Annotated in this window: 464 protein-coding genes, 10 tRNA genes, 3 rRNA genes, 1 other RNA gene, 1 pseudogene, 6 riboswitches and 1 other annotated feature (2 of these 486 only partly in view); of the genes and pseudogenes, 355 read left to right on the forward strand and 124 right to left on the reverse strand. The window is 42.7% G+C overall.

Going from position 1 to position 461,373, the window contains the following annotated elements:
• The 15 genes from secY to KFV11_RS01310 form a co-directional block, all read left to right on the forward strand.
• Window positions 1–1,244: the 3' portion of a preprotein translocase subunit SecY gene (secY, locus tag KFV11_RS01240; protein ID WP_149459089.1), read on the forward strand. The gene continues 46 nt to the left of window position 1, outside the view; 1,244 of the gene's 1,290 nt are visible here — the last part of the coding sequence; the start codon falls outside the window, past its left edge; its stop codon occupies window positions 1,242–1,244.
• 13 nt (window positions 1,245–1,257) lie between these two features.
• Window positions 1,258–1,905 (forward strand): adenylate kinase, encoded by a 648-nt coding sequence (locus KFV11_RS01245; RefSeq protein WP_149459090.1) that lies wholly within the window; start codon window positions 1,258–1,260, stop codon window positions 1,903–1,905.
• 222 nt (window positions 1,906–2,127) lie between these two features.
• Window positions 2,128–2,346, forward strand: coding sequence for a translation initiation factor IF-1 (gene infA, locus KFV11_RS01250; protein ID WP_001118443.1), 219 nt, complete (start codon window positions 2,128–2,130; stop codon window positions 2,344–2,346).
• 33 nt (window positions 2,347–2,379) lie between these two features.
• Window positions 2,380–2,493, forward strand: a complete 114-nt coding sequence (rpmJ, locus tag KFV11_RS01255) for a 50S ribosomal protein L36 (protein ID WP_017473641.1) — start codon at window positions 2,380–2,382, stop codon at window positions 2,491–2,493.
• A gap of 19 nt (window positions 2,494–2,512) precedes the next feature.
• On the forward strand, window positions 2,513–2,878 hold the full coding sequence (rpsM, locus tag KFV11_RS01260; protein ID WP_133451650.1) for a 30S ribosomal protein S13: 366 nt from the start codon (window positions 2,513–2,515) through the stop codon (window positions 2,876–2,878).
• 22 nt (window positions 2,879–2,900) lie between these two features.
• The gene (gene rpsK, locus KFV11_RS01265) at window positions 2,901–3,290 is read left to right on the forward strand and encodes a 30S ribosomal protein S11 (RefSeq protein WP_133443079.1); all 390 of its coding nucleotides are present in this window, start codon (window positions 2,901–2,903) and stop codon (window positions 3,288–3,290) included.
• 76 nt (window positions 3,291–3,366) lie between these two features.
• A complete protein-coding gene (locus tag KFV11_RS01270) occupies window positions 3,367–4,311 on the forward strand; it encodes a DNA-directed RNA polymerase subunit alpha (RefSeq protein ID WP_149459091.1) in 945 nt (314 codons plus the stop codon).
• 17 nt (window positions 4,312–4,328) lie between these two features.
• Window positions 4,329–4,697, forward strand: a complete 369-nt coding sequence (rplQ, locus tag KFV11_RS01275; protein WP_149459092.1) for a 50S ribosomal protein L17 — start codon at window positions 4,329–4,331, stop codon at window positions 4,695–4,697.
• Window positions 4,698–5,041: 344 nt separating this feature from the next.
• On the forward strand, window positions 5,042–5,839 hold the full coding sequence (locus KFV11_RS01280) for an energy-coupling factor transporter ATPase (protein ID WP_254250109.1): 798 nt from the start codon (window positions 5,042–5,044) through the stop codon (window positions 5,837–5,839).
• Entirely contained in the window at window positions 5,836–6,687 is an 852-nt protein-coding gene (locus KFV11_RS01285) for an energy-coupling factor transporter ATPase (protein WP_254250110.1), read from the forward strand. The genes KFV11_RS01280 and KFV11_RS01285 overlap by 4 nt, the downstream gene beginning before the upstream one ends.
• Window positions 6,680–7,477, forward strand: coding sequence for an energy-coupling factor transporter transmembrane component T family protein (locus KFV11_RS01290; protein ID WP_254250111.1), 798 nt, complete (start codon window positions 6,680–6,682; stop codon window positions 7,475–7,477). The genes KFV11_RS01285 and KFV11_RS01290 overlap by 8 nt, the downstream gene beginning before the upstream one ends.
• 10 nt (window positions 7,478–7,487) lie before the next feature.
• Window positions 7,488–8,297, forward strand: coding sequence for a tRNA pseudouridine(38-40) synthase TruA (gene truA / locus KFV11_RS01295; RefSeq protein WP_254250112.1), 810 nt, complete (start codon window positions 7,488–7,490; stop codon window positions 8,295–8,297).
• Window positions 8,298–8,445: 148 nt separating this feature from the next.
• Complete coding sequence (rplM, locus tag KFV11_RS01300; RefSeq protein ID WP_149459097.1) at window positions 8,446–8,883, forward strand: 50S ribosomal protein L13; 438 nt, start codon at window positions 8,446–8,448, stop codon at window positions 8,881–8,883.
• A 19-nt stretch (window positions 8,884–8,902) separates the two neighbouring features.
• Window positions 8,903–9,295: a 30S ribosomal protein S9 gene (rpsI, locus tag KFV11_RS01305; RefSeq protein WP_246143134.1), complete on the forward strand. Its 393-nt coding sequence runs from the start codon at window positions 8,903–8,905 to the stop codon at window positions 9,293–9,295.
• Window positions 9,296–9,579: 284 nt separating this feature from the next.
• The gene (locus KFV11_RS01310; protein ID WP_254250113.1) at window positions 9,580–10,095 is read left to right on the forward strand and encodes a GrpB family protein; all 516 of its coding nucleotides are present in this window, start codon (window positions 9,580–9,582) and stop codon (window positions 10,093–10,095) included.
• Window positions 10,096–10,225: 130 nt separating this feature from the next.
• Here the strand turns inward: KFV11_RS01310 and KFV11_RS01315 are convergent, their stop codons facing one another.
• Window positions 10,226–10,999, reverse strand: coding sequence for a PHP domain-containing protein (locus KFV11_RS01315; protein ID WP_254250114.1), 774 nt, complete (start codon window positions 10,997–10,999; stop codon window positions 10,226–10,228).
• Between the two features lie 153 nt (window positions 11,000–11,152).
• On the opposite strand from KFV11_RS01315, the gene KFV11_RS01320 reads away from it, so the two are divergent.
• The 16 genes from KFV11_RS01320 (at window position 11,153) to rpsI (KFV11_RS01395) (ending at window position 22,729) form a co-directional block, all read left to right on the forward strand.
• Window positions 11,153–11,713, forward strand: coding sequence for a nucleotidyltransferase family protein (locus KFV11_RS01320; RefSeq protein ID WP_254250115.1), 561 nt, complete (start codon window positions 11,153–11,155; stop codon window positions 11,711–11,713).
• Between the two features lie 16 nt (window positions 11,714–11,729).
• On the forward strand, window positions 11,730–12,713 hold the full coding sequence (locus KFV11_RS01325) for a phosphotransferase (RefSeq protein ID WP_254250116.1): 984 nt from the start codon (window positions 11,730–11,732) through the stop codon (window positions 12,711–12,713).
• A 138-nt stretch (window positions 12,714–12,851) separates the two neighbouring features.
• Window positions 12,852–13,307, forward strand: a complete 456-nt coding sequence (locus KFV11_RS01330) for a GNAT family N-acetyltransferase (RefSeq protein ID WP_254250117.1) — start codon at window positions 12,852–12,854, stop codon at window positions 13,305–13,307.
• A gap of 27 nt (window positions 13,308–13,334) precedes the next feature.
• Window positions 13,335–13,508, forward strand: coding sequence for a VOC family protein (locus KFV11_RS01335; RefSeq protein ID WP_254250118.1), 174 nt, complete (start codon window positions 13,335–13,337; stop codon window positions 13,506–13,508).
• A 264-nt stretch (window positions 13,509–13,772) separates the two neighbouring features.
• Entirely contained in the window at window positions 13,773–15,116 is a 1,344-nt protein-coding gene (locus KFV11_RS01340; RefSeq protein ID WP_254250119.1) for an ApeA N-terminal domain 1-containing protein, read from the forward strand.
• 136 nt (window positions 15,117–15,252) lie between these two features.
• Window positions 15,253–15,327: a 30S ribosomal protein S9 gene (rpsI, locus tag KFV11_RS01345; RefSeq protein WP_367304778.1), complete on the forward strand. Its 75-nt coding sequence runs from the start codon at window positions 15,253–15,255 to the stop codon at window positions 15,325–15,327.
• A 330-nt stretch (window positions 15,328–15,657) separates the two neighbouring features.
• On the forward strand, window positions 15,658–16,650 hold the full coding sequence (locus KFV11_RS01350) for an ArsR/SmtB family transcription factor (RefSeq protein ID WP_254250120.1): 993 nt from the start codon (window positions 15,658–15,660) through the stop codon (window positions 16,648–16,650).
• Window positions 16,643–17,827 (forward strand): MFS transporter, encoded by a 1,185-nt coding sequence (locus KFV11_RS01355; protein WP_254250121.1) that lies wholly within the window; start codon window positions 16,643–16,645, stop codon window positions 17,825–17,827. Before KFV11_RS01350 ends, KFV11_RS01355 begins: the two co-directional genes overlap by 8 nt.
• Before the next feature lie 305 nt (window positions 17,828–18,132).
• Window positions 18,133–18,693: a nucleotidyltransferase family protein gene (locus tag KFV11_RS01360; protein ID WP_254250122.1), complete on the forward strand. Its 561-nt coding sequence runs from the start codon at window positions 18,133–18,135 to the stop codon at window positions 18,691–18,693.
• A gap of 63 nt (window positions 18,694–18,756) precedes the next feature.
• Complete coding sequence (locus tag KFV11_RS01365; protein ID WP_254250123.1) at window positions 18,757–19,212, forward strand: VOC family protein; 456 nt, start codon at window positions 18,757–18,759, stop codon at window positions 19,210–19,212.
• 87 nt (window positions 19,213–19,299) lie between these two features.
• Window positions 19,300–20,556 (forward strand): neutral/alkaline non-lysosomal ceramidase N-terminal domain-containing protein, encoded by a 1,257-nt coding sequence (locus tag KFV11_RS01370; RefSeq protein ID WP_254250124.1) that lies wholly within the window; start codon window positions 19,300–19,302, stop codon window positions 20,554–20,556.
• A 57-nt stretch (window positions 20,557–20,613) separates the two neighbouring features.
• Entirely contained in the window at window positions 20,614–21,072 is a 459-nt protein-coding gene (locus tag KFV11_RS01375; protein ID WP_254250125.1) for an alpha/beta fold hydrolase, read from the forward strand.
• Window positions 21,073–21,192: 120 nt separating this feature from the next.
• Window positions 21,193–21,459, forward strand: a complete 267-nt coding sequence (locus KFV11_RS01380) for an alpha/beta fold hydrolase family protein (protein WP_254250126.1) — start codon at window positions 21,193–21,195, stop codon at window positions 21,457–21,459.
• Between the two features lie 10 nt (window positions 21,460–21,469).
• A complete protein-coding gene (locus KFV11_RS01385; RefSeq protein ID WP_254250127.1) occupies window positions 21,470–21,937 on the forward strand; it encodes a GNAT family N-acetyltransferase in 468 nt (155 codons plus the stop codon).
• 32 nt (window positions 21,938–21,969) lie between these two features.
• Entirely contained in the window at window positions 21,970–22,497 is a 528-nt protein-coding gene (locus KFV11_RS01390) for a histidine phosphatase family protein (protein WP_254250128.1), read from the forward strand.
• A gap of 157 nt (window positions 22,498–22,654) precedes the next feature.
• The gene (gene rpsI, locus KFV11_RS01395; protein ID WP_367304778.1) at window positions 22,655–22,729 is read left to right on the forward strand and encodes a 30S ribosomal protein S9; all 75 of its coding nucleotides are present in this window, start codon (window positions 22,655–22,657) and stop codon (window positions 22,727–22,729) included.
• Between the two features lie 160 nt (window positions 22,730–22,889).
• On the opposite strand, the gene KFV11_RS01400 is transcribed toward rpsI (KFV11_RS01395), so the two are convergent.
• Genes KFV11_RS01400 through KFV11_RS01415 form a run of 4 tightly spaced genes read right to left on the reverse strand, consistent with a single transcriptional unit; the run spans window position 22,890 to window position 25,669 of the window.
• Window positions 22,890–23,624 (reverse strand): hypothetical protein, encoded by a 735-nt coding sequence (locus KFV11_RS01400; protein WP_254250129.1) that lies wholly within the window; start codon window positions 23,622–23,624, stop codon window positions 22,890–22,892.
• Window positions 23,625–23,653: 29 nt separating this feature from the next.
• Window positions 23,654–24,388: a site-specific integrase gene (locus tag KFV11_RS01405; protein ID WP_254250130.1), complete on the reverse strand. Its 735-nt coding sequence runs from the start codon at window positions 24,386–24,388 to the stop codon at window positions 23,654–23,656.
• Window positions 24,385–24,819 carry an N-terminal phage integrase SAM-like domain-containing protein gene (locus KFV11_RS01410; protein WP_254250131.1) on the reverse strand — a complete coding sequence of 145 codons (435 nt, stop codon included), beginning with the start codon at window positions 24,817–24,819 and terminating at the stop codon, window positions 24,385–24,387. Before KFV11_RS01410 ends, KFV11_RS01405 begins: the two co-directional genes overlap by 4 nt.
• Before the next feature lie 40 nt (window positions 24,820–24,859).
• Complete coding sequence (locus KFV11_RS01415; protein WP_254250132.1) at window positions 24,860–25,669, reverse strand: helix-turn-helix domain-containing protein; 810 nt, start codon at window positions 25,667–25,669, stop codon at window positions 24,860–24,862.
• 166 nt (window positions 25,670–25,835) lie between these two features.
• Between KFV11_RS01415 and KFV11_RS01420 the strand changes: the two genes are divergently transcribed.
• The 11 genes from KFV11_RS01420 to rpsI (KFV11_RS11735) all read left to right on the forward strand — a co-directional run bounded on the left by KFV11_RS01420 (window position 25,836) and on the right by rpsI (KFV11_RS11735) (window position 35,342).
• The gene (locus KFV11_RS01420; protein WP_254250133.1) at window positions 25,836–26,117 is read left to right on the forward strand and encodes a helix-turn-helix domain-containing protein; all 282 of its coding nucleotides are present in this window, start codon (window positions 25,836–25,838) and stop codon (window positions 26,115–26,117) included.
• Between the two features lie 157 nt (window positions 26,118–26,274).
• Complete coding sequence (locus KFV11_RS01425; RefSeq protein WP_254250134.1) at window positions 26,275–27,198, forward strand: conserved phage C-terminal domain-containing protein; 924 nt, start codon at window positions 26,275–26,277, stop codon at window positions 27,196–27,198.
• Between the two features lie 471 nt (window positions 27,199–27,669).
• Window positions 27,670–27,939 (forward strand): hypothetical protein, encoded by a 270-nt coding sequence (locus KFV11_RS01430; protein ID WP_254250135.1) that lies wholly within the window; start codon window positions 27,670–27,672, stop codon window positions 27,937–27,939.
• A 4-nt stretch (window positions 27,940–27,943) separates the two neighbouring features.
• Window positions 27,944–28,297 carry a hypothetical protein gene (locus tag KFV11_RS01435; RefSeq protein ID WP_254250136.1) on the forward strand — a complete coding sequence of 118 codons (354 nt, stop codon included), beginning with the start codon at window positions 27,944–27,946 and terminating at the stop codon, window positions 28,295–28,297.
• A 34-nt stretch (window positions 28,298–28,331) separates the two neighbouring features.
• Window positions 28,332–28,550: a DUF7695 domain-containing protein gene (locus KFV11_RS01440; RefSeq protein ID WP_254250137.1), complete on the forward strand. Its 219-nt coding sequence runs from the start codon at window positions 28,332–28,334 to the stop codon at window positions 28,548–28,550.
• 17 nt (window positions 28,551–28,567) lie between these two features.
• Entirely contained in the window at window positions 28,568–28,795 is a 228-nt protein-coding gene (locus KFV11_RS01445; protein ID WP_254250138.1) for a hypothetical protein, read from the forward strand.
• A 172-nt stretch (window positions 28,796–28,967) separates the two neighbouring features.
• Entirely contained in the window at window positions 28,968–30,452 is a 1,485-nt protein-coding gene (locus tag KFV11_RS01450) for an Eco57I restriction-modification methylase domain-containing protein (RefSeq protein WP_254250139.1), read from the forward strand.
• Window positions 30,449–31,393, forward strand: coding sequence for a BsuBI/PstI family type II restriction endonuclease (locus tag KFV11_RS01455; RefSeq protein ID WP_254250140.1), 945 nt, complete (start codon window positions 30,449–30,451; stop codon window positions 31,391–31,393). Before KFV11_RS01450 ends, KFV11_RS01455 begins: the two co-directional genes overlap by 4 nt.
• A 17-nt stretch (window positions 31,394–31,410) precedes the next feature.
• Window positions 31,411–33,255 (forward strand): ATP-dependent nuclease, encoded by a 1,845-nt coding sequence (locus KFV11_RS01460; protein ID WP_254250141.1) that lies wholly within the window; start codon window positions 31,411–31,413, stop codon window positions 33,253–33,255.
• Window positions 33,239–35,065, forward strand: coding sequence for an ATP-dependent helicase (locus KFV11_RS01465; protein ID WP_254250142.1), 1,827 nt, complete (start codon window positions 33,239–33,241; stop codon window positions 35,063–35,065). The genes KFV11_RS01460 and KFV11_RS01465 overlap by 17 nt, the downstream gene beginning before the upstream one ends.
• A 187-nt stretch (window positions 35,066–35,252) precedes the next feature.
• Window positions 35,253–35,342, forward strand: coding sequence for a 30S ribosomal protein S9 (gene rpsI, locus KFV11_RS11735; RefSeq protein ID WP_367305171.1), 90 nt, complete (start codon window positions 35,253–35,255; stop codon window positions 35,340–35,342).
• Between the two features lie 168 nt (window positions 35,343–35,510).
• Here rpsI (KFV11_RS11735) and KFV11_RS01470 read toward each other — a convergent pair whose 3' ends face one another.
• On the reverse strand, window positions 35,511–36,380 hold the full coding sequence (locus tag KFV11_RS01470) for a LysR family transcriptional regulator (protein ID WP_254250143.1): 870 nt from the start codon (window positions 36,378–36,380) through the stop codon (window positions 35,511–35,513).
• A 103-nt stretch (window positions 36,381–36,483) separates the two neighbouring features.
• Between KFV11_RS01470 and KFV11_RS01475 the strand changes: the two genes are divergently transcribed.
• A complete protein-coding gene (locus tag KFV11_RS01475) occupies window positions 36,484–37,038 on the forward strand; it encodes a flavodoxin family protein (protein ID WP_254250144.1) in 555 nt (184 codons plus the stop codon).
• A 211-nt stretch (window positions 37,039–37,249) separates the two neighbouring features.
• Here KFV11_RS01475 and KFV11_RS01480 read toward each other — a convergent pair whose 3' ends face one another.
• The gene (locus KFV11_RS01480; RefSeq protein WP_254250145.1) at window positions 37,250–37,954 is read right to left on the reverse strand and encodes a LysR family transcriptional regulator; all 705 of its coding nucleotides are present in this window, start codon (window positions 37,952–37,954) and stop codon (window positions 37,250–37,252) included.
• 96 nt (window positions 37,955–38,050) lie between these two features.
• Between KFV11_RS01480 and KFV11_RS01485 the strand changes: the two genes are divergently transcribed.
• A complete protein-coding gene (locus tag KFV11_RS01485; RefSeq protein ID WP_436970229.1) occupies window positions 38,051–38,563 on the forward strand; it encodes a DUF4865 family protein in 513 nt (170 codons plus the stop codon).
• 47 nt (window positions 38,564–38,610) lie between these two features.
• Here KFV11_RS01485 and KFV11_RS01490 read toward each other — a convergent pair whose 3' ends face one another.
• The gene (locus KFV11_RS01490; RefSeq protein WP_254250147.1) at window positions 38,611–39,561 is read right to left on the reverse strand and encodes a helix-turn-helix transcriptional regulator; all 951 of its coding nucleotides are present in this window, start codon (window positions 39,559–39,561) and stop codon (window positions 38,611–38,613) included.
• 124 nt (window positions 39,562–39,685) lie between these two features.
• On the opposite strand from KFV11_RS01490, the gene KFV11_RS01495 reads away from it, so the two are divergent.
• Together KFV11_RS01495 and KFV11_RS01500 are read left to right on the forward strand one after the other, a co-directional pair.
• The gene (locus KFV11_RS01495) at window positions 39,686–40,276 is read left to right on the forward strand and encodes a type 1 glutamine amidotransferase family protein (protein ID WP_254250148.1); all 591 of its coding nucleotides are present in this window, start codon (window positions 39,686–39,688) and stop codon (window positions 40,274–40,276) included.
• A 369-nt stretch (window positions 40,277–40,645) separates the two neighbouring features.
• Entirely contained in the window at window positions 40,646–41,605 is a 960-nt protein-coding gene (locus KFV11_RS01500) for an IS30 family transposase (protein WP_254250149.1), read from the forward strand.
• 70 nt (window positions 41,606–41,675) lie between these two features.
• On the opposite strand, the gene KFV11_RS01505 is transcribed toward KFV11_RS01500, so the two are convergent.
• On the reverse strand, window positions 41,676–42,125 hold the full coding sequence (locus KFV11_RS01505; protein ID WP_254250150.1) for a GNAT family N-acetyltransferase: 450 nt from the start codon (window positions 42,123–42,125) through the stop codon (window positions 41,676–41,678).
• A gap of 764 nt (window positions 42,126–42,889) precedes the next feature.
• On the opposite strand from KFV11_RS01505, the gene KFV11_RS01510 reads away from it, so the two are divergent.
• Together KFV11_RS01510 and KFV11_RS01515 are read left to right on the forward strand one after the other, a co-directional pair.
• Window positions 42,890–44,194, forward strand: a complete 1,305-nt coding sequence (locus KFV11_RS01510) for an ATP-binding protein (RefSeq protein WP_254250151.1) — start codon at window positions 42,890–42,892, stop codon at window positions 44,192–44,194.
• A 627-nt stretch (window positions 44,195–44,821) separates the two neighbouring features.
• A complete protein-coding gene (locus KFV11_RS01515) occupies window positions 44,822–45,997 on the forward strand; it encodes a DUF418 domain-containing protein (RefSeq protein ID WP_254250152.1) in 1,176 nt (391 codons plus the stop codon).
• A 210-nt stretch (window positions 45,998–46,207) separates the two neighbouring features.
• Here the strand turns inward: KFV11_RS01515 and KFV11_RS01520 are convergent, their stop codons facing one another.
• Window positions 46,208–46,834 (reverse strand): NAD(P)H-binding protein, encoded by a 627-nt coding sequence (locus tag KFV11_RS01520; protein WP_254250153.1) that lies wholly within the window; start codon window positions 46,832–46,834, stop codon window positions 46,208–46,210.
• A gap of 415 nt (window positions 46,835–47,249) precedes the next feature.
• Here KFV11_RS01520 and KFV11_RS01525 point away from each other — a divergent pair, with 415 nt between their 5' ends.
• Together KFV11_RS01525 and KFV11_RS01530 are read left to right on the forward strand one after the other, a co-directional pair.
• A complete protein-coding gene (locus tag KFV11_RS01525; RefSeq protein ID WP_254250154.1) occupies window positions 47,250–47,390 on the forward strand; it encodes a hypothetical protein in 141 nt (46 codons plus the stop codon).
• A gap of 18 nt (window positions 47,391–47,408) precedes the next feature.
• Window positions 47,409–48,620 carry an NADH:flavin oxidoreductase/NADH oxidase family protein gene (locus KFV11_RS01530; RefSeq protein ID WP_254250155.1) on the forward strand — a complete coding sequence of 404 codons (1,212 nt, stop codon included), beginning with the start codon at window positions 47,409–47,411 and terminating at the stop codon, window positions 48,618–48,620.
• Window positions 48,621–48,731: 111 nt separating this feature from the next.
• Here the strand turns inward: KFV11_RS01530 and KFV11_RS01535 are convergent, their stop codons facing one another.
• Together KFV11_RS01535 and KFV11_RS01540 are read right to left on the reverse strand one after the other, a co-directional pair.
• Complete coding sequence (locus tag KFV11_RS01535; protein ID WP_254250156.1) at window positions 48,732–49,400, reverse strand: ABC transporter ATP-binding protein; 669 nt, start codon at window positions 49,398–49,400, stop codon at window positions 48,732–48,734.
• A gap of 9 nt (window positions 49,401–49,409) precedes the next feature.
• Window positions 49,410–50,459 carry an ABC transporter permease gene (locus tag KFV11_RS01540; RefSeq protein ID WP_254250157.1) on the reverse strand — a complete coding sequence of 350 codons (1,050 nt, stop codon included), beginning with the start codon at window positions 50,457–50,459 and terminating at the stop codon, window positions 49,410–49,412.
• Window positions 50,460–50,911: 452 nt separating this feature from the next.
• On the opposite strand from KFV11_RS01540, the gene KFV11_RS01545 reads away from it, so the two are divergent.
• From KFV11_RS01545 to KFV11_RS01565, 5 genes are all read left to right on the forward strand, one after another.
• Window positions 50,912–52,630 carry an ABC transporter ATP-binding protein gene (locus tag KFV11_RS01545; RefSeq protein ID WP_254250158.1) on the forward strand — a complete coding sequence of 573 codons (1,719 nt, stop codon included), beginning with the start codon at window positions 50,912–50,914 and terminating at the stop codon, window positions 52,628–52,630.
• A gap of 81 nt (window positions 52,631–52,711) precedes the next feature.
• Window positions 52,712–52,930, forward strand: a complete 219-nt coding sequence (locus tag KFV11_RS01550) for a hypothetical protein (protein ID WP_149459640.1) — start codon at window positions 52,712–52,714, stop codon at window positions 52,928–52,930.
• 95 nt (window positions 52,931–53,025) lie between these two features.
• Window positions 53,026–53,538, forward strand: a complete 513-nt coding sequence (locus tag KFV11_RS01555) for a hypothetical protein (RefSeq protein WP_149459641.1) — start codon at window positions 53,026–53,028, stop codon at window positions 53,536–53,538.
• 362 nt (window positions 53,539–53,900) lie between these two features.
• The gene (locus KFV11_RS01560; RefSeq protein WP_254250159.1) at window positions 53,901–54,506 is read left to right on the forward strand and encodes a transglycosylase family protein; all 606 of its coding nucleotides are present in this window, start codon (window positions 53,901–53,903) and stop codon (window positions 54,504–54,506) included.
• A 257-nt stretch (window positions 54,507–54,763) separates the two neighbouring features.
• Entirely contained in the window at window positions 54,764–55,282 is a 519-nt protein-coding gene (locus KFV11_RS01565) for a YdhK family protein (protein WP_149459643.1), read from the forward strand.
• A gap of 41 nt (window positions 55,283–55,323) precedes the next feature.
• Here KFV11_RS01565 and hxlB read toward each other — a convergent pair whose 3' ends face one another.
• From hxlB to KFV11_RS01580, 3 genes are all read right to left on the reverse strand, one after another.
• Window positions 55,324–55,878: a 6-phospho-3-hexuloisomerase gene (gene hxlB / locus KFV11_RS01570; RefSeq protein ID WP_254250160.1), complete on the reverse strand. Its 555-nt coding sequence runs from the start codon at window positions 55,876–55,878 to the stop codon at window positions 55,324–55,326.
• Window positions 55,878–56,507 carry a 3-hexulose-6-phosphate synthase gene (hxlA, locus tag KFV11_RS01575; RefSeq protein ID WP_254250161.1) on the reverse strand — a complete coding sequence of 210 codons (630 nt, stop codon included), beginning with the start codon at window positions 56,505–56,507 and terminating at the stop codon, window positions 55,878–55,880. Before hxlA ends, hxlB begins: the two co-directional genes overlap by 1 nt.
• Window positions 56,508–56,670: 163 nt before the next feature.
• Window positions 56,671–57,141 (reverse strand): GNAT family N-acetyltransferase, encoded by a 471-nt coding sequence (locus tag KFV11_RS01580; protein WP_254250162.1) that lies wholly within the window; start codon window positions 57,139–57,141, stop codon window positions 56,671–56,673.
• Between the two features lie 150 nt (window positions 57,142–57,291).
• Between KFV11_RS01580 and KFV11_RS01585 the strand changes: the two are divergent.
• A pseudogene (locus KFV11_RS01585) lies at window positions 57,292–58,422 on the forward strand (SulP family inorganic anion transporter); the annotation flags it as partial.
• A 123-nt stretch (window positions 58,423–58,545) separates the two neighbouring features.
• Here the strand turns inward: KFV11_RS01585 and KFV11_RS01590 are convergent.
• Entirely contained in the window at window positions 58,546–58,980 is a 435-nt protein-coding gene (locus tag KFV11_RS01590) for a GNAT family N-acetyltransferase (protein ID WP_149459648.1), read from the reverse strand.
• A gap of 253 nt (window positions 58,981–59,233) precedes the next feature.
• Here KFV11_RS01590 and KFV11_RS01595 point away from each other — a divergent pair.
• From KFV11_RS01595 to KFV11_RS01640, 10 genes are all read left to right on the forward strand, one after another.
• Window positions 59,234–59,306, forward strand: a tRNA-Arg gene (locus KFV11_RS01595).
• Window positions 59,307–59,310: 4 nt separating this feature from the next.
• Window positions 59,311–59,381, forward strand: a tRNA-Thr gene (locus KFV11_RS01600).
• Window positions 59,382–59,658: 277 nt separating this feature from the next.
• The gene (locus tag KFV11_RS01605) at window positions 59,659–60,510 is read left to right on the forward strand and encodes a glycerophosphodiester phosphodiesterase (RefSeq protein ID WP_170234604.1); all 852 of its coding nucleotides are present in this window, start codon (window positions 59,659–59,661) and stop codon (window positions 60,508–60,510) included.
• A gap of 95 nt (window positions 60,511–60,605) precedes the next feature.
• Entirely contained in the window at window positions 60,606–61,085 is a 480-nt protein-coding gene (locus KFV11_RS01610; protein ID WP_254250163.1) for a peptide-methionine (S)-S-oxide reductase, read from the forward strand.
• A 159-nt stretch (window positions 61,086–61,244) separates the two neighbouring features.
• Window positions 61,245–63,125: a heavy metal translocating P-type ATPase gene (locus tag KFV11_RS01615; RefSeq protein WP_149459651.1), complete on the forward strand. Its 1,881-nt coding sequence runs from the start codon at window positions 61,245–61,247 to the stop codon at window positions 63,123–63,125.
• 121 nt (window positions 63,126–63,246) lie between these two features.
• Window positions 63,247–64,230 (forward strand): VOC family protein, encoded by a 984-nt coding sequence (locus KFV11_RS01620; protein ID WP_254250164.1) that lies wholly within the window; start codon window positions 63,247–63,249, stop codon window positions 64,228–64,230.
• Between the two features lie 51 nt (window positions 64,231–64,281).
• Window positions 64,282–65,142 (forward strand): prephenate dehydrogenase, encoded by an 861-nt coding sequence (locus KFV11_RS01625; RefSeq protein WP_254250165.1) that lies wholly within the window; start codon window positions 64,282–64,284, stop codon window positions 65,140–65,142.
• A 134-nt stretch (window positions 65,143–65,276) separates the two neighbouring features.
• The gene (gene ppdK, locus KFV11_RS01630; protein WP_254250166.1) at window positions 65,277–67,898 is read left to right on the forward strand and encodes a pyruvate, phosphate dikinase; all 2,622 of its coding nucleotides are present in this window, start codon (window positions 65,277–65,279) and stop codon (window positions 67,896–67,898) included.
• A gap of 11 nt (window positions 67,899–67,909) precedes the next feature.
• Window positions 67,910–68,719: a pyruvate, water dikinase regulatory protein gene (locus KFV11_RS01635; protein WP_246143152.1), complete on the forward strand. Its 810-nt coding sequence runs from the start codon at window positions 67,910–67,912 to the stop codon at window positions 68,717–68,719.
• A 125-nt stretch (window positions 68,720–68,844) separates the two neighbouring features.
• Window positions 68,845–70,152 carry an APC family permease gene (locus tag KFV11_RS01640; protein ID WP_254250167.1) on the forward strand — a complete coding sequence of 436 codons (1,308 nt, stop codon included), beginning with the start codon at window positions 68,845–68,847 and terminating at the stop codon, window positions 70,150–70,152.
• A 70-nt stretch (window positions 70,153–70,222) separates the two neighbouring features.
• Here KFV11_RS01640 and KFV11_RS01645 read toward each other — a convergent pair whose 3' ends face one another.
• Window positions 70,223–71,248 carry a threonine aldolase family protein gene (locus tag KFV11_RS01645; RefSeq protein ID WP_254250168.1) on the reverse strand — a complete coding sequence of 342 codons (1,026 nt, stop codon included), beginning with the start codon at window positions 71,246–71,248 and terminating at the stop codon, window positions 70,223–70,225.
• A gap of 238 nt (window positions 71,249–71,486) precedes the next feature.
• Here KFV11_RS01645 and KFV11_RS01650 point away from each other — a divergent pair, with 238 nt between their 5' ends.
• Window positions 71,487–73,046, forward strand: a complete 1,560-nt coding sequence (locus KFV11_RS01650) for an amidase family protein (protein WP_254250169.1) — start codon at window positions 71,487–71,489, stop codon at window positions 73,044–73,046.
• A gap of 45 nt (window positions 73,047–73,091) precedes the next feature.
• Here the strand turns inward: KFV11_RS01650 and KFV11_RS01655 are convergent, their stop codons facing one another.
• Window positions 73,092–74,534 carry a Mur ligase family protein gene (locus KFV11_RS01655; protein WP_254250170.1) on the reverse strand — a complete coding sequence of 481 codons (1,443 nt, stop codon included), beginning with the start codon at window positions 74,532–74,534 and terminating at the stop codon, window positions 73,092–73,094.
• 290 nt (window positions 74,535–74,824) lie between these two features.
• On the opposite strand from KFV11_RS01655, the gene KFV11_RS01660 reads away from it, so the two are divergent.
• From KFV11_RS01660 to KFV11_RS01670, 3 genes are all read left to right on the forward strand, one after another.
• The gene (locus KFV11_RS01660; RefSeq protein WP_254250171.1) at window positions 74,825–75,460 is read left to right on the forward strand and encodes an endonuclease III domain-containing protein; all 636 of its coding nucleotides are present in this window, start codon (window positions 74,825–74,827) and stop codon (window positions 75,458–75,460) included.
• Window positions 75,461–75,666: 206 nt separating this feature from the next.
• Window positions 75,667–76,962, forward strand: coding sequence for a branched-chain amino acid transport system II carrier protein (gene brnQ, locus KFV11_RS01665; RefSeq protein ID WP_254250172.1), 1,296 nt, complete (start codon window positions 75,667–75,669; stop codon window positions 76,960–76,962).
• A gap of 152 nt (window positions 76,963–77,114) precedes the next feature.
• A complete protein-coding gene (locus KFV11_RS01670; protein ID WP_149459662.1) occupies window positions 77,115–77,957 on the forward strand; it encodes a manganese catalase in 843 nt (280 codons plus the stop codon).
• Window positions 77,958–78,295: 338 nt separating this feature from the next.
• Here KFV11_RS01670 and KFV11_RS01675 read toward each other — a convergent pair whose 3' ends face one another.
• Window positions 78,296–79,234: a DMT family transporter gene (locus tag KFV11_RS01675; protein ID WP_254250173.1), complete on the reverse strand. Its 939-nt coding sequence runs from the start codon at window positions 79,232–79,234 to the stop codon at window positions 78,296–78,298.
• A 103-nt stretch (window positions 79,235–79,337) separates the two neighbouring features.
• The gene (locus KFV11_RS01680; protein WP_254250174.1) at window positions 79,338–79,709 is read right to left on the reverse strand and encodes a VOC family protein; all 372 of its coding nucleotides are present in this window, start codon (window positions 79,707–79,709) and stop codon (window positions 79,338–79,340) included.
• 251 nt (window positions 79,710–79,960) lie between these two features.
• Between KFV11_RS01680 and KFV11_RS01685 the strand changes: the two genes are divergently transcribed.
• The 4 genes from KFV11_RS01685 (at window position 79,961) to KFV11_RS01700 (ending at window position 83,203) form a co-directional block, all read left to right on the forward strand.
• On the forward strand, window positions 79,961–80,284 hold the full coding sequence (locus tag KFV11_RS01685; RefSeq protein WP_302054843.1) for an ArsR/SmtB family transcription factor: 324 nt from the start codon (window positions 79,961–79,963) through the stop codon (window positions 80,282–80,284).
• A complete protein-coding gene (locus tag KFV11_RS01690; protein WP_254250175.1) occupies window positions 80,281–81,570 on the forward strand; it encodes an arsenic transporter in 1,290 nt (429 codons plus the stop codon). Before KFV11_RS01685 ends, KFV11_RS01690 begins: the two co-directional genes overlap by 4 nt.
• A gap of 13 nt (window positions 81,571–81,583) precedes the next feature.
• A complete protein-coding gene (gene arsC, locus KFV11_RS01695) occupies window positions 81,584–81,985 on the forward strand; it encodes an arsenate reductase (thioredoxin) (RefSeq protein ID WP_149459667.1) in 402 nt (133 codons plus the stop codon).
• A gap of 90 nt (window positions 81,986–82,075) precedes the next feature.
• Window positions 82,076–83,203, forward strand: a complete 1,128-nt coding sequence (locus KFV11_RS01700; RefSeq protein WP_254250176.1) for an MFS transporter — start codon at window positions 82,076–82,078, stop codon at window positions 83,201–83,203.
• Between the two features lie 92 nt (window positions 83,204–83,295).
• Here the strand turns inward: KFV11_RS01700 and KFV11_RS01705 are convergent, their stop codons facing one another.
• From KFV11_RS01705 to KFV11_RS01715, 3 genes are all read right to left on the reverse strand, one after another.
• Window positions 83,296–83,496, reverse strand: coding sequence for a cold-shock protein (locus KFV11_RS01705; protein ID WP_133444102.1), 201 nt, complete (start codon window positions 83,494–83,496; stop codon window positions 83,296–83,298).
• A 231-nt stretch (window positions 83,497–83,727) separates the two neighbouring features.
• On the reverse strand, window positions 83,728–84,855 hold the full coding sequence (locus tag KFV11_RS01710) for an ABC transporter permease (RefSeq protein WP_254250177.1): 1,128 nt from the start codon (window positions 84,853–84,855) through the stop codon (window positions 83,728–83,730).
• Window positions 84,852–85,580, reverse strand: a complete 729-nt coding sequence (locus KFV11_RS01715) for an ABC transporter ATP-binding protein (RefSeq protein ID WP_149459670.1) — start codon at window positions 85,578–85,580, stop codon at window positions 84,852–84,854. The genes KFV11_RS01710 and KFV11_RS01715 overlap by 4 nt, the downstream gene beginning before the upstream one ends.
• Window positions 85,581–85,719: 139 nt before the next feature.
• On the opposite strand from KFV11_RS01715, the gene KFV11_RS01720 reads away from it, so the two are divergent.
• The 6 genes from KFV11_RS01720 to KFV11_RS01745 all read left to right on the forward strand — a co-directional run bounded on the left by KFV11_RS01720 (window position 85,720) and on the right by KFV11_RS01745 (window position 90,710).
• Window positions 85,720–86,208, forward strand: a complete 489-nt coding sequence (locus KFV11_RS01720) for a GyrI-like domain-containing protein (protein WP_211360012.1) — start codon at window positions 85,720–85,722, stop codon at window positions 86,206–86,208.
• Window positions 86,209–86,423: 215 nt separating this feature from the next.
• A complete protein-coding gene (locus KFV11_RS01725; RefSeq protein ID WP_254250178.1) occupies window positions 86,424–86,576 on the forward strand; it encodes a hypothetical protein in 153 nt (50 codons plus the stop codon).
• A gap of 98 nt (window positions 86,577–86,674) precedes the next feature.
• Window positions 86,675–86,917, forward strand: a complete 243-nt coding sequence (locus KFV11_RS01730; RefSeq protein WP_149459711.1) for a metal-sensitive transcriptional regulator — start codon at window positions 86,675–86,677, stop codon at window positions 86,915–86,917.
• A 15-nt stretch (window positions 86,918–86,932) separates the two neighbouring features.
• Window positions 86,933–87,151 (forward strand): copper chaperone CopZ, encoded by a 219-nt coding sequence (gene copZ, locus KFV11_RS01735; RefSeq protein WP_170234606.1) that lies wholly within the window; start codon window positions 86,933–86,935, stop codon window positions 87,149–87,151.
• A gap of 73 nt (window positions 87,152–87,224) precedes the next feature.
• A complete protein-coding gene (locus tag KFV11_RS01740; protein WP_254250179.1) occupies window positions 87,225–89,411 on the forward strand; it encodes a heavy metal translocating P-type ATPase in 2,187 nt (728 codons plus the stop codon).
• Between the two features lie 66 nt (window positions 89,412–89,477).
• The gene (locus KFV11_RS01745) at window positions 89,478–90,710 is read left to right on the forward strand and encodes an aminopeptidase (RefSeq protein ID WP_149459672.1); all 1,233 of its coding nucleotides are present in this window, start codon (window positions 89,478–89,480) and stop codon (window positions 90,708–90,710) included.
• A gap of 40 nt (window positions 90,711–90,750) precedes the next feature.
• Here KFV11_RS01745 and KFV11_RS01750 read toward each other — a convergent pair whose 3' ends face one another.
• The gene (locus KFV11_RS01750; protein ID WP_149459673.1) at window positions 90,751–91,182 is read right to left on the reverse strand and encodes an organic hydroperoxide resistance protein; all 432 of its coding nucleotides are present in this window, start codon (window positions 91,180–91,182) and stop codon (window positions 90,751–90,753) included.
• A 55-nt stretch (window positions 91,183–91,237) separates the two neighbouring features.
• Here KFV11_RS01750 and KFV11_RS01755 point away from each other — a divergent pair, with 55 nt between their 5' ends.
• From KFV11_RS01755 to KFV11_RS01765, 3 genes are read left to right on the forward strand one after another with little or no spacing between them, the layout of a single operon-like run.
• A complete protein-coding gene (locus tag KFV11_RS01755; protein ID WP_254250180.1) occupies window positions 91,238–91,654 on the forward strand; it encodes a thiol-disulfide oxidoreductase DCC family protein in 417 nt (138 codons plus the stop codon).
• Window positions 91,655–91,707: 53 nt separating this feature from the next.
• On the forward strand, window positions 91,708–92,121 hold the full coding sequence (locus KFV11_RS01760; protein ID WP_254250181.1) for a hypothetical protein: 414 nt from the start codon (window positions 91,708–91,710) through the stop codon (window positions 92,119–92,121).
• 49 nt (window positions 92,122–92,170) lie between these two features.
• Complete coding sequence (locus tag KFV11_RS01765) at window positions 92,171–93,103, forward strand: cation diffusion facilitator family transporter (protein WP_254250182.1); 933 nt, start codon at window positions 92,171–92,173, stop codon at window positions 93,101–93,103.
• A gap of 10 nt (window positions 93,104–93,113) precedes the next feature.
• Here the strand turns inward: KFV11_RS01765 and KFV11_RS01770 are convergent, their stop codons facing one another.
• The gene (locus KFV11_RS01770; protein ID WP_149459677.1) at window positions 93,114–93,629 is read right to left on the reverse strand and encodes a DUF402 domain-containing protein; all 516 of its coding nucleotides are present in this window, start codon (window positions 93,627–93,629) and stop codon (window positions 93,114–93,116) included.
• A gap of 295 nt (window positions 93,630–93,924) precedes the next feature.
• Here KFV11_RS01770 and KFV11_RS01775 point away from each other — a divergent pair, with 295 nt between their 5' ends.
• From KFV11_RS01775 to KFV11_RS01850, 16 genes are all read left to right on the forward strand, one after another.
• Window positions 93,925–94,113 (forward strand): hypothetical protein, encoded by a 189-nt coding sequence (locus KFV11_RS01775; RefSeq protein ID WP_254250183.1) that lies wholly within the window; start codon window positions 93,925–93,927, stop codon window positions 94,111–94,113.
• Window positions 94,110–94,520: a hypothetical protein gene (locus tag KFV11_RS01780; protein WP_254250184.1), complete on the forward strand. Its 411-nt coding sequence runs from the start codon at window positions 94,110–94,112 to the stop codon at window positions 94,518–94,520. The genes KFV11_RS01775 and KFV11_RS01780 overlap by 4 nt, the downstream gene beginning before the upstream one ends.
• A 66-nt stretch (window positions 94,521–94,586) precedes the next feature.
• Window positions 94,587–95,744: a chromate efflux transporter gene (gene chrA, locus KFV11_RS01785; protein WP_254250185.1), complete on the forward strand. Its 1,158-nt coding sequence runs from the start codon at window positions 94,587–94,589 to the stop codon at window positions 95,742–95,744.
• Window positions 95,745–95,776: 32 nt separating this feature from the next.
• Window positions 95,777–96,370, forward strand: a complete 594-nt coding sequence (locus KFV11_RS01790; protein WP_254250186.1) for an NUDIX hydrolase — start codon at window positions 95,777–95,779, stop codon at window positions 96,368–96,370.
• A 79-nt stretch (window positions 96,371–96,449) separates the two neighbouring features.
• Entirely contained in the window at window positions 96,450–97,307 is an 858-nt protein-coding gene (locus tag KFV11_RS01795; protein ID WP_254250187.1) for an ABC transporter permease subunit, read from the forward strand.
• Window positions 97,304–98,215 carry an ABC transporter permease gene (locus KFV11_RS01800; RefSeq protein WP_254250188.1) on the forward strand — a complete coding sequence of 304 codons (912 nt, stop codon included), beginning with the start codon at window positions 97,304–97,306 and terminating at the stop codon, window positions 98,213–98,215. Before KFV11_RS01795 ends, KFV11_RS01800 begins: the two co-directional genes overlap by 4 nt.
• Complete coding sequence (locus KFV11_RS01805; RefSeq protein WP_254250189.1) at window positions 98,181–98,747, forward strand: DNA-3-methyladenine glycosylase I; 567 nt, start codon at window positions 98,181–98,183, stop codon at window positions 98,745–98,747. Before KFV11_RS01800 ends, KFV11_RS01805 begins: the two co-directional genes overlap by 35 nt.
• 17 nt (window positions 98,748–98,764) lie before the next feature.
• A complete protein-coding gene (locus KFV11_RS01810; RefSeq protein WP_254250190.1) occupies window positions 98,765–99,790 on the forward strand; it encodes a S66 family peptidase in 1,026 nt (341 codons plus the stop codon).
• A gap of 18 nt (window positions 99,791–99,808) precedes the next feature.
• The gene (locus tag KFV11_RS01815) at window positions 99,809–100,558 is read left to right on the forward strand and encodes a class I SAM-dependent methyltransferase (RefSeq protein WP_149459685.1); all 750 of its coding nucleotides are present in this window, start codon (window positions 99,809–99,811) and stop codon (window positions 100,556–100,558) included.
• Between the two features lie 84 nt (window positions 100,559–100,642).
• Window positions 100,643–100,746, forward strand: a riboswitch (SAM riboswitch).
• A 79-nt stretch (window positions 100,747–100,825) separates the two neighbouring features.
• Window positions 100,826–102,028 carry an S-methyl-5-thioribose kinase gene (gene mtnK / locus KFV11_RS01820; RefSeq protein WP_149459686.1) on the forward strand — a complete coding sequence of 401 codons (1,203 nt, stop codon included), beginning with the start codon at window positions 100,826–100,828 and terminating at the stop codon, window positions 102,026–102,028.
• Entirely contained in the window at window positions 102,025–103,056 is a 1,032-nt protein-coding gene (gene mtnA / locus KFV11_RS01825; protein WP_254250191.1) for an S-methyl-5-thioribose-1-phosphate isomerase, read from the forward strand. The genes mtnK and mtnA overlap by 4 nt, the downstream gene beginning before the upstream one ends.
• Window positions 103,053–104,216: a 2,3-diketo-5-methylthiopentyl-1-phosphate enolase gene (locus KFV11_RS01830; protein WP_254250192.1), complete on the forward strand. Its 1,164-nt coding sequence runs from the start codon at window positions 103,053–103,055 to the stop codon at window positions 104,214–104,216. The genes mtnA and KFV11_RS01830 overlap by 4 nt, the downstream gene beginning before the upstream one ends.
• The gene (locus tag KFV11_RS01835; RefSeq protein WP_254250193.1) at window positions 104,204–104,857 is read left to right on the forward strand and encodes an MtnX-like HAD-IB family phosphatase; all 654 of its coding nucleotides are present in this window, start codon (window positions 104,204–104,206) and stop codon (window positions 104,855–104,857) included. Before KFV11_RS01830 ends, KFV11_RS01835 begins: the two co-directional genes overlap by 13 nt.
• Window positions 104,854–105,510 carry a methylthioribulose 1-phosphate dehydratase gene (mtnB, locus tag KFV11_RS01840; protein WP_254250194.1) on the forward strand — a complete coding sequence of 219 codons (657 nt, stop codon included), beginning with the start codon at window positions 104,854–104,856 and terminating at the stop codon, window positions 105,508–105,510. The genes KFV11_RS01835 and mtnB overlap by 4 nt, the downstream gene beginning before the upstream one ends.
• On the forward strand, window positions 105,479–106,003 hold the full coding sequence (locus KFV11_RS01845) for a cupin domain-containing protein (RefSeq protein ID WP_149459691.1): 525 nt from the start codon (window positions 105,479–105,481) through the stop codon (window positions 106,001–106,003). The genes mtnB and KFV11_RS01845 overlap by 32 nt, the downstream gene beginning before the upstream one ends.
• 65 nt (window positions 106,004–106,068) lie before the next feature.
• Window positions 106,069–106,464 (forward strand): NUDIX hydrolase, encoded by a 396-nt coding sequence (locus tag KFV11_RS01850; protein ID WP_254250195.1) that lies wholly within the window; start codon window positions 106,069–106,071, stop codon window positions 106,462–106,464.
• Between the two features lie 178 nt (window positions 106,465–106,642).
• On the opposite strand, the gene KFV11_RS01855 is transcribed toward KFV11_RS01850, so the two are convergent.
• A complete protein-coding gene (locus KFV11_RS01855) occupies window positions 106,643–107,779 on the reverse strand; it encodes an MFS transporter (RefSeq protein WP_254250196.1) in 1,137 nt (378 codons plus the stop codon).
• A gap of 167 nt (window positions 107,780–107,946) precedes the next feature.
• Between KFV11_RS01855 and KFV11_RS01860 the strand changes: the two genes are divergently transcribed.
• From KFV11_RS01860 to KFV11_RS01870, 3 genes are all read left to right on the forward strand, one after another.
• The gene (locus KFV11_RS01860; RefSeq protein WP_149459694.1) at window positions 107,947–108,585 is read left to right on the forward strand and encodes a tetratricopeptide repeat protein; all 639 of its coding nucleotides are present in this window, start codon (window positions 107,947–107,949) and stop codon (window positions 108,583–108,585) included.
• A gap of 29 nt (window positions 108,586–108,614) precedes the next feature.
• Complete coding sequence (locus KFV11_RS01865) at window positions 108,615–109,133, forward strand: N-acetyltransferase (RefSeq protein WP_254250197.1); 519 nt, start codon at window positions 108,615–108,617, stop codon at window positions 109,131–109,133.
• Between the two features lie 282 nt (window positions 109,134–109,415).
• Window positions 109,416–110,762 (forward strand): YjiH family protein, encoded by a 1,347-nt coding sequence (locus tag KFV11_RS01870; protein ID WP_149459696.1) that lies wholly within the window; start codon window positions 109,416–109,418, stop codon window positions 110,760–110,762.
• A gap of 327 nt (window positions 110,763–111,089) precedes the next feature.
• On the opposite strand, the gene KFV11_RS01875 is transcribed toward KFV11_RS01870, so the two are convergent.
• From KFV11_RS01875 to rarD, 4 genes are all read right to left on the reverse strand, one after another.
• Window positions 111,090–111,407 (reverse strand): heme oxygenase, encoded by a 318-nt coding sequence (locus tag KFV11_RS01875; RefSeq protein WP_149459697.1) that lies wholly within the window; start codon window positions 111,405–111,407, stop codon window positions 111,090–111,092.
• A 15-nt stretch (window positions 111,408–111,422) separates the two neighbouring features.
• A complete protein-coding gene (locus KFV11_RS01880) occupies window positions 111,423–112,139 on the reverse strand; it encodes an SDR family NAD(P)-dependent oxidoreductase (protein WP_254250198.1) in 717 nt (238 codons plus the stop codon).
• Window positions 112,140–112,245: 106 nt separating this feature from the next.
• Entirely contained in the window at window positions 112,246–112,506 is a 261-nt protein-coding gene (locus KFV11_RS01885) for a SunI/YnzG family protein (RefSeq protein ID WP_149459699.1), read from the reverse strand.
• Between the two features lie 141 nt (window positions 112,507–112,647).
• Complete coding sequence (rarD, locus tag KFV11_RS01890; protein ID WP_367305176.1) at window positions 112,648–113,547, reverse strand: EamA family transporter RarD; 900 nt, start codon at window positions 113,545–113,547, stop codon at window positions 112,648–112,650.
• A gap of 120 nt (window positions 113,548–113,667) precedes the next feature.
• Here rarD and KFV11_RS01895 point away from each other — a divergent pair, with 120 nt between their 5' ends.
• The 8 genes from KFV11_RS01895 (at window position 113,668) to KFV11_RS01930 (ending at window position 120,647) form a co-directional block, all read left to right on the forward strand.
• Entirely contained in the window at window positions 113,668–114,186 is a 519-nt protein-coding gene (locus tag KFV11_RS01895; protein ID WP_254250199.1) for a hypothetical protein, read from the forward strand.
• 73 nt (window positions 114,187–114,259) lie between these two features.
• Window positions 114,260–114,766: a metal-dependent hydrolase gene (locus KFV11_RS01900; protein WP_149459702.1), complete on the forward strand. Its 507-nt coding sequence runs from the start codon at window positions 114,260–114,262 to the stop codon at window positions 114,764–114,766.
• 61 nt (window positions 114,767–114,827) lie between these two features.
• On the forward strand, window positions 114,828–116,015 hold the full coding sequence (locus KFV11_RS01905) for a UTP--glucose-1-phosphate uridylyltransferase (RefSeq protein WP_254250200.1): 1,188 nt from the start codon (window positions 114,828–114,830) through the stop codon (window positions 116,013–116,015).
• Between the two features lie 8 nt (window positions 116,016–116,023).
• Window positions 116,024–116,254, forward strand: a complete 231-nt coding sequence (locus KFV11_RS01910; protein WP_149459704.1) for a hypothetical protein — start codon at window positions 116,024–116,026, stop codon at window positions 116,252–116,254.
• Window positions 116,255–116,414: 160 nt separating this feature from the next.
• Window positions 116,415–117,509 (forward strand): efflux RND transporter periplasmic adaptor subunit, encoded by a 1,095-nt coding sequence (locus KFV11_RS01915; RefSeq protein ID WP_254250201.1) that lies wholly within the window; start codon window positions 116,415–116,417, stop codon window positions 117,507–117,509.
• Between the two features lie 131 nt (window positions 117,510–117,640).
• The gene (gene ypfJ / locus KFV11_RS01920) at window positions 117,641–118,504 is read left to right on the forward strand and encodes a KPN_02809 family neutral zinc metallopeptidase (protein ID WP_254250202.1); all 864 of its coding nucleotides are present in this window, start codon (window positions 117,641–117,643) and stop codon (window positions 118,502–118,504) included.
• A gap of 61 nt (window positions 118,505–118,565) precedes the next feature.
• Window positions 118,566–120,116: an amidohydrolase gene (locus KFV11_RS01925; protein WP_254250203.1), complete on the forward strand. Its 1,551-nt coding sequence runs from the start codon at window positions 118,566–118,568 to the stop codon at window positions 120,114–120,116.
• A 57-nt stretch (window positions 120,117–120,173) separates the two neighbouring features.
• Complete coding sequence (locus tag KFV11_RS01930) at window positions 120,174–120,647, forward strand: SepA family multidrug efflux transporter (protein ID WP_246143154.1); 474 nt, start codon at window positions 120,174–120,176, stop codon at window positions 120,645–120,647.
• A 57-nt stretch (window positions 120,648–120,704) separates the two neighbouring features.
• Here KFV11_RS01930 and KFV11_RS01935 read toward each other — a convergent pair whose 3' ends face one another.
• Window positions 120,705–122,165 (reverse strand): alpha-amylase, encoded by a 1,461-nt coding sequence (locus KFV11_RS01935; RefSeq protein ID WP_254250204.1) that lies wholly within the window; start codon window positions 122,163–122,165, stop codon window positions 120,705–120,707.
• Between the two features lie 150 nt (window positions 122,166–122,315).
• On the opposite strand from KFV11_RS01935, the gene salA reads away from it, so the two are divergent.
• From salA to rocF, 12 genes are all read left to right on the forward strand, one after another.
• A complete protein-coding gene (salA, locus tag KFV11_RS01940) occupies window positions 122,316–123,368 on the forward strand; it encodes an iron-sulfur carrier protein/transcriptional regulator SalA (protein WP_254250205.1) in 1,053 nt (350 codons plus the stop codon).
• Window positions 123,369–123,381: 13 nt separating this feature from the next.
• Window positions 123,382–124,080 (forward strand): KinB-signaling pathway activation protein, encoded by a 699-nt coding sequence (locus tag KFV11_RS01945; RefSeq protein ID WP_149459710.1) that lies wholly within the window; start codon window positions 123,382–123,384, stop codon window positions 124,078–124,080.
• Window positions 124,081–124,526: 446 nt separating this feature from the next.
• Window positions 124,527–126,080: ribosomal RNA gene (locus KFV11_RS01950) — 16S ribosomal RNA — on the forward strand.
• 237 nt (window positions 126,081–126,317) lie between these two features.
• A 23S ribosomal RNA gene (locus tag KFV11_RS01955) occupies window positions 126,318–129,241 on the forward strand.
• A 197-nt stretch (window positions 129,242–129,438) separates the two neighbouring features.
• Window positions 129,439–129,553: ribosomal RNA gene (rrf, locus tag KFV11_RS01960) — 5S ribosomal RNA — on the forward strand.
• The 16S, 23S and 5S rRNA genes sit together here with 6 tRNA genes alongside, the layout of an rRNA operon.
• A gap of 11 nt (window positions 129,554–129,564) precedes the next feature.
• A tRNA-Asn gene (locus tag KFV11_RS01965) sits at window positions 129,565–129,639 on the forward strand.
• A gap of 9 nt (window positions 129,640–129,648) precedes the next feature.
• Window positions 129,649–129,720 (forward strand) — tRNA-Glu (locus KFV11_RS01970).
• Between the two features lie 3 nt (window positions 129,721–129,723).
• Window positions 129,724–129,799 (forward strand) — tRNA-Val (locus tag KFV11_RS01975).
• Window positions 129,800–129,828: 29 nt separating this feature from the next.
• A tRNA-Tyr gene (locus KFV11_RS01980) sits at window positions 129,829–129,912 on the forward strand.
• Between the two features lie 4 nt (window positions 129,913–129,916).
• Window positions 129,917–129,991: transfer RNA gene (locus KFV11_RS01985), tRNA-Gln, on the forward strand.
• A gap of 3 nt (window positions 129,992–129,994) precedes the next feature.
• Window positions 129,995–130,067 (forward strand) — tRNA-Lys (locus tag KFV11_RS01990).
• A gap of 192 nt (window positions 130,068–130,259) precedes the next feature.
• On the forward strand, window positions 130,260–131,165 hold the full coding sequence (rocF, locus tag KFV11_RS01995; RefSeq protein WP_149459835.1) for an arginase: 906 nt from the start codon (window positions 130,260–130,262) through the stop codon (window positions 131,163–131,165).
• Between the two features lie 78 nt (window positions 131,166–131,243).
• Here rocF and KFV11_RS02000 read toward each other — a convergent pair whose 3' ends face one another.
• Window positions 131,244–131,690: an ArsR/SmtB family transcription factor gene (locus tag KFV11_RS02000; protein WP_149459834.1), complete on the reverse strand. Its 447-nt coding sequence runs from the start codon at window positions 131,688–131,690 to the stop codon at window positions 131,244–131,246.
• Window positions 131,691–131,920: 230 nt separating this feature from the next.
• Between KFV11_RS02000 and KFV11_RS02005 the strand changes: the two genes are divergently transcribed.
• From KFV11_RS02005 to glmM, 4 genes are read left to right on the forward strand one after another with little or no spacing between them, the layout of a single operon-like run.
• Window positions 131,921–133,189 (forward strand): helix-turn-helix domain-containing protein, encoded by a 1,269-nt coding sequence (locus KFV11_RS02005; RefSeq protein ID WP_254250206.1) that lies wholly within the window; start codon window positions 131,921–131,923, stop codon window positions 133,187–133,189.
• 30 nt (window positions 133,190–133,219) lie between these two features.
• Window positions 133,220–134,032, forward strand: coding sequence for a diadenylate cyclase CdaA (gene cdaA / locus KFV11_RS02010; protein ID WP_149459832.1), 813 nt, complete (start codon window positions 133,220–133,222; stop codon window positions 134,030–134,032).
• Window positions 134,019–134,957 carry a CdaR family protein gene (locus KFV11_RS02015; protein ID WP_149459831.1) on the forward strand — a complete coding sequence of 313 codons (939 nt, stop codon included), beginning with the start codon at window positions 134,019–134,021 and terminating at the stop codon, window positions 134,955–134,957. Before cdaA ends, KFV11_RS02015 begins: the two co-directional genes overlap by 14 nt.
• Window positions 134,958–134,982: 25 nt before the next feature.
• Window positions 134,983–136,326, forward strand: a complete 1,344-nt coding sequence (glmM, locus tag KFV11_RS02020) for a phosphoglucosamine mutase (RefSeq protein WP_149459830.1) — start codon at window positions 134,983–134,985, stop codon at window positions 136,324–136,326.
• A gap of 487 nt (window positions 136,327–136,813) precedes the next feature.
• Here glmM and KFV11_RS02025 read toward each other — a convergent pair whose 3' ends face one another.
• The 4 genes from KFV11_RS02025 to KFV11_RS02040 form a co-directional block, all read right to left on the reverse strand.
• Complete coding sequence (locus tag KFV11_RS02025; RefSeq protein ID WP_254250207.1) at window positions 136,814–137,944, reverse strand: mannitol-1-phosphate 5-dehydrogenase; 1,131 nt, start codon at window positions 137,942–137,944, stop codon at window positions 136,814–136,816.
• Window positions 137,944–138,378 (reverse strand): PTS mannitol transporter subunit IIA, encoded by a 435-nt coding sequence (locus tag KFV11_RS02030; RefSeq protein WP_133418327.1) that lies wholly within the window; start codon window positions 138,376–138,378, stop codon window positions 137,944–137,946. Before KFV11_RS02030 ends, KFV11_RS02025 begins: the two co-directional genes overlap by 1 nt.
• A 16-nt stretch (window positions 138,379–138,394) precedes the next feature.
• A complete protein-coding gene (locus KFV11_RS02035) occupies window positions 138,395–140,404 on the reverse strand; it encodes a BglG family transcription antiterminator (protein WP_254250208.1) in 2,010 nt (669 codons plus the stop codon).
• A 62-nt stretch (window positions 140,405–140,466) separates the two neighbouring features.
• Window positions 140,467–141,972: a PTS mannitol transporter subunit IIBC gene (locus tag KFV11_RS02040; RefSeq protein ID WP_149459827.1), complete on the reverse strand. Its 1,506-nt coding sequence runs from the start codon at window positions 141,970–141,972 to the stop codon at window positions 140,467–140,469.
• Window positions 141,973–142,228: 256 nt separating this feature from the next.
• On the opposite strand from KFV11_RS02040, the gene KFV11_RS02045 reads away from it, so the two are divergent.
• Together KFV11_RS02045 and KFV11_RS02050 are read left to right on the forward strand one after the other, a co-directional pair.
• Window positions 142,229–142,528 carry a DUF3784 domain-containing protein gene (locus KFV11_RS02045; RefSeq protein WP_254250209.1) on the forward strand — a complete coding sequence of 100 codons (300 nt, stop codon included), beginning with the start codon at window positions 142,229–142,231 and terminating at the stop codon, window positions 142,526–142,528.
• A gap of 109 nt (window positions 142,529–142,637) precedes the next feature.
• Complete coding sequence (locus tag KFV11_RS02050) at window positions 142,638–143,129, forward strand: hypothetical protein (protein WP_254250210.1); 492 nt, start codon at window positions 142,638–142,640, stop codon at window positions 143,127–143,129.
• A gap of 76 nt (window positions 143,130–143,205) precedes the next feature.
• Here the strand turns inward: KFV11_RS02050 and KFV11_RS02055 are convergent, their stop codons facing one another.
• Window positions 143,206–145,266 carry a RecQ family ATP-dependent DNA helicase gene (locus tag KFV11_RS02055; protein ID WP_254250211.1) on the reverse strand — a complete coding sequence of 687 codons (2,061 nt, stop codon included), beginning with the start codon at window positions 145,264–145,266 and terminating at the stop codon, window positions 143,206–143,208.
• A 525-nt stretch (window positions 145,267–145,791) separates the two neighbouring features.
• Here KFV11_RS02055 and KFV11_RS02060 point away from each other — a divergent pair.
• From KFV11_RS02060 to KFV11_RS02090, 8 genes are all read left to right on the forward strand, one after another.
• Window positions 145,792–147,648: a KAP family P-loop NTPase fold protein gene (locus KFV11_RS02060; RefSeq protein ID WP_254250212.1), complete on the forward strand. Its 1,857-nt coding sequence runs from the start codon at window positions 145,792–145,794 to the stop codon at window positions 147,646–147,648.
• 266 nt (window positions 147,649–147,914) lie between these two features.
• Window positions 147,915–149,102, forward strand: a complete 1,188-nt coding sequence (gene fmdA, locus KFV11_RS02065) for a formamidase (RefSeq protein WP_254250213.1) — start codon at window positions 147,915–147,917, stop codon at window positions 149,100–149,102.
• Complete coding sequence (locus tag KFV11_RS11740; RefSeq protein WP_367305177.1) at window positions 149,102–149,371, forward strand: zinc ribbon domain-containing protein; 270 nt, start codon at window positions 149,102–149,104, stop codon at window positions 149,369–149,371. The genes fmdA and KFV11_RS11740 overlap by 1 nt, the downstream gene beginning before the upstream one ends.
• 143 nt (window positions 149,372–149,514) lie before the next feature.
• Window positions 149,515–150,558, forward strand: a complete 1,044-nt coding sequence (locus KFV11_RS02070; RefSeq protein WP_254250214.1) for a DUF6933 domain-containing protein — start codon at window positions 149,515–149,517, stop codon at window positions 150,556–150,558.
• 377 nt (window positions 150,559–150,935) lie between these two features.
• Complete coding sequence (gene glmS / locus KFV11_RS02075) at window positions 150,936–152,738, forward strand: glutamine--fructose-6-phosphate transaminase (isomerizing) (RefSeq protein WP_254250215.1); 1,803 nt, start codon at window positions 150,936–150,938, stop codon at window positions 152,736–152,738.
• Window positions 152,739–152,849: 111 nt separating this feature from the next.
• Window positions 152,850–152,948: riboswitch (TPP riboswitch) on the forward strand.
• A 60-nt stretch (window positions 152,949–153,008) separates the two neighbouring features.
• Window positions 153,009–153,593, forward strand: a complete 585-nt coding sequence (locus KFV11_RS02080; RefSeq protein WP_254250216.1) for an ECF transporter S component — start codon at window positions 153,009–153,011, stop codon at window positions 153,591–153,593.
• Window positions 153,580–154,980, forward strand: a complete 1,401-nt coding sequence (locus KFV11_RS02085; RefSeq protein WP_254250217.1) for an ABC transporter ATP-binding protein — start codon at window positions 153,580–153,582, stop codon at window positions 154,978–154,980. Before KFV11_RS02080 ends, KFV11_RS02085 begins: the two co-directional genes overlap by 14 nt.
• Complete coding sequence (locus tag KFV11_RS02090) at window positions 154,973–155,770, forward strand: energy-coupling factor transporter transmembrane component T family protein (RefSeq protein ID WP_254250218.1); 798 nt, start codon at window positions 154,973–154,975, stop codon at window positions 155,768–155,770. Before KFV11_RS02085 ends, KFV11_RS02090 begins: the two co-directional genes overlap by 8 nt.
• Before the next feature lie 68 nt (window positions 155,771–155,838).
• Here KFV11_RS02090 and KFV11_RS02095 read toward each other — a convergent pair whose 3' ends face one another.
• From KFV11_RS02095 to KFV11_RS02115, 5 genes are read right to left on the reverse strand one after another with little or no spacing between them, the layout of a single operon-like run.
• On the reverse strand, window positions 155,839–156,819 hold the full coding sequence (locus tag KFV11_RS02095) for a ThiF family adenylyltransferase (RefSeq protein ID WP_254250219.1): 981 nt from the start codon (window positions 156,817–156,819) through the stop codon (window positions 155,839–155,841).
• Entirely contained in the window at window positions 156,816–157,583 is a 768-nt protein-coding gene (locus KFV11_RS02100) for a thiazole synthase (protein WP_149459808.1), read from the reverse strand. The genes KFV11_RS02095 and KFV11_RS02100 overlap by 4 nt, the downstream gene beginning before the upstream one ends.
• 2 nt (window positions 157,584–157,585) lie before the next feature.
• Window positions 157,586–157,783, reverse strand: a complete 198-nt coding sequence (thiS, locus tag KFV11_RS02105; protein ID WP_254250220.1) for a sulfur carrier protein ThiS — start codon at window positions 157,781–157,783, stop codon at window positions 157,586–157,588.
• Window positions 157,761–158,855 carry an NAD(P)/FAD-dependent oxidoreductase gene (locus tag KFV11_RS02110; RefSeq protein ID WP_367305186.1) on the reverse strand — a complete coding sequence of 365 codons (1,095 nt, stop codon included), beginning with the start codon at window positions 158,853–158,855 and terminating at the stop codon, window positions 157,761–157,763. Before KFV11_RS02110 ends, thiS begins: the two co-directional genes overlap by 23 nt.
• Entirely contained in the window at window positions 158,837–159,436 is a 600-nt protein-coding gene (locus KFV11_RS02115; RefSeq protein ID WP_170234614.1) for a thiamine phosphate synthase, read from the reverse strand. Before KFV11_RS02115 ends, KFV11_RS02110 begins: the two co-directional genes overlap by 19 nt.
• Window positions 159,437–159,488: 52 nt before the next feature.
• Window positions 159,489–159,591, reverse strand: a riboswitch (TPP riboswitch).
• A gap of 166 nt (window positions 159,592–159,757) precedes the next feature.
• Between KFV11_RS02115 and KFV11_RS02120 the strand changes: the two genes are divergently transcribed.
• From KFV11_RS02120 to KFV11_RS02185, 14 genes are all read left to right on the forward strand, one after another.
• Window positions 159,758–160,630, forward strand: a complete 873-nt coding sequence (locus KFV11_RS02120; RefSeq protein WP_254250221.1) for an MBL fold metallo-hydrolase — start codon at window positions 159,758–159,760, stop codon at window positions 160,628–160,630.
• A gap of 286 nt (window positions 160,631–160,916) precedes the next feature.
• A tRNA-Val gene (locus KFV11_RS02125) sits at window positions 160,917–160,988 on the forward strand.
• 162 nt (window positions 160,989–161,150) lie between these two features.
• Window positions 161,151–161,498: a hypothetical protein gene (locus KFV11_RS02130; protein ID WP_254250222.1), complete on the forward strand. Its 348-nt coding sequence runs from the start codon at window positions 161,151–161,153 to the stop codon at window positions 161,496–161,498.
• A 250-nt stretch (window positions 161,499–161,748) separates the two neighbouring features.
• A riboswitch (SAM riboswitch) is annotated at window positions 161,749–161,847 on the forward strand.
• 56 nt (window positions 161,848–161,903) lie between these two features.
• Entirely contained in the window at window positions 161,904–163,247 is a 1,344-nt protein-coding gene (locus KFV11_RS02135) for an amino acid permease (RefSeq protein ID WP_254250223.1), read from the forward strand.
• The gene (mmuM, locus tag KFV11_RS02140; protein WP_254250224.1) at window positions 163,231–164,121 is read left to right on the forward strand and encodes a homocysteine S-methyltransferase; all 891 of its coding nucleotides are present in this window, start codon (window positions 163,231–163,233) and stop codon (window positions 164,119–164,121) included. Before KFV11_RS02135 ends, mmuM begins: the two co-directional genes overlap by 17 nt.
• Window positions 164,122–164,754: 633 nt before the next feature.
• The gene (locus KFV11_RS02145) at window positions 164,755–167,853 is read left to right on the forward strand and encodes a sigma factor-like helix-turn-helix DNA-binding protein (protein ID WP_254250225.1); all 3,099 of its coding nucleotides are present in this window, start codon (window positions 164,755–164,757) and stop codon (window positions 167,851–167,853) included.
• On the forward strand, window positions 167,853–169,073 hold the full coding sequence (locus KFV11_RS02150; RefSeq protein WP_254250226.1) for a hypothetical protein: 1,221 nt from the start codon (window positions 167,853–167,855) through the stop codon (window positions 169,071–169,073). Before KFV11_RS02145 ends, KFV11_RS02150 begins: the two co-directional genes overlap by 1 nt.
• Complete coding sequence (locus KFV11_RS02155; RefSeq protein ID WP_254250227.1) at window positions 169,054–170,910, forward strand: DEAD/DEAH box helicase; 1,857 nt, start codon at window positions 169,054–169,056, stop codon at window positions 170,908–170,910. Before KFV11_RS02150 ends, KFV11_RS02155 begins: the two co-directional genes overlap by 20 nt.
• 129 nt (window positions 170,911–171,039) lie before the next feature.
• Window positions 171,040–173,826 (forward strand): type I restriction endonuclease subunit R, encoded by a 2,787-nt coding sequence (locus KFV11_RS02160; RefSeq protein WP_254250228.1) that lies wholly within the window; start codon window positions 171,040–171,042, stop codon window positions 173,824–173,826.
• Between the two features lie 133 nt (window positions 173,827–173,959).
• A complete protein-coding gene (locus tag KFV11_RS02165) occupies window positions 173,960–175,711 on the forward strand; it encodes a hypothetical protein (RefSeq protein WP_254250229.1) in 1,752 nt (583 codons plus the stop codon).
• 31 nt (window positions 175,712–175,742) lie between these two features.
• Entirely contained in the window at window positions 175,743–177,290 is a 1,548-nt protein-coding gene (locus tag KFV11_RS02170) for a type I restriction-modification system subunit M (protein WP_254250581.1), read from the forward strand.
• A gap of 1 nt (window position 177,291) precedes the next feature.
• Entirely contained in the window at window positions 177,292–178,461 is a 1,170-nt protein-coding gene (locus tag KFV11_RS02175) for a restriction endonuclease subunit S (RefSeq protein ID WP_254250230.1), read from the forward strand.
• Window positions 178,462–178,475: 14 nt separating this feature from the next.
• A complete protein-coding gene (locus KFV11_RS02180; RefSeq protein WP_254250231.1) occupies window positions 178,476–179,786 on the forward strand; it encodes a DUF262 domain-containing protein in 1,311 nt (436 codons plus the stop codon).
• Window positions 179,783–180,625 (forward strand): hypothetical protein, encoded by an 843-nt coding sequence (locus tag KFV11_RS02185; protein ID WP_254250232.1) that lies wholly within the window; start codon window positions 179,783–179,785, stop codon window positions 180,623–180,625. The genes KFV11_RS02180 and KFV11_RS02185 overlap by 4 nt, the downstream gene beginning before the upstream one ends.
• 115 nt (window positions 180,626–180,740) lie before the next feature.
• Here the strand turns inward: KFV11_RS02185 and KFV11_RS02190 are convergent, their stop codons facing one another.
• Window positions 180,741–181,436 carry a 5-methylcytosine restriction system specificity protein McrC gene (locus KFV11_RS02190; protein WP_254250233.1) on the reverse strand — a complete coding sequence of 232 codons (696 nt, stop codon included), beginning with the start codon at window positions 181,434–181,436 and terminating at the stop codon, window positions 180,741–180,743.
• 70 nt (window positions 181,437–181,506) lie between these two features.
• On the opposite strand from KFV11_RS02190, the gene KFV11_RS02195 reads away from it, so the two are divergent.
• A complete protein-coding gene (locus KFV11_RS02195; RefSeq protein ID WP_254250234.1) occupies window positions 181,507–181,650 on the forward strand; it encodes a hypothetical protein in 144 nt (47 codons plus the stop codon).
• 9 nt (window positions 181,651–181,659) lie between these two features.
• Here KFV11_RS02195 and KFV11_RS02200 read toward each other — a convergent pair whose 3' ends face one another.
• Window positions 181,660–182,100 carry a hypothetical protein gene (locus KFV11_RS02200; protein WP_254250235.1) on the reverse strand — a complete coding sequence of 147 codons (441 nt, stop codon included), beginning with the start codon at window positions 182,098–182,100 and terminating at the stop codon, window positions 181,660–181,662.
• Window positions 182,101–182,213: 113 nt separating this feature from the next.
• Between KFV11_RS02200 and KFV11_RS02205 the strand changes: the two genes are divergently transcribed.
• Window positions 182,214–182,798: an SMI1/KNR4 family protein gene (locus KFV11_RS02205; protein WP_254250236.1), complete on the forward strand. Its 585-nt coding sequence runs from the start codon at window positions 182,214–182,216 to the stop codon at window positions 182,796–182,798.
• A 76-nt stretch (window positions 182,799–182,874) separates the two neighbouring features.
• Here KFV11_RS02205 and KFV11_RS02210 read toward each other — a convergent pair whose 3' ends face one another.
• Window positions 182,875–183,243, reverse strand: coding sequence for a hypothetical protein (locus KFV11_RS02210; RefSeq protein WP_254250237.1), 369 nt, complete (start codon window positions 183,241–183,243; stop codon window positions 182,875–182,877).
• 193 nt (window positions 183,244–183,436) lie between these two features.
• Window positions 183,437–183,859 carry a hypothetical protein gene (locus tag KFV11_RS02215; RefSeq protein ID WP_254250238.1) on the reverse strand — a complete coding sequence of 141 codons (423 nt, stop codon included), beginning with the start codon at window positions 183,857–183,859 and terminating at the stop codon, window positions 183,437–183,439.
• 154 nt (window positions 183,860–184,013) lie between these two features.
• Between KFV11_RS02215 and KFV11_RS02220 the strand changes: the two genes are divergently transcribed.
• Entirely contained in the window at window positions 184,014–184,694 is a 681-nt protein-coding gene (locus KFV11_RS02220) for a FusB/FusC family EF-G-binding protein (RefSeq protein ID WP_254250239.1), read from the forward strand.
• A gap of 360 nt (window positions 184,695–185,054) precedes the next feature.
• Window positions 185,055–185,609 carry a hypothetical protein gene (locus KFV11_RS02225; protein WP_254250240.1) on the forward strand — a complete coding sequence of 185 codons (555 nt, stop codon included), beginning with the start codon at window positions 185,055–185,057 and terminating at the stop codon, window positions 185,607–185,609.
• A 95-nt stretch (window positions 185,610–185,704) separates the two neighbouring features.
• Here the strand turns inward: KFV11_RS02225 and KFV11_RS02230 are convergent, their stop codons facing one another.
• A complete protein-coding gene (locus KFV11_RS02230; RefSeq protein ID WP_149457866.1) occupies window positions 185,705–186,118 on the reverse strand; it encodes a hypothetical protein in 414 nt (137 codons plus the stop codon).
• 157 nt (window positions 186,119–186,275) lie between these two features.
• Here KFV11_RS02230 and KFV11_RS02235 point away from each other — a divergent pair, with 157 nt between their 5' ends.
• Entirely contained in the window at window positions 186,276–186,836 is a 561-nt protein-coding gene (locus KFV11_RS02235) for a hypothetical protein (protein WP_254250241.1), read from the forward strand.
• Window positions 186,837–187,082: 246 nt separating this feature from the next.
• Window positions 187,083–187,907, forward strand: a complete 825-nt coding sequence (locus tag KFV11_RS02240; protein ID WP_254250242.1) for a S1 family peptidase — start codon at window positions 187,083–187,085, stop codon at window positions 187,905–187,907.
• Window positions 187,908–187,999: 92 nt separating this feature from the next.
• On the opposite strand, the gene KFV11_RS02245 is transcribed toward KFV11_RS02240, so the two are convergent.
• Window positions 188,000–188,533 (reverse strand): TM2 domain-containing protein, encoded by a 534-nt coding sequence (locus KFV11_RS02245; RefSeq protein WP_254250243.1) that lies wholly within the window; start codon window positions 188,531–188,533, stop codon window positions 188,000–188,002.
• Between the two features lie 197 nt (window positions 188,534–188,730).
• On the reverse strand, window positions 188,731–189,492 hold the full coding sequence (locus tag KFV11_RS02250; protein ID WP_254250244.1) for an arylamine N-acetyltransferase family protein: 762 nt from the start codon (window positions 189,490–189,492) through the stop codon (window positions 188,731–188,733).
• A 98-nt stretch (window positions 189,493–189,590) separates the two neighbouring features.
• Here KFV11_RS02250 and KFV11_RS02255 point away from each other — a divergent pair, with 98 nt between their 5' ends.
• The 3 genes from KFV11_RS02255 to merA all read left to right on the forward strand — a co-directional run bounded on the left by KFV11_RS02255 (window position 189,591) and on the right by merA (window position 193,196).
• The gene (locus KFV11_RS02255) at window positions 189,591–191,045 is read left to right on the forward strand and encodes a glycoside hydrolase family 1 protein (RefSeq protein WP_254250245.1); all 1,455 of its coding nucleotides are present in this window, start codon (window positions 189,591–189,593) and stop codon (window positions 191,043–191,045) included.
• A gap of 404 nt (window positions 191,046–191,449) precedes the next feature.
• Entirely contained in the window at window positions 191,450–191,881 is a 432-nt protein-coding gene (hypR, locus tag KFV11_RS02260) for a redox-sensitive transcriptional regulator HypR (protein ID WP_254250246.1), read from the forward strand.
• A complete protein-coding gene (gene merA, locus KFV11_RS02265; RefSeq protein ID WP_254250582.1) occupies window positions 191,868–193,196 on the forward strand; it encodes a hypothiocyanous acid reductase MerA in 1,329 nt (442 codons plus the stop codon). Before hypR ends, merA begins: the two co-directional genes overlap by 14 nt.
• Window positions 193,197–193,250: 54 nt before the next feature.
• On the opposite strand, the gene KFV11_RS02270 is transcribed toward merA, so the two are convergent.
• The 3 genes from KFV11_RS02270 to KFV11_RS02280 form a co-directional block, all read right to left on the reverse strand.
• Complete coding sequence (locus KFV11_RS02270) at window positions 193,251–194,897, reverse strand: peptide ABC transporter substrate-binding protein (protein ID WP_254250247.1); 1,647 nt, start codon at window positions 194,895–194,897, stop codon at window positions 193,251–193,253.
• 175 nt (window positions 194,898–195,072) lie between these two features.
• Window positions 195,073–195,927, reverse strand: coding sequence for a YcjF family protein (locus tag KFV11_RS02275; RefSeq protein WP_254250248.1), 855 nt, complete (start codon window positions 195,925–195,927; stop codon window positions 195,073–195,075).
• Window positions 195,927–196,076 carry a hypothetical protein gene (locus tag KFV11_RS02280; RefSeq protein WP_254250249.1) on the reverse strand — a complete coding sequence of 50 codons (150 nt, stop codon included), beginning with the start codon at window positions 196,074–196,076 and terminating at the stop codon, window positions 195,927–195,929. Before KFV11_RS02280 ends, KFV11_RS02275 begins: the two co-directional genes overlap by 1 nt.
• Window positions 196,077–196,243: 167 nt before the next feature.
• On the opposite strand from KFV11_RS02280, the gene KFV11_RS02285 reads away from it, so the two are divergent.
• Both KFV11_RS02285 and KFV11_RS02290 read left to right on the forward strand, forming a co-directional pair.
• The gene (locus tag KFV11_RS02285; protein ID WP_254250250.1) at window positions 196,244–196,600 is read left to right on the forward strand and encodes a hypothetical protein; all 357 of its coding nucleotides are present in this window, start codon (window positions 196,244–196,246) and stop codon (window positions 196,598–196,600) included.
• A gap of 2 nt (window positions 196,601–196,602) precedes the next feature.
• Entirely contained in the window at window positions 196,603–197,076 is a 474-nt protein-coding gene (locus tag KFV11_RS02290; RefSeq protein WP_254250251.1) for a DUF805 domain-containing protein, read from the forward strand.
• Between the two features lie 107 nt (window positions 197,077–197,183).
• On the opposite strand, the gene isaB is transcribed toward KFV11_RS02290, so the two are convergent.
• Window positions 197,184–197,756 (reverse strand): immunodominant staphylococcal antigen IsaB family protein, encoded by a 573-nt coding sequence (gene isaB / locus KFV11_RS02295; protein ID WP_254250252.1) that lies wholly within the window; start codon window positions 197,754–197,756, stop codon window positions 197,184–197,186.
• Window positions 197,757–198,024: 268 nt separating this feature from the next.
• On the opposite strand from isaB, the gene KFV11_RS02300 reads away from it, so the two are divergent.
• The gene (locus KFV11_RS02300) at window positions 198,025–198,549 is read left to right on the forward strand and encodes a DUF805 domain-containing protein (RefSeq protein WP_254250253.1); all 525 of its coding nucleotides are present in this window, start codon (window positions 198,025–198,027) and stop codon (window positions 198,547–198,549) included.
• A 75-nt stretch (window positions 198,550–198,624) separates the two neighbouring features.
• Window positions 198,625–199,140, forward strand: coding sequence for a DUF805 domain-containing protein (locus KFV11_RS02305; protein ID WP_254250254.1), 516 nt, complete (start codon window positions 198,625–198,627; stop codon window positions 199,138–199,140).
• A gap of 190 nt (window positions 199,141–199,330) precedes the next feature.
• Here the strand turns inward: KFV11_RS02305 and KFV11_RS02310 are convergent, their stop codons facing one another.
• Window positions 199,331–200,341 carry an NADP-dependent oxidoreductase gene (locus KFV11_RS02310; RefSeq protein ID WP_254250255.1) on the reverse strand — a complete coding sequence of 337 codons (1,011 nt, stop codon included), beginning with the start codon at window positions 200,339–200,341 and terminating at the stop codon, window positions 199,331–199,333.
• 548 nt (window positions 200,342–200,889) lie between these two features.
• Between KFV11_RS02310 and KFV11_RS02315 the strand changes: the two genes are divergently transcribed.
• The 6 genes from KFV11_RS02315 (at window position 200,890) to KFV11_RS02340 (ending at window position 211,594) form a co-directional block, all read left to right on the forward strand.
• Window positions 200,890–205,410, forward strand: a complete 4,521-nt coding sequence (locus tag KFV11_RS02315; RefSeq protein WP_254250256.1) for a SpaA isopeptide-forming pilin-related protein — start codon at window positions 200,890–200,892, stop codon at window positions 205,408–205,410.
• A 52-nt stretch (window positions 205,411–205,462) separates the two neighbouring features.
• Window positions 205,463–206,956, forward strand: a complete 1,494-nt coding sequence (locus tag KFV11_RS02320) for a SpaH/EbpB family LPXTG-anchored major pilin (protein ID WP_254250257.1) — start codon at window positions 205,463–205,465, stop codon at window positions 206,954–206,956.
• Between the two features lie 66 nt (window positions 206,957–207,022).
• Window positions 207,023–207,898 carry a class C sortase gene (locus KFV11_RS02325; protein ID WP_254250258.1) on the forward strand — a complete coding sequence of 292 codons (876 nt, stop codon included), beginning with the start codon at window positions 207,023–207,025 and terminating at the stop codon, window positions 207,896–207,898.
• Complete coding sequence (locus KFV11_RS02330) at window positions 207,898–208,722, forward strand: class C sortase (protein WP_254250259.1); 825 nt, start codon at window positions 207,898–207,900, stop codon at window positions 208,720–208,722. The genes KFV11_RS02325 and KFV11_RS02330 overlap by 1 nt, the downstream gene beginning before the upstream one ends.
• Window positions 208,723–208,905: 183 nt before the next feature.
• Window positions 208,906–210,420, forward strand: a complete 1,515-nt coding sequence (locus tag KFV11_RS02335) for a malate:quinone oxidoreductase (protein WP_254250260.1) — start codon at window positions 208,906–208,908, stop codon at window positions 210,418–210,420.
• A gap of 136 nt (window positions 210,421–210,556) precedes the next feature.
• Window positions 210,557–211,594: a family 20 glycosylhydrolase gene (locus tag KFV11_RS02340; RefSeq protein WP_254250261.1), complete on the forward strand. Its 1,038-nt coding sequence runs from the start codon at window positions 210,557–210,559 to the stop codon at window positions 211,592–211,594.
• Window positions 211,595–211,631: 37 nt separating this feature from the next.
• Here the strand turns inward: KFV11_RS02340 and KFV11_RS02345 are convergent, their stop codons facing one another.
• The gene (locus tag KFV11_RS02345) at window positions 211,632–212,114 is read right to left on the reverse strand and encodes a DUF805 domain-containing protein (RefSeq protein WP_254250262.1); all 483 of its coding nucleotides are present in this window, start codon (window positions 212,112–212,114) and stop codon (window positions 211,632–211,634) included.
• Window positions 212,115–212,342: 228 nt separating this feature from the next.
• Here KFV11_RS02345 and KFV11_RS02350 point away from each other — a divergent pair, with 228 nt between their 5' ends.
• Complete coding sequence (locus KFV11_RS02350) at window positions 212,343–213,779, forward strand: NAD(P)H-binding protein (protein ID WP_254250263.1); 1,437 nt, start codon at window positions 212,343–212,345, stop codon at window positions 213,777–213,779.
• Between the two features lie 46 nt (window positions 213,780–213,825).
• Here KFV11_RS02350 and KFV11_RS02355 read toward each other — a convergent pair whose 3' ends face one another.
• A complete protein-coding gene (locus tag KFV11_RS02355; RefSeq protein WP_149457896.1) occupies window positions 213,826–214,275 on the reverse strand; it encodes a DUF4385 domain-containing protein in 450 nt (149 codons plus the stop codon).
• Between the two features lie 187 nt (window positions 214,276–214,462).
• Between KFV11_RS02355 and KFV11_RS02360 the strand changes: the two genes are divergently transcribed.
• Window positions 214,463–214,918, forward strand: coding sequence for a C40 family peptidase (locus tag KFV11_RS02360; RefSeq protein WP_254250264.1), 456 nt, complete (start codon window positions 214,463–214,465; stop codon window positions 214,916–214,918).
• A gap of 330 nt (window positions 214,919–215,248) precedes the next feature.
• Complete coding sequence (locus KFV11_RS02365) at window positions 215,249–215,944, forward strand: C40 family peptidase (RefSeq protein ID WP_254250265.1); 696 nt, start codon at window positions 215,249–215,251, stop codon at window positions 215,942–215,944.
• Window positions 215,945–215,990: 46 nt separating this feature from the next.
• Here the strand turns inward: KFV11_RS02365 and KFV11_RS02370 are convergent, their stop codons facing one another.
• A complete protein-coding gene (locus KFV11_RS02370) occupies window positions 215,991–216,683 on the reverse strand; it encodes a type 1 glutamine amidotransferase domain-containing protein (RefSeq protein ID WP_254250266.1) in 693 nt (230 codons plus the stop codon).
• 118 nt (window positions 216,684–216,801) lie between these two features.
• On the opposite strand from KFV11_RS02370, the gene KFV11_RS02375 reads away from it, so the two are divergent.
• The 4 genes from KFV11_RS02375 to KFV11_RS02390 are packed head-to-tail and all read left to right on the forward strand — an operon-like array spanning window position 216,802 to window position 219,270.
• Window positions 216,802–217,251: a GNAT family N-acetyltransferase gene (locus KFV11_RS02375; RefSeq protein WP_254250267.1), complete on the forward strand. Its 450-nt coding sequence runs from the start codon at window positions 216,802–216,804 to the stop codon at window positions 217,249–217,251.
• A gap of 11 nt (window positions 217,252–217,262) precedes the next feature.
• Window positions 217,263–217,769, forward strand: coding sequence for a methylated-DNA--[protein]-cysteine S-methyltransferase (locus KFV11_RS02380; protein ID WP_254250268.1), 507 nt, complete (start codon window positions 217,263–217,265; stop codon window positions 217,767–217,769).
• Window positions 217,762–218,091, forward strand: coding sequence for a CHY zinc finger protein (locus tag KFV11_RS02385; protein WP_254250269.1), 330 nt, complete (start codon window positions 217,762–217,764; stop codon window positions 218,089–218,091). Before KFV11_RS02380 ends, KFV11_RS02385 begins: the two co-directional genes overlap by 8 nt.
• Window positions 218,092–218,127: 36 nt before the next feature.
• Window positions 218,128–219,270: a DUF418 domain-containing protein gene (locus KFV11_RS02390; protein ID WP_149457902.1), complete on the forward strand. Its 1,143-nt coding sequence runs from the start codon at window positions 218,128–218,130 to the stop codon at window positions 219,268–219,270.
• Window positions 219,271–219,300: 30 nt separating this feature from the next.
• Here the strand turns inward: KFV11_RS02390 and KFV11_RS02395 are convergent, their stop codons facing one another.
• A complete protein-coding gene (locus KFV11_RS02395; RefSeq protein WP_149457903.1) occupies window positions 219,301–220,215 on the reverse strand; it encodes a metallophosphoesterase in 915 nt (304 codons plus the stop codon).
• A 184-nt stretch (window positions 220,216–220,399) separates the two neighbouring features.
• Between KFV11_RS02395 and KFV11_RS02400 the strand changes: the two genes are divergently transcribed.
• Window positions 220,400–220,897, forward strand: a complete 498-nt coding sequence (locus KFV11_RS02400) for a hypothetical protein (protein WP_254250270.1) — start codon at window positions 220,400–220,402, stop codon at window positions 220,895–220,897.
• A gap of 29 nt (window positions 220,898–220,926) precedes the next feature.
• On the opposite strand, the gene KFV11_RS02405 is transcribed toward KFV11_RS02400, so the two are convergent.
• Window positions 220,927–221,301 (reverse strand): hypothetical protein, encoded by a 375-nt coding sequence (locus KFV11_RS02405; RefSeq protein WP_149457905.1) that lies wholly within the window; start codon window positions 221,299–221,301, stop codon window positions 220,927–220,929.
• A gap of 191 nt (window positions 221,302–221,492) precedes the next feature.
• On the opposite strand from KFV11_RS02405, the gene KFV11_RS02410 reads away from it, so the two are divergent.
• The 14 genes from KFV11_RS02410 (at window position 221,493) to KFV11_RS02475 (ending at window position 234,120) form a co-directional block, all read left to right on the forward strand.
• Entirely contained in the window at window positions 221,493–222,566 is a 1,074-nt protein-coding gene (locus KFV11_RS02410) for a YkvI family membrane protein (protein WP_149457906.1), read from the forward strand.
• 26 nt (window positions 222,567–222,592) lie between these two features.
• Window positions 222,593–223,573 carry an alpha/beta hydrolase gene (locus tag KFV11_RS02415; RefSeq protein ID WP_254250271.1) on the forward strand — a complete coding sequence of 327 codons (981 nt, stop codon included), beginning with the start codon at window positions 222,593–222,595 and terminating at the stop codon, window positions 223,571–223,573.
• Window positions 223,574–223,631: 58 nt separating this feature from the next.
• Window positions 223,632–224,537, forward strand: coding sequence for an NAD-dependent epimerase/dehydratase family protein (locus KFV11_RS02420; protein ID WP_170234486.1), 906 nt, complete (start codon window positions 223,632–223,634; stop codon window positions 224,535–224,537).
• 297 nt (window positions 224,538–224,834) lie between these two features.
• Window positions 224,835–225,452, forward strand: a complete 618-nt coding sequence (locus KFV11_RS02425) for a DUF47 domain-containing protein (protein WP_149457909.1) — start codon at window positions 224,835–224,837, stop codon at window positions 225,450–225,452.
• A gap of 12 nt (window positions 225,453–225,464) precedes the next feature.
• Window positions 225,465–226,463 carry an inorganic phosphate transporter gene (locus tag KFV11_RS02430; protein ID WP_254250272.1) on the forward strand — a complete coding sequence of 333 codons (999 nt, stop codon included), beginning with the start codon at window positions 225,465–225,467 and terminating at the stop codon, window positions 226,461–226,463.
• 148 nt (window positions 226,464–226,611) lie between these two features.
• Window positions 226,612–227,304 carry a GntR family transcriptional regulator gene (locus KFV11_RS02435; RefSeq protein WP_254250273.1) on the forward strand — a complete coding sequence of 231 codons (693 nt, stop codon included), beginning with the start codon at window positions 226,612–226,614 and terminating at the stop codon, window positions 227,302–227,304.
• Window position 227,305: 1 nt separating this feature from the next.
• On the forward strand, window positions 227,306–228,859 hold the full coding sequence (gene gntK, locus KFV11_RS02440) for a gluconokinase (protein WP_254250274.1): 1,554 nt from the start codon (window positions 227,306–227,308) through the stop codon (window positions 228,857–228,859).
• Window positions 228,860–228,877: 18 nt separating this feature from the next.
• Complete coding sequence (locus tag KFV11_RS02445) at window positions 228,878–230,245, forward strand: gluconate:H+ symporter (RefSeq protein ID WP_254250275.1); 1,368 nt, start codon at window positions 228,878–228,880, stop codon at window positions 230,243–230,245.
• Between the two features lie 83 nt (window positions 230,246–230,328).
• Window positions 230,329–230,961, forward strand: a complete 633-nt coding sequence (locus KFV11_RS02450) for a Bax inhibitor-1 family protein (protein WP_149457914.1) — start codon at window positions 230,329–230,331, stop codon at window positions 230,959–230,961.
• A gap of 81 nt (window positions 230,962–231,042) precedes the next feature.
• On the forward strand, window positions 231,043–231,762 hold the full coding sequence (locus KFV11_RS02455) for a YebC/PmpR family DNA-binding transcriptional regulator (protein ID WP_149457915.1): 720 nt from the start codon (window positions 231,043–231,045) through the stop codon (window positions 231,760–231,762).
• A 94-nt stretch (window positions 231,763–231,856) separates the two neighbouring features.
• Window positions 231,857–232,324: a cupin domain-containing protein gene (locus KFV11_RS02460; protein WP_149457916.1), complete on the forward strand. Its 468-nt coding sequence runs from the start codon at window positions 231,857–231,859 to the stop codon at window positions 232,322–232,324.
• A 77-nt stretch (window positions 232,325–232,401) separates the two neighbouring features.
• On the forward strand, window positions 232,402–232,815 hold the full coding sequence (locus tag KFV11_RS02465) for a VOC family protein (RefSeq protein ID WP_149457917.1): 414 nt from the start codon (window positions 232,402–232,404) through the stop codon (window positions 232,813–232,815).
• A gap of 1 nt (window position 232,816) precedes the next feature.
• Complete coding sequence (locus tag KFV11_RS02470; RefSeq protein WP_149458331.1) at window positions 232,817–233,194, forward strand: GNAT family N-acetyltransferase; 378 nt, start codon at window positions 232,817–232,819, stop codon at window positions 233,192–233,194.
• Between the two features lie 146 nt (window positions 233,195–233,340).
• The gene (locus KFV11_RS02475; protein ID WP_149457918.1) at window positions 233,341–234,120 is read left to right on the forward strand and encodes an SDR family NAD(P)-dependent oxidoreductase; all 780 of its coding nucleotides are present in this window, start codon (window positions 233,341–233,343) and stop codon (window positions 234,118–234,120) included.
• A 45-nt stretch (window positions 234,121–234,165) separates the two neighbouring features.
• Here KFV11_RS02475 and KFV11_RS02480 read toward each other — a convergent pair whose 3' ends face one another.
• Window positions 234,166–235,260, reverse strand: a complete 1,095-nt coding sequence (locus KFV11_RS02480) for a 5-methyltetrahydropteroyltriglutamate--homocysteine S-methyltransferase (protein ID WP_254250276.1) — start codon at window positions 235,258–235,260, stop codon at window positions 234,166–234,168.
• 45 nt (window positions 235,261–235,305) lie between these two features.
• Window positions 235,306–235,511, reverse strand: a binding site (T-box leader).
• 88 nt (window positions 235,512–235,599) lie between these two features.
• On the opposite strand from KFV11_RS02480, the gene KFV11_RS02485 reads away from it, so the two are divergent.
• The 5 genes from KFV11_RS02485 to KFV11_RS02505 all read left to right on the forward strand — a co-directional run bounded on the left by KFV11_RS02485 (window position 235,600) and on the right by KFV11_RS02505 (window position 241,260).
• Complete coding sequence (locus KFV11_RS02485) at window positions 235,600–237,165, forward strand: phospholipase D-like domain-containing protein (protein WP_254250277.1); 1,566 nt, start codon at window positions 235,600–235,602, stop codon at window positions 237,163–237,165.
• Between the two features lie 56 nt (window positions 237,166–237,221).
• Window positions 237,222–237,326, forward strand: a riboswitch (SAM riboswitch).
• A 68-nt stretch (window positions 237,327–237,394) separates the two neighbouring features.
• The gene (locus KFV11_RS02490) at window positions 237,395–238,411 is read left to right on the forward strand and encodes a methionine ABC transporter ATP-binding protein (RefSeq protein ID WP_436970230.1); all 1,017 of its coding nucleotides are present in this window, start codon (window positions 237,395–237,397) and stop codon (window positions 238,409–238,411) included.
• Entirely contained in the window at window positions 238,401–239,066 is a 666-nt protein-coding gene (locus KFV11_RS02495; RefSeq protein ID WP_254250279.1) for a methionine ABC transporter permease, read from the forward strand. The genes KFV11_RS02490 and KFV11_RS02495 overlap by 11 nt, the downstream gene beginning before the upstream one ends.
• Before the next feature lie 14 nt (window positions 239,067–239,080).
• Window positions 239,081–239,920, forward strand: a complete 840-nt coding sequence (locus KFV11_RS02500) for a MetQ/NlpA family ABC transporter substrate-binding protein (RefSeq protein ID WP_149457922.1) — start codon at window positions 239,081–239,083, stop codon at window positions 239,918–239,920.
• 110 nt (window positions 239,921–240,030) lie between these two features.
• On the forward strand, window positions 240,031–241,260 hold the full coding sequence (locus tag KFV11_RS02505) for an aminopeptidase (RefSeq protein WP_254250280.1): 1,230 nt from the start codon (window positions 240,031–240,033) through the stop codon (window positions 241,258–241,260).
• Window positions 241,261–241,440: 180 nt separating this feature from the next.
• On the opposite strand, the gene KFV11_RS02510 is transcribed toward KFV11_RS02505, so the two are convergent.
• The 4 genes from KFV11_RS02510 to KFV11_RS02525 form a co-directional block, all read right to left on the reverse strand.
• Window positions 241,441–242,346, reverse strand: a complete 906-nt coding sequence (locus KFV11_RS02510) for a nuclease-related domain-containing protein (protein ID WP_254250281.1) — start codon at window positions 242,344–242,346, stop codon at window positions 241,441–241,443.
• 64 nt (window positions 242,347–242,410) lie between these two features.
• Entirely contained in the window at window positions 242,411–243,223 is an 813-nt protein-coding gene (locus tag KFV11_RS02515) for an alpha/beta fold hydrolase (protein WP_254250282.1), read from the reverse strand.
• Window positions 243,224–243,393: 170 nt separating this feature from the next.
• Entirely contained in the window at window positions 243,394–244,770 is a 1,377-nt protein-coding gene (locus KFV11_RS02520) for an N-acetylglucosaminidase (RefSeq protein ID WP_254250283.1), read from the reverse strand.
• Between the two features lie 78 nt (window positions 244,771–244,848).
• Window positions 244,849–245,397 carry a TetR/AcrR family transcriptional regulator C-terminal domain-containing protein gene (locus tag KFV11_RS02525; protein WP_149457927.1) on the reverse strand — a complete coding sequence of 183 codons (549 nt, stop codon included), beginning with the start codon at window positions 245,395–245,397 and terminating at the stop codon, window positions 244,849–244,851.
• Window positions 245,398–245,545: 148 nt separating this feature from the next.
• On the opposite strand from KFV11_RS02525, the gene KFV11_RS02530 reads away from it, so the two are divergent.
• From KFV11_RS02530 to KFV11_RS02540, 3 genes are all read left to right on the forward strand, one after another.
• On the forward strand, window positions 245,546–246,196 hold the full coding sequence (locus tag KFV11_RS02530; RefSeq protein WP_254250284.1) for a biotin/lipoyl-containing protein: 651 nt from the start codon (window positions 245,546–245,548) through the stop codon (window positions 246,194–246,196).
• A 12-nt stretch (window positions 246,197–246,208) separates the two neighbouring features.
• Entirely contained in the window at window positions 246,209–248,062 is a 1,854-nt protein-coding gene (locus KFV11_RS02535) for a DHA2 family efflux MFS transporter permease subunit (RefSeq protein WP_149457929.1), read from the forward strand.
• Between the two features lie 85 nt (window positions 248,063–248,147).
• Window positions 248,148–248,687, forward strand: a complete 540-nt coding sequence (locus KFV11_RS02540; protein WP_149457930.1) for a ribonuclease FAU-1 family protein — start codon at window positions 248,148–248,150, stop codon at window positions 248,685–248,687.
• A gap of 43 nt (window positions 248,688–248,730) precedes the next feature.
• Here KFV11_RS02540 and KFV11_RS02545 read toward each other — a convergent pair whose 3' ends face one another.
• Complete coding sequence (locus tag KFV11_RS02545) at window positions 248,731–249,600, reverse strand: SDR family oxidoreductase (protein ID WP_149457931.1); 870 nt, start codon at window positions 249,598–249,600, stop codon at window positions 248,731–248,733.
• A 137-nt stretch (window positions 249,601–249,737) separates the two neighbouring features.
• Here KFV11_RS02545 and KFV11_RS02550 point away from each other — a divergent pair, with 137 nt between their 5' ends.
• On the forward strand, window positions 249,738–250,517 hold the full coding sequence (locus tag KFV11_RS02550; protein ID WP_254250285.1) for a TatD family hydrolase: 780 nt from the start codon (window positions 249,738–249,740) through the stop codon (window positions 250,515–250,517).
• A complete protein-coding gene (locus KFV11_RS02555; RefSeq protein WP_149457933.1) occupies window positions 250,504–251,361 on the forward strand; it encodes a LysR family transcriptional regulator in 858 nt (285 codons plus the stop codon). The genes KFV11_RS02550 and KFV11_RS02555 overlap by 14 nt, the downstream gene beginning before the upstream one ends.
• Before the next feature lie 4 nt (window positions 251,362–251,365).
• Here the strand turns inward: KFV11_RS02555 and KFV11_RS02560 are convergent, their stop codons facing one another.
• Window positions 251,366–252,028: an MOSC domain-containing protein gene (locus KFV11_RS02560; protein ID WP_254250286.1), complete on the reverse strand. Its 663-nt coding sequence runs from the start codon at window positions 252,026–252,028 to the stop codon at window positions 251,366–251,368.
• Window positions 252,029–252,108: 80 nt separating this feature from the next.
• On the opposite strand from KFV11_RS02560, the gene KFV11_RS02565 reads away from it, so the two are divergent.
• Complete coding sequence (locus tag KFV11_RS02565) at window positions 252,109–253,311, forward strand: sugar efflux transporter (protein ID WP_149457935.1); 1,203 nt, start codon at window positions 252,109–252,111, stop codon at window positions 253,309–253,311.
• A complete protein-coding gene (locus KFV11_RS02570; protein ID WP_149457936.1) occupies window positions 253,308–253,790 on the forward strand; it encodes a DUF456 domain-containing protein in 483 nt (160 codons plus the stop codon). The genes KFV11_RS02565 and KFV11_RS02570 overlap by 4 nt, the downstream gene beginning before the upstream one ends.
• 77 nt (window positions 253,791–253,867) lie before the next feature.
• On the opposite strand, the gene rsgA is transcribed toward KFV11_RS02570, so the two are convergent.
• Window positions 253,868–254,941, reverse strand: coding sequence for a ribosome small subunit-dependent GTPase A (gene rsgA / locus KFV11_RS02575; protein ID WP_254250287.1), 1,074 nt, complete (start codon window positions 254,939–254,941; stop codon window positions 253,868–253,870).
• Window positions 254,942–255,460: 519 nt separating this feature from the next.
• On the opposite strand from rsgA, the gene KFV11_RS02580 reads away from it, so the two are divergent.
• Together KFV11_RS02580 and corA are read left to right on the forward strand one after the other, a co-directional pair.
• Window positions 255,461–255,916 carry a GNAT family N-acetyltransferase gene (locus KFV11_RS02580; RefSeq protein ID WP_149457937.1) on the forward strand — a complete coding sequence of 152 codons (456 nt, stop codon included), beginning with the start codon at window positions 255,461–255,463 and terminating at the stop codon, window positions 255,914–255,916.
• The gene (gene corA / locus KFV11_RS02585) at window positions 255,909–256,856 is read left to right on the forward strand and encodes a magnesium/cobalt transporter CorA (protein WP_254250288.1); all 948 of its coding nucleotides are present in this window, start codon (window positions 255,909–255,911) and stop codon (window positions 256,854–256,856) included. Before KFV11_RS02580 ends, corA begins: the two co-directional genes overlap by 8 nt.
• Before the next feature lie 55 nt (window positions 256,857–256,911).
• Here the strand turns inward: corA and KFV11_RS02590 are convergent, their stop codons facing one another.
• The gene (locus KFV11_RS02590; RefSeq protein WP_254250289.1) at window positions 256,912–257,412 is read right to left on the reverse strand and encodes a cupin domain-containing protein; all 501 of its coding nucleotides are present in this window, start codon (window positions 257,410–257,412) and stop codon (window positions 256,912–256,914) included.
• Window positions 257,413–257,525: 113 nt separating this feature from the next.
• Here KFV11_RS02590 and KFV11_RS02595 point away from each other — a divergent pair, with 113 nt between their 5' ends.
• The 8 genes from KFV11_RS02595 (at window position 257,526) to KFV11_RS02630 (ending at window position 267,823) form a co-directional block, all read left to right on the forward strand.
• Complete coding sequence (locus KFV11_RS02595) at window positions 257,526–259,562, forward strand: cation:proton antiporter (protein WP_254250290.1); 2,037 nt, start codon at window positions 257,526–257,528, stop codon at window positions 259,560–259,562.
• A gap of 108 nt (window positions 259,563–259,670) precedes the next feature.
• Window positions 259,671–260,498 carry a DUF5068 domain-containing protein gene (locus KFV11_RS02600; protein WP_170234489.1) on the forward strand — a complete coding sequence of 276 codons (828 nt, stop codon included), beginning with the start codon at window positions 259,671–259,673 and terminating at the stop codon, window positions 260,496–260,498.
• A 59-nt stretch (window positions 260,499–260,557) separates the two neighbouring features.
• A complete protein-coding gene (locus KFV11_RS02605; RefSeq protein ID WP_149457942.1) occupies window positions 260,558–260,854 on the forward strand; it encodes a hypothetical protein in 297 nt (98 codons plus the stop codon).
• Between the two features lie 87 nt (window positions 260,855–260,941).
• On the forward strand, window positions 260,942–262,378 hold the full coding sequence (locus KFV11_RS02610) for a motility-associated ABC transporter substrate-binding family protein (protein WP_149457943.1): 1,437 nt from the start codon (window positions 260,942–260,944) through the stop codon (window positions 262,376–262,378).
• A gap of 12 nt (window positions 262,379–262,390) precedes the next feature.
• Window positions 262,391–264,088 (forward strand): immune inhibitor A domain-containing protein, encoded by a 1,698-nt coding sequence (locus KFV11_RS02615; RefSeq protein WP_254250291.1) that lies wholly within the window; start codon window positions 262,391–262,393, stop codon window positions 264,086–264,088.
• A gap of 189 nt (window positions 264,089–264,277) precedes the next feature.
• Window positions 264,278–266,662 (forward strand): immune inhibitor A domain-containing protein, encoded by a 2,385-nt coding sequence (locus tag KFV11_RS02620; RefSeq protein ID WP_149457945.1) that lies wholly within the window; start codon window positions 264,278–264,280, stop codon window positions 266,660–266,662.
• Window positions 266,663–266,834: 172 nt separating this feature from the next.
• Window positions 266,835–267,374 (forward strand): GNAT family N-acetyltransferase, encoded by a 540-nt coding sequence (locus tag KFV11_RS02625; RefSeq protein ID WP_254250292.1) that lies wholly within the window; start codon window positions 266,835–266,837, stop codon window positions 267,372–267,374.
• Window positions 267,371–267,823 carry a 2-thiouracil desulfurase family protein gene (locus tag KFV11_RS02630; protein WP_254250293.1) on the forward strand — a complete coding sequence of 151 codons (453 nt, stop codon included), beginning with the start codon at window positions 267,371–267,373 and terminating at the stop codon, window positions 267,821–267,823. Before KFV11_RS02625 ends, KFV11_RS02630 begins: the two co-directional genes overlap by 4 nt.
• Before the next feature lie 28 nt (window positions 267,824–267,851).
• Here the strand turns inward: KFV11_RS02630 and KFV11_RS02635 are convergent, their stop codons facing one another.
• Window positions 267,852–268,388, reverse strand: coding sequence for an LOG family protein (locus tag KFV11_RS02635; RefSeq protein WP_149457948.1), 537 nt, complete (start codon window positions 268,386–268,388; stop codon window positions 267,852–267,854).
• Between the two features lie 51 nt (window positions 268,389–268,439).
• Here KFV11_RS02635 and KFV11_RS02640 point away from each other — a divergent pair, with 51 nt between their 5' ends.
• Window positions 268,440–268,904, forward strand: a complete 465-nt coding sequence (locus KFV11_RS02640) for a GNAT family N-acetyltransferase (RefSeq protein WP_254250294.1) — start codon at window positions 268,440–268,442, stop codon at window positions 268,902–268,904.
• Here the strand turns inward: KFV11_RS02640 and KFV11_RS02645 are convergent.
• The 4 genes from KFV11_RS02645 to KFV11_RS02660 all read right to left on the reverse strand — a co-directional run bounded on the left by KFV11_RS02645 (window position 268,896) and on the right by KFV11_RS02660 (window position 271,558).
• Window positions 268,896–269,348 (reverse strand): YaiI/YqxD family protein, encoded by a 453-nt coding sequence (locus KFV11_RS02645; RefSeq protein WP_342779899.1) that lies wholly within the window; start codon window positions 269,346–269,348, stop codon window positions 268,896–268,898. The two genes, KFV11_RS02640 and KFV11_RS02645, sit on opposite strands and share 9 nt — an antisense overlap.
• The gene (locus tag KFV11_RS02650; RefSeq protein ID WP_254250295.1) at window positions 269,348–270,010 is read right to left on the reverse strand and encodes a hypothetical protein; all 663 of its coding nucleotides are present in this window, start codon (window positions 270,008–270,010) and stop codon (window positions 269,348–269,350) included. The genes KFV11_RS02645 and KFV11_RS02650 overlap by 1 nt, the downstream gene beginning before the upstream one ends.
• Before the next feature lie 120 nt (window positions 270,011–270,130).
• Window positions 270,131–270,553, reverse strand: a complete 423-nt coding sequence (locus KFV11_RS02655; protein ID WP_254250296.1) for a MarR family winged helix-turn-helix transcriptional regulator — start codon at window positions 270,551–270,553, stop codon at window positions 270,131–270,133.
• Between the two features lie 162 nt (window positions 270,554–270,715).
• Window positions 270,716–271,558, reverse strand: coding sequence for an undecaprenyl-diphosphate phosphatase (locus KFV11_RS02660; RefSeq protein ID WP_254250297.1), 843 nt, complete (start codon window positions 271,556–271,558; stop codon window positions 270,716–270,718).
• A gap of 136 nt (window positions 271,559–271,694) precedes the next feature.
• Between KFV11_RS02660 and KFV11_RS02665 the strand changes: the two genes are divergently transcribed.
• The 3 genes from KFV11_RS02665 (at window position 271,695) to KFV11_RS02675 (ending at window position 275,816) form a co-directional block, all read left to right on the forward strand.
• A complete protein-coding gene (locus KFV11_RS02665) occupies window positions 271,695–273,287 on the forward strand; it encodes an ABC transporter ATP-binding protein/permease (protein WP_254250298.1) in 1,593 nt (530 codons plus the stop codon).
• On the forward strand, window positions 273,284–274,903 hold the full coding sequence (locus KFV11_RS02670) for an amino acid ABC transporter ATP-binding/permease protein (RefSeq protein WP_254250299.1): 1,620 nt from the start codon (window positions 273,284–273,286) through the stop codon (window positions 274,901–274,903). The genes KFV11_RS02665 and KFV11_RS02670 overlap by 4 nt, the downstream gene beginning before the upstream one ends.
• Before the next feature lie 61 nt (window positions 274,904–274,964).
• The gene (locus tag KFV11_RS02675; protein WP_149457955.1) at window positions 274,965–275,816 is read left to right on the forward strand and encodes a DegV family protein; all 852 of its coding nucleotides are present in this window, start codon (window positions 274,965–274,967) and stop codon (window positions 275,814–275,816) included.
• A 20-nt stretch (window positions 275,817–275,836) separates the two neighbouring features.
• Here the strand turns inward: KFV11_RS02675 and KFV11_RS02680 are convergent, their stop codons facing one another.
• Window positions 275,837–276,277 (reverse strand): MarR family winged helix-turn-helix transcriptional regulator, encoded by a 441-nt coding sequence (locus tag KFV11_RS02680; protein ID WP_254250300.1) that lies wholly within the window; start codon window positions 276,275–276,277, stop codon window positions 275,837–275,839.
• A 197-nt stretch (window positions 276,278–276,474) separates the two neighbouring features.
• Between KFV11_RS02680 and KFV11_RS02685 the strand changes: the two genes are divergently transcribed.
• The 7 genes from KFV11_RS02685 to KFV11_RS02715 all read left to right on the forward strand — a co-directional run bounded on the left by KFV11_RS02685 (window position 276,475) and on the right by KFV11_RS02715 (window position 284,466).
• Window positions 276,475–277,374, forward strand: a complete 900-nt coding sequence (locus KFV11_RS02685; RefSeq protein WP_149457957.1) for a CobW family GTP-binding protein — start codon at window positions 276,475–276,477, stop codon at window positions 277,372–277,374.
• Window positions 277,375–277,417: 43 nt separating this feature from the next.
• Complete coding sequence (locus KFV11_RS02690) at window positions 277,418–278,290, forward strand: aldo/keto reductase (RefSeq protein ID WP_254250301.1); 873 nt, start codon at window positions 277,418–277,420, stop codon at window positions 278,288–278,290.
• 130 nt (window positions 278,291–278,420) lie between these two features.
• On the forward strand, window positions 278,421–279,167 hold the full coding sequence (locus KFV11_RS02695) for a DeoR/GlpR family DNA-binding transcription regulator (protein WP_254250302.1): 747 nt from the start codon (window positions 278,421–278,423) through the stop codon (window positions 279,165–279,167).
• Window positions 279,164–280,090: a 1-phosphofructokinase gene (gene pfkB / locus KFV11_RS02700; RefSeq protein WP_149457960.1), complete on the forward strand. Its 927-nt coding sequence runs from the start codon at window positions 279,164–279,166 to the stop codon at window positions 280,088–280,090. Before KFV11_RS02695 ends, pfkB begins: the two co-directional genes overlap by 4 nt.
• On the forward strand, window positions 280,087–282,015 hold the full coding sequence (locus KFV11_RS02705; protein WP_254250303.1) for a PTS fructose transporter subunit IIABC: 1,929 nt from the start codon (window positions 280,087–280,089) through the stop codon (window positions 282,013–282,015). Before pfkB ends, KFV11_RS02705 begins: the two co-directional genes overlap by 4 nt.
• Window positions 282,016–282,332: 317 nt before the next feature.
• Complete coding sequence (locus KFV11_RS02710; protein ID WP_149457962.1) at window positions 282,333–283,670, forward strand: hemolysin family protein; 1,338 nt, start codon at window positions 282,333–282,335, stop codon at window positions 283,668–283,670.
• A gap of 91 nt (window positions 283,671–283,761) precedes the next feature.
• Window positions 283,762–284,466 carry a pseudouridine synthase gene (locus tag KFV11_RS02715; protein WP_254250304.1) on the forward strand — a complete coding sequence of 235 codons (705 nt, stop codon included), beginning with the start codon at window positions 283,762–283,764 and terminating at the stop codon, window positions 284,464–284,466.
• A 56-nt stretch (window positions 284,467–284,522) separates the two neighbouring features.
• Here KFV11_RS02715 and KFV11_RS02720 read toward each other — a convergent pair whose 3' ends face one another.
• The 6 genes from KFV11_RS02720 to queC all read right to left on the reverse strand — a co-directional run bounded on the left by KFV11_RS02720 (window position 284,523) and on the right by queC (window position 288,215).
• Entirely contained in the window at window positions 284,523–285,317 is a 795-nt protein-coding gene (locus tag KFV11_RS02720) for an AIM24 family protein (protein WP_149457964.1), read from the reverse strand.
• Between the two features lie 107 nt (window positions 285,318–285,424).
• Complete coding sequence (locus KFV11_RS02725; RefSeq protein WP_149457965.1) at window positions 285,425–285,679, reverse strand: GlsB/YeaQ/YmgE family stress response membrane protein; 255 nt, start codon at window positions 285,677–285,679, stop codon at window positions 285,425–285,427.
• 114 nt (window positions 285,680–285,793) lie between these two features.
• On the reverse strand, window positions 285,794–286,375 hold the full coding sequence (locus tag KFV11_RS02730) for a hypothetical protein (RefSeq protein ID WP_149457966.1): 582 nt from the start codon (window positions 286,373–286,375) through the stop codon (window positions 285,794–285,796).
• A gap of 54 nt (window positions 286,376–286,429) precedes the next feature.
• Window positions 286,430–287,140, reverse strand: a complete 711-nt coding sequence (gene queE, locus KFV11_RS02735) for a 7-carboxy-7-deazaguanine synthase QueE (protein WP_149457967.1) — start codon at window positions 287,138–287,140, stop codon at window positions 286,430–286,432.
• A complete protein-coding gene (queD, locus tag KFV11_RS02740) occupies window positions 287,137–287,553 on the reverse strand; it encodes a 6-carboxytetrahydropterin synthase QueD (protein ID WP_149457968.1) in 417 nt (138 codons plus the stop codon). Before queD ends, queE begins: the two co-directional genes overlap by 4 nt.
• Window positions 287,550–288,215 carry a 7-cyano-7-deazaguanine synthase QueC gene (queC, locus tag KFV11_RS02745; RefSeq protein WP_254250305.1) on the reverse strand — a complete coding sequence of 222 codons (666 nt, stop codon included), beginning with the start codon at window positions 288,213–288,215 and terminating at the stop codon, window positions 287,550–287,552. The genes queD and queC overlap by 4 nt, the downstream gene beginning before the upstream one ends.
• Window positions 288,216–288,379: 164 nt before the next feature.
• Here queC and KFV11_RS02750 point away from each other — a divergent pair, with 164 nt between their 5' ends.
• The 4 genes from KFV11_RS02750 to ltaS all read left to right on the forward strand — a co-directional run bounded on the left by KFV11_RS02750 (window position 288,380) and on the right by ltaS (window position 294,089).
• On the forward strand, window positions 288,380–288,940 hold the full coding sequence (locus KFV11_RS02750) for an anthranilate synthase component II (protein ID WP_254250306.1): 561 nt from the start codon (window positions 288,380–288,382) through the stop codon (window positions 288,938–288,940).
• Complete coding sequence (locus tag KFV11_RS02755; protein ID WP_254250307.1) at window positions 288,937–290,646, forward strand: chorismate-binding protein; 1,710 nt, start codon at window positions 288,937–288,939, stop codon at window positions 290,644–290,646. Before KFV11_RS02750 ends, KFV11_RS02755 begins: the two co-directional genes overlap by 4 nt.
• Window positions 290,647–290,996: 350 nt before the next feature.
• Window positions 290,997–291,923, forward strand: coding sequence for a 5-oxoprolinase subunit C family protein (locus KFV11_RS02760; protein ID WP_149457972.1), 927 nt, complete (start codon window positions 290,997–290,999; stop codon window positions 291,921–291,923).
• Between the two features lie 231 nt (window positions 291,924–292,154).
• Window positions 292,155–294,089 (forward strand): polyglycerol-phosphate lipoteichoic acid synthase LtaS, encoded by a 1,935-nt coding sequence (gene ltaS, locus KFV11_RS02765; RefSeq protein WP_149457973.1) that lies wholly within the window; start codon window positions 292,155–292,157, stop codon window positions 294,087–294,089.
• A gap of 45 nt (window positions 294,090–294,134) precedes the next feature.
• Here the strand turns inward: ltaS and KFV11_RS02770 are convergent, their stop codons facing one another.
• Window positions 294,135–294,947, reverse strand: a complete 813-nt coding sequence (locus KFV11_RS02770; RefSeq protein WP_149457974.1) for a ZIP family metal transporter — start codon at window positions 294,945–294,947, stop codon at window positions 294,135–294,137.
• An 89-nt stretch (window positions 294,948–295,036) separates the two neighbouring features.
• Between KFV11_RS02770 and KFV11_RS02775 the strand changes: the two genes are divergently transcribed.
• Genes KFV11_RS02775 through KFV11_RS02800 form a run of 6 tightly spaced genes read left to right on the forward strand, consistent with a single transcriptional unit; the run spans window position 295,037 to window position 302,779 of the window.
• Window positions 295,037–296,893 (forward strand): ABC-F family ATP-binding cassette domain-containing protein, encoded by a 1,857-nt coding sequence (locus KFV11_RS02775; protein ID WP_254250308.1) that lies wholly within the window; start codon window positions 295,037–295,039, stop codon window positions 296,891–296,893.
• Window positions 296,894–296,900: 7 nt separating this feature from the next.
• Entirely contained in the window at window positions 296,901–298,667 is a 1,767-nt protein-coding gene (recQ, locus tag KFV11_RS02780; protein WP_254250309.1) for a DNA helicase RecQ, read from the forward strand.
• Between the two features lie 50 nt (window positions 298,668–298,717).
• Complete coding sequence (locus KFV11_RS02785) at window positions 298,718–299,647, forward strand: ABC transporter ATP-binding protein (RefSeq protein WP_149457977.1); 930 nt, start codon at window positions 298,718–298,720, stop codon at window positions 299,645–299,647.
• Window positions 299,644–301,158, forward strand: coding sequence for an ABC transporter permease/substrate-binding protein (locus KFV11_RS02790; protein ID WP_254250310.1), 1,515 nt, complete (start codon window positions 299,644–299,646; stop codon window positions 301,156–301,158). The genes KFV11_RS02785 and KFV11_RS02790 overlap by 4 nt, the downstream gene beginning before the upstream one ends.
• Window positions 301,159–301,168: 10 nt before the next feature.
• Window positions 301,169–302,221, forward strand: coding sequence for a histidinol-phosphate transaminase (gene hisC, locus KFV11_RS02795; RefSeq protein WP_149457979.1), 1,053 nt, complete (start codon window positions 301,169–301,171; stop codon window positions 302,219–302,221).
• Between the two features lie 21 nt (window positions 302,222–302,242).
• The gene (locus KFV11_RS02800) at window positions 302,243–302,779 is read left to right on the forward strand and encodes a 5' nucleotidase, NT5C type (RefSeq protein WP_149457980.1); all 537 of its coding nucleotides are present in this window, start codon (window positions 302,243–302,245) and stop codon (window positions 302,777–302,779) included.
• Window positions 302,780–302,830: 51 nt separating this feature from the next.
• Here KFV11_RS02800 and KFV11_RS02805 read toward each other — a convergent pair whose 3' ends face one another.
• From KFV11_RS02805 to KFV11_RS02825, 5 genes are all read right to left on the reverse strand, one after another.
• Window positions 302,831–303,742 (reverse strand): diacylglycerol/lipid kinase family protein, encoded by a 912-nt coding sequence (locus tag KFV11_RS02805; protein ID WP_149457981.1) that lies wholly within the window; start codon window positions 303,740–303,742, stop codon window positions 302,831–302,833.
• Window positions 303,743–303,816: 74 nt separating this feature from the next.
• Window positions 303,817–305,298 (reverse strand): peptide MFS transporter, encoded by a 1,482-nt coding sequence (locus tag KFV11_RS02810; protein WP_149458334.1) that lies wholly within the window; start codon window positions 305,296–305,298, stop codon window positions 303,817–303,819.
• Between the two features lie 100 nt (window positions 305,299–305,398).
• Window positions 305,399–306,910: a peptide MFS transporter gene (locus tag KFV11_RS02815; RefSeq protein ID WP_254250311.1), complete on the reverse strand. Its 1,512-nt coding sequence runs from the start codon at window positions 306,908–306,910 to the stop codon at window positions 305,399–305,401.
• Window positions 306,911–306,997: 87 nt separating this feature from the next.
• Complete coding sequence (queF, locus tag KFV11_RS02820) at window positions 306,998–307,495, reverse strand: preQ(1) synthase (RefSeq protein ID WP_254250312.1); 498 nt, start codon at window positions 307,493–307,495, stop codon at window positions 306,998–307,000.
• Window positions 307,492–308,352 carry a DMT family transporter gene (locus tag KFV11_RS02825; RefSeq protein ID WP_149457984.1) on the reverse strand — a complete coding sequence of 287 codons (861 nt, stop codon included), beginning with the start codon at window positions 308,350–308,352 and terminating at the stop codon, window positions 307,492–307,494. Before KFV11_RS02825 ends, queF begins: the two co-directional genes overlap by 4 nt.
• 355 nt (window positions 308,353–308,707) lie before the next feature.
• Between KFV11_RS02825 and nrdI the strand changes: the two genes are divergently transcribed.
• The 5 genes from nrdI (at window position 308,708) to KFV11_RS02850 (ending at window position 313,536) form a co-directional block, all read left to right on the forward strand.
• Window positions 308,708–309,094: a class Ib ribonucleoside-diphosphate reductase assembly flavoprotein NrdI gene (gene nrdI, locus KFV11_RS02830; RefSeq protein WP_254250313.1), complete on the forward strand. Its 387-nt coding sequence runs from the start codon at window positions 308,708–308,710 to the stop codon at window positions 309,092–309,094.
• A complete protein-coding gene (gene nrdE / locus KFV11_RS02835; RefSeq protein ID WP_149457986.1) occupies window positions 309,057–311,162 on the forward strand; it encodes a class 1b ribonucleoside-diphosphate reductase subunit alpha in 2,106 nt (701 codons plus the stop codon). Before nrdI ends, nrdE begins: the two co-directional genes overlap by 38 nt.
• 21 nt (window positions 311,163–311,183) lie before the next feature.
• Window positions 311,184–312,170, forward strand: coding sequence for a class 1b ribonucleoside-diphosphate reductase subunit beta (gene nrdF / locus KFV11_RS02840; protein ID WP_149457987.1), 987 nt, complete (start codon window positions 311,184–311,186; stop codon window positions 312,168–312,170).
• 141 nt (window positions 312,171–312,311) lie between these two features.
• On the forward strand, window positions 312,312–312,716 hold the full coding sequence (locus KFV11_RS02845) for a FixH family protein (RefSeq protein ID WP_254250314.1): 405 nt from the start codon (window positions 312,312–312,314) through the stop codon (window positions 312,714–312,716).
• Between the two features lie 67 nt (window positions 312,717–312,783).
• Entirely contained in the window at window positions 312,784–313,536 is a 753-nt protein-coding gene (locus KFV11_RS02850) for an SDR family NAD(P)-dependent oxidoreductase (RefSeq protein WP_254250315.1), read from the forward strand.
• 33 nt (window positions 313,537–313,569) lie between these two features.
• On the opposite strand, the gene murB is transcribed toward KFV11_RS02850, so the two are convergent.
• Both murB and KFV11_RS02860 read right to left on the reverse strand, forming a co-directional pair.
• A complete protein-coding gene (gene murB, locus KFV11_RS02855; RefSeq protein ID WP_149457990.1) occupies window positions 313,570–314,502 on the reverse strand; it encodes a UDP-N-acetylmuramate dehydrogenase in 933 nt (310 codons plus the stop codon).
• 29 nt (window positions 314,503–314,531) lie between these two features.
• Window positions 314,532–315,041, reverse strand: coding sequence for a GrpB family protein (locus KFV11_RS02860; protein ID WP_254250316.1), 510 nt, complete (start codon window positions 315,039–315,041; stop codon window positions 314,532–314,534).
• Between the two features lie 78 nt (window positions 315,042–315,119).
• On the opposite strand from KFV11_RS02860, the gene KFV11_RS02865 reads away from it, so the two are divergent.
• Window positions 315,120–316,010 carry an EMYY motif lipoprotein gene (locus KFV11_RS02865; RefSeq protein ID WP_149457992.1) on the forward strand — a complete coding sequence of 297 codons (891 nt, stop codon included), beginning with the start codon at window positions 315,120–315,122 and terminating at the stop codon, window positions 316,008–316,010.
• A gap of 14 nt (window positions 316,011–316,024) precedes the next feature.
• On the opposite strand, the gene KFV11_RS02870 is transcribed toward KFV11_RS02865, so the two are convergent.
• Window positions 316,025–316,225: a hypothetical protein gene (locus KFV11_RS02870; RefSeq protein WP_149457993.1), complete on the reverse strand. Its 201-nt coding sequence runs from the start codon at window positions 316,223–316,225 to the stop codon at window positions 316,025–316,027.
• Between the two features lie 111 nt (window positions 316,226–316,336).
• On the opposite strand from KFV11_RS02870, the gene ytxJ reads away from it, so the two are divergent.
• Entirely contained in the window at window positions 316,337–316,657 is a 321-nt protein-coding gene (ytxJ, locus tag KFV11_RS02875; RefSeq protein ID WP_254250317.1) for a bacillithiol system redox-active protein YtxJ, read from the forward strand.
• Between the two features lie 61 nt (window positions 316,658–316,718).
• Complete coding sequence (locus tag KFV11_RS02880) at window positions 316,719–317,789, forward strand: glycerate kinase (RefSeq protein WP_149457995.1); 1,071 nt, start codon at window positions 316,719–316,721, stop codon at window positions 317,787–317,789.
• Window positions 317,790–317,837: 48 nt separating this feature from the next.
• Here KFV11_RS02880 and pepT read toward each other — a convergent pair whose 3' ends face one another.
• Genes pepT through KFV11_RS02905 form a run of 5 tightly spaced genes read right to left on the reverse strand, consistent with a single transcriptional unit; the run spans window position 317,838 to window position 322,275 of the window.
• The gene (gene pepT, locus KFV11_RS02885; RefSeq protein WP_149457996.1) at window positions 317,838–319,061 is read right to left on the reverse strand and encodes a peptidase T; all 1,224 of its coding nucleotides are present in this window, start codon (window positions 319,059–319,061) and stop codon (window positions 317,838–317,840) included.
• 30 nt (window positions 319,062–319,091) lie between these two features.
• Window positions 319,092–319,562, reverse strand: coding sequence for a threonine/serine exporter family protein (locus KFV11_RS02890; protein WP_246143094.1), 471 nt, complete (start codon window positions 319,560–319,562; stop codon window positions 319,092–319,094).
• Window positions 319,544–320,293, reverse strand: coding sequence for a threonine/serine exporter family protein (locus tag KFV11_RS02895; protein WP_254250318.1), 750 nt, complete (start codon window positions 320,291–320,293; stop codon window positions 319,544–319,546). Before KFV11_RS02895 ends, KFV11_RS02890 begins: the two co-directional genes overlap by 19 nt.
• 48 nt (window positions 320,294–320,341) lie before the next feature.
• Window positions 320,342–321,400, reverse strand: a complete 1,059-nt coding sequence (gene gdpS / locus KFV11_RS02900) for a GGDEF domain-containing protein GdpS (protein WP_149457998.1) — start codon at window positions 321,398–321,400, stop codon at window positions 320,342–320,344.
• 20 nt (window positions 321,401–321,420) lie between these two features.
• Entirely contained in the window at window positions 321,421–322,275 is an 855-nt protein-coding gene (locus tag KFV11_RS02905; protein WP_425463243.1) for a YitT family protein, read from the reverse strand.
• 256 nt (window positions 322,276–322,531) lie between these two features.
• Between KFV11_RS02905 and KFV11_RS02910 the strand changes: the two genes are divergently transcribed.
• Window positions 322,532–323,584, forward strand: a complete 1,053-nt coding sequence (locus tag KFV11_RS02910; RefSeq protein ID WP_149458000.1) for a glycosyltransferase family 4 protein — start codon at window positions 322,532–322,534, stop codon at window positions 323,582–323,584.
• On the opposite strand, the gene KFV11_RS02915 is transcribed toward KFV11_RS02910, so the two are convergent.
• On the reverse strand, window positions 323,579–324,211 hold the full coding sequence (locus KFV11_RS02915; protein WP_149458001.1) for a YigZ family protein: 633 nt from the start codon (window positions 324,209–324,211) through the stop codon (window positions 323,579–323,581). The two genes, KFV11_RS02910 and KFV11_RS02915, sit on opposite strands and share 6 nt — an antisense overlap.
• A gap of 125 nt (window positions 324,212–324,336) precedes the next feature.
• On the opposite strand from KFV11_RS02915, the gene KFV11_RS02920 reads away from it, so the two are divergent.
• The 21 genes from KFV11_RS02920 to whiA all read left to right on the forward strand — a co-directional run bounded on the left by KFV11_RS02920 (window position 324,337) and on the right by whiA (window position 346,756).
• Window positions 324,337–325,191, forward strand: a complete 855-nt coding sequence (locus tag KFV11_RS02920; RefSeq protein ID WP_149458002.1) for a DegV family protein — start codon at window positions 324,337–324,339, stop codon at window positions 325,189–325,191.
• Between the two features lie 81 nt (window positions 325,192–325,272).
• Entirely contained in the window at window positions 325,273–326,502 is a 1,230-nt protein-coding gene (locus KFV11_RS02925; RefSeq protein WP_149458003.1) for a DEAD/DEAH box helicase family protein, read from the forward strand.
• On the forward strand, window positions 326,499–327,158 hold the full coding sequence (locus tag KFV11_RS02930; RefSeq protein ID WP_254250319.1) for a ComF family protein: 660 nt from the start codon (window positions 326,499–326,501) through the stop codon (window positions 327,156–327,158). Before KFV11_RS02925 ends, KFV11_RS02930 begins: the two co-directional genes overlap by 4 nt.
• 65 nt (window positions 327,159–327,223) lie before the next feature.
• Window positions 327,224–327,787 carry a ribosome hibernation-promoting factor, HPF/YfiA family gene (gene hpf / locus KFV11_RS02935; protein ID WP_149458005.1) on the forward strand — a complete coding sequence of 188 codons (564 nt, stop codon included), beginning with the start codon at window positions 327,224–327,226 and terminating at the stop codon, window positions 327,785–327,787.
• Window positions 327,788–327,959: 172 nt separating this feature from the next.
• A complete protein-coding gene (gene secA / locus KFV11_RS02940; protein WP_254250320.1) occupies window positions 327,960–330,482 on the forward strand; it encodes a preprotein translocase subunit SecA in 2,523 nt (840 codons plus the stop codon).
• Window positions 330,483–330,490: 8 nt separating this feature from the next.
• Window positions 330,491–331,595, forward strand: a protein-coding gene (gene prfB, locus KFV11_RS02945) for a peptide chain release factor 2 (protein ID WP_254250321.1) whose coding sequence is annotated in 2 segments (ribosomal slippage) — window positions 330,491–330,562 and window positions 330,564–331,595 — 1,104 coding nt in all. Because the reading frame shifts where the segments join, the coding sequence is not laid out codon by codon here.
• 25 nt (window positions 331,596–331,620) lie between these two features.
• On the forward strand, window positions 331,621–331,932 hold the full coding sequence (gene cccB, locus KFV11_RS02950) for a cytochrome c551 (RefSeq protein WP_149458008.1): 312 nt from the start codon (window positions 331,621–331,623) through the stop codon (window positions 331,930–331,932).
• A gap of 225 nt (window positions 331,933–332,157) precedes the next feature.
• Entirely contained in the window at window positions 332,158–332,616 is a 459-nt protein-coding gene (locus KFV11_RS02955; protein ID WP_149458009.1) for a CHAP domain-containing protein, read from the forward strand.
• 111 nt (window positions 332,617–332,727) lie between these two features.
• Entirely contained in the window at window positions 332,728–333,267 is a 540-nt protein-coding gene (locus KFV11_RS02960) for a TlpA family protein disulfide reductase (RefSeq protein WP_254250322.1), read from the forward strand.
• Entirely contained in the window at window positions 333,267–333,911 is a 645-nt protein-coding gene (locus KFV11_RS02965) for a YfbR-like 5'-deoxynucleotidase (protein WP_149458011.1), read from the forward strand. The genes KFV11_RS02960 and KFV11_RS02965 overlap by 1 nt, the downstream gene beginning before the upstream one ends.
• The gene (locus KFV11_RS02970; RefSeq protein ID WP_149458012.1) at window positions 333,908–334,129 is read left to right on the forward strand and encodes a CsbA family protein; all 222 of its coding nucleotides are present in this window, start codon (window positions 333,908–333,910) and stop codon (window positions 334,127–334,129) included. Before KFV11_RS02965 ends, KFV11_RS02970 begins: the two co-directional genes overlap by 4 nt.
• A gap of 88 nt (window positions 334,130–334,217) precedes the next feature.
• Complete coding sequence (gene uvrB, locus KFV11_RS02975; RefSeq protein WP_254250323.1) at window positions 334,218–336,194, forward strand: excinuclease ABC subunit UvrB; 1,977 nt, start codon at window positions 334,218–334,220, stop codon at window positions 336,192–336,194.
• Window positions 336,195–336,198: 4 nt separating this feature from the next.
• On the forward strand, window positions 336,199–339,027 hold the full coding sequence (gene uvrA, locus KFV11_RS02980; RefSeq protein ID WP_254250324.1) for an excinuclease ABC subunit UvrA: 2,829 nt from the start codon (window positions 336,199–336,201) through the stop codon (window positions 339,025–339,027).
• A 163-nt stretch (window positions 339,028–339,190) separates the two neighbouring features.
• Entirely contained in the window at window positions 339,191–340,120 is a 930-nt protein-coding gene (gene hprK, locus KFV11_RS02985; RefSeq protein ID WP_149458015.1) for an HPr(Ser) kinase/phosphatase, read from the forward strand.
• Window position 340,121: 1 nt separating this feature from the next.
• The gene (lgt, locus tag KFV11_RS02990) at window positions 340,122–340,958 is read left to right on the forward strand and encodes a prolipoprotein diacylglyceryl transferase (RefSeq protein WP_149458016.1); all 837 of its coding nucleotides are present in this window, start codon (window positions 340,122–340,124) and stop codon (window positions 340,956–340,958) included.
• Window positions 340,942–341,427, forward strand: coding sequence for an acyltransferase (locus tag KFV11_RS02995; RefSeq protein WP_254250325.1), 486 nt, complete (start codon window positions 340,942–340,944; stop codon window positions 341,425–341,427). Before lgt ends, KFV11_RS02995 begins: the two co-directional genes overlap by 17 nt.
• Window positions 341,424–342,842, forward strand: a complete 1,419-nt coding sequence (locus KFV11_RS03000) for a tetratricopeptide repeat protein (protein ID WP_254250326.1) — start codon at window positions 341,424–341,426, stop codon at window positions 342,840–342,842. Before KFV11_RS02995 ends, KFV11_RS03000 begins: the two co-directional genes overlap by 4 nt.
• A gap of 54 nt (window positions 342,843–342,896) precedes the next feature.
• A complete protein-coding gene (trxB, locus tag KFV11_RS03005) occupies window positions 342,897–343,838 on the forward strand; it encodes a thioredoxin-disulfide reductase (protein WP_149458019.1) in 942 nt (313 codons plus the stop codon).
• An 83-nt stretch (window positions 343,839–343,921) separates the two neighbouring features.
• Complete coding sequence (gene rapZ, locus KFV11_RS03010; protein ID WP_149458020.1) at window positions 343,922–344,824, forward strand: RNase adapter RapZ; 903 nt, start codon at window positions 343,922–343,924, stop codon at window positions 344,822–344,824.
• Window positions 344,811–345,803, forward strand: a complete 993-nt coding sequence (locus KFV11_RS03015; protein ID WP_149458021.1) for a gluconeogenesis factor YvcK family protein — start codon at window positions 344,811–344,813, stop codon at window positions 345,801–345,803. Before rapZ ends, KFV11_RS03015 begins: the two co-directional genes overlap by 14 nt.
• Window positions 345,804–345,805: 2 nt before the next feature.
• Window positions 345,806–346,756, forward strand: coding sequence for a DNA-binding protein WhiA (gene whiA / locus KFV11_RS03020; RefSeq protein WP_149458022.1), 951 nt, complete (start codon window positions 345,806–345,808; stop codon window positions 346,754–346,756).
• Between the two features lie 51 nt (window positions 346,757–346,807).
• On the opposite strand, the gene KFV11_RS03025 is transcribed toward whiA, so the two are convergent.
• The 3 genes from KFV11_RS03025 to clpP form a co-directional block, all read right to left on the reverse strand.
• Window positions 346,808–347,446 (reverse strand): hypothetical protein, encoded by a 639-nt coding sequence (locus KFV11_RS03025; protein ID WP_149458023.1) that lies wholly within the window; start codon window positions 347,444–347,446, stop codon window positions 346,808–346,810.
• A gap of 80 nt (window positions 347,447–347,526) precedes the next feature.
• Complete coding sequence (locus KFV11_RS03030; RefSeq protein ID WP_367305187.1) at window positions 347,527–348,891, reverse strand: alkaline phosphatase; 1,365 nt, start codon at window positions 348,889–348,891, stop codon at window positions 347,527–347,529.
• Window positions 348,892–349,040: 149 nt separating this feature from the next.
• Window positions 349,041–349,634 carry an ATP-dependent Clp endopeptidase proteolytic subunit ClpP gene (gene clpP, locus KFV11_RS03035; protein WP_149458024.1) on the reverse strand — a complete coding sequence of 198 codons (594 nt, stop codon included), beginning with the start codon at window positions 349,632–349,634 and terminating at the stop codon, window positions 349,041–349,043.
• 206 nt (window positions 349,635–349,840) lie between these two features.
• On the opposite strand from clpP, the gene KFV11_RS03040 reads away from it, so the two are divergent.
• From KFV11_RS03040 to KFV11_RS03110, 15 genes are all read left to right on the forward strand, one after another.
• Window positions 349,841–349,912: transfer RNA gene (locus KFV11_RS03040), tRNA-Arg, on the forward strand.
• 121 nt (window positions 349,913–350,033) lie between these two features.
• A complete protein-coding gene (locus KFV11_RS03045; protein WP_254250327.1) occupies window positions 350,034–350,282 on the forward strand; it encodes a glutaredoxin family protein in 249 nt (82 codons plus the stop codon).
• A gap of 130 nt (window positions 350,283–350,412) precedes the next feature.
• Complete coding sequence (locus KFV11_RS03050; RefSeq protein WP_149458049.1) at window positions 350,413–351,438, forward strand: sugar-binding transcriptional regulator; 1,026 nt, start codon at window positions 350,413–350,415, stop codon at window positions 351,436–351,438.
• Window positions 351,439–351,470: 32 nt separating this feature from the next.
• Complete coding sequence (gene gap / locus KFV11_RS03055) at window positions 351,471–352,484, forward strand: type I glyceraldehyde-3-phosphate dehydrogenase (RefSeq protein WP_149458050.1); 1,014 nt, start codon at window positions 351,471–351,473, stop codon at window positions 352,482–352,484.
• 87 nt (window positions 352,485–352,571) lie between these two features.
• Window positions 352,572–353,762, forward strand: coding sequence for a phosphoglycerate kinase (locus tag KFV11_RS03060; RefSeq protein ID WP_254250328.1), 1,191 nt, complete (start codon window positions 352,572–352,574; stop codon window positions 353,760–353,762).
• 16 nt (window positions 353,763–353,778) lie between these two features.
• The gene (tpiA, locus tag KFV11_RS03065) at window positions 353,779–354,528 is read left to right on the forward strand and encodes a triose-phosphate isomerase (RefSeq protein ID WP_254250329.1); all 750 of its coding nucleotides are present in this window, start codon (window positions 353,779–353,781) and stop codon (window positions 354,526–354,528) included.
• On the forward strand, window positions 354,528–356,063 hold the full coding sequence (gene gpmI / locus KFV11_RS03070) for a 2,3-bisphosphoglycerate-independent phosphoglycerate mutase (RefSeq protein WP_149458053.1): 1,536 nt from the start codon (window positions 354,528–354,530) through the stop codon (window positions 356,061–356,063). Before tpiA ends, gpmI begins: the two co-directional genes overlap by 1 nt.
• A gap of 66 nt (window positions 356,064–356,129) precedes the next feature.
• Window positions 356,130–357,434, forward strand: a complete 1,305-nt coding sequence (gene eno, locus KFV11_RS03075; protein WP_149458054.1) for a surface-displayed alpha-enolase — start codon at window positions 356,130–356,132, stop codon at window positions 357,432–357,434.
• 170 nt (window positions 357,435–357,604) lie between these two features.
• Window positions 357,605–357,838 (forward strand): preprotein translocase subunit SecG, encoded by a 234-nt coding sequence (secG, locus tag KFV11_RS03080; protein ID WP_149458055.1) that lies wholly within the window; start codon window positions 357,605–357,607, stop codon window positions 357,836–357,838.
• A 96-nt stretch (window positions 357,839–357,934) separates the two neighbouring features.
• Window positions 357,935–358,675 (forward strand): alpha/beta hydrolase, encoded by a 741-nt coding sequence (locus KFV11_RS03085; RefSeq protein WP_254250330.1) that lies wholly within the window; start codon window positions 357,935–357,937, stop codon window positions 358,673–358,675.
• Window positions 358,676–358,690: 15 nt separating this feature from the next.
• Window positions 358,691–361,018 (forward strand): ribonuclease R, encoded by a 2,328-nt coding sequence (gene rnr / locus KFV11_RS03090; RefSeq protein ID WP_149458057.1) that lies wholly within the window; start codon window positions 358,691–358,693, stop codon window positions 361,016–361,018.
• A gap of 12 nt (window positions 361,019–361,030) precedes the next feature.
• Window positions 361,031–361,492, forward strand: coding sequence for an SsrA-binding protein SmpB (gene smpB, locus KFV11_RS03095; protein ID WP_149458058.1), 462 nt, complete (start codon window positions 361,031–361,033; stop codon window positions 361,490–361,492).
• 89 nt (window positions 361,493–361,581) lie between these two features.
• Window positions 361,582–361,941: a transfer-messenger RNA gene (ssrA, locus tag KFV11_RS03100) on the forward strand.
• A gap of 101 nt (window positions 361,942–362,042) precedes the next feature.
• Window positions 362,043–362,762: a type I 3-dehydroquinate dehydratase gene (gene aroD / locus KFV11_RS03105; protein ID WP_254250331.1), complete on the forward strand. Its 720-nt coding sequence runs from the start codon at window positions 362,043–362,045 to the stop codon at window positions 362,760–362,762.
• A gap of 31 nt (window positions 362,763–362,793) precedes the next feature.
• A complete protein-coding gene (locus KFV11_RS03110) occupies window positions 362,794–363,333 on the forward strand; it encodes a nitroreductase family protein (RefSeq protein ID WP_254250332.1) in 540 nt (179 codons plus the stop codon).
• A 40-nt stretch (window positions 363,334–363,373) separates the two neighbouring features.
• Here the strand turns inward: KFV11_RS03110 and KFV11_RS03115 are convergent, their stop codons facing one another.
• Window positions 363,374–363,697 carry a thioredoxin family protein gene (locus KFV11_RS03115; protein WP_149458061.1) on the reverse strand — a complete coding sequence of 108 codons (324 nt, stop codon included), beginning with the start codon at window positions 363,695–363,697 and terminating at the stop codon, window positions 363,374–363,376.
• Between the two features lie 138 nt (window positions 363,698–363,835).
• Between KFV11_RS03115 and KFV11_RS03120 the strand changes: the two genes are divergently transcribed.
• The 24 genes from KFV11_RS03120 to dltD all read left to right on the forward strand — a co-directional run bounded on the left by KFV11_RS03120 (window position 363,836) and on the right by dltD (window position 384,864).
• The gene (locus tag KFV11_RS03120) at window positions 363,836–364,189 is read left to right on the forward strand and encodes a Spx/MgsR family RNA polymerase-binding regulatory protein (RefSeq protein ID WP_149458062.1); all 354 of its coding nucleotides are present in this window, start codon (window positions 363,836–363,838) and stop codon (window positions 364,187–364,189) included.
• Between the two features lie 25 nt (window positions 364,190–364,214).
• A complete protein-coding gene (gcvH, locus tag KFV11_RS03125; protein ID WP_436970212.1) occupies window positions 364,215–364,634 on the forward strand; it encodes a glycine cleavage system protein GcvH in 420 nt (139 codons plus the stop codon).
• Window positions 364,635–364,705: 71 nt separating this feature from the next.
• Window positions 364,706–365,089 carry a toprim domain-containing protein gene (locus tag KFV11_RS03130; protein ID WP_149458337.1) on the forward strand — a complete coding sequence of 128 codons (384 nt, stop codon included), beginning with the start codon at window positions 364,706–364,708 and terminating at the stop codon, window positions 365,087–365,089.
• The gene (locus KFV11_RS03135; protein ID WP_149458064.1) at window positions 365,049–365,351 is read left to right on the forward strand and encodes a thioredoxin family protein; all 303 of its coding nucleotides are present in this window, start codon (window positions 365,049–365,051) and stop codon (window positions 365,349–365,351) included. The genes KFV11_RS03130 and KFV11_RS03135 overlap by 41 nt, the downstream gene beginning before the upstream one ends.
• Window positions 365,352–365,391: 40 nt before the next feature.
• Window positions 365,392–365,493, forward strand: a riboswitch (SAM riboswitch).
• A gap of 68 nt (window positions 365,494–365,561) precedes the next feature.
• Window positions 365,562–366,587: a methionine ABC transporter ATP-binding protein gene (locus tag KFV11_RS03140; protein ID WP_149458065.1), complete on the forward strand. Its 1,026-nt coding sequence runs from the start codon at window positions 365,562–365,564 to the stop codon at window positions 366,585–366,587.
• On the forward strand, window positions 366,580–367,278 hold the full coding sequence (locus tag KFV11_RS03145; protein WP_281290553.1) for a methionine ABC transporter permease: 699 nt from the start codon (window positions 366,580–366,582) through the stop codon (window positions 367,276–367,278). The genes KFV11_RS03140 and KFV11_RS03145 overlap by 8 nt, the downstream gene beginning before the upstream one ends.
• Before the next feature lie 25 nt (window positions 367,279–367,303).
• Entirely contained in the window at window positions 367,304–368,134 is an 831-nt protein-coding gene (locus tag KFV11_RS03150; RefSeq protein WP_149458066.1) for a MetQ/NlpA family ABC transporter substrate-binding protein, read from the forward strand.
• 267 nt (window positions 368,135–368,401) lie between these two features.
• Entirely contained in the window at window positions 368,402–369,181 is a 780-nt protein-coding gene (sufC, locus tag KFV11_RS03155) for a Fe-S cluster assembly ATPase SufC (protein WP_149458067.1), read from the forward strand.
• Window positions 369,182–369,211: 30 nt separating this feature from the next.
• A complete protein-coding gene (sufD, locus tag KFV11_RS03160; RefSeq protein WP_149458068.1) occupies window positions 369,212–370,522 on the forward strand; it encodes a Fe-S cluster assembly protein SufD in 1,311 nt (436 codons plus the stop codon).
• Between the two features lie 22 nt (window positions 370,523–370,544).
• On the forward strand, window positions 370,545–371,780 hold the full coding sequence (locus KFV11_RS03165; protein WP_254250334.1) for a cysteine desulfurase: 1,236 nt from the start codon (window positions 370,545–370,547) through the stop codon (window positions 371,778–371,780).
• Entirely contained in the window at window positions 371,770–372,204 is a 435-nt protein-coding gene (gene sufU, locus KFV11_RS03170; RefSeq protein WP_149458070.1) for a Fe-S cluster assembly sulfur transfer protein SufU, read from the forward strand. The genes KFV11_RS03165 and sufU overlap by 11 nt, the downstream gene beginning before the upstream one ends.
• A 12-nt stretch (window positions 372,205–372,216) precedes the next feature.
• On the forward strand, window positions 372,217–373,614 hold the full coding sequence (gene sufB / locus KFV11_RS03175; RefSeq protein ID WP_149458071.1) for a Fe-S cluster assembly protein SufB: 1,398 nt from the start codon (window positions 372,217–372,219) through the stop codon (window positions 373,612–373,614).
• A 111-nt stretch (window positions 373,615–373,725) separates the two neighbouring features.
• Window positions 373,726–374,652: a magnesium transporter CorA family protein gene (locus tag KFV11_RS03180; protein WP_149458072.1), complete on the forward strand. Its 927-nt coding sequence runs from the start codon at window positions 373,726–373,728 to the stop codon at window positions 374,650–374,652.
• Window positions 374,653–374,853: 201 nt separating this feature from the next.
• Window positions 374,854–375,702, forward strand: a complete 849-nt coding sequence (locus KFV11_RS03185) for a DUF72 domain-containing protein (RefSeq protein WP_149458073.1) — start codon at window positions 374,854–374,856, stop codon at window positions 375,700–375,702.
• A gap of 11 nt (window positions 375,703–375,713) precedes the next feature.
• Window positions 375,714–376,535 carry a sulfite exporter TauE/SafE family protein gene (locus KFV11_RS03190; protein ID WP_149458074.1) on the forward strand — a complete coding sequence of 274 codons (822 nt, stop codon included), beginning with the start codon at window positions 375,714–375,716 and terminating at the stop codon, window positions 376,533–376,535.
• Between the two features lie 11 nt (window positions 376,536–376,546).
• Complete coding sequence (locus KFV11_RS03195; RefSeq protein WP_254250335.1) at window positions 376,547–377,863, forward strand: bifunctional metallophosphatase/5'-nucleotidase; 1,317 nt, start codon at window positions 376,547–376,549, stop codon at window positions 377,861–377,863.
• A 72-nt stretch (window positions 377,864–377,935) separates the two neighbouring features.
• Window positions 377,936–378,847, forward strand: coding sequence for a lipoyl synthase (lipA, locus tag KFV11_RS03200; RefSeq protein ID WP_149458076.1), 912 nt, complete (start codon window positions 377,936–377,938; stop codon window positions 378,845–378,847).
• An 8-nt stretch (window positions 378,848–378,855) separates the two neighbouring features.
• Window positions 378,856–379,254, forward strand: coding sequence for a YutD family protein (locus KFV11_RS03205; RefSeq protein WP_149458077.1), 399 nt, complete (start codon window positions 378,856–378,858; stop codon window positions 379,252–379,254).
• Between the two features lie 39 nt (window positions 379,255–379,293).
• Window positions 379,294–380,394 (forward strand): serine hydrolase domain-containing protein, encoded by a 1,101-nt coding sequence (locus tag KFV11_RS03210; protein WP_254250336.1) that lies wholly within the window; start codon window positions 379,294–379,296, stop codon window positions 380,392–380,394.
• A gap of 258 nt (window positions 380,395–380,652) precedes the next feature.
• A complete protein-coding gene (gene dltX, locus KFV11_RS03215; RefSeq protein WP_149458079.1) occupies window positions 380,653–380,781 on the forward strand; it encodes a teichoic acid D-Ala incorporation-associated protein DltX in 129 nt (42 codons plus the stop codon).
• A 15-nt stretch (window positions 380,782–380,796) separates the two neighbouring features.
• Window positions 380,797–382,224, forward strand: a complete 1,428-nt coding sequence (gene dltA, locus KFV11_RS03220; RefSeq protein ID WP_254250337.1) for a D-alanine--poly(phosphoribitol) ligase subunit DltA — start codon at window positions 380,797–380,799, stop codon at window positions 382,222–382,224.
• Window positions 382,221–383,435, forward strand: a complete 1,215-nt coding sequence (dltB, locus tag KFV11_RS03225; protein ID WP_149458081.1) for a D-alanyl-lipoteichoic acid biosynthesis protein DltB — start codon at window positions 382,221–382,223, stop codon at window positions 383,433–383,435. Before dltA ends, dltB begins: the two co-directional genes overlap by 4 nt.
• 11 nt (window positions 383,436–383,446) lie before the next feature.
• Complete coding sequence (gene dltC, locus KFV11_RS03230) at window positions 383,447–383,683, forward strand: D-alanine--poly(phosphoribitol) ligase subunit DltC (RefSeq protein ID WP_149458082.1); 237 nt, start codon at window positions 383,447–383,449, stop codon at window positions 383,681–383,683.
• Entirely contained in the window at window positions 383,680–384,864 is a 1,185-nt protein-coding gene (gene dltD / locus KFV11_RS03235) for a D-alanyl-lipoteichoic acid biosynthesis protein DltD (RefSeq protein WP_254250338.1), read from the forward strand. Before dltC ends, dltD begins: the two co-directional genes overlap by 4 nt.
• Window positions 384,865–384,876: 12 nt before the next feature.
• Here dltD and KFV11_RS03240 read toward each other — a convergent pair whose 3' ends face one another.
• Window positions 384,877–385,140 (reverse strand): DUF3055 domain-containing protein, encoded by a 264-nt coding sequence (locus KFV11_RS03240; protein ID WP_149458084.1) that lies wholly within the window; start codon window positions 385,138–385,140, stop codon window positions 384,877–384,879.
• A 63-nt stretch (window positions 385,141–385,203) separates the two neighbouring features.
• Window positions 385,204–385,482: a hypothetical protein gene (locus KFV11_RS03245; RefSeq protein ID WP_149458085.1), complete on the reverse strand. Its 279-nt coding sequence runs from the start codon at window positions 385,480–385,482 to the stop codon at window positions 385,204–385,206.
• A gap of 147 nt (window positions 385,483–385,629) precedes the next feature.
• On the opposite strand from KFV11_RS03245, the gene KFV11_RS03250 reads away from it, so the two are divergent.
• The 3 genes from KFV11_RS03250 to KFV11_RS03260 are packed head-to-tail and all read left to right on the forward strand — an operon-like array spanning window position 385,630 to window position 387,804.
• Entirely contained in the window at window positions 385,630–386,058 is a 429-nt protein-coding gene (locus KFV11_RS03250) for a DUF86 domain-containing protein (RefSeq protein ID WP_149458086.1), read from the forward strand.
• The gene (locus tag KFV11_RS03255; RefSeq protein ID WP_254250339.1) at window positions 386,055–386,846 is read left to right on the forward strand and encodes a TIGR01457 family HAD-type hydrolase; all 792 of its coding nucleotides are present in this window, start codon (window positions 386,055–386,057) and stop codon (window positions 386,844–386,846) included. Before KFV11_RS03250 ends, KFV11_RS03255 begins: the two co-directional genes overlap by 4 nt.
• Entirely contained in the window at window positions 386,839–387,804 is a 966-nt protein-coding gene (locus KFV11_RS03260; RefSeq protein WP_254250340.1) for a 2-hydroxyacid dehydrogenase, read from the forward strand. The genes KFV11_RS03255 and KFV11_RS03260 overlap by 8 nt, the downstream gene beginning before the upstream one ends.
• Window positions 387,805–387,861: 57 nt before the next feature.
• Here the strand turns inward: KFV11_RS03260 and KFV11_RS03265 are convergent, their stop codons facing one another.
• The 4 genes from KFV11_RS03265 to KFV11_RS03280 form a co-directional block, all read right to left on the reverse strand.
• A complete protein-coding gene (locus tag KFV11_RS03265) occupies window positions 387,862–388,512 on the reverse strand; it encodes a helical membrane plugin domain-containing protein (protein ID WP_149458089.1) in 651 nt (216 codons plus the stop codon).
• Complete coding sequence (fdhF, locus tag KFV11_RS03270; protein ID WP_149458090.1) at window positions 388,512–391,478, reverse strand: formate dehydrogenase subunit alpha; 2,967 nt, start codon at window positions 391,476–391,478, stop codon at window positions 388,512–388,514. Before fdhF ends, KFV11_RS03265 begins: the two co-directional genes overlap by 1 nt.
• Before the next feature lie 212 nt (window positions 391,479–391,690).
• Window positions 391,691–392,689: a biotin synthase BioB gene (bioB, locus tag KFV11_RS03275; RefSeq protein WP_254250341.1), complete on the reverse strand. Its 999-nt coding sequence runs from the start codon at window positions 392,687–392,689 to the stop codon at window positions 391,691–391,693.
• Between the two features lie 100 nt (window positions 392,690–392,789).
• Window positions 392,790–393,032: a NifU family protein gene (locus tag KFV11_RS03280; protein ID WP_149458092.1), complete on the reverse strand. Its 243-nt coding sequence runs from the start codon at window positions 393,030–393,032 to the stop codon at window positions 392,790–392,792.
• Between the two features lie 80 nt (window positions 393,033–393,112).
• On the opposite strand from KFV11_RS03280, the gene KFV11_RS03285 reads away from it, so the two are divergent.
• Window positions 393,113–393,430: a DUF1462 family protein gene (locus tag KFV11_RS03285; RefSeq protein ID WP_254250342.1), complete on the forward strand. Its 318-nt coding sequence runs from the start codon at window positions 393,113–393,115 to the stop codon at window positions 393,428–393,430.
• A 65-nt stretch (window positions 393,431–393,495) separates the two neighbouring features.
• Here KFV11_RS03285 and KFV11_RS03290 read toward each other — a convergent pair whose 3' ends face one another.
• The gene (locus KFV11_RS03290) at window positions 393,496–394,560 is read right to left on the reverse strand and encodes an NAD(P)/FAD-dependent oxidoreductase (RefSeq protein ID WP_149458094.1); all 1,065 of its coding nucleotides are present in this window, start codon (window positions 394,558–394,560) and stop codon (window positions 393,496–393,498) included.
• 130 nt (window positions 394,561–394,690) lie between these two features.
• Here KFV11_RS03290 and KFV11_RS03295 point away from each other — a divergent pair, with 130 nt between their 5' ends.
• The 8 genes from KFV11_RS03295 to KFV11_RS03330 all read left to right on the forward strand — a co-directional run bounded on the left by KFV11_RS03295 (window position 394,691) and on the right by KFV11_RS03330 (window position 400,429).
• Window positions 394,691–394,927: a YuzB family protein gene (locus KFV11_RS03295; protein WP_149458095.1), complete on the forward strand. Its 237-nt coding sequence runs from the start codon at window positions 394,691–394,693 to the stop codon at window positions 394,925–394,927.
• 10 nt (window positions 394,928–394,937) lie between these two features.
• A complete protein-coding gene (locus tag KFV11_RS03300) occupies window positions 394,938–395,297 on the forward strand; it encodes a HesB/IscA family protein (protein ID WP_149458096.1) in 360 nt (119 codons plus the stop codon).
• A 117-nt stretch (window positions 395,298–395,414) separates the two neighbouring features.
• Window positions 395,415–396,632, forward strand: a complete 1,218-nt coding sequence (locus KFV11_RS03305; protein WP_149458097.1) for an NAD(P)/FAD-dependent oxidoreductase — start codon at window positions 395,415–395,417, stop codon at window positions 396,630–396,632.
• 71 nt (window positions 396,633–396,703) lie between these two features.
• Window positions 396,704–397,186: an NUDIX domain-containing protein gene (locus KFV11_RS03310; protein ID WP_149458098.1), complete on the forward strand. Its 483-nt coding sequence runs from the start codon at window positions 396,704–396,706 to the stop codon at window positions 397,184–397,186.
• 9 nt (window positions 397,187–397,195) lie between these two features.
• Window positions 397,196–397,516: a YuiB family protein gene (locus KFV11_RS03315; protein WP_254250343.1), complete on the forward strand. Its 321-nt coding sequence runs from the start codon at window positions 397,196–397,198 to the stop codon at window positions 397,514–397,516.
• Between the two features lie 10 nt (window positions 397,517–397,526).
• A complete protein-coding gene (locus tag KFV11_RS03320; RefSeq protein WP_149458100.1) occupies window positions 397,527–398,630 on the forward strand; it encodes a hypothetical protein in 1,104 nt (367 codons plus the stop codon).
• Between the two features lie 68 nt (window positions 398,631–398,698).
• On the forward strand, window positions 398,699–400,012 hold the full coding sequence (locus tag KFV11_RS03325; RefSeq protein ID WP_254250344.1) for a Na+/H+ antiporter family protein: 1,314 nt from the start codon (window positions 398,699–398,701) through the stop codon (window positions 400,010–400,012).
• Between the two features lie 27 nt (window positions 400,013–400,039).
• Window positions 400,040–400,429 (forward strand): hotdog fold thioesterase, encoded by a 390-nt coding sequence (locus tag KFV11_RS03330; protein WP_170234509.1) that lies wholly within the window; start codon window positions 400,040–400,042, stop codon window positions 400,427–400,429.
• Between the two features lie 42 nt (window positions 400,430–400,471).
• Here the strand turns inward: KFV11_RS03330 and mnhG are convergent, their stop codons facing one another.
• The 8 genes from mnhG to kapB all read right to left on the reverse strand — a co-directional run bounded on the left by mnhG (window position 400,472) and on the right by kapB (window position 406,638).
• Window positions 400,472–400,813, reverse strand: a complete 342-nt coding sequence (mnhG, locus tag KFV11_RS03335; protein ID WP_254250345.1) for a monovalent cation/H(+) antiporter subunit G — start codon at window positions 400,811–400,813, stop codon at window positions 400,472–400,474.
• Window positions 400,791–401,078, reverse strand: coding sequence for a Na(+)/H(+) antiporter subunit F1 (locus KFV11_RS03340; protein WP_149458103.1), 288 nt, complete (start codon window positions 401,076–401,078; stop codon window positions 400,791–400,793). Before KFV11_RS03340 ends, mnhG begins: the two co-directional genes overlap by 23 nt.
• Entirely contained in the window at window positions 401,075–401,554 is a 480-nt protein-coding gene (locus KFV11_RS03345; RefSeq protein ID WP_149458104.1) for a Na+/H+ antiporter subunit E, read from the reverse strand. Before KFV11_RS03345 ends, KFV11_RS03340 begins: the two co-directional genes overlap by 4 nt.
• Entirely contained in the window at window positions 401,554–403,026 is a 1,473-nt protein-coding gene (locus KFV11_RS03350) for a Na+/H+ antiporter subunit D (RefSeq protein ID WP_254250346.1), read from the reverse strand. Before KFV11_RS03350 ends, KFV11_RS03345 begins: the two co-directional genes overlap by 1 nt.
• Complete coding sequence (locus tag KFV11_RS03355) at window positions 403,016–403,357, reverse strand: Na(+)/H(+) antiporter subunit C (protein ID WP_149458106.1); 342 nt, start codon at window positions 403,355–403,357, stop codon at window positions 403,016–403,018. Before KFV11_RS03355 ends, KFV11_RS03350 begins: the two co-directional genes overlap by 11 nt.
• Entirely contained in the window at window positions 403,357–403,785 is a 429-nt protein-coding gene (locus tag KFV11_RS03360; RefSeq protein ID WP_149458107.1) for a Na(+)/H(+) antiporter subunit B, read from the reverse strand. Before KFV11_RS03360 ends, KFV11_RS03355 begins: the two co-directional genes overlap by 1 nt.
• Complete coding sequence (locus tag KFV11_RS03365; RefSeq protein ID WP_254250347.1) at window positions 403,766–406,123, reverse strand: Na+/H+ antiporter subunit A; 2,358 nt, start codon at window positions 406,121–406,123, stop codon at window positions 403,766–403,768. Before KFV11_RS03365 ends, KFV11_RS03360 begins: the two co-directional genes overlap by 20 nt.
• A gap of 116 nt (window positions 406,124–406,239) precedes the next feature.
• A complete protein-coding gene (kapB, locus tag KFV11_RS03370) occupies window positions 406,240–406,638 on the reverse strand; it encodes a sporulation phosphorelay system protein KapB (protein WP_149458109.1) in 399 nt (132 codons plus the stop codon).
• Window positions 406,639–406,700: 62 nt separating this feature from the next.
• On the opposite strand from kapB, the gene KFV11_RS03375 reads away from it, so the two are divergent.
• From KFV11_RS03375 to KFV11_RS03465, 19 genes are all read left to right on the forward strand, one after another.
• Window positions 406,701–407,294, forward strand: a complete 594-nt coding sequence (locus KFV11_RS03375) for a peptidylprolyl isomerase (RefSeq protein WP_149458110.1) — start codon at window positions 406,701–406,703, stop codon at window positions 407,292–407,294.
• A gap of 96 nt (window positions 407,295–407,390) precedes the next feature.
• Entirely contained in the window at window positions 407,391–407,591 is a 201-nt protein-coding gene (locus tag KFV11_RS03380) for a hypothetical protein (protein WP_149458111.1), read from the forward strand.
• On the forward strand, window positions 407,581–407,835 hold the full coding sequence (locus KFV11_RS03385; RefSeq protein ID WP_254250348.1) for a DUF1871 family protein: 255 nt from the start codon (window positions 407,581–407,583) through the stop codon (window positions 407,833–407,835). The genes KFV11_RS03380 and KFV11_RS03385 overlap by 11 nt, the downstream gene beginning before the upstream one ends.
• A 65-nt stretch (window positions 407,836–407,900) precedes the next feature.
• Window positions 407,901–408,272, forward strand: coding sequence for a S1 domain-containing post-transcriptional regulator Ygs (gene ygs, locus KFV11_RS03390; RefSeq protein ID WP_149458340.1), 372 nt, complete (start codon window positions 407,901–407,903; stop codon window positions 408,270–408,272).
• A gap of 208 nt (window positions 408,273–408,480) precedes the next feature.
• Entirely contained in the window at window positions 408,481–410,031 is a 1,551-nt protein-coding gene (gene pruA / locus KFV11_RS03395; protein WP_149458113.1) for an L-glutamate gamma-semialdehyde dehydrogenase, read from the forward strand.
• 61 nt (window positions 410,032–410,092) lie between these two features.
• The gene (locus KFV11_RS03400) at window positions 410,093–411,286 is read left to right on the forward strand and encodes an ornithine--oxo-acid transaminase (RefSeq protein ID WP_149458114.1); all 1,194 of its coding nucleotides are present in this window, start codon (window positions 410,093–410,095) and stop codon (window positions 411,284–411,286) included.
• 104 nt (window positions 411,287–411,390) lie between these two features.
• Window positions 411,391–412,635, forward strand: coding sequence for a Glu/Leu/Phe/Val family dehydrogenase (locus KFV11_RS03405; RefSeq protein WP_149458115.1), 1,245 nt, complete (start codon window positions 411,391–411,393; stop codon window positions 412,633–412,635).
• A gap of 114 nt (window positions 412,636–412,749) precedes the next feature.
• Window positions 412,750–413,910 carry an iron-containing alcohol dehydrogenase gene (locus KFV11_RS03410; RefSeq protein WP_149458116.1) on the forward strand — a complete coding sequence of 387 codons (1,161 nt, stop codon included), beginning with the start codon at window positions 412,750–412,752 and terminating at the stop codon, window positions 413,908–413,910.
• A 146-nt stretch (window positions 413,911–414,056) separates the two neighbouring features.
• Window positions 414,057–414,926 carry a glycerophosphodiester phosphodiesterase gene (locus KFV11_RS03415; RefSeq protein WP_254250349.1) on the forward strand — a complete coding sequence of 290 codons (870 nt, stop codon included), beginning with the start codon at window positions 414,057–414,059 and terminating at the stop codon, window positions 414,924–414,926.
• Window positions 414,927–415,039: 113 nt separating this feature from the next.
• Window positions 415,040–416,386 (forward strand): glucose-6-phosphate isomerase, encoded by a 1,347-nt coding sequence (locus tag KFV11_RS03420; RefSeq protein ID WP_254250350.1) that lies wholly within the window; start codon window positions 415,040–415,042, stop codon window positions 416,384–416,386.
• A 97-nt stretch (window positions 416,387–416,483) separates the two neighbouring features.
• Window positions 416,484–417,086 (forward strand): TVP38/TMEM64 family protein, encoded by a 603-nt coding sequence (locus KFV11_RS03425; protein ID WP_149458119.1) that lies wholly within the window; start codon window positions 416,484–416,486, stop codon window positions 417,084–417,086.
• Complete coding sequence (lepB, locus tag KFV11_RS03430) at window positions 417,086–417,571, forward strand: signal peptidase I (RefSeq protein WP_149458120.1); 486 nt, start codon at window positions 417,086–417,088, stop codon at window positions 417,569–417,571. Before KFV11_RS03425 ends, lepB (KFV11_RS03430) begins: the two co-directional genes overlap by 1 nt.
• Window positions 417,572–417,584: 13 nt before the next feature.
• Window positions 417,585–418,154 (forward strand): signal peptidase I, encoded by a 570-nt coding sequence (gene lepB, locus KFV11_RS03435; protein WP_254250351.1) that lies wholly within the window; start codon window positions 417,585–417,587, stop codon window positions 418,152–418,154.
• Between the two features lie 60 nt (window positions 418,155–418,214).
• Entirely contained in the window at window positions 418,215–421,589 is a 3,375-nt protein-coding gene (gene addB, locus KFV11_RS03440) for a helicase-exonuclease AddAB subunit AddB (protein WP_254250352.1), read from the forward strand.
• Window positions 421,570–425,067 carry a helicase-exonuclease AddAB subunit AddA gene (gene addA, locus KFV11_RS03445; RefSeq protein ID WP_254250353.1) on the forward strand — a complete coding sequence of 1,166 codons (3,498 nt, stop codon included), beginning with the start codon at window positions 421,570–421,572 and terminating at the stop codon, window positions 425,065–425,067. Before addB ends, addA begins: the two co-directional genes overlap by 20 nt.
• Before the next feature lie 2 nt (window positions 425,068–425,069).
• Window positions 425,070–426,041: a hypothetical protein gene (locus tag KFV11_RS03450; protein ID WP_254250354.1), complete on the forward strand. Its 972-nt coding sequence runs from the start codon at window positions 425,070–425,072 to the stop codon at window positions 426,039–426,041.
• Between the two features lie 56 nt (window positions 426,042–426,097).
• Window positions 426,098–427,000 (forward strand): fumarylacetoacetate hydrolase family protein, encoded by a 903-nt coding sequence (locus tag KFV11_RS03455; protein WP_149458125.1) that lies wholly within the window; start codon window positions 426,098–426,100, stop codon window positions 426,998–427,000.
• A gap of 105 nt (window positions 427,001–427,105) precedes the next feature.
• Window positions 427,106–427,480, forward strand: a complete 375-nt coding sequence (locus tag KFV11_RS03460; RefSeq protein WP_149458341.1) for a YisL family protein — start codon at window positions 427,106–427,108, stop codon at window positions 427,478–427,480.
• A gap of 125 nt (window positions 427,481–427,605) precedes the next feature.
• Window positions 427,606–428,991 carry an alpha-amylase family glycosyl hydrolase gene (locus tag KFV11_RS03465; protein WP_149458126.1) on the forward strand — a complete coding sequence of 462 codons (1,386 nt, stop codon included), beginning with the start codon at window positions 427,606–427,608 and terminating at the stop codon, window positions 428,989–428,991.
• 73 nt (window positions 428,992–429,064) lie between these two features.
• Here the strand turns inward: KFV11_RS03465 and KFV11_RS03470 are convergent, their stop codons facing one another.
• Genes KFV11_RS03470 through KFV11_RS03480 form a run of 3 tightly spaced genes read right to left on the reverse strand, consistent with a single transcriptional unit; the run spans window position 429,065 to window position 432,042 of the window.
• Window positions 429,065–430,378 (reverse strand): CoA-disulfide reductase, encoded by a 1,314-nt coding sequence (locus tag KFV11_RS03470; protein ID WP_254250355.1) that lies wholly within the window; start codon window positions 430,376–430,378, stop codon window positions 429,065–429,067.
• Entirely contained in the window at window positions 430,375–431,217 is an 843-nt protein-coding gene (locus KFV11_RS03475; protein ID WP_254250356.1) for a DegV family protein, read from the reverse strand. Before KFV11_RS03475 ends, KFV11_RS03470 begins: the two co-directional genes overlap by 4 nt.
• Before the next feature lie 18 nt (window positions 431,218–431,235).
• Complete coding sequence (locus KFV11_RS03480) at window positions 431,236–432,042, reverse strand: Cof-type HAD-IIB family hydrolase (RefSeq protein WP_254250357.1); 807 nt, start codon at window positions 432,040–432,042, stop codon at window positions 431,236–431,238.
• Between the two features lie 102 nt (window positions 432,043–432,144).
• Between KFV11_RS03480 and KFV11_RS03485 the strand changes: the two genes are divergently transcribed.
• Complete coding sequence (locus KFV11_RS03485) at window positions 432,145–432,456, forward strand: metal-sulfur cluster assembly factor (RefSeq protein WP_149458130.1); 312 nt, start codon at window positions 432,145–432,147, stop codon at window positions 432,454–432,456.
• A gap of 155 nt (window positions 432,457–432,611) precedes the next feature.
• Window positions 432,612–435,200, forward strand: a complete 2,589-nt coding sequence (clpB, locus tag KFV11_RS03490) for an ATP-dependent chaperone ClpB (protein WP_254250358.1) — start codon at window positions 432,612–432,614, stop codon at window positions 435,198–435,200.
• Between the two features lie 35 nt (window positions 435,201–435,235).
• On the opposite strand, the gene KFV11_RS03495 is transcribed toward clpB, so the two are convergent.
• On the reverse strand, window positions 435,236–435,430 hold the full coding sequence (locus KFV11_RS03495) for a YjzD family protein (RefSeq protein WP_149458132.1): 195 nt from the start codon (window positions 435,428–435,430) through the stop codon (window positions 435,236–435,238).
• 84 nt (window positions 435,431–435,514) lie between these two features.
• Here KFV11_RS03495 and KFV11_RS03500 point away from each other — a divergent pair, with 84 nt between their 5' ends.
• The 3 genes from KFV11_RS03500 to fabF all read left to right on the forward strand — a co-directional run bounded on the left by KFV11_RS03500 (window position 435,515) and on the right by fabF (window position 438,787).
• Window positions 435,515–436,516: a BMP family ABC transporter substrate-binding protein gene (locus tag KFV11_RS03500; RefSeq protein WP_149458133.1), complete on the forward strand. Its 1,002-nt coding sequence runs from the start codon at window positions 435,515–435,517 to the stop codon at window positions 436,514–436,516.
• An 81-nt stretch (window positions 436,517–436,597) separates the two neighbouring features.
• A complete protein-coding gene (locus KFV11_RS03505) occupies window positions 436,598–437,539 on the forward strand; it encodes a beta-ketoacyl-ACP synthase III (protein WP_149458134.1) in 942 nt (313 codons plus the stop codon).
• Between the two features lie 9 nt (window positions 437,540–437,548).
• Window positions 437,549–438,787, forward strand: a complete 1,239-nt coding sequence (fabF, locus tag KFV11_RS03510) for a beta-ketoacyl-ACP synthase II (protein ID WP_149458135.1) — start codon at window positions 437,549–437,551, stop codon at window positions 438,785–438,787.
• A gap of 55 nt (window positions 438,788–438,842) precedes the next feature.
• On the opposite strand, the gene KFV11_RS03515 is transcribed toward fabF, so the two are convergent.
• Window positions 438,843–439,211: a DUF3899 domain-containing protein gene (locus tag KFV11_RS03515; protein ID WP_254250359.1), complete on the reverse strand. Its 369-nt coding sequence runs from the start codon at window positions 439,209–439,211 to the stop codon at window positions 438,843–438,845.
• 589 nt (window positions 439,212–439,800) lie between these two features.
• On the opposite strand from KFV11_RS03515, the gene opp3b reads away from it, so the two are divergent.
• The 5 genes from opp3b (at window position 439,801) to KFV11_RS03540 (ending at window position 446,109) form a co-directional block, all read left to right on the forward strand.
• Entirely contained in the window at window positions 439,801–440,733 is a 933-nt protein-coding gene (gene opp3b, locus KFV11_RS03520) for an oligopeptide ABC transporter permease (protein ID WP_254250360.1), read from the forward strand.
• The gene (gene opp3C, locus KFV11_RS03525) at window positions 440,733–441,794 is read left to right on the forward strand and encodes an oligopeptide ABC transporter permease (RefSeq protein ID WP_254250361.1); all 1,062 of its coding nucleotides are present in this window, start codon (window positions 440,733–440,735) and stop codon (window positions 441,792–441,794) included. Before opp3b ends, opp3C begins: the two co-directional genes overlap by 1 nt.
• Window positions 441,795–441,807: 13 nt before the next feature.
• A complete protein-coding gene (locus KFV11_RS03530; protein WP_254250362.1) occupies window positions 441,808–442,881 on the forward strand; it encodes an ABC transporter ATP-binding protein in 1,074 nt (357 codons plus the stop codon).
• 320 nt (window positions 442,882–443,201) lie between these two features.
• Entirely contained in the window at window positions 443,202–444,137 is a 936-nt protein-coding gene (locus tag KFV11_RS03535) for an ABC transporter ATP-binding protein (RefSeq protein WP_254250583.1), read from the forward strand.
• Between the two features lie 298 nt (window positions 444,138–444,435).
• Window positions 444,436–446,109 carry a peptide ABC transporter substrate-binding protein gene (locus tag KFV11_RS03540; protein ID WP_254250363.1) on the forward strand — a complete coding sequence of 558 codons (1,674 nt, stop codon included), beginning with the start codon at window positions 444,436–444,438 and terminating at the stop codon, window positions 446,107–446,109.
• 214 nt (window positions 446,110–446,323) lie between these two features.
• Here the strand turns inward: KFV11_RS03540 and KFV11_RS03545 are convergent, their stop codons facing one another.
• Both KFV11_RS03545 and trpS read right to left on the reverse strand, forming a co-directional pair.
• A complete protein-coding gene (locus KFV11_RS03545; protein ID WP_254250364.1) occupies window positions 446,324–446,800 on the reverse strand; it encodes a hypothetical protein in 477 nt (158 codons plus the stop codon).
• A gap of 266 nt (window positions 446,801–447,066) precedes the next feature.
• Window positions 447,067–448,059: a tryptophan--tRNA ligase gene (trpS, locus tag KFV11_RS03550; RefSeq protein WP_254250365.1), complete on the reverse strand. Its 993-nt coding sequence runs from the start codon at window positions 448,057–448,059 to the stop codon at window positions 447,067–447,069.
• Window positions 448,060–448,363: 304 nt separating this feature from the next.
• Between trpS and spxA the strand changes: the two genes are divergently transcribed.
• The 4 genes from spxA to pepF all read left to right on the forward strand — a co-directional run bounded on the left by spxA (window position 448,364) and on the right by pepF (window position 452,468).
• Window positions 448,364–448,759 carry a transcriptional regulator SpxA gene (gene spxA / locus KFV11_RS03555; protein ID WP_133443350.1) on the forward strand — a complete coding sequence of 132 codons (396 nt, stop codon included), beginning with the start codon at window positions 448,364–448,366 and terminating at the stop codon, window positions 448,757–448,759.
• 125 nt (window positions 448,760–448,884) lie between these two features.
• The gene (gene mecA, locus KFV11_RS03560; protein ID WP_254250366.1) at window positions 448,885–449,565 is read left to right on the forward strand and encodes an adaptor protein MecA; all 681 of its coding nucleotides are present in this window, start codon (window positions 448,885–448,887) and stop codon (window positions 449,563–449,565) included.
• A gap of 67 nt (window positions 449,566–449,632) precedes the next feature.
• A complete protein-coding gene (locus KFV11_RS03565; protein WP_254250367.1) occupies window positions 449,633–450,613 on the forward strand; it encodes a competence protein CoiA in 981 nt (326 codons plus the stop codon).
• Window positions 450,614–450,659: 46 nt separating this feature from the next.
• Window positions 450,660–452,468, forward strand: coding sequence for an oligoendopeptidase F (gene pepF / locus KFV11_RS03570; protein ID WP_254250368.1), 1,809 nt, complete (start codon window positions 450,660–450,662; stop codon window positions 452,466–452,468).
• 333 nt (window positions 452,469–452,801) lie between these two features.
• On the opposite strand, the gene KFV11_RS03575 is transcribed toward pepF, so the two are convergent.
• From KFV11_RS03575 to KFV11_RS03585, 3 genes are read right to left on the reverse strand one after another with little or no spacing between them, the layout of a single operon-like run.
• Complete coding sequence (locus KFV11_RS03575; protein WP_254250369.1) at window positions 452,802–453,587, reverse strand: DsbA family protein; 786 nt, start codon at window positions 453,585–453,587, stop codon at window positions 452,802–452,804.
• Between the two features lie 16 nt (window positions 453,588–453,603).
• Window positions 453,604–453,969, reverse strand: a complete 366-nt coding sequence (locus KFV11_RS03580; protein WP_149458146.1) for a globin domain-containing protein — start codon at window positions 453,967–453,969, stop codon at window positions 453,604–453,606.
• Between the two features lie 48 nt (window positions 453,970–454,017).
• Window positions 454,018–454,599 carry a CYTH domain-containing protein gene (locus KFV11_RS03585; RefSeq protein WP_170234500.1) on the reverse strand — a complete coding sequence of 194 codons (582 nt, stop codon included), beginning with the start codon at window positions 454,597–454,599 and terminating at the stop codon, window positions 454,018–454,020.
• Window positions 454,600–454,716: 117 nt separating this feature from the next.
• On the opposite strand from KFV11_RS03585, the gene KFV11_RS03590 reads away from it, so the two are divergent.
• From KFV11_RS03590 to fabI, 7 genes are all read left to right on the forward strand, one after another.
• Complete coding sequence (locus KFV11_RS03590) at window positions 454,717–455,061, forward strand: UPF0738 family protein (protein WP_149458148.1); 345 nt, start codon at window positions 454,717–454,719, stop codon at window positions 455,059–455,061.
• Between the two features lie 17 nt (window positions 455,062–455,078).
• Complete coding sequence (gene yjbM / locus KFV11_RS03595) at window positions 455,079–455,705, forward strand: GTP diphosphokinase (protein ID WP_254250370.1); 627 nt, start codon at window positions 455,079–455,081, stop codon at window positions 455,703–455,705.
• Between the two features lie 11 nt (window positions 455,706–455,716).
• Entirely contained in the window at window positions 455,717–456,517 is an 801-nt protein-coding gene (locus KFV11_RS03600; RefSeq protein WP_149458343.1) for an NAD kinase, read from the forward strand.
• Window positions 456,517–457,368, forward strand: coding sequence for an RluA family pseudouridine synthase (locus tag KFV11_RS03605; protein WP_254250371.1), 852 nt, complete (start codon window positions 456,517–456,519; stop codon window positions 457,366–457,368). Before KFV11_RS03600 ends, KFV11_RS03605 begins: the two co-directional genes overlap by 1 nt.
• A gap of 28 nt (window positions 457,369–457,396) precedes the next feature.
• Window positions 457,397–458,758, forward strand: a complete 1,362-nt coding sequence (mgtE, locus tag KFV11_RS03610) for a magnesium transporter (RefSeq protein WP_254250372.1) — start codon at window positions 457,397–457,399, stop codon at window positions 458,756–458,758.
• Between the two features lie 8 nt (window positions 458,759–458,766).
• On the forward strand, window positions 458,767–460,602 hold the full coding sequence (locus KFV11_RS03615) for a monovalent cation:proton antiporter family protein (protein ID WP_149458152.1): 1,836 nt from the start codon (window positions 458,767–458,769) through the stop codon (window positions 460,600–460,602).
• 100 nt (window positions 460,603–460,702) lie between these two features.
• On the forward strand, window positions 460,703–461,373 hold the 5' portion of the coding sequence (gene fabI / locus KFV11_RS03620; RefSeq protein WP_149458153.1) for an enoyl-ACP reductase FabI. 103 nt of this gene lie beyond the right edge of the window; 671 of the gene's 774 nt are visible here — the first part of the coding sequence; it begins with the start codon at window positions 460,703–460,705; its stop codon lies beyond the right edge, outside the window.

Genomic DNA, 461,373 nt, shown 5'->3' on the forward strand with positions numbered 1-461,373 from the left:
GCAAGATATTGTTTACACTCGCAATGCTGCTTGTCTTTAAAATCGGAACTTACATTCCTGTCCCGGGGGTTAACCCTTCGGCGTTTGAATCGCAAGGTCAAACAGGCGTGGCTGACTTATTCAACACTTTCGGCGGTGGGGCACTGAAGAACTTCTCCATTCTGGCGATGGGCATCATGCCTTATATCACCGCATCGATTGTTGTGCAGCTGCTCCAGATGGATGTAGTGCCTAAGTTCACCGAGTGGTCAAAACAAGGTGAAGTCGGACGAAAGAAATTAAATCAGTTTACACGTTATTTCACTATTGTTCTCGCCTTTATTCAAGGGTTGGGAATGAGTTACAGCTTTAACAATATGCTGGGCGGCCAGTTGATCTCTAATACATCAATCTGGAACTTCCTGTTGATTGCGCTCGTTCTGACAGCCGGCACTGCATTCTTAATGTGGTTAGGTGAACAGATCACGCAGCACGGGGTAGGTAATGGTATTTCAATCATTATCTTTGCGGGGATTTTATCTTCCATCCCGACAGCGCTTGAGCAGTTCTATCAGCAGAGTTTCGTTGGTGCGGCAGATACAACAATGGCTGTACTAAAAGCATTAGGTCTATTAATCGGTATGATCCTGATCACTGCGGGTGCGGTATTCGTCCTGCAGGCAGTTCGTAAAATACCTATTCAATATGCAAAACGTCAAACGGGTAACCGTCTGGCACCTCAAGCAACATTCCTTCCACTGAAAGTGAATGCTGCCGGGGTTATTCCAGTAATCTTCGCTATGGCATTTTTCATGCTGCCGAGAACATTATCATTGTTCTTTCCTAAAGCAGCATGGGCACAAAACCTCGCTAATTATGCGAATCCGGCTCATCCGGTCGGCATGATTTTCTACGTGGCTTTGATTATTGCCTTTGCTTATTTCTATGCGTTTGTCCAGGTCAATCCTGAACAGATGGCTGAGAACTTAAGAAAACAGGGAAGTTACGTACCAGGTATTCGTCCTGGTAAGCAAACACAGAGTTATATCACTAAAGTCCTGTACCGTCTGACATTTGTCGGTGCGCTGTTCCTCGCAGGGATTTCAATACTGCCGCTTCTTGCAACGAGCATGATGAACGTACCCCAGTCACTTCGTGTAGGTGGAACAAGTTTACTGATCGTTATCGGGGTTGCACTGGAAACAATCGCCGCTTTGAAAGCGCAGCTTGGACAACGTGAATATAGAGGATTTAGAAGACGCTAGGAGGAGGGCATTTATGAATATCATTTTAATGGGTTTACCTGGAGCAGGTAAAGGAACTCAAGCGAGTGAAATTATTAAGAAATACCCTATCCCGCACATCTCAACAGGCGACATGTTCAGAGCCGCTATCAAAAATGGCACACCGCTCGGCAACGAAGCAAAGTCCTATATGGATAAAGGCGAACTTGTTCCTGATGAAGTGACAATAGGTATTGTTAAAGAGAGATTAGCAGAAGAAGACGCAAAAAAAGGATTTTTACTGGATGGCTTTCCACGGACAGTCGAACAGGCTGAAGCGCTGAATGACATTATGGCAGAATCAGGTCGCAGGATCGAAGCTGTCGTTAACATCGAAGTTCAGGAAGAGGAACTGATGAATCGTCTGACAGGCCGACGCGTGTGCGAAGTATGTGGCACAGCTTACCATTTAGTATTTAATCCACCTAAAGTTGAAGGTATTTGTGACCTTGATGGTGGGAAATTATATCAACGTGAGGATGACAATCCTGAAACTGTTGCTAACCGTCTCAGCGTCAACATTAAGCAGACTCAACCACTACTTGATTTCTACAGCAATGAAGGTGTGCTTAAAAACATTGATGGCTCAAGAGACATCAAAGACGTAACAGCGGACGTTGAAAGTATATTGACTAACCTATAATTCATGTACCTCTCATTCGCCTCCGGGTGAATCACTTAGGTGGTAAGCATCACAGAGTATCCGATTATTATAACGATATAGGTGATTCAGCACCAAGTGACGTTATCTCACCTGAAGTTAGAACGAGTCTTTAGGAAAATCATCTAAATTCAGGTATAATTATCTGGTTAAGGATGAAGGCAACCAACTTTTCTTAAATACTATATAAGGGGGCAATTGATAATGGCTAAACAAGATGTTATTGAATTAGAAGGTACAGTACTCGATACTTTACCAAACGCAATGTTTAAAGTAGAATTAGAAAATGGTCATGAGATCTTAGCGCACGTGAGCGGTAAAATCCGCATGAATTATATTCGTATTCTGCCTGGCGACAAAGTAACAGTTGAAATGAGTCCATATGATTTAACACGTGGACGCATCACGTATCGTTATAAATAAGAAGAACTCCATCATAAATAGGAGGTAATAAACATGAAAGTAAGACCATCAGTTAAACCGATTTGTGAGAAATGTAAAGTTATCCGCAGAAACGGTAAAGTAATGGTAATTTGTGAGAACCCAAAACACAAACAAAAACAAGGATAAAAATGGAGGTGCACTATAAATGGCACGTATCGCAGGTGTAGATATCCCTCGTGAGAAACGCGTTGTAATCGCGTTGACTTACATTTATGGTATCGGTAAAACTTCCGCACAAAAAATTCTTTCAGAAGCAGGAATCTCTGAAGACACTCGTGTGCGCGATTTAACAGAAGATGAATTAAACAAAATCCGTGAAACGGTTGACGGTTACAAAGTAGAAGGTGACCTTCGTCGTGAAACAAACTTAAACATCAAACGTTTGATGGAGATTGCTTCTTACAGAGGTATTCGTCATCGTCGTGGTTTACCAGTTCGTGGTCAAAACACAAAAAACAATGCTCGTACTCGTAAAGGCCCAGTTAAAACGGTCGCTAACAAGAAGAAATAATAAGTAAAGGAGTGAGAATTTCATGGCACGTAAACAAGTATCACGTAAACGTAGAGTCAAAAAGAATATTGAAAACGGTGTAGCTCACATCCGTTCAACATTCAACAACACAATCGTCACTATTACTGATGAATTCGGTAATGCATTATCATGGTCATCTGCTGGTGCATTAGGTTTCAGAGGTTCACGTAAATCAACGCCGTTCGCAGCTCAAATGGCATCAGAAACAGCTTCTAAAGCAGCTATGGAACACGGTTTAAAATCAGTTGAAGTTACTGTTAAAGGACCGGGTGCAGGTCGTGAAGCAGCTATCCGTGCATTACAGTCAGCTGGTCTTGAAATCACTGCGATCAAAGACGTTACACCAGTACCACACAACGGTTGTCGTCCGCCAAAACGTCGTCGCGTATAATTTTTAGTACTCGGAGACAGTTACAATAGTAGACGAACTAAAAAATTATTCGACGTTGTTGAAGGAGGATAAATAAATGATCGAAATCGAAAAACCTAGAATTGAGACAGTAGAAATTAGTGAAGATTCTAAATTCGGTAAATTCGTAGTTGAACCGCTGGAACGCGGGTTTGGAACAACTTTAGGTAACTCCTTACGTCGTATCCTACTATCTTCTTTACCAGGTGCGGCTGTCAAAAACATTGAAATCGAAGGCGTACTACATGAATTCTCTACTGTAGAGAACGTTGTGGAAGATGTAACAACAATGATCATGAACATCAAAAAACTGGCGCTTAAAATCTACTCTGATGAAGATAAAACGCTTGAAATTGATGTGAAAGATGCTGGGGTTGTCACAGCTAAAGATATTATGCATGACAGTGATGTTGAAATCTTAAATCCTGATTTACAGATTGCAACAGTCTCTCAAGGCGGACATCTTAAAATGCGTTTGGTGGCTAATGCAGGGCGCGGCTACACTTTAGCAGAAGATAATAACACAAGTGATTTACCAATTGGTGTGATTCCAGTGGATTCTATCTATACACCGGTTGAGCGTGTGAACTATACCGTTGAAAATACGCGTGTAGGTCAAAGTACGAACTTTGATAAATTAACATTGGATGTCTGGACAGACGGTTCATTGACGCCGCAGGAAGCTGTATCGCTTGGTGCGAAAATCATGACTGAACATCTGAATATCTTTGTGGATTTAACAGATGAAGCACAGAACGCTGAAATCATGATTGAAAAAGAAGAAGATCACAAAGAAAAAGTACTTGAAATGTCGATTGAAGAATTAGACCTTTCAGTGCGTTCTTATAACTGCTTGAAACGTGCAGGCATTAACTCTGTACAGGAGCTGGCAGACAAATCTGAGGCGGACATGATGAAAGTTCGCAACTTAGGTCGCAAGTCTTTAGAAGAAGTTAAATTTAAATTAGAAGATTTAGGTCTTGGATTAAGAAAAGAAGACTGATAAAGGAGGTACGATTCATGGGCTACAGAAAATTAGGCCGTACTTCAGATCAACGTAAAGCAATGTTACGCGATTTAGCGACATCATTAATCGTTAACGAGCGCATTGAAACGACTGAAGCACGTGCGAAAGAATTACGTAAAATCGTTGAGAAATTAATCACTTTAGGTAAACGCGGTGACTTGCATGCACGTCGTCAGGCAGCTCAAGTATTACGTCGTGTTGAAATCACTAACGAAGATGACACTACTCAATTTGCAGTACAAAAATTATTCAATGAGGTTGCACCACGCTACGCTGAGCGTCAAGGTGGTTACACTCGTATCATGAAAGTTGGACCACGTCGCGGAGACGGTTCAGAAATGGTTATCATTGAATTAGTATAATTCCGGTTATGGGGATCGCTTATCTTACTTACACACACTATAAGCAAATGAGTGCAACGATAATGTTTGCCACACACAAATATTGTCTAGCTCAGAGTACTCTGCCACAATTGAACACAGCAATGCGTGAACTTGTGGCAGAGTGCGCGCTTTTTTCATTAAATCCGGATGCCCGGGTTTTTTGTTTATATACAGCTTTTTTATTGTCGTAACCATTCAGGCAGATACTTGAGTGAATGTTTACTAGAATGAAATAACCGGTTAACAATGAAGTGGATTTTGTTATACTATAACTATTGAATGAACAGCAATAATAAAGGATCAGCTGATGAGGGGGTGAGTGTATGACGTTGATTGAAGTGAGTGGGTTGAGTCATCGGTATGAGGAACGGGAAGGAAATGCGCTGACGGATATATCATTCTCGGTGGCACAAGGTGAATGGGTGTCCATCGTCGGCCATAATGGCTCGGGCAAATCGACGCTTGTGAAGCTGCTCGGTGCGATTATACCGGTGCAGCACGGATCAATTAACGTGAGCGGGATAGAGGTCATCGAAGCCAACTGGTACGATGTTCATAAGACGGTCGGTATGGTGTTCCAGAATCCTGACAATCAGTTCGTCGGTGCGACGGTCGAAGACGACGTGGCATTCGGTCTTGAAAATCATGGCATCAGTTATGACGAGATGCACCGGCGGGTCGATGACGTGCTCCGTACGGTGTCCATGAGCCATATGAAGACGCATGAGCCTCATCACTTGTCAGGCGGTCAGAAGCAGCGCGTGGCGATAGCAGGCATCATTGCGCTGAGACCTGACGTCATTATTCTTGATGAGGCAACGGCTATGCTCGATCCTGAAGGACGGCTGGAAATTCTTAATGTGATTCGCGAGCTGCAGCAGCGGCTGAAGCTGACCGTCATCGCGATTACGCATGACCTTGAAGAGACGATTTATGCCGACCGGATATTAGTGCTGGAACAAGGGCAGCTAGTGATGGCAGGAACACCGGAAGCGATATTTGAGCAGGGTGACCGTCTGACCGCAATCGGGCTTGATCTGCCGTTCTCGATGAAAGTGTATCACGCACTGACGGGAAAGACTGAATTTGTACTGGATGAGGAGCTGCTGGCACGCTTATGATTACATTTGAACAGACAGGCTATGCCTATTCAAAAGGGACGCCCTTTGAAATGCGCGCCCTCCATCAGATCAATACATCCTTTGAAGAAGGAAAGTACTATGCTGTTATCGGTCATACCGGTTCCGGCAAGTCGACATTAATCCAGCACTTGAACGGGCTGTTGAAGCCGACTGAAGGGCATGTCCAGTTCGATGAGCTTGTAGTCGATAACAAGACGAAAAATAAGCACCTCGCTGCTTTAAGACGTAAAGTCGGTGTCGTCTTCCAGTTTGCCGAGCAGCAGTTGTTTGAAGAGACAGTGCTGAAAGACATTATATTCGGTCCGAAGAACTTCGGTGTCAGTACGGAAGCAGCGACGAAGAAAGCGTATGAGCTCGCCGGCCTTTTGAAACTCGACCCGAAACTGATGACTGTATCCCCCTTTGAACTGTCAGGCGGCCAGATGCGCCGCGTGGCTATAGCAGGAGTGCTTGCCATGGAGCCGGACATACTGGTGCTCGATGAGCCGACAGCAGGCCTTGACCCCGCCGGTCAGAAAGAGATCATGCAGTTATTTGATGACATCCAGCAGCAGACAGGCATCACCGTCATACTCGTCACGCATCAGATGGAACAGGCAGCCCGAGCGGATGAGCTGCGTGTGCTGCATCAAGGCAGGCTCGTCATGACAGGAACACCGCGTGATGTCTTCAGCCGTGACTTGACGCCTTACGGACTGATGCCGCCGAAGATTGTCCAGCTGCAGCGCGCAGTGGAGGAGAAGCACCAGATCACATTCCCCGCGCTCGCACTGACCATCGACGACTTCGTCCGGATGTATGACGACTGGAGGTCAGCTCATGCTTGATCAGATGATACTCGGCCGCTATGTGCCGATGGATTCGTATGTCCACCGACTTGATCCGCGGATGAAAATAGTGTTTGTCTTCATGATGATGATCACGATATTCGCGGCGAACAATGTAGTGACATACGGCATACTGTTAGTCATGACACTGGTCATACTCTACTTGTCGAACTTGAAGCTGACGTTTCTCATCAACGGGCTGAAACCGATTCTGCTGCTGCTGATTTTTACATTGTTGATGCACGTCTTTCTGACAAAAGGCGGGACGCGTCTGTTCAGCTACGGCATCATCTCTATCGACAGCAATGGCATTGTCCAGGGATTGTTCATCACAATACGCTTTGTGCTGATCATCTTCCTGACGACGATAATGACATTGACGACAAGCCCGATAGCGCTCACTGATGCGATTGAGTCGCTGCTCGGCCCGTTCAAGAAGTGGAAGCTTCCTGTCCATGAGTTCGCGCTGATGATGTCTATCGCGCTGCGCTTCATCCCGACATTGATGGATGAATTGACAAAGGTCATGCGGGCGCAGATGTCCCGCGGCTCTGATATGACGTCAGGCTCTTTCATCAGCCGGCTGCAAGCCATCACACCGCTGCTCGTGCCGCTCTTCGTCTCAGCGTTCAAGCGCGCGGAGGACCTTGCTGTGGCGATGGAAGTGCGCGGCTACATAGGCGACATCGGCCGGACGAAATACCGGAAGCTCGACTGGCAGAAGCGTGACACATGGTCACTCGTGACAGTCATTCCGATGACATTAGCAATACTGTACTTTAGAACATAGAGGTGACATGATGCGTATACTATTACAAATCACATATAACGGTGCAGGCTTTCAAGGATTCCAGATCCAGAACGAAGGCCGCACCGTCCAGTATGAACTGGAGCGTATATTGAAGCGGATGCACAAAACATTCGTCCGGATCCACCCGTCATCCCGGACGGATAAAGGCGTCCATGCGTTATGCCAGTACGTCCACTTTGACACACCGCTCAAGCTGACGCCCGCTAAATGGCAGCATGCGTTCAACTCAGCACTGCCGGATGACATCTACGTCACAGCCGTCAGAGAGATACAAGAGAGCTATCACTCGCGCTACGACTGCATCGGTAAGGCATACCGCTACAAGGTGTATCAGGGCGCACACAGAGACGTCATGAAGAATGGCCGGGAGACGTATATACCAGACGAACTGGATCTTAAACGGATGCAGGAAGCGGCACAGCACTTCCTTGGGACACACGACTTCACGTCATTCTGCTCGGCGAAGACAGAGATCGAGAACAAAGAGCGCACCATCTACTCATTCAATGTAGAAAAGACAAGAGACGGCTATGACTTCCACGTCATCGGCTCAGGCTTCCTCTACAACATGGTCAGAATTATGGTGCAGCACTTAATGGACATCGGACAAGGCAGGAAAGATGGACAAGACATCCCGGGCGTCATCCAGGCGCGCAACCGGGAGAAGGCAGGGAAGACCGCGCCCGCTGAAGGATTATATCTTGAAAAGATCTATTTGACTGAAGAAGAACTGCGGGCTGACCTGCCGGACGGCACAGAGATTATCAGCAAGAGAAAGAGAGAAAGAATTACACAATAATCATTGACAACTCACCCCAGAGTGTTATAAGATAGACAACGGTATTGTTTAATATCAACCACTACAATAAGCCCCGGAAACTTATTGTGTTACAGATATATAGACAGGAAATCAGAGGGAATTTTTTTTATTTTAGGAGGAAATCGAAATGCGTCAAACATTCATGGCTAACGAATCAAACATCGAACGCAAATGGTACGTTGTTGATGCAGAAGGACAAACTTTAGGTCGTCTTTCTTCAGAAGTAGCATCTATCTTACGCGGTAAAAACAAACCAACATTCACACCACACGTTGACTGTGGCGATCACGTCATCATCATCAATGCTGAGAAAATCTACCTTTCAGGTAACAAACCAGCAGACAAAGTCTACTACCGTCACTCATTACACCCAGGTGGTCTGAAATCAATCACTGCTGGTGAATTACGTGAGAAAAACCCAGTACGTTTATTAGAAACATCTATTAAAGGGATGTTACCAAAAGGTTCTTTAGGCGACAAAATGGGCAAAAAATTGCACGTTTATGCTGGACCAGAACACAAAAATCAAGCACAACAACCTGTAAACTACGAGTTACGTGGTTAATTAAGAGGAGGACATTACATTGGCACAAGTTGAATACCAAGGCACAGGCCGTCGTAAACATTCAGTAGCACGTGTACGTTTAGTACCGGGCGAAGGTAACATCACTATCAACAAACGTGACGTACGTGATTACCTACCATTTGAATCATTAATCTTAGACTTAAACCAACCATTCGATCTGACTGAAACTAAAGGCAACTACGACGTTTTAGTAAACGTTCAAGGTGGCGGTTTCACAGGACAAGCACAAGCAATCCGTCACGGCATCGCGCGTGCGTTGCTTGAAGCAGACCCAGAATACCGTGGTGCGTTAAAACGCGCGGGCATGTTAACTCGTGACCCACGTATGAAAGAACGTAAAAAACCAGGTCTTAAAGGCGCTCGTCGTTCACCACAGTTCTCAAAACGTTAATCTATCAACGATTACAAACACTCTTTGGATTATTCCAAAGAGTGTTTTTTTGCATTTTTATTGATATATTCAATTACCTTTTAGTTACCCCTAGGGGAACTATTTACTTGAAAACTGTTTAAAAATCAATTACACGCAGCTGTATGAAACAATATGAAATGACCTGGTTTTTCTCTGGGATTCATACATTATTAAACCTAACAATAATATTTGCTAGTATCATATTCTCCTGATATAATTATGAAAGTTTGTGTACTTAATAAATGAAAAGGGGGATGTTATTTATGAAAGTTAGATTAACTAATTATGATGAAAATTGGATAAAATCGTATGTAGATGAGTGTAAAGTAATGAGAGAAATCTTTGGAGATGAAATTATTCAATTTGAGCATTTTGGAAGTACATCAGTACCAGGTATGAAAGCAAAACCTGTGATTGATATGATGGTATTAGTTAAAGACATTGATCAGATAAATCAGTTTAATTCTAAACTAGAGATGCTAGGTTATGACGTAGCAGGTGAATGGGGAATTACAGGTAGGAGATTACTCCGTAAAGGTGGAGATAACAGAACACACCATATTCATATATATCAATTTGATCATCCTGAAATATACCGTCACCTAGTAGTAAGAGATTATTTATTAGAACATCCAGAAGAAGTTAAGTCGTACAGTGGGTTTAAAGAGATATTGGCTAGTAAATATGATGAAACAAGAGAATACAGTAAAGCTAAAAAAGATTTTGTTTCTAAACTTGAACAAAGAGCGATAGAATATTTTAGTAATGAAATGATATAGATGAAAATATTTATAAAATTAAAATCTAAGAATATAGTAGATAACAATTCATTTATGAACTACCAAGCAAATATTAAAATCACTTCTCGAATAATAATAGAGAAGTGATTTGCTATATATAACGTTAAATTTATATATATTTTATTATTTTTTCACCTTGTTTGAACTCTACTATATGATTTACATTGTATGATTTTAATAATTGGATAGCATTTTCAAAGCAATAGAACATATCTTCATGTTTATGTGCATCAGATCCTAGCGTAAAATCTTTTCCACCCATAGCAATATAGTGATCTATAACAAATTCATATATAAATAAATTGTCGTATTTATACATGCTTTTTGTATTAAGTTCAAGTGCGATATTCTTAGAAATTATATTAGATAATATTTTAATAATCTGTACTTTATAATCATTCAATTTTTCTGAGGAGATATTATGAATTCTAAATCCATAGTCAATATGTGCTAGAATAGTTGCACAATCAACATCTTTAACAGCATCTATTAATAAATTTAGATACTCGTCAATAGGATCGTTTGATATTGTCGAAATATCAAGATCCATAAAATCGAATTTATTATTGTGATGGACACTTAAGATAATAGAGTCATAATTATATGATGATAAATGCTTTTTAATATCTGAAATTCTCTCCTTAACATATCCAACTTCAATACCAATTAATAGTTCGGTATTATAAATTACTTTAGCTTCTTTCTGATATCTTTTTAATTTTTCTAAATCGGGTATATCATCTTCCTTATTTGAAATAGGATTATTTAAATCAAAATGATCCGTAAAAATTATCTGATTAACATTGTTATTTAAATAATTTGTATATGGTTCTTTGCAGTCAAATGATGCGTCACAATGCATATGTTGATCTATTAATTTCATATTTTCCTCCAAGTTATAAAAGTAGATATTTCTAATGTTAACCTCATTATAATAAATATAGAACTTTAGATATATTATTATGGTAAACTAATAATAAAAGTTAACTGAAAATTCTTTATAATAGAAATGATATCATTTTAAGGTGTTGAGAACGTGATTATAAAGTCAAAGGAAGAATTGATAAATATTATTGAGACTGACAAAGACATGATAGAAATCTTAAAGACTGTTTCATTACTTAATCTATCAGATTGGTGGATTAGTGCTGGTTTTATAAGAAATAAAATATGGGATGTTCTTCATGACTATAATATAAAGACTGAATATAACGATGTAGATGTTATTTACTATGATGTATCAGACATTCAAGAAAGTATTGAGAAGAAGTACGAAAAAGCGTTGAATAGATTAAATTCAGAGATACCTTGGTCAGTTAAAAATCAAGCAAGAATGCATTTAAGAAATGGGACTGATCCTTATGATTCATCTGTAGATGCTGTAAATCAATACCCTGAATGTCCAACAGCTATTTGTATAAAGTTAGTTAATAATAAAGTGGTTATTCATTATAATTACAATTTTGAAGAATTATTTAATGGAATCGTCAGACCAACGCCATACTTTGATAATGAAGAGAGAAAAGCTATATGTTTAAAAAGAATCGAAGAAAAAGATTGGTACTCAAAGTGGCCGAAGTTAGAAATTTATAAATAACAATATGAGGTGACAAGTGGATAAGAATTTAGCTTTAAAAGTACTATCATTTATGAATGTTAGTGAAATAATTATTACACCACGTGAAATATCAGGTGGTCTTCTTCACAAAATGTACAAAGTAGAAACTGATCAAGGAATATATGCAGTAAAGCAATTGAATGAAGAAATCATCTCACGACCTAAAGCGCCTAATAATTATATTCTCTCCGAAAAATTTGCTTGTTTTTCAAAAGAAAGTGGTATTGATGCTATCTCTGCAAAATATAATAATGATTTGCCTTGGACAATTGTTGATAACAAATATTATATGGTATTTGACTGGGTTGAAGCTCATTCCCTTGGTCAAGAAGAAATTGAAGATAACAATTTAATAACTATTTCTAAATTACTATCAAAGTTACACCATTTAAATTATCAAAGTGATTTAGTTCAAAGAGAATATAACACAATGGACTATCAAGAATTTGATCAGATAATTAATAAAGTATCAGTTAATGGTGTTGCATGGGGTATAGAGAGAAATATTCTAAAAGAAAATATTAAAGTATGGATTGATTTATATAATCACTCAATGAGCTACCTAAGTGATATACAAATCATAAGTCATAGAGACCTTGATTCAAAAAATGTATTGTGGAAAAAAAGATTACCGCACATTATCGACTGGGAATCAACAGGATATATTAATCCAGCCATTGAGTTAATAGATGTTGCGACTAACTGGAGTAGAGATGGCAAGGGTAATATAAATAAGGAAAAATTTAATTTAGTGATAAATAGTTATAGAGAAAGTCATGCTATTAATGATGATTTAACGAAAGCTATGTATGGAAATTTAGGTGGTATGCTTGGATGGTTGCTTTATAACATGAAAAGAACATGTGATATTGATAATAATGATGATGAAAAAGAAATAGGTTATCTTCAGGTAGTTGGAACCTATAATCAAATACAAAAATATATTGAAGAAATTCCTTACTTGTTAGATAGAATTTAAAGATAAACGTCTTTTAATAAAGTATAAAGAAAATCCATCAATTTCATTAACAATATTTTTGTTAGAGATATAATTAAGAAAACATTTTGGAAGTAGTATTTGAAAATAATAATCTAAATAATTTAAGGGGACTGAGTAATGAAAATTAGAGAATTTAAAATTGATGATTTAGAACAAGTTAGTGGTTTATTAAACAATTATAGAATTTTTTATGGAAAAGAATCAGATATAGAGTCTTGTACCAAGTTTATTAAGGACCGATATGTTGGTAATGAATCAAAGATATTTGTAGCAGATAATGGAGAAGAATTAGTTGGATTTGTACAAATATATCCAATATTTTCAACTGTAAGTCTGCAAAGAGCATATATATTAAATGATTTATATGTAAGTTCAAACAGCAGGACAGGTGGGATTGGGAGACAGCTTATTGAAAAAACTTTTGAATATGCACGAAAAAATAATGCACGTTATGTAACGTTAGAGACAGGTATTGATAATACTAAGGCACAGTCGTTATATAAAAAGATGGATATGAAGAATGATGATTCTGTTTTACATTTTTCAAGAACGTTTGATATTAACGAAATTTAAAGTGTAAAAGCTGCTTGGAGGTAATGCATGAAATTTAATACTTTAATCCCTGAATTAGAAGTTTTAAATATAGAGGCTTCTAAAAACTTTTATATAGAAGTATTAGGTTTTAAATTAGAATATGAAAGGAAAGAAGATAAATTTGTTTTCTTGTCCAAAGATGGCAGCCAATTGATGCTTGAAGAAACTGTAAATGTCTGATTCATACCCCTTTGGTAGAGGTATGAATCAGACATTTACAGTTAACGATATTGAACTTCTTTATAAAAAATTACAAAGTGAAGATTACCCAATATACAAAACATTGACTACTAGGAAGTTTCGCGTTAACGATCAATATACTACACCAAAGGAATTGGCAGTTAAAGATTTAGATGGTTACCTTTTAAGATTTAGCGAGAACTAAATAAAATAGTGTAAATTAATTTGTTTAAAATTGAAATTAAAATAATGAGGAACTAAATAGTGAAAATAAAAAAAAATTTAATAAATGATTGTTTTGAAGTTTTCGGATATTGGTCATTAGATAAGAATATGACTGAAAAGCATAGTGGTATATTAATTAAAAATGATGAAGATATAACTTTAAAGCTTTTTACAGAGAGTTTAGAATGGAACCATGATAAAATCGATTTTATTTATGGATATGTAGAAAGTGGAGAGGTTATTAGCTTAAGAAAACTAATAGAGGTTAAAGGGGTTGGATTAAGAAATATATCAACATTTACTTTCTTGGTTCAAGAAATGTATATTGGAAGTTTTATTGATAATGAAACAAAATTTAAATCAATAACTTTTGGATTTGATTTTTTAAATAATTGGATTAATAAAGGAATTAAACTAACTTCAAGAATACAAGAAGAAGAATTTAATAACTATCCCAAAGATAAATATATTATTTCTGATAATATTGCATTATCAGATGGTTTAATTGGTAATGAGAAAGTAAGAAGAAATTCTTATATGGTAAATATAAACAAAAATTTAAAATTATCGTTTAATAATTCGATTGATCTGGAAGAAACTTTATATAGCTTCTTTAAAATTAACCTTTTCTTAAATATTCTGCTTAATAAATCTATAGTTTTTAATTATATAAAATTAAAAACAAACAATGATGAAACTATCTACAGGATTTTTAATCAAGAAAAAGATAAGAACTTTCATGACAATCTAAATGTTCCATTTTATGAAAAAGTAAAAGATACTTTAGAGTTGAGTTTGCAGTGCTGGTTTGAAAGCTTTCCATTATTCTATACTTTGACATCTGAATTAATAAAGCCAAATTTTTATAGATATGATGTGAAAGCTTTTCATGTAGAAAAAATCAGAAGTTTTGAGATATATCATAGAGAATTTCTTGAAAAGAAAACTGAACAAGAGTCTAACCTAGATCTTGAAGAAGACAAAAAGATACTAGAAGAAGTAATATGTAATAGAATAAAGAATGTTGAATACTTCATGAAACGTATTAACTATGAGGAAGGAATATATAGTTTTAGAAAAAGATTAGAGTTAACATTTAAAAACTTACCAGAATTATACAAGCAACAACTTAGTAATCATGTAAATAAAACTAAAGGAAGGAAAAAAAGTCTATCAGATAATATTAGCTCGTTTTCCAACAAGTTGGTAAAAGATAGAAATGATTTTATCCATAATAATGTTATTGATGAAAAAAATATTCTAAATCATGATAAATATTTATTTGAAGAAGCTAAATTACTTCAAAGATTTTTAAGGTATTTCGTATTAAAAGAATTAGGTTTTAAGGATGAGATCTTATTAAGAAATGATTATTATTATTAAAATAACCACCGGCCAGCAGTTTATTTAGTTACCCTTTAGTTACCCCTGAGTGATATTTGATGCAATTCTATGCAATCGAAAAAAATCAGAAACCCTTTAATATCAAGGCTTAAGACAGTCTATACAACTGTACGAAATCCTAAAGTTTTTTGAACGTAAGAAACCAGGTCTTAAAGGCGCTCGTCGTTCACCACAGTTCTCAAAACGTTAATATCGTTGTTATATCAACGTTTACAGCACTCTTTGGATTATTCCGAAGAGTGCTTTTTTGTATTTTTATAGAGGTATTTAGTTACCATATAGTTACCCTTAAAGGAACTAATTTCTTTCAATTCTGCTAAAATTCAATGATATGAAACTGTGTGAAACCATATGAAATTACCAGGTTTTTCTCTGGCATTCATACATAAGTAATCATTTTATTCACCCTGAATTAAATATTATGTAATTGTAAAAGATTACTTGAATTATTTCATTACTTTCTTTATAATCATTTCAAATAATTAGAAATTAATTCTAAATATTTCGAATGGAGGCCAATATGAGATTAATTATTGATGAAAATTACGAAGTACAAGAGAAGTTTGTATATGAAGAACGTCCATTACAACAAGGAGTGCTATTTCTCGGAGCTATAACTTATAAAGAATTGATAGATAAATTTGATTTTCAAGAAGTATATAAAAATACTATAAATAATTTATCGAAAAATGAGGGAGAAATATTTAATGAAATATCCGAAATGAATACTTGGAAAATGTTGCAATCATTAAGTAATCACTATTATTTAGATGGAGATATATGTATATCATTTGAAAATTATATATCTAAACTATCAGCAGAAAGATTCTTATTAAATATATTTCCTTTTAGTCCACGTATTTCTGAAAAAGAAATTTTAGAATCATTTAATGATATGGAAATTCGAGATAAAATAACTGAAATTTTTAAAAGGCATGTTTATTATAAATCAATAATTGAATTAATCTATTGCAAAACCGTTAATGAACTTAAAAAATTACTCATCAATCATTACAAGTTTTCATTGAAATTACATGATACTAGAAATAATGAATACAAGAAAAAGATAATAGATAGAAAGCAATTAATAGATCAAGAATTACTAGAGTTAATTGAGAAGTATGAAAAGACAAATAAAGAAATTGTACTTATTAGTCAGAATGCATATCAACCTTATATATTAATTGCTGAAGACAAAGATAGAATATATCTTTATATAATGCCTTTAGATAGTCGATTAAATATTCCGAATGAAAAAATGGTTGAGGGTTTGAAATCTATTTCAGATACTATTAAGTTACAGATTATTAAATACATTAAAAATGGTGAAAATACTTTAAATAGATTAAATCAAATTTTGCCTAATAGTAAATCAACAATACACCATCATATACATCAAATGAAAAGCACAAATTTAATAACACAAAGGGATAATAATTATTTTGTAAATGATGAAGAAATAGATAAATTATTCAAATCTGTACATTCTTTTTTAGGTACTAAGTATGATTAGAAGTCACATAAACTTTTTAAACCTATGGATAGGTCTATCTGTTTCTGAGTTGGCAGGATCATTACTTACTTTTGCACTTTCATTGATAATGTTTAAGAGTACTAGTTTAACAGGGAGTATTGGAACGATGTGGTTATTCTATTTTATTCCTTCGATCATTATACAATTAGTAATTGGTTCTTATCTGGATAGGTACTCAAAGAAACTAATACTGATATTTATACAATTAATCAAAGCGACAGTATTAGCTGTGTTCATAGTGCTATTTTATTATCTCAATGAGCTTTATCTTATATATATTTTTCAAATCATTTTAGGATGTCTAACTCCAATATTTACACCAGTAAGTCAAGCTATACTACCTAATGTGTCTAATCAAAAAGATTTAGTTCAGTACAACAGCATACTTGATGCTACTTCTAAATTGATGGTTGCTTGTGGTCCAATAATTTCAGGAGTAATTATCAGTATTTCATCTTCAAATATATCAATTATTATTTCTATTTGTTTATTTTTTATAAGTGGAATTAGTTTATGTTTTATTAAAGAAATTAAAAATGAAATGATTAAGAAAGAAAAATGGATGAATCAATTAAAAGAAGGCTTTGCTTATTATTTTGATAGAAAAGAAATTGTAAAGTTTGGTAACTTAATATTTGCAGTTCAATTTAGTGTGGGTGTCATAACAGTTATTAATTTGCCTTATATATTAGACGTGTTGAATGGCGACATGAAAGACTATGGAATTTTTATGGCAAGTTTTCCTTTTGGGTATGTAATTGGAGCATCTATAGTGAAAGTTTTTAGCAAATTTAAAGATATAAATGTGATGATATATTCATTGTTGATAGCTAGCACAACATTTATGTTTTTAGGTTTTAATCGCTATATTTTGTTAGCATATGTAATTGAATTTATTAGCGGTATCGCTTTGGCAATATTTAATTCTTATAATACAACTATGGTTCAAAAGAATATTGATCAAAAATATTCTGCAAGGATATTTACACTTCGTTTAGCAATAATTAGAACTGCAATACCGATAGGGGTAGGCTTTGCAACTTTGTTTAGCGAATTATTATCAATAAGAGGTCTTTATATAATTAACACCATAGTTATTGGATTATTTATAATGGTTTTTATTATGACCTATGACAACAAAAAACGTATTAAATAATTTGTATTTAGAGATTTAAATATGGTAATTTATTACTAAACCTTCTAATAAAAACAACAATCAAACACTAATATAATAAATATATTGATGAAAACTTTTATATTCATGCTAAAGTGCTTCTCGAATAAATTCGTGAAGTGCTTTTTATATGCTTTTTACCAAATTAGTATCTCTTCTATAACTATCGTTTGCAAATGCCTCATATAAATTTAGAACTTTCTATATATTATTATGGTACACTAATACTAAAAATTAACTGAAAATTCTTTATAATAGAAATGATATCATTTTAAGGTGTTGAGAACATGATAATTAAGTCCAAAGAAGAATTGATAAATATTATTGAGACTGACAAAGACATGATGGAAATCTTAAAGACTGTTTCATTACTTGATTTACCAGATTGGTGGATTAGTGCTGGTTTTATAAGAAATAAAATATGGGATGTTCTTCATGACTATGATATAAAGACAAAATATAACGATGTAGATGTTATTTACTATGATGTATCAAATATTCAAGAAAGTACTGATAAGATGTATGAAAAAGAGTTGAATAGATTAAATTCAGAGATACCTTGGTCGGTTAAAAATCAAGCAAGAATGCATTTAAGAAATGGCACTGATCCTTATGATTCATCTGTAGATGCCGTAAATCAATATCCAGAATGTCCGACAGCTATTTGTATAAAATTAGTAGATAATAAAGTTGTTATTCATTATCATTACGATTTTGATGAATTATTTAATGGTATCGTCAGACCAACGCCATACTTTGATAATAAAGAAAAAATAGGCATATATTTAAAAAGAATCAAAGAGAAAGATTGGATTTCAAAATGGACGAAGTTAGATATTATTAGCTGAAAAGGTAATTGAATAAAGCGCTATTTTATTAAATTGAAGTTATGTGAATGGAGGAACTATTTTATGATTAAAGGTTTATTTGAAGCTCATCTACCTGTTAGTAATTTATCGAACTCTATAAAATTTTATGAAAGTTTAGGATTAATATTAGAAAATCATATTCCAAATAAGGTAGCGTTTATGTGGATTGAGAAAGATGTGAGCTGGTTAGGACTATGGGAATGTGAAAGTGTCAATTTAGATTATCATCCATCTATTCGACATGTTGCATTTAATGTTGATTTAGAAGATTTAAAAAGAGCAAAACAATGGTTGAATGAAAAAGGAATTGAAACGAGAGGTGCTTTTGGATTTAGTGGAGAAGAACCCTTTGTACTACCTCATTTAAATAGTGCTTATGCTAAAATTCATTTTTATGATTTAGACGGCAATAGCTTAGAGTTTCAATCACAAATTTCAAACCCTGAACAATGTCTTGATGCTATGTACTTATCAGAATGGGAAGAGCGATTTTATTAGTTATATTTAGTAATAATAAGAATCAGCAATTATTCAGTAATGAATCTGGGAAATATATAAAGAATAAAAGTAAAGGAGGCGTTTAATATGACTATTGGATCAGTTCAAAAAATAAATATCAATCCACCATTAGGAATTGAATTTATAGGATACCATAGAGATAAACCGATTTCTGAAATATTACATGATATTTATGCTATTTCTTATTACATTAAAAGTAGTCAAAAAGAGATGCTATTTATAAGCATAGATAATGTGGGTTTATTAAAAGAATTTAGCGATGAAATAAGAAATAGAATTTCTGAAGCGACTAACATAGAAATTGGAAACATTATACTAAATTTTAGCCATACTCACTCTGGTCCAGCTACTGCTGATGGTAAAGAAATTACCATTAAGTATAATAAAGAACTTGTAAATAAATTAGTGGATATTTCTATAAAATGTATTGAAACTGCTCAACCTATCGAAATTTCATGGAATCTAGATGAAATAGAAGTTTCAGATAACAGAAGAGAAATCGTAAATGGAATAGCAACAATGGGAATAAGGAAAGATGTTAGGGTAGATAATAGAATTGCATATTTAAGTATTAGAAGCAAATCTGACAAAAAAAATTTAGGATTACTGATATTTATGTCTTCTCATCCCAACATATTAAAAAGTGATAGCTTTGTACTTTCGAACGATTACATTAGTGTGGTAAGAGAAAAACTTTCAAATGAATCAGCCAATATAGCAATTGTACAATTAGGAACAGGAAACTTGAATCCGAAATGGCGTGGTAGTGTAAACGACTTGAATACTATTGCTGATAAAGTTGAAAGATCATTTAGAACCCAAGAATTTATATATGAGGATATAGAATCATTTGAAATTTATTATAAAAAGTATGATATAAATTTAATGAAAATTTCAGATATGGATAAATTAAATGAAAGAGCTAAGTATGCAAGTGAAGTTTGGGAACTGAATACTGAAAAATGGAAAGATGCTATGATTAGTAGAATGAATGAAACCTTGTCTTTAGAATTTGAAATTAGTGGTTTTAAATTAAACAATGGAATATTTATGGGTATCCCGTTTGAACCATTTTATGAAATGTCACTAGAAATCAAGAATTTATTAGGAAATGATTTGATACTTTTTGGTGGTTATACTAATGGATATTATGGCTATTTACCATATGAAACAGAATATCAATTTAGCGGGTACGAAGTAGATATCAATCCAGTAGTATATGGGCCACTGACGGGCCTGTGGATGCCTGTAACTATTGAAGAATCGAAAAATGTTGCTGATAATGTGATAAAAATTATTAAGAATAATGGAGTAAATTATTAAATATTAAAGTATAAATTCTTCAAATTCCTAAATTTCAAATTAGTTAGGTGTGATAATATGACTGTTTTTCATTATGGAAATCAGAGTGTAGAATATGAAAAAATAGGACAAGGACAGCCATTAATTCTGTTATTAGGTATGAATGACATAATAGAAAGTTGGTTGGGAGTAATTGGTTATTTAAAGAAGTACTTTGAAGTATACATTATTTATAGACCTGGAATAGGAAAAGGCAATGTTGATATGGAAAAGGTTTCAATTCAAAATACTGCGGTAATAATAGAAGCCTTCATTCAAAATAATAGATTGAAAAATGTAATTTTAATGGGACATTCATATGGGGGACTATGTATTCAAGCTATAATGTGCTCAAATGAAATTAATATTGCAAGGGCAATATTAATAGATTCAAGTTCGGTTAATTTTAAACAATTAGATACCCTTGATACTCCGATATTAAATGACTTTCAATCTGATGATAAATGGTTAAAGTATTGTAGTAACTTAATGAATTAACCTTCTGAAAAAATAATAAAAAAATTAAATGTTCATAATGTATACAACAACCCAAGAATATATTCGAATTTTTATAAGACAATGTATACTGAAACTAAAAATTGGGATCATGACGCTAAAATGCTTAACGATAATTACAAAAAAGTAGATATACCTTTACTTATAATCGGAAGAGATTTAGAATATGCTTCTCAGAAATTAATAGAAGAAAATATACCTGTAAAGGAAGCGTATCTATTCGAAAGAAAATGGCGAGAGCTAATAATTGAACAAAAGAATCTGAGTAGTAAATCAGAAGTTCATTTCATAGAATCAAGTACTCATAATATACATATAGATCAACCAAAAGTTTTAGCAGAAATAATAAAATTATTTTGTTTTAAATAAAGGTGAAAATATGAAGAATATAAAAATTCAAAAGTTATCACAATTTCATGCTGAAGAAATTGCGAATGAATGGAAGTATGAAGGGATTTATAAATTTTATGATGCAACTGAAGATGAAGAAGATTATCAAGAATTAATTTCACAAGAACTTCGAGATGAACAATATTTTGAAGTATTGTCAGAGGACCAATTAATCGGATTCTTTGTAGTAAATGATTCTATACCAAAAATTTTAGATTATGGTCTAGGTATGAAGCCTGAATTAACAGGCCATGGTAACGGAAAAATATTTATTCAAAAGACGATCCAATATATCCTTGAAAATTATGATGTCGAAACAATTACTTTATCTGTTGCTTTATTCAACAAGAGAGCAATCAAGTGCTACGAGAAATGTGGTTTTATTAAAGAAAAAGAATTCACTATGGAAACAAACGGATCTCAATATCGCTTTGTTAAAATGTATAGAAAGTGTTGAAAGCTATAATAAAGATTCATCGGAGGAGAAAAATGATTTATTTATTAAGACATTGTAAAGCAACAGGTCAAGAATATAATGCGAAATTAACAAGTGAAGGAAAGGAATCTTCAATAAAACTTATTCCTATCCTGTCAAAATTAAATATACATGAAATTCATTGTAGTCCAATGACAAGAGCAATAGATACAGTAAGTCCATTTGCCGAGAAAAACAATATTCATATAAATACTATTGAAGTTCTTCAAGAAAGAATACTTAGTTTAGATGCGATTCCAGATTGGAAGAGTCATCTTGAAAAAACATTTTTAGATTTTGACTATAAACTAGAAAATGCTGAATCAAGTAACGAAGCATTAAAAAGAATTTTTACCTTTGTAAAAAGTTTGGATAATGACAAAAATCATTTAATTGTTTCACATGGTAATCTTTTAACTTTATTGATAAATAAATATGATAAAAATTTTGGATTCATAGAATCATTAGAGATGGAAAATCCAGACTTTTTTAAACTAGATTTGATTAACGAGAAAGTAGAACGTTTAAATATAAGCAAATAAATAGTTTTTTATCATAAACTTTACTTACCACCGGCCAGCAGTTTATTTAGTTACCCTTTAGTTACCCCTAAGTGATATTTGACGCAATTCTATGCAATTGAAAAAATCAGAAATCCTTTAATATCAAGGCTTAAGACAGTCTATACAACTGTACGAAATCCTAAAGTTTTTTGAACGTAAAAAACCAGGTCTTAAAGGCGCTCGTCGTTCACCACAGTTCTCAAAACGTTAATGCTGGAATTGTTGCAAACTTGTTTGCTTACAAGTCCAGTACGCAAACTGGCGTAGACAGTTTATGTTCCATTGAATATACGTTTACAGCACTTCTCGAAAATGTTCGGGAAGTGCTTTTTTATATGGTTTTGACATGTATGTTACCCTTAAGTACCCTCTCAATTTTCCGGGTTCCATTTAGGTGTAAGTCTAAATACGCTAAATGAACTACCCTTACTTCTATCAAGATATGATTCCATATGATTGTTGATTAAATAATCTCTAATTGGCTCATAGAGTGAAAATATTACTGCTAGTCCAATAGTTTGTGAAATAATATTTCGTCGCATAATTAAATCAACATGTACTTTTTTCAAATAGTGTTGATAATGAGCTCCTTGTCCTTTATCTACTAATACCTCAATACAATGTTTTATGTCTTTTTCTTTAAGCTCACCATTTGCATCAGATATCTTTAATAGAGGTTGAGCTATAAATTCTTTATAAGTATAAACGTTTCTTTCTACTATACATTTACTAGAAGCATAAAAATATGGACTTTGATTTTTCATATCGTCATAATCTCTATAAATTAATGCAATTTTAGGAAACATTTTTGCTTCTTCAAATCTTAAAGTATTATTATCAAGTGTAATGTGGAAATCATTTAAAAGACTTAGTAATGAAAACTTTTCTCGCTGTTTTTTTCCTCGTTCATGACTTTCATTTTGCTCTAAAAATAATAATCTGAGTTGCACCATTATAACTGGTTCAAATTCGTGTAATCCTTCGCTTTCTATTAATTCTAAACTTCTTTTTATAACTGATAAAGAATCGTATATCTTAAGTATAGGATCATTTGCAAATGAATATTCATTCTCATTGAAAGAGTCAGGAACAGGTAGATAGTTCATAAATATTCTCCTCTAATAATTGATTCATATTAAAAATCAATATGTTTCTGAAACTTCTCCGCTAGTTTTTCTCTAGATGCCTGTGTGATATGCGTATAGATGTCCATAGTGGTCTTTATATCGCTATGTCCCAGACGTGACTGAACTTCCTTTAATGTTGCTCCAGCCTCGAATAGGAGTGATGCATGCGTGTGTCTGAAGCCATGTACGTGTATCTTGTGCAAATCCTTATGACGATTAAAGAAAGCCTCTAGTTTATCATTAGGAGTAGATACACGCATATACTTCATTTCATTTAGACGTGTATGGTAAGTGGCAAAGATAGGCTGGTGCTGATCTTTAGCTACTTTAAATCCGAACTTTTCATATTGTTCAATTTGCTCTTGTTTCCATTTTAAGAGGTATTTTAACGTAATAGAGTCTATATCAAGCCATCTATATGATTCTTTTGTCTTAGGAGGTTGTAGGACGTGTTTAGAACGTACTTTAGCGAGTGTTTTCTGCACATATAAATCTTTGGTCTTAAAATTGATATCTGACCAATGTAAGTCTAATACTTCTCCTTTACGCATGCCTGTGAAAGCAAGTAATCTAAATAAACAAATTGTCTGTAATTTATTTTCTTCTTCCAGGTAATTCATAAACAGCTTTAACTCTTCTTTAGTCATGAAATTACGCTCTTTCTCGATGAAGATCTTATCTTGTTTACGACTTGGCAGGGTGATGTATTCCATAGGATTATTGTCTATAAGTTCCATTTTCATCGCGTAATTAAAAACGAGACGAGTCTGAATGACATAGTCATTAAAAGCCTCAAGTTCCTTTGCCCATTCATTAACGACTGTCTGACAATACAGCGAGTAATTTCTTTAATAGGTATACGCCCGAACTTCGGTAAAATACGCTTTCTGAACTTACTTTCTTTACTAGCTAAAGTTGTTCCTCTTATTTCACTCTTATGATTTTCTAACCAGAGCAAATAAACATCCTCGTAGGTATATCTATGGATGGTCTGTGTTTTGTTTTCTAAACCTTGCAATTGAATTTTCTTTAATTCAATTTTTGCTTCATGTAAACTTGAAAAACTTCTATTTGTTCTTTTCTTCTTTCCTGTTATCTTGTCTATACCTAAATAGACACTAAATTGATAACGTACTTCTCCGGATTTTAATACTACTTTTTTAATACTTGGCATTTGTATCCCTTCCTTAGTTGCTGGTCGGCAGTGAAGGAAGTTAATTTATGGTTATAGCAACTTTTCTTTCAAAACTTTCAGGATCAATCGTAATTTCTGTTATAGAGTTTAGATTATTTAATGACTCAACATAAGCTGTATATCTAACGCTCGGTACTTTGTCGTAACTATGTAGTTCGGTATTAAGATTTAAAGGTACTAAATTTACTGGAAAATCACGATCAGTAAAAACAATTGTATTTCTAGGTAAAGTATCTTTGTTAGCTTTTAAAATAAACTTTGCAAATAATGCAGTCCATCTTACTAGTACATCATCTTTAATAGTTAATTTACTATATGGAAGTGTTTTACATAATTCTTGAATTAAAAGATAAGATAATATACGTAATAATTCCGTTTGATACAAAGAGGTTAATTGATTGTCAAATAATCTTTCAAGATTTTCAGAAAGCTTATCATATTCTAATCTTTTAATGTCTACAACTAATAGTTGATTGTTCGAATACGTAATAATTTGTGAATCAAAAGTAATTTCTATGCTTTCAACTTTTTGTAAATTTTTAAAATTTAATGTGGCTGTCGAATCAACAGTACTCTTAGCATAGGCGTCTGTTATAAAAGAAGTACTTCTAACGGACAAAGTATATTCATCTTGAACAATCTGCAATATGTCACTCAATGAAACATTTAAAGCTGTAGCAATTTTCTCTAAAGTAGCAAACTGAACACCATCACGTTTTTGATTTTGGAATATACTTAGAGAATTCATGCTAATACCTGTAAGCTCATGCAATTCACTAAGAGTCATACCTTTTTTTCTTAAAATGTCTTTTAAATTAACTTTAATCAAATTTTCACCTCCTCAGTTGATAATATACTACACCAACTAGAAGATAAATATTAATCTACTAAATAATTAATTTTCTTAACATGATATTATATTATCATCTATTATTTATTTAAACAATAGATTAAATTTTAATTTATTGTTTAATAATTTGAAAGGAGGTGAAATCATGGATAAACAACTATATATACCATTAAAGCTTGAGGAAAGTACTATTAAAGGATTTGAAGAGATGTTTAGCCAAATAGCACAAAAAACATTGGAAGATATTTATAGAGGAAATAATATCCAGCCATATCTCAATAAAAAACAAGCCTCCGAATATATTGGTATTAGTTTTAATACCTTAAAAAAATTTATAGATGACGGTTTACCTATAATTGATGTAGCTGGAGTTCAAATGATTCGCAAAATTGATATTGATCAATTTCTAGAAACTAAAAGAATATAAATGCTGGTCGGCATTGAGAGAGTTTGATGAACTAACTGAACATTGAAAATAGAAAAGTGGTGTTAACATTAGTAATTATGAAGAAATTAAATATCTTATTAGTCAGTTATCAGGCGAAGAGAATATATTTTCAGTCAATAGATTTTTCATAAAGTTTATGGGAGATCTCGAGGGAGGGGCATACTTATCGCAGTTAGTGTATTGGTCAGATAAGGGACAAAGAGAAGATGGCTATTTCTATAAATCATATAAAGATTGGAAAGATGAAATGGGACTCTCACAATATAAGGTTAATAAACTAGCGCGTATTCTACAACAACGGGATTTGTTAAAAACTAAGACAATTAAAGCTGAAGGTAGTCCTACCGTACATTATAAGTTAGATAAAACAAATTTAACGAAAGCTATTATTGAATTTATAAAGGAGTTACAAGAAAAGAAACGACAAGAGGAATTAGAAAAACAAAGAAAAGCCTTGTCAGAAGTCGATTATCAAAAATTTGATAATGGAAAATTAAATATTAAACAATCCATTGTTGAAGATTTAATTTTGGAAAATGAATTATTAAATAATGAAATATCAAAAATTTCATATTCTTCAATAACAGAGAATACTTCAAAGAGTTCAACAAAGAATACACAAGAAGGAAGTGAGTCGCTAATTGAATTAAAGCGTATAACTAAGAAGGTAATTAACTATTTGAATAATAAAGCTGAAACAACATTTTCACCAATTGATACATTTAACATTAGATTAGTTGAGCAACTTCTCAAAAATGGTTATACAGAAAATGATTTAATAAAAGTGATTGATAAAAAGTATCAAGAGTGGTCAGGCAATGAAAAAACTGAATCCTGGATACGCCCATCTACTTTGTTTAAACTTGAAAAGTTCAATGACTATTTAAATCAGAAAGTGCCACATAAAAAAGAAGAATCAAATTTTCCAGTGCCAGCTTTTATAAAGGAAATTGAACAACAAGAGAAACAAAAAAGAGAAGTAGAAGAACAGTCACAAAAAAATGCTCCCGAACTTGATCCGCTAAAATCAGAAGTTCGAAAGCAAATCGAAGAGTTATGAAAATCTTCAATTACATCCTAACATATTAAAATTAAAAAATATATTGTTCCTTACTGCATTAAGATACTTGAATAAGAAATTCACAGTCATTCTTCATTATCTGTTGAATGATTAGTGAATTTCTTATCCGGTATTATGATTAGTAGCTGAATAGTAAAATAGAATCTATAAATAACTATTTTTAAGAACATGAGCATAAGGGGAAACGATATCACATTGCCCTATCGGGCAGTTTCGGCAGAGCCGAAAATGTGATTAAGTCGGCAGTGCCGACTATGTTCCCTATACATCAAAAGTATTATCTAGGTGATATCAAAATTTTCTCAAAAGTAATACGTTTGATGTATAAAAAAATCGTATGTAATATGTTTGATGACTCTCTTGTAATACATATTGTGACTACTCAATATGTATTACCTTTTTGCAAAAGATTTAAGTAAATACATTTGATTAAACAATAAAGGAGTAGAAATGAAAGATTTCTTAGTGAGAAATATTGAAGATCATCACTATATACAAATTCAGTCTTTAGCAAGAGAGAAAAATATTTCAATGAATGAATTAATAAAAATAATTTTAACAAGAGCACTTGTGGAAGGAGAAACTGATAGCTTAAAAAGGCAAATGATTAATCATATGAACGAACAAAACACTACTACAAACCAATTAATAGATGTAATTGCAAAGTTGATTGAAAATATAGATTCACTGAATAAAGTTATAAATCATTATATGAGGTGATATTATGGGTAAAAGAAGAACTTTTTATTTGCATAGTACGACTAACGATTTATTAGATGAGATTAAAATACAAAAGGGCTTTAATACAGCTAACGAACTCTTTAATTACCTTTTAGAGACTGAACAATATTTTAGACAAAACAGAGGGTCTCTTTCAGAAACAAAACTGAATCAATTGGCTTATGATATTGATCTCATTTTAGAAATGGTAGCTTGGCAAGGTGATAAACTAGATGCAATCCCTATTGCTTCTTATGAAGAAGGATTTAGTATGACTTATACCAAGACAAAGGAAATTGTCGATCAGAAAATTGAGCGAAGAGCGTTGGCAAAAAGAGAAAGAAATATGTTTGAATAATCGACAAATATATTAAACGGAGGAAGAATGTAATATGAAAAAAATAAGAAGAAGTATCGCCAGGTGTAAGATATGTGATGATATCATTGAGTCAAAGTATACTCATGATTATGTGACGTGTAAATGTGGTGCAATCTATCTGGACGGCGGAAAAGAGTATCAGCGTTATGGTTGGTGGCCAGAAAAAGTAGAAGGAAAAAATAAGAGAGAAGATATTATCGATTTCAGTTTATCCGAGTATGAAGAAGAATAATCACAGGAGTTGATTTGATGTCGGAATTTGAAAATCTCAAAGGAAAATTAATTAATGATTTCACAGATGAAGAACGAAAGAATATGACTTCAGAAGAAAGAAGATATTTAAGAGAGACAACAAAAGAAGTATTGAGAAAAAGAGGTTACTATACGAATGTCAGAACGATGTCGGTTGATAAACCGTTAAATCCAAATGTACCTGAAGATTATCATTTTGGTCAATCAATAGGTATATTTGAATAATAGCAACAAAAATATTAAGCAGTCTAGTTAGTCCTCTTATCATGAATACGATAAGGGGACTTTTTATATTAAGAATAAACAAATACATTTATATATCGATATCATAAATATATTTGAAATGTAGATGGTATAATATAGAATAATAAACTTTAGAGTGAATTAGGTGATTTTTTTGAATAGTACCTTAGAAAAGATAGAGCAAAGTCGTCTTGAAATTATCAATAAATTAAATAATAAAAAGAAATTCAGTCAATACTTCACTCCTGTTAATATAGCTGAATTTATGTCTAGCTTATTTGATTTCGAAGAAAATAATACTGTGAAATTATTAGATCCTGGTGCAGGGATAGGTATACTTAGCACCGTTTTTACCGAAATAGCTTTTAATAAAGCAAACAAAGTCGAAGTTACAGCTATTGAAATAGATGATTCATTAAATGACGAATTTGGAGAAAATATTGCATTAGTTAATGAAAATAGAGATTTAGTGTTTAAAGTTTTTAATACAGATTTCCTGATATGGGCTGATTCAGTGATGAATGAACAAATGTCGTTTTTTGGTCAAGATAAAGAACGATTCTCTCATATTATTATGAATCCTCCTTACAAGAAAATAAGTAGTGCATCAGCTTACAGAAAGTTGCTGAAGGCAAATAATGCTGACACAGTTAATCTATATACGGCATTTGTAGGCATGGCTATTAAGTTATTGGAGGAAGAAGGGCAGCTAGTCGCTATTATCCCTAGAAGCTTCTGTAATGGCCCCTATTACAAAAGTTTTAGAGACTTAATGTTGACTCAAACAAGTATTGAACATATTCATCTATTTGAATCACGTAATAATGCTTTTAAGGAAGATGGAGTGCTTCAAGAAAACATGATTATAAAATTAAGAAAAACTAATAAACTTCAATCAGTAAAAGTATCTTTTTCTTCAGATGCTAGTTTTTCAGATTATATAGAAAATGAATTCAAAGCTAGTGAAATTGTTCTACCAAATGATAAAGAAAAGTTTATTCATATCCCTCTCTCTACGGAAGAGAAGATTTATGATGTTTATCCAGTAATTAAAAATACGTTGAGTGAAATAGGATTGAATATATCTACAGGACCCGTAGTGGGCTTCAGAAACAAAGAATTTTTAAGAGATATTCCGGAAGAAGAGAGTGTTCCATTATTTTATCCGATGCATATTGAAAATGATGATATTACCTGGATTAAAGAAAATACAAAAAAAGCAAATGCAATTATGTGGAATGAAAAAACTGATAGGCAGCTCTACCCAAGTGGATATTATATTATTATGCGTCGATTTTCACCAAAAGAATCTGTTAAGAGGATAATTTCAGCAGTTATTGATCCTAAAAGGTTTAAATACGAGGCTCTAGGATTTGAAAATGGAGTAAATGTCATACATGCTAACAAACAAGGTCTAGATGAAAATTTAGCAAGAGGTATTAATGCTTATATTTCTTCAACAATATTCGATCATTATTTCCGATCTTTCAATGGACATACACAAGTAAATGCAACCGATTTAAGACAGATGTTGTTTCCTGATAAGAATTTATTGATTGAAATAGGTAGAAGTATAAATGAAAAAAAACCAAACGATCAAGCAGAACTAGACGCTTTAATTGAGAGGTATATATCATGAGTATGAGAGAACAGAAACTATCTGAAGCCAAAGATATATTAAAAAGTTTAGGTTTACCTATAAAGCAACAGAATGACCGTACAGCATTATGCTTATTAGCTTTAATAGATTTGAAACCAGAACAAGAGTGGAACATGGCAAAGAGCAGAATGATAGGGATTACGCCTATTATGGAATTTAGCAAAGAATACTATGGACGAGAATACAAGCCTAATTCACGGGAAACTTTTAGACGGCAGTCAATGCATCAGTTTGTTTCAGCAGGCATTGCACATTATAATCCTGATGAACCGAATAGAGCAGTAAACAGTCCGAAAGCAGTTTATCAAATAGAAGAAGAAACGTTGAATTTGATTAAACATTACAATACTAATCAATGGATTATATTGCTTGAAAAATACTTAGCAAATAGAGAAACCTTAATTGAACAATATGCACAAGAAAGAGAACAGAATAAAGTGTCATTACTAATTGACGATAATCAACAGTATAAATTTAGTTCAGGGGAACATAGTCAGCTAATTAAAGATGTAATTGAAGAATTTGGACCACGTTTTGTACCAGGTGGAAAATTGATATACGCGGGGGACACAGGGGCAAAGACTGATTTTTTCAATAAAGAGTTACTTTCTGAACTTGGAGTAAGAGTCGATTTACATGGAAAAATGCCAGACGTCATTATTTATTATCCGAAAAAAGAGTGGCTTATATTGGTAGAAGCAGTAACTAGCCACGGTCCGGTTGATGGAAAGCGTCATAAAGAGCTGCAGATTTTATTTAATGGATCAAAAGTAGGCATTGTGTATGTTACGGCATTTCCTGATAGAAAGCTAATGGCTAAATATTTTGACGAAATAGCATGGGAAACAGAAGTATGGGTGGCCAATGCACCTTCACATTTAATACATTTTAATGGGGTTAGATTTTTGGGACCATATTAGGGGGAAGAATAAATATTATGAGTATTTATTTAAAAGAATTAAGAATTAGAAATTTCAAATGTTTTGAGACACTAGATATAGAGTTAAAGGCTAATTTACTTTTATTAGGAGCAAATAATGTCGGAAAAACAACTTTACTAGAAGCTCTAGAATTATCTTTATTAACTTATAAGAATGTTAGTAAAGAAATGATATTCTTAAATAAAAATGAAATATTAGATAATAATAAAATAGCGATAATTGATATTTTAATAGAACCAGAAGAAAAAGAATTTTCAGATGAATGGTATGATCACTTTGGGGCTTTCGTAATTGAAGGAGAAGAGAAAGATGGTGTGGGGATTAGGACTATATTAAAATATAACGATTTAAAAGGTGAGTATGAATTAGAAAAAAAAGCCATGAATCAATGGCCAAAATCTGACGAAGTTGAGCAATTTATAGATTATAATAAACATCCTATAAGAAAAGAATTGCTAGATGCTATACCAGTTTTTTATTTAGACGCAAAAAGAGATATTTTAACAGATATGAATAACCAGTATTCATATTGGGGGAAACTTACTGGTAATATTGAATTAGCAAAAGAACATGTGGATGATATTGAAAAGAGTTTAAAAGAAATTGGACAGAATATTATAGATAACAGTGATATATTAGGATATGTAACTCAAAAGCTAAATAATGTTTCTAAAATCATGGGTACAAATAATCGTAGTGTTGAAATAAATCCTATTACTCAAAAAATTCGTGATATTAATAAAGGTATGCAAATACGTATTAGTGACGAGTTTTCAGAGTCTTTTTCTATAGATAATTTAGGGATGGGTACTAGGAGTTGGACTACTTTTTTAACATTAGCAGCATACATTGATTTAAAAGAAAAAGAGATGAAGAGCAAACAGAAACCTTTTTTTCCTGTTTTATTATTAGAAGAACCAGAATCACATCTTCATCCACAAGCACAACGTAAAATCTATCAACAAATGAAAGATTTAAAAGGTCAAAAATTTATAAGTACTCATTCGCCGATTGTAGCGGCTCAAGTACAATTAGAAGAAATCTTACATGTTCACAAAAATGGATCATCATCAAGAGTTAGTTCTATAAATTTAGATAACTTGAGTCAAAATGAAATTAGAAAAATTAAAGAAGAAGTTGTCAAATCAAGAGGAGACTTATTGTATGCAAATAAAGTGATTTTATGTGAAGGAGAAACTGAAGAACAAGTATTACCGGTATTTTACAAACATTATTTTGGACATGAGTGTTTTGAAGCAGGTATAAATGTTATAGGGGTAAATGGATCTGGGAAATATAAACCATTCCTACAGATTTCTAGAGACTTAGGGATTGAAGTATTTATATTAAGTGATGGCGAAGAAGAAACTATACAAGAAATCAGCAAATTTTATAAGCAAATTTTTGGTGAAATAGGAGAATCTTTAAAAGATAAAAACGTTGTTTTTTTACCTAATGGAGCAGATTTTGAAAATTATTTAGTAAATGAAGGATACAAAGATGAGCTATTAGACGTAATTGATAATATTGAAGGAAAAGAAAATTTTATTGAAACTTATATTAAGAGGAAACACAAAACTAAAGGAGGTAGAGTTGAAACAGAGGAAGTATGTCAGAAATGTAAACAACATATTTATAAAAATAAAATTAGAGATTATTCTGGAGAGCATGGTATAAATTCAGCTATAGTCGATATTTTACATAAAAAGAAGACAGAGTACTCGGCGATAATTGCACATAAAATTATCGAAAGACAGGACACTACAAGTATTCCTCTAGCAATTAGGGACCTTTTTGATCGTATGAATATAAAGGAGGAAACAAATGAATTTAACTCCTAAACAACAAGAGATAGTAAATTTTATTGATGGGCCATTATTAGTTACAGCAGGACCAGGAAGTGGAAAGACTAGAGTTTTAACTCAAAGAATTATAAATATAGTTCAAAGTAAGAATGCTAGAGTATTAGCCTTAACTTTTAGTAACAAAGCAGCTAAAGAAATACAGGAAAGAATTGAAGAAGATTTATATGAAAAAGTTGAAATAGGAACAATTCATAGTTTTTGTTTAGAAATAGTTTTAAATAAGGGAAATCAAATAGGTTTACCAGATAATATGACTATTATCGAAGACTATAATGATAAACTAGAATTACTTGATCAAGCAATAAAAAGTTTAAGTTTAGAACTAAATATTAAATTTGTAAGTGATAAAATAAAAAAGTATAAACAAAACTTAATTCTTCCTGAGATGATAAGTAAAACAGAGGAAGAACAAGATATCATCTTAATTTATGAAACATATAATAACATATTATTTGCTAATAGGGTGTTAGATTTTGATGATATTCTTTTTTATGCTTATAGAATACTTATTGAAAAACCAAGGATCGCCAAAAATTATATGCGATATTATAAGTACTTAATGGTAGATGAAGCACAAGATCTAAATTTAACTCAATATAGAGTTATAAAGGCTTTAACTCAGAATTTTTCAAATATAATGATGGTAGGAGATTCTTCTCAATCAATATACGGTTTTAATGGTTCAGACAGTAAAATAATGACTGAAAATTTTGTGAAAGATTTTCATCCGAGGGAAATTCAATTAAGAGAGAATTTTAGATCTTCAGCAAATATTATAAAAGCAGCAAAAATAATCCAACCTAACACAGTCTCTAAATCTGTCTATCCTTTAAAGGGACTACTACAAATAAATAATTTTGTCAATGAAGAGTCAGAAGCAGAATGGATTGTAAGTAAAATAGAGTATTTGTTGAAATTTGGTAGTGATAATGTTGATGGTCCTATATCATATGCTGATATTGCTATTTTAGGAAGAAACAAATATTTATTTAAAAATTTGGAAAAACTAATGAGTGAGAAAGAAATACCTTTTTTTGATGCAGGTAGTTCAACTAGGTTAAATGCTGAGAGTGAAGAAATAGCTATATTTGAAAATGGTCTTAAAGTCATTGCAAATAAATATGATGAACTTAGTTACTCTAAGGTTGTTAATATGGTAGGAAGAAAAAAGAATGAAGAAATGTTAAATGACTTATTGTTTAATGATGAAGCTGGAGATGATATTAATCGAGCTGTTTTCAAAAAGATAATTGAATGCTGGCAAATAGTCTCTAATGATATTGATAATTTCGGAAAAGCAATCAATGATATGAAAAAATCTATACAATCAGAAAAATCTTTAAGTGATAACTTACGTTTTTTGATAGAAAATGACTTAAATTTATGGTTAACACGTTGGCAAATGTATTGTAAAGAAAGCATTGTTGGTGATAGAAATCTATCAAGGTTTTTAAATAATGTTTCATTAGGAAAACACTTTAATAATCATAGTGAAGGAGTATCTCTACTAACAGTACATGGCTCTAAAGGATTGGAATATAGTATTGTTTTTGTTCTCGGATTAAATCAAGGTACTTTTCCTGACTATAGAGCTAAAACTTTATCACAATTGCAGGAAGAGAGAAACAATATGTTTGTTGCAATCACTCGAGCTAAAAGAGAATGCTACTTATCATACGTAAATTATAAAATGATGCCATGGGGAGATTTAAAAAAGCAACAAATTTCTGAATACTTAAATGATCTTACTAGTCGAGGCAATATTAGTATAAATTATATAGATTAATGTGGGCATTTGTTTTTAAGAGTTTATTATAAAACACAGGTAAAATTTGATATTATATATTTTAACTGCCGACCAGCCGTTTTAGTTTGAAAATGTTACCCTTTAAGTACCCTTTATTGAAATTGAATGATTTTTAATGATATTCGTTTATTGATAAATTCTTTGATATCAAGGCTTACGACACTTCGTGACTGTGGCTGAAACCCCGAAGATTTCTGAACGTAAAAAACCAGGTCTTAAAGGCGCTCGTCGTTCACCACAGTTCTCAAAACGTTAATATCGTTGTTATATCAACGTTTACAGCACTTCTCGAATTTATTCGAGAGGTGCTTTTTTATATATTTTTTGCATGGATGTCACCCTTAGATAATAATTAATTTTTAATTACCAGTTCTAAGTAAATATTGTATATTTGTATTTAGGGAAAAATCACATTAATATAATATCAATTTATTGTTGCAACTGATTTGAATATTCTTATTAACTCTTGTATTTTTGGATCTTCGTTATTTCTTGAAAATAGTAAGTGTGTATGCAAATCTGGCCAACTGTAATCAAGTTGCACCTCATATAAATTTTTGTTTAAATCATTTTCAACTAAAAACTTAGGTAGTAGAGCAATACTAGGATGTTCATATAAATAATTTTTCAAGGCTTCTATACTAATCATTTCTATTTTATTTATTCTATTTATCTCGTTCACCCTCAAGAAATTTTCCAACTCTTCTCGATAGCTACATCCTTTTTCTGTCATAAGTATACGGTATTCATTTAAATCTTTAATATGGCTGATTGATATTCTTTTATTTGAAACTAGTACTAATGGATCTTTAGTGAGTAGTATCCTATTAAGTGATGGGTTATATAGATTATTATCCGAAAGTACAGCAATATCTATTTCTCCGGAAGTCAGCTGATCCTTAAGAGAAAAACTAGAATGGGCAGTCTTAAAAATTACATTTATATCAGGATTGTTTTGAATCCAATCAAAAATTCTTTGTTGATATCTATATAATAACTGACTTTCCTGAAGAGCGATGATTATTTCTTTATTCACTGAAGATGAATGAAGCTCATTTTTATATTCTTTTTCAATATTAGCAATACGTTCAGCATATTTAATAAATCTTTTACCTTCTTCAGTTAAAATGATTCCATGTTTCTTTCTGTAAAATAATGATAGGTTTAACTCATCTTCAAGTTTGTCAATATGAACAGAGACAGTTGATTGAGCACAATTTAATATTTCTGCTGCTTTAGAAAAATTATTTGTTTGGGCAACAGTTAAAAAAGTAGTAATATGTTTTGAATCCATAGATCCTCCAAGATATTTGAAATTTAAATATATGATATTTGATTTATCTTATTTTCGCATATCTTAACTTGAAATAAAATAGATATAAAAGGAGGAATAATAAATGCTTACAATTTTATCTGGTAGTAGTAGAAAAAACGGTAATACTGAATATATATTAGATCAGTTAACTAAAGCAACTGGGTATAAAAGATATTTTTTAAATAGCTTATGTATAGAAAGAGTAATTGATAGTAGGCATGATAATTCTGAGGTAATACACAATGATGATTATAAAATGGTTTTAGATAGTGTAATAGATTCTGATATCGTTATTATGGCAACGCCGTTATATTGGTATTCCATGAGTGCTAGTCTGAAATTGTTTATTGATAGATGGACAGAGACACTAAGGGATTCTGATTATCCGGATTTTAAAGAGATTATGAGAAAAAAAGAATTTATAATAATTATTATTGGTGGAGATAATCCTGAGAAGAAAACAATTCCATTACAAGACCAGTTTAAATTGATTTTTGAATTTATGGAAATCGACAACTATAAATTTATTATTGGAAAAGGAAATAAACCGTTAGAAATTATTAATGATATTCAATTTATGCATAGTATAAAGAAGTTGAATGAGAGGGTACTGAATGATTATGAAGAAACTGAATAACGACGAAGCAATGGCACTTTGTATTTATATTGTGGTCATAATATCCTCTATATCACTAATGATTAGTGATGTAATACACACATTTCTATTAGAAGGTTTAGCCTTTGTAGCAATGCTATTATTATTTATATTAAGTTTATTCTATATAATAAAGAATTATTTTAATCAATATTAAAATTTTTAAAGAGATAAATTTAAAGTACTGATGGTATTAAGAATAGATATAATATGGAATTTCAACGATAGTATCGCTAGCTAACTCAAGTGGGTAAATTTCACTGAAATAAATTGGTAAAAGCGCAATACCTTTATTATCACGAACTAATTGTATGATACTCTCTAAAGAATTAATCTCTTGGATAATTTGATCATCAATTTGTTCTAAGGTGAATTGTCTAAAGGGACATTTCAAATCTGAGTTTATTAGATAAGGTAAATCATAATTTTGACTATGGCCTCTTAAAAATGCTGCATTTATATAGTTCTTTGAAATTTTCGTACCTTTAAGTTGCAATTTATTAAAGGTAATAATTGTACTATCAAGTTGTTTAATTAAAACAATTTCTGAAGTCGATTTAATATTAAAGTTGTACTCATTCAATGAAAATATTTTTTCATATAAAACCAAGTAATTAAATAATATTTCTGAAATAATGATTTCACTTTTTAAATTAAGAGATTTTATTTTCTTTGTTTCGTTAATTACTAGGCTAGCATATTGATAAAAATGTTTCCCATATTCTGTTGGTTGCAATCCTTGTGGCGAACGTATAAATAATGTGTTATTGAATTCATTTTCTAATGATTTAAGTCTCGTACTTACATTTGATTGGGCATAATCAGATAATTGTGCTGTTTTGTTAATGGAAAGTGTTTCGTACATATGCATGAATAGTTCCAAGTCATTAGTATTCATGTTAACTCCTTATCATAAATTGTGATAACCTTACCATAATTAAATCATATGCGTATAAATTTTCACAAGTTATATTGTAAATGGGAGGTGATTCATATCATTGCAATGCAATATAAAATAAAGTTGCCTGACGATTATGATATGGAATTAATAATAAAACGTGTACGAGAAAATGGAGCTAAAACTGATGGATTTAAAAATCTATTATGTAAATTATATTTGATCCAGTCTATTGTTAAAGGAAATAAAGAAAACATTTATTGTCCGTTATATATTTGGGAAAATGAAGAAGGAATGAACAAGTTTATATTTGATGGTTATTACGATAATATAATTGAAACCTTTGGGAGACAGAACATCGAGATTGGAGTGGTTTATTCAACTAATTTTGAAATAGACAAATTAAATCGTTATCAATATTTAAATGAAGTTTATAGGACTATTGATAGTAGCCATTCAATAAAACATGCTATTGACAATAATATCAAAAATATTGAATATAGTTTTATAGTATATAACCCTGATAAATGGAAATATGCAATTTTTAAATTTGAAGAGACTTTTAAAGAAGACTGTTACGAGATTCTTCATATATCAACTTGTAAATAAAATTAAAAGATTTACCCCACCTATTTCAAATATTAGTCTGGGGTAAATTATATATATATTACTTTAATACTTTCTAAATGATTTATTAATTCTTTGATAACATATTGAGGAGATATAATTTTAATATTATTACCATAAATAGTTAAATGAGAAACTAGAAAAGGGATATCTCTATTTGGAATTTTAAATTCTAATTCACCCCAAAATGAATCAACCCAATTAATTTTATCAAAGTCTAAAATGGCTGAATTATGTATTCGTATGGATTTTTTATTTATTTTCATTTTAACTGTAATTAGATTAATCGAATAAAATTTATTATGATTATTGACAAATTCTTTCACACTCGGTAAGGAAAGTTCAGGACTAATTGAATTATGATTTATTTCAAGCATTTTAACACGATCAGCTCTATATACTTTTATAAGGTTTGATAATTCTTCAAAAGCACAGAAATACCAAAATCCATTTGATGAATATATACCAATCGGAAAAATAGTTTTAGAATTAATTCCATTAACAGATTCATAATCAATTTTCAATGAATTTTGATTTAATGAAGCTTGAAATATATCTTTTAAAAAAGGTGCTTTCTCATTTCTTTTTGGTATTTCTACATACAAATGTTTTTCTATGACTTCTAACTTAGTTTTTAAAGATTTAGTTGACTGATTCAGCAGTTTTTTTATTACTCCTTCTATTTCGAACGTGAAAGGAGTATCTTCGTATTGAAGTAGTTGTTTATATATTATTATAAGTGAAATTATTTCTTCTTCTGTGAAAGAAATAGGAGGAAGTAATTTTTGGTTCATCATTTGATAACCACCATTTTTGCCTAATACGGAATAAAAAGGAACCCCCAATAAACTTAACTCATCAATATCTCTCTGAATAGTTCTGCTAGAAACATTAAATTTCTCAGCTAATTCTCTATTTGTAAAATTTTTTCTCTCGGTTATATATAACCATATTTCTAAAAGTCTATTTGCTTTATTCATTGATTACTCCTTTAATAAGACATAGTTTGGCTTATTTAGAGTATAAACTAATTTTAGATACCTAGGAAATTAATAAATGTTTGAATACTAGGTATCAAAATTAATATATAAAGGAGAAATTGTAATGAAAAATCTATTTATTTTATTATTAGATGAATATGCCGATTGGGAGATGGCATATGTTGCATCAACTATTAATCAAAATGAAGACTGGACCGTCACAACTATTTCAACTAATGAAGAAGTATTATCCATTGGAGGCATTAGAACAAAGATTGATTTGTTAATTACTGGTGATTTAAAAACTCCAGATTTACTAGTATTAATTGGAGGAAATTCATGGGATGCTATTAATCCTTATTTAAGGAGTTATATTGAGAAATGTTTTAATGAAAATATTCATATTGCAGCTATTTGTGGAGCGGTTGACTACCTAGCAAAACAAGGTTATTTAAACAAATATAAGCACACTGGCAACTCAATCGAAATGTGGAATCAATACGAAAAATATTCAGCTAGTGATTTTTTTTTATATGAACAAGCTGTTACTGATAAAAATTTAGTAACTGCTAACGGAACAGCACCTATTGATTTCATTGATCATATTTTGAAAATGATTCAATTCGATGGTACTGAATCGATTAATAAGATAATTTATATGCAAAGATATGGAATGTATAGATATATAGATGAATATGGTGATTTACCATTTTAACAGTTCATAGAAAAAGGATATATTTTCTAGATAACTACACTCTTCTATTCAATTAGAGAGTGTTCTATTTTTTATAAAGCTTATTAAACTTAAGAAGACTGATTTTAATGCTACATATAATGAACCATAAATCTCAAAATAATGAGTCCGCATAATGCTTTATCAAATTATACACTCATATGAAGAGTAAGCATCTTAAATAAGAGATTTATTGTAATTGAAGAAATGTTTAAAAGCACTTTGCCTAAAAATTAGGAAAGTGCTTTTATAGTTCGCCAATTGTAAAATTAAGCTAGACAACTAAAAAAGCCTTCTGTGCTAAACTCAATATGTATTTCCGAACAAAGAAAACATAAGGAGTTAGCACAAATGGCCTATACACATCTTACCACGGATGAACTTGCGTTCATAGAATCATATTACCACCAGAAAATTTCGGGCAGTGAGATCTGCCGGAGAATTAAGCGTTCAAGACAGACCGTCTATAATGTGATTAATGCATTCAAAGCAGGTATATCTGCACTGGAATTCTATCAGAACTATAAGAAAAGAAAATCCCGTTGTGGAAGACGTAAGATTGTCCTTCCTAAGCATCAGATCAGTTATATTCGAGAAAGAATAGCCGACGGCTGGACACCTGACACTATCATAGGCAGGAATGAAGAATCTATCAGCTGTTCTGTTAAAACTCTGTACAGAATGTTCAGGGAAGATATTCTTCCTGTTCAATCACTTCCGATGAAAGGGAAAAGAAAACCTAACGGTCATCATGAGAAAAGAGGTCGTCAGACTTTCAAACGCCACATTTCAGAAAGAACAGTTGAATTTCCTGACTTTGATAGAGAGTTCGGTCATCTTGAAGGAGATACGATTGTCGGTCGTCGTCATGGCAGCGCAGTCATCACCCTTGTTGAACGTGTTTCCAAGATGATCATCACCCTACGACCGGAAGGTCGCAAGGCATCCGACATTGAAAAAGCATTAAACAGTATGTTTTCGGCTTTACCTTATCGTCTCTTTAAATCCATTACATTCGACTGCGGTAAAGAGTTTTCCAGCTGGAAGTCAATCAGTAACCAACACGATATATCTATCTTTTTTGCTGATCCAGGCACACCTTCGCAGCGTGGTCTTAATGAACATTCAAATGGTATGCTTAGAAGAAACGGTCTGGACAAAGATATGGATTTCAACACAGTTACAGACGATTATATTATTCAAGTTGCACATTCCCTAAATAATCGACCTAGAAAATCTCTTGGTTACAGGACACCATTGGAAGTATTTATGAGTTTCATCGAAGATGAGAAGTTGTCTAGCTTATTTTGACAAACGAAATATGTTTATTGATGACATTCCTTAAGTAATCTCACATGGTTATTAGGACGATAAGGGTGTTCTATAGATCCATATAAAGTCTAATCATATCAATAGCTTGAATATCATTTTCAAAAATTTCATCATGATAGTTTTTTAAGAAATAGTCTTTATCAATGTAATTAATTCTGAAGCCCATCTTCTGATATAATGCTAACTGATTAATACTCGAGTTAGCAGTACCTATTTCAATATGTTTAAATCCTTTATTCTTCGCCTCATTGATAGCGAATTCAAGTAATTTTTTAGCATAACCTTTCCTTTGATGCTTAGGATCAATCGCAATATTAACTATTTCTAAAGTGCCAGGTCGTGTAGGTAATAGAACAATTACTCCAATAGTTTTTTCATCTTTTACTAAAATATAATTGTTCGATCTAGCAATATACTCTTTAACTATTTCCTCTGCAGGATCAGCTAAAAGCAATAAATCTATAGGTAATTCCTCTAATCTATCTACTTTAATTATCATTTTTTCCTCCGATTTAGAAATCAATATGTTTTTGGAACTGCTCATGTAACTTTTGCCTTGATGATTAGAGATATAAGCTTTAAAAAGTGACTCCGAATATATTTTTAGCAACAGTGTTAGAATCCTCAATAATAACGTTTTAAATTCTCCAAATTGATGAATAATCTATTTCAATTGATGTAGATTGGAAGCGATTAAAGCTGAAAACGCCAGATTTTATTAACATACAATTTCAGCCTAAGCTTACCATTTTCTAATAATCGTACTATCTTCAGTTTAAACTCAGAATCGAACACTCTACTGGGTCTTGCCATAAAAAAGCGTCTATTTTTTGATTTAATAATAACCTCCCTCATAGGAGTTGTCCAATCAAGTGTAGACGATTCATACTGGGGTATATCGGACTAGGCATCAGTCATTCTATTGCTTTATCATATATTATAGAAATATTGAGTGGGGTAGCTTTATCTATATTTAATAGTTACAATACTTCGATTGTTCAGCAGACAATTCCTAAAGCAATGGCTGGTAGAATTTTTAGTATTCGATTAGCGATTATTAGATTTCTTATGCCTTTAGGTATCTTGACGGCTACATTATTAGTAGGTTTTATAGGTCTCAGAAACTTATTTTTAATCAATAGCTTGGTTATGGTTATAGGGATGATTTTTGTTAGGAAGAAATTATAAAATTTATAAAAGCATCTAACTAGATGAAGAATTGATATAATATATGGAAAGTAAACTGAAAGAATGGTGACATACTTGGAAAGCTATAATACAGAGTACAAAGAAGATATGCCCAAACCACAAAGTATGAAAGCTGAGATTGTATCTTTCTTAAATAGTAATAGTGGCGGAACTATTTTGTTAGGTGTTGATGATAACGGAAAACCTATAACGTTTGATAGTGAAGAAAAAAGACTTCAAGTATATAAGAGCTGGGAAGAAACACTGATGAATTGGGTCGCCACTGCATTTCGTCCAGAAATCACTGGTTTGGTCATGATTGAGCCCAATGAGATACCTTTTAAGATCACTGTCAGTGCAGGTGTTAATAAGCCCTATTACTATACAGACGGAGAAGGTCTTAATTCAAAAGGAGTTTATATTCGAGAAGGAAGTTCTAAGCGTAGAGCAAGTGATGCAGAGTTGCGTAGAATGCTAAATAGACACATAGCTAATTCATTTGACGGTGAAAGTTCAACATTTTCAAAGCTAAACTTTAAATCTGCTCAATCTGTATTTGAAGAACTAAGCTTAGAGTTTGATGAAATTGCTTTAAACTTTAGAAAAAACAATAATGAACATTATAATAATGCAGGACTTATAGTTAGTGATCAAAACCCATTCATATCAAAACTTGCAGTATATAGCGGGACAGACACATTATCTTTTAAAGATAAGCAGAAGTTTGAAGGTTCAATAGTAAGGCAGATTGATGATGTGTTAAACTATCTTAGATTGATTAACAACAATGAAATTACCTTTGGTGGCAATGGAAGAAGGATTGAATCTTTTTCATATCCACAAGATGCAATTCGTGAAGCTTTGATGAATGCTTTTATTCATAGAGATTATACAATGACTTCCGATATTAAAATAGAGATATATAACAATCGAATTGAAATATCTTCTCCAGGATCATTGCCGGATGGTTTAACAATAGAAGATATTAAAAGAGGAGCTAATGCTAAACGAAATCCTATTCTTATCAACGCACTAGATAAAATGGATTACATTGAAAATTATGGATCAGGTATTAGGAGGATTTATTCGTTATATAAAGGTTTTACGAAACAACCCGAACTCATTGCAACACACAATCTATTTACTGTAATTCTATATAATAAAAATTATAAACTTAATCAAATACCTTCTAATGCAAAGTTGACAGAAATAGTTGAATATTTGTCTGATGGAAAACTGGCTAGTAGATTGGAAATTCAAGAAGCTATGGGACTACAAAAAAGTTATACAGCTGAGTTGATTGCTGAATTGAAAAAAGCTGATATCATCACTTCAGAAGGAAGAGGGCCAGGTACAAAATATTATCTTAAAAATGAATAGATAAGACCGGACGATAACCGGACGATAGATGGAAATACCTTGATATAACTGGATTTGAATAACCGGACGATAACCGGACGATAAAAAATATATTTTTATATTTCATTTGTCAAAATAAGCTAGACAATCTCTCATCTTCAATGAAATGCATAGAAAACCAGGTCTTAGAGGCGCTCGTCGTTCACCACAGTTCTCAAAACGTTAATGCTGGAATTGTTGCAAACTTGCTTGCTTACAAGTTCAGTACGCAAACTGGCGTAAACAGTTTGTATTCCATTGAATATACGTTTACAGCACTTCTCGAAATTATTCGAGAGGTGCTTTTTTGTATGAGTTTGTCATGATGTAACCCGTTAAACACCCTTATGAAATTCAGATATTAAATCTTCATTTAAGTCGATATTACATACAAATACGATTATAAAAACTAAGATATTCAGTCTTACTAGTAACTATATATTACTAGATTTCTTATTAAGCAATATAGACTTTACCTTAAAGTTTCCTTAAATTAGTAACTTCTCTGTTCTATATTTCTCTTCACTTGTGTACATTGAATATAAGGAAATCTGAGTTTCTTAAATTTGTACGAAAATTTTTAATGAGGTATCAAAGAAAAGAGGATTTATGAAAAGACTGACTGTTGTTGATAGTTTAAGAGGGTTTAGTTTGATGGGAATATTATTTGCTAATTTACTCTTATTCCAGTTCGGCCATTATGGTGCAAATTATCCGGAATTCTATGGGATTGATGCAGTAAATAAGCTTTTTATTTATTGGGTCAAGATCTTCATAGAAGGCAGTTTTATGCCGATATTTGCTGTATTATTTGGTTTCGGTTTAATGAAGATGAGCGAGAGTCTGGAGAAGAAAGGACGTTCTGTGAAGCGGGCAATCATGAGAAGAGGATTAATTCTCTTCACTATGGGGATGCTTCATTCTGCTTATCTTTTCAGTGGAGATATTCTTTATCTATACGGCACTGTTACGTTTATAGTGGTATGGGTGTTGAAGTTTAAGATTCGATCATTGATTATTATAGCTGCTCTAGTCATACCTTTAATTGTCGGCATTTTATTGGTTAATCCAGATTTTATGGTTGCGGCTGAACAAAGCTTTGCAACTGGAGGATTAACTGCAGAACAAAGTGAATATCTCGCAGCAGAGAGAGGTATATTTTCAACTGGTACGCTACAAGAACGAAATGATTTCTTTATGGAAGAAGATCCATTCATGGCTTTTACCGATGAAGAATTCTTGCTATTAATACCAATTGCTATTCTTTTTAATATACCGCTCTTTTTAATCGGTATGATCTTGGCGAAGAATCGCTTTTTTGAAACCGGTCTGACGTCTGTAAAGAAAAATTTTATTTATCTGACACCGATTTTTATTCTGTTTAAAGCATGCATGGTGATCTGGCCGGATAATGATATCTTAGGAACCTTAGGCATCTTCGGTATGTATCTCCTGAGCTTCTCTTATATTTCATTATTTTATGCGCTCTATCAGAGATGGCAGGCACTCAAGCTATTTGAAGCAATCGGCAGACTATCACTCAGTAATTATATTGCCCAGTCTGTGTTTCATTCTTTTATCTACTATGGCTACGGCATGCAGCGTTTTGGTGATGACAATTTCTTATTATCACTGCTGATTGCTACTTTATTCTTTATCTTACAAGTGGCTCTAAGTAATCTATACTTCAAGTATTTCAAACAAGGACCACTTGAATATATAGCACGTGTTGTCACGTACTGGTCGTTTTCGCCGAATAAGAAAACCGATAATAAATTAGTTTAAATTTGAAAAATTTATAGATATAATTCACGAAAAATAGGGACTATAGATATGGCTAAAAAGAAATGAAGACAATGGCATCTGGTTCGTCCGTTTTAAGATGTCAGACGGAACAAGGCATATTTTTCAATAAATAATCTTATATAATGAGATATTCTCCTCACAACAAAAACACGCCCATCGACCTTCTGATCAACAGGCGTGTTTCTTCTTCTATGCATCTTTAAATAATGACGTGATATCTTTATCACCATTACTGATCGTGACGACTTTACCGATTGTGTTATCTTGTTCAGCAAGTTCTGCCAGGGTAAGTCCGACATCTGGGATGGCGACTGATTGTTCTGTTGCATGGTCCCCTTTACCGTTACCTTCTTCTTCCTCTAGGGCAACGGCCTGCAAGATAGTCCAGTCCAGCTTCGTGCTGTCCATTAAGTATTTGTCTGCTAAGTATTTAGCTTGGTAATATTCTTTTAAGTCACTATAGGGTTTTTCTTCCCATGCATCTGGGTTGAGTGATTCATACGCACTCAGCATGATGTAGCGTTTAATATTATTCTTCTCTGCTGCCAGCATCGTTTTCACTGCACCGAATGCATCGATCTGCAGTAAGTCCTTGCCTCGTGACCCTGCAGTGAAGTAAACAAGGTCTACTTGACCTATTGCTTCTGCTACTTCTGAAGCGGACTGAGTTAAGTCAAGCTTAACTGTTTTAAAGCCATCAGCATCAATTTTCTCCGGTGAACGGCTTCCTACTATGACGTTATGATGCTTGTCACTAAGTTCTTTCGCCAGTTCTAATCCTACTCGGCCGCTGCCACCTACGATAAATATATCCATGATATCAACATCCTTTCTGAGTTACTATTATTGTAGTATGCATAGAAATAGGTTACAAAGATTTGGATTATTGCTCTTTAAATGAGGCAACAATAGCTGAGGAGCATGATATTGTTAGTAATGGTGTTAAAATCCTCAATAATAACGGTTTTAAATTCCTCAAATTGATGAATAATCTATTTCAATTGATGTAGATTGGAAGTGATTTAAAGCTCAAAGCATCAGATTTTATTAACGTACAATTTCAGCCTATGCTTACCATTTTCTAATAACCGTACTATCTTCAGTTTAAACTCAGAAGTGAACGCTCTGCTGGGTCTTGCCATAAAAAGGAAGCTATGTTTGATTTAACAATAACTTCCCCATAGGTATTGTGCAATCAAGTGAAAACGATTCAAGTCCGCAGTTTGATTGAGTGGTTAAAATTCTAACTGAAAAACAAGTGAAACCACAAATTGAGCCGAAGCACTTTACTCTTGAAGAGAATGAAGCAGCATTGAAGGATGCTTTTGATGACGATTCAACGGGTAAAGTGATCATGAGAGTTAATCAGTAAATCATAGGAGAGATCATCATGTCAGTAGAAAAATTATTTGAGCCACTTGTTTTAAGTAACGGTGTAACCCTTAAAAATAGATTATATAAAGGTGCGATGAGTGAGGGGATGGCTGATAACGCACATCGGCCGACTGCAGCACTTGTCAATGCCTATAAACATTGGGCGGATGGCGGCATTGGCATGTCGCTGACAGGGAATGTCATGATTGATAGACGTTACCTTGGTGAGCCGGGAAATGTCGTTATTGAAGACGATAGAGATTTAGCTATGTTAACGCGCTGGGCGGAAGCGGGTAAACGTAATGGTAGTCATATTTGGATGCAGATTAACCATCCAGGTAAACAAAGTCCGAAGTCTGTATCAAAACAGCCAATCGCACCGAGTGCTATTGCTATTGGAGGAGATGCAGGCAGTGCATTCAATCCGCCGCGTGAGATGACCATCAATGAAATCAAAGAAACGATTGAACGTTTTGTCACAGCAGCAGTAGTTGCGAAGCAGGCCGGGTTTACGGGTGTTCAAATTCATGGTGCGCATGGTTATTTAGTGAGTCAGTTCTTATCATCAAGAGATAATCGCCGTTTTGATGAGTATGGCGGGACATTAGAGCGACGGATGCAGTTTTTAATTGATATTTACACAGGGATGAGAGACGCATTGGGAGAGGATTTCCCAATCAGCTTAAAGATTAACTCAACAGACTTTAATGACAAAGGATTCTCATTGGATGATTCTATTGCAGTGATCAAGAAGATGGCTGAACTTGGCATCGATCATATTGAAATTTCAGGCGGAGATTACGAGAAACCTGAAATGATGGGTGACGGTGAAGTCTATTTCTTAGATTATGCGAGACAAATCAGTGAAATGGTAGATGTACCTATCTCGGTGATCGGTGGATTCAGAAAACAAGAAAGCATGATTGATGCGATTATGAATACGAATGTGGCGATGATCGGGATTGCACGGCCACTTGTGTTAAACCCGGAACTGCCGAATCAATTACAGAATGGAACATACGCGGATATGACGATTCCAAGACTGACGACCAAAATAAAAACAGTTGATAAAATGTTAGGCGGATTTATTGGCATTGCCTATTACGAGCAGCAAATCAGAAGGCTCGGCAATGACCAAACACCCGTCGTCCACACGAATGCCTGGAGTCCATTATTTGATTTAGCTAGAGTTCATGGCACTCGAGCATTTACGAAGAGAAGAAGATAATAAAAATCCGAAATGCTGCTGCATTTCGGATTTTTTAATATGTTTAATGAGTCAATCCATATTCATACGACACGCCTAAATGGTCTCTTAATATTTTGCTTTCATCTTCTGTTAGTCTTGAAGCGTCAAATTCCCATCTTCCATGACATAGACTTTATCGAAATAATCCAATAGGCGGTTATCATGAGTGACGATAATTGCTGCTTTGTTTGTCTCTTTGACGATGCGCTGAATCATTTCAATCACTTCATATGCACGCGCACTGTCCAGGCTTGCTGTTGGTTCGTCAGCGAGAATGAGTGATGGATTCGTATAGATAGCCTTCAATATCGCTACACGCTGGCGTTGTCCGCCTGATAGTTCAGCCGGGAACTGATTCATCACAGCTGTTAAACCTAGCGTCTCAACTTGGGCCTTGAAGTCAGCCGGTTGAATATGATTCTTATTCACTTGAGCAAGCAGCTTGAACTGATCCTTCACTTTCAGAAAAGGCACTAAGTTGGATGACTGTAAAATGAATCCAATGTGTTTCAGACGTATTTTAGCGCGCTGTCTCTCTGACAGCTTGCTCACGTCCTGATTATTGATGATGACTTTGCCGTTCGTCGGCTGCTGCAGCAGGCCTGCAATTGTCAAGAAGGTACTTTTACCGGAACCTGACGGGCCGATCACAGCTGCCATTTCTCCTGCGTTAATATTAAAATCTACAGGTTTTAATGCTTCTATGTACGTCTGATCTTTCCCGAATGATTTATTGACTTCAGTTAATGTTAATACCATGTCATCACCTTATCCTATCGTTTTTAGTGGATCTACTTTCTGGATGGAGCGGATAGAGAATAATCCACCGATGACTGCCGTCACTATGATCACAGCTGCGTAAACAGCGATGGTCGGCCAGATAAACTTAATGGGTACGACGTCCGGGATGATAGCCGCTGTAATGGCGGTGAGTCCCAGCGCAATGAGTACTGCGATGACAGACAATATCAGCGTCTGGATGACGAGAGATTTAGCGAGGAAGCCGTTGCTGATTCCCTGCGCTTTAAGCAATCCGAAGACAGGTGCTTTCTGAATCGTCAATATATATAAGAATATACCGATGATGAATGTCGCAATCGTAAACAGGAAATAACTCATGACATCAAGCGTTAACTTCTGTTCGGTATAACCCGGGAGCTTCGTGATGAACGTCTCCTTATCAATTGCTTCAAAGTCACTGTCAATCGTCTTATCCTTATAGGCCTTATCTTTTATAAGGAACGCATTTGCTTTATCTTTAAGGCGGTTCATGGATAAGCGGTCTGCTGTCGTTTGATTGCTATAGAGGATGTTAGCCGCATTATATTTGGCGTTATTAGTGAATCCTACTATCGTTAAATCATCATCACTGCCCGCGATGTCTACTGTATCCCCGATACTGAAGCCTTTTTGCTTCAAAGCGTCATTGGCGACCACTTCATCATCAGCAGCAAACGATGTTCCCTCCGTGATGTTAGGATTGATGAATGTCTCTTTATCGATACCGAACAGCAATGTGTTCTGCTTATTATCACCTTTAGCAATAATCACAGCAAGCTGTTTAATAGGAGCTGCTTTATCGAACTGGTCATCTAGAGCATCTTCATCCATGATTGATTGAGCCAGGTTTCGATTTGACTCCTTCGTCACTATAATAGCATCCGGATCCCACTGATCAATCGCTTCCCGGTTCATCCCCATTAATCCGTTGGATAACCCTGAAATTAAAAACAGTAAATATGAGATCAATACAAGTACACCGATAATCAGCGAAAACTTGAGCTTGTTATGCATTATTTCTTTCCAGGCTAAAAACATTGATTTTCCCCATTTCTAAGTCTGCCGTATGTTCATTCTACTATATAACAAAAAATACACCTTAAATAGAGTATATGCCTTAATTAAGTGTAATGGAACGAGAAAAGCTAGGATGAGTTGGACAAAAAAATATGAGCTGCAAGCGGCATGCTCATATTAATGACTGTAATATCGCTGCCAGACTGAGCAGATATTTCAATGTTTAAAGCGATGGAAACAGCGTTTATAACACTGGGCGATTTTAAGGTATGTGCTATCATTGTGAAAAATGTGTACAGTGGAATAGAAGAAAATCTCAGTGTGATGATTGTTAGCAGAAACTTGATTATTGTATGGCTATTATTTATATAGAACTCATCTATTCCAAATTTTATAAATAATTTCAGCTCATACTAGAGAGAAATAAGATATATTAATAATGAGCTGAATTATTATAGCGATGGAGGTAACACATGAAAAGGTTTTTTGATTACTACAAGCCTTATAAAGGGTTATTTGTGCTGGACTTTGGTTCAGCTGTTTTTGTCGGTGTGCTTGAGCTGATTTTTCCGTTGATGACGAGTCTGTTCATTGACCAGCTGCTCCCATCCAAGGAATGGAACAAGATTGTACTCGGTGCGGTCGGTTTATTTGCGGTCTTTGCTTTTGTCACGGTGCTGAAATTTATCGTGACGTACTGGGGTCATAAGCTCGGGACTAATATTGAACGTGATATTCGAAATGAGCTGTACCGGCACCTGCAGCGCTTGAATTTCAATTTCTTCGACAACAACAAGACGGGGAAACTGATCGGCCGGCTGACGAATGATTTGATGGACATCGGAGAACTGGCGCATCACGGTCCGGAGGAAGTATTTGTCGCTGTGATGACCGTGATTGGGGCGCTGGTCATCATGCTGACGATTGATGTCAAGCTTGCGCTCATTACGTTTTGTATCGTACCGATTATTTTTGTCTTGACGATTTACTTCAACCAGAAGATGACGACGCAGTTCAGACGGCTGTTCAGCAACGTCTCAACATTTAACGACGTCATCGGTGAAAGCATCGGCGGCATCCGCCTGGTACAGGCGTTTACGAATGAACGGTTTGAAGCGGACCGCTTCCACACAGCGAATGAAGACTTCCGCGCGACGAAGCTGAAAGCTTATAACTTTATGTCATGGAATTCGTCAATCGGTTATATGTCACAGAAATTCACGCTCATTATCGTGCTTATTCTCGGCTGTTATTTCGTACTGCATGACATGATGAGTTACGGTGAGTTTGTTGCGTTTATTATGATTACAGATATTTTGTTCAAGCCGCTGCAGTCGATTAACTTAATCATTGAGCTGTTCCCGAAAGGCATCGCGGGCTTCAGCAACTTCAAAGAGCTGATGAACACACCAGTTGCTATTAAAGATGCAGCGCACGCGGTTGCGTTTGAAGGAGTTCCTGAAACAATTCGTTATGAGGACGTGACTTTTAAGTACGATGATGAAGTGATTCTGGATCACTTATCATTCTCGGTTCGGCGCGGTGAGAAGATTGCGCTGGTCGGGCCGAGCGGCGGCGGGAAGACGACTATATGCTCACTGCTGCCGAGGTTCTATGACCCATATAGCGGTGCTGTGACGATTAACGGTCGTGACACCCGGGACTACACGCTTGAATCACTCAGGAGGCAGATCGGTGTTGTTCAGCAGGATGTGTTCTTGTTCAGCGGGACATTGCGGGACAATATAGCCTATGGTAACTTAACAGCAACAGATGAAGAGATTATGAGAGCGGTCGAGCAGGCACAGTTAAAGTCGTTTATTGATACATTACCGCAAGGCATCCATACGATTGTCGGTGAACGCGGAACGAAGCTGTCAGGTGGTCAGAAGCAGCGTGTATCGATCGCGCGGATGTTTCTGAAGAACCCGCCGATTATTATTCTTGATGAAGCGACAAGCGCACTTGACGTGGAAACAGAGAATAGAATACAGGCAGCCTTCAAACAGCTGTCTGAAGGTCGTACGACATTGACGATTGCGCACCGGTTATCGACCATTCGTGATGTCGACCGTATTTTCTTTATAGAAGACGGTAGAATTGTCGAAGAAGGCAGTCATGAAGCGCTGCTCGAGAAAAAAGGGAAGTATTATGCACTGCAGCAGGCGCAATATGAACAAGTGCTCGGATAAATATAGAATTATTTGTATTATAATGACAAACATATATAATGGGTTATAATCCATCATTCTAAAAGAGACGGGGGAATCAAGATGGCAAACAACTGGCCGCCGAAACATGCAGGGGAACATAATCCACAAGGACGTACCGGCAATAAAGACTGGGATGAACCGGGGTTAAAGGGTCGTGAAGATGAAAGTTTTGCTAAAGGTGTTATGAATAGCGCTAATATAACAGAAACAGGGATGGGATTCATCAATAAAATTTCATCGCTGTTAATTTATCGGGACGAAGGCAGAAAAAATAAGTGATGGTTTTTTTATAATCTCAAGTGCGCCGCTGATCGGCGATGCCCTGTGAATAGGTTATAATCATCCATCATTACCGTTAACTACAGGAGGTCACGATGACTCAATTATCTATCCAGCAGGCGATTTTTCTTATCAGTACACTGCGTCAACAGCTGAACCGTGAGCTGCAGAAGTTCCATTCTGAGTATAGAACACCGATTGCAGTGAACAGCAAGACGATTGTCACAGCAGAGAAGTCACAGAAGGTCATTGATTCACTAGCGAAGATCGACCAGCTGAAACATGATATCGTTGCGCTTAAGACGGCAATCCATCTGAAGAACTCAGCGACTGACATTGCTGACGGGACGACTGCTTCTGACATGCTCGAGCAGCTGAAGCTAGAGCGCAAGATCATAGAAGATTTGCAGAACTATACAGAGTTCGGTTACGGTCAGGAGCGCATTAAGACGGTGGCGGGCGTCGGCGTCGTTGAGGAAGGGATTATAGAAGAAGACAGAGTGAACCGTTATATTGAAGAGCTGGAAGCGGCGGCGAACGTGAAGTCGATGACAGTAGACCAGTTCAACAGTACGACGATGATTGATGTCGCACTTAAAACACAGTAATCGCGCTTTGGTAGAAAGAACTTTTCTCACTAGAATCCTGTGATGCGGACGCTAACGTCTTACAACTTACACTTTGTTACGCCTTATGACTGCGAATCTAGAAGACGAAAGAGCCATGTTATTCTTTCGACGGGCGAGAGCCAAAAACTTCAGGTGCCAAGTTTTGCCTTTAGCGGTACCCTATTAATTAGCTCATTGATTATATTTCAATAGATGACAGCTGTATGTCACTTTGTTATGTTAGTTATCCCGCTGTAATAAATTGTTATTGCCATGTAACCTGCTATGACATTTCGTGTGTTAAGGTAGGCAATGTAGTTTCATTCTGATGAGCATCACTACATTTTTGGAGGTAATTAACAATGAATAAAACAATTTTAACGACATTAACATTAGGCTTAGGAGTGACGTTTGCAGGCCATTCAGCGCATGCAGCAGAACAGCCTGTCAATAAAGCGGAACTTGCCGATCTTGCAATGAACCATCAGGCGCAGTTAAATAAAGCACCGGTTGAAGCGGGCACGTATAACTACGATTTTGATTATAATGGCTATCACTTTAACTTTGAATCTAACGGGTCATCATGGAGCTGGAAATATCATACAGCACCCGCACAAGCTGAAGTAGCGATGGCACAGCCTGTAGCAGCGCCAATGCCGGTAAAACAGCAGGCACCAGTGAAGCAGCAGGCACCTGTCAGCGAAGAAGCTGCTCAGTCAACGGCAACGGTACAAGTCAATGACCATTTACAATTAATCGCACAGCGTGAATCGGGCGGCAATATTCGTGCCATCAATCCGACATCCGGTGCTGCAGGTAAGTATCAGTTCCTGCAGACGACTTGGGACATTGTCGCACCGGCAGAGTGGAAAGGCAAGTCGCCTGCTTCTGCTCCGGAATCCGTTCAAGATGCAGCAGCGGTGAAACTATACAACGAATACGGCGCTTCTCAGTGGGTGACCGCATAATAAGCACCAATCCTCTTTCTGTTTAAGGAAAGAGGATTTTTTTGCGGCTTATTTTCCAAAAAGTGATTGAACAGCCATGTAATGCTGAGTTCATCTTGGACTTGACTGTACTATATTCAGTGACGCGGTTGAATACAGCTCCTTCTTCGCCGGCATAATCGAAAGACCTCAAAACGTTATGACTTGATATACCTGGATAGGGTATGTTAGCTTAAAGACAGCAGGACATTATGAATTCATTAAAGAGGAGGCGCATGATGAAGAAGCGTTTATTACTGACAGGAAGTATGATAGCAGTGCTCACATTGACAGGATGTAAAGCTGAGCCGCAGCAGACAGAACATCATCATTCATCCATGGATAAAGTCGTTCCTAAAGGGATGAAAAAAGCAGCGCATCCGAAATATGAAGTAGGAGACAAAGTAACGGTGCTGGCAGATCACATGGAAGGGATGAAAGGTGCGGCAGCAACAATATCGGGCGCATTTGACACAACAGTTTACAGCGTGTCATATAATCCGACAAATGGCGGTGACAAAGTGGATAACCATCAATGGGTCGTTCATGAAGAGCTGAAAGATGTGGGCGGACAGGCGCTGGCAAAGGGTGATAAGGCGGTCATCACAGCGTCTCATATGAAAGGGATGAAAGGTGCAGAGGCAACCATTGATTCTGCGAAGAAAACAACAGTCTATATGATTGACTATGTAGATCAGAAGACAGGCGAGAAGATGGTCAACCATAAATGGCTTGTTGAAGATGAACTTAAGCAATAAAGACGAAAAAAGACAGACATCAAAAGTGTCTGTCTTTTTTGCTATTCTAGGTTGGCATGATTTTTGTACATTTTTTCAGTGTCGAGCTCTTGTTTCTCCATTAATCTGAGAACAACAGCATCAAAGAAGAGCAGCATCGACTGTTCGAACAGTGAACCCATCGGCTGAATTGTCTTGTCGCTGGCTGACTGGTCTTTCGTAGCACCGGACAGTTCGACTGTGACGTCAGCAAGTTTAGCGATAGTGGACTCAGTTGCTGTCGTCACTACTGCAATCTTGCCGCCGAGTTGCTTCGCTTTGTCTGCGATCGCTGACAATGTCTTTGTTTCTCCTGAACCTGAGCAGATGATCAGCAAATCATCCGCTGCTAACGGTGCAGCAGCTGTTTCACCGACGACGTAGCATTCGATGCCCATATGCATCAGTCTCATGACAAAGGCTCTGCCCATCAGACCGGACCGTCCTGCGCCCGCAATGAATACTTTATCGGACTGCAGGATCTGATTGACGAGCTGTTCAGCTTCGCGCTCATTAATCGCAGCAGCGGCGGTTGTTAACTCCTGGATGATTTTGTTGAAGTAATTAGTTGTTTCCATTACTTGCTGATCAGTTCCTGCATTTGACGCGCTGTTTCTTTTTTGTCGTCCTGGCTTGTAATACCGCCGCCGACAATAATCAAGTCAGGCTGCTGCTTAATCACTTCAGGAAGTGTCTCCAGCTTAATACCGCCTGCAACAGCTGTTTTAGCGTTTGTCACAACACTTTTAATCGTTGCAAGGTCTTCGAATGAATCTTTACCGACTGCCTGCAGGTCATAACCTGTATGAACACAAATGTAATCCACGCCAAGGGCATCGAGTTCTTTTGCACGTGTTGCGATATCGCTGACAGCAATCATATCGACAAGGATTTCTTTTCCTTGTGCTTTTGCTTCTTTAACAGCACCTTTAATAGATTCATCTTCTGCTGCGCCGAGAATCGTAATGATATCTGCGCCGGCAGCTGCTGCCTGGCTCACTTCATAGCCTGCTGCATCCATGATTTTCAAGTCAGCAAGTACTGTCATATTCGGGAAAGCAGCTTTTACTTCTTTGACCGCTCTTAAGCCTTCGTTAATGACCACTGGTGTGCCGATTTCCACGACATCCACATATGCTTCTACTTCTTTTATCACTTCAATGGCACCTTGAATATCTACAAGATCTAATGCTAACTGTAACTTCATCTTTGTCCACTCCTCATCATTTGTTAAACAAGTGAAGCACTGTCCTTCACTTGGTCAAGTATAATGTATGCAGGTTGCTTGTACAAGCACATGGGCTTGAAGGGGAACGAAAATGGATAGTTGATAAAATTGAAATATATTAGCTGAAGTGAAGGCGTTCAGATCATTTATGCAAGTCTTTTAAATACCAGGCATCCATCGCCGAATGTTCTGATCCCGGCAGAGGCTGATCAAGCAGTTGGAAGCCGTATTTGTCATAGAGAATGCATGCAGTCTTCAGCTGGTGCATCGTCTCGAGATAGCATTTGTTATAGTGCGCTGCTGCAAAACTCAAGGCTGTATCCATAAGCTGTCTGGAGATGCCGCGGCCCTGAGCTCCAGGCTTCAAGTACAGTTTCTGCAGTTCGCAGATATCCCCGCTGAAAGGACCGATGCCGATGCCGCCGAGTAGTTCGCCGTCTTCTTCTGCGACCCAGTAGGCAGCGCCGTCAGCTGTATAATGCTCATAAAGTTTTCCGAGCTGCGGGTCATAATAAGCGGAACCTGGTATAGCGAGATCGTGAGCTTCTAATGAGCGCTGGATGATACTGTGGATCAGTGGATTGTCTTTCTGCTGAATATGACGAATGTTCATGGCGTACTCCTTTCGGTGATGAATATGAATAGCATTATATAATGAAAATTATCATTCGTCATTCAGTAATGAAGTGTCGGCTATGAAAAGACACAGTTTATCGAGAATAATTCATGTTATACTCATTTTAGTATTTTTATGGAGGTCATCATGATAAAACATATTAGAACACAGTGGCTGAATAACGCATGGGCCAATGTGCTCGCTGGAATTGTCGTCGCGCTGGCGCTCGTGCCTGAAGTCATCGCGTTTTCCGTCATTGCCGGCGTTGACCCGATGGTCGGCCTGTATGCGTCATTTGTCATCGCAGTGACCATCGCATTCACTGGCGGTCGCCCGGCGATGATTTCAGCGGCGGCCGGTGCGATCGCCCTGCTGGTCTACCCGCTGGTCAAAAACTACGGCGTCAACTATTTACTGGCGGCAACGTTGCTGATGGGTGTGATTCAGATCATACTCGGCCTGCTTAAAGTCGGCCATTTAATGAAATACATACCAAACACAGTGATGATCGGCTTTGTTGATGCACTGGCGATTCTTATTTTCCATTCCCAGCTGCAGCATATATTCGGCCGTTCATGGCAGACGTACGTGTTCACCGGCGTGACGATTGTCATCGTCCATTTCCTGCCGAAAGTGTTCACGAAAATACCGGCACCACTCATAGCAGTCGTGTTACTGACGACTATTTCCATTGTCACAAGCGCACCTGTCAGAACAGTCGGTGACCTCGGGGAGATCACACGCGCATTGCCGCATTTTCTCATCCCACATGTCCCGTTCACTGTTGAGACACTCATGATTATTCTGCCGTATTCTATCTCTATGGCAGTCGTCGGACTTGTTGAAAGCCTGCTGACCGCCCGTATTGTCGATGAGACACTGCAGTCTGACAGCGACAAAAATAAAGAAGCACGCGGACAGGGGATAGCGAACATATTATCCGGATTATTCGGTGGTATCGGCGGCTGCGCGATGATCGGTCAGTCCGTCATGAACTTAAAGTCAGGCGGTACTTCAAGGTTATCATCACTCACCGCCGGTCTCTTCCTTATGTTCATGATCATTGTGCTCGGTGATTTCCTTGTACAAATACCGATGGCAATATTAGCGGGTATTATGGTCGTTGTCGCGTTCAGTACATTTGAGTTCAAGACATTCAAACTCATGCGCACAGCACCGACAGCAGACACAGCTGTCATTGTCGTGACAGTCGTCCTCGTGCTGTTCACGCATAACCTGGCAGTCGGTGTGATTGTCGGCAGTGTGTTGAATGTGATATTGAAGCGGAAAATATAGACGTGTCACTAGAGTGGAGAATTAGGCCTATGTGATTTCGATGTCTGTCGCAATATTTATTTGAAACATGTGTAGTTGCAAACGAATGAAATCAAAAATTTTTTATTAAAGTATCTTAACAAATCCTGATGACTTTAAAATATAGTCGTTACTGATATAAAACTGATGAGCAATATTCCGTTCTTCACGATTTCCGCTATTTAAAGTGATAACTGTACAATGTTTTGTTTGAGAAAATTTTTCAGCTTCAATTAATAAACGGCTGCCAATACCTTTATTTCTATATTCAGAATCAATAATAAAAGCAAGTATTCTCATATAATTTCCATCTCTTTCAAAGAACATCATTCTGCACATTCCACAAAAGCCGATAATTCTTTGATTATGCTCTACAACTAATGCAAAATAATCTTTATGATTCATCAGTTTATCTAAACGTACTGAAAGCTCTTTATTAGTTGTTGGATATCCAAGTTCAGTAAATAATCGATCAAGTTTTCGTGAATCTGTAGTATTGAATTCTCTAATTGTTATTTCCATAGTATTCTTCCTTAATAAATTTAGTGTTTTTGTTAATTATCACAGTAGCATAAAATTTTTTATAGCGTTAATAACTTTTGTTAAAGTTAATGTACTAATAATTAGCTTTTGTAATATGAAAGCATTTAATTTATTTTGAGAATTTCTGTTTAAAGTAGAAAAACTAAATAATGAAAAGCCATACTAGACAGTTTTGAAATTTTAACTGACAGTCATCACTGCTCTATGTTAAAATAATAATTCAGAACTCTATATCCTCGTAGCTCAGCTGGTAGAGCAACTCCCTCCTAAGGAGTAGGTCGTGCGTTCGAATCGCATCGAGGGTTTCAGGCCTCTATAGTTAAGTGGTATAACCCATCAATGGTAATGATGAATCCTCAGTTCGATTCTGGGTGGAGGCATCGGTAATATAAATAAGACGCACTTTCCATCACCGGAAAGTGCGTCTTATTATTTATAACAGAATAGTCGCAAGTATCGGCACGATGACGACGACGATAATACCGAAAGTTCATGATTTATTAACAAATCAACCGTTCTGTAAATTCCGTAGCTTCAGCATTAAGAGTTCAAAGTGTTTGTTAATATCGTAATAGAGCCCGTTATGACAACTTTTCATTGCTATAATATAGGTGCTTCACAGAACCAATTAACAAAAAATAAATGATGAGGATGGACATGAAAAAATCAATCGCTCTTTTATTTTCTGTACTAATTGTTTCACCGTTTCTGACATCAGAAGCTGAAGTCACAAAACCATTAACGATAGCCCATCGCGGCGCCAGCTATGATGCTCCTGAACATACATTTGCGTCTTACGACCTTGCCATCAAGCAGCAGGCGGACGTGATTGAAATTGACCTGCAGCTGACTAAAGACGGCGAAGTGGTCGCGTTTCACGATGAAACGCTCGAGCGGACGACGGACGGCGCTGGACTGGTGCGTCATAAGACGCTCGCTGAACTGAAGACGCTTGATGCCGGCAGCTGGTTCAATAAGAAATATCCTGAACGGGCTAAAGCTGCGTATTCACATGAGAAGATCAGAACGCTCGATGAAATACTGGCACGCTACGCCGGCAGAGCGAAGCTGAATATTGAGATGAAAGTGCCGGAGAAGAACAAAGGCATGGAGCAGCAGGTCGCTCTGTCGCTACAGCGGCACGGCATGCTGACGGCTGAGAACTTCAGCAATAGAACAGTCGTCGTGGAATCGTTCACGCCGGCTTCATTAAAGAAGCTGAAAACACTTGCACCCGGGCTGCCACTCAATCAGTCGATATGGAAAGGCGATGTCCGTAAGTTAGCACAGCCTGAACTGACAACAATTAAAACATATGCAGATTCTGTCTCGATCAATTATCAGGATGCCACTGCAGAAAATGTCAGACAATTGAAGCAGGCAGGCTTAATCGTCCGCTCCTATACAATCGATAATGAAAGAGATATGGAACGCCTATCGACATACGGCATCAGCGGCGTTTATACGAATCGGCCGAATGTCCATGTCATGATTACAAGTGATGGTTAACTGAACACAGAACCGAACGCCTCTATAACAGGCGTTATTTTTTTTATCAAAAATGTATAATGTAAATAAAGTGTAATGAATTGAGGGGGAGTAAGATGGAAACAATTTATATGGCAGGCGGCTGTCTCTGGGGCGTGCAGGCCTTTATTAAGACGATTCCGGGTGTAGTGAAGACAGAAGCGGGCAGAGCGAACGGCAGCAGCCGAACACTTGACGGAGACTATGACGGTTATGCGGAGTGCGTCAAAACCGTGTTTGATCCGGAAGTACTCTCACTTTATGAATTATTGGGCGAGTTCTTTCAGATCATTGATCCGTACAGTGTGGATAAGCAAGGCATCGATGTCGGCAGGAAGTATAGAACGGGCATCTACAGCGAAGACGATGATCATTTGGAGGCAGCGGCATCCTACATTACAGAGCGTCCAGATGCAAGCCGTATTAAAGTCGAAGTACTGCCGCTCATGAATTATATCCCGAGTGCGGAGGAACATCAGGATCATCTTGATAAGTTTCCGGACCATTACTGTCATATCCCGGTGGACTTAATGAACAAGCACCGTACCGGCAATTGACACTGACTCATCAACTCAATGATTATGATAATTATTCTCAATTATAATATATTATTCTCAATTAGATAATTTAATTGACTATTATTACTTATACAGATTATAATTATTATAAATAAGGGATGGTTATCTATACTCGATGAATGATAAGGAGTGATAGACATGTTTAACTATTTAATGAGATCAAGGCAGGGCCAGTTTCTGTTGATTGGTATTCTGTTCACTATACTAGGTTATATTTTATCCGGCATTAACATGCAGTTAAGCCGATTTCCGTTTTATATCGCTATATTCTTCTTAGGATTTTACGCGGCAAAGGAAGCAGTTGTTGAAACGATTCAGGCAAAATCACCGAACGTCGATCTGTTGATGATTCTTGCCGCGCTCGGCGCTGTCGTGATCAACTATGAGTCTGAAGGGGCGGTTCTGCTGTTAATATTCGCGGGAGCAGAAGCGCTGGAAGACTACGCGTCAAACAAATCAACGAATGCTATATCAGAACTGATGGCGCAAGTGCCGGATACCGCACACGTATTAAAAGCGAACGGTGAAATCATTAAAGTGCTGACTGATGAACTGCAAGTCGGAGATATAGTCGTTGTATCGAAAGGCGAGCAGATTCCGATTGACGGTATGATAGACCGCGCGGCGATGGTCAATGAATCAGCGCTGACAGGTGAAGCAGTTCCTGTCGAGAAAGAAAGCGGCGCAGAAGTATTTGCCGGAACAATCAATGAAGGCAACGTCTTCTATCTGCGGGTGAACAAATTAAGCAGTGAGACTGTGTTCTCAAATATTATCCGGATGGTTGAAGAAGCACAGAACAGACCATCGAAAGTATCGAAGTTCATCGACCGGATCGAAGCAAAGTATGTCATCGGTGTGCTGATTGCCGTACCAATCTTTATCTTTATTCTGTATTATTTCAATCATCTCGGCTTCCAGGAAGCGTTCTACCGAGGAATGGTGCTGCTGACAGTCGCAAGCCCATGTGCCTTAGTAGCATCCGCAACACCTGCTACGCTCAGTGCCATCAGTAACGGTGCGAAAAATGGTGTGCTGTTCAAAGGCGGTGCTGCCATGGAAGCACTCAGCAGAATGGACGTATTATACAGCGACAAAACAGGGACGCTGACGCTCGGCGAATTCCAAGTGACCGATTATGAGGTACCGGAAGATGTCTTAAAAGAAGTTGTCTATATGGAACAGCAATCCAGTCATCCGATTGCACAGGCTATCGTCACGGGGTTCAAAGAACTGAATCTCGATACGGTTGATCAGACACAGCCTGTTGAAGAGAAAACAGCTTCCGGCTTAGTTAAAGGTGCTATTAAAGTCGGTAAACCGTCAGCATTTGCCGGTTACCGGGATAACCATCACTATCAGGCAAAAGCAGCTGAAGGGAAGACGACTGTTCTCGTCAGCAAAGGTGATGACATCGTCGGTTATTTCTCACTTGCTGACCAGGTGCGTCAAGAATCGGTGTCAGCAGTATCGGGATTCCAGCAGCAGAATATCGATGTCATTCTACTTACCGGTGATAATGAACAGGTGGCTAAAAAGGTCGCTGATGAAGTCGGTATTACGCACTATATTCCGTCGTGTCTGCCGGAAGACAAAATTAACTATGTCACTGCCAGCCAGAAGAACAACAAGCTGGTTGGTATGATCGGTGATGGTATCAATGATGCGCCGGCATTAGCCAGTGCAGATATCGGTATCGCGATGGGCAGCGGTTCATCGGTCGCGATGGAATCAGCTGATGTCGTCATCGTGAAAAGTGATTTATTGAAATTACTCTATAGTTTTAACTTAAGCAGAAGATTGAACAGTAAAATTATGATGAACGTTGTATTTTCACTGTCAGTCATCGTCATTCTCGTCATACTGAATATTTTCGGCTTGCTCAGCCTGCCGACAGCCGTGCTGTTCCACGAAGGCTCGACGATACTTGTCATCCTGAACGGTCTGCTGCTGTTAAGACAGCGGAAAGAAGCAGTAGAGCGGCAATCTAGAGTAGCAGTAGATCACACTGTTAACTAAATGAAACCTTATTACAGCTTTTGCTGTGATAAGGTTTTTTGTTGCCGCCAGTTCATAAGAGCAGAATGAGTACTAAGTTTATGGTATAATTTTTATACTAATTAAACAGAAGGAGTATATAATGAGACAAATTTTAGGTCATCACCATGCATCAGGCATCACAAAGGATGCATCAGACAATTATCATTTTTATGCGGAGATTCTTGGGATGCGGCTTGTGAAGAAGACGGTCAATCAAGATAGCCCGGACATGTATCACTTGTTTTTCGGCGACCGTATTGGTAACGAAGGAACAGATATCACGTTCTTTGAAATACCGATGGCAGGGCGCACGTGGCGGGGGTCAGACAGCATCACGCGTATTTCACTGCGCGTACCGACTGACGCGGCCATCCATTATTTTAAGCAGCGCTTCGACGACTTTAATGTACCGTACAAAGAACCCGTGCGCATCAACTCACGGCTGACACTTGAATTCGAAGATTTTGATCAGCAGCGGCTCGCACTAGTCAGTGACGAGAACGAAGCGTATGTCCCGCACTATGAACCATGGGACAACAGTCCTGTGCCGACTGAATATCAGATTGCAGGGCTCGGTCCATTCCAGCTGGATGTCAGCGATATTGACAGCTTTGAAGAAATGCTGAAAAATGTATTCAGCTACCGCATAGCACCGTCATTTGTTCATCCGGGAACAGGTGACACGATACGTGTGTACAGCGTTAATAAAGGGGGCAGCAGCGATGAGCTTCACGTGAAACATAACATCAGTGAAAGAGAACGTCCGGGACGAGGAAGCATGCATCATATTGCACTGCAGGTTAAAGATGAAGCGGAGCTGGAAGAATGGCTGGGCTGGCTGCGTGAAAATGGGCTTATGACGTCACCGGTCATTGACCGTTTCTTCTTTAAGTCACTTTATATTACGACACCTGAACGGATTGTCATTGAGCTGGCAACGAACGGACCAGGATTTTTGGAGAATGAGCAGGAAGCAACTTTAGGTGAACAGTTATCACTGCCGCCGTTTTTAGAAGCAGATAGAGTGGAGATTGAAAGTAGATTAGCACCTATCCGGACGACAGGCGGGTCAGCTGATGAATGAACTGAATTTATTGTTACGCTTTAAACCATTAAAAGGTATAGAGGTGACTCAATGAATATTGCAATAGTAGGACTCGGTGTCATTGGTGGTACATTCGCGAAAGCCATTCGTAGTCATAATGAAGACCACCGTATTATGGCGATTGATACAAACTTAGAAACATTAAAACTGGCACAGGACGAGGGATTCATCGATCACGGGGAAACCGTGAATAAGACGGTGCTGCAGCAGGCGGACCTTGTTATATTTGCGCTCTATCCAGAAGTGATGAAAGAATATGTCCGCACGCATCAAAATGATTTCAAGGCAGGGGCGATTATCACTGACACAACAGGTGTCAAGCGTACTGTCATTGCTTCGATGGCTGACGTCATCCCTGAACAGGTCGATTTCATCTTCGGACACCCCATGGCCGGCCGAGAAAAGCGTGGATTTGAATATGCTGATGCAAGTGTCTTTGAAGGTGCTAATTATGTGATTACACCGACAGACCGTAATAAGCAGGAAAATATTGACTGGTTCAAAGACTTTCTGTCTCACTTAGGATTCAAACGGGTGACGATGACAGACGCCAATACACATGATGAGATGATTGCTCATACAAGTCAGCTGACCCATGCGATTGCGGTCGCCTTGATCAACAGTGATGACCGGTCGCATGAAACCATCCGCTTCATCGGTGACAGCTATCGTGACTTAACGCGCATTGCCAACATGAACGAAAAATTATGGCCCGAACTCTTCATGAATAACAAAGATCACTTAATCACCTATATCGAACGGTTTGAAGAAGCATTACGGGAACTGAAAACTGCGATACAGGACGACGATGCTCACAAGATGGAACAAATATTCAAGGAATCAACAGCCCGCCGGCTGAAATTGCAGGAATCGGATTTAAGAGTAAAATAGTTATGACATGCGCCTTTATTAAAAAGAGGGGCATTTTTTTAGATCGTCGCTCAGTTTTTGATTGTCATTTTATTTTTAATATGACATACTAATTAACAAATAGTATAACACATTAAATTTTGAGGTGATGAGTCGTGACTAAATATATTTATGCATTTGAAGAAGGCAGGCAATCAATGAAAGACCTGTTAGGCGGTAAAGGAGCCAATTTATCAGAGATGATGCGTCTAGGGCTGCCTGTGCCGAATGGTTTCACGATTACGACTGAAGCATGCATTGAATATTTGAAGCAGGGCGAGACGCTGTCAGACGAGCTGCTGGCAGAGCTCGAGACGCAGTTAAAGCGTCTGTCGGATACGACCGGCAAGGCTTTTTCTGCTGATGACAACTTACTGCTCGTCTCTGTCCGGAGCGGTGCGAAGATTTCGATGCCGGGTATGATGGACACGATTTTGAACTTAGGATTAAATGATGACAATGTGGAGAAGCTCGCTCGGAAGACAAATGATCCGCGTTTCGCGTATGACTGCTACCGTCGTCTGCTGCAGATGTTCGGTCAAGTCGTCTATAATATTCCGATGGCAGCGTTCGATGAGTACTTCAATGAGTTCAAGCAGGAGCACGGCTATACAAGTGACGCTGCTATTTCAGCGGACCATTTACAGACCATCTGCAGTCACTACAAGGAAGTCTATGTCGAAGAAGTGTATCAGGCGTTCCCGCAGAATCCGCTTGACCAGCTGCGTGCAGCGATCGAAGCGGTCTTCAAATCTTGGAATAACGACCGTGCCCGCGTGTACCGTGAGCTGAACGAGATTCCTCACGATATCGGCACTGCAGTGAACGTGCAGGAAATGGTGTTCGGTAACAGCGGTGACAAGAGCGGGACAGGTGTGGCATTCACGCGGAACCCGTCGACCGGTGAGAACGTATTGTACGGTGAGTATTTACTGAATGCCCAAGGTGAAGATGTCGTTGCCGGTATCCGTACCCCGCAGAAAATCTCGACGTTAAACGACCAGATGCCGGATGTCTACCAGCAGTTCGTTGATGTCACAGAACGTCTAGAAGCACATTACAAAGATATGCAGGACATTGAGTTCACCATTGAAAACGAAAAATTATATATACTGCAGACCCGTAACGGGAAACGCACCGCAAAAGCCGCGATGAAAATTGCAGCTGATATGGTGGAGGACGGTGTATTATCGACAGCAGATGCGATAGCGAAAGTAGACGTGCGGTCAATCGACCAGCTGCTGCACCCGGCATTTCATCCGGCCGCACTGGCACATACTGAAACGATTTCAACGATCGGTCTGCCGGCGAGCCCCGGCGCTGCGACCGGCAAAGTTGTCTTCTCTGCCGCTGATGCGAAAGCACAGGCCGCAGCTGGAGAAAAAGTCATATTGATGCGTCCTGAAACGTCTCCGGAAGATATCGAAGGGATGATTGCAGCGGAAGCCATTATTACAACACACGGTGGGATGACATCCCATGCGGCAGTCGTCGCCCGCGGCATGGGGAAATGCTGTGTGACGGGCTGTTCCGACTTGACAATCAACACTAAAGAAAAACGCGTCATTTATCCAGGCGGCACGATTGTTGAAGGAGATATCGTCTCAGTTGACGGTTCGACCGGCCGCGTCTATTTAGGTGAGCTTGAAACAGTGAGCGCAGAACACACGCCGGAATTCGAACAGTTCATGGAATGGGCGGCTGATGCCGGTCGGCTCAGCGTCCGCATGAATGCCGAGACAGAGGCGGATATTAAAGTCGGTTACGGCTTCAATGCTGCAGGGATCGGTTTAGTCCGTACTGAGCATATGTTCTTCGGCGCAGAACGCCTGGTTGAAATGCGCCGTTTTATTCTGTCATCTACGCAGGACGAGCGGCAGCAGGCACTGGACACCATCTTAAAATATCAGACAGAAGATTTTGAAGCGATCTTCAAATTATCCGGAGACCGGCCGACGATTGTCCGGCTGCTTGATCCACCGCTGCATGAGTTCCTGCCGCATTCAGCAGAAGAGATCGAGACAGTCGCTGCACAGCTTGGACTGTCCTCTGACAAGCTGACAGAACGCATGAAAGAACTGCAGGAAGTCAACCCGATGCTCGGCCACCGCGGCTGCCGCCTTGCCATCACGTATCCAGAACTGTATGAAATGCAGGCAGAGGCAATCATCAGCAGTGTTATCCGACTGAAATCGCAGGGTATAGAGTGTCAACCGGAAATTATGATTCCGCTTGTTGCGACGGTGAAAGAATTCACTGAGCTGAAAGCAGTGATTCACAACAAAGTACAGGCACTTGAAGCAGCAGAAAATACATCTGTCAGCTACTTGATAGGAACAATGATCGAAACGCCGCGCGCGTGCCTGATTGCAGGACAGCTCGCTGAAGAATGTGACTTCTTCAGTTTCGGGACGAATGATTTAACGCAGCTGACATACGGCTTCTCCCGCGATGATGCCGGTAAATTCATCGGTGAATATATCGACCGCGGCATTCTTGAAGTTGACCCGTTCCAGACGCTGGACGTTGCGGGTATCGGTCAGCTGATCAAGCTGACTGTCGAGCAGGCGAAAGCCGTGAAACCAGCCATTAAGATCGGTGTGTGCGGGGAACTGGGCGGCGATGCGAAGTCTATTCAGTTCTTCAATCAACTGGCCGTTGATTACGTGTCATGTTCTCCGTTCCGTGTACCAGGAGCAGTGCTTGCGGCAGCACAGAGTCAAGTAGCAGCACAGTAGGAGGTCTTGATTTGAACGACCACGAACTAACGATATTTGTCGTCTCGGATTCTATCGGCGAGACAGCGCAGCGCATGATTCATGCGACACTCACCCAGTTTCCGATGCTTGATTCTGTCGTCATTAAGAAGTTCCCTTTTATGAAGGATAAGGAACAGTTCCAGAACATACTGGAGCTCGCCAAAAGCAGCAATGCGATATTAGTGACGACACTTGTTGACCAGGAGCTGAATCAGCTGGGCCTTAAGTTTGCAGCAGACTACGGCATTCCTTATGTTGACTATTTGTCAGGGCTGATCCATATTATTCAGCAGCAGACGAACGTCGAACCGTTATTAGAAAGCGGGGCGCTGCGGAGGCTCGACAGCACATATTTCAAACGGATTGAAGCGATGGAATATTCGGTGAAGTACGATGACGGTAAGAACTTCAATGATTTAAGCGAAGCAGATGCAGTGATTGTCGGTGTGTCACGGACATCAAAGACACCGCTCAGCATGTATCTTGCCAACAAAGGCTATAAAATAGCGAACATCCCGCTTGTGCCGGAAGTACCGCTGCCGGAAGCGCTGTTCAAGCAGCACTTGAAAGTATTCGGTCTTACGGCAGGTCCGAACTATATTATGAATATTAGAACGGAACGGGTAAAAATACTGGGGCTGCAGGGGCCGGCTGACTACAATAACTTACAGCGTATTAAAGAAGAGCTGATATACGCAGAAGAAGTGTTTGAACGGCTGAACGCGATAGTGATCAATACAGAATACAAGTCGATTGAAGAATCAGCCTTTTATATTGAGAAGTATTTAAACCGTTCTTAGACGACCAGCGGAAACATAGCAGATGCTATGTTTCTTTTTTTTAGTAACTGCTACATATCGAGGGCGAGTATGTTACTATACATAAGTAAGTTTTTGAAGCGATTACATTAGGAGGACTAAAATAGATGAATAATAGCTCTGAACTCAAAAAGAGCATTGGCTTCTTTCCGGCACTGGCATTGGTGATGGGGACAGTCATCGGTTCAGGTGTGTTTTTTAAAGTATCGAATATTACAGAAGTGACAGGAAGTGGAGGACTAACACTGCTTGTCTGGCTGATCGGCGGCATTATTACTATATGCGCAGGACTCACAGCAGCGGAACTCGCTGCAGCTATCCCGGAGACGGGCGGCCTGACGACGTATTTAGAATATACTTACGGCAAGTTCTGGGGCTTCTTATCCGGCTGGGCACAGGCGTTCATTTACTTCCCGGCCAATGTCGCGGCCCAGGCCATCGTCTTTGCGACGCAGGTGATCAATCTGTTCCATCTGGCACCGACATTGTTGATTCCTATCGCTTTTGTCGCGGCGCTATCCATTTACTTGATCAACATACTCGGCTCTAAAGCGGGCGGTATTCTGCAGTCGGTGACATTAGTGATCAAACTGATTCCGCTCATTTTAATCATTGTGTTCGGACTGATGCAGTCAGGGGACGTTCAGTTCTCATTATTCCCCGCTGCAGGCGCGAACAGCGGGCTGTTCACCGCCATCGGTGCCGGCTTGCTGGCGACAATGTTCGCTTATGACGGCTGGATTCATGTCGGCAATATTGCCGGGGAAATGAAGAATCCGAAGAAAGATTTACCGGCAGCGATTACAATCGGTCTTGGACTGGTCATGGCAATCTACTTGCTGATCAATGCTGCATTTTTACTGACATTTCCGATCAGCGGACTCGCTGGTAATTTGAATGCCGCTACTGATACGGCGGTTAAGTTGTTCGGAGAAGCGGGCGGCAAGTTAATCACAATCGGCATTCTGATCTCTGTGTACGGCGCATTGAACGGCTATACAATGACTGGCATGCGTGTGCCTTATGCGATGGCGGAGAAAAGTATGCTGCCATGGAGTAAGCAGTTTATGAGTCTCACTAAAGCAGGCGCGCCGTGGTTCAGCGGTCTCATTCAGCTGATGATTGCGATGATTATGGTATCACTCGGTGCCTTCGACTCGATTACTAATATGCTGGTCTTTGTTATCTGGCTCTTCTACTGCATGGCGTTTGTCGCAGTGTTTATACTGCGCAGACGCGAACCACGTATGGAGCGCCCTTACAAAGTGCCGCTCTATCCAGTCATTCCAGGGATTGCACTAGTCGCAGGCGTTTATGTCATGATCAATACACTAGTCACACAGCCGGTTCTTGCTATTATAGGAATCGCTGTGACATTAATCGGTATACCGGTGTACTATTATAAGAAGAACTGACAAGACTGCATAAAAAATACGGCTGCCTTCCGCGGAAAGCAGCCGTATTTTTTGTGAGATAAAGTAAGTGCTATAACGCAGCAATGAAGCTGTTGATGTCTTCTTCTTTAGTCGACCAGCTCGTACAGATTCTGACTGCTTTTCTGCCGTCACCTGCTTCCTCCCATACATAGAAGGAGTAATGGTCATGCAGTTCTTTAATTTTGTCATCTTCTAATATCGGGAAGATTTGATTCGTCGGTGAATCATATTTGAGCGCAATGCCTTTGTCCTTGAACGCGGCAAGCAGCAGTTCAGCCATACGGATAGCGTGATTTGAGACGTCAAAGTACAGGTTATCTTCAAACAGCACTTTGAACTGCAGCCCGAGGAAGCGGCCTTTAGCGAGCATACCACCGCGCTGCTTCATAATATAGCGGAAATCTTCTTTAATATAGTCATGACTGATGACGATCGCTTCACCGAACATCGCGCCGACTTTTGTGCCGCCGATATAGAATATATCTGTTAATGTCGTCAGGTCATGCAATGTCACATCGTTCGTTTTAGCAGCCATGCCGTAGCCGAGACGGGCACCATCGACCATTAAATAGAGGTTTTTAGCAAGGCAGACGTCTCTGATTGCCTGCAGTTCAGCTTTAGTATAAAGTGTGCCGAGCTCAGTCGGCTGAGACAGATAGACGAGCTTCGGCTGCGGAATGTGTTCATGGGTCGGGTCATCCCAGTGATTCTGCACATAGCTTGCGATCTGTTCGGCACTGATTTTACCATCTATATTCTGCAGCTCCAGCACTTTATGGCCGGTCGATTCAATCGCACCTGTTTCGTGGACAGCGATATGGCCGGAGTCCGCTGCCAGCACAGCTTGGTGCGGCCGCAAAATCGCAGAGATAATCGTTGTGTTGGCCTGCGTGCCGCCGACCATAAAATGAACATCGACGTCCTCATTGGCACAATGTCTTTTAATATGCTCAGCTGCAAGCCTGCAGTACTCATCCTCGCCGTAACCCGGCAGCTGCACTGTATTGGTCTTGACGAGTTCCTCAAGTATGAAAGGGTGCGCGCCCTCTGTATAATCATTATCAAATCTAATCATGTCATTCACTCATTTCCTAAAAGGTAGTTTGCTGTTATGATTATATTATCATAAGATTCTGTATTTGATGATGCTGTTAAGCTGGACGGATTTAATGATAAGTCAAGAAACTTAAAACGTGACGTGCAAACTTAAATTCACGCATCGCGCTAATAAATACGACGATTGAGTTGACTGTTTTAGGGAATGAATAAGAATTGGCAATTAGACCATTACATATAAGAAAGAAGGAACTCAAGTGAACAAGAAAAATATATCTATCGGCACGGCAGTAGGTGTAGCAGCGCTTATGGCGAGTGTAGGAATAGCGATAGCGCAGAAGAAAGAACCTAGAACTGCTAAAGAATCATATGCAATGTACAATAGAGACCGTCTTGTTAAAGCTGCCTCAGACCAGCTGGAAGGTGTGAACCTCGAACTTGTCCGGTCAAAGGCGGAATTCATCATTGATCGTTCGGTTGAAGAAATACAGGACGCTATTCGGAACAATGAGCTGAACTATGAAATATTGACTGCGTTCTACTTGGATCGTATTTTGACGTTCGACCAGGCAGAGAATGGTATTAACGGGATTTCTGAGATTAATAGTGAAGCGCTGGAGCTTGCCCGCAAGTGCGATGCATCACCAGTCGTTGAAAAAGGAATTCTGTTTGGTATTCCGGTGACAGTGAAAGAAAATATTAATACTTCTGATATGATTACAAGTGTCGGCACTTATATGATGCGGGACTATATCCCGGCAGAAGATGCTGACGTTGTAAAACGCTTGAAAGAAGCGGGCGCCATTATTATGGCGAAAACCAATTTATCTGAACTGGCGAACTACATGTCGCCGAAGATGCCGAGCGGTTACAGTTCAAAACATGGTCAGACGCTTAATCCGTATAAGCCGCTTGAATTATCACCACTTGGTTCAAGTTCAGGTGCCGGGACAAGTACGACTGCTAATATCGGTGCTATTGCACTTGGTACAGAGACAACAGGTTCTATTGTCGCACCCGCTGCTTATACGTCAACAGTCGGCTTCAAGCCAAGCATCAACCGTACAGCAGGTGAAGGCGTCTTTCCGCTTGCGAAGTCACTTGATGTCGTCGGGCCGATCACTAAATCAGTCACGGATGCAGTGTACGGCTACAACGCTATCACTGCCGACCGGTTAGACCGAATTGACATTGATGAAGTACGTGCAGGCAGCTTGAATAACAAACGCATCGGCGTGATTCAGGACGATCACGAGATGACGCAGCGCGCAATTGACTCATTGCGTCAGGCAGGCGCTGAAGTAATTGAACTGAAGTTCGACACATCAAATATTGATAATGTACCGGTTATCAATGCTGAATTCGGCCCGGCGGTAGAGCGCTACGCGAAGCAGCACAGCCTGCCATTCAATACGCTGGATGAACTGATTGCCTACAATAAGGAAGATATGAAGACGCGCGGCAAATACGGTCAAGGGCACGTTGAAACAGCAGCAGCCGCTGACAATAATCAAAGGCTTGTTGATGAGACCATTCATCATGCGGCAAGCTATTATGATGACTTGATCGACCGTCATCAGCTGGACAGCGTTGCGTATCTTGATTACGCTGGCACACTCGTAACAGCAGTGGCAGGTTATCCGGAAATCTCAATCCCGCTTGGTGTTGATAAAGACGGGGCGCCGCATGGTCTGACAATTACAGCAGAGATGGATGAAGACGAGAAAGTACTGCAGCTCGGCTACGCTTTTGAACAGCATCACCAAGGACGCCGCCGTTTGTCAGATGAAGAACTGAAAGCCAATTTAAAGCTATAACAACTAACAGCAGTGATCAAGGACTCCCTTAATCACTGCCTCTTTTTAATGGTCACAGAGCAGCTGTTTAATATACTGCTGGTCATCATGCTCGATTGTGCTGCCTCTGAAATGCTGAGGCTCGTTGATGCCGGTAAGAAGTATAATATCTTCAGCAGGATCAGTCGCTTTGATCAGTTGACTGATCCCTTCTTTTCTTGATGGTGATGACAGAACATGGTCGCTGTTATAACAGTCAGTTAAATGGTCAATCATCGTCGTCATGATAGTCTCGGGCTCGACATAGCCTACCTGCTCAGCTGCCAGCATCAGCTGATGGACGCCCGGCGGCAGCTGTTTGACGGTCAGCATAATCTTATCAAACCCTCGTAAGCCGATGCCGGTCACCATGACATTCAAGTTTTTCTGTTGTCTTGCGGCATACTTCAGTGCGTTATGAATGGATTCATTGACGGCAACTGGCGTATGGGCGAAGTCGAGTATGAATTCATAGCCTTGAATGTCCAGCACTTCAAACCGGTGGACAGGCGGCTGCACTTCTCCCGCATATTTCAGCAGCTGATTAATAGGGAAGCCGAGTTTATGCAGCGCGAACACACTCGTTGAGATATTGATGTAATTATGTTCGCCGAAAAATGAAGGATAAAGGCGGTGCTGCTCGCTGCCGACCTTGAGATCGATGTAGTCATCGTGTAAGTTGAACTGATAATAAGTGTCTGCATTACTGGAAAAATGGAAAGGGCCTTGTGCAAGTGAATGATATTCTCGAGTATCCATATTGACGATGTTATCCTTGCTTAACGCATCAAGCCGCAATTTGGCTTGAAGATAAGAGGCCATCGTCCCGTGATATTCAAGATGTTCCGGACTGAAATTAGTGAAAACTGCGAGGTCATTACTGATGAAATCTGTACGCTGCTGGTCGAGTGCGATAGAAGTCGCTTCATAAACAATATAGTCATACGCTTCTTCCGCGAAATATTTGATGATCTCAGCCAGCTCGAAATACATCGGAGTTGTTTGAGTGGAATGATTAAAATCAAGCTTATGATAATGGCAGTCGAAAATACCAAGCGTGCCGATAATACCTGTCTTCTGGCCTGAACATGTCAGCAGTTTAGCGATCATATGGCTTGTTGTCGTTTTACCGTTAGTACCGGTCACGGCGATGAATTTCAGGCGGCTGATAGCGTCATCGTAAAGCAGACGGATCAGCTGATTGGCCACCGCCGCGAAGTCACTGACCACTACTACTGGAATGCTGCTTTCTGCTAAAGCTATGTCTGTAATGATAAGTGCCGGCTTTTTCGCGACCGCAAGTTCAGCGTAGTGAGCCGCCTGCTCAGAGGATTTCAGCATGAAGATACTTTCATTCGTGATGTCCTGATACATTGATACGATGTGCGGCCTAAAGCCATCATCAGGCTTTAGATTATTGCTTGTAATGATGTACTCTTCGATAGCTGCAAGCATGATAGGTATATTCATATAACCCTCCGAGTTTATAGCATGGCATAAGGCACTGTTAAATCGACTTAGTATTTCAAGTATAAATTACTATTTAATAATATTATAGCTTATATAGACAGCTGTCAGATAATTTATATTTTCTGAATCCATTATATATTTATAGTTTTTTATAATGGAGTATGCTACAGCTGAGTAAAAATCTGCTATTACATTTTATTAAAATATAGTAAATATTGTAATATAAACTAAATGTAAACTGTTATAACTTAATCAATGTCCACTAATTATTAAAGGCAGGTGAACTGATTATGCTGGAGACAACAGAATTATACCAATTACTGTATCACCATATGGGACCGCAAGGGTGGTGGCCGGCAGAAAGTGAAATTGAGATGATGCTCGGTGCCATTCTCGTGCAGAACACCAACTGGAACAATGTCGTCAAGTCACTCGCTAATATCCGGCAGATGACTGCGTTTGATCGTTATAAACTTGCAGCGCTTACTACGGACGAAATAGCAGTGCTGATTCGGCCGAGCGGCTACTATAAGAACAAATCAAAAGCCGTGAAGACGCTGCTCGACTGGCTGGCACTATACGATTTTAATTACAGGCAGCTGTCAGATGATTACGGCACTGATTTGAGGAATGAACTGCTGAAGCTTCATGGCATCGGTCCTGAGACAGCGGATGTTCTTCTTGTCTACTTGTTTCATCGAGTCGAATTCATTCCTGACAGCTATACGAGGCGGCTCTATGCACGTCTCGGTTACAGCAATACTGACAACTACAACAAGTTCAAGCAAGAAGTCATACTGCCGGCTGATTTTACGTCAGAAGATGCCAAGGAGTTTCATGGACTACTTGATGAATTCGGCAAGAAATATTTATCCGGCAGGCCAAAAGAGCGTGAGCACTTTTTGACTGAATACTTTATAAATTAATAGAAATTACTTATTAATGAAACCAGGTGATATTAACAGACAGTGAAGTTCTGGACAGAGAAACTCGGTTTCCACTTTGTGAGAAATCAGCATCTTTACATTTTTGTATAGATGCTTTTTCGGTTTAAAGTGTGATTGACATTAATTTTTCGAAACATTATAATTTTTAGATAATTGTGTTCGCACTTAGTACTCAGGAGGAAGTCATGAATAAAACAGTAGTTGTGTCAGGTTTAATGTTATTTTCACTATTTTTCGGGGCGGGTAATCTCATCTTTCCGCCGATGCTCGGGTACACAGCAGGTCAGCATCTCTGGATTGCGATGCTTGGCTTTGTAGTGACAGGTATACTGCTGCCGCTATTGACGGTCATTATCACCGCTTACTATGACGAGGGTGTAGAAGGTGCCGGTAATAAAGTTCACCCGGTATTCGGACTGATTTTTGCGATTGTCATCTACTTATCCATCGGAGCGTTATACGGCATTCCGAGAGCGGCGAATGTCGCCTACGAAATTGGTGTGAAAAGCATTTTCCCTGCTGCAGGTTATTGGCTGCTCATTGTTTTCTCGCTGCTGTTTTTTATCCTGGTCTATATCATCGCTTTGAATCCATCAAAGATGGCAGCGACACTCGGGAAAGTGCTGACACCTGTGCTGCTATTTGTCATCGCTTTACTCTCACTGTTTGCGATAATGCATCCGGAACGCGCGCTGCAGCCTGCGCATGGTAAGTATATTCATGCGCCGTTTGTATCTGGATTACTTGAAGGCTACTTTACGATGGATCTTGTCGCTGCGCTTGCGTTCTCGGTAGTAGTCGTCAATTCATTTAAATACGCAGGGATCACTGATAAGAAGCAGATTGTCATCAGTATTTTTAAGGCCGGTATCATTTCATCGTCACTGCTGCTGCTGATTTATTTGTCGCTTGCCTATATGGGCGGCACTTCAAGTGCTCATGCATTTAAAGACGGAACAGATATTTTAACGTATCAGTCACTCCGAAACTTCGGCAGCCTCGGTAACCTGCTGTTTGCTGCGATTGTACTGCTTGCCTGTCTGACAACTTGTATCGGGCTCGTCAATGCCTGTGCCGAGTTTTTCCATAAAATTTACGGCAAGATTTCTTATCAGCGATGGGCACTCATTTTTTCTGTCATGGGCTTCTGTTTTACGACGCTTGGACTGGAGACAATATTAAGTCTTGCAGTGCCGCTGCTCATCTTTATCTATCCGGTGTCTATCGTTCTTGTCCTGCTGTCATGCGTCCAGGTCATCATTAAAGGACGGTCGAAATATTTGTTCATCCTGCCGGCTGCGGTCACGCTGCTTTTTTCAGTGCTGCAGATTATCGCGGAGCAGGTCGGATGGTTTCATGGATTCTATAATATGCTGCCGCTCTCATCACTTGGGCTTGCCTGGCTTGTTCCCTTCATGATATTCAGCTTTATCGGATTTATAATGGACCGTGTAATTCCTGCATCGCGTGTTGCTGCATAAAATTAATATAAGCCCATCCAGCCGCAGCCGGATGGGCTTCTTGTACTGTATAGGTATACAAAAATATGAAATTCGATTACAAAATGTTTATTAATACCAAATAGAGGTTATGTATTAAAAGTACAATAACTATATTTCTAGGAGGTTACTTTATGTTCTTACATGATAAACATTTACAGTTTGAAGCGAAACCGGTAAAACCCGATCCGTTAATGGCGAAGAAAGTTCAAGAGTTAATCGGTGGGCAATTTGGTGAGATGAGTGTAGCCATGCAGTACTTGTTCCAAGGCTGGGGTGTAAGAAAAGGTAACGAAAAATATAAAGATTTATTACTTGATATTGGTACTGAGGAATTAGGACATATTGAGATGCTTGCAACGATGGTCGGCCGTCTGCTGGAAGGTACGGACATTAAGCATCAGGAAGCGGCAGCGAAAGATCCGGTTGTCGGTTCAATTTTAGCTGGAATGAATCCGCAGCATGCGATTGTGTCCGGCTTGAATGCACGTCCTGCTGACAGTGTCGGCAATCCGTGGATGGGCAGCTATATTATTTCAAGTGGTAACCTGCTGGCAGACTTCCGTGCGAACTTAAATGCGGAATCTCAAGGTAGAATCCAGGCAGTCCGCATTTATGAGATGGCTGATGATCCAGGTCTTAAAGATATGCTGGCAGTACTGATTGCGCGTGACTCTTTCCATCAGAACTTATGGATGCAGGCAATTGCAGAACTTGAAGCGTCTGAAGGCAAAATTGTTCCTTCAACATTCGACCGTTCAAAAGAACGTACAGATATTGCCTTCTCATTGTATAACCATTCTGCAAGCTCAGAAGAAAGCAGCCTCGGTTCATGGGCAGGCGGCACAACTCCTGCCGGCGACGGCGAGTTCAATTACGTAGAAAAAATTCCTTTCGAAGGTGCAGTGCCAGAACTTGAGAACCCACCGGCATCACTGCATAATACATTACCACAGAACGATAACAAAAAATTATAAAATCAATGAGAACCATCCTGTTACTTCAGGATGGTTCTTTTTTGTCTTGACGCATAGAAGAGTAGATGACAATTCCAAAGGGTTGATACTTCGAACGAGGCGATACTCCCATTAGTCATAAGTAAGAAATACCAATAATTGCATCATAACTCTCAAAGTTGTGACGCAAAAACCGATAATTGCATCATCACTCTCAAAGTTGTGACGCAAAAACCGATAATTGCATCATAACTCTCAAAGTTGTGACGCAAAAACCAATAATTGCATCATCACTCTTTAAAGAAGACGGTTGCTTTCCATAGAGAAAGCACCGTCTTTTTTATGTTAATCACTATTAATTAAAACACTTCAATTAGAATAACACCGATAATCATCAATAGAATGCCGAGTAACTGAATGCCGGTGACAGAAGTTTTCTTCGCTCCGAGCAGACCGAACTGATCAATCATCATACTGCAGAGAATCTGGCCGAACAGTCCGACAATGACGACAAGTCCTGTACCTACTATCGGTACGAGTGTCGCCATGCCGAGCACAAATATTGAACCGATCAGACCACCGGTAAGAATCCACCATGGCCGTCCTTGACCGAAAGCCAGTTTGACGTTAGGCAGCTTTCTCAAGCCGAGCGTGACTATCAGCAATAAGATGATCATTCCGACAGTAAAGGAAATGAAAGCAGCATGAATCGGTGAATGAAGAACACTGCCGAGGTGACCGTTAATAGGGGCCTGCGTTGCCATCATCATCCCGGCAAGAATGCCGAACAACTGAAACGGCAGTTTACTGCCCTGCGTCTCAGCTGGCATACCGCGTTTTCTGCGGTTCAGCACATCCGGCAAAACAACGATACATATTAATCCAACGACAAGAATAAGAACACCGACGCCGCGCATAACAGTGAACGGCTGCTGAAGCGAGTTAAATAATCCGAAAGTATCAATCAGCATGCTGGCAATAATCTGCCCCATAATCGGCAGTAATACAGTCTGGACACCACCAAGCTTAGGGAACAGCAGTATATTACCAGTCAGACCGATGACACCAAGCAATCCGCCTATCCACAGCCAGGCCGGTTCTTCCGTAACTAAAGACGCGGGAAACAGCAGAGTACCTTTAGTCAGTAACGTAGCAATGCCGAGAAAAGTCATCCCGACTGTGAATGAAATCAGTGAAGCGACAAAAGGCGAGAGGACATAGCTGCGTAACCTCGAATTCACAGCCGTCTGCACCGGAACGCCGATTCCGATCAGTAACGCAAATAACAAAAAGAACACAATAAACCACTCCAATAATAAGGTATATCGTTATCATACACCTTTATAGAATGCTTTTAAAAAGAGAGAGTTTTCAAAAAAAGACATTATATCAACCTGCGGACTATAAATACTGCTCAAACATAATCGTATGGCCATCGGGATCTTCGATGACAAAATGAGCAGGACCTGTCGATTCATATTCAAAGGATTTGACCGGTTCGATGCCGTCTGCACGAAGTTTTGCTTCAATCTCACGGATATCCGGTGCATCTTGATTCTCCTGAAAGTCAGTATCCCACTTCGGATTGAATGTCAGTATATGACTGTCAAACATCCCTTGGAACAAGCCGATCGTGCACTCGCCATTCTTGACTACACACCATTTCTGGCTTAAGTCGCCCATAATCTGCTTGAAGCCGAGCTTCTTATAAAACTCCAGTGAAGCATTAATATCTTTTACTTCCAGACTTAACGAAAAGTTACCTAAATTCATGACTCAATCTCCTTTAGTATCAGCTATTACTATTAAAACATACATAGCGCGGAAAATGGTCTAAGAAACTTGCAGCATCGCTCGGTTTCAGGAATAAAAGCTTGTCAGGCAGACACAGATATTTTTAACAGTGACGGTTGAAAATCAAGAACACGAATATCGTTCACTGACAAAAACTATTTTTCTAATATAGACACTTATCTATATTTCCTTTATTATATAGACGAACATCTATATTAAGGAGGAAGTATATGGACTACGAACGACTGTCCGCTGTGTTCAAAGTACTGTCAGACCGCAATAGGCTTGAGATTATTGATCTGTTGTCATGTGGTCCGCTCTGTGCATGTGATATTCTAAAACATTTCAATGTCACTCAGCCGACACTGTCTCACCATATGAAGCAGCTGAAAGATATGGATATAGTGACGTCATGGAAAGAAGGCACGCGCGTGATGTATGCGCTGAACTGTGAGACGACGAATCGTACCATGCAGTTCATTGACCAGTTATTTACTGACAGCAATCACTGTATGTGCGGCCAAATTACTAAAGAAAGTTGTTGTGAATTATGACCTGGATTGCTGTTCTTATATTTTTAATCACATTAACACTTGTCATCTGGCAGCCGAAAGGTTTATCAATCGGTTATTCTGCAGTCGGTGGGGCGCTGCTTGCTTTACTATTCGGCGTCGTTGACTTCAATGACGTACTCGCTGTAACTGGTATTGTCTGGAACGCGACGTTTACGTTTATCGCTGTCATTTTAATCTCTCTTATTCTAGATGAAATCGGCTTCTTTGAATGGGCGGCCCTGCATATGACGCATCTGGCGCGAGGAAATTCATTTCTGATGTTCATCTACGTCTGTCTGCTCGGTGCAGTCGTCGCAGCATTTTTTGCGAATGACGGGGCGGCATTGATTTTGACGCCAATCGTGCTTGCGATGGTGCGTAATCTGAAGTTTGATGAGAAGATGGTCTTCCCGTTCATCATTGCTTCCGGTTTCATTGCGGATACGACGAGTCTGCCGCTGATTGTCAGCAATCTTGTGAACATTGTATCTGCAGATTACTTCGATATCAGCTTTCTGGAATATGCCAAACATATGCTGCTGCCGAATATTTTCAGTCTGCTCGCAAGTATCATCGTGTTATGGCTTTACTTCGGCAGACGCGTGCCGAGACACTATGATGAGACGCAGCTGCCGGCACCTGCCTCAGTGATCAAGGATAAGACACTGTTCACTATGTCATGGATTGTCCTCGGACTGCTGCTGATGGGTTATTTACTCAGCGACGTCATTCATGTCCCTGTGTCACTCATCGCTGGAATCATCGCCTTAGTGTTCATTTTGTTTGCACGCCGAAGTGGTGCTGTGCATACTGCGAAAGTCATTAAAGGTGCACCGTGGGCTATCGTCTTCTTCTCTATCGGTATGTATGTCGTGATTTACGGCCTGAAAAACGTCGGTCTGACAAGCGTGCTTGCAAATCTGATTCATCACATCAGCCAGACCGGGTTGTTCGGTGCGGTGATGGGAATGGGATTCTTGTCAGCTGTACTGTCATCCATCATGAACAATATGCCGACTGTGCTGATTGATTCTATTGCGATTCATCAGGCGCAGACAGCAGGCGTCATCAAAGAAGCGCTCGTCTATGCGAATGTCATCGGCTGTGACCTTGGTCCAAAGATTACACCGATCGGCTCACTTGCGACATTGTTATGGTTACATGTACTGCGTGGTAAAGGCGTCAAAATCTCATGGGGTACATACTTCAAGACAGGTATCGTCATCACGATTCCGGTGTTGTTCATGACACTTGTCGGATTATATTTATCGATGCTATTAAATTAAAAGGAGAATGACAATGAAAAAGAATAAGACGATATATTTCTTATGTACGGGTAATTCATGCCGCAGTCAAATAGCAGAAGGATTCGGGAAAAAATATTTACCTGAATGGAACGTATACTCCGCAGGGATTGAAACGCACGGCGTCAATCCTAAAGCGATAGAAGCAATGAAAGAAGTAGGGATTGATATTACTGAGCAGACGTCAGATAAAATAGACAGTGAACTGTTGAACAGTGCTGACTTAGTCATCACACTTTGTGATCATGCAAGAGACGTCTGCCCTGTGACACCGGCTCATGTGAAGACAGTGCACTGGGGATTCGACGATCCAGCCGGGCAGGACTGGTCAGTATTTCAGCGCGTCAGAGACGAAATTGGCACGCGTATTAAAGCATTCAGTGAGACTGGTGAGTAGGTAAATAAAATAAACCTGTAAATTTATTACAGGTTTATTTTAACAGGAAAGGGTAAATACCGAGCGATATGTTTAGCGGGAGTTAATGCTATGAATAAAGAAAATCAGCTTGTTTTTACAGGTATTATATTTATCGCAATGGCTTATGGCATTTCGCGCTTCAGTTATGGTCTGCTGCTGCCTTATTTCAATGGGCCGCTGCAGATGACTAATCAAATATCTGGTCTGATTTCAGCGGTCTCTTATTTAACATATATACTCGGGCTGCTGTCGGTCTTTACTGTCTTCAAAAACGTCCAGCCGCGCGACGATCTGCTTATATCAGCTTTGTTATCGTTGTTCGGACTGTCATTGCTGGTGCTCTCCACTCATTATATGCTGTTTGGCACAGGAGTCTGCATACTCGGATTTTCTGCTGGTATGGCTACGTCACCATTCGGCTATATTATTAAAGAAGAAGTGACATATGGTTATCAGGATAGAAGCAATGCCTGGCTCAATACCGGCATTGGTCTCGGCCTTGTCATTATAGGACTGGTTGTCTTCTTCTTTAAAGGACACTGGCGGTACAGTTACTTTACGTTCATTGTACTCAGTGTACTGATCACACTTGTGAACTATAAGAAGCTGCCGTTTGTTAATATGGGACATTTGAACTATAAGATGGATCTACGGTATATTTTCTACGGCAGAAAGCTGATTCTTTCCACAGTGCTGCTCGGTATCGGGACATCAGCGTACTGGACGTATTTCCAGTCCTATATTTATGAGACGGACTTCAAACAGTGGACGAGTCTGTTCTGGGTGACGCTCGGTCTCGGCGGCCTGCTCGGCGGTTTTGCCGGACGTGCCTTTGAGTTGTTCGGTCTGACGCGCATCCATATATTCACAGGATTATCACTTGCTGCTGCCAACGTCATGTTAATACTGACTCAGAACAGTATGCTGATGGCAGCTTCAACGGTATTGTTCGGCATGATTTACGTGTTCAGTATGGGTGTGTATGCTTTCTGGAGTTCAAGGCTCTATGTGGAGTTCCCATCGATGGGTATTATCATCACATTTGTGACGCTTGCTGCCGGTCAGTTCCTCGGAACATTCTTCTCGGGGTTTATACTGGAAGTCACAGGATTCAGAGGATTGTTCATTGTCTATAGTATATTGAGTCTAGTCACTATTCTGTTCAGGCCATTTGCCGAAGAACTGGAAGAGCTGTAGTCAGCGGCAATAAAGCGGTCCTTTTTTATTGCCGCTGACTCAAATAAATAGACAAAAAAAGACATCTCCTAGGAGATGTCTTGAAGGTTAAATTATAATTTAACGATGTTAGCTGCTTGAGGACCACGTTGGCCTTCTTCGATGTTGAATTCAACAGCTTGTCCTTCTTCTAATGTTTTGTAGCCGTCGCCTTCGATAGCGCTGAAGTGAGCGAATACGTCGTCTCCGCCTTCAACTGAAATGAAACCGAAACCTTTTTCTGCGTTAAACCATTTAACTGTACCTTGTGTCATGTGTAATGACCTCCAAATAATTATTACTAAATCAGAATTTCTCAAAAAGAAATTCACACGTTACAAAAGTATTAACAAACCACGTTACTTTTGTACCATGTGAATGCGTTGCCTTTTAAACGTTCGATTTAATTACTCTTAGTATATAACACATAAATGGCTTTGTCCAGTAAAGTATCAATTTATATTAATAGAAATTATATTAGTTTGAAATAATTGGACAATTCAGCGTTAAATTCTACGGTATTTCTTTAGTGCTGCAACGTTCAGACCGATGAACAGCAATGCAAATACAGCGAGAACGATGATATCTAAAGTGACAGCGCTGAGCGGCCACTCTTTGTACATGATTTTCTTCAGTGCATCTCCAGCGTAGTACAGCGGCATAATTCTGGCAAGTACTTGCAGCCAGCCCGCCATATTTTCAAGTGGAAACAATCCTGAGAGAAAGGCTTGCGGTACAATGACGAGCGGGATGAACTGAATCATCTGGAACTCCGACTTGGCGAACGCTGATAATAACAGCCCGAGTGACAATGCGACGAGTGCCACAAACAAGTTGACGACAATTACTTGCAGGATGGTCTTAGGTGCAGCAATGCCGAGTACGAAGACAGCGAACAGGACGATGACAAGTGTCTGGATTGATGCAAGCAGTCCGTAGCTGATGACATAGCTGAGTGTCACTTCGTATCTTTTTACCGGTGACAGGAGCATCCGCTCAAGCGTACCTGTCGTCCGTTCTTTCAAGAAACCGATACCTGCAATAAGGAAGACGAAGAAAAATACGAAAAAGCCGATGAGCACTGGTGACAAAGTGTCAAAAGCTGATGTATCTTTACTGCCGTAAATATAATCAGTCTTGACCGTCGTCTGTTCTGGTTTATTGACTGTCATATTTTTTGTCGGACTGAACGGGATTTTATTGAGTACTTGAGTGAGGTCTTTAAGCTGTGCTTTCATATCATCGATTAACGTGCTCTGTGTTTTCTGCTGGTAAATCTGATTGACCAGCAGCTTAATTTTGTTCGCAATAGCCGGGTCATCATTGAGCAGCTTGATAGTCACTTTATCTTTAGTTTTGATCACTATGCCGTCCAGCTGATGATCTTCCATAAAGGACTTTAAGTCAGACGGCTTATTCCTGTAATCCGTCACAGTCATCTCACTGTCTTCTAGTCTATCTACTATAGAAGGTTCAATATTTACAGTGCTGATTGCAGGTTTCTTCGTGCTGTTGTCAAAGGCTGCGTGCATGAGCGTCAAAATGAATAGCGGCGCAATGAACAGCATGGCAAGTGTCCGTTTATCTCTCAGCTTCTCAAGCAGTATGCGTTTGACGATTCCTGTCATTCTCATAGCGGCACCTGCTTTCTGCCGGCCTTAATGAAGACATCATCGAATGACGCTGCATGATACTGAGTCTTCAAATGATAAGGCGTGCCTGATGCCAGTATCGTACCATCTTTGATCATCGCGATATAGTCACAGCGTTCTGCTTCATCCATTACGTGCGTCGTCATAATAATCGTCTTTCCTTGCGCTTTAAGTTTCGCAAGCTCCTCCCATATTGACCGGCGCAGTTCCGGATCGATGCCTACGGTCGGCTCATCCAGTATAATAATCGTCGGATTGTGCAGCAGTGCGATCGCCAGTGACAAGCGCCGCTTCATACCGCCTGAATACTGGCTGACTTTCTTGTTCAGATCGTTTTCCAGACCGACAAGACCTGCTGTATAAGCGATGCGTTCTTTCGCGACATTCTTCTTAAGTGAATATAAAGAACAGTAGAATGCCAGATTCTCACGTCCCGTTAACTCGCTGTACAAAGCATCAGACTGTGCCATAAAGCCGACGTGCTGCATGAGCGATCTATCAGGGACTACTTTATCAAGCACATAAATACTGCCGGCAGACGGATAGTCAAGCCCTGCAATCATCCGCACAAGCGTTGTCTTGCCCGCACCAGACGGCCCGATAAAGCCGTATATTCTGCCGCTGTCCATATCGAAGTCGATACCAGTCAGCACTTGAGCATTACCGAAGGATTTGGAGACATTATTAATAATAATCTGTTCTGCCATAGGGCACCTCCATAAGTTGGACTTTCTTACATTATAACGATATATGGCTCACAGTACCTATATGATTGATTAATCGATTATATTGAAGATTTCATGTACAATGTAAGCGTAACCTAAAATGATGTGAGGGGTGACGGCAGTGGAAGTGAGGATTGAAGAGAAAGACGCATTTAATATCGTCGGTGTGACTAAACGAGTGCCTATCCGCTTTGAAGGATTAAACGCGGAAATCATAGAACTTGCACAGAGCATCACTGCATCACAACATGACACGATGAATTGCTTGAATGATTTATATCCTCATCAAGTCGTCAATGCTTCCTTTGACTTTGACGACACGCGCTTTGAAGGAAAAGGGGAGCTGACGCATATGATCGGTTTCATCACAGCGAAAGACAACCCGACAGACGAACTGAAGCAGCTGCATGTCGAAAGCGGCACATGGGCCGTATTCCCGAGCACAGGACCATTTCCGCAGACCCTGCAGGATATATGGGGGATGATTTATGCAGAGTGGCTGCCGGAATCAGATTACATAGTGACAGCAGGCCCGGAAATATCATTCACGCAGAACAACAACAGTGAAATAAAATACAGCGAAATATGGCTGCCTGTTAAGAAGAAGTGAAAAAATATTAAGAGTGAAGCAGAGCGGTTGTATTGCTGCTTCTTTTTTGTGTAAATTTGGTATTGAGTCAGATTGACAAAACCCATATTGTCTGCAGAAACACAAAGGACTTAAAATGTAGACCAAATTTGAAATGAAAATGGGCCACATTTTGATTTGTGGACCAAATTTGAAATGAAAATGGGCCACATTTTGATTTGTGGACCAAATTTTGAGTGGATAACATCGTCACATTTTTTGTGCTGGACAGCGGGAGTGATGCAGAGCGGTTCAGTGAGCGTTCTAATACTCTGCTGATCCGGGATTTCTCAACGGAAGCAGCACTCGGACAGCTGCCGGAGTTAGCAGCAGTCAGTTCATCTGTTTGACAATAGTACCCTTAGGGGGTATAATTACTATGTAACAGGAGGTGTTGCCATTGACAGAAGAACGCAGGAGCCACCATCCTGATCATGTCAAAAAAGATATGGTCAACCGTCTGAACAGAGTAGAAGGGCAGATCCGCGGGATTAAAGGGATGATAGAGAAAGATGTCTACTGTGATGAAGTGATCACGCAGTTATCAGCTGCCCAGTCAGCGCTTAACAGCGTGGCGAAAATACTGCTTGAAGGTCACTTGAAAGGCTGCGTTGTCAACCGGTTGAACGCCGGTGATGATGAAGTGCTGGATGAATTGTTAGTCACGATGCAGAAGTTAATGAGAAAATAACAAGGAGTGGTTAATATGGCAAACCAAACATTGAACGTACGAGGTATGACTTGTGAACACTGCCGTTCAGCTGTAGAAGAAAGTGTCAGTGCAGTTGAAGGGGTAAACGATGTGACCGTGAATCTTGAAAGCGGAGAAGTCGCTGTAGGATTTGACGATACGAAAGCCGCTGTCGAAGATATTAAAGATGCCATCGAAGAGCAGGGCTACGAAGTGATTCCGACAATAGAATAGTGAGAGAGTGCGAATTTTTCGCACTTATTTTTTAATTTAAATATACCCTGGTATGGTATGGGAAGGTGAATAAATGAAACCGCACAAAACAGAGCTTGAGATCACAGGTATGACGTGTGCTGCCTGCTCCAGCCGTATAGAGAGAGTGCTGAACAAAATGGAAGGCATTGATGAAGCGAATGTCAATTTAGCGCTGGAACATGCAACAGTGACTTATGACCCGGACATGACTGATGCGGCGCATATTATAGCGCGGATTGAGAAACTTGGCTACGGCGCATTCCAGGAAGTAGACTCACAACAGACAGAAGATATAAGGGGCGAGGAGTCACGCCGGCAGCTCATCAAGTTCATCGCTGCTGCCGTTTTGTCGCTGCCACTGTTATGGACGATGCTCGGTCACTTTAAGCTGACGTCTTTCCTGCCGGTGCCGATGCTCCTGATGAATCCGTGGGTTCAGCTGCTGCTGGCGACGCCGGTGCAGTTCGTCATCGGCCGGCAGTTCTACACAGGTGCCTATAAAGCACTGAAAAATGGCAGTGCCAATATGGATGTCCTTGTTGTACTCGGTACATCAGCGGCTTATGGCTATAGTGTCTACCAGATGTTTAAAGGACATCATACGCACCTTTATTTTGAGACGAGTACTGTACTGATCACATTAATATTGCTCGGGAAATTATTAGAAGCAAGAGCGAAGGGTAAATCGTCCGGCGCTATAAAAGCACTGATGGGGCTGCAGGCTGAAACAGCAGTGGTCAGCCGTAATGGCGAAGAACTGACGATTCCGTTAGCAGAAGTCATCATAGGAGACATCGTGCAGGTGAAACCCGGGGAAAAAATCCCGGTTGACGGTGAAATGCTGGAAGGACAGTCAGCGGTGGATGAATCAATGCTGACAGGTGAAAGTCTGCCGGTCGACAAAAGTGCGGGTGACACGCTTTACGGGGCGACGCTTAATAAGAACGGCTTTATTACGATGCGTGCAACGAAAGTCGGTAAAGAGACAGCGCTCGCACAGATTATTAAAGTCGTCTCTGACGCTCAAGGTTCGAAAGCACCGATTCAGCGTCTGGCTGACCAAATTTCCAATGTTTTTGTGCCGATTGTCATCACTCTTGCACTGGCGGCCGGACTCATCTGGTATATGTTCGCTGCGCCGGGCAACTTTGCCCAGGCACTTGAAATTACAATCAGCGTGCTCGTCATCGCCTGTCCGTGTGCGCTCGGACTCGCGACGCCAACATCAATTATGGCAGGATCCGGGCGTGCTGCTGAAGCGGGCGTATTGTTCAAAGGCGGAGAGTTTCTTGAGCAGACGGGCCGAGTCAATACAGTCGTGATCGATAAGACCGGGACAGTGACGCATGGTCAGCCTGTGCTGACAGATATCATATCAGTCGATATGCCGCATGCAGAGCTGCTGACACTTGCTGCTTCTGCTGAGAAGCAGTCGGAACATCCGCTTGCTGAAGCGGTCGTCAACAAAGCAGCAGCGGAAGAGCTGACATTAGTTAAGCCTGACCAGTTTCAAGTAATCCCAGGCTATGGTATTCAAGCAGTCATCGCCAGCCGTGAAATCATCATCGGCACTGAGCGACTGCTGGCATCAGTTTCTGTCGATGAATACGTGCTGGAACAGATGCATGCATTTGAAGCAGATGGTAAGACAGTCATGCTGATTGCTGTCGACAATAAGTTCGAAGGGCTGATCGCGGTTGCTGACACAGTGAAAGAAACCTCGGGAGAAGCTGTGGCACGCCTGAAATCTCTCGGTGTGGCAGTCATCATGCTGACTGGAGATAACAAGAGGACAGCAGAAGCAATCGGCAGACAAGTAGGTGTGGATCAGATCATTTCAGATGTGCTGCCGGAAGACAAGGCGAAAGTAGTGCGCAGGCTGCAGTCAGAGGGCAAGACAGTAGCAATGGTCGGCGACGGTATTAATGATGCACCGGCACTTGCCACAGCGGACATCGGTATGGCAATCGGGACAGGGACTGACGTTGCAATGGAAGCAGCCGATATTACATTGATCCGCGGTGATTTGAACAGTATTGCTGATGCGCTCATTATGAGCCGGAAGACGATGCGCAACATTAAGCAGAATTTGTTCTGGGCATTCGGCTACAATGTCATTGGTATCCCTGTCGCAGCACTTGGTCTGCTTGCGCCGTGGGTAGCGGGTGCTGCGATGGCATTCAGCTCAGTCTCTGTTGTGCTGAACGCTTTACGGCTGCAGCGGATGAAGATTAAATAGTATATTCATTTACAAATTACTTCGGCTTCCGATATAATGTGAATAATAAAACACTGGGGTGATTGGATGAAACAGTTTACTGAACAGATCAAAAAATATGCTGAAGTCATTGCGAAAGTCGGATTGAACGTGCAGCCGGGCGAAACAGTCGTCGTGCTGTCAGACGTCCGTGCACTTGATTTAGTGCGCGCGTTTACAACAGCGAGCTATGAGCTTGGAGCGAAGAAAGTCATTGTTGAGCTGTCTGACAGCACGCTTCAGCAGGACCATATGAAATATCAGTCTATCGAAACTATTGAAGACTTACCACCTTATTTAAAAGTGAAAAACGACTATTACTTGCAGGAAAAAGTATCAATGCTGTTTATTCACGCGACATCTCCTGAAAGCCTGAAAGATGCTGCTCCTGAAAAACTTGCGGCAGCTAATCGTGCCGGCCGTGAAGTATCAAAGGAACTCAGTGATTCACGCATGCGTCATGACCAGCCGTGGTGTATCGTCGGCTACCCGGGTCCAGAATGGGCGAAGCTTGTCTTCCCTGACTTAGCAGAGGAAGAAGCAGTAGCTGAACTGATGGAAAATATATTGAAAACAGTGCGGGTGGATCAGGAAGACCCAGTAGCCGCATGGAATGCCCACGGTGATTTTCTGAAGTCACGTGCTAAATGGTTAAGTGATTTCAACTTTGACCGGCTGAAATATACGGCACCGGGCACTGACCTTGAAATCGGTCTGATTGACGGCTCACAGTTTGCAGGCGGCGGCCATAAAAGCCGCGGTAACCTTGATATTAAAGTCAATATGCCGACAGAAGAAGTGTTTACGTCACCGGATTACCGCCGGGTGAACGGTGTCGTCAGCAATACGCTGCCGCTGAGTTACGCAGGGCAGATCATCGATCACTTCAAGCTGACTTTTAAAGATGGTGTAGTCACTGACTTTGAGGCAGAACAAGGCTTTGATGCCCTGAGAGAACTGCTGGATACGGACGAAGGTGCAAGACGACTAGGAGAAGCAGCGTTAGTACCGGTTGATTCACCGATTTCGAACTCCGGTATTCTTTATTACAACACATTGTTCGATGAGAATGCATCATGCCACGTTGCTCTCGGCAAAGCTTATCCAGGACCAGTGCCCGGAGCAAACGAGATGACCGAGGAAGAGCGCGATGCAGTCGGCTTGAACAGCTCTTTAACACACGTCGACTTTATGATCGGCAGCAAAGAACTCGATATCGACGGCATCACAAGAGATGGTAAAGTTGTCCCTGTGTTCCGTCAAGGGAACTGGGTGGAATAATCAAGAATGGACGGTGTCATATGACACCGTCCATTCTTGATTATTCAGTGCCTGTCGCTGATAAGTTCACATTGACGTTGCCGTGCAGCGCTTTTGAGTAAGGGCAGTGCTTATGAGCAATCTTGATGAATTTCTCTGCATCGGCCTGTGATAGTCCTTTAATATCTGCTGCTAAATCAATATCGAGCTTGAAGCTGTTTTTGTCATCTGGGTCTTCAATTAAGCGGACTGTTGCTTTGACCTGACTTGATTCATAATCTTTATGAGCTGCTTTCAGTACGAGTTCAAGCGCACTGTTGAAACATGTGCTGTAACCCGCTGCGAATAATTGTTCCGGATTCGTTTCAGTCGTCGCTGTACCACCCATTTCCTTTGGTTTGTCGACCTTGACTTTTAAGTTGCCGTCTTCTGTATAGGCTTCACCTGCACGGCCGCCGGTATTAATCGCGCTCGTTTCATAAATAGTCTTCATAGTCATCGCTCCTTATAGTTTAAATCTACAATTATAGTTCCACTGAACGTAGCTGTTGAAACATATAACGGGTAAAGTATATGATAAACTGATAGAGGTGAGAGCGATGAATGTTGTGATTTATGATGGTGACTGCGGGTTCTGTCAGCACTGGATCCGCTGGCTGCTGAAACATGACAGCAATGAACGGCTGTTGTTTGCTGATCAGTACTCGGCGTTCTTTCAGAGCCTGCCCGTGCGCACGGCTGACAGTGTCATGCTGATTGCCGGCCGGCACAGTTATACGAAATCAGATGCCGTGATCGAAATTCTGGCCGCAATCGGCTGCAGAAAACTTGCCTTTGCCGGCCGGCTTGTACCAAAAGTGTTAAGAGATGCACTTTATGAAATCATCGCTAAATACCGCCACCGGCTCGCACCAAAGTCATGCGAAATAATGCCGGATGCGTATAAAAAACGGTTTATTGGGTAAAGAGGATAAGAACATAACGACTGAAAAACTAACTAAAAGCGAGGGAATTACATATGGAAAAGTGGCTGAGACTAGGATTTGGCATTGGAGCAGGTATTTATATCACGAAAGACGTCATGGGCTATGTGAGAAAATTAGAAAGTCGCGATCAGGTGACTGAACAGCTGAATCAGCTGCAGAAATACAGCGGTCTTGCGACAGTGTTCTTAACGACGACGACCGCACTACTGAAAAATCATTCTGATAAAAATAAAAAAGGCAGTGCAGAAGTCAGTGCAGTCGCGGATGAGACAGTGACAACTGACGGGCATGTACCGAAAGAGTCTGTCAGTGATTCTGTGAAATCGATTCTTGATACCGGGATTGTCTCAGCGTTTGTGACGGACCAGCAGAAAGTAGACCGCATTAAAGATGTCGTTGATGAAGCGGCAAAAGTAGAGAAATTTCTGCGCGGCTGGTTGAAATAAGTATATATGCCGGCATGGACTGCAGGCTCGAGAGATAAGAGGTGATAGTATGGCAGGTGAACATAACCATGCCCATACGGCAAATAAAAAGGCACTGTTACTGAGCTTTATTGTTATTACCGCCTATATGATTGTTGAAGCAGTCGGCGGGTTTATGACGAATAGTCTTGCACTGCTGTCAGATGCGGGACATATGCTGTCTGATGCTATATCGCTCGGTGTAGGATTGATGGCACTCGTTTATGGTACGAAGTCAGCAAATTATACGAAGACATATGGCTATAAGCGATTTGAAATATTAGCTGCTGTAGTCAATGGCGTTGCATTGATCGGTATATCACTATACATATTAGTAGAAGCGGTCGGCCGTTTCCAGCATCCACCGGCAGTCGCATCAAGGGGCATGCTGATCATCGCTGTCATCGGTCTCCTCGTCAATATCTTTGTCGCGTGGCTGTTGATGCGCGGTGATACGCATGAGAACTTGAACATCCGCGCAGCTTTCCTGCATGTCATCGGGGACCTGCTTGGTTCTGTCGGTGCGATTATCGCAGCACTGCTCATTATGTTCTTTAATCTTGGTATCGCTGATCCGATTGCCAGTATCATCGTTGCCTTACTAGTGCTCGTCAGCGGCTTCAGAGTGACGCGTGACGCTGTCCATATTTTGATGGAGGGGACACCTGCCAACGTCGATATCGATGAAGTCATCAGCACGATTAATGAGGTTGACGGTGTAATAGCTTTACATGATCTGCATATATGGAGCATTACGAGCGGACAGAATGCACTGAGCTGCCATGTTGTCGTTGATGGCGGGATGACTGTCCAGGAAAGTCAAATGATCCAGGAAGAGATCAGTCATCGACTGGAGCACAAGAATATCGGCCATACGACTATCCAAGTGGAATGCACGACGACGCAGCACGCAGCATCGATTATCTGCACCCATCAGGAACAGGCGCACAGCCATCATCATTAAAGAAAGCACCTTATTTAGCGATAAGGTGCTTTACTGTATCAAATTGTTGGACGCCGAACGGAAAGACACCGTTTGTAATATTGTTTTTCAGTTCCTGTAATGACACAACAGCGAAATTAGTCAGCTGAATAGGATAGTGGTATTTTCTGCTGTTCTTTAAATACATCTCATGATTTTTCAGGAACCAGAGACCTTCGCTTGTTTTGACATAATCCATATCGATATCAATATAAGTGATATTGCCGTTCTCATTTTTACATGGCGTGGAGATGTTGCAGAACATGCTGAGCGGTTTCATGTCATCATCGATGCAGATAGACACGGTGTAGCCGTGATATTTTGAGAAGAAATGCAGACTGGCATGTTCTGATATGTACGTCTGTTCGTTGATGAAATGCTTAAGTTCATTGAATTTCGGGCAGTAAACCAGCCAGTAATGAGAAGTTTCATCCAGTAGTTTGCCTTTGTATTCAACGTGAGGGTTGTTAGGATATTTATATGATTTGATTAATATTGTATCTTCCATGCAATCACTCCTTTGAGTTCTCGAGAATGATAAATAGGGCAGTGCTTTATTTTGAAAGCGTTTAACTTTTTGCCTATTGTCTTATTGTATAAGATAACTTAAAACTTCGCACATATTTTTAGAGAAAATATTTTATCTGGAGTAAATTTATGACGAAAGCATGACTATTTTGCTAATAGTTTCACAATGACAATAGTATAGCGCTGAGAGATAATAAAATCTCTGTTTAAAATAACAGTTATTGTAAATTTATTGATATTCCATTACGATGAAAGAAAACTGATAAGGAGCAATCATGCTGAAAAAACAATTTATAATGTCTGGTATCCTGTTGATTACTTTTTTACTGTTGAGTAACGGGAAAGATGTGAAGGACAATCCATGGCTGCTGCTTGTCTATATCATTCTTATATTCTTTTATGCGTTTATTAGATGGCTTTGGGAATCAGAACCTTATCAATGGAGAAAGAAGGACAAGAAATGAAGCATGGACTTTACAGCATAGGCACTGCGGTCTTCCTGTTGCTGCTGAATGTGCTATGGGACGCTCTATTTCATACGCAGCTGACCAAACTACTGTTGAATGTCGATTTCATGATTGATTATAGGGAGAGGAAGCCGTCATTCGCTGAAGAAGCTGCTTATCATATGATAACCGGAGTTATTATTTACATGCTGCTGTTAGTCATTGCCCGGAAATATGAGAGGTTCTATAAGCCGGCACTTATCATCATCCTAATTTTCACTTGTGCGCTCTACTTTATATTGGCAGCACTTGCTGTAAGGCCGTTATCTCCATTGTCTGTTATTGGTGCTGCAGGCTGGTTTCTCTCACATGTATGCTATTTTCTAGTCGTCGCCCGGCTGCAGTCCTCAACAATCTCTCAATAGTATTGTAATATTACAGACTGCTAAAACATAGTATGATAGGAGTAATCATTGCTTCAGGAGGAACGTATGAACCGGTTAATAGAAATTTTTATGGTGGCGTTAAAGCTCGGCTTGACGTCATTCGGCGGGCCGACCGCACATTTAGGCTATTTCAGGAATGAATATGTAGAAAGGCGGCAATGGCTGAGCGATAAGATGTATCAGGATCTGGTCGCCCTCTGCCAGTTTCTGCCGGGGCCTGCCAGCAGTCAAGTAGGGATGGCCATCGGCATGATGCGCGGTGGAATCATCGGCGGGATACTTGCTTTTCTCGGTTTCACGCTGCCGTCAGTACTGCTGTTAATTGCGGCGGTCTATCTCATTCATACATTTTCAGTGTCACTTGACTGGATCCAAGGGTTAAAACTAGTCGCTGTCGCAGTCGTGCTGCATGCACTGCTCGGCATGGGCAGAACGAGCATGACGTCTATCGCAGCAGTTATTATTGCAGCAGCAGCGCTTTTCGTCAGCCTGCTGCTGCCGACTGCGTTCACCCAGATTGGCATTATCATTATCTCAGGCGTTAGCGGTATTATACTGTTTAAAGCGGCAGGAGATGAACAATCAGACCGCTTCTTAGTACCGGTTTCGAAAAGAACGGGAATAGTTAGTCTTATAGTTCTGCTGACAATATTGCTGGTGCTGCCGCTTGTCACCAGCTTAGTGGATAATGACTGGCTGCACATGTTCGATAAGTTTTACCGCTCAGGGCTGCTTGTGTTCGGCGGCGGTCATGTTGTACTGCCGCTGCTTGAACGGGAATTTGTACCCGGAATGATGACGGCGGATGATTTTATCGCGGGATACGGCTTTGCGCAGGCGGTGCCCGGCCCGTTGTTTACATTCGCCTCCTACTTAGGAGCTGTTATCAAAGGGCTGCTCGGCGGCCTGTTTGCAATGTTCGCCATCTTTCTGCCGGCATTCCTGCTCATACTCGGCTGTCTGCCGTTCTGGGAGCAGATGCGCAAAAATACAGTGATGCGCCGTGCATTGAAGGGGATTAATGCCGGCGTGCTGGGTATACTGGCAGCAGCATGGATCACACCGATCATCACGCATACCATTACAGCGCCGCTTGATGTTTTAGTCGCAGCACTGCTCTTTATCATGCTGCACTACTTCAAAATTGCACCGTGGCTGATCGTTGTAACAGGAATCATTATCGGGTTAATCGTCTACAGGTAACGAGTATTGAGACTTAATAAGGAGGTCATCATATGACAGAGCAGTTAACGATTGTCGACATGAATCGTAATTATAAAGGCGTGATGGACCGGGATGAAGTGCACCGGACAGGAGAATGGCACGAAACATTTCAGTGCCTGCTCTTCGATGAGAACTTCGTGTATTTCCAGCGGCGTGCTGAAGATAAGAAAGACTTCCCGGACATGCTTGATATTTCAGTCGGCGGCCATCTCACAAGCGACGAAACGATACAGGATGCTTACCGTGAGATTAAAGAAGAACTTGGCATTCAACCGGATACCAGCCGGTTGAAGCTGGCGGAAATCATCAAGGCTGAAATAGATATCGAAGGAATTGACCGTTATATCGACCGCGAGTTTGCCCATGTCCATACGTATCATGTGACAGACGACGAACTGCAGCAGATTAATTTTGAAGACCAGGAAGTATGTGACTTGATCAGCTTCGAGAAACATTTAATCGTGCAGCTCTTCAATATGGAACTGGATGAACTAGAAGGAATCAGTGTCATGACCGGCGACGAGACATTAGTTCGGATGGAAGACTTTGTCCCGCATGCAGCTGACTACTACAAAAAAATAGCAGCAATCATAAAAGCGGCGTAAGCTGCTTTTATTTATGAATTTTTCTGAAAATATAGTAATTATCTGAATATTCATTATATAATAGGGTGGGAGGGATTATATGAAACAGCTGATAGTTGAAAGCCTGCGTCTGCTTACTGTTCTCATTTCTTTTATAATTATTGCGACGTTCACTCAACTGTTTACAGTCGTGGGCTTAAATGTCCAGCATTATATAGTGAGTCTCGCGCATTTGGCCGGAAATCTGATTCATATTTATGACTTTCACTTCCAGATTGCGGGTGGATTCATTGAGAGGAAGCTCTTTCCTTTCATCATTCAGCCGTGGTTGAACACGATGAAGATATTTATACTCGCGCTGATCATCGCTATTGTTCTCAGTTTTTTAATGATTGCCATCGCCAAACGAGTGAAATGGTTGAACTGGCTGATGACGAGGATTGTTAGAGTACTTGGTTACCTGCCGGATATTTTCATTATGCCGATTGTTATCTTATTAGTCATCCTTACTTATAAACACACAGGTCTATTGGTTATTGATGTTGCCTCAACTGTCGATAAAGACATTATACTGCTGCCGGCTGTGCTGCTGTCGATCGTTCCCTTTGTTCAGTTCTACAAAATTCTCGATCAGGCTATCGAAGAGGAACGCAGTGAAAGTTATGTCATGACGGCTAAAGGGAAAGGCTTATCAGAGACTGAAATTCTTATTAAGCATATTATGCCTAATATCGCTTCTATTTATTATATTAACTTCAGACAAGTAGTATGGATGACATTATCCAGTCTGTTTGTCATGGAGATTCTATTCGGAATTTTTGGAGCGACGTCTTTTCTTTATACTTATCATCAGCCTGAAATTATACTGACAGTGCTTATCCTTATGTTCATCCCGCTTTATATGATGTTCATAGGCTTGAAATTCTTTATTGAAAGATTCACTGGAGTATCGTTATGAAGAAGCACATGAAACTGCTGCTGTCTCTTGTTTTTATCGTTATTCCTTTTGCGATTAGTGTTATCTACTTCGATGTATTGAACAGACAAGTGCCGCAGACCTTTTATTTGAAGACGGCGGCTGGTGACATCAAAGCTGGAAGCCCGATTGCACCGGGCAGAGATGTTTGGTTTGGCACAGATGCTGATGGTTATCATATATTTTTTGAAGCGCTGGCCGGTCTGCGTATCACGCTACTATTTGTGATTGGTATTGCACTTTTTTGTTTTTTGCTGGCTCTTATTGCCGGTGCGTGGCTGAGTTTTAAGAAAGGAATTTTTGACTTCGTGACTGATGCAGTCTTAACATCCTATTACTTTATTCCCCAGGCAATTATTGCTTATATTCTGCTTGAGCCGGTAGTCGTCGAGACACTGGATGGTTTTGTGTACAGTAGAACTACACGCGTAATTTATACAACAGTCGTGCTGGCACTTGTGCTGCTGCCGACAACGTTAATCGTGATTCGAGATGAAATCAGGCAACTGTTGAAACGCGATTTCATTGATTCAGCTTTTGTCCTCGGCGCAGGGAAGATAAGACTACTGTGGCATCATGTATTACCGAATATTAAATCACGGCTGCTGATTATCTTTACGCGGCTGGTTTATCAATCTATTATGGTCATGGCTCACATTTCATTTTTAGCGATATTTTTTGGCGGGACGGACGTCTGCTTTGGACCGGGTTGTCCTTCTCCACCGACAAAACCAGCTGTCAGAGAGCTGTCCTCTCTGCTCGGCTATCATATGAGAGAGTTATATAGTTCATGGTGGACATTTGTTGTTCCGCTCTGTTTTGTTGTTATGCTGCTGCTTGCATTCCAGCTGCTGAGTGAAGCACTGGAAAATTCTGAAGAAAACAGGTGAATTTATGACACGTTTCAGCTGGGCAGATGCACATCCTTTGCTGACCGAATATTACGACACGGAATGGGGGAGGCCGGTCTTTGCTGACCGGCTGTTATTTGAGCTGCTGATTCTAGAAGGATTTCAGGCCGGTTTGTCATGGCTGACGGTGCTGAAGAAAAGAAAAACGATGCAAATTGCATTTAGTGGGTTTGAGGTCGCTGAAATAGTGAAATATGATGATAATACACTTAATACGATTCTGGACATACCGGATATGATTAAGCACCGGGCAAAAGTTGAAAGCGTCGTGACCAATGCGCGGGCCTTTCAGAAAGTGCAGCAGGAATTCGGCTCTTTCTCAGACTATATATGGGCGTTTGTAGACGAGCCTGTCGTCCGCTATTACGAACGGGAAGCAGATGTCCCGGTGAAGGATGAACTCTCTGAAGCGGTGAGCAGGGACCTGAAAAAGCGCGGCTTCAAGTTTATCGGCCCGGTCGTCAGTTATTCATACTTAAGTGCTATTGGCATGATTCAGGATCGATTATGATAAAAAGGATGATGACGATGAAATACCCTGAAATGAAGCCGGATTATGTGATCGGTGTGACACCGGTCTCAAACGGCATCTACCGCGAGACAGAAACATTGTTTAAAAATACATTTGCACGGATGGAAGAGCGTGGTTTCAAGATTAAGAAGAAAGCGGAGATATGGGGGCAGGAGAATGCGCGGGCCTGTTCCGGTGAAGAGCGGGCTGAAGGTTTGATAGCGATGATGAACGACGATGAAGTGGACATCATCATGCCGCCGTGGGGTGGTCATCTTGCGGTGGAGATGCTGGAACATCTTGATTTCAGCAAGCTGAAGCCCAAATGGCTGACCGGCTACTCAGATATTTCAACCGTCATGCTGCCGATTACGCTGAAGACAGGCATTGCGACAGCCCATATGGCGAATATCGTCGACCTGCGCGGTGAAGCGATGGATGAAGTGACGGCGAAGTGGCTGCAAGTATTAAATACGAAATCCGGCGACTCGGTCGAGCAGGTGTCATCCAAACTATATCAGGAAGAATGGGATCATGAAAATCCGACGTCCATGGTCTTTAAGCTGTCTGAACAGACGGAATGGAAAGGCTTCGATGCAGCAGGTGAGAAAGTGTCAGGCATGCATATGGAGGGAAGAATGCTCGGCGGCTGTATCGACTGCTTCCGCCATCTTATCGGCACGGAATACGGCGATATTGAAGCATTCAAGAAGAATCATACTAATAATGAATCCATTGTATGGTATATCGATGACAGCGAGCTCGACACAGTCGATTTCAAACGGTCACTTGTCCAGATGATGTATGCCGGCTGGTTTAAAGACTGCGCCGGTATCATCTTCAGCCGGGTCGGCAAACCGAAAATAAAAGAGAGCTATCAGTATGAGGACGTTTACCGGGAGATGGCGACAACGTTAAATGTTCCTGTGCTTTACGATGTGGATTTCGGCCATAAGCCGCCGCAGATGACGATCATTAACGGGGCGTATGGTATGATAGACATGGAACAAGGGAAGGGACATTTTACACAGCGTTTTATTTAGCGTCAGGGGGTTACAGATGTGGATAACACCGAACTGTTTACTAATAAAGCAGAAATATACGAACTGGGCAGACCGTCTTATCCAGATGCGCTGCTTGCCTTTATGAAAGACCGGTTTATAATCACTGAACAGACGGTTATCGCGGATATCGGAGCGGGCACCGGGAAGTTCACGGAGAAGCTGCTCGACCTCGGCTGTCATGTCATTGCGATTGAACCGAACCAGGCGATGGCCAATGAACTGAGAGATGGTCTGATGTGCGGTCAGCTGTCCATCAGCGAGCGCCCTGCGGAGCACACAGAGCTTGACGACAACAGCGTCGATATGATTACGGCGGCTCAGTCGTTCCATTGGTTTGAAGTACATCACTTCAAAAAAGAATGTCAGCGTATTTTAGCAGGCAATGGTCCGGTCTGTCTCATCTGGAACTCGCGTATAGAAGAAGCACCAATCAATAAGAAGACGCATGCTGTGTTCAAGCAGCATTGCCCGGATTTCAAGGGATTCAGCGGGGGTGAAGACAGCGGAGAAGGAGTCATCAGCGATTTCTTTGAAGGTGACTTTGAACTGTTTGAATTTGACTATCCGCTTGATTACACGCTGAAGAAATTTGTCGGCCGCTGTGTCTCGGCAAGCTATTCTTTAGAGCCTTCCCACGAGAATTATCCGGCTTTCGAGCAGGCACTCACTAAGATGTTTCATGAGTTTGCTGAAGACGGAAAAGTGAAGGTGCCGAATGTGACTCGCTGCTATTACGGCTATATTTAATCATAATATTTATAGCTTTCTGAAAAAAAGCAATTGACGGAATTTTCACTATGCTGTAAGATTCTATCTATCAACCAATTAAATAACTTATCAAGAGTGACTGAGGGATAGGCCCGATGAAGTCCAGCAACCTGCCGACACGGACAAGGTGCCAAATCCTACAGTACGCATGTACTGAAAGATAAGTAGAGATACTAAAGGCGACGTTTTTCTGTGAGACAGGGAAAACGTCTTTTTTTGTTGCAAAAAAATAGATGAGGTGAAGAAATGAGTCAGTTTGAAGAGTATTTTCTAATGGATGAGGAAGCGGTCAAAGCTTATGTGCGCCATAAAACCGAATTTTTCGGTAGCGACGAGCTCATTGCGACGGAAATCGGTGACGGTAATTTGAACTACGTCTTCCGTGTTGAAGACAGTAAAGGGCAGTCCGTCATCGTCAAACATTCCGGCCGTACAGCACGTATTTCGGATGAATTTGTACTGTCGACCGACCGCACGATACGCGAAGGGAAGCTGCTGGAAGTTCACGGTTCATTCGTGCCGGATTTAACGCCGACCGTCTATTTAGTAGACGAGACGATGAAATGCGTCATTATGGAGGACTTAGCCGACCATAAAATACTGCGCAGTGCGCTGAACACCGGCGATTCATTTCCGAACCTCGGGGAAGACTTAGGACGCTACCTTGCAGAGACATTGATTAATACATCAGACTTTGTCCTTCACCCGAAAGAAAAGAAAGCACTGCAGCAGGAGATGATCAACCCGGAACTATGCGAAATATCAGAAGACCTCGTCTATACAGAGCCGTTCTATGATAACAATCACCGTAACGAAGTGTCCGAGACGCTTGCGCCGTTTGTTCAGTCATTGCTGTACGACGACGAAGAACTGAAAGTCGCAGTGGCGCAGGCGAAGCTGAAGTTTATGAACAAAGCAGAAGCGCTGATCCACGGCGACCTGCATACAGGGTCAGTGTTTGTAAATCGCGACAGCACAAAAGTCATCGATCCGGAGTTCGGCTTCTTCGGGCCGGCGGGTTATGATGTCGGCAATGTCATTGCGCACCTCTTCTTCGCCTATGCACATGCCGAAGCACAGCATGATTTAACGCAGGCGCATTATATCGAGACAGTCATCAATGAAGTGCAGGCCTATTTCAAAAGTCGTGCGCTCAAACTTCTGAAAGATAAAACGCGTGACGTCTCACTGAAGCAGGAGAAAGTGTTTGCAAGTTACATAAGAGAAATAGAACGGGATGCACACGTCATCGCAGGCCTGGAAATCATCAGACGCATCGTCGGTCTCGCAAAAGTCAGTGACATCACATCACTTTCTGCTGACGTCCGTCTGCAGAAAGAAGTGCAGCTGCTGAAGTTCGCGAAATTTTTAGTGCAGTATCCAGAAGAAGCGAGAGTCTATCCATCGCTCTTCTCCATTTATAACGATTATGAGGTGCAGGTCGCATGAACATCAATGCATTAAGCTACAACGACGGCGTGCTGACTTTGCTCGATCAGACGAAGCTGCCGCATGCGACAGTGTACCGTGATTACACGGATTACGAAACGATTGCCCGGGCAATAGAAGAGATGATCGTCCGCGGTGCACCCGCTATCGGTATGACAGCTGCATACGGTGCTGTCATTGGAGCGCGTCAGTTTGCAGGTGACGCGCACTTTACGGACTATATGGAGAATGTCATTGACCGCCTCTGGCATACACGGCCGACTGCGGTAAATTTAATGTGGGCATTGAACCGGCTGAAGCCGCTCGTGAGTGACAATCCGGCAGAAACGATTCAGCGTCTGGAGCAGGCGGCTCACGACATTTTTAAAGAAGATGCGGAGATTAACCGCCGCATCGGTGAACATCTGCTTGAAGTGCTGCATGACGGCGTAACCCTGCTCACACACTGCAATCCCGGTGCACTGGCGACAGCCGCATACGGTACAGCGACAGCGCCGATGTATCTCGCACATGAGCGCGGCTGGAACATTAAAGTTTACTCTGACGAGACGAGACCAAGACTGCAGGGTGCACTCACTGCCTACGAACTCAGTCAGGCGGGCATCGATGTGACAACTATCACGGACTCCACAGCTGCGACACTCATGCAGCAGGGGAAGATTGATGCAGTCATTGTCGGCTGTGACCGCATTGCGGCTAACGGTGATACAGTGAACAAAATCGGCACGATGCCGCTCGCCATCTGTGCGAACTACTACAATGTGCCGTTTTACGTCGCTGCGCCGACCCCGTCGTTTGATATTTCTCTCGCTGACGGCAGTCGTATCCCGATTGAAGAACGGCAGAGCGTAGAAGTGACCACGTTCAATGAGCAGGCACTCAGCATCCCTGACGTTCCCGTCTATAATCCGGCCTTTGACATCACACCGCATACATTGATCACCGGCATTGCGACAGAACATGGCATTATCAAAGCAAATAAAGAAACGATCATTCAGCTATTTGAGAAGAAGGAGATTACGACATGACCATCAACGCAACTTACCACATCAGGCAGCCTGAATCGAAGATTGACGCAGTCGCTGAGAAGCTGGCGATCGGACTGACAGTGGGCAGCTGGACGGATTTGACGGCTGAAGACCGTGACCATCTGGAACGGTTCAAAGGTCAGGTCATCGAGAAGAAAGTACTGGAAGAAAATTTACTGGAAGTCGTTATCGGCTATCCGGAATCCAATGTCACTCCGGACTTTTCTTCTATTATAACGACAGTGTTCGGCAAGCTGTCACTGGACGGTGAAGTGAAGCTGATAGACCTTGAATTTGCAGCTGATTATTATCGTCATTTCAAAGGGCCGGCATTCGGAATTGAAGGCATTAGAGAATTACTCGGGGTAGCCGGCCGGCCGCTTGTGATGAGTATATTTAAAGGGATCATCGGCCGGGACAAAGTGTTCTTTGAGGAGCAGCTGCGTGCTCAGGCACTTGGTGGTGTCAATCTGATTAAAGACGATGAAATTTTGTATGACGTGCCTGAACTGCCGTTTGAAGAGCGCATTCAAATTGCAAACCGTGTACTTGATGAAGTGGAGCAGGAGACCGGCAGGAAAGTTATTTATGCCGTGAACTTATCAGGACCAGTGTTCGACCTGCCGGAAAAAGCAAGGCGCGGGGTTGAACTCGGCGCACGGGCATTTTTGTTCAATGTGCACAGCTACGGTCTTGATGTACTGAAAGGTTTGAGGGCACTTGAGCTCGGCGTGCCGCTTATGGCGCATCCGGCGTTCAGCGGTGCGATTGCCGGCAGTCCGGATTACGGTCTGAGTTATCCGCTGATACTCGCGAAACTGACGCGTCTTGCTGGTGCGGATTTAGTGCTTTTTCCGGCACCGTTCGGCTCGGTAACTTTATCTGAGGAGACAGCCGGAGCGATTGTTGCTGAATGTGTGAAGACGCTGCCGATTAGCGCGGCATTTCCTGTACCGTCTGCCGGCATTCATCCGGGACTCGTCAATAAGCTGATTGATAGCTACGGAGTGGATCAAGTCATCAATGCGGGCGGCGGCGTTCATGGTCATCCGGAAGGTGCCGCGGCTGGTGGCCTTGCATTTACTGAAGCGATTGACTTGTATTACGGCGGTACAACGGGCAGTGCCTACGAGCAGGCGGTGACATTATGGGGTTCATAATCTGCTGTGACTTTGACGGCACCGTGACGACAAAAGATACAATCGTCTCTATTATGAAGCGCTTTGTCCCTGACGAGAGCGCACCGATCATCAGACAGATTCTTGCAGATGATATCTCTGTTCAAGAAGGAGTTACTAGACTGTTTGCCCTCATTCCTACGGCACTGAAAGAAGACATCATTGACTATGCCGTCAATGAAATTCCGGTCCGTCAAGGATTTCAGGAGCTGCTGGATTTTGCTCGGGCTGAAGATATTCCGTTCTATATTGTCAGCGGAGGCATGCACTTCTTCATCGATCCGATACTCAGCCGCTTCCGCGGTGTGACAGAAGTATTTGCGAATGACGTCGATATGTCAGGCGATTATATGGCGGTCAACTGGAGTCATCCATGCGACGAGGCATGTGACAGTCAAGCATGCGGGACATGCAAGCCGTCGATACTGCGCGCGGTGAATCATGAGGCGAGTGACGTGATTGTCATCGGCGACAGTCTGACAGACCGGCTGGCGGCTCATGAAGCGGCGCTGTTATTTACGACAGACAAACTGACGGATTATGCTGAAGCCCATGATTTAGCTTTCTATCCGTTTGAGACATTTGATGATATAACGATTCAATTAAAGGAGGTGATGAAGTGATTATCGGCAGTCAACCGTGGAACGAGCTTGCAGCCGTCAAACAACGGCTCGCTGACAGAGGCTGGTTCCCCGGAACAAGCGGCAATCTTGCAGTCCGCTACGATTCAGACAGTCTGCTCGTGACGACGAGCGGCATCGACAAATATGACACAACAGACGACAGCTTCGTCCATGTGACTAATAACGGCGAACCGATTGATACTTCTCTCAGACCATCGCTGGAAACATTGCTTCATCTGCAGATATTTGAGAAGACAAACGCCGGCTGTTCATTACATGTACATACAGTCAACAACAATGTTATCTCCAGCGTTTATAAAGCGCACGGCAATATCCGCTTCAAAAACCAGGAGCTGATTAAAGCATTCGGATTGTGGGAGGAGACAGACGAACTTGTGATTCCGATCATCGATAATCCAGCCGACATTCCGACACTGGCCGCATTGTTTGAACCGCATATTCGTGGTGATAAAGGGGCCATACTCATATGGAACCACGGCATCAACGTATGGGGGAAAGATGCCGCGCAAGCTTTCAAGCTGCTGGAAGCGGCAGAGTTTTTATTCGATTACCAACTGAAGTTAAATCAAGCCAACTACTATAACAGAGGAGTGTATTTAAATGACAACAATAAAATTACAGCAAAGTGGTAGAGAATTTTCAAATCCTGAGGAAGTTAAATCATTTTTGGAGAACAATGAAGTGATCTACGAACAGTGGGATACGACAAAGCTGCCGGAAGCATTAGTCGAGAACTATCAGCTGTCAGATGAAGACAAACAGACGATCCTTGATACATATAAAGAAGAAATTGCGGATATCAGCGAGCGCCGCGGCTATAAGGCAAGTGACGTCATCAGCTTATCATCAGCGACACCGAACATCGAGCAGCTGCTCGAGAACTTCAATCGTGAACACCATCATACGGATGATGAAGTCAGATTGATTGTCAGCGGAAACGGCGTCTTTGTCATCCAGGGCAAAGACGGTGAGTTCTTTGAAGTTCATTTAAATCCAGGAGATTTAATCTCAGTACCACCGAACATCCGTCATTACTTTACATTGGCAGACAACCGCAAAGTCGTTGCCGTCCGTATCTTTGTGGATGAAGCAGGCTGGGTGCCGGTATACGAAGAAACAGCATAATATGACAAAAGCACACTCTTTAAGGGTGTGCTTTTTTGGTAGTATAGAGGAAAGGAGGAGATGGCATGAAAGCATTTAAAGGTTCAGCCGGCATTTGTCTACAGGACAAGAAATTACTGATGGTCCTGCAGGGAACAGCCGACGAAGAAAAGCTGTGGTCTGTTCCGTCAGGCGGCTTAGCAGCAGGAGAAACATTTGAAGCATGCTGCATTCGTGAAATATATGAAGAAACCGGTTATCATGCAGCCATTCAAAGCTTTGTGAAGACTAAAGAGACGACTGTTAAAGACTTTGAAGTGACGATCAACTACTATTTAGTTGAAATAACAGGGGGCGATCGGACGTTTCATGATCCCGACCAGCTGATTCATGACATTGCCTGGATAGATTACGATAGACTAATGAATTTAAGCCTGTCATTTGAGGAAGATAGAGAACTGCTGTTATCTTATTTAAAGTGACAAGAGAAGTGGCCTTCAGGAGCTGTTTGAAGGCCAAAATTCCGAGAAATCGCTGAAAATTAAAGAGAAGTGGCCTTCAGGAGCTGTTTGAAGGCCAAAATTCCGAGAAATCACCGAAAATTAAAGAGAAGTGGCCTTCAAAACCAGTTTGAAGGCCAAAATTCCGATATAATACTGACTATCTCTTAATAGTCGTCGCTATTAACAGACAGATAATAGCGAGTGCGGCAGCGATATAAGTGCTGAATGACGGTGCGAAATATTCAACCAGTACACCGCCGATTAATGCGCCGAAACCGATGCCGGCATTTAATGCTGACATATTCCAAGCCATGATCTGACTCGTATCGCCTTCTACTTGATTGATGATACCCATCTGGATGGCGGGGTTTGTCCCCCATTCTGATAAATTCCACGTCAGAATAATAAGCAGCAGCAGCAAGTAGACAGGTAACGTCACATTAAGGAGTAACACGGATAGAATAAAGATAGCTATACTGAGCAGCAGCCACTTTCGGCTGCCAAGTTTATCAGTCATTGCCCCGCCAAGGCTTGTGCCGGTCATGCTGCCGATACCTGCGATAAATAAGGCGATGGATACTTCTGATAAATGATAGCCGCCGTTGATCATTATGGGACTGATATATGTGAAAACAGCTGAGTTAGCTGCTAGTATTAAAAAGGTGATGGAAATATATTTAGCTGCTTCTTTCGGATAAAGTAGTTTTGATTTCACCTTACCGGCAGTTGCTGGTGATACTGGTGCGATTCTGCTCGGCAGCTGGAACATCAATAGTACTGCAGCGATGAAGCTGACAGCGACAATCATCCAGAACGTTGCACGCCAGCCGAAGAGTTCACCGATTTTAGTGCCGATCGGTACGCCGAACACATTGGCACCGCTGAATCCGATATAGACGAGTCCGAGCATTTTGCCGCGGACTTCCGGCCGGCTTAAGACGACGGTGAGTGCGAGCAGCTTGACGACAATGAGCGCAGCGGCAGCCGAGGCGATGATGCGGCCGACTACAATGACTGCAAATGTCGGTCCGGCGGCATTAATGGCATTACCGATTATAAAGACACCCATTGTAATGAGCAGCACCCATTTCGGGTTATACTTCTCGGTCAGTTTGACAAGCAGCGGGCCTGATAACGCAAAAGTAAAGGCATAGATTGTCACCAGCTGTCCTGCGAGCGCTTCTGATATATGCAGGTCATCACTGACAAGCGTCAAAATGCCGGCTATCATCAGCTCCACCATGCCGACGACGAAAATACTGAGTATAAATGTAAATAGTTTAGTATATGACATATGATTCCTCTCTGTTCAGTCGTATGATGATTATAACAAATACTGCCAGAAGTACAATAATACACGTATTATCAAGAATATTCACTAAACTTATCGCTTATAATAGACTTTCGATATTGCACGGTTTAAAATTTAAGTAACAACTAATTTTACGGGGTGGACATACTATGGATATCAATACGACGATCGACCAGGCATTTGAAGCGTTTCATGAAGGAGACGAGAAAGAAGCGGAACGTTTATTCGCGACTTTGAAAAACAATGTCAAGCCTGAAGACGAAGATTATACTCAATATTTAAGCGCACTCGGTTACTTCTATACATTGAAGCTCAACCTGGAAAAAGCGAAAGAAGTATATCAGCGGCTGCTGGAAGGGGCAGAGTCCGCTGAAGACAAGTATGCAGCTATTCATGAACTCGGCATTGTCTCCCGCATGGACAGTGAGTTTGAAGCAGCAAAAGATTATTTTGCACAAGAAGCAGCTATCATCAGCACTGACTTCGCTGACGATGACTTACTCAAATCAGTCAATCGCTATGAGCTCGGTTACGTTTATATGCAGGAAGGAAAATACACGGAAGCTGTACAAATTTTGAAAGAGGCGCTTCAACTTGCAGAAAAAGCAGGAGACGCACTTGGCATTGGTTCCATCCACCGGGCACTCGGTGAACTGAATGCAGCACAGGACAACCAGAATGAGGCAAAAGAGCACTTCAAGCTGGCGAAGAAGAACTTCAAAAACGCTGGAGAAGAGATGAGCGTGCAGGAAATCGAGATGCTCGAATCTATCATCTTTGAAGATTAATATATCGTTTGACGAAGGGATTGGTAGGGATGATTAAAGAACTAACAAATGTTGAACTACCCGATTATGTTGAAGACATTGCAGCACTTCATCTCGCAAACTTTGATGATAAGCGTTCTATGCGTCAATTATGTGAAGACATGAAGAAGTATAGTGAGACTCAAGGATTCAGATGTCTGGTCAGCACAAATAGCGGCATCGTGACCGGATTTCTGTTCGGCTATATGAGCGCTGCGGACCAGTTTTATCGCGGACTGATTGATCAGTTTATCACTGCTGATGAGCAGCAAGTGCTGAACAGCTCATTTGAAGTCGTTTCAATGGCTGTGAAGCAGGGCTACCGGCAGAATGGCACCGGCTCTGCTCTGCTGGCAGCACTGACTGCCGAACCGGGACGTTACTACTTAACAGCAGATGTTCATGATGTACGCGCCAATGCTTTTTATTATAAGAACGACTGGAAGCTCGTGAAAAGTAACCTGAAACTACATCCGAACATTGCGCCGAAAAATCTGTACTACAAACAGGCGGATGTCCACATCAATTAATGATTCCTGCTCTAAACCCGAATGGATTGAAACATATCCATCCGGGTTTTTTTGTCATTATAAAAACGTTATATTATTATGCAAACATTTAATTTTCAGTTTATTTTGTGTTGTAAACGGTTTCATTTGCATGTATAATCATTCATGGTAAGTGTATGAACAACACTTTAAATGGATAAAGAATATTTAGTTAAAATAATGCATATTAATACTTTTAATGTGTTATTATAAACATGTTAATGTATTTTTATTACTTAAAGTGAATAAATTTTGGAGGATTTTATGAACGAATATACAGAGAGTCAACGTAAGAAAGGTTTATGGAAGTTCATCATCGCATCTCTGATCGGGATATTTCTTTTTATGACGCCATTGAAGATCAATGGTGAAACAAGTCTGCCAGTTGCAGTGCTTGCGGATAAATTCAAAAATCTGATTGGTGGATTTATGCCGACGTTAATTTATATTGTTATTATTTTATCAATTTTACTGACGATTTATTTTTCACTGACACGCAATGCGAAAACGTCATTCTTTAAAAATCTGTTTGAAGTGAACTGGATCTGGCTGCTCATCCGCGTCATTGGTGGTATATTTGCGACCATCATCTACTTTAACTTGAATGTACCGTGGATCAATACAGAAGAGACAGGTGGACTGATTTATAACGGCTTACTGCCGACTTTAATCTCCGTCTTCTTTTTCGCCGGCATTTTCCTGCCGTTACTAATGGACTACGGACTGTTTGAATTTATCGGCCCGATGTTCTCACGCGTGATGAGACCACTATTTACATTGCCGGGTCGTTCAGCGGTTGAGAACTTGGCGTCATTCGTCGGTGATGGCACAGTCGGTGTCATGATGGCATCGAAACAATACGATGAAGGATTTTATACAAGACGTGAAGCGACAGTCATTGCAACCAGCTTCTCAGTCGTATCGATTACATTTGCTATCGTTATCGCAAAAAAAGTAGACTTAATGAATCATTTCTTCTATTTTTATTTCACGGTCATTGTATCATGTTTAGTTGCAGCAATGATTACACCGAGAATTTGGCCGCTTAAACAAATTGCCGATTCTTACTCTAACGGGTCCACAAAACGCTTAAGCGAAGTAACACCTGATACGCATAATGCGATTACATATGGTTTTGAAAACGCTGTTGAACGTGGAATTAAAGGCGCGGATGTTAAAGGCCTGCTGACACTCGGCTCACGTACCGTAATGGATATGTGGTTTGCGGTGCTGCCTGTTGTTATGTGTATCGGAACACTGGCAACGATGATTGCTGAATATACACCATTCTTCAGATGGGTCGGTGCACCATTTGTACCGATTCTTCAGCTGATGAATGTACCAGAAGCAGTAGCAGCTTCAGAAACTATTCTGATTGGTTTTGCCGACATGTTCCTGCCGGCGATTTTAATCGCTGATGTACACAGTGAACTGACGCGTTTCGTCGTAGCAGCACTGAGTATTTCACAGCTGATTTATTTATCAGAAGTAGGGGGCGTTATACTGGGATCTAAAATTCCGGTCAGCCTGCCTAAGTTATTCGCTATTTTCTTGATTAGAACGATTATCATCTTACCGATTATCGTCTTGATGGGGCATTTCATTTTATAGTCCGAGCAAAAATTAAGCGTAAGAAAACTCCCTGCAGAAGCTGTCTGCAGGGAGTTTGTTATGTTTAAAGCAATAATATAACAGAAAGTGGCCTTCAGACAGCATCTGAAGGCCAAAATTCCGAGAAATCGCTGAAATTGAGCGAGAAGTGGCCTTCAAACAACATCTGAAGGCCAAAATTCTGAGAAATCGCCGAAATTGAGCGAGAAGTGGCCTTCAAACAGCATCTGAAGGCCAAAATTCTAAGAAATCTCTGAAATTGAGCGAGAAGTGGCCTTCAGACAGCATCTGAAGGCCACTTTTTATTATAATCAGTCTAAAACTGAATTATTTCTCTAACTTTGTTTCAAGTTTTGAGATGACGAGTTCTGAGCCGAGCATTGGTGATTCGCCTTTTTCTCCGCCGCCTGATGGACGACTGTGCGCCTGCTTGAAAGCATCAGATGTTTTCCACGCTTCAAAGTCTTCGAGTGTTTCCCAGTAGGTGTTCACATGAAGCTCGTCATGTTCATTGTTTTGGACAGACCATGTTTCAATTTTGATGAATCCTTTTAATTCTTCGATAGCGCCGCCTTTAGTGAACATCGGTGCCATTTTCTCCGCAAAGCCGGATTTCATTTTGATACGGTTAGTGACGATAAACATATAAAGTTCCTCCTATTATTTCTGCTGTGGGTTTGTCGCCCAAATTTGATTGGTCTTCACGAAAACTCTGCGGTTCAGCTGCAGCTGGCTGACGATGACATCTGCGACATCTTCTGCATGGATCATTGTATCCCGCTCAAGTGATGGTTCGCCGATTAAGTCTGTCAGCACAGCAGATGGATTGATAGTGAATGTACGTATATTATGTTTGCGCATTTCTTTCATCACACCTTCTGTCAGCCCCGTCAGTGCGAACTTAGTCGCTGAATAAGCGGCTGTCTGCTCAGAGGCATTGACGGCAGACATAGAAGCGATGTTGACGATATCACCGGTCTTTCGTTCAATCATCTGCGGCAGTACTTGCTGCATCATGTGATAAGGCCCCATGACATTCGTCTCAAAAAGATCGCGGAACATCTCTTCAGTCGTATCGAGAAATAATGCATTGTCCATCACGCCGGCATTGTTGATTAAAATATCAATATGGCCGAACGTTTCAATCGTATGATTGACAGCCGCTTTAATATCATCTTTGTTCTTCATATCCGCGACGATAGCTGCCGCATCCACATCATACTGGTCAGCGGCAGCTAATGTCTCCTGCAGTGACTCATAGTTACGTCCCGTAATCGTGATGTTGACACCAATACTTGCAAGTTTCAGTGCGACTGCACGGCCGATGCCGCGCGAGCCGCCGGTGATCAATGCTGATTTACCTGATAAGTTTTCCATGTTCAACCTCCTTCTGCTAGTCTCATCGTATCAAAAGTAGGCGGCAAAACACTAATCATATGAATGAACGACGCAAAAAAAGCCATCCATAATGGATGGCCGTCAATTATTTGCTTAATTCATTAAGAATCTTTTTGTCGTTATGCGTATAAATGATGTAGTGTTTATCTTTAGTATCTAAAAGAATGCGATTGGTTTTGCCGAAAGTAGAACCGATTCTCACAACGTTAGCTTCGTCTTCGTTCGTGCTCGCGTAAATGTTAGTGTCTTCTTTAACACTTACGATATCCTCGTTAGGAATTACGATATCTGCTACACGCCATTTGATGCTTACTTCTTTATCATTCTTAGTTACTCTCATTGCCATTGCTAAACACATCCTTATCATTTTTATAGCTTTAATATACTGTATTTTGCATTCGCTTACAATTTAAGTGACACGCTTAAACGAAATTAAACGTTTTTAACTTTTTTTGAACGTAATTGAAGCACAAAATGATGTCCTCTATTACGCCGATAGTCTTCGCTGCGTGCGGTACTGCTGATATTTAGCGCAGCTGTAAATGATAAGACCTAACCAGATGCAGGCGAAAGTGACAAGGTGCGTCATACTGAATGCTTCATTATAGAGGAAGACGCCTTGAATGAACATTAACGTCGGAGCGATATACTGAAGGAAGCCGATCAGTGACAGCGGAATTCGTCTGGCGCCTGCTGTGAACAAGATCAGCGGAATAGCTGTCAATATGCCTGAAAACAGCAGAATGCCACTGTCTTTGTTATAGCCGAAGCTGCTCATGCCGACAGCTTTCAAGTACCATATCCCCGCAAGCGCAAACGGCAGTGTGGCCAGACATTCAAGAAGAATCGTGAACATCGCATCCATCTTGACGTTCTTTTTAATCAGCCCGTACAGGGCGAATGATACAGCCAGCAGCAGCGAGATATAAGGAATCTCACCAATGGACAAAGCCATATAGAGAACGCCGAGCGCTGCCAGTATGATGGCAGTCCATTCTACTCTTGAAAAGCGCTCCTTCATAAAAATCATGCCGAGCAGTATACTCATCAGGGGGTTGATATAATAACCGAGGCTTGCCTGCAGCACATGATGATTGGCGACCGCCCAGATGAAGAGTCCCCAGTTAAAAGCGATGACGACACCTGCGACAAATAGACTGATGGCAGTTTTCTTGTTCGTCAGCAGCTGAAGCGTCTGAACTTTGAGCGCTGTCGTCTTTCCGAGTGCCACAATTAAAATAACCATAAAGACAAATGACCAGATAATCCGGTGGGCAAGAATTTCATAGGCACCGATACCGCCGATAAGACGCCAGTAAAAGGGAAGTATACCCCATAACAGATAGCTGGTTGCCGCAAAAATGATACCTTTTTGTTGTTCTGACATGATTTCACTCCTTTAGTAATGCTATTATCATAACAGATATAGTGAGGTGTACTAAAAATAAATTCACATTTTCCGGATAATCAGTATAATAGATAAATACAGTATGTTAGGAGAGACTTGATGAAACAACTAATACTGCTGCTGTTAAGTTTATCAGTCTTACTTAGTGCCTGTAACAGCACGCCAAAGACTGAAGACAAAAAAACTGTGAACGCGGACGGAACGACAGAAACACCTAAAGTAGAAGTGAAGGTCAAGCAATCAGATGATGCCCGGAAGAAGATTGAAGCGGCTAAAGAACGTGGACGCAAAAAATCAAGCACGGCTGAAGGGCTGGATACTGATAAATATAATCAAGCAAGATCATGTTTGACAGAGGCAAGTATGGCTGATACTAAAACATGTACTGACATCGAAAATTCAGTGGAATATTCAAGAGCGTGGAATAACTTGACGGCAGAAGGCTACATTTGTCAGCACAAGCAGTGTGAAGCAGTAGAGCAGCCTGAGCCTGCAACTGAAACGCCGACGACTGAGTCTCCATCGAGCGAGGCGGCGACAGAGCAGCCGGTTTCCACAGAGATAATAAAGCCGGGCGGATTGTCGACAGAAGCACCTCAACCCGACGTGGCCCCTTAATTAAAACCAATAATAAATCTACTCCTCAATCAGCGAAGAAGTAGATTTTTTATTGTCAGGAAAGGAATCGATTATGACAGGTAAAACTCATGCGGCTTTCGGCATTCTGCTCGGGACCGCCTATGCGATTAATACATCACATGATATCGGCACAAGTGCCGTAATGATCGGAACGACCGGTGTTTTCAGCCTGGTCCCTGATATTTGCCATTCAGGCAGCAAGATCGGCAGGGAGTTCAAACTGCTGAGCAGACTGATTAATTTTTTCTTCGGGCATCGGACGCTCACGCATTCTTTGTTGTTTATGGCTATTATTGCGGTGCTGATGACGCTCAGCAACATTGAGCTGACTTATATCATATGTGCGATGCTCGGAATAGCGAGCCATATTCTGCTTGATATGATGACACCGAGAGGAGTGGCCTTATTGTTTCCGCTCGATTACAAAGTGACGCTGCCGCTGACTTTCAAGACCGGCGGTGCCATGGATTTATCACTGGCGACGACGTTTTCACTGCTGACCGCTTATCTGCTCTATACAGAAATATTCCACCGGACACTCGAGTGGATACATTTATAATGCACTAACGACTTAAACAAATTATAATGGAAGAGAAATTATGTATTTCAAAGGAGAAACTATGGCTAATATTCAGGATTTACCAAAATATCATCATCATCTCATCACTGAAATGATGACCATGATGTCTGAAAGTGAAAAAAATAATCTTGAACAGGAACTCAGTGCGCTTGATTTAGAAGAAATCAAAGCGCTGTACGAAGAAGTATATGTGAATCGTCATGTGGCAGCACCAGCAGGCGAAGTGACAGATGTAGCAGCTGAAGTGAAGCGCGATATGTCGGATGCCCGCATTCAGGAACTTGAACAGCTTGGACTTGAGGCGATTCAGGCAGGCAGGTTTGCCGCTTTGTTAATGGCCGGTGGACAAGGGACACGGCTTGCTCATAAAGGGCCGAAAGGAACCTTCTCATTCGACGGCATCAGCCTCTTCCAGATGCAGGCCGATCAGCTGCTCCGCCTGAATGAACAGCTGAACGTCACTGTGCCCTGGTATGTTATGACAAGTGACATTAATCATCACGAAACAATTGAGTTCTTCAGCCGTCATGATTATTTCGGCTACCCGGATTCAGCAGTTACTTTCTTCAAGCAGCCGAATATTGTCGCATTATCTCCGGCAGGGGAACTGCTGCTGAACGCAGGCAGCACATTGCTGACAGCACCGAACGGCAACGGTGGTGTCTTTGAGGCGATGGCTGCTACCGGCATATATAATAGAATGAACAAACAAGGTGTCACTCACGTATATTTAAATAACATTGATAATGTGCTGGTCAAAGTGCTGGACCCTGTATTATGTGGTCTTGCTGTCGAATCAAATGCAGACGTGACAACAAAGACCATCGCACCGCTTGAAGCAGAAAGTGTCGGCCGCGTCATTATGGTCGATGATAAGAAGCGTGTGATGGAATACACAGAACTGCCGGAAGGTATGGAGAATACGTTCAAGAACGCCAACATCGGCATCCATATTTTTAGACTGGACTTTCTGCAGGAAGCGTCACAGAAAGAGCTGCCCTACCACTTAGCAATCAAGAATTTGGCGCAGCTTGATGAAGACTTCGAAGTTGTGAAGAAAGAGACGTTGAAATTTGAGAAGTTCTACTTCGATATTTTTCAGTATGCACAGTCGTTTTGCACATTACAAGTTGAACGACATTCAGAGTTCAGTTCGCTGAAAAATAAAGAAGGCAGAGACAGCATAGAGACGGCACGTCAGGCATTACTAGACAACGGGATATTGTAGGTGATTGGATGTATCCGTATATCGGGATGAGCGTCATCGCACTGCTCAACTTTTATTTTGCTTATTACTATATTATAGGAGCCGGGCGCGGTGAACTGACTTTTATGGGCTATGTGTCTTTATTGGTAGGGCTTGTCTTTTTGCTGCTGCTCTACCGTTATCATCAGTCAGTCAAACGTCAGAATATGAAAGACTTCAATTCACATATTAAGTCAGATGATGACCGACTCATCAAATAATTTACAAATAATTTAGCGTCACTTAATAATAACACTATGATTTATTGCTACACTAAATGAAAAAATATGATGCAGAGGGCTGTATATGAAAAAGAGTTGGTTCTGGCCGGTAATATTAACACTTGTAATACTTGGACTTATCATCATAAGCGGGATTTTTATGACGTTCCGGGCAATGAATGCGAATAACACGCTCGATATTGATGAACGGATGAAGAATCATGTCATCAATACTAAGGCAGAAGCTCGGCAGAAGCTCGGCTTCTATTATTTGCGGGCTTCGCAGAAGGAACCTGTACTGATGCACGTGCAGACAGGAGATAAAGTCCAAAAAGGGGATCCGCTCTTCACCTATATTGATGAACGATTGAACAACGATGAGACAGAAGTTGAACTGCAGCTGGATAATAGACGGGTCGCTAAAGAGCAGGTGAGAGGTCAGATTGCAGCTTATGAGGACAAGAAACTGACAGCTGCTGCGAGGGACACCGCAACAATTAATGCACAGTTGAACTGGCTGGACTCCGAACTGACGAAAGCTGAGAATAACATCGATATTCTTAAGGAGAGACAGAAGAGAATCGTTAAGCAGATTGATGACTTGACGGTAAAAGCAGGAGCAGACGGCACAGTGCTTTCCGTCAACGAGGAACAACTGCAGTCATTCACAAGCAGCAGCCAGTACAAGCCGGTCGTCACGTTAAGTATGGATGCACTTTATATAGATGGAACTGCCAACCGTTATGACATGCAGTTTCTTGAGCCTAATATGAAGCTGAAGGTGACAAGCTCTGCAGTAAAAGGTGAGACATTTAAAGGACAGCTGGAGACGATCAGCAAAACGCCAGTGGAACATCTGGCTGAAGGGAATTTACCGGTGGCAGCATCACAGCCTGAAACTGAGCAGCCGACGACTGAGCAGCCTGAAACGAAAAAACCCGAAGCTTCAGAATTCCAGTACAGCGGGTTTCTTAACAAGGCCGACCATCTTGTCGATGGTGATCCGCTTCATGTGAAGGTTTATCCGTCATACAAAAATCATATATGGCTGCCGGAACGCTTTGTCATGAAAGACGTCGTGACGAAGGAAAAAGATAAGAAACTAAAGAAACCTGTAACGAAATATTATGTCCAGAAAGTGTATGGCAAAGAGACGAACAATGAACTCGTTGTCATTAAGGCGCATCTCGGTGGCCAGTATTTAGTGACGAAAGGCTTATCGTCCATCGATAAAATTAAAGCATTTCAAGACTAATAAAGTAGAGGCAGCCGTTTAAGTGCTGGCTCTCCTTTAAATTTTATAGATTTAGATGATAATAATTATTCTATAATGGGTATTAAACAATAAGTTATTCATTAACAGCTTATTTTATAGGGGGATACATTATGGAATGGCAAGGTAGGCAAGGAAGCTCCAATGTAGAAAATGTCGGCGGCGGTGGCGGCCGCGGATTGGCAACAGGTGGCGGTGTCGGCTGTCTCGGGATTATAATTGCCATTATTTATATGCTGATGGGCGGCAATCCCTCTGATATTCTCGGCGGCGGTTCTTCTAGTCAACAGCAGCCTCAGCAGACACAGCAGCAGACGGGTGAATCCGGTCAGAGCGACCGGCAGCAGTTTGCAAGTGTTGTTCTGAAAGATACAGAGACAGTATGGCATAATTTATTTCAGCAGGAAGGTCTGACATATAAAGAGCCGACGATGGTTTTATTTTCTCAAGGTATTCAAACAGGATGTGGTAATGCAAGCTCTGATATGGGTCCATTCTACTGTCCGGCGGATGAGAAGCTTTATATTGACTTATCATTTATGGATGAACTGGATCAGAGATTCCAGGCGCCTGGTGACTTTGCGATGGCTTATGTTATCGCGCACGAAGTAGGTCACCATGTGCAGAATCAGCTGGGAGTCGCTGACAAAGTCAATCGTCTGAGACAGCAGTTAAGTGAAACAGAATTTAATAAATATTCTGTAGCAATGGAACTGCAGGCCGATTATTATGCGGGTGTGTATGCCCATTATGAGAAAGAGATGGGTGTCACTGAAGCAGGCGACATTGAAGAAGCGATCAAAGCAGCACAGGCTGTCGGCGATGATACACTGCAGAAGCAGGCAACAGGCCGCGTCAATACAGATACATTCACTCATGGATCAAGTGAGCAGCGGATGAAATGGTTCAATCAAGGTTTTGAGTCAGGTGATATACGTGGCGGCAACACTTTTGAAGCATTAGGTTTACCGTTATAGTCAGTTCAATCATTAAGAGATATACTAGCGATAGTATATCTTTTTTTGTTAGGGGGCACATATGAAGATTTATTATAATGGTACGATTTACACGATGGACAAAGAAGGCAGAACAGTTGCTGCTGTCGGTGTGGAAGGTAACCGGATTGTCGCATTGTTTGAGGAGACACCGGAGATTGATGGCGCTGAATACATTGATTTAAAGAGCCGGGTAATGTTTCCTGGATTTATTGATACGCATATTCATCTCGTCGGTACAGGTATGGCGCTCGGTGGTATTGATTTCAGAGATGACCGCTCGATTGATGACGTCATGAAGAAGATAGCAGTTGCCGCGGAAGCATTACCTGAGGGCAGCTGGCTTGTGTGCGAAGGCTACGATGACAATCAGCTGAATCATAAGCTGACACGCAGGGAACTGGATGCAGTAACGTCACATAAAGTGATTGTAAAGCGCATCTGCCGTCACGCAGCTATCGTCAACAGTGCGGCCTTTAATGCTTTAGCGATCAGTGAAGACGTTGCAGATATGGAAGGCGGGCATTTTGAGCGGCAGGATGGAATGCTGAATGGCTGGGTGCACGACAATGCGATGGAACTGTTCGTCAATGCAAGCGTGCATGAGACGGAGGAATCATTGTCCCGTCACATGGAACGGGCAGCAGACGCTATGCATGCAGTCGGGCTGACCGCCATCCATACAGAAGACCTCGGTTATTATAATAATTTTCATAATGTTTTCCGCGCTTATCAACATACATTCGGCAAGGGTAAGAAGCAGCTGCGGCTGAACCTGCTGCGCCATACATCTATATTTGAGGAACTGATGGCATCCGACTATACGTATGATACTTGGATAAAAGCTGATTCAATGAAGTTTTATGCAGACGGGGCGCTCGGCGGCAGAACAGCACTGTTCCGTGAACCGTACAGCGATGCGCCGGAAACTTCAGGACTTGCGATCTATACGCAGCAGGAACTGGAAGCAGAAGTGCAGAAAGCACGCCGCTACGGTGCAACAGTCGCAGTCCATATGATCGGCGACCGTGCCTGTGAAATGGTGCTTGATGCTGTTGAGAAGTATCCGCCGCGGTCAGGACGCGACCGGCTCATTCATGTGAGTTTTCTTGCTGAAGACCTGATAGACAGAATGGCGGAGCTGCCGATTATTTGTGACGTGCAGCCGTCATTTCTGACATCAGATTTTCCATGGGCAATCGAGCGGGTTGGTGAAGAGCGGCTGACTTACGCTTATGCCTGGCAGACACTGCTTAATAAAGGCATAATTATCGGCGGCGGCTCAGATGCACCGATTGAGAGCTTCAATCCACTGGTCGGAATAGATGCAGCGGTGAACCGCCGGCCGTTTGACGCTGCAGTGCAGTATACGATGGACGAAGCACTTTCGGTCTTCAATGCTGTCAGGCTGTATACGGAGCTTGCAGCGACTGTAGCAGAACGTCCGGATAACGGGCTCATTAAAGCAGGCTACCTTGCAGACTTCACCATACTCGAGGCGGATCCTTTCACCATCAACCCGTTTAATATTCATCAAATTAAAGTCGCTATGACTGTCGTTGACGGAGATATTGTGTATAGTACTATTTATTAAGAAACGTCAGACTATGTTAATATATAGGCGTCAACAGATTCAGGAAGAAGGGATAGAGTGAAGGGCTTCAAAGTCAATGGCAGGACGCTGCTATCACTGCTGATGATCACAGCTATCGTATTATTGTCCGGCATCACCTTTGTAGTAATGGTTGCTTTCGGTTTATTTGGTTTAAGCCGTATTTTGATTTACTGGAAGCTGGCTGAGTTTACTTACAATCAGAGCTTTGTAGATAATTTATTCTATTATGGCTCTTATATGCTGACCGGCTATTTTCTTCTTGTATTCATCGAATTTATTTTTGATGAGCTGAAAAAGAATTATCCTGAGCACTCGTTGCTGCAAGGGTTTAAGTTTCATTCATTAGTTGTGTTTATCAGTACGACGATTTTTTATTTGTTTGTGCATTTGAATTACGAATATATTAAGATCAATTATTTTGTCATTCTAGTGATCATCGGCATACTTTATGCACTGACAGAACTGTTTTATCCGGACAGTGAGAATTTAAATCAGAAGAATGATGACTGACAATATGAAAAAGGTGACGGCTATTATACGCCGTCACCTTTTTCTCGTGAATTGTTGTTATTCTTCTTTCTGGCAGTAGACAGAGACGCTGCCCGGATTCACTTTGAACAGGCCGTTTCCTTCTTCGTCAATGATGACTTCCTCGTCACGTGTGTTCGTGTAGTCAATCCACACTTGTCCTTGACGCTCTTTACCGACGAACATTATTTTTTCCGCATCTTCTGTGCCGCTGTTGATGATGACTGCACAGCCGGAATGATCAACTTCCTTCGCCCCGCGTCTTACCCAGCCGATAACATTTTCGTGGTCAAAGTAATCATCCTGCTGACCGAACGCTTTCTTTTTACGGACATAGAGGAGTGGATCGATAGCCATCTGTTTGCCCTCAACCGGCGCGTCACCTGCGATGCCGTAGTAGTCACCGTAGAAGACGACCGGGAAGCCGTCATAACGCAGTAAAGTTAACGCATAGGCACTCTGCTTAAACCAGTCTTTGACGAACGACTCAAGTGCCTCTCCCGGCTGAGAATCGTGATTGTCGACAAATGTCACTGCATTTAATGGATTTTCCTTAACGAGCGTGTTGTCAAAGATCGTTCTTAAGTCATAGGCCGCACCTGCTTCTGATGCTTCTTTTAAGTTATAGTGGAGCGCGACATCGAATAAATCAAGAGAATAGTCAGCGTCGACAAGGAAGCTTTCATTCGTCTGAACATCAGCGCGCCAGAACTCACCGACAAAGTAGAAGTTGTTATCCGTATGTTCGTTCATCGCCTGCACGAAGTCACGGACGAAGTAACTTTCGATATGTTTGATCGCATCAAGACGCATGCCGTCAATACCAAGCTCATCTATCAGCCATTTGCCCCATTCAATCATTTCGTTTCTGACATCTGGATGCTTGTAGTCGATATTGCTGAACATTAAGTAATCGAAGTTACCTTTTTCGTCATCGACATTTTCATTCCAGCCTTTATTTTCTCCGAGAATACGGTAGACACCTGTATTACCGGTCGCATGATCGTAATCTGTGCCGTTAAAGTGCGTATAGTTCCAGATGAAGTCGCTGTATTTACCGTTACGGCCGGGGAAAGTGAATTTCGTGTAACCTTCTATATCAAATGGTTCTGAAATCACTTCGGTTCTGTTCTCCGGGTCTACTTCAACTACTTGGAACACTTCAGTCTCATCAGCACCAGCTTTGTGGTTCATAACCACATCAACATATACTTTAATGTCATTGTCGTGGCATGCCTGAATCGCTGCTTTTAATTCCTCTTTCGTGCCATATTTTGTGCGGACGCTGCCTTTTTGGTCGAACTCTCCTATATCAAAATGGTCATAGACACTGTAACCCGGGTTTTGGTTGTTGTCAGCCTTAGTGACCGGGGGAATCCATACGGCGTCTATACCGCGTTCTTTCAGTGTTGCTGCATCTTCTTTCAGTCGATTCCAGTGGTTGCCGTCGCCGTTTGTGTACCATTCAAAATACTGCATGATTGTGTGGTTGAGTATCATCGTCTTCCTCCTGATTGTCTGAGTATGGTTGTTAATAACCTTAATTATACTCTTTCAATCCTAAAGTAGTTAAAAATTTGTCATATAATACATTTATACAAAGGACGTGTTTTTTGTTATCCTTATAGTAATGAATAATTAAAGGGGCGTATGAATGTGTTAACTATAGAAGCGGCAACAAATCTGCTTGGGGAAATCGCAGATCCAATCATCAATCTTCCATTGAAAGAAACAGGCGGCATCAAAGAAGTCACTATTAAAGAAGAGAAAGAGCATGTCAGTGTGAAGATTGCTATGGCAAAGCTTGGCGGGCAGCCGCAGCTTGACTTGCAGACTAAGATCGTGGAAACATTGAAAGCTAATGGTGCGCGTACAGTCGGTTTGAGATTTGAACAGCTGGAAGATGCAGCACTTGAACAGTTCCGCGGAGAGACAGGTTCAGAGATTGAGCGTCAACTGAAGAATACAGAGTTTATCTCAATCGCCTCTGGTAAAGGTGGCGTCGGTAAATCGACGGTCTCTGTCAATCTGGCTGTCGCACTTGCAAGACTCGGCAAAAAAGTCGGGCTTGTCGATGCGGATATTTACGGTTTCAGTGTACCGGATATGATGGGTATTACGTCACGTCCAGGAATCAACGGGCAGATGATTGTGCCTGTTGAACGTTTCGGTGTCAAAGTTATTTCGATGGCATTCTTCGTCGAGGAAAACACACCGGTCATCTGGCGCGGGCCGATGCTTGGCAAGATGATCAACAACTTTTTCCGGGAAGTAGAGTGGGGCGAGCTTGATTACATTCTCCTTGATCTGCCGCCGGGTACAGGTGACGTGGCACTTGATGTGCATGAGATGCTGCCGAAAAGCAAAGAGATTGTCGTAACAACACCGCATCCGACTGCAGCATTCGTTGCTGCGCGTGCCGGTGCTATGGCGCTCCATACTAATCATGACATTCTCGGCGTTGTAGAGAACATGTCTTACTTTGAAAGCCGTGAAACCGGGAATAGAGAATATGTCTTTGGTACAGGCGGCGGTGAGAAACTAGCTAACGAGCTGAATACAGAATTGATCGGTCAGCTGCCGCTTGCACAGCCTGACTGGAATGAATATGACTTTGCCCCATCTGTTTATGCAGCGGACCATCCGCTCGGCATTATTTACAGAAATATGGCGGCGAAGGTTATAGAGAAAACAGAGAAGTAAGAGAGGCAGAGCTGTGACAATAAGAAATTTAGGTAAGTTTTATGGGATGACGTTGCTGCTTGGACTGATAGCAACGCTGCTTGTCAGCCTCATATTTGGATATGACCGTCTGACTGTCTATTTATTTAAAGGACAGTTCGGCGACTTTATAGCAGCATTCATCTGGTTTATCGGCTATGGCCTGTTAATTGCATCAATCAGTCAGCTTGCATATTTCAGTTATTTATTTATTCATCAGCTGGGAGCAGGTATATTCCGCTCAGCGTGGAATCCCATTCAGGCGGTCATCACCATTTTTGCACTGTTTGATCTGATCTATTTCCGTTATTTGAGATTCGGCAGACATGCCGGCGATATTCAGCACTTTATCTGGATTCCAATATTAATACTGATAGCGGCTGTCATTGTCAGTTACTATAAAGTGAAGCTGACGAAAACGAATGTTGTGATTCCGGCGATGTTCTTTATGATTGTAATGACAACAGTGGAACTCATCCCTTTTTTAAGAGTAGAGGATACAACGTGGTTATACTGCACTATTTTCCCGCTGTTATTATGTAATGCCTATCAGCTGCTTGTGCTGCCGAAATATAATAAGGCATCCAGACAAGAGCGTTATGCACGTAAAGTAGCGAAAGGCGAAATTAAACCGGAAGAAAAGGTGCAAGTGAAGAATACAAAAGTCTCAGCCAGAAAGAACAAGAAAAAGTAGAATAAAGCTATCAAGGCGTCTCTGACAATGCTCAGGGATGCCTTTTTTACGGTTAAAAGACACTATTTCGATAAATGTACACACGGTTTACTAACGAATTAAAAAAACTGCAAAAAAGTTGTCGTAAAGTGTTGACTTTAATATAGAGCCTTGTTAAGATATAAAAGTCGCTGAAAACGACAGCAATAACGCAGTAAACAACAGCAAACAAGTTGCTACAAAGTGTAAAATTGATACTTGCGAAAGTGGTTGAAACACTTTATAGTATATAAGGTAGTATTAATTCTTGCAGAGAGCTAAAACATCTGCTAAAATGAATTTTGAACCCCAAAATGAACATTGAAAACTGAATGACAATATGTCAACGTTAATTCCAATAATTTGAGTACATGAGTACTTTCAGAGTGACTGGCTTAAGCAGTCAACGAGCTTTTATCAGACAAACTATTATGGAGAGTTTGATCCTGGCTCAGGATGAACGCTGGCGGCGTGCCTAATACATGCAAGTCGAGCGGACAGACAGGAGTGCTTGCACTCCTTGAAGTCAGCGGCGGACGGGTGAGTAACACGTGGGTAACCTACCTGTAAGACTGGGATAACTTCGGGAAACCGGAGCTAATACCGGATAATATGTTTCACCTCATGGTGAAACAGTGAAAGACGGTTCTGCTGTCACTTATAGATGGACCCGCGGCGCATTAGCTAGTTGGTGAGGTAACGGCTCACCAAGGCGACGATGCGTAGCCGACCTGAGAGGGTGATCGGCCACACTGGGACTGAGACACGGCCCAGACTCCTACGGGAGGCAGCAGTAGGGAATCTTCCGCAATGGACGAAAGTCTGACGGAGCAACGCCGCGTGAGTGAAGAAGGTTTTCGGATCGTAAAACTCTGTTGTAAGGGAAGAACAAGTACGTTAGTAACTGAACGTACCTTGACGGTACCTTACCAGAAAGCCACGGCTAACTACGTGCCAGCAGCCGCGGTAATACGTAGGTGGCAAGCGTTATCCGGAATTATTGGGCGTAAAGCGCGCGTAGGCGGTCTCTTAAGTCTGATGTGAAAGCCCCCGGCTCAACCGGGGAGGGTCATTGGAAACTGGGAGACTTGAGTGCAGAAGAGGAGAGTGGAATTCCATGTGTAGCGGTGAAATGCGCAGAGATATGGAGGAACACCAGTGGCGAAGGCGGCTCTCTGGTCTGTAACTGACGCTGAGGTGCGAAAGCGTGGGGATCAAACAGGATTAGATACCCTGGTAGTCCACGCCGTAAACGATGAGTGCTAAGTGTTGGGGGGTTTCCGCCCCTCAGTGCTGCAGCTAACGCATTAAGCACTCCGCCTGGGGAGTACGGTCGCAAGACTGAAACTCAAAGGAATTGACGGGGACCCGCACAAGCGGTGGAGCATGTGGTTTAATTCGAAGCAACGCGAAGAACCTTACCAAATCTTGACATCCTCTGACAACTCTGGAGACAGAGCGTTCCCCTTCGGGGGACAGAGTGACAGGTGGTGCATGGTTGTCGTCAGCTCGTGTCGTGAGATGTTGGGTTAAGTCCCGCAACGAGCGCAACCCTTATCTTTAGTTGCCATCATTCAGTTGGGCACTCTAGAGAGACTGCCGGTGACAAACCGGAGGAAGGTGGGGATGACGTCAAATCATCATGCCCCTTATGATTTGGGCTACACACGTGCTACAATGGATGGTACAAAGGGCAGCAAAACCGCGAGGTCAAGCCAATCCCATAAAACCATTCTCAGTTCGGATTGTAGTCTGCAACTCGACTACATGAAGCTGGAATCGCTAGTAATCGTAGATCAGCATGCTACGGTGAATACGTTCCCGGGTCTTGTACACACCGCCCGTCACACCACGAGAGTTTGTAACACCCGAAGCCGGTGGAGTAACCTTTTAGGAGCTAGCCGTCGAAGGTGGGACAGATGATTGGGGTGAAGTCGTAACAAGGTAGCCGTATCGGAAGGTGCGGCTGGATCACCTCCTTTCTAAGGATTATACGGAAAAGGGATACTTGATATCCCTTAGGGATTAACGTCTGACATATTGTATTCAGTTTTGAATGTTCATAGGACCTGTGGTCCATGCATTCAGATTGTACCTTGAAAACTAGATAAGCAATGAAGAAGAAAAAGATTTTACCAAGCAATACCGAGTGAGTTCATTTTTTGAATTCTTAGAAATCGCGCGTCTGCATTTATGCAGACATCACATTATTAATAACAGATTAAGTTATTAAGGGCGCACGGTGGATGCCTTGGCACTAGAAGCCGACGAAGGACGTTACTAACGACGATATGCTCTGGGGAGCTGTAAGTAAGCTTTGATCCAGAGATCTCCGAATGGGGAAACCCAGCATGAGTCATGTCATGTTATCCATATGTGAATACATAGCATATGAGAAGGCACACCCGGGGAACTGAAACATCTAAGTACCCGGAGGAAGAGAAAGAAAACTCGATTCCCTGAGTAGCGGCGAGCGAAACGGGAAGAGCCCAAACCAGGATGCCTGCATCCTGGGGTTGTAGGACACTCAGCACGGAGTTACAAAGGAATAATTTAGACGAATGACTTTGGAAAAGTCAACCAGAGAAGGTAAAGGTCCTGTAGTCGAAAAGTTATTCCCTCCTGAGTGGATCCTGAGTACGGCGGAACACGTGGAATTCCGTCGGAATCCGGGAGGACCATCTCCCAAGGCTAAATACTCTCTAGTGACCGATAGTGAACCAGTACCGTGAGGGAAAGGTGAAAAGCACCCCGGAAGGGGAGTGAAATAGAACCTGAAACCGTGTGCTTACAAGTAGTCAGAGCCCGTTAATGGGTGATGGCGTGCCTTTTGTAGAATGATCCGGCGAGTTACGATTTGATGCAAGGTTAAGCAGTGGATGCGGAGCCGCAGCGAAAGCGAGTCTGAACAGGGCGAATGAGTATCAGGTCGTAGACCCGAAACCAGGTGATCTACCCATGTCCAGGTTGAAGTTCAGGTAACACTGAATGGAGGACCGAACCGACTTACGTTGAAAAGTGAGCGGATGAGGTGTGGGTAGCGGAGAAATTCCAATCGAACCTGGAGATAGCTGGTTCTCTCCGAAATAGCTTTAGGGCTAGCCTCGCATGATGATTACTGGAGGTAGAGCACTGTTTGGACTAGGGGCCCCCCTCGGGTTACCGAATTCAGACAAACTCCGAATGCCAGATAATTTAATGCGGGAGTCAGACTGCGGGTGATAAGGTCCGTAGTCGAGAGGGAAACAGCCCAGACCACCAGCTAAGGTCCCAAAATATATGTTAAGTGGAAAAGGATGTGGCGTTGCCCAGACAACTAGGATGTTGGCTTAGAAGCAGCCATCATTTAAAGAGTGCGTAATAGCTCACTAGTCGAGTGACGCTGCGCCGAAAATGTACCGGGGCTAAACATATTACCGAAGCTGTGGATTGTCCGTAGGACAATGGTAGGAGAGCGTTCCAAGGGCGTCGAAGCATGACCGCAAGGACATGTGGAGCGCTTGGAAGTGAGAATGCCGGAGTGAGTAGCGAAAGACGGGTGAGAATCCCGTCCACCGATTGACTAAGGTTTCCAGAGGAAGGCTCGTCCGCTCTGGGTTAGTCGGGACCTAAGCCGAGGCCGAATGGCGTAGGCGATGGATAACAGGTAGATATTCCTGTACCACCTAAGATTGTTTGAACGATGGGGGGACGCAGAAGGATAGGCGATCGTACTGTTGGTTATGTACGTCCAAGCATCAAGACTGAGCATCAGGCAAATCCGGTGCTCGCGAAGGTTGAGATGTGACGGGGAGCGAAATTATAGTAGCGAAGTCGTTGATTTCACACTGCCAAGAAAAGCCTCTAGTTAGAAATTAGGTGCCCGTACCGCAAACCGACACAGGTAGTCAAGATGAGAATTCTAAGGTGAGCGAGCGAACTCTCGTTAAGGAACTCGGCAAAATGACCCCGTAACTTCGGGAGAAGGGGTGCTTTTTAGGGTGCAAGCCCTGAAGAGCCGCAGTGAATAGGCCCAAGCGACTGTTTATCAAAAACACAGGTCTCTGCAAAACCGTAAGGTGACGTATAGGGGCTGACGCCTGCCCGGTGCTGGAAGGTTAAAAGGAGTGGTTAGCGCAAGCGAAGCTACGAATTGAAGCCCCAGTAAACGGCGGCCGTAACTATAACGGTCCTAAGGTAGCGAAATTCCTTGTCGGGTAAGTTCCGACCCGCACGAAAGGCGTAACGATTTGGGCACTGTCTCAACGAGAGACTCGGTGAAATCATAGTACCTGTGAAGATGCAGGTTACCCGCGACAGGACGGAAAGACCCCGTGGAGCTTTACTGCAGCCTGATATTGAAATTCGGCACAGCTTGTACAGGATAGGTAGGAGCCTTCGAAGCGTGAGCGCCAGCTTACGTCGAGGCGCTGGTGGGATACTACCCTGGCTGTGTTGACTTTCTAACCCGCGCCACTTATCGTGGCGGGAGACAGTGTCAGGCGGGCAGTTTGACTGGGGCGGTCGCCTCCTAAAGAGTAACGGAGGCGCTCAAAGGTTCCCTCAGAATGGTTGGAAATCATTCGCAGAGTGTAAAGGCACAAGGGAGCTTGACTGCGAGACCTACAAGTCGAGCAGGGTCGAAAGACGGACTTAGTGATCCGGTGGTTCCGCATGGAAGGGCCATCGCTCAACGGATAAAAGCTACCCCGGGGATAACAGGCTTATCTCCCCCAAGAGTTCACATCGACGGGGAGGTTTGGCACCTCGATGTCGGCTCATCGCATCCTGGGGCTGTAGTCGGTCCCAAGGGTTGGGCTGTTCGCCCATTAAAGCGGTACGCGAGCTGGGTTCAGAACGTCGTGAGACAGTTCGGTCCCTATCCGTCGTGGGCGTAGGAAATTTGAGAGGAGCTGTCCTTAGTACGAGAGGACCGGGATGGACATACCTCTGGTGTACCAGTTGTCGCGCCAGCGGCATAGCTGGGTAGCTATGTATGGACGGGATAAGTGCTGAAAGCATCTAAGCATGAAGCCCCCCTCAAGATGAGATTTCCCAACTTCGGTTATAAGATCCCTCGAAGATGATGAGGTAGATAGGTTCGAGGTGGAAGCACAGTAATGTGTGGAGCTGACGGATACTAATCGATCGAAGACTTAATCAATTAAGAAAAGCGAAGGTAAGCGGAATGGCTTGAATCATTTTTGATGAGGCGGATGACAATCCTGATTGTCAGTACGGCTTAGAAAATGATGAAAGACAGCGCAGCTGTAGCTGGACAAACATAGATTTATCGGCATTGCCGGTCGGATCACTTCTTCAGCGTTTATCTAGTTTTGAGGGTATAATTCACCCCATCTGTCTGGTGACGATGGCAGAGAGGTCACACCTGTTCCCATACCGAACACAGAAGTTAAGCTCTCTAGCGCCGATGGTAGTTGGACTGACGTCCCGCGAGAGTAGGACGTTGCCGGGCAGTATTATTATTCCACAGTAGCTCAGTGGTAGAGCTATCGGCTGTTAACCGATCGGTCGTAGGTTCGAGTCCTACCTGTGGAGCCATTTTTTTTTGGCCCCTTGGTCAAGCGGTTAAGACACCGCCCTTTCACGGCGGTAACACGGGTTCGAATCCCGTAGGGGTCATATGGAGGATTAGCTCAGCTGGGAGAGCATCTGCCTTACAAGCAGAGGGTCGGCGGTTCGATCCCGTCATCCTCCACCATTCTAATTAAACTTACATACTAATAAGCTGGAGGGGTAGCGAAGTGGCTAAACGCGGCGGACTGTAAATCCGCTCCTTCGGGTTCGGCAGTTCGAATCTGCCCCCCTCCACCATTATTGGGGTATAGCCAAGCGGTAAGGCAACGGACTTTGACTCCGTCACTCGTTGGTTCGAATCCAGCTACCCCAGCCATTAGAGCCATTAGCTCAGTTGGTAGAGCATTTGACTTTTAATCAAAGGGTCAGAGGTTCGAATCCTCTATGGCTCATAATGAAACCCTTGTCTTCGGACAAGGGTTTTTTGTTGCAATGATATAAGGAAAAGCGAATTTTTAGTCGCTATATTCCATAAAAATACATTTTATTCATTCATGCATAAATTTATTGAATATTCTTTTATTCTCCTATAAAATAAAGATGTTAGCGCTTTCTTATCATATTTAACACAGAGGGGAAAAGTTATGAATAAAACAGTTGAAATTATCGGCGCACCATGTGCATTTGGACAACGTAAGCTTGGTGTAAACATGGGTGCTGATGCGATGCGCTATGCGGGTTTAGTTGAACGTATTGAAGCTATCGGAGTAACAGTAGAAGATAAGGGCGATATTAAAGGTCCTGCTATTAATATGAAAAAATACCGCAGTGAACAGGATGGGGGTCTTCGAAATCTAGAGGAAGTTACTGAATTCTGTGAAACACTTTGTAATGAAGTAGATGAGACGATTCAAGCAGGTAAGTTTCCTTTAGTCATCGGCGGAGATCATTCTATTGCGATGGGTACAATTTCCGGCGTTAAACGTCACTATGATAATTTAGGAGTCATCTGGTACGATGCCCATGGTGATTTGAATGTTGCTGATTCATCACCATCAGGTAATATTCACGGTATGCCGTTACGTGCATTAATCGGGGACGGCCATGAAGATTTAGTCAACATCGGTGGCTACAAAAATAAAGTCAAAGTAGAAAATATCGTATTGATCGGTATGCGTGATCTTGATGACGGTGAAAAGAAATATATTAGAGAAGTCGGCATTAAAACATATACAATGGCTGAAATTGATAAGCTTGGAATGAAGACAGTCATCGAAGAGACGATTGACTACTTAAAAGATAAAGACGGTGTGCATTTGTCACTTGATGTGGATGCGCTTGACCCAGTAGAGACCCCGGGAACTGGAACTTGTGTGCCGGGCGGTATTACTTACCGTGAGAGTCATCTCGCAATGGAACTGCTGCATGATTCAGGCATTGTGACATCTATGGAACTTGTTGAAGTAAATCCGTTGATTGATGTGAACAATCAAACTGCAAACCAGGCAGTAGGTCTGCTCGGTTCATTTTTCGGGGAAACATTGCTGTAGTCAGCGATATAAAAATCAGATGGACAGGAAACTGCCATCTGATTTTTTTATCGTATATGAGCATTTATGATTCGCTGCTTATAGCTCTGTACTCGGGAGAATCGTCACTTCATAGGATGCGGATCCTGATTTTTTCGAGGATTTCTTTACAAACTTCTTCATATCCTTCTTAAAATCATTGAAGTCTTCCTGATTCAGCTGCAGCTTAAAAGTTGCGAGTTCTTTCTTCGTTTCTTCCGCTCCGAACTTCAAAAGATCTGGACTCGGCAGCAGTTGTTTCGCAGTTGGTGCATAGAATTTCTGGATGATGCTGTGCTTTTGTTCTGTCTTGACCATCTCGATAATACGGTATTTCTCCAGCTCTCTTAAATGGTAATGAATTTTAGCTCGCGGTATATGCAGCTCATCTGCCAGCTGCTGACCGGTTTTCTCACCTTCAGAGAGCAGTTCAAGCAGCTTTATACGAAATGGATCGCTGACACATTTTAGCTGGGCCAGATTATCGATGACAAGGATATCTAACATTGAGCGTCTCCTTTAAATAAATGATAACTTAATTATTACTATTAATTCTTACGGTGTCAACGTATTACACAAATAGAATTATTTTATCATTTGAAGCGATATTGACAGAATAAAAGGTTTTTCTGAGAAAGAACAACTTAATCAAGATTTAACATTAATTTAAATTAAGTGAGCGTTACATTTTATGTTTAACACAGTATAATATAGTTAAATCAAATGGAGGTCTTGGTATGCTTGGACAACGTGTAAAAGAATTGAGGAATGCGGCCAACTTAACACAGCAGCAATTAGCAGAAGGTATCATATCGAGAACTTATTTAAGTCTGATTGAAAAGAACTCCGTGCATCCCTCCACAAACGTGCTGAAGAAACTGAGTGTACGCCTGAACTGTACGCTTGACGACTTCACGGCAACGTCGGCAGATAGGAATCTGAGTCTGCTGGATATTAAGAAGGATATTAAGTGGGCAGAGAATCATGTGATGCTGCATGAATTTAATAAGCTGGAAGACTTTTTGGCAAAGAACTATGAAACGCTGGAGAGTATTACAGAATATGAACGCGGAGCTGTCCACTGGATTAAGGCAAGCTATTATTTTCATCAGAAGAATTACGCCAAGACGCGGGAAGAACTGGATGCTGCGATTAGTATCGTTAAAAAGCTGAAAGACGTAACGATTTATTTACGTGCGCTTGTCCTTCTCGGCCGTGTTGAACAGCGGACTGACAATATAATGGAAGCTATTCATCAGCTGACCATCGCCAATAATATCACTATTTTTGAAAATATCACGAACACGTCTCGCGTGACGATTCTTGGCAGTCTAGGCGAATATTACAGACTGATCGGTGAGAATTATGTGGCACTGAACTTATGTGAAGATGCGCTGTCACTCAGCAGCCGGTTAAATACATATCACTTCGGTTTTGAAATTGAGAATACAATGGGGAAAGCGTATCATGTGCTGAAGAATTACGATAAGGCAGAAGTTCACGTGCGTCGTGCGATTGCTTATGCAGAGCTTAAAGGACCGAGCCTTGAACTTGTCGGCGCGAGAACCAACCTGGCCATTCTGCTGATGGAAGTCGGCCGTCTGGATGAAGCCTATGACAATATTAAGATTGCTTTTGAGATGATAGGGGAAAATGGCTATGATGTTCCATTTGTGATGAACGTCCGTCTGCGCTACGGTCAGATATTGAGCAAGCTCGGCCGTATTGACGAAGCGAAAGCACTCGTCAAGGAACAGACCGATAAAGATGAGGCAGGGTTCGCCAATGAAATTATGGGTGATATTTCTGTGAAAGAAGGCAATCTGCAAGGTGCGCTGACATATTATCTGGAAGCTTTGAAAGGCGATGATCTACCGATCTACATGGTCCAGTTACGCCCGAAAGTAGCGGATATTTATAAGCAGCTTGGTCAGACTGATAAAGCTATGGAACATTATGAAAAAAGCATTACGGAATACAAGAGTCTTGTCAATGACATGTTATAATAGAGAAAGCTGAAGTATGGAGGAGATGCAATGCAGTTCTTTGATAACTTGAATACACTTAAAGTTATCACCGGCATTCTGGACCTGCTGATTGTGTGGTATGTACTTTACTTGGTCATCAATGCCATTAAAGGCACAAAAGCGATACAGTTACTTAAAGGGATCTTCTTTATTCTGATTGGTAGAAGTGTCAGTGACCTACTCGATTTAACCACAACTACGAGATTATTTGATTTTGTATTGGAATGGGGTTTTTTAGCTGTCATTGTAATTTTTCAGCCAGAATTAAGAAGAGCATTGGAACAGCTGGGGCGAGGTAGTTTGTTCAAGAGAAATACTTCGCACTTAAAAGTGGATAAAAAGAAATTGACCGGCGACATGGTTAAAGCAGTTCAATATATGGCGAAGCGTCGGATCGGCGCATTGATTGTAATAGAAAAAGAGACGGGACTTCAGGATTATATCGAAACAGGGATACCGATTTATGCCAGCATTTCATCGGAACTGCTAATCAATATTTTTATTCCGAATACACCGCTGCATGACGGCGCCATGATTATTCAAGGCGATAAGATTGCTACGGCTGCGAGTTATCTTCCGCTCTCTGATTCCAGTAAGATTCAAAAGAGTCTCGGCACACGGCACAGAGCTGCTATCGGTCTGTCAGAAGTGTCAGATGCATTTACAGTCGTCGTGTCAGAGGAGACCGGTGCTATTTCGGTCACTTATAACGGCCGGCTGCGTAAAGATGTGTCACTGGAAGTTTTTGAAGCACTTCTGACCGAACACTGGTTCAGTGCACATCTTGACAAGAAAGGTGTGACGGACAATGCTGGAAACTAAATGGGGATTACGTCTTATATCATTAGTACTTGCCTTATTCTTATTTCTCTCTGTCAATGACGTGTTCGGCACCTTTTTTACGCAGGAGCAGTTCAACGAATCGGAAGAGACGGTCATCCAGGACGTTCCAGTCGAGACCGTGTACGACCAGGATAACCTCTATCTGGCCGGCGCGCCGAAAACAGTGAACATCAGGCTTGCAGGTCCGACTGCGATTATCAAGAAGACAGAGAGCATGAGGGACTTCAAAGTGAAACTGGACTTAAGTCATGATACAGTCGGTGATCATAAGAAGAAGTTCATCGTTGAAGGCCTGTCTGACAAGCTGTCCTATGTACTGATGCCGAAGACTACGAACGTGACGCTGTCAGAAAAGACAAGTGTGACTAATCAAGTGGAAGCGGAAATCAGTGACAGCCGTATTGCAACGGGCTACGAACTGATCGGGCAGGAAGTCGATCCGTCGCAGGTAACAATTACAGGCGGTGAAGACGAAATAAACAAAATCGCTTATGTCAAAGCGACGCTTGATAATAAAACAAAGCTGTCTGAGTCTACGACAGAAGAAGCAGAAGTCGGTGTCTTTGATGCCCAGCTGAATAAGCTGGACGTCACGGTTAAGCCGGCTAAAGTTAAGATTAACATTAAAGTGGCTCCGTCCTCTAAACTGGTGTCTATTATGCCGAAGACGACCGGACAGCTGCCGGCGGAACTTAAAGTCAATAAGATTTCATTGTCCGATGATCAGGTAGAATTGTTCGGTAAACGCTCAGTACTTGATGGTATCGGCAATATGCAAGTAGAAGTCAACCTGGACAAAATCACAAAAGATACGGTGTTGAAGCAAAAGATTCCGCTGCCGAAAGATGTGACAAAAGCAGCACCGGATGAAGTAACAGTGACGATTGACGTCGATAAAAAATAATTGGAAATTAAAGGAGTTTACAATCATGGGTAAATATTTTGGAACAGACGGTGTCAGAGGTGTGGCAAATAGTGAATTAACACCTGAATTTGCATTCAAGCTAGGACGTTTTGGTGGTTATGTGCTTGCGCATAATGGTCAGGACAAGCCGACTGTCCTCGTAGGACGTGACACACGGGTCTCTGGAATCATGCTTGAATCAGCACTAGTAGCTGGACTATTATCAACCGGCGCAGAAGTGATGAGACTCGGTGTCATTTCAACGCCGGGCGTGTCCTATTTGACGAGAGAATTAGAAGCTCAGGCAGGCGTCATGATTTCTGCGAGCCATAATCCAGTGCAGGATAACGGCATCAAGTTTTTCGGTGCGGATGGTTTCAAGCTGAGTGATGACCAGGAAGCAGAGATTGAAAAGTTACTGGATGCTGAAGATACACTGCCAAGACCAATCGGTGCAGACCTTGGCCACACATCTGATTTCTTTGAAGGCGGCAACCGCTACTTAAGCTTCCTGAAATCAACGATTGACGGCGATCTGGAAGGGCTGAAAATTGCACTGGACGGTGCGCATGGTTCGACGTATTCTTTAGCACCGTATTTATTCGGTGACTTAGAGGCGGACACAGTGACAATCGGCTGTAACCCGGACGGCAATAACATCAACGATAAAGTAGGTTCTACTCATCCGGAAGCACTCGCGGAACTCGTACTGGATTCAGAAAGCGACTTCGGTCTTGCGTTTGATGGTGATGGCGACCGCATTATTGCCGTTGATGAGAAAGGGCAGATTGTCGATGGCGACCAGATTATGTTTATTCTGGCACAGGCGATGAAAGAGCGTGGTGTACTGAAAGATGATATGGTTGTTTCAACAGTCATGAGTAATCTCGGGTTCTATAAAGCACTGGAAGAGCACGGCATTAAAAGCGACAAGACGAAAGTCGGCGACCGCTATGTTGTAGAAGAAATGCGCCGTGGTCAGTATAACCTGGGCGGTGAGCAGTCCGGCCATATCGTGATGATGGATCATAACACAACAGGAGACGGCCTGCTGACAGGTATTCATTTAGCCGCTATCGTGAAGCAGTCCGGCCGAACGTTAAGTGAGCTTGCCGGCCAGATGACAAAATATCCGCAGCGTCTCGTGAACATTCGAGTGACTGACAAACATGCAGTGACTGATAATGTAGATGTTGCAGCAGCTATCCAGGCAGTAGAAGCAGAGATGAACGGCGAAGGCCGCGTGTTGGTCAGACCATCGGGAACAGAACCGTTAGTCCGCGTCATGGTCGAAGCAAAAACAGACGAAGATGCAGAGCGTTTCGTCAACAGTATCTCTGACGTTGTAAGAGAGAAAATGGGATTATAATAACTGACGACCCGCAGAAGCTGCGGGTCGTTTTTTTGTGGCTTGAAGGCCAAAATTCCTGAGAAATCATCGAAAACTGACGAGAAGTGGCCTTCAAATGACTCCTGAAGGCCAAAATCCCTGAGAAATCGTCGAAAACTGGCGAGAAGTGGCCTTCAAACGGCTCCTGAAGGCCAAAATTCCTGAGAAATCATCGAAAACTGACGAGAAGTGGCCTTCAAATGACTCCTGAAGGCCAAAATTCCTGAGAAATCATCGAAAATTGGTGAGAAGTGGCCTTCAAACCGCTCCTGAAGGCCAAAATTCCTGAGAAATCATCGAAAACTGACGAGAAGTGGCCTTCAAATGACTCCTGAAGGCCAAAATTCCTGAGAAATCATCGAAAATTGGTGAGAAGTGGCCTTCAAATGACTCCTGAAGGCCAAAATCCCTGAGAAATCCATCCATAACGAAAAGACCGTATCAACACGATACGGTCTCAACAAAACTAGTTATTCTCTTTATCAAACAATAGGGTGTTATATCGTTCTTCTATTTCTTTTGCAAGTGCACCTTCAACTTTAGCATAATGCTGCAGGAATTCAGTGATGCCTTTTTCCTGGATAAAGTTATTCTTCTCTACAGCTTCTGGATCCTGTTCATCAGAATAGCGCAGTAAGTATGCTGCCATATCAACTAATGCGTCGTGTTTTCTGCCTTCTTCTGCAAGATAAGCGAGTGGCTTCACTACACGGTCTTCCGGGCTGATTTTACGCAGCGGTGAACGGCCGACACGGTTTAACGCGTCTGATAAGTATGGATTCTTGAAGCGGCCGATGATCTTCTCGACGTAAGTGGCCTGTTCTGCAGCAGTGAAGTCATAGACAGTCGTTAAGTAGTCACTTGTTTCAGCAAGCACTGCTTTCAACTGCTCGACAAGCTCTGCATCTTTCATTGCTTCATCTACTGTTGTATAACCTTTATAAGTGCCGAAGTAAGCGATGAACGCGTGTCCAGTATTGACAGTCAATAGTTTACGCTCAATGTATGGATGTAAATCTGAGACATATTTCACGCCGTCAAGCTTGTCGCCTGCCCAGATATCTTCTTCGATAACCCATTCAAAGAACGGCTCAACCATAACGTCTAATGGATTGTCCTGCTTCTGAATCGGTACAATACGGTCTACTGCTGAATTCGGGAAGTGAATATGCGCACCAAGTTCGCCCGTGATTGCAGTGACTGCTTTTTTCAGCTGGTCTGTCGCCATAATCGCATTCTCACACGCAACAATGTTCAGTGGCTTGTCAGCTGTCCGCTCTGTCAATGGACCAGCGATGCTTTTAGCGATGATCGGCAGGATGTTGACACCGACTGCTGTCGTAATTAAGTCTGCGTCTTTAATAGCAGCTTGCAGCTTGTCTGTATCTGTCATGCTGTTGATACCTTTGACGCCTGAGACGTGCTGACGGGACTTCGCTTCTTCAGCGATGATGACGTCATATTCCTGTTCTTTGTTGATCAGATCAATCATCTCAGCGTTAACATCGACAAATGTAATGTCATAGCCGTTGTCATATAATACTTTACCGATAAAGCCACGGCCGATATTGCCGGCACCGAAATGGACTGCTTTCATTACAGTTCGACCTCCCCGAAGATTGCGTTGATTTCGTCAGCTGATTGAGCCTGAATGACACGGTCAACGTTCTCTTCATCTGAGAAGACGATAGCGATCTGTGATAATAAATCTAAGTGGTCGCCGTCTTTACCAGCGATACCGACTACGACTTTAACTATGTTGCCGTCCCAGTCGATGCCGTCAGGTGCGTGCAGTAACGTAATGCCTGTTTTAATCACTTCAGTTTTTGCTTCGTCAGTACCATGAGGAATCGCCAGGAAGTTACCCATATAAGTTGACACGATAGCTTCACGGTCTTTCATCGCCTCGATGTAACCTTCGCCTACTGCACCGACTTCAACTAATTGACGGCCTGCTGCTTCGATGGCTTCTTCTTTCGTTGCGAGCTGCTGGTTCATTAAAATATTTTCTGTTGGGATTAAATTTGACATGTTTTCTTCACTCCATTTAGTAGATTAGTTGTGTGACTTGCTGCATTAAAGCTTGTTTCATATGATTAACGACAAATGATCTGCTGCCAAATAATTTGTCTGGTGACTCCAGATGGTTCATCAATAGTACACTGAATTCGCTGACAAGCGGCCGTAACCGCGTGTCTTCCGGCAGCAGCATAATCGCGAGATACCGGACAGGCTGCATATCGTCATCCATGTTTTTAGCGGTAACGGGCTTAGCCAAGGTGATTAACGCAATGCCCGGGCGCTCAATCAATGGATGGACGAGGTGAGGGAGCGCAATCTCTGAACCGGTTATCGCAAACCCCTGCGCGTCTTCTCGTTTGCTGATGACAGCCAGCAGTTCCTCGCTGGCGCTTGTAATATGCTGTGCTGCCACATAATCCGCGATTGCATCTTCCAGCGTCAGGACATCTGCCTCGTGGAAGTAAAGCGCATCAATCAGTGCATGACCTTCGACGACGAACGGGACGACCGCGTCATAAATGTCGAGATTGACAACATGCGTCTCTTTCTGCCGCCTCACTGTAGCAGATGTGAAAATCTGCGCCAGAATCTGCTTGTCGGATGCAGGGAGCAGTGGATTGACCACTGTATAAGGCTGCTTGATATCCAGGCCGACCGTCGAAATAATATGGTCAAACTGGTCCAGCGCAATCGACTTCAGTTCACTGACCGAGGCTTGACGGGCGACAGTGACATTTGGAAAGTTCTGCTCGATCTGATTGGACAGTATTCTGCTTGTTCCAATCCCGCTCGTACAGACGACAAGCACCTGCTCTTCTTCAGCGGCTTTCATAGCACCGCCGAAATGCAGCACGACGAAGGCGACTTCCCCGTCCGGAAACGAATGGTCAGGGAATATCCGGGTGAGAGCGCTGCTCACTGCTTCAAACAACACCGGATAGTCCGCCTTGATCATAGCTGTCAGCGGGTTATACGTTTCTATACCACCGGACAGACGATTCAAAGCAGGTACAAGGTGAAGAAGAATGCCTTCCCGGAGCACGGTGTTGCCTTCAAAGTCATTGCCGGTCAGCCGTTCAACATGAGCGATCAGCTGTTCGGCTTCCGTCGTAATATCAATCGCTGTCTCACTTTCATCCGCCCGGCGTTTCGCCCCGCGCAGATGCATCGTGATGAAGACGACTTCTTCAAGGTCAAAGTCTACGTTGTAGACATGAGATAATGATTCAGCTAAATTTTCTGCGACCTTGAATTCAGGAGTCACTCGCAGCGCCTGAATGAGCTCTTCGTTAATCGTCACCTGCTCGCCGTTACGGATGCGTTCAATCGCCAGGACGATATGAATCGTCAGCGTCAAATACGACGTTTCCATTAGTACGTAAGGAAGTTCAGACAGCTCGTCCATCAGCAGCCGCTCGACATTGAAGATCTGATTCATGTCCACAATATCAAGCAGCTTCTCATCATTTAATGTCTGATAGACGAAGTGGTCTTCGATAACCGAGTAGACGCTTGTTGAATTCAATCTCTCGAGCATGAGATCTGCGAGCAGCTGACGCTTATTGACTTCACCGCCGGACAGCACGAGCCCTTCACCGCGCTTTTTATGGAGCACGAGGTGATAGTGGGTGAGATCTGCTTCAAGCGCTGAGAGCTCCTTATTCAGCTTATTGATGGAAATGCCGATTTCGCTTGCCAGACTGTAGAGCTTGACGGGGTCCTTTGATTTAATCAAGGTGTACAAAATAATGACTTTTCGTTCATCCATCGACAAGTCAAGGACATCCATCGCATCGAGCTGGTCGGTCAGCTGATTGAAATGATCGCTGTCCCCCTCGATCCGCAGCCCTTTGTTAGGAAGGCGGAGCAGTTCAAGCCCGAAGCGGTCAAGTGAACGCTCGACAAATTTAAGCTCCCGGTGAATCGTCCGGCTTGAGACACCGAGGTCCTGGGCAATCTGCCGAATCGTCAAAAAGGAGCGGGGGTTCTTCAGCAACGATTCGATGATTCTCTTCTCGCGATTACTGATCTGCATACCCCCACTCCTTTCAAAAATTATTCAATTAAAGTGTAGCTGTTGACTGACCAATTGTCTAATTATTGGTCTTTTTTTAAGTTAGCAATCAGTTCATCATAACGCGGTGAATTTAAGAAGTTATCCACTGAAATATGGATTGCATCCGGCACCTGCTTAATCGCGCGGTCAGTCAGAACTTTCTGTGTGATGACAAGCTGAGCATCTTTAGGTAACTGATTGATCGCTGAGTTAGTGACTTCAGCATTGATGCCTGCTTTCTTGAATTTATTGCGCAGCATACCCGCACCCATCGCGCTTGAACCCATCCCTGCATCACAAGCGAAGATGACTTTGCTGACGTTTGAGTAATCGTGCGCGCCTACATTCTCTGTATCGTATTGATTCAATAAATTCGGCTCAGTTGTTTCGTCTTTATCGACTTCGACCACTTTCACGCGGTCAGAAGTTGCAGCACCAGTCAATGCGCCTGCTACTGAAGATTTTTTACCTTTCGTTGCTTCCATTTTTGCTGTTGCTGCTGCTAAATCTTCTTCGCCTTTATCTTTAGAGAATTTAAGAATTAATGAACCGACGATGAATGATACAAGCGCTGCGCCGAGGACACCAGCAAACATTGTTAATAAATCACCTTTAGGCGTTACTGCCATATACGCAAGTATTGAACCTGGAGCAGCAGGTGATTTCAAACCGAAATCTGTTGCAGAGAAAATGGCAACACCAGTCATACCACCTGCGATCGCTGCGATAATCATCGCAGGTTTCATCAGTACATAAGGGAAGTAGATTTCGTGAATACCACCGATAAAGTGGATCAATGCCGCACCTGGTGCAGTCGCACGTGCAGACCCTCTACCGAAAATCATGTAAGCGAGTAAAATACCAAGACCTGGTCCCGGGTTAGATTCTAATGTATAAAGAATAGATTTTCCAACTTCAGCAGCCTGGTCAGTCGCAAGCGGCGTTAACACACCGTGGTTAATTGCGTTATTTAAGAATAATACTTTTGCTGGTTCAATCAGAATTGAAGTTAAAGGAAGGATATGAAGGGCAACAAGGAATTTTACGCCTTTACCAAGTGCCCACATAATCCAGCCGACAATTGGAGCTAATAGATAATATGAAACAATCATCATACCTAATGCTAAAAATCCAGCTGAGAAGTTATTGATTAACATCTCAAAACCAGTACGAATTCTTGGTTGGACAACTTTATCGAACTGTTTCATTAACCATGCTGTTAATGGTCCGATAATCATTGCACCTAGTAACATATGCTGGTCAAAAGCAGCGATAATACCCATTGTTGCTGCTGCACCGACAACACCACCGCGGACATCATGAATGAGTTTACCACCCATGAATGCGATTAAGATTGGAATAAGATAGTGAATAGTTGGGTCGACGATTTTAGCTAAATCTTTATTCGGCCACCAGCCATCTGGAATAAATAGAGCAGTGAGGAATCCCCATGCAATGAATACTGCAATGTTCGGCATAACCATACTGCTTAAAAAAGAACCGAAAGCCTGAACTTTGCGTTGAAGGCCACTTTTCTGTTCTGCCATATGTTTCTCTCCTTTGAAATTATATTTTTATGCTATCTTCATGTTAATCCCACATTGACTCTTACACAACACATACTAAACTTAACTTTGTCACGTACATTGATGACAAGTTGCTGCATGATACTGCCGGAACTCGTAATTGCTAGGTAAACTTTGTAAATCGTCTGATGGAAAATAAATACACAAATATGGAAAATAAGATAAAATTAAAGAGGATAGTCTAAAGAACGGAGGGAACTACATGCCGCTTATAGTAATGATCATCATATTACTCTTTCTTATACCGCTTGCTGTTATGTTTTCAATGGGGAAAGGTGCGATGCTGATCGCCGGCTACAATACGATGAGTAAAGACCAGCAGAACCAGTATGACGAGAAGAAATTATGCCAGGGTATGGGCAAGTTTTTGTTTGTTGTCAGTGCAGAAATCATTGCACTCTATTTAGTCATCAACTTCGGACGGGAGTGGGGAGCATATGTTCTGTTTGCAGTCATTTTTATAAGTACGATTGGATTCAATAGTTACATGTTCAGAACAAGAGCTTATAAGAAGTAGGAGGAAGTTTTTACAATTATATAATGAATGTTCTATTAATTGCACGATGGACCTACAATATATATATTGTCGGATAGCTATAAATTCAACCTAGTTATAAGGAGATATCATGATGCTGAAATTACCGGATATAACTGACACACAGATCATCGAACAGATGATAGAAGGAACATTCAATTATAACGGAATCCAATATGGATCTACTTACAGAGAAGTGCTTGAGCAACTAGGCAGATGTCCTGCTAAAGAGTCTTCTGATTATCCGACGTCATTTAGCTACGACTATGGTGATCAGGATCATTCAGTCACCTTATCGTTTTCTGGAAAAGAGCAGTGGAAGAAGAAAGACTTCATACTATTGTCATTCGACTACAATCATCTAGACGAGACGATGGATGTTAACACAAAGGCGATACGCAAGTTATGGGGCAAGCCGGAGAAAACATGGAAAGATCAAACCGACTGGGATGATGAAGGAGAGTTTAAGACATATCGATACCGTTATGGCTATACTTATATGTATTTCAATAAAGATAAGAAACTGTTTGCGATGTCGTACTATGATAAAAAGCTGATGAAAAAGTGGAGTGAGGATTGGTGAAGTGATAGGAGAATATAATAAATCATTGTTCAATATCAAGGAAAAACCAGGAGGCTGTGATGACAGTCTCCTGGTTTTAGTCGTTGCCGATATTAAGAAGTGTAAATGGATAGATTTCATTCGCGCCGTTTTCAAGAAGCAAACTTGCTGCGACGGTCATCGTCCAGCGTGAGTCGATAAAATCATCAATTAAGAGGACGTTCTTGCCACTAACCGCTGCTATATCAGCTGTTTTCACTTTCTCTCTTGCGTTTTGTTCCTGCATCATAGCATTGTGCATCTCACGCTGCGGACTGCCGAGTGCAGCTTGCAGTGCTTCGATATAGGCGATATGATACTCGTTCGCAATAAACTGGGCGAGTTCTGAGACGAGGTGCGGCTTTCTGTCACTTGGCACCGCCGCGATCGCATCAATACCATGCTCAGCAATATGCTCACTTAAAAACTGGCTGATAGTGATCATTGTCTTGTCAGAGAACTGGCCGTTATCCCGTTCCAGCATGAAGCGTCTGCCGATTGGTGAATAGGCATCGACTGTATACGACCAGCCTTCTTCATATGGATGGTCAATCTTCTTATTATTCGACCATCTTTTTCGCGGCTTGATGACACCGTGCAGCTGGTTCTTGTAGTCGCGTGCCGCTACGAGATACGGATTATCATCTGCCATTACGATGAACTGGCGACCCCGGCAATGGACGCATATACCGCACGTCTCCTTAGCATCAGGTGCGTCCAGCTCGTCTGCAATAAACTTCATATAGCAGCCGTCGTATTCAATGAAGTCCTTTAATCTTGCGAGCTCAGCAAGTCGTGTCTTATTGAGCTGCTGCTGGACCTCGGCATTTCGCACAGCATCGAAGTGCTGGTTGCGATTCAGGTGATAAGTGGTCTTATCCATATAGATATAGTTATGGACATAGAGGTATTTTAAGACAGACGACAGCTTCGTAACATTCAGATTGAAGTGCTGCAGAATCTCATTACGTTTCATTCCTTTGTCATTGTCATGCAGAAGGTTCAGAATCTGTGACAACAGCTCCGGATCCTTATTTGCACCTTCAATAAATGACTTGATGATTTCCTCGTCTTCATCACCATGCAGGAGCACTGCGAGACTAGGAGAACCATCGCGCCCGGCACGTCCAATCTGCTGATAGTAGGCAATCAGGTTCTGCGGCAGCTGGAAATGAATGACGAAACCGATATCCGATTTGTCATAACCCATACCGAGCTTTACAGTGGAGACAATCACACGTGTCTCACCGCTATGAAAAGCACTTAGAATTTCCTCGGAAATATCTTCGCCAGACTCTCCTTGTACACCTGAATAATAGGCCGCTGCAGAAATACCGTGCTGAACTAGAAATTCAGCGACAGACTCACATTCCTTCTTCGTCAGGCAGTAGATGATCCCCTGCTGCTGGCTCAGGAAAGGGTGACGGGTCAGAGCATCAGTGATAAACGCCAGCCGCTCAACCTTGCTCTGCGACGGATTGACCTGAATAGAAATATTGTCACGAATCAAATCACCGCGGAAAACATTTAAGTCGCCCAGTTGATCCTTGATATCCTGAATCACTCGGTCATTGGCCGTCGCGGTTGTACCAAGGATGGCGATGTGGTCTGGAAACGACTGCAGCAGATAGACGATGCGCTGATAATCCGGACGGAAGTCATGACCCCAGTCAGAAATGGAATGTGCCTCATCCACCACGACCATCTGAATATCAGACACAGCAGACAGCCGCTCGATAAAGTCCGGACTCGATAACTTCTCAGGCGAGACAATGATTGCATCAACGTCATTAAGACGCTCATAAATCGTATCCCAGTCCTCACGATTCTGACTGTTGATGGTCACAACATCAAGATCGAGTTTAGACGCTGCCTCGATCTGATTATGCATCAGAGCGAGAAGCGGACTGATAATAATTGTCGGCCCGGCACCACGCTCGCGCAGAATCTTCGTCGCAATAAAATAGACAATTGACTTACCCCAGCCCGTCTTCTGAATCACCAGCGTCTTCTGCTTATTCACAACCGCCGTAATCGCCTCAAGCTGACCCTCGCGGAACTGACTCGACTCACTATAAGTCTCTTTTAAAATCTGAACTGCACGTTCTTGAATATCCATGATGCGCCCACCTTTCTGTAATGAGTTTATTGTATCTCTAGATATGAGTGGTGTGACACATCTATTTGCAGAGATACCGTATAATTTTTTTCTATCAGCTTGGCTTTAGACAAATTACTTTCAATATGACTTAACAGAATATGGACTTTCAGATAATGAGCAAGATCATCCTGCACATTTGTGAAATTATGGGTCACAATTGTTTGATGGAAAAGATATTAGAAATCTTTATTGTGGTTAATGGACTTAATAATTCGTATTATCTTCTTCTCATTTTTCCATATAAACCCTCATAATAAAATATTTACAAAGTAATTATACTATTTTAATAACTTAGAAGTATAATGTTTATGTAAACAATAAATTATATTGACAATTTTACTTATTAGGAGATTAAGTGTGATAAGAAGAGAAAAGCAAATTTAAAAGGTCAAAGTGGTGTGAAAGCAAAATTTATTCTAAATTTATTTGTAAGACTTAAAAGAGAAATACTGTGAATTAAGTTTGTAAAAAGGGGAGAGTTTGATGAAAACAAGAAGAGAATATGGTTTGGGAACAAATGATACTCCAATAAGTGAAAGTAAGCATGATAAATTTGAAATCATACCATATGTTGAAGCATTGGGCGAATTTATTGAGTATTGTGAGACACCTATCACTATCGCATTACAAGGTGGTTGGGGAACAGGGAAGACATCATTTATAAACTTTATAGATAATTATCTTAGAGAAAACAACCGAGATAAGATAATTACATTTAAATTTAATACGTGGCAATATTCACAATTTAATTTAGAGCATCATATAGGCATTTCCTTTCTGAAGTATCTTATAAATGAAATTGGAGTACAAGAAAATGAAAAAGAAAGAGGAAGAATTAATAAAATTTTAAATGGACTATCGAAAGCAGTGAGTGGTGGAACTATCACTTTAGGTCCACTAGGATATACATTTCCAATAGGTAAAGATGCAGAAACTCAAGAAGATGGAAATGAGTTAACAACTTTAGACATTGCACAAATGATAAGTGTGTTGAGGAAAACTATGCAAGAAGTTGTTAATAATAGACTTTCTAGATTAGGTAAAGACGGGAGAATAGTCATCTTTATCGATGACTTAGATCGTTTATCACCAGAAATTGCAGTTAAATTATTAGAAGTGATTAAACTATTTGTTGATGTAGAAGGTTGCGTATTTGTTTTAGCGGTTGATAACAAAGTGATAGAACAAGGTGTTAAACATATAAAAAATACTTCGAATGAGAAAACTAAAAGTTTTATGGAAAAAATGATTCAAGTACCTTTTAAAATTCCAGTTGAAGTTTATAAATATGAATCATTGCTTAAAGAAAAAATAGATTTATTTAAAGATAATACGGATAACTATATCAAACCTTTGTTAGAAATAATTAAGTTTTCAGTTGGTAGCAATCCTAGAGCGATTAAAAGACTTATAAATTATTACTCATTAAATATGCGAGTGATGGCATTAGATCAAACGTTAATGAACGATAAAAAATATCAAGCTCTAATGCTTTCTGTTATTTGTATGCAATTATCTAGTCAGCCTCTATATATTTTACTTATTAAGTATAAACACGATGAAGAGAAAATATTAGAACTCATAACTCAGACAACGGAAGAAGATATATCTTTCGATAATCAGTTACATGAAGAATTAGAACATTTTAATTACGGTACTGTATATGATGAAGAGATTGAGTATAATCTTAAAAAATACGAAAGGTTTTTACAGCTAACACACGACCTTCTTAATTCACTCTATTTTAATGACGAGTCAGGGAAGTTAGGAATAAGTGAAAATGAGGAACTGTCTACTGATCATTTGACTGATTTCATTAATATTCTTGGCTATAGTGAAACGACAAGTTCTGGAGAGAAGACTGATACAATAGAGAATGTAAGAACGTTTGGTGATGAAGAAGAAATTAGTCTTCAAGATTTCTATAAAGAGAGATATAAATATAAGATTCAGAGAAAATCGATTTCTTTAAAACAGATTGATGGAAGTCTTAAGGAAAATATGGAACCGAAGTATGCTTTCAGCGTAGTGATAAATGATTTATTAAGAGATATAAACAATCAAGAAATCTATTTAGAACGTTTATCAAATCCTCAATTTTTAATAGAGAATAACGTGCCGGAAAGCGTTGCTAAAGAAGCGAAGATAATAGAAAAGGATGATACTAAATATCCTAAGTGTGCAACAATATATATACCTGAAAAAAATAAGAAACTGAAACTCGGTTATCACTATAATGCTGAAGCGGGATTGGATGCAATATATAGAATATTGTATGCTGTAACTGAAAATGAATATGATTATAATAGATTGAAGTTTAAAGTTAGGTCGATAAAATAATAGTCAATAATAAAGATGATTATTGCTAAGCTGATGTGAATTAATTATGACGATTTCTTAGTCTTCAGCATCAGTTTCACCAGAAGATTGATATTATGCGTCTTTGTCAGTTATAGTGGCATGTCAAAGTGAAAATAGATTATCGGAGACTTTGAGACAAGATTAATTTCTTGTCTTTTTTTATTTTTTAACTCCATAAAAATTGTAATTTTCAGAAAATATTACTATACTAAAAGTGTAATATTAGTTTAATAGGAGGGACTCAAATGGCGAAAAAAATCTTCGAAATCGATTTAACTAAAAAGATGCACGAACAGAAATATCCAGGACATAATAGATGGCATCCTGATATTCCGGCTGCTTTTTCTGTTGAACCTGGGGAAAGTTTCAAAATGGAATGTTTAGACTGGACGGATGGTCAGATCAGCAATAATGATGATCCAACAGATATTAAGAACGTTAATTTAAATCGTGTTCATGTTCTGAGTGGTCCGGTTCATGTTAATGGTGTTGAACCTGGTGATTTGTTAGTGGTTGATATTTTAGATATTGGTACTTTCAGTGCGCATGAGTGGGGGTTTAATGGTATTTTTGCTAAGGAAAATGGCGGTAGTTTCTTAGTGGATCATTATCCAAATGCAGCGAAGTCAATTTGGGATTTTGAAGGTATTTATGCGACGAGTCGTCATGTCCCGAATGTTAAATTTGCAGGTATTATTCACCCTGGCTTAATTGGTGTTGCACCGAGTCAGGAAATGCTGGATGAGTGGAATAGACGTGAGAAGGCATTAGTTGATACGAATCCGAATCGAGTCCCGGCATTAGCGAATTTACCAGACCCTGATTCTTGTGTACTGGGTACGTTGAAAGGCGCAGAGTTTGATCGTGTGGCTAAAGAAGGTGCACGTACTGTACCACCACGTGAGAACGGTGGTAACTGTGATATTAAGAACTTATCGAAAGGTTCCAGAATTTACTTTCCTGTATTTGTTGATGGTGCTAAGCTATCTGTTGGGGATTTACATTTCTCTCAAGGTGACGGTGAGATTACGTTCTGTGGCGGTATTGAAATGCCCGGCTGGATTGAGCTTAAAGTGAATGTCATTAAAGGTGGCATGGACAAGTACAAGATTAAGAGAAATCCGGCCTTCCAACCAGGGCCAGTGATGCCGCATTATAATGAGTACTTAGTATTTGAAGGGATTTCAGTCAATGAATTCTCTGGTGATCAAACGTATTTAGATGCCAATACGGCATACAGAAATGCATGTCTCAATGCGATTGAATTCTTGAAATCATGCGGTTACACAGGTGAGCAGGCTTATATGTTACTCGGATCTGCACCCGTTCAAGGTAACGTTGCGGGCATTGTTGATGTTCCAAATGCATGTTGTACCGTCTCTTTACCGAAAGAAATCTTCTTAAATAACATTATTCCGAAGCTTGATGAATAATGCCTAAATATACATTTGTTTGCCAACGTTGCGGAGAATATGACATATGGAAATCAATGAACAGTAACCTGCAGGAAGATACCTGCCCTGAATGCAGTGAAGTGACAAACCGGATCTATAAAAGTTTTAGAACGAATCAAATGGATTCAAAGTTATACAATAGAATCAATTCAGGCATGACACCGAAATTGGTTAAACGCGAAAACCTGCCAAAGAGTAATGTCAAACAACTCAATCGTAATAGAAATCCTATGCCATGGACGTTATAGGAATTAAAAGCTTGCACTTTCACAGTGTAAGTTTTTTTATCAGTATGGCGTATTTTTTTATAAATAATGTATCTTCCATCTTAAATGGCTAACTTGATTGTATAACTTACCCCTGTAAATTCACGCTAGAAACGAGGAATTCCATGATTATCAATCCTACTAAGAAGACCTTGCCGCTATTTAGTCAGTTAACGCCGAGCACGAGTAGGCTAACAGCGGAAAGTGCAGCGGCTGCTAATCCGCTGTATTCATGGCATGCGACTTATATCAACGTCAACCGTAAGAAAGTGCTTGTTCTCGTCAATGACCTGACGTATACCCCGGTGATTATTACGGACGTTAAGGCGCAGGATAGAAAACAACTGGATGTGCTCATTGAACAGGGGATTAGGCAGCAGTTCAATGCCGTGCTGCATGACCCTGAAAAGATTGAACAGTATTTAACCAATGCGGGAACGATAGAAGTGAATACAGCGCATAATCGTGCGGTCATCAGTGCGGTTAATCAGTATGTCAAGCTGCTGTCCTACCAGCATATTGATTTAACGGAACGGTTCCCTCAGTCATTGATGGACAAGCTCAGCGACTATCCGTTTCTGAAGCCGGAATATCGTACGGGTAAGTCAGCACTGCAGCAAGCGTTCAAAGCGCATATTGAGTTGAAACCTGTCGTGCCGCTCGAACAGCAGAAGATGACACGATACAAAGTGGTGCGTACGTGGCAGCCGTTCTCTCACTGGGATGACTATACAGCAAACGGAGGTTGGTTTGAGGGCTATGAGGCAATTGTTGAACAGGTTCAAGCTAATAATCAGAAGCTGCTCGAGTCATTCCGCCATTATTTGATCAATCACGATAAAATGGCAGAGCAGACAGCATCAGAACACGTGGAAAATATCGTCTTTTTCGTCGATGTCTACTTGCTGAATTATGGCATCAGAACGCCCGTGACCGATATGCGTGACCCGTATGATTTCCTGGATGACTTCCTCGTTCGGAAGGCGCTATGGGTGGGAAGTAAGGAAGTCAGACAGTTCGGCACATCGCTGAGACGCTTCTATACCTTCTTGTTCGCAGCGCGGGAAATCATGAAATATGAACGTGATTTTGCCAAAGAAGGTATCAGTTATGGTGTCGAAGAAGCGCTGCAGCGGCTAGAGCACATGGCAGATGATTATTGGGACTGAGATAGTAATAAGTCGAAAAATTCCAAAGCCCGGAGATCTCCGGGCTTTTTTCTATATGAGAAAATAAGGTATGCAAGTTGCAGCGAATCATATGCTCCACCCTTGTTTGAATTATGAAAAAATAGTACAATTAATAAAGTTTAGCAGAACAGGAGGATTAAAGGAGTAATAAGGGATACAGCGCCAGAACAGTGAACACTGTTGACGAGGAGAATGGTCATCGAACTTTCGGCGGATGCCATTCCGGATATGCTTATTCGACAGCTGAACGTTAAACCTGCCAGGTGACTGGTCGTACAAAGACGTCAGCAGAAGCAACTACGCTAAACTAACGAGCGACACTATAAAAATATACGAATTAATCGGAGGAAATGAATATGTGCGGTATCGTTGGATATATTGGAACTGAAGACGCAAAGGAAATTCTATTAAAAGGGCTTGAGAAACTCGAGTACCGCGGTTATGATTCTGCGGGTATCGCAGTGCGTAACGGCGAAGATGTCCGTGTGTACAAAGAAAAAGGACGTATCGCTGAACTGCGTAAAGTCGTTGATTCATCATTTGAGACATCAACAGGTATCGGTCATACACGCTGGGCGACGCACGGCGTACCTAACCATACAAACTCTCACCCGCACCAATCGGAATCAGAGCGTTTCACTTTAGTTCATAACGGCGTGATCGAGAACTACGAACAGCTGAAAAAAGAATACTTATCAGATGTGACATTCAAGTCAGACACTGATACAGAGATTATTGTTCAATTAGTGGAGTACTTCTCTAAGCAAGGTCAGACTACAGAAGAAGCATTTACTGCTGTGCTTAAATTGCTGCATGGTTCATATGCACTCGGGTTACTTGACAAAGAAAATCCGGACGTCATCTATGTCGCTAAAAACAAATCACCGTTACTCGTCGGTTTAGGTGAAGGCTTCAACGTCATCGCATCAGACGCGATGGCAATGCTGCAAGTGACTGACACTTATGTTGAGCTTGTAGACGGTGAAATTGTCTTAGTCTCAAAAGACAGCGTGACGATTAAAGACCTTGACGGTAACGTGATTGAACGTGCGCCTTACAAAGCCGAGATCGATGCATCTGATATCGAAAAAGGCACTTATGCACACTATATGTTAAAAGAAATTCACGAACAGCCGGGCGTGATGCGTAAAATCATCCAGGAATATCAGGATGACAACGGTGAATTAAAAGTAGATGCTGATATCATTCAGGCAGTGCGTAAAGCTGACCGCGTCTATATTATTGCATGCGGTACATCTTACAATGCCGGTCTTGTCGGCAAAGAATACCTTGAGAAATGGGCAGGCGTTCCGACAGAAGTGCATGTAGCGAGCGAATTCGTCTACAACATGCCGTTATTGTCAGAGCAACCATTGTTCATCTTCATCTCACAGTCAGGTGAAACAGCGGACAGCCGTGCCGTGCTCGTCGCGATCAAAGAATTAGGTCACACAGCGCTGACAATCACCAACGTGCCGGGCTCTACATTATCTCGTGAAGCTTCTTATACATTGATTCTGCATGCCGGCCCTGAGATTGCTGTGGCGTCAACAAAAGCTTACACAGCTCAGATTGCCGTACTTGCGATTCTGTCTCAAGTTGTTGCTAAAGATGCAGGCATTACAACAGACATCGACTTATTACCTGAACTTGCAAAAGTGACTGCAGCGATCACGACTGTTGTCGACGATGCACCACGCATGGAAGAGATCGCGCGTGACTTCTTAGCGACGACTCGTAACGCATTCTTCATCGGCCGTACAATGGACTACTATGTCGGCGTCGAAGGATCATTGAAACTGAAAGAAATTTCTTACATCCAGGCAGAAGGATTTGCCGGCGGAGAACTGAAGCACGGAACAATCGCGCTGATAGAAGAAGGCACACCTGTCATCGCGCTTGCGACGCAGGAAGCGGTCAACTTATCTATCCGCGGTAACGTCAAAGAAGTGGTGGCACGCGGGGCGAACCCATGTATCATCACGATGAGCGGCCTTGAGCAGGACGGTGACACTTATGTCCTGCCGGCTGTTCATGAAATGCTGGCACCACTTGTCTCTGTTGTGACGACGCAATTAATTGCGTACTACGCAGCGCTGCACAGAGACTGCGATGTTGATAAACCGCGTAACTTAGCGAAATCTGTCACAGTCGAATAATCATGAACCTCGCTCACTGTATGAGCGGGGTTTTATTGCCGGGCACTTGACAGAAAGCAAGGTTGACAAGCCATTCTTTTACAGTTACAGTGAGATTAACAAATAAATAACGAAAAGCACTAGGGGTGTTATTAACTGAGACGAGCGCAGCTCGAACCCTTCGAACCTGATCTAGTTGATGCTAGCGTAGGAAAGTGCATGCTTATATAAGTATGTCTTTTTGGCGCCATCTTCTGTTGAAGGTGGTGTTTTTTTGTGGAGGAGACTAACATGGCACGAGCAAAAAAAGGTTTAACACTGTCAGACATCTTGGTGACAGTACTCATTTCAGTGATTTTTGCAGTCATTTACAACTTATGGTGGGGGTTTTACGAAGCATTGAAGCCGCTTGGTCTTCATATTGAGCAGCTGTCATACGGCATGTGGTTCATTGCAGCGGTCGTCGCTTATTTAATTATTCCGAAGATGGGGATTGCATTGTTAGCTGAGTTTGCTGCAGGCGCCGGTGAAACAATCGCGATGGGTAAGTTCGATATTCCGACGTTTGTCTTTGCGTTACTGCAAGGTCTCGCGTGTGAAATTGTTTTTGCTGTCTTCCGCTATAAGTCGCGCCATGTCATGGTTGCTGTGCTTGCCGGATTAGCGGCAGCCATTATCAGTCTGCCGATTGATTACTTCTACGGCTATATGTCAGACGTTGCCGGCTGGAACGTACTGCTCTTCGTCATCTTCCGGTTGATCAGTGGGATTGTGCTTGCAGGTATTGTCCCTTATCTCCTCGTCAAGGCACTGGATGAGACCGGAGTGACCAAGTTATTCAGACCGGCGTCAAAAGAAGACTATGACGCCCTGTAAGTTATCGGTCCATAACTTGCGGTTGAAATATCCGGGCGGTGAACGCAAAATATTCGACGGCTTATCGCTCGATATTAAGGCCAAGGAAAAAGTGTTGATTCTCGGCCAGTCAGGCAGCGGCAAGAGCACACTGCTGAACGTGCTGAGTGGTGTCGTGCCTGAGCTGATTGAACTGCCGATGAAATACGACAGGCTCGCCATCGATGCTTCGCCGGCAATCATCTTCCAGGATCCGGACAGCCAGTTCTGTATGCCGAAAGTATATGAGGAACTCGCGTTTATACTTGAGAATCAGCAGGTGGCTGGAGCGGCGATGGACAGCCGCATCGAACAGGCGCTGCAGACTGTCGGTCTGAATGTTGACAAGCATCAGTCAATCAATCAGCTGAGCGGCGGCATGAAGCAGAAACTCGCTATCGCCGGCACGCTGCTGCAAGGTGCAGATACATTATTTCTCGATGAGCCGACTGCGATGCTTGATGCACAATCGACTGCAGCGTTATGGCAGCAGATCATCACATTATGGGAGGATCAGACCGTAGTCATTGTTGAACATAAGGTCGAACATATTTGGCAGCACGTAGACCGTATCCTCCTCATGGACCAGAACGGTGCAATAATAGAGGACAGCACACCGGATGATATTTCAGCGCGCTGTACATCGCTGCTTGATGACTTCGGCGTATGGCATCCTGGTGCATGGAGTCACGCGCCGGAACCGTACGATTATAGCAGCGGTGCCGCACTATTTGAATTTGACGGCGCCGTGAAACGCAGGCGGAACACTCTTTATACCGCTTCACTCGATATTGCTTCGGGTGAGTGGATTACCATCACCGGTAAGAACGGCGCAGGGAAGACGACACTGCTTGAATCCATCATGCAGCTGATTCCTTATGACGGTGCAATGTATTACCTGGGAAATCGTCTGAAGAAATTAAGGACAGCGGCGCAGTATTTCTATCTTGTCTATCAGAACCCGGAGCTGCAGTTCATTAAGAACCGTGTTTATGACGAACTGTATGTGAACTTCTATCATCAGAATCAGCAGACCGCGCATGACGAGACAGCAGCTATGCTCGAACTGCTCGGGCTGTTTCACCTGAAAGACCATCATCCTTATGAGTTGTCGATGGGTCAGAAGCGAAGGTTAAGCGTAGCGACGGCATTGAGTACACCGGCTGCGATTATTCTACTCGATGAACCGACTTTCGGCCTCGACAGCAGCAGCACGTTTGAACTGATCAAACTGTTCCAGCAGCGTATAAAGAGCGGTCAGACGATTGTCATGGTGACTCATGACCGGCAGTTGATTGAGCGCTATGCATCAAGGCAGCTCGTTGTATCAGACGGGCAGCTGAAGGAAGCAGGTGGCAGCGATGTTTGAACAATGGAAGCAGCATAAGAACTTCATGGACCGTGCGAACTTTATTACGAAGATGACACTTGGAGTGATGCTGTTTTTCTTCGTGATCTTTGTCCACCGCTTTGACTTGATGCTCTATATTGCGCTGCTTATGCTCATCTATTTATTCATGGTGAGCGGGACGAAGTTTAAAGTTGTACTGACGTTTACAGCGATCTCCGCATCCTTCAGCCTGCTGTCTTCACTGTTTATGATCTTCTACGGCAATGGGACGCATCCGCTGTTTGACTGGGGGATCATCCATATTACGACTGAGAGTTTGTTCCGCGGGCTGCATTTGTCGTTACGGACCATCGCTGTCTCAGCTTTCGGACTGAGCATCGCCTTTACGACAGAAGTTGTCATGATTTTCTACAGCTTAATGCAGCATTTACGCGTCAAACCTAAGTACGCCTATGCCTTTATGGCTTCTATCCGTATGCTCCCGCTCGTGATCGACTCGCTGTTCCAGCTGCGGAATGCACTAAGAATGCGCTATCAGATGATAGATGCGGCGCATTACAGAGGCATCAACCGACTGCATCATCTGCTCATTCCGCTGCTCAGCCAGAACATCCGGAAAGCGCACCGGCTCGCAGTCGCGATGGAGAAAAAAGGCTTCCATGACGGACCGAGAACGTACTATTATAAGACGCGCTTCGGCTATGAGGATATACTGCTTGTCCTACTGGTTATCGGTATCATCGCACTCAGCCATGTACTCGCAGGCGTGCTGCCGCTGACCGGTATAGCAGATGTAAGATCAATATAAAATGAGTTAATCATCAAATAGAGAGAAGCCGGGATATTTATCTCGGCTTCTCTCTTGCATACATACGTTTATCTATATAACAGCTGACGGACAGTTGTCTCAGCGCTGCTCGTGTTGTCAGCGCCGGTCAGGATGACGCGCCCGTCATGAAACAGGCTCAGCTGATAATCGTCATCTTGATAATATTTGAAGAACGGAGACGTTCGCTGGAAGCTGAGCCCGCTGTCAGTAAACAGCTCTACAGGCACTCTGACAAGGAATTTGCCGCCGCACAGCTTAGTGACTGCTGCAGGTGGTGCTGCAAGCGCGCCGTATTGATGGTGGACACAAATCGGGCAGTCCGCGTCAGCAAAGGCCGCAGCGTTTGTCTGCTGGAATTTCATCACAGCGGTATTGAAGGTCAGCAGCTGGTTGGAGAAGCGGCCTTCTGCCATATAATTCATCACTTCAGCACACTGCATCGCTGCCGTCATATGTGCGACAGGCGGCAATATACCTGCGATTGAGCAGTCTTCTCCTGTCTCCGGGATAGTAGACAACAGACATGACAGACAAGGACCTGTGAAATCGATGCCTACCACAGTGCCTTTTGTGCCGAGGCATGCCCCGTAAATCCACGGAATATGATGACGGTGGCATGCCTGGTTAATCAGAAAGCGGGTGCTGAACTGATCGGTGCCGTCAATCATCATCACAGGATGATACATACTGATTAAGCGTTCAATATTCAGTGAAGTGATTTCCTCGGCAACAGCTGTCACAGTAATCTCACTGTTAATTCTCAGTAAATGGTGTTTCAGTGCTTCTGCTTTCAAGGCACCGCTTGATGCATCATGTTCGTCATAGCAGCTCTGGCGGTGCAGATTCGAACACTCTACAATATCCATATCACATAGCACAAGATGGCCGGCTCCAGCCCGCGCCAGCTGCTCAGCGGCTGCACTGCCGAGCGCTCCAAGTCCGGTGATCATAATGACTGCCTGTGATAAGGCCGACTGACCGCGTGTTCCGAATGCACCGCACTTCATCTGCCGGTCGTAGCGGCTCATAGAAACTGCAGACCTTCTACTGGGCTCGATGGACTTGCGACATATTGTTTTGGAATACGTCCGGCTTCAAAGCTTAACCGTCCGGCGATTACGCCGTGCTTCATCGCCTCGGCCATTTTGACGGGGTCATCCGCACTTGAGACCGCTGTGTTCAGCAGCACGGCATCCGCACCGAGTTCCATCGCATAAGCCGCATCTTTCGCTGAACCGATACCTGCATCAACAATGACAGGGATGTTCACTGACTCAACAATATAGCGAATATTCAGCGGGTCATTAATACCGAGCCCGGTACCGATAGGCGCACCGAGCGGCATGACGGCATGAACGCCGAGCTTCTCCAGCTTCTCTGCAAGAACAACGTCGCAGTTAATATAAGGGCATACCGTATAGCCCTGCTCAAGGAGTCTGCCGCATGCTTCGTAAGTTTCAATACTGTCAGGCAGCAGTGTGCGGTCGTGACCGATGATTTCGACTTTAATCATATCGCACATACCGGCGTGCCGCGAAATGTCAGCGATTCTGATCGCTTCTGCTGCAGTCTTCGCACCGGCTGTATTCGGGAACTTAATATAACGGGACAGGTCGATATCTGCCAGCGGGTTAGGCAGCTGCCGGTCAAAGAGGTTCATCCGTCTGACAGCAAACGTCAGCGCCTCAGTGCCGCTCGCTTCAATTGCCTGCGACTGGACTGCTGCATTGTCAAACTTGCCAGTACCCAGTATTAAGCGTGAGTTAAATTCATAGTGTCCAATAGTAAACATTGTTATCCGCCTCCAACAAATTCTAATAGTTCTAACCGGTCTGCTGCCGCAAGTTCTGCTGTCAGCCATAGTTTTTGTGCGACAGGTACATCATTCAACAGTACAATCACACGGTCATCATCAACATTAAGCTCGTCAAGCAGCGCCCGGATTGTCGCTGCCGCTGTCGTGTATTGTTCACCGTTCACAGTGAGTGTCATAAACTGCCTCCTTAATCGTGAAATGTTCAAGCAATGGATGGCGTCTGCCTTGAATCAGCTCTGCCATATAGTGACCCGTCACTGCTGACAAAAGAATGCCGTTTCGGTAATGACCGCAGGCAGTGAATAAGCCGGGCAGACATTCATCCATATAAAGTGCCGGTGTATAAGGCCGGACGCCACTGTAATGCTTGACTACTGTGCCGTTACTTAAGACCGGGATCATCTCGCGGCTTGTCGTCAGCAGCCAGTCCTTTCCTGCTGCAGTCACTTTGTGCAAGCGGTCGCGGCAGCTCGTTGCGCCGACTAAGTAGTGCCCGCTGTGCTTCGGTACGATGTAACAGCCGTTCGTACCAAAGATCGTCTGCCTGATGGTTAAGTCCGGCTGATGAACTAAGCAGACTTCACCGCGCATACCGTCCACCGGGAGCTCGATGCCCAGCTGAGCGAGCAGGTCACCTGACCAGGCGCCTGCAGCGATGACGAGCTGCGGGGCGATATAGCTGTTGTTGTCGGCCACGACTGTATAACCATGTGACACCGACAGTACTTCACCATCAATCCAGGTGACGTGACTTAACGACTGCCGCAGCGCGGGAACATAGCAGGAGACGTCCAGCTGGCCGTCGTCTTTAATGAAGATGCCCGCTGAATTCTCCCTGGCTGACAGCTCTGGTATCAGCCGCTGTAATTCCTCGTGACCCAGCAGCTGGATGTCCGGGTCATGAGATTTGAGAAACTGATACTGCTGCTGCAGCTTGCCGCGGTCTGCATCGCTGCTCAAATACTTCAGTAAACCATGCTGCTGTAAATGGACAGCTATACCGGTCTCTTCTTCAAGCGCTGCAATAACGTCAGGCATCATGCGGCGGCCTTCCAGCGACAGTCGGTAAAGCGGAGTGTCACGGGAGAACTCGTTTTGCGCACCGAGCATGCCGCCTGCAGCATAAGAGGCGTTAAGCCCTGTTGTGTTGTGGTCAATAATAGCGATAGACATATCTTTCGGCAGCTGGCGGGCGATGGATAAGCCCGTTACTCCGGCACCGATGATAATTAAGTCATACGTTTTGATAACAGCACCTCCTTAATCGCCTGCAGCGTCGCATTATCCTGCTGGAACAACCGGATCCCTGCAATAGTGACAAAACCTGAAGGCAGCTGTGAGACGGTCTCTGTTGTGATGCCGCCTAACGCAATAAGCGGCAGCCCGGCAGCTAATGCCTGCGTTATTTCTTCATCTGTTCTGAGCTGCACTCCAGGTTTTGACGGCGTAGCAAACAGCGGACTGAAAATGCCGTAGTCAATCTGTGCTGCTTTCAATGCCGGACATTCCGCAGCGCTATGAACAGCCATGCTGACAGTGACGTCCGGCCGGGATTTCTTCATGTCAAAGCCTTTGGGATCGCCCGCCCGGAAGTGAATACGGGAGAGCTGATAGTGCTCGAGCAGGCGGCAGTTACTATGGATGATTAATTTGTCTTTATTGAACCCGCCGTCAAGGAGCAGCTGAATGAAATCAGCAAGCCGCTCCTCGTGCCACGGCAGACGAAGGATGACTCCTGAAATGACCGGTTCAATACGCAGCAGCTGGTCACGCAGCTGCGTCTCAAGCAGATTATCGGTAATCGCAATCATATATGCAGTCCTTTCCATAAAAAAATCCCCCAGCATAAGATGCTGAAGGATTGTATAGTCATATCAATACGATCAAATCATTATGCTTCCCTACGGTGGTTCTAACCACATCAGGTTCAAAGAGTCGGATAATATCCTCTCAGCTCAAACTTAGAGCGCCTCCAGCAATTATTCAGTTGTACTAACAGCCTAACACTAAACGAACAGTCTGGCAACGGTTGATCATCTGTCGGACGTCAGTGTCATGCACGAGTACATGACTGTTCTCTTTGTTCGGTGATTAACCGGCGGATATTTGGGAATAGTGAAAGAGCGATAACTGATAAGGGGGAAATTCAGATGAATCATAACATGCATTACGGTAAAGATTATAAAGCGATTCCTGTCACTTCATTATCAAGCGGGCGGACAAAAGAAGTGCTGCCTGACTTGTTCAGCCATACGACCCAGATTGCAAATGTCTATTTTGTCGGTCATCCAGAGTCCGGAGAATTTGTCATGATTGACGCGGGGATGCCGAACTGTGCGACGCAGATCAAGATGGCGGCGGAAGATATATACGGTGAAGGTGCTAAGCCGAAAGCGATTATTTTGACGCACGGTCATTTCGACCACGTCGGTTCCATCATTGAACTGGTCAATGACTGGAACGTCCCAGTCATTGCACATCGCCGTGAAATTCCGTTTTTGACCGGTCAGGAATATTATGAATCACCGGACCCGGGTGTCGGCGGCATGGCAGCGAGAATGTCGATGCTCTTCCCGAAACGCCCGATCAACCTGCAGCATCATGTCTATGCACTGCCGGCAGACGGCACAGTGCCTTATATGCCGGGCTTCCGCTGGGTTCATACACCAGGCCATACGCCGGGCCATGTCTCATTTTTCCGCGAGGCAGACCGCGTGCTGATTGCAGGCGATGCGTTTGTCAACGTCAAGCAGGAATCGCTGCGGAAAGTATTCCTGCAGACAGAAGAGCTGACAGGTCCGCCGCAGTACTTCACACCTGACTGGATAGCAGCAGGGGAATCAGTGAGACGGCTCGCTGCACTGAAACCAAGAGTCGCAGTGACCGGCCACGGCAAGGAGATCGTCGGTGAACAGCTTCAGCACCAGCTGGATTACCTGGCTGAGAACTTCAACTTGATGGCCGTTCCGACAGACGGCCGTTATGTCAGACGGATGAAGCGTCAGCAGGCAGCACAGGAGTAACTCCTGTGCTTTTTTACTGCGTGTGACAAACGGCCGGGTATTATGAAGATGCTCCTGTCAGTTGAACCGTATAAGAACGTGATTATCCTGAAGACACCGCAGCAGATTGAGCGGTTTGTGCAGAGGCTGGCTGATCAGTGACTGATAACCTTGTTACAACAACAGGGTTATTTTTTTGTGATAGTGACAAAATATATTATTAAAATCAGCTGCTGCATACAGTTATTTTGAAAGTGGTATTGGCTAAATCGCTGTGGGATGCTATAATTAAGAAAATCTTATATGTGCACCCTTAGTTCAGCGGGAGAATACTTGCTCGACAAGCAAGGGGTCGGCGGTTCGAATCCGTCAGGGTGCATTGTAAGCTCGCTTGTTACTGAACAAGCGAGTTTTTTGTTCAGTAACAATTATGTTTCTTAAGAAATACTCTGGCACTACTATAATTGTCTCTGCTATAATAAAGTGTCTCGTTGAGACGCCAGTCATCAAATGAAATAATGCTATGAATTAGGGGTAAAACATGAGTCATTTTAATTTTTTGTTAGCTTGTCAAAACCGTGACTTTGATGCACTTGAAGAGATGTCGTCTGAACGGATGGTGTTTCGTTTAGTCCGTCAAGACAGCACGGAACAGACTGGTTCACTGAAAGAAATGAAAGAAGTATTTGCTAATGCTTTTCAGGACTTATCATACTGGGATTTTGAAGTTGTCCACAAAGTGCAGCGAAATGATCATAACATTGTGATCATTGATTCTAGACGAGAGAATAGAGTAGATGGTACAGTGAGTCATTCACTATGGATCCTTACGTTCCAAATGCATGACGGGAAAGAAGAAATACAGAAAGTCCATATAGAATGGCTGTAAGGCATAAAAAAGACAGAGATCATCCTCCGTCTTTTTTTGGTGGAGCCGTTTAGAGAAATCTTTTGAGCAGTGCTTTAACGGCAAAAAACACAATCGCAATAATCAGTAAGTTGATCAGTAAACCAACCGGTGAAATAAATAATAGTGTCATAAGCGCCTCCTTATTGTCTTGACTCCATTATAACTAGGATTAGGAGTTTATGCCATTGACCTTTCATTCTTTCTCGTGTATGCTTATAAACAATTAAATAACTTATAAAGAGCAGACGGAGGGAATTGGCCCTATGAAGTCTCAGCAACCGGCTTATGCACGGTGCTAACTCCAACAGGTTCGCCTGGAATATGAGTGTATACTTTAGTACTCCTCTTTTTCAGAGGGGTATTTTTTTATGGGAGGAAATTGCAATGTCTAATGAGTTCAGAAGAGGTTTAGAGCAGCGGCACGTCATGATGCTCAGTTTCGGCGGGGTGATCGGCACGGGACTGTTCCTCAGCACCGGCTATACACTTCAGCAGGCAGGACCGATCGGCACGGTCATCAGTTACCTCGTCGGCGCACTGCTCGTCTATATTGTGATGAAGTGTCTCGGAGTACTGGCAGTCAAGCACCCGGATGTCGGCGGGTTTCATACATATGCAAACATTTATATCCATCCGTCTGTCGGTCACGTCGTCGCCTGGAGCTACTGGCTGTGCTGGACCATTGCAATCGGTTCCGAGGTCACGGCAGGCGGTATTCTGTTTCAGAAATGGTTCCCGGATTTTCCGGTCTGGCTGTTCAGTCTCATATTCATCGTCATCATTATCGCAGTCAACATGACGTCGAGCCGGATCTACGGCGAAGCGGAGTTCTGGCTGTCACTCATCAAAGTGCTTGCAATCATCGCTTTCATGCTGATCGGCCTGCTTATTCTGTTCAACGTGCTGCCGTCATCGCTCGAGCCTGTCACGGCAGGCGAGCAGTTATTCGATGTACCGAATGGTCTGTTCGGTATCTTTATCACGATGCTCGCTGTCAACTATGCGTTCAGCGGCACGGAGCTGATCGCGATTGCAGCAGGCGAGACGAAAAATCCTGAACATGTCATCCCGAAGACCATTCGTGCGACCGTCTGGCGGCTCGCCTTACTCTTCATCGGTACCATCGTCATCATGGTGCTGTTATTACCGACGGATCAAGCAAGTCTCCTGGAAAGCCCGTTTGTCTCGATTCTGGATAGCGTCGGCATCCCGTACGCAGGCGATATGATGAACTTCATCATCCTGACGGCACTCCTGTCCGCCGCGAACTCAGGACTTTATGCTGCGAGCAGAATGCTGTGGAGTCTGGCAGAACGGGACAACATCCTGCCGGTCGCAAAGAAACTGAGCAAGAACGGAATGCCGGTCAACGCCACAGTGATCAGCTTAGTAGGCGCGCTGTTGAGTCTGTTATCGAGCGTCATCGCACCGACGACTGTCTATCTTGTCCTCGTCTCAGTCGCAGGCTTTGCGGTGGTCGTCGTCTGGATGAGCATCTGCCTGTCACGCATCAATCAGCTTAAAACAACAGGCGTGGCAAACCGCTCATCATACATCTTACCGGTGACAGGCTTCACTTTATGCCTGATCTCATGTATCGGCGTGCTGTTCGATCCCAACCAGCGCCTTGCAACACTCATCGGCCTGCCGTTCTGCATCATCGTCGGCCTGATTCATTACTACGTCAAATACAGGAAAGGACATGAGATTCATGAAGCTGCAAGATAAACTGATGCAGGACATCACACTCCTCGACGGCGGCTTCGGCACGACCGTCGAACAGTTCGGCTATGACGTCAAGCACCCGCTCTGGTCATCGAACTTGATCAAGCATCAGCCGGAAGCGGTGTATCAAGTCCATAAGGCTTTTGTCGACAGCGGCGCAGACATCATCCTGACCAATACTTACCAGGCAGCCGTGCCGTCATTTCTGAACAGCGGACTGACAAGAGATGATGCAGTGTACTACCTGCAGCAAGCAGTGACACTTGCAAGACGTGCCGCGACAGACCAGACAATCGTCGCCGGCTCGCTCGGACCATACGGCGCCATGCTCGGCAACGGTGCAGAGTATACGGGTGATTACGAAGTGACAGCGGAAGACTATATTCATTATCATCAAGAACGGCTGGATATACTAATAGCAGCAGGCATCACGGTCTTTGCCTTTGAAACCATCCCGAATCTAGAGGAGATCAAGGCAATCAAGACGCTGCTGGCAGACTATACTGACATCGAATGCTGGCTGTCCATTACGCTGAAAGATAGCGCTCATCTGTCTGACGGAACAAAGCTTGAAGAAGCATGCAACGTCGTTAATACGATAAAGAACGTCTCTGTATTCGGCGTCAATTGTACGAGCGTCAAAGTCATCGATGCAGCGCTCGAAGGTCTTCTGAGAGACAGTAAGCATCCACTTATCCTCTATCCGAACGGCGGCAGAACATATGACGCAGAGAAGAAAATCTGGATTGATCAGGAAGATAGTTCGCTCGTGGAAGCGGCTGTCAGATGGAAGGAGCAGGGTGTGAAGATTATCGGGGGTTGCTGTCAGGTGGGACCGGAGGAGATAGGGGAGCTCAGTGATGTACTCAAGACCTGAATGTTTGGATAATACCTAAATACATAAGTAATTAATTCTGTTCTTCAAAAGCAATTATGGAGAACTGCACTATATACATATATAGAAATATTCAAAGTGAATTATAAACTGGAAGTAGAGAAGAAGAATAGTATCATTTTAATGAGAAAGAGAAGATTCTGATTATCGAACTAAACAATGGCTCCATCAACAAAAAAGATTTTGATGGCATCTTCAAAGCAGCGAGTATACCGGACCGGTTCAATGTCATCTCATACGATGAAGCAACTAACTTCGACCTTAGAGTACTGGAATACACCACAGCCTATTCAGACATCTTCATCGATACAGTTCCTTACCTATGAAAGGGATGGAAGTCGACAGTGGCTTGAAGAAACTGGAGGATTGCTCAGAACACATCTATCCGAAAGTAAATGTACTGATATAAGAGAGCCGAGGGCTGAACATCAATAAAACTAATATCAAATCAGCAATACAGAAATCAGTTTTGTCTAGAGTGATTAATGTAATTTATATATTAAAATATTACATATTTGTATATAATGTAAGTAAAACGGTTTCTTAAAAGTAGTTTAACAATAATAAAGTTTAAATAGTTTTATACGATATTCGTAATGATAAGGAGACTTAATATTGGAAGAGACATCGATATTTAATGGGTTGCTATCTGTACATAAGATGATATCTATCTCAAAATTAAATGATTATCAAGATATTCAGTCGTCACATTTTCTAGAGAAAATTCCTAAAAGATCAAAAGAAGCTATTTTACATGCATTAGAAGAACAAGAAATCTCAAAAAATAAAGAATTAATAGAACAAGTTAACTTTTTTATTTTTGCATGCCAGCATTTATCATATAGAAGTCTGAATATATTAATAAAAGAAAATATTTTATCTGGACAAAAAATTGCTGAATTATCAAATACTGCTATAACAAATATTAATAATGCTGGTAAAAAAACAATTGATGAGTTAATTAAAATGAAGGAAATGGTTTTAAAAGATACAAAATCCACTAACTTTGATTTAGCACAATTTATCAGTCATGACGGAACAGAAAAACTTAGTCTCTATAATATAGAAGAACCGTCAGATGTTCTTTCTATAGATATTGCGAATATATCTTTGTGTAAGGAAGATATTGTAATAATTAATCAAATAAAAAGAATAGTTAACAAAGACAATAAAAATGAAATGTATAGCTTATTTGATTCATGGAAAAGTGGTAAAACAGTCAAAATTATTGATTTATTAGAATCAAAATTAAACGAAACAACACAATTGATGTTTTTAAATAACAGTACTACATCTATTAAAATGAATTTGAAATATCCAGAAATCGATGGGAAATTCAGAGATATAATAAAAAAGTTTGAACTAAATGATATTTCTAAATTAAAGAATTTAAAATATGAAGATATTGATAAAGAATTTTATCTTACTCCTTCTTTTGACTTAAAATTAAAATATTTAATTATTGATAAAATAATTATTAAGAATGAAAATTTTTTTGTTTTTGCAGAGCCAATAAATTATGTATTCAATTACTATAAAAACAATGTACTTAAAACTAAAAACGAAAAAGTGTTCTTATCAATAGCAAAATATCTAGACAAAACTATAGTAAATAATATTTCATTTAAAAAATTAGAATTATTAATGCTAAGTAAAAATTTTGTCAATCAACTAGCAGATTATAAAAAGACCCTCCCCTATGCCTTCGAAATATTCATGAATATCTATTCTGATAACAAACATTTAACATATGATGAGTTAGGAAAAAAATATATTGCAGCAGTTCACGATATAACTATAAGTGAAATAATAAATATATTAATTAAATATGAAACATTTTCTATTAATGAAAATAATATTGTTAACATAAAGCCACGTAAGATAGAGAACGTAGTTAACTTTATGGAAAACGAACAAGAACGATTTATTATTAATTCGAGACTTTCCGGAAAAACTTTAGAAGAAATCGGAGTAGAAGTTAAAGTAACGCGGGAGCGGGTAAGACAAATTCTCAAGAAAATCTTTAATAAATTGCCTGAAAGTCTCTTTGAAGATAGGTACAAGTATATTTATGAACATTATGATATTCCGAAAAAGATATTTGAATATATATTTTACATAGAACCAGTTGAATACTATTATTTACAAAATCGTTATAATAAAGGCAACAGAGATATTGAACTATTGTTAAATGATGAAAATATTCACTTAGAAGATTCAATTGTAGAAAGATTGAAAAATTATTTGAATAGAAATTATATTATTATTGATAACGAAAAAATAAGAAAAAGTAAACATGACATTTTGATGTATTTAATCAAATATTTTTGTAATGAACCTACTAAAATCGAAGATTTACATGATTTATATCTTCAGTTTATAGATGAATTTGCGTTAAATGAAAACTTAAAAGTTAATAATAAAGCATCTTTTGAAAATAGCATTGAACGGATAGATAATTGTATTAATTATCCACGAAGAAGCGTCAAGTATTATCCATTTTCAAAATACGACTGGGATGCATTTTACGACAACTTAAAGATTGAAGACTTTATAGATAAAGAAATATCAGTACTTGCTTTATTTAAAAATAACTCGGATCTGATGCAAACTTATGCAATAAAAGATCAATATGAATTACACAATATCATTCGTAGAACTGTTGAACACAGAGATATAAAAATAGCTATGAGAAGGAACCCTCATATTGCCATAGGGAATGCTGATTTTGAATATCAAGTACTAGAATTATTAATTGAACTAGCACCTATAACACAAATTGAGTTTATTAAAAAATTTTGTTCTATATATGGATTCAGTCAAGATTCCTTACTCGCTAATGGAGATTTAAAGTGCATAGATTCTTATTTGCAAAATGGAACTTATTATATAGATGATGATTACTTATCAAAGATAGATATCAATTATCTATCTTCGAATATTAATGAGGATAAATTATATTTTATTGATGATATTAAAAGAAAATATGTTAAACATACGGGACATGAATTAATAGCTACAGAATATGTCTTTAAACAGTTAGGTTACAAAATGCAAAGTTCATATATAATTCCTGAGAAGTATATTTCAATGAGAGAATTTATAAATTTAAATATTTTCAATAAAGACATAGTTAATATCTCAATGTTATCCTATCGAATTAAAAATCTAACGACATTTAGAACTTATACTCAAAAATTAGTAGAAGAAGAAAAATATATTGAATTTGAGACAGAAAAGTTTATTTCAACTAAGCGTCTAGATAAAAATGAGATGACGAAAGAAGTTATTGATAAATTTATTAATGAATTAGTGAATCGACTAGAAGAGAATAAAATATACGATTTACAGTCAATATTGAAAGATTTAGAAGAAACTATATTTGATAATTATGGTTTTGGATTACGTTTTTACGAGTCAATGTTCAGAAGAGACAAAGATAATAGAAGAATACAATCTTTGTCTGTTGGTGGAACTGTATTAATCAGAAAATATGAAAGGATTAATTCTTTCACCGATTTGTTAGAACAAATAATAGAAAAGAATAGATCGTTTGACATTAATGATCTTCTATATTATTTAAGCGAAGAATATAATATCAATACTAATCGTTCATTTATTCTAGAAAAAGTCAAAGAATGTGACATGTATTATAATGAGACTATGGAGAAAATATATATAGATAGTGATTATTATTATGAGGAGCTAAGTTGATGGAAAAACTAAACTTAAATGACGTAATCAAGTTAGATAGAAAAGAAAAATTAACAGTAGATGGACATACAGATAGTTATCAAGTATACAAAATAAAGTTAACAGATTTATACTACAATGATCAAAATGATAGAATTGCAAGTTGGATAAGTAAGTATAAATTTGATAATGAAGTTTCAGAAATGAATATTGCTAATAGAGAAGAATATAATGAAATCGTATCACAATTTATCATTAAGAGTAATGAGAAGGCATTTAAGTCAACTAAAAAAAATATTGAATTAATTGGTCAAGAAGTTCCAGCTGTCATACTTATGGATGGTCGAATTATTGATGGTAATAGACGATTCACTTGTTTAAGAGAAATTGAGAAAGAAAAGAATGAAACAGGATACATTGAAGCTATTGTATTAGAAAAAGATATTACAAGTGATCAAAAAGCAATTAAATTATTAGAATTATATTTGCAACATGGAAGAGAAGAGCGTGTAGGTTATAATCCTGTAGATAGACTAGTTGGTATTTACAAAGATGTAGTACAAACTGAACTTGTATCAGTTGAAGAGTATGCAAAGACCACTAGTATGGAATTAAAAGAAGTAAAAGACATGGTTAAACGAGCTGAACTGATGGTTGAGTTCCTGGAATTTATAAATATGCCAGAGCAATATCATGTGGCACGTGACTTAGAGATTGAAGGACCTATACGTGAGATTGAAACAGTATTGAAAAAAGCAAAAGATGAAGAAGTTATGGAAGACATTAAGAACATTATTTTTGCTTCTATACTAATGAAACCTAAAGGAGATATTACACGATATATTCGTGACTTCAAAAATATTATCAATAGTACATATCAAGATGAATTTATTGAACATCAATTAGACTTAACAGAAAAAGTGCTTGAAAAAATTGATGAAGCTGAAGAAGTGAATACGAAGTTTATTAATCAGCATGTTCGCGCTCAAGAAGAAATTAAAGAAGAGATGTTAGAAGGTTTTGAAAAGTACCAAGAGCGGTTAAAGAAAAATAAGACGTTAAATTCACCTGCTGCCCAAATAGAAAAAGCAATTTTAGCAATAGAAAGTATAGACACGAATATTGTAAAGAAATTAAATGATGAAGGATATCATAAGTTATTGGATGCATTAATTCAACTTGATGATACCATCAATAGCTTTAAAAATGAGGTGACAGGTGATGAGTCTATTCACAATTAATGACGAGCAGTTAAAAATTATTATAGATCACATTGATATGAAAGACATTGTTAAAGATAGGACATATAAACTTAAATTAAAAAAGTTCGTTGAAGCTATCAATGGTGATACAATTCACCTCAAAAAAGATATTCATTACGGAAGAATTAAAGATATTATTAAAATGTTTGAAAAAGTTATTAATAAATATTGTGATGTCTTAGAAGTAGATGAGAAAGTATACGAATATATTAATCAACTTGAATCGTACATAGAAAAAAAGTATACCATTGGAAATGATATTCGAAATCAGGATGAGCGATATTTTGAGAAATATAAAGAGTTTAAAAGCATAGTAAATCAAAATATGAAACGTCAATTACGTGAAAAACAAATGTGGGATGCATTTTTCATGACGTTTATACAAAAGTCAGGAAATTTCTCAGTACCCGGCTCCGGAAAAACATCAAGTGTATTAGGTATGTTTGCTTATTTAATGGCAATGAAAGATGTTAAACGAATTATTATGATTGGCCCAAAGAATGCATTTAAATCATGGAAAGATGAATTTGATGTATGTTTTGGAGAAAATATAAAACGAGTAAGTTTAGATTTACAAAATGTCAAAAATAAAAAGATAGCTCTAAAGTATGATAGTGGTAATGCTAACTTGATATTAGTGAATTATGAAGCATTAGAAGGTATTGGAAATGAGTTAGTGGATTTAATAGATGATAAAACAATACTTGTCTTTGATGAAGTACATAGAGTAAAGAATCCTAATTCAATTAGAGCCGGTTATTCACTTAATATAGCTAAAGTCGCACATTATGTGGTTGCATTGACAGGGACGCCAATTCCAAATGGTTATCAAGATATCAATGTACTTCTGAATTTGTTATACCCAGATGATTATAATCAATTTTTTAGATTTAGCATGAGTACATTAAAAAATCCTACTGAAGAAGATATACTTAATATAAATGATAAAATTCAGCCTTTCTATTGCAGGACAAATAAAAAAGAGCTTAATGTGCCTGAACCCAATGAAGATATTATTATTAATATATTCCCGACAGAAGCTGAAAATAGATTGTTTGAAATTTTGTTTAACAAACATAGAAAAAGTAGTTTTGAATTATTTATTAGGCTCTTGCAGTTAGAAAGCGATCCAAATATGTTATTGCAAACTATTGATGTTGAAAAGTATAAGAAAATTTTGGAATATACAAATGAGGACATCGAAAGAATTGACTATATTGATTATTCAAATGAAATAAAGCCCTTAGTGAAATCAATAAATATAACATCTAAAACTGAACGAACTCTAAAGTTAATTAACAAATTAGTCGAAGAAAATAAGAATGTGATAGTTTGGTGTATCTTTAGAAAGTCGATGGATAATTTTAAGGCTTATCTTGATGATGCAGAAATTAAATCAGAAATAATATCTGGTTCAGTAGATTCGATGGAACGTGAAGAAATTATAGAGAGATTCAAAGAAGGATCTACAAAAGTACTCATAACTAATCCACATACTTTAGCAGAATCAGTATCATTACATAAGACGTGCCATGATGCTATTTATTTTGAGTATAGCTTTAATTTAGTACATTTATTACAATCTAAAGATCGTATACACCGTTTAGGTCTACGAGAAGACGATTATACTCAGTATTATTTTATGCAGAATATATTTATGGCACCTGATGGAGAGTTTTCTTTAGATCGAAGGATATATGATCGCCTAATGCAAAAGGAGCAACTTATGATAGATGCTATAGAAAATCACAAATTAGAGATTATGCCAACAAATGATGAAGATTTAAAGTGGATGTTTGAAATTTTGATGAAATAAATGAAACTAAATAAATATTTCTCATTAATCTATTTGATAAAATATATTAAACAGTTCTTAATTATCTTGGGTATTAGTTGTACATTATCTATAATTAATCAATATTAAGAAACAGGGGCAGGTGTTTTCATGTACCAATCCGAGCACGCACTCGAGGAACTGACAATCAGTCAACTGGTTGCCAAGGGCTATGAGCGTATCCAGATAAAAGATAATGAAGCGTTACTTGATAACTTCAGGCAGATTCTGAATGAGCGTCATATGGATAAGCTTAATGACGAACCGCTGACTGATGCTGAATTTGATCGTCTGATGACGCAGATTAATGGTAAATCGGTCTTTGACAGTGCGATGATTCTGCGCGATAAGTTTGTGCTGACGCGGGATGATGAGTCTAAGGTCTATCTGGAATTCTTCAATACAGAGAAGTGGTGTCAGAATAAGTTCCAGGTGACGAATCAGGTCACTGTTCATGATACCTACAAAGGACGTTATGATATTACGATTCTAATCAATGGACTGCCGGTTACCCAGATTGAGCTAAAGAGAAGCGGTGTCGCTTTCTCTGAAGCATTCAATCAAGTTGAACGCTATCGTCGTCATAATTTTACGGGGCTCTTCCGTTATATCCAGCTCTTTGTGATCAGTAACAGTGTTGAGACACGTTATTATGCGAATAGTGACAAGGAAATTAATAAGAGTCATATGTTCTACTGGAGTGATGAAGAGAACAATCGCATCAACAATCTGAAGGAGTTTGCAGAGACCTTCCTTGAGCCTTGTCATCTGGCGAAGATGATTGCACGGTATATGGTAGTGAATGAATCGGACCGCATTCTGATGGCGATGCGGCCTTATCAAGTCTATGCGGTTGAAGCCATTATCAATCGTGCGCTTGAAACGAATAACAACGGCTATATCTGGCATACGACGGGAAGCGGTAAGACGCTCACGTCCTTCAAGGCGAGTCAGCTGCTCGCTAAAGAACCTGGCATCAGTAAAGTCATCTTCCTGGTCGATAGACGAGATCTTGACAGTCAGACCTTAGCTGAGTTCAATAAGTTTGAAAAAGACGCAGTTGATATGACAGATAACACGCATACCCTTCTGAAGCAATTAGGGGACCGCTCAAAATCACTCATTGTCACGACTATTCAGAAGATGGCTCATGCAATCAAACGTCAGGACCCTGTGATGGCGCAGTATGAGACTGAGAAAGTAGTTTTCATCATTGATGAGTGTCACCGGACACAGTTCGGTGAGATGCACCGCCTGATTAAGCAGCAGTTCAAGAATGCCCAGTACTTCGGCTTCACAGGAACACCTCGCTTTGAGGAGAACAAAAGTCAGGATGGCCGCGCGACAGCAGATATCTTCGAGAAATGTCTGCACAAATACCTCATCAAAGATGCCATCCGGGATGGTAATGTACTCGGTTTCTCGGTAGAATACATCAACACATTCAAGAATGAAGTTGATACTACCAATGAAGAATATGTGGAGTCTATTAACACAGATGAAGTCTGGATGGCAGATGAACGCATTCAGATGGTGGCAGAACACATCTACCGCAATCATCATAAGAAGACACGGAATGGCCAGTACTCAGCCATTCTTGCGACGCAGAAGATTCCAATGGCCATGAAATATTATCACGCACTGAAAGCACTCTCTGAACAGGAAGGCAAGAACGGGCTTAAAATCGCAACGATTTTCACGTATCAGCCGAACCAAGATATGCGTGACGGCGAGGTCACAGAACACGCCAAGGACCAGCTTGAAAGTGTCATCAAGGACTACAATAAGACATTCGGCACTAACTACTCAACCGATACATACAACAGCTATTTCGCTGATATCTCAAAACGTGTCAAACAGGGCATCAAGGACAACAAGATTGATATTCTGATTGTCGTCAATATGTTCCTGACAGGGTTTGACTCAAAAGTGCTGAACACGTTGTATGTCGATAAGAACTTGAAACACCATGATCTGATTCAGGCATACTCACGGACAAACCGTATTGAAAAGGAAACAAAGCCTTACGGTAATATCGTTGCCTACCGTAATCTGAAAAAAGCGACAGATGATGCTATACAGCTTTTCTCAACAACAGATAATACAGAATCAGTGCTCAGTCAGTCCTACGATTATTACCTAAATGTTTTCCTGAAGACGCTGGGTGAGCTCTACACAATGGCACCGGATCCATCAAGTGTTGACCAGATTGAGGATGAAGAGCAGCAGAAGACATTTGTTGAGACCTTCAAGCAGCTCTCCAAGACACTGCTGATGCTGAAGACATTCGATGAATTTGAATTCGATGAAGCAGTCCTTGAAATTAATCAGCAGACGTATGAGGAGTACAAAGGCAAATATCTGCATCTCTATGAAGAAACGAAGAAGAGGAAAGAAGCGGATAAAGTCTCTGTTCTGGATGATATCGACTTTGAGATTGAGATCATGCGCAATGATATTATCAATGTCAGCTATATCTTGAATCTGCTGCGTGAAATCAATTTAGAAGACAAGAAGGAACAGAATAAAATGCGTCAACAGATTCATGTCCTGCTGGACAAAGCAGATGACGAGAACCTGCGACTGAAACGTGACCTTATCAGAGCATTCTTGGATAAAGTCGTGCCGACCTTACTACCAGGCTCAAGCATAGACGATGCCTTTATGGACTTCGAGGAAGAAGAAAAGCAGAAAGCTATCGAAAGCTTCTCAAAGAAATTTGAATATCCGCAGCAGCAGCTCAACCGACTCGTATCAGAATATGAATTCAGCGGGCAGCTGGACCGTTCAGAAGTAGGAAAGCCATTGAAAGGCGGACTGTTAGTTAAACGTAAGAAAATCGATGACGTGCAGACGTTCGTTAAAGAGACAGCGAAGATATACGGAAGTGAGATATGATTTAATATCTATATAGAAAACTTATTGTGAAAAGTATAAGTTCTTCTATATAGATATTTTGTTATATTGAATTATTTTTATTGTAATTGTCTATTTTAAGTATACAATCTTATATCAATTTAGGAGTGTTAGTGTGAAAATTGATGCTAAAAGAATTGAAAAAAAAGCTATAAACATTTTAGAGGGTGTAATCGGAGAACTTTCTAATTTAGATTATAATTTTAATTATGGAGATAAAGATATTTCATTTGACGGTAATATAGATGTTTATAATACTGATAAACTTTCAAAAAAAAACTATATCAAAAGTATTAAGGTTCAAATAAAAGGAAGAAAATATTCAAAACTGAACAAGGTAATAAAATATCCCGTAGATGTTAAAGATTTAAATGTATTTTTAAAAGAGAATGGTGCTGTTTATTTTGTCGTAGGTCAAATCTATAATTCAGAAAAAAGATGTGTTGAATCAAAAATATATATGAGACATCTTTTACCTTTAACAATCAATAAGATTCTTCATAATAAAGAAAAGCAAAAAACCATATCTATATCTTTTTACGAAATTAACTTAGAGGAGTTTTATGGTGAATGTATTAAATTTATTGAACATCAAAGCATTCAAGTTATAAGAATGAATTCATCATTAATACAACATGGCAGTAAAAATCTTATAGTTGGAACATCAGAATCCATAAAAATAGATGAAAATGGCTTACCACAAAATGATTTTTACTTATATAAAAAAGATCCATTAGATATTAATCCAACACTACCTATAACGGCTTTATCTATAACTAAATTAGAATCGGGTAATTATACAACAGTCAGGTTGAACGGTGAATATTTACGTATATTTGTTAGAATTGAGAAAACTAAAGAATATCAAAAAATAATATTTAATCAGAGTTTAGAAATAACGCATATTTATAAAAAAGACATCCAAAAATTAAAGTTTCATAGTCTATTAGATATAAATAAATATATCGAAGCTATTAAAATCTATAAGGCTATAGTTAATAATGAGATAATTGAGAGCGAACTTTTTAAAATTGAATTAATTGATAGTTTTGAGGAGATTGAAGTAATAAATAAAATTAATGACCATCTAAATGAACTTGATACAATCTTAAGTGAGATGCAAATTGATTCTCGATATTTAAATGGAGTAAGTAATCCAATAGATGATATGAAAATTATTAGTTTATTCATAGAAAGCTATAAAAATAACAATTTTGAATATTATGGATTAAATAAAAGTAATATTTATCAACTTCCACTTGGTAATACAAATTTGGCAGTTTTTTATGATAATGATAAAAAAGAAGTTTTTAATATATTTTCATTAAGATTTATTGAAAGTTGGTGTGCAATAAAACCAAAAGAAACCTCTAAACCGACAATTAAAATTCCGTTTATATTTAGCTTAAATCGAGATTTTTTCTTAAACACAATAAATTTTAATATAGATAGAATAATTGAAGGTATAAGAAAATTAGATAATTATGAATGTAAAGATTTGTTTGAAGTATTTAATAATTTTTCTCTAGAATTGATTTATTGTTATGATAAAACTAAAAATAGAAATTTTTTAGATGCTGCTCAAGAACTAATAAATAATATAATCACTAGAACATCAAATGAAAAAAATATTTTGATAGTAAATATGGCACAAATAGAATATAGACTGTTTGATGGAATTAGTGAAGAAACACGTGAAAAATTAATGCAAACAAAAATTTCTTTTGTACAAGAGGAACATTTCATAGGCTCTATATGTGTAAATATTTTGCTAGGTAATGAAGAAGAAACAGAATTTTATTTAAAAAAGTTGGATGAAGAAGAGCTAACTAATTTAAAAAAATATCCAATTTTCAACTTGAAATAAAATCATTCAATTTAAGGAGAGTAAGTTTATGATGTCAGTTACAGAAGCACAGAAACAACAGCAGGCGGAGTTACATAAGAAGTTATGGAGTATTGCGAATGATCTTCGCGGGAATATGGATGCGAGTGAATTCAGAAATTATATTTTAGGGTTAATCTTCTACCGTTTCTTATCAGAGAAGACAGAAGAGCAAATTGCAGAGTTACTCAGTGATGATGACATCAGCTATGAAGACGCTTGGGAGAATCCTGAATATCAGGAGGCCATCACAGATGAGCTGACTAAACGAATCGGCTTCGTCATTGAACCACAGTATCTCTATAGCAAGATGATTGCAGATATCATCGCGGATAAATTCAATATTGAAGATTTGGCTAAAGCTGTAAGTAAAGTAGAGGAATCGACACTGGGAACAGACAGTCAGGATGACTTCGTCAATCTGTTCTCGGATATGGATTTGAACTCATCACGTCTTGGCAATAACGTCGCAGCTCGTACGAAACTCATCTCAAAAGTCATGATGAACCTAAGTGAACTGCCGTTCGTACATAGTGAACTTGAGATTGATATGCTCGGTGATGCCTATGAATATATGATCGGCCAGTTCGCAGCGACTGCTGGTAAGAAAGCAGGGGAATTCTATACACCGCAGCAAGTCTCTAAAATTCTCGCTAAAATCGTAACAATGGGTAAGACGGACCTTAAGAACGTCTATGACCCGACATGTGGATCAGGATCTCTTCTCCTACGTGTCGGTAAAGAAGCGAATGTGCGTCATTACTACGGACAGGAACTGAATAGTACGACATACAACCTCGCACGTATGAATATGTTACTGCATGATGTGAACTTTAATGCGTTTACAATTCATAATGGTGACACATTAGAAGAGCCGTCAATTATAGAGGAGAAGTTTGAAGCGGTAATTGCAAATCCGCCGTACAGTGCAAAATGGTCAGCAGATGCAAAGTATCTAGATGACGAGAGATTCTCTAACTACGGTAAACTCGCACCAAAATCAAAAGCAGACTTTGCTTTCGTCCAACACATGATCTACCACTTAGATGATAATGGCACAATGGCAGTCGTATTACCACACGGTGTTTTATTCCGCGGTGCAGCAGAAGGTGTGATTCGTAAGTACTTAATCGAAGAGAAGAACTACTTGGACGCTGTCATCGGATTACCTGCTAATATCTTCTACGGTACAAGCATTCCTACATGTATCTTAGTCTTCAAGAAATGCCGTCAACAAGATGATAAAGTGTTGTTCATTGATGCATCAGAAGAATTTGAAAAGGGAAAGAACCAGAACAACCTGACGAGCGTACATGTCGATAAAATTGTAGAGACTTATCAAACAAGAGAGACTATCGACCGCTATAGCTATGCAGCGACGTTAGAAGAGATTAAAGAAAATGATTATAATTTAAATATTCCAAGATACGTGGATACGTTCATTGAAGAAGAACCGGTTGATTTAGAGAAAGTACAACAGGAATTGAAGGATATCGATAAAGAAATTGCAGTATTAGAAGAAGAAATTAACGGATATTTGAAAGAATTAGGAGTGTTGTAGCATGACTAATGAAAAGAGAGTGCCGGAGTTACGCTTTCCTGAGTTTAGTGGAGAGTGGGAGGAAAAAGAACTTTCAAAAATAGGATCTTTTACAAAGGGAAAATTGATATCAAAAAGTGATTTATCATCTACGGGACATAAATGTATATTGTATGGTGAGCTCTATACTAAATATGGTGCATTAATAAATGAAGTTTATAGCAAAACAGAGTTAAAAACGAAAAATCTAGTTAAAGCCCAATATCAAGATGTTTTAATTCCTTCCTCTGGTGAAACTTCTTTGGATATTGCTACAGCCTCTAGTTTAAATACTCATGAAGAAGTTTATTTAGGAGGGGATATCAATGTTATTACACCTAGTAAGGATTACAACGGCAATTTTCTTTCCCTTTCAATTAATGGAAAAAATAAGCTGAAATTATCAAAGTATGCACAAGGTAAAACTGTTGTTCACTTATATAACTCTGATATTAAAAAATTGAGAATTAACTTTCCTACAGTAGAAGAACAAAAAAAAATCAGTGAGTTTTTTAGTAAGCTTGATCGGCAGATTGAGTTGGAAGAGAAGAAGCTGGCGTTATTGGAAGAGCAGAAGAAGGGATATATGCAAAAGATATTCTCTCAAGAATTGCGATTCAAAGATGAGAATGGTGAGGATTATCCGGAGTGGGAAGAGATGACTGTAGAACAGATTATTAGAACTACTTCAATTCGTAATTTACAAATAAGTAATAGCAGTATAAAAAAAGTTGGAAAATTTCCGGTTATAGACCAAGGTAAAGAAAAAATTGTGGGTTATTCAGATGAAGAAAACAAAGTTTTTTCGGAAAGAAAAGACATCATTGTTTTTGGAGATCATACAACGAATTTAAAATATATAGATTTTCCATTTATAGTTGGTGGAGATGGAGTCAAACTTTTATTTTCAAATGTAGTAGATATGAAGTATTTATATGCAATACTTGATTATAATATGATTGAACAAGATGGTTATAAACGACATTTTAGCATTTTAAAAACCAAAAAATTAAAAATGAGTAAATCCTATTTGGAACAAAAAAAAATTGGTAGTTTCTCTATCATTTTTGATAGAAAAGTAATAAACCAACAATATAAAATCGAAAAACTGAATTTAATAAAAAAATACTTTTTAAATACATTAATTATTTGAAAGAGGGAGAATCAATGAAAAAAAAAGTGTTTTTAACTATTAATGAAAATATTCTAACTACGATTAATGATATAGAGTTTGAGGGATATACTGATGAAAAAACCTTTGATAACATTGATGATTTCAATGAGTACATACACTCAAATAAGATAGAATGTCCTATAGATCTTGAAGAAAGCATTAAAAGTATTTTTGATTTTACTGAAGTAGAAGTAAATGAATTATCTGAATACAAGATAAAGCATTGGGTAAGTAATAGATCTTATGGTGAACTTATTGATATGTTTGAAAATGAAGAAATATTAGTACCAAAAATGCAAAGAAATTTTGTATGGGATTCATTGAAGTGTTCTAGACTTATCGAGTCTATTATCCTTGGATTACCAATTCCTCCTTTATTTTTGCTTGAAATTGACGATAATAAATATGAATTAATTGATGGTTTTCAAAGAGTTACTACTCTTTCAAACTTTGTAAATAGTCGACCTTGGAATTATGAAGAAGGAAAAACTAAAAAAATGATACCTGCAAAATTATCTGGCAAAGTAGCAAAAGAAATTGCAAATAAAACTTTTAAAAATTTAGAAAAAAAACATCAAGCGAAAATTAAAAGAAGTACTATACCACTTATTGAATTTAAACAATTGGATCCTTTAAATTTTGATTCGAAGTATCTGATTTTTGAGAGAATAAATACTGGTTCTGTTAGATTGAATCCGATGCAAATTAGAAAATCTCTTTCTTATGGTACATTTATTCAAGAAGTTTATGAATTTGTTGATGGAATAGAAGGCTTAAGAAAAATTTTTTCAATTAACAACATTAAAAAAGATGCTCACATTGAGGCGTTTATCAGAACTATATGTTTCTATGATTTATTTTTCAAAAAGACTTTTTCATCTAAGAATAAAGGTATAAAGAACACATTAAATGAGTACTGTGAATATAATAAAAACAAAAACTTAGATAAAGTGTTTTTGCATAACTTTATAAATGCTTTAAATATAGTTTTGGAAGCATTTAAGGAGGATGAATATTTTAAACAAGTTGATAAAATGGCTGATGATAGCCCTGTATTTATGGGTTATATTAATATAAGTATATTTGAATCTATTATGGCTGCCCTAATATGCAAATTACAAGAAAAGGGAGAAATAAATCATCAACTTCTTAGAGATAATTATATAAAAAATATGATTATGATAACTGAAAAAGCAAGAAGAGATAATATAAATCCTTATAGTATTTCTACGGGGACAACAGAAGCTCAAAGAGATAGATACAACATTTCAAAGCAAATAGTGGAAGAAAGTGTTAATAAATGATACATCAATTCGATGGTTATAATACATTAACAGAAATTCGAAATAATTATAAAAAAATTGAATATGTTGCAAATAGTTTAGCGGATAACGCTACAGAATATAGAAAATTTTATAATACAATTAAATTAGACTTTAGTATTTCCAAAGAAGTAATTCATAAAGCTGAATATTCATTATTAATTGAATGTTATACTTTTGCTGAGCGCTTGCTTAAAAATACAATTTACCATTGCTTAGAATACAACAATTCAGATAATAAATATATAAACAGATTTTTGGAGAAAAAAATACCTCCAGGTAATTTCAGTCCACAAGTTACATTTAAAAAATTTGAAGAAGAACTCTGCTCATATGAAAAAGATTTTAAATTCATCTTAAACAAAAACCATCCGTTTGTTAAGGTGTATGATGAAATGATTAAAGCCAGACATCAATATGCACACAGAAATTATTATAATCAGTCATATCAGGAATACTCTGAGTCCATAGAAATATTAGAATATATCCTTTGGGAATGTGAAATGTTTATTAATGATTTAAGGCTAAGAGATAATCTAGTAAAGGATTTTACAGTTATAATTAGCAATTGTAAGGCTATAAAAAGGAACAAAATAGAAGCAAGTAGAATAAAAAACTTAAAAATTGATGAATTTAACTTAGCTGATTTAAAAAAATCAGCTAAAAACTTAAAAAATCTAAAACATAAACATTTTCATGATTTGAATATTTTTAAAGATTTCAATAGTTTTTTAGATGAACTAATAATTATAGATTTTAGAAAAGAAACTCTTAAAGATTTCAAAATAAAGCTTAGAAAAATAGATGATTACTTTAGATAATGATCTACTAAATATAAAATTTCACAAATTCCCTATCTGGATATTTTAACTAAACATACTTAAAACTTTCTCATTAGAATTAATTTAAAAACTGAGTGTTAAAAATTATGATAAGTCAAACGAGCCCCTTCAGCTCCTGACTTATCTTTTTCATTTCCTGCGATAGATTGATATGTGTTACTTTTACTTTCTTTCCCTTGATCACATACTCATGATCCGGTTGCTCTTCGTCATTCGTCATCGCATACAGCAGCATGCCACTGACCATTTCGTCATCTTTCTTCTGATAGTTCTCCAGATACGTGAATAGCTGATATAGATTGCCTGTCAGATGTTTCTTTGGTTCGTTCTCATATCTTGATTTCATATTCTGCTGATAGAATTTCGTATCAATGATTATCGTCTGATGATCTTTCTTTAGCACAATATCCGTCTGCATAACTGGAAGTGCTTCGCTGTATCCGTCATCGACATCCCAGTGAATCTTAGGTCGTGAGACTTTCCAGTCTGTTTCTTTCTGATAGAATGCGTAGACAAAATTCTCAAACAGCGATGATAATGCTTGTTCGTCCTTTATTTCCTTCAACTGATGACTGCCTGCTTCATCACTGATCAACATAGAGTCATAGAGAAACTTCGCGATATCAACCGGCAGTTCGTAATGGCGGTTCTGGTTGTTGTAACGAACTTGGCTGAAACTATATTCAGTTAGGGTGATGAAGGAGACTTCTGTCAGATAGAGCAGTATTTTTTTGATGGCTTTCAGTTGTCGAGCTAATATAATCTCAGAGACATTGAATGATTTTCTCATATTCCATGGTCTACGTCACTTCTTGTCATGACCATATCTTATACTCCTCTATGAAGGAGGTCGTTCGCACATGGATAAATTCAAGAAGATGTTGTTTGATTACTTTGTCGTCCTGGAGGAGGAGTATGAGCCGCCGTCCATTCATGTTATTCTGCTGTTTCTGCTGATTCATACTATTGTCTCAGCAACAGTCTTTTATATAGGGGCTTTATAAGAAGGAATCTTAACTACTGGAGCCTGTTTTTGTCTCCCTTCCTATCCATCTTCTTCTTTGCCGCCATTCCCGGTAAATGTCATAGAGGCACACTAGAATCCAGAGAAGACTCAGTATACGCCATAACCACTCGTCACTCAGAAAAAAGGTGAGGTAATAACAGATGGCGGCGAAGGCTATGATGCAGAGTCCCTGAATGATTGTATTGATCCATGACCAGCGCAGCCGGACTATCAGCGGATAGTGTCTGCTGTAATCTTCGCGGTTTAGGGTATTAGTGAAAATGTTTGTGCCGAAGCCTGCGACGAGTGTCAGTGCACCGAGTAGCATAAAGAGGGCATATAGATTATCTGGTGTCAGGCCTGATCTGATGATGTCAGGTAGATACAGCAAGCCGAGGATAAGCATGCCGATCTGGCTGAAAAGAAGAATAGCGTCATATCTGTTCATATTCGTCTCCTTTATTAATCAAGAGTAATTTTAGCCATTATATTATAGACCTAACAATGTGTAAATATCTACCTCACAGGGAATAATCAACTATTACAAAGGGGAGGTATTGTATGGACATTAAACGATTGTTTGAGAATGACAAGGTTTATTTCGCGGCTACATTGAATCCAGGTGCGACGGATGAGGAGATTGAGGCGCTTGCTGAAGTATTCAAGGCACCGCTTGATGAACAGTTCGTGGCGCTGTACCGGGAAGCGGATGGTGAGAGTTATGACAGTGTCGGTCTGTTCTTCGGTCTTGAGTGGCTGCCGCTGGAGGAAGTCATCAGAGAAGTGGAGTTTAATCAGGATGAAGCGGAAGAGATTGCGGTTTCTGTTGTGCCTGAAGGTGCCATTAAGGAAGAGTACTATCATGAGCTCTGGCTGCCTTTTGCGACTGACGGTTTCGGTAACTTCCTGGCTGTTGATACAGATCCGGGTGAGACGGGAACAAAGGGACAGGTCATCACCTATGGCAGCGATTTCGAGACGATGTATGTCGTCGCCGAGTCATTGAATGATTTCCTGGCCTTCATCGAGAAGACGATTGATAGCGATCAGTACCATATAGATGAGGACGGACGTTTTCACTATGGCCAGGATGAAGTGCTTTTCTTTGATAAACTGAAGGACATGGAGCTGCCTTTAAAAGGCTAAGTTCATTAGAGGTCATAAAATCAGATAAGCAGAGAACACCCCGACAGTTAGGATTCAATCTAACAGCCGGGGTGTTTTATATCTTATGGACACTTTTAATGTCATTGAATGCTATCGGTTTTAACTCAGCAGTTGCAGTGAGGCGGAATTCTAGCCAGGCATGGTTTATATCTTCTTCATCCAGACTTTCCATACGCCCAATCAGTACTTGGTTGTTATGCAGTGTCAGTTTGACTTCACTGTCTCCGTATATCCATAGCTGATAAGGCTGATAGTTAGTGTAACCATTATCATCAGATAAATGCTGCTGAATCAATGCTTTACGTTCATATAAATCTTTGACCCAGGTATTCGTCATTATTTGTTCAAGGTCATAGTCATAGCCGAACTGTTCAATCAAAGTCTCTTCGACTGCGTGATCAACCATGTTTAGTACATAATCCATTTCTTCTTCCAAACTGTCTACAAGATCATAGCTATATTTTAATAAAAACTTTCGGTCTTCATCTCTAATTGCTAATAGTGAGGGTATCATGGACATGTCCTTTCTAATTATCGAGTTATCCTAGCTATTAATTTTAACAAATAAATATGTCCACTTGCGCTTGAATAAGTATGTAAAGTGACTTTTCTGTTTCCTAGAAGTATGATTCCTTCAAATACTTCCGCCGCTTCGCTTCTCTATAAATCACTGTGATACACATACCTATCCAAAAGACACAGAAGAGCGGCCATAGCTTTTGCCCGGGGAAGTAAGTGAGCGTAAATATCAGGCAGCCGATGAAAGCGATAAGGCATACGGATTGGATGGCTGTGTTGATCCAAGACCATTTAATACTGACAGCCGCCGGATAATCTTTTGCTGGATCTTCCCGGTCGAGCGTATTAGTATAAATGCCGGTAAAATAACTGGCTACAAGAGAAAGCGCACCGAATAACATAATGAGCGTAAAGTAATTATCTTTGTTTAATCCTTCTCTGACTATACCAGGTAAGCTGCAGAGCGCCACGATGACAATCAGACTTTGAGCAAGAAAAGAGATAGCGTCACTTTTCGACATAGTTTTCCTCCTTCAACGAACTTTGAAGTAACAGTTAATCTATTTACTAGTAACAATGTAATTTATTTTATTATATAAGTAGCAGGATGGTTCAGCTACTGATAATTTGAGCTGACATCATGTTTCTATTAGTTATTAAGTGCTGAATGATATAATGGATGCACAAGCCACAATACAAGGACTGACTTTAATGAACAACATACTGCCTTACCAATATATCGGCATTAAGCGCCAGAGTATGCGTCTGATGAAGGCTTACCAGACGATGAATGACCCGAAGATGATTGAGACTTATCAGAGTCTGATACAGGAAAGTGTCGAGCAGATTTTCACGGAACCTTTGCCTGAAGTGGAAGCATTCTTGAATGTGATGATGGACCGCACGATGACGAGGCACCAGCTGGATAAACAGCTGGAACTGCTGAAGATTTACGTTGAACCATTCAAAGTACCGTCCAATCAGCAGCTGGATAAGCTGTTCAAGAAGGTGAAGAAGCTGAAGTATCAGAACTGGGCGGATTACGAGCTCACTGAATCGACTTATATCGGCTGGAATGATCCGGGCCAGCAGAAGAAATTCATCATCTTCTACCACGAAGGTGAACTGAGAGGGCTATACGGTGACTTATCACCAAGCGTCAACAAAGGCGTCTGTCCAATCTGTAAGAACGACAGCAAGGTATCGATGTTTCTCGCAACGACTAAGATTGCAGGAGATGGCACTTATACAAAGAACGGCAACTACATCTGCCACGACAGCAGGAGTTGCAACAAACAGCTGGATGACCTGACAGGACTGTATGAATTTCTGGCAGCGACGAAGACGGTGTTGTAATTAAAAGCCTGTTATTATGAGAGTCCGCTGAACACCTAATGACTTTCTATGAGGTCATCAGTTTTAACAACTGAATAGTGTGACAAGAACCTGTTATTCTCCTCTTTATTAAGGAATAACGGGTTCTTTTGCTTTAATAGATCCATCTATTTGATTTTCTCGTACCGTGTCTATTTTTTAACTCGGCCTTCTTTATGTTTAATGTAAGATTCATGCTGATAAAGATAGCAACTAAAATGAATATATTCTCCGTAATATAAATTTCAAGTAAATTATGTAAAATTTAAAATATAAGAAGTTTAAAAGATCTTTTAAGTGTATAATGTAACTGTAATAAAATAGATTCAAGGAGGCAATCAAATGAAAAAATTTGCTGTTGTTGCGCTGACTTCTGCTCTTTTCGTTACACCACTTATCAGTGATAATGATGCTTCTGCCGCTACTCGTCAAACGTTTAAAGCGCCTGACTTATTAAATACTACTGTTGCCAGACAATTGAAAGCAAAGTCGTTTATCTATAAAAGTGAACAAGGAAAAATCGTTAAAATCGGAGATACATTCAAGACAGTGAAATATCAATGGGGAAGACCATCATATTTTTCTACTTATAGTATATCTGGTAATTCGAGTTTTGAAGCAGGTTATGGCAAATACCCAACTGCTGCTGTATATGGTAGTACAAATCAATTTGTTTATAACTTTAATTCAGCTAAAGTAGACGGCTATAAATTCTGGTACCTTCTCAAATATTCACCAACCGCCGTACAAAAGGTTTACGGTAAACCAACAACTAGCCAGCTGGTCAATAAAAATGAAATTAAGCACTACTATAAAAATCTCTTTGAACTGACTTATCACAAAAACTCTCAAGGTAGTTGGAGAGTCTTCGAAATGAACTATCACTTAACTAAGTAACAATAAAATAGTTCCATTTTCTCATTCTTTTGACGACAAAATAAAAATGTAGGAAAACGACCAATTGAAAGGTTGTTTTCCTGCATTTTTTTATTCTAACTATCATCTCGACTCTCTCTGACCAGCATTTTGCGGTAAGCTGAACGTGATTTGAAAAATCTGATGATATTTCCAATAGTTAACCCGGTAATTGCTCCCATCATTCCGGATGTGGTAGACAAGAATCCAAAAGATGAAAAAATTATGACTAAGTAGATAAGTGACACTACAATAGTAGGGATAGTTGAACGCTTCTGCCATTTATAGACGAGGGCAGGGCTGAAGTTGTTTTTCTTATAATATCTGGCATATTCATCCGCATAAGATATAGGTAATGATAGAACTAAGTAACTGATTGCTAGAATTGCTATGACAGGATGGTCAGGCATCGCTATGTAGTAAATAACAGCAGCCAGTATAATAAACAAAATGACTGTGAGGACCAGATTTCTTTTGATTTTAGCCGGCATAGATCTCCTCCTAGCATATAATTATATTTATTTACTATATTATACTATTATTACTAATATACAACAGATTTCTATCATTTAAGCTATGTTATGTAAGCGTTTTCAAAGTATAATGAAATCAGGCAGCCGCCAAATTACTTTTCAAGGAGTGTTTATGATGAAACAATTAGTTTCTCTCTTACTTGTATTATTAATCGCTGTCCCATGGACCCATCACGCAGAAGCTGCCAGGAACATACCGGGACAAGTCAACTTAAAGGACAAAAAAGTCATCACAGCGCTGAAATCCGGGAAGATGACTTTCAGGGGGGTCAAGCTGGGTGACACAGTGAAAACAGCACAGGTGAAATGGGGGAAGCCGGCGAGTTCTTATAGAAGTGTCAACCAGTATTATGATTATGAGCTGGATTATGAGCTCGAGTCAGATGACTATTATGACCTGGCTGAGACTTATTTCACGGGTCAACGTCGGCAGACTTATCCGCAGTTCAAGCTGCGCTACATCAATTATAACAATGAGAGCATCAGATTCAGTTATAAGGATATGCTGAAGTACTGGGGCAAGAAAGCGGATTTCGTTTACACAAGTGCAGACACTGAGAACTATATTTACGGGCAGACCATTCTGACTTATGATTCAGCGGACGGCGCATTTTACGGCTATCAATATGCAGATCAAGCGACTATCAAAGAAATTAAACGATTATATACGAAGTAATGAAAGTCAGCCTGCGCTGGCTTTTTATTGTTGGTCAGAAAGCGTTATATCGCGTTTTTCCCGGGACATCCATGAATCGCCGAGGACACTTGAGTTATGACTGATAAACGCGGAATATCGCTCATAACTCTCCCACTATGTCCAGTCATCCCTGATTCCCTAAAACATCCGCTATACCTCCTGCTAGGTCCGTGGTATATTTACTATCATTAATCATTTTTCAAATATAAAAACAGGGGTATACAGATGAAACGACGATTATTTGTAATAACAGGCGTGCTGTTATGTTCTTTGACGACTCAGGCGCATGCGATGGAGACAGATTATTATTATGACGGCCTGAAGCCGAACAACTTACAGACCGGTTATGAGCGTGCCAAGTCTTACAGCAACTCGACAACAATCATGAAACTACAGGGCAATGACAGCAAATCACGCTATAAAGCAGTCGGCTATATTTCAAACAAGAATGGCTGGGCAGGTGAAGGCGAAGAATCGATGGGGACAGGTTTTGTCATTGATGATTACACGGTGCTGACGAATGCCCATGTCATAGGTGATAAGAATGGGAATAAAGTACAGGCGAAGTATATCCGCTTCATGATGAACCGCGACGGCAAGAAAATCCCGTATAACTTCGAAGTGAAGGATATCGTCAAAATTCCGTCGGCGGATCTTGCGGTGCTGCATACGAAGAACCGTCTGACAGCTTACGTCAAACCGCTGAAGCTTGCCACTGACTGGCAGATCAATCAGCTGCGTCCAGGCACGCCGCTTTATTCCGTCGGCTATCCGTATCACGGGACAGATGATTACACGACGCGTTACTGGAATCAGGCAGTGTTCCTCGGCCGCAGCTCGAATATAACCGAACTGATGACGAAAGACAGGTTCAGAGCAGGCGCATCAGGTTCACCGCTCGTCGATGCGAACTTCAACGTTTACGGTGTCAGAACTTACAGCCATAAGCTTTATAACGTCAATGATGACAAGTACGGCCGGGTGGAACTGGCAGGCGCTGAGTCATTGTATGGTTATTCCGGCGCTAAAGTACTGCAGTATAGTTACTAAGTCAATCGAAGTGACATTATTAAATAAACCTCACGGTATACCGTGAGGTTTATTTTGTGTTTATCATTCATAGTTAATTATTGTTTTGAGGATTACTTTTCAACCGATTTAAGAGTGGATGTATCAGCTGAAATTACGTTTTCATTAACTGGTGTGATTAATGAATCAACGATTGAATCTTTGACCGGAGGTACTGTAAATATTTGCTTCTCAGTAGCCTCATCACTATTACTTTTTTCAATGACTCTTTGAGCAGAACCTTCTGATGACCTCTCGCCATTATGACTAATATTCACTGAAACAGCTGACTGAGGATTAGTATTAGTCTGTTGGTAAAACAGCAATTCATTTTGCGCACGGTTTCTTACTTCCGCCTCATGTTTCTTTAGCCAGCCTGGAATAAGAAAGGCATCAACAATCAGCCAGATGGCCATCGGAATGAAAAACATCCACCAGTTAATTAGAAGTGTCACAACAATCATTACGATAGCAGTTGCCGGTTTTCCTAAATAGAAGCGATGGACACCTAAAGAACCCAGAAAAAACCATAGTAAATATGCAACAGGACCACTTTTCTTTTCTGAAGCAACTTTAGATTCAATATAAGAGCGTTCTTGGATATTCATAAATATCCTCCTTTTAAGTTATATAACAACAAAGGTGTAATAATCTAATACATGACTATTATACTTAATTCTATTATTTGAATCAATAACAATTTTTTTAGTTATTTGTTTGATTTTGAAAAATATTCCTATAGCGATGGGAGTGATTTTTCAAAGAAAAAACCGGCACTACAGTGTTCTGTTAAGGTTAGAAACAGCTAGTTCAGTTGTTCCAGCCGATCGATAGTTGTATCCAGACCAAAATATTTATTAAGCAGCTCACGGTAGTTCTCTGCCGTGAGTTTTATTTTTTGTTTGTCGCCGTTCTTTGTAATCGTCAGATGGTCCTGGCTCATCGATACGCGGCCGTCCGCCTGAGCTTTCGTGATAAGCAGATTTTGGACGAAGATGGACTGCGGGTTGTGCTGGTTATAGTCAATCATAGCAGCGAAATCAGCCAGAGACTTCTCGTCTGTCAGCCCTTTATAAAGCGTGTTAAAACTGCCGTCTGTCTCTTTCTGCAGCTCGAAGCGGCCGCCGGTCTGAATCGCCCGGAAGCGGCCGTTGATGTCATCCACGATGTCAGGTGCTTCTAGTGCTGACAGCGGGACGGGTTTCATCGGCAGATCGCCGAAACCGACGTCCGCTATATACAGCCGGTCCAGCTGCACGAGCGTCGTCATATGAGAGCCTTCCAGCGCCCAGCCGTGCGGCGATTTGACCGTCGCAGCAGCGTTATAGGCGTGAAATCCTTTCGCCGTCAGATAAGCCCTGAAAAATGTGTTAAGTTCGTAGCAGAAGCCGCCTCTATGATTAATGATGATTTTATCGAACAAGTCATCAGTGCTGGTGGAAATGGGTATATTATTTTGGACATTGATATTTTCAAACGGTATTTTCAGCATGAAAGCACGCATGTAGTCTTCAAGCGCAGCGTCCGCTGTAATGTTCAAATACTGATCAATTTGATGGATATTCATTATGTCACGTCCTTTATGCTTATTATAACATCGGGCCTTATATTTTATAGATGAAGGGCTTTACTATATAATGGCAGTGATAAGAAGAGGGGGAAATAATGATGGAAACAATTAAAGGATTTAAAGACGATTTCTTATGGGGCGGTGCGACGGCAGCGAATCAAATAGAAGGGGCATTTGATGAAGACGGTAAAGGATTGTCAGCAGCTGACTTCGTGGAATATATTCCGAAGGAGCAGCGCACGAAAGACAACCATATGGAAGTGACAAGTGATGTCATCAAGAAAGCACTTGCAGGCGAATATTCCGGGCGTTTCCCGAAACGTGAAGGTATTGATTTTTATCACACGTACAAAGAGGACATTAAACTGTTCGCTGAAATGGGTTTTACAGCGTTCCGTCTGTCGATCCACTGGTCTCGTATTTTCCCGAATGGGTATGATGCTGAGCCGAATGAAGCGGGTCTGAAGTATTATGATGAGGTCTTCAAGGAGCTGAGAAAATACAACATCGAGCCTGTCGTGACGCTCAGTCATTATGAGACGCCGTACGGCCTGATTGAGAAATACAACGGCTGGGTCGGCCGTGAATGTATTGAGCACTTCGTGACATACGCTGAGACTGTCTTCAATCGTTACAAAGGCCAGGTAAAGTACTGGATCACTTTCAACGAAATCAATATCATCAATATCTCTCCTTTTACAGGCGGCGGTGTGCTGAGCGACCTTGAAGAGAATCCTGAAGAGGCAGCTTATCAGGCACTCCATCATCAGTTCGTGGCGTCCAGTCTTGCGACGAAGAAGCTGAAGGAAATTGATCCCGAGGCACAGATGGGCTGTATGCTTGCAAGAATGCTGTCCTATCCGAACACATGTCATCCTGAAGATATCAGAAAAGCACAGGTTGATAATCAGCTGAACTTAATGTACACAGATGTGCATGCGCGCGGCGAATATCCGAACTTCTTCAAGCGTTACTTAGCAGAGAATAATATAACGATTCAGATGGAAGATGGAGATTTAGCAGTATTGAAGCAATATCCGGTCGATTATATTTCATTCAGCTACTACATGACGCTGCTGTCTTCTGCTGCACCTGAAGGAGAAGTGACAGCAGGTAACTTAATGAACAGTCTTAAAAATAAATATCTTGAATCGTCCGACTGGGGCTGGCAGATTGATCCGCTCGGCTTAAGAACGCTGCTGAACGATATGTGGGACAGATATCAGAAGCCGTTGTTCATCGTGGAAAATGGCCTCGGTGCATATGACAAAGTAGAAGAGGGCCGCATTCATGATTCATACCGGATTGATTATTTGAAGCGGCACATAGAACAGATGAAAGAAGCGGTCAAAGACGGTGTCGATCTTATGGGCTACCTTGCGTGGGGGCCGATTGACCTGGTGTCTATGTCAACAAGCGAAATGAGCAAACGCTACGGCTTCATTTATGTGGATAAAGATGACGATGGCCGTGGAACAGGAGAACGGATCAGAAAAGATTCATTTGACTGGTACAAAGAAGTGATCGCGACGAATGGTGAAAACTTATAGCTTAATGAATTCTGTGATTTTCATAATTTTGGCCTTCAGGAGCAGTTTGAAGGCCACTTCTCGGATAAATGGATGATTTTTTCGTAATTTTGGCCTTCAGGAACAGTTTGAAGGCCACTTTTTCGATAAATGGATGATTTTTTCGTAATTTTGGCCTTCAGGAGCAGTTTGAAGGCCACTTCTCGGATAAATGGATGATTTTTTCGTAATTTTGGCCTTCAGGAGTAGTTTGAAGGCCACTTCTCGGATAAATGGATGATATTTTTATAATTTTGGCCTTCAGGAACAGTTTGAAGGCCACTTCTCGGATAAATGGATGATATTTTCATAATTTTGGCCTTCAGGAGCAGTTTGAAGGCCACTTCTCGGATAAATGGATGATTTTTTCATATAGGAGCAGTGTTATGAATCTTGAATTTAATATGGCGGTTCATATTCTCAGCTGCCTGGCAAAGCATCCCGAGGATAAATTCAGCAGCAGCGAGCTCGCAGCTAAAATATGTGTCAACCCGGCTCAGCTGAGACGGGTGCTCAGTAAGCTGAATGAGCATCATTATATTGAGTCATTCAATGGGAAATACGGCGGCTACACGGCGAACGCCGGCACGATTGATGTGTCACTTGCTGATCTTTATCTTCTGTTTATGGAAGGCAGGTCAACAAGACGGCTGTTCACGGGTAGTACTGATAATCCGTGTGATATTTCCCGGAGTATTAAAGATGTTATGGTTGATTATCAGCGTAAGGAGCAGGAAGTGATTGCAGCGCATTATCGTAGTATCACAGTAAGAGATGTGCTGAACGACATAGTACAGGAGGATTATCATGAAGTATGATTTAGTAATTATAGGATTCGGTAAAGGCGGTAAAACAATCGCGAAATTCGCAGCGGCACAAGGTCAATCAGTCGCGGTCATCGAGAAATCTGAAGAGATGTACGGCGGGACTTGTATCAATGTCGGCTGTATCCCATCAAAAACTTTGTTCCACGGCAGCCGGCAGGCTATCAGCTTTGACGAAGGCGTTTCAAGAAAACGTCAAGTTGTGCAGGCACTCAACAAAAAGAACTTCAACAACTTGAATGAAGATGACAATATAAAAGTGCTGAACTATAAAGCACAGTTTAAATCCAATGATGAAATCGAGCTGCTTAATGAACAGAATGAAGTAGTAGAGACAATCAGTGGTGATCACATTATCATTAATACAGGAGCGAAACCGGTCATTCCTGAAATCGACGACGTAAAGACATCGAAATACCTTTATGACTCAACAGGCATCATGAATTTAGCGGAACAGCCGAAACGTCTTGTGATTATCGGCGGCGGCTATATTGCGCTTGAGTTTGCGGCGACGTTTATGAATTACGGAACTGAAGTCACAGTCATCGAACGCGGCGGCCGCTTAATGGCACGTGAAGATGACGAGATTGCAGCTGAAGTCGTTAAAGACATGACAGACCGCGGCATTAATTTTGTGCTTGATGCCCAAACAGAACGTATTACTGACAAGGATGGTTATACAGTCGTCGAAACATCACAAGGCTCATTTGAAACAGATGCTGTGCTGCTTGCGACAGGCCGTCAGCCGAATACAGACCTGGCGCTGTCAAATACAGAGGTTGAACTCGGCGAGCACGGCCAGGTTAAAGTTGACCAACAGCTGAGAACAACAGTTCCTCATATTTATGCACTTGGCGATGTGAAAGGCGGCATGCAGTTCACATACATTTCACTGGATGACTTCAGAATTGTCAGAGATGCATTGTTCGGCGAAGGGACAAGAACGACTGCTAACAGAGGCGCCGTGCCTTATACAGTGTTCATTGATCCACCGCTGTCCCGTGTCGGTCTGACTGCTGCTGAAGCGCGTGAGCAAGGCTGCGAAATATTAGAAAATACACTGCCAGTCAATCAGATTCCAAGACATAAAGTCAATAATGATCCTCGCGGTCTATTTAAAGTAGTGATCGATGCCAAAACTGATTTAATACTCGGTGCTACATTATACGGCGCACAGTCAGAAGAGCTCATCAACCAGGTTAAGCTGGCAATTGATCAGAACATCCCTTATCAAGTATTACGGGATAACATTTATACACATCCGACGATGATAGAATCATTCAACGATCTCTTTAATATTAAGCAGTAACCTATAAAACAGGAAGGATGACATCACTGTGATGTCATCCTTCCTGTTGTTTTATTACTCTTTAATATAAGCGTTTTTCAGTGAAGTATCACCGGCAAACTTATGCAGCACTAAACCTTTTACTTTAGAATTCACAAGACGTGCCATACCACTTTGATACATTGGAGAGATAGCTGCGTCCTCGAGCAGGATAGATTCTGCTTCCTGCAGTGTTGTCCAGCGTTTATCCGGGTCTGAAAGGAGCGGGCCTTTAGCGTCTTTAACTTTCTTGTCGAATTCAGCGTTCTTCCAGCCCATTTCGTTGTTCGGGCTGTCAGATAAGAAGAGGTCGACGTAAGTCATCGGGTCTGGATAATCTGCACCCCAGCGGCCGAACGACATTTCGTAGTCCTGCTTGTATTCGAGTGCAAGTTTCTGCTTGAACGGCTGCTGCTTGATCTTCAGCTTGACGCCCGGCAGGTTGCTTTCAATCTGTTCTTTAACATACTCGGATTCTTTCTTCGCGGTATCCTGGTCATAAGTCAAAAACTCAAAGTCGAAGTGATCTTTACCAAGTTCTTTCTTCGCTTGTTCGTAATATTTCTTCGCCTCTGCTTTGTCATAGTTCAGCGGTGATCTCACGCCTTTAACATAATCTTTGTCATCTGAACCTCTGACGAATTCACTAGGTGTCAGGACATCGGTCGGCGCAGAACCATTATTCAATAAGTTGCGGACATATTTATCTTTGTCTACTGCTTTAGCAAGAGCAAGACGCAAGTTCTTGTTTTTCAGTTCCGGCACTTTGTCCTGGTTGAAGCGGATGAAATAAGTGCGTGCCTCAAGCTGAGTGTCGAACTCTTTCTTGTCTTTATATTTATCCACTTGTTCAGCAGTCAACTGGACGACATCCAGTTTGCCGGTGTCATATAGGTTCGCCGCTGTCTGCTGGTCTTTGATGACGTCGTAGTTGACTTCATCCAGCTTCACTTTATCTTTATCCCAGTATTCTTTATTCGGCTTAAGTTTATAGTTTTTCTCGAGGTTCCATTCTGACAATACGAAAGGACCGTTGTATAACGTGCTTTGTGCAGTCGTGCCGTACTTCTCACCTTGTTTCTCGACGAACTTCTTGTTCTGCGGGTTGAACGTACCGAAAGCAAGGAGCTCCTGGAAATAAGGGACATTCGTGTTCAGCTGGATTTGCAGCGTATGATCATCCAGTGCTTTAACGCCTAGTTCTTCAGGTTTCTTCTTACCTAAGTTCACGTCTTCCGCGTTTTTAACGTCATACATGATATAAGCATATTCAGAGCCGGTTTTAGGGTCTAAAGTGCGCTGCCATGAATAGACAAAGTCCTGTGCCGTCACAGGGTCACCGTTAGACCATTTAGCATCATCACGCAGCTTGATCGTCCATGTCTTGCCATCCTTAGACTTCTCAGGATCGCCTTCTGCCACACCCGGCACGGCTTTATCTTTATTATCAAGCGTGTACAGACCTTCCATCACCTGATTGAATACGTTGAATGCGACCATATCTGTCGCAAGAGATGTATCTAACGTCGGAATATCAGACAGTGATGCTAAATTCAGCACTTGCTTCTTATCTTTGCCGGAAGCTGAATCCTTATTATCAGAACTATTGCCGCCTGAACATGCCGCTGTAAAACCTGATACCGCAATTAATGACGCTAAAAATAAACGACTTTTCTTTTTCATTCAATTTCCCCCGTATCATATTTTAGATTATTTTCAATATTTTCTGAATATTTTTATTATAGGCAAATAAGCATATTAATACAATAACAATTTTTTAATATTGCCTAAGAGAGGAGCAGAATGAGCCGCTGGGCAAAGAAAAAACCTGAGCAGAAATGCTCAGGCGCGTACATCATTACTCAGTCTTCTGTTCTTTCAAAAACTTATTGTAAATAAGCGTCAGCTGCTGATCAGTGATCTCGATGTCATGCTCATACATATATTTCATGGCGTAACCGAGTGACACAGTCGTGGCACCGGCGACGCTGGCACCGATGACAGAGCCGGCACCCGGAATAAACTTCACAAGCTGGCGGAATGCTGCTTTGCCGGCGTTGCCGACGATGGTCGCGATGATCAGTTCACGGGCATTTTCCTTCGATAACGGTTTGCCGTAGAGACTGGCAAGCTTCAGCATCATGCCGATCTGAATCGACGTCAGCGGAACGAAGTCAGAGCCCGGAACAGGTAGGGCACCGACTGCCGTCGCTGAAACTCCTGCACCGAGTATCCATTTATTAGCGATATGACTTTTGTCCTGCATGTGCTTTCCCATCAGCAGGTCTTTTGATTTCTTCTGCAGCACGTCCAGCAGCTGCTTCTGCAGCATAGTGATATTCTCGCCGGTGCGCGAGGAAATCGGAGCGATCAGAAATTGATTCTTTGTTTTATCCTCAATATATTTCACTTGTTCAGGCACATCATCAGCTGCATCGATCTTGTTCAGCACAATAATGATGTCTTTGTTCGTTTTCGCGATATCTTTCAAGTTCTTCAGTTCATTCTCTGACAGCACAGTGCCTGCAGCGTTTAAGAAGAACAGAATGACATCCGCTTGTTTGTAGTAATCAAGTGTGACTTGTGAATTCACCGCATTCACGTCATCAAGTCCCGGCGTATCGACAAACAGAATATTATCCATATACGGAATTTCTTTGACAGCAACTGTTTCCCCGGGCTTTGCGCCGACTGAGGCAATGTCCTGCTGCATCAGTTTGTTGATGACTTGCCGCTGTTCACGTCACCGACTAAGGCAATCATAATCTTCTGTGACAACTGCGCACTGATTTTTTCTGATTCACTTTTAAACACCTGGTCAAACGTACTATTGAAGTCTTGATTATTCACATTCTCCGCCATTTCATCACCCCTAAGTTTTATATCATTATCATAGCAGTTTTCACCGCTGAAGATAAAATCTTAATCTTTCTTAAATATCAGAAAACTGATGAGTCGATTGCAGAAGATGTGATACAATGAGTAGAATAATATACTTTTTATTACATATGTACGATGGAGGACTGAAGATGGGATATTTCTATGTCTCGCTATTTTCTAACATGTTGTTATTGATGCTCATACCTTACATGCCGTTCGACTTAAATAATGCAGAAAGTCCCGTGTCATTATTAGTCGTGCTGAATTTGATGACTTTGACTTTATTCAGAAATGAATATGACCGCTGGCAGCATGGCAAAAAATGTTTTCTGTATTTACTCGTGCATTTACTGCTGTCACTGCTCGTCATCGTGCTCATACCCGAGGCGGATGAATCATTGACAGAGAGACTGCTGTTTATAGTGATTGTATTTTTAACGTTCAGCTATGCAGCTGACAGCTTTATCAGACTGCTCGACCGAAAAGTGAATGAAAAGGGGAGATAGAAGTGAAAGATAGCTTCTATGATTTCTGGCTGCATGCATTTTCAGGAAAAGGTAAAGATTCGCGTTTTGAGTACTGGTTTCCAGCACTCAGTTCAATAGCCGCCTGTTTTTTGATCACTTATCTGCTCGTCAAAGTGAACAGCTTTTATAACAACGGGGAAGGCCTATCAATTGAACTGCTGTTTATCTTTATCCCGCTCTACATCATTGTATTTGCAGCAGTTGCGAACAGTGCACTACGCCGCTTCCGTGACGTCGGATTAACCGATAAAAATATTATGCTGATTACACTAATATTTAATTCGGCATTTCTACTATTTATAATTTATGACGCCTTTACAGAACTTCATGACAATAAGATAGGGGAGCTGTTATTTAATATAGAGGGCACCGCCGTATCGCTCGCGGTTATAACATCTACTATCATTCTCATGCTGCCAACTGACTTCATGCTGAAGAAGAAGGATAGAGTGTAGGAGGACTGCCGGGTGAAGATGGTTGATGTCAAGAATTGAAGAAGAGTTACTATTAATATTAAAAACAGCTTCCGAGTTAAAAGGAAGCTGTTTTTATGACAATAAATTTAGAATTCAATGCCGCCGTCAGAGATGATGAACAGCTCAGTCAGTTTTTTGTTTTTATCGAAGAATGCTTCGAATGTCCCGTTTTTAGTTTGATAAGAATACGTATATTCTATAATATCGCCGCGCTCTGAATACGTTTCTGCTTCAGTGCTGAAGTTTGTGCCGTAAACCTGCTGGAACTGCTTGATTGAGATTTTTCCTTTCTGGACAGGAAGAATTACGGTGAAGATTTGATTTTTAGCGGATTTCAATGCGATTGTATCAAATTTTTTCAGAGCGTATTTTTTGTTGATTTTTTTAGTGGCTGCGATGTCATAGTAGTGATCAAAGCCTGCCATAATATCGGTTTCTTTCACTTGTTTCACTACTTTGTAGCCATTAATTGTCACATTGCTGTTCAACAGCGCATTCTTGAAGTGTTTATCAAGCACAAATTGATAGCTGCTTCCTGTATAGCCGGTCCAGTTATAGTAAGGAGTGACTGTTTTGGCATCGGCTGCACTGTGATGAACGACGGGCGCTGCTGCAAATAATAATGACGTTGCAAGTCCTATTTTAATTAAGTTTTTCATAAGTTTTCCTCTTTTCTTTTAACTGTTTTCAGCATACTATACAACCTATGTAAAATATATGAAATTATTGTATATTTAAGGTAACTTTAAGATTTCAAAGAATAGTCATCCATAAGACTACAGCAATAAAACACCTCACGCTTTTATAGTCATTTTATTCTTCAGGATAAATTATTGAGATTTATGGGTAATATGTAATTGTTGATGCTGTTTATTCACTAAGCAGCTACAGTGCAGGTAATAGGAAAGCAGATAGGAGGACAGCGGGATGACGGAAGTTTACATGGCGTTCTGGAAGAATGCTTTGAATATAAGAGATGGTGCGACGAGGAAAGAGTTCAATGTACCTTTTCTGTTGCATCTCGTCATCATCTGGTTCATTATGCCGCTGCTCGCTAAACTGCTAGGAATCAGCGGGGAAGCTTATCATACTGACTTCTATATATTGAGCACTGAAGTGAAGTTTAATGGTAATGAATTAACATGGCTGCTGATAGTCATCTTAATTGTACCGACTGCAACGCTCACATTCAGAAGATTCCAGGATCTTAAGATGAACGGCTGGTGGTCGCTTTATATCATCGGATTTCCGATTATCTTTATGAGTTTCACACTGCTTGCTAATACAATCGGTCAATTTCTGCCTGCTGATTCACTGCTTGCTGAAATCATTATCACTGCCGTCGTCTGCGTGCCGATACTCCTTCTTGTGCTGCTGATATCGCAGCTTATTTTCTATGAACATAAAACTTATCCGAAATGGCGGATGATTGATAAAGATAACAGTATTTAATTTTTAAGGAAACTTTAAGATTAAGAAAATACGGCTTATGTTACCATTAAATAGAATAATATATAAGGGGTGGTAATGTTGGAGAGAGAAATGTCGTTTAAAGATGCTTATTTGAATTTCTGGCGGAAAGCATTTGTGATGAAAGGGAGAGCGAGGCGTAAAGAATACTGGTTTCCTGTGCTGGTACATATAGCATTGTCCATTGTTCTGAGCCTGCTTGCCGGCTTTATCGATTCTAGTATGGGCCGAAATACAGAAGATCTGGGTTCTGTCTCTCAAGTCGTCCAAGGGCTCACAGGACTGATTCTGCTTGTTCCTAACTTTACGGTCGGTGCACGACGTCTTCAGGATATCAACATTAACGGCTGGGTGAATCTTGTGCCGATTATCGTATCACTGGTAGGCTTAGGGGCCATTATTTTTAGCGTTTTACAGGAAGCAGCTAATCCTGCAGGTGTAGTCACAACGTCGTTACTTGTGTTAGCTGTCCTGCTTGTTATGAGTCTTGTTTTCATCATTATGTTTGCGCTTGATGGTACACGCGGAGCTAATAAATACGGAGAAGATCCTAAAAACAGAGTGAAATATTGAGAAATCTCTCATGACCTGGTCATGAGAGATTTTTTAATGGAAATTCTGAAGGCCAAAACTTTGTAGAATCTGTTGAAATTAGCGAGAAGTGGCCTTCAAACCGCTCCTGAAGGCCAAAATTCTAAAAAATTGACGAAAATCGGTGAGAAGTGGCCTTCAAACTGTTCCTGAAGGCCAAAATTCCTTTATATTAATCTAATTCTTTCATCTGAATAACAACTTTCCCTTTAGTACTGCCGTTCTCTACGTAGTCTAAAGCTTTCTGTGTTTCACTGAACGGAAAGACGCGGTCGATGATTGGACGGAGTCTGCCTTCTGCAATGAGGTCATTGAAATATTCCAGCTGTTCGCCGCTTGGATGCATGAACATATAGCTGTAATGGGCGTTGTATTCTTTAGCGGATTTTTCGTATTTCATAGCGGCTACTTTAAACAGTCCCTGGCGCAAATAGCCGAGGTTATTCTCGACCGCAAATCTTGCATTCGGAACAGCCGCTATAGAGACCACATGACCGCCGTCTTTCACAGCTTTAAATGACTGATTAGTCGTATTACCGCCGACGGTATCAAATACGCTGTCAAAACGACCGGCTGGTTCACTGAAATCGACTTCCTTATAGTTGATCAGCTCATCTGCACCGAGCTCTTTAGCGAGTGCTTCGCCTTTACTGCTGACAGTAGTCGTCACATGACCGCCGAGTGCCTTGCCGAGCTGTACAGCAAAACTGCCGACACCGCCTGCTCCTGCATGAATCAGCACATGATCGCCAGGCTGGACATGCAGTTTCTCAGTCAATGCCTGATAAGCAGTCAGACCGGCGAGCGGAATGGCAGCTGCTTCGACAAACGACAGGCTTTCAGGTTTCAAGGCAAGATTATTCTCACTGATGACTGCATATTCAGCAAATGTCCCGTAATTATCGTCCTCAACCCGGCCGTATACTGCATCACCTTCTTTGAACTTCGTCACATGCATGCCCACCTGCTTCACCACACCCGCAAAATCTCCGCCGAGAATAAGCGGCATCTTGTAGCTTCTCAGTATTCGTAACTGACCATCGCGCAATTTGTAGTCAACCGGATTGATACTCGCAGCATACACTTCCACAAGTACATCATGCGCGCCAATCTTCGGCACCGGTAACTCCATTAACTTAAGCGGTACTTTCCTGCCGTACTTCTCAATTGCCATCGCCTTCATATGATCATCTCCTTATGTCCAAGTATAAATGGAAGCTTCAGAAAACTTAAGTCATAAGGTCTGGAGTAATGAGTCAGATGACTATGACGAGATCTAAAAATCGCCTGCTGTACAAAGGCATGTGTTTTAAAATCAGCAGTCCATCTTTGTGTTTAGTTATAAATATACAGAAAATAAATTGAAAATTCATATATTAACTTTAAGCGACTAAATATATTAATAAAATAGAACAAATGTTAACAAAAATAAATTTTATAAATTATAAAGTTATAAAATCAGATAAATATTTTAAGATTAAAATATGACAGATGGAATTATTACAATTTAGACATTGGCACTACTTTAAATTTACGATAATTATGCAGATTTTAATAAAAATTATTATTTTATAACTATGCTAATATAATAAATATAAATGTTAAATAAAATTTAACTTTATGAAAATTCATAATAAAATCAGTTTATTAAAATTTTTTGTGAAATAAGTATTGCCATAGCAAATTAATAAATGGTAATATCAAGAAGCAAAATCGATTATGGAGGAAATTATGATAAAAAAAGTAACAATATTCACCCTAATAGTCGTGTTGTTGAATATGTTTATTGTAGATTATTTCCAGAAAGATGTTTCGGCTGATAGTACAACGCTCAAAACTGATCAAGCCGACGTTATACGAGTAGAGGAAAAAGGGGAAATTAGTAATAAAGTGAACTGGAGCTTAATGATTAATGAGCGAGGTCAAAAACTGGATAACGACACTATCATGCTGACTTTAGCAGGACATCATAAAGTTAACGAAGTAGAATTAGCACAAGCGTTAAATGCTAAAGGTATTGAACTCACAAAACCTGACGTGAATCAAAGTAAGTATGTACTGAAACTTAGTAAAATCGATCAGCCGATCAGTATAGCAATGACTACTGAAACACTTGATGACAATACGAATTATACACTCTCATTGACAACGACCGTAGCAGGACAGAAAATGCAGGCGAGCGACACGTTCTATCAGAAGATGGACGTGACAGGAAATATCGCCTATAAGAACGTGCCGGAAACAGTGACGAAGCCAGCAGTCGTCATCTCGCTGATCAATAAAACTTCAGGTGCAGTTGTTCAGCAGCAGACAATAAGTTCGAATGAAACGACTTATACTTTTAAAGATGTGAACAAGCTGAATGTCGATAACCAGCTGGTTGAATATGAAGTTAAGACAGAGCCGCTTGGTAACTATAAGACGACGGTCAATCAATTCGATATCGAGCAGACTTACATGACGACTGAAGTCAAAGGGACAGTGACCAATGAGACCGGTAAACCTTTGACGATTGAGTTTGTTAATCAGGCGACGAAAGAAGCGGTCGACTCAATGACAGTGGATGAAAATGCTGAAACATATGTTGCCGACCAACTGCCTCTGAATGATGAACAAGGACAGAAAATTGCATACGAAGTAAGCGTTCCAGATGTTGAAGGATATGATAAAAAGATCAATGACTATAACATAGCGCTGACGAAATCGGAAGAGCCGACAACAGAAGAGCCGACAACAGAAGAAGCGACAACGGAGAAGTCAACGACAGAAGAAACGACAACGGAGAAGTCGACGACAGAAAAAGCGACGACGGAAGAGGCAACGACGGAGAAGTCAACGACAGAAGAAACGACAACGGAAGAAGCGACGACGGAAGAGCCGACAACAGAAAAAGCGACAACAGAAGAAGCGACAACGGAAAAGTCAACGACAGAAGAGCCGACGACGGAGAAGTCAACGACAGAAGAAGCGACGACGGAAGAAGCGACGACGGAAGAAGCGACGACGGAAGAAGCGACGACAGAAGAAGCAATGACAGAAGAAACGACGACGGAAGAAGCAATGACAGAAGAAGCGACGACGGAGAAGTCAACGACCGAAGAGCCGGTAACAGAAGAGGCGGCGACAGAAGAAGCGACGACAGAAGAAGCGACGACAGAAGAAGCGGCGATGGAAATGCCGGATGCAAAAAGCGCTTCTACTAATGTACCAGTCGTAAAAGCACCTGTAGAAGATTCTGTTGTTTATACACCACCAAAAACTAAAACGTTCAGCTTAAGAACTTTTAGCCTGGCACCAACACTTGCACCAACAACGTTGGCTGCAGCTGCTACAAGTTATACACCGAGCGACTATACGTATACAAGTAACACTTATACTTATGGCAGTAGTTTCTCAGCCACATTAACTGGTGTTATGGCTACTGATCAATCAAAGATAGACTGGACAATGACAATTACAAATAAAACAGGATATATATATACTGCTAATTTGGAAAATATAGTTGTTAATAATTTACAATATATGACTTCTATGAATTTAAATAACACTTCTTACAGTTATTCGAAGAGTCTTTCGATTACAAAAGGAAGAGCAAGTGCATATTCAAATAGTTTTTATTTATATCCAAACGATTCAACGTTTAAGTTTTCAACACCTATCACTAACCCAAATCAGTCCAGTTACTCAATAACTCTAGGGTCATTATATTCTTCAGGTGATTATCCTATGAATTTGACTGGCACGTTTACTTTAAATGCAAAGTCAGCAACGCCTACAGTGAAACCAGTGTCTATTTATGACACGTCAGTCAAAGGAACGGCAGCTCCGGGTGCTGTTGTTAAGGTGATGAATGGTACGACTGAACTTGGAACAGCTACTGCTGATAGTGCGGGGACTTATTCAGTAACTATTCCTAAGCAGTCAGCGGGGACAGTCTTGAGTGTTACTTCTACGGAATCAAACAAACGGGTGAGTGATCCAACAAACGTTACGGTTAGTAGTTCGGTGCCGATTACTATAAATAACATTTATAGCGATCAGACGTATGTAACGGGAACAGCTGAACCAGGCGCTTTGGTTACTATTAAAAATTCAATGGGGACAGTGCTTGGCAGTACAAAAGCATCAACAGATGGATTATATTTCGTTGAACTCTATCGTCCTTTAAGTGCAGGAACTGTCATTACTGCTGAAGCTGTTTCTACTAATGGTTCGAAAACAGCAACAACAACTGTACTTGCTGCTGATTCAAGTGGTACGCCTGGAACAGGAAAGGAAATCGTTGAACCTAGTCCTACATATAAAGGATTAATATCTAATATGAGTTGGGATGAGCGAGGATTATACCGTAATCGCGTGCCACAACCTGTTGAATATAATGAATCATTTCAATGGAAAGCTGCTCAACCCACTACAGTGACTAATGAGTATGCAATTGATTTAAAAACCCAAGGACGAGCCAGTGTAACTGACGATCCGTTAGATATCGTACTTGTAGTAGATAACTCAGCTAGTATGAGTGAATCTATTAATGGAATCTCTAGATGGCAGAATATGATAAGCAGTATTAATACATTCATAGATGACGTTACTAGAAGCAATAGTACGACAAATCCTCGAGTTAGAATTGATGTTGTGAACTATGCTTCTGCTATTAGGCCAACACTCAATGCGGGATTCTCTGGAGATCCTAATGTAATTAAGTCAAAATTATACCCGAGTTATGTTCCAAGTGGACAGGGTGGAGGTACATTTACTCAAGCAGGCTTGAATAGTGGTATTAGTTTATTAAAAAGTTCAAAAGCTGTTAAAAAAGTAATGATTGTTTTAACTGATGGAGCGCCAACGTTAAGCTATCAAGGAACAGATGGTACAAGTGCAGTAACTATGACTAAATTCAATGAAACGATAAAAGGAAATGGTACTTCATTTCAAATGACACCATATATTGTTAATAATTTCTCTGTATCTAATCATGGTCAGCCAACCATTTCTCAAGCCTTATTAAACAAGACGAATAATCCTAATATAAATATCTTCTCTATAGGTATTGATGTGGATGATCAAACTTATAGTAATGGGACTACTGCAACAAAACAAGACTTCTACAATGTATTAAACAGTATTGCTTCAAAAAAGGATTATGCTTATCAAACTACCGGCTCATCCAGTAATATTTCTAATGTACTTAATACTATTTCTCAAAATGTTTCAAACAGTATCTCAAATGGCATAGTGTCCGATCCAATTGGCACAATGTACGATTTAAATTTAGGTTCGGACAATGTGTTTGATGCATCAGATTACACATTAACAGCATCTGATCCTACATTATTAACAGGTGTTACCGTGACTTACGATTCTGTTACAAGAACAATTAAATTGAACGGTTTAACTCTAGGTAAAGGTGAATGGGTCAATATTAACTATAAAGTCAAATTGCGTGTGACTGATGACAGCTTTGTTGAAAATCAATGGTATCCAATGAATGGTACAACAACCTTGAAACCAACAGCAACTTCTACATTGTTAAGAGAATATCCCGTTCCTGAAGCTAGAGCAGTAAGTCCGGTATACAGTTTCACTTTCAATAAATTAAGTGATTCTAATACACCACTAGGCGGTGCTACTTTTGAACTGAAAGATTCAACTGGAAAGATTATGACACAGACTTCCAGTACAAACGGTCTGGTTAAATTCGATAACCTGAAAAAAGGGACGTATACCTTAACTGAGACTGCAGCACCGACCAATTACAGCAAAGATCCAAAGACGTATACGGTTGTTATTGCAAGTAACGGCGACATCAAAGTTGACGGCGTGCTTTACTCAGGCACCAATGTCTTCAAGGTTATCAATAAGAAAGTGCTCGGTTCTATTGAGGTTGTTAAACATCAAAGTGGTGATGAAAGCAAGTTGCTTGCTGGAGCTACTTTTGAACTGAGAGATTCGGCAGGTAAAGTAGTGACATTGACGACTGGCACAGATGGTAAGGCATTGTTCAGTGCATTGCCGCTTGGTAGTTACACACTTGTAGAAACAAAGGCGCCAGCTGGATACCAGCTGAAAACAACACCTGTGAAGATAGATGTGACATCTGCCACTAAAGTAGTTGTAAAGGTAGCGAACCAAAGTAATTCAGCAGTATTACCAAATACAGGTGGGCCAGGACCTTTGTGGTTTTCAATAATTGGCATCTTAGTCATTATAGCGTCACTATTTTCAAGGAAAAAATTTGCACATATGAATTAAGCCGCATCTGCGGATTAATATAAATAAATTATAAAATTATTAGGAGGCATTTATGTCAAAATTATTTAAGCGTTTGTCCCTGTTTTTAGTATTAGCATTACTAGTAAGTATAGTAGCTCCGCTCGGTAAAGCATTCGCAGCAAGTCCTGCAACTAACTTGACTATTCACAAAGTGACCGGTTCATCAGAAATAAGAGCAACCTATGATCAGTTAGTTAACGGTACAGCGCCAGCTGGTTCTCAACCAATCTCCAATATTTCATTTACTTATTGGAAAGTCACTCCGGAACAATTAGCAACAATGAAAGCTGCACCTGGCAGCTTTGATACAGAGTCAGAAGTAACAGGATTAGCGGGAGCTAAATTAGGTACAACTGCTAAAACTTCAGCAAATGGTACGACGACAGCTCCAAACTTAGCTGAAGGTTTCTACTGGTTCATTGAAGATGTAAGTACTGCAGTTAAAACATCAAACGCCGTTCCTTTCGGTCTTGAATTACCGATTACAAATGAAGCGGGTAATGGTTACATTACAGATTTACATGTATTCCCGAAAAATACATTACAAGACTTACCGACGATTGATAAAGACGTCAAAGCAGATGGTACTAAATCAGCTTCATTTGCAGTAGGCGAATCTTTCAACTGGATCATCCAACCGTCAGTACCAAAAGGTATCAATGAGTATACTAAGTTTACTGTTACAGATACGATTGCTTCTCAATTAACATTTGCAGGAACTGATAAAGTCTATGTAGAAGTAAATGGAACTAAACTTGCAGCAGACAACTACACTGTTTCTAATCCTGATGGCAAAGTAGTAATAGATTTCACTGATGCAGGCCGTCAGGCGTTAGCTGCTGCTGGAGATTCCGCTAAGCTGAACATTTTCATTCCTACAGTCATCAATGACACAGCAGTCATGGGATTACCTATTCAAAATAATGCTACATTAACATTTGATAACGGTCATGGTACGACGACAGAGCCTGGTGGTCAGAATCCACCAGTGACACCGCCAACAGTACCGTCCACTGATACACCTATCGTTTACACTGGTGGTAAGAAGTTTGTTAAAACAAATGGCTCAGGTACTAATCTTGAAGGAGCTGTATTCGTTGTTAAAAATGCAGCCGGTAAATATTTAGTTCAAGATGCTAAGTTGAATACAACTTGGGTTGACAGCAAAGATGCGGCAACAAAATTCACTTCTAAAAAAGATGGTTCATTCGAAGTGAAAGGACTATCTTACGGTACAGATGGTTCTAACAATAAAGGTGCAACTGACTATACAATTGAAGAGGTAACAGCACCAGCAGGTTATACATTACCGACTAATCCTGAAACATCATTCACAGTAAATGCAACATCTTACTATGCAGATCCTACTGCGGCTCAGTTAACTAGTGCTGCACCTAAAGAAATCGTCAACAAAAAGACTGAAATCCCTAACACAGGTGGTATCGGTACAGTGATCTTCACTGTTGTAGGTCTTGCACTGATGTTACTTGCGTTCGTATTATTAAGAAGAAGACAACAAGCTTAACATCATGCTATATAATAATAAGGTAGACTTTAGTCTGCCTTATTTTTTATAAGGAGGAGAGTCATTTTGAGCTCCGAGAAAAAACAGAAAAAGAAAAAGAACAATCGTCTTTCTAATTTAATATTTGCCTTTATATTTCTTATTGGTCTTGGTATATTGATCTACCCGATGATTAGCGCTGTGTACTATGATTATGAATCAGGGACTGAAGTGAACGACTTCAATAAAGAAGTGGAGTTATTGTCTGACAAGGAGATTGACGCACGGATCAACAGGGCGAAGGCCTATAATGAATCACTGAGCGGCAACGAAGTGCTGCACGACGCTTACAGCAAGGCAGAGGAAGCGGCGGGTAAGCGGGAGTATGCGAAGATGCTTGAAGTGCATGAGAAGATGGGGCACGTTGAGATTCCGAGGATTCATCAGGATCTGCCGCTGTTTGCGGGGACGACTGAACGGGTGCTGCAGGAAGGGCTCGGTCATCTGGAGAACACGTCACTGCCGGTCGGCGGGGAATCGACGCATACGGTTATCACCGGTCACAGAGGTCTGCCGGACAAGAAGCTGTTCACGGATCTTGATAAGATGAAGCTCGGCGACATGATCTACGTCCATAATATTCAGGGAGTTCTTGCCTATAAAGTGGACCATATTGACGTAATCGAGCCGAGTGATTTCAGCAAGCTGAAGATTGTGAAAGGCAAGGACCAGCTGACACTGCTCACCTGCACGCCGTATATGATCAACTCGCACCGTTTGATTGTCACCGGTCACCGCGTGCCGTATACCCCTGAAGAAGCGAAGAAACATGAGGCAGCACAGGAACCGTGGTGGTATAAATTCCTGAATGTCTACAGAAATTACTTGATTGGTCTTGCTGTAGCGCTTATCTTATACTTATTATACCGTCTGTGGAATAAGCGGAAGAAGAAGGTAACGTAATGAACAAGTGGCTTGCTGTCGTGCTGTTTTGCGCGGGGCTCTTTATCTGTCTCTATCCCCTCGCTGCGAAAGTGTACTATAACTATGATATGTCGCAGGAGTCTGACGCGCTGAATAAACATTTTCAGGTGGATTCCGACGACCAGAAGAATAGATATATGCAGTTTGAGCAGTACAACCGGCAGATGACGATGAATCAGACGATTGAAGCGCCGGCAGTACAAGTGAAGAAGAATGACAGTGATGATGAGCAGATGATTTCCGATGACGTCATCGCGACAGTGAAGATTCCGAAGCTGAACTTACATTACCCGGTATACGACAAAGCGACGCCGGAAAACTTGAACCGCGGTGTGTCACGTGTTGAAGGCACGAGCTATCCCGTTGGCGGCCGCTCGACAAACAGCGTCCTTGCCGCGCACAGCTATTCGCCTTACCATGAGTGGTTCACGCATATTGACCGTCTGGAAAACGGCGACCAGGTGATCATCAATAACTTTAAAGAGACGTTGTACTATAAAGTGTATGACCGTGTGATCGTAACACCCGACAAAGTGGAAGCGATGGCAGTCAGGCAGGGGAAAGATGTCCTCACACTTCTCACGTGTACGCCGTCAGGAGCAGAGCGTCTGCTCATCTATGCCGAGCGGACGACGAAAGACGGGAAGAAAGTGACGCCGCAGCCGGTCCTGCCGCAGCCTATGGTCGAGAAATCGATATGGGAGAAGATGAAAGTATTATCGGATTCCTGGGTTGTCATTGCTGCTGCAGCCTTATTATCTTTCTTATTCATTGTCATGCTGATTCGCCAGAAAGAAAGCTGAAAACCGTTCCTTGCGAGGGACGGTTTTTTGTTTTTCTTACTATTTAATAAGAACGTTCTATGTAACCGCGTACATTTTTCGCGAGAAAGTTGGTTGTTTCCCTATTGATTTCTCTGTAAAAGGTCTATAATAAAAGTCAAAGGGTTTAAGCATGTGATATTTATTTTGGGAGGCAACGGGGTTATGAATTTTGTTAACAGCAGTTCTGCTAAAACTGACGTCATCTTAATCGGCGGCGGAATTATGAGTGCAACACTCGGTGTATTATTGAAAGAATTGAAGCCTGATCTTAACATCAAAATGTTCGAGCAGCTCGGTGAGCCGGCTCTTGAAAGTTCCAATGCATGGAATAACGCAGGAACTGGTCACTCAGCACTGTGCGAACTTAACTATACGACTGAATCAGCTGACGGCAATATCGATGTCAGTAAAGCACTGAACATTAATGAACAGTTCCAGCTGTCTAAACAGTTCTGGACGCATTTAGTGAAGACAGGAAAGCTGAAAAATCCTGAGAACTTCATTAAGACAGTACCGCACATGAGCTTTGTGGAAGGCGCGGACAACATCGATTTCTTGAAGCGCCGTCTTGCTGCGCTGCAGGACAATCCACTGTTCCGCGGCATGGAGATCTCTGAAGACCATGCCGTCTTGAAAGAATGGGTGCCGCTCATGATGGAAGGCCGTGATCCGTCAGACAAAATCGCGATCACGAAGATGGATTCAGGGACAGATATCAACTTCGGCCGGCTGACGGTTGATCTCTTCAATCTACTGGCTGAGCAGGGCGTTGAACTGAACTACAACCACGCGGTGAAAGACTTGAAACGCGACGGGCGCGGCTGGAAAGTGAAAGTGCATAACGCCGGCAGCGGTAAGACAGAAGAGCATACAGCGCGCTTCGTCTTCATCGGTGCAGGCGGTTACAGTCTGCCATTACTGCAGAAGACCAACATTCCGGAATCCAAGCACGTCGGCGGGTTCCCGGTCAGCGGCTTGTTCTTAGTGTGCAACAATGAAGAAGTCATCAACAAACATCTCGCGAAAGTGTACGGCAAAGCAAAAGTCGGCGCACCGCCGATGTCTGTGCCGCATTTAGATACGCGTTACATCGACGGTAAGCGCTCACTGCTATTCGGACCGTATGCCGGCTTCTCGCCGAAGTTCCTGAAAGAAGGGTCATACTTCGACTTGATCGGCTCAGTGAAGCCGAATAACGTGCTGACGATGCTGTCTGCCGGCGCGAAGGAAATGAAGCTGACGCAGTATTTGATCAGCCAGGTCATCCAGTCGCACGAAGACCGTATGGCAGAACTGCGTGAATTCGTTCCTGAGGCGAAGTCAGAAGACTGGGAGATTGTTGTTGCCGGTCAGCGCGTGCAGGTCATTAAAGATACGGACAAAGGAAAAGGCACGCTGCAGTTCGGTACAGAAGTCATCAGCGCTGAAGACGGCTCGATTGCGGCACTGCTCGGTGCGTCACCAGGTGCCTCTACAGCTGTTCATGTCATGCTGAATGTACTGGACAAATGCTTCAAGGACTACATGGCTGAATGGCAACCGAAAATTCAAGAGATGGTGCCGTCTTACGGTCAGCAGCTGGGCGACAATGAAGAACTGTTCAGTAAAGTGAACGAAGAGACGTCAGCAGTTCTGAACCTCGTTAAGAAGAAAGAAACAGTCAGTCAGGAAGTATAATATAAACAAACGGGATGTCATGACTGGCATCCCGTTTGTTATGTTTATAATTTTTCTGTAAAAGCTGCCGGAAAGAGTAGTCAAATGGCATGATGATTTATATAATTTAGTCCATACAATATAATAGGAGCTGCTCATGATTAAGAAAATGATTCTCTCGACCGTCCTGACTTTGATAAGTTTTATAGTCACTTCTCTGTCAACAGCCGAAGCTGCAGCGTATGACAGAGGCGTTACAATTGATATCGCCCGTAAGTATCACTCCCTCAGCACACTGAAAGCGATCGTCGATGAGATGAAAGCGAACAATGCCACCTACTTGCAGCTGCATTTCTCAGACAATGAAAACTATGCGCTTGCTTCCCCTTACTTATATCAGACGAGTAATATAACCAACTCGCGTTACTTGACTGCCGGTGAATTAGCGGCATTGATCACTTATTGTAACGACCGTGACATTATGGTCATCCCTGACATCGATATGCCGGCTCATTCTGCTGCCTGGACGGTTAAAGTGGCACCGCGATTAAAAGCAGGTGAGCGCATCACGACTGACTTTGATAGCAGCGTCGTCGATTATTTCGGCAATACGGTCGCACTCACGCACTCAAAAGCACTGCTGACAGAAGTCATGACTCAGTTCAAGCAGCCGAAGTTCTATGGCCGCCAGCGCATCGTCATCGGCGGTGATGAAGTGACAGGTGGTTACGCTTTCCAGGATGAGCTGCTCACTTACATCAATCAGTTAGCGGCACATACCGTGCAGGCGGGATATAAACCCCAGCTCTGGAATGACAGCCTGACTAAGAGCGGCTTAAGCGGCCTGAACAAATCAGTATCCATCTTATACTGGTCACAGCGCGGGGACACTAACGTCACTGTTGAAGATTTCGCCCAGGCGGGTCTCAGCGTTTACAACTATAACGCCATGTCGTTATACTTCCTTCCTGACAGCCGTTGTGCAGCAGATATAACGGAACAGGCTGGTTATATTCAACGTGCTTACAAGATTAATCACTTCTATGAGAACGGTGAGTACTACTATCCTGTCACAACCTTTAACATCGCCGGCTCTGCTCTGACGTTCTGGGGGGAGCATGCGGGGGAACTCTCACAGCAGCAGCTGCTGGAGCAGGAACTGCCGTTGATCAGAGGTTATTTAACGGTGCAGTAATCATCAAACAATAACCGGATAGTCACCGACCATCCGGTTATTGTCTTGGATTTAATTCATCAATCACTTCTTTCGGGTCGTGACCGTACTTATTCGGACCTTCTGTCCCGTCAAACGCCAGCACTATAAAGAAGAGAATAGAAACGATGGCGTAGCAGAAGACAACAGCGCCATCTGCTGTGTCATCAAGAGTCATGAATTCTGTAGCATTGAACAGTGCTGTGAATATAAAGACGGGCAGTGCAGTCCAGCCGGTTATATTCAAATCCTGGAGCCGTCTGAATAAGACCGAGAAGAAAGGAATCACCAGTACAGTGTCACTGATGAGCTGCAGGTTGAACAGCAGTGCATCAGGATAGCGGGGGGATATTAATACAGCCAGCAGTAAACCTGCTGCAGCGATTGTCATATGAATAATGAAAGGAACCCAGAATTCTTTTCGTCTTGCCCGCTGATTGAGCACAAAGGCCTGCGTCCAGAATCGTTTGTATGCTTCACGGGCTGTCATTTTGATCTCCATAGTTAACCTCCTTCTAGTGTGAGATATGAAGATGATAACATAGCTGCCTATGAAAGCGACTGAACCAAGGCGGTATTTAAGAAAAGTTTAAGAAAGCGGACGTGTTATAATGGATAGAAAAGTACGAGGCACAGAGTCATCAACTTATTTTAAAACTGTCACTTTTCCATGAACTATTAATGCGCAGTATGGGTATAAACAACTATCTGGATATAGGAGACGATAATCATGAACATATTACTGACAGGTGCTTCCGGTTATATCGGCGGCCACTTACTGAAAGAACTGAAGAAAAATCACCATATCGTTGCCGCGTCGCGCAGTACTAAAAACAAAGAGAATGAAGAAAATGTGGAATGGAAAAAAGTCGATTTGTTCTCGCTGAAAGATGTGGAGGACGCGATGGAAGGCATTGATACGGCAATCTATCTTGTCCATTCAATGATGCCGTCAGCTAAGCTGACGCAGGCATCATTCATGGATATGGATGCGATACTTGCTGATAACTTCGGCCGTGCCGCGAAAACAAAAGGGGTCAAACATATCATCTTCATGAGCGGTATTATGCCGCCTGATGAAGATGAAGAAGATTTATCAGACCACTTAAAGAGCCGGAAAGAATGCGAGAAAATCCTCGGGTTTTACGGTGTGCCGGTCTCGACACTGCGTGCCGGACTCATTATCGGACCAAAAGGATCGTCGTTCCCGATTCTGAAAAAACTGACGGAACGGCTGCCGGCGCTTGTGCTGCCGAAATGGGCATACAGCAAGACAGCGCCTGTCGCACTGGACGATGTCGTAGCAGGGCTGAAGGCACTAGTTGACCGGGATATAACAGAGAACGAAGTGATTGATATCAGTCATGACGTGACGACATACAAAGAGATGTTCAAAGAAACAGCAGCAGTGATGAATAAGAAACTGCCGATGATCAATCTTCCGATTATTCCTGTCTGGCTGTCAAAACCCGTCGTTCGCCTGATCGCCGGAGAACCGAAAGAACTGGTCTATCCGCTGCTTGACAGCCTGGTCCACGACATGGTGCCGAGCAAGAAAAACTACATGGAAGGTATTTCCAATGCGCCGACGCCGATCAAAGAAAGCATCAAAAAAGCATTCGAAGAAGATAAAGATGATAAGAAGAAAAAGAAATCATCGAAGTCCATTGGTGATGAACTGAAGAAGAGCGATGTGAAATCAGTGCAGCGTATCATGATTCCATCCAGCTGGACGATTGACCAGACAGCGAACTACTATGCCAACTGGTTATCGCGTATCGGTTATTCCTTCATCAATACATCAATTGAAAATGAAAAGCTGATGATCAGTCTGCCGATCTTTAAAGAGCCGATTCTCATCCTTGAGAAATCAAAGGAACGTTCAAGCGAAAACCGGGTGCTCTTCTATATTAGAGGAGGTAAGTTCGCGCGGTCTGTAGAAGGCGGCCGTGCGCGTCTTGAATTCCGGCGTGTGCTTGATACGAATGAATGTTTGATCGCCATCCACGAATATGAGCCGACACTGCCATGGTTCATCTATAAATTCACACAGGCGAGAGTACATATCATCGTCATGACACTGTTCGGCTATGAAACAAAGCTGCTCGCTAAAACACTTGATTCCAAATATTTGGTTGACCGGACGAAACAGCTGGCAGACCGTTAATCACAAACCACCTTGGAGAAACGCCAAGGTGGTTTTTTATGACCGTTTACTGTTCATAGCGGTCTTTATGCTCTTTTTTCATCCGCTGATAATCTGCGTCGGCCCGGATTTTATCCCAGTATTCTTTAAAGATCAGTGCCGACTGCCGTTTAATGTCATCATCTTCATTCGGCATGACTTTACGGTCATCATCATATTTCCGGCCAGACTTATGATGCGCATAACGCATGGCACGTGTGTAACCCATCTGGATGAATTTTCTCGCCATATCCATGCCGACAAAATCGTCTGCCTCTTTATAAGCCTCGTATAACTGATAAATTTCTGCGCTTGATTTCTTCGCGATGTCCGGCGTCTTAAAGCGCCAGTGGGGAAGTATTTCGCCTTTATACGGTTCGACGAGCAGCACACCCTGCTCACCACGCCCGACTTGGTACAGCTCGGGATGCTTGCGAAAGTCAATCTTCTTGAAATCCTGTTCATAATTAAATTTCATCTTATGCCTCCTATATCACTTGTCATCACTGTCAATCGTTTCTTCATATTGTAACAATGGAACATGTTGTATATCACTTATGTAACAAATAAATGACAATAAGCGTTTCAAGAATTTGTCGTGCTATGATTAATTTAACTTATAAAGAGAAGCTAATACTACTAATCAACTAAGGGGGACTACCAGCTTGAAGAAGACATTGCTCGCTGTAACGACTGCTGCTTTATTGACGACCGGGATTGCTGCACCAGTACATGAGGCAGATGCTGTACGACAGACAGTGACATACAAGAAAGCATCCGGTAACTATTTGGCATCAGTCGCAAGAAGCATCGCTGCAAAACGTATTTACAAATATGGTGCGAACAACAATTATGCAGTGGACTGCTCAGCCTTTGCTCAGCAAGTTATGAGTGCTGTCGGTAAACGCGTGCCAAGAACAACTCATGCTCAAATAAAAGCAGGCAGACGTGTCTACAATCCTCAAGCAGGAGATCTCGTCTTCTTCAATCGCGGGACTCATGTTGGTGTCTATATCGGCAACGGCCAGATGGTCGATGCACTAAATCCAGTAGAAGGTGTTAAAGAGCGTTCAATTTATTATATCAACGGCACAATCACTGGTTTCTACAGATATTATTAGCTGCTATATTAATGAATTCCTGCCGCAGATGCGGCAGGAATTTTTTTAATACAGTGTTAAGTAATATGACAGAGAAAAAGATGCACTGTAATATTTATTCCTTAATTTGTAAATTAAAAGGAATAAATAGGAAAATGAACGTTGCTATGACGGCTTCGAGAAGAGGAAAGTGTAAAATGTATATTATTACAATCTGGCTTAATAATTTTCAGTGTCGTAACAATACTATAACAAGGCCCTTTTATTAATTGTTATATGGTATGATTCTATCTGTCCTAAATAACTCGTAACTTTTAATGAATTAACCATATATAACGGAGGAATTACAAAATGAAAAAAACTATTATTGCTTTATCTACATTAGCAGGTTTAACAGTAGCAGGTAATCATCATGCGGATGCAGCTGCATACGGAAAAGGAACTCCGGAAGCACAAGCACATATGAACAATGCTACTTCAACTTCTTACAACTATAACTATTCAAATGACTACAAATATAACTACACTTATACTGCTAATGCAGATGGAAGCACTGTATACAACTATAACTATGGTTCAAATAACAACTTCAGAGCTAACTCAGTCACTACTGAAGCGAATGCTGACACTACACAGACAACTGTAAGAAACTTCAACCAAAATACTACTTATCAAAAAGCAGTTTCTACAACAACATCTGCTGCAGTCAATAACAATGTAGCATCAGTAGCAAACAGCATGGCTGCAACTCGTATCTACGTTTACGGTGCTAACACTTCTACTGCAGTAGACTGTTCATCATTTGCACAGCAAGTACTGGCAGCGATGGGTAAATCAATTCCACGTACAACATACGCTCAAATGGCAGCAGGTACACCGGTATCTAACCCGCAACCAGGCGACTTAGTCTTCTTTAACGACGGATCACACGTTGGTGTCTACATCGGCGGCGGTATGATGGTCGATGCACTTAATCCTGCTGAAGGCGTTGGCGAACGTGCAGTATCATATGTTGATGGTACAGTCACTGGCTACTACCGATTCTAATAAACAGTCAGATCAGGTTAGACCTATATAGGTCTAACCTGGTTTTTTATTTTGCCTCAAGAGCAGCAGCTAACTTTTTACCGACTTTCTGTGCGGACGGTGGATTCTGCCCGGTGATAACGCGGCCGTCAATCCGCACATACGATTTCAGGGGACGCTTCGCTTTATATTTCCCGCCGGCTGCAGTCATCGCATCCTGCGTCAAATAAGGCATCTGTTTCTTAGTGCCGTTCAGGCGTTCTTCCATCGTGCTGAAACCGGTGACTTTCTTCCCGTGCAGCACCGGGACACCTGTCTGCCGGTCGACTACATTGACTAGACCGACGACGCCGTGACATACACCAGTAACAAAGCCGCCGTTAGCATAGATAGTCTCTGCAATTTCCTGCAGCTCGGTATTATCCTTGAAGTCCCACATGGCGCCGTGGCCTCCCGCGTAATAAATTGCCGCATATTCTAATGGATTGACTGCTGACGGCTTCATTGTAGCAGCAAGTGCACGCTGTTTGAAGATATCATTGCCATACCATTTCCAGTCAGTATCGTTTGCCGCTTTCAAGCTTGCCGGGTCAATCGGCACATAGCCGCCTTTCGGGCTGACGTAATCAATTTCATGACCTGCGGCTGCCATCTCTTCGACAAAATGTGTCATTTCGCCGAGCCAGACACCAGTTGCACGGTCAGTCGTCTCATACTTTTCGACATTAGTTGCTACTACTAGTATTTTAGCCATGATCATTCTCCTCGTTAAACTAGTTATTATCTGTTTACCCGTCTGACGAGAAATTATGCTTTAAATTTAAGGTAAGTGAACTTGGAATATAGTAGAATAAAGAAAACTCGCTGAGGTGACGACTATGTGGAAGTTTAAAGAATTCGACCGACTGACGACATTAGAACTGTTTAAGATTTATAAGCTGCGCGTCAATACATTTGTTGTGGAACAGCAGTGCGCCTATCCGGAGATTGACGACAAGGATCTACAGTCCATTCATATTTTTGACTGGGAAAACGATGACGTCCTGAACTATGCCCGTCTCATTATCGATGAACCTGTGCATATCGGCAGAGTGATTGTGGCGCCGGCACAGCGTGGCAGCGGAGCCGGCCGTATATTGATGGAGAAAGTCATGAACTATATTGAAACGCATCATTCCCATACGCCGCTGCATCTTCAGGGGCAGGCGCATCTTCATGATTTCTATGCGTCATACGGTTTTAAAGCCGTGTCTGATATTTATTTTGAGGACATGATTCCGCACATAGATATGGAGCGACCGGCATTTAAGGCAGCCGATCAATTTTAAGGGGTGAACGTATGATTTATTTAAGCGAATGGCAGCACGGTGATACTGTCTACTATTTGGCAGCATCAAAGAAAGGGGTATGTTATTTCGGCAATAATGAGCGGGCAGTCGTCATGACGTGGCTCGGGCGCCACTTTAATGAAGACGTGTTGCTGGGTTCTCCTGCTGATGCACATAACAGGAAATACATGGATGACCTGACGAATTATTTTAACGGCAGCTTAACCGCTTTTGACTGGCCGTTTGATTTAAAAGGGACGCCGTTTCAGCAGCTTGTCTGGGAACAGCTGCTGACCGTGCCCTACGGCCGGACACTGACTTACGGCGACATCGCAGCGCGTCTTAATAACAGCAAGGCGGTACGAGCAGTAGGGGGCGCTATCGGCAGAAACCCGGTCATGGTCGCTATACCGTGCCATCGTATTATCGGCAGGAATGGTAAGTTGACCGGCTTTTCCGGTGGACTTGATATTAAACGACAGCTGCTTGATATTGAAGGGATTGCTTATCATGACTAAAGTGTTCGGCAGCACAGTCGATAATGAGACGCGGTGCATTCATTATCATCAGCCGGAAGATGTCATCGCCATCAAGTTTAACTGCTGCAGCAAATATTATCCGTGCTACAAATGTCATCAAGAAAACGAGGCACATTCTATTATTCCATGGCCGAAAGATGACTGGGATAAACAGGCGATACTGTGCGGCAGCTGCAAAATGGAGCTGACAATCAATGACTATATGGCAGCAGTACAGTGCCCGCACTGTGCGGCGCCGTTCAATCCGCGATGCAGCAATCACTACCATCTATATTTTGATATGACAGGAGAGGGCCTTTAATATGAACAGCAGTCATCACAAAGTTCCGGACATAAGATGACGAAAGAACGCATCTATAGTCTGGACGTACTCCGTGGATTCAGCCTGTTCGGCATTATTATAATGAATATTGTCGGCTTCACGCATGATACGTTTCATATGAATCCTTATTTGATATTCCGCCATGGCTGGGACCGGGTGCTGTACAGCATAGAAGTATTGTTCGTGCAGAACTCCTTCTATCCGATCTTCGCCTTTCTGTTCGGCTACGGGCTTGCAATGATGCATGAGAGCGCCGCCGCAAGAGGCAGCAGCTTTGCGCCGATTGCTTATAGAAGGCTCAGTGCGATGATTATTTTCGGTGTCATTCACGGTATGCTGATTTTCTCAGGGGACATTCTGCAGTCGTATGCGATTGTGACACTAGTCGGCGTACTGTTTTTATTTATCGATCGTGCCTTCAGTTTAATCGCGGCACTTTTTCTCTGGCTGCTGTATGCTGCATTGTACTGGGTACCGACACTGACACTGGCGCTGCAGCGGCCCGAGCTTGACTACATGGGCAGCAACACGCAGGCCGCACGTCACATGATGGCTGTACTTAATAGTCATGATCTAGTTAAAATCATTCAGCTGACAGGCGATAACTTTCTCACTTACTTCTTTGTCACGGATGCTGATTCATTTCTCTTCAGAGCGACGTCACTACTGCCGCTCATACTGCTTGGAATGTTTGCCAAGCGGGTGAGGCTGTTCGAGCGTCTCATTCGATACCGCAAATATGCTGTACTGCTTGCAGCAGTGTTCTTTGTCAGCGGCCTTGCGATTAAAAGTCTGCCGCTCATCTATTACGGACGCTTCAGTCTGGATCAAGTCGGCGTATACAGCGGCGGTATTATTTTAGCCGCCGCCTATGTCATTGCACTTGTGCTGCTGAGTGAGCACGCGACGTTCAGAACATGGACGGCGCCTCTCAGCAAAGTCGGCAGGCTCAGCTTTACGACTTATATTATGCAGAGCATACTCATGTTCATCATTGTCTATGGGTTCCAGCTGTTCGGCACACTGAATCTGCTGGAGACATATACGATTGCTGTCCTGATTTATTTGTTCAATATTATATTTGCGGTCTGTTATTTGAAGAAATTCAAGCAAGGTCCGCTTGAATATATATGGCGTAAAATCACTTATTTGAAATAGACGGCTATTGCTTTGACGGCAGTTATACCATCAATAGATTTTCCTGAACTGCAGTGTTCTTGTCACTTCCCGTCCGTAACCGTCGATCTGCATATGATTGTCGTAAAGCTTAATGATGCTGTAGGCGTTCTGGTCAGGCGTTTCAACCATCCCTTTTAAGTTGACGTAGTGGACGCCTTTTCTGACGTGATATTTTCCGTTATGCGTATGTCCGTTGAAATACACCTGCACGTTATCATATTTATCGATCAGCTCCAGAATCTTCTCGCGGTTCAGCACATTATCTTTATAAAGCGGATAGACTGCATGATGACTGAATAGGATGACCGGCTGCCTGGCTGTTTTCGCCGTCTTCAGCACCGTGTTAAGCCAGGCTAACTGCCGGCTGCTGACCGCCCCGTTCGATTCAAGCGCATACGGTCTGGCGGAATTTTTCGCCTGTGTCAGATAGTGCTGTGCCAGGGCATAGGACGTCGATGTTTTTGGATGCGCATATGTGCTGATTTCATTAGTATCGAGAACGATGAAGCGGATGTTCTGCTTAACGAATGTATAGTAGTTATGTTCCATATGGAGCGCGCTCATTGCTGCGTTGTTATGACCCGGGAAATCATGATTACCGAGTACATCATAGCGGGGTGATTTCAGCTGCTGATAAAGGGGTATCATCTTGCTGAACGACTGATAGTCGCGGTCGATGGTATCGCCGAGCTGGATGGTGAAAGCGAGAGGCCTGCTGTTAAATGTCCTGACTGCTTCAGTCATCTTTGCCGGAGTAGCGAGGAAATACCGATGTGATTGATAGCTCGGTATATATTCCGGTGCGCAGTCGCAGTACTGGGCATCAGTAAACATGCCGAACTGCAGCAGCGGCACGGGCAGTTTTGACGGGATGATCAAGAATATGATGACAGTCATAATTAAGCGCAGTATTCTCTCCAGCATCGTCAGACCTCCTCTGCAGTCTGAGTATAAAATATTGAGTGTGAGAACAGTGGTTTTTTACGTAATCTTTAATATTACTTATTAATAAATATAATTAATTTACAAAATAGGTTGTAGGTTACTCATAGGAAATTACCATGCCATATGGTAAAATAAAAAAGCTATAATCTTAAAGGAGGACATCATGAAAGACGAAATTGAATATTTGATTTTAGATGGAAATTTCGCAGCGGTGCAGCAGATGATGTCTGAAACGGACTTTATGGCATTTGAAGAAGCATTTATCAGCGCAGCTTATGACAGCGAATCCATTATGTTCTATACATTTATCGCCGAGATGATTAAAGCGGAGGAGACAGTCGAACTCCATGACCTTGCTTTCCTGCTCCTCGTCTATCCTTTAAGTGATGTCAACGGTGCATTCAACGCAGCATACTATCATGCAAAACGCTCTGTTGTGATGACCGGAGATAAAGAAATTAAAAGCCTGCTGCAGCTGTTGTTCCTATATGCTGTGCCTGACCCGGTCGTTTCTGACAAAGAAGCATTCACTGTTGCAAAAGAGATCTTGAAGCAGGACCCGAACAACAAAGTTGCGAGAACTATATTAAAGCAGACAGCGAAGAAGCTCGACTCAGTAGTAGTCGACATTAATCACTTCAATCACATGAAAAACGCCTGAAGACATGGCTTCAGGCGTTTGTTTTATTCTTAATCTTCAAGCCATACTTCAACCGGAAGAATGACCGGGAACATACCTCTGTCTTCAGTCATTTTGACAATGAGTGCGGAAGCCTTGGAAAATAGCGGTACAGCGTACATCTTCTCGTCACTCTGCAGTTCCGCCAGAACGTCAACATCCTCATCAGCGCTGCTGGCAAGTATGGTCGCTTCGATTACCCCGTCCACTTGAGTGCCGAAATGCGCAAACATAAAATTCAGTGTGAATTCAAAGACGTGCGGGTCATTCGGGTGCTGCTCGATATCAATACGGTGCATTTTCGTCATATCCGCTGATGTCTGTTCAAAATCTCTGACATGCAGTTCTCTGACAAACATATGGACTACTTGTTTGTTCAATTCCATTTAGTCATCCCTCCAATTAGTGGTTACATTTTTATTATACAGATAAATAGGTTTTCAGGCCTATAAATATAGGGTATTTAACTAAAGTCGCTTAAAATTGCACACGATATGAAATGAGGATTATTTGCTATTAAGCCGGTTATTTGTTTAAATGGGACACGTATGTTTCAAAAATAGAAGGAGGAGATAAAGTGTCAAAGAATAAAGAAGCTATTAAAATCGGCTCTGCTTATGTCGGGGTCGTTGTTGGTGCAGGTTTTTCGACAGGACAGGAAGTTTTGAAGTTTTTCACGAATTACGGTACATACAGTTATGCTGCCATTTTGATTGCAGGGCTGATGCTCGCTTTTTTCGGGCGTGAGATTACTAAGATCGGCCGGGGGTTAGAGGCAGACAGTCACGAAAGTGCGATCAACTACCTATTTGGTGAAAAATTTGGAAAAGTCATCGATTATGTACTGGTATTCTTCCTATACGCTATTTCTATTATTATGCTGGCCGGGGCAGGGAGTGCTTTCAATGAAAGCTTCGGCGTTCCGATATGGCTCGGCTCATTGATCATGCTGCTGGCAGTCATTGCTACATTGATGATGGATTTCAATAAAATCGTCGGAGCGCTCGGTTTAGTGACGCCCTTTCTTATTGCTGTCGTCACGACGATTGCGGTCTACTTCTTCTTTAACGGCGACTTGGCGTTCAATGAAGTGAACAGGCATATCGATGTCTCGAAGCAGCCGTCTAAAAGCTGGTGGTGGGATGGTATTCTGTACGGCGGCCTTGCGTTCTCCACAGCTTTCAGCATGCTGACAGCAATCGGCGGTGATTCAAGCCGGAAAGTGATTGCAGGGCGCGGCGGGACAATCGGCGGTATTGTGCTGCTGATTCTCTTGATGATGGTGAATTCCGGTCTTCTGACTGAGCTCGATCAAGTGAAAGATTCTCCGATTCCCTCACTTGTGCTCGGCCGCATGATACATCCGGCGCTGAGTTTGGCACTCAGTATTATTATGCTGACCGTCATCTATAATACAATCGTCGGCCTGATGTATTCATTTGTCGCGCGCTTTACAGAGCCGTATTCAAAAAAATATGTGCTGCTGCTCGTCGGTGCGATGGTTATCGGCTATTTCCTGAGCTTCATCGGCTTTGTCGACCTCGTCGGCAAACTGTATCCGGCAATGGGGTATATCGGGCTGCTGTTATGCGTCGGTATTCTCGTCAAATACTTTGTCAGAAAAAGCCGGGGTAAGAAACATATAGCATAACCTTCAACTACAAAGGAGTTACAGCGATGAAAAAATTATTGTGGATGGGCGGGAGTATACTCTGGCTGTTTGTCATCGGATTGATCGCCGATCAGATTCCACGGGATTCTGCGCAGATTGCCGGGCCGGTCTTCAAGAATGACAACATTACAATGTACCGCAATATCACCTACAGCAAAATCCATGACAGCCAGCTTGATATACTGATGCCGAAGAAAGTGAAAAAAGGGGACAAACTGCCGCTCATCTTATGGACGCACGGCGGCGGGTTTATTGCGGGAGATAAAAAGCATAAAAACCCATACTTGGCACAGCTCGCAGAAAAAGGGTTCATCATTGCGAATATGAACTATGCGCTGGCACCAGAATATCAGTATCCGACGCCGATTAAGCAGCAGATAGCAGCGGCGGGCTATATGATGCGCAATACACTCAGACTGCCGCTTGACAAAACGCAGATTGTGATCGGCGGTGATTCAGCGGGGGCTCAGCTGGCGAGCCAGTTTGCAGCCATTCAGACAAATCCACTGCTGCGAAAAGAGATGGCTGTCAGCCAGAGCTTTTCACAAAGCCAGCTGAAAGCAGTCATTTTATTCGGCGGATTTTACGACATGAATAGTGTCCGAGCAACAAAATTCCCTCGGATTAATTTGTTTATGGAAAGCTATACCGGGGAAGCGGACTGGGAAAAGAACTTTCTGCCGCTTAATCAAATGTCTACAGTTAAACAAGTGACAGCAAAATATCCGCCGACGTTTTTGACGGTCGGAGATGCCGATCCGTTCGACTCACAAGGTAAGGAACTTGTGGCTGTGCTGAAGAAAAACCAGGTGCCTTACAAGACGGCTTTTTTTGATGGGACACATCGACTGCCGCATCAATACCAATTCCATATGCAGCTCAAGGAGTCCCAGCTGACTTATCAGCAACTGCTGATGTTTTTAGGACGCTATACGAACCAAGTCCCGTATGATGCAGGAACTAAAGGAACAGGCGCAGGTATATAGCGATGTATGGCTGGTATGATAAAATAAAACTATGCTGAATGAGACGGAGGCAGTTTATATGCGACCAAAAGTATTATTATCAGGCATCACTGGTTATATTGGCAGCCATTTATATAAAGTGCTGAGCGGAGAGATGGCTGTGACGGCGATGTCCAAGTATCCGGAAGAGTCATTATGGACACAAGGCGATATATTTAATCTGGAAGATGTGGAGCGGGCGATGGAAGGCATAGATTTCGCTGTTTACTTTCTTGATCCGACTAAACGGTCGAGTAAGACGACTGAAGCGAAATTCAGCGATTTAAACGCTATCGCTGCTGACAACTATGCCCGGGCTGCAGAGAAGAACCAGATCAAGGAAATCATCTATATCGCTGGCGCTACAGAAGATGAAGAGACGCTGAAAATATTGAGACATTATAAAACACCTGTCAAAGTGACGACGAGCAAAATCCGGCGTAAAGGGATAATGGCACAGGATCAGACTTCAAAACAAGACGATGTCAGAGTGCTGGTCAGATATAAACTGCCGCAGTCATGGACGCTTGAACGCTTCGTCACGCACTACTTTAATTACTATAACGATATCGTTCCTAAAATATCGAATGTTGAACATCAGAACGGGGCTTATCATCTGCAGGCGTGCTCTAATGACCTAATCATACTGACCCAGCTGACCGATGTAACGAATAACGACCGGCAGTTATTTGAGATTTCTGCCGGGACACTTGTCAAACAAAGCTGTGATAACAAGGGACGGCTGGAGTTCAGACGGCTGATTGATACGAATGAAGTCATCGTCGGCATTAATGACTACGTCCCGTCCATGCCGAAATGGTTTTATCAGTTCTGCCAGTCCCCGTTTCATCAGGTGACCATGCATGTGTTCGATGTCGAGATGCGTATTCAGGCATTTAATGAGGAGAAAACACGCGGTGTAGTCAAGTCCTATACAAAAGATTAATAGCTAAAGAAAGTGAGCGCCGGGCTGTAACTGCGCTCACTTTCTTTATTATTGCTAATAAGTAGAACAGCTCTTTTAGACAGAACAGTATAATTACAATAAATCAATTTACAAAACTGTAACATAAAATAAATATATAATTTACAAAGTACAAAATTTATTCAATATTAGTATATTTTCTATACGAAATTTACTTTTTGTTTACAAAGAGGCTATCGTTCCTGTCCGATTTCATATAAAATATTATCGTTGACCTGATACAAGAATAGGTGGCTAAACCATAGGAGGCATTATTTAATGTTTAACAGAAAAAAAGATAAATTTGCAATTCAACTTGAAGCGATGGCTGAAAATCTGCAGCGTGCATCATTAGCATTCGGAGAAATGAATTTCCACAGTGCTTTTGATCTGAAGAAATATGCAGACGGCATTAAAGCATTCGAGAAAAATGGTGATAACTTAATGCATCAGATTATCTCTGATTTGAACCAGACATTTATCACACCAATTGAACGTGAAGATATTTTAGCACTGGCTAATGCGATCGATGATGTACTCGACGGTATGGAAGAGACAGCTGCCATGTTCGAAATGTATTCTATCGATTATACAGATGAATTCACTGCTGAATTCGTTAAAAATATTCAAGCTTGCGCAGAAGAAATCAAAATTGCAGTAGGATTAGTAGCGCAGAAGAAATTCTCACATATCCGCGTGCATTCTATCAATATTAAAGAGCATGAGACAAACTGTGACGGCATTCTCCGTCAATCTATCAAACATATCCTGTCTGTTGAATCCGACCCTGTAGTGATTATGAAGATAAAAGACATTTATCAGTCACTTGAAGATATCGCAAACAAATGTCAGACTGTGGCGCATAATCTTGAATCAATCATTATGAAGAACAGCTAAGGAGTTTTTAGGATGGAACCTATATTAATCATTACGATGGCAATCGTTGTTTGTGCGTTAGTCTTTGACTTCATCAATGGTTTCCACGATACGGCGAATGCCATTGCGACTGCTGTCTCAACAAAAGCACTGAAGCCCCGCCATGCAATCTTAATGGCAGCGGTGATGAACTTCCTCGGTGCACTAATGTTCACAGGTGTCGCGAAAACAATCACTAAAGACATCGTCGATCCGTTTACACTTAATAACGGGTCAGTCGTGATTCTGGCAGCACTGCTTGCAGCAATCGTCTGGAACTTAGTCACATGGTATTACGGCATACCAAGCTCTTCTTCACACGCGCTTATCGGTGCAGTGGCAGGGGCAGCTATAGCCTCAGCAGGATTCAATGTACTGCATTATTCCGGCTTCATCAAGATCATCATTGCCTTACTTGTATCACCGATTCTTGCATTTGTTATCGGCTATATTATGTATTCAATTTTTAAGGTTATATTCAAGAACAACAACTTAACAAAAACGAACCGCAACTTCCGTTTCGTGCAGATCTTCACTGCAGCACTGCAGGCGTTCTCACACGGGACTAACGATGCTCAAAAAGCAATGGGTATTATCACGATGGCATTGATTACAGCAGGACTGCAGACCGGCGACGACATCCAGCACTGGGTACAGATTTCATGTGCGACGGCAATGGGTCTCGGTACAGCGATCGGCGGCTGGAAAATCATTAAGACAGTCGGCGGCAATATTATGAAAATACGTCCGGCGAACGGCGTGGCAGCTGACTTAAGTTCAGCGCTGATTATTTTCGGTGCGACGCATGTTCATCTGCCGGTGTCAACAACACACGTAGTTTCATCATCTATTTTAGGTGTCGGCTCATCTCATCGTGTTAAAGGTGTGAAATGGACGACGGCACAGCGTATGATCATTACATGGGTAATCACACTGCCGATTTCAGCCGTGATTGCAGCATTGATGTTCTGGGTGCTGAATATTTTCATATAATGATAATTAATGGGCAGACTCTTATAATAGTCTGCCTGTTTTTTTATGGAGATTTTTATCAGCTCTAGCAAGAAGAAAAAAAGAAACCGTTTACAAGAAAGCGTTTTTACATTACTATACTTGTATACAAGTATGCGGGAGGGATGACATGTTTCCTGAACAATGGCTCGATAAAGCATCATCTGGAGAGAGAATTGCAGCTGACCTCCGGCTGAAAATCATCGACGGCAGCTACAAGCCGGGTGATAAGTTGACTGAAAACCAGCTGGCACAAATGTATGGAACGAGCCGGTCGCCGATACGAGATGCTATTAAGATGCTCGCCTCTGATAACTTAATCAGCAGCGAACGGATGGGCGTGACAGTCATCGGGCTGTCTTCGAAAGATATTGAAGAGATCTATGATATTAGACTGCTGATTGAAGGGTTCGTTTTTGAAAAGCTGATGAAGCTCGAGTCAGCTGAACTGTTGAATCAGCTGAACAAAATTATCGCGATGATGGAAGTGGCCGTTAAGTTCAAGGATGCTGATGAGTTCAGTCTGCAGGACATATTGTTCCATCAGACCGTCATCCGCTTCGTCAATCATCAGCAGGTCCTTTATTTATGGCAGAACTTAAAGCCGATCATGGAGACGCTCATCCTGATTTCGATGAGGAAGCGGATGACTGAGGAGGCGCATGATTTTGCCCGGGTGATTGATAATCATCTGTTATATATCCAGGCGATTGTCACGAAGGACAGAGCATTATTCAAGCAGGCGATGCATCTGAACTTTGATGATGTCGACAGTCACATTGACGCCTTATGGCATTCCAGTAAACAGAGGAAGGGTGAGTAACATGAAGTTTATGATCGGTGCCGATATCGGTACGACAAGTACGAAAGCTGTCATTTACGATGACGAGGGGACGATTAAAGCCGTCCATCACGTGGAATACCCGCTGCATACACCGACTGCTGATACGGCTGAGCAGGATCCGAATGAAATATTTGATGCGGTGTTAATGACGATCAAACATGTTGTCAGGGAAGCAGGTGCCGCTAAAAACGAGATTGCTTTTGTCAGTTTCTCAAGTGCGATGCACAGTCTGATTGTCATGGATGATGATAATGAACCCATTACACGCAGCATCACGTGGGCGGATAATAGAAGCTATCAGTATGCGAAGAAGATCAATAAAGAATATAACGGGCTTGATATATACCACCGGACCGGGACGCCCGTTCATCCGATGAGCCCGCTCTCTAAAATCATGTGGCTGAAAGAAGAGAAGCCTGAACTGTTCCAGCGGGCGAAGAAGTTCATCGGCATTAAGGAGTTCGTCTTCTACAAGCTGTTCAACCGCTACGTCATTGATTATTCCATCGCTTCAGCGACCGGGCTGTTCAATATTCATGAGCTTGACTACGACAAGGACGTGCTGCAGCTGCTGGACATCGATGACTCACAGTTATCTGAACCTGTGGATACGACAACGTATTATGAAGATATGGACAGACGATTTGCGGATGTGATGGGCATCGATGCCGGAACACCGTTTGTTATCGGTGCTTCTGACGGTGTCCTCAGCAACCTCGGTGTCGATGCCTTCAAACCGGGTGAAGTTGCGGTCACTATCGGTACAAGCGGTGCGATCCGCACAGTCATTGACCAGCCGAAGACGGATAAGCAGGGCAGATTGTTCTGCTATGCTCTGACGAAAGACCAGTGGGTTATCGGCGGGCCGGTGAATAACGGCGGCATCGTCCTCAGATGGATCCGCGATGAGTTTGCAGCGAGCGAAACAGAGACCGCAAAACGCCTCGGCGTTGAGAGCTACGATGTCCTCATGAAGATTGCTGAACGCGTACCTGCGGGCAGTAACGGTCTGCTCTTTCATCCATACCTGGCAGGAGAACGGGCGCCGCACTGGAACGCTGACGTCAGAGGTTCATTTTTCGGGCTGACATTGTCCCATAAGAAAGAACACATGATCCGTGCAGCACTGGAAGGTGTCATCTTTAACTTGTATTCCGTGTTCATCGCGCTGAATGTTTTGATGGATGAGCCGGTCAAGTCATTGAAGGCGACCGGTGGATTTGCTAAAAGTGAACTGTGGCGTCAAATGATGGCGGATATTTTCGAGCACGACTTGATCGTGCCGGAAAGCCATGAGAGCTCATGTCTCGGTGCGATGGCACTTGGCCAGGTCGCACTGGGCATGAAAAAGGATTTCTCTCATATCAGCGACATGGTCGGTGCTTCGTTCGAACATACGCCGGCATTTGACAACGTAAAGATTTACCGGGAAATACTTCCGCTCTATATTAACTTGACGCAGAGCCTGGAAGAGAACTACGCGGCAATCGCCGCCTTCCAGCGCCGTCATGAACAGCTGCTCGAAGAGAACTGAAAACAGGAGGACTATTAAATGAACTTTTTTGTAGAACAGTGGCCGCTGATCACAGTAGCTATCGCAATTATTTTGCTGCTTGTATTAATTATGGGGTTCAAACTCAACACCTTTATCGCTCTTATCATCACAGCTTTCACCACTGCTTTATTACTCGGGATGCCGCTTGATAAAGTCGTGGCCACAGTTGAAACGGGGATGGGCGGGACGCTCGGTCATATCGCACTGATCTTCGGTCTTGGCGCCATGCTCGGTAAGCTGCTGGCTGACGGCGGCGGTGCAACCCGTATCGCCAACACGCTGATCAACCGCTTCGGCCTGAAAAATATCCAGTGGGCAGTTGTCATTGCGTCGTTCATTATCGGTATCGCCTTATTCTTCGAAGTCGGTCTTGTCTTACTGATTCCGATTGTCTATACAATCGCGAAAGAAACAAAACTACCGGCGCTTCATCTCGGTATTCCGATGGCGGCTGCTCTTTCTGTCACTCACGGTTTCCTGCCGCCGCATCCAGGGCCTGTGCTCATCGCCAAGGAATACGGTGCGAATCTAGGGGAAGTGCTGCTGTATGGTTTCATCGTCGGTGTTCCGGTCGCGATTATCGCAGGTCCCGTGTTCAATAAGCTCGCAAAGAAAATCGCACCAACTGCTTTCACGAAAGAAGGGGATATTTCGTCATTAGGAAAGAATGTCCACTTCAAGCTTGAAGACACACCGGGATTCGGTATCAGTACACTGACCGCATTGTTTCCTGTCATCTTAATGCTTATGGCGACAATCGTTAAACTGATTGTCGGCGCACAAAATATAACACCGGGCAATGGCATTAAAGCGCTCTACTTATTAGGGGATGCATCGACTGCTATGCTGCTGTCTATTATCTTTGCCATATTTACGATGGGTCTTGGACGTAAACGTCCGATGAAAGATGTCATGCAGTCAGTCACTGACGCCATCTATCCGATCGGCATGATGCTGCTCATTATCGGAGCGGGCGGCGCCTTTAAGCAAGTGCTGATTGACGGCGGTGTCGGTAAGCATGTTGAGACACTGTTCACACATTCAGACTTCTCTCCGATTATTTTAGCGTGGCTGGTCGCTGCTGTACTGCGGATTGCACTTGGTTCTGCCACTGTCGCAGCGATTTCTACGACCGGTATTATCATTCCGCTGCTGGCGGCAAGTGATGTCAATGTGGCACTGGTCGTTCTTGCGACCGGCGCCGGCAGTGTTATTGCCTCTCACGTCAATGACGCCGGCTTCTGGATGTTCAAGGAGTACTTCGGTCTATCTGTTAAAGAGACATTATTGACATGGACACTGCTTGAAACAATCATCTCTGTCACAGGTCTGATTTTCATTCTGCTGCTCAGCATGTTCGTCTAATTTGAAAGTTTGTAATTGTCTGGCTGACCATGTAAAATATGAATTAATCCTACCGGATGAATTCACTTTAAAGAGGTTATGCTATGAACTATCAATCAACCTATTCAAATTCACGCTCAAGCAGCGTTAAACAAGCCTGGCTTTACTTCGTCTATTACTGGGTGGTCTTTTTAGCAGGAACATTTGTCGGACAGTTTGTACCGGATGCTTTGAGATTTCCAATTACCATGTTGATCTTTGCGATTATTATGATTTCATTGTTTGTGAAAGCTTCTAGAAAATTTGATTCCCTGCTGTCGAATGTACTGGCATTTCTGCTCGGCGTCGTCAGCTATACGGCATTTACGTACTACATCGCTGACTTAGGCGCCATGTCGTTTTATCAGAACATCGGGCTTGCAGTCGGTTCATTCTTTGCATTCGGATTTCTCGGCTACTTTGTTGTCGGTGATGCGACCAATCTCGGCAGACTGCTCTTCCCGGCGCTGATTGTCCTCGTACTGGCAAGTTTCGCGGGACTGTTCATTCACATTCCGATGTTCCAGCTAGTGCTGACGATTGCAGGTCTTGCGATCTTCCTGCTGTATACGATTTATGACTTCAACAGAATGAAGCGGGGTAACTTCTCGGCACGGGAAATGGGCTTCAACTTATTTATCAACCTGCTCAACATCATCATGGATGTATTGAGACTTGCAAGTATATTGAAGGATTAACAGAGACGGTGACACCGTCTCTTTTTTTGTTCTATATTTGGTGTATAATAGAGCTATATTAGTTGAAAGAAGGATGACATTATGGGTCGTAAATGGAACAATATTAAAGAGAAAAAAGCTGCAAAAGATAAAAATACAAGCCGGATTTATGCGAAATTCGGGCGTGAAATCTATGTGGCTGCTAAATCTGGCGAACCGGATCCGGAATCCAACCAGAACTTGAAATTCACTTTAGAGCGCGCAAAAACATACTCAGTGCCGAAGCACATCATTGACCGTGCGATTGAAAAAGCAAAAGGCGGCGCAGAGGAGAACTTCGATGAACTGCGTTACGAAGGCTTCGGTCCGGGCGGTTCTATGCTGATTGTTGATGCGCTGACCAACAACGTCAACCGGACAGCAAGTGATGTCCGTGCAGCGTTCGGTAAAAACGGCGGCAACATGGGTGTATCAGGCTCTGTTGCCTATATGTTCGACAACACGGCGATCTTCGGCTTTGAAGGTAAGTCTGCCGACGAAACACTCGAACTGCTCATGGAAGAAGATATCGATGTCCGTGACGTGCTGGAAGAAGACGGGCAGACAATCGTCTATGCAGAACCCGACCAGTTTGCAGCGGTGCAGACGGCACTTAAAAATGCAGGGATTGAAGAGTTCACGGTCGCTGAACTGTCAATGGTCGCTCAAAATGAATTAGAGCTGTCTGAAGCGGATCTTGAAGTGTTTGAGAAGCTGGTAGATGCGATTGAAGACTTAGAAGATGTCCAGACTGTGCACCATAACGTCGCACTGCCTGAGTAGTTAAACTTATTGATTAAATAGTCTGCTTACTGATGAATGGAGCATAACGTGTTTCATTCATCTTTATATATCAGTACTTTATAAGGAGGTCTTTATGACTACAAAAGAAGAGATTATTAACCGGCTCAACTTGCAGCCTCATCCTGAGGGCGGATACTTTCATCAGTCCTATGCTTCAGCCGAAACCACTGGAGATAAACAGCTGTTCACCAGTATTTATTTCTTGATCGAGTCAGGCAACATCTCACACTTTCACCGGCTCACTTCTGATGAACTGTGGTACTATCACGGCGGCGATGCGATTACAATCCACATGATCCATCCGGACGGCCGCTACGAGGTGGTCAAGCTGGGTATGAACCTTGAACAAGGCGAAGTGCCGCAGTTTCTAGTGCCTGCCCGCACGATCTTTGCATCAACGGTAGAAGATGCAGCCTGGAGCTTTGTCGGCTGTATGGTGGCACCCGGCTTTACATTCGATGACTTCGAGCTCTTTAAAGCTGAAGAGCTGCTGCCGCTCTATCCTAAGCATGAAGCAGTGATCAGACGTTATGCACTTTAAGAAACGCCGGTCTGAGTGACTGTGCGTTTCTGTCGCATTTTCCCTGACATTTCATTACACTGAAGGAGGACTAAACAATGAGAATGCAAAAAGTAGTGCCTTTTCTAATGTTTAACGGCCGGGCGGAAGAAGCGGTCGATTTTTACACGACGATATTTAGAAACAGTCAGATCATCTCGATCAATAAATACGGCGAAGAAGGTCCGGGTGCACCGGGAACCGTGAATCACAGTATATTTACATTGAATAACCAGCAGTTCATGGCGATTGATAATGCGGATAGTACAGCGATTCCGTTCACTCCTGCCATGTCTTTTGCTATTAACTGCGACAGTGAAGAAGAAATCGACTATTTGTATGCCCGGCTGTCGACTAACGGCAAAGTTTTGATGGAACTCGCACCGTTAGAGCCGATCGCACGAAAGTTCGCCTGGGTAGAAGACCGCTTCGGTATCAGCTGGCAGCTGAATCTGCCATCATTCGGTGAGTAGAATGATCCGCAAGTTTAAAGCTGCTGATATTGAGACTATCCAGCAGCTGAACCGTGACGAAGGCTGGGATAATTTAGTCGTGCGTCATGAGCAGACATTGAACAGCTGGCTTGGCAGTGAAGCATATGTCATCGAAGAGGCAGGAGACGTCATCGGCTGCATCCGTGCGCTGACAGACGGTCATGTGTCTTTATATATATGTGAATTAATCATCCGGCATGATCAGCGGGGAAAAGGGTACGGCAGAATGCTGCTTGATCACATTCACAGCTTATATCCGACGACCCGTATGGAACTCCTGGCGACAAGCAGCTCCAAAAGCTATTACGAGAACCGGTTCAGACCATTTTACGGGTTCAGAAGAACATATCATGAATAACTCCGCAGACCTTCGTCTGCGGAGTTTTTGATGGCGCTAAATCTTTATGCAGTGGTTCATATATTTCTGGATATACATTCGACGATTCCTTTTAGTTTAAAATTTGTGCGCTGCTTCTTTATAATAAAGTAAAAGGAGTGATTGAGATGGATTTAAAGTTAGCAGGCAAAGTAGCAGTCATTACAGGTTCAAGTAAAGGGATCGGCAGAGAAACAGCAGCCGTCCTGACGGAAGAGGGCGCAGTCGTTATACTCACTGCCCGTAACGAGGAAAGCTTACAAGACGCCGTGCAGTATATAAAAGACAGAACAGGCAGGACAGTCGATTACGTCACAGCAGACGTTACGAACGAAGCAGATGCGAAGAAAGTCATCGCGTTTGCCGCTGAAAAGTACGGTCATCTTGATATACTGATCAACAACGCAGGCTCTGCCTTCGCTGAAAACTTTGAGAATGTGTCGCTTGATGACTGGCAGAACGACTTGAACTTGAAACTGTTCGGCTGGATCCATATGATTCATGCAGCACTCCCGGAACTTAAAAAGCAGGGCGGGGCCATCTTGAATTTAACAGCAGTGGCAGGCAAGACACCGCCCGCTAATACGTCTCCGACTTCTGTGTCAAGAGCAGCAGGCCTCGCTCTGACGAACACATTAAGTAAAGACCTTGCCCCTTACAACATCCGCGTCAATGCCGTCTGCATCGGTCTTATCCGCAGCGGTCAGATCGAAAGACGCTGGCAGGCAGAGGCGCCGGAGCAGTCATGGGAAGACTATGCGCGTGATCCGAAGTTCAACATTCCGCTCGGGCGCATCGGCGATACAAGAGAAGCGGCGAACGTGATCTCATTTTTAGTATCAGACGCTGCAAGCTACGTTACAGGCACTGCCGTCAATATCGACGGCGGCAGTGCACCGTCCTTATAACGAAAATAAACCTGACTGCTGTCAGGTTTATTTATTCGAAGTCACCTACAGTATTTCCTCGGCAATATCGACGACGTATTTCAGTTTGCGCCATTGGTCGTCTTCTGTCAGAAGGTTGCCTTCTTCGGTTGAACTGAAGCCGCATTGCGGGCTGAGTGCCAGCTGCTCTTTCGGTACATATCGGCTTGCTTCTTCGACGCGTTCGATGATTGTCTCTTTATTTTCGAGCGCACCGTGCTTTGATGTGAACAGGCCGAGCACAACTTTGGAGTCATCACGCTTGAAGTGCTGAAGCGGCTCAAAATCGCCTGACCGCTCGTCATCATATTCCAGGAAGAAACCGGCAAGATTTTCTTTGAACAAATCTTCTGCAATCGGACCGTAGCCGCCTTTCATCGCCCAGCTTGAACGGAAGTTGCCGCGGCATATGTGGGTCGTGATATGCAGGTCATCGGGCAGTCCGGCAATCGCATCGTTCACGGTCTTCACTGCGAGCTTGATTGCTGCCTGCTTCTCTGCCTGAGAGCGCAGTCTGCGTTTAATTCTATGCTCAGTCGCTGCCAGTCCTGCCCAGTAAACATCATCGAGCTGCACATAGCGGATGCCGAGGTCATAGAGTGCAGTCAAGCTGGCATTATAAGCTTTAGAGACATCGCGCTGGTAATCATTGATGTCAGGATAAATATCATGATTTAAAATATTCGGATGGAACAGCTGGTTAGGACTTGGAATCGTGACTTTCGCTGTCCCTTGCCTGCCGACTGCCTGCAGCAGAAAATCAGCATGTTCAAAGTGGGTGTGGTTCAAGTTCGCTGTTACTTGTTCTGTCACTTTGACATCATATGCTTTCGTCTGCACGCCGCTGAACTGCAGTCCTTCATCAGGAATATAGCCGGTCACACCGTTCAGTCCTTCGATAAAGTCGAAGTGCCACCATGCGCGGCGGAACTCTCCGTCTGTAATGCTGTTTAAGCCCGTGTCCACTTGTTTCTTTACGATATCCTGAATCAGCCTGTTCTCAAGACGAGTCAGTTCGTCTCTTGAAATCAGCTGCTTTTTGAAATCTTCTCTTGCCTGCAATAATTCTGTCGGACGGAGCAGGCTGCCGACATGATCTGCTTTGAATGGAATCGTTGACATGGATGTTCCTCTTTTCTTTATAAAATAAAAAAACTTTCTCCTCTTAACAAGGACGAAAGTTTCGTGGTGCCACCTTAATTCATGACTGAAAGTCACCTCTGACCGGTAACGACGGATACGTGCAGTGCTTATCGATGACTCACACTGACATCACAAAAAGACCATCTTCATAAAAGTTCAGTGCTTGTTTTCACCGGCCACAAGCTCGCTGCAAAAGAACGTTTTACTACTTTTCTTTTTATTGTGAAAATTGCGTATATTGAATTGCCTATAAATTTATCACCATCATGAGAAGTTGTCAAATCAATTTGTTATAATTAAAGAAATGGAGGGATGACAGTGGCCCGGACGACAACAAAAGCGCGAAAAAAACAACCTGTAAAAAAAAGCACGGTCAACAAGACAGCACCTAAAAAACAGCCGGTGAAAAAAACAGCCGTCAAACAGATGAGCTCTAAGAAAATACAACCAAAGAAGACGAGGATCAATATTAAATGGGTCAGTGGTATACTATTTTTCATCGTGCTGCTCGTGTCCATATGGAATGTCTTTAAGCCGCTGCCTGCCGGTATTTCGAAGCGCTACGAACCGAGCAGGACAAATGATGTCAAGCTGCTGCTCGACAACAGCTATGAGCAGGGCGGGATGCATTATGAGCAGACTATTTTTCCGGCAATATACCGGCTGATTGATGAGGCGGATGACTTTATCATCATGGATATGTTTTTGTTCAATGATGCTTATGATGGCAGCATCCAGTTTCCGAAGCTGTCAAGTGAGCTTACGAATCACCTGATCGCGAAGAAAAGGCAGCATCCGGACATGCCGATTTATGTGCTGACCGACCCGATCAATTCGTTTTACGGCAGCTATACGCCGGATAACTATAAAAGACTGCGTGACAACGGCATATTAGTCTACGAGACGGACTTGACGAAACTGCGCGATTCCAATCCGCTTTATTCCGGCTTATGGCGTTCGACTGTCCGCTGGCTGGGAAACAGTGAGAACGGTTCACTGCCTAACATCTTCTCAAAAAATGCCCTGGATGTTACTGTAAGGGGATACGCCCGTATGCTGAACTTCAAGGCGAATCACCGGAAGACGATTGTATCAGAAAAAGCAGCGATTATTGCCAGCAGTAATCCCCATGACCCGAGCGGCCACCATCAGAATATCGCCGTGAAAGTGAGCGGTCAGCTGCAGGAGGACGTAATTCGGAGTGAAGTGGCAGCGATCAACATGAGCGGTGGTAAACTCGACCATGAGGAATTTCCAATCAATCATCATGCTTATAACAACATGATGGACTACGGGACGACGCTTGTCACTGAAGGCAGGATTAAAGAGACGCTTCTTCAGGCGATCAATCGGACCAACGACAAAGATGAACTGAAGATGGGGATGTTCTATCTTGCAGACCGCGATATCATTCGTGCGCTGCTTGATGCGGCAGACCGGGGCGTTAAGATTAAACTGATTCTCGATGTGAACAAAGAAGCGTTCGGCAAAGAGAAGCCGGGTGTGCCGAATAAACCAGTGGCACACGAACTGGTCGCAAAAAGTGACGATAGGATTCAAATCAAATGGGCTGTTTCCCACGGCGAGCAGTTCCATGCGAAATATGTGCTGATCACTGATGACCGTAAGCAGCAGGCGACGCTCTTTGTCGGCAGTGCCAACTTGACGCGCCGCAATATCGGTGACTACAACATGGAGACCGATGCCATTATCACCGGGAAATCGACTCTTCCGGTCTTCCGGGAATTAGCGGCTGACTTCGATGCCAAATGGACGAATGAGTACAGTCATGTCACGGATCACTACGAAGTGAAAAAAGACGCATCATTCTTGAAAACACTGCTGTACCGCGTGCAGGAATTCACGGGATTATCAAGTTTTTAAAAAAATCGTTGACAGGTTGTATGGACGTCTGCAATAATTTAGTTAACTTAATAAAAAAATTATCAAGAGAGATTGAGGGATATGGCCCGATGACATCTCAGCAGCGGACTCATTTATGAGCACTGTGCTAATTCCATCAAGCTTAGCTTGGCAGATAAAGGGACGTAAAACGACTTTTTAGCGCTTGCTAAGAAGTCGTTTTTTTTATATTCGGGAGGGAATTATGGCAATTATTGAAATCGAGCACGTGACCAAGCAGTTCCAGACGAAAAAAGGTGTGGTCGAAGCATTGAGAGATGTTTCACTGACCATTGAGAAAGGGCAGATCTTCGGTATCGTCGGCTATTCCGGTGCGGGTAAGTCAACACTCGTCAGGCTGATCAACAAACTGGAAAAACCGACGTCCGGCCGAGTCGTTATTGAAGGTGAGGATATCACGCGCCTTAGTCAGAAGTTACTACGGAGACGTCGTCAGAACATCGGCATGATCTTCCAGCAGTTTAACTTGTTCCGTGCAAAGACGGTGGAAGACAACATCAAGTACCCGCTCAAGCTGACAAAGAAATATTCGAAAGCTGAGATTGATAAGCGGGTGGACGAGCTGCTGCAGTTCGTCGGACTGCAGGATAAGAAGCACGATTATCCAAGTCAGCTGTCCGGCGGCCAGAAGCAGCGTATCGGTATCGCAAGAGCACTGGCGACTAATCCTGATATACTGCTCTGTGACGAAGCCACTTCTGCACTGGACCCTGAGACAACCGATGAAATATTGAGACTGCTGAAACGCATCAACGATGAGCTGAACATTACGATTGTGATGATCACTCATGAAATGGAAGTCGTCAAAAGCATCTGTGACGAAGTAGCCGTCATGGAAAAGGGCAGAATCGTTGAGCAGAATCAAGTGTTCGAGTTGTTCACAAATCCTGTTCACCCGACGACAAAACGTTTTGTGCATTCAGTATTGAATGATGATATTCCGGGCGAAGTCGATGTCAGAGCCCGAAAAATTTACCGCTTCATCTTCAACCATCAGCAAATACTGCGCCCGGTGCTCAGTCAAGTCGGCAGACAGTTCAATGTCGATTTCAATATTTTGTACGGCGGAATAACTGAGTTAACCGATAAACTTTTCGGTAATTTACTGATTGAAGCAGTCGGCAATGACAGCAGCATCCATGCAGCACTTGATTCATTACTCAGTCACGGTATTCAAATTAAGGAGGTCAATGGCTTTGAAAACTGATTTAACGGAGTTTTATCCTGTGCTTATTCAGGAGACCATCAATACGCTCATTATGGTCAGCATTACATTGATGCTGGCAGTACTCATCGGACTGCCGCTCGGTATCATTCTCTACGCGACAGGCCGGGGTCATGTACTCGAAAATAAGGCGGTCAATGTCATTTTGAACTTCTTCATCAATACCATCCGGCCGATTCCGTTCATTATCTTTCTCGTAGCACTGATCCCTGTCACGAGATTTCTTGTCGGGACGACGATCGGGATATGGGCGGCCATTTTCCCGATGACGCTTGCAGCATCGTTATCAATTGCCCGTGTTGTTGAGAACAACATCATCTCGGTGGATAAAGGCGTCATCGAAGCGGCTGAAGCGATGGGATCATCCAAGTTTGACATTTTATTTAAAGTGCTTGTACCGGAAGCGGCCGGCTCATTGATTCTCGGCCTGACGTTTACAACGGTCTCACTGATAGAGTTTTCTGCAGTGGCAGGACTCGTCGGCGCAGGCGGTATCGGTTATCTGGCATTTACATACGGTTATCAGCGGTTTGACGTGGCTGTGATGTTTGTCACTGTACTCATACTCATCATCCTCGTGCAGATCACCCAGTTTATCGGCAATAAGATTGCAAATATATATACAGGCAGATTATAAGGAGAGAACAACTGATGAAAAGATTATTATTACTCGTATTAAGTGCATTACTTGTATTAGCGGCATGCGGCAACAAGAAGGACGATAAAACAATTAAAATCGGGGTCACTGGTGTCGATGGCAAAGTATGGAATGTTGTTAAAAAGAAAGCGGCAAAGGACGGCATTAAAGTGAAGTTAGTTGAATTCCAGGATTATACAGCACCAAACAACGCTTTAAGCGAAGGTGATATCGACTTGAATGCCTTCCAGCACTTCGCATTCTTAGATCAGTTCAAAAAAGACCATCACTTAAAATTATCAGTTATCGGTACAACAGTATTTGCACCGCTTGGCGCTTACTCAAATAAAATTAAAGATATTAAAGACTTGAAAAAAGGCGATACAATCGCAATTCCAAATGATGTGACAAACCAGGCACGTGCATTAAGACTGCTTGAATCAGCAGGTGTCATCAAGTTAGCCGATGACTTCGGATTATTCGGAGACCCATCAAAAATCACAGAAAACAAACTGAACTTAAAAATCAAAGCAATCGATGCACAGCAGACACCACGTGTGCTGCCTGACGTCGCTCTGTCAATCATTAACAACGGTGTAGCAGGTAAAGCAGGTTTAAATCCGAAAGATGACCCTATTTATCTGGAAGACCCGAATTCTGAAGCTGCTAAACCATACATCAACGTCATTGCTGCTAAAACAAGCCAAAAAGACAATAAAGACTACAAAAAAATTGTGGAATACTACCATTCAGCTGAAGCAGTGAAAGCCATCGAAAAAGATTCAAATGATGGTGAGATTGTAAAGAAACTATCACAAAAACAAATCAATGACATCGAGAAAAGTTTGAAGTAGTCAAATAGCCACCCGTGCGGTGGTTATTTTTTATATGTTAATTCAGTTGGAAAATAACGGGGAGTTCGGTATGATTAAATAGTCAGAAAATTAAGAGAGGGGATGTTTGAATGAGTCAGCATCATTTATTGAAGAAGTACGCAGATGTCATTGTTAAAATAGGATTGAACATCCAGCACAATGAAATTTTAGTTATCGAGTCAGACATTAATACCGCACCTTTAGTCAGACCTGTTGTAGAAGCTGCCTATAAACAAGGAGCCAAAAAAGTCATCGTCAATTATTCTGATAGTGAAGTGGCAAAATATACATATGATTATCAGTCAGTTGAGACACTGCAGGAAGTGCCTGAATATTTGAAGCAGGAACTGAAATACTACGAAGAAGAAAAAGCAGCACTTTTAAGTATTATAAGTGTTTCGCCGGAAGCGCTGAAAAATCAGTCTGAGGAAAAGATCAACGCCAGGGCAAAAGTCATGATGAAAGCGCATGAAAGCCTTTCAGACAGCTTCGGTAACTTCAGACAGACATGGTGTATTGTCGCCTATCCATCTGTTGAATGGGCAGAGATTGTTTTTCCGGAACTGAGCGGAGAAGCAGCACAGAATGCCTTGTTCGATGCTATATTTAAAGCGGTCCGGGCTGATCAGGAGAACCCTGTTGCCGCATGGAAATCTCATATTGAACATCTTAACCAGCGTGCCAATTGGCTGACGGAGAAAGGCTTTGACAAGCTTCACTATACAGCTCCCGGCACTGATCTGACAGTCGGACTTCATCAGGGCGGTAACTGGCTGAAGGCAGGAAAAGTCAATAAGCAGGGGACAGAGATTATCGTCAATATGCCGACCGAGGAAGTCTATACGACACCTGACTTCAGACGTGTGGACGGCTATGTATCAAATACACTGCCGCTCAGCTTATCCGGTAAAATAGTCGATCAGTTCAAACTGACTTTCAAGGACGGAGTAGTGACTGATTTTGAAGCGGGTGAAGGCTATGAAACTTTGAAGAATTTACTGGAGATTGATGACGGCGCAAAACGTCTCGGCGAAATTGCGCTAGTACCGGTCAACTCACCGATCTATGAAAGCGGCTTATTGTTTTACAATACGTTGTTCGATGAGAATGCATCGTGTCATATCGCACTCGGCAGTGGATTTGCTGAAGTGATAAATGGTGCTGAAGATCAATCAATAGAAGAGCAGGTCGCACTCGGCATCAATGACAGTCTGACTCACGTGGACTTTATGATAGGAAGCGAATCACTTGATATAGATGGTGTTTATGCAGATGACCGGTGCGAACCTATCTTCAGACAAGGCCGGTGGGTCGAATAAATAAAGAATCCCTTTCTCGACGAAAGGGATTCTTTATTTAAAACGAGTCGGAACGACGTTTGCCTCTCAAGAAAAGATAAACGTGAGAGGGAACGACGTTTGCCTCTCAAGAAACGACAAACGTGAGAGGGAACGACGTTTGCCTCTCAAGAAACGACAAACGTGAGAGGGAACGACTCTCTATAGATAATACTTAGTCGCTTTACTCAATCCGGTTTTCTTGAAGTGTTCAGCCAAAACTCGTGAAATAGAGGCACGGCTTATTCCACAGCACCATTCCATTGCTTCATTGATTGTAAAAGCGTCTCCTTTCAAATGATACAAGTCTCTTAAATTGTGAAAGGTAATGCGCTTGATGGCAGTTGAGCTGCCGCAGTTAGTACATGTATGATATTTTGTCCGGCTGGTGATTGCCTTGATCATGTAGTTACAGTGGAGACATTTCATTCCTTTCATCTGCATAGAAAACTCACTGCGTTCGATGGGGTTAAAATCAAGCTCTGGCATATTAGCTGCCAGGAAGTAACTGCCGAGCGACTTATTGTCCTCAATTAATAAATTCGGCTCCCGGAACTTTTTGAGGTGACTGTGCACCATACTGCGGAACAACCAGCGTGGATTGTCATTGTTGCTACGCAGATGAAAGTATTCGTTGATGAAAACAAGGTAACTCTCAATTATATAACGTTCACCGGACTGAGCGATAACGTCTTCTAAAATATGATGAGCCCGAGATAACTGGTCATCTGGATTTTTGAAGTTACGGCCGTAGCTATTGACGAGCAGCCGGTCATTCATAGTGAATATCCCTTTATAGTTCTTGATATCATAATGAGTGACTGTATTCCCGTGTATGACAATGATGTCAAACTGGGCCATTCCTTTATATTTAGAGCGGAACGTTAAATCCCAGAGCACTACTGCGTCAGGAAACTCACTCAGCAGCCTGATAAACTGTTTCTCTCCTTCGTAACCTTTAAAATGGGTGTGATAGTCTTCACGCTGGTTGTCAGATAACGGAGTACGATTATGGAGAGCATTGTAATAGTGAATTTTCCGAGGAATAGACCGTGTCTTGAGCAGCATCTTTCACCTCATAAAAGAATTTAATCACTGCCAAAAGAAAAGCCATCACCATAGTGACAGCTTGTTATTGATGTATCTTGAAGAAATGCAGTAAATGAGCATCGAACAGTTTTGGCTGATCAATCTGGAGATTATGTCCTGCTTCATCTAACAAAATAAAGCTGCCGGACTCATTATCTTTCACTAAATTATAGGCATCGTCATAACCTACAGTGGAATCCTGTCTGCCTACAAGCACTGTCATCGGGCAATCATGCCGGGCAGCAAGCATTTGACGTTCAAAACTGAAAGAATAACCATCATCAAAGTAGCGCTTTTTAAATTCGTTGTCAGCAAGTGTCATGCCTGTCACTAACTCATCCAGATAGCGCTGCCAGTTTTTCCGCGTAATGATGACATTGGTATTTAAAAATTCTTTGAACTCTTTTTGATGATCATCAGGCTGGATATCCTCAAGTAAAATATGCTGGTGGACAGGCAGCTTACGTTTCTCACTGTCAGCAATAATGACAGGACAGAAGAAAAACATGCCGTTAATACAGCCGTCCATCTTATAATTCACGCCGTTTGATAAATAGGCACCATACGAGTTGCCGATGATAAGAAACTGCTGTTTCTTAATGACTTTCCGAATGAATTTCATCAGTACATCCAGCATATCATCAGCATTAATGATGGCTGGGTTTACTTCTGACCGACCCATCCCGGGAAGATCGATATAAATTCTTGAATAAGAATAGTCTGTCTGAGCAACAACTGATTCTATAGGGTGTTTCATAATTCGGTGATCGACGCCGTATCCATGGAGACATAATACGGGTGTCCCTTGACCGATTATCTCGTAGTAAATTTGATGACCGTCAATTTCTATAAACATCTCTACCTCCATATCATAAATTGTCATTATGATGTTCTTACTTCATCAGTTTAGCAGAACTTCGTTTCTTCTCAAAACGACTTCTGTCAAAAAAATCAAGAAACTGCTGCAGCTGATGTAATGATAAAAGATGGACTAGGAAGCTGCACTCATATAACGGTCATAAGCTGTTATTTCGCGTAATGGATAAAGTGGTATTTTCCGCCTTCAATCCCTAACTGCTGGTAAAAGCCTGCGATGTAGCTCGCATTGGAAGAAGCCCATAGTATATCAGTCGCATACTGTGAGTTTCCAGGTGATGCCGGGTTCCAGCGCATCGAATAAAGGGTGTTCTGTGATTCTGACAGATAGCCCTGTGAAATAAACTGAGCGCCACCGATAATTGCTTTCTCAGGCGTATCCCAGCCGACGTTGGCTGCGTACTGAGCGCCGTACTTCAATGCGTTGTGGTCATATGCACCGACGCCGAACATGTTGTAGAAGCGTTTGCCGGTCGGCTCACCTTTAACTGTTACACCATTAGCGAGTTTGCTTCGGCCTTCAGCCGTTTCAAGAAAAGCATGCGAAATCAAATAAATTTCATTGATATGATATTTTTCGCTGGCGATTTTAAACGCCTGTCCGCGGCCTTCAAGAATCCCTTTGCCCTGGAGCAGGATGTTCAGCTGATCAGCAGTTAAACCTTGCGGCTCGTTAAGGACAAGGAACTGATATTTTCCGACTGCATCATTGATTAACGGTTCAGTACCTATATAACGTTTCACTAAATCAGTAGGAGCATTTTTCCATTTCACACCATCAGAAACTTGCGGTTTCGGTGATAGCTGCATTTGACGGTTCACAGCATCCTGCAGAGTGGCATTGACTGTGGTGTGAGTAACAGCAGCTGAAGCTGTAGGCTGTGGTGCCGGCACAGCGGGGTTGGCTGGTTGTGGTGCTGTAGACTTTGGTGCCGGCACAGTCGGTTTGACCGCTGCTTTTACCTGCACCGTTGATTCAGTTTTTTTCTGCGGCTGAACAGGGGGAGTGACTTCAGCTTTTGTGACAGGTGCCTCCACCCAGCCGGTGGCACCTGTGACCAATGTGCCGTGCAAGTAGGTGCTGCTGCCGATTTTCAGTGCAGCATCGACTGTCATCGATTCATCTTTGGCAGCACGGTCAATCACCTGACGCTCTGTTCCGCCCGGGAAACTGTAAAATTTAGTCGTCGTTTTAAATGTTACTGTCTGCTGAGCAGGGGATACTGTTTTTACAGGTTGAATGGTTAAATCGCCTGCTTTGACATAACCGATTGCATTATCGATATTTTCTGATGTCTGCACGCGATAGTAAGGCTGACCTTCAATCATCACCTTATCGTTAACATATAATGTGTAATTTGCATAATCGCCTGCTACTTTCTTTGCCATCATCGTTTTGTTTGTAATAATGACAGCATTACTGCTCTTTATAGTGCCGATTCTTAACTGTTCGGCAGCATGGGCATAATCTGATAACAGCATCATAGCTACTGCGGTAACGCCTAATGTTCTTTTTAAATACTTCATGTTTCCCCTCCATCAGCTCGTTATCTGTATTATACATGAATCGTTACTTCTTTTGATTCGATTTACAAGATTTTAATATTATCTGTTGGAGCGGAGAATATTGTGGTAAATGATGTCTGCCATTAGTTCTGGCGGTTCCAAACAGTCATTTTGCAGCCAAAAGAAGAGAATGCCGAACTGTCCTCCGAGCGTATAATTCACGAAGTATTTCGGTTCTCTTAAAGAAGAGCTATTTGCTTCAATCGATGCCAAATAATTTGAGCGCAGCGTTTCAATTAATTTCTGGGTGAAGTTCTGTGCCGGATGGACCGTCATTAATGTCTTAAAAAACTGCTGATGAGCATAAATATAATGACAGAGATTTAAAAAGTATTTCTTAACCAAAGGTTTTATATCTTCTGTATGCTGCATATCATTTGAAGTCTGTTCCACAAACTGACCGATAGCTGTCAGATGCGTATCAATCATCCGGTCCAGCAGATCATATTTGTCTAAATAATAGGCGTAGAAAGTAGAGCGGTTAATATGGGCCGCTTCACATATCATCTTAATAGTAATTTCTCTGAATCGATGTTTTTCAAGCAAATTTAAAAATTCTGCTTCTATTATTAAATGTTTATCTTTCATAAGTAATCACTTTTCTTATTAATTTATTTGTCACTGCTAGCATTATTTTAAAGTAAAACCGACATTTAAACAAATATTGTTGGTTGAAAGTTTTCATAGGGGAACTATAATATAGCTTATGTGAAAAAAATTAAATGGAGGAATCACAATGAAGAAAATACTTTTAATCAACATCCTTACATTAGTTATTCTGGCTATCGCCGGTATTGCTGCTTTTCATTTCTATGATGAAGCAACAAACTATGTAAAAACAGACAATGCAAAGATCGACGGTACACAAATCTCAATCGCAAGCCCGGTTGCAGGTAAATTAACTTCTTTTAAAAAGCAAGCGGGAGACAAAGTTTCTCAAGATTCAGTGATCGGTTCAGTAGAAGGTATGGGCCAAGATGGTAAACCAGCTAAAATGGACATCACTATGCCTCAAGATGGAACAATCGTTAAAACACAGGCAACTGAAAATGGTTTTGTTGGAGCAGGCATTCCTGTTGCTTACGCTTATAATATGGATGACTTATATGTTACAGCTAACATTAAAGAAACAGATCTTGACGGCATTCAAGAAGGACAAGATGTCGATGTTTATGTTGACGGCTACAAAGATACAACACTTGACGGTGAAGTAGATAAAATCGGTTTAGCGACTGCTTCAAGCTTCTCAGTACTACCATCATCTAACGGTAACGCTAACTACACTAAAGTCACTCAAGTCGTTCCAGTAAAAATCAAATTATCAAAAGAGAAATCTTTAGACGTTATTCCAGGAATGAATGTAACTGTACGCATTCATAAAAACTAAGGAGGTTTTTGTATGACCTCAATGATTATAGGCTATGTCCTTCTGTCACTGGTCATCTTCTTCCTATTGAACCGCTTCCTGCTTAATCGCAGAGGTAAAAAAGCGGTCCAACCCGAAGTAGAGACAACTCAGACACACGAAACATATGAACGTCAACCTGAACGATCAGTTCGTCCAGAACCAGCACCAAGACCTGAACATCACACTGACAACGAAGTGATTTACAACAGCGAAGCACATCGTGAAGATGCAGATCTTTATAACAATGATGAGCAAGAAGACCTTGTTGTAGAGCAGCCTTATGAAGAAGAACTTGAGAAAGAAGCGGTTCATCATAAAGCGACTAAACCATCACATACGTTAGGCAAAGGGATTACGACAGGCAAAATCGTCACGGCATTAATGATCGGGATGTTCGTCGCAATTCTTAACCAGACGTTAATCAACGTCGCCCTGCCGGTCATGATCAGTGACTTCAATGTCTCAACATCAACTGCGCAGTGGCTGACTACCGGGTTTATGCTGGTAAATGGTATTCTTGTACCGATCAGTGCATTCATGATTCAACGGTTTACTTATCGTCAGCTGTTCTTATCAGCGATGACTTTCTTTACAATCGGTTCATTGATCTGTGCTATGTCCGGCAACTTCCCGATGATGATGACCGGACGTGTCGTGCAGGCAGTCGGCGCAGGGATATTAATGCCGCTTGGAACAAACGTATTTATGACGATCTTCCCGCCTGATAAACGCGGGGCAGCGATGGGGACGATGGGTATCGCCTTCATCCTGGCACCAGCGATCGGTCCTACATTGACAGGCTGGGTTATTCAGAGCTATCACTGGAATGTGATGTTTTACGGGATGTTCGCAGTCGGTTTAATTTCTTTAGCCGTTGGTATGTTCTGGTTTAAGATTGTGCAGCCGACATTCAAAGCAAAACTTGATGTGCCAGGTGTTATCTTCAGTACACTCGGTTTCGGCAGTGTTTTATACGGCTTTAGTGAAGCAGGAAACAAAGGCTGGGATTCACCAGTCGTTGTTTCAACCATTATCATTGGACTGCTTTTCATCGCAGCATTTACGGCAAGAGAGCTATCGATGAACAATCCGATGATGGACTTACATGTTCTTAAGTATTCCGGCTTCTCATTCCCATTACTGATTAACATCATTGTAACGATGAGTTTATTCGGGGGTATGATTCTGCTGCCGATCTACTTGCAGTCAATCCGCGGTTTCTCACCCCTTGATTCTGGTCTGTTATTACTGCCTGGATCACTATTGATGGGTATTATGGGACCGATTGCCGGACGATTATTCGACAAATATGGTATTAAACCACTTGCCATCTTTGGTCTGGCGATTATGACTTATGCAACATGGGAATTGACACGTATTAATCTTGATACATCTTATAGAACGATTCTTGGTATTTACATTCTGCGTTCATTCGGTATGTCATTCATTATGATGCCGATTATGACAGCAGGTATGAACGCACTGCCTGGGCGTATGATTCCTCATGGTAATGCGATCAGTAACACAGTACGTCAGCTTGCCGGTTCAATCGGTACAGCAGTCCTTGTAACGGTGATGACGCAGCAGACGACTGCTCATATCGGTGATATGACTAACGCAATGGATAAAACATTGCCGTCGACTGCGACTCAGCTGAATCAGCTTGGCCAGTCACTCGGCTCAAGCACAGCAGGAATCCAGGTCTTAATGGGCAAATTGCAGCAGCTGGCAACAGTGAATGGTATTACAGATGCTTTCTGGTTAGCTACTGCCTTCAGTCTGCTCGCATTCATCCTGGCGTTCTTCCTGAAAGGGAAAGACCATTATCGTTCAGATGAAGCTTAAATAAGTATAATTATAAACAAGTTGAAATTAAGTATTTCTTCAACTTGTTTATTTTTATATAATGATTTGTGAGGAGTTGGGCGACTTGAAGATAAAATATATCGATAAAAGGCATTGGCGTAGATTGCAAAGACGTGACTACAAGGAAATACGACTGGAAGACACGCGGTTTGATGGAATCGTCGGTCTTGTGACAATGCAGAAAGTCAAATCTCCCTTACAAGTTGAAGTAGTAGGAAAGTGTATTACAGTGGCAGACGCAGGTTACCAGTGGCTGCAGCTGCTGCCGAAAGACAAACTTTACAGCATTACAGCGATGTATGACAACTACGGCCGCCCAGTTCAGTACTATATTGACGTCAATGATCACAATTTCATTGAACTCGGTGAAGCGCGGGCGAACGACTTATTTCTGGATGTCCTTGTATTGCCGACTGGAGAATATGAGCTTGTAGATGAAGCGGACTTGAAGTTTGCGCTGAAAAAAGGCAGCATTACAAAAAAGCAGTATGATTCAGCCTATCAGACAGCGCACTATATTATGACTATCATTCAGCAGGATTTTGAGACTTTCAAGAAGACAATCGATTACTGCAGACAACAAATAACACCGTCAGGCGAGTAGCCGGACGGTGTTATTTTAATTCTATATTAACAGTCAAGATGATTTAGCTTGAAAGATAATCTCCGCCGTTAATGTGAATAGCCTGACCCGTAATGTAAGTAGAATCCTGAGAGGCAAGGAAAACATAGGCTGGAGCATTTTCACTAGGCTGACCACGGCGTTCCATCGCTGTTTCCTGTCCATGCTTCTCTACTTTTTCAGCAGGGAATGTAGCAGGAATCAACGGGGTATATATAGGACCCGGCGCGACGCTGTTCACACGGATCTTTTTAGGTGCCAAATTCTGTGCCAAAGAGCGGGTGAACGCTGTGATAGCACCTTTTGTCGCTGAGTAATCAATAAGTGACTCAGAGCCGCGGTAAGCGGTCACGCTGCTTGTGTTGATAATGGTGTCACCTGCAGACAGATGAGGAATGGCAGCCTGCGAGACATACATCATTCCGAAAATATTAGTCGAGAACGTCGTCTGAATCTGTTCAGGCGTAATCGCCAGAAAATCTTCCTGCGGGAACTGAACCCCGCCGTTATTGACAACAATGTTCAGCCCGCCGAAGTCAGTCACTACATCCGATACTAATTTTCTGCACTGCTCAACGTCCTTTAAATCAAATGCGTAAGCCTTCGCTTTAGCACCGAGCTCTTCAAGACGTTTTACGGTATCTTCAGCATCAGCTGTCTCGTCGTAGTAACCGATAGCAACATCAGCGCCTTCTTTAGCGTAAAGAATCGCTACGGCACGGCCGATACCAGAATCGCCGCCTGTAATTAAAGCGATTTTGCCTGTCAGCTTACCGCCGGCCTTATAGTCGTCATCTTCAGCAATCGGACGTGGATTCATATCGCGCTCACTACCGGGCTGTTTATCCTGAGTATAGCCTTTAATCTCCTGATCAATCTTTTCAAATTTATCCATTATGACACCTCATTTAAATGATTTGTTATTGTTCTATACCTCAATTTTTATAAGTGAAACAACGTGTACTACTATTATCGGGTAATCATTAATGACATGATAAAGAAGTTGAGCTGGCTGGAAAGTAGGAGGATATTATGATAGATAGTCATATTCATCTTGATCAGTTTGATGATGAAGATATCAATACTATTTTAACGGAGTTAGACGATGGAAAACTAGACGGTCTCATTACGGTCAGCATGAACTTGGATAGTGCGGTTAAGCTGCTGAGGTTGAAGCAGCAAGCTCCTGCCATTCAAATAGCGGCTGGATTTCATCCGGAACAGGAGCTTCCTGATGATGAAGAACTGGGTGCGCTTGAGCAGTGGCTAACTGAACATCATGAGTCACTCTCAGCGATTGGTGAAGTCGGTCTGCCGCACTATTTGAACCGGGCAGGTAAAGTGCACGATATGAGCCGTTATGTCTATCTTTTGGAAAGAATGATCATCATAGCGAAGCGCTATGACCTACCAGTCGTTCTTCATGCGGTTTATGAAGATGCAGGAACTGCAGTGGATCTACTGCAGAAACATGGAGTGACACGAGCGCACTTCCACTGGTTTAAGGCAAGTGACGACGTCATCCGGCTTGTCATCCAGTCCGGTTACATGGTCAGTGTAACACCGGACGTTTTGTGGAATGACAAGACAAGGCGTGTGCTGACTGCAGCGCCGCTTAGTCAGCTGATGATCGAAACAGACGGGCCGTGGCCGCATGCAGGTTTTGATGCGACTGATATTCCCGCCATGTTATCTGCTATAATAGATGAAATAGCAGTAATCAAACAGCTGGAACAGGCTGTTGTGCGTGAAGCAGTGACGCGCAACACTGTGCTGTTCTATGGAAATGAGGTTATTAATGAAAATCGATGACTACCGTCTGCTTGTAGCACTGGCGGATGAGGAAACATTAAGAAAAGCTGCTGATACACTTTACATTTCCCAGCCGGCTGTCAGTCAGCGTCTGAAATCCATTGAGCGGGAATGGGGGACTGATATTTTCATCCGGACAAAGAAAAAGCTGATTGTGACAACGAACGGAGAGATTATTCTTCAGCATGCCCGTAAAATGCTGAAAGAAGAGACCAACTTGAAGGAAATGATTCAGTCTTCTGAAGGAATTGTCAACGGCAAGCTGTCTATCGGTGTATCGTCATTGATCGGGCACACGATACTGCCACGCGTACTTGGACATTATGTAGAACTGTATCCAGAAGTGAAAATCCAGCTGCAGGTCGGTTCAAGCAGCCGGATTATGGCAAATCGACATGATTTTCATATCTCAGTTATCCGCGGTATGAAGATCATGAACATGAATAATGACGTACTGCTCACGGATAAACATTATTTCATTTATCCGAAGGCAAAGAAAAACCAGCTGCAGACATTACCGATGATTGAATTCCAGGCGGACCCCGTCTATCTGAAGGAGATTGAACTGTGGTATACCGAGCAGTTCAATCAAACTTATGCCCCGCAGATTAAGACCGATCAGATTGCAACGTGCAAGGAGCTGCTGCTGTCAGGGGTGGGTGTCACTGTGCTGCCTGAGATTGTCATCGGTGATATTGACAGTGAGCAGTTTGAAGTGGAGCTGCTTGAAGTCAATCATCATCAGCTGCTGCGGGAGACGTATATCAGTTATGAGAATGATGTGCTGGCTCTGCCGCAGGTCAAGGCATTTATTGATTTAATGAAGATGGAGGCGGCTGTTTAATCGGCTAATAATTTATCCGCCCGGTAAGCTTCTGCAGCTGCTTTGTGAATTTGAGCTGATGTTCTTCAGGCAGTGCATCTACAGTCAGTGCCTTTTCGAGCAGTGCCTTGTTCTTCTTATCCGTATATTTAAGTGCATTGAATGCGTTCAGTGTAAACTGCGCTGGATGTTTCTCCAGCAGCTCAAGTCGGCTGTCTGGTGTAACGATGCCTTCCTGCAGCACTCTGAAGTAACAGCCGGTTGCATGGGCGGCACTCATGAGCTTGACGAGGTCAGGGACATCATACTTCTTTGCGATGGTGTTGCACGGGCCGCGTCCTTCAGTGACTTGAATAACTGCTTCACCGAATTTGAATTGATCGCCGATGGCAAGCTGGTCTTTCGTCAGTCCGATAGTTGTAATGTTCTCACCGAACATGGCATATTCCGGCATGTCTTGAATATAAGGCCGCCACATATCATAGTCCAGCTTGTCGTAAAGGCAGATTGCTTTGTTCGGGCCGCCGTGACCCTGGTACGCATGTTCATCGCCTTCAAGCCCGAGAAAAGACAGGAACGCCGGCTGCTGGATAGGATATTTAGAGACAGCTGTCTTTTTAGGACGGTTCGAGCCGAAAATTTCGGTTTTGATTTTACCGGTGCATATATTGATGACTTCATACTCCATAATTATTCCTCCGCTCTTTTGCAATTCGGTGAGTTCTTATATAATTAAACAATATCATTAAGTAGAAAGTTTGTGAAGCTATGTTCAGGCAGCTGTTGAGTATTAAAAACTACAAGTTATTCCTCGTCAATATGGCGCTGCTCGGCATGGGCCTTGCTGTGACCGTTCCGTTCTTTATCCTTTATGCCACGCAGGAGCTCGGCATGACGAAAGGGCAGTATGGGCTGTTAATGGCATCAGCTGCGCTGGCAGGTTTTTTGATGAACACATTGATCGGTCGTATTTCTGATACGGGCCGAGTTAACCGGAAATGGCTGATTATTTTCTCGCTGCTGATGGCGAGTATGGCGTTCGGTGTCTATTTCTATGTCCATAGCGTGCTGTGGTTTATTGTCCTTTATACTATTTTCACCGGTTTCGCGGCCCCGGCTATGCCGCAGATGTACGCGTCAGCCCGCGAAAGCATCAATGCATCTGCATCAAGTAAAAATTCAGTATTCGCAAATACTGTGCTCCGCTCAATGTTCAGCCTCGGGTTTTTGTTCGGGCCGCTCGTCGGGACTGTACTGCTCAGTCGTTTCGGCTATGATGGGTTGTTCGGCGGCACAATCGTTCTTTATTTGATCGTTCTGATGTCAATGATCATCTTCTTCCGCGATATAGTGACGGTGCAGCCGGCGAGAACGCAGAATTACGTTGAACCAGTCGCCCCTAACTTATTAAAGGACAGCCAGCTGCTGATCCCATTTCTCGGATTTGTCATGCTGCACGTCGGGCAATGGATGTATACACTGAATATGCCGCTCTTTGTGACAGAGCACCTGCATGAATCAGAGAACAACGTCGGCTACCTGGCGAGTTTATGTGCAGGACTGGAAGTGCCTTTTATGATTATTCTCGGTATTCTGGCAAGTAAGTTTCAGACAAGAACACTGCTGATGCTCGGTGCGGTTTTAGGCGGCGGCTACTTCTTGTCAATCGGTGTCTTCAACTCTGTCGCAGCCATGCTCGTCGGTCAGCTGGCACTGGCGTTCTTTCTCGCGATTCTGCTTGGACTCGGCATCAGTTATTTCCAGGATATACTTCCTGATTTCCCGGGCTATGCGTCAACACTGTTTTCAAATGCGATGATTGCAGGACAGTTGATCGGCAATCTGCTCGGCGGCGTAATGAGTGATATCGTCGGTTTAGGCAATGTGTTCTATGTATCCGCGGCATTCATCGCCATCGCGTTCGTTCTATTGAGCTTTACAAAACCTGTGACAAGGGAGGACATGCTATGAGCGCTATCATCTGGCTACTGATTATCGCTGCATTTATACTGGCCTTTGTCGGACTCGTAGTGCCGGTGATACCAGGAATATTATTGATGTGGATTGGCTTTTTTCTTTATCACTTTATGATTGATGACAGTAAGTTATCATGGTTTTTCTGGATAGTCATGATGATACTCACCATCGCCACTTTAGTGAGTGACTATGTCGCTGGAAGCTATTTCGTTAAACGTTACGGCGGCAGTAAAGCCGGGGAAATCACCGCAGCAGTCGGTGTCATCGTCGGGAGTTTCGTCATTCCGCCGTTTGGCGTCATCATCGTGCCGTTGATTGCTGTATTGCTGATAGAGCTCATTATGTTAAAAGACCCTGTACGTGCGGTGAAGGCAAGCATCGGTTCACTGTTTGGATTTTTGGCGAGTACACTTGCCAAATTCTTAATACTGCTGATCATGGTCATCTGGTTCTTAATAGCTATCAACGTATAAACCCCTGCACCTGTTAGGTGAAGGGGTTTTATGGTGGGTATAATTCAAGGGAATCGAGTCAAGGCTTTAAATAATTTTTAGGAACGGCTTTTTTGATTCCGGTTCTGTTTGCCGATTTTTGAAATTTTTTTCCACCTATTTACTTCTGCCTGCTGCATCGCTTGATTACTGCGACGTTCCTGATAGGCAAGTTCACGCTTATATTTCAAATACTGGTCATAGCGCTGTCCACTTAATGACCCAATGTGTAATGCCTCAAGTACAGCACACCCAGGTTCATTGGAATGGCTGCAGTTATTAAATCGGCATTGAGCTATAAGCTCTTCAACATCTGAAAATTCATGACTCAATCCTATATTTTCGCCGGTTGACCAAAGTTGGAATTCACGCATGCCTGGTGTATCGATGATAATTCCACCGCCTGGTAGCAATAGAAGTTCACGGTGCGTGGTGGTATGTTTTCCTTTACTGTCGCTTTCACGAATGTCATTAGTTACCATGACGTTTTGACCCATCAATTGGTTTATCAATGTGGATTTACCGATACCGCTTGAGCCGAGAATAGTGGCAGTTTTATTATTTTTAAGCAAGGCACGGAGTTCATCTATGTGCTCATTAGTATGCATAGTAATAAAAAATACTGGTACATCTTCAGCTATCTCCGTCAGCTCAGCAGCCATAATCTCTTTATCAAGTGTGTCAGCAAGATCAGCTTTCGTTAGAAGAATAATCGGTACAGCTCCAGAATCGCGTGCGGCAATCAAAAACCGCTGCATGCGATTAACGTTAAAATTGTCGTTACAGCTCATCGCGAGAAAGGCATAGTCAATGTTCGTCGAAATAATCTGAGGTTTTGTCTCGATTCCTGCTGCCTGTCTAATGAATGCCTGTTTTCTTGGCAATACTTCTTCAATAATTCCTTTTTGTTCGCTGGGATGTACAGTCATCAGTACAAAATCACCGACTGCTGGAATATCCAGGGGGTCAGTCAACGTATGCATAAATTTTCCAGGTAATGTGGCTAATATTGTCTGCGCTTCAGTGACAACTTTATAAATCCCTTTTGACTGAGTAGAAATTCTGCCGGGAACAAATGAGCCTGTATAGGCTGCCGCCTCATCTGTAAAGCCTAGTTGTTTAAGTGAATTCATTCATAATCATCCTTTTTCAGTTAATAAAAAATACCTGTGGCAGCAACCACGGGCACACTGAAAAAGCGTCATTAAAGAGCCAGTGATGACCATGATTGCAGAGACAGTGTCGTTGCTAGTTTATTCATAGTCATCACCCTCCTTTTTTATTATCATAATGGCTTCCAAATATAATGTCAATCAGTTGCGAAGTGTTCAATTATTACTCTAAACTAGAAAAGGAGTTAATGAAAGAGGGCACACGATGGTCCAGGCAAAAGAAAGTTTTCTGGCATGAAGGTGAGTTAACGTGGTCATGCTTAAAGGAATTGACAGCTGGTTCTTTGGCCGGTCGATACAAAGAGGCGCACTGCTGTCTGCCACTATTCTTCACTAGACGCATCACCGGGGATGACTGTTCTGATGCGGCAGTCAGGACTGCATGTGCCTTCGATCTACGGGCGGTCCCGTGATGCAGAATAGTTAAAATACAGGCTTAAAGCAGATGCTTTAAGCTTTTGTGTACAGAACGATAAACAGATGACAGGTGAAACCATGAAGAAGCTTACTATAGAAGATGAACAGCTGAAAACAATCGCTGCTATTCATGAGTCGATTCCATCAGGCTATAAAGAATGGCATGTCAGTTCGATGGACTTAGCACTGCGGTTTGAATCAATGAAACTATTAATGATGCATAACGGCGATGAAATTATAGCCGTCGTCGATAAAGAAGACGTCATTGCTTTTATCTGGTATGTTATTAATGACGAGACAATGATTAAGTCACTGTGGGTGACGCCTGCAAGAAGAAGGCAGGGCATTGCGACAGAGCTGAAGGATTATGTCAGACAGCAGTCACTGGCTGCTGGAGTAACAGTCATCAGAAGTCATGTCCATCCGCTTAACAGTAAGATGCGGCAGTTGAATGAAAAACTCGGCTACAGCCACCGGGGGAACGAAATGATCTATAAGTTAGAGGTGCACAATGATTAGAACGCTATACATCGATGAATTGAATGAACTGAGGACTTGTGACTCCCCGTATGATATGGAGGGGACCGCAAAATGGTTATGGGTCGATCTGTCGGAACCGACGACCCATGAAAATCTGCTGCTGAGTCAGTACTTTCACTTCCATCCATTATCGATAGAAGATGCAGTATCAGTCAGACAGCGTCCGAAGTATAAGGAATATGATGATTACTTGTTCTTTGTCTTTCATGCTATTGACTTAAAAACAATGCTTCCTGAAGAGATCGATGTCTTCATCAACAGTAGCATGGTTGTGACCTATCATAAGGAACATTCAGAAGAAGTAGATAAAGTATGGAACTCGGTCATCTGTAAGCGGGCGAATGAAAAGCTGACGACGGCTGAAGTGATGTATCGCACGCTGGACGCAATTGTCGATAACTATTTTCCTTTTGTGTATGAGCTGGAGGACAAAGTGTTCTCTTTCGAGGACCAGCACTCTGTTGATATCTCGACGGAGGAGCTGATTGAAGAGACATTCGATTTAAGAGAAGACCTGCTCATCATCCGGCGGACCGTGCTGCCGATGAAAGACCTGGTCTACCGGCTGCTTGAAGGACGTATTATGGAGCTGTCAAAGAAGCAGAAAATCTTTTTGCATCATATTAATGACCACCTTGTGAAGCAGGCGGAGATGATTGATTCTTCACGGGAGATGACAGCGGACATAAGAGATAACTACATATCGCTCAACTCATTTAAAATGAATAATATTATGAAAATATTGACCATTTATTCTGTCATATTCATGCCGCTGACGTTGATTGCGGGAATATACGGCATGAACTTTGATGTCATGCCTGAACTGCACTGGAAATATGGTTATCTTGCAGTCTGGCTGTTGATGATCGGTATATCGCTTGGGATGATTTATTATTTCAAAAAGAAGAAGTGGTTTTAAATATTTTTCCATACAAAACACCTTGCAAATAATCAAAGTGTTTTGTATTGCTGTATTATACTGTGCTGCAGTGGTAAATGCCTGCCCATTCTTTGAACATCGGACCGCTCTTGCCTTCGACAGGATCGGTTGGAGGAATCATCACCTGGTTAATCCTGCTTTGTATGGCTGTTAAGTTGTCATAGGAAGTAAGCAGCTCTATTTTCTTGTCTTCTGGATAAGCGCCGACTACTTTAAAGTCGTCGGACCGGCTTAACAGCTTATGGCCGTAACCCGCCGGCAGCAGTATGACGTCACCCGTCTGAACTTTGAGCTTCTGGCCGTTCTCCCCGCCGATCATCAGTTCAGCATCACCCGATTTGACGCCGAGCACTTCATGGGCGTTCGGATGGAAATGATGGTAATCAAATACGCCGTTCTCCCATATCCTTTGCCAGCCGTTATTCTTAAACGTCTCAGCGGGATCAGTCACTGCCTGTGAATAGACGATGGCTGGATAGATGATGTGATTAGGTGCAGAGGGGGACACCGGGGCATGAATAATTTTGTAGGACATAAAAAAACCTCCCGTTTATTGTTATAATAAAAACTATTCCCTGATCAACTATTAATTAACCACTTATGACTTAACTCTATTAGATGATTAAGAAAACACTGGAGAGGTGAACTATGGAAAGTTTTATCGTAATCATCAGTTTTATTGTAGCTGTCATTATATCAGCTGTCATCCATCATTATTTCAGCAAAATACCGCTTGTTTTTATTCAGATTGGTATCGGCATGCTGATTTTTCTGACGCCCCTCCCGATTCAACTGGAGTTTGAACCGGAACTGTTTCTCATCGGTATCATTGCACCGCTGCTGTTTTTGGAAGGCAATCACGTCTCACGGATCAACCTGCTGAAATATTTGAAGCCGGTCATACTGATGGCCATCGGGCTCGTATTTACGACTGTTATCGGACTCGGTTATATTATCCAGTGGATGCTTCCTGTCATTCCTTTTGCAGCCTGTTTCGCGCTCGCTGCCATTATCTGTCCGACAGATGCTGTCGCTGTGCAGGCTATTGCCAAAGGGCGGAAACTGCCTAAAGGACTGATGACGATTCTTAGCGGAGAGTCTCTGCTGAACGACGCCGCCGGAATTTTAAGCTTCAATATTGCATTAGTGGCACTGACGACAGGTGAATTCAGTGCAACTCATGCAGTACTGCAGTTCGTCATGTCGACTTTCGGCGGTCTTATAGTCGGTGCGATAATCGGCGTTGCTTTTGTGCAGTTCCGGATGTTTCTCATCCGCACCGGGTTCTACAATGAGTTCGTCTTTATATTGATTCAGCTGCTGACACCATTCATTATATATATGACTGCTGAATCTTTTCACGTATCGGGTGTCATAGCGGCAGTCATCGGCGGGATCATCCACGGAATGGAACGCGATAGACTGAGCCAGGCGACAACACGGCTGCAGCTGGGCTACGACAATACGTGGGGGCTGTTATCCACTGTCCTGAACGGCTTTGTCTTCACGATACTCGGATATATTATCCCGGAAGTAACCGTTCATATGATAAATACTGAGTCAGGCCATCTCGGCAGGATTATTTTCTATACACTGCTGATTGCACTTTTTGTCTATATATTCAGGTTTGTCTGGGTCTACTTGCTGTACGACCGTTTCTTTATTCCGGAGAGCAGGTTCGAACGTATACTGAACAATGAATCTGTTGCAAATGTCGAGAAAAGACCTTCACGCTTTAAATATGCACTGCTGGCATCCGTATGCGGTGTTCATGGAACGATTTCGATGGCCATTGCGTTGACCTTGCCGATGAAAGTCTTTCATGATCAGCCGTTTGCGACGAGAGATGATATGCTCTTTATCACAGCAGGTGTCGTCGTCATCAGTCTGATTATAGCGCAGATTGTTCTGCCGCTGTTAACGACATTTGAAGAACGCGTCAGTGTCTCGAAGCTGTCATTCCGGGAAGCGCGAATGATGATGAAAGAGCACGGCCTGTTCTATATCCAGCGTAATTCCGGCCCGGAAAACAGTGTGGCAGCCAGCAGTCTCACCCACCAATATGCCACACAGATCAGCTTCTTCAAGGAAGCAGACGATAACGAGCAGAGTTTGAAGGAGCTTTCAAGATTACAGTCCATTGCGCTTCAGACAGAGATGGAGACGCTGAAGGAATTAACTCAGACCGGTAAAATTACTGAAAGCACGTTCAACAATTACATCACCTATACAGAACGCACAAGAAATTTCGCTTCGTTAAGTTTTTTTGCGAAGCTAACGTTTATTTTTAGAATGCGGAAAAGAAGGACGCAGTTTATGAATCAAGTGAATGCCGCAAGCTCACTTTCCTTCAAAAATAATCTGCTTGAAATAGAAAAGGTAGCGCAAGTCGTTCACTATAAAATTGTAGAACGGTTGTCAGGAGAACTGGTGAAAAGCAACAAAATTGAAATGGCAATGGTGACTGACAGCTATTTGAACCGCATGATTCAGCTGAAAAGAAATGCTACGACAGAGGACATGAATAACAGTGAAACATTACTGGCGCTCGAAGTGCTGAATGTAGAACGCGATTATATTCATCAGCTGGTCGACAAGGAGAAGATCTCATCAGAAGTCGCAGTTGAGCTCAGACAATCGATTAACTATGATGAGATGGTGATGTTAAGTTCAAACGAGCGCTGATGTATCATTAGTTGAAACATGCCTTCTATGATAAAATTAAATTAAAGAAATAGAAGGTGGAGAAACGCAGTGAAGCGACTATTGATAAGCCTAGTTTCAGCATCTCTCATGCTTACAGCATGTGGAAACAGCGACAGTGAAAAAATCAAAGAGAACATTAAAACGCTCGAAAAACAACAAGCTGAAGCAAAAAAGGAATATAAAGCATTAAAAGAGCAGAACAAACAAAAAAATAAAGAGATACAGAATAAACAGCAAGCGCTGGCAAAGCTTAAAAAAGCTAAAGAAGAAGCGCTGAAAAAGCAGATAGCTGAAGAAGAGAAGCAAAAAGCAGAGGCCGAGAAACGACAGGCTGAAGAGACAAAAAAAGCGGCTGCACAGGCAAAAACTGCTTCAGCTGTCAAAGCGGTGATGCCTAACACAATCGAAGCGTCAACGAATGGTACGACCAAACTTGTGATGAAGAAAGATGATGTGCCGTTGAAACTTGACGACAGCGGGATGAAAGTGGATATCGGACAGCTTCAGATTTTTAATGTTAAAGACATGCCTGAGGGGCAGGTGCTGCTGTTTGACGGCGCCACTGAAGGCTACGTCATCATTTATCAGGTGACAGCTGAAAATACGTCAGATCAGACATTGTACTACAATAACAATACGAAACTGACAGCGGGAGATCATACAAAGTTCTCAGATTTTGCATCATTCATCCCAAGTGATTATCAGGAAATGAGCATGAAGAAGAGCAGGACCAATTTCAACGAATATTCCCCCCATGAAAAAACGACGAGCTACAAGTCACTGGCGATTTCAACGGATGATTATGACCAGCTGAAAGCAGGGCAGGCGACTTTAGTCATTCAAGGCGGAATATCTGCTGATAAATTATTCAGAGATAAATCGGGGACAACATCTGAACCGTACGCCTTTAAATAAATGTTTGTACAAATGAGTGTTTGGGAATTTATAAGAAACAAATTGAGAAGAGGGTGATAGTGATGCATGAGGAAAAGTTTGTTCTAATTGAGAACCAGATGATGACATTAAATGAGATCGCTCAGGAGTTAGAAGCGATTACCGGCTATACAGTTAAAGACAGCTTTGGCGATGTGAACCGTATCGTGGCACAGAAACCTAATTTCGATGATGATTTTGAAAGTTTTCTAGTCACTTACGAGTTTAATGAGTCTGATGATATTGTGGATGCGACCATCACAACGCCGCGGCACGAAAATATAGACTTAAAAATAGCAGAAGTTAAATTGCGGCTGCTATCTTATAAATCGCGGTAACTATCATTTAACACTTTACTTTAAACAGAGGTGGTTGTTTAATTAAAGTGTTAATTTTTTTTATGGCAGTCAATTTGGAGAAGATGAATGAAAAAACTATGGATGCTCAGCTTATTATTGACAGGTGGCTGTAGTGAACAGCAGCATTTTACCGCATCAACGTCTCACGCAACAATATTATTTGATACAGCACACGAAGAAACAGCCGGTGAAGCTGACTGGGTCATTGACGGTGCATTTTCAAGTTATGCTGACGCCTTGAAGCGTGCTGGCTACCGTCTTGACGAGAGTAAGGCTGATGCACTGATCACTTATAAGACACTTAAATCACATGATATCTTTGTGCTGCCGGAACCTAATATTCCTTTGAAAGAAAGCGAACAGGCGGCGCTTAAACAATATGCTGAAAATGGCGGCAGCATATTGTTCATCAGTGATCATTATAACGCTGACCGCAACTTGAACCGGTTCGATGCTTCAGAAGTATTGAACGGTTATCGCAGGGGTGCCTATGAAGACCCGGCGAAAGGAATGACAGACGGTGAGCGGCATTCTGCGATGATGTCCGGTGTCTCATCCAGTGACTTCCTAAGTGAAACGTTTGGTGTCAGGTTTCGTTATAATGCCATTGATAATGTCACGATGACAACAATGAAAGATGTCTTCAATATTACGGACGGCGTGAAGAAAGTAGAGATGCATGCGGGTTCAACGATGGCAATCACGGATCCGTCGAAAGCCAGAGGGCTTGTCTATCTGCCTGAATTAACGCATCGGGATGCCTGGTCTCATGCAGTAGATAAAGGTGTCTATAACGGCGGCGGTCAGGACGAAGGGCCGGTTGTCGCGATCAGTAAGGCGGGGAAAGGGAAAGCTGCTTTTATCGGCGACTCTTCCATCGTTGAAGATGCGACACCGAAGTACCGTCGTGAAGATAACGGCAGAACGAAGCAGACTCATGACGGCTTTGATGAGGCGGACCATGAGACACTGCTGATGAATTTGACAGCATGGCTCGCACGCCAGGAGGACTATACGTCATTTCAGGAACAGGATAAGAAAACGCCGCTCCATCGCGATGAGGAACCGGCAGCTTCTGTTGAACCCCGGAAAGAACCGTGGGCGCGTCCTGAACAAGGTTATTTATGGTACGACCGGACGACATTTGCAGAAGGCAGTTACGGGGCTGAAGGATCCGATATTTCTGCATCCGATGCAGCACAGGATGACGTTCAGATCATAAGCCCGGACAGTGCCGCGCCGTCAGAAAATTTCCAGATCAAAGTGAGAGCAAGCCGGGCAGTGCCGACAAGCATCGCCTTAGTTATGTCGGACGGTCAGCAGGTCGGACTTTTCAGCGGCAGGCCGCCAGGTGTGTCCAATATATATACGCCGAGACGTGTTAATAATGATTATGAGTGTTATTTTAATGGCAGGATTGCCAGAGAAGCACACGGTCAGCTGTCGATTCAGGTGATTCAGAATAAAAAAGTCGTTGCTACTCAAATGCTGAATATAAATTAGGAGTTTTTGACTATGAAAAAAATAGTGATAGCTGCCCTGCTGCTCTCTCCTCTGACCGGGAATGCAGCTCATGCTGAGGGAGATTACATGCAGACAAAGGCTGACGGTGACAAAGTAGAGCTGAAAAGCAGTGAAAAACTGAAAGTTAACGAGCCGGTCGTCAATATCCATAAGATGGCGCGGACAAGTTCAGTGCCTGCTTTTAAACCGAGAACATACAAGGGTAAAGTGAGAGAGGAGAATGTTCTCGTTGTACTGATGGATTTCCCGGATAGTCCGCAGTCGACACTGACGAAAGGTGATACGCAGAACTATTATGATAACTACACAAAGGCGTATTACAACACACTGTTCTTCGGCAATACTGATAAAGCACCAGATGGCAGTTATTACAATACACTGAAGACTTACTACGAAAAAGCTTCCGGCAGCAGTCTGCGCATTAAGGGGCAGGTCACCGGCTGGTATCGTGCGAAACATCCACTGAAATATTATGGTGATGCCAACGATAAAAATGTAGGTGAACTGATCATGGAAGCTGCAGTAAAAGCAGCAACAGATCCGAAGGTCAATATGAAGCAATATGACCGTTATGATTATTATGATCTGGATAAAGACGGCAATATTTATGAGCCTGATGGTATTATCGATAAAATGGTAGTTATATTCAGCGGTGTGGGTGAAAGTGAAGGCGGAGGCAGACTTGGAAGCCGCTCTATATGGGAACACGTCAGTGAAGTCCCGTTCACAAGTCCGGGCCATCCACAGACTATTACCGGTACAACGAGCAACTACTCAAAATTCTATAAAAAACGTCTGGCAGTTGCTGAATACGGGATAATGGCTGAAGACAGCACTGTAGGAACGCTTGCTCATGAGTTTGGACATATGCTCGGGCTGATTGATGAATATGATGTTTCTTCAAGTGCCGTGGAACACGGCGGCGAACCGGTACGTTACTGGTCATTGATGAGTTACGGTGCAGATGCCGGTAAAATTCACGGAACGATGCCGGTCAGTCTGAGCCCTCTGGCAAAATCTGACCTGCAGCAGCTGTATGGTGGTAACTGGACGCTCGGCAGTGAGATCAATTACGGGACAATCACTGCAAAGGGCAAGGAATTCCTGCTGGATCAGGCCGGCATTAAAGGCTCAAATAATGATGTAGTCAAAGTGAACCTGCCGCCTATAAAAAAAATACAGGCCGGCAAAGTCATGCGCTATAATCAGTATTATCTGCTGGAGTGGCGCAGTCATAACGGACTCGATAAAGGACTTAGTTATATATACGATCCGTTCGGCAAAAACCGCTATGGCAAAGGGCTGGTCATCTGGTATGTCAATGAATCCTATAGGGATAACGGCGATATCATTAAACATCCCGGAAAAAGTCTGCTCGGCGTTGTCGATGCCAATCCTCAGTCGATAAGAAGTAAAGATGGCTACAGCCCTGTGACAGATACCCAAATATATGACGCCGCATTTAACACACGGAATTATGGAAACTATAATTCAAATCCAAATTACTTCTTCAAAAAACCAACGACAGCTCCGAAACCATTGTTCAGTGACAGCAACTACACACAGACCGCTTTAAACCACTTAACATTGCGTGAAGCAGGGAGAGTCCTACCGCAGCTCGGCCTGAAAATTAAAGTGGTCGATCAGAATAGCGATGGCACTGTAGCAAAAATCAAAATATATAAATAAGCCGGCAGCCATTAATGCACATTATCTTTTATGATAATGTGCATATTTCTAATGAATAAATATACCGTTTTAATCATTTTTGTAACACAATATTAATATCAGAAAATTCAAATAGTTATTTACATTCTTCCATTTTCTATACATAATGGGATTAAGTAAGCTAAACACTATCAAAACGGGGGAAAATCAATGAAGAAAAAAGCAGTAGTGTCATCGTTACTGGCATTGAGTCTAGGGGTATCGGGTCTAGGATTGACGAGCGGCGCAGCTTATGCTGACGAAGCGCTGAAAGTGAAGTCTGCTGATGCATTTACAGGGGAAAGCTTTGACCGCGTCATCGCTAATGAAGAGCGGCTGATTAAGATGCTGAAAGATGAAGGAATCATCAGCAAAAATGCAACCCGTGCCGAAGCAGAAAAGGCAGTCTCTGATTATTTGAACAGCAAACAGGAGACAACAGATAGAAAAGTAAAGAATGAAGGCAAATTCGTTAAGAAATATAAAAAAGTCGATGCTAAAAATGGCAAGGGCAAACTAAACAAATATACAAAAGGCCAGGGCAAGAAAAAAGGTCATGCCGGCAACTTGAAACCTGTTGTTGAAGAAAACTACACAGGAGAAAAACGCACGGACAAAGTGCTGATTCTCGCGATTGATTTCCCGGATTATCAGAACTCAACCATTACAAAAGAAGAGACGGATATGTTCTATGAGGATTATCCGGTGAGTCACTTCCAGGACATGGTGTTCGGACAAAACGGCTATAAAGGGCCGAACGGCGAGAACTTGATCAGCATGAAGCAGTTCTACCAGAATCAGTCAGGCGGCAGCTATGATATTGACGGTCAAGTGCATGGCTGGTACAAAGCCAAATACCCTGCAAAATACTACGGCGGTCATGCCGGTTCGAGTAAAGATGTTAACGCCAGAGCGCTCGTCAAAGAAGCACTGGAGCAGGCTGCCAAAGACCCGAGTCTTAACCTGGCAGACTACGACCAGTGGGATCGCTACGACCTTGATGGTGACGGCGTGCTGCACGAAAAAGATGGTATCGTTGACCACGTGATGATTATCCATGCCTCTCCAGGTGAAGAAGCAGGCGGCGGTAAATTAGGACCAGATGCTATCTGGTCTCACAGATGGAGCCTGGACTTCACGAATACAGGTGAGCCTTATACAATCCCGGGCACGAACTCCGGCCAGAAGCAGTTCGGCGGTAAACTGGCAGTCATCGACTACACAATCCAGCCTGAAGATGGAGCGGCCGGTGTCTTCTCCCATGAATATGGTCATGACCTAGGACTACCTGATGAATACGATACAATCTACTCAGGGAAAGGTGAGCCTGTATCTTACTGGTCTATTATGTCAAGCGGCAGCTGGGCAGGTAAAATCCCGGGGACAGAGCCGTCTGGATTCGATGCTTACATGAAAGAGCAGCTGCAGGAAATGCACGGTGGTAACTGGCAGACGGGCACTGAAATCGATGCCGCTGATGTCACTGCTGCACCGCAGGAATTCCTGCTGGACGAAGCAGCAACTAAAGGAACAAACAATGATGCAGTCCGTATCAATCTTCCAGACAAAGTCACTCAAGTATTGAAACCGGCTGAAGGAGAAAAAGCTTACTTCAGTGGTGCCGGCGATGATTTAACGAACACAGCGACAGCATCAGTTGATTTAACAGGAAAAACAACAGCTGACCTGACATTTAAAGCATGGTATAACATTGAAAAAGGCTATGACTATGCATATGTTCAAGCATCAACAGATGGTAAAAACTGGACAAATATCGCAGGTAACATTACTAATAATGATGATTCTGAAGGTACAGGGGCTAACACCGGCAATGGTATTGACGGCGAGAGCAACGGCTGGGTCGACGCTAAGTTCAACCTTGATGCCTTTGCAGGTAAAAAAGTACAGTTACGTTACCTTTATGTAACTGACGGTGGTTATACAGCACCTGGATTTTATGCTGATGATATTAAAGTGACAGCAGACGGTGCTACTGTATTTGCTGATAATGCTGAAGGAGCATCAAAACTTGAACTGAATGGTTTCTCAGTAAGCGATGGTAAGACGTATGCCAAAAACTACTACTTGCTGCAATGGAGAAGCCATAATAAAGTAGACCAAGGACTGGCACATATTTTAAGAAACGGGTCATTAATGAGCTTCAATACTGGCCTGAACGTTTACTATGTTGACAATAGCTACACAGACAACCATGTAGGTAAGCACCCAGGTTACGGCTTCATCGGAATCGTTGATGCGGACCAGAATGCAGTGAAGTGGGAAGGCACAGTACCTTCAGTCGCTTTTACACAGTATCAAGTACGCGATGCAGCATTCAGTCTGACACCACAGGATCCAGTCAGCCTGAAACTTGCCGACGGTTCAACGTTAGTCGACAAAAATCTGCAGTCTAATCCATTGTTCGACGACTCAAAAGATTACTCAGACCCGGCACAGCCTCATGCGGGCAGAGTATTGCCTCATACAGGGCTTAAAGTACAGGTCGTAAGCGAATCTAAAGATAAATCGACAGGTAAAATAGTCATCTACAAGTAATATGAGCATTCCACACCTTGAAATTCCTGCGGACGAAACGAAGTTAACTTCGTTTCGTCCGTATGAGTTCAAGGTGTTTTTTTGTGAGAACAGCTGCATTCATAAGAAAACTGACGAGAAAACGCTTATACCGAGTGTCTTTTTGCTATAATAGTAAAAAAGGGGTGGGTAGATGATTTATTTGGAGACTGACCGATTACAGCTGCGGGATTTCGTGCCGGAAGATCTGCAGCCATTCAAAGAGATGAATGTGGATCCTGATGTCCGTCAATATTTTCCGGACATTATGAGTTTTAAACGCTCGGAAATGGCATTCCGGCATATGCAGCAGGAGATTGATGCCACAGGTCTCGGCTTATATGCCGTAGAAGAGAAGAAGAGCAGGGAATTCATCGGCTTCATCGGTGTCCAGTATATGGAAGCGACACCGATGTATTCACTTGATATTATGCCGTGCTACGAAATTGGCTGGCGTCTCATTAAATCAGCATGGGGAAAAGGCTACGCGACAGAAGGGGCACGGGCCGTGCTCGACTATGTCCGGCCGCGAATTGACCTGCCGATCTATAGTTTTACAAGCATTGATAATAAGCGGAGCATGAAAGTGATGGAGAAGTTAGGGTTGAAGCAAGTGACGACATTCAAGCACCCGCTAGTCGATCCACGACATCCGATGAGTCTCCAGGTGCTCTATAAGGATGTGGCACAATGATTTTAGTCAGCAGCTGTCTGATCGGCGAAGAAGTCAGATATGATGGCAGGCACCAATTGAATAGCAGCTTAAAGACACTCGTTGATGACGGGAAAGCCATCGCTGCTTGTCCTGAACTCATGGGGGGGTTGCTAGTGCCGCGTACACCTGCTGAGATTATCGGGGGTGCAGGAGAAGATGTCTGGCAGGGGACAGCACAAGTGATGACACGCGATGGTCGAGATGTCACTGCTGACTACAAGGCAGGTGCTGAACGCTTTCTTGAACTGTGTCTGAAGCACGATATCACAACAGTCATCTTAAAAGAAAACAGTCCAAGCTGCGGATTCCAGGCGATATACGACGGCACGTTCTCAGGCGAAAAAATTGCGGGGGAGGGCGTGACAACTGCCCTGCTGCTTGCTAACGGCATCAAAATTTACAGTGAGAAAAATTTCATCAACAAATAAAGCGGTATGACGATTAAGTCATACCGCTTTATTGCTGTGTCAAATGATCGAGAAGTCGAACCGGATCATCGTCAAACACGGCGATGTCCAGCTGCGGTGTATCAATAAATCCCTGCTGATTCATATGACGGAGCATGTTCTGCAGCGGCTCATAAAAGGCATGGGTATTCAGCACGCCGACCGGCTTATGATGAAGGCCGATCTGTGCCCACGTGAATATTTCGAAAAATTCTTCTAAAGTTCCGGCACCGCCCGGCATCATAATAAACCCTTCAGCGAGGTCAGCCATCATTTTCTTGCGTTCATGCATCGTCTCTACAATATGCAGCTCAGTAATGCCGGTATGAGCGATTTCTCTAGAATGCAGGAAGCTCGGTATAATACCGATGGCGCTGCCGCCATGAGTCATAACGCTGTCTGCGATCGCACCCATCAATCCTACTTTGCCGCCGCCGTAGACTAAAGTGATATCTCTTGCAGCAAGCTGTGCCCCGAGACGTCTCGCATGTTCCTCGTAAATGGGGGCTCCGGTGCGGGATCCGCAGAATACAGCGACTGTTTTCATATTAACTCTCCTTTATATGATATGATAAGATTATTGAAACGAGGTGTTACAATGCTCAGAATTATGCAGGTCGACCCTTCGATGGAAATTTCATTCCGTCATTATCAGCTGTCGTTAAAGCAGATGTTCTTTGCGGGTCATCCGGCCTATATTATTAACCGTAAGCGTTCCAACTACTTTCCTTTCGTCATTTTGAAGGACGACGAAATTATCGGCGCGTTCGCTCTTGAACGTGGTGCCATACTCTCAGTCATGGATGCACCGAAAACTGCTATCTATCTCCGAGGCCTGTCTTTAGACAGCCGTCATCAGGGGAAAGGTTACTTCAGAAAAGTGCTGCAGGAATTAGAACGCTATATTAAGGAACAGGATCCTGATATTACTGACCTTTATTTAATGGTCAACGTCAACAACGACAACGGCTACTATGCCTTCATCAAATCAGGGTTTATCGACCGGCAGAAAACAGTGAAGCAAAGTCTGGTCACTCTTAAAGTACTGTCAAAATCATTGTGATGTCTCGATCAGTGCCAGCAAAGCTTTTTTGAACTGTTTCTTATGTTGGGCCGTGAATTTAGCAGGGCCTTTTGTACGTATTCCTGCCTGACGCAGCTGGCTGGACTGGTGTCGCATCATCAGCAGCTGGTCGATGTTATCATGAGTATAGGCGCTGCCGTTATGGTGCATGACAATGATGTTTTTGTTCAGCAGCAGACTTGCCAGCCCGTAATCCTGTGTGACAACCAGGTCACCTGGCCGGGACAACTGAACAATTTTATAGTCGGCACTGTCAGCACCGTCATCGACATATTGAATAGTGACAAAATCTGGATAGGTATGATGAGAAAAATGATTGAAGTTTCTGACGAGCAGAACTTCAATCATTTTTTGCTGTGCTGTATCGATTACTTCATTGATGACAGGTGAAGCATCAGCATCGATGATAATGCGCTTGATCATTAATACTTGCCGAGTCTTCTGAGATGTTCAGCCATTTCAAGCCGGTGCCGGTTAAATAAAGGCGCATTGGCTGTATTGTCCTCATATTCATGAGCGAGTACACGATTCTCTATGTAGTCATTGACATCGTGGAAAGCATCATGTTCTGTCTGCTGTTTTGCGATCTGCTGATGCAGGAACTGTGTGGCCTGCTTATGGGCCGCAGGAATTTGCTGCTCGCGCTTATCTGCAGCTTTCAGTGCTTTTTTCATTTCTTTTTGGCGCTGTTTCAGTGCTTTCTCTTCCTGAGCATGACGTCTCTCGACTTCTTTTGACAATGTCTGAATCATTTTTTGGTCCTCGTGTTCTTTCTTCTTCTCTGCATGGTCATGCTGGTAGGCGGCTGTTTTATGCTGCAGCTGGTGAGTGGTATGAGAGATAAATTCAGCTGTTCTGACTGTCTTATCTTTAGCGCTGCCTGCTTTATAGGACAGCTTACGGCCGGTCGCAGTTGTTTTGTCGATAGTCATGGCAGCGAGATCTTTAGTCGTTGATAATGTGTGCATCGTTCTGTTGCGCATTCTGATATAGTCCTTGTTATGCGTCAGACGATGACGTTCGGTAATTAATGGTACAAGAACAATAGCACCGACATTGACTGCCGTCTTGATTTTCTGGTTCATGGTAACCTCTCCTTAGTGATGACTGAATAGTTAATTGTACCCTCATTATATATACTATAAACGAGACCGAAAAGCCCCGAAAGACTGTCTGATTTTGTTTCATGGAGAAGAGCTTTACTGCTAGTAATACCGCATGTTGTTGACTATCTTCCGGGAAATGTGCATAAGCGATGCAAATTCACGGGGCGTCAAGTTAGCGACAGCGAGCATTTCTTCAGGCACATGATTCAACTGCTCAATTAAATGACGGCCTTCCGCTGTCAGAAGCACATGAACAATTCTTTCATCTTCTTGTGCACGGGCACGTTCAATCAGACCGCGCAGTTCCATTTTTTTGATGATCGGGGTAATGGTCCCGGATTGAAATGCCAGTTTTTCGCCGAGTCTGAGGACTGGAAGAGGGCCTGATTCAAGCAGTACCATAAGTACAAGATAATGCTGATAGCTAATATTATAAGGTTTTAATTTATTTCTGTTATAATGTTTAATCACTTCACGTTGAACGAGATACATCTTATAGGCGACGCTGGTTTCTATTGTCATGAGCACTCCTTTATGTATTTATGCATTTTAAATAATATTTTAATGATACCATGCAGAAGTATGAATATAAAGTTATATCTGAGTAACTATGTCATCATTCAATTTTCACCAGCTACAATCAATGTAAAAAAGTGTAAAGGAAATTCCTTTACACTTTTTTTGTTATATATGTCTGCCGATTCCGAAGCCAAAATACAGGACAGCGATAATAGCGACGAGCACAAGTCGGTAAATCGCGAAAGGTATCAACTTAACCCGGCTGATCAGTTCAAGGAATAATTTAATGGACAATAAGCCGAATACAAAGGCAGCGATAAAGCCGACTATATAAAACCATAAAGTATCATGGGTAATATAGTGATAATTGCTCAGCAGGCTTTTCGCGCTCGCTGCTGCCATAATCGGTACAGCCATAATAAACGTGAAATCAGACGCTCCTTTATGAGACATTTTAGTCAGCACGCCCGTTGAAATAGTGGAGCCTGAGCGGGAGAAGCCCGGCCATAAAGCAAGTACTTGCGTCAGACCGATAATCAGAGCCTGCTTGTGCGTAATGCTGTCGACGCTGATTGGATGTTTGACGTTTTTGGCATATAGATCAGCGGCAATCATTAATAGGGCACCGAGTGCAAGGCCGACCAGTACAGTAGGGACAGAGAATAAATACTCGTCGATAAAGTCGTTGAACAGCAGTCCTGCGATACCTGCCGGTAACAGTCCGATAAAAACATGAGATAATTTAAGCCGATGAGCAGTTTTCTGGTTTTTAACGCTCAGCATGTCGACAAAGCGGTGTCTGAATATCCATGCTGCTGCGAAAATTGACCCGAGCTGAATGACTACTTTGAATGTGTTGGCTGATTCTTTTGAGCCTAACACTGCTTGTGAGTGCAGCCACATGTCATCCACTAAGATTTGATGACCAGTTGAAGAGATAGGAGCGAACTCTGTGAGCCCTTCTACAATGCCTAGAATAAACGCTTTTACTAGTTCAAACAGTTCCATTATGTTACCACCTTATATGAAATAAAATACTTCCAAAAGTATAGCATATGTACTTAAAATTCTCTTGCCTAATCATCAAACATATTCCTTTAGTTTTCAGCGAAATACTATATAATACTAGTTAGGATGTGATAATGTGAAATACTTAACAAAGTTATCAGGGTGCTATTTTTACTTCCATATACTGATGGTTGTCTCGGCTGTACTGCTTGCAGGCATCATCATCATGCAGAGTGTACAGATCGGTAAAATCATCGATAGCGTACTGTTGAATCATCATATAAATTTCGGCTTCGTTATAGCGACCGTACTGCTTATATTAATCGTGCGGAGTGTGCTGCAGACATTGCTGAAGAGCATCGGTGCCATGCTCAGCCGAAAAGTGAAGTCACTGCTTCGCCGTCAGCTGCTGAGCGACAGACGGGACACTGCTGAAACACTTAATTTATCGACAGAAGGTATTGAAGGTATCGACAGCTTCTACAGTGACTATTTACCGCAAGTGTACCGGTCAACTTTCATTCCGCTGCTGATCATTGTTTTTTTGCTGTTCTTTCATCGTAACGCAGCATTTATCATGCTTATCACTGCACCATTTATCCCTATTTTCTATATTATCATCGGAATCAACACGTCAAAAAAAGCGGCTGAACAGATGACTGTGCTGAATCAGTTCTCCGCTTATTTTCTTGATGCAGTCCGCGGTATCGTGACGATTAAGCTGTTCAGTCATGAAGATAAAGTGAAACAGGCTATTGGTGACAAGTCACAGCAGTTCAAAGATAAAACGATGGTCATCTTAAAAACAGCGTTTCTTTCTACGTTGATGCTGGAATTCATTGCGATGCTGTCAATTGGTATTATCGCCCTTGAAATCGGAATCGGGCTCATTGTCCTGAATAAAATTTCTTTCTATACGGCGGTCGTCACGCTGATGCTCGCACCTGAATTTTATAATGCGCTGAAAGATCTCGGGATGGCTTTTCATACAGGCAAGCAGTCAGAAGGCTATGCAGAGCTGCTCGATTATAAGCCGGCTGAAAAAATAGTGAGGCAGTATGAACGTGTGCCGACAATTAACGCTGACTTCTCTGTGGACTACGGTCATTTCAAGCTAATAGTGGATGATGCCTTCTCTTTAAGAGAAACAGTCATCTGTGGTCCGAGCGGCGCCGGGAAGTCCACATTTGCCAAAGTGATTGCAGGCGTCATTGAGAGCGGTCATGGGGCAGTGGAAATTCCTGAAGCTTTTCATCACGACATCGCCTATATGGCCCAGCAGCCGTTTGTCATGAGTGACACAATTATGAACAACATTACAATGTTCAATGACCATTCATTAGAAGAAATAGTGGCAGTCGCCAAATCAGTGAATATGCATGACCGTATTATGGCCTTTAAAGAAGGCTATGATACATTGATTGGTGCAGGCGGCGAACAGCTGTCAGGCGGTGAGACGCATCGGCTGATGTTGATGCGTATGTTATTAAATCCAGCGAAGCTCATTATTTTTGATGAGCCGACAGCAATGCTTGACCATGACACTGAGCAGCTGATCAAAGCAGCGATTGCACAGCTGAAAGAGACTGCTGTCGTCTGGACAGTCGCTCACCAGGTGGAGACGATCAGGCAGGCACCGTATTTAATGATCTTTAACAAGGGGATAGTCGTGCAGGGGACGCACAGCGCGATGAAACAGGAGCCATTTTATAAGGCGGTGATGAAATGAAAATAATCAACAAAGACACGAAGAAAGCGCTCATGATAGCGATTATTATCGGGACGCTCGGTGGACTGACCGCTATCGGCATGTTCAGCTTAAGCGGTCTCATGCTTTCCAGAAGTGCCTTTAAAGTGCCGCTCTATACATTGATGGTGCTCGTTGCGACAATCAAGCTGTTCGGTGTGCTGCGCGCATTTGCCCGTTATTTCGAACGGCTCGTCAGCCATGAAGCGACGTTTACAATGCTGAAGGACATTCGCGTTGAGACGTTTGAACGGCTTGTCAGCGATTTCGTCAATCTGCATGCGAAGTGGCAGCTGTCGACTTTGCTTGAACGCACAGTCAACGATATAGAAAAACTGCAGAATATACTGCTGAGAGTCATCTATCCGCCTGTCGTCGCACTGCTGACGACAATCATTGTATGTATCATCTACGCGTTTTATAGTATCGCAGCCGTGCTCGTCATCATAGCCGCTATGGGGATTATACTCGGTGTGCTGCCGTTTATTTTCAGCCGCTATATGGCGCGCCTGACCACTGAGTCAGAAGCGGCCCGTTCAGCGTTCATGAAGCGGCTGGCCGATTATCAGCTGGGTCGTGAAGATATTGATGTGTTCGATCAGACAGGCCGTTATTTGACGCTGCTCGAGGAAAATCAGCTGCATTATGAGCGGTCAGTCGTCAAGGAAAAACGGGCGGTCGTCTTCTATGACTTTCTGCTGAACAGTATGAGTATGCTTGCGATATGGGGTGTCCTTTATGTCATGGCCGGAAATACAAATACAATGATGTATGCAAGTGTCGTCATGGTGACGATCACATTGTTTGAACTGGCGATTCCGATGACCAACTTTCCGTTCTATCATCAGGAAACTAAGCGGGCGCTGATGAATGTCAGCTCATTAGCTGAGCACGAGCCGCACGCAGGACTGGTGCCGACTGAATTGCTGCCGCTGGAACTGGATCATCTATCATTTACTTATGCCGGTCAGCAGCGGCCGACGTTAAAAGATATTTCGCTGAAAGTGACTGCCGGGCAGAAAGTCGGTATCATCGGCAGCAGTGGTTCCGGCAAAACTACATTACTGCATCTTTTGGCCGGGTTATATGAAAGTGATATGACAGCAGCAAGCGTGCCACTCAGTCAGCTTGACCGTGAAGCTTATTTCAAGCAGCTGAATGTCATGCAGCAGCATAACCATTTCTTTCAAGGGACCGTGCAGGAGAACTTATTCAGCGCTGATCAAGATAAAGTGAACACTTATTTAAAAATGCTCAATCTTTCTTTTACAGCAGACAGTGAACTCAATGAATTCGGGGCACAGCTGTCAGGCGGAGAACGACGACGCCTGCATTTTATTAGAATGCTGCTGAGAGAGAGCAGACTCTGGCTGCTCGATGAACCATTCAATGGCGTAGATGTACTCAACAGAAGTATAATGCTTAACAAGCTGCTGACACTCGATGCCACTGTTATACTGATCAGTCATGATATTGATGTGCTGAAAGACTTTGATATCATCTATGTGATGGAGGAAGGCCGCTTGACCGCGAAAGGCTCCTATCATCAGCTGCATAGTACTGGTCGATTCAAGACGGCTGAACAGCACATGCTATAGAAATAGTATTATTCATCACAAATAAAATATGATATGATAAAAAAAATAATGGGGGTAGAAAATGACTAAACTAGCATGGTTAGTTGACACGGCGGCAGGTTTCACAGAAGAAGAGACAGCACAGTATCCTCTCTTTGTCGTGCCGATGGGTGTCATTATCAATGGTACACATTACGTCGACCAGCAGGAGCTGTCGACTGAGCGGTTTTATGAACTGCTGAATGAATACGGCGAAGGTGCAAAGACATCACAACCTAATTTCCAGTCGATGCTTGAAGCCTATGAAGCGATTAAACAGGAGGGCTATGATGCGGTCATTGCAGTGCATCCATCAAGTGAACTGACAGGTTCCTACCAGAATTCAGTCGCTGCAAGCAAGGAAGTTGATATTCAGTCAGCTGTCATAGATTCAAAGATTGGCGCTTATCCATACAAAAAGATGGTGCTGGAAGGAATGAAAGCGGCAGAAGACGGCCGGTCCTTCGACGACGTTGTCCAGCTGGTTGAATCATTTCCACCGAAGGCCCAGCTGCTGCTGCAGCCAAAAAACCTGCATCAGCTGAAAAGAAGTGGACGTGTGACTGCATCTCAAAGTTTCCTGGCAGGGCTGCTCAATATACAGCTGATTCTGCATTTTGAAGAAGGGAAAGTAGCGCCATTCGAAAAAATGCGCACTAAAAAGAAAGTGTTTGAACGCTTGATTGCTATTGCGAGCGAAAATATTGAGAATCACCAGCTGACAGAAATTGCTGTTATGAATGCCGGGGACCTGGAACAGGCGAAGAAGTATGTAGAAGCGTTACAAGCCCTTCATCCTGAGCTGCTCATTCATGAAGAGCGGCTTGTTCCTGTGGCGGGAGTCCATACAGGTTACGGCACAGTCGGTATCGGCTGGCTCGACACAAAAAATTAAACCCGGGCTTATGCCAGGGTTTAATTTTTTGTGTTTGAAATATTGTGGATCAGCTTGTCCAGCAGCTCTTTAAGTGTGGAGAACTCTGAATCTGTCAGGTCAGCTGCTTCTTGGATGACTTCTGTACAGTCTTCCAGTTCAGGCTGTATCATCTGACTTTTATCCGTCAGATGGATGAACACTTCCCGCTGGTCAAGCTCAGAGCGTTCACGCTTGATTAAATCATTGGATTCCATTCTCTTCAGCAGAGGAGAGACAGTACCTGTATCAAGAGCCAGTTCATTGACCAGCGTCTTCACGTTGACCGGTGATGTTTCCCATAGAATAGACAGCACAAGGTACTGCGGATAAGTGAGATGATGTTTCTTGAAAATTTTATTCGAAAAATAACGGTTCATCTGCCGCTGTGCATTATATAGACTGAAACAAAGCTGTTTATCAAGCTTTAGATTGTTGGTCATATGGTTCCTCCGATAATAATTATATATGAAATTATATAAAAAATGATAATGATGGAAATTTTTTACGAAATTATACTGTGCAAAACATGTCACTTATTTAACATATTATAATAAGGTAGACATTTCAAGTAATATCATTTATAAAAGTGAAGCATTTTATGTGCAAGAAAATTCAGCGAATAAAAGTGGGGATTGAGATGAAAAAAATACAGCTTTATATTATTAGTGGATTTCTCGGGAGTGGTAAGACAACATTACTCGTTCAATTGATCAAGCAGTGGCAGGATCAGAAAGTAGCGATTCTTATGAATGAATACGGTGGATTCAACGTCGATTCCAAAATACTGGGCGACGCTGTGCCGTCGCATGAACTGCTGAACGGCTGCATCTGCTGCGATTTAAAGAGCGACGTTGAAGTGCAGCTTCATGACATGAAACATCGGTATCAACCGGATATTATTATCATTGAAGCGACAGGCGTAGCGCATCCTGTGGAAATATATGATGCCTGTTCGGCGCCGTCGCTGACAGAGATACTTGACATCCAGGCAGTTGTGACACTTGTAGACGGTCCCAGGTTCCTTGACCGCGGCAAGTTGAGTGTAATGACAAAACGGCTGATGGAGGAGCAGGTGCAGTACGCCCATATTGTGCTGCTGAATAAGTGTGACCTGCTGGATGAACAAGAAGTCGGCCGGCTGCAAAGTGACATCACGGCCATCAATCAACGGGCTGAGTTGATAATGACTACTTACTCACAAGTGGACGCTGTTCAGCTTGCAGCATCGGGAGCAGCTTTTGAGGCAGGTCCACACAGCCATCACGGTATTCAGTCACTGGTCTACACTTTCACAGGGCCGGTCAACAGCAGAAGGTTCGTTGACTGGCTTAGAAGCATGCCATCTTCTATACTAAGAGTGAAAGGATTTATTAAATTTCAGGAGAATCCAGAACAGGTCGTTCTCTTCCAGTATGCTTACGGCATTCCTCAATATGAACCTGAAGCGATGAATCTGCCGCTCAAGCTCGTGATTATTGGAGAGGCACTGGATAAGAGTCGTCTGCTGGACCAGCTGGATCAGCTGCAGTTCGGTTGAAAAAATATAACAATGAGGTGTTATGATGAGTGAAATGGTACCAATGTCAAATGTTATTCAAGGGTTCTGGCGTCTTGCGGACTGGAACTATACGAAGAAAGAAACGAATGCATTGCTGCATCAGCTGATTGACAGAGGAATCACTGCGATGGATCATGCCGATATATATGGCGGCTACAGCTGTGAGACATTGTTCGGTGAAGCGCTGAGTGTGACACCTGAGTTGAGAAAAGATATGCATATCATTACAAAATGCGGCATTGTCCTTCCTTCAGACAAAATGGGTTTCGACTATCACAAATATGACTACTCAGCGGAGCATATTACGGCGTCGGTCAACAGAAGTTTAACAGAACTTCAGATTGATGAGATAGATACGCTGCTTCTGCACCGGCCGTCACCATTGATGGATCCGGAAGCAGTGGCACATACTTTAAAAATGCTGCAGCAGCAAGGGAAAGTGAGACAATTCGGTGTCTCTAACTTTAAACTGCATCAGTACAGTCCGTTTAAAGAAGCGATGACTCGTCAAAAGTTAGCCGTTAAAGTCAATCAGCTGGAAATTTCAGCAGCTGAACTTGAAAACCTGGAAGATGGGACGGTGAACAAAATGCTGCAGGATGATGTGACTATTATGGCATGGAGTCCTCTCGGGGGAGGCAGACTGTTTGATCCTGAGCATAAGCCGACCGCTGCAGTGCGGAAAGAACTTGAAGCAATCGCTCAAAAACATCAAATGACACCAGATGTCATTGCTTATGCCTGGCTCTATCATATGCCTTATCGTATCAGACCGATTGTCGGCTCACGGTCGATAGCACGTGCAGAGGCTGCGCTGCAAGCAAAGCACGTCAAGTTGACTGATAATGAATGGTTCGAAATTTACAAGCGGTGTCTCGGCCGTGATATATTATAATAACGAAGCAGTGTGCTGAAAATACGCACTGCTTCTTTTTTCATAATCGTAATTGAACGTTTTTGAATGTTTGTGGTTGACTTTTGAAAGCGTTGACATTAATATATAGAGGAATAAAGGAGCTGATTTTATGCTGACGATTGAAAGACATGATATGATTCTGAGCCTGCTCAGCACACATGATGTTGTATCGCTGCAGCTGCTTATGGATGAAACGAACAGCAGTGAATCAACGATCAGACGGGACTTATCCAGTTTAGAAGATGAGGGGAAGCTCATCCGTATTCACGGCGGGGCGAAGCGTGTCGTTGAGAAGCATCGCGATATGGCGCTTGCAGTTAAGACGACGAAATTTGTCGCGGAGAAAAATGATATTGCAAAGCAGGCGGCGGCACTCGTGCAGGACAATGACTGTATTTATCTTGATGCAGGAAGTACGACGCTTGCTATGATTCCGTATTTGAATCAGCAGCATATTACAGTCGTCACAAACGGTCTTACTCATGTACCGCCGCTCGTCGAGCAGGGGATAGAAGTCTACATGGTCGGCGGCTATGTCAAGAGCAGTACTTATGCTCACGTCGGTGTCCAGGCGCGTTTGATGCTTGACGCCTTTAGTTTTGACAAAGCATTTCTCGGTGCGAATGGCGTCGATCTTATGCAGGGACTGACGACACCAGACCTCGAAGAAGCAGCGATCAAGTCGTCAGCCATCAAGAAAAGCAGGAAGAGCTATTTCCTTGTCGACGACTCAAAGTTCAACGAAATTACATTTGCTAAAATATGTGATCTTGAAGATGTCCAGTTAATTACTAACAGCAGCAATCCATACTATTCAGAGTACAAAGCATTTATTAAACAAGGAGGAACGATATGATCTACACAGTGACATTAAATCCGTCCATTGACTATGTCATGTTCACATCACAGTTTGAGCTTGGTGCGTTAAACAGGGCGGCAGCGACTTATAAGTTTGCCGGCGGTAAAGGCATCAATGTCTCAAGAGTGCTGAAAGAACATGGCGTTGATTCTGTGGCATTAGGATTCACCGGTGGATTTCCCGGGAAATTCATTGAGCACGAGCTGATAGAGAGCGGTATTCAGACCGCATTTGTGAATGTTGATGGAGACACGCGTATTAACGTGAAATTAAAAGGGGGCAGCGAGACAGAAATCAATGCACCAGGACCAGAGGTGACAAAAGCACAGGAAGCAGCGTTTCTCGCACAGCTGGAGCAGCTGACAGGTGATGATCTCGTCATTATTTCCGGCAGTGTGCCAGGGACGCTTGACCAGACTATCTACAGCAAGATTGCACAGCGCTGCACAGACCGCGATGTTAAGTTCGTCGTTGATGCAGAGAAAGAACTGCTTGACTCTGTCCTGTCATACGGGCCGGAATTCGTCAAACCTAACAAAGTGGAGCTCGAAGAAATGTTCGGTGAGACACTGGATAACGATACTTCAATTACGCAGTGCGCCCGCAAACTAATGGCTAAAGGTGCGAAGCAAGTACTCGTCTCACTCGGGGGCGACGGCGCGCTTCTTGTCACTGATACATTGGTCCTGAAAGCAGTTGTGCCGTCAGGCCGGGTCATCAATACAGTCGGCTCAGGTGACTCGACTGTAGCGGGAATGATTGCTGGACTCGCGAACAATGAATCACTGGAGGACAGTTTCAGACGCGCCGTAGCATCAGGTACTGCAACAGCATTTACAGAAGATTTAGCACAGCAGCATGATATAGACAAAATAATGGAACAGATCACAATAACGACTTTAATGGAGGCTAAAGAATGAGAATAACAGACTTACTGACAGCGTCAACCATCGCTCTGGACTTAAGAGCATCCTCGAAAGATGCAGTAATCAACGAACTGGTTGACACGTTGTGGTCAGCAGGGAAACTAAACGATAAAGAAAAATATCACGCGGCGATTCACGCACGTGAAGCTCAAAGTACGACAGGAATCGGCGAAGGAATAGCCATCCCTCATGCGAAGACTGATGCCGTTAAAACACCGGCCATCGCCTTCGGTAAATCTAAACCAGGTGTAGACTATCAGTCACTTGACGGCACTCCCGCACACTTGTTCTTCATGATCGCGGCACCGGCAGGCGGTGCACAGACGCATCTCGACGCGCTGGCAAAGCTTTCAGGAATGCTGATGAATGAAGACGTCCGCCGTCAGCTCCTTGACGCACGCTCCAAAGAAGAAGTGCTCGCTATTATTGATGCACACGACGAACCGGAGGAACGCCATAAAGAAGCGGCGGTAGTGGCAGCCCCTACGCAGGAGCCGGATGAAAATCTTATCCTGGCGGTTACTGCATGTCCAACTGGTATTGCGCACACGTATATGGCAGCAGATTCACTGAAAAATAAAGCGGCGAGAATGGGTGTACCGATCAAAGTTGAAACAAATGGTTCCGGCGGCGTTAAAAACAAACTGACTGCTGACGAAATCAGACGTGCAAAAGGCATTATCGTCGCAGCTGACGTCAATGTGGATACAGCGCGTTTCCATGGCAAGAACGTCGTCATGGTGCCGGTAGCAGACGGCATTAAGCGGCCGGAAGAACTAATCACTATGGCTCAGGATGAGTCGCGTCCTAAATTCGTTGCTAAAGGCGGTGCAGGCACGTCCAGCACAGGCAGCGAAAAAACAGGATTTTATAAGCATTTAATGAACGGTGTATCCAACATGCTGCCATTTGTTGTAGCCGGCGGTATTTTAATGGCGATTGCGTTCATGTTCGGTATTACATCATTTGACCCAACAAAGAGTGATTACAATCCGTTTGCACAAGCGTTATGGGCAATTGGTAACGGCAGTGCCTTTGCGCTGATGATTCCGATTTTAGCAGGATTCATCGCGATGAGTATCGCAGATCGTCCAGGTCTTGCACCGGGTATGGTCGGCGGTATGTTGGCAATGAGCGGCGGCTCAGGGTTCCTCGGCGGTCTGATTGCCGGTTTCCTTGCGGGTTATTTAGTGCAGGGCATTAAGAAATTACTGAGCTTTCTGCCCCGGGCACTTGAAGGGACTAAGCCGACACTGCTTTATCCATTGCTCGGTGTATTGAGTACAGGACTCATTATGTACTATATTATCAATCCGCCGACAAAGTGGCTGAATGACTGGATGAATACAACGCTCAGCGGCATGAACGGTGCCAACATTGTGTTGTTAGGGCTGATTTTAGGCGGCATGATGGCAATAGATATGGGTGGACCGATTAATAAAGCATCCTATGCATTCGGTATTGCAGCGATTGCTGGGAACAACTACGCACCGATTACAGCAGCGATGATCGGTGGTATGGTACCGCCGCTTGCGATTGCGGTATCGATGATGTTATTCAAACGTAAATACACGAAAACTCAGCGCGGTTCTATAGTGTCGAACTTAATTATGGGAGCTTCATTCATCACAGAAGGCGCGATCCCGTTTGCAGCAGCTGACCCGCTGCGCGTCATCCCGTCCATGATTGCCGGCAGTGCAACAGCAGGCGCGATGGCAATGGCGTTCGGCTGCCGTATTCCGGCACCGCACGGCGGTCTATGGGTCGCAGGACTTGATAAAGGCCATCTCTTTGGTTTCCTTGTTTCCTTAGTAGTCGGTACACTGATTTCAGCAGTTATTTACGGCTTGATTAAGCCGAAGTTATCTGAAGAAGAGCTGGCACAGGAAATGGATACGGAGCGCGCGGCTCAAGCGTAATCAATAAGCAGTGAAGAGCATGAACATCTTGACACTTCGAAACGACTCATTCGGAGAAAGAGAGCTCAGCTTATTCACTGCTTTTTTGTGTGCATCATATGAGTGCAGATGACAGGTCGTGAACCTCTCTCTCTATCTTGGAGCACTTAAAAGCGAAAAATCCACATTTCATCGCTTGAGTGTGGTAAAATGATACTAACTATTAGGCGTTTTAAGGAGGTGACTGCATTGGGAAGGCTTTAGACTATCAACATCTTGACCTGACTCCTGCACTCACAACTACTACCGGAGGTGAATCCCTACTCTTAGGGAATTAATTGGACATATCGACCTTATCAAGTTTATTATTATTTATTTTTCTTATAGCGATGACCGCGCTATTTGTCGGCTCAGAATTCAGTTTGGTGAAAGTCAGAACGTCGCGGATTGATCAGCTTGTCTCAGAGGGCAACAAATCAGCGAAGACTGTACAGCACATGGTGCATGAACTGGACTATTACTTATCAGCATGCCAGCTTGGAATTACAGTGACAGCGCTTGGTCTTGGCTGGATCGGGGAATCGACGTTTGCATCAGTCATTCATCCCGTACTGCATTTGATTCATGTGCCTGCTGAACTGGCTAAACCTATTACGGTTGCACTGAGCTTTGCGATTGTCACGTTTATTCACGTGGTCGTCGGAGAACTGTCTCCTAAATCACTGGCGATTCAATATGCGGAGCGTATGACGCTGGCATTTGCCCGACCATTGTATTTCTTCGGCGTCGTGATGAAACCTGTGATCTGGTCGATGAACGGAGCAGCACGACTGATTCTACGTATATTCGGCGTTCAGCCTTCAGGACATGAACAGGCGATGAGCGAAGACGAGCTGAAGATTATTATGACGCAGAGCTATCAAAGCGGCGAGATCAATCATACGGAACTCGCTTATATGCAGAATATCTTTTCATTTGATGAACGTCTGGCAAAAGATATTATGGTGCCGCGTACACAGATGATCACGATGACACAGCCTTTCAATATTGAAGATTTGCTGGAAGTTGTCAACGAACATCAGTTCACGCGCTATCCAATTTCTGAAGACGGTGATAAAGACCATATTATCGGCTTCATCAATGTCAAAGAGTTTCTGACAAAGTATGCTTCAGGTGATCCTGTCAGAATTAAGGAGCATATTCATGAACTGCCGCTGATTCACGAAGTGACGAGAATCAGTGATGCATTGATTAAAATGCAGCGTGAGCGCGTCCATATCGCGTTAGTTATAGATGAGTACGGCGGGACGGCTGGTATTTTGACGATGGAAGATATTCTTGAGGAAATTGTCGGTGAAATCCGTGATGAATTCGATGATGATGAAGTCAATGATATTATCCGCACCGGGGATAACACGTATCAGATTAACGGACGTGTACTGCTCGATGAAATCGAAGAGCAGTTTGGCATTGAATTTGAAGACGCTGATGATATTGATACAATCGGCGGCTGGCTGCAGGCACAGAATCCAGACATTGATATTGACGATTATGTGGATACGACCTATGATAAATGGGTCATACTGGATGCGGAGAATCATCAGATTAAATCTGTTGCGCTGCATAAGGAATTCAATACTTCACGGACAAGTTCTGAAGAAGAGGACTATCAATAATCGCTATAGCTTGATTTACTTATCTCACTGCAGAGCTCGCTATATTATCAAACGGGAGGGACATGTGTCTCTCTTTTTTTGGAGGTTAATCATGAGGATCAATAAATATTTATCTGAATCAGGAATCACATCGCGGCGGGGGGCCGATAAGTTCATTAACGACGGCCGCATTATGATTAACGGCCTTCCGGCGGAACTCGGCAGTCAAGTCGCAGAAGGTGATGTAGTGCTGGTAGACGGCCGGCCTGTTACGCTGGATAACAGCTATGTTTATTTGAAGCTGAATAAACCAAGAGGCATCACATCAACAACGGAACGTCATATTAAAGGGAACATTGTTGATTTCGTTGGTCATCGCGAGCGGATTTTTCATATCGGCAGATTGGATAAAGACTCTGAAGGATTGATTCTGCTCACCAATGACGGGGATATCGTCAACGAGATACTGCGTGCAGAGAACAAGCATGAGAAAGAATATGTCGTGACAGTAGACAAGAAAATCACCGCTGAGTTTTTGACAAAGATGGCTGAAGGTGTGGCGATACTTGATACAGTGACGCTGCCTGCGAAAGTAAAAAAAATTAACGATCATACTTTTAATATTGTTTTAATGCAGGGGTTAAACAGACAGATCCGTAGAATGTGCGAGGCGCTGGGATATGACGTGCGGCGGCTGAAGCGCATCCGGGTCATGAATATTTTAATCGACGGACTGAAAAACGGAGAATGGCAGGATCTTACAGCTGGCGAACGACAGGAACTGTTCACCCAGTTGAATTATGAGCCGAAACGATAAATAAGCATGAACTATGGGCAAAACAAAGAGCCGCACAATGCGGCTCTTTGTTTTATTTAGTTATCTCCGCCGAGTATATCGAAGAGACCGCCAAGTGAGCTGCCTTCACCTCTAGTAGCCCCGGTGGGTGGCGCCGCAGCAAATATTCTGCTCGCTAAACGGGAGAACGGCAGAGACTGGACATAAACAGTGCCCGGGCCTTCAAGCCGCGCGAACCAGACACCTTCTCCGCCGAACAGCTTTGTCTTAATGCCGGGAACGCGTTCCAGGTCATAACTCACGCTGCTTGTCATTCCTACTAAACAGCCTGTATCGACTTGCAGCACTTCACCGGCCGCAAGATCCTTCTGGATGATCGCACCGCCTGCATGAATGAATGCCATGCCATCACCTGACAGACGCTGCATAATAAATCCTTCACCGCCGAAAAAGCCGACGCCGATTTTCTTCTGGATGGCGATGCCCACTGAGACGCCTTTAGCCGCGCCTAAAAATGCATCTTTCTGGCAGATGAATTCACCGCCGAGACGGTCCAGATCGATTGGAATGATTTTACCGGGATAAGGGGCCGCCAGATAAACATGTTCTTTACCTGTACCGCGGTTAGTGAACGTCGTCATAAACAGGCTTTCACCCGTCAATGTACGTTTCCCGGCTGCAAATAATTTGTCCATAAACCCTGAGCCGCCGGAAGAGGCGCCATCACCGAAGATTGTTTCCATCTGAATCGCCGGTTTGATCATCATCATACTGCCGGCCTCAGAAATAACAGTTTCATTAGGATCCAGTTCGATTTCTACATATTGAATATCATCACCATAAATTTTGTAATCTATTTCATGATTGTTCATTTAAGTCACCCTCCTTAATACTTCCAGTATACAAATCATTCCATATACTGTCGAATGATAGCAGGATAGACAGCACAAAAAAAAGAGCCCGCAGGCTCTTTTTTTAATTAACGACGACGGTGCATCATGTTTAATATGATTGACACAATCGCAATTAAAAGAATAGTACCGATTAAAGCCGGTAAAATGTGAACGCCCCAGATTGAAGGACCCCAGCTGCCTAATAGAAAGCCGCCAAGTGAAGCACCGATTAAACCTGCGATAATATTACCGATTTTTCCGCCGGGAATATCAGTACCCATAATCATACCAGCAATCCAGCCGATAAGACCACCCATGATTAATGTAAGAATTAAGCCCATGTATGTTTCCTCCTGATAAGTAAGTAATAAGAACATTAAATTATGATGAGAAAGCTCTCATGCTGTATATATACCACCTGCTTAAAAAGTTAAACACAAAACTTATATTTTTTCTTAATTTACTTGCTCACGTCTTAAAACAAAGAGGATGAGCAGCAGAAACCAGAGTATATATAAATAGTTATAAGGCATAAAAAATGTCAGCAGGATGACCGTGCTGTACATCAGCAGCAGACCATAACGAACAGGGTACGTCATATACCGGTAAATGCTGTCTTTACTCCGCTCCAGCGGCCGGTCAATCACGCCCAGTGTAAACAGAATATAGCCTGTTATAAAAACACTGATACTCAAATAAGCAGTCGATAAATAAACTGATGAATCACTTGTAGAAAACAACAGCGGAATTAATAAGCAGATGACTAACGTCAGACCGGTCCATTCCCGCTTGCAGCGGACAGTCAGCGGCAGCATGCCTCTCATCGAGAGCAGAATGATGACAAACAGCTGACAGACGATAGTCAAAAGAAAAGCACGGTTGATGAAGTTCCCTTCACCGGAGAGCGGATACGTAATAAGTGCCGTCATCGTCATCGCAGCCGGAAGATAAGCAATAAAATATTGAGCATAATACCGGCTGAATAAATAGTGAAGAACGATTACTGTAATCACGCTGATTGACATTAGCAAAATCATAACTCACACTCCTGGAAAACAAACATTAAGCCGATTATATCAGTTTCGTGTGCGCTATACACCTTTTTTGTTGCTCCACAGCAGTGTATGAAGCTGCGGTGTTACAAATACGCTGTTCATCTGATGATCATCCATAACGCGGTCAATCAGCTCTTCATAGCGCTCCAGCAGTTTTTCTGTATGATTGCTGACTGTTTCGTCCAGATAAGGGTTGCCGACTTGAAGGTAAAACTTAAGCTCAGGGTAACGCTGATGAATCGTCCGTGCGAATGCGTAATCAGCGTCGTCAAAGACAACGACTTTCAAGCTGATGCGCTCTTTGTTCACCTGATTGATGATGCTGTCCAGTACGGCCAGGTTATGAACCATACCGGAGGACGGGGGCTTCGGACTGAGTGTCAGCTGATTGATGTCCGTCATCCAGTCCTGAAATTTAGAGCCTTGTGTTTCAAGCGCCACTTCGCAGCCTTCAGCATGAAGTAAAGTGACTAGTGAACTAAGTCCTTTAATCAAGGCCGGGTTTCCTCCTGATATAGTCACATGGTCAAAACAATCACCACCGACCGCCTTCAGTTCATTCATGATGTCTTCAGCCGTCATCATCCGGATGTCGTCTTTTGCTGTGCCGTCCCAGGTGAACTTGGAGTCGCACCAGCTGCATCTGAAATCACAGCCTGCCGTACGGACGAACATGGTTTTGCGGCCGATGACCATCCCTTCACCCTGGATAGTCGGTCCGAACACTTCCATTACAGGAATTTTCATGACTGCTCACCCCGGTAAATCACGTAGCTTGTCGGTGTCTCTCTTAAAAACACTTGCAGACAGACCGCTTTATTCGGCAGTGTATTCAGGTGCTCCTGCACTAATTCATGAATGCGTTCCGCTAATTTTTCTGTGGAGGGCATGATATCTTGAATATCAGGCAGGTCATTCAATAGCTGATGATCAAACCGGCCATGAATAAGCTGCTTCAGCGTGCTGAAATTCACGAGAAATCCTGCATCATCAAGCGTATTGCCGGCAATAGTGAGATTGAGGAAATACGTATGGCCGTGAACTCTGCCGCATGCACCTGCATCAGAATGCGGAATGTAATGCGCACTTGAGAAATTCATATCTTTGTTAAGCTCGAAACGATAGTTATGGGCGACTTGGGGATAAATCTGCTGTATCATGTTGTTTCTCTCTCTTTCATATAGGCATTGAGCCCGTTATTTCGTAATAGACAGCTCGGACATGTGCCGCAGCCGTCAGCGATAATGCCTTCGTAGCATGTTAATGTATTGTTTCTGACGTACTCCAGTTGACCAAGCGAATCAGCAAGTGCCCACGTCTCTGTTTTGTCGAGCCACATCAACGGGGTATGAATGACAAAGTCCTTGTCCATCGACAAGTTCAGCGTGACATTCAGTGATTTAATAAATATGTCCCGGCAGTCCGGATAGCCTGAGAAATCGGTTTCGCACACGCCGGTAATGATATGTCTGGCACCGATCTGATAGGCAAGGGCGCCCGCAAATGACATGAACAGCAGGTTACGGGCCGGAACAAACGTGTTCGGAATATCGTTTTCGGCTGTAATAGCCATTGTATGGTCGGTCAGTGCGTTCGGTGCAAGTTGTGCCAGAAGCGACATATCCAGCACGTGGTGTGTCAACTGCTGATCCTGTGCAATGCGTTCTGCCACCTCAATTTCAAGTGCATGTCGCTGGCCGTAGTTGAACGTCACGAGCTCAACTTCCTTGAAATGCTTCAGCGCGTAGAACATGCATGTCGTGCTGTCCTGACCGCCGCTGAAGACGACAAGTGCTTTATCATTTAATAATTGTCCATTCATTATATTCACCTTTTCCAATAAAAAAAGACATCTTTCCCTAGCAAGATGTCGTACTAGTTTTTTATAGAGGGTATGCGCTAGGAACCTCTTATATTAAATTCGTTTCTCATTGTAACAGAAAAAAGTTTATACTTAAAGAAATTAATGATAAGGACATGATGAGCATGCTGCTGATGATAGATAACTATGATTCATTTACCTATAATATTGTTCATTATTTAGAAGGGCTGGATTATGACGTTGTTGTCCGGACTCCTGACGAACTCACACTTGAAGAAATCTCCCTGCTTCATCCGGAAGCCATCATCATCTCACCGGGACCCGGGCATCCGCTTGAAGCAGAGCTCTGCCTGGCTGTTGTCCGGGAGTTTCAGGGCAAGTATCCGCTGCTCGGCATATGTCTCGGTTTTCAGGTGATCGTGGCAGCATTCGGCGGACAAGTTGTCCAGGGGCCGCCGGTTCATGGGCATCAAGTGATGATGACTCACGACGGACAAGGGATGTTTGAAGGATTAAAAAACCCGCTTGCTGTCGGACGCTACCATTCACTGAGAGCGTCAGTTGTTCCTGACTGCCTGACGATTACTGCGTCAGCGGATGATGTCATCATGGCAGTCCGCCATCGCTCGCTCCCCATTGAAGCTGTGCAGTACCATCCGGAATCCGTACTGACGGACTGCGGGCGGGAACAGCTCGCTAATTTTTTGAAGAGGTGCAGCCGATGATAAGAGCCTGTGTTCATTTTATCTCGCTTACAGACCATCAGCCTATAGACTATTATTTTGAAAATCCAGTTAAAGTGCTGAAAGCAGGATCGCCGGCTGAAGTGCCGCCCGTTCTGCAGGAGGCGGAACGATACAGCAGGGACCATTATGTAGTCGGCTATATGGCTTATGAAGCGGCAGCTGCCTGGTCTGATCGTATGAGCGTCAAAGAAGTCGAGACGTATGCTGCTTTTTATGTCTTTGATGCACCAGTCGCTCCTTTTGAGGGAGAACTGATGACAGCGCCGATGACTTTTGAATTTGAAACACCAAAAGCACAAGTGATCGAGCACATCGCTGAAATCCAGGAGGAAATCAGACGAGGCAATACGTATCAAGTCAATTACACAGTCCGTTTAAAGTCAGTCAGCGATAACGTGCCGTACGCGGTGTATCAACTGCTGACCAGAAAAGAGAATGGGCACTATACGTGTTATATTGAGGAAGACGAGGCAGCGGTCATCAGCATCTCGCCCGAGCTGTTCTTTGAACACGACCGCCAATCAGGCCGTATATACACGAAACCGATGAAAGGGACGATGCCGAGAACAGCAGGAGAAGATAATGCCCATCAACTTCTGACATCCACAAAAGACCGCGCTGAAAATGTGATGATTGTCGATCTATTGAGGAATGACTTAAGCAGAATCGCACTGAAAAACACCGTGACAGTTTCTTCACTGTTTGAGATTACGGCGTATCCGACCGTCTATCAGATGACGTCAACAATCGAAGCTGTGCTGCCGGACACTATCACCTTGAATGAATTGTTTGCAGCGCTCTATCCATGCGGCTCGATTACAGGGGCACCTAAAATCAGTACGATGACCGTCATCGACAGGCTGGAAGACTCGGCGCGCAGTGTATACTGCGGCGCCTGCGGCATCATGCTGCCGGACGGTAGAACGATTTTCAATGTGCCGATCCGTACGCTTGTGAAAGACGGGAAAAGTTATACTTACGGTGTCGGCGGGGGCATTACCATTGATTCTCTAGCGGACAAAGAATATGAAGAGATGGAAGCTAAATCGCATATACTCGACGAATTGACTCAAAGCAGCTTTCATCTGATTGAAACGATGCGTATTGATGACACAGGGGTCAAGCGACGGGACTATCATCTGGACCGGTTGACGCGCAGCTTGCAGCATTTCAATATGAGCTGGCATGCACGCCGGCTGAACAGCATCATGCAGCTGACAAATGACAATGCTGCGCTGCTGCGTGTCACAGCTGCTTCTGACAAACTGTTCTATGAAATAAAGGAACTTCCACCGGCAGCTAATAAAAAAGCTGTGCTGCGGCTGATGGATGAAGAAGACGAAGATAGACTGCTGTATAAGACTTCGTGCCGGGACCATTATACCGCTGATAAAGACAGTCTCTCTCTGTATTATGACAAGCGCGGCTATATTACTGAATTCAATATCGGTAATGTTGTCTACGAGCTGGATGGTGAGTATTATACGCCGGGCACCGGGAAATTTCTGCGGGGATGTATGCGGCAGGAACTGCTCGATAAACATATCATTAAAGTGCGCGATCTGACGCTCAACGAGTATGAGAATAAAAAGGAAGCGCTGAAATTCTGGATGATCAATTCACTCCGCGAGTGGACCGTTGTTCGTATTGAAAGTGAAATCACAACTATTAATGGTAATTCATGAGAGAAAAGCGTAGAATGAAAGTATTAACCTCGAAACGTTATAGGAGAATATTATGATTATAAGCTTACTGCTTCTCATTGGATTATGTATCTGGATTTATTACTGCAACCAGCAGGTACAGCTATTACTTAAAAAAGGTAATATCAATAAAGCACTCATATGGCTCTATTTAACCATGATTACTTCCGTGATTATAGTCGGTTTCCTGGTATTTGGTTTGAGAGAACAAGTATTGGCTCTATTAGATGTGTTCTACCGTCACTAGGTAGGGCACTTTTTTGGTAGCCTCAGTCTAAAGTCTTATTTTATTTACCGTGCTTATATTTTAAAGTAAAGAGCGAGGGATTGTTATGATTTTTGAAAAAGCAGGGATGTTTTCAACATTCCATAAAGACACAGCAAGTGATCCACTTGCCCATACACTGGCCAATGCACTGGTAGGCAACACGCTTGATACGGCAACGCTCGAAATGACGTTTGTCGCACCAGTCATCCACTTTGATGAACCCACTTTAATTGCGCTTACTGGAGCAGACTTTAAAGCTTATACGAAAGATAAGCCTGTTGCTCCTTACAAGCTGCATTTAATGGAACGCGGCGATACGCTGATGTTCCGCACACCTGATAAAGGAACGCGCGCTTATATGGCAGTCGGCGGCGGTATGCAGCTGAAAATCAATAAGACATTGAACGCATCAATCGATGGTTTGACAGGACTGATCAAAGACGGCGACGTTATTGAACTGTCCCGGCAGTATACGGATGTCCAGAAGACACTGCTGTACCAGCTCGTTCATCAGAAGGAGAGCAGCTGGGGAATCGACCGCTACAGTCTGGCGCGCATCTATTACTCTGATGTCTTCCACATTGCTGAGACTGATTACACGGTTCAGCTGACGGCGGACCAGAAGCAGCTGCTCGCTGAAGAAGTGTACGAAGTTTCACAGCAGTTCGACCGGACAGGATTCATGCTGGACGGTGATCATATAGCGCATGAAATTGCAGTGGCAGAGCAGCCTATTTGCCGGGGGGCGGTGCAGCTTAGTCCAGAAGGCAGGCTGATCGTCATTCAGAACGATGTGGAGCGGCCTGGTAAATTCCCGCAGATTGCGACCATTGCGCCTTATCATCTGCCGAAGCTGTCGCAGAAGAAACCCGGTTCAAAGCTGATCTTTAAATGGGAGACACTGGAAGAACATGCCTTATCAGAGAAATCTTACGAAACTTGGGTGAAAAGTCTGCTGCTGCAGATTAACTATCATTTAAAGCATCAATGAAAAATTTACATAATTGACATGATAAGTTCACATTTTACAATTTTTCGTCTAAAAATGCGGTCTTATAATTGATATTTGGCCAAAAAAGGTTTAAATTTATATGTTGTAACGCAAATTCCGGCTGATATTTATTAAGCATGATAATTTAAAGTAAATTTTATTAATGATCCCTGGGACACTAGTCATCTCAATCAATTATTTCAACCAATTTTATTTAATGGAGGAAAACTTATGAAGGAACGTAAAATAAGTATTTTTGTCTTCTTCCTGCTGACATTATTGACCATTTCAATAAAAACGTATTTCGCATACTATATCGATTTGTCACTCGGCGTAAAAGGCATAGTACAAAATTTAATATTACTGATGAATCCTTATAGTCTTGTCGCACTTATTTTGAGTGTGTTTTTATTCTTTAAAGGTCGTAAAGCATTCTGGCTGGTCTTTACAGCAGGATTCTTTCTGACATTACTGCTTTATTCCAATGTCGTTTACTTCAGATTCTTCTCTGATTTCTTGACATTCAGCACTTTGAATCAAGTAAGTAATGTCGATTCTATGTCAGGAGCTGTATGGAGTTCATTCCAATGGTATGACTTCGTCTACTTTATCGACACGATCATTTATCTGTTCGTTCTGCTGTTTAGAAAACAGTGGCTCAATACAAAAGCATTCAAGCGTAAATTCGTACCGGTATTAATGGGAATAGCAGTCGCACTGTTCTTCCTTAACCTGGCGTTTGCTGAATCAGACCGCCCGGAATTATTGACCCGGACATTTGACCACAAATATTTAGTCAAATATTTAGGACCGTACAACTTTACGGTGTACGACGGTGTCAAGACGATTAAAAATAACCAGCAAAAAGCAATGGCAAGTGAAGATGATCTTGCTAAAGTAAGATCGTACACAAAAACAAAATATGCTGAACCGAATCAACAGTATTTCGGCATCGCCAAGAAGAAGAACATCATTAAAATCCATCTGGAAAGCTTCCAGACTTTCCTGCTCGGACTGAAAGTTAATGGAGAAGAAGTGACACCATTCCTGAATCAGCTGACAAAAGGCAATGGGGACTTCATCTATTACAGCAATTTCTTCCATTCAACAGGCCAAGGGAAAACTTCTGATGCTGAACTGACGATGGATAATAGTATTTACGGGCTGCCGCAAGGTTCTGCGTTCTCACTGAAAGGTGATAACACGTATCAGTCACTGCCTGCGATATTGAATCAGCAGGAAGGCTATTACACATCAGTCATGCACGGCGACTACAAAACATTCTGGAACAGAGACCAGATTTATAAACATTTCGGTATCGATAAGTTCTACGATGCATCGTATTATGATATGAGTCCTGACAACCTTGAGAACTTAGGCTTGAAAGACAAAGAATTCTTCAAGGAATCTATACCTTACTTGAAAGCAGAGAAACAGCCGTTTTACACGCATCTGTTGACATTGACCAACCATTATCCGTTTACAGTAAGCAAGAAAGACGCGACTATCGCTTCACCGAATACAGGGAACCCGACAGTCGACGGATACATCCAAACAGCCCGTTATCTTGATGAATCAATAAAACAGTTCATTACAGAGCTTAAAAAAGAAGGACTGTATGACAACTCAGTCATCATGATCTACGGTGACCATTATGGTATCTCAGAAAACCATAATAAAGCGATGGCTAAACTGCTTGGTCAGGACATTACACCGACGAAATTCATGGATCTGCAGCGTACAGGTTTATTCCTGAAAGTCCCTGGTATTAAAGGACATGTTGATCCAACTTACGCAAGTCAAGTAGATGTAATGCCGACGCTCCTTCACTTAACAGGAATCGATGCGAAACCTTACATCGTTTTCGGTACTGATTTATTCTCTAAAAAACATAATCAGACCGTTGTCTTCAGAAATGGTGATTATATCACTCCTCAATATAAATCAATCAATGGAGTATATTACAACAATCAAACGAACGAGCCGCTAACAGATGAACAAGATAAGAAAAATGCAGAGAAAATCAAAAACCAAGTAGAAACTGAACTTGAAGTATCAGATAGTCTGTTAAATGGTGATTTGATGAGATTCTATAAAAATCCGGAATTCAAGAAAATCAATCCGATGAAATACAACTATGTTAATGGTACGGTAAGTAAAGAATAATCATTAAAGAAAAATCCCCTGAACTTTTGTTCAGGGGATTTTTGGTTAACCGAGCGATACGTCCAGTATCATCATGATAGTGAAGCCGAGCATTAAGCCGAGTGTCGCAAGGTCTGTATTATTACCGGATTGTGACTCTGGAATCAGTTCTTCTACGACGACAAAAATCATCGCACCCGCTGCAAATGCTAAAGCATAAGGCAGTAACGGTGTAATAAGTAAGACAGCAGCAGCGCCGATGACGGCGAACAGCGGTTCTACAAGTGCTGAAGCCTGTCCGAGCTGGAATGCCTTGCCCTTCGACTTGCCGTCTGCATAGAGCGGCAGGCTGAGCGCTGTCCCTTCCGGAATGTTCTGAATACCGATACCGATCGCAAGACCGATTGCTGCAAGCAGCGCAGTATGGTCATGATGGATAATGGAACCGAACGCAACACCGAGTGCCAGTCCTTCCGGAATATTATGTAATGTGATTGCGAGCAGTAACAGTGTTGACTGCTTTAAGTTACTTTTGACGCCTTCCTGCCTGTGTCCTTCTGAGCCTTCTCTATGCATATGGGGAATAATGAAATCAAGGCCGCGGATAAACATCCCGCCGAGCAGAAAGCCGACAGCTGCCGGTATCCACGGGATATTCCCCGCCTTTTCACTGAATTCGAGTGCCGGGGCGAGCAGTGACCAGAATGAGGCTGCAATCATGACGCCCGCTGCAAAACCCTGCATCGTGTTCAGCAGCTTGTTATTGACGCCGCGCACGAAGAACACAGCAGCAGCACCAGCAGCCGTTAAACTCCAGGTGAAAATTCCGGCAATCAGTGCCTGGATAACAGGTGATAATTGACTAAACCAGTCGTACATACGTACCTCCTTATTAAAAAAAGTGTATAATATTATATTGAGATTTTCATTTATAAATCATAACACATTAGACGAGATGAGGCCTAACTTTGGAAGCATATAAAATTGAGAAATTAATGAAGCAGTATGGTGACAAAACGATTTTTCACGATGTCGGTCTGAGTATCGCTGAAGGTGAAAAAGTAGCATTAGTCGGCATCAACGGCACCGGCAAAAGTGCACTGCTTAAATGTATCGCAGAAATTGAGCCGCATGACGGCGAGGTGACGCATCCTAATCATTATAAGATCAGCTACGCTGCCCAGGACCCTGTGCTAAGTGACGAGGACAATGCACTGGCCAATGTAATGGATCAGGACAGCCCGGTCGTACGTCTGCTCAATGAGTATGAAGCAGTCATCCAGCTGATGGCCCATGATACTTCTGAAGCGGTGATGCATCGCTTCAACAAGCTGCAGCAGCAGCTGGATGCTGTAGATGGCTTCAGCTATCAGGCAGAAGCCCGGACGATTCTGACGAAGCTCGGAATTATGGATCATACATCACCGCTGAAGACAATGAGCGGCGGCCAGCAGAAGCGGGTGGCACTTGCCCGGACCCTGCTTGAGAAACCGGATCTGCTGCTGCTTGATGAACCGACCAACCATCTGGATTTTGAATCCATCGCCTGGCTCATTCAGTTTATTAAGAGCTATAAAAAATCGGTGCTTGTCGTCACCCATGACCGTTATTTCTTGAATGAGACAGCTGACCGCATCATTGAACTGAGAAACGGGCGGACGTATCAGTATCCTGGAAACTATGATGCCTATATTGTCGGCAAGGCTGAAGAAGAGGCGACGCTTGAACGCGTGCAGCATAAAGAAAAGCAGCTCTATAAGCAGGAGCTCGCCTGGATGCGTAAAGGCGCGAAAGCCCGCTCGACAAAACAGCAGGCCCGTATTGAACGCTTCAAGTCCATCGAAGACAAAGTAGCAGGACATATTTCTAAAGATGAGATGGCTGTCGATTTGAGCCACCAGCGGCTCGGTAAACAAGTATTTGAACTGGAGAATATCGGGATGGCATTCAACGGCCGGACATTGTTTGACAGCTTCAGCACTATCGTTCAGACGACTGACCGGATTGGTATTGTCGGCGAGAACGGGACAGGCAAGTCAACGCTGTTGAACATACTCGCGATGGAGCTTGAAAACTTCACTGGTCACTTGAAAGTCGGACAGACGGTTAAAGTCGGCTATTACAAGCAGAGCAATGCCCGTATGAATGAACAGATGCGAGTCATTGACTTTCTGCGGGAAAAAGCAGAGGAAGCCACGCAGTCTGACGGCACGAAGATTTCTGTCACGCAGCTGCTCGAACGGTTTCTGTTTCCGTCAAGCACCCACGGGACATTGATTCACCGGCTGTCAGGCGGAGAGAAGAAGCGCCTGTACTTACTCAGCATACTGATTGAAGGACCGAATGTGCTGCTGCTGGATGAGCCGACGAATGATCTCGATACAGAGACACTGACTATTCTTGAGCACTATTTGTCTGAATTCAGCGGTGCCGTGATCACTGTCAGCCATGACCGCTATTTCCTGGATAAAGTCGTGAACAAATACTGGTATTTGCATGACGGCGAAGTAGAGACATTACTCGGAGAATTTGACGATTATTTAACAGCGAAGAAGGACAAGGCTTCCGCTGTTAAAGTGCAGCCGGCGACTGTAAAGCCAAGACAGCAGAGCCGCATATCGTATAAGGAAAAACGCCGGTTTGAACAGCTGGGCTTGGAAATTGAGTCACTCGAACTGCAACTCGAGTCTGTTGATGCTGAGATTGCCGGTGAAACAACAAATTATGAGCGGTTGAATGAACTGACTGCTGAACGAGAAGCTTTAACTTTACGCTATGACGAATCATTCATCGAATGGAGCGACTTAGCAGAACGGATGGAGTAGAACATTAGTGGAAGACATATTACAGCGCTATTTTGGTTATGAGACATTTCGTACAGGTCAGCGGGAGTTAATATCATTTGTGCTGGACAATGAGTCAGCACTCGGGATTTTGCCGACAGGTGGAGGGAAATCCATCTGTTATCAAGTGCCGGGCATTATTAAAGGGGGCCTTACGCTTGTCATCAGCCCGCTGATTTCATTAATGAAAGATCAGGTCGATACATTGAACGCCTCAGGGATCAGTGCCGCTTATTTGAACAGCAACTTAAAAGCAGCCGAAGAACGGGAAATCATGACAGGTCTTGCCTATAACCGCTATCAGTTTCTTTATGTGGCGCCGGAACGATTCAATCAGCTGACTTTCAGGCAGATGCTGAATCAGCTTGATATTAAGCTGATCGCTTTTGATGAAGCACACTGCATCTCCAAATGGGGTCATGATTTCAGACCGAGCTACCGGCAGGTCATCAATTTTATCGGCCGGTTCAGCTGTCCGTTTCTTGCGGTGACCGCTACGGCGACAGTCGACGTCAAAAAAGATATACAGTCACTGTTAAACATAGCAGATGACCACGTCATCGAAACAAGCACAGGACGTGATAACCTGGCATTTAAAGTTGACCCGACTTATCAGAAAGAGAAGATGGTGCGGGAGTACGTCAGCAGTCACCGGCATGACTCAGGCATCATCTATGCCGGAACAAGAAAACAGGTCGAGGCGCTCAGTGAGCAGTTTAATCATCTGAATATTGATCACACTCTTTATCACGCCGGTCTGCCAAAGGCCGAGCGTGAGGAAAACCAGGCGAAGTTCGTCAACGATGACTGCCCGGTTATGATTGCGACGAATGCATTCGGCATGGGGATTGATAAATCCAATGTCCGTTACGTCATTCATTACAACATGCCGCAGGACCTGGAATCCTATTATCAGGAGGCGGGCCGCGCCGGACGGGACGGCCTGGACAGTGAATGTATTCTGCTGTTCAGTGACCAGGATATTAGACTGCAGCAGTTCTTCATCAGCACGAGCGATGAAGCGATTCAGGAGAAGAAGAAAGAGAAGCTTGAGAAGATGGTGCACTATACGAAGACAACACAGTGCCTGCAAGGAACAATCATCAATTACTTTAACCCGGATGAGCATTTACAACCATGCGGCAAGTGCGGCAACTGTCTGCGTCAAGGCTCTTATAACATGACGACTGAGGCGCTGAAGATTTTAAGCTGCCTGATCCGCATGAAAGAGCCGGTGAACCGTCTGCTGCTCATTAAAGTGCTGAGAGGGGAAGATGATCATGAAATCAAAGATTATCATTACCATCAGCTCAGTACTTTCGGTCTGCTGAAAGACTATGAAACAAAGGACATCTCAAGATTTATTGATACGCTGCTGTTCAATGGTTATATTCATGAAGTGAACGGCAGAATGATCTGTCATCCGTCAGCGAAAGAAGTCATCATGGGGCAGACAAAAGTGATGACTCACTATGAACCGATTAATTACAAAGAAAAAGTGACGATTAAAACAGTGACTGAAGTCAACGAGCAGCTCTTCAGTCAGCTGAAAAAAGTGAGAAAGCAGCTGGCTTCAGAGCTGAATGTGCCGCCGTTTACCATCTTCTCCGATCATACGCTGACGTTATTCGCCAAGAAGATGCCGACAACGAAGCAGGAGATGATTCATATTGAGGGGGTAGGCAGCTATAAGCTGAAGCATTATTGTCCGCAGTTCATTGATTGTATCAATGACTATCTGTCAGTGGCAAGATAGCGGCGATAGGCTTACAATAGATTGTAACAACTAACTTGCGGGGTGACGTCATGATAAAGTTCGATAATGTGTCAAAAATATATGGAGATAAGCATGCAGTGGATCATGTCTCCATGAATATTAAAGAAGGAGAGTTTTTCGTCCTGATTGGTCCTTCAGGCTGCGGCAAGACGACGACTCTCAAAATGATCAATCGTCTTATCCCGTTGTCAACCGGCTATATTTATTTCAAGGACAGACCAATCAGCAGCTATAAACTTGATGAGATGCGCTGGGATATCGGCTACGTGCTGCAGCAGATTGCTCTGTTTCCGCATATGACCATCCGCGATAATATCGCCCAAGTCCCATTGATGAAGAGATGGTCGCAGGCTGACATTGACAGCCAAGTCGACCGGCTGCTGAATATGACGGGTCTACCTGCTGAACAGTATCGGCATCGTTATCCGGCCGAACTGTCCGGCGGCCAGCAGCAGCGTGTCGGTGTCGTGCGCGCCCTCGCGGCTGACCCGCCGGTCATTTTGATGGATGAGCCGTTCAGTGCCCTCGATCCAATCAGCCGTGAGAAGCTGCAGGATGATCTGCTTAAGTTGCAGTCAGAAATCAAAAAGACAATTATCTTTGTCACGCATGACATTGCTGAAGCATTTAAACTGGGTGACCGCATCTGCCTGATGAATGAAGGCCGTATCGAACAGATCGGTACGCCTGAAGAGTTTATGAAAAATCCGAAAAACGATTTCGTGAAATCATTTATCGGCAATATGGCAGGCAGAATATACTACGCTGAAAACTTTGCCACACCTCTGCCGTTTGACCCGCAGTTTCAGGTCATGCCTGCTGACACGAGAATGGAAGAGATATACGACCTGCTGCAGACGCATGAGCGGATCAATATAGAGAGCGGGGACAAGTACATAGGTGCCATCACAAGAAGCACAGTGTTCACGCAGTTAAGTAAAGGAGGACAACCTTCATGAACGATTTAATGAACACACTGACAGAACGTAAAGGTGAACTGCTTACTGCTTTATTCGAGCATATTCAGCTGTCATTCATCGCTCTGCTGATCGCCATGCTGATTGCGGTGCCGCTCGGTATTCTGCTGACGAGAAGACAGAAGATCGCAGAACCGATCATCAATATTGCAGCAGTACTCCAGACTATTCCGTCACTCGCTCTGCTCGGGCTGATGATTCCGCTGTTTGGTATCGGCCGGATCCCAGCAATCATTGCCCTTGTCATCTATGCACTGCTGCCGATTCTGCGCAATACATACACGGGCATTAAAGAAGTGGATCCATCACTGAAAGAAGCGGCGAGCGGCATCGGGATGAACCCGTTCCGCCGGCTGACAAAAGTCGAACTGCCGCTTGCGATGCCTGTCATTATGGCGGGAATACGGACAGCGATGGTGCTGATTATCGGTACAGCGACACTTGCCGCATTCATTGGTGCAGGAGGTCTCGGTGACTTGATTCTGCTGGGGATCGACCGCAATAATACATCGTTAATACTGCTTGGTGCCATTCCGGCTGCAATACTTGCTGTGTTCTTTGACAGCATACTGCGTGTTATGCAGCGGCTATCCTACAAGAACATCGGCATCATTTTGGCAGTTCTTGCAGCTCTGTGCGTCGTTGTAGCAGTGCTGCCGCTGTTCAACCGCGGCAGTGACAAACTGGAGATCGCCGGCAAACTTGGCACAGAACCAGAGATCATCACGAATATGTATAAGTTTGTCATCGAAGACAAAACGGCTCTTAAAGTCGATGTGAAGCCGGGTCTCGGTAAGACGTCATTTTTATTCAACGCGCTGAAGTCAGGAGACATTGACGGTTACCTGGAATTCACCGGCACGGTCCTCGGTGAACTGACGAAAGAACAGCCGACGGGAACAACTGAACAGGAAGTATTCAAACAGGCGAAAACATCCATTGATAAAAAATACGGCATGGCGCTGTTAGCACCGATGAAATACAACAATACTTATGCGCTGGCCGTGAAAAAAGAGTACGCCGAGCAGCACGGCTTAAAGACAATATCTGACCTGGCTAAAGTGAAAAATGACATTAAGGCCGGATTTACACTTGAATTCAACGACCGGGAAGATGGCTATAAAGGCATCCAGAAAAAATACGGCATTCAATTGAAGAACGTCAAGACGATGGAACCTAAAATTCGCTATCAGGCCGTACAAAACGGCAGTATTGATGTCATCGATGCTTACTCAACAGATGCTGAGCTCCGCAAATACGGCATGGTTGTCCTGCAGGACGATCAACAGCTCTTCCCGCCTTATCAAGGGGCACCGCTATTTATGAATCAAACGATCAAAGACCATCCTGAAGTGAAGACAGCACTTAATACACTGGCCGGTAAAATTACTGACGAAGAGATGCAGCAGATGAACTATGATGTCGCTTACGGCGGCAAGAAAGCAGAAGATGTCGCACGGCAATATTTGAAACAGCATCAGCTGATAAAATAGGAGGGCTCGTATGAAACCACAGATTAAGCAACTGAATGTCTACCAGCCTGGCAAAACAGCTGAGGAACTTCAGACAGAACTTGGTATTAACGGCGAGATGATGAAACTCTCATCCAATGAGAATGTTTACGGACCGTCACCTGCAGTGCAGCGAGCACTGCAGCAAGCGCTGAAAAATCTGCATGAATATCCGGATAGCAGCGGCAGAGCGCTTAAACAGACGATCGCTGCCCATTATGATGTTGCTGAAGCGTCGATACTGCTCGGTGCAGGACTCGATGAAGTGATTATGATGCTGTCCCGTGCTATTTTAAGACCAGGTGACGTCATACTGACAAGTGACCAGACGTTTGTCCAGTATCAGCATCATGCAGTCATTGAAGACTGTACGATTGTGACCGCGCCACTGACAGATGGCAAATTTAATTTGACGGCGCTCAGCGCTAAAATTTCTGCTGACACCGCGCTGATCTGGCTGTGCAATCCGAATAATCCGACCGGCAACTATTTCTCAGAAGAAGAACTGACTGCATTTCTTGATCAAGCAGGGGATATTCCAGTCGTGCTGGACGAAGCTTACGCAGAATATGTGACGGCAACTGATTACCCGGACAGCTTCGCACTGCGTGCAGCTTATCCAAATCTGATCATCTTAAGAACATTCTCGAAAGCTTACGGACTTGCCGCATTACGTGTCGGCTACGCCGTTTCTTCTGATGACTGGACGTATCTATGGCATCATGTCAAACTGCCGTTCAATGTGACGTCGCTGTCACTTGCAGCGGCGGACGCTGCACTGCAGGATCAGTCGTACTTGACAACAGTTCAGCAGCGGAATGCAGTGGAAAGACAGCGTTATTTTGCTTCTGAGGTCAGCAAATATCTGCTGCCGTCTCAGACCAACTTTGTACTTGTGGAGACAGAAGACATCAAGCAGCTGAACGACTATTTACTTGATGCAAGTATTATTGCACGGCCGACGCCGGCTGGAGTGAGGATTACAATCGGCACGGCAGCGCAGAATACGGTTGTCATTAAAGCGCTGGAAGATTACTTTGCATAAAAAAATGAAGGGATGAACACTATGACGAGAGAAACAATTGCGATAGATATGGATGAAGTGCTGGCAGATACATTGAAGAAAGTCATCTTCAAATTCAATGAGGAGTCAGGTGAAACAGTGACGCTTGAGCAGCTGCAGGGTATTAAGCTGAGAGATATGCACCCGCAGCATGTAGACACGCTGTCCCAGCTACTGCTTGACCGTGAATTTTTCAGAGATCTGGAAGTGTTCCCGGATGCTGTCCGCGTCGTCAAACGTCTGACAGAGCATTATGACGTTTATATCGCGACAGCAGCGATGGATGTTCCGACGTCTTTCGATGCCAAGTATGAATGGCTGCTGGAACATTTTCCGTTTCTTGATCCGCAGCACTTTATTTTCTGCGGGAATAAAGGCATTGTCGGCACAGATTACTTAATTGATGACAATCCTAAGCAGCTCCGGGCATTCAAAGGTAAAGGCATTATGTACAATGCCGCTCACAACATCCATGAAGAGGGCTTTGACCGTGTGCACAGCTGGCAGGAAGTAGAAGCTTATTTTCTTAATGACAAATAAAATACCGGCCGCAGCGCTGCGGCCGGTATTTTATATGCAGCATGTTTACTGTTAAAAAGTTTTGTTCCCTGTAAACATCCGCAGGCGCTTAGTGAGCATGTCAATCTGCAGCGGTGTCTCAATATCAATTTCACCATCGACATCGACAGCCATCGTCTCTGCGGTCTCTATCGTAATCTGGCAGCCGGAATAATGTTCGATGTTGTTACTGAGCTCATTCCAGTTGTCCGTACTTTTTTCGGACAGCAGCTCTGTGAACAGCTTGATACCGGACTCTTTGAAGATGAACACATTAAGAATACCGTCATCCGCCGCAAGCTCCGTCAGCGGTATACGGTTGCCGCCTACAAACTGGCCGTTGGCTGTAATAATCATGGAACTGCTGCCTGTAATGAGTTTACCGTCAACCGTCACTTTATAGTCGAAGAAAGTCGGATTGGTGACATTTTTCAGTGTCGACATCAAGTAGCTGAATTTACCGATTCTGCTCTTGGCATCTTCTGCAACGCCTTCAGAGTTTTCGACAATAAGGCCGAGACCGACAAAATTAAGAACGTATCTGTCATTCACTTTCATCACATCGATATGTTTGACTGAAGCTTCAAGCAATGCCTGTGAGGCGGCAACGGGCTCAGGCGGCAGATTCAAAGTTTTCGTGAAGTCATTAAACGTACCGCCCGGCAGAATGCCGATCGGCAGGTTAAGCTCTGCTGCAATCACCCCGTTGATCAGTTCGTGCACCGTGCCGTCACCACCCAGTAAGTAAATCACATCAAACGGCAGCTGTTCTTCTTTGATCTTATGGCAGTAATCGATAATATCGCCTTTCTCCTCGCTTTTATATATAGTGAGCGACTGACACATCTTTACAAGATTTTTCGTGACTTCTCCGATAGTCTCGGTCACTTCTCCTTGTCCTGCACTGTCATGATAGAATAAAATTCCGTTTGTAAAGCTTGCCATAGTGACACCTCGTTTTTATTATACTGTACCCTTTTTCCAAATAAAAAACACGCGCCGGAGCACGTGCTGAAAAATTAATGGATCCCTTCCATATGGCGCGAAATCCAGCGGTTCAATAACATCATCAGCACAAATAAGATGATGGCGAGACCACCGATGAACGCGAAGTAATTAGCGTAACCGAGCGGTGCCACAAGATTGACCAGCTGGGCATTGATAGCCTGAGCAGTGGCATTCGTCAAGAACCAGAGACTAAGCATCTGTGAACTGAAGGCCTCAGGTGCCAGTTTGACGGAAACCGAAGAACCGGTAGGAGACAAGCAGAGTTCACCGATGACACACAGCAAAAATGATGTGACAAGCCACATTGGATGATACAGTGAATGGCCGCCGCTCATCGTCGGAATCACCATAATCAGGAACGAAGCACCGGCAAACAACAGACCGATTGCAAACTTCAGTGGTGTTGATGGATTATATTTACCAAGTTTTGCCCAGAGTGCTGAAATGACAGGGGCAAGCAGCACGATGAAGAACGGGTTGATGGACTGGAACCAGGCAGCCGGAACAATATAGTTGAATCCGAACACTTTGTTCATGTCAAGCTGTGTGCGTTCGTTGGCAAATATGCTCAGCACGTTTGCGCCTTGTTCCTGAATAGACCAGAACATGACACCCGCGATAAACAGCGGAATGTAAGCGAGCAGTCTTGAGCGTTCAGTAGCAGTGACATCTTGACTACGGAACATAGTTGTGAAGTACAGCACAGGAAGGATGACTCCAAGCACAGTCACAACGACTGAGAAGGTGCGGAATGACAGCACGCCTGTCAATTGAGCGGCGATCAGTACGACTGCAACAGCTATCACAGCACCGATAATCATTTTTGAATATCTGCTTTTCTCAGCAGCGGACAGTGGATGCGTCGGTTCCAGACCGACTAAACCGAGGGAACGTCTGTTGAATATCAGATAGATGATGAGCGCAAGTGCCATACCGATAGCCGCTGCAAGAAAGCCGAGATGATAATTATAGTTCTTCTGCAGTGCGCCGACGATGAATGGTGACAACAACGCACCCATATTGACAGACATATAGAAGATGACGAAGCCTGCATCCATTCTGCTGTCATTCTTGTCATAGAGACCGCCGACGACATTCGAAATATTCGGTTTCATCAGTCCGGACCCGACGATGATCAGCAGCATGGACGCTAAAAATGCTGGTACACCGAACGGCAGACTCATCGCGATATGGCCGCCCATAATGAGCAGTGCGCCGATGAGCAGTGACTTTCTTGAGCCGATGACACGGTCAGCCAGCCAGCCGCCGATAATACCAGTCATAAAGATCAGTGCGCCGTACATCGATGCGACACTGGCAGCGGTCGTCTGGTCCATCCCAAGGCCGCCGTTGATCACTTTATCATACATATAGTAAACGAGGATAGCACGCATCCCGTAATAACTGAAGCGTTCCCAGAACTCAACGAAGAACAGTATGCCAAGCCCTTTCGGATGGCCGAAGAAACCGGCATGCGGTACGCTGTCCACCATCTCTTTTCTTGTATAAGCCAAAATAAATCTCTCCTTTAAAAGTTAGAATGTTATGAAAATTAAAAGAACAGAATATATAATATTCTGCTCCTTGTAGTGGTTAATGAATGCCATGCATCAATTTTTTGATGAATGGTGATACGAAGAATAATATTATTCCTAGTCCGATAGCGATGCCTCCGAATATTCCGAAGTAACGGACAGGACTAACAGATGTATAGACATTCACCAGCTGTGCATTTAATCCTTGCGCCATCGTATTGGACAGGAACCAGATACTCATCATCTGTGCTGTAAATGCTTCAGGCGCAAGTTTAGTCGTTGTTGACAGACCCGTCGGTGATAAGCAGAGCTCCGCAAGTGTGACGAGCAGGAAGCTGAGAACAAGCCATAATGGATTAATCAGCTGAACACCACTTTGAAGCGGCATAATCATAATCATAAAGCTTAAACCGGCAAGAATGAGTGCAATCGCAAACTTAACGACTGTTGATGGATTGCGTTTACCGAGTTTAGTCCAGAGAATCGAGAATAAAGGTGCTAGTGTGACGATAAACAATGGATTGAGTGACTGGAACCATGCAGCCGGAATACGAAAATCGATAGCGCCATTTGTCAGGACGTTCAAATCAAGCTGTGTCTTCTTATCAGAAAAATTAGCAAGAACGGTTGAACCCTGCTCCTGAATCATCCAGAACACAACAGCAGCTAAAAACAGCGGGATGTAAGCTGTGACACGCGATTTTTCGACGCTTGATGTTTTAGGTGATATGATCATCAGAGTGAAGTAGATGACCGGCAGGACGACGCCGAGAAATGTAATCATATTGGCGAAGTGCGGCAGATCAAGCTGTCCGCGCCATGCCAGGTAGACGAAGTAAAGCGCAAAGACCAGAACGATAACAAGCAGGTATGTGATGGTCTTCTTGCGTTCTTCCGGTGTAATCGGATTCGGTACATCTAGTCCGGCAAGACCAAGTGAGCGCTTTGACATGATGACAAAAGCAATAAGGCTGAAGAACATACCAATTGCTGCTGCCGCAAAGCCGGCATGGAAACCGATGTTCATCTGCAATGAACCGACGACAAGCGGCGCCAGAAAAGCACCGAGGTTAATAGACATAACGAATAAAGTGAAGGCTGCATCAACACGACTGTCATTCTTATGATAGAGCTCTCCGACTGTTGATGAAATATTAGGTTTCAGCAACCCGGTCCCCAATATAATGAATAACAGGGCGACGAGCATCAGTGTAAAGTTATTCGGCAGTGACAGCAGAATATGACCGATCATAATCAGCACGGCACCGATAGTGATTGAATGTCTTGTACCAAGTAACCGGTCAGCAATCCAGCCGCCGATAATACCGCTCATATAAATTAATGCACCGTAAATTGAAACGATTTGAAGCGCAAAACCTTCCTCAATTCCGAAACCGCCTTTAGCGACGCTGTAATAAAGATAGAAGACGAGAATGGCTTTCATGCCGTAATAGCTGAAGCGCTCCCAGAATTCTGTAAGCATTAAAGTGATAAGTCCTCTTGGATGTCCGAAGAAGCCGGTTCTCGGCATACTGTTGACGACTTCCTCACGCGTGTGACGAGCTGACATGATAATACCTCTTTTCAATTAAATAAGTAACAACGTAACTATTCTACTCTTTTTAGATTTTTTAGACAACTTCGTTTAAGAGTAATATTACCGGTTTGTAATCGTTTCCGGATAGAGGTCGTGATTCATCAGTCGGTAGGAAGCCATCTCCTCGTATTTCGTGTCAGGCCTGCCGTAGTTCGTATAAGGGTCGATGGAAATTCCGCCGCGCGGTGTGAATTTACCCCATACTTCGATATAGTGGGGGTCCATTAACTTAATCAGATCATTCATGATGATATTCATGCAGTCCTCATGGAAGTCACCGTGGTTTCTGAAGCTGAATAAATAAAGCTTCAATGATTTAGATTCGACCATCTTAACGTTTGGGATGTAGCTGATGTAAATCGTCGCAAAGTCAGGCTGGCCGGTAATCGGGCAGAGACTGGTGAATTCCGGGCAGTTGAATTTAACAAAGTAGTCACGTCCTTGATGTTTATTATCAAATGATTCTAGGACATCCGGATCGTAACTGTATTCATAGACGTTATTCTGATTGCCGAGCAATGTAATATCTTTTAGTTCGTCGTTTGTTCTTCCTGTCATGATAAGTCTCCTTTAGTTTTTGTTTTCTGAAACATGTAGTAACTCGCACTGAAAATAATGATATAACCGATATAGCTGAAGATATCCGGATGCTGGTGGAACATAAGAAATCCAATAAGAGCACTGAACAATACGGTTGCATAGAAAAAGATGGAAATATCTTTCGCCGGTGCAAACTGATAGGCGATTGTAATGCCGAACTGCCCCATAGTCGCAAAGATACCTGACAGCAGCAAATAAACAAGCTGTGTCATCGTCATCGGTTCATAATGAGTGATGACAAACGGCACTAGTACGATAGTTGAAAAAAATGAAAAATAAAAGACTGTCGTATAAAATTTCTCTTTAGGACCGAGCACTCTAAGCGTCGTATAAGCAAGGCCGGCAAACAGCGCCCCGAGTATTCCGATGAAAGAAACTGAAATATCGCTGGAAAAAGTCGGTTTAATGATGAACAGTGTCCCGGCAAACGCGACAATGATAGCCGCCGCCTGATACTTCTGAATGCGTTCCTTCAGAAATACAGCGCATAATATAATGGTAAAGAAAGGACTCAGTTTATTCAGCATATCCGCATCACTAAGTAACATGCGGTCAATCGTATAGTAGTTCAGGAGCACGCCGACAAGCCCGAATATACTTCTCGCCATAAGCAGCGGCTGATTGTTCAGGCTGCCAAACAGACGTTCATGATGCTTGATGACAAAATACAGCGGAATAATCATGCCGACTAAGTTGCGGAATAGCGACTTCTGCATGACCGGCAGCTCACCGGACAGTTTGACAAATGCTCCCATCAGACTGAAACCGAGCGAGGCGATCAGCAGCCACATGATGCCCTTCTGTTGATTATTCATAGTTTTCTCCTTATACTTACAGTTTCAGAAAATTTACCTCTTATTCTATCACAAAAACTTTCGGCTAAACTAGAAATATTAGATTGAAACGAGAAACTCTCAGAGTAAATATATTTTCTGAAGTCACAAAAATTTAATGAAATTTGCAAAGTCACATGGGGCAATGGATTGACGAAAATTATAGAAAGTCAAGCCTAATAATTTATAAAATTTAGGTTATGATAGATTGAAACGGGGAACAAACGTGCTATAATACTTCGTATATATTGTGGTTGTATTTGATAGCTAACACTATATATAGTGTTATTCATTGTATTAGCCGCAAAAGTGTGTGATACATATCGGAGTGATGACTATGAAGATTATTTATTACTCATTAACAGGAAATATTACAAGGTTTCTCAATAGAGCAGGCGTCGATGCAGTCCCTCTGACTGACGTCGGCGATGTCTGTGAACCTTATATTTTAGTGACAGGAACATTTGGTTTCGGAGAAGTACCGCAGCCGGTTGCTGATTTTTTAATGAAGCATCATTCGTATTTGAGGGGCGTTGCTGCAAGCGGCAACAAAAATTTCGGCCAAAACTTTGCCCGGGCCGGTGATACGATAGCAGCGCAGTACAACGTACCGCTGCTCATGAAGTTCGAGCTGCATGGCAATGAAGGGGATTCTATACTATTCAAGAAAAAGGTGGCGGATTTAGATGAAGATTCTAGACGAAAAAAAGTACAATCATATTGAACTGAACAACCAGGTGACAAAACGCCGTGAAGATGGATTCTTTGATCTTGCTAAAGATCAGGAGGCTCTGCTTGTCTACCTCGAAGAAGTGAACGATAAGACGATTCATTTTGATTCTCCGCTGGAACGCCTGCATTATCTTGTAGATAACAACTTCTACTACAATTTGTTCGAACAGTACACTGAAGAAGACTTGCTGGATATTATCAACTACACTGAAACGCTGCCTTTTACTTTTGCAAGTTATATGTCAGCAAGTAAGTTCTTCAAAGATTATGCGATGAAGACTAATGATAAAAAGCAGTACTTGGAGGATTACAAGCAGCATGTGATCATCGTCAGCCTGTATTTAGCGAAAGGTGATAAAGCACAGGCGATGGAACTGGTCAATGCGATGGTTGAGCAGCGTTATCAGCCGGCGACACCGACGTTTCTGAATGCCGGCCGTGCCCGCCGCGGTGAACTTGTCTCTTGTTTCCTGCTGGAAGTTGACGACAGTCTGAACTCCATCAACTACATCGATTCCACAGCGAAGCAGCTGTCTAAGATTGGTGGCGGCGTCGCGATCAACTTATCGAAGCTGCGTGCCCGCGGGGAAGCGATTAAAGGCATTAAAGGTGTCGCAAAAGGTGTGCTGCCGGTCGCTAAAGCACTGGAAGGCGGGTTCGGTTATGCCGATCAGCTCGGTCAGCGTCCCGGTGCTGGTGCCGTGTACTTGAATATCTTCCACTATGACGTCCTTGAATTCCTTGATACTAAAAAAGTGAATGCCGATGAAGACCTGCGTCTTTCTACGATTTCTACCGGCCTGATTGTGCCATCAAAATTCTTTGAGCTGGCACGTGATGGTAAAGACTTCTTTATGTTTGCACCGCATACAGTCGAGCAGGAATACGGTCAGACACTGGATGACATCAATCTGGATGAAATGTATGACCAGCTCGTCGAAAATCCGAATATTATCAAAAAATCAAAAGACGCGCGTGAAATGCTGAATACTATTGCACAGACGCAGCTGCAGTCAGGCTATCCTTATTTAATGTTCAAAGACAATGCCAACAAAGTGCATGCGAACAGCAATATCGGTCAGATCAAGATGAGTAACCTCTGCACAGAGATTTTCCAGCTGCAGGAGACATCGGTCATCAACGATTACGGTACAGAAGACGACATTAAGCGTGATATTTCATGTAACTTAGGGTCGTTGAATATTGTCAATGTGATGGAATCCAAAAAAGTGAAAGAATCTGTTCATATCGGAATGGATGCACTGACGACGGTGAGCGACGAAGCAGATATCAAAAATGCGCCGGGTGTCGCTAAAGCGAATCGCGAACTTCATTCTGTAGGACTCGGTGTGATGAACCTCCACGGCTTCCTCGCTAAAAACAAGATTGCCTATGAATCAGAAGAAGCAAAAGATTTCGCCAATACATTCTTCATGATGATGAACTTCTATTCGATTGAACGTTCGATGGAGATCGCTAAAGAACGCGGCGAATGTTACGCTGACTTTGAAAAGTCTGACTATGCGTCAGGGACATACTTTGATAAATATGTGTCAAACAGCTATGCACCGAAGTTCGAGAAAGTGAGTGCATTATTCGATGGTATTAAAGTGCCGACTGAAGCGGACTGGGCTGAACTGCGTGACCAGGTGAAACAGCATGGACTGTTCCATGCGTACCGCCTTGCCATCGCACCGACACAGAGTATTTCCTATGTGCAGAATGCGACAAGTTCAGTGATGCCGATAGTTGACCAGATTGAGCGACGAACATACGGCAACGCTGAAACATTCTATCCGATGCCGTTTTTATCGCCTGAAACGATGTGGTTCTATAAATCAGCGTTCACGACAAATCAGATGAAGCTGATTGATTTGATCGCGACGATTCAGGAACATGTCGATCAAGGGATCTCAACAATTCTGTTCGTCAATTCAGAGATTTCAACGAGAGAATTATCAAGGCTTTATGTGTATGCGCATCATAAAGGATTGAAATCACTTTACTATACAAGGAACAAGCTGTTAAGTGTAGAAGAATGTACGAGCTGTGCGGTATAAGTTAAAGAAAAGAGGGTTACTATGAAAGCAGTCAACTGGAACACGCAGGAAGACATGACTAATATGTTCTGGCGTCAGAACATTTCACAAATGTGGGTGGAATCAGAATTCAAAGTGTCAAAAGATATTGCGAGCTGGAAAGAATTAACGCCTGATGAACAGGATACATTCAAGAAAGTGCTGTCTGGACTGACCGGTCTCGACACACATCAGGCAGATGACGGCATGCCGCTCATCATGCTGCACACAAAAGACCTCCGCAAAAAGGCCGTTTACTCGTTCATGGCGATGATGGAGCAGATTCATGCCAAAAGCTATTCACATATTTTTACGACGCTGCTGTCATCACAGGAAACAAATGAACTGCTCGATGTCTGGGTCGTGGAGCAGCCGGAACTGAAACTCAAATCCGATATTATTTTAGCGCGCTATCATAGATTATGGCAGCCGGAAGCATCGATCTATGACCAGTATATGGCACGCGTCGCAAGTGTGTTCCTCGAATCATTCTTGTTCTACTCAGGCTTTTACTATCCGCTTTATCTGGCAGGACAGGGCCGCATGACCACATCAGGTGAAATCATCCGTAAAATTCTGCTTGATGAAAGCATTCACGGGGTCTTTACAGGTCTTGATGCACAGAGTCTGCGTAACGAGCTGTCTGATGATGAGAAAACGAAAGCGGACCGGGAAATGTATCAGTTGCTGATTGCATTGTTTGAAAATGAAGAGCGCTATACGAAGAAGCTGTATGACAATATCGGGCTGACTGATGATGTGATGAACTATGTCGCTTACAATGCCAACAAAGCACTGGCAAATCTCGGCTTTGAGCCGTACTTCGAAGAACGCGGCTTCAATCCGATCATTGAGAACGCGCTGAATACAAGTACAAAAAACCATGACTTCTTCAGCGTCAAAGGAGATGGCTACGTCATCGCCTTGAATGTTGAAGCATTGAAAGATGAAGACTTTATCTTCGATGACGAGAAAGTGGCGCAAGCGTAGTAAAGTCCTATCGTATTCATCGCCCTGACTATCAGTCAGGGCTTTTTTACTGGTTCAATAGAAATTGTCATCATTTGGTCATTGTATATGAGCTCAGTTATTTTCATAATAGAAGAAGATAATGTTCAAAGGAGATGACTTATGAAAAAATTTCTATTAACAGCAGGCGCCTTATTATTTTTAACTGCGTGCAGCAATGAACAAGGTCATGCAGGACACGGTTCGACAGCGACAAATGATAAACTGGAGCCGCTTAAAGTTGCACTGACTGTACCGAAGAGCGCCTCAGCAGGTGATAAAATAAGCTTGAAAGCGAAAGTCACCTACGGCAAAGAGAGCGTCGATAAAGCAGATGAAGTGATGTTTGAGATTATTAAAGATAACAATGCGAAGTCATCTGTCAAAGAAAAAGTAGAACACGGAGAAGACGGTGTTTATACGCTTGACTACACGTTCAACGAACCAGGAAAATATAGGGTTATCAGTCATGTGACTGCTAAAAATCAGCATACAATGCCTGACGCAGATATCGTCGTCAGCAAATAAGAGGAGGCATTCCTCTTTTTTTGTACATTAATACACGATACAATAAAGAAAAAGAGAGGATGGTTGGATGCGTTTAACTGAAAAAGTTGTGCTGATTACTGGAGCGGCAGGGGGACAAGGCAGAAGAGAAGCGCTGTTATGTGCAGAAGAAGGGGCTATTGTGATTGCGACCGATGTTAATGTGCAGGCGCTGGAAACACTGGAGACGGAACTGCGTGACGTGTCAGATAAAGACCATATGACGATGATTCATGATATTTCCAAAGAAATTGACTGGCAGCGTATTGTCACGGAAGTAAAGGAGCACTTCGGCCGCATTGATGTGCTGATCAATAATGCAGGGATCATCGGCAATGTGGAGTCCTATCATCACACGACCATCGATGAATTCCATCGTGTGATGGACACGAATGTATGGGGGACTTATCTTGGTATGAGAACAGTAATTCTTGTCATGAAAGAGCAGCAGGCAGGCAGCATCATCAATGTGTCATCCATTGCAAGTATGATCGGCCTCGGCCTGAGTCCGTACGGTGCCTCTAAAGGGGCAGTCCGATCAATGACTAAATCAGCAGCCGGTGATTTCGCGAAGTATAATGTCCGGGTCAATGTAGTGCTGCCTGGCTTTATTGAGACAAATATGATTAAAGATCAGCTGGAGAACGAACAGCGCCATGACTGGTACGTGGAGAAGACACCGCTTAAAAGAATCGGTCGAATTGACGATGTCGCACCTGCAGTCGTCTTTCTGGCAAGCGATGAGTCACAATTTATGACTGGCGCAGAACTTGTGGTGGATGGCGGGGTTACCGCTATATAATGAAAAAAAAGCCCGCTTGTGGGCTTTTTTTCATTATATATATTCACCGATAATCCGCACTTCAGGCTGCAGTTCAACACCTGCATGAGCAAGAACAGTATCACGGACATGGCTGATCATGTTTTCGTAGTCGGTCGCTGTCCCGTGGTCGACATTGACGATAAAGCCCGCATGTTTCTTTGAGACTTCGACGCCGCCGATGCGATGACCCTGCAGGCCTGCTTCCTGGATGAGCTGGCCGGCGAAATGTCCCGGCGGTCTTCTGAACACACTGCCGCATGATGGGTATTCAAGCGGCTGTTTGTCTTCCCGGCGCTGCGTCAGCTCAGCCATCTTCGCCTGGATCAGATTGACATCCCCGCGTTCCAGGTTGAAGGTCGCTTCCAGAACGACAAGATGGCGTTTCTGGATAGCACTTGTCCGGTAATCGAGAGCCAGTGCCTCCTTATCAAGCGTGAACATTTCTCCGTTCTCATCGATGACTTTAGCGTGGTCGATGCAGTCCTTGATCTCTCCGCCATAAGCACCGGCATTCATGAATATAGCACCGCCGACAGAGCCGGGAATACCGCAGGCAAATTCAAGCCCGGTCAGATGATGGTCACGTGCTGTTGTTGATACATCGATAATAGCGGCTCCGCTGCCGGCGATAATCTGATTGTATTCGACCTGGATATCCTTTAAATTCAGCAGACTGAGCACGATTCCCCGAATACCACCATCTCTGATAATGATATTCGAACCGTTTCCCAGGAAAGTGACAGGAACGTCATAGTCCTGTGCAAGTTTCATGACAGCACTGACATCTTCATAACGAACAGGTGAAACATAGAAGTCTGCATTACCGCCGGTTTTAGTATACGTATATTTTTTTAATGGCTCGTCCACTTTAATCAGTGCAGCCGGAATAACTTGAGTTAATGAGTCATATAAATTATTTAGAGTCACTGGGTTACGCCCTTTCATTCTAATTCCTATCTATTATAGCAAGATTTTTACTGATTGGCGATAAGAGAGGCGAACCATATTGATTTCTTTTCCTCATAATCTTGTTTTGACAAGGTATTTAATCCCGATTTAAAAGTATTGAAAGCATTGAGGAGCTCCGGCTCAGCAGCCAGCGCCTGCTGAGCTGCTAAATACCGTGCAGCTTTGTCGCTGTCTGCTTCTATGACATGAAGTCTGCACTGTTCATTGAGCGTTTTTAAGTCGGTGAACTGTGTAAAGACGCATTTCTTTCTATAAGGATGGTGGAGCCGGTAGAAGCCGCTGTTGTTCAGACGCTTCTCATCCAGTGTTGTCATAGCATGCAGATTAGGAACGATGACCAGCACATCAATGACAGCAGATGTCATGGCATCTTGAAGTGCTGTACTCCCGATATGATGCACGGCGGTCACCGGTGTGTCGAGTAAATTGAAGAGGAGATTTTCAATCTCACGGTAGCGCAGGGCATAACCTGCGGCATCATTGTTTAACGTTAAAGAAGAGCGTTGTTTTAGCATAGTAGAACCTCGGTTTTTTGATAGGTATTTAACTTGATAATGATTTTATGTATAATGTGTTTAGCAAGGAGAAGATAAATGAAAATAATAATTCGCCTATTTGTACTTTTATGTCTAACGATGCTTGCTGCGTGCGGCAATGAACTTAAGTCAGACATTAATGATTATAAAGCCCAGATGACCGATGTTCAATCAGAAGAAAAGAAGCTCGTTAAATCGATTGACCGGTTAAAGCTTGAAAAAGCAGATCAGCTGATTGGTTCGGAAGTCACTGAGGCTAAAAAAGAGAAGCTTAAGGCAATAGAGCTGGCGCTCAACAACAAAGTCATGCCGCAGCTTGCTGTCTACGAGAAGAAGCTGGATGCCGTGGAGGTCAAAACGACAGAAGTGGCTGATGTTCATGAGATATATGTCGATAATTTCAAGAAAAAAAAGCAGTTCATCAACGATATGTACCAATATATCAGTCTTTATAACCAATCAATCGTCTCCAATGAAGAAATTCTCGGCTACACGAAAGTGTTTGAGAAAAACAAGGAAAAGAGCGAGCAGTTCGCTGCACGTGCAGTGAAGAACAAGAAAGAACAGGCAGATTATAACGCCCTGACCGATGTGATCAATGCCAACAACGCTGAGCTTAAGACTAAAGTCGGGTATTTAATAGGGAGTGCCGGCACTAAGGAAAAGCAGAACTTTATTGCTAAGACATTGCTGCCGCTGCTTCATTCGCATGTGGAGAAACTGAACAAGACGAACATCAGCTCAGCAGATGTGATTCAGATGCGCACAGCGCAGACGGAAATAGACTATAGTCTGATCAATTACTACAAAGAACGTAAACATGCGATGGGTATTGAAAAGAGCCTCCAGCACATGCCGATTCAAAGTATTCTTGAAAATACAAAGCAGATTAAATCCATCGATGACAAATACTATGAAGCGCTGAAAAAACTTGAAGAGAAGGCATAATCCCTTCTCTCCGCTCATTGCTTATGATATTTTGACAGATAAATATTCCGCGCGAGCACAGTGAGTGCCCATATTCCGAAGGCGGCTATGACAAGCCACGAAATCAGCGGATTATGTTGGAAGTCGACGACAAATAGACAGACAAAAATCATCAGGCAGAGATTAATAGTATCAAGAACGCCCCAGCGTTTAACAGGTAATGGTGATCGGTTCAATAGTAAATCCTCCTTTCTTGTTATTATAACATGACTAAAGAGAACTAATTAAGGGTATAAAATAAAAGATATATCAAAACAAATAGTCCATCTATTTGATGAGGTGAAACGATGGTATTAAAGATTAGTAATATAGAGCAATTTGAGAAGCTGCTGGACGAACAGGATAAATTCTTTCTGATGAAGCATTCAACGACGTGCCCCATTTCTTTGAATGCTTTTGACCAGTATAATAACTTTCTCTATGAACGGGATATGGACGGTTATTACTTAACCGTGCAGGAAGCGCGTGAGCTTTCCAATTACATTGCAGAGCAGACAGGCATCAGGCACGAATCGCCCCAGGCATTTTACTTCGTCAACAAGAAGGTTGCGTGGAACGCAAGCCACAGCCAGATAACAGTCCATTCTCTCTCAGCAGCAGAGGAATAACAGATAGGAAGACAAGTGACTAATAGCTGAGGCTATTAGTTATTTATTTTGGAGGGGACTTATGAAGATATTAGTAGCACTAGATCGGTTCGGAGATAAACTGAGTTCACACGAAGCGAATGTGTATATTGAAGAAGGCATACAAAAAGCAGCCCCGGGCAGTCAAGTCATTAAAGTGCCGCTCTTTGACGGGACAAAAGATATGATTGACGGCGTGCTGCAATGGAACCGCGGCAAACGGTATCACTGGAATGTGCTCGGCAGTCAGCTGCAGCAGAAGCGTGCGACTGTAGCAGGAATCGATAAACGGTTGTTCATTGACTGTGCGACATTATTTGATGATGTGACAGAGCTGCAGCAGACCTCTTCTGCAGGTCTCGGGCAGGTAATATTAAACGGACTTGATCTCGGCTATGATGCTTTTACAGTTGCGCTTGGTCATACGACCGTTATGGACGGCGGCATCGGCATGCTTGAGCTGCTCGGTGCACGTTTCTATGACCTGAACGGGCAGCAGCTGACGGGTCCATTGTCAGCTGCTGATATTAAAAGGATCCGTGAAATCGATCTGTCGTCTTTGGACGACCGGCTGAGCACGAGCACCTTTACTGTAGTCAGTGACCAGTCGTACTATTTGTTCGGCAGAAACAGTCATGTCGCAAGCTTCACGTTGAATGCTGAAGCACAGCAGGTCATTGATAATAACATCTGGTATTTAAACGAGCAGTTCAAAAAGATCGATATCAACTTGACCGAGCCTGCATTCGGAGGTGACGGCGGTGGACTGAGAGCGGTCTTCAGCGCCGTGCTGTCCGCTGAAGTGATGACATCGAAGGAGATGATCTTTAAAGAGACAGATATTGAAGCACTGCTCGAAGAAGCGGATATGGTCATATTCGGCGGGGGGACAGAGCATGCGACAAAAGGCTCGCTCGTCTCACAGGCGATCATGGAGCATTCGAAGCAGGACAAAATCTTTCTTTATTTGACGGCGGGGCGGCAGCTGCCAAGCGATAAAGCGACTATTTATCATTTCAACATTTATCCTGAGATGACTGAACAGACGCAGGATATACAAATTGGCATTCAGCTGCAGAACACTGTTATGACACTGATTAATATGTACCGCTAAACGAAAAAACATAGCTCTCAGTAAGAGAGCTATGTTTTTTTATGCCAATTATGAGCGGGCCTCGAACTTAGAGGCGATACCGACAATAGTCTGGACCGCTTTTTCAAGATTGTCGATGGACACATATTCATAAGGTCCATGGAAGTTGTCGGCGCCCGTGAAGATGTTCGGCGTCGGCAGTCCCATATATGATAACTGTGAGCCGTCTGTGCCGCCGCGAATCGGTTCAATGATCGGTTCGATTGCCAGTTCCTTCATCACTTCCTGCGGTATTTCAGTCAGTTCAGGATGGGGCATGATTTTTTCTCCCATATTGTAATACTGATCATTAATGGTCAGTTTCACTTTATCTTCACCGTACTGCCCGGCAATATTTTTCGCTGCCTGCTCCATCAGTGCTTTCCGTGCAGCGAACTGCGCTTTATCGTGGTCTCTGATAATATAGTGCAGCACAGCCTCTTCAACAGAACCTTCCATCGCCATCAGATGATAGAAGCCTTCGTAGTTCTCAGTTTTTTCAGGCACTTCATCTACCGGCAGGGCGCTGTTGAACTGTATACCTAATGTCAGCGCGTTGATCATTTTGTCTTTCGCGGAACCTGGATGGACATTGACACCGTAGAAATGTACTTCGGCGCTTGCGGCGTTGAAGCTTTCATACTGGAGCTCCCCGAGGCGTCCGCCGTCAATTGTGTAGGCGAAATCTGCACCGAAACGCTTGACGTCAAAGTGATGCGGACCGCGGCCGATTTCTTCGTCCGGTGTGAACGCAAAGCGGATCATGCCGTGCTTAATTTCCGGATGTGCCTGAAGATAGATGACTGCTTCCATGATTGCTGTAATGCCCGCCTTATTGTCAGCACCAAGCAGCGTTGTGCCGTCAGTTGTCATCATCGTATGACCTTTGTAGTCCGGCAGTTCAGGGAATGTTTTCGTATCGATGACAAGGCCGCTTTTTAATGTGATGTCCTTGCCGTCATAGTTTTCGATCACTTGAGGAGAGACGTTTGTTCCCGTAAAATCAGTAGCCGTATCCACATGTGCCAGAAGCCCGATCACCGGCACTTCTTTATCCGTATTTGCCGGCAATGTCGCCATCAAGTAACCTTTATCATCAATGGCTGCTTCAAGGCCGAGTTCCTTGATTTCCTGTTCGAGCAGACGTAAGAGTTCCCATTGTTTGTCTGTTGATGGTGTTGTCTCACTGACTGCGTCTGACTGTGTATCGATTTTGACATAACGCGATAAACGTTCAATAATTTCATGCTTCAAGTTAAATCCCCCTAATCATTGATACGTATATTATATCGGATTTCGATGCATTTGCACCTTTCTTCTTAATTTTAAATAAGTCTGAAAGATAATTTCCACGATAATGAGTGCAAATGCGATGGCACCGGAGATCATCATCGCTTCAAAGCTTTTCTGAATCGCTGCATCGTAATTATGAATAATCATCAGCTTTGTCGCATCATAGGCCAGTCCTCCGGGAACGAGCGGGATGATCCCTGATACATAAAAAATAATAACCGGCCGCTTATAATACCTTGCCATAAAATGGGCCATCATCCCTAAACAGAAAGCCCCTGAAAACGAGGCTCCGACGCTCGTCATCGCCTGCAGTGTAAAGTAGTAGACGACCCATCCTACAGCACCGACAATACCGCACGGCACAAGCAGTCTTTTCGGCGCGTTGAAAATAATGGAGAAGAACAAGGTCGCAAAAAAACTCGTGATGAACTGAAAAGCAACCATTAAAATATCGTTAAGCATAGAGCCACCCCCGCGCCGATTGCAAATGCTGTCAGTCCCGCTTCCACGCCTTTAACGATACCGGCCTGTAAATGCGATGCCATCAAGTCGCGGATGGCGTTAGTGATCAATACTCCAGGCACAAGCGGCATGACACCTGCAATGATAATTTTGTTGATAGATCCCCCGCCAAGCTGCAGGACAAACAGCTGGGCGATTAATGCGATGATGATCGCTGCCGCGAATTCCGAGAAGAATTTGATGCGTGTATGCAGCTGAATGTATTCCGCGATCAGAAAACTGATGCTGCCTGCTAGAAAAGCAGGCAGCGCATCAACTGCTGTGCCACCGAACATGAACAGGAAGAAGAAGCTGACGATACCGGCGGACAGCACCTTCAGCCAGAGAGGGTACTGCAGATTCGCCTGATCAAGCTCATGGAGCGCGGCTTTTGCCATATCCAGCGTCATCGTATCAGCTGCAATGGCTCTTGATATTTCATTGGTGTTAGCAATTTTCTCAAGGTCAGTTGTCCGTGTATCGATCCGCATGAGCCGTGTCTCTGATTTATCGCTGAGTGAGAAGATGATGGCAGTCGGTACGACGAAGCTGTGCGTATTATTCAGTCCATAATGAGCTGCAATGCGTGTCATTGTATCTTCGACGCGGTATGTCTCTGCACCGTTCTCAAGCAGTATTTTACCGGCGATCATGATGACATCAATCGTTTTATTTATATCATTACTTGTCATTTTAACCTCCTATATAATAAAAAAAATAACAGAAAGGGTGCCTTTCCGTTATTTGATGATGGGATTGAACATGACCGTATCGTGTCCCTGTTCTTTTGCAGCATACAGCATGTCATCTGCATCTTTAAAAATTTTACGGTGAGATTTCATTTCCTCTTTTTGAAGATAACCGACGCCGATAGATACAGTCAATGAAATTGTTTCTTTATTCGGCAGATGGAACGTTGTCTGCCGGACGCCTTGACGAATACTTTCAGCAAGCTTGATTGCACTGTCGAGCGTGACGTCGACAAGAATGACTGAAAACTCCTCGCCCCCATTTCTGAAAGCTTTCGTTCCGACTGGAATATAGTTGGTCAGTACCTGGGCGATCTGCCTTAATACGGCATCACCTGCGATATGGCCGTACTGATCGTTGACTTCCTTGAACTCATCGATATCAATCAACAGCAGACTAATCGCCTGATGTTCATAGCGGCTCGTCGCATTAAGCTGACGGTCGAATTCGCGGACGTTGCCGAGACCGGTCAAGTAATCGACCGCATCTTCATGCTCATAGCGTTTGATCAATTTTGAGATCTGCCAAATATCGACGAACATCAAGCCGCTGCATATCGTCATGATGAAGGACACACAGATCAGCATGGCTGTATAGAGCAGCATATGAGGCAACTCGCGAAATGGCAGGCTGAGCACGATAACGACAAGTGCAATGCCATTGAGTATTTGAATGCTTGCGAAATGAGACATGCTGATAAAAGGACCGATGACGCCGACGAACAAGCCGATGCCGACGAACACAAGTCCGTCAATCCAGCTGCCGTGAAAGAAGGCAAGCTGCAGCACAGCAGCAATGACAGCACTCACGAACGTATAGACGGCATTCGTATAGCGGCCGATAAATAGCAGCGGCATGAATGCCATATTAAATGCCAGCCCTTTGAATTCAATAGGGTAAGTCATTAGTAAGAAACTGATGAATATCATCAGCAAAGTAATATAATTCTTCGAGAAAACAATTTCTTTCTCTTCAAAGAACTGCATCCGGTGAAACAAATAAATACCACTGATAGTGACAGCTACATTAAAAATAACTGCTTCAAACATAAAACCAACTCCTACTATTGTCATTCATTTTGATTACTGTCATATCGTTTTGATTTAGAGAAGCCGCGTCCGATAATATCGGAGGCATTGAGGAAAATGACGAATGACTCAGGTTCAGCCCGACTGATCACCTGCTTGAAATAAATAGCTTCCTTCTGCTCCATAACAGAAAACAGCAGGGCTTTCTCTGCATGTGAATAGCTTCCGAAAGAACTGACTTTAGTCACACCGCGCTCGACCGAATCATAGATCAGCTGCGTAACTGTTCGTTCTTCTTCTGTAATAATAAAGACAAGTTTGTTGTCACCCGTATGAAGCTGAACGAAGTCAATGACTTTGCTGGTGACGTAAATAGAAATAAGGGCGTAGAGCGCAAGCTCAAAATCAAAGACGAAGGCACTTGCCGCCACTACGACTGCATCTACGATCAGCTGACAGAAGCCGCTGGACAACCCTGTATATTTTTTGACGATCTGTGCAAGTGTTGCTGTGCCGCCTGTGGAACCATTCCCTCTGTAGACGAGGCCTAAGCCTAATCCGAGCAGTATTCCGCCGTAGATGGCACCGAGCAGAGGATTATGTATGCCGTTGTCCACAAAATCATCCGTCAGAAAAATAACGAACGGAATCAGAAAGGTTGCCACAATAGTCTTCAGACTGAAATCCCGGCCGAGAACCATCCAGCCGGCAATGAAAATAGGGATATTGATGACGGACTGGACGATAAAGGGCTCCACTTGAAACAGCTCATTTAATATCGTGCTCACTCCTGAAATACCTCCTGCTGCCAGCTGTGACGGCAGCAGGAACAAATTGTAGCTGAGCGCTACAAGAATAGAACCAATAATCGTGTATAAATAGTCCAGACGTTTCACAATTCCCATCTCCTTAACATTTAGTCCCTAAAAAAGAGAGTAAAGCTTGAGCTTTACTCTTTATTTCAATTATTACCGATGTCTGCGGACAGCTGATTGTTCATAGACATGGTGCCGAGTATTGTTATTAACCGTATTATTATGTATCAAATAAAGCGTTTCGTCAATCGGTCCAGATGTATCTGTTCACGAAAATAATACCGCATTTAAATTTAATATGCTATATTAAATAAGAATTTAAACCTTGGGGTGGCCTATGTTTACATTAACGTTAATTCTTATTACGGCTGTTATCTCATTTATCATAACACCACTGATCATCAAGTTCTCGCCGTACATCGGAGCACTTGACAAACCAAATATACGCAAAGTCCATACCGTTCCAGTATCTATGCTTGGCGGTGTTGTCCTGCTCATTTCGTTTTTGACCGGGATGTTTATTGGTCATCCTGTAGAACGAGAGTTTATGCCTATCGTCATTGGTGCGATATTGATTAATTTCCTCGGCCTGATTGATGACTTGTATGATTTAAGACCGATTGTGAAGCTGATCGGACAGATTGCTATTAGTTCCATCGTCGTTTATTATGGCGTGACGCTTGATTTAATTACCCTGCCGTTCGGCATCGTCATTGATTTCGGCGTATTGAGTATCCCGATGACAATTTTCTGGATTGTCGCTGTGACTAATGCTATCAACTTGATTGACGGTCTCGATGGCCTGGCGTCCGGTGTATCGCTCATCGCGCTTTGTACGATCGGCTTTATCTCCATTTTACAGCATGATATTTTCATTATGATGATCTGCAGTGTGCTGATTGGCTCGCTGATTGGTTTTATCCGCTATAATTTCTATCCCGCCAAAATATTTCTCGGTGACAATGGGGCACTGATGCTCGGTTATATTATCGGTGTATTAAGTCTGCTCGGCTTTAAAAATATCACCTTGATCTCGTTGTTTTTCCCGGTTATCATTCTCGCCGTGCCATTTATTGATATGTTTGTGGCGATGATCAGACGATACCGTCAGGGGAAGCCAATTATGCAGGCGGACAAATCTCATCTGCACCATAAACTGCTTGAACTAGGTTACACGCATCCGCAGACCGTTATTCTCATATACTCTATCGCCATTTTGTTTAGCATCGCCTCAATCATTTTATATTTATCTACTAACTGGGGTGCGCTGCTGATAGGATTTATGATTTTACTAACGATTGAAATGATAGTCGAACTGACGGGACTTGTCGATGAACATTACCGGCCGGTGCTTAACATTTATTCGAGAATTTTCAAAAAAACATTATAAATCGAACGGAAGCATCAATGATGCTTCTTTTTTTATGGCTGCCTGGCCGTTTGTCTGATTGCTGACAAATGATTCAAATGCGGGGACATCTTCGGCGGTAATATGGATGGTATAAGTGACTTTATCGGTATAGCTTTTGTCGATGACGTCATAAGGCGTCTGGTCTATGAAGTGGTCGAACTTTCCGGTCTGTTCATAGTTCATCGTGACTAAGTAGCGTTCCGCCTGCTGCATGCTCACTTTTCCTGTCTGTCTGACCGCTTCTGTAATGCCGGACTGGTAAGCGCGGATCAGTCCGCCTGTCCCGAGCTTAACGCCGCCGAAGTAACGCGTGACAATGGCGACGACATTATGAACATCTTCCTTTTTAAGGGTTTCAAGCATCGGCACGCCTGCTGTTCCGGATGGCTCGCCGTCATCGTTCGCTTTTTGGATCTGATGTGCTGTGCCGAGCGTATAGGCTGAACAGTTATGATTAGCACCTTTATGCGTATCTTTAGTAAGGGCGATATAAGCTTTTGCTTCATCTTCTGTTGACACTGGATAAAGAGACGTGATGAAGCGGGATTTATTGATCACCTGTTCATAGGTGACCTCCTGTTTAATCGTGATATAGTTGTCGGACATTCGCATTCATTCCTTTAGCTTTCGTTTATATAAGTATAGTCAATGACTATCGTGGATACAATTGGTCCGCACTTTATTTTTCAAGCCAACATGGTATGATGGAAATGTGGGTAAGGAGGAATGACATGAGCATTGCAATAATAACAGATTCTACAGCATATCTGCCGGCACAGCTGGCAGCAGATTATGATATTCATGTAATACCACTGAATGTATTGTTTGATGGCGTCTCCTATAAAGAAATAGAGGAGCTGTCAAGCGAAGAATTCTACAGGCGGATGAAAGCTGAGAAGGAACTACCGACGACGAGCCAGCCGGCTATCGGCGACTACGTCAAGCTGCTTCAACGATTGAAGGATGACGGAGCTACTGATGTTATTGCCGTTCACCTGTCAAGCGGCATCAGTGGAACGTATCAAGGTGCTGTCACAGCAGGAACGATGGTTGATGGTCTTACGGTCCATGCCTTTGACTCGGAAATTTCATGTGCACCGCAAGGATTCTTTGCGCTGCGCGCCAGCGAAATGAAGGAGACACATTCAGCAGCTGAAATCATCGCGGAACTTACGGCGATGAAAGAAGACACAAATGCCTATTTTCTTGTCGATGATCTGAAGAACTTGCAAAAAGGAGGCCGGCTGACTGGGGCACAGGCTTTTATCGGCAGCATGCTGCAGGTCAAGCCGATACTGAACTTTCAGGGAACAAAAATTGTGCCGTTCGACAAAGTCCGCACAAAGAAAAAAGCAATGAAGGAAATAGAGTCACTGATTGAGCAGTTTATCGGTGATGCCCGCGATGTGACAGCATGTATCATTCACGCAAACGATGAAGCGTCAGCACGTGAATGGCTGGATAGACTGGAAGCAGCTCATCCTGATATCAAGTGGATACTGACAGAATTTGGTCCTGTCATCGGCTCACATTTAGGCGAGAAAGCATTAGGCTTCGGTGTGACCAAACGACGCCTGAATATTTGAAGTTTCAATACAACGTCTTATATTTTAATTTTATATTCTACAGCACACTTACTTTAGTGTGCTGTTTTTTTGGAGGTCATTATGGCACTGCTTGAAACAAGCTGCTCCGGGATGCCGGGTGTCATCAAAGCACAGGGTTATCACTGCAGCTATTGCTTGAATGAAGATCAGCGGTTGTTTTATACGTACTTCAATCATCAGTTCCAGAAGGAGATCACTTATTGCCGTGTCTGTATTATGATGACGTGGTCGACGACAGAAACTTATTATCAGCCGGTGGCAATACCTGATGCTCCTGAACAGCTGGAATGTCACCTTGATTTTGCCCTCACTGCCCAGCAGAATTATGCTTCCCGCTTAATTGTTGAAGCGGTCGAATCAGGAGGCAGGCGGCTGCTGCATGCGGTGACCGGTGCGGGCAAAACAGAGATGATTCTGAAGGGGATTCAGACAGCAAGACGGCTTGGCAGAAATGTGGCCATCGTATCGCCGAGAGTCGATGTCGTCAAAGAAGTGTACTTAAGAATGGCAGCGTACTTTGATGCGGACATTGACGTCTTGTACGAAGGGCAGTCGCTTGCTTACAGCAGTCGGTTCGTCATCTGCACAGTCCCGCAGCTCTATCGTTATATGCATCACTTCGGTCTGTTGATTGTCGATGAGGTGGATGCCTTTCCGCTGCCGATGGACGAACGGTTGATGCGCTGTGTAGCAAGAGCGGCTGCAGCAGACGGCACGATGATCTACTTGACGGCGACACCGCCGAGAGCACTGCGGGCGGCATTCGAGAAGCATGAGGTCATTACACTGCCGGCACGTTATCATGAACGTCCGCTGCCCGTCCCGCGCTTTAAGTATCTGTCGGTAAAATCAATATTGAAAGGGCGGCTCGCTGCCCGGCTGGAACGCCGGCACAGCGGCACACTGCTTGTCTTCTTCAATGATATACAAGTGATGACAGCCGCAGCCGTCACCTACCAATCATTTAAGCCGCTGACCGTCTTTGCGGCTGACCGCAGCAGGCATGACAAAGTAGAGGAGATCAGGGCGGGGAAGCACCGTATTGTTTTTACGACCACTATACTTGAGCGTGGTTTTACGCTCGCAGGTCTTGATGTCTGGGTCGTTGATTCCGGGAGTTTCACCGCGGAATGCCTGATTCAGATGGCCGGCCGTGTTGACCGGAAACGTGAGTATTATGACGGAGAAGTTATCTTTTTTCATGATGGTGTAACGCTGAGTATGCAGCGGGCCGTCAAGGAAATCCAGACGATGAATCAGACGGCTAAAAGGCGGGGATGGATTAAATGAACTGCTTGATCTGCTTGAATCGCCACAGAACGGAGTTATCATTTCACACGTATTTGACAGGTGAACCGCTCATCTGTGAAGCATGCAGCAGCAAGTTTAAGCTGGAGGATGCGAGACGCTGCAGCCACTGCCGCAAAAAGCTGCAGCCGGAAGAAGTTGACTGCACAGACTGTCATTTCATGAGCAGTCGATTTGCGCCGGTGGATCACATCCATTGTCTCTATGATTATGATGACTGGACAAAGGAGCTGATCTTTAAATACAAGTTTAAGAAGGATATCGTTCTTGCTGAAGTGTTTGCGGCGCTGTTAAAACCGCACATTAAGGCGATGAACTGCGATATGGTCATCCCGCTGCCGTCAAGCCCGGAAAAAATCGTTGAGCGGGGATTTGATCATATGGCAGAAGTCGTGCATCGGACCGGCGTCAGTTTTCAGCAGCCGCTGAAGACAAAGCACCGCGTGAAGCAGGCAGGACTGACTAAAGCTGAACGACTGCAGGACAGCAATCCTTTCTATATAGAAGGTGGGACTGCGCCACGTGTGCTGCTGATTGATGACATTTATACGACAGGTTTAACGGTCCACCGGGCTGCTCAAGTGCTGCGACAGGAACAAGTCACAGAAATAGGAGTGTTAATCTTTGCAAGAGTCTGAATATTTGGTAAAATGAAGACAGGAAGAAACAACATAGAATATGGTTTCAAAAGGAGCGATGCAATATGTTCAGATATGAAATACACGGTGATAACATTACAGTGACAGATGCCATTCGCAATTATATTGAAGAGAAATTGAGTAAGCTTGAGCGCTACTTTACTGAGGTGCCGGACGCAAATGCCCATGTAAAGATTAAGACTTACCAAGATTCTAAGGCAAAAGTCGAAGTCACTATTCCTTTGAAAAACCTGACATTACGGGCGGAAGAACGGCATGCTGACTTGTATGCAGCTGTTGATCTTATTGTAGAGAAACTGGAGCGTCAAGTCCGGAAACATAAAACAAAAGTCAACCGTAAGTTTCGTGAGAAAGGCGTGGAGAAAGATGTATTCCCGGCGCTGCCGGAATTGGATGCTGCAGAAGACGACCAGCAGGATGAGATGGAGATCATTCGTTCCAAACAGTTTGATCTTAAACCGATGGACTCTGAAGAAGCAGTGCTGCAGATGAACATGCTGGGCCATGATTTCTTCATCTTTAACGATGCGGAGACTAATGGGACTAACATCGTCTATCGACGTAACGATGGTAAGTACGGTCTGATTGAAACATCTACAGAAGTATAGCAACGCTGCCCCCGTCGCGACGGGGGTGCTTTTTTGTGAGCACTGCTAAGTTTCCGGTGCCGCGCAGAACATATCTTACTGTGAGCTTTTTAAATGTTTTTATATAGCGTCAATAAATGCTATTATTAGATGTTGTAGACGATAGTTTTTCGTAATTAAAGGAGAGAACAGCATGGGATTTATTAAAAAGATGTTTGACGGTTCTAAACGTGAAGTAAAATCTTTATCTAAAATTGCCGACCAGGTTGAATCCTATAAAGATCAAATGGCAGCAAAGTCAGATGATGAACTCAGAAGTATGACAGTTAAATATCAGAATGACCTTAAAGAAATCACTGACTATAAAGATCAGGAGAAATATCTTGATCAAATTCTGCCGGAAGCATTCGCGGTTGTACGTGAAGCGGCTTTACGTGTTCTCGGCTTGTTCCCTCATCCTGTGCAGATCATGGGTGGTACGGTCATCCATCGCGGCGATATCGCTGAAATGAAAACAGGGGAAGGTAAAACGTTGACGGCGACAATGCCGGTTTATTTGAATGCATTATCCGGTCGCGGCGTCCATGTTGTAACGGTCAATGAGTATTTATCAAGCACGCAGGCAGTAGAGATGGGGCAGCTTTATAACTTCCTTGGTCTTTCAGTCGGTGTCAACTTGAACAGTAAGGCGACAGCAGAGAAACGCGACGCTTATGCAGCAGATATTACTTACAGTACGAACAATGAACTCGGTTTCGACTATTTAAGAGATAACATGGTGACTTATGCAGAGGAACGTGTCATGCGTCCACTCAACTTTGCTATCATCGATGAAGTCGATTCCATTTTAATTGATGAAGCGCGTACGCCGTTAATTATTTCGGGACAGGCTGAGAAATCAACGGGTCTTTACGTACAGGCGAATGTCTTTGTGAAGATGCTGAAAGATGAAGTCGATTATAACTATGACGAGAAGACAAAGGGCATCCAGCTGACAGAAGCAGGTATCGATAAAGCGGAGAAGATGTTCAAAGTCGATAATCTCTATGATGTTAAAAATGTGACGCTGATGCACCACATCAATATCGCGCTGAAAGCACACCGTTCTATGCTGAACAATGTCGATTACGTGGTTCAGGACGGCGAGATTGTTATCGTTGACCAGTTCACCGGCCGGACAATGCCCGGACGTCGTTTCTCTGATGGTGTTCATCAGGCGATTGAAGCGAAAGAAGGCGTTGAGATTCAAAATGAATCCAAAACGATGGCCTCTATTACATTCCAGAACTTCTTCCGTATGTATAACAAGTTATCAGGGATGACCGGTACAGCGAAGACTGAGGAAGAAGAATTCGTCAGCATCTATAATATGGTTGTGACGCAGATTCCGACCAATAAACCGGTTGCCCGCCAGGATAAAGCGGATTTAATCTTTGCTTCTGAGAAAGGTAAGCTTGCAGCTGTCGTCGAGGAAGTCATTGCCAGACATAAAGTCGGACAGCCTGTGCTGCTTGGTACAGTGGCAGTTGAGACGAGTGAATATATTTCAGGGCTGCTGAAAAAACGCGGCATCCGTCATAACGTGCTGAATGCGAAAAACCATGAGCGGGAAGCTGAGATTGTAGCGAATGCAGGTCAACGCGGTGCGGTGACGATTGCGACGAACATGGCCGGCCGGGGAACGGATATTAAACTCGGAGAGGGTGTCGTGGAACTTGGAGGACTCGCGGTCATCGGTACAGAACGTCACGAATCACGCCGAATCGATGATCAGCTGCGCGGACGTTCAGGACGTCAAGGAGATCCGGGTTTCAGCCGGTTCTATTTATCACTACAGGATGAGCTGATGGTGCGTTTCGGTTCAGAAAGAATGCAGACGATGATGACACGTCTTGGTATGAATGACGATGCACCGATTGAATCGAAGATGGTCTCACGCGCTGTTGAATCTGCTCAGAAACGAGTGGAAGGTAATAACTATGACAGCCGTAAACGTGTCCTTGAATATGATGATGTGCTGCGTAAACAGCGCGAAATCATCTATAAGGAACGGAATGACATCCTTGAGCAGGAAGACTGTTCAGAGCAGGTTCATTCAATGATTGAGGAGTCAGTACGTCGTGCCGTCAGTGGTCACTTTATCACAGAAGAGGACCACGACTATCAAGCGTTCATCAACTTCGTGGAAGATATGTATCTCCCTGAAGGGCAATTGAAAGAAGAAGAGGTTGCCCGCCGCGATAACGATGAAATCTTCAAAGTCGTGATGCGTCACATTGATGAACAGTACAAGCGTCAGGAAGAAATGCTCGGTGACCAGATGCATGAATTCGAACGGATGATTCTCCTCCGTACGATTGATATGAAGTGGACGGATCATATTGATACGATGGATCAGCTGCGTACAGGTATTCATCTGCGTTCGTACGGTCAGATTAACCCGCTGCGTGAATATCAGAACGAAGGATTAAGCATGTTTGAAGGTATGCTTGAAGATATCGAAGATGATGTTGCGAAGTATATCCTTAAATCTGTCATCGATAAAGATGAACAAGTTGAGCGTGAGCAGGTCGCTAAAGGTGAAGCGATGGTTGCAAGCGACGGCAAAGAGAAAGTTAAGAAACAACCGAAGCAGAATGAACCGGAAATCGGTAGAAATGAACCGTGTCCTTGCGGCAGCGGCAAAAAGTATAAAAATTGTCATGGTAGAGAGTAGGAACAATAATGGAATCATATGAAATAAAAAACAGACTGGCAGAGTTAAAAGAGAAATTACAATCATTTAGGGGGTCTCTTTGACTTAGAGGAAAAAGAGACGAACATCCAGGAATATGACGAGATGATGGCGGACCCGGGTTTCTGGGACGATTCCAGCAAGGCCCAGCAGATCATTAACGAGAGCAATGCGTTAAAAGAAGTGGTCAACGGCTACTATCAGCTGACGGAAGAGAAAGAAAATATTGAAGTTATGGTTGAGATGGTTAAAGAAGAGCCGGATGCTGAAATGGAGCAGGACATCAGTGAAAACTTGCTCGCTTTGAAAGAAGCGGTAGATCAGTTTGAGCTGAAACTGCTGCTTAATGGTGAGCATGATGCCAACAATGCGATTCTTGAACTTCATCCAGGAGCAGGTGGAACTGAGTCCCAGGACTGGGGTGCTATGCTTTTGCGTATGTATCAGCGGTTCAGCGAGAAGCAGGGATTCAAGGTGGAGACAGTGGACTACCTGCCAGGCGATGAAGCAGGGATTAAGAGCGTGACACTGCTCATTAAAGGACATAATGCTTACGGCTATCTTAAAGCAGAGAAAGGGGTACACCGCCTCGTGCGTATTTCCCCGTTCGATTCGTCAGGAAGACGTCATACGTCATTTGCTTCATGTGAAGTGACGCCGGAGTTTGATAATGACAATATTGAAATCGAAATCAATACTGAAGACTTGAATATTGACACGTACCGGGCAAGCGGTGCCGGTGGTCAGCATATCAACACAACAGATTCAGCTGTCCGGATTACCCATAAACCGACAGGTGTTGTTGTGACATGTCAGAACGAACGTTCACAGATTAAAAACCGTGAACAGGCGATGAAGATGCTGAAAGCCAAGCTTTATCAGCGTAAGATTGAAGAGCAGGAAGCAGAGATGCTTGCTATCCGTGGTGAGCAGAAAGAAATCGGCTGGGGCTCACAAATTCGTTCTTATGTCTTTCATCCTTATTCAATGGTTAAAGACCACCGCACGAATGCAGAGACAGGCAACACGGGAGCTGTCATGGACGGAGATATCTCCATGTTCATCGATGCTTACTTGAAAAGCCAGCTCCAGTAACCACGCTAATGAAAAGAGGATTGTCATGAAAAAACAATTGTCAGTTGTACTGATAGGTTCAGCTCTTCTGCTCGCAGCCTGTGGCAGCGAAACTAAAACATCAGACACGTCAACTTCTGATCCTGGTAAGACAGCCTTTCAGCAGAACACATGCGTCGGTTGTCACGGCCGCGATATGGAAGGGGCAAGTGGACCTAACCTTCAAAAAGTGGGAAGCAAGTACTCAAAAGCGGAAATACTGAATATCATTAAAAATGGTAAAGGTCCGATGCCGAAAGGTCAGGCACAAGGCAAAGAAGCAGAGCAGATTGCAGCGTATTTGTCAAAGCAGAAGTAAAATGTAGCAGCCTTATCAAATAATGGAAATCTGCCGGCAACTAATTTGCCGGCAGATTTCTTTTTTTGTTACAAAATTGTAGCATAACGGGCAATTTTGTAACTTTTACGGTTATTTTATGCTGTCCTCGTAACACTTGTATTACAAAACCATAACATTGGTTTGAACAGTTCATTGGTATGTTACTCTTTTTTTAAGAACAAAACTTAAGGAGAAAACATACTAATGAAAAAATTAATGCTGACGATGCTGACGATATTAATGCTGATTACAATTGGTGGAGAACTGAATATCACTCCTTTTAAAGTGACTAAGGAAGCCGACGCCGCTGCATATGCCAACCCTATCCGCTATAAAGCACCTAACTACTATACGACAGGATCATGTGCTTACTATGCGTTTAACCGCCGTGCTCAGATGGGACGCTACGTGTCTAACCAATGGGGCAATGCGAAATACTGGGCATCCAATGCTGTCCGTTATGGATATACTGTCAGAAGATCACCGATTAAAGGTTCTGTGCTTGTTTCACAATCAGGTTATTACGGCCATGTCGCTGTCGTTGAAAGCATCTACAGCAACGGTGATATCATCGTCTCTGAAATGAACTATCCAGTACGCGGCATTAAAACTTTCCGTAAAGTTTATCGCGCCAATGTTTCATATTACCAATACATTTACTAGATTAAACATACCGTCATCACCGCTATAGCGGTGATGACGTTTTTTTGTATAATAATATAGTGTTTCACCGCTTATCCTTGTTATAATGTAACCATATTAAGGAGGGGCATCGTGAAACGTTTTATGATTATTTTATTAAGTGCAGCGCTGCTCGCTGCAGCGGGCTATAGTGTGTGGCGTGTACTGACGTACGACGATCAATCGAATCAAGTGGCAGGCCATCCTCACTATTTAAACGGCAAGAATATTACTGAAATGACAGCTTATGATCAACATGGGAAGCCGCAGCCGCTGACTGAATTACTCACAGGGGATATCAATATTATTAATTTCTGGGCTTCCTGGTGTGAACCATGTAACCGTGAGATGCCGGCACTGGTCAATTACAATCACGACAAACCGGGTCATGTGACGGTCATCGGTATGAATCTCCAGGATAAGGAACTTAATCGCACGGCGTTCATCAAAAAATATCATGCGGCTTATCCGATGCTGACGGCTGATGCTTCCGTGAGAAAGAATTATAAAATCAACAACTTACCGACGACAATTTTTGTAAATAGTAAAGGTGTGGTCCTAAAGACATATTTAGGAGAACTGAATGAAGAAAAAGTGAAAGTGTTAATACAGCAAATTGAGGAGGGCAAATAATGGGTGTTCATCAATATTTCAAAAGCTTGTCCGATCTTGAGAAACTTGTCCGCTGTCCGGGCAAATTCAAATATCATGACCATAATGTAGCTAGTCACTCATTCAAAGTGACTAAAATTGCCCAGTACTTAGGAACGGTAGAAGAATACCATGGTCATGCCATTGACTGGAAGAAATTGTATGAAAAAGCACTCAACCATGACTATCCGGAGATTTTCACAGGAGATATTAAAACACCTGTCAAATATGCCTCTAAAGAACTGAAGCAGCTCTTCAATGAAGTGGAGGAACAGATGATTACTAAGTTCATTGACACAGAATTTCCACCTGAGTACCGCGAGGTTTACCGCGAACGGCTGCAGGAAGGAAAAGATGATACGATGGAGGGGCAGATTTTAGCTGTCGCAGATAAGATTGACCTGCTCTACGAATCGTTCGGGGAAATTCAAAAGCGTAATCCAGAGCCGCTGTTTTTTGAAATTTATGAAAAGAGTCTGGAAACAATCATGCAGTTTGACCATTTAGTGTCGGTGCAGGATTTCCTGAATAATATTCTGCCGGAAATGCTTGAGGAGAAGTTTATTCCAAGATCTGAACTGAGAGAGATCACGTATGCCATTCTTGATAGGGAGGATTCGGAGTGACGTGGTATTTACTCGCCTTATTTCTTCCTGCGTTGATGGTCATCGTCTTCAGCATGATTATCAGAAATAAATATACGGGTCTATTGTTAGCGACTATAGTGATCGGGGTATCAGTTTATAAAGGATTCTTTCATTCAGAGATGATTGTCTTTATCGATACCATTTCACTGATCATCGGTTATTTACTTGTCGATCGCTTTCAATTGCACGAACAGTAGCAGATGCATCATGCATCTGCTTTTTTACGAACAGATGTTTGTACCTGAATGATGAAATTTGATAAAATAATGAAGAAAAGGGAGGGGTATGATGGAAAATCATCCATTCAAGATACAGTCAGAATTTCAGCCTTCAGGAGACCAGCCTGAAGCGATTAATCAGCTTGTAAAAGGCATCAAGGAAGGCAGAAGACATCAGACACTCCTTGGCGCGACAGGGACGGGGAAGACATTTACGATGAGCAATGTTATTCAGCAGGTCGGCAAACCGACGCTGATCATTGCGCATAATAAGACGCTCGCAGGTCAGCTGTACAGTGAGTTCAAGGAGTTTTTCCCGGAGAACCGCGTCGAATACTTTGTCAGCTATTATGATTATTACCAGCCGGAAGCTTATGTTCCGTCCACGGATACATTCATCGAAAAAGATGCTTCTATTAATGACGAGATTGACAAGCTGCGTCACTCCGCGACGAGTGCGCTGTTTGAACGCAACGATGTCATCGTCATTTCCTCGGTCAGCTGTATTTATGGTCTTGGTAACCCGGAAGAGTACAAAGATATGGTAGTGAGTGTCCGTGTCGGTATGGAGATGGAACGTAATGCCCTGCTCAGAAAGCTTGTCGATGTTCAGTATACGAGAAATGATATCGATTTTCACCGCGGTACATTCCGTGTCAGAGGTGACGTCGTTGAAATTTTTCCGGCGTCACGTGATGAGCAGTGTATCCGCATTGAATTTTTTGGGGATGAGATTGAGCGTATCCGCGAGATCAACTATTTGACCGGAGAAGTATTAAAGGAACGGGAACACTTCGCTATTTTCCCGGCGAGTCACTTCGTCACCCGGGAGGAGAAGATGAAGCTTGCGATAGAGCGCATTGAACGGGAACTGGAAGAACAGCTGAAAGTGTTCCGGGCGGAGAATAAGCTGCTGGAAGCGCAGCGGCTGGAACAGCGGACCAATTACGATCTTGAGATGATGCGTGAGATGGGATTTTGTTCAGGGATTGAGAACTACTCGGTCCACCTGACGCTGCGTCCGACAGGTTCGACGCCCTATACACTGCTTGATTACTTCGGTGATGACTGGCTCATTATGATTGATGAATCGCACGTCAGTCTGCCGCAGGTGCGCGGGATGTACAACGGTGACCAGGCGAGAAAGAAAGTGCTGGTGGAACACGGTTTCAGGCTGCCGAGTGCGCTGGACAACAGACCGCTGACATTTGAGGAGTTTGACAGCAAAGCGAAGCAGTTTGTCTATGTTTCTGCCACACCGGGTCCTTATGAAATTGAACATACAGATGAGATGGTCGAGCAGATTATCAGGCCGACCGGACTGCTTGATCCAATCATTGAAGTCAGAAAATCTGAGCATCAGATTGATGACCTTATGGAAGAGATACAGCTGCGTGTCGCTCAAAATGAACGCGTGCTTATTACGACGCTGACGAAGAAGATGAGTGAAGACTTGACGACTTACTTGAAAGAAGCAGGCGTTAAAGTCAATTACCTCCATTCGGAAATCAAGACATTGGAGCGGATAGAAATCATCCGTGACCTGCGCATGGGTGTGTACGATGTGTTAATCGGTATCAACCTGCTGCGGGAAGGACTGGATATTCCTGAAGTATCACTTGTCGCTATTCTGGATGCGGATAAAGAAGGTTTCCTGCGTTCTGAGCGTTCGTTAATCCAGACCATCGGCCGTGCCGCGCGTAACGAACAAGGTAAAGTCATTATGTATGCTGATAAGATGACAAAGTCAATGGAAATTGCCATCTCAGAGACAAAGCGCCGACGGGAAACTCAGGAAGCATACAACAAGGCGCATGGCATTACGCCGATGACCATCAATAAGAAAATTCGTGATGTCATCAGCGCGAGTGTTGAGACTGAAGAGACAGCAGCACCTAAGAAGACGAAGAAATTAACGAAGAAAGAACGCCAGCAGACTATCGAGCGTGTGGAACATGAAATGAAAGAAGCAGCTAAAGCGCTTGACTTCGAACGTGCGACGGAATTACGTGATATTCTGTTTGAACTGAAGGCTGAAGGGTGAGATCATGAAGAATAAAGAAATCGTTGTAAAAGGCGCAAGAGCACATAACTTAAAAAATATAGACATTACGATTCCGCGCGATAAGCTGGTCGTCATGACCGGGTTGTCAGGGTCAGGTAAATCAAGTCTTGCCTTTGATACCATCTACGCAGAAGGTCAGAGACGTTACGTAGAATCACTTAGTGCATATGCCAGACAGTTTTTAGGACAGATGGACAAGCCTGATGTGGATACGATTGAAGGGTTGTCACCTGCCATCTCTATCGACCAGAAGACGACGAGCAACAATCCGCGAAGTACGGTCGCCACAGTCACTGAAATTTATGACTACTTAAGACTGCTTTATGCACGGATCGGGACGCCGTACTGTCCGATCCATGATATTAAGATAGAATCGCAGACCATTCAGCAGATGGTTGACCATGTGATGGCGCTTGAAGAGCGGACGAAGATCCAGGTGCTTGCGCCGCTTGTCAGAGGGCGTAAAGGCACGCATAAGAAACTGATTGAGGACATCTCCAAAAAAGGCTATGCGCGGCTTAAAATTAATGGTGAGATGCATGATGCCGGTGATGATATTGATCTTCCTAAAACGCACGCACATGATATCGATGTCGTGGTCGACCGGCTGGTCGTCAAGCCGGGCATTGAAAGCAGACTCGCAGATTCGCTTGAAAATGCGCTGCAGCTGGCTGAAGGAAATGTCCTGATTGATGTCATCGGTGACAAAGAGCTCAAGTTCTCTGAGCATCATGCATGTCCGGTATGCGGCTTCTCCATCGACAAGCTGGAACCGCGGATGTTTTCGTTTAACAGCCCGTTCGGTGCGTGTCCGGACTGCGATGGGTTAGGCATTAAGCTGACTGTTGATATCAGCCTGGTTATTCCCGATGAATCCAAAAGCCTGCAGGACGGCGTATTAGTGCCATGGCAGCCGATCAGCTCTGAGTATTATCCTAATTTACTGAAGCAGACGTGCAAGCACTATAAGATTGATATGAAGAAACCATTTAATCAGCTGTCAGCTGAAGAACGCGATATTATTCTGTACGGCGGACCGGATACAATCGCCTATAAGTTCAAGCAGGATAATCGTGTGTCCCGGACGAGAAGCATGAAGTTCGAGGGAATCGTTAATAATATTGAACGCCGCTTCAAAGAGACGCCGTCTGAATATACACGGGAACAGATGCGTAAATATATGACGGATGAGAAGTGTGAGACATGTCATGGCTACCGGTTAAATGAACAGGCGATGGCTGTTAAGATCAACGATGAACATATCGGACAGACGGTCCGTCGTTCCATCGGTGAATCAGCGGCCTACTTTAACTCTCTTGACCTGACTGAGAAGGAACAGATGATCTCAAACTTAATTCTTAAAGAGATTACAGAACGGTTATCATTTCTGAATAATGTCGGTCTTGAGTATTTGACATTGAACCGGATGGCAGGCACATTATCAGGCGGAGAGGCGCAGCGTATTCGCCTTGCCACACAGATCGGTTCAAGACTGACGGGCGTTCTCTATATTCTGGATGAGCCGTCTATCGGACTGCATCAGCGTGATAACGACCGGTTAATCGCTACACTGCAGTCGATGCGTGATATGGGGAACACGCTGATTGTCGTCGAACATGATGAAGATACGATGCTTGCGGCCGATTATTTGATTGATATCGGTCCGGGCGCAGGCGTCCATGGCGGCCAAATCGTGTCTCAAGGGACCCCTAAGCAGGTCATGAAAGACAAGAAATCATTGACCGGCCAGTATTTGAGCGGCAAGAAGAAAATTGAACTGCCGACCGAGCGGCGCAAGCCTGACGGCCGTTACATCTCAGTGAAAGGCGCATCGAGCAACAATCTGCAGGACGTGGATGTTGATATCCCGCTCGGCATGATGACGGTTGTGACAGGTGTCTCTGGTTCCGGCAAAAGTACGCTGGTCAATGATGTAATATATAAAGGGCTGGCACAGAAACTCTATAAGACAAAGGCCAAACCAGGTCCACACCGGTCAATTGACGGGGCAGAGCAGATCGAGAAAATCATCGATATCGACCAGTCGCCGATCGGCCGGACACCGCGGTCAAACCCGGCGACTTATACAGGCGTATTTGACGATATTCGCGATGTCTTCAGCCAGACCAATGAAGCAAAGCTGCGCGGTTATCAGAAAGGCCGCTTCAGCTTCAATGTAAAAGGCGGCCGTTGTGAAGCGTGCCGCGGGGACGGCATCATTAAAATTGAGATGCACTTTTTGCCTGACGTCTATGTACCATGTGAAGTATGTGACGGCAAGCGTTATAACCGGGAGACGCTGGAAGTGACCTACAAAGACAAAAACATTTCAGATGTGCTGGATATGACAGTAGAAGATGCTTATTACTTCTTTGAAAACATTCCAAAGATCAACCGGAAACTGAAAACGATTGTTGATGTCGGTCTTGGTTACGTCAAACTCGGTCAGCCGGCGACGACATTGTCGGGCGGCGAAGCACAGCGTGTGAAGCTGGCTTCAGAGCTCCATAGACGCTCGAACGGCAGGTCGCTGTACATTCTCGACGAACCGACGACAGGACTGCATGTAGATGACGTTGCAAGACTGCTGAAAGTATTGCATCAGCTTGTCGATAACGGTGACACGGTCATTATTATTGAGCATAACCTCGATGTGATCAAGACGGCCGATTACATTATCGACCTCGGTCCGGAGGGCGGTTCAGGAGGCGGTCAGATCATTGCGCAGGGAACGCCGGAAGTCATTATGGAGACAGCCGCATCTTATACGGGCAAGTATTTGAAGCAGCTTGTGGAAAGAATGCATCAATAGTTCAACTGATCACTGATAGATAGCAGCCAGATGGGAGACCTCCTGTCTGGTTTTGTGCTTTCAGGGAATCAGCTGAATCAGTAAATGAAAGGCTTTTTTCATTTCATTGTAATTACAGCAGAAGTTATTTAGAATAATAGTATCGAAAGTACGGAGGGTATCCATGATAACATGTAACGATATAACCGCTAAGTTTAAACTGACGCTGCTTGCAGGAGAACAAGGACTTGACCGCCCTGTGATGAATACGGATATTTCAAGACCAGGTCTTGAAATGGCCGGCTACTTCTCCCACTACTCCTCTGATAGAATTCAAGTGCTCGGTACGACGGAGACATCTTTTTTCGAGATGCTCGGCAAGGAAGATAAAGTCGACCGGATGAATAAGCTCTGCCGCAAAGAAACACCGTGCATCATCATTACGCGCGGTATCGAACCGCCTGAAGAACTGATCGCCGCATGTGACCGTAAAGGTACGCCGCTGCTGTCGTCAGAAGATGCCACAACGAGTCTGATGAGCAAACTCACTTCTTATCTTGAAACGCAGCTTGCTCCTGAGACAAGCCTGCACGGCGTTCTTGTCGATGTCTACGGGATAGGCGTACTCATTACCGGGGATTCCGGTGTCGGTAAAAGTGAGACCGCACTTGAACTCGTCAAAAGAGGTCACCGTCTTGTAGCGGATGACAATGTGGAAATCAAAGAGATTTCAAAAAATGTACTGATGGGCAAACCGCCGCAGCTGATTGAACATCTGCTTGAAATCAGAGGGCTGGGTATCATCAATGTCATGACACTGTTCGGGGCAGGCTCTATCCTCCAGGAAAAACGCGTCATGCTGAACATCAACCTTGAAATATGGGATAAAAACAAGATGTATGACCGGGTCGGCCTGATTGAAGAGAAGCTGACCATACTTGATTCGCAGATTACAAAGAAGACCATTCCTGTCAGACCCGGCCGGAATCTTGCGGTCATTATAGAAGTTGCGGCAATGAACTACCGGCTTAATGCGCTCGGTGTCAATACGGCTGAGGAATTTAACGATAGATTGAACGAACAAATCAGAAGCCAGTCATTAAAGGGGAACTAACATGTTATCAGCTATTAATCCAATTGCGTTTGAACTCGGACCGTTATCTGTCAGATGGTATGGCATCATTATTGCTTCAGCGATATTGATCGGCTATTTAATCGCCCAGCGTGAGTCAGTAAAAAAAGGGTATAAGGAAGACACTTTGATAGATATTATCGTCTGGGCCGTTATTATCGCGATTATTTGCGCCCGTATTTACTATGTTGCTTTCGAATGGAGCTACTACAAAGCCCATCCCGCTGAAATACCGATGATCATGAACGGCGGCATCGCCATTCACGGCGGGCTGATCGGTGCTTTCAGTACAGGCTTTATTCTGGCTAAACGAAAAAATCTGTCATTTTTCCAGCTCGCTGATATTGTGGCGCCGAGTATTATACTGGCCCAGGCTATCGGCCGCTGGGGTAACTTCATGAATCAGGAGGCACACGGCGGAGAAGTTTCGAGAACGTTTCTTGAACAACTGATGCTGCCTGAGTGGATTATTAATCAGATGAACGTAGGCGGCACTTATTATCATCCGACCTTTCTCTATGAATCGCTCTGGAGTCTAACCGGTTTCGTGATGCTGCTGCTGGTGAGAAAACATCTGCGGATCGGCCAGACGTTTCTCCTCTATGCCATCTGGTATTCAATCGGCCGCTTCTTTGTGGAAGGTTTAAGAACAGACAGCCTCATGCTGACAGAACATTTAAGAATTGCCCAGGTTATCTCTATTGTAATTATTACAGTGGCAGTAATCACCTGGCTCTACCGCGCGTACCGTTACCGTCTGCCGAAATACGGCGATGTCAATGTAGCGCTTAAAGGAAGCAATGATGAGACGTATAAGTAGCACGAAAGTAACAGGGCCGAATCCATTATGGCGGGTGTACCGGACAGTCTCTTTTCTTAAAGTATCCCGCAATACCGTGCTTATTGAAGCTGGAAGGTTCTGTCCATCCATGCGCATTAAACGTAGACTTTATCAGTACATAGGAATGACAATCGGGCCATATACTTCTATCGCCTACAGAGTAACACCGGATATTATGTTTCCGGAGAAGATTACAATCGGCACTAACTGCATTATAGGATTTAATACGACGCTGCTCTGCCATGAATATTTAGTCCATGAATATCGTACGGGCGATATTATTATCGGGGATGAAGTAATGATTGGAGCAAATGTCACTGTACTGCCGGGCGTAAATATCGGTCACAGGGCAGTGATCGGCGCTGGAAGTGTCGTCTCGAAAGATGTCCCGGCCGGTGCATTTGCTTATGGTTGTCCGCTTCAGATCAGAAGTGAGGTGAAGTCATGAACGACAAAATCATCAGTCTGCCTAACAATGCGGAAAGTTATTATCTGCTGGCTCGGAAAAAAATGAGTCAGCAGCTATTCAAGGATGCCATCGTCTATTTGAAGAAGGCATTGGATCATCAACAGTCCCGTGACTATATTAAAGACCTCGCTATGTGTTATGCGGAGATCGGGCAGGTGGACATTGGTGCAGGTTACATTTATGAATGCATCGTCACAGCAGAGACGTTTGCTGACTACTTCTACATATTGAGTCAGCTGTATACGAAAGCACGGGAACCTAACAAAGCCTTTTTGTTCGGCTTATACTATGTTCAGCTGACCGATGATCAGTCTTATATGGCGGAACTGGTCAAAACATTTGATGTCGTCTATAAAAATAAGGCGGAAGTAGAAGCGGAAAGTGCTTTGTTTGTCACTCAGCAGATTTTTCAGTACTTATTCTCGCGCGGTAGAATCAACGAGTCGATTGACTGGATTAGTAATCAGCCGCTTGCACTGCAGGCGCGTAAAGAAATGCGCAACTTAAAAGCGATGGCTTATTTATTCATGAGCCGGTATCCGGAAGCGGAAGCGCTGCTCGAACAGCTGCTTGACGAAGATGAAACAGATATCCATGCGCTCTGCCACTATACATTACTGCTCTATAATACGCATCAGCATAGTAAGTATCAGCACTACATTCAGCGGCTGAACAAGCTGCATCCGATTAGTGAGGATGAATCATTTAAGCTGGGTATTGTGCTCTGCTACTTGAAGCAGTACGAAGCGTCACAAGCTCTGCTGCTGCCCATCTACAAGAAGAAGATGCTGAAGAATGCGCAGCTGTATCATGCGCTCAGCTTCAATTATTATGCGCTCGGCGACCGCACGGCATCCGAAGAAATGTGGCGGCAGCTTGTCCGGCTGACCGGCAATGATACGCCGAGCCCCCGTGATATATTCGAAGGGATGCGTTATCTCGAGGAGCAGGTGATTCCGCTGTTAAGAAGCGATGATAGTCATCATAGGCTGCTCGGTATCTTTCTCATCTCACAGCTTGACCATAAGGAAACAATGATCTCTAAGGAACTCTGGGATGAACTTGAACAGATGAGAGATTACGAAAAGCTTTATTTGTCCTATATCTTTCACCAGCTTGAACTGGTCAAGCTTGATTTCATCCATAAAGGACTGCAGGCACTTTATGAAGTGAACCAGGAGCATGAGCTGCTGCTTGCCTGGATTGATAATGCGGAGGAAGTCATTGCAGCAAAACGGCCGCTTACTGTGGATGCTTATGCAGCAGCGACCTATTATGCATATTCTAAAGTAAACGGCACATCTGCTTCCATGAAGCACTGCGCTGAACTATTTAATACGACTCACTATCAGTTTACGAAAGCGTATGAGTTCTTCAAGCAAAATAATGTTTAAATCAGTTAAATTGGTATATGCTATATTCACGAACATTCGTTTAAGGAGGATATTATGACTGAAATAAAGAAATACGATGTAATTATTATTGGTGCTGGACCAGCAGGTATGACGGCGGCACTATATGCAGCCCGGGCAAACTTATCTGTAGTAATGGTCGAAAGAGGGATGCCGGGCGGCCAGATGGCCAGCACAGCGGACGTTGAAAACTTCCCCGGCTTCGACTTGATCACAGGCCCTGATTTATCCACTAAAATGTTTAACCATGCGCAGAAGTTCGGTGCAGAATATGCATACGGCGACATTAAAAGTGTCCGTGTTGAAGGAGACGACAAAATCGTTTCATTGGGAGACAAGGAATTAGTCGGCAAAGCGGTCATCATCGCGACCGGTGCAGAGTACAAAAAAATCGGTGTGCCTGGTGAGACAGAGCTTGGCGGCCGTGGTGTTTCTTACTGTGCGGTCTGTGACGGCGCATTCTTCAAGCAGAAGAACTTAATTGTCATCGGCGGCGGAGATTCAGCGGTCGAAGAAGGGGTTTATTTGACTAAGTTTGCGGACAAAGTAACCATCGTCCACCGTCGTGAAGAACTTCGGGCACAGAAGATTTTACAGGAACGTGCCTTTAAAAATGACAAAGTAGACTTCATCTGGAACTCTACATTGAAATCGATTAATGATAAAGACGGTAAAGTAGGCAGCGTTACCTTGATCAATAAAGCCGGCGAAGAATCAGATGTTCAGGCAGATGGTGTCTTCATCTACATCGGTATGCAGCCGCTTACTGCACCGTTCGTTGATCTAGGGATTACTAATGAAGCGGGCTACATCGAAACAAACGACGAGATGGAAACAAAAATCCCGGGTATTTACGCAGCGGGAGACGTCAGAAACAAATCTCTCAGACAGATTGTCACAGCAACGGGTGATGGCAGTCTGGCAGCTCAAAATGCTCAGCACTACATCGAGCATCTCAATGACAAAGTAAATAGCTAGTAAAGCACAATAGATACGCCGCACGGGCGTGTCTATTTTTATGAATTCGTGTAAAATGGATAGTGATGACAAGGGGGCTGACTATGAATGATGTTGGAATGAAAAAGCTGGTAGTCGTTACAGGAATGAGTGGCGCAGGTAAATCCGTAGCCATTCAAAGTCTGGAAGATCTCGGCTACTTCTGTGTGGATAATTTACCACCGATTTTGCTGCCGAAGTTTATCGAACTGATGCATGATGGTCATCAGTCTTTATCACGCGTAGCAATCGGCATCGACTTAAGAGGGAAAGATTTCTTTGATAACTTGAGAGAAGAACTGCAGAACATCATCAATTTAACGGATATTGCTGTGCAGGTGCTGTTCATTGATGCGCAGGATAAAGTACTGGTGTCACGATATAAGGAAACAAGAAGAACTCATCCGCTGGCAGACGGCGGGGCGCCGCTTGAAGCGATACACCATGAGCGTACGCTGCTTGCCGATCTTCGCGGCGTCGCCTCTTATATAATTGATACGACGGATATGAAATCAAAAGAGCTGAGAGCTTTTATCATGGAGCAGTACAATCAAGGCAAAGCCGATATTTTCAGAATCAACGTGATGAGCTTCGGTTTTAAGCATGGTATACCGATCGACGCGGACTTAGTGTTTGATGTGAGATTTCTACCGAATCCTTATTATATCGAAACGCTGCGTCCGCTGACCGGACTTGATGAAACAGTCTATGACTATGTCATGAAATGGAAAGAGACGACGATATTCTATAATAAACTGATGGATTTACTGAAGTTCATCATTCCCGGTTATATGAGAGAAGGGAAGTCACAAGTCGTCATCGCAATCGGCTGCACAGGCGGTCAGCACCGCTCAGTGGCACTTGCAGAAAGAATCAGCCACGATTTAAAGGAATTCTTTGAATTCGAAGTGACGACAAGCCATAGAGATGCAATGATTGAAGGAAAACTGAGTCATGAGACAACTTAAAATATGTCTGATCGGCGGCGGGACCGGACTGTCAGTGCTTGCCCGCGGATTAAAAGCATATCCTGTAGACATTACAGCAATCGTTACTGTGGCGGATGATGGCGGTAGTACAGGAAGAATAAGGGACGTCATGGACATTCCGGCGCCGGGAGACATTAGAAATGTTCTGGCGGCACTCAGTGACGCTGAACCGATGCTTGAGAAGCTGTTTCAATATCGCTTTGATACTGATACATTAGGCGGCCATCCAGTCGGCAATCTGATGCTGGCGGCCATGACCGATATTACAGGTGATTTCGGTCACGCTGTCCGTGAACTCAGCAAAATTTTGAATGTGAAAGGGACAGTCATTCCGTCGACGAATAAAAGTCCGATCTTAAACGCGATTATGGAGGACGGGGAGATTGTAGTCGGGGAGTCACTCATTCCACTTAAAAACAAGCGGATTGACAGTGTCTTCCTGACACCGGCCAACATCAAACCGATGGCAGAAGCGGTGACTGCTCTGCTGGAAGCAGATTTGATTGTTCTAGGTCCGGGCAGTCTTTATACGAGCATCATTCCGAATCTGCTGCTCGATGAACTGGCGCAGGCACTGCTCGACAGTGAGGCGAAGAAACTATACGTGGCGAATATTATGACACAGCCCGGTGAATCGACGGGTTATTCGGTGGCTGATCATATCGAAGCTATCCATAAGCACGTAGGTGCACCGTTCATTCAGTTTGTCATCGCGAACCATAAGACACTGAACAAGAAGATTTCATCCAACTATGCAAGAAGCCATTCAACGTTCGTTAACTGTGATATATTGAAAGTGAAATCGATGGGCATTGAGATGATCACGAACGATCAATTAGTGCATGTCAATAAAGACTACATGGTCAGACATAATAATGTAGTGCTGGCCGATATGATCTATGAGCTTGCTTTATCTGAGATAAGCACGATTCAGGTCACTCAGAGAGAGGAAGAGTAACTGTGTCATTTGCATCTGAAATGAAAAATGAACTTACACGTATTGAAGCGGATGACTGCTGTAACAAAGCAGAACTGGCCGCGTTGATCCGTATGAATGGTAATTTAAGCATATCGAACAGAGAATGGGTCATTAATGTCCAGTCGGAAAACGCAGCGATTGCAAGACGCGTATTCTCGCTCATCAAGAAAATATTCGGTGTGGAAATTGAGTTGTTAGTCAGAAAAAAGATGAAGCTGAAAAAGAACAATGTCTACATATGCCGTATTAAAACACGGGCCAAAGCTATTTTATCTGAACTTGGCATACTGGTAGAAGGCAGTTTTCTTCACGCTATAGACGAGCGGCTCATTCAAGATGACTGCTGCAAGAGAAGTTATTTACGAGGTGCTTTTCTGGCAGGGGGCTCTGTCAATAACCCCGAGACATCATCTTATCATCTTGAGATTTTTTCTTTATACGAAGAGCATTCCCGTGATCTGACGAAGCTGATGAATAATTACGGACTTAATGCAAAGACACTTGAACGTAAAAAAGGATACATCAGCTATATGAAAGAAGCGGAGCGGATCTCTGATTTTCTGAGCTTGATCGGCGGTTATCAGGCACTGCTGAAATTTGAGGATGTCAGAATTGTCCGTGACATGAGAAATTCAGTCAATCGCCTCGTCAACTGTGAAACGGCTAACTTGAACAAAACAATCGGCGCAGCAATGCGGCAAGTGGAAAACATCGAATTCATCGATGCGGAGATCGGTATTGACGAACTGCCGGTACGGCTGCGTGAAATTGCGAGGCTGCGCGTACTGCATCAGGACATCTCTTTGAAGGAACTGGGAGAGATGGTGTCGACCGGCGTCATTTCAAAGTCAGGAGTCAACCATCGCCTGCGGAAGCTAGATGAAATCGCCGACAAACTGAGAAACGGTGAACATATTGAATTTAAAAAATAAAGAGTCTGTGGATGCCCACAGACTCTTTTATTTCAGGGGATGAGAGTCTTATTACTTAGCTTTTTTGAAAGCTTCAAACGACTGGAAAGATTCTTTCGGTATTTCCAGGCTGTTCGGTGTTTGATGATTCACTGCATGGATAGCTGTATGCATGAGCATTTCGCGCGTATAATCATACTGGCGCTGGCCAAACTGCTGGGCATACGTCTTATAGGATTTATAGTCGGCATCTTTTTTGTCCAGGCTGTTCAAATAGTGGACATCATCTTCATGCATTTTGTACTGGGGATAATTGTTGCTGTGATGCCCTTTCTCTGTTACGACAACATGTTTCGGGTCAGCTGTCACAAAAGTGCCGTCATCCAGCATATACATGCTCAGCTGTTTATAAGTCACTTTTAAAATAGCGTGGAATGTATGACCTTCACCGGCAGGCTTTGTCGGGATGCCGTGACCTGTATCTTCGGTATAAATGATTGTATCGTTGTCTTTCACTTTGATAGTATGATCAATAGTCGTCGTTTTCAGCTTCGTGAGGGGATAAGTCTTCACCTTGCCGACCGCAATTGTCTGACCGTCCTTAAATGCATGATGATGATGCCCGTCTTTGATTGAAGTTGATGGATTGCCCGCTGTCTGAGCACAGCCGGTCAATAAAACAGCCATCATTATGTATATAAACAATTTCATGTGAAAGCTCCTTTAATCATGTAAATAAGCCTGGAACAAATAGCTGACTGTCCCAGACTTATTTGATACTGCATAAAATGTTATTTCAAGAATTTGAAGATGCGCTTTGCATTGTCAGTGTTGTCCATATTGCCTCTCCATAACGTGCTTCCCGGACCGTAACCGTAAACGTTGACATCTTCACCAGTGTGACCACCTGTAGTCCAACCTGTATAACTTCTCGTATCAACCGGGCGTTCGATTGCATCTTCGATAGCAGTAGCATTTTTAGCGGCTACAGCATCTTTGATTGCCTGTAATTCAGCAGCAGTCAACTGGAAGCCGATGTTGTCTTTAATAATTTTATCGACATCAGCGCCATCTTTCATTAACTGTGCACGAAGATACTCAGGTGTATGTTTCATCTGTCTGATCGGTTCTACGAAGAAGTTGTACTCACCACGTGCACCCATGGATAAGCCGCCGGTAGAATGGTCTGCTGTAGCGATGACTAATGTGTTGCAGTCAGTTTTAGCGAAGTTGATCGCTTCCTGGAAAGCAAGGTCGAAGTCTCTCATTTCACTCATAGCGCCGGTCACGTCGTTAGCATGGCCTGCCCAATCAATCTGAGAACCTTCTACCATTAAGAAGAATCCTTTTTTGTTGGCGTTTAATTTTTTGATTGCTGTTTTAGTCATGTCTTGTAAAGAAGGCATATTAGCATCCCGGTCGATCATTTTAGGCATACCGCCTGGAGAGAACAATCCGAGAATCTGCTTATCTTTTGAATTAGAAGCAGCTTTCAGTAATCCTTTTTTATTGTCAACAAATTTATAGCCGTCATTTTTGAATTCTTTGATCAGATTGCGGTCTTCACGCTTGAAGTAATCTTTACCGCCTCCGAGGATGACGTCTACTTTATGTTTGCCGTTGATCATTTCATCGTAGTAATCATCAGCAATCGCCGGCATGTTTTTTCGGGATTCATCGTGAGCACCGTAAGCAGCAGGTGTTGCATGTGTTACTTCAGAAGTGGCAACCAGACCTGTTGATTTACCGACCGTTTTGGCCTGCTCTAACACAGTTTTAACAGGTGTTTTATCATTATCGACAGCAATGGCATTGTTGTAAGTCTTAACGCCGGAACTCATAGCGGTAGCAGCAGATGCAGAATCCGTGATGTTCTGGTGATCATCTTCAGCGATTGTACGCTGCGCACCTAATAAGTAACTATCAAAAGAAACAGTGTCCAGACCATTTGTCTGCGGTTTATCCTGCATGTAGCGGTAAGCTGATGTATAAGATGGTCCCATACCGTCACCGATCATGAAGATGACGTTTTTCGGCTGAGCTGATACTTTACACGTTGAAGCTGCCTGGGCAGTCTTTGTCTGAAGTGGGGAAGCTGTTGGGAGCGCGGACAGGAACAGTCCAGCTATTACAGACGAAGCAATAACTTTGTTCATATTTTTCACGGAAAATTTCCTCCTAAATTTTATGAGTACATCATTAATCTATCAGTAATTTGTAAATTAATTGAATAGATAATGTAAACATAATGTAAAATTTGCCGTAAAAAAAGCTGACAGTATAACTACTGTCAGCAGAACCATCATTACTTAGCAGCGTCAGTTGGATGCATCACGTCATCAATCAGGCCGTATTCTTTCGCTTCTTCAGCGCTTAAGAAATTATCGCGGTCAGTATCTTTCTCGATTTTTTCAATCGGCTGACCTGTGCGTTCTGATAAAATGCGGTTTAATTTCTCACGTGTTTTTAAAATGTGACGCGCAGCGATTTCGATTTCAGTTGCCTGACCTTGAGCGCCGCCGAGTGGCTGGTGAATCATCACTTCTGCATTCGGTAATGCAAAGCGTTTGCCTTTAGCGCCGGCTGCGAGCAGGAATGAACCCATTGAAGCGGCCATACCGATACAGATCGTCTGAACGTCAGGTTTAATGTGCTGCATTGTGTCATAGATTGCCATGCCTGCTGTGACGCTGCCGCCTGGTGAGTTGATATATAAGTAGATATCTTTCTCAGCATCCTGCGCCTGCAGGAATAATAACTGCGAGACGATTGAGTTGGCAACGTTATCATCGATTTGAGAACCAAGCATAATAATGCGGTCTTTTAAGAGACGTGAATAAATATCATACGCACGTTCGCCGCGGTTTGTAGTTTCAATTACTGTAGGAATTAAATTCATTGATAAATCCTCCTTAAAGTTAAGTTTAAATATAATATACTATGGTTGGTCAAAAATAGTCAAAAGATAGAACTTCATCTGCTTTAAATAATATGATAATCGCGGAATGAGTTAAAATAAAACATAGAAAACATCATAAAAACCACAATATTGTATAATTGCATATTTATCTTTAGCGAGACAGTGGTTATAATAGAAACTATCATGCCCTCGTGGTGTAATGGATAACACATAAGATTCCGGTTCTTAAGATGGGGGTTCGATCCCCTCCGAGGGCGTTATGCGGCTGCTTTTAAATAAGCAGTCTTTTTTTATCTGAAATTTGCTTGCTCTGCATGACGGGTCAAGTTATAAAGTATAATAATGAACGAGCTAATGAATTCAGGAGGGATGGACCGTATGAATAAGATTGAACTGATGATGTACTCACAGCCGAACTGCGGCTTATGTGAAGAGGCGAAGCTGCAGCTTGAACTGGCCAAGGAAGATGTTTCTTTCACGTACCGCACAGTAAACATCACTGAAGATGATTTACTGCTGGAACGATTTCAGCTGCGTGTACCGGTCATTATGTATCATGATGAAATCATCCAGGAAGGCATTATTGATTTCGTGACAGTGACTGAAGCATTGGCAAAATATCTTTAAAGATGAATGTTATTTCTTGCAATAATAGTGTACTCTTGTTATCATGAATTTGTAACGAGAGTACTTTTTTGTCCCGTGCGGGTCGTTCAACGTCTCGGTTGGGTCGCTCTTGTTTGCGGGGAGGACGTCTATGGATAACATTCTTGCAGTGCAGCAACGACTGATTCCTGATTTAATCGAAAAGATGTATCGCAGATTCACGATTCTCTCAACTATATATCAGCTTCAGCCGATCGGCAGACGTGCGCTGAGTGAGCAGCTTCATCTCACGGAACGCGTGCTGCGGACAGAGGTTAACATATTGAAGGATGAGTATTTGATTGAGATTCATACGAAAGGTATGACAGTGACGTCTGACGGTGAACTTGTGCTGCAGCAGCTGTCACATTATTTGAAGAGCTACGGCAATCTTACTGCTGTCAGCGGTCAGCTGCAGGAGCTCTATCGCCTCAAAAAAGTCATCGTCGTTAAAGGTGACTCAGATATCGACAGCTCAGCGGCTGACCAGCTCGGCAGTGAGGCAAGTCGATGTCTGCAGGATATTTTAGTGCCTGATATAGGGGTGACAGTGACGGGCGGTTCGACGATGGCAAGTGTCGCTGAGCATCTTAATCCGGTCTCTTTCAGTGTGAAGTTCACTCCTGCACGTGGTGGACTCGGTGAGCATATGCAGCAGCAGGCCAACAGTATTGTCGCCAGCATGGCTGCCGAAACCGGCGGAACATACGAAGTACTGTATGTGCCTGACTTGGTCAGCGAAGCTACTTATCGCAGTCTCGTTCAGGAGCCGTCAGTTAAACGTGTGCTGGAGCAGGTGAAATCGGCTGAAGTGGTGGTTCACGGGATCGGCAATGCGATGAAGATGGCTGACCGTCGTGCGACACCGGAAGAGGTCAAGGCGCTGCTTGTTGAACAACGGGCAGCAGGCGAAGCATTTGGTTATTATTTCGATAAATCGGGTAATATTATTCATAAGGTGCGGACTATCGGCCTGCAGCTTGAGGACCTGCCTGATAAGCAGCATATTATTGCTGTTGCAGGTGGTGGCAGCAAGGCAGAGGCCATCGAGGCTTACTTAAAGATAGCACCGGCTCAGACCATTTTAATCACAGACGAAGCAGTAGCCAGTTATTTATTAAAAGTTAAAACCTTTTAAAATATTAAATGAAATAAAGGAGGCCATTATTCATGGCAGTTAAAGTAGCAATCAACGGATTTGGACGTATTGGACGTTTAGCATTCAGAAGACTACAAGAAGTGGAAGGTATCGAGGTTGTCGCAGTAAACGATTTAACAGACGACAAAATGTTAGCTCACTTACTTAAATATGATACAACTCAAGGCCGTTTCAAAGAAGAAGTTCGCGTTATTGAAGGTGGTTTCCTTGTTAACGGACGTGAAATCAAATCGTTCTCTAATCCAAAACCAGAAGAACTTCCATGGGGCGATCTTGACATCGATGTTGTTTTAGAATGTACTGGTTTCTTCACAGATAAAGATAAAGCACAAGCTCATATTACAGCAGGCGCTAAAAAAGTATTGATCTCTGCTCCAGCAACAGGCGACTTAAAAACAGTAGTTTACAACGTTAACCATGATGTTCTTGACGGTTCAGAAGAAATCGTATCAGGTGCTTCATGTACAACTAACTGCTTAGCGCCAATGGCTAAAACATTACATGACAAATTCGGCATCATTGAAGGTTTAATGATGACAGTTCACGCATTCACAGGCGATCAAAACACATTGGATGCGCCACATCCAAAAGGTGACTTCCGTCGTGCACGTGCAGCAGCTAACAATATCGTTCCTAACTCAACAGGTGCAGCTAAAGCAATCGGTTTAGTTATTCCTGAACTTAAAGGTAAATTAGACGGTTCAGCACAGCGTGTGCCAGTACCAACTGGTTCTATCACTGAGTTAACAACGATTCTTGAAAAAGAAGTAACAGTTGATGAAATTAACCAGGCGATGAAAGAAGCAACTAACGAATCATTCGGTTATACTGAAGATGAGATTGTTTCTTCAGATGTTATCGGTATCACTTATGGTTCATTATTTGATGCGACTCAAACGCGTGTCATGACAGTCGGCGATCACCAAATGGTTAAAACAGTAGCATGGTATGATAATGAAATGAGTTACACTGCACAACTTGTGCGTACATTAGAATACTTAGCAAAGCAAGCTCAAGCTAAATAATATTTGCTTAATTGAGTAAGCGGGAGAAGATACGCTTCTCCCGCTTATTTTTATGATAATTCACTATTTAAACTGGGGGCATACAAAATGGCGAAGAAGATTGTTTCAGACTTACAACTTAAAGATAAAAAGGTGCTTGTACGTGCAGATTTCAACGTGCCAATGAAAGACGGCGAAATTACAAATGACAACCGTATTGTGGAAGCTGTACCGACGATTAAATACATCGTTGAGCAAGGCGGCATTCCGGTCATTTTCTCTCACTTAGGTAAAGTAAAGACTGAAGAAGACAAGAAAAAGCTGTCACTGCGTCCTGTCGCACGCCGCTTAGCTGAACTGTTAGGAACTGAAGTAGGATTCTCCACTGAAACACGCGGAGAAAAACTGGAAGAAGCGGTCAGCAATTTAACGCCGGGCGCTGTCTTTTTAGTGGAAAACACACGTTTTGAAGATGTAGACGGCAAAAAAGAGAGCGGTAATGATCCAGAGCTCGGTAAGTACTGGGCCTCTTTAGGGGATGTATTCGTCAATGATGCATTCGGAACAGCACACCGTGCACATGCATCGAATGTCGGAATTGCGTCTCATCTGGAAACAGCTGCCGGCTTCCTGATGGAAAAAGAAATTAAATTCATCGGAGGTGTTGTCGAACATCCTGAACGTCCATTCGTCGCTATTTTAGGTGGTGCTAAAGTTTCAGATAAAATCGGTGTCATCGAAAACTTGCTGACTGTTGCGGATAAAGTATTGATCGGCGGCGGTATGGCATATACTTTCTTAAAAGCACAAGGCAAGGAAGTCGGAAACTCACTGCTGGAAGAAGATAAAATCGAGCTGGCGAAAGACCTGCTTAAACGCGGCGAAGGCAAAATCGTGCTGCCGGTCGACGGCAAAGCTGTTAAAGAATTTTCAAATGATGCAGAAATCACTGAAGTATCTGTTGATGAAATTCCGGCAGACCAAGAATCACTGGATATTGGACCGAAAACAATCGAACTGTTCAAAAAGGAACTTGCAGGCGCTAAAACTGTCGTCTGGAATGGACCGATGGGTGTATTCGAGATGAGCAACTTCGCCCAAGGAACAATCGGTGTCTGTGAAGCGATTGCCGGCTTGCAGGATGCGACTACTATTATCGGCGGCGGCGATTCAGCTGCAGCAGCGATGGACTTAGGATTTGCCGACCAGTTTACGCATATCTCAACAGGCGGCGGCGCATCACTTGAGTATCTTGAAGGTAAGGAACTACCAGGCATCAAAGCAATTTCAGACAAATAATTAAGGAGTGTTTACATTGAGAAAACCAATTATCGCAGGAAACTGGAAAATGAACAAAACAGTAGCAGAGGCAAAAGATTTCGTCAATCAGCTGCCGGCATTACCTGCTGCTGAAGAAATGGATACAGTCATCTGTGCACCGGCGATTCAACTGGATGCACTCGTGTCTGCTGATGTGGCGAATTTAAATATCGGCGCTCAAAATGCCTATTTTGAAGAAAGCGGTGCTTTTACCGGTGAAACAAGCCCGGCAGCACTGAAAGACCTCGGCGTCAAATACGTCGTCCTTGGTCACTCTGAACGTCGTCAATATTTCCATGAAACAGATGAAGATGTCAACAAGAAATCACTTGCTGTGTTCAATAATCATATGACACCGATTATCTGTGTCGGTGAAACGTTAGAAGAGCGTGAATCAAACACTGCTGAGCAGGTCGTAGGAGACCAGGTGTCTAAAGCACTTGCTGGGTTCTCAGAAGACCAGGTGAAACAAGCAGTGATTGCCTACGAACCCATCTGGGCGATCGGTACAGGTAAATCTTCATCAGTCGACGATGCAGAGCAGATGTGTAAATTTGTCCGTTCTGTTGTTGAGAAAGATTTCTCAAGTGAAGCGGCTGAAGCGGTGCGTATTCAGTACGGCGGCTCTGTTAAGCCTGAGAACATCAAGGAATATATGGCGCAGGAAGACATTGACGGTGCTCTAGTAGGAGGCGCTTCTTTAGAAGTTGACTCATTCGTAAAGCTGTTAGAAGGTGCTAAGTAATGAAACAACCAACAGCGCTTATTATTCTTGATGGCTTCGCCTGCCGTGATGAAGTGACAGGTAATGCAGTGGCACAGGCGAACAAACCTAACTTTGACCGCTACTACAAAGAATTTCCGCACAATCAGCTGATTGCCTCTGGTCTTGATGTCGGTCTTCCTGAAGGTCAGATGGGAAATTCAGAAGTCGGTCATTTAAATATCGGAGCGGGACGCGTCGTCTATCAAAGTTTGACACGTATCAATAAATCCATTGAAGACGGCGATTTCTTTGACAATGAAGTGCTTGTTCGCGCTATGAAGCATGTCAAAGAGCACAACAGCACGCTGCATCTCATGGGACTGCTTTCTGACGGCGGTGTCCACAGCCACTACAAGCATTTATTCGCGCTGCTTAGACTTGCTAAAAATCAGGGCGTCGAAAAAGTGTATGTCCATGCCTTTTTAGATGGTCGTGATGTCGGACAGGAAACAGCACTGCAGTATATTGAAGACACAGAAGCACAGTTCAGAGCTCTAGGTGTCGGCCAGTTTGCTTCTGTTTCCGGCCGTTATTATGCCATGGACCGTGACAAGCGATGGGAACGTGAACAGCTGGCCTATGAGGCGATGACTTACGGTAAAGGTAAGGAATTTAAATCAGCAGCTGAAGGAGTACGGGCAAGCTATGCAGCAGGTGTGACTGATGAATTCATCGTACCGTTTGTCGTCAAGGATTTTGAAGCAGGGTCAGAGAACACGGGTGTAAATGACGGTGACTCGATGATTTTCTTCAACTTTAGACCGGACCGCGCTGCACAGTTATCAGAAGTTTATACAAATGAAGAGTTTGTCGGCTTCGAAATGGACAGACGTTTAATAGGCGTTAATTTCGTCACTTTCACTAAATACAGCGACACTGTTAAAGCAGACGTTGTCTTTGAGAAAGAAGATTTAGCGAATACAATCGGTGAAGTTGTCGCAAAACAAGGGATGAAGCAGCTGAGAATCGCTGAAACTGAAAAATTCCCGCATGTCACTTACTTTATGAGTGGCGGGCGCAATAATGAGTTTGACGGGGAACGCCGCGTGCTGATTGATTCACCGAAAGTAGCCACTTATGATTTGAAACCAGAGATGAGTGCATATGAAGTGAAGGATGCATTGATTGCAGAGCTTAACAAAGGCGATCTTGACCTGATTCTGCTTAACTTTGCAAATCCGGACATGGTGGGACACAGCGGTATGCTTGAACCGACCATCAAAGCGATTGAAGCGGTTGATGAATGCCTTGGCGAAGTGGTTGACCGTATTCTTGAGCTTGGCGGCCGTGCCATCATTACAGCTGACCACGGGAACTCAGATGAAGTCGTGACGCTGGACGGCCAGCCGATGACGGCGCATACAACAAACCCTGTGCCAGTCATTCTGACGGACAAAAACGTGACGCTTAGAAGCGGCGGCAGACTGGCTGACCTTGCACCGACACTACTTGAACTGCTAGGGGTTGAACAACCAGAAGAAATGACCGGTCAGTCACTGATCGCTAAATCTTAACAGTTGCTATATTCAGTTCAATCATCAATAATATAAAATGAAAATACATTCAAAGGAGTTTTAACTATGCCAATCATTACAGACGTATACGCTCGCGAAGTCCTTGACTCTCGTGGGAACCCGACAATCGAAGTAGAAGTATTAACAGAAAGCGGTGCCTTCGGACGTGCTTTAGTACCATCTGGTGCTTCTACTGGAGAGCATGAAGCGGTTGAATTACGTGACGGAGACAAATCACGTTATTTAGGTAAAGGTGTAGAGAAAGCTGTTGAGAACGTAAATGAAATTATCGCACCAGAAATCATCGAAGGAGAATTCAGTGTTCTTGAGCAGGTATCTATCGACAAAATGCTGATCGCTTTAGATGGCACGGAAAATAAAGGTAAACTCGGTGCCAACGCTATTCTTGGCGTTTCTATGGCAGTGGCACGTGCAGCGGCTGACTATCTGGGTCAACCACTGTATAAATACTTAGGTGGCTTCAACGGTACTCAATTACCAGTACCTATGATGAACATTGTTAACGGCGGCTCTCACTCAGATGCACCAATCGCATTCCAGGAGTTTATGGTATTACCAGTCGGTGCTAAAAACTTTAAAGAAGCATTACGCTGGGGCGCTGAAATTTTCCACAACTTAGCGAAAATCTTGAAATCACGCGGTTTAGTGACAGCAGTGGGTGACGAAGGTGGATTTGCTCCAACATTTGATGGCACTGAAGACGCTGTTGAAACGATTTTAGAAGCGATTAAAGCAGCAGGACTAGAGCCTGGAACAGATGTATTTTTAGGTTTTGACTGTGCTTCTTCTGAATTCTACGAAAACGGCGTTTATGACTACGCTAAATTCGAAGGTGAAGGCGGCGCGAAGCGTACGTCTGCTGAACAGGTTGATTTCCTGGAAGAGTTAGTCAATAAATATCCGATCCTCTCTATTGAAGATGGTATGGATGAAAATGACTGGGACGGCTGGAAAGCACTTACTGAACGTTTAGGTGACAGAGTACAGTTAGTGGGTGATGACTTGTTCGTAACGAATACGAAGATTTTAGCAGAAGGTATCGACAAAGGTATCGGTAACTCAATTCTGATTAAAGTTAATCAGATCGGTACATTGACTGAAACATTTGAAGCGATTGAAATGGCGCAAAAAGCTGGCTACACAGCGGTCATCTCACACCGTTCAGGTGAAACAGAAGATACAACTATTGCTGATATCGCTGTTGCAACAAACGCTGGACAAATTAAAACAGGTTCATTATCAAGAACTGACCGTATTGCGAAATACAACCAGTTACTTCGTATTGAAGATGAGTTATACGAAACAGCGAAGTTTGAAGGGCTTAAATCTTTCTACAACTTAAAAAAATAATCACTACTTAAAAGACACGGGACGCCGTGTCTTTTTTATGTCTGCCTGTAATCATTTATGATGAAATTGATTCATAACTAGTGACGTCGCTGTTAAGGAAGTACAAACATTCCCTTTTACTCCGCTTTATGATAAAATTATAAAAGTGATTATGAGTAGGAGGGCCAACCATGCATACGTTGTTAATGATATTATTGGTCATTGTTTGTATCGGATTGATTACAGTCGTTTTATTACAAGAGGGTAAAAGTAATGGTTTATCAGGCGCAATCAGCGGTGGCGCTGAAACGTTGTTTGGTAAACAGAAGACACGTGGTGTCGAACTGGTACTCCTGCGTACGACCATTGTGTTGTCAGTATTGTTTTTCCTGATTATGCTGGCATTAACTTATTTCGATTTATAAGACAAAGTCCGGTCATAACCGGACTTTTTTGTTTTATTTAACCGTTAAAAAACCATACAATAGAATTAAGCGTAACAAGTGAAGGAGCTATCAATGATGAGAATTCAATTACCTAAGCCATTTTTTTTCGAGGAGGGCGAACGTGCCGTACTATTACTCCACGGTTTCACGGGCAACTCCTCTGATGTAAGACAACTTGGCCGCTATCTTCAAAAGCAGGGTTATACGTCCTATGCGCCGCATTATGAAGGTCATGGTGTACCGCCTGAAGAACTATTAGCTTCCAGTCCGCACGTGTGGTGGCGGCAAGTGCTGGAAGCCTATGATTTTTTACAGAAAAAAGGGTATAAGGATATAGCAGTTGCCGGATTGTCTCTCGGCGGCGTATTCGCCCTTAAATTAAGTCAGTACCGAGATGTCATAGGGGTCGCAACGATGTGCAGTCCGATGTACATTAAGACGACAGGCAGTATGTTTGATGGTGTGCTGGAATATGCGCGTGAGTTCAAGAGACGGGAAGGAAAGGATGCAGCCCGGATTGAAGCCGAGATGAAGCAGTTCCATCCGACAGAGATGCTTGAAGAACTGCAGCAGACAATCAGCGACGTCAGAGACTCAGTGAGCGATGTCTATGCGCCGCTGTTCATCGCACAAGGCAGACTGGATAAAGTCATTAATCCAGAATCAGCCAGCATTATTTATGACGAAACACCAAGTGATGACAAAGAAATACACTGGTACGAACAGTCAGGTCACGTCATTACTATAGATAAGGAAAAAGAGCAGTTATTTGCTGATTACCATCATCACTTGGAGTCACTTGACTGGTCTAACTAAGAAGGGGGAACACCCATGCAGGATTTTAAACAGACAGCACTCGACTTGTTACAGATAAAAAGTGAAGCTGTGTCTATTACAGACTTGGAACAAGGACTCGGTCTGACGTCAGCTGATGAGTTCAAGGAGCTGATTAAAGCGCTCGTCGATCTTGAACAGAAAGGTAAAATCAGACGGACGAAGAACGACAAATATATCATCGCAGAACGCGACAACAGAGTCGAAGGTATTTTAAGCCAGAACAAAAAAGGATTTGCCTTTGTCCGACCGACAGCAGCAGACGTCGAAGACATTTTCATTCCACCGAATGCGATTCATCAGGCGATGGACGGTGACACGGTTTTAGTGGAAGTTTCTAAAGGAAGAGACGGCAGAGAAGAAGGCGTCGTCAAAGAAATTACAAACCGTGCCATTACTCAGGTTGTCGGAACTTATACAGAAGCGAAGCATTTCGGCTTCGTACTGCCGGATGATAAACGGCTGACACAGGATATCTTCATTCCGAAAGGCAAGAACCTCGGTGCCGTTGAAGGTCATAAAGTACTTGTTGAGCTGACAGCCTATCCAGACGGTACAAGCAATCCGGAAGGAATGGTCAAGTCCATTCTCGGCCATAAAAATGACCCTGGTGTCGATATTTTATCCATCATTTATCAGCACGGCATCAATATTGACTTTGCGCCCGATGCACTGGATGAAGCGAACCGCGTGCCTGATGAAATCGCTAAAAGTGATATCAAAGGGAGACGTGATCTCCGTGATCGTCTGACGATTACGATTGACGGGAAAGATGCGAAAGACTTAGACGATGCCATCAGCATTGAGCGTCTTGGTAACGGCAATTTCCTGTTGACTGTCAGCATCGCAGACGTCAGCCATTATGTCACAGAAGGTTCTGCGCTTGACCGTGAAGCTTATGAGCGCGGCACAAGTGTGTATTTAGTTGACCGCGTCATTCCGATGATTCCGCACCGACTGTCCAATGGTATCTGCTCGCTTAATCCGCAGGTCGACCGGTTGACACTGAGCTGTGAGATGGAAATCAACAGTAACGGGGAAGTCGTGAAGCATGAGATTTATGACAGCGTCATCTTCTCAGACGAGCGGATGACTTATGACGATGTCAATGCCATTTTAGCCGGTGATGAAGCGTTGAGAGAGAAATATGCGCATATCGTGCCGATGGTAGAAGATGCACAGCAGCTCTCTGGAATTCTTGTCCAGATGCGTAAGCGCCGTGGTGAAGTCGACTTTGATTTCAAGGAAGCGAAGATTCTCGTCAATGAAGATGGTATTCCTTATGACGTTGCGATTCGTAACCGCGGGCTCGGTGAGCGACTGATTGAGTCGTTCATGCTGGCAGCGAACGAAACAGTGGCTGAGCATTTCCATCATATGAATGTCCCGTTTATTTACCGTATTCATGAAGAACCTAAAGTAGATAAGCTGAAACGGTTCTTTGAATTTATTACGAACTTCGGCATTATGGTCCGCGGCGGCACAGAAAACGTGCATCCAAAGACATTGCAGAGCATTGCGAAGGAAATCAAAGGAAAACCGGAAGAGATGGTCATCTCAACATTGATGCTCCGCAGTATGCAGCAGGCGAAATATTCAGAGCAGTCGCTCGGTCACTTCGGCCTGTCTGCGGAATATTATACGCATTTCACATCACCGATCCGCCGTTATCCTGACTTGATCGTTCATCGTCTCATCAGAAAGTATTTGATCGAGAAGTCAATGGACCAGAAAGCAATGGATAAATGGGAGGAAGCGCTCGTTGAAATCAGCGACCATACATCTAAACGTGAACGCCGGGCAGTGGACGCTGAGCGGGATACAGATGATCTTAAAAAAGCGGAATATATGGTCCAGCATCTCGGTGAGGAGTTCGAAGGTGTTATTTCCTCAGTGGCGAACTTCGGTATGTTCGTTGAACTTGAGAATACGATTGAAGGTATGGTCCATAATACAAATATGACGGATGATTACTATAACTTTGACGAACGTCATATGGCACTGATCGGTGAGCGGACAGCAAAAATTTTCAGAATCGGCGATAAAGTAAAAGTGAAAGTGCTTAACGTCAACATCGATGAACGCATGATCGATTTTGGTATTGTGGGCATGACGCCGCGTGAAACGTCCCGTAAAGATAAGCCGTCAGTCATCCGGACCGAGAAAAGACGTGACGGGAAGCAAAGTGACCGTCCGCGTGGTAAAGGCCGTGCAAAAGGCAGAGCGACTGGTCATTCAGGAGGCAGACCGGAGAATAAATCCGGTAAAAAGCCGTTCTATAAAGCGAAAGCAGTGAAGAACGCAGGACGCGGCAAGAAGAAATAAGAGGTGAACAGCATGCCGAAAGGTGAAGGAAAGACACTCGCACAGAACAGAAAAGCAAGTCATGACTATACGATAGAAGAGACTATCGAAGCAGGAATTGAACTGCAGGGCACTGAAATCAAATCCATCAGACGCGGTAGTGCGAATTTAAGAGATTCATATGCCCGTGTCTATCAGGGTGAGATGTATGTCTATAATATGCACATCGCTCCTTATGAAGAAGGAAATCGGTTTAACCACGATCCGCTTCGGACGCGTAAGCTGTTATTAAAACGCAAGCAGATTGATAAGCTGTTCGGCCAGACAAAGGAGCAGGGGTATGCGTTAGTGCCGCTCAAGCTCTATATTAAAAACGGCTACTGCAAGATGCTGCTCGGGCTTGCCAAAGGTAAGAAAGATTATGACAAACGTCATGCCTTAAAGGCGAAGGAAGCAAAACGTGAGATGGACCGTGCATTAAAAGGGAAATATTAAGTCAGGCTCCTGGCTGATACATATGAGTTGAATCTGCCAGGAGTATTTGTTATATTTAAATATGCTTGATTATTATAATTTTCTATCCAGGGGGCGTTACGGATTCGACAGGGGTCACTTGGGTTGATATAGCGTGCCGGAGGGTTGTCTTCGTCATCAACACAACAGTTATAATAACTGGCAAAACAAACAACTTCGCAGTAGCTGCCTAATCGCACTCTGCACCTCTCTCAAGCATCGCCTATGTGCCTGATGCAGAGGTTCAACCTTAAGTAGGATACGCTGTTCACTTCCGCCTGGAGTCTGAACAGAAGAGATGAATCGGGCTAGTCATCAGCTGGGGTGTCCATTCTCAGGCTGATGGTGAAACTTCAATAATGCGACTACGCACGTAGAAGTATCAATTGCAGGATCTTTGGACGCGGGTTCGACTCCCGCCGTCTCCATATTTCAGCCGCGCTACTATTCAGTAGGGCGGTTTTTTGTGATGTTATTCGTTTACAGCGGCCTTTTTAATGGTATATGATTAATGTGACTGGAGGGACGGGTAATGGATAAATGTAGTGTAACGCCTAAGATTGTAGTGACGTTAAGTTCCACTAATAACGACTGGAAAGAAACGATTGAGCGGCTGTCAGAGAACATGTCATATATCGATATGATGGAATACCGGGCGGATTTATGTGGCGAACTGGCGGTAGAAGACTATATCGCTGATCTGAAGATGCTGAAAGAGCAGTTCACGCTCCCGTTGATCTTTACGTATCGTTCGAAAGGGCAGGGCGGCAAGGGTGAAAAAGAGCCGCATGCATATTATGAACTCGTGAAAGAGATAGTAACAGCGAATATCATTGATATTATCGATATCGAGCTTCTGTTATATGAAGACTTGATGGATGAATTAATTGAAGCAGCACGGATGCATCACGTGCAGGTGTTGATTTCACACCATGAATTCGATCATACACCGAGTTCCAAAGACTTGATTGCCTTATATAATAGAATGCAGGGCTTAGGAGCGGATTTCAGCAAGGTCGCTGTTATGCCGGCAGACGTCCGCGATGTACTGAAACTGCTGCTGGCTGTATACGAGACGAAGCAGAACTGCGATAACCATATTGTCGGTATAGCAATGGGTGAGCAGGGTAAACTCAGCAGGATTGCCGGCGGGTCGTTTGGTTCTTCATTGACCTATGGTCATATCGGTGAAGAAGCGGCACCTGGTCAGCTGCATGTGAAACAGCTGAAATCATTGCTCGAAATCTATTAGCAGGCAATTACTTTATATGAGGAGTTTTTCTATGGAGTTAAAACAAGCGATCATCAATAGACGCAGCTATAAGAAATACGACCACGATACTACTGTAAGTGATACCGTTATCGAAGAAGCGGTCGCGCTCGCAGCTTATGCACCGAATCACGGGATGCGTGAACCATGGCGCGTCATCTGGATCAAGAAAGACAGGCTGGCTGAATTTGCGGCGCTGTTTGCGGACTTTGCCTTTAAAAATGAGCCTGAGAAGAAAGCGAAGCATATTGACACGCTCACTAAGTTAAGCGGCCTGCTTGTTATTGTCGGAAATTACGACCGCAGACAGAAGCAGTTTCTGGAAGATGTGCTGGCAGTCGGCGCATTTCTGCAGACCTTGTCACTTGTACTGCATGAAGCAGGAGTCGGCAGCTGCATTAAAACGCCCGGCGTGATCACGGCACCCGGCTTAAACGGCAGTCTTGATATCGCAGCAGATGAAATGATTTACGGCTTTGTTTATTTAACGGATACGGCTGACGAAGTTCCATTGAAGGAACGTAACAACAGCCGCCTGCTTACTGAATGGTAAAATTCATAAAAAAATTCCCGACAACTCGTCGGGAATTTTTTTATTTACGGATGTTTTCCTGAAGGAATGCTTTCACTTCTTCAGGTGTTTTTGTATTCGCTGAATGCAGGTGCGCTGTTTTTTTGCCGTTTTCAAAAATCAACAGGCTTGGAATGCCCATGACGTCATTTTCAGTCGCAGCTTCCGGCACTTGGTCACGATTAATCTTGTACCATGTAATATCGTGATATTCATCAACAATAGGGTCAATCCAGTTATCCATCTTCGCGCAGTCAGGGCACCAGTCCGCAAAAAATTTAACAATCATCTGTTCGTCCTGATTAATAATTTCCTCAAATTCTGCATACTGACTTATTGTTCTCATTGTAAAGCTCCTCTACTTATTTTATTATATTATATACCATTCTGTCCTAAAGGTTAAACGGTGTGCCTTTAATAAGTTAATTGTCGTCTTGAATAAATATTGATACTATTGAAATATAACTACAGATGGAGGTTCAATATGATTAAATTTTTCCAGATTCCTAACTGCTCGACATGTAAGAAAGCGGCTCAGTTTTTAACAGATAATGGTGTGAGTTATGAGCCGATCAATCTTAAAGAACATACGCCGACTACCGGGGAATTCACGCAGATCATCCAGCAGACAGGGGTAGACATCGATAAACTGTTTAATCGTCAGGGGACTAAGTTCCGTGAACTGAACTTAAAGGACAGACTAGCTCACCTGAGTCATGCAGAAAAGCTGGATCTTCTTGCATCTGACGGGATGCTCGTCAAACGACCGCTTGCTGTCAATGACGGTAAAATCACTTTAGGTTTTAAAGAAGCAGATTACCGCGATACATGGTTATAAAAAAGATTGAATAAAGATTTATGCTATGTCATTATTAATATATAAACTTAGAGGAGGGATTTTTGTGGCATCATTAGAAGGCTTAAAATTTTCCAAAGATCATGAATGGGTAAAAACTGAAGGAACTGTTAATACGATAGGGATTACTGATTTCGCACAATCAGAATTAGGGGATATCGTATTCGTCGAACTTCCGGAAGTAGGCGATGACATCACTGCAGGTCAGCCGTTTGGCAGCGTGGAATCTGTGAAGACAGTTTCTGAGTTATACGCTCCAATCAGCGGTAAAGTCGTTGAAGTGAACAGCGCTCTTGAGAACAGCCCGGAATTCGTCAATGAATCTCCTTACGACAATGCATGGATGGTTAAAGTTGAAGCATCTAACGAAGATGAATTCAATGAACTGTTAGACCAAGCGCAATATGATGAAATGATAAATGCATAAATGCTATAATTTCCTTGATAATACTGTTATCAGGGAATTTTTTTATAATCGCATATGAGAAGGTGATGAATGTGGCTGTGATGAGTAAAGTCATCGTTGTTGAAGGTAAATCCGACAAGAAGAAGTTGCAGGAAGTCTTATCTGAACCGGTACATATTATTTGCACGAACGGGACGATGGGGGTTTCTAAGCTCGACGCTATGCTTGAGGAGCTCATTGGCCATAAAGTCTATATTATGACTGATGCGGATAAAGCGGGCAAGACAATCCGCAGCTGGTTCAAGCGGCATTTAAGCGAAAGCCGGCATATATATATTGACCCGAAGTATTGCGAAGTAGGAAGGTGTCCTAACGATTATTTAGCAAAAGTGCTGATCAGGCACGAATTTGAAGTGAAAGATGGGAATGTAGCAAATGAGCATCAAGCAGTATTTGCCTGGCAGTCCGCCTGGTGAGACGTATATTATTTTCGGTTATACGCCGTTATGCGGTACATGCAAAGTTGCTGAACGTATGGTAGACGTACTAGCCGAACTGACGAAACTTCATGTTATTAAACAGGATGTGAACTATGTCCCGGCATTAGTACAGGATTATCAAGTGATGAGCGTACCGGTCCTGTTTGTCGTTAAAGCCGACGAAGTGGCCGCAACAGTCTTTAAATTTGAATCTGTGACAAATTTATATGAAATCGTTAATAAAGCATTGACGGAATAAAAATCATAGTCTATGATTAGAAAATAATTTAATAATGTAACTCTTATCAAGAGAGGTGGAGGGATGTGCCCTTTGAAGCCCGGCAACCGTCGTCAGACATGGTGCCAATTCACATAAAGCTTATGGCTTTAGAAGATGAGAGACGATATATTCACGCGTCTTTCTCTTAACATGGGAAAGACGCTTTATTCGTTTAAAGGAGGTAAGTAAGTGATTACACTGCAATCTGTTGTAAAGCAATTTGCAACGAAGAAAGGAACATTGACTGCTGTAGATAACGTTAATCTTCAGATTAGTGAAGGCGAGATATACGGTGTCATCGGATTTTCAGGTGCTGGTAAAAGTACTTTAATCCGAATGTTCAATGGACTTGAAAAACCTACAAGCGGCGATGTCATCGTCGGTGGCGACAATATTGCACAGCTTGGCATTAAAGACTTACGTAAAAAAAGGCAGAAAATCGGCATGATTTTCCAGCATTTTAATCTGCTCTGGTCACGGACTGTCTTTGACAATATCGCTTTCCCACTTGAAATCGCAGGTGTAGCTAAAGCAGAACGGGAACAAAGAGTGAATGAGTTAATCCGTATGGTCGGATTAACCGGCAGAGAGAAAGCATTTCCTTCTCAACTGTCTGGTGGCCAAAAACAGCGTGTCGGCATCGCCCGCGCCCTGGCTAATGACCCGACTGTCTTACTGTGTGACGAAGCGACAAGTGCCCTTGATCCACAGACGACCGATGAAATTTTAGAACTTCTTGTAGCTATTAATAAAAAAATAGGGCTGACCATCATTTTGATTACGCATGAAATGCATGTCATCCGCAAAATCTGTCATAAAGTCGCAGTGATGGAAAACGGCCGTGTCGTTGAAGAAGGACCTGTGCTCACGGTCTTTGGAAATCCGCAGTCAGCCGTGACGCAGCGTTTTGTCAAAGATGACCTGAAAGATGAGGAAGTAGAAACGTCAATCAATGAAATCTTTGAGTCCTACCCGACGGGAACAATCTTAAGATTGAAATTCATTGGTTCAACGACCGGACAGCCGATCATCTCGAAAATGATCCGCAAGTTCAATCTTGATATGAATGTGTTAGCTGGTCATGTCAGTCATACACAGAACGGTGCTGTCGGTCACTTGATTGTCCATGTTCCAGCACTTAACGAACGCACAGATGAGATGTTCAGAGAACTTGAACAGCATGGTGTGAAAGCGGAGGTGGAACGACATGGATAACAGCAGTATCGTACAGATTTTACAGGACATGTTCAGCTTCAAGAATGTGGTCTGGCCGGATGTCTGGACAGCAGTCTATGAGACGTTATTCATGACAATTGTTTCTACATTCTTCACGTTTTTCCTGGGTCTTATCATCGGAACCATTTTATTTCTGACTTCTAGAAGCAAGTCGAGCGGTGCACGCGCTGTCTACAGAATTACGGCGTTCTTAGTCAATCTGTTCCGGGCAGTACCATTCATCATTTTGATCATTCTGCTGATTCCGTTCACCAACATACTGATGCATACCATCAGCGGTGTGAAAGGAGCGCTGCCGGCTTTAATCATCGGTGCTGCACCATTCTATGCCCGCCTTGTTGAAATCGGCATGAAGGAAATTGATAAAGGCGTCATCGAAGCAGCAGAAGCAATGGGTGCTACACGCTGGACCTTGATCACTAAAGTGCTGCTGAGAGAGTCAATGCCGGCACTTGTGTCAGGAATTACAGTAACAGCAATCGCGCTGGTCGGTTCTACAGCAATCGCCGGTGTCATCGGTGCCGGCGGACTTGGTAACTTAGCTTATCTTGTCGGCTTCACCCGCAGTCAGAACGACGTCATTTTAGTAGCAACTGTTTTAATTCTTATCATTGTGTTTGCAATACAGTTTATCGGTGACACAATTACGAGACGCATCGATAAACGATAATAATAAAATATAAGGGAGATTTACAATGAAAAAATTATTAGCTTTCGTCATCACCGTTTTATTTGCAGTAGTTTTAACAGCATGTGGTTCATCTGACAGCAAAGATTCAAGCAGTGCTAAAGGCGACAAAACAATCACAGTCGGTGCATCACCTGCACCTCACGCTGAAATTTTAGAGCAGGCAAAACCCATCCTTAAAAAAGAAGGCTACACATTAAAAATTAAAACAATCAACGACTATACAACACCGAACCGTCTGTTATCTGAAGGCGACATCGATGCTAACTACTTCCAGCATACACCATACTTAGATACAGAGAAAAAATCTAAAGGCTACAAAATCGAGTCAGCAGGTAACGTTCACATCGAACCGATGGCTGTCTACTCTAAAAAATATAAATCTTTAGAAGATCTGCCAAAAGGCGCTACCGTGTTTGTCTCTAATAACCCTGCAGAAGAAGGACGCTTCTTATCATTCTTCACTAAAGCTGGATTAATCGAGCTTAAACCTGGTACAGATCCAATCCAAGCGACATTCAAAGATATTAAAACAAACAAAAAGAACATTCAGTTCAACAATAAGCAGGCAGCTGAATTCCTGGCTAAAACTTATCAAAACAACGAAGGCGATGCAGTTATCATTAATGCGAACGTGGCGTTAGCTAACAAAATCAATCCGGTTAAAGATTCTATCGTTATCGAAGACAAAAAATCTCCATACGCTAACTTGATTGCCGTACAACAAGGTCATAAAAACGATGCTAAAATTAAAGCATTAGTTAAAGCATTGCAATCACCACAAATCGTTAAATATATTAAAGATCACTATGATGGTGCAGTTATCCCTGCAAAATAATATGATTTAACTTGAACAGCCCTCTATCTTTTATAGATAGGGGGCTGTTCTTTTAACGATAATCCCATATGCTGCGTCATCAATCATTTTCAATAAAGTGCGTGTTATTCTCAATGACGTAAAAAATCTATATCAATTAATTTAATATAGGCGCTATTTACGTTATAATGATTACTGTGAGTCAATACAACTGTCTTTGACCGTAGATTAAAATTATTATAAGCTAATAGAGATGAAAATTTTTATATATATCTGGAGGGAATACACATGGCATCAGTTTTAGAAATTAAAGATTTACACGTTTCAATCGAAAATAAAGAAATCTTAAAAGGTGTGAATCTGACAATCAAGCAGGGAGAAATCCATGCGATCATGGGACCGAACGGTACTGGTAAATCTACTTTATCATCTGCTATTATGGGTCACCCGAAATACGAAGTGACACAAGGCGAAGTATTATTAGACGGTGAAAATGTACTTGAGATGGAAGTAGACGAAAGAGCCCAGGCAGGTCTTTTCCTTGCGATGCAGTATCCATCAGAGATCTCCGGTGTGACTAACGCAGACTTCTTACGTTCAGCGATTAACTCACGCCGCGAAGAAGGTCAGGAAATCAACTTGATGCAGTTCATCAAAAAATTAGATAAACAGATGGAATTCCTTGAGATGGACCTTGATATGGCACAGCGTTACTTAAATGAAGGTTTCTCAGGCGGCGAAAAGAAACGTAACGAGATTCTTCAGTTAATGATGCTTGAACCAAAATTCGCTATTCTGGATGAAATCGACTCAGGGCTTGATATCGATGCACTTAAAGTCGTTTCTAAAGGAATCAATGAGATGCGCGGAGAAAACTTCGGCTGTCTGATTATTACTCACTACCAGCGTCTACTCAATTACATCACACCCGACTATGTGCATGTCATGATGCAGGGCCGCGTTGTGAAATCAGGTGGAGAAGAGTTAGCACAACGTCTTGAAGCTGAAGGTTATGACTGGATCAAACAAGAATTAAATATCGAAGACGAAACTGTTAGTGCTGAATAATATCTGATTATACACGAGGAGGATTTTGCAATGAGTCAAACGTTTGACGTGAATCCTGGGATTATCCAGGAATTTTCACAATCAAAAAATGAGCCTTCATGGATGACAGCTGTCCGTGAAGATGCATTCAACCGATTAAATACTATTGAAATGCCAAAACCCGATAAAACGAAGTTAGATAAATGGAATTTTCATTCTGTTAAGCATACAGTGATTGATAGTGACACTTATGCATCAGTTGAAGCACTGCCTGCTTCCGTGAAGCAAGTGCTGGATATTGAGTCGATTGATAACTTGTACGTTCAGCATAACAATACACCGGCTCTTCTGAAAGTGAGTCCGGAACTTGAAGCACAGGGTGTCATCATTAAAGATATCCATACAGCGATGGCTGAACACAGTGAATTAGTACAGCAGTACTTCATGACGGAAGCGGTAAAAGTAGACGAACATCGTCTGACAGCGCTGCATGCCGCATTGATGAACGGTGGATTATTCATTTATGTCCCTAAAAACGTAGTCATTGAATCACCGATTCAAATGGTGACACTGCATGACAATGCTGACGTCAACTTATTCAATCACGTACTGATTGTTGCAGATGAAAGTTCTGAAGTGACATACGTTGAAAACTATATTTCAACAATCGCTGAAGCTAAAGCTCAGTTGAATTTAATTTCTGAAGTCATTGCCAGCAATAACGCGAAAATCACTTACGGCACAGTAGATTTCTTGTGCAAAGGCTTGACAGGTCACGTCATCCGCCGCGGCGTTGCAGCGCAGGATGCTGTGATTGACTGGGCATTAGGATTAATGAACGACGGCGATACGATTAATGACAACACCACTTACTTGATGGGCGACAACTCTTCAAGTGACTTGAAGATTGTTGTGGTCGGCCGTGGAGAACAGAAATTAAACTTCACGACTCAGATTATTCAGTACGGGAAAAATTCACAAGGTCACATCTTGAAACATGGTGTGATGAAAGACGCAGCATCATCTATCTTTAACGGCATCGGTTACATTAAACACGGTGCGACTAAAGCTGATGCACAGCAGGAGTCACGTGTCTTGATGCTGTCAGAAAAGTCACGCGGCGACGCGAATCCGATTTTACTGATTGATGAAGATGATGTGACAGCAGGTCACGCGGCTTCAGCAGGCCGTGTTGATCCGCTGCAGCTCTTCTACTTGATGAGCCGCGGTATTTCCAAGCAGGAGGCAGAACGCCTTGTCATTCACGGCTTCCTAGCACCAGTTGTTAACGTGCTGCCGATTGAAGCAGTCAAGCGTCAGCTGACAGAAGTGATTGAACAGAAAGTCATGGGCAACATTTAGTTTAAAGAAAGGTCCTGATAATATGACCGTTTTAAATATTAATAAAGTCAGAGCTGACTTCCCGATATTAAACGAACAAGTGAACGGGCAGCCGCTCGTTTATCTTGATTCATCAGCATCAAGCCAGAAGCCGCAAGCTGTTATTGATACCATCAGCCAGTACTATGAATCGATGAATGCCAATGTCCACCGCGGTGTGCACACACTCGGCACACGGGCGACGGACGGCTACGAGAAAGCGCGCGAGGCAGTTCGACGTTTCATCAATGCTCAGTATTTTGAGGAAATCGTTTTTACCCGCGGGACAACGACGGCGCTCAATCTTGTGGCTCATAGCTACGGTGACATGGTGGTCAATGCAGGCGATGAGATTGTCATCACAGAAATGGAGCACCATGCCAATCTTGTACCGTGGCAGATGCTTGCTAAACGTCGGCAGGCAGTACTAAAATATATTCCGCTGCAACCTGACGGCACACTGCTCATGAGTGATGTTGAGGCTGCGATTACCGATAGAACAAAAATTGTCTCTGTTACGCATGTGTCGAACGTACTCGGCACGATTAACGACATTAAGGCGATTGCCGCAGTGGCTCATAAACACGGGGCAGTTATGGTTGCCGATGGTGCTCAGGCTGTTCCTCATATGACCGTGGATGTTCAGGCGCTTGATGTTGATTTCTATGCCTTCAGCGGCCACAAAATGGTCGGCCCGACAGGAATCGGCGTGCTTTACGGCCGTCGTAAACTGCTGAATCAGATGGAACCGATTGAATTCGGCGGCGACATGATTGATTTTGTCGGCCTCCATGATTCAACATGGACCGAACTTCCTGTGAAATTTGAAGCAGGTACACCGCTGATTGCTGAAGCGATTGGCCTGCACGCAGCAATCGATTATCTTGAAGCGCTCGGCATGGATAATGTGCTTGAGTATGAACATGAACTGACGCGTTATGCCTATGAAAAAATGTCTGAAATAGAAGGCCTTGAGATTTATGGTCCGGGTCCGGATGCGAGAGCGGGACTGATTACTTTTAATCTGAAAGGTGTCCATCCTCATGACCTGGCGACAGCGCTTGATGCAGACGGTATTGCCATTCGTGCAGGTCATCACTGTGCACAGCCGCTGATGAAATGGCTGAATCAGTCATCAACAGCACGTGCCAGCTTCTACATCTACAATACAACAGAAGAAGTGGATGTACTGATTGAAAGTCTGAAGAAGACAAAGGAGTTTTTCAGTTATGAGTTTTAATAACCTTGATCAACTGTATCGCTCCGTGATTATGGATCATTACAAAAACCCCCGCAATAAAGGGGTCATTGCAGACGGCACGATGACGATTGACATGAACAATCCGACTTGTGGCGACCGTATCCGTCTGACATTGAATATGGAAGGTGACACGATTCAGGACGCTAAGTTCGAAGGTGAAGGTTGTTCCATCTCAATGTCCAGTGCGTCTATGATGACGCAGGCGATCAAAGGTCATACAATAGAAGAAGCATTACACATGAGTAGCGAATTCAGCCGGATGATGCTCGGAGAAGATTACAACATTGACGAAGACATGGGTGATATTGAAGCACTGTCAGGTGTTGCGAAGTTTCCTGCCCGTATTAAATGTGCTACCCTTGCATGGAAAGCACTAGAAAAAGGAACACAAGAAGAAGAATAAGGAGTGAATCAAATGGCTAAAAAAGCACCAGATGTCGGCGATTACAAATATGGCTTTCACGATAAAGACGTCTCTATCTTCCGTTCAGAACGTGGTCTGACAGAAGAGATTGTAAGAGAAATATCAAAAATGAAGGAAGAACCGCAGTGGATGCTCGACTTCCGTCTTAAATCATTAAAACAGTTCTACAAAATGCCGATGCCGATGTGGGGCGGTGATTTATCAGAGTTAAACTTTGATGAAATCACTTACTATGTTAAACCATCTGAGCATACAGAACGTTCTTGGGACGAAGTGCCTGAAGAAATCAAGCAGACGTTTGATAAATTAGGTATTCCGGAAGCGGAACAGAAATATCTTGCAGGTGTATCTGCTCAGTATGAATCTGAAGTGGTTTACCACAATATGCAGGAAGACTTAGAAGAACAGGGCATTATCTTTAAAGATACTGACTCTGCACTGCGAGAAAACGAAGAATTATTCAGAGAACACTTCGCATCAGTGATTCCGCCGGCAGACAACAAGTTTGCTGCACTGAACTCTGCCGTATGGTCTGGTGGATCGTTCATCTATGTACCAAAAAACATTAAGCTTGAAACACCACTGCAGGCTTACTTCCGTATTAACTCTGAAAACATGGGTCAGTTCGAACGTACACTCATCATCGTTGACGAAGGCGCAAGCGTTCACTATGTAGAAGGCTGTACAGCACCGGTTTATACAACGAACTCCCTTCACTCAGCAGTCGTTGAGATCATCGTTAAAAAAGATGCTTACTGCCGTTACACAACAATACAGAACTGGGCGAACAATGTCTATAACTTAGTAACGAAGCGGACATTCGTCTATGAGAACGGTACGATGGAATGGATTGATGGTAACATCGGCTCTAAGCTGACGATGAAATATCCAGCTTGTTACTTGCTCGGTGAAGGTGCGCGTGGTATGACATTATCTATCGCCCTGGCAGGTCGTGGACAAGTTCAGGATGCCGGTGCTAAAATGATGCATATGGCACCAAATACATCATCTACTATCGTCTCTAAATCTATTTCGAAACAAGGCGGTAAAGTCGTTTACCGTGGTATTGTCCACTTCGGTCGTAAAGCAGAAGGTGCACGTTCAAATATTGAGTGTGACACATTGATTATGGACAATGCGTCGACTTCAGACACGATCCCTTACAATGAAGTGATGAATGACAATATTTCACTGGAGCACGAAGCGAAAGTTTCAAAAGTCTCTGAAGAGCAGCTGTTCTATTTAATGAGCCGCGGTATCTCTGAAGAAGAAGCGACAGAAATGATTGTTATGGGCTTCATTGAACCATTCACAAAAGAGTTGCCGATGGAGTATGCAGTAGAAATGAACCGTCTGATCAAGTTTGAGATGGAAGGTTCTATCGGTTAATCATCAAAGACGAGAGTTTCTCGTCTTTTTTTTGTTTAAACAAGTATCTTTCTTTCGTGTTTTACGTTAAGATTTTTATGTTGATAAAGACGCGGAGAAAGGAGCAGGCTTATGATTACCACGTATATAAACTCCGAAGAAGGAACGATTATAAAAGCCGATAAATATCAGGTGAACAACTGGGTGAATATCGTCCAGCCATCCCGTGAAGAGATGGAGGAAGTGGCTGAACAATTCAATATACCGATTGAATTTCTGGAAGATCCACTTGATCCTGAAGAAAGTGCACGTATAGAATACGATGAAGAAACCAATAGCACACTGATTATTAATGATTTTCCCATTCTAGATAAAAATATACGACAGACAGAATCTTATATTACTGTGCCGATCGGTATCATCTTGAGTAAAGGTTATATTATTACAATCTGTTCACAGGAAAATGATATGTTTAATAAACTGCTGAACCAACGTTTTGATTTACGGATGAAGTCAAGATTTTTGCTGGAAGTGCTGTTTATTGTAGCGACGATGTACAACAACACGTTGAAGAAAATCAACCGGGACCGGATCAGAATCGAGAGCAACTTAAGAAACTCTTTGACGAATAAGCAGCTGTACGACCTGATGGAGATTGAAAAGAGTCTCGTCTATTTCCTGACGTCGCTGACCGCCAATGGTGATGCAATCAAGAAAATCTTCAGATCGCGTTCAATCAAGCCTTATGATGATGATCAGGAACTATTGGAAGACTTATTAATCGAAAACACACAGGCACTTAATACGACAGAGCTTTACACGCGCATTCTTGAAAGTATCACAGGGTCCTATTCATCACTCATCGGTAATGAGATGAATAACATCATGAAAATCCTGACGCTGTTCACGGTTTTCTTGACGCTGCCGACACTCGTTTTCAGCTTCTTCGGTATGAACGTCCATCTTCCAGGCGTTTCATGGCTCGGCACACTGCTGGTCGCACTAGCGTTAATGATGCTGACCTTTATCTTTTTACAGCGGCGTAATATATTCAAATAATTGAGACTTGAGACAACTGTCCTGTCTTCAATAACCTTTCACACAGGGGCGTGCGCGAGCCTGCACGCTATTTCTGCAGGAGTCGCTGTGTATTGTTTTTGAAGAAAGCTGAATAGTAAGCTCAAGTCTTATTTTAATGATGGCCAGGGATGCGTCATAGATAATACGGATGTTTATGGTATGATAAATGCAGGTGATGATATGATAAATATAGGACTTACAGGCTGGGGAGACCATGATACTCTTTACGCTGATCTATCAAATAAAAAAGATAAACTGCTGACATACGGCAGTCATTTTCCGACGGTTGAACTGGATTCAACGTACTATGCCATTCAACCTGAACGGAATATCAGAAAATGGATTGCTGAAACACCGGCGAGCTTCAAGTTTGTCGTGAAGATCCATCAGGCATTGACTGGGCATGCAGCTGTCGAGGACTATGCGGAGAGTAAGCTGCAGCTGATCGAACAGTTTAATTTAATGATAGGGCCGATGCTGGAGGAGAATAAGCTCGCCATGGTGCTCATTCAGTTTCCGCCGTGGTTTGACTGTAATACCGGCAATATTAATTACATGCTGTATTTGAAGGAATATTTAGTGGACATGCCGCTGGCGATAGAATTCAGGAATGACAGCTGGTTTTTGCCGGAGATGAAGGAGAATACGCTCAGCTTCCTCCATGATAACGGCTTTATTCATTCGGTCTGTGATGAACCACAGAGCGGTCACGGTTCGATTCCGTTCGTCAATAGAGTGACGAGCCGGACTGCCCTGATGCGCTTTCACGGCCGCAATGTAGCCGGATGGACCAAAAAGGACTTGACTGACCAGGAATGGCGTGCTGTCCGCTACCTTTATAATTACAATGAAGAAGAGCTGCAGGAACTCGCCCGCAAAGTGAAAATTCTGGAGCAGAAGACAAAAGACGTCTATGTCATCTTCAACAATAACTCCGGCGGTCATGCGGCAGCAAACGCGAAACGGCTGATTGAAATATTGGATATTGAATACCGCGGGCTTAACTTTCAGCAGCTTAAACTATTTTAGGATGTGTCTTAATGTCAATTGTTATATTAATTATACTAGGTGTATTATCTGCTGTTATCGGGGCGATCGTAGGGATCGGCGGCGGCATCATTATCGTGCCGACGTTAATTTACTTAGGCATGGATGCGGGGATTCTCGATGATATCACGCCCCAGAAGGCGATAGGGACATCTACTGTTATTTTAATTTCCACTGGTCTGTCCGCTACGCTCGGCTATTTGAAGACGAAGCAGGTCGATTTGAAGTCGGGTATGCTGTTTCTTTGCGGTATAGTGCCGGGTGCGTTTATTGGTGCTTATTTAAGCCGTTATTTAACACTTGACAGCTTTAATCTGTACTTTGGAATATTTCTTATCATCATCAGTATTGTGCTGATGGTCCGGAATCATATCAAGCCGATCAAATTGTTCCAGAACGAAGCGCATCAACGTATGTTTACCGATGCAGCAGGCACAACACATCACTACAGCATTGCGCCTGTGCCGGCGATTATCGCGACATTCATTGTAGGCTGTCTGACCGGACTGTTCGGTATCGGCGGCGGTGCCTTGATGACGCCGTTAATGATTATTTTATTCAGATTTCCGCCTCATATTGCAGTCGGTACGAGCATGCTGATGATTTTCTTCTCAAGTTTGTCTGGTGCTGTCAGTCATATTGTTCAGGGGAATGTTATCTGGTATTATGCAGTGATATTGATTATTGCAAGTTATATCGGTGCTAATATTGGCGTGCAGATCAACAAAAGAATGAAGTCAGATACAGTGATTTTAGTGTTGAGAAGTATTATGCTTCTGTTAGGAGTTTATTTAATTATTAAGAGTCTGTTATAGAGGTGAAGTCAATGGAACTGAAACTTTATCATACGAATGATATTCATAGTCATTTAATGACATACAATAAAATCATCCGCTTTCTGGCCGACAAGCGCGCTCAGTTCCCGCATACATACTATGTCGATATTGGAGATCATGTTGATCGCAGCCACCCTTTCACAGAAGGAACGCTCGGTCGCGGCAACGTTCAACTATTGAATGAAGCAGGAGCAGGAGTCGTCACGATCGGCAACAATGAAGGGATCACGCTGACGCATGAAGACTTCAATCATCTTTATGAAGATGCGGACTTTCAGGTGACCTGCTGCAATGTGACTGACCTTGACGGACGGCTGCCGGAGAATGTGAAGCGTCATGCCATTGAAGACATACATGGCATCACGTTCGGATTTATCGGAGCGACAGCTGAATTCACTCCTTTTTATAGAGCGCTCGGCTGGAATGTGACTGACCCGGTGGAAGCAATACGGACACAAGTACAGGCCATCAAATCACAATGTGATGTCATCGTAATTCTCAGTCATCTCGGTAAGTTTACAGACCAAAGAATCGCTGCAGAGATTCACGGTATCGATATTATTCTTGGTGCCCATACGCACCATCACTTCGATAACGGTGATCTTGTGAACGGCGTGCTGATTGGTGCAGCCGGACGGTACGGCGAATACATCGGTGAATTGACATTGACGTTTGACGGCAGGCAGCTTACCGCCAAGAGCGCCCGGTTGGTCAGTACAAATGAACTGATTGACGGCGAAGAGGATTACTATGACCAGGGCCGGCGTATACTGAATGAAGTCATAACAGATCACACGCTCTCGCTGCCGAGAAGACTATACAGTGCCTCTGTGACGACTGCGTTACTTGCCAGGGAGCTGCGGCTGTTTTTGGAGGCTGACTGTGCACTTATCAATTCAGGACTGATTGTTGAAGGATTTGAAGGACCAGGTTTCACAAAGTATGATCTCCATAAGATGCTGCCGCATCCAATTAATCCGGTGAAGATTACATTGTCAGGACGTGAACTGATGGAAGTCATCGCGATGAGCATGAAACATGAACATCGGGGTGATATCGTCAAAGGCTTCGGTTTTCGGGGAGATTTATTCGGCATGTATGTGCTGGATAATGTCGGTATGATTCAATCAGAGCGACAGTTTTCCGTCGGGGGACGCTTAATCGATGTTCACCAGCAGTATACTTTGGCGACGCTTGACATGTATACTTTCGGTAGATTCTTCCCGCAGTTCGTTCAGAATGAGAAGGAATATATTATGCCGGAATTTCTGCGCGACGTAATGATGATGGCGCTTAACCGCCGTTAAAATAAATACAGCATTTAAATTTTGCTTAATGTTCGTTATAATGATAGGGTAATTTATTGGAGGGATGTTGTTTTGGCTACTAAGAATGAAGAGATACTGAGAAAACCAGAATGGTTGAAAATAAAGCTTAACACGAACAAGAACTATACAGGTCTTAAAAAAATGATGCGTGAGAAGAATCTTCATACGGTATGTGAAGAAGCACGCTGCCCAAACATCCATGAGTGCTGGGGAGAACGCCGTACAGCGACGTTTATGATCTTAGGAGCAGTATGTACACGTGCCTGCCGTTTCTGTGCCGTTAAGACAGGACTGCCGAACGAGCTCGATCTTGAAGAACCTGGTCGCGTAGCAGAATCAGTGGAACTCATGAACTTAAAGCACGTAGTTATTACTGCCGTTGCGCGTGATGATTTAAAAGACGGCGGCTCCCATGTCTATGCTGATACAATCCGTAAAGTCCGTGAACGCAACCCTTATACAACCATTGAAGTGCTGCCGTCAGATATGGGCGGTTCATTTGACAACTGGGTGACACTGCTTGAAGCAAAGCCCGATATTTTAAACCATAATATTGAAACAGTCAGACGTCTGACACCGAGAGTCCGTGCGCGTGCGACCTATGATCGCTCACTTGAAGTACTGCGCCGCTCTAAAGAGCTTTATCCGGATATCCCTACTAAATCAAGCTTGATGCTTGGGCTCGGCGAGACTTGGGAAGAAATTCTTGAAGTGATGGACGATCTGCGTGCCAATAATGTAGACATTATGACAATCGGCCAGTACTTGCAGCCATCGCGTAAACATCTGAAAGTACAGAAGTACTATACACCACTTGAATTCGGTAAGCTTCGTAAGATCGCTATGGAAAAAGGTTTCAAACATTGTCAGGCAGGGCCGATGGTCCGTAGCTCCTACCATGCTGATGAGCAGGTGAATGAAGCGGCGAAAGTCCGTCAGGCTATGGGAGAACTCGCTGAGTAGGTGAATATATGGTCATTAAGATAGGTGAACATTATTATAACATCATCGCCAATTACCGTGATGCGTTTGACGCAGAACAATTTGAAAGGCGTTATTCAGAAGTACTCGATAAATATCCTGTTATCGTCGGAGATATCGGATTCGAGCAGCTGAGATTAAAAGGGTTCTATGAGGACCGGAATAAAAAAGCGGATATTAGTAAACGCTTCTCAAGTATTCAGGACTACCTTATGGAATACTGCAACTTCGGATGTCCTTATTTTGTCTTGAAACGACTGCCGGCAGCTGAACGCCTCAATGAAGAAACACCGGTTGAAGAACATATTGCCGATGAAAGAGTAGAAATAATTGCAGAGCAGACTGATGAGCTATATAATAACAAAACATTAAAACAGTTTTTAAAGTGATCACTTAACAGTGATTACTTTATTTTTTTGGAGGATGCGATGAAACGAGTGTTATATGTATTATGTTTAGTGGTGCTATGTCTAGTGCTGGCGAGCTGCAGTTTAGCGCCTTTTAATTTCAATCAAGCTAAAGAGAATAGCAAGGAGGCCAGCGACGGTAATAATCAGTTCAGTAGTAATCCCGGGGATCAGCAGGCAATCAAAGAAATAAACGCTATTTTAAAGCAGGAGAACTTTAAGGGCACTCTTTATATTAAGAATCATAATAAAGTACTGATGAATGAAGCAGTCGGAGAAAAAAATTATAAAGGTGAGCAGTTAGGGACGGAATCTATGTTCCTGATAGGTTCCAGTCAAAAATTCCTAACAGGTATCATCGTAAAAAAACTAGAGGATAAAGGACTGATTGATCGTAATCAGCTCGTCTCTTTTTATCTTCCGCAATTTTACGGCATGAATATGACTATTAAGAATTTACTGATGCATAGAAGCGGATTAATGCCTTATCGTATGACCAAAAAATATAGAGGACTTGACGCGACAGTAAATACGATTGCTGAAAACGGCATGAATTTATCATTGTATAATACATATCATTATAATGATGCCAATTATATAGTTTTAGCTAAAGTGATTGAACAAGTTACCCAAAAAACTTATAAAGAGAATGTCTATCAATATATCATTAATCCTTTAAAACTGAAAAGAACAGGATTCTATGATGATAAATTGTTACAACCTTTTTTTGCTGAAGGTTATAGAACGAAATTTATGATGAAAACACCGATAAAACCTTTCGGCCTTGATCAATTTGACGGTGCAGGCAATATTTATATGTCAGCAGCTGATATGGTGACTTTAGCAGATGCATTCTATCATAATCAGTTATTTAGTAGCCAGGAGACGAACTTGATGAAAACGAGTATAGATGACAATGTGCAGCCTTATAGATATGGCTTTAATGTGAAAAAAAACTATCTTCGTCTTAGAGGCTACTTCTTTAATCAGGAAGTCATCTGCTGGTTCAATAATAATTTAACGATTGCTATGGCAACAAATATAGCAAAGCCGAGTAAAACAAAAAATAATGAACAAAGCGTTCTGAAAATTTATAACATCCTTACTCACAATAAGAGGTAGACATTTCGTAAGAAAATAAAAACATTAAATAAAGTTAATAAATATTTATGTTTTGTATATTATGTATTGCAAAATAATGTTAATTACCTTATTATTACAGATATGTTACATCAAAGCGAAAGTATTTTGTTTTAATTGGAGATGTTCAATTTATTGCAACAATTTCAAAAAACAATCGCTAATTAATGATGATATGAGTTGTGAAAAATAAAATCAGTTTTTATAATTTGATAGTATGGCTGGCAGGTGAAAATAATAATGATACTACAAAATGAAAATGTGAAACTCGCTTTGCTTACGTTGCTTTATCTCATCATTCTTTTTACTCTATTCTGGATTTATGGCGGTGGTGGAGTCGAAAGCAACTTTATTTATAATGAATTTTAATGAGTAGGTGTAAATATGAATTTTTTAACTCAATTATCACATCATACAACTGACAAACCGGATTCTTTATGTTTCATTCACCGCGAGGAGCGAATGACGTATGAGGAATTAGAGCAGTTATCAAACGGTCTGGCAGCTATGGTGGTCGAGAGTCGCCAGCCTTTAGTCGTTTACGGGCATATGTCAAAATGGATGATTGTAGGAATGATCGCTGCACTGAAAGCAGGCATCGGTTATGTGCCTATCGATACGTCTATACCGGATGAGCGCGTGGCTAAGATTCTACAAAAGATAGAACCGGAGTATATATTAGTGGCCGAACCGCTGGAAGTAGCGACTGAGGCACGACTAATTGAGCCGGGACAATGGCCTGACAGGGCGGAGTTCATCAAGGACGTCCAGCCTGAAGATATCGCCTATACGATCTTCACCTCAGGCTCAACCGGAATGCCGAAGGGCGTTGCGATTAAATATAAGAGCCTGGATGATTTCACTGACTGGATGGTGAGTCTATATGGTGCATCTGAAAAAAATTACTGGCTGAATCAGGCACCGTTATCGTTCGACCTATCAGTGATGGCTGTCTATCCGGCACTTGCTTCCGGTGGAACATTAGTGATGATCGATAAAGAGATGATTAAAAAACCTGCTGAAATTCAGCAGCAGCTGACTGAATATCCGATATCAGCGTGGGTTTCTACGCCGTCATTTATGGAGATGGGACTGCTGCTTCCGCAATTCAGTCAGGAAACATATCCGAATCTGCGCTATTTCTATTTCTGCGGAGAAGCACTTAAACATAAGACGGCTTCCCAGCTGAAGAACAACTTCGCTGATGCTTTTATTTATAACACTTACGGGCCGACAGAGGCGACTGTTGCGGTGACAAGTGTCAGAGTAACGGATGAACTGCTCGCAAAGTATAATCCACTGCCTGTCGGGTCACCGAGACCGAAAACGACCCTCTCTCTCAGCGAAGAAGGCGAACTGCTGATTCACGGAGATGCTGTCAGCGCAGGTTATATTAAAGAACCGGAAAAGACAGCACAGCAGTTTTTCAAGGCGGATGGTGAACGTAGCTACCGCACAGGAGATAAAGCAGAAATTAAGGATGGTCTCTGGTTCATCAATGGCCGTATTGATTATCAGATCAAGCTGAACGGCTACCGGATGGAGCTTGAAGAAATTGAGGAGCAGCTGACAAAAATCAATGGAATCCGTCAGGCAGTTGTCACACCTATAGAGAAAAATGGCAAAGTCCAGTACTTGGTGGCTTCTGTCTCAGCTGAAGCGGACGACCAGCTGGCACAGACGGTGAAGCAGCAGCTGAAATCGACTTTACCGGAATATATGATTCCAAGAAAAATCAGAGTCGTTGACAGCCTGCCGATGACACCGAACGGCAAAGTAGATAGACAGCGGATAAAAGAGGCTGTTTCATGATTCCATATGGTGATTTTTCATTCTTTTATATTGCGCTTTTATTATTGCTGCCGGTCATTATTCTTGGACTGCTGGGCAGAAAGTATAACGGACTAAATATAGCCATCAGTTTTATTATGCTGCTGCTTATATTTAAGGATCCGAATAAAAATTTATTCGGATTGTCTTTGTTGTCATATGAGATGGTCAGCTTTATCATCTATATCTTTTATCAGTTACTGCTGATCAAATTATACTTGAAGATAGTCAAAAACCATAATACGCTCACTAACTTTATACTGATTATGGCAGCGGTTATTGCACCGCTCGCCGTCGTTAAAGTCTTTCAGAGCTCATGGTTCGGTTTCGGCTCCTATGAGGTCGGTCAGCTACCTTTAAAATCGATAATCGGGTTTTTAGGGATCTCGTATATCATGTTCAAAAGCATTCAGATTTTAATGGAGATTAGAGATAGAAGGCTGAAAGAGATTAACAGCTATGAACTGATTAAGTTTTTAAGCTTTTTTCCGACGATTTCTTCAGGGCCGATTGACCGCTACAAAAGATTTCAAAAGGATGAGCACAAGCCGCTGACAAAAGAGCGGTATCGCGAGCTGCTGCTTAAAGCTGTCCACTATATCATGATAGGCTTACTCTATAAATATATTCTGGCATACTGGGTGGATCAGTTCATTATTCTGTCGATAGATTTTTCGGCGGCTTCCATCTGGATGAAGCTCGTGTATATGTATGGTTACAGCTTCTACTTGTTCTTTGATTTTGCAGGCTATAGTTTATTCGCCATCGCCTTCAGTTATTTGATGTCGATAGAAACACCACCGAATTTCAATGCACCTTTTGCATCTAAAAATATTAAAGACTTCTGGAACAGATGGCATATGACCTTGTCATTCTGGTTCCGGGACATGGTATACATGCGTATTGTGTTCTTCATGACGAAGAAAAAGCTATTGAAGGATGCTTTTATGGTATCCAATATCGCCTTTATGCTTAACTTCCTCATCATGGGAATATGGCATGGACTTGAATGGCATTATATTGCTTATGGTCTCTACCATGGTGTACTGTTTGTGAGTTATGGTTATTATGAGAAATGGCGAAAAAAACATCCGTGGAAATTACCGCAGGCCGCTGTAGACATTTTGGCAGTTGTCATTACTTTTCACTTTGTTGCTTTCGGATTTTTGATTTTCTCAGGTAAATTATTTTAGGAGGAAAAAAGATGAATATTAGAGAAGAAGTACTGGATATTTTAGAAGAAATTGCTGAGAGTGATATCGTTAAGACCAATCCGGATATCCGGGTTTTTGATGAAGGGATCATTGATTCACTGGCAACTGTCGTGCTGCTGATGAATATTCAGGAGCGCCTTGATATCGATGTGACGATCACAGACTTTGACCGTGAGACGTGGGCTACACCTAATATGATTGTGGATGAAGTGGAAAAACTTCAATGAAAAAGTTTATCCCCATCCTTATCAGTCTGACTCTGTTTGGCTTATTTTTATTAATTCCAGCCAGATTCGTTGATAAAATTTTTCCATTTACTATCACTACTAATGAAGGCACTAATTTAAATGAAACCACATTTAAAGGTACAGCCGTCCAAAATGTGATGTTTAAAGAAAAAAAGTTTTATCCCCTGTTCGGTTCCAGTGAGCTGGAGAAGAAAGATCCATTCCACCCGGTCCATGTCTTTCAGGAGCGGGGACTTAAAGTCAGACCATTTCTCATTGGAATGGGTGGTTCAACAGATTTAATTCATGCGATCAATATCGCGAGTCACATCGGCCAGATGAAAGATAAGAAGATGGCAATCATTATCTCACCGCAATGGTTTACGCAGAAAGGGATTCAAAATGATAACTTCAGCGCTCGTTTTTCAGCGCAGCAGGTGATTAACTTATTTTCCAATCCTCATGTACCACCTTATTTGAAAGCGCAGTTTGCGAAGAGACTGATTCATTTTGATGCGATAAAGAACGATGCAGCATTATATGATATTGTGAATGATAATATGAACGAGAAATTGACAGCGAGTGATTCCGGATTATCATGGAATCAATGGCTCTACAAAAATTCACTGAAAAAAAATGATATTATCAAAGCAAAATCGATGATGCAGAGTTCATACTTCGGACAACAGCGGAGCATGGATATTAAGTCGAAAAGCTGGCCTGAAGTAAGACAAATGGCAGTGGAATATGGTCGCAGAAAAGCAACCAACAACCCTTACTATATAAGAAATAAATATTATCATATGATACAGCATCATCAGAAAAAATTATCACGTTCAGACGAGTTTTTTGTCAACTCGCCGGAATTTGAAGATTTAGAGCTGCTGACTGCTGCGTTAAAAGCAGGAGGGGCAGACCCGTTATTTATCTCGATTCCTGCTAATGGCAAATGGTATGATCATATTCATATCAATTCAGCCCGTCGTCAGCCGGTTTATGATAAGATTGATGCCGTTATCAGCCGCAGCCATTTCAAACTGTATGATATGACCGACAAAGAATATGAACCTTATGTGCTCAGTGATGCCGTCCATATCGGCTGGAAAGGGTGGGTTTATATCGATGAACAGATGATTAACCACATCGAAGATAAATTTAACCATAAAAAAAGACTTCCGTGAGGAAGTCTTTTTTTATGCGATCACTTCTCTTAGAAAATCAGTGACTTCCTCTGCTTCTGCCTCACTGAGCCCTAAAACATAGGCGATATAACCGTCTTCATCCAGGTCATCCCTGCCGATGATACCGAACTTATTAGACTGCGTATTAAGCACTATCGTCTTACCGTAATGACGGTCTGTCTGAATTAGAGTCAAATCATGCCGCGTATCCCCGATAAAGCTGACAAATCTAATATTCGCTTTCTCAGAATCATCGTATAAAAACATATCAATCATCAGTCATACCTCCAGTTGACATCATTATATCCTGTCATCCAGGAAATATCAAAGGAGTGATTGTTATGTTAAGCGTGCCAGCAGCTCTCTACCTTGAGCAGTCAGCCCAATCGCTTCAAAGTCATTCTGACCGGTATCGCCGAATGTCAGTTTGATGCTTTCAATATCACGCTGGTCATACAGTGTATTCAAAGCCGCTTCAAGCTCCTGGTCTGAGAAACTCAGAGTAGAATCAGCCGCTTTAATTCTGCTGCCGATTTCAGCGACATCACTGAAACCTAAGTCTTTATTATGTTCTAATACTGATAAAATCTCCCGCGTAAAATTATCGGATAAAGTCATTTTGTCATCTCCCAAAGTAAGTGTTTCTTTTATATACCTGACATTTCATGGAGCTAAACGCTGAAACCACTTTTATTTTGCCGGTGACAGGGAATCAACTGTGAAGACATTGAAGAAATTTGTTAAACTAATGATGGAGGCGATCATATGTATTTTGTGGATAGAGAAGAGTTGCAGCACAAACTTGATTATATAGAACAGCTGACTCAAAGCTTCAGCCGGGAAGAAGGTTATGGCCTTGAGCGTGTATGCCATATGCTGATAGAAAGTGTCGTTGATGTCGGCAATATGATTATCGACGGCTTCATTATGAGGGATCCAGGGAGCTATCAGGATGTCATTGACATCCTCGAGATGGAGAACGTCATCAGCAGCACTGAGGCAGCAGCAATCTCAGCGACATTACCGCTGAGACAGTGGATGGTCAGAGATTACACGGCGATTGACCATCAGTCACTTAAACAGCAGTTTGCTGACCATCTGTCAGCTTATGAATCTTTTAAACCTGCAGTATCATCATTTATCGACAAAGAACTCGGACCGGTGTCGGCATTTGGTAAAGGAGGACGCGCATGAAGAAGTATAAAGGCTATCTGCTTGATCTGGACGGGACGATGTACGCAGGAACCCGCTTGATTGAAGGGGCAAAGGAATTCATTGATTATCTTGCTTTGAATCAGCTGCCTTATTTATTTGTCACTAATAATGCATCAAAAACTCCGGAAGAAGTATCAGCTAAATTATCCGCCATGGGCTTTGTCAGCACACCAGACAATGTCGTGACCTCTGCCATGGCAACAGCCATGTATATTGCAGCGGAAAAATCGGAAGCAAGCGTCTATGTCATCGGCGGCACTGGGATTAAAAAGGCGCTGGAAGATGAAGGGCTGGTCATTAAGGACGAGGAACATGTCGATTATGTGGTCGTTGGTCTTGATGTCGACATCACCTATGAGAAGTATGCAGTAGCATGCCTCGCTGTAAGAAACGGGGCGACTTTCATCTCCACGAACCCCGATGTATCGATTCCGACTGAGCGTGGTTTTCTGCCGGGTAATGGTGCACTGACAAGCGTGGTCGCAGTATCGACGGGAGTGGACCCCGTGTTTATCGGTAAGCCGGAGCAGCATATCATGAACAAGGCGGTCGAGCTGATCGGACTGCCGAAAGAAGACCTCGTCATGATCGGTGACCTTTATATGACTGACATTATGTCAGGCATCAACAGCGGGATTGATACACTGCACGTCCAGACCGGTGTCTCGACTTATGAGGCCGTCATGCAGGAAGCGGTGCCGCCGACTTATTCGGTGAAAAACCTGCTGGAAGTGATTGCTTATTATGAGGGGGAGACGCATGAGTAAAGTATTGATCACACGTGCAGTTCCTGAACGGTTTTTAGAAGACTTGAGGCAGACAGCTGAAGTCACCGTATATCCGGAAGAACTGAAACCGATGACCCGTGAACAGTTTCTTGACGAGAGTAAAGATAAAACAGTCGTCATTACGATGCTGAGCGACCGGGTGGATCAGGAATTTATGGATCACTGCCCTGAATTAAAGGCTGTCATCAATCTTGCGGTCGGTTACGACAACATTGATCTTGACTATGCTGCAGCAAAAGGAATCATCGTCTGCAATACGCCGGACGTGCTCACTGAGACAACCGCAGAGCTTGCTTTCACCTTGATGCTTGTCACAGCGCGCCGCATCATTGAAGCGGCACAGATGGTTCAGGACAGCCGCTGGATCGGCTGGGCCCCGTACTTAATGGCCGGTCAGGATGTTTACGGCAAAACAGTCGGGATTTACGGCATGGGTGCTATCGGACGGGCATTTGCACGCCGCTGCAGCGGCTTCGGCATGACTATTTTGTATCATAACCGGTCGCGTCAAGAAGCAGCAGAGAGCGAGTTAGGGGTAAAGTATGCTGACTTCGACGAACTGATCACAACGAGTGATTATGTCGTCTGTACAGCGCCGTTGACTGCCGAGACAGCAGGCAAGTTCAACAAAGACGTGTTCAGCCGGATGAAAGAAGATGCCATATTCATTAATATCGGCCGCGGCGGACATGTCATCGAGGAAGATTTACTGCATGCGGTGCAGCACCGTAAGATTCTTGCGGCAGGGCTCGATGTGCTGGCTGAAGAACCTATCAACAAGAACCATCCATTTCTGGCGGAGCCGAATATTGTGGTGTTACCTCACATCGGCAGTGCATCTGTCGAAACTAGAGATGCGATGATTCAACTCTGCGTGGACAATGCACGGCGTATCATAAATGGTGAGCAGCCGTTAACACCTGTAAAGATGAACTGAATCAAATTTAAATCTCTGCAAAAAAAGACCGAAGCTATAAGCTTCGGTCTTCTTTAGTTACTTTCTAAGCAGCAGGACACATGCGGAAAGTGCGACTGCACCAGCTGCCAGTCCAAATACCATATTCGAATTACCGGAAGATTTCTCTTTTCTCTGACTCGGCAGTTTGACTTTGCTGACATTTTTCAAGTCTCCTGTATCAGTCTGGACAGGATCGACGATGCCTTGTTCAACCTTTAGGTCATCAGCGTCGTAACCAAATCCTTCAACGAATTTTGTCAGGAAAAGTGCGCCTTCAATAAAGTCACGGCTTACGAGTACTTTCAGCAGGCTGAACACGCCGAGTGTTTTATTGTGGTTAGTCGACAGTTCAAATCCTTTGTTGATTTTCAGAATCATCGGCTCAAGCTCTCCGAACTTGAACTTACCGAGCCCTTGAGCGAGAAGCAGCCCATTACGGATCGCTTTATCAAGCTCTGTCTCGTTAAGCGCTTTAAGGACACGTGTCAGTATAGGGTCACTTTTTGCGAGCGCCGCATTCAAGGCATTGAACACTTCATGGTCATCCAGTTGATCCATCAGACGGAACAGCTTAAGCAGTGTATCTTTATGCATCATCAGCTGCTGTTCAAGCTCACGGAGTTCCTGCTCACGTAATTGGTCAACATCGACTTCTGTTCTTCTGATGATTTTAGTAGAGTGTGCCATTATTTTCCACCTCGTCTTTCTTTCACGATATCACCCGGGAAGGCATAATCAGGGCGTGCCCATTTCTGCTGGATGTTCACCCCGTACTGCGGCACAGGTGAACCATAACGGAAGTTAGATTTTGGAAGCGGTGATTTGCCGCCGCGTTCAAGAATGATCAGTTTAGCTTTTGTTTCCTTGTAAGCAGGTGTAGAAGTATTTTTATCCGCAATTGAGCTGGACAGCAAGTTGATCGCGGCATCGCCTGAATCATTCATCGGTAAGTATACTTCTTTGCCGTAGACGCGGTCTGTGACAAGTGCCTTGACGTCAACTTTGCCGTACGGAGACTGCAGACGGACGAGAGTGCCATCTTCAATGCGGCGTTCTGCTGCAAGTTCGTGTGATACTTCAAGGAATGTTTCTGGTGTTTCGCTTGTCAAGCCGGCAACTTTGTATGTCATGTTTCCTTCATGGAAGTGCTCCAGCAGACGGCCGTTGTTGACGTGAATATCATATTCTTCAGCATATTCTGTCGGCGGCGTCCAGTCGACCGGGAACAGGATCGCTTTTTTATCATCAAATGGGAAGCCGTCTGTAAAGAGCAGCGGTGTATCTGTGCCATCAGCATTGACCGGCCACTGCAGACTGTTGAATCCTTCTAATCTATCATAGCTCACACCCGCATAAATCGGTGTTAACGCAGCGATTTCATCCATGATCTGTGATGGATCTGAATAATTCCAGCCGGCGCCGAGGTGATTCGCAATCTCCTGGATGATCACCCAGTCCGGTTTAGAGCCTTCAAGTGGTTCAAGCACTTGGTACAGACGCTGGATACGGCGCTCTGTATTAGAGAAAGTTCCTGTTTTCTCAAAACTTGGTGAAGCAGGCAGTACGACGTCTGCATACTCACATGTTTTAGAGAAGAAGATGTCCTGAACGACCATGAATTTAAGTTTCTCGAAGCCTGCTCTGACATGGTTGACGTTTGAATCGACAATACCCATATCTTCACCTTTCAAGTAAAGAATATCAAGTTCACCTGAATGCATCGCATCGACCATCTGGTGGTTGTTCTGACCTTTTTGAGTATTCAGTTCAACACCCCAGGCATTATTGAACTTCTCAATCACACCTTCATTAGTCAGCTTCTGGTAGCCCGGCAGGTGGTCAGGCATACTTCCCATATCACTTGCGCCCTGCACGTTGTTATGGCCGCGCAGTGGATAAGCACCAGCACCTGGTTTCATATAGTTACCTGTCACAAGCAGCAGGTTGGAGATTGCTGTAGAGGCATCACTGCCACCGCGCTGCTGAGTAATACCCATCGCCCACATGATAACCGTAGTTTTTGCTTCGTGAATCATTGTTGCGACGTTGATCAGTTCTTCTTTAGTGAGTCCTGTATGTTCTACTGCATAATCAAGTGTATATTTTTCAAGACTGTTGACGAATTCGCTGTAGTTATTGACATGCTGATCGATGAACGCTTTATCATGCCAGTTATTGTCGATAATGTATTTAGTGACGGCATTTAACCAGACAAGGTCGGATGCAGGGTTAGGGCGGATGAACATGTCTGCCCGTTCAGCAAGCTCGTGTTTACGGATGTCTGAGACGAGCAGTTTTGAGCCGCGCAGTTTCTGAGCGCTCTTCACACGTGTTGCGATGACCGGATGGGCTTCTGCTGTGTTCGTACCGATACCAATGATCAGTTCAGCGCTCGCGATATCTGTGATGGAACCTGAGTCACCACCGTAACCGACTGTGCGCCATAAGCCCATAGTCGCAGGAGATTGACAGTATCTTGAACAGTTATCGACATTGTTAGTGCCGACAACAGCACGTGCCAGTTTCTGCATCAAATATGATTCTTCATTCGTACATTTTGAAGAAGTGATAAATGCCAGACGTTCTGGTCCGCGTGTTTTGATTGTCTCTGCAAATTTGCTGGTGATTAATTCATAAGCTTCTTCCCATGTGCCTTCTCTGAATTCATCGCCTTCACGAATGAGCGGCTTAGTCAGACGTTCGCCGGAGTTGACGAAATCCCAGCCGAATTTACCTTTAACACATGTTGAGATCTGGTTGGCAGGAGATTCTGGTGACGGTTCCACTTTAAGAATGTCACGGCCTTTTGTCCAGACTTCAAATGAGCAGCCGACTCCGCAGTATGTACATACGGTTTTAGTCTTCTTAATTCTATCTTGACGCATTTCTGCTTCTATATCTGAAATAGCCATGAGCGGCGTATAACCTGTTTCTACTGCTTTAGTGACATCGACAGCAGGGCGGAAGGCATCTTTAAGCATACCAGTTAAGAAGCCTGCTTCTCCTTCCATACCGACTTCCATCATTGCGTTACACGGACATACGGTTGAACAATGGCCGCAGTTGACACAAGATGAATCGTCGATAGGATTACCATCTTTACCATCCCAGAGAACTCTAGGACGTTCAAGTGTCCAATCAATCATCAGCGTTTCATTGACCTGAACGTTCTGGCACGCCTGAACACAGCGGCCGCAGAGAATGCACTGGTCAGGATCGTAGCGGTAGAACTTACCTCTATTGACCGGTGCGCCTTTAGGAGACTGATGCGTTGCCTGATGGTCGATTTTTAACTGCTTAACTGTATTATGGACGGTACAGTTACCGTTGTTGAAATCACATACTGTACAATAAAGTTCATGATTGTGCAGCACGCGGTCCATCGCAATCATCTGTGCTTCGAATGCTTCACTGGTGCCTGTCTTGACGACGTCACCTTCTTTTAGCTGTGTGCTGCATGAGCGTACGAGTTCCCCGTTAACTTCAATAATACATGCATCACACGTTTCGATCGGACCAAGGTCTGAGTGGAAGCAGAGAGATGGTACATCAATGCCCTGCCATCTCAAGTATTCCAGTAAATTGGTCTGTACCGGTAATTCAAGCTGCTTACCATTCAAAGTAATAGTGACGACTTGAGTTGTTTCGTTCATACATAACCCCTCTTTCTATCTTATTAAAAACTTTATGCCTACCTACATTATAGGTTTTCTTAAGATTTATACAATGAATTACATGTTTTTAGTACTTTAAATTCCATGTTCCTTAACAAAATCGCCTTTTTTTCGTGTAAAAGACAGGCACTAATTCAAAATAAATAATTAACTGTTAAAGAATACCATTAAAAAAACGGATTGCTCCGTTTTTAACTTTCTATAAGGGAAGGGTCATTTGTGAAGGCGTTCGTCTCAATTTCAAAGCCCAAATCCTGAATCATTTGATAGTCTTCTTCGTTCGGCTGGCCGTTAGTCACTAAGTAATCACCGACAAAGATGGAATTTGCCATGTAAAGGCTCAGCGGCTGCAGTGAGCGGAGGTTGACTTCGCGTCCGCCGGAGACGCGGATTTCTTTTGTCGGATTGACGAGACGAAATAGGGCAAGGATTTTCAGGCATTTGTTCGGTGTCAGATCGTCTTTATCTTCAAATTTAGTTCCTTTAATGGCATGAAGGAAATTGACAGGAATGCTGTCGGCATTGATCTCTTTGAGCGCAAATGCCATGTTGACAATGTCGTCAGCTGTTTCCCCCATGCCGCAGATCACACCGGAGCATGGCGAGATATGATTGTTTTTCATAATCTCTATTGTATTCACACGATCCTGATAGCTATGGGTCGTTACGACTTTATCATGATAACGCTCACTCGTATTGATATTGTGATTATAACGGTCAACGCCTGCTGCTTTCAGCTTCTTTGCCTGTTCATCATTTGTCAGTCCGAGGCAGGCGCAGATTTTAAGTGTTGGATATTTCTGCTTGATGGTTTCAACAGCATTTGTGACGCGGCCTACTTCACGATTCGTCGGTTTGCGGCCGCTCATGACGATGCAGTAAGTTCCGATTTGATGTTCGACAGCAGCACCGGCGCCTTCGACAAGCTGCTGCTCATCAACGAGTGCATACTGACTGCAGCCGGTATTCGCCTTCACAGACTGCCCGCAGTAGCCGCAGTCTTCAGCACAGAGGCCGCTTTTAGCATTTAAGATCATATTCAGCTTTACTTTGTTCTGATAATAATGATAGCGGACATGGTAAGCTTCATTGATTAACGTCAGCAGCTCCTTATCCTCTGTGTGTAATATGTTGAGCGCTTCTTCTTTAGTCAGAACATACCCATCGATCACGCGTTGTCCTAATGTCATTTCAATTCCCCCTTTGTTAACTTAAATTAATATTAAGTTAACAATAACGAGGATGCAAGAAAAAATGGACAAAAAAAAGACCACGACTGTGGTCTCTATATTAAAAGACTTGTTCAACTTCAACGACACCCGGCACTTCTTCAAGAAGTGCACGCTCGATACCGGCTTTTAAAGTGATAGTAGAAGAAGGGCATGTACCGCATGCACCGAGTAGACGTAATTTGACGATACCATCTTCAACATCGACTAACTCGCAGTCACCGCCGTCGCGCAGCAGGAATGGACGAAGTTTTTCAAGTACTTCATTGACGTGATCAAACATTGTTTGTTGTTCTGTAGTCATAGGAGACTCCTTTCTTTATAGCTTTGCTAATAGTATAATAACTATAGCACATTTTAGTGGAATGGTTAAGGGGGATGCAAGTGGATTCTATTAAAGTTAATGTTTACGGGGCTGATGCCGTCTGTGCAAGCTGTGTTAATGCACCGACATCAAAAGATATTTACGACTGGATACAGCCGAACTTAAAACGAAAGTTTGAGCAGCTCAGCTTTACTTTCAATTATATCGATATCGCAGATGAGGAAGGGCTGTCAGATTATGACCAGTCATTGCTTGAACAGATTGAGAACGATGAACTGTTTTATCCGCTTGTAACGATGAATGATGACATCGTGGCTGACGGCTATATTCAGCTGCCGCAGCTGACTAAATACATTGACCGGACATTTATTAAGTAACTACAACTAGAACGCCTCAGTTCATGCTTCCATGGGCTGAGGCGTTCTGTTGTAGATGAATGTGGTTAGCCGTTATGATATTTATAGAGCCATAATACGCCGGATTTCATAATTCTTGCGATACGGCCGGTCACGGTCCGGTCCATCAAGTAGGCAAAGCCTTCTTTGTCGCCTAATGAACCGATGAAGCCCTGAAGTTTCAAGTCCGGCATTTTATCAGGCAGCGGTTGACCTGCCCATTGCAGCTTCAGAATATCAACGATCTGCTCAGCCTGGACTTCAGCAAGCTGTGCACTTGGTGCATGAGGCAGCAGGGCACAGTCTCCGACAACATAGACGTTTGGATGCGTTGGAATCTGATGGTACTGATTCACGCGGACACGGCTGCCTTCACCGAACTCCACAGGCAGGCTGCGTACGATCTCGACAGGCTGGATGCCTGCAGTCCACACGCATATATCGACATCGTGCGTGTCGTCATTATTATAAAGTTTACCCGGCTCGACTTTCACAATATTAGATTTCGGGATGACTTCCACTTGGTGTTTATCAAACCACTTCTTGACGTATTTACTTAACTTTTCAGGGAAAGCCGGTAAAATACGCTCGCCTCTGTCAAACAGTTTAATTTTTAAGTCAGCACGTGATTCACGCAGTTCGCTTGCCAGCTCAATGCCGCTTAATCCTGCTCCGACAATACCTACCGTACTGCCAGCTGGTAAATCTGCGATTGCCTGATAAGTTTTTCTCGCCTGTGTGATGGTCTGGATGCTGTAAGTGTAGACATCTGCACCAGGTACGTTGTGATATTTGTCTTCACAGCCAAGACCGATGATTAGTTCGTCATAATCCACTTGAGAGTCTCCAACAGAAACAATCTGCTGGTCAAGGTCGATTGCTGTAATTTCACCGAATGTCTGGTTTAATCGCTGATCTTTCGGGAACTCAAGTCTGATGTCTTTATCGGATTCTGTCCCAGCCGCAAGGGCATAGTATTCAGTTTTTAATCCTTGAAAAGGAATTCTATCGATTAAAGTAATGGTGTATTCTTCTGGTAATGCAGAGGGCAATAAGCGCTGCATTACGCGCATGTTACCATAGCCACCGCCAAGCAGTACAAGATTTTTCATAATGATCCCCTTTTCTTATGAAGTCAAATTTCTACTTTTTTCAACTATCATAAATTATAATATAGATTACAGTTAATTTGTAGCGCTTTAGTTATTGACATGGATAAAAAGTGCTTGTTTGAGGTGGAAAATGAATCCAATCGTAGAGTTCTGTCTTTCTAATATGGCAGCCGGCAGTCAAAGTGTCTATGATACTTTATCCAAAGATCCCGGCGTGGACTGCCTGGAATATGGCTGTCTGACCTATTGCGGGCTGTGCAATGAACGTCTTTATGCGCTGGTCAATGGAGATGTCGTCACAGGAGAAACAGCGGATGAACTACTTAACAATATTTATAAGCATATTGAAGAAAACTGGTTATTCTAGGAGGTAAATGATGAGCACTATAATATTAACAGAAGCAGCAGCCTATGAAGTCAAAGATATGATGGCAAAAAACGGCCTGCCTGATGGTTACTTGAAAGTATCGGTGAAAGGCGGCGGATGTACCGGACTGTCATACGGCATGAGCGCTGAGGAAGTACCGGGAGATAATGATGAACTGCTGAATTTCTACGGCGTCAATGTTCTCGTCGATAAAGCGGATGCACCGATATTGAACGGGACGACGATTGATTTTAAACAGTCGTTGATGGGCGGGGGTTTTGCGATCAATAATCCTAATGCGATTGCTGCTTGCGGCTGCGGCAGTTCGTTCCGCACAAGAGATGTTGCAGGGAGCCCTGAGAATTGCTGAAAATGAAGTTATTAGCTTGAATAATATGCCTATTCAAGTTATGATTACTAAGGAATCTAGTAATGGTTTATGTGACTAAAATCACAATATAATAATCTTAAAAGACAGGTGAATATGATGAGCTTCGAAAGAAAAAAGGTTGTTGTATTAGGAGCGGGTTATGCCGGCCTTCAGACAATCGCAAAATTGCAAAAGTTAGTTTCAGCACAGGATTGTGATATTACACTGATCAACAAAAATGAATATCACTACGAAGCGACATGGTTACATGAAGCTTCAGCAGGTACTCGCGCTTATAAAGACTGTTTATATCCAGTGGCAAGTGTCTTAGATGCTTCTAAAGTTGACTTTGTTGCTGCAGAAGTGACTAAAATCAACCGTGATGAAAAAACTGTGGAGACGACTAACGGAACGTTCAAATTTGACATTCTTGTCGTTGCATTAGGGTTCGAATCAGAAACATTCGGCATTAAAGGAATGAAAGAACACGCGTTCCAGATTGAAAATATCAATACAGCACGCCGCATTTCAGCTCATATTGAAGAGCGCTTCGCGAACTATGCGCAGAGCACTGGCAAAGACGACAAAGACCTTGCTATTCTTGTCGGCGGCGCTGGTTTCACTGGTATTGAATTATTAGGCGAGTTAACTGAAAGAATGCCTGAGCTATGTAAAAAATATGGTATCGACCCATCTAAAGTCAAAATGACATGTGTAGAAGCAGCGCCAAAAATGCTTCCTATGTTCTCCGATAAATTAGTGGACTATGTTGTCAACTACCTTGAAGCGCGCGGTGTTGAGTTCAAAATTGCAACACCAATCGTGGCAGCGAACGAAAATGGTTTCGTCGTGAAGAACGGAGAGCAGGAAGAGCAGCTGTATGCTAACACTGTGATCTGGGCAGCAGGTGTTCGCGGCAGCCAGTTAATGGAAGAATCATTTGAAGGCGTTAAACGCGGCCGTATCATCGTGCGTGATGATCTGCGCATTGACGGTTATGATGATATCTTTGTTATCGGAGACTGTTCTGCAGTCATGGCTGGTGAAGGGGACAACAAACGTCCATTACCGACAACAGCACAAATTGCTATGCAGCAAGGTGAGTTCACTGCGAAACAAATCGTGAAGTTACTGAACAACGATAAACTGGATACATTTAAATATGACGACAAAGGAACTGTGGCATCACTTGGTTCACACGACGGTGTCGGTGTTGTTTTCGGTAAAGAAATTACAGGTAAAAAAGCTGCGTTCATGAAGAAAGTAATCGATACACGTGCACTGTTCAAAATTGGTGGTCCAGGTGTTGCTTTCAAAAAAGGTAAATTCCTGTAATAAGCCTGTCTTAATATCGATTAAAGAGACTTGTTTATAACAAGTCTCTTTTTATTGTCGGGGGGATGGTTATGAGTAAAAGAGGGAATGTCTGGCTCGGTGCTGCAGCGGTCGTCATCAATGAGCAGGGTGACTGGCTGGTCGTCAAGAAACAGTATGGCGGCCTGAAAGATATGTGGTCCATGTGTGCGGGATTTGTCGATGCCGGAGAAACAGCGGATCAGGCGATCGTGCGTGAATTGGCAGAAGAAACGGGTATAATAGGACAGGTGGAAGGTATCATCGGTGTCAGAAGCGGGGTCATCAAAGACATTATTTCTGATAATATGATTATTTTCCTTGTCCGCCCGCTGTCTGAGGCAATCACCATCACACTTCCCAATGACGAGATTAAAGACGTCAAATGGGAGACAACGACCCATCTGCTCGCTGATCCCATGTGTTCACCGATGGTCCATGAATTCATCAGAAGACTAGCAGCGCCGCTCGTTCTCGGAAGCACGACGCCGCCGGGACCGCAGTTTAACTATACGACTTATCATTTATTTCTTTAGGAGGCAATAATGACTGCTTTAATACAGTTGATTATTAGTGTATTATTGTTCTTTGTACTATTTTTCGGAATAGCATTCATTTTGAACATGCTGCTTAAATCCACATGGATCATGGCAGGCTTTTACCCGTTTGTCGTCTGTGCGATCGTCGACAAAATTTCAACAGCCGATTATTTTTTGAAACCGAAGTATGCATTTCAGCAATTATGGCACGGCATCACTCATTTATTACCTGCGGACATCATTATGCTTTCCGGTGGACTCATCGGAGCACTGGTAGCAGGATTTGTTATTAGAGGCTTGCGTAACAGCGGATATACTATGTTCTAGGAGTGATAGAATGATGAAGCAAACAGAAACACATGTAGACGATGTCTATGTGTGTTTTTTACCCTTTCAGCACAGCCAGTGGGTGAAGACGAAGCATGATACAGTGAACCGGCATGTGGACGCTTATTATCGTGATCAGCTCACAGCGCTTGATACAGTAGTTGACGGCCTGCATATCATCGGGATTGAAATCGGCAATCCCAAGCGATATAAGACAGAGCAGCTGCTCATACTCCATAGCGAGCTGACCGACGTGCTGACGACTTATCATGAGCAGCGGCTGACAGTAGATGTCACAGTGCTGACAAAATATTTGGATGACGAAGCGCTTCTTGCGCTTGCCTGGACAATAGAATCATCAGCTCCCCGCAGTATCAGCGGCTATGAGCCGGAATTACCGGACTTATTCTACCGGCTGGCTGAGACGCTGGAGCTGCCAACTAGCTCTGTCACAGAGCGGCTGACTGAGCTGTTAAGCAGTCTGAGCGGCAAAGTGACACTATTCAATGCCCAAGAACGCTGCCAGCTGCTGCCGGCCTGTCCGGATGAGGAAGTGACAGCCGTTGAATGGCAGTCAGCGGCTCATGTATCAGAAGTACTGCTGCTCCCTCTCGACTTAACCCGCCGGCTGCCGGATTTACTTCCGCTGTTATTGGCACTGACTGACTGGCCAGGTGCTGTACTATTTGTCTGTTATCACGAGCGGCAGGAAGCGCTCAGTAGAATTGCAAGAAGCGGTATTACTGTGGAAGCAGAACAGCTCAAATCAGCTGTGATATTCGATATGCTGCACTATGGCTTTCAGTATAACGCGGCTCCTATTGTACTAATGATTGAAGACTCAACTGCTGAGCGGATCACGACTTATGGCAGGCCCCTGAATATTAAGGACAAAGGGCATCGTTACCGCATACAGACGCCTGATTTCGAACTGTTTCCGTCTGCACAGAAGCGTGCCGGGCAGCTGGCCGACGGGCGTGTTGAATTAGCAGCTGACTGCTATGAACCGATGGCCCATTATTATCACAAGCCGTTCAGTGTCGTCGAGGAACAGCAGACGACTCCCGCTTACTTTAAGTACCAAATTTACCGCTCCATGTTTCAAAAGGGTTGACACTTAAAGTCAAATACGTTACTTTAGTATGGTATTACTTTACCAAGCTAAAGGATTGGAGTTTTTATATGAATGCAGTATTACTAGCAGTATTAGTCATGATTATTTTAAGTTTATGCCGGTTAAACGTCGTTCTTGCCATATTTGTCGGTGCATTAGTCGGCGGATTGAGTGCAGGGATGGGTTTGAATCATACGATCACTGTCTTTACTGAAGGAATCGGTGCAGGGTCGGAAGTGGCGCTGAGTTATGCACTGCTCGGTGGATTTGCTGCACTGATCTCCTACAGTGGAATTACTGATTACTTTGTCGGTAAGATCATCAATATGATTCGTGTCGACAGCACTGTAAAGACACGGACAGTGACAAAAATTGTCATCATTTTCTCACTGACGCTGCTTGCCTGTATGTCACAAAACCTGATTCCTGTCCACATCGCGTTTATTCCGATTATTATCCCGCCGCTGCTCAGCCTGTTCAATGAGCTGAAGATGGACAGACGGATGATCGCTGTAATGCTGACTTTCGGTTTATGTTTTCCTTACGTCTTACTGCCTTTTGGCTTTGGCCACATTTTTCACGAAATTATTAAAAAAGGGTTTGACCAAGTAGGGTATACCATCCAGTTTGATGATATATGGAAAGCAATGGTCATTCCATCGCTCGGTTTTGTTGTCGGGCTGATTCTCGGTCTTATTATTTATAGAAAGCCAAGAGAATATCATACAGTCGTTGCAGAAGAAACATTTAAGGCGAAGGACATCAAGCCTTATACAGTTTTTGTGACGGTTGCCGCTATTCTCGCTACATTTATTGTGCAGCTGACGACAGAATCGATGATCTTCGGCGCACTTGCCGGCATACTGATTTTCTTTCTCTCTGGCGTGTTCAACTGGCAGACAATGGATGATGAATTAACGACAGGTATTAAAATAATGGCGTATATAGGTGTCGTCATGCTGGCGGCTAATGGCTTTGCGCATGTCATGACAGAATCGGGTCAAGTGACTTCTCTTGTAAAAGAAATGGTCCACTTAACCGGTGGTAATAAAGCGCTGGGTGTGATGTTCATGCTGATTGTCGGCCTGGTTGTCACGCTTGGTATCGGATCGTCATTTGCAACAGTGCCGATCATCGCTGCCCTGTTTATTCCTTTCGGTGATGCCATGGGGTTATCAAGTCTTGCTATCATCAGTATTATCGGTACAGCTGGTGCACTAGGTGATGCAGGCAGTCCGGCAAGTGATTCAACGCTTGGACCGACAGCCGGATTAAATATGGACGGCCAGCATAATCACATCTGGGATACATGTGTCCCGACATTCATGTTATTTAATATTCCTCTTATTATATTCGGCTTTATCGCGGCTATGGTATTATAGTCAAAAAGGGGAAATACAATGGATTTCATGGAGTTATTTACAACAGACAGTCTGCTGACGCAGTTTGAGATGAAGATAGAAGAAAGAGCACCAGGGAGACTCGTGATCAGCATGCCTGTCACTCATAAAGTCAGGCAGCCGTTCGGTTACCTGCACGGTGGTGCGAGTGTCGCCTTAAGTGAGACAGTCGCATCTATGGGGACAGCAGATTTAATCGACCTTGACAAAGAGCTTGGACTAGGTCTTGAAATCAATGCCAATCATATCTCATCTGTCCGCTCCGGCAGAGTGAAAGCAGTCGGTGAGATTCTGCATCAAGGGAAGACGACCCATGTATGGGATATTAAAGTTTACGATGATAATGACCGGCTGCTGTCAGTTGCACGGTGCACAGTCGCCGTCAAAACATTAAGATAACAAAGAAGAGTCCAGGATATTCTGGACTCTTCTTTGTTTAAGCTATTTTGCATCTTTTAGATCATCTCTCACGGTCTTCTTTGTATAAGGTGTACCTGTATAGTAGGCACTCCGCATAATAAGATGGCCGCCGATTGGACCGGTAAGGAAAATGAACAGAATAGCCAGCAGCAGGGACGGCTGAAACTGATGATCTTTACCGATGAAGAACAGCAGCACCCCGGATATAATACACATGACTCCGAGCGTTGATGCCTTACTGGCAGCATGGGCACGCGTATAGACGTCAGGCAGTCTATATAGACCCAGTGCACTGGCGAAGCTTAGCAGAGCACCGAGGATTATGAAAATCATGGCGGCACTATTGACGATGATGTCGATCATATTCGATGATCTCTCCTTTATCCATAAATTTCGCGAATGATACGGTCCCGAGGAATGAGAGTATGGCAAGCAGCATCATAATACTGATATAATGCGTGGTGTTCAATAAGATTGAAAACAGCGCAATGACAGCCATGAGAGAGATGCCGAGCGCATCAAGAGCAACTACACGGTCAGCAACACTCGGCCCTTTGACAGCGCGGTACAAAAAGCCGAACATGCTGACAACGACAACAATAAGCGCTATCACTACAATAATCGTCATCTAATACCAACCTCCTTAATAGCCGCTTCAAATGAGGAGCGGATACCCTCTATCTCATCTTCCAGATTCGAGAAATTAATCGCATGAATATATAAAGTCTTACGGTCATTGCTGACAGCCACAACGACTGTGCCGGGCGTTAAAGTAATCATCTGTGACAGCAATGAAATTTCCCAGTCTTTCGTCAATTCTGTCGGATAGGCAAAAAACGCCGGTGAAATGTCAATTTCTTTTGAGAGGACAATTTTAAATACTTGGACGTTTGCTTTCACTAACTCAATAATAAAAATGATACAAAGCCGGATGCTTTTCACAAGCGGCCGTAAATAGAAGCGTCCGGGCAGGAAAGGACGCATGACGAAAACAGCGAACAGCCCGAACAAAAATCCGAGAACAATGTTGCCGAAAGAAAAGCTCATTGTAATCAAGCACCAGAGCAGTGTCAGGGACAGATTGATCAGAAACTGTACTGCCATTAGTTCACCTCCATTATTTGTGTGTAATGGGACGGCTCTGTCAAGGTGAGGGCTGCTTGATGAAACAGCGGATAGAGCTGGTCAGCGTATAATCCGAAAGCGACAGCGAGACATGTTGCGATGACACTGACAACCAGCATTCTGCGGTACGGTTTGACAGGTGTCACTGTGACCGGGTTACCCCAGAACACGTGAATGAACATACGGATGATGGAGTAGAGCACAATGAGGCTGCTCAGCAGAATGATAACTGCTGCAAACGTATGACCGTCAGCAAGAGCCGCTTTAACAATATAATACTTACCGTAAAAGCCGCTGAGCGGAGGGATGCCTGCAAGCGACAGTGCTGCGATGAAAAACGTCCAGCCGAGCACCGGATAATCTTTAATCATACCGCCGAGTCTGTTCGACTGAGTTTCTCCTGTCATATGAATGATAACACCGACCAGCATGAATAATGCGGCTTTAATCAATATGTCATTGAAGATATAATAAATCGCACCGAGCATACCGTCAGTGGACAGCAGGCTGACACCGGTCAGAATGACACCGACCGCAATCATAATGTTATAAATGATCACTTTCTTCATATCGTAATAGGCGAGAGCACCTATACAGCCGAAAATAATCGTCAGCAGTGCAATGACCATAATGAATGTGCCGACGATGTGTGTCGGAAAGAATAAAGTATAAGTCCGCATAATCGCATAAATGCCGACTTTGGTGAGCAGTGCACCGAACATCGTCAAAATCGGAATCGGCGGTGCGTAATAAGCCCCTGGCAGCCAGAAGTAAAAGGGGAACATCCCGGCTTTTGTCGCAAAGACAAAAATAAAGAGAATAGCACAGAGCACGATAATCGGCTGATTTTCCTGTCCGGAGAGCTTCACACTGATATCTGCCATATTCAATGAACCGACAACGGAATACAGCATCGCTATCGCCAGTACAAAGAACGATGACGAGATGACATTCACTAAAATATACTTAATACTTTCCTGCAGCTGAATCTTTGTACCGCCGATAATCATCAATACATAAGAGCTCATCAGAAACACTTCAAAGAAGACAAATAAGTTGAAAATATCTCCTGTGGAAAAAGCACCGTTCAAACCAGTCAGCATAAACAGCAGTGAAGCGTAGTAGTAATAGCGCTCCCGTTCAACACCGATAGATTGGTAGGAATAGATAATGACTAGACAAGTCAGTAATGACGTCATGAACACAAATGATGCTGACAGCTGATCGACGGTCAGTGTAATACTGTAAGGGATGGGCCAGCTGCCGAGCTCAAGAAACTGAATACCGTGTTTAATGATATGCCAGAGATTAAGCGCTGCAAACAAAGTAGTGACGACAGCACCCAGCAGCACAACCATACGCTTTATAAGCAGCCGCTTACCGATGAAAATGAGAATAAGTGAAAAAATAGCAGGAATAATCACAGGAAACACTAATAGATTACTTATCATCCGGTACTCCTTTCATCATCGACATATTATCTGTCCCGAGCTCCTTGTAACTTCTGAATGCCAGTACAAGGAAGAAGGCAGTGACAGCAAAGCTGATGACAATAGCTGTCAGTATCAGGGCCTGCGGGATTGGATCCACATAACGCGCAATATGCTTATCATAAATAGGGATGGCCCCCTCTTTCAGACCGCCCATCGTCAGGAGCAGTAAATTAACCGCATGAGTGAGAATAGATGTCCCGATAATAATTCTGAGCAGGCTTCTAGAAAGGATGAGATAGACACTTGCAGCAATTAAAATGCCGCTCAATATAATCATGATCACTTCCATTATTCATTCTCTCCTATCGTCAGAATAATTGTCATTGTTGTCCCGATGACAGCGAGCATAACACCGAGGTCAAACAGCATGGCTGTATGCCAGTGCACAGCGCCGAACAGCGGTAAATGCAGGTCGCCGGAAAAGTGTGTGAAAAATGGTCTGCCGAGCAGCACTGCAATTAAAGGTGTGGCATAGCAGAAAGTGAGACCGACCGCTATGACTTTCTTAAAGTCTATTGGTAGTATACTTTCCAGCGTTTTAATGTCATAGGCGATCAAAACAAGCAGCAAAGCACCTGCAACGAGCAGACCGCCGACAAATCCACCACCCGGTGTATAATGACCTCCCAGAAAGATGGAGAGGCTGAACATGAAGATGATGAAAAACACAATTAAAGTACAGAATTGAAAAATAACATCATTTCTTTGTTTGTTCATGATTGACCTCCTTGCTGTCCCGCAATTTAATCAATGTATAGATGCCGATGCCGGCAATGCCGAGTACAGTCGATTCAAACAATGTGTCAAAGCCCCGGAAATCAACGAGAATGACGTTGACCATGTTTTTACCGTGAGCCAGGTCATACACATGTTTAATGTAATATTCAGTGATGGACGGTGAAAAGCGATGGCCGTAAGCCATCAGTGCAATGACGGTCACAACAGCCCCGACACCGACCGCAATCACTGCATTAGTCAGTTTGAATGGCATGGTCTCCTCGTAGCGTGACAGCTTCGGCAGATGATAGAAGCACATCAGAAATAATGCGGTGGAAATCGTTTCAATCGTCAACTGTGTAAGCGCTAAGTCAGGCGCATTGAAGAAGACGAAGAACAGACCGACGGCATAACCGATGGCACTCAGCATAATAATACTGAATAGACGGGACTTCGCGACAATCACCATAAAGGTCGCAATCAATATCAGAACGACAAGAATCAGTTCAAACGAACGGACTTCTGATAAGTGCCAGCTGCCGAAATTGAGCGGTGCCTGCAGCAGCAGGACGACAGTCATCACGATTAAAGCACTGAAGACCAGCAGTAAATGGCTGCGGATACCGGCAGTAATCACCTTGTTGTTAAGACGGTAGGAAATGGATTCAGCGGCCGCCAGTAGTTTCTCGTAAACGTAATTGAATGTCCAGTTCGGGCGCTGCACTGAATAGATAGGTGCCCACTGCTGGTAAGTGAAGATGAGCACCGTACCTGCCGCAAAAATCAGCAGTGTTGTCACCAATGCAGGGTTAACACCATGCCAGTGTGAAATATGCAGCGGTGCCACATGTTTGTTCAAGATGGCCTGTCCTGCACTGTCGATCATTGGCGTCAGTATATTCGGGAATAATCCGGTGAAGACAACGACAGTAACCATCAGTAAAGGAGACAACAGCAATAACAGCGGTGCCTCGTGGACATGTTTGTCTACCGACGGCGGACCACCGAAAAAGAGGTCTTTGAGCAGTTTCACAGAGTAGATGAACGTCAACAGGCTGCCGATGATAACAAGTGACAGCAGCAGTACGAGCGACGGTCCATGGAACAGGCCGCTCTTACTGTCAAACATGCTCGTCAGAAACATCTCTTTAGACAGAAAGCCGTTGAACGGCGGTACACCGGCCATGCTGAGTGCGCCGATGATAGCGGCGGTAAACGTAACAGGCATCAGCTGCAGCAGGCCGGACAGTTTTTTGAGATCGCGCGTGCCTGTCTCATGATCGATAATACCGACGACCATAAACAGTGCCCCTTTGAATGAGGCATGGTTGAAAATATGGAAGACGCAGGCGGCAATCGCTGCATAGAAGACCGGCTGGTTATTATAATAGACGCCGAGACCGCCGACACCAAGCAGTGTCATCATCAGTCCGAGCTGACTGATCGTGCTGTAGGCAAGAACGCCTTTTAAGTCCTGCTGTTTCACTGCATTGAACGATGCCCAGAACAACGTAATTGCCCCGATAAAAGTCACAATGTAAATCCATTGTGCTGACAGTGCAAAGAGCGGTGTGAACCGTGCAATTAAATAAACACCGGCCTTCACCATAGTCGCAGAGTGCAGATAAGCACTGACAGGTGTCGGTGCTTCCATCGCATCAGGCAGCCAGATATGGAACGGAAACTGCGCTGACTTTGTGAATGCTGCAAGCAATATGAATACCATGGCAGTCGTAAATAATGGAGACTGCTGCAGCACATCTGCCTGCATCACCATTTCCCTGATACTGAATGTATGGGCAATAGACACTAAGGTCAGCAGACCTCCGAGCAGCATCAGGCCGCCGAACACAGTGATCAGCATCGACTTCAGAGCACCTTGCAGTGATTTCTCCTTATGATGCCAGAATGCAATCAACAGAAAGCTCGAGATGCTTGTCAGCTCCCAGAACAGATAGAGCGACAGAACATTGTCACTGAGCACAACGCCGAGCATAGCACCCATAAACAGCAGCAGATACGTATAAAAATGACCGAGCTGCTCACGGCTGCTTAAATAATGGATGGAGTAAAAGACAACGAGTGCACCGATGACAGTAATCAGCAGACAGAACAACAGGCTGATACCATCCATTCTGAAATCCAGATTCAAGCCGATGCGCGGCATCCATTTGACTGATTGACTGACTTGGCCGCTCATCAACAACAGTACAGCGGCTGCCACAGGAACAAGCAGTGCAAAATAACCCGGATGAATCCGTTTATTATAATAATGTATCAGCGGGATAAGTAGGGCGCCGAGAAACGGCAGACTGACGGCTAAATGTAATAAACTCATGAAAGACCTCCTTCAATAAATTAAGTATACAGAAAATCTGCAACGCTTTAAATGCGATAAGCTGTTGCCCGGGCACTAGTGAGCGGGTGTTCTTAAATAAGAAGAAAGCACTTGATTTATCCTTCATTGTTCGAAAAATCGTCAAATTTTATCCCGTAATAATGCGCATATTCTTTTTTCAGCGACTGCATTTTCTGCAGGGCAAGCTGGTTAAAAGAAGTGGGTTCTGCTGCCAGTTTTTCCTCCATTGCAGTGACTGCCTTGTAAAGTGAGGCTTCATAAGCAGGGACCGCATCGTCATATGGCTTCAGAAGATTAGGGCTGACAATGCGCTTTTCGTACTGAGCCAGTGCTTTTCGTTCATGGAAGAACACTTCAGTCTCATGAGGATGATGCAGATCTCCCTGCTTGGGATGAATAAGAACGGCAGTGACTTTAACAACCACGCCGTTCGGATGATCACTTACTTTTTCTACAATATAGCGTCCCGTTTTAAATGAAAGTTGATAATACATGTTCGTCATCCTTTTGTGTTAATATATTATGGTACTTATCATATCATGAAGGAGCAGTTATCATGACTAATTTTCCGCAATTAAATACAGAAATATCAGAAAACGAACGTGTCGTTGACATGGTTACATCAAAAGGGACAATGAAAATTAAATTGTTCCCTGAAATTGCACCGAAGACGGTTGCCAATTTCATTCAGCTCGCTGAGCAGGGTTATTATGAAGGCATTACTTTCCACCGCGTGATCAATGACTTTATGATTCAAGGCGGCGACCCGACCGGTACAGGAATGGGCGGCGAAAGTATTTACGGCGATTCATTTGAAGATGAGTTCTCAATGAATGCCTTCAATCTTTACGGGGCATTGTCTATGGCAAATGCCGGCCCGAATACGAATGGTTCTCAGTTCTTCATCGTCCAGATGAAACAGGTTCCGGCGCAGATGCTGTCACAGTTAAAGCAGGGCGGCTGGCCTGAAGAAGTTGTCGATGCCTATGCAGAACGCGGCGGTACACCATGGCTTGACCAGAAGCATACCGTGTTCGGACAAGTGATTGAAGGACTGGATGTATTAGAAGCGATCGCTGATGTTAAAGTCGGCCCGCAGGATAAACCGGTTGAAGATGTCACTATCGAAACAATTAATATTATCAAGTAGTCCATTGCATCAATAAGTCATGAAATGTTCATGACTTATTGATTTTTTTATATTTTCATCATGCTATAATTTGATAGATTAGGAGCGTGATAAACAATGATGGATTTTCTATACTTCCCAGAAAATAAAATGGAGTACATCCCGGCAAGTATTACATTATTATGCTTTATGCTGCTTGCTTATATAGCTTATCGCCTTTTCAAACGTCACTCGGTTCGTGAAGAAGCGAAGATGAAAGCGTTCGAAGAGGAAGTCATGAAACGTCTGGAAAGCGGAGAACTGTATAATGAACGCTGAATTTAATATCGAACTTTACAAACTGATAGCTGACTGGAACCCGATGAAGTTTGAGGACGCATCGATGGGCGACCAGGAAGTCTATGACTGCATGGACATCATTCATCAGACTGATGTCCGCGATGAAACGGTGAAGCGTATCCAGCATGTCTATCACTTCAGTTTTGACCAATATATACCTGCAGAAGAGATTCACCTTCTGCTGGACCGTGTGGCCACTTTAAATATGCAATGTAAGTTATAGAATGTTAGGTCATTGCCACTCATTATGGTAAACTTAGTTTATTAATAATGAGGAGGGGCATGGCAGTGAAGAATAAGTACAAAAAAGGCCAGTTCATTAAAGTCAAAGTAACTGGTATTCAGCCGTATGGTGCCTTTGTTGAAACCCCCGATCATGTAGAAGGCTTAATTCATATTTCTGAAGTGATGAACGATTATATTCATAACTTAAACCTTTTTCTGACAGTCGGCCAGATTGTCAAAGCGAAAGTGATTGATGTGTCAGAAGATGGTAAGCTTAATTTATCGTTAAAGGAAAATGACTACTTTAAGCGTCATGAACGGAAAAAAGAAAAGAAATCTGTGCTTGAGGAATTGAATCAGACAGATGCCATAGGGTTCGAGTCGTTGAAGCAGAAACTGCCGGAATGGGTAGCGCGTGCAGAACGTATACAGTGACCTGTAAAAAAGAGCGGTAATGATACCGTTCCTTTTTACAGGTTATTTTTATGCATTAATAATGTAGAAAGCGCTAGATTTATTCATAAATATGCATAAAAAATTTTTATGGTTGAATATGTGTGAAAAGGTTGAACTTCGTGCATTTTTTGTTCATTATAGATGTTGTAAGGGTTTTCTTAAAACCCAATTTCAAGGAGGTACTATAATGATTCCATATAAGCATGAACCATTCACTGATTTCACTGTAGAAGAAAATCAGCAGGCAATGAAGAAAGGTCTTGAAACGGTCAATGGTTACTTAGGTCAGGACTATCCACTGATTATCGGTGGCGAACGTATTATGACTGAAGATAAAGTACGTTCATACAATCCCGCTAAAAAAGATGAAACAATCGGTTTCGTATCTAAGGCGACTCAGGAGCATGCTGAACAAGCAATGGAAGTAGCTAAAGCAACGTTCGAAACTTGGAGATCATCGTCTGCTACTGTTCGCGCTGACATTTTATTCCGTGCGGCAGCAATCATCCGCCGCCGTAAATTTGAATTCTCAGCACTGATGGTTAAAGAAGCAGGGAAACCATGGAATGAGGCTGATGCAGATACTGCAGAAGCAATCGACTTTCTTGAGTTCTACGGCCGTGAAATGCTGCGTCTTAAAGATGGCGTCAAAGTAGAGAGCCGTCCAGGCGAATTCAACCGCTATGACTATATTCCGTTAGGTGTCGGCGTTGTTATCTCACCATGGAACTTCCCATTCGCTATTATGGCGGGTACGACTGTAGCACCGCTTGTCACAGGTAACACTGTGTTATTAAAACCTTCATCAAACACATTAGTAGTTGCCTACAAATTTATGGAAGTATTAGAAGAAGCGGGCATGCCTAAAGGGGTTGTTAACTTTATCCCTGGTTCATCACGCGATATCGGTGACTTCATCGTCGATCACGTTGATACACGCTTTATCTCATTCACTGGCTCACGCGACGTCGGTGTGCATATTTACGAGCGTGCTGCCAAAGTTCACGAAGGCCAGTTAAACTTAAAACGCGTCATCGCTGAAATGGGCGGTAAAGATACAATTGTCGTTGACTCAGAAGCTGATTTAGAACTTGCAGCTGAAGCAATCGTTAAATCTGCATTCGGATTCTCCGGCCAGAAATGTTCCGCATGTTCAAGAGCAATCGTCCTTGAGGATGTATACGATGAAGTCATCGCTAAAGTTAAGGAAAAAACAGAAAAATTAACAGTAGGTAACCCTGAAACAAACGAACACTTCATGGGTCCTGTTATCGATGAAAATTCATTGAATAAAATTAAGGAATATATTGAAATCGGTAAAAATGAAGATGGCGGTACAGTGCTTGTCGGTGGAACAACTGACGAAGAAGAAGGTCACTTTGTCCATCCAACAGTCTTCGTTGATGTCAAACATGATTCACGCATCATGAAAGAAGAGATTTTCGGTCCGGTCGTCGGCATCGCAAAAGCTAAAGACTTCACTGAAGCGATCAAATTTGCGAATGATACGGATTATGGTTTAACAGGAGCTGTCATCACGAACAACCGCGAACATTTAGAAGAAGCGCGCCGTGATTTCATGGTCGGTAACCTATACTTCAACCGTGGCTGTACAGGCGCAATCGTTGGCTATCAGCCATTCGGTGGTTTCAAAATGTCTGGTACAGATTCTAAAGCCGGCGGTCCGGATTACTTAGTGCTTCACATGCAAGGTAGAACATCTTCAGAAATGCTGTAATACAATAATCAATGACAGTAGTGCATGGTGCACTACTGTTTTAATGAAAAAGGGGATAACAATGACTAAATCAACTGAAATCATCGAACAGACTAACCATTACGGCGCACCGAACTATCATCCGCTGCCAATCGTAATTTCAGAGGCAGATGGTGTCTGGGTTAAAGATCCAGAAGGCAATAAATATATGGACATGCTGTCTGCTTACTCTGCAGTGAACCAGGGCCACCGCCATCCAAAAATCGTGCAGGCATTAAAAGATCAGGCGGACCGCGTGACATTAACATCTCGTGCATTCCATAGTGATCAGCTGGGTCCTTGGTATGAAAAAATCTGCAAGTTAGCAAACAAAGAAATGGCTCTGCCGATGAACACAGGTGCTGAAGCAGTGGAAACTGCGATCAAAGCAGCGCGCCGCTGGGCATATGATGTTAAAGGCGTTGCCGATAATCAAGCGGAAATCATCGCGATGAAAGGGAACTTCCACGGACGCACGATGGCCGCTGTATCATTGTCAAGCGAAGCTGAATACCGCCGTGGTTACGGACCGCTGCTTGGTGGTTTCAAATTAGTTGATTTCGGTGATATCGAGCAGATCAAAGCAGCAGTCACACCTAACACAGCTGCCATCTTACTTGAGCCGATTCAAGGGGAGGCAGGAATCATCATCCCGCCAGAAGGTTTCCTGAAAGAAGTACGTCAATTATGTGATGACAATAACATTTTGTTCATTGCAGATGAAATTCAGGCAGGCTTATGCCGTTCTGGTAAATTCTTCGCTACAAGCTGGGAAGATGTTGAACCTGACATGTACATTCTCGGCAAAGCATTAGGCGGCGGTGTCTTCCCGATTTCATGTGTGCTTGCTGACAAAGAAGTGCTTGAAGTGTTTAATGCAGGTTCCCACGGTTCAACATTCGGTGGAAATCCGCTTGCATGTGCCGTATCTGTTGCAGCTTTAGATGTTCTTCTTGACGAAAATCTTGCTGAACGTTCAAATGAACTCGGTGAATACTTCAAAGCTGAACTTAAGAAAATTGATAACCCAGTGATTAAAGAAGTGCGTGGACGCGGCTTATTCATCGGTGTGGAATTAACGGAGAATGCTCGTCCATACTGTGAACAGCTGAAAGAATTAGGACTGCTGTGTAAAGAAACTCATGACACAGTCATTCGTTTTGCACCACCACTAGTTATTTCTAAAGAAGATCTTGACTGGGCAATCGAACAGGTTAAGAAAGTATTCACGAAATAATTATTTGATAGCGTTTACAAAAAATCAATTAGACCATTTTATTTAACCTTTAGTGTGTTACAATGGTTAACGAATAATTATTTTAAAAAGAGGCGAAGAGGATAATGACGGAACATTTAAACTTAGTATCATCAACTCAAGTAATTATTAAAGATGCATTGGACAAGCTGGGCTTTGATGAAGGTATGTATGAATTAGTCAAAGAACCGATGCGTTTGCTGACAGTTAGAATTCCAGTCCGTATGGATGACGGGACAGTTAAAACATTCACAGGTTACAGAGCACAGCATAATGACGCTGTCGGACCGACAAAAGGCGGCGTACGTTTTCATCCGGAAGTTGATGAAGATGAAGTGAAAGCGTTGTCCATGTGGATGACATTGAAGTGTGGAATTGTTGATTTACCTTACGGTGGTGGTAAAGGCGGTATCGTCTGTGACCCACGTCAAATGAGTATTCATGAAGTAGAACGTTTGAGCCGCGGCTACGTACGTGCTATTTCTCAGATTGTCGGGCCGACAAAAGATATTCCGGCGCCGGACGTCTTCACTAACTCACAGATTATGGCATGGATGATGGATGAATACAGCAAAATGGATGAGTTCAATTCTCCTGGGTTTATCACTGGTAAGCCGATTGTACTGGGTGGTTCACAAGGTCGTGACCGTTCTACCGCTCTTGGTGTCGTTATCGCTATTGAAGAAGCAGCGAAACGCCGTGGTAAAACAGTGAAGGATTCTCGTGTCGTCATTCAAGGTTTCGGGAATGCCGGCAGCTTCCTTGCTAAATTCTTGTACGATGCTGGTGCTAAAGTTGTCGGTATCTCTGACGCACACGGTGCACTGCATGATCCTAACGGGCTTGATATTGATTACCTGCTTGACCGTCGCGACAGCTTCGGTACAGTGACGAATCTGTTTGAAGATACAATCACTAATAAAGAACTGTTTGAGTTAGATTGTGACATTCTTGTCCCTGCTGCGATCTCTAACCAGATTACAGAAGAGAATGCGCATGATATTAAAGCGGATATCGTTGTAGAGGCGGCTAACGGTCCAACAACAATGGAAGCTACAAAAATTCTGACAGACCGCGGCATCCTGCTTGTACCGGACGTACTTGCAAGTGCAGGTGGTGTAACAGTTTCTTACTTCGAATGGGTTCAGAACAACCAAGGTTACTACTGGACAGAAGAAGAAGTTAACGAAAAATTACGCGAAAAATTAGTAAAAGCATTTGATACTATTTATTCATTATCCGAAAATCGTAAAATTGATATGAGACTGGCTGCTTATATTGTCGGTATTAAACGTACAGCAGAAGCTGCACGTTACCGCGGCTGGGCATAAGCTGCTAAACACACTCACCTCATGTGAGTGTGTTTTTTAATGGTGTGAGCATATTAATTTAATCATGCTGCGATTACCTATACACTTATGACTATCAGCTATTGGAGGTTATTTATGAATTCATTTACATTCTACAATCCGACGCAACTTGTTTTCGGTAAAGACAGTATTGAAAAGCTGCCGGCAATGATTAACCAGTTTACATCAGGTACTAAAGTACTCATCACTTACGGCGGCGGCAGTATTAAACGCACCGGTCTTTATGACCGTGTCATCGGCCTGCTTGAAGGATTTGAAGTGTTTGAACTTGAAGGGATTGAACCAAACCCGCGTCTTTCTACTGTGAAAAAAGGGGTTCAGCTTGTAAAGGACAATAATATTGACTTCATTCTTGCAATCGGCGGCGGCAGCGTTATCGATGGTACGAAACTGATTTCAGCTGCGAGCACGATCGATGAAGACCCATGGAAAATCGTGACTCGTGAAGTGACACCGACAGCGGCTGTGCCGTTCGGTACGATTTTAACGATTGCTGCAACAGGTTCTGAGATGAATTCAGGCAGTGTCATCACGAACTGGGAGACGAATGAAAAACTAGGCTGGGGTTCACCGCTAGTCTTCCCTAAATTCTCACTGCTTAACCCGGAAGTGACGTATACACTGCCGAAAAATCAGACGGTCAATGGCATCGTTGACTCTATGAGCCATCTGCTTGAACAGTATTTCAATGAAGCTGACAACAGTGCCGTCGGTGATGCGATGATCGCAGGTGTGATGAAAGCAATTATGAAAGCAGGTCTTGCCGTGCAGGATGAGCCTGAAAACTATGAAGCACGCGAAACACTGATGATCGGTGCGACGGTTGCTTTGAATGGCTTTATGCGTATGGGCTATAACGGTGACTGGGCGACTCACAACATTGAGCATGCTGTCAGTGCCGTTCATGATATTGCCCATGGTGCAGGCCTTGCCGTGTTATTCCCGGCATGGATGACATATGTCAGCGGGAAGTCACCGGAACGCTTCGCACAGTTTGCAGAAGATGTCTTTGATGTCGATGCATCATTACCACAGGAAGAAAAAGTGAAGGCCGGCATAGCAGGTATCACTGATTACTGGAAGGCTATCGGTGCACCGTCAAGCTTGAGTGAATTTGATATTCCTGAATCAGATTTTGAAGTATTTGCGGATAAAACATTGTTCAACGGTCCGTTCGGAAATTTCTACAAATTGAATAAAGAGGACGTCATTGAAATCTATAAATTGGCACACTAAATTTAAGTAAAGACTCTATCTTTTTAGAGTCTTTTTTATTTTGGCTCTGTAAAATTAGTTAAGTATTGATGAAAACAAACATATAGGGGTTGTAACTCGTTATGATAATGCTGTAATACATAATAAATAGCCAAGGAGGATTTTAAATGAAGAAACTCATCACATTAATGCTTGTCAGCTTAATCGGGCTTTTCGTTACCCCTCCGTATGTCGATGCAAAAAAACAAATACACTCTGTGATTGCTCACCGAGGTGCAAGCGGCTATGCGCCAGAGCACACATTCGCAAGTTATGATATGAGCCACTTTAACATGAACGCAGATTATATTGAAGTCGATCTTCAGATGACAAAAGATGGCCAGCTGGTTGCCATGCATGATGAAACTGTTGACCGGACAACTAATGGTACAGGGCTTGTTAAAGATTACACACTGGCTGAGCTTAAAGCACTGGATGCCGGCAGCTGGTTCAATGAAAAGTATCCTGAACAGGCACGCTCGGAATACGTCGGGCTAAAAGTACCGACACTTGATGAAGTGATTTCACGCTATGGCACGCAAGCGAAGTACTATATCGAAACTAAATCACCGGAAGTTTATCCGGGGATGGAAGAAACGCTGCTGAATACGCTCAGTCATCATGGTCTATTGAAGAAGAATCAGCTGAAAAAAGGACATGTGCTTATTCAATCATTCTCTACAGCCAGTCTCATTAAAGTGCATCAGCTGGATGTAGCGATTCCATTAGTGAAACTGACGGATAAAGGTGTTATTGATACATTAACGGATCAGCAGCTTAAAACATTGCGGAATTTAGTAGTCGGAATCGGACCGAACTATAAAGACTTGACCGCAGCTAATACAAAACGACTACATTCATATGGATTGCTTGTACATCCATACACCGTCAACACTGAAGCTGACATGAGACGGTTGAACAGTTATGGTGTAGACGGTGTTTTCACCAATTATCCTGATGTCTATAAACGGATTAACGAAGAAAAGAAAGTGAAATAATATTGTCGGGCGTGCTGATGCCCTGCTTTTTAACAGGTTAAGCAAGGCGTTTCATTGAGAACTTTACTGTAATAGAGTAAAATGATGGTGAGACGATATTCAGGAGGGTAATCATGACACATATTAAATTTGATTATGAGACAGCACTGACATTTTTTGGTCAGCACGAAATGGACCAAGTGAGAGATTTAGTCAAAAATGTACATCATACGATTCACGAAGGCAGTGGAGCGGGCAGTGACTTTTTAGGCTGGGTGGACTTACCTGAAAACTATGATAAAGAAGAGTTTGACCGCATTAAAAAAGCATCAGAGAAAATTAAATCAGATAGTGAAGTACTGCTTGTGATCGGCATTGGCGGCTCATATCTCGGCGCACGTGCAGCGATTGAAATGCTGTCGAATTCATTTGATAACTTCGCACCGCAGGAAGGCCGTCCGCAGATTATTTTTGCAGGTCATCAGTTATCTTCATCCTATACAACAGACTTGATAAAGTATCTCGACGGCAAAGATTTCTCAATCAATGTCATCTCTAAGTCCGGGACAACGACAGAACCTGCAGTGGCATTCAGAATCTTCAAGAAGCTGCTTGAAGAGAAGTACGGCAGAGAAGAAGCGAAATCACGTATTTATGCGACAACAGACAAAGCAAAAGGTGCATTGAAATCACTTGCTGATACAGAAGGCTATGAAACATTCGTCGTGCCTGATGACGTCGGCGGCCGTTATTCAGTGCTGACAGCTGTCGGCCTTCTGCCGATTGCAGCAGCGGGAATTGACATTGATCAGATGATGACAGGGGCAGCAGATGCGAGAAATGATCTGTCTTCTTCTGAGCTGGAAGATAATATCAGCTATCAGTATGCTGCCATCCGCAATATTCTCTACAATAAAGGCTATACGATCGAAATGCTGATCAACTATGAGCCGAGCCTGCAGCTGTTCAATGAATGGTGGAAGCAGCTGTTCGGCGAATCAGAAGGCAAGGACTTTAAAGGGATTTATCCGTCAAGTGCGAACTTCTCAACTGATCTTCATTCGTTAGGTCAGTATGTACAGGAAGGAAGACGCGACTTATTTGAAACGGTCATCAAAGTGGCAGAGCCGAGAGCAGATATTACGATTGAAGAAGAGGAAAATGATCTGGATGGTCTGAACTTCCTTGCAGGACGGACGATGGATTATGTCAATACGAAGGCGTTCCAGGGAACACTGCTTGCCCATACAGACGGCGGTGTGCCGAACTTAGTTGTTGAGATTCCTAAGCAGGATGCTTACACATTCGGTTACCTTGTCTACTTCTTTGAACTCAGCTGTGCGATGAGCGGCTATCTCCTCGGGGTCAACCCGTTCAATCAGCCTGGTGTTGAAGCCTACAAACAGAATATGTTTGCACTGCTCGGTAAACCAGGTTATGAAGATAAAAAGGCAGAACTTGAAGAACGCCTGAATAACTAAGCTTTAAAGAAAACCGCATAGCGGTTTTCTTTTTATTTTGGCCTTTATAGTTTAAACTGGTAGTCAATAACAAAAAAATATTAAAGTAGGTTATGTAATGACAGAGTGGGTTCATCATTATTTATCAGAGGATTCTGTGATGGGCTGGATTGAAAAATTTAAATCGTTTGGCATTATTATTGCATTTCTTCTGCCATTTCTAGAAGCTTTCTTTCCAGTGCTGCCGCTTGTTGTATTTGCCGTGGTTAATTCTAACGCCTATGGGATCATCCCGGGCTTTTTGTTGACGTGGAGCGGTGCGATGACAGGTGCCTATGCGGTTTTTCTCATCATCAGATATTTTTCTGAAACAAAGTTCATTAAGAAGTTCACGGACCGTCCGCAAGTCCATCGTTTCATTGAATCAGTCAATGCCCGAGGTGTCATACCCTTATTCATACTGCTCTGTTTTCCGTTTACACCGTCCAGCGTCATCAATATCGTAGCTGCTTTATCTAATATAAGACAGCGGGAATATTTGCTGGCTGTCGGTCTCGGGAAAGCCGTGATGCTGCTGATTCTCAGTTTTATCGGTGCAGATATTAAGTCGTTCTTCGCCCAGCCCGACAAGGCCGTGCTTGTCGTGCTGCTGCTCGTTCTGCTATGGTGGGCAGGTAAAAAACTGGAGTCTTATTATAATAGAAAAACAGGTAAAAAATAATGAGAAAATGGTTAACCTTTATTATTTTAAGTCTTGTTTTAATTATTGTCATCCGTTCATTTATCATCACTACTTATGTCATTGAAGGAAAGTCCATGGAACCTTATTTCCATTCTGGTGACAGGGTTGTCGTCAATCTGCTTGAAGATGTTTTTTTCCCTCTCCGGTCTAAAGATATCATCTTCTTCAGGCTGAATGACCATGACACATTCGTCAAACGTATTATCGCAGCACCGGGCGATTATATAGCAGTTCATCATAGTCAGGTTTTTGTTAACGGGGAGCAGGTGACAAAGCGGCCTGCTGATTACAGCAGTCTGCTTAAAGTGGAAGGTATGAAGGAACAAATTGTGCCTGAAAAATGTTATATTGTATTAGGGGATAATTTAGCGGACAGCATTGACTCCAGGGAGTACGGCTGTGTCAACGAATATTATATCCTTGGTAAAGTAATCAATACATACTGGCATAAAACAACTAATTAACGAGGTGGCTTTTTTGAAAAAAGAATTATATGAATGGCTTTCAGCTATCGGAATAGCATTAGTGCTGCTATTCGTCATCCATCAGTTTTTATTCCTGACTTATTCAGTCAAAGGCGATTCCATGTATCCGATGTTGAAGGACGGAGAAAAAGTCATCGTCAGCAGAATCAATTATACGCTCGGCAAAATCAATGAAGGAGACGTCATCGTCTTCCATGCCGATAAAAAATCCGATTATGTCAAACGGGTCATCGGTGTCGGTGGAGACACAGTGATGTATAAAGATGACACGTTGTATATCAACAATAAAAAAGTGAAAGAACCATACCTTGATGAGAACAAGCTTGCAAAGACGAATGTACTGTTAACTGAAAACTTTTCTGTGAAAGATTTAGTAAATTCCGGCGGTAAGTCAAAAATCCCGAAAGGCGAGCTGCTTGTGCTCGGCGATAACCGGGAAGTAAGTAAAGATAGCCGTTATTTCGGGCTTATCAAGGAAAAACAGGTGGTCGGTGAAGTCGTCTTAAGATTCTGGCCGTTCAATGTGTTCCATTATAATTTTGACCCTGCCACTGAAAAATAAGACCATTAATCAACACTTTTTATACTTGTATAAAAGGTGTTTTTTAGTCAGGAGGATAAGATGACCGTTCAATTATTACTTGGTAGACGAGGCAGTGGAAAGACGTACCAGATGATGTCCGAGATTAAAGAGAAGATTGTAGCAGAGCCGCTCGGCGATCCTGTCATATTAATTGCACCGAAACAGACGACATTTTCGCTGGAGCAGAGTTTTGCGGCTGATCCGGCGATTAAAGGAAGTCTGAGGGCATCTGTCTACGGATTTGACCGCCTTGCCTGGCGCATTATGAGTGAAGAAGGCGGCTTGTCCGAGGAAATGATCTCGAAAGCCGGTATAGAGATGCTGACTTATTTGACGCTGAAAAACATGCAGGATGAGCTCATATTATTCGGCACATCTGCAAAGTATTATGGTTTCAGCCAGAAGTTGACTGAGACGATTAAGGAGTTCAAGAAATATAATGTGTCGCCTGACGCATTGATGGAGCTGAGCCGACAGGACGTGGCTGTTCGTACGCAGCATAAACTGCATGACATCGGACTGATTTACGGAGCGCTTGAAGAACAGCTCGCAGGTCTTTATATTCAGTCAGAAGACATTATGCAATTTCTGTATGAACTGATTCCCGCTTCCCGTACGATCCGGCATGCTGATATTTACATCGACGGCTTCCATAATTTCACGACGATTGAATATGTCGTGCTCCAGCAGCTCGCAAAATATGCGAAGTCCATGACCTTGACCTTGACGCTTGATCCATCCAAAGAAAACGAAACGTTCAGAAAGACAAGAGAGACGATGGACCTGCTCGTTGAAAGTCTGCAGGAAATCAATATCCCGGTAGAAATCACCACATTGAAAGATGTCGCACGCTATAAAAATCCGAGCTTAAAAGTACTGGAACAGCAGTTTGACGCCCTGCTCCCTGCTGAAAGCCCGGTGAACGGCATTACGTTGAATGAGGCGGATCATATGAGAACTGAAACCGATGCCATCGTCAGAACCATCCACAAAAAGGCGCGGACCGGGGAGTTCCGTTACGCAGAAATGGCTGTTCTCTACCGCGACACATCTTATATTCCACTGCTGAAGTCCATGTTTGATCAGTATGAGATTCCTTTTTACACGGATGATAAAGAACAGATGATTCATCATCCGGCGATCGAACTGATCCGCTCGCTGCTCGATTTCGTTGCGCAGCCATGGCAGAATGACCATCTGTTCAGAGCATTGAAAACAGGTTTATTGTCACGCCGATTTGATATCCAGGGCGATCTGATTCTTATCGATATGCTGGAGAACACTGTGATAGAACGGGGGCTGTCCTTTAACCGCTGGCTGGAAGATGACCGTTTCTTCTTTGATACAAGGAAGCCTTACAGCCAGGAAAACTGGGAGACGATGAACACGTTCCGCCAGTATGTCACGAAACTGCTGCTTGGTTTTACAGAGCAGATTAAGGCGGTGGAGCGGGCTGAACAGTTTGCCGCGCTGCTCTATAATTTTCTTGTGGAAATTAAAATTCCGGACTACTTGATGGCAGAGAAGGACCGTTTCGTTCAGCTCGGTATGAATGAAGAAGCGCTGAAAAATGAGCAGGTCTATGAAGGCATCATTGACGTGATGGATGACTTCGTTGAAATGCTGGGTGATGAGCCCCTTGACTTTCAGACGATGAAGGAGATGTTTGATGTCGGTCTCGTTTCACTTGAATTCAGTTCAATTCCGCAGGCGCTGGATGAAATCCAGCTTCTGAACCTTGATCTTGCCCGCATTGAAAATATTCCATGTGTCTTTATATGCGGCTTCAATGAAGAGGTGCTGCCTCGGATGACTAAAGATAATGGATTGATTACAGACCAGGATAAAACAATGATAGAATCTTCCGGTGTGCTGAAGCTTGCGCCTTCAAGCGTTGCACTGACCATGGACGAGAGCTTTGTGGCTTATCAGGCTTTGACCCATGCGAGTACAGAACTGCATATTTATTATAGTTTGATGGGCGAAGATGGCAGCGCGAGACGGCCCTCCTCCTATATCAATCAGTTGAAAGCCATCTTCCCTGAACTCTCCACTCACGTCATTGCTGAAGACACACGTCCTGAGCAGCTTGTTGAGACTGTCAGAACAGGTATTCCTTATATTATCAGCCATCTGGAGGCACCGGAATGGTATGCAGTCGCAGAATGGATGAAGCGCATTCCTGTGTTTAATGAAGTCTATCGGCTCAAAGATTATACGAATGCTACGCTGCAGCTGAGTGAACAGCGGTCCGTTGAGCTTTACGGCGAGGAAATAAAGGCCAGTGTCTCACGGTTTGAGAGTTACAATAACTGTCCATTCCAGCATTTTGCTGCACACGGCTTAAGATTGAATGAACGAACGCCGTTTGAGTTTCAGCACTTTGAACTCGGTAACATTTTTCATCACGCCTTAAAGCTTATTTCCGAGGAAATAAAGGACTCCATTATAACGATGTCAAAAGAATCACTGCGGCGTTATGTGGAAGTGACGTTAAAAGACCTGCTGCCTGAAGTGCAGTATCAAGTGCTGTATTCAAGAGCGTACTATCAGTTTATGATCAATCAGATCACTAAAATATTGACCGAGACGTTGACTGCCCTGCAGTTCCAGCAGTCGCGCAGTCAGTTCAGAATGGCTAAGTTTGAGCAGAGCTTCAATGCAGACCCATCTCGTCGTGACCAGTTTGCAGTACAGAAGCTGTATACAAACAGAGGCATCCCGATTTCCATCCGCGGGCAAATCGATAGAATTGATGTGCTTGAAGGACGCGATAAAGATTATGTCAGTATTATCGATTACAAATCATCGAGCCATGAACTGGATCTCCGTGAAGTGTATTACGGCAAGCAGATGCAGATGCTCACTTATATGGACGTCGCCCTGCAGAACGATAAAAAAATCACAGCAAAACGTCTTTCACCGGCAGCGATGCTTTATTTCCATGTGAAGGCGCCGATGCTGAACTACAACAACCGCAATGATATTAAAGATCACAAGTTATCCTATTTAGAGCAGTTCAGGCTGCAGGGCTTTATCGTCGATGATCTTGAGATCGCTTCGAAGCTTGATACGACGCTTGACGTCGGTGTCAAGTCAGCGGTTATCCCGGCTAAACTTAAAAAAGACGGCACATTTTACAGCAGCTCAAGAACACTGTCAGAACGTGAAATAAGAAAGCTCATCGATATTAACCGCCACAACTTTGTGTCGACAGCAGAACATATTATGGACGGCCATACGAAAGTTGCGCCGCTTGAATTTGGCGGCAGGCTGCCGTGTCAGTTCTGTGCCTTTAAATCAACGTGCCATATTGACCCGCTGATTAATGCACAGGATGTCAGAACAGTAGATGAAAGCATTGATGTGAAAGCTATACTTAAGGAGGATGAGCATGAGACAGAAACCCATTGATTCTCAGTGGACAGATGCACAGTGGGAAGCGATCACGGCAGACGGCAGCGATATTCTGGTCGCGGCAGCAGCCGGCAGCGGCAAAACTGCTGTCCTCGTTGAACGAATCATCCAGAAAATAGTGAATGACAATTTAAGCCTGGATGAACTGCTTGTAGTGACATTTACTAACGCCAGCGCCCGCGAGATGAAAGAGCGCATACACGAGGCGATTCAGCGCGAAGCGATGAAGCAGCCGACTGACCATTTAAAAACACAGCTCGTCAAAATTCATGCCGCTGAAATCTCGACGCTCCACAGCTTCTGTCTGAAACTGATTGAACAGTATTACTATACTATTGACCTGGACCCGGCGTTCAGAACAGCAAGTGATGAAGAAGTATCACTGCTGCTCATGCAGTCGCTGGATGAAGTGATGGAGCAGCACTACGGGACGCCTGACGAAGATTTCCTGAGAACCGCGCTCCATCTGTCGACAGACCGCCATGACCAGACACTCCGGCAGACGATTAAACAGCTGTATTACTTTGCCATTGCCAATCCTGAGCCTGAACAGTGGCTGCAGCGCTTATCAGACAACTACAGCGCACTGTCTATCGATCATCCGCTGTTCCAGCGGCTGACAGCTGTCATTACCGATGCTGTAAAGTCGACGGCTGAACTGCTGACCGAAGCAAGTCTGCTGCTTGACGGCCCGGCATACGAAAAGCACTATCTTGCTGTAGAACCTTATGCGAGAAGATTAGAAGGGCTATCAGGTGATTTTGAGGAGCTCTATGAGCAGTTCATGGCGCTTGACGGCCTGCAGATTCCCGCCTTCAGATTTTCGAAGAGTGTCGAGGAGATGCGTCATGATGAGCTGACTGAAGCACGTATCAAGCAGCTGCTAAATGAAGCGAAAGCTCAGCTGGAGAGCGTACGCCATGATTATTTCTATGCGGTACCCGCTGACATGATGGCAGATATAGAAGCGATGGCTGCTGAAGTAAAGACATTGACTAATCTAACGCAGGATTTAATCGTGCATTTCCGGCAGAAGAAACGCGAACGCAAAATTCTTGATTTCAGCGACTATGAACATCTGGCACTGCAGATCTTAATGCAGCACAATGAGCCGACACCGATTGCTGAAGCGTTAAAAACACGTTATAAGGAAATACTTGTCGATGAGTATCAGGATACGAACAGAGTGCAGGAGACAATCGTACAGCTTATCAATAACGATCATCTCTTTATGGTCGGCGACGTTAAGCAGTCCATCTATAAGTTCCGTCAGGCAGAGCCCGGCTTATTTCTTGAGAAATACAAACGGTTCAATCAGACAGATGATGGCATCGTTATTGACTTGTCGCGCAATTTCAGGTCAAGAGAGCCAGTCATTGAAGACACGAATGCGGTCTTCCGCAGACTGATGGACGAAGAAGTGGGGGAGATTTCATACGATGAGAAGCAGCAGCTTTATTACGGCGCACCGTTTGATGATAATCACACAGCGACAGAACTTACAGTCCTGGTAAAAGATGACATCGATACTCCGGCAGCTGAAAGTGAATGGATAGCGCACAAAATTAAAGAGATTGTTCAGCACGAACAAGTTTATGATATGAAAACCGGTGTTTACCGGCCCGCTGAGTATCGGGATATTGTTGTGTTAGAACGCAGCTTTACTCAGGCGAACGATCATCAGACAATCATGAAGAAATATGGGATTCCATTTCACGTCAACAGTAGAACTGGTTATTTTCAGACGGATGAAATACGGACGATAATGAGTCTGCTGCGAATCATCGATAATCCGCTGCAGGACATCCATCTCGTCGGAATACTCCGTTCACTGCTCTATCAATTTGATGAAGTGGAGCTTGTGGAGATAAGACTGAGCAATAAAGACATTTATTTCTTCAATAATTTAACGGAATATGTCGAAGTGCATGATAATGCACTTAGTCAGAAAGTTACTCAGTTTCTCACAGACTTGTCACTGTACCGGGAATGGGCGAGAACGCTGAGCGTCAGACAGCTGCTTGAAGCCGTATACAGCAGACTATTTGTTGTGGAGAAGTTCGCGATTTTGACAGGAGGCGCACAGCGGCGGGCGAACCTGCTCGGCCTGCTTGCGAAAGCAGAAGATTTCGAAAGATCCAGTTACCGCGGGCTGTATCAGTTTATCCGCTACGTCGATAACATGCTGAGTGAAGGCAAGGATTTCGGTGAAGTGAACATTGTTTCTGAAGAAGCGGATGTCGTCCGCATGATGACCGTACACGCCAGTAAAGGGCTGGAGTTTCCGTTTGTCATCTATGCCGGGCTCGGAAGGGAATTCAATATGATGGATTTGAACGGGATGGTGCAGCTTAACCAGAACTTAGGGCTTGCGATAAGCTATTATGATCCAATCCGGCACTTAAGTTATCCGACATTGATGAATCATCTGTTCAAGCATGTCGCCCGCATTGAAATTATCTCCGAAGAAATGCGCTTAATGTATGTGGCATTCACTAGAGCAAAGGAACGGCTGATTCTGCTCGGTAAAGCATCCCGCAGAAATATTGAGAGCTGGACGCAGGTTAAACTCGCGGGTACATTAGACGAGCGCTTCAGACGCGGTGCTTCGTCACCGCTCGCGTTGATTATCGGCAGTGTGCTTAACGAATCAGCGCCGCTGACTGACATTCAAGTACAGCTTGTGGCATCGCTCGAACAGTCAGCTGAGATAGACCAGACAGAGGACGCAGTGTTGTCCGCTCAAACCGCAGACTGGCTGAATGAGCGTATGAACTATCATTATCCTTTCACTCAGATGAACAAACTGCCGACCAAAGAATCAGTCTCCGATATTAAACGGCAGACTGAAGTAGATGACGGTGCGACAACGTGGACACTTGTCAACCAGTATCAGCTGGACCGGGCGTCTTACGAGCGGCCGAAGTTTATGACTGAGAAGAAACGCACAGCTGCTGAACGCGGAACTTTAATGCATACCGTGATGCAGCATTTCCCTTACCAAGGTCACGAGCTGTCAGCAGATGAACTGTCACAGTTTCTTGCGCAGCTTATTGCGAAAAAAATCATTGGGACAGAAGACATCAAAGAGATTGATTTAGAAGCGCTTGTTCGATATACACGTTCACCGTTATACAAGATGATCAGTGAGTCGAAGGCAGTGTACACCGAGCTGCCGTTTGTCATCGGAAAATCTTATTTGACAGGTGAAGGGCTTGCTGATGCACCGATGGAACAGCTGGTGCAGGGGATGATTGACTGTGTCTTCATCTATGAAGGAAAGTATTATTTCGTCGATTTCAAGACGGACCGTTTTATTGCACGGAGAGGCCAGTCTAAAGCAGAAGTGGCCGAGCAGCTGAAGCAGCGTTACAAGATTCAGATGCAGTTTTACAAGAAAGCATTGGAAGAAATGGTCAAGGAGCCGGTCACAGGCTTTCTGTATTTTTTTGAGTATCAAGAGGTAGAGGTTTAATCATGAAATATAATTTATTCATCATACTAGCAACCATGCTTGTTATAGTGGAGGAGAGCATTAACTTCTCTCATCCTATCCGTGTCACTCTGCCGCTTTCGTACTTTTCAGACGACCAGCAGCAGGAGTTCATTCTGATAATCTTTCTAGTGCTTGGTACGGGATATGCACTGCTGGCGCTGCTGCTCAGCCGCGCTGTCCGCAGCTGGTCATATACTCAGTGTGCTTTCATACTGGCAGCAGGGATGATCGACAAAGTCTTCATCAATCCGCATAGCATGATTCTTTTCTTAGGAGTAGCAATACTTGTTGCAAAATGGGTGATGGCCGGCAGCTACCCAGAGTATCTGCTCGGCATCGTCTTATTAGGTGCAGGTATAATTGTCGGACTGCCGCTGCTCATACTGTCGTTATTCAATGAAACGTTTTTAAATGTCGCGCTGTTCCAGCATTTAATACAACTTTATCAGTCGAATGACTATATGGCCTATGTACAAGAGAACGTGTTGACAAGCCCGCTCCGGGAATTGGCGGTGACTGCTTTCATCATCCTGCCGTTTCTGTTGCTGGGCGACCATACAGCACGCTTCGTCTCCCATTATAAGTGGGGGACAGTACTTGGCGCTTCTATGATGCTTGCACTCGGGACCATCATTAAAGTGTTGAGCCGTTTCACTGAATCAGCAGCGGCGTTTGACCTCATTGTGCTGCTCGGCGGTGCCTGTCAGGCTCTCGGCCTATTTATGGCAGCAGCGCTCGTCATTAAGTATTACCGGATTGATTGGCTTGTTCTAGCTGTTGTGCTCATCACGGCTGAGCTGTTAATGCTCCTTGTTTTTACAGGTATCGGCTTCGGTGACTACAAGGTCATGCTGCTTGATACTATTCTGTTACGCAGTATGATAATCGGCTTATTAACAGCTGTCATACTGATAATCTTCAGTTATTTCAGAAAGTCTGCCGTAAACACATGATAAATATTCAAATATTCTGTATAATATGAACAAACACAGAAGGAGTTGTGCCAAATATGAAATTTCTATCATTTGAACATCAAGGTCAGAAAACTTACGGTGTCAAAGTAAAGCGTGAAGAAGCAGCGTGGATTTTGCCGAAAGTATTTGAAGCATTCGGGGAAAGCGATTATCCTAAAACATTGCTGGAAGGCCTTGAACAGAATGTATCAATCGATTTTCAGGAAGCTGTACGTAAAGTTGTGGTACAGGCTGAGAAAAGTGATGAGAAAGCACAATATAAAGTGAACTTCAGCGATATTAAATTTCTGCCGCCGGTCACACCGACCAACAATGTCATTGCGGTAGGGCGCAATTTTGCCAAACATGCAGAAGAGCTCAATAATACAGTAGATCGTCTCTATGTCTTCACTAAAGCACCATCCAGTCTGATTGGTGATGGCAACGAGATTCCACTTCACAGTGATGTCACTGAAGCGCTGGACTACGAAGGGGAGCTTGGAATTGTCATTGGTAAGTACGGCCACAAAATTCCAAAAGGGATGGCACTGGACTATGTGTACGGCTATACAATCGTCAATGATATTACAGCACGTGATCTGCAGAAAGCACATGCGCAGGCGTTCTTAAGTAAAAGTCTGCTCGGCGGCTGTCCGATGGGTCCTTATATCGTAACGAAAGATGAATTGCCGACACCTGAAAACGTCAATATTGTAACGAAAGTCAACAATGAGATTCGTCAGGACGGCAGCACAAAAGAAATGATTCTGAAAATCGATGACTTAATCGCAGAGATCTCAAAATATATTGCCCTGCATCCCGGCGATGTCATTGCAACAGGTACACCGAGCGGCGTTGGAGCTGGAATGAATCCTCCTGCCTATTTAAAAGCAGGTGATGAAATTAAAGTGACCATCGATGGTATCGGAACATTAGCCAATACAATCAGTGAAAAATAAATGACGCCCAGAGAAGATGGTTATCTTCTCTGTTTTTGTATTTCAAGCGTATATGTTAAAATGGAATAGGACTAATAAAAGGAGTTGAAAAACATGATTACAGGAATGCTGCACTTACATATTTTAAGCTGGGTCGCTGTATTAATCTTATTTTTTGCGGCTTATGAAAATTTCTCTGACCGTCTTGGGCCGAGCAAATATTTCAAACCGCTGCATATGCTGCTAAGAATATTCCTGCTGCTGACATTGATTAGCGGCGGCTACGTTTTCTTTCAGGCAATGGGAGCTAACGCGGCGCTTTACGGCATCAAATTTTTATTCGGCTTATTGACGATCGGGCTGATTGAAATGACACTTGCCCGCAAGAAAAAGAAGAAACCTTCTAGAAATTTCTTCTACTTAACGATTTTATCAGCATTGATCACCTTTGTCCTCGGCGCTTACTTGCCGCTCGGACCTATTACAGCTTTATTCCATTAATCACGGCCCGCTCAGTTGAGCGGGTCTTTTTTAATGGATGAATCTTATGAACATTTTATGACGATGAACACAACCATCAGCTGTTCTAGTATAATTGAAGTATTAACAGAATAAGAGGGAATGCTATGAAAAGAATATTATTGCTGCTATTGGTACTGTTAGTCGTGCCAAAACCGGTATTCGCTGAATCCAGTGTGCCACCAAGAATCTACAGTCTGGTTGTCGACCGCTTCATGAACGGCGATGAAATAAACAACCAGTACATTCACAATGATAAAAATGATAACCTTCCGTATGGCGGTGATTTTCAGGGCATCGAAAAGAAGCTGGATTATATTAAAGATATGGGGTTTGATACAGTACAGCTCTCACCGGTCTTCAAGCATCAGCAGCAGGATTACTTAGGTTATAAAGTGACGTCATATGATAAAGTAGATGATGTGTACGGCGGAGAGAAAAATCTTAAACAGCTGATCAAAGCAGTCCATCATAAGCATATGAAAATCATCATTGATATGCCCGCTGTTGCAACCGATGAGTTTACAGCGGCTGAGGAGACGAAGATGAATGCTGTCCAGCAGCAGTATTTTAAGAATACAGCGGTCATCGACCTTAATAATGCTAGAAATCAGCAGCTGTATAAGCAGAAGATGGAGCAGTTCACAGCAGAATTTAATGTCGACGGCCTGTCCATGTATGTGCTGCAGAACAATATAGACAGCAGCAAAATATTCCCGGCTCATTTGATGACCATCGCCATTCAGCCGAAGGGAACAGCAACTAAAAACTTTAAATACGTGCAAAAGGAAGAAACGACAGTTAAACTGGCCAATGCCTTTAAAACGACTGATCAGAACATTCCGGTCAGCTACAGCAGCAATGAAATACTAGCGGCTGATCAGTTTTTTATGCCGCGTTTCACAAAATATGCCGCTGATGAAAACATGTTCCCCGGTACACGTATTAAAGAGCTGATGAGCTACCTGCTCATTCAGAAACATCCAATAAGCATGACGTATGGTACTGAAATTGCGATGAACGGGGCAAAGATGCCGCAGATGCATCAGCTGCTTGATTTCAGAACAGATAAAGAAGTGACGGATTATTTGAATGATACTTCTGCTGTCTACAAAAAGTACAGTGAACTTTTTAAAGGACAGCCGAAAGTAATTCTTAACAAGTCAGGCAATCAGGTGATCTTTTATAATACTGACAAAGTAGACTTTGTCTACAACGTCAATAATTCCAGCAAAGCAACTAATGTAGCGCTCGGGAGAGATATTGTACCATCAGGTAAAATGATGAGCGGCCTGTTGATTGGTGATAGCATCCATGCGAAAGACGGTAAGTTCCATTTAATCACGAACCGTGAAGAAGCGGAACTGTACGCGGTCACAGCTGAGCGCGGATTGAACAACGGATATTTATATGCTGCTGGGACAATCGTCATTCTCTTCTCGGCTTTCATTATTACAGTAGCGAGACGGTCAAAGAACAATAAAGCTGCATAATAAGCGTTTACTAAAAACAGTATCCTGTTATTGATGATCAATAACAGGATACTGTTTTTATGGATGAAAGATGTTAAGCTCTATAGCCGATCATATTGACAATGTCTTTCGGTGAAGAATAAGGCGGCGCATAAGCAATTTCGATATCCTTGAAATCATCAACCGTTGCGCCGAAGCCCATAGCTGCCGCGATGATATCAATTCTTTTGTCGACACCTTCCTGACCGACTATACATGCACGCAGCAGCTGCCTGTTGTCTTTACGGTAATAGATGGAGATACAGGTGACACGGGCATCCGGTAAGTAGCTTGCATGATTTTTCTGCTCATAGCTGATATGCTCATAGTCGTAAGCTGCAAGTTCACTTTCACTAATACCGACACTTGCGATAGTATGATCAAAGAAACGAACAATGTTAGTGGCAAGGAGTCCTTTGAACCGCTCTTTATGACCGCTTAAGTTACCGGCAATTAAGTTAGCGCCGCGATGAGCTCCCCAGGCGAGTGCTACTGTTGTTGTCGTGCCGGTGTGCCGGTAAAATGTCTCTATGGCATCACCGAGTGCGTAAACATTGTCTGCCGTCGTCTCAAAATATTCATTGACTTTAATATAGCCTTTATCATTTAATTCGATGCCGCTGTGCGCAATGAATTCTGTATTCGGCGTTATGCCGATCGCTTCGATGACGATGTCAAAAGACTCACGGTGACCGGATTTGAATATCACATCATGTCCTTCCAGTGCGACGACTTCGTCATCCAGCAGGAGCCCAACCTGCTGCTCCGTGATGATATTCTTTAGGAGAGGGATGAACTGCTGATCCATCGCTGTCATGATATGTTCACTGCGGTTGGTCAGTGTAACGTCCAGTCCCCGGCACTTGAAGTTCTCAACGATCTCAATACCGATATAGCCGGCACCGATAATCAGAGCTTTCTGGACATCGTTAGTATCGATATACTGGTCGATTGCATCCGTATCTTCCAAGTTACGGAGCGGAAAGACGAAATCTGAATGCTTTGTTGCCGTCATACGCAGTGGCCGGCAGCCGGGACTTAAAATGAGGGCATCGTAATGACCCAGGAACGATTCACCTGTCGTATGATTGACGACCGTAATGAACTGGCCCGCTGTATCAATAGCTGTGACTTCATGGTCAGTGTTGACGGTGATCTGCTTATGCTGCTGAAATGACTCAGGCGTCGCCTGCAGCAGGCGCTCGCGTTCAGCAAACACTTTACCAAGATAATAGGGAAGTCCGCAGTTGGCAAAGCTCATATCCCGGTCTTTCTCATAGATGACAATGTCAGCGTCCGGCAGTGTTCTCCGGATTTGTGAAGCACTTGTTGCACCACCTGCGACAGCGCCGACGACAATGATCTTCATGAATGACCTTCCTTAAAATAATACATAGCAATCGTTCCTTGTCCAGTATGAGACGCGATTGTCGGGCCCAGCTCATGAATGTGAATAGTGCCGCCGCATTCCTGTGCTATTAAGTCAGCCAGCTGGCGGGCACCTGTTTCATCATTGGAATGACTGATGTTGATAACAGCACCATGACCGTCCTTTTTCAGCTGGGCGGCCATTTCTTTGAAGACTTTTTTTCTGCCCCGATATTTTCCGACTGGCACAAGCTGACCTTCTTCTACAGTCAGCAGTGGTTTAATATTGATAAGTGAACCGAGAACCGCCTGACTTTTGCTCAGACGTCCGCCTTTAGCAAGGTACGCCAAGTCTTCCACGGTGAACAAATGGACAATCGCCTCATGCATCTCATGAATCTGTGTGACAATCTCATCTTTCGTCATGCCTTGGTCCCGCAGACTGACGATATCAAGAATCTGCATGCCGAGTCCGCGGGATGCTGAATGAGAGTCAATGATCTCGATATCAAAGTCCGGACAGCGCTCCGTCACTTGTTCTTTCACCATCACTGCTGACTGATAAGTGCCGCTCAGTGCACTGGAAAAGGCATAATAAATAGCCTGTTCACCTTTACCTGCAATTTCGGTAAACAGTTCTGTCAGCTGATCGATTGACACCTGGCTTGTCATCGGCCGTCTTCCTTGCTGAATCGCTTCATAAACCGTCTGATTATCAATTTCCAGCTGATCTTTATAGGACTTATCACCGATTGCGACAGACATCGGTAAAAAATCGAGGTTGTGCTGCTCAATTTCCTGAAGTGTCAAGTCACTTCCGCTATCTACTAATATACGCATACTGTTCCTCCTTATGACTTAATAAAAGTATTGATTGAGAAATTTACCGATACCATCTTCATTATTAGTGCCGATTACTTGATCGGCAAGCTCTTTTAACGGCTGAATGGCATTGCCCATCGCAAGACCCATTCCTGCATATTCTATCATTTCATTGTCATTATCTTCATCACCAAAAGCGATAATGTTTTCGCGGCTGATGCCGAAATATTCAGCGACATACTTGACACCTACTGCTTTGTTGATGCCTTTTTTGACGATTTCAATGACGGGGTACGGCGCTCCCCAGCGACGGTGTTCAATGCTTTCAGCGTAAATTTCACTTAAATGCTGCCGAATAGAGGGGATATACTTTTCTTCCGCCTGAATTAAAATGCTGGTCGGTCCTTCTGTTAAATTGGTCGTTAAGTCCCCTGTAGTGACCAGAGGATTGCCCATTGTAAAACCATCAAATAAATATTGATCATGATAATGAAAAAAGACATTATCTTTCACTTCAGCGATGACATTCTGGATATTCAATTGTTTGACCTGGGAGAATATTTCCTGCGCAATATTTAAATCGAGTGTCTCATGAATTGTCTTGAAAGTCATATTACCAGGATGATGGACGAAGGCGCCGTTGAAGTTTACGATAGGAGACGCCAGTCCGAGCTCCTGATAATAAATTTGACTTGCTCTGTAAGGTCTTCCAGTTGAGATGATGACTTCATGGCCATCTTTTATCAACGTCTGGATGACGGTCCGGGTATAAGGCGAAATGATTTTGTCATCCGTCAGTAAAGTGCCGTCCAGATCAAGACAGATTAAATGTTTGTCTGTCATAGTAACCGTTCCTTTCTATCTTCTATAGTTATCATATCATTTAATTGGCTATGTGAAAGTTATTTGATATAGTAGGAATAAGATGACAAGGAGTGATATTAAATGGAAGAAGCAATGAAAGACAGCATACTCGGAGCACTAGAAAATGTAATTGACCCGGAACTTGGCATAGATGTTGTCAATCTCGGGCTTGTCTATAATGTCGATATGGATGACGACGGAATTGCGACAGTGAGCATGACATTGACATCAATGGGCTGTCCGATGGGGCCGCAAATTATCGACCAGGTGAAGACAGCGCTCGGCGAACTGCCTGAGATTAAAGAGACGGTCGTCAACATCGTCTGGAACCCGCCATGGAACAAAGATATGATGAGCCGCTACGCTAAAATTGCTTTAGGCGTAAGCGGTTAAGCATCATTATATTGATGCAGGACGAATCTTTTTGATTCGTCTTTTTTTATGGGTTAAAAGATAAAAAAGAGGGCAAATAATTTGTGTGATGAATAGCAAGGTATTATAATTAAGTTAAAGGTCAAATATAGTCAAACAATTAATGAGGTGAACTGATGAATATCGATAATATGACTTATAATGTCCAGTCTGCTATTGAATTTTCGCAGAATGATGCTGTGGCACGTAAAGTGCAGGCTATTGAACCAGAAAGTCTGCTGCTGGCGTTCACTAATGATGCAGACAGTATGCTGACGACTGTTGTTGAGCGGTCGAACCTTGATATGAAAGAATATGTCAGACGACTGACTGAAAAATTAACAGGTCTGCCGCAGATCAGCGGTGATAACGTCCAGTACGGCCAGTATATGAGCGCCGGCTTGAACCAGCTGCTGCAGAAGGCCGAAACAGTTAAAAACACGATGGAAGATGATTACTTATCTGTTGAGCATTTAATTATTGCAGCGATGGAAGTTCATGACATCACTAAGCAGTTTGTAGGCAATAAAGCAGAAGTCATCAAAGAAATCATTACTCAAATCAGAGGGGGGAACCATGTGACAACTCAAAATCCAGAAGTACAGTATGAAGTACTCAAAAAATATGGCCGGGATTTAGTGGAGGAAGTGCGGAACGGCAAGATGGATCCAGTGATCGGCCGTGACGAAGAAGTGCGTAATACTATCCGTATTTTAAGCCGTAAAACAAAAAATAATCCTATATTGATCGGGGAGCCGGGGGTCGGTAAAACAGCGATCGTCGAAGGACTGGCGCAGCGTATCGTCCGGAAAGACGTTCCTGACTCCCTGCTGAACAAAACAATCTTTGAACTTGATTTAAGTGCATTAGTCGCCGGCGCAAAGTTTCGCGGGGAATTTGAAGAACGCTTGAAAGCCGTGCTGAAAGAAGTTAAAGACAGCAACGGAGAGATCATCCTGTTTATCGATGAGATTCACATGCTGGTTGGAGCAGGCAAGACAGACGGCGCGATGGATGCAGGTAATATGCTGAAACCGATGCTTGCACGTGGTGAACTGCACTGTATCGGTGCGACGACACTCAATGAATACCGCCAGTACATCGAGAAAGACTCAGCGCTTGAACGCCGCTTTCAGAAAGTGCATGTTGCTGAACCTGATGTGGAAGACACCATCTCGATACTGCGCGGCCTGAAGGAGCGTTATGAAGTCCATCATGGTGTCAGAATTCAGGACAGAGCGCTTGTAGCTGCGGCTGAGTTATCAGACCGCTATATTACAGACCGCTTTCTGCCGGATAAAGCGATTGACCTTGTAGACCAGGCATGTGCGACCATCCGGACTGAGATGGGTTCTAAACCGACTGAACTCGACGCAGTTAACCGGCGTGTGCTGCAGCTGGAAATCGAAGAGAAGGCGTTGAAAAATGAGCAGGACACTCAAAGCATGAACCGCTTGAAAGAGCTGCAGAAAGAGCTTGCTGATGAGAAAGAGAAACAGCAGATTTTGACAGCGAAAGTAGATAAAGAAAAAGCGCAGATTCAAGTTGTGCAGGAGAAACGCAGCGAGCTCGATCAATATCGTCAGCAGCTGGAAGACGCACAGAACAAGTATGATCTAGCTAAAGCTTCTGAACTGCAGTACGGAAAAATACCGGAGATTGAAAGAGAGCTTGCTGAACTTGAAGAAGAGTTTCAGGAAGAGACAAAAGGCACAGACCGCCTGATCCGTGAAGTAGTGACCGATGAGGAAATTGGCTATATCGTGTCACAGTGGACCGGAATTCCTGTTAGTAAGTTAGTTGAAACTGAGAAAGAAAAATTACTTAAACTCTCTGATATATTACATGAGCGGGTCGTCGGCCAGGAAGAAGCAGTCGACTTAGTAGCAGATGCTGTTGTCCGTGCACGTGCCGGTATTAAAGATCCGAACCGTCCAATCGGCAGCTTCTTGTTCCTTGGTCCGACCGGTGTCGGTAAGACAGAACTTGCTAAAACTCTGGCAAGCACGATGTTCGATTCAGAGAAACATATGATCCGGATCGACATGAGTGAATATATGGAGAAACATGCTGTCGCACGCTTGATTGGTGCGCCTCCGGGATACGTCGGCTATGAAGAGGGCGGTCAGCTGACTGAAGCGGTCAGACGTCAGCCGTATTCCGTCATTCTGCTTGATGAAATCGAAAAGGCGCACAGCGATGTCTTCAACGTACTGCTGCAGCTGCTTGATGAAGGACGGCTGACGGATTCTAAAGGCCGTGTCGTCGACTTCAAGAACACCATCATCATTATGACAAGCAACATCGGTTCACAATATCTGCTTGAAGGAATTCAAGATGATGCAGTCGGTGAGCAAGCACGCCAGCAAGTAATGACTGCGCTCCATCAGCATTTCAAACCGGAGATTTTAAACCGGATGGATGATATTATTTTATTCAGACCGTTAAGTGCGAATGATATGACTTATATTGTCGATAAAATTATTGCACAGTTAAACAGACGACTTAATGATCAGCATATGTCGATTGAAGTGACTGACGAAGTGAAGCAGTGGGTCGCAAAAGAAGCATATGAACCGCAGTTCGGTGCACGGCCGTTAAAACGGTTTGTCCAGCGCCAGATAGAGACGCCGCTTGCACGTTTACTGATACAGCATGACCTTGAAGAAGGAGCAAGAGTTGTCGTGACCATGGAGAATGGCCGGCCGAAGCTTGAACTGCAATAAAAAGGCGATGTAATCTTAATGATTACATCGCTTTTTTAATGTTCGCTATGATGCGGAACCGGGTCATCCGGCAGCGTCATTGAAATGAGAATGACCAATACTGCAAAGATGACAGATAACAGTGAAGCAGTCGCCAGATGAAGAGCCTGTCCGCCCCCCAAACTCATCAATACAAAGTTAATCATATGAACTAAAATGAATGACCAGACAAAAGTCATGATATATTGCATGTTTATATCCCCCATAAATCTTGATATAGTTATATTATAAAAGAGTTGCATTAAAAAGTATACCCTTACATTAAGAGGCGGAAGATGAAAAAACTACTGAGCGTGGCAGCTGTCCTTCTGTTGATAGGCGGCGGCATCTGGTTATTCAGACCGGAAAAAAAAGAACTGACAAGTGTCGGCTTTCTGTTCCCTGGTTCAATGTATGATCAGACATGGGGCACAGAAGGTTACAAAGGTATGCTGGATATCGTCCAGACTTATGATACAGCATTTTTTTATGAGCAGAATATTAATACACGGGTCAAAATGGAGAAGGCAATTAAAGAAATGGCAGCGAGGAAGGTCAATATACTCTTTGGTCAGGGTAAAGAGTTTTCCCAGGTGTTTAATGACCTGGCTTCACAATACCCTGATATAAACTTTGTCGTCTTCAATGGTAAATCGAAAGCAGAGAATGTCACTGCTGTGAATATCGACGGCTATTCCATGGGGTTTTTCAGCGGGATGGTGGCCGGACATCAGACCGACAATAATCGCATTGGCGTCATCGGGGCCTATAACACGCAGCCGGATATTAGAGGATTTATCGACGGGGCTCAGTACGAGAACCCGAAAGTCAAGGTTGTGGCGAATTACATCAGCACATTCGGCTACGATAACCGCGGAGAAATGCTTGCTGACCGGATGATTAAGCATGACCGTGTAGATGTCCTGTTTCCTGCAGCAGACGGAGTCAATGCGGATATCATGATGCTGCTGAAAGACCAGGACGTCTCAGGCATCGGCTACATCATTGATCAGAGCGGCTACGGGCCGCAGGTGCTGACCAGTCTTCAGCTGAACTTAGCGAAAGCCTATGCTGATATGGCAGACCGCTATACAAAAAATCAGCTGCAGGGCGGTACCTATTATTTCGGTGTTAAAGAAGGGATGGTCCAGCTCGGTGAATTCTCTTACCGTGTTGACCCGGAGTTTCAACAGGAGATCAATAAGCAGCTGAAACGCTATGAAAGTGAGCGGATACTGCCGAATGGCAGAAAAGATTCAAAAGACTACTTCGAGTCCTATTTAAAAGCCGACCATTGACAGTCACTTTATTTGAAAACTTCCTGAAACTGTGATAAATTAGTACCTGGTTATAACAACTGATTATAAGAAGGTGCTCATTTGAACGTAGGTATAAAAGGGATAGGAACATACATCCCGGAAAAAATAATGACAAACCATGATTTTGAGAAATTCCTGGATACATCGGATGAATGGATTTCAAAGATGACCGGAATTAAAGAACGACGCTTTGCGGCGGCAGATGAAGAAACAAGCGATATGGCCTTTATAGCGGCTGAAAAAGCGATTGCAGACGCAGGAATCGATAAAGATGAAATCGATATGATTATTGTGGCCACAGCAACAGGAGACCATAAATTTCCGGCGGTTGCCAATCAGCTGCAGGAAAGATTAGGCTTAAGGAATATCCCGTCAATGGACCAGCTGGCAGCGTGTACAGGCTTTATATACAGTATTGTCACAGCGCAGCAGTTTGTTCTGACCGGCATGTGCAGAAATATCCTTGTTATCGGTGCTGAAAAACTGTCAAAAATCGCTAATATGGAAGACCGCAATACGGCCATTCTGTTCGGTGACGGCGCGGGTGCAGTCATTATTGGCGAAGTCAGTCCGGGACATGGTATACTCAGCTCACTACTCGGCAGTGACGGGTCAGGCGGCAAATACTTATATGACCGTAAGGAAGATCAGCTGCTTGTAATGAATGGACGAGAAGTCTTTAAGTTTGCTGTACGGATTATGGGAGAGATGGCTACAGAAGTCGTTGCGAAAGCAGGTCTTAAGCCGGAAGATGTCGATATGTTCATTCCGCATCAAGCGAACATCAGAATTATGGAAGCATCCCGTGAACGACTGGGAATACCACGAGAAAAAATGAGTGTGACAATAGATAAATACGGCAATACTTCGGCAGCTTCAATCCCATTGTCGATGATGTACGAACTCGAACAAGGTAAGATCAAAGAAGGCAGTAATCTTGTGTTAGTAGGTTTTGGCGGCGGTCTGACGTATGGAGCTATTACATTAGTATGGGGAAAATAGGAGGAGACTATGAAGAAAAGAGTTGTGATCACAGGAATCGGGGCGTTAAGTCCTCTAGGGAATGATGCAAGAACAACATTTAACAATGCAATTGACGGTGTCAATGGTATTGACTATATTACGAGAATCGATACGACAGACTATGCTGTTAAAATTGCCGGTGAGTTAAAAGACTTCAATATTGAAGATCATATTCCAAAAAAAGATGCGAGAAAAATGGACCGCTTTACGCAGTATGCAATGGTAGCAGCAAGACAGGCCGTTGAAGACAGCAAGCTTGAAATCAATGATAATAACCGCGACCGTGTGGGTGTGTGGATCGGCTCTGGAATTGGTGGGATGGAGACATTCGAAAACTCATATGAACAGCTGCAGCAGCGTGGTCCTAACCGCGTCAGCCCGTTCTTTGTACCGATGATGATTCCCGATATGGCAACTGGTCAAGTTTCGATAGACCTTGGTGCACAAGGGCCGAACGGCTGTACCGTGACAGCATGTGCGACAGGAACAAACTGTATCGGTGACGCCTTCAGAATCATTCAGTACGGTGATGCAGATGTTATGGTCGCAGGCGGAACGGAAGCACCAATCACCAAAATGGGTATCGCAGGATTTATGGCAAATAAAGCACTGTCGTTTAACAACGACCCTGAAACTGCCTGCCGACCATTCCAGGAAGGCCGTGACGGTTTTGTTATGGGTGAAGGGGCAGGAATTGTCGTTCTTGAAGAACTGGAACATGCTAAAGCGCGTGGCGCACATATTTATGCTGAAGTAGTCGGCTATGGCAACAACGGGGATGCATTCCACATCACTGCGCCAGCACCGAACGGTGAAGGCGGTGTCAGAACGATGAAAATGGCACTGAAAGATGCAGGGATCACACCGGAAGAAGTGCAGTATTTAAATGCGCACGGCACAAGTACACCGATTGGTGACTTATATGAAACAATGGCCATTAAACAGGTGTTCGGTGAAGCAGTCAATCAACTAAAAGTTTCATCTACAAAATCAATGACGGGCCATTTACTGGGTGCGACAGGTGCAGTCGAAGCAATTATTACAGCGCTTGCCATTGAAAACAGTAAAGTTCCGCCGACTATTCATCAGGCAACACCGGATCCAGAATGTGATATCGACTATATTCCAGAGCATGCCCAGGACCTGGAGATTGAATATGCTTTATCGAACAGTCTAGGTTTTGGCGGTCATAATGCTGTTCTCGTATTCAAAAAATATCGCGATTAACTGATAAGTGATGACTATAGAAATCCCGGATGGAATTGATTCCATCCGGGATTTTTTATTGCATGTAAGACAGAAGCAGTGCCAGCACTAAAGCAGTGCCGGACGTTACAAGAAGAGGCAGAGTAATCGGATAGAGCTGCTGTCTGATTTTGACATCTTTTCTTGTATAGAGCTCATCGCCGTCCAGTGTCTCCCTTACTCTTTTAGGAGCAGTCATATAGTGAAAGCGTCTGAATGAATGGCCCATAATGCTGAACGCACCGTCTGAGAACAGCAGGATCAGCAGTGAAAGACAGAAGAGTATGAGTGACGCTAAAAACAGTGAATTGATGAGTCCGATGGCTGTAAAACCGTTAAAGAGCATGAATACAAGTGTCAGCAAAAAAAGAAGCAGTACTGACAGCATAAAAAAATGACGTTTCAATGGTATCCTCCCATATCAATCGAATAATAGTTATTGTACATTAAAAATCATAGTTATGTATATGATATTAATTTTTTTTTACAAAGAACAGACCGAATGGTTGGTCTAATCAACATATTTAAAAAATGAAATCAATTTTTATTCTGAAAAATGAATAATCAATTCATTTATTTACTTTAAAGCATTAAAATAACTCAAAAAATCTTATAAATATAAAGTTTCTGAATAAAAAATGTATTGCAAAAATTGTTGTCTAACCTCTATAATAATCATAGGTTTTACAAGTTGGAAACGAAATGAGGTTAATCACTAGAAGATCATTACTATTATTTTGCTATATCAATAATGTCCATCTTCACGAAGCTAAGTCATTTGAATGTCACTGAAATTCTTCATCATTTGTTTAAGATAAAGCAAAATATTGTGATTAACTGTAATATATCACTATTTGTGGAATATAATATTAAAACTTATTCTTCTCTGCAATTTAATAAAAAAACTAGTATGAATTATATGAAAATTTAGTTATTATAAATACTATATACTGAATTTAACTAAGAAGCATAGGATAGAAGGAGGATTTTGAAGTATGTTAAAATTTGCACTCAGACGTCTTGGTTACATGGCTATAACGTTATTTATCATTACGACAGTTACATTTTTTCTCATGAATTTACTGCCAGGTACACCTTATAATGATGAAAAATTATCGCCGGCTCAGAAAGAGATAGTTAATGAAAAATATGGTTTGAATGATCCTATAGGTGTTCAATATGTCGATTATTTAAAGAAAATTGCAACAGGGGATTTTGGTATATCATTCCAATATGATAATAGACCTGTTACTGATATCATAGGCCCACGACTTGGTCCATCAGCAGAAATAGGCTTATATGCCATGATTATTGGTATTATAGCTGGAATATTATTAGGTGTAATAGCAGCAGTAAAACAAAACACATGGGTCGATTACATAGCGACACTTTTTTCAGTTCTTGCTATTTCAGTGCCGTCATTTGTACTTGCTGTTTTACTGCAATATTATCTTACTGTGAAATGGCAGTTATTTAACTTGCCGGTAGCCGGCTGGGACGGTTTTAGTTATGCTATTTTACCTTCTATCGCTTTATCAGCAAGCGTTATTGCTACGGTGGCACGTTATATTCGTTCAGAAATGATTGAAGTGTTAAGCTCTGATTACATCACGCTCGCTAAAGCGAAAGGAAATACAACAAGGCGTGTCTTATTCGGTCATGCTTTACGTAACGCATTAATTCCTATTATTACTTTAATAGGGCCTATGGCTGTAGCGATATTAACAGGTGCATTAACTATTGAGAATATTTTTAGTATTCCAGGACTTGGAGACCAGTTTGTCCTTTCTATCAGAACAAACGACTATCCTGTTATTATGGCGTTAACGCTCCTAGTGAGTTTCTTATTTATTGCCGTCTTATTTATTGTAGATGTACTTTACGGAATTATAGATCCACGTATTCGCGTTCAAGGAGGTAGGGATTAATGACGAATGAAACAAATGGCAACCAAGTATACACTCACGCCGATCTAAATCAAGAACAAACAACTAATAGAGCTCAGCCATTTATTCTTGCTAATCACAAGGAAATCTATGAAGAGAAAATCGAACGGCAAAGTAAGACATTCTGGCAGGATGCATGGTTACAACTGCGTTCTAATAAAGGTGCAGTTGCAGGATTAATTGGATTGATTTTATTGTTAATTATGGCGTTTTTAGGGCCTGCTATCAGCGGACATACTTACCGCGCTCAAAACATTGATCATACTAATTTACCTCCTAAAATTGAAGCGTTAAAAGGAATTGATTTCCTGCCTTTTACTGGTAAAGATAAAGATGGATATGATATGTATGCAGCCAAAAAAGTTGAAGAAAACTATTGGTTTGGAACAGATGATTTAGGACGGGATATTTTTACTCGCGTCTGGAAAGGAACACAAGTTTCATTATTGATTGGTGTTGTTGCAGCATTATTAGATGTTTTAATAGGAATTACATATGGTGCAATTTCAGGTTTCTTCGGTGGCTGGATAGATACATTTATGCAGCGTGTTATTGAAATCATTGCCTCAATTCCAAACTTGATTATTATGATTTTATTCGTTATTGTCTTTGACGCTAGCATAGTAACAATTATTCTCGCAATGTCTCTAACTGGTTGGATTGGTATGAGTCGAATAGTTCGAGGACAGTTCCTCAAATTAAAAAATCAGGAATATGTCATGGCTTCAAGAACTTTAGGTGCATCTAATATGAGCTTAATTTTCAAACATATCTTACCCAATGCATTAGGACCGATTATCGTTACGGCAATGTTTTCTATTCCTAGTGCTATTTTCTTCGAAGCATTTTTAAGCTTCATCGGACTGGGTATACCAGCCCCTGCTGCATCGCTTGGTTCATTAGTCAATGACGGTAGAAAAATGCTGTTATCTTATCCGTATCAAATGTTTACACCAGCTGCAATCTTAAGTTTATTGATTCTATGTTTTTATCTATTCGGTGATGGTGTCCGTGATGCCTTTGACCCTAAAATGCGAAAATAAGGAGGAACTATAAATGGCTGAAAGAATTTTAGAAGTAAGAAACCTCAAAGTTTCCTTCGATATCAATGCGGGGGAAGTTCAGGCAGTCCGAGGTGTCGATTTTCACCTGGACAAAGCAGAAACGCTTGCTATAGTTGGAGAGTCTGGTTCAGGTAAATCGGTAACGATTAAAGCGATTATGCGCCTGTTACCAACGCCGCCGAGCCGTATTAAAGAAGGACAGATTTTATTTGATGGTAAAGATTTAGCAAAACTCTCTGAGAAAGAGATGCAGAAAGTTCGTGGACGGGACATCTCAATGATTTTCCAGGATCCGATGACCTCACTTAATCCAACAATGAAGATTGGTAAGCAGGTTATGGAGCCTTTAATTAAACACCAAAAGCTGTCTAAAGCAAATGCTAAAGCACGCGCACTTGATATTCTTCGTCTTGTGGGATTGCCAAATCCAGAAGGTCGATTCAACAATTATCCTCACCAATTCTCAGGGGGTCAACGTCAGCGTATAGTTATCGCGACGGCGCTTGCTTGTGATCCGAAAGTTCTTATTGCAGATGAACCGACAACAGCACTTGATGTAACGATTCAGGCTCAGATTCTTGAACTTATGAAAGACTTGCAGAAGAAGATTGATACATCTATTATTTTCATTACCCACGACTTAGGTGTTGTAGCTAATGTCGCTGACAGAGTCGCTGTTATGTATGGTGGTCAAATTGTTGAAACAGGAACAGTTGATGAAATTTTCTATGATCCGAAACATCCATATACATGGGGCCTATTATCTTCTATGCCAAGTCTTGATACTGCTCAGGATATCGAACTTCGTGCAATTCCTGGGACACCACCGGACTTAATTAAGCCACCAGTCGGAGATGCTTTTGCTCGCCGTTCTGAATATGCTCTGCAGATTGACTTTGAACAGGAGCCACCGTGGTATCAAGTATCGAAGACGCATTTTGTAAAGTCATGGCTGATGGATCCCCAAGCTCCTAAAGTAGAAATACCTGAAATGGTTAAGATGAAGCAGCGTGATCTGCCAGGTCAATTTGCTCAGCCAAGACAAGTAGAGGGGGTTAGCTTTTAATGAGAGATCACAGAGTACATAACAATACTGATAATAAGAATGTTCATGTCGTTAATGAGACTAATCAAACTTTTACACATAATGAAAGTAATCATGTGCACAGCAGTAGTCCATCTGAAAAGATTAAAGACGACACACAAAGTGTACTACTTAAAAATCAGGCACATACAATAGAAGAGGGACCAACTGCAGTCGATGAGTCATTAATTACTGAAAATGCCTCCCAATATAGTAATCGTGAACTAAATAAGACACAACTTTCAGAAGCTGAAAAACAAAGTACTGGCTATGCTTCATATGGAGAAGGCAAAGAGAAATTAATTGAAGTTTATAACTTAAAGCAATATTTTAACAAAGGAAAATCAAATGAAGTAAGAGCGATCGACGATATTACGTTTAATATTTATCGTGGAGAAACATTAGGTCTTGTAGGGGAATCTGGTTGTGGTAAGTCTACTACGGGTCGAACATTGATTAAATTATATAACGCTACAGACGGCAAAGTTATCTTTGATGGAACTGATATTCAGTCAATTAAAAACAAAAAAGATTTGTTGAAATTCAATCGACGTATGCAGATGATTTTCCAGGATCCCTATGCATCGTTGAATCCTCGTCTGAAAGTTATGGATATTGTTGCAGAAGGTATTGATATTCATAAGCTTGCTGCTAATAAGCAGGATAGAGCTAACCGCGTCTATGAACTGCTTGAGACAGTAGGATTGTCTAAAGAGCATGCCAACCGTTATCCACATGAATTTTCTGGAGGTCAGCGTCAGCGTATTGGTATTGCACGTGCACTTGCCGTAGAACCGGAATTCATTATTGCGGATGAGCCAATATCAGCCTTGGACGTTTCTATTCAGGCTCAAGTTGTCAATTTGATGTTACGTTTACAAAGAGAACGCGGACTGACATTTTTATTTATTGCTCATGATTTATCAATGGTTAAGTATATCTCAGATCGAATTGGTGTTATGTATTTTGGCAAACTTGTTGAAATCGGACCGGCAGATGCTATTTACAACAATCCATTGCACGAATATACAAAGTCATTGTTATCTGCAATTCCGCTACCTGATCCAGAATCAGAGCGCTCACGTGTCAGAAGAACGTATAATCTGGATGTTCATGCATACACTGCGCATGATGTCCTGGAGCTTCGTGAAGTAGCACCTGACCATTATGTTTACTGTTCGCCAAAAGAATACGAAACTATGAAAGCACATTATAATCATAGTTATGTAAATGTATAATCTTTTAATCAGACTGACCTAGTAAAAGGTCAGTCTTTTTTAAGGTTATAAGCATGACTATATAAAAATTAATGACTATAATGAATAAAACATATTAATATTAATAAATTGAATAGTTATGAGATAAGTTATTATAATTCAATGCTTTAATGCATGAATATAAAATTATAAAATATTCAAAATAATTGATAAATGTATAAAAAACTATTGCTAAGCTCATATTTATAAAATATAATTAATACAAATCTTCTGAAAATTTGCAGAGTGATTTTAGAAAACGTTGGGGGGCAATTACAGTATGAAGAAGAAGAGTACGTTATTTTTAGCATCATTAATCGCAGTATCTGGTTTTACAGCAGCTTGTTCAGGTGGCGGAGATGACAAAGACTCTAAAAGCGGATCAGGGACTGCTAGTAAATCTGGTGGAGAAGAGCAAGTATTAAATTTTGCTTCTACATCTGATATTCCATCTATGGATTCATCATTAGCAACTGACCAAGTGTCATTCGATGTTTTCAACCAAACTTTAGAAGGGCTTTATACATTAGATAAAAATGATAAAGCTGTCCCAGGTGTCGCTGAAGGAGATCCTGAAAAGTCTAAAGACGGCAAAACATGGACTATTAAACTTCGTGACGACGCGAAATGGTCAAATGGAGATCCTGTAACTGCTAATGACTTTGTCTATGCATGGCGTCGTACTTTAAATCCTAAGACTGGTGCGGAATATGCATATATCATGTCTGATATCAAAAATGCCACAGCTGTCAATGAAGGTAAAATGAAGCCTGAAGAATTAGGAGTTAAAGCGGTCGATGATCATACATTAGAAATTCAATTAGAAACTAACGTTCCTTACTTCCAAGAAATGCTGGCATTCGGTACATTTATGCCTCAGAACGAAAAGTTCGTTAAAGAAAAAGGCGATAAATACGGAACTACTGCTGAAAATACTTTATCAAACGGACCTTTTAAATTAGATTCTTGGGAAACTGAGAAAAAATTCGTTCTTAAGAAAAATGATGAGTACTGGGATAAAGATAAAGTTAAATTAGATCAAGTTAACTACCAAGTCGTCAAAGAAAATCAAACTGCTTTAAATCTGTACAATACAGGTAAAATTGATTCTGTCATTTTAACACCAGAAAATGTCGATAAATATAAAAACGATAAAAACTTTGTGACAGAAAAAGAAGCAACAACATTCTTCTTACGTATCAATACAACTAAAAATAAAGATCTTAAAAATAAGAACTTACGTTTAGCAATTGCTAAATCTTACGACAAAGATAAATATGTAAAGAACTTATTGAACAATGGATCTATTCCTGTAGATACATTAATGCCTAAAGAGTTCGTTAAAGGACCGGATGGTAAAGATTATATTGATGGTGTTAAATCTCCACTTAATTATGATGCAGCTGAAGCTAAGAAATATTTAGAGAAAGCAAAAGATGAATTAGGTAAAGATAAATTCGAAATTCAATTCTTAACTTATGATACAGATGTTTCAAAGAAAGATGCTGAATATATTAAAGAACAAGTTGAAAGTAATCTACCCGGTGTAGAGCTTAAGATTAAACAGCAACCATTTAAACAGAAATTAGCTTTAGAATCAAAAGGCGACTACGATATTTCTATGGCAGGCTGGGGTCCTGACTATCCAGATCCAATGACATTTTTAGATATGTTTGTAACAGATGGTCCTCATAACCAGACCGGTTATTCAAATGATAAGTATGATCAAATGATTAAGGATGCCAAAGGACCGTTGTTAGAAAAACCTGAAGAACGTTGGAAAACAATGCAGAGTGCAGAATCTATGTTCTTAGAAGACGCTTATATCGCGCCAGTTTATCAACGAGGAATTTCTCGTCTACGACAAGGATACATTAAAAATTATGTAACGCACATGTTTGCTGGAGACACTACACTTAAAGAAACATACATTGAAGGCAAAGATAAAAAATAATATTGTATATATTAACCTCAAAGTTTGTATTAAATTACTTACTTTGAGGTGTATTATTCGAAATGAAATGAATAATATATTATTATTTTAAGGTTAATAATAAAGGGAATTTTTCTAATTAATTAAACAAGACGATAAAAATGTTCAAAACATTTTTATCGTCTTGTTTAATTATAAAATTTAGTGTGTTTTTTCATAAATAAAGTAGAATATTTTAATAAAAGCTTGTAATAAGTTTTATTCTTTCATTTAAAGCTAGGGAACTTACAACGTATAAATTTACTGACTGAGCATCGCTTGCATTAGCATTCCATGTAAATGTTTGTGATTTATGCGGACCAATTATTACTTGAGAACCGTAACGTGCTACTTTGTTACTACTACGACGATCAATGTAGAACTCTGGAACATAAGGAGATTGACTTGAATTGTTATTAATTTTCATTACTACTTTACTAACTTTGACAGGACCTTTAGATTTTTTAACAGTATAAGTGATTTTAGTGCTTGCAGTAATTTTTCCACCTTTAACTTTAAAAGATTTAGAATTAGTAAAAGTATGGGTTCCTACAGTTCTACTTACTTTTTTTATACTATCAGAAGCACTTGCAAAATTTCCTTCAACGTTAAATCCAATTGCTAAACTTAGTACTAATAACAAAAGTAACGGTTTAATTAATTTTTTAACCATTAAAAACACCTCCTAAAAAATAGTATAATATAAAATGACAATATAATATATAATTTTATTCATAAATTTTATTTATACTCTTGATAAAATGGTAATAAAGAAATCTGTCTTAAGAAACTTCTTCATTACTAAACTTAAGGTGTTACTTCTATAAAAGCATTTTTAATCAATCATTAAATAGTTTCTAAAAATATATTAATTTATGTTCTCATTGACTATAAAAATTTGCTGTAAAGAATTATTACATATAATCTATCAATACAATATTATTTTCTCTTGCGTCCAAGTCCCATCGCGTTCTCCATCTTCTTCAGCATTTTACTTGCTTTTAAAGAAGCTTTCTCAGCACCACGGTCAAGTATCGCATCCAGCTCTGCCGATTCCATGTAATAGTTATATTTCTCCTGGAACTGAGTGATAAACTGGACCATGACGTCAGCTAGATCTGATTTAAATTCACCGTAACCTTTTCCGTCGTATTTCGCTTCAAGGTCGCTGATCGGTGTCTCGGTAATAATAGAATAAATGCTGAGCAGGTTGGAGACGCCGGGTTTATGTTCTTTGTCATATTTCACTGTGCCATCAGAATCCGTGACAGCACTTTTGATTTTCTTTGCAACTGCAGACGGGGTATCAAGCAGTGAGATAAAACCTTTTGTATTGGTATCAGATTTGCTCATTTTTTTAGTCGGTTCCTGCAGACTCATGACGCGGCCGCCAACTTTCGGCATTCTGATTTCCGGCATCGTGAAAATGTCGTTATAGCGCTGATTAAAGCGGGCAGCCAGGTCACGTGTCAACTCAAGGTGCTGCTTCTGATCTTCGCCGACTGGCACAAGGTCAGTGCTGTACAGGAGAATGTCTGCAGCCATCAGCGGCGGATAAGTTAAGAGTCCTGCAGGAATGCCTTCTTTACGGTCTTTCGCTTTATCCTTGAACTGTGTCATACGTTCCAGTTCACCGATAGTGGAAATAGTCGTCAGCATCCATCCGGCCTGTGCGTGAGCCGGCACCTCTGATTGTATGAAGAGCGTGATCTTATCAGGATCGAGTCCGCTTGCAAGGTACAAAGCAGCGAGTGACCGGATATTTTTTCTGAGCGCCGCCTTGTCCTGTGGCACAGTGATCGCATGCTGGTCAACTATACAGAAATAGCAGTCATAATCATTTTGAATATCAACAAATTGTTTTAATGCACCGATGTAGTTTCCGATAGTCGGAACACCGCTCGGCTGAATGCCTGAGAATAAAGTTTTCATCGTCTGTCCTCCAAAATTTATATTTACTATTGTACACTATTTCATTCAAGGTTAAAATGAAGCTGTGTTAAGAACTGCTTGATGACTACAGCTTAGAAAGAAATTCAAATTATTTGAAATTCTTCATTGTTTCTCATTTAATTTTAATGTTATGAATTTATAATAATATTATCAGTACAACAGAGGTTGATATCGATTTCTTGCTATCTTGACGTTTATATGAAGCAGGAGAGGGAATATTTAACTAACTGCTGATACATGAGACAATTGACAGACTACATATACAAATAGGAGAGTGAGATGTATGGTAACATTATTTACTTCACCAAGTTGCACATCTTGCCGTAAAGCGAAAGCATGGTTACAAGAACATGATATTCCGTATACGGAGCGCAATATTTTTTCTGATAACTTAACAATTGATGAAATTAAAGCGATTTTACGCATGACTGAAGATGGAACAGACGAAATCATTTCTACACGTTCTAAAACCTTCCAAAAATTAAATATCGATATTGATGCAATGCCATTACAGGACTTATATGAAATCATTCAGCAGCACCCGGGGCTCTTACGCCGTCCGATCATTCTGGATGAGAAACGTCTGCAGGTGGGTTATAACGAAGATGAAATCCGTCGTTTTCTTCCACGTAAAGTTCGTACATTCCAACTGCTTGAAGCACAACGAATGGTGGATTAATCACGAAAAACAGCTGTCGCCTGCGACAGCTGTTTTTCGTGATTGGTGTAATCAAATTACTATGTTTTTTCCTTCCGTTATAATACAATGAGATTACTATTCATTCAGAGATGGAGGGATACATAATGAGAATAGAACGCATTAATGATGTAACCATCAAATTTTATTTAACATATACTGACCTTGAAGAGCGGGGGTTCAAACAAGACGAGCTATGGACGAACCGCAAAAAGGGTGAAGAATTCTTCTGGTCTATGATGGAAGAAGTGAACCAGGAAGAAGAGTTTGTCATTGAAGGGCCTCTCTGGATTCAAGTGCACGCGTTTGATAAAGGAATCGAGTTTGTAGTGACAAAGTCCCGCAACGATGAATTTATGCATTTACCTGAAGAAGAATCGGACGACCGGCTGGAATATCAAGTCAATGAGTTTCTGAATAAAGCGATAGAAAATGATCATGATCTGACGAACCTTTTGACCGGTGAACAGAATGAGCAGAAGCCGCTGTTCAGTGATGATATTCTCGTACAGTTCAGTGATCTTGAGACAGTGATACAGTTCAGTCATTCTCATGAGTTTGAACAGGTGGATTTCGAGGACCTGCTTTATATGCAAGACGGCAAGTATTATTACTACGTGCAGTTCGATAAGAGCACACCGTTCGATATTATTGACGGCTACGTCGCCCATGTCTTTGAATATGCAGATCATACGAAAGTGAGTCATGCCTGGCTTGAAGAGTATGGGAAAGTCGTTATGAGCCATAACGTCCGTCATCAGGTGAAACGCTACTTCAAAGCGAATTAATGAAGTTTATATAAACTTAATAAAGCAAATCAACACTTCCTGCGATTATAAAGTAGGAGGTGTTTTTGTGCTTATTGCTGTGAATGATGAAGGACACTATGTGTCAGCAGACAGGGCAGCAGGGAAAGGGTTCAAGTGTCCTGTCTGTCTGAGCCCGGTTATATTAAAGAAAGGCCGCTATAAAATCCCGCACTTCTCTCATCAGCGTATACAGGACTGTTTCAAATCTACTTATAAACAGGAATCAGCGGCACATTTAGCCGGCAAACATGAACTTTACCGGCTGGCGCAGCATGAACATGTCGCCATGGAGTATTACTTACATGACATTGAACAGATTCCGGATATACTTGTGAACAATAAAATGGCACTCGAGATCCAGCTGTCTGTTATTCCGGTCACGACACTGATAGAGCGGACTTACGGCTACCGGAGAATTGGAATGGACGTCATCTGGATTGCCGCTGAGGAATCATTGAAGAAAGAAGGACAGGCACTCAAGCTGACGCTCTTTCAGAGGAGCATGGTTAATGCATCAATGCGCCGGCTGATCACTTATGATGCCGGCAAGAACAAATTTTATCGCTATCAATTGACAGGTCTTACAGAAAGCATGGCAGTCATGTATAAGCGTCAGCAAATAACGGCGGTCAATGAATTGATGAATATTCATGACGGTCCGTCATCGTCCCAGTGCCTGCTGATCAGTGAGAGCGCTCGTGACAGCTATATCCGCCGCTGTCAGAGCAAAAAAAGCGTCCTTGAACCGACGCTCAGCGCCTTGTACCAGCTGAGAATCAACTGGCAGCAGCTGCCCGAAGAGCTGGGAATCATTGTGCCCAGTCAGTTTTATATCAGAACACATCCTATTCAGTGGCAGAGCCGGCTGCGGCTGTTGGTGATCCGCGATGAGTTCACCATGCAGAAGTTTAAGGAGGAGCTTGATTTCTTTGTCTATTATGCCAGTGACCTTGATCATGAACAGCTCACCAAACAATTACTTCAGGAATATCGCGAAGCGGTCAGGAACTTATACGTGCAAATTTAATTGAAAAATGAGAAAATTATAGCAATCAATCTTTTGGGAGGCAATGATGGCTGAAATGATAACACGTGAACAACAACTTGAAGAAAACACATGGGATTTAACAAAGATTTTTCCGAGCGATGCTGCATTTGAAGAAGCGTTCAAAGAAGTGGAAAGTTATCTTGGACGTGAGGAGGAAGTGAAAGGAACGCTTGCACAAAGCGCTCAGCAGTTATTAAACGGCTTACTGCTGGAAACAGAAATTGATGAGAAACTCGGCAAAGTATATGTCTATGCGCACTTAAAGCATGACCAGGATACATCAAACGATACATATACAGCAATGGAGCAGCGTGCAGCGGCACTTGCTGCACAGTTCGGCAGCGCATGGAGCTTCATGATGCCGGAGCTGATGACCATCAGCGAAGAGCAGCTCAACCAGTTTGTAGCAGAGAACGCAGGGCTGCAGCGCTTCAAGTTCGATCTTGAACGCATCAATAAGAAGCGAGCGCATGTATTGTCCGATAAAGAGGAGAAGCTGCTGGCAGAAGCAGGGGAAGCACTCAGCACCCCGAGCAATGTCTTCGGCATGTTCAATAATGCAGACCTTGCGTTCAATGATATTGCAGATAAAGACGGCAAGCTGCATCCGTTGTCTCAAGGAACATACGTGCAGTATCTGGAATCAAGTGACAGAGTGCTGAGAGAGAATGCCTATAAGGAGATATACCGCAACTACGGACAGTTCAAAAATACCCTTGCTCAGACACTTGCCGGCAAAGTGAAGGCCGCAGTGTTTTCCAGTAAGGTGAGAGGCTATGCGTCACCACGTCAGCAGGCGCTGGCGAATAACGATATTCCTGAAGCGGTCTATGACAACTTAATCAAGACCATCCATGACCATCTTCCACTGCTGCATCGTTATACGGCGCTGCGGAAAGAACTGCTCGGACTCGATGATATGAAAATGTATGATATGTATACATCACTTGTCCAGGATGAGAAGTTTGAAGTGACATATGACCAGGCAAAAGAGTGGGTGCTCAATTCTCTGAAGCCGATGGGCGAGGAATACACCGAAGTCATCGAAGAAGGATTCAATAACCGCTGGGTCGATGTTTATGAGAACAAAGGAAAGAGAAGCGGTGCATACTCTTCAGGGACTTATGGCACTAACCCTTACATTCTGATGAACTGGACAAATAACGTCAACAATACATTTACACTGACTCATGAATTCGGTCATTCAGCGCACAGCTACTTCTCGCGCCGGAATCAGCCGTCAAATATGTCAGGCTATTCAATATTCGTCGCAGAAGTGGCTTCAACTTGTAATGAAGCACTGCTCGCGCATCATATGTACCATACACTCAATGATGAGAAGAAAAAACTCTATCTGCTGAATTATCAGCTGGAAGGCTTCCGGGGCACAGTGTTCAGACAGACGATGTTCGCTGAGTTTGAACATTTAATTCATACACTCGCCCAGAACAATGAACCATTGACTGCAGAACGCCTGAATAAAGAATATCTTGAACTGAACAGAACGTATTATGGCGATGCCGTGGTGCATGATGACTACATCCAGAGTGAGTGGAGCAGAATCCCGCATTTCTACTATAATTATTATGTCTATCAGTATGCGACAGGCTACAGTGCGGCACTTGCATTAAGCGATCAGATTCTGAAGGAAGGTCAACCGGCTGTTGACCGCTATATCAATTCGTTCCTGAAAGCAGGCAGCTCTGACTATCCGATAGAAGTACTGAAAAAAGCAGGCGTAGATATGACAACGAGCGAACCGATAGAAAAAGCATGTCAAGTTTTCGAAGAACGACTGAATGAATTCGAGCGCTTGATCAAAGCAGCACGCTAAAAACAGAGAATGCGTTTTCATTATGTCAGAATTGTGAAATCGGGCTTTAAAGGTTGAATGGCCTATATATTCATGATATTATACAAACATGAAATTTATCACAAACCAAACATACCCCTTTGTTTGAGTGAAAATTTCTCCCATCCCCTTTGTTTAAATACCGTGTAATCAGACACGGTATTTTTTAATTTTTAATAATGACTGACATAATATAATAAAAAACACTCTTATTCCATTCATTTTATTATGAATAGAATAAGAGTGTTTTTTTATTTTGTCTCAAAGACAGGGGTCGGTTCAAGTGATAACCCGTTTTTTTATGCGGCCGTGTCGTTACATGGCCTCTTTTTTGCGCCAGTACTGACCGGTATGATAGGTCACTGCCTCTATTTTGTTCATCAGCTTCAATTTCTTCAGTTCCCGTGACAGTACATTTTTAGGCCATTCATAGATAATCTCTAACTCGCTTTCACTTACCAGTTCATTCTCAATGATATATTCATCGATCTTCGGCGGCAGTTCTTTCTCTATCGTATGGCTGATCATTTCGTTAATAATATAAGTATAAATCGCGTACTGCTGTATTCCCTCGACTTTAAGGCCGTCGTCTTCAAAATTCTCATTAAAGAACACAAGTGTCGGCGACATCGTGACTTCCATTTCCCTTGAAATATGCTGATCCACTTTCAGTGAATTTGTGACATGAACGCTTTTAATGTCAGTCTGAAATGTCTCGATATCAAGCCGTGCCTTTTGTGCGCAGTCCATGATGAGTTCACGGGTAATGATATCCTGTTTCGGCATAATTTCATTCTGCACGAAGCGCAGAAACATTCCAGCTTTTTTCCTGCCCTGTAATTCTGCTGCTTTATAGGCAAGGGCGATATTATCATCTTCTGTTGTGCTCTGTGCCTGGCACTTTGTCAGCACTCGCAGCGTGGGCAGCAGTATTTGCTTAATCTCAACATACTGGCTGTATTCAATTTGAAGTTTGCGCAGCACTGCTTTCAATTCCCAGCAGTCTTTGCAGAACGGATCAAAAAATGAATATATTTCTACCTTCTTCACCGGCTGAAGGGAGAGACACTTTTCATTATGAATGACCTGTAAATGTTTCATGCTTTCACCTACAATTTTATTCAGTGTTTACCATATGTGTCGCAGTCAATGACAGACGTTCAAAGATATAGTTCTTTACTGGCTCATCAATTTCAAAGTCATCGAGTGCCCTGTGCATGTTCTCAAGCCACGCATCGCGTGCGGCCGGCGTTATTTGAAAGGGCAGATGCCGCATGCGCAGCATCGGATGACCATGTTCTTCAGTATAAAGAGACGGGCCTCCAAGAAATTGCGTTAAAAACTGTTTCTGCTTACGTGCTGTTTCATTCAGCTCGGCAGGAAAGAGATGGTTGATGCGGTCGTCCGCCTTGACATAATCATAGAAACGGTCAATCACCGCATATAATTTTTCCTGTCCGATTGCTTCATAAGGGCTTGTCAATGTGATCACCTTTTTATTAAATATATCATGTTGGTTATATTATTAAAGTTATTTGCCTATCAGTTCGCTGCGTCTCGTATAGAACCGCTGAACTTTATTCATGGCAGTTTTTTTGGGGACCGCATAGTCTATAAGAAACTGTTCGAACTGCTCATGACCACTCTCGTAGTCCTGCGCTTCAAATTCCACTTCGTAATCTTCACAATCAAGGTAACAGCTTGCATCCAGCACAAGCAGACCACTGTCATAAGGTGTCTCTCTTCGTTCAGTCGATAAGGCACCGACAATCAGCAGCCGTGACAAATCAATGGGATATGTCGTCAGCTGGTCATGAATATTCGAAGGAAGGGCAGCCGGCGGAATATATTGGTCGTCCAGCAGATGATCCGCTACTTCTCCGTGATACTCCATCACGCCGATCTCCTGAGGGATTTTAAGCGTCATCATCTGACGGCCTTTACTATCTCTTATTCGCAGGGCAATCTTCTGGTCGATGAACTGATGATCCGGTGTATCGATATAAAAATTCGTATGAGTGACAGGTTCAATGTCCTTGAACAGAGAATCCCGGAGTTTTGCGAAAGTTTCATAGTCCAGTAAATTTTTGAATTCAATTTCTAGTTCTTCCAAAGCAATCCCCTCCATACAAGAATTATCCCTGACAATATAAATGAAGTAAAGGGATAAGCTATAGTACGACTTACTTTTATTTTGTGTTAAAATATCTATGTTAAGGGAGAGATTGTTATGAATTTACATGTCAATGAAATTAAATTGGTGGACGACTCTGTCCATGTATTTACAGAGGAAGAACAGCTGGCTGTGACGCCTGCGGGGCAGCTGCTGACAGATAGCGATCATTTTCAATTTGTCTATTTGCTGGATGATGGTGATGTTTACCATCATTTGAGGTTCGTCGAGGAGACATGGCGGATGATGAACGAATACAAAGAGAAGAAATGGTATTTATACGGTACAATTGAGCTCGAATATTTCAGTGAAGAATTCACTATGCTGCTTGATAATATTGAAGGAAACCATAACTACGGGAAGCCTTTTGTTGAGCGCGTGGAAGAAGTCTTTGAACTGTAAAAACAGAGGTGAGACAGATGAATCAATGGGATATATTTTTAGCACCTTATAAACAGGCGATTGATGAACTGAAGATTAAGTTGAAGGGGATTCGTAAGCAGTATGAAGGGGAAGGTAAATCTTCACCCATTGAATTTGTGACGGGTAGAGTGAAACCGATACCGAGCATCATTGAAAAAGCGAATCAAAGAGGTATCCAGTTTGATAAGCTGTCAGAGGAAATGTACGATATCGCCGGGCTGCGCATGATGTGTCAGTTTGTAGATGATATCGATATTGTCGTTGAACTGCTGAAAAACAGAAAAGATTTTGAAGTTGTCGAAGAACGTGACTACATTAAAGATACGAAAGAGAGTGGTTACCGCTCTTATCACGTCATCGTCAAATATCCGATTGAAACGTTGGACGGCCAGCGCTTTATTCTTGCTGAAATTCAGATTAGAACGCTGGCGATGAATTTCTGGGCAACGATTGAACATACGCTGCGCTATAAATATGATGGTGATTATCCGCCGGAAATCCAGCACAGGCTGGAACGTGCGGCAGAGGCCGCTTATTTATTGGATGAAGAGATGTCTGAAATACGTGAAGAGATTAAAGAGGCGCAGAAATATTATACAGAACAGCGAAGTGAACTAAGATAGGGGTGAGTCAGCTGAAATATGCGATTCTTTCTAAAGGGGATTCAAAAAGTAATGCATTGACACAGAAGATGAAAAGTTATATGAAAGACTTCAAGATGATACAAGATGACGATGAACCTGATATTGTCATCTCTGTCGGTGGTGACGGGACGTTGCTTCAGGCTTTCCATACATATAGTCACCGGCTTGATGACTGCAGTTTTGTCGGTGTGCATACCGGTCATCTCGGCTTCTATGCGGACTGGCTGCCTCATGAAGTCGAACGGTTGATCATCGCCATCAACAACGAACCGATTCAGCGCATTGAATATCCGCTGATTGAAGTGATTGTCCGCTATACGAACGGCGGAAGAGAATCCCGCTATTTAGCTTTAAATGAAGCGACGATCAAGACGCATAACGGCGCGACGCTCGTCGTTGATGTAGATATTCGCGGTGAACAGTTCGAACGCTTCAGGGGCGACGGCCTCTGTATGTCGACACCGAGCGGTTCGACCGCCTATAACAAGGCGCTCGGCGGTGCCTTGATTCATCCGTCGCTTGAGGCGATGCAGATGGCGGAGATCGCTTCGATTAATAACCGGGTGTTCAGGACAGTCGGCTCACCGCTTGTGCTGCCGAAGCATCATACCATCCATGTGACGCCGGTCAACCGGGGCATGCTGCAGCTGACGATTGACCATATTGCAAGTGATCATCAAGGCATCTCATCCATTCAGTACCGGGTAGCTGATGAAAAGATCAAGTTCGCGAGATTCAGACCGTTCCCGTTCTGGAAACGCGTCCATGACTCCTTTATTGCGAGTGAATGATGAAGATTACTTACACAGCTGACGCGCAAATGCTGCTCCGGGACTTTTTGCAGCGGCAGAATATATCAAAGAAAAGTTTGAGCGCCATTAAACAGAATGGCGCTTTACTTGTGAATGAAGTGCCGGTCACTGTACGCTATATGCTGGCTCCAGGCGAGCAGGTGACCGTCTGTCTTCCGGCTGAACAGCCGAGCAGAAGTTTGAGGCCGAGTGCCGGTCGGTTGACTATTATATATGAAGATAATTATTTGTGTGTCGTCTCAAAACCAGCGGGTATCAGCACGATGCCTTCTCAGCTGCATCCGCATGATAGCCTGCTCGAACGCACGCTGCATCACTTCATAGAGAACAAGGAAACAGGTATACCTCATATTGTGACGCGGCTGGACCGCAATACAAGTGGAATCGTCGTGTTTGCCAAACATCAATTGATTCATCATCTGATGACGGACAGTATAACGAAGACGTATCTCTGTGCAGCGTGCGGTAAAATCCCGGCAGCAGGAATGATTGATTATCCGATCGGCAGAAAGAGCGACTCTATTATTGAACGGCATATTACAGCAGACGGCAAGCAGGCGCTCACAACTTTCATTGCGCTTCATCGAAGCAATGATTATAGTGTGGCTCTGGTCAAGCTGCATACCGGTCGGACACATCAAATTCGTGTGCATTTTCAGGCGATCGGCCATCCGCTTGCCGGAGATACTCTTTATGGTCATGACACACGGCTTGCAAGGCAGGCGCTGCATGCCTTCCAGATAGAATTTGTCCATCCTTTTACAGAGGTGTCTATTATTCTTCAGGATGCCCCGCCGGAGGATTTGAGAAGCCTGATACCTATGTTATAATGAATTGTATTTTTTAGGAGGTGAGCGCATGGCAGAAGAATTAGAAGAGCAATTATACGATAAAGAATTACTCGATGAATTGCTTGAACATCATCATATTGATCGATTTAGAGAAGTCTTCCTTGCGCTGCACATTTATGAACAAGGGGAGTACTTCACAGAATCGGATGAAAATAAACGGAGCATCATCTACCAGATGCTGTCTCCGCAGGAAGTGGCTGAATTTGTAGAGCAGACAGAACTAGAGAACTATGACCAAGTATTTGAGACGATGGATGCCATCTTTGCAAGTCAGATGTTAAGTGAAATGTCCTATGACAACGCAGTGGATATTTTAAATGAGCTGCCGAAAGCCAAAATCGCCGGCCTGCTTCTGTTGATGGATAAAGAAGCGGCGGGAGAAGTGAAAGCCTTGCTGCATTATGAGGAGGATACGGCCGGGGGTCTGATGACGACCGAATACATTTCCGTTTCATCATTGATGACTGTGCGTGAAGCGATGCTGCAGTTGAAGGAGCAGGCACCGAGCGCTGAAACGATTTACTATATTTTTATCGTGAATGACCGCAATCAGCTGGTCGGTGTCATCTCTTTAAGAGATTTAATCGTGGCGGAGAATGACGCTTATATTGAAGACGTGATGAATGAACGGGTTATCAGTGTAAATGTTGCTGATGACCAGGAAGACGTCGCTATGGTCGTAAGAGACTACGACTTACTGGCACTGCCGGTAGTAGATTACCAGAACCATCTGCTCGGTATCATCACGATTGATGATATCGTTGACGTTATCGATGAAGAGGCAAGTGAGGATTACTCCAAACTTGCCGGTGTCAGTGATATTGACTCCATTGATGACTCTGTATTTGATACAGCGAAGAAACGGCTGCCCTGGCTTGCCGCACTGACAATCATGGGAATGGGAACAGCAACAATTCTTGGAAGCTTTCAAGAGACGCTCGAGCATGTAGCACTGCTGGCGGCTTTTATTCCTATAATCGGCGGGATGGCCGGAAATTCCGGCACACAAAGCCTCGCTGTCGTTGTCCGCGGGATCTCTACCGGAGAAATAGAAGGACAGAACAAGGTCAAGCTGGCTATAAGGGAAGCGGGCTCAGGTCTATTGACCGGTTTCAGCTGTGCATTCCTATTATTCGCTATTATCTGTATCGTCTATAAAAAGCCTGTCCTCGCAGTCATCGTAGCAGTCAGTTTAACGATTGCGATGACTGTCGCGACACTTGCCGGTGCTTTAGTTCCAATTATCATGCACCGTATTAACATTGATCCCGCGGTGGCAAGTGGACCGTTTATTTCAACGATCAATGATATTATCAGTATGCTCATCTATTTCGGACTGGCCACAACATTTATGAGCTACTTATCATAGGGGGATTTATGGAACATCATTTACCAGCACTTGTTATTATTGTAATCACTGCATTAATCACCCCGATACTCGTCAAACGACTTCATCTGAATTTTCTGCCTGTTGTAGTCGCAGAAATACTGATGGGGATTCTCATCGGAAAATCTGTCCTGAATATTGTGCAGCCTACAGAAGTATTAAATATACTATCGACGCTTGGAATCATCTTTCTGATGTTTCTAAGTGGCCTTGAGATTGATTTTTCGGCATTCAAGACGAAGAAAAAAAGTGAAAATAATGAACCGGCTAATGAACCGAACCGACTGTATTTAACGACCGGCATTTTTATGGGAATCGTTGTGCTGTCTGTGCTGGCTGCTTATTTATTTAAGTGGACTGGTCTAGTCGATGATGTACTATTGATGATTATCATCGTATCAACGATTTCGCTCGGTGTTGTCATGCCGACGTTAAAGGAAATGAATCTTCTCCGTACGTCTATCGGTCAGATTATTCTTCTTGTAGCAGTCATCGCCGATCTTGCGACAATGCTGCTGTTGACGGTTTACGGCACAATGCATGCGAAGGGGGATTCACCGATATGGCTGATTGGGACGTTAGTCGTGTTCACTGTACTGTTCTATATAATGGGCGGTTACTTCAAGAAATCATCATTTCTGAAGAAAATGATGGAAGGGACCACTCAGATTGGTATTCGTGCCATCTTCGCGCTCATTATCCTGCTTGTTGCGCTTGCTGAAGGAGTAGGCGCTGAAAATATTTTAGGTGCTTTTTTAGCGGGTGTTGTCGTCAGCTTAATCGGACCGGACCAGGACCTTGTCAATAAACTGGATTCGTTCGGCTACGGCTTCTTTATCCCTATATTTTTCATCATGGTGGGCGTTGAACTGAATATTAGAGAACTGCTGCACGATCCGTCAGTACTTATCTTGATTCCGCTGCTGTTCATTGTGTTCTTCCTGTCCAAAGTGTTCCCGATGCTTATACTGATGAAATGGTATGACAAAAAGACGGTCATCGCCTCGTCGTTTCTGCTGACATCTACACTGTCTCTAGTCATCGTCTCAGCGAAGCTTGCAGAACAGCTCGGCACTATCAGCAACGTACTGTCAGGCACTTTTATTTTAAGCGCAATCATTACATGTGTTATCGTGCCGATTTTCTTTAAGAAATTGTTCCCGGTGCAGCTGTCTGAAGAGAAAGTGATAAGAATCGCATTCATCGGTAAAAATCAGATGTCGATACCGGTAGCACAGAGCATTAAATCTGAGCTTTACCAGCCGACTTTGTTCTACCGCAGGGACCATTCAGACAATCGGATGCTTGAAGATATTGAGGCGATTGAGCTTGACCGTTATGACTATGAGACGCTGAACCGGCTCGGTCTCTTTACGTTCGATATCGTCGTCTGTTCAGCGAATGATGAGCAGATCAACAGAGATGTCGCTCTGATGACGAAGCAGAACGGTGTCAACCGCGTCATCTGCCGCATTGAGAACACCGGTGATGACGAGGAGCTGGCACAGGCAGGCATTGAGCTGTTCAGCGAGTTCCAGAGCACGAAGACACTGCTTAAAGGATTGATTGAATCACCGAACATGCTGAATCTGTTATCGAACGTTGAAACGTCACTTTATGAGATCGAGATGCTGAATACGCGCTATCATGAGATGATGCTGCGTGATTTTCCGTTCAGCGGCGATATTATTTTCGTCAGACTGCTGCGCGGAAAAGATTCGATTGTACCTCACGGCGATACAGAGCTGCACTTTAAAGACCGGCTCATTGTGACCGGCTCACGCGGTTATGTCGATGAATTAAAGCGTGAACTTGAACTGATATAGGCATGAAAAACAGGGCGACCTGTTTTTTCTTGCATTTAAAGATTAAAAACTATAAATTAGTAACAGGTACTAATAACTTATAATAATAGTGAGGGATAGCATGTTAAACTTAGAAGGTCAGGCATATGTCATTATGGGCGTTGCTAATAAAAGAAGTATCGGGTTTGGTGTTGCACAAGTATTGGATGAAGCCGGCGCAAAAGTCGTCTTTACTTATCGTAAGGACCGGAGCCGCAATGAACTTGAAAAGCTGCTGCCGAGCTTGAAGAATAACCAGGATGCATTGCTGATTCAATGTGATGTTCAGGAAGATGAAGCGGTGATTCAGGCGTTCAAGGAAATCGGAGCGCAGTGCGGTAAGATTAATGGCGTCTTCCATTCTATCGCATTCGCTAATACTGAAGATTTAAGAGGTAGATTCTCTGATACATCAAGAGACGGCTTCCTGCTGGCACATGATATCAGCTCTTATTCACTGACCATTGTTGCAAGAGAAGCTAAAAAAGTGATGGCAGAAAACGGCAGCATCGTGACGACGACTTATATCGGTGGTGAATTTGCTGTTCCTAACTATAATATCATGGGTGTCGCGAAAGCATCGCTTGAAGCAAGTGTAAAATATTTGGCGCAGGATCTTGGCGCAGAAGGTATCCGTGTCAATGCTGTATCGGCCGGACCGATTCGTACATTGAGTGCTAAAGGGGTAGGCGGCCTGAACATCATTTTGAAAGAAGTGGAAGAGAGAGCGCCGTTAAAACGTAATGTCGATAT

Source organism: Macrococcus equipercicus (assembly GCF_024205945.1).
Taxonomy (GTDB): domain Bacteria; phylum Bacillota; class Bacilli; order Staphylococcales; family Staphylococcaceae; genus Macrococcus; species Macrococcus equipercicus.

What these genes read in the sequence shown, in the direction of transcription:
- KFV11_RS01245 (WP_149459090.1), top strand. Translation starts at nt 1,258, where the DNA reads ATGAATATCATTTTAATGGGTTTACCTGGAGCAGGTAAAGGAACTCAA.
- infA (WP_001118443.1), top strand. Translation starts at nt 2,128, where the DNA reads ATGGCTAAACAAGATGTTATTGAATTAGAAGGTACAGTACTCGATACT.
- rpmJ (WP_017473641.1), top strand. Translation starts at nt 2,380, where the DNA reads ATGAAAGTAAGACCATCAGTTAAACCGATTTGTGAGAAATGTAAAGTT.
- rpsM (WP_133451650.1), top strand. Translation starts at nt 2,513, where the DNA reads ATGGCACGTATCGCAGGTGTAGATATCCCTCGTGAGAAACGCGTTGTA.
- rpsK (WP_133443079.1), top strand. Translation starts at nt 2,901, where the DNA reads ATGGCACGTAAACAAGTATCACGTAAACGTAGAGTCAAAAAGAATATT.
- KFV11_RS01270 (WP_149459091.1), top strand. Translation starts at nt 3,367, where the DNA reads ATGATCGAAATCGAAAAACCTAGAATTGAGACAGTAGAAATTAGTGAA.
- rplQ (WP_149459092.1), top strand. Translation starts at nt 4,329, where the DNA reads ATGGGCTACAGAAAATTAGGCCGTACTTCAGATCAACGTAAAGCAATG.
- KFV11_RS01280 (WP_254250109.1), top strand. Translation starts at nt 5,042, where the DNA reads ATGACGTTGATTGAAGTGAGTGGGTTGAGTCATCGGTATGAGGAACGG.
- KFV11_RS01285 (WP_254250110.1), top strand. Translation starts at nt 5,836, where the DNA reads ATGATTACATTTGAACAGACAGGCTATGCCTATTCAAAAGGGACGCCC.
- KFV11_RS01290 (WP_254250111.1), top strand. Translation starts at nt 6,680, where the DNA reads ATGCTTGATCAGATGATACTCGGCCGCTATGTGCCGATGGATTCGTAT.
- truA (WP_254250112.1), top strand. Translation starts at nt 7,488, where the DNA reads ATGCGTATACTATTACAAATCACATATAACGGTGCAGGCTTTCAAGGA.
- rplM (WP_149459097.1), top strand. Translation starts at nt 8,446, where the DNA reads ATGCGTCAAACATTCATGGCTAACGAATCAAACATCGAACGCAAATGG.
- KFV11_RS01310 (WP_254250113.1), top strand. Translation starts at nt 9,580, where the DNA reads ATGAAAGTTAGATTAACTAATTATGATGAAAATTGGATAAAATCGTAT.
- KFV11_RS01315 (WP_254250114.1), bottom strand. Translation starts at nt 10,999, where the DNA reads ATGAAATTAATAGATCAACATATGCATTGTGACGCATCATTTGACTGC.
- KFV11_RS01330 (WP_254250117.1), top strand. Translation starts at nt 12,852, where the DNA reads ATGAAAATTAGAGAATTTAAAATTGATGATTTAGAACAAGTTAGTGGT.
- KFV11_RS01335 (WP_254250118.1), top strand. Translation starts at nt 13,335, where the DNA reads ATGAAATTTAATACTTTAATCCCTGAATTAGAAGTTTTAAATATAGAG.
- KFV11_RS01350 (WP_254250120.1), top strand. Translation starts at nt 15,658, where the DNA reads ATGAGATTAATTATTGATGAAAATTACGAAGTACAAGAGAAGTTTGTA.
- KFV11_RS01355 (WP_254250121.1), top strand. Translation starts at nt 16,643, where the DNA reads ATGATTAGAAGTCACATAAACTTTTTAAACCTATGGATAGGTCTATCT.
- KFV11_RS01360 (WP_254250122.1), top strand. Translation starts at nt 18,133, where the DNA reads ATGATAATTAAGTCCAAAGAAGAATTGATAAATATTATTGAGACTGAC.
- KFV11_RS01365 (WP_254250123.1), top strand. Translation starts at nt 18,757, where the DNA reads ATGATTAAAGGTTTATTTGAAGCTCATCTACCTGTTAGTAATTTATCG.
- KFV11_RS01370 (WP_254250124.1), top strand. Translation starts at nt 19,300, where the DNA reads ATGACTATTGGATCAGTTCAAAAAATAAATATCAATCCACCATTAGGA.
- KFV11_RS01375 (WP_254250125.1), top strand. Translation starts at nt 20,614, where the DNA reads ATGACTGTTTTTCATTATGGAAATCAGAGTGTAGAATATGAAAAAATA.
- KFV11_RS01380 (WP_254250126.1), top strand. Translation starts at nt 21,193, where the DNA reads ATGCTTAACGATAATTACAAAAAAGTAGATATACCTTTACTTATAATC.
- KFV11_RS01385 (WP_254250127.1), top strand. Translation starts at nt 21,470, where the DNA reads ATGAAGAATATAAAAATTCAAAAGTTATCACAATTTCATGCTGAAGAA.
- KFV11_RS01390 (WP_254250128.1), top strand. Translation starts at nt 21,970, where the DNA reads ATGATTTATTTATTAAGACATTGTAAAGCAACAGGTCAAGAATATAAT.
- KFV11_RS01400 (WP_254250129.1), bottom strand. Translation starts at nt 23,624, where the DNA reads ATGAACTATCTACCTGTTCCTGACTCTTTCAATGAGAATGAATATTCA.
- KFV11_RS01405 (WP_254250130.1), bottom strand. Translation starts at nt 24,388, where the DNA reads ATGAAAATGGAACTTATAGACAATAATCCTATGGAATACATCACCCTG.
- KFV11_RS01410 (WP_254250131.1), bottom strand. Translation starts at nt 24,819, where the DNA reads ATGCCAAGTATTAAAAAAGTAGTATTAAAATCCGGAGAAGTACGTTAT.
- KFV11_RS01420 (WP_254250133.1), top strand. Translation starts at nt 25,836, where the DNA reads ATGGATAAACAACTATATATACCATTAAAGCTTGAGGAAAGTACTATT.
- KFV11_RS01425 (WP_254250134.1), top strand. Translation starts at nt 26,275, where the DNA reads ATGGGAGATCTCGAGGGAGGGGCATACTTATCGCAGTTAGTGTATTGG.
- KFV11_RS01430 (WP_254250135.1), top strand. Translation starts at nt 27,670, where the DNA reads ATGAAAGATTTCTTAGTGAGAAATATTGAAGATCATCACTATATACAA.
- KFV11_RS01435 (WP_254250136.1), top strand. Translation starts at nt 27,944, where the DNA reads ATGGGTAAAAGAAGAACTTTTTATTTGCATAGTACGACTAACGATTTA.
- KFV11_RS01440 (WP_254250137.1), top strand. Translation starts at nt 28,332, where the DNA reads ATGAAAAAAATAAGAAGAAGTATCGCCAGGTGTAAGATATGTGATGAT.
- KFV11_RS01445 (WP_254250138.1), top strand. Translation starts at nt 28,568, where the DNA reads ATGTCGGAATTTGAAAATCTCAAAGGAAAATTAATTAATGATTTCACA.
- KFV11_RS01455 (WP_254250140.1), top strand. Translation starts at nt 30,449, where the DNA reads ATGAGTATGAGAGAACAGAAACTATCTGAAGCCAAAGATATATTAAAA.
- KFV11_RS01460 (WP_254250141.1), top strand. Translation starts at nt 31,411, where the DNA reads ATGAGTATTTATTTAAAAGAATTAAGAATTAGAAATTTCAAATGTTTT.
- KFV11_RS01465 (WP_254250142.1), top strand. Translation starts at nt 33,239, where the DNA reads ATGAATTTAACTCCTAAACAACAAGAGATAGTAAATTTTATTGATGGG.
- KFV11_RS01470 (WP_254250143.1), bottom strand. Translation starts at nt 36,380, where the DNA reads ATGGATTCAAAACATATTACTACTTTTTTAACTGTTGCCCAAACAAAT.
- KFV11_RS01475 (WP_254250144.1), top strand. Translation starts at nt 36,484, where the DNA reads ATGCTTACAATTTTATCTGGTAGTAGTAGAAAAAACGGTAATACTGAA.
- KFV11_RS01480 (WP_254250145.1), bottom strand. Translation starts at nt 37,954, where the DNA reads ATGAATACTAATGACTTGGAACTATTCATGCATATGTACGAAACACTT.
- KFV11_RS01490 (WP_254250147.1), bottom strand. Translation starts at nt 39,561, where the DNA reads ATGAATAAAGCAAATAGACTTTTAGAAATATGGTTATATATAACCGAG.
- KFV11_RS01495 (WP_254250148.1), top strand. Translation starts at nt 39,686, where the DNA reads ATGAAAAATCTATTTATTTTATTATTAGATGAATATGCCGATTGGGAG.
- KFV11_RS01500 (WP_254250149.1), top strand. Translation starts at nt 40,646, where the DNA reads ATGGCCTATACACATCTTACCACGGATGAACTTGCGTTCATAGAATCA.
- KFV11_RS01505 (WP_254250150.1), bottom strand. Translation starts at nt 42,125, where the DNA reads ATGATAATTAAAGTAGATAGATTAGAGGAATTACCTATAGATTTATTG.
- KFV11_RS01515 (WP_254250152.1), top strand. Translation starts at nt 44,822, where the DNA reads ATGAAAAGACTGACTGTTGTTGATAGTTTAAGAGGGTTTAGTTTGATG.
- KFV11_RS01520 (WP_254250153.1), bottom strand. Translation starts at nt 46,834, where the DNA reads ATGGATATATTTATCGTAGGTGGCAGCGGCCGAGTAGGATTAGAACTG.
- KFV11_RS01530 (WP_254250155.1), top strand. Translation starts at nt 47,409, where the DNA reads ATGTCAGTAGAAAAATTATTTGAGCCACTTGTTTTAAGTAACGGTGTA.
- KFV11_RS01535 (WP_254250156.1), bottom strand. Translation starts at nt 49,400, where the DNA reads ATGGTATTAACATTAACTGAAGTCAATAAATCATTCGGGAAAGATCAG.
- KFV11_RS01540 (WP_254250157.1), bottom strand. Translation starts at nt 50,459, where the DNA reads ATGTTTTTAGCCTGGAAAGAAATAATGCATAACAAGCTCAAGTTTTCG.
- KFV11_RS01545 (WP_254250158.1), top strand. Translation starts at nt 50,912, where the DNA reads ATGAAAAGGTTTTTTGATTACTACAAGCCTTATAAAGGGTTATTTGTG.
- KFV11_RS01550 (WP_149459640.1), top strand. Translation starts at nt 52,712, where the DNA reads ATGGCAAACAACTGGCCGCCGAAACATGCAGGGGAACATAATCCACAA.
- KFV11_RS01555 (WP_149459641.1), top strand. Translation starts at nt 53,026, where the DNA reads ATGACTCAATTATCTATCCAGCAGGCGATTTTTCTTATCAGTACACTG.
- KFV11_RS01560 (WP_254250159.1), top strand. Translation starts at nt 53,901, where the DNA reads ATGAATAAAACAATTTTAACGACATTAACATTAGGCTTAGGAGTGACG.
- KFV11_RS01565 (WP_149459643.1), top strand. Translation starts at nt 54,764, where the DNA reads ATGAAGAAGCGTTTATTACTGACAGGAAGTATGATAGCAGTGCTCACA.
- hxlB (WP_254250160.1), bottom strand. Translation starts at nt 55,878, where the DNA reads ATGGAAACAACTAATTACTTCAACAAAATCATCCAGGAGTTAACAACC.
- hxlA (WP_254250161.1), bottom strand. Translation starts at nt 56,507, where the DNA reads ATGAAGTTACAGTTAGCATTAGATCTTGTAGATATTCAAGGTGCCATT.
- KFV11_RS01580 (WP_254250162.1), bottom strand. Translation starts at nt 57,141, where the DNA reads ATGAACATTCGTCATATTCAGCAGAAAGACAATCCACTGATCCACAGT.
- KFV11_RS01590 (WP_149459648.1), bottom strand. Translation starts at nt 58,980, where the DNA reads ATGGAAATAACAATTAGAGAATTCAATACTACAGATTCACGAAAACTT.
- KFV11_RS01605 (WP_170234604.1), top strand. Translation starts at nt 59,659, where the DNA reads ATGAAAAAATCAATCGCTCTTTTATTTTCTGTACTAATTGTTTCACCG.
- KFV11_RS01610 (WP_254250163.1), top strand. Translation starts at nt 60,606, where the DNA reads ATGGAAACAATTTATATGGCAGGCGGCTGTCTCTGGGGCGTGCAGGCC.
- KFV11_RS01615 (WP_149459651.1), top strand. Translation starts at nt 61,245, where the DNA reads ATGTTTAACTATTTAATGAGATCAAGGCAGGGCCAGTTTCTGTTGATT.
- KFV11_RS01620 (WP_254250164.1), top strand. Translation starts at nt 63,247, where the DNA reads ATGAGACAAATTTTAGGTCATCACCATGCATCAGGCATCACAAAGGAT.
- KFV11_RS01625 (WP_254250165.1), top strand. Translation starts at nt 64,282, where the DNA reads ATGAATATTGCAATAGTAGGACTCGGTGTCATTGGTGGTACATTCGCG.
- KFV11_RS01640 (WP_254250167.1), top strand. Translation starts at nt 68,845, where the DNA reads ATGAATAATAGCTCTGAACTCAAAAAGAGCATTGGCTTCTTTCCGGCA.
- KFV11_RS01645 (WP_254250168.1), bottom strand. Translation starts at nt 71,248, where the DNA reads ATGATTAGATTTGATAATGATTATACAGAGGGCGCGCACCCTTTCATA.
- KFV11_RS01655 (WP_254250170.1), bottom strand. Translation starts at nt 74,534, where the DNA reads ATGAATATACCTATCATGCTTGCAGCTATCGAAGAGTACATCATTACA.
- KFV11_RS01660 (WP_254250171.1), top strand. Translation starts at nt 74,825, where the DNA reads ATGCTGGAGACAACAGAATTATACCAATTACTGTATCACCATATGGGA.
- brnQ (WP_254250172.1), top strand. Translation starts at nt 75,667, where the DNA reads ATGAATAAAACAGTAGTTGTGTCAGGTTTAATGTTATTTTCACTATTT.
- KFV11_RS01670 (WP_149459662.1), top strand. Translation starts at nt 77,115, where the DNA reads ATGTTCTTACATGATAAACATTTACAGTTTGAAGCGAAACCGGTAAAA.
- KFV11_RS01680 (WP_254250174.1), bottom strand. Translation starts at nt 79,709, where the DNA reads ATGAATTTAGGTAACTTTTCGTTAAGTCTGGAAGTAAAAGATATTAAT.
- KFV11_RS01685 (WP_302054843.1), top strand. Translation starts at nt 79,961, where the DNA reads ATGGACTACGAACGACTGTCCGCTGTGTTCAAAGTACTGTCAGACCGC.
- KFV11_RS01690 (WP_254250175.1), top strand. Translation starts at nt 80,281, where the DNA reads ATGACCTGGATTGCTGTTCTTATATTTTTAATCACATTAACACTTGTC.
- arsC (WP_149459667.1), top strand. Translation starts at nt 81,584, where the DNA reads ATGAAAAAGAATAAGACGATATATTTCTTATGTACGGGTAATTCATGC.
- KFV11_RS01700 (WP_254250176.1), top strand. Translation starts at nt 82,076, where the DNA reads ATGAATAAAGAAAATCAGCTTGTTTTTACAGGTATTATATTTATCGCA.
- KFV11_RS01705 (WP_133444102.1), bottom strand. Translation starts at nt 83,496, where the DNA reads ATGACACAAGGTACAGTTAAATGGTTTAACGCAGAAAAAGGTTTCGGT.
- KFV11_RS01710 (WP_254250177.1), bottom strand. Translation starts at nt 84,855, where the DNA reads ATGAGAATGACAGGAATCGTCAAACGCATACTGCTTGAGAAGCTGAGA.
- KFV11_RS01715 (WP_149459670.1), bottom strand. Translation starts at nt 85,580, where the DNA reads ATGGCAGAACAGATTATTATTAATAATGTCTCCAAATCCTTCGGTAAT.
- KFV11_RS01730 (WP_149459711.1), top strand. Translation starts at nt 86,675, where the DNA reads ATGGTCAACCGTCTGAACAGAGTAGAAGGGCAGATCCGCGGGATTAAA.
- copZ (WP_170234606.1), top strand. Translation starts at nt 86,933, where the DNA reads ATGGCAAACCAAACATTGAACGTACGAGGTATGACTTGTGAACACTGC.
- KFV11_RS01740 (WP_254250179.1), top strand. Translation starts at nt 87,225, where the DNA reads ATGAAACCGCACAAAACAGAGCTTGAGATCACAGGTATGACGTGTGCT.
- KFV11_RS01745 (WP_149459672.1), top strand. Translation starts at nt 89,478, where the DNA reads ATGAAACAGTTTACTGAACAGATCAAAAAATATGCTGAAGTCATTGCG.
- KFV11_RS01750 (WP_149459673.1), bottom strand. Translation starts at nt 91,182, where the DNA reads ATGAAGACTATTTATGAAACGAGCGCGATTAATACCGGCGGCCGTGCA.
- KFV11_RS01760 (WP_254250181.1), top strand. Translation starts at nt 91,708, where the DNA reads ATGGAAAAGTGGCTGAGACTAGGATTTGGCATTGGAGCAGGTATTTAT.
- KFV11_RS01765 (WP_254250182.1), top strand. Translation starts at nt 92,171, where the DNA reads ATGGCAGGTGAACATAACCATGCCCATACGGCAAATAAAAAGGCACTG.
- KFV11_RS01770 (WP_149459677.1), bottom strand. Translation starts at nt 93,629, where the DNA reads ATGGAAGATACAATATTAATCAAATCATATAAATATCCTAACAACCCT.
- KFV11_RS01775 (WP_254250183.1), top strand. Translation starts at nt 93,925, where the DNA reads ATGCTGAAAAAACAATTTATAATGTCTGGTATCCTGTTGATTACTTTT.
- KFV11_RS01780 (WP_254250184.1), top strand. Translation starts at nt 94,110, where the DNA reads ATGAAGCATGGACTTTACAGCATAGGCACTGCGGTCTTCCTGTTGCTG.
- chrA (WP_254250185.1), top strand. Translation starts at nt 94,587, where the DNA reads ATGAACCGGTTAATAGAAATTTTTATGGTGGCGTTAAAGCTCGGCTTG.
- KFV11_RS01790 (WP_254250186.1), top strand. Translation starts at nt 95,777, where the DNA reads ATGACAGAGCAGTTAACGATTGTCGACATGAATCGTAATTATAAAGGC.
- KFV11_RS01795 (WP_254250187.1), top strand. Translation starts at nt 96,450, where the DNA reads ATGAAACAGCTGATAGTTGAAAGCCTGCGTCTGCTTACTGTTCTCATT.
- KFV11_RS01800 (WP_254250188.1), top strand. Translation starts at nt 97,304, where the DNA reads ATGAAGAAGCACATGAAACTGCTGCTGTCTCTTGTTTTTATCGTTATT.
- KFV11_RS01810 (WP_254250190.1), top strand. Translation starts at nt 98,765, where the DNA reads ATGAAATACCCTGAAATGAAGCCGGATTATGTGATCGGTGTGACACCG.
- mtnK (WP_149459686.1), top strand. Translation starts at nt 100,826, where the DNA reads ATGAGTCAGTTTGAAGAGTATTTTCTAATGGATGAGGAAGCGGTCAAA.
- mtnA (WP_254250191.1), top strand. Translation starts at nt 102,025, where the DNA reads ATGAACATCAATGCATTAAGCTACAACGACGGCGTGCTGACTTTGCTC.
- KFV11_RS01830 (WP_254250192.1), top strand. Translation starts at nt 103,053, where the DNA reads ATGACCATCAACGCAACTTACCACATCAGGCAGCCTGAATCGAAGATT.
- KFV11_RS01835 (WP_254250193.1), top strand. Translation starts at nt 104,204, where the DNA reads ATGGGGTTCATAATCTGCTGTGACTTTGACGGCACCGTGACGACAAAA.
- KFV11_RS01845 (WP_149459691.1), top strand. Translation starts at nt 105,479, where the DNA reads ATGACAACAATAAAATTACAGCAAAGTGGTAGAGAATTTTCAAATCCT.
- KFV11_RS01850 (WP_254250195.1), top strand. Translation starts at nt 106,069, where the DNA reads ATGAAAGCATTTAAAGGTTCAGCCGGCATTTGTCTACAGGACAAGAAA.
- KFV11_RS01855 (WP_254250196.1), bottom strand. Translation starts at nt 107,779, where the DNA reads ATGTCATATACTAAACTATTTACATTTATACTCAGTATTTTCGTCGTC.
- KFV11_RS01860 (WP_149459694.1), top strand. Translation starts at nt 107,947, where the DNA reads ATGGATATCAATACGACGATCGACCAGGCATTTGAAGCGTTTCATGAA.
- KFV11_RS01865 (WP_254250197.1), top strand. Translation starts at nt 108,615, where the DNA reads ATGATTAAAGAACTAACAAATGTTGAACTACCCGATTATGTTGAAGAC.
- KFV11_RS01870 (WP_149459696.1), top strand. Translation starts at nt 109,416, where the DNA reads ATGAACGAATATACAGAGAGTCAACGTAAGAAAGGTTTATGGAAGTTC.
- KFV11_RS01875 (WP_149459697.1), bottom strand. Translation starts at nt 111,407, where the DNA reads ATGTTTATCGTCACTAACCGTATCAAAATGAAATCCGGCTTTGCGGAG.
- KFV11_RS01880 (WP_254250198.1), bottom strand. Translation starts at nt 112,139, where the DNA reads ATGGAAAACTTATCAGGTAAATCAGCATTGATCACCGGCGGCTCGCGC.
- KFV11_RS01885 (WP_149459699.1), bottom strand. Translation starts at nt 112,506, where the DNA reads ATGGCAATGAGAGTAACTAAGAATGATAAAGAAGTAAGCATCAAATGG.
- rarD (WP_367305176.1), bottom strand. Translation starts at nt 113,547, where the DNA reads ATGTCAGAACAACAAAAAGGTATCATTTTTGCGGCAACCAGCTATCTG.
- KFV11_RS01895 (WP_254250199.1), top strand. Translation starts at nt 113,668, where the DNA reads ATGAAACAACTAATACTGCTGCTGTTAAGTTTATCAGTCTTACTTAGT.
- KFV11_RS01900 (WP_149459702.1), top strand. Translation starts at nt 114,260, where the DNA reads ATGACAGGTAAAACTCATGCGGCTTTCGGCATTCTGCTCGGGACCGCC.
- KFV11_RS01905 (WP_254250200.1), top strand. Translation starts at nt 114,828, where the DNA reads ATGGCTAATATTCAGGATTTACCAAAATATCATCATCATCTCATCACT.
- KFV11_RS01910 (WP_149459704.1), top strand. Translation starts at nt 116,024, where the DNA reads ATGTATCCGTATATCGGGATGAGCGTCATCGCACTGCTCAACTTTTAT.
- KFV11_RS01915 (WP_254250201.1), top strand. Translation starts at nt 116,415, where the DNA reads ATGACGTTCCGGGCAATGAATGCGAATAACACGCTCGATATTGATGAA.
- ypfJ (WP_254250202.1), top strand. Translation starts at nt 117,641, where the DNA reads ATGGAATGGCAAGGTAGGCAAGGAAGCTCCAATGTAGAAAATGTCGGC.
- KFV11_RS01925 (WP_254250203.1), top strand. Translation starts at nt 118,566, where the DNA reads ATGAAGATTTATTATAATGGTACGATTTACACGATGGACAAAGAAGGC.
- KFV11_RS01935 (WP_254250204.1), bottom strand. Translation starts at nt 122,165, where the DNA reads ATGATACTCAACCACACAATCATGCAGTATTTTGAATGGTACACAAAC.
- salA (WP_254250205.1), top strand. Translation starts at nt 122,316, where the DNA reads ATGAATGTGTTAACTATAGAAGCGGCAACAAATCTGCTTGGGGAAATC.
- rocF (WP_149459835.1), top strand. Translation starts at nt 130,260, where the DNA reads ATGAATAAAACAGTTGAAATTATCGGCGCACCATGTGCATTTGGACAA.
- KFV11_RS02000 (WP_149459834.1), bottom strand. Translation starts at nt 131,690, where the DNA reads ATGTTAGATATCCTTGTCATCGATAATCTGGCCCAGCTAAAATGTGTC.
- KFV11_RS02005 (WP_254250206.1), top strand. Translation starts at nt 131,921, where the DNA reads ATGCTTGGACAACGTGTAAAAGAATTGAGGAATGCGGCCAACTTAACA.
- cdaA (WP_149459832.1), top strand. Translation starts at nt 133,220, where the DNA reads ATGCAGTTCTTTGATAACTTGAATACACTTAAAGTTATCACCGGCATT.
- KFV11_RS02015 (WP_149459831.1), top strand. Translation starts at nt 134,019, where the DNA reads ATGCTGGAAACTAAATGGGGATTACGTCTTATATCATTAGTACTTGCC.
- glmM (WP_149459830.1), top strand. Translation starts at nt 134,983, where the DNA reads ATGGGTAAATATTTTGGAACAGACGGTGTCAGAGGTGTGGCAAATAGT.
- KFV11_RS02025 (WP_254250207.1), bottom strand. Translation starts at nt 137,944, where the DNA reads ATGAAAGCAGTCCATTTCGGTGCCGGCAATATCGGCCGTGGCTTTATC.
- KFV11_RS02030 (WP_133418327.1), bottom strand. Translation starts at nt 138,378, where the DNA reads ATGTCAAATTTAATCCCAACAGAAAATATTTTAATGAACCAGCAGCTC.
- KFV11_RS02035 (WP_254250208.1), bottom strand. Translation starts at nt 140,404, where the DNA reads ATGCAGATCAGTAATCGCGAGAAGAGAATCATCGAATCGTTGCTGAAG.
- KFV11_RS02040 (WP_149459827.1), bottom strand. Translation starts at nt 141,972, where the DNA reads ATGGCAGAACAGAAAAGTGGCCTTCAACGCAAAGTTCAGGCTTTCGGT.
- KFV11_RS02045 (WP_254250209.1), top strand. Translation starts at nt 142,229, where the DNA reads ATGATCATCATATTACTCTTTCTTATACCGCTTGCTGTTATGTTTTCA.
- KFV11_RS02050 (WP_254250210.1), top strand. Translation starts at nt 142,638, where the DNA reads ATGATGCTGAAATTACCGGATATAACTGACACACAGATCATCGAACAG.
- KFV11_RS02055 (WP_254250211.1), bottom strand. Translation starts at nt 145,266, where the DNA reads ATGGATATTCAAGAACGTGCAGTTCAGATTTTAAAAGAGACTTATAGT.
- KFV11_RS02060 (WP_254250212.1), top strand. Translation starts at nt 145,792, where the DNA reads ATGAAAACAAGAAGAGAATATGGTTTGGGAACAAATGATACTCCAATA.
- fmdA (WP_254250213.1), top strand. Translation starts at nt 147,915, where the DNA reads ATGGCGAAAAAAATCTTCGAAATCGATTTAACTAAAAAGATGCACGAA.
- KFV11_RS11740 (WP_367305177.1), top strand. Translation starts at nt 149,102, where the DNA reads ATGCCTAAATATACATTTGTTTGCCAACGTTGCGGAGAATATGACATA.
- KFV11_RS02070 (WP_254250214.1), top strand. Translation starts at nt 149,515, where the DNA reads ATGATTATCAATCCTACTAAGAAGACCTTGCCGCTATTTAGTCAGTTA.
- glmS (WP_254250215.1), top strand. Translation starts at nt 150,936, where the DNA reads ATGTGCGGTATCGTTGGATATATTGGAACTGAAGACGCAAAGGAAATT.
- KFV11_RS02080 (WP_254250216.1), top strand. Translation starts at nt 153,009, where the DNA reads ATGGCACGAGCAAAAAAAGGTTTAACACTGTCAGACATCTTGGTGACA.
- KFV11_RS02085 (WP_254250217.1), top strand. Translation starts at nt 153,580, where the DNA reads ATGACGCCCTGTAAGTTATCGGTCCATAACTTGCGGTTGAAATATCCG.
- KFV11_RS02090 (WP_254250218.1), top strand. Translation starts at nt 154,973, where the DNA reads ATGTTTGAACAATGGAAGCAGCATAAGAACTTCATGGACCGTGCGAAC.
- KFV11_RS02095 (WP_254250219.1), bottom strand. Translation starts at nt 156,819, where the DNA reads ATGAGCCGCTACGACCGGCAGATGAAGTGCGGTGCATTCGGAACACGC.
- KFV11_RS02100 (WP_149459808.1), bottom strand. Translation starts at nt 157,583, where the DNA reads ATGTTTACTATTGGACACTATGAATTTAACTCACGCTTAATACTGGGT.
- thiS (WP_254250220.1), bottom strand. Translation starts at nt 157,783, where the DNA reads ATGACACTCACTGTGAACGGTGAACAATACACGACAGCGGCAGCGACA.
- KFV11_RS02115 (WP_170234614.1), bottom strand. Translation starts at nt 159,436, where the DNA reads ATGGAAAGGACTGCATATATGATTGCGATTACCGATAATCTGCTTGAG.
- KFV11_RS02120 (WP_254250221.1), top strand. Translation starts at nt 159,758, where the DNA reads ATGAATCATAACATGCATTACGGTAAAGATTATAAAGCGATTCCTGTC.
- KFV11_RS02130 (WP_254250222.1), top strand. Translation starts at nt 161,151, where the DNA reads ATGAGTCATTTTAATTTTTTGTTAGCTTGTCAAAACCGTGACTTTGAT.
- KFV11_RS02135 (WP_254250223.1), top strand. Translation starts at nt 161,904, where the DNA reads ATGTCTAATGAGTTCAGAAGAGGTTTAGAGCAGCGGCACGTCATGATG.
- mmuM (WP_254250224.1), top strand. Translation starts at nt 163,231, where the DNA reads ATGAAGCTGCAAGATAAACTGATGCAGGACATCACACTCCTCGACGGC.
- KFV11_RS02150 (WP_254250226.1), top strand. Translation starts at nt 167,853, where the DNA reads ATGGAAAAACTAAACTTAAATGACGTAATCAAGTTAGATAGAAAAGAA.
- KFV11_RS02155 (WP_254250227.1), top strand. Translation starts at nt 169,054, where the DNA reads ATGAGTCTATTCACAATTAATGACGAGCAGTTAAAAATTATTATAGAT.
- KFV11_RS02160 (WP_254250228.1), top strand. Translation starts at nt 171,040, where the DNA reads ATGTACCAATCCGAGCACGCACTCGAGGAACTGACAATCAGTCAACTG.
- KFV11_RS02170 (WP_254250581.1), top strand. Translation starts at nt 175,743, where the DNA reads ATGTCAGTTACAGAAGCACAGAAACAACAGCAGGCGGAGTTACATAAG.
- KFV11_RS02175 (WP_254250230.1), top strand. Translation starts at nt 177,292, where the DNA reads ATGACTAATGAAAAGAGAGTGCCGGAGTTACGCTTTCCTGAGTTTAGT.
- KFV11_RS02180 (WP_254250231.1), top strand. Translation starts at nt 178,476, where the DNA reads ATGAAAAAAAAAGTGTTTTTAACTATTAATGAAAATATTCTAACTACG.
- KFV11_RS02185 (WP_254250232.1), top strand. Translation starts at nt 179,783, where the DNA reads ATGATACATCAATTCGATGGTTATAATACATTAACAGAAATTCGAAAT.
- KFV11_RS02190 (WP_254250233.1), bottom strand. Translation starts at nt 181,436, where the DNA reads ATGAGAAAATCATTCAATGTCTCTGAGATTATATTAGCTCGACAACTG.
- KFV11_RS02195 (WP_254250234.1), top strand. Translation starts at nt 181,507, where the DNA reads ATGGATAAATTCAAGAAGATGTTGTTTGATTACTTTGTCGTCCTGGAG.
- KFV11_RS02200 (WP_254250235.1), bottom strand. Translation starts at nt 182,100, where the DNA reads ATGAACAGATATGACGCTATTCTTCTTTTCAGCCAGATCGGCATGCTT.
- KFV11_RS02205 (WP_254250236.1), top strand. Translation starts at nt 182,214, where the DNA reads ATGGACATTAAACGATTGTTTGAGAATGACAAGGTTTATTTCGCGGCT.
- KFV11_RS02210 (WP_254250237.1), bottom strand. Translation starts at nt 183,243, where the DNA reads ATGGATTATGTACTAAACATGGTTGATCACGCAGTCGAAGAGACTTTG.
- KFV11_RS02215 (WP_254250238.1), bottom strand. Translation starts at nt 183,859, where the DNA reads ATGTCGAAAAGTGACGCTATCTCTTTTCTTGCTCAAAGTCTGATTGTC.
- KFV11_RS02220 (WP_254250239.1), top strand. Translation starts at nt 184,014, where the DNA reads ATGGATGCACAAGCCACAATACAAGGACTGACTTTAATGAACAACATA.
- KFV11_RS02225 (WP_254250240.1), top strand. Translation starts at nt 185,055, where the DNA reads ATGAAAAAATTTGCTGTTGTTGCGCTGACTTCTGCTCTTTTCGTTACA.
- KFV11_RS02230 (WP_149457866.1), bottom strand. Translation starts at nt 186,118, where the DNA reads ATGCCGGCTAAAATCAAAAGAAATCTGGTCCTCACAGTCATTTTGTTT.
- KFV11_RS02235 (WP_254250241.1), top strand. Translation starts at nt 186,276, where the DNA reads ATGAAACAATTAGTTTCTCTCTTACTTGTATTATTAATCGCTGTCCCA.
- KFV11_RS02240 (WP_254250242.1), top strand. Translation starts at nt 187,083, where the DNA reads ATGAAACGACGATTATTTGTAATAACAGGCGTGCTGTTATGTTCTTTG.
- KFV11_RS02245 (WP_254250243.1), bottom strand. Translation starts at nt 188,533, where the DNA reads ATGAATATCCAAGAACGCTCTTATATTGAATCTAAAGTTGCTTCAGAA.
- KFV11_RS02250 (WP_254250244.1), bottom strand. Translation starts at nt 189,492, where the DNA reads ATGAATATCCATCAAATTGATCAGTATTTGAACATTACAGCGGACGCT.
- KFV11_RS02255 (WP_254250245.1), top strand. Translation starts at nt 189,591, where the DNA reads ATGATGGAAACAATTAAAGGATTTAAAGACGATTTCTTATGGGGCGGT.
- hypR (WP_254250246.1), top strand. Translation starts at nt 191,450, where the DNA reads ATGAATCTTGAATTTAATATGGCGGTTCATATTCTCAGCTGCCTGGCA.
- KFV11_RS02270 (WP_254250247.1), bottom strand. Translation starts at nt 194,897, where the DNA reads ATGAAAAAGAAAAGTCGTTTATTTTTAGCGTCATTAATTGCGGTATCA.
- KFV11_RS02275 (WP_254250248.1), bottom strand. Translation starts at nt 195,927, where the DNA reads ATGCAGCAGGACATTGCCTCAGTCGGCGCAAAGCCCGGGGAAACAGTT.
- KFV11_RS02280 (WP_254250249.1), bottom strand. Translation starts at nt 196,076, where the DNA reads ATGGCGGAGAATGTGAATAATCAAGACTTCAATAGTACGTTTGACCAG.
- KFV11_RS02285 (WP_254250250.1), top strand. Translation starts at nt 196,244, where the DNA reads ATGGGATATTTCTATGTCTCGCTATTTTCTAACATGTTGTTATTGATG.
- isaB (WP_254250252.1), bottom strand. Translation starts at nt 197,756, where the DNA reads ATGAAAAACTTAATTAAAATAGGACTTGCAACGTCATTATTATTTGCA.
- KFV11_RS02300 (WP_254250253.1), top strand. Translation starts at nt 198,025, where the DNA reads ATGACGGAAGTTTACATGGCGTTCTGGAAGAATGCTTTGAATATAAGA.
- KFV11_RS02305 (WP_254250254.1), top strand. Translation starts at nt 198,625, where the DNA reads ATGTTGGAGAGAGAAATGTCGTTTAAAGATGCTTATTTGAATTTCTGG.
- KFV11_RS02310 (WP_254250255.1), bottom strand. Translation starts at nt 200,341, where the DNA reads ATGAAGGCGATGGCAATTGAGAAGTACGGCAGGAAAGTACCGCTTAAG.
- KFV11_RS02315 (WP_254250256.1), top strand. Translation starts at nt 200,890, where the DNA reads ATGATAAAAAAAGTAACAATATTCACCCTAATAGTCGTGTTGTTGAAT.
- KFV11_RS02320 (WP_254250257.1), top strand. Translation starts at nt 205,463, where the DNA reads ATGTCAAAATTATTTAAGCGTTTGTCCCTGTTTTTAGTATTAGCATTA.
- KFV11_RS02330 (WP_254250259.1), top strand. Translation starts at nt 207,898, where the DNA reads ATGAACAAGTGGCTTGCTGTCGTGCTGTTTTGCGCGGGGCTCTTTATC.
- KFV11_RS02335 (WP_254250260.1), top strand. Translation starts at nt 208,906, where the DNA reads ATGAATTTTGTTAACAGCAGTTCTGCTAAAACTGACGTCATCTTAATC.
- KFV11_RS02340 (WP_254250261.1), top strand. Translation starts at nt 210,557, where the DNA reads ATGATTAAGAAAATGATTCTCTCGACCGTCCTGACTTTGATAAGTTTT.
- KFV11_RS02345 (WP_254250262.1), bottom strand. Translation starts at nt 212,114, where the DNA reads ATGGAGATCAAAATGACAGCCCGTGAAGCATACAAACGATTCTGGACG.
- KFV11_RS02350 (WP_254250263.1), top strand. Translation starts at nt 212,343, where the DNA reads ATGAACATATTACTGACAGGTGCTTCCGGTTATATCGGCGGCCACTTA.
- KFV11_RS02355 (WP_149457896.1), bottom strand. Translation starts at nt 214,275, where the DNA reads ATGAAATTTAATTATGAACAGGATTTCAAGAAGATTGACTTTCGCAAG.
- KFV11_RS02365 (WP_254250265.1), top strand. Translation starts at nt 215,249, where the DNA reads ATGAAAAAAACTATTATTGCTTTATCTACATTAGCAGGTTTAACAGTA.
- KFV11_RS02370 (WP_254250266.1), bottom strand. Translation starts at nt 216,683, where the DNA reads ATGATCATGGCTAAAATACTAGTAGTAGCAACTAATGTCGAAAAGTAT.
- KFV11_RS02375 (WP_254250267.1), top strand. Translation starts at nt 216,802, where the DNA reads ATGTGGAAGTTTAAAGAATTCGACCGACTGACGACATTAGAACTGTTT.
- KFV11_RS02380 (WP_254250268.1), top strand. Translation starts at nt 217,263, where the DNA reads ATGATTTATTTAAGCGAATGGCAGCACGGTGATACTGTCTACTATTTG.
- KFV11_RS02385 (WP_254250269.1), top strand. Translation starts at nt 217,762, where the DNA reads ATGACTAAAGTGTTCGGCAGCACAGTCGATAATGAGACGCGGTGCATT.
- KFV11_RS02390 (WP_149457902.1), top strand. Translation starts at nt 218,128, where the DNA reads ATGACGAAAGAACGCATCTATAGTCTGGACGTACTCCGTGGATTCAGC.
- KFV11_RS02395 (WP_149457903.1), bottom strand. Translation starts at nt 220,215, where the DNA reads ATGCTGGAGAGAATACTGCGCTTAATTATGACTGTCATCATATTCTTG.
- KFV11_RS02400 (WP_254250270.1), top strand. Translation starts at nt 220,400, where the DNA reads ATGAAAGACGAAATTGAATATTTGATTTTAGATGGAAATTTCGCAGCG.
- KFV11_RS02405 (WP_149457905.1), bottom strand. Translation starts at nt 221,301, where the DNA reads ATGGAATTGAACAAACAAGTAGTCCATATGTTTGTCAGAGAACTGCAT.
- KFV11_RS02415 (WP_254250271.1), top strand. Translation starts at nt 222,593, where the DNA reads ATGAAAAAATTATTGTGGATGGGCGGGAGTATACTCTGGCTGTTTGTC.
- KFV11_RS02420 (WP_170234486.1), top strand. Translation starts at nt 223,632, where the DNA reads ATGCGACCAAAAGTATTATTATCAGGCATCACTGGTTATATTGGCAGC.
- KFV11_RS02425 (WP_149457909.1), top strand. Translation starts at nt 224,835, where the DNA reads ATGTTTAACAGAAAAAAAGATAAATTTGCAATTCAACTTGAAGCGATG.
- KFV11_RS02430 (WP_254250272.1), top strand. Translation starts at nt 225,465, where the DNA reads ATGGAACCTATATTAATCATTACGATGGCAATCGTTGTTTGTGCGTTA.
- KFV11_RS02435 (WP_254250273.1), top strand. Translation starts at nt 226,612, where the DNA reads ATGTTTCCTGAACAATGGCTCGATAAAGCATCATCTGGAGAGAGAATT.
- gntK (WP_254250274.1), top strand. Translation starts at nt 227,306, where the DNA reads ATGAAGTTTATGATCGGTGCCGATATCGGTACGACAAGTACGAAAGCT.
- KFV11_RS02445 (WP_254250275.1), top strand. Translation starts at nt 228,878, where the DNA reads ATGAACTTTTTTGTAGAACAGTGGCCGCTGATCACAGTAGCTATCGCA.
- KFV11_RS02450 (WP_149457914.1), top strand. Translation starts at nt 230,329, where the DNA reads ATGAACTATCAATCAACCTATTCAAATTCACGCTCAAGCAGCGTTAAA.
- KFV11_RS02455 (WP_149457915.1), top strand. Translation starts at nt 231,043, where the DNA reads ATGGGTCGTAAATGGAACAATATTAAAGAGAAAAAAGCTGCAAAAGAT.
- KFV11_RS02460 (WP_149457916.1), top strand. Translation starts at nt 231,857, where the DNA reads ATGACTACAAAAGAAGAGATTATTAACCGGCTCAACTTGCAGCCTCAT.
- KFV11_RS02465 (WP_149457917.1), top strand. Translation starts at nt 232,402, where the DNA reads ATGAGAATGCAAAAAGTAGTGCCTTTTCTAATGTTTAACGGCCGGGCG.
- KFV11_RS02470 (WP_149458331.1), top strand. Translation starts at nt 232,817, where the DNA reads ATGATCCGCAAGTTTAAAGCTGCTGATATTGAGACTATCCAGCAGCTG.
- KFV11_RS02475 (WP_149457918.1), top strand. Translation starts at nt 233,341, where the DNA reads ATGGATTTAAAGTTAGCAGGCAAAGTAGCAGTCATTACAGGTTCAAGT.
- KFV11_RS02480 (WP_254250276.1), bottom strand. Translation starts at nt 235,260, where the DNA reads ATGTCAACGATTCCATTCAAAGCAGATCATGTCGGCAGCCTGCTCCGT.
- KFV11_RS02500 (WP_149457922.1), top strand. Translation starts at nt 239,081, where the DNA reads ATGAAAAGATTATTATTACTCGTATTAAGTGCATTACTTGTATTAGCG.
- KFV11_RS02505 (WP_254250280.1), top strand. Translation starts at nt 240,031, where the DNA reads ATGAGTCAGCATCATTTATTGAAGAAGTACGCAGATGTCATTGTTAAA.
- KFV11_RS02510 (WP_254250281.1), bottom strand. Translation starts at nt 242,346, where the DNA reads ATGCTGCTCAAGACACGGTCTATTCCTCGGAAAATTCACTATTACAAT.
- KFV11_RS02515 (WP_254250282.1), bottom strand. Translation starts at nt 243,223, where the DNA reads ATGTTTATAGAAATTGACGGTCATCAAATTTACTACGAGATAATCGGT.
- KFV11_RS02520 (WP_254250283.1), bottom strand. Translation starts at nt 244,770, where the DNA reads ATGAAGTATTTAAAAAGAACATTAGGCGTTACCGCAGTAGCTATGATG.
- KFV11_RS02525 (WP_149457927.1), bottom strand. Translation starts at nt 245,397, where the DNA reads ATGAAAGATAAACATTTAATAATAGAAGCAGAATTTTTAAATTTGCTT.
- KFV11_RS02530 (WP_254250284.1), top strand. Translation starts at nt 245,546, where the DNA reads ATGAAGAAAATACTTTTAATCAACATCCTTACATTAGTTATTCTGGCT.
- KFV11_RS02535 (WP_149457929.1), top strand. Translation starts at nt 246,209, where the DNA reads ATGACCTCAATGATTATAGGCTATGTCCTTCTGTCACTGGTCATCTTC.
- KFV11_RS02545 (WP_149457931.1), bottom strand. Translation starts at nt 249,600, where the DNA reads ATGGATAAATTTGAAAAGATTGATCAGGAGATTAAAGGCTATACTCAG.
- KFV11_RS02550 (WP_254250285.1), top strand. Translation starts at nt 249,738, where the DNA reads ATGATAGATAGTCATATTCATCTTGATCAGTTTGATGATGAAGATATC.
- KFV11_RS02555 (WP_149457933.1), top strand. Translation starts at nt 250,504, where the DNA reads ATGAAAATCGATGACTACCGTCTGCTTGTAGCACTGGCGGATGAGGAA.
- KFV11_RS02560 (WP_254250286.1), bottom strand. Translation starts at nt 252,028, where the DNA reads ATGGAGTATGAAGTCATCAATATATGCACCGGTAAAATCAAAACCGAA.
- KFV11_RS02565 (WP_149457935.1), top strand. Translation starts at nt 252,109, where the DNA reads ATGTTCAGGCAGCTGTTGAGTATTAAAAACTACAAGTTATTCCTCGTC.
- KFV11_RS02570 (WP_149457936.1), top strand. Translation starts at nt 253,308, where the DNA reads ATGAGCGCTATCATCTGGCTACTGATTATCGCTGCATTTATACTGGCC.
- rsgA (WP_254250287.1), bottom strand. Translation starts at nt 254,941, where the DNA reads ATGAATTCACTTAAACAACTAGGCTTTACAGATGAGGCGGCAGCCTAT.
- KFV11_RS02580 (WP_149457937.1), top strand. Translation starts at nt 255,461, where the DNA reads ATGACAGGTGAAACCATGAAGAAGCTTACTATAGAAGATGAACAGCTG.
- corA (WP_254250288.1), top strand. Translation starts at nt 255,909, where the DNA reads ATGATTAGAACGCTATACATCGATGAATTGAATGAACTGAGGACTTGT.
- KFV11_RS02590 (WP_254250289.1), bottom strand. Translation starts at nt 257,412, where the DNA reads ATGTCCTACAAAATTATTCATGCCCCGGTGTCCCCCTCTGCACCTAAT.
- KFV11_RS02595 (WP_254250290.1), top strand. Translation starts at nt 257,526, where the DNA reads ATGGAAAGTTTTATCGTAATCATCAGTTTTATTGTAGCTGTCATTATA.
- KFV11_RS02600 (WP_170234489.1), top strand. Translation starts at nt 259,671, where the DNA reads ATGCTTACAGCATGTGGAAACAGCGACAGTGAAAAAATCAAAGAGAAC.
- KFV11_RS02610 (WP_149457943.1), top strand. Translation starts at nt 260,942, where the DNA reads ATGAAAAAACTATGGATGCTCAGCTTATTATTGACAGGTGGCTGTAGT.
- KFV11_RS02615 (WP_254250291.1), top strand. Translation starts at nt 262,391, where the DNA reads ATGAAAAAAATAGTGATAGCTGCCCTGCTGCTCTCTCCTCTGACCGGG.
- KFV11_RS02620 (WP_149457945.1), top strand. Translation starts at nt 264,278, where the DNA reads ATGAAGAAAAAAGCAGTAGTGTCATCGTTACTGGCATTGAGTCTAGGG.
- KFV11_RS02625 (WP_254250292.1), top strand. Translation starts at nt 266,835, where the DNA reads ATGATTTATTTGGAGACTGACCGATTACAGCTGCGGGATTTCGTGCCG.
- KFV11_RS02630 (WP_254250293.1), top strand. Translation starts at nt 267,371, where the DNA reads ATGATTTTAGTCAGCAGCTGTCTGATCGGCGAAGAAGTCAGATATGAT.
- KFV11_RS02635 (WP_149457948.1), bottom strand. Translation starts at nt 268,388, where the DNA reads ATGAAAACAGTCGCTGTATTCTGCGGATCCCGCACCGGAGCCCCCATT.
- KFV11_RS02640 (WP_254250294.1), top strand. Translation starts at nt 268,440, where the DNA reads ATGCTCAGAATTATGCAGGTCGACCCTTCGATGGAAATTTCATTCCGT.
- KFV11_RS02645 (WP_342779899.1), bottom strand. Translation starts at nt 269,348, where the DNA reads ATGATCAAGCGCATTATCATCGATGCTGATGCTTCACCTGTCATCAAT.
- KFV11_RS02650 (WP_254250295.1), bottom strand. Translation starts at nt 270,010, where the DNA reads ATGAACCAGAAAATCAAGACGGCAGTCAATGTCGGTGCTATTGTTCTT.
- KFV11_RS02655 (WP_254250296.1), bottom strand. Translation starts at nt 270,553, where the DNA reads ATGACAATAGAAACCAGCGTCGCCTATAAGATGTATCTCGTTCAACGT.
- KFV11_RS02660 (WP_254250297.1), bottom strand. Translation starts at nt 271,558, where the DNA reads ATGGAACTGTTTGAACTAGTAAAAGCGTTTATTCTAGGCATTGTAGAA.
- KFV11_RS02670 (WP_254250299.1), top strand. Translation starts at nt 273,284, where the DNA reads ATGAAAATAATCAACAAAGACACGAAGAAAGCGCTCATGATAGCGATT.
- KFV11_RS02675 (WP_149457955.1), top strand. Translation starts at nt 274,965, where the DNA reads ATGACTAAACTAGCATGGTTAGTTGACACGGCGGCAGGTTTCACAGAA.
- KFV11_RS02680 (WP_254250300.1), bottom strand. Translation starts at nt 276,277, where the DNA reads ATGACCAACAATCTAAAGCTTGATAAACAGCTTTGTTTCAGTCTATAT.
- KFV11_RS02685 (WP_149457957.1), top strand. Translation starts at nt 276,475, where the DNA reads ATGAAAAAAATACAGCTTTATATTATTAGTGGATTTCTCGGGAGTGGT.
- KFV11_RS02690 (WP_254250301.1), top strand. Translation starts at nt 277,418, where the DNA reads ATGTCAAATGTTATTCAAGGGTTCTGGCGTCTTGCGGACTGGAACTAT.
- KFV11_RS02695 (WP_254250302.1), top strand. Translation starts at nt 278,421, where the DNA reads ATGCTGACGATTGAAAGACATGATATGATTCTGAGCCTGCTCAGCACA.
- pfkB (WP_149457960.1), top strand. Translation starts at nt 279,164, where the DNA reads ATGATCTACACAGTGACATTAAATCCGTCCATTGACTATGTCATGTTC.
- KFV11_RS02705 (WP_254250303.1), top strand. Translation starts at nt 280,087, where the DNA reads ATGAGAATAACAGACTTACTGACAGCGTCAACCATCGCTCTGGACTTA.
- KFV11_RS02715 (WP_254250304.1), top strand. Translation starts at nt 283,762, where the DNA reads ATGAGGATCAATAAATATTTATCTGAATCAGGAATCACATCGCGGCGG.
- KFV11_RS02720 (WP_149457964.1), bottom strand. Translation starts at nt 285,317, where the DNA reads ATGAACAATCATGAAATAGATTACAAAATTTATGGTGATGATATTCAA.
- KFV11_RS02725 (WP_149457965.1), bottom strand. Translation starts at nt 285,679, where the DNA reads ATGGGCTTAATTCTTACATTAATCATGGGTGGTCTTATCGGCTGGATT.
- KFV11_RS02730 (WP_149457966.1), bottom strand. Translation starts at nt 286,375, where the DNA reads ATGATTTTGCTAATGTCAATCAGCGTGATTACAGTAATCGTTCTTCAC.
- queE (WP_149457967.1), bottom strand. Translation starts at nt 287,140, where the DNA reads ATGAAAATTCCTGTAATGGAAGTGTTCGGACCGACTATCCAGGGTGAA.
- queD (WP_149457968.1), bottom strand. Translation starts at nt 287,553, where the DNA reads ATGATACAGCAGATTTATCCCCAAGTCGCCCATAACTATCGTTTCGAG.
- queC (WP_254250305.1), bottom strand. Translation starts at nt 288,215, where the DNA reads ATGAATGGACAATTATTAAATGATAAAGCACTTGTCGTCTTCAGCGGC.
- KFV11_RS02750 (WP_254250306.1), top strand. Translation starts at nt 288,380, where the DNA reads ATGCTGCTGATGATAGATAACTATGATTCATTTACCTATAATATTGTT.
- KFV11_RS02755 (WP_254250307.1), top strand. Translation starts at nt 288,937, where the DNA reads ATGATAAGAGCCTGTGTTCATTTTATCTCGCTTACAGACCATCAGCCT.
- KFV11_RS02760 (WP_149457972.1), top strand. Translation starts at nt 290,997, where the DNA reads ATGATTTTTGAAAAAGCAGGGATGTTTTCAACATTCCATAAAGACACA.
- ltaS (WP_149457973.1), top strand. Translation starts at nt 292,155, where the DNA reads ATGAAGGAACGTAAAATAAGTATTTTTGTCTTCTTCCTGCTGACATTA.
- KFV11_RS02770 (WP_149457974.1), bottom strand. Translation starts at nt 294,947, where the DNA reads ATGTACGACTGGTTTAGTCAATTATCACCTGTTATCCAGGCACTGATT.
- KFV11_RS02785 (WP_149457977.1), top strand. Translation starts at nt 298,718, where the DNA reads ATGATAAAGTTCGATAATGTGTCAAAAATATATGGAGATAAGCATGCA.
- KFV11_RS02790 (WP_254250310.1), top strand. Translation starts at nt 299,644, where the DNA reads ATGAACGATTTAATGAACACACTGACAGAACGTAAAGGTGAACTGCTT.
- hisC (WP_149457979.1), top strand. Translation starts at nt 301,169, where the DNA reads ATGAAACCACAGATTAAGCAACTGAATGTCTACCAGCCTGGCAAAACA.
- KFV11_RS02800 (WP_149457980.1), top strand. Translation starts at nt 302,243, where the DNA reads ATGACGAGAGAAACAATTGCGATAGATATGGATGAAGTGCTGGCAGAT.
- KFV11_RS02805 (WP_149457981.1), bottom strand. Translation starts at nt 303,742, where the DNA reads ATGGCAAGCTTTACAAACGGAATTTTATTCTATCATGACAGTGCAGGA.
- KFV11_RS02810 (WP_149458334.1), bottom strand. Translation starts at nt 305,298, where the DNA reads ATGGTGGACAGCGTACCGCATGCCGGTTTCTTCGGCCATCCGAAAGGG.
- KFV11_RS02815 (WP_254250311.1), bottom strand. Translation starts at nt 306,910, where the DNA reads ATGTCAGCTCGTCACACGCGTGAGGAAGTCGTCAACAGTATGCCGAGA.
- queF (WP_254250312.1), bottom strand. Translation starts at nt 307,495, where the DNA reads ATGACAGGAAGAACAAACGACGAACTAAAAGATATTACATTGCTCGGC.
- KFV11_RS02825 (WP_149457984.1), bottom strand. Translation starts at nt 308,352, where the DNA reads ATGAATAATCAACAGAAGGGCATCATGTGGCTGCTGATCGCCTCGCTC.
- nrdI (WP_254250313.1), top strand. Translation starts at nt 308,708, where the DNA reads ATGAAGATTATTTATTACTCATTAACAGGAAATATTACAAGGTTTCTC.
- nrdE (WP_149457986.1), top strand. Translation starts at nt 309,057, where the DNA reads ATGAAGATTCTAGACGAAAAAAAGTACAATCATATTGAACTGAACAAC.
- nrdF (WP_149457987.1), top strand. Translation starts at nt 311,184, where the DNA reads ATGAAAGCAGTCAACTGGAACACGCAGGAAGACATGACTAATATGTTC.
- KFV11_RS02845 (WP_254250314.1), top strand. Translation starts at nt 312,312, where the DNA reads ATGAAAAAATTTCTATTAACAGCAGGCGCCTTATTATTTTTAACTGCG.
- KFV11_RS02850 (WP_254250315.1), top strand. Translation starts at nt 312,784, where the DNA reads ATGCGTTTAACTGAAAAAGTTGTGCTGATTACTGGAGCGGCAGGGGGA.
- murB (WP_149457990.1), bottom strand. Translation starts at nt 314,502, where the DNA reads ATGAAAGGGCGTAACCCAGTGACTCTAAATAATTTATATGACTCATTA.
- KFV11_RS02860 (WP_254250316.1), bottom strand. Translation starts at nt 315,041, where the DNA reads ATGCTAAAACAACGCTCTTCTTTAACGTTAAACAATGATGCCGCAGGT.
- KFV11_RS02865 (WP_149457992.1), top strand. Translation starts at nt 315,120, where the DNA reads ATGAAAATAATAATTCGCCTATTTGTACTTTTATGTCTAACGATGCTT.
- ytxJ (WP_254250317.1), top strand. Translation starts at nt 316,337, where the DNA reads ATGGTATTAAAGATTAGTAATATAGAGCAATTTGAGAAGCTGCTGGAC.
- KFV11_RS02880 (WP_149457995.1), top strand. Translation starts at nt 316,719, where the DNA reads ATGAAGATATTAGTAGCACTAGATCGGTTCGGAGATAAACTGAGTTCA.
- KFV11_RS02890 (WP_246143094.1), bottom strand. Translation starts at nt 319,562, where the DNA reads ATGCTTAACGATATTTTAATGGTTGCTTTTCAGTTCATCACGAGTTTT.
- KFV11_RS02895 (WP_254250318.1), bottom strand. Translation starts at nt 320,293, where the DNA reads ATGACAAGTAATGATATAAATAAAACGATTGATGTCATCATGATCGCC.
- gdpS (WP_149457998.1), bottom strand. Translation starts at nt 321,400, where the DNA reads ATGTTTGAAGCAGTTATTTTTAATGTAGCTGTCACTATCAGTGGTATT.
- KFV11_RS02910 (WP_149458000.1), top strand. Translation starts at nt 322,532, where the DNA reads ATGTTTACATTAACGTTAATTCTTATTACGGCTGTTATCTCATTTATC.
- KFV11_RS02915 (WP_149458001.1), bottom strand. Translation starts at nt 324,211, where the DNA reads ATGTCCGACAACTATATCACGATTAAACAGGAGGTCACCTATGAACAG.
- KFV11_RS02920 (WP_149458002.1), top strand. Translation starts at nt 324,337, where the DNA reads ATGAGCATTGCAATAATAACAGATTCTACAGCATATCTGCCGGCACAG.
- KFV11_RS02925 (WP_149458003.1), top strand. Translation starts at nt 325,273, where the DNA reads ATGGCACTGCTTGAAACAAGCTGCTCCGGGATGCCGGGTGTCATCAAA.
- KFV11_RS02930 (WP_254250319.1), top strand. Translation starts at nt 326,499, where the DNA reads ATGAACTGCTTGATCTGCTTGAATCGCCACAGAACGGAGTTATCATTT.
- hpf (WP_149458005.1), top strand. Translation starts at nt 327,224, where the DNA reads ATGTTCAGATATGAAATACACGGTGATAACATTACAGTGACAGATGCC.
- secA (WP_254250320.1), top strand. Translation starts at nt 327,960, where the DNA reads ATGGGATTTATTAAAAAGATGTTTGACGGTTCTAAACGTGAAGTAAAA.
- cccB (WP_149458008.1), top strand. Translation starts at nt 331,621, where the DNA reads ATGAAAAAACAATTGTCAGTTGTACTGATAGGTTCAGCTCTTCTGCTC.
- KFV11_RS02955 (WP_149458009.1), top strand. Translation starts at nt 332,158, where the DNA reads ATGAAAAAATTAATGCTGACGATGCTGACGATATTAATGCTGATTACA.
- KFV11_RS02965 (WP_149458011.1), top strand. Translation starts at nt 333,267, where the DNA reads ATGGGTGTTCATCAATATTTCAAAAGCTTGTCCGATCTTGAGAAACTT.
- uvrB (WP_254250323.1), top strand. Translation starts at nt 334,218, where the DNA reads ATGATGGAAAATCATCCATTCAAGATACAGTCAGAATTTCAGCCTTCA.
- uvrA (WP_254250324.1), top strand. Translation starts at nt 336,199, where the DNA reads ATGAAGAATAAAGAAATCGTTGTAAAAGGCGCAAGAGCACATAACTTA.
- hprK (WP_149458015.1), top strand. Translation starts at nt 339,191, where the DNA reads ATGATAACATGTAACGATATAACCGCTAAGTTTAAACTGACGCTGCTT.
- lgt (WP_149458016.1), top strand. Translation starts at nt 340,122, where the DNA reads ATGTTATCAGCTATTAATCCAATTGCGTTTGAACTCGGACCGTTATCT.
- KFV11_RS02995 (WP_254250325.1), top strand. Translation starts at nt 340,942, where the DNA reads ATGAGACGTATAAGTAGCACGAAAGTAACAGGGCCGAATCCATTATGG.
- KFV11_RS03000 (WP_254250326.1), top strand. Translation starts at nt 341,424, where the DNA reads ATGAACGACAAAATCATCAGTCTGCCTAACAATGCGGAAAGTTATTAT.
- trxB (WP_149458019.1), top strand. Translation starts at nt 342,897, where the DNA reads ATGACTGAAATAAAGAAATACGATGTAATTATTATTGGTGCTGGACCA.
- rapZ (WP_149458020.1), top strand. Translation starts at nt 343,922, where the DNA reads ATGAATGATGTTGGAATGAAAAAGCTGGTAGTCGTTACAGGAATGAGT.
- KFV11_RS03015 (WP_149458021.1), top strand. Translation starts at nt 344,811, where the DNA reads ATGAGACAACTTAAAATATGTCTGATCGGCGGCGGGACCGGACTGTCA.
- KFV11_RS03025 (WP_149458023.1), bottom strand. Translation starts at nt 347,446, where the DNA reads ATGAAATTGTTTATATACATAATGATGGCTGTTTTATTGACCGGCTGT.
- KFV11_RS03030 (WP_367305187.1), bottom strand. Translation starts at nt 348,891, where the DNA reads ATGAACAAAGTTATTGCTTCGTCTGTAATAGCTGGACTGTTCCTGTCC.
- clpP (WP_149458024.1), bottom strand. Translation starts at nt 349,634, where the DNA reads ATGAATTTAATTCCTACAGTAATTGAAACTACAAACCGCGGCGAACGT.
- KFV11_RS03045 (WP_254250327.1), top strand. Translation starts at nt 350,034, where the DNA reads ATGAATAAGATTGAACTGATGATGTACTCACAGCCGAACTGCGGCTTA.
- KFV11_RS03050 (WP_149458049.1), top strand. Translation starts at nt 350,413, where the DNA reads ATGGATAACATTCTTGCAGTGCAGCAACGACTGATTCCTGATTTAATC.
- gap (WP_149458050.1), top strand. Translation starts at nt 351,471, where the DNA reads ATGGCAGTTAAAGTAGCAATCAACGGATTTGGACGTATTGGACGTTTA.
- KFV11_RS03060 (WP_254250328.1), top strand. Translation starts at nt 352,572, where the DNA reads ATGGCGAAGAAGATTGTTTCAGACTTACAACTTAAAGATAAAAAGGTG.
- gpmI (WP_149458053.1), top strand. Translation starts at nt 354,528, where the DNA reads ATGAAACAACCAACAGCGCTTATTATTCTTGATGGCTTCGCCTGCCGT.
- eno (WP_149458054.1), top strand. Translation starts at nt 356,130, where the DNA reads ATGCCAATCATTACAGACGTATACGCTCGCGAAGTCCTTGACTCTCGT.
- secG (WP_149458055.1), top strand. Translation starts at nt 357,605, where the DNA reads ATGCATACGTTGTTAATGATATTATTGGTCATTGTTTGTATCGGATTG.
- KFV11_RS03085 (WP_254250330.1), top strand. Translation starts at nt 357,935, where the DNA reads ATGAGAATTCAATTACCTAAGCCATTTTTTTTCGAGGAGGGCGAACGT.
- rnr (WP_149458057.1), top strand. Translation starts at nt 358,691, where the DNA reads ATGCAGGATTTTAAACAGACAGCACTCGACTTGTTACAGATAAAAAGT.
- smpB (WP_149458058.1), top strand. Translation starts at nt 361,031, where the DNA reads ATGCCGAAAGGTGAAGGAAAGACACTCGCACAGAACAGAAAAGCAAGT.
- aroD (WP_254250331.1), top strand. Translation starts at nt 362,043, where the DNA reads ATGGATAAATGTAGTGTAACGCCTAAGATTGTAGTGACGTTAAGTTCC.
- KFV11_RS03110 (WP_254250332.1), top strand. Translation starts at nt 362,794, where the DNA reads ATGGAGTTAAAACAAGCGATCATCAATAGACGCAGCTATAAGAAATAC.
- KFV11_RS03115 (WP_149458061.1), bottom strand. Translation starts at nt 363,697, where the DNA reads ATGAGAACAATAAGTCAGTATGCAGAATTTGAGGAAATTATTAATCAG.
- KFV11_RS03120 (WP_149458062.1), top strand. Translation starts at nt 363,836, where the DNA reads ATGATTAAATTTTTCCAGATTCCTAACTGCTCGACATGTAAGAAAGCG.
- gcvH (WP_436970212.1), top strand. Translation starts at nt 364,215, where the DNA reads ATGTCATTATTAATATATAAACTTAGAGGAGGGATTTTTGTGGCATCA.
- KFV11_RS03135 (WP_149458064.1), top strand. Translation starts at nt 365,049, where the DNA reads ATGAGCATCAAGCAGTATTTGCCTGGCAGTCCGCCTGGTGAGACGTAT.
- KFV11_RS03145 (WP_281290553.1), top strand. Translation starts at nt 366,580, where the DNA reads ATGGATAACAGCAGTATCGTACAGATTTTACAGGACATGTTCAGCTTC.
- KFV11_RS03150 (WP_149458066.1), top strand. Translation starts at nt 367,304, where the DNA reads ATGAAAAAATTATTAGCTTTCGTCATCACCGTTTTATTTGCAGTAGTT.
- sufC (WP_149458067.1), top strand. Translation starts at nt 368,402, where the DNA reads ATGGCATCAGTTTTAGAAATTAAAGATTTACACGTTTCAATCGAAAAT.
- sufD (WP_149458068.1), top strand. Translation starts at nt 369,212, where the DNA reads ATGAGTCAAACGTTTGACGTGAATCCTGGGATTATCCAGGAATTTTCA.
- KFV11_RS03165 (WP_254250334.1), top strand. Translation starts at nt 370,545, where the DNA reads ATGACCGTTTTAAATATTAATAAAGTCAGAGCTGACTTCCCGATATTA.
- sufU (WP_149458070.1), top strand. Translation starts at nt 371,770, where the DNA reads ATGAGTTTTAATAACCTTGATCAACTGTATCGCTCCGTGATTATGGAT.
- sufB (WP_149458071.1), top strand. Translation starts at nt 372,217, where the DNA reads ATGGCTAAAAAAGCACCAGATGTCGGCGATTACAAATATGGCTTTCAC.
- KFV11_RS03180 (WP_149458072.1), top strand. Translation starts at nt 373,726, where the DNA reads ATGATTACCACGTATATAAACTCCGAAGAAGGAACGATTATAAAAGCC.
- KFV11_RS03185 (WP_149458073.1), top strand. Translation starts at nt 374,854, where the DNA reads ATGATAAATATAGGACTTACAGGCTGGGGAGACCATGATACTCTTTAC.
- KFV11_RS03190 (WP_149458074.1), top strand. Translation starts at nt 375,714, where the DNA reads ATGTCAATTGTTATATTAATTATACTAGGTGTATTATCTGCTGTTATC.
- KFV11_RS03195 (WP_254250335.1), top strand. Translation starts at nt 376,547, where the DNA reads ATGGAACTGAAACTTTATCATACGAATGATATTCATAGTCATTTAATG.
- KFV11_RS03205 (WP_149458077.1), top strand. Translation starts at nt 378,856, where the DNA reads ATGGTCATTAAGATAGGTGAACATTATTATAACATCATCGCCAATTAC.
- KFV11_RS03210 (WP_254250336.1), top strand. Translation starts at nt 379,294, where the DNA reads ATGAAACGAGTGTTATATGTATTATGTTTAGTGGTGCTATGTCTAGTG.
- dltX (WP_149458079.1), top strand. Translation starts at nt 380,653, where the DNA reads ATGATACTACAAAATGAAAATGTGAAACTCGCTTTGCTTACGTTGCTT.
- dltA (WP_254250337.1), top strand. Translation starts at nt 380,797, where the DNA reads ATGAATTTTTTAACTCAATTATCACATCATACAACTGACAAACCGGAT.
- dltB (WP_149458081.1), top strand. Translation starts at nt 382,221, where the DNA reads ATGATTCCATATGGTGATTTTTCATTCTTTTATATTGCGCTTTTATTA.
- dltC (WP_149458082.1), top strand. Translation starts at nt 383,447, where the DNA reads ATGAATATTAGAGAAGAAGTACTGGATATTTTAGAAGAAATTGCTGAG.
- dltD (WP_254250338.1), top strand. Translation starts at nt 383,680, where the DNA reads ATGAAAAAGTTTATCCCCATCCTTATCAGTCTGACTCTGTTTGGCTTA.
- KFV11_RS03240 (WP_149458084.1), bottom strand. Translation starts at nt 385,140, where the DNA reads ATGATTGATATGTTTTTATACGATGATTCTGAGAAAGCGAATATTAGA.
- KFV11_RS03245 (WP_149458085.1), bottom strand. Translation starts at nt 385,482, where the DNA reads ATGACTTTATCCGATAATTTTACGCGGGAGATTTTATCAGTATTAGAA.
- KFV11_RS03250 (WP_149458086.1), top strand. Translation starts at nt 385,630, where the DNA reads ATGTATTTTGTGGATAGAGAAGAGTTGCAGCACAAACTTGATTATATA.
- KFV11_RS03255 (WP_254250339.1), top strand. Translation starts at nt 386,055, where the DNA reads ATGAAGAAGTATAAAGGCTATCTGCTTGATCTGGACGGGACGATGTAC.
- KFV11_RS03260 (WP_254250340.1), top strand. Translation starts at nt 386,839, where the DNA reads ATGAGTAAAGTATTGATCACACGTGCAGTTCCTGAACGGTTTTTAGAA.
- KFV11_RS03265 (WP_149458089.1), bottom strand. Translation starts at nt 388,512, where the DNA reads ATGGCACACTCTACTAAAATCATCAGAAGAACAGAAGTCGATGTTGAC.
- fdhF (WP_149458090.1), bottom strand. Translation starts at nt 391,478, where the DNA reads ATGAACGAAACAACTCAAGTCGTCACTATTACTTTGAATGGTAAGCAG.
- bioB (WP_254250341.1), bottom strand. Translation starts at nt 392,689, where the DNA reads ATGACATTAGGACAACGCGTGATCGATGGGTATGTTCTGACTAAAGAA.
- KFV11_RS03280 (WP_149458092.1), bottom strand. Translation starts at nt 393,032, where the DNA reads ATGACTACAGAACAACAAACAATGTTTGATCACGTCAATGAAGTACTT.
- KFV11_RS03290 (WP_149458094.1), bottom strand. Translation starts at nt 394,560, where the DNA reads ATGAAAAATCTTGTACTGCTTGGCGGTGGCTATGGTAACATGCGCGTA.
- KFV11_RS03295 (WP_149458095.1), top strand. Translation starts at nt 394,691, where the DNA reads ATGAATCCAATCGTAGAGTTCTGTCTTTCTAATATGGCAGCCGGCAGT.
- KFV11_RS03300 (WP_149458096.1), top strand. Translation starts at nt 394,938, where the DNA reads ATGAGCACTATAATATTAACAGAAGCAGCAGCCTATGAAGTCAAAGAT.
- KFV11_RS03305 (WP_149458097.1), top strand. Translation starts at nt 395,415, where the DNA reads ATGAGCTTCGAAAGAAAAAAGGTTGTTGTATTAGGAGCGGGTTATGCC.
- KFV11_RS03310 (WP_149458098.1), top strand. Translation starts at nt 396,704, where the DNA reads ATGAGTAAAAGAGGGAATGTCTGGCTCGGTGCTGCAGCGGTCGTCATC.
- KFV11_RS03315 (WP_254250343.1), top strand. Translation starts at nt 397,196, where the DNA reads ATGACTGCTTTAATACAGTTGATTATTAGTGTATTATTGTTCTTTGTA.
- KFV11_RS03320 (WP_149458100.1), top strand. Translation starts at nt 397,527, where the DNA reads ATGATGAAGCAAACAGAAACACATGTAGACGATGTCTATGTGTGTTTT.
- KFV11_RS03325 (WP_254250344.1), top strand. Translation starts at nt 398,699, where the DNA reads ATGAATGCAGTATTACTAGCAGTATTAGTCATGATTATTTTAAGTTTA.
- KFV11_RS03330 (WP_170234509.1), top strand. Translation starts at nt 400,040, where the DNA reads ATGGAGTTATTTACAACAGACAGTCTGCTGACGCAGTTTGAGATGAAG.
- mnhG (WP_254250345.1), bottom strand. Translation starts at nt 400,813, where the DNA reads ATGATCGACATCATCGTCAATAGTGCCGCCATGATTTTCATAATCCTC.
- KFV11_RS03340 (WP_149458103.1), bottom strand. Translation starts at nt 401,078, where the DNA reads ATGACGATTATTGTAGTGATAGCGCTTATTGTTGTCGTTGTCAGCATG.
- KFV11_RS03345 (WP_149458104.1), bottom strand. Translation starts at nt 401,554, where the DNA reads ATGGCAGTACAGTTTCTGATCAATCTGTCCCTGACACTGCTCTGGTGC.
- KFV11_RS03350 (WP_254250346.1), bottom strand. Translation starts at nt 403,026, where the DNA reads ATGATAAGTAATCTATTAGTGTTTCCTGTGATTATTCCTGCTATTTTT.
- KFV11_RS03355 (WP_149458106.1), bottom strand. Translation starts at nt 403,357, where the DNA reads ATGGAAGTGATCATGATTATATTGAGCGGCATTTTAATTGCTGCAAGT.
- KFV11_RS03360 (WP_149458107.1), bottom strand. Translation starts at nt 403,785, where the DNA reads ATGAACAAACAAAGAAATGATGTTATTTTTCAATTCTGTACTTTAATT.
- KFV11_RS03365 (WP_254250347.1), bottom strand. Translation starts at nt 406,123, where the DNA reads ATGAGTTTATTACATTTAGCCGTCAGTCTGCCGTTTCTCGGCGCCCTA.
- kapB (WP_149458109.1), bottom strand. Translation starts at nt 406,638, where the DNA reads ATGTATTATCAACTTTCATTTAAAACGGGACGCTATATTGTAGAAAAA.
- KFV11_RS03375 (WP_149458110.1), top strand. Translation starts at nt 406,701, where the DNA reads ATGACTAATTTTCCGCAATTAAATACAGAAATATCAGAAAACGAACGT.
- KFV11_RS03380 (WP_149458111.1), top strand. Translation starts at nt 407,391, where the DNA reads ATGATGGATTTTCTATACTTCCCAGAAAATAAAATGGAGTACATCCCG.
- KFV11_RS03385 (WP_254250348.1), top strand. Translation starts at nt 407,581, where the DNA reads ATGAACGCTGAATTTAATATCGAACTTTACAAACTGATAGCTGACTGG.
- pruA (WP_149458113.1), top strand. Translation starts at nt 408,481, where the DNA reads ATGATTCCATATAAGCATGAACCATTCACTGATTTCACTGTAGAAGAA.
- KFV11_RS03400 (WP_149458114.1), top strand. Translation starts at nt 410,093, where the DNA reads ATGACTAAATCAACTGAAATCATCGAACAGACTAACCATTACGGCGCA.
- KFV11_RS03405 (WP_149458115.1), top strand. Translation starts at nt 411,391, where the DNA reads ATGACGGAACATTTAAACTTAGTATCATCAACTCAAGTAATTATTAAA.
- KFV11_RS03410 (WP_149458116.1), top strand. Translation starts at nt 412,750, where the DNA reads ATGAATTCATTTACATTCTACAATCCGACGCAACTTGTTTTCGGTAAA.
- KFV11_RS03415 (WP_254250349.1), top strand. Translation starts at nt 414,057, where the DNA reads ATGAAGAAACTCATCACATTAATGCTTGTCAGCTTAATCGGGCTTTTC.
- KFV11_RS03420 (WP_254250350.1), top strand. Translation starts at nt 415,040, where the DNA reads ATGACACATATTAAATTTGATTATGAGACAGCACTGACATTTTTTGGT.
- KFV11_RS03425 (WP_149458119.1), top strand. Translation starts at nt 416,484, where the DNA reads ATGACAGAGTGGGTTCATCATTATTTATCAGAGGATTCTGTGATGGGC.
- lepB (WP_149458120.1), top strand. Translation starts at nt 417,086, where the DNA reads ATGAGAAAATGGTTAACCTTTATTATTTTAAGTCTTGTTTTAATTATT.
- addB (WP_254250352.1), top strand. Translation starts at nt 418,215, where the DNA reads ATGACCGTTCAATTATTACTTGGTAGACGAGGCAGTGGAAAGACGTAC.
- addA (WP_254250353.1), top strand. Translation starts at nt 421,570, where the DNA reads ATGAGACAGAAACCCATTGATTCTCAGTGGACAGATGCACAGTGGGAA.
- KFV11_RS03450 (WP_254250354.1), top strand. Translation starts at nt 425,070, where the DNA reads ATGAAATATAATTTATTCATCATACTAGCAACCATGCTTGTTATAGTG.
- KFV11_RS03455 (WP_149458125.1), top strand. Translation starts at nt 426,098, where the DNA reads ATGAAATTTCTATCATTTGAACATCAAGGTCAGAAAACTTACGGTGTC.
- KFV11_RS03460 (WP_149458341.1), top strand. Translation starts at nt 427,106, where the DNA reads ATGCTGCACTTACATATTTTAAGCTGGGTCGCTGTATTAATCTTATTT.
- KFV11_RS03465 (WP_149458126.1), top strand. Translation starts at nt 427,606, where the DNA reads ATGAAAAGAATATTATTGCTGCTATTGGTACTGTTAGTCGTGCCAAAA.
- KFV11_RS03470 (WP_254250355.1), bottom strand. Translation starts at nt 430,378, where the DNA reads ATGAAGATCATTGTCGTCGGCGCTGTCGCAGGTGGTGCAACAAGTGCT.
- KFV11_RS03475 (WP_254250356.1), bottom strand. Translation starts at nt 431,217, where the DNA reads ATGCGTATATTAGTAGATAGCGGAAGTGACTTGACACTTCAGGAAATT.
- KFV11_RS03480 (WP_254250357.1), bottom strand. Translation starts at nt 432,042, where the DNA reads ATGACAGACAAACATTTAATCTGTCTTGATCTGGACGGCACTTTACTG.
- KFV11_RS03485 (WP_149458130.1), top strand. Translation starts at nt 432,145, where the DNA reads ATGGAAGAAGCAATGAAAGACAGCATACTCGGAGCACTAGAAAATGTA.
- clpB (WP_254250358.1), top strand. Translation starts at nt 432,612, where the DNA reads ATGAATATCGATAATATGACTTATAATGTCCAGTCTGCTATTGAATTT.
- KFV11_RS03495 (WP_149458132.1), bottom strand. Translation starts at nt 435,430, where the DNA reads ATGCAATATATCATGACTTTTGTCTGGTCATTCATTTTAGTTCATATG.
- KFV11_RS03500 (WP_149458133.1), top strand. Translation starts at nt 435,515, where the DNA reads ATGAAAAAACTACTGAGCGTGGCAGCTGTCCTTCTGTTGATAGGCGGC.
- fabF (WP_149458135.1), top strand. Translation starts at nt 437,549, where the DNA reads ATGAAGAAAAGAGTTGTGATCACAGGAATCGGGGCGTTAAGTCCTCTA.
- opp3b (WP_254250360.1), top strand. Translation starts at nt 439,801, where the DNA reads ATGTTAAAATTTGCACTCAGACGTCTTGGTTACATGGCTATAACGTTA.
- opp3C (WP_254250361.1), top strand. Translation starts at nt 440,733, where the DNA reads ATGACGAATGAAACAAATGGCAACCAAGTATACACTCACGCCGATCTA.
- KFV11_RS03530 (WP_254250362.1), top strand. Translation starts at nt 441,808, where the DNA reads ATGGCTGAAAGAATTTTAGAAGTAAGAAACCTCAAAGTTTCCTTCGAT.
- KFV11_RS03540 (WP_254250363.1), top strand. Translation starts at nt 444,436, where the DNA reads ATGAAGAAGAAGAGTACGTTATTTTTAGCATCATTAATCGCAGTATCT.
- KFV11_RS03545 (WP_254250364.1), bottom strand. Translation starts at nt 446,800, where the DNA reads ATGGTTAAAAAATTAATTAAACCGTTACTTTTGTTATTAGTACTAAGT.
- trpS (WP_254250365.1), bottom strand. Translation starts at nt 448,059, where the DNA reads ATGAAAACTTTATTCTCAGGCATTCAGCCGAGCGGTGTTCCGACTATC.
- spxA (WP_133443350.1), top strand. Translation starts at nt 448,364, where the DNA reads ATGGTAACATTATTTACTTCACCAAGTTGCACATCTTGCCGTAAAGCG.
- mecA (WP_254250366.1), top strand. Translation starts at nt 448,885, where the DNA reads ATGAGAATAGAACGCATTAATGATGTAACCATCAAATTTTATTTAACA.
- pepF (WP_254250368.1), top strand. Translation starts at nt 450,660, where the DNA reads ATGGCTGAAATGATAACACGTGAACAACAACTTGAAGAAAACACATGG.
- KFV11_RS03575 (WP_254250369.1), bottom strand. Translation starts at nt 453,587, where the DNA reads ATGAAACATTTACAGGTCATTCATAATGAAAAGTGTCTCTCCCTTCAG.
- KFV11_RS03590 (WP_149458148.1), top strand. Translation starts at nt 454,717, where the DNA reads ATGAATTTACATGTCAATGAAATTAAATTGGTGGACGACTCTGTCCAT.
- yjbM (WP_254250370.1), top strand. Translation starts at nt 455,079, where the DNA reads ATGAATCAATGGGATATATTTTTAGCACCTTATAAACAGGCGATTGAT.
- KFV11_RS03605 (WP_254250371.1), top strand. Translation starts at nt 456,517, where the DNA reads ATGAAGATTACTTACACAGCTGACGCGCAAATGCTGCTCCGGGACTTT.
- mgtE (WP_254250372.1), top strand. Translation starts at nt 457,397, where the DNA reads ATGGCAGAAGAATTAGAAGAGCAATTATACGATAAAGAATTACTCGAT.
- KFV11_RS03615 (WP_149458152.1), top strand. Translation starts at nt 458,767, where the DNA reads ATGGAACATCATTTACCAGCACTTGTTATTATTGTAATCACTGCATTA.